Source organism: Tenacibaculum bernardetii (genome assembly GCF_029125915.1).
In the GTDB taxonomy this organism is placed as follows: domain Bacteria; phylum Bacteroidota; class Bacteroidia; order Flavobacteriales; family Flavobacteriaceae; genus Polaribacter; species Polaribacter bernardetii.
This window is the reverse complement of sequence record NZ_JAQJCU010000001.1, coordinates 1-362229: the sequence shown is the minus strand read 5'-3', so window position 1 is coordinate 362229 and position 362229 is coordinate 1. Positions and strand designations below refer to the sequence as shown.

Genomic DNA, 362229 nt, shown 5'->3' with positions numbered 1-362229 from the left:
CTTCGTCCTCGTAATGACGTTATTTTTTTGATATAAGCGTCATTCCGAACAGGGTGAAGGAATCTTTCTGTTATGAAGTGTAAGGTTACTTCGTCCTCGTAATGACGTTATTTTTTTGATATAAGCGTCATTCCGAACAGGGTGAAGGAATCTTTCTGTTATGAAGTGTAAGGTTACTTCGTTCTCGTAATGATGTTAAGGTTTTGTAGTATAAGATTACTTCGTCCTTGTAATGACGTTGTTTTTTTTATATAAACGTCATTCCGAACAGGGTGAAGGAATCTTTCTGTTATGAAGTATAAGGTTACTTCGTCCTCGTAATGACGTTATAAGGTTTTGTAGTATAAGATTACTTCGTCCTTCGTCCTCGTAATGACGTTAAGGTTACTTCGTCCTCGTAATGACGTTAAGGTTTTGTAGTATAAGATTACTTTGTCCTTTGTCCTCGTAATGACGTTATTTTTTTTGTTTTCTAGTTACTTAAGTCTTGTTAAGCTTAGATCTTTGTTATATTTTATAATAAACAAACCGTTATTACTGGTGCTGCTGAATGCCTTTTTACGATAATCGAATTTGTTTTCTAAGCGAAGTGAAACGCCTTCTTTAAAAGTTTGTGATAAATCTTTACCGGAAGCTAAACGTATTAAAATATCGTAGGTAATATCAAAACCTTTAATGGCATAATCAGAAGCTATCGTATTGTTTTTCTGATAGTATTTTTTATTAAAAGCCTTTACATTGTCGGCAGTTGCATCTTCAAAAGTGTTAGAAACATAGGTAAAGCTAATACTCGCTAGTTTATTGTTTTCTATCCTGTCGTACGATTTGTTTTTTTCTACGGCAAAAACCTGCACGGTCATATCGTCTGGTATCCCAATCATGCTGTTTAACACATCGGCAATAGCTACATTATCATCAGAAGTAATAATAACCCAGTTTCGTTTATTTACAGCCATTTTATTGGTGAACAACTCTCTTTTTATATATCCTTTTTTTGGTTTTAAAACATAGATTTCTGTAATAGAATCATGCTTTTTTAAATTGCTAACAATTTTACTTATTCTATCGTTAGATGCTGTTTCACCATCACCCACAACAAAAACTTCTTCACCTTTGTAAATATCTTTTAAATACGAAGCTAAATAGGCTGTATAGTTGTTTTTATCTGGAGCAGATTTAATAAGTTTAGCTGCAGAAAAATTATCTTGGCTATTAGAAAAATGAGGAAATACAACTGGTACACGAACTTTACGGGCAATAAGTGCTGCCTTGTCTGAATAAAAAGGCCCAATAATAACATCAGTAGCATCTAACTTGTTTTCTGCTAAAATTAAAGGCACGTTGTCGTCTCTATTTCCGGTATCAAAAACGGTTGTGTTAACAAGAATGCCTTGTTTTTTAATAGAATCGATAGCGATTTCAGCGCCCATATAAAAATCGGTCACCATATTTGCCAAAGAAGCAGAGTTGTTCTCAGTACTAAATATATCTTTTGCAGCAGTAGTTTTGTACTCTTTTAATTTAAACGGAAGTAAAATAGCTAAATCGATCGTAGCATTTTCTTGAATGCTATCTTTATAAAAGGCAAAGTTTTCATTCGCATTCACTTCTTCAATCGGTTTTATTTTGATCAATTGACCAATAGATAATTCGTTATTTTTAATTCCAGGATATTCCGGATTTAAACGAATTAAATCTTCTTTTGAAATGTTGTAAAAACGTGTTAAGCTATATACGGTTTCTTTGCTTTTAACCGTGTGTGTTAAAAAATTTTCTAAAACTTCTTCTCGGTTAATGGTAATTACTTTTTCAACAGATTTTACTTTTAAAACCTGACCAATACTCAATATATTGTTCTTAATCGTAGGGAAATCAGGATTCCATTCAATTAATTCGTCTTTAGAGATGTCGTATAACTTGGTAATACGATACACGGTTTCTCCTGCCTGTACAGTATGATTTTCGTACTCGTATATAGTTTGTTGAAAAACGGTATTTTTTGGAGTCTCTTCCTCAATACTATCAGAAGAATTCTCGTTTATAGTATCGTTATCAACAATTGTTTCGTCAGTATCAGTAGTAGTTGAAGAAATTCCGGTTTTAATTTCAGGGTTCGGAATAACAATTACCGTATTTGCGTCTGGTTTTCTGCCAACATCAGGATTTAAACGTAATAAATCTTTTGTTTTCATGTCCAATCGGTTTGCAATGTCGCGCATTGTCTCGCCTTCCTGAACCTTGTAAGAGATATAACGTTTCTGCTGGCCACAAGAAACGGCAAAGGTTAAAATACAAATTAAAAGTAAAAATTGAAATTTCTTCATCTACATTATTTTTATTATAAGGAGTTTATTCCCATTCAATTGTTGCAGGTGGCTTAGAGCTTATGTCGTACACAACTCTATTTACACCTTTTACGTTATTAATTATTTTATTGGATGTTTTTTGTAAAAATTCATACGGTAAATTTACCCAATCTGCCGTCATACCATCCGTGCTTTCTACAGCGCGTAAAGCGACTACTTTTTCATAAGTTCTTTCATCACCCATTACGCCAACAGAGTTTACAGGTAATAAAATTGCACCTGCTTGCCATACTTTGTTGTACAAGCCATCTTCTTTTAATCCGTTGATAAAAACAGCATCTACTTCTTGTAAAATACGTACTTTTTCTTCGGTAATATCTCCTAAAATACGAATTGCCAATCCAGGACCTGGAAAAGGATGACGACCTAATAAGTCTTTGTCAATTCCCATGGATGCCCCTACACGACGCACTTCGTCTTTAAAAATCATTCGCAAAGGCTCTACAATCTTCAATTTCATAAAATCAGGCAAACCACCTACGTTATGATGACTTTTGATAGTTGCAGACGGACCACCGTTTACCGAAACTGATTCAATCACATCAGGATAAATAGTTCCTTGTGCCAACCATTTTGCGTCGTCAATCTGATTTGCTTCATCATCAAAAACATCAATAAAAACTTTACCAATAGCTTTACGCTTTTCTTCCGGATCACTTAAACCAGCAAGCTCCTTCAAGAAACGTGCCGAAGCATCTACGCCTTTTACGTTTAAGCCCATACCTTCGTATTGCTTTAATACATCGGTATATTCATTTTTACGTAACAGACCATTATTAACGAAAATACAATGTAAATTATCGCCAATAGCTTTGTGTAATAATACGGCTGCTACGGTAGAATCTACACCTCCAGACAATCCTAAAACCACTTTTTCGGTTCCAACCTTTGCTTGTATATCAGCAACGGTTTCATCAACAAAAGAATCAGGTGTCCAAGTTTGTGCTACGCCTGCTATAGTAACTAAGAAATTTTGTAATAATTGTTTACCATCGGTAGAATGATATACTTCTGGGTGAAATTGAATCGCATACGTTGTTTCACCCTCAATTTTATAAGCAGCATTTACTACATCGTGTGTGCTTGCTAATAAGACACCGTTTGTAGGTAACTCTTTAATAGTATCTGAGTGACTCATCCAAACCTGACTTCCTTCTGAGATGTCTGAAAAGAACGTTTCTCCTTCTTTTACAAAAGATAAATTAGCTCTTCCATACTCTCTAGTGTTTGATGGAGCTACCAATCCGCCAGAAAAATGGGCTAAATATTGGGCGCCATAACAAACAGCTAATAAAGGTTTTTTACCTCTAATTTCAGCTAAATCTGGATGTAAGGCCGCTTCTGAACGAACAGAATTCGGACTCCCAGAAAGTATTACTGCTTTAAAGTCGTTTAAGTTGGTTGGAATTTTGTTATACGGATGAATTTCACAGTATATGTTCAATTCTCTAACACGGCGCGCAATAAGTTGTGTGTATTGCGATCCGAAATCTAAAATAAGTACGTTGTGTTGTTGCATAGGCAAAAATAGTACTTAGATTTTATATTTTAAGTATTTGATTTTAGATTTTTTTGAAGTTTTTTAATAACGATAAACTACGGCATTTATATTCATTCCTGCTCCCACAGAAGCCAATATAATGACGTCTCCTTTTTGTACTTCTTGATTTTCGATATTTCCTTTTAATACTAAGTCTAATAAAGTAGGTACAGTTGCCACAGAACTGTTACCTAGTTTATGAATGCTCATTGGCATAATGCCTGGTGGAATCGGTTTTTTGTACAGTCGGTAAAAACGTTTGATAATAGCTTCATCCATTTTTTCATTGGCTTGATGGATAAATATTTTTTTAACGGCGTCAATTTCAATTCCGCTTTTATCTAATGCAGATTTCATTGCTTGCGGTACATTGTTTAACGCAAACTCATAAATTTTACGTCCATGCATTTTTATGTACCGCACATCTGTATCTAAATTAGCATTAAATGATTTTCCGAAAAATAAAAAATAAGCTTCCTCTTTGGTAAAAGTTTGGGTAGCGTGACTCAGTATACCGCTATTGTCATTTGCTGTGTATTCTAGAACACAAGCACCTGCTCCGTCGCTATAAATCATAGAATCTCGATCGTAGGTATCAACCACTCTCGATAAGGTTTCGCCACCAATAACTAAACATTTTTTAGCAATACCCGCTTTTATAAAGGCTTGCGCCTGAATAACACCTTCAATCCAACCTGGGCATCCGAATAAAATGTCATAAGCAACACAGTTTGGATTTTCAATTTGTAGTAAATGTTTTACTCTACTTGCCAAACTAGGAAGAATATCAGTTTGAATCGCATCACTTTTTACATCACCAAAATTATGAGCGAATATAATATAATCGATTTCCTCTGAATTTATATGAGCATCTTTGATGGCTTTTTGTGCAGCAAAATAGCCTAAATCGGATGCTTTGTACTCGTTCTTTGCATACCTGCGTTCTTCAATACCGGTAATTGATTTGAATTTTTCAATAATTATAGTATTCGTGCTATCAAAAGAAGTTCCGTCTGCATTTAAAAAAGAACTTTCTAAAAACTGACTGTTTTCTTTTTTGATGGATGGGATATACGAGCCTGTTCCTGTAATTACTGCTGATGCCATTCTGATTTATTAGGATTGTAAATACAAATAAAGCATTTTAAATTACATTAAAGTATTAATTAAGAGCCATTTTAAAAGAATTGTAGAATTCTTAAAAAATGGCTTTATAATTAACTATTTAAAAAAAAAGAGTTGTTTTTTTGAGTTTGTGACTTTTTGATATTATAAATACGAACTGTCGAAAGAGAAAGGTAGTAAAGAAAGTAACGAGTCGGTTTTTACTATTTTACCAACTTCGCCCATAAAAAACACTTCTATTGGTTCTTTTTGATTGATTTCGTATTCTGATAAAGTTTGCCTACAAGCACCACAAGGCCCTACTGGTTTATTAACGGTGGTATTTTCAGAGGCAGCTGAAATGGCTAGTTTTTTAATTTTTATCCCCGGAAATTCTGATCCAACTTTCCACACACCAACTCTTTCGGCGCACATCCCAGACGGATACGCAGCATTTTCTTGGTTGTTACCTAAAACTACCGCACCATTTTCGAGTAAAAAAGCGGCACCTACTTTAAATTTAGAATAAGGAGCGTAGGCTTTTGCTCGTGCCTCGATAGCCTTATCCATTAACATTTTATCTTCTTGCGCTAATTCAGCTACATCGTTGTAAACCGTTGCAGCAGCTTTTAATTCTATTTTTTCCATAAAGAAACAGTGTTGGTCAAAAAAAAGCAGCCTGTAAGACTGCTTTATATTATACTACGAATTTATTAAAAAAAAACTACAATTTAATAATCATCGTAAATTTCTCCTAAATCAAATGATAAAGAAAAACGTAAGGTGTTTTCTAAAGGATTGTTCACTGCAGCTGTATTTACCAAATACGATAAATCTAACGTAAATGCTTTGGCTGTAAAACCTGTACCTAATGTTAAGAATTGTCTTTGTCCGTTTTCTTCACTTTCGTGAAAGTAACCAGCCCTAAGCGCAAAGGCATTATTGTATAAATATTCGGCACCTAATGCCCAAGTAGTTTCTTTAAGCTCTTCACTAAAACTTCTGTCGCCTAACGAGGTAAACATTCCTTCGAACCAGCCTCTATTGTTTCCTTGGCCTTCTGGAGAGTTAGGGTTACCACTACTAGACGGTACTAATAGTTTCGTGAATTCTAAGTTAAGACCCACTATATTTTGGCTGTCTAAAATAAAATCAAAACCACCACCTATTTTGGCGTTGGTAGGAATAAAATTTTCTTGACCAGACGTATATTCTACTTTCGGACCAATATTAGCAATATTAAAACCTAATCGGTAACGACCATTAAAACTACCATAATTTCTTTCGTTAGATTGATAATAACCAGAAACATCAACAGCAAATGAATTCACAGCGTTTATATTACTGTCATTCACATCTATATTAGAGTTGATATACTTTAGGCCAATACCCATTGAGAATTTTTCGCTTAATTTCATAGAATAAACTCCTGTAAGTGAAAACTCACTAGGATTTTGGATTCCCGTACTTTCTCCGTCAATATTAGTTAGTTCTACCTGACCCAGCGAAAAGTACTTAATATCTACACCCCAAGCTGCATTTTCTTTAAATCGATTTACATAAGAAGCGTTTCCTACAAAAATATCATCCGTTAAGTTACGTAGCCAAGGAGTATAGTTGACACCCACACTTATCTTATTTTGATTAAAAGCAGTTTTTGCAGGGTTATGAAAAATAGAAAAAGCATCTGCAGAGGTTGCAACACCTACATCTCCCATACCACCAGCACGCGCATCAGTAGGTATTAATAAAAACGGCGTAGCCGTTGTGTTTTGTGCTTTGGTTTGAAGGGCAAAACATACAAAAAATAAAAAAAACGATAATTTTTTCATGTAAATATTTGTTATTAGTTGAGCAAATATAGGTTTTTCTTAAAAAAACGCTAAATTTTGTTAGTTTTTAATCAGTATTTTAACGTTTGAAGCAGTTGATTATTATATAAATCATTTTTTTTTTTATAAATCATGATAATAAACCTTAACATACGTTAATATCGACATGAATTTTGGATAAAAAAATAAATTTTAATGGTAGATATTTAATCTTTTTCTTAGATTCGTAATACTAAACGTAAAAAAAGGTCGTTTGTAATCTTGCAGGAGAAACTCTTTGGTTCTTTTAATTTATAATTAAATTAGTTGTATGGAGTTATAAATATTGTAAATTGCGCCACCCTTAAAATAGTTAAAAATACATGAAAAGCACGTTAAAAATATTTAGTTTATTGGCTATCACCGGATTGTTGATTACTTCTTGTAAAAGCAACAGAAGTGGTGGTTCAGGTAAATCTTCACTGACTGGCTGGAACTTTAATGATCCTAATTATGGAGGTTATATAAAAGGAAAAGATAACAACAGTAAAGAAGCACCTCCTGGTATGGTACATATAGAAGGTGGTAGTTTTACCATGGGGCTAGTGCAAGATGACGTAATGTTTGATTGGAATACGACACCTAAAAAAATGCATGTGCGTTCTTTTTATATGGATGAAACTGAGGTTACAAACGCTGAATATGGTTTGTTTATGCAGTATACCAAAGATATATTTCCACCAGAAGAACCACAGTTTAAAAATATTTATAAATCTGTTTTACCAGATACATTAGTTTGGAGAAAAGGTTTAGGAAATACCAATTTATTGTCTGAGAGTTATTTAAGACATCCATCGTATGCCGAATACCCAGTTGTAGGTGTTAGTTGGTTACAAGCCAATAAATACTGTAAGTGGCGTACCAACGCAGTGAATTTAAAAATCTTAATGGATAAAGGTGTTATAAAAAACATTTTTAAAGAGGATTCTTTAAATTTTAGAGGAAAAGATAATTTTGATACAGATACGTATTTAACGAATCCGTATGCATTGTTTGAAGGGGATTCAACAATCTATAAAAAAGGAATTCCAGTGCCTAGAAGAAACGGCGAACCTAAACCATCGAAAGATCAGTTTTCAGGAAGACAAGTTACTTCATCTGATGGTATTTTAGCGCAAAAGTTTAGATTGCCTACAGAAGTAGAGTGGGAGTATGCAGCAAAGGCTATTTTTGAAAACCGTGAGTATAATAATATCCGTGGAAGAAAAAAGTATTCTTGGAATGGAAAATATACGAGAGATAGAGACAAGAGAAGAAGAGGAGATCAGTTAGCCAACTTTAAGCAGGGTAAAGGAGATTATAGTGGTATTGCTGGTTGGAGTAGTGATGGTTCGGATATTCCGAATGCCGCAAGAAGTTATCCGCCGAATGCTTTTGGATTATATGATATGTCTGGTAACGTTGCAGAATGGGTGCAAGATGTATACCGTCCTATAATTGATTCTGAAGCAAATGATTTTAATTATTTTAGAGGTAATGTTTTTACTAAAAAATTAATAGATCAAAACGGTAAAGTTGTTATCGTAGGTGATGAGGTTGGAGAAATAGAGTATGATACGTTAGAAAACGGAAGAGTTGTGCCTAAAGATTTACCAGGAAGTGTGAAGTATATTCCTATTACAAAGGAAGATACGTATATGAGAAGAAATTATAATTTAGCAAATAATTCAAGTTTAGGTGATGGAGATCAAGCATCTTCAAAAGATTACGAGTTAGATAAAGATCAGTTAGATCGCTCATCTAGAATGTATAATTCACCTAAAAAACCTGAAGCAGAAAGAGATTCTTTAGGGAATGTAATTGAGAACTATAAATACGATTCTAAAAGAAGAACTACTTTAATTAGCGATAAATCTAGAGTATATAAAGGAGGTTCTTGGGCAGATAGAGAATATTGGTTAGACCCTGCACAAAGAAGATACTTTCCTGAATATATGGCAACTAATTTTATAGGTTTTAGATGCGCAACAGATAAAATGGGACCTATGAGGCTTAATAAAAGAAAAAGAGCAGTTCCAGATAAAATTAACTAAGAAGTAAATAAATACAAAGTAAAACCTCATTGAATTTCAATGAGGTTTTTTATTTTTACAGCATGAAGATAAAAGAATTATATGCGTTGTTTATACAACATGGCTTGGTTGATACTGATACCCGAAAAATTAGAAAGAACACCCTTTTTTTTGCATTAAAAGGAGGTAATTTTAATGGGAATAAATTTGCAGAAGAGGCATTAACAAAAGGCGCTCTTTTTTCGATTGTTGATGAGGTTGCGTTTAAAACTTCAGAACGTATAATTTTGGTAGCGGATGTATTAACAACACTTCAGGAGTTGGCAAGTTATCACCGTAACGTATTAAATACACCTATTATATCGCTAACAGGTAGCAATGGCAAAACGACCACCAAAGAGCTTATCAACGCCGTGTTGTCATCTACCTACAAAACAACGGCTACAATTGGTAATTTAAATAATCACATCGGAGTACCTTTAACGCTATTATCGATGACAACAGACACCGAAATAGGGATTGTTGAAATGGGTGCGAATCACTTAAATGAAATAGCTTTTTTATCAAATATATCACAACCAGATTTTGGCTATATCACTAATTTTGGCAGTGCACATTTAGAGGGTTTTGGTTCGTTAGAAGGTGTTGTAAAAGGAAAGTCAGAGTTGTACGATTTTCTGATAGCTAACAATAAAAAAATCTTTGTGAACCCTAAAGATGTAGTTCAACTTGAGAAAACTAGGAATGCAAATACTATTTTATTTGAGAGTTCTATAGCATTCGTAGCAGCAAATCCGTTAGTAAAATTATCATTTGAAAATACTGAAATTCAAAGTAATTTAATAGGCGAATATAATTTTTCAAACATAGCAGCGGCAATAACCATAGCCAGTTACTTTAAGGTGTCTAAGGAGAATATAAAACAAGCGATTGAAAACTATACGCCATCAAATAATCGATCTCAAATCATTAAAACAACAAACAATACGATTATTTTAGACGCCTATAATGCGAACCCTACGAGTATGAAAGCAGCTTTGCATAGTTTTAAAGCGCTTAAGGCAGCGCATAAAACCATTATTATAGGAGATATGTTTGAATTAGGAAGTTACAGCGCTAACGAGCATCAAAGTATGGTAGATTTAGCTTCGGATTGTGAGTTTGATAAGTTGTTTTTTGTAGGTGAAAATTTCTATAAAACGAAAACAAATAACCAGAAATTTTCAAGTTTTGAGGGATTGAAATCTTATTTAATTGAAAACCCGATAAACAAAAGTGTTGTTTTAATAAAAGGATCAAGAGGTATGGCTCTAGAGCGTGTGGTAGCTCTTTGTTAAAAGGTGTTTTCTTGATGGTATTTAACTAAATTATCAATTGGCCGCTGAATTACATCGGTAATAGTTAAATTGTTTTCTTGCGCAACATACGCTAAAATATCTTTAAAATAAAAAGCAATAGAGCCTATGAAATAAATAGGGGTGTTTGCTTGTTTTTTATAAGGTAGCACATGGTACTTAAAGTATTTTTGAAAGCCTTTTTTAATTGTTTTTTTAATGTATTTTTCGTGTTTATAATCAAACATAAAGGTTGCAAAAGATGCCAAATACATATTTGGGTTCGGCATTCTGTATAAATTCTTTTTAATAAAATCAACATCTACATTAAACTGATTTTCAAATGCTGTAGCTATATTAGTAGGCATTTTTTTATAGAAAAAATCTCTTAGTAATATTTTTCCGAAATAGTTTCCACTGGCTTCATCCATTATAGTGTAACCTAAGGATGCTGATGATTTAGTTATCGTAACACCGTCATAATAACAGCTGTTAGAACCTGTTCCTAGAATATTTACAATGGCGGGTTTGTTGTTGCTGCAAGCATAGACAGCAGCCAACATGTCTTCAGAAACGGTAATTTTAGCCTTTTTAAAGGTGACTTGTAATATATCTTTCAGTAGTTTAATAGATAATGGCGATCCGCAACCAGCACCGTAAAAATGAATTTCTTCAATGTTATGTTTGTAATCTATTAACTGGCCAATGTTAGTTATGCGATGTAACAATTCTTCTTTGGCTATAACGGACGGATTTAAACCTAAAGATGTAACCCTAAATAACTCTTTTTTTTGAGCGTTTAGTGCAATCCAATCTGTTTTTGTTGAGCCTCCGTCTGCAATTAAAATCATGATGTATTTTTTACTTCAAATATAAACAACCAATTTTGGAATTAAATAATACTAATCTAGGTAGGAAATTAATTTAATTATTGGTGTCAGCATCTAACTTTTCATAAATAGAGTTGTTCGACTTGTATTCAGGAACAATATCTTTTATGAGTTGTACTGTTTTTTCATTGTTATGGGCTTCATTAGAAGTACATAAGTCAGAAATTTTATTACTAATGTATGCATTGTTTATTTTTTGATTTTTAGCAATCATTATTTTCTCATGATATGTTGGAGCCGTATTTTCTCCACTCGCTAACAATTCTTCGTAGAGTTTTTCTCCTGGCCTTAATCCTGTTATTTTAATATCAATGTCCGAGGGGAATTGTAAACCAGATAAATGAATCATTCTTTTTGCAATGTCGAATATTTTAACAGATTTACCCATATCAAAAATATAAATCTCACCGCCATTGCCCATAGTTCCAGCTTCCAACACTAAGCAACAGGCTTCAGGTATTGTCATAAAATAACGCGTTATGTCTTTGTGCGTAACTGTTAGTGGCCCTCCGTTTTCTATTTGTTTTTTAAATAAGGGAATAACAGATCCGTTAGAACCTAAGACATTACCAAAGCGCGTTATGGTAAACTTAGTTGTATGTTCACTAGCATTGCTTAAGCAGCTAACATACATCTCAGCAACTCTTTTAGTCGCCCCCATAACGTTTGTTGGGTTTACAGCCTTATCAGTAGACACCATAACGAAACGCTCAACATCATGTTTTATTGCCAAGTCTGCTATGTTTTTTGTACCCGCAATATTTATCTTAACAGCCTCATAAGGACTTAGTTCCATTAAAGGAACATGTTTGTAAGCGGCTGCATGAAATACTTTTTGAGGTTTGTATTGCTCAAAAATCATTGACATCCTTTTTTTATCTCTAACATCAGCAACTATAGAGATGATATTTTGTCGGTTTTTTTGGATTAGTTCTTGCTGAAGATCATATAGCGCCGATTCAGCTTGATCAATTAAAACTAACTGTTTGTGTTTGTAGGCACTAAGTTGTCTTGATATTTCAGAGCCGATAGAACCAGCTGCTCCAGTTACTAAGATAACCTTATCATTAACATCTCGTTTAACAATAGGATTTTCTATAGAAATAGGTTTCCTGTCGAGAAGGTCTTCAATTTTTACACTTTTTATTTGGTTTGCCTCTAAATCACCATTGATCCATTTAGATAAAGGCGGAACTATTTTTACTTTAACTCCTAATTCTAATAACGTATCAGTAAGATAAAGTAGTTTTTCTGATTTTATATTCTGAATTGAAATGATAATTTCATCGATCTGTTTATTCTCGATAAAATCACTATTTATGGTTTCACTATCATATATCTTAATACGATCAATTTTTTTGCCAGTTTTCTTTATATCATCATCAATAAAACCAACTACTTCATATTTGTTTTTAGTATCTCTGTTTAGTGCACCGTAAGTTATTAGTCCAGAATCACCTGCTCCGTATACCAGTACATTTGTAATTGTATTTAATTCTGTAGAAATAATTTCGTAAAAAGCTTTAAAAACATACCTACTTATAACTAAAATAAGGATAGAAATTAAATAGTGGATAATTACAACAGACTTAGGAATGGTAAAATTTGCAACGATATTAAACGTGTTGTTAATTGAAACAATCGTAAGGGTTAAAATAAAAAGTAGCGATACGCCTACAAAAACATTAAAAGCATCTCTAGTACCTGTATGCCTAACGATACCACGATAAGAACCTACGGTAAGAAAACTTATAAGCGCTAAAACACTTATAAAGGGTATTTGATAATATAAATGGTGGAGTTCGAAATTTAAACTAGCATTAAAGCGAACAGCATATGCTAAAATAAAAGAGATACCTATTAAAATGATATCTATAATTAAAACGATCCATCGAGAAGCGTATTTTTCAAAAGCCTTTAAAAGCAATTTTTTTAGCATTGGGTATTTATTATAATATTACATAAATAAAATGAAACTATATTTTTTTCATTTGTTGTTTCATCATTTGCATTTGTTCTTTTAACATACCGTGCTTGTCTAACTTTTTAGCTTCGGTCATTAAATTAGTCGCTTCACGCTTTCTACGTTTGGTCATAGCTATTCCTGCTAATTGTAATTTAGCCATTGCCAAATCATGATCCATCGCTAAACCTAATTTAACAGCTTTTTTTAAGAATTTTTCAGCCTGCGTTATATTGGTTTGACTCAACATAATTCCGTGTAAATAATTATAGTAGCCTTCTTGTTTTTGAATCAATGCTGTAGATGGATTTTTAATATAAGCTAACCATTTTTTAGCACCTTCGAAATTTTGTTTACGCAATTGCATGAAAGCTAGTAAGATAAATTCGTTTTTAAAGTAAAAGAATACGAAAATACCAGCAAATAAAAGCAGTGAAATTCCGTTCATGATGTGAACTTGAGAGAATTCGTAAATAGCCCATAAGGTTATAAGTCCTGCTAATCCTAATTTTATGTTTTTATTGAACATTTTTTCTTTTTTTAATCAACGCACAAAAGTACGATTTTCTGTTAAAATAGTTGTGAGTTTATTTTTTATAAAACTTTTTGAATTTGAACCAAGCAAATAATCCTAGTATAAAAACAAATGAAACTGAGTAATAAACAGAGGTAGGTGTAATTACCTTATCTCCGCTTGCATAAGAGTGTAATCCTGATAAATAGAAATTCACTCCGAAATAGGTCATCATGATTGATGCAAAAGCGATGATAGACCAAAGGTTAAACGTATATCGACCTCTTAATCCCGGAATTAATCGCATGTGTAAAACAAAAGCATATACCATAATAGATATTAATGCCCAAGTTTCTTTTGGGTCCCAGCCCCAATAACGTCCCCAACTTTCGTTAGCCCACATGCCGCCTAAAAACGTACCAATGGTTAGTAAAACCAATCCAACAGTTATAGACATTTCATTGATAATTGTTAACTCCTTTATATGAAGATCCATTTTTTTCTTGTTCTTCGAGTTGGTGAAAATCATTAAGAATAAACTAAAAATCCCTAAGATCATACCCAAAGAAAAAGGTCCGTAACTCGCAACAATAATAGAAACGTGTACTTTTAACCACCAAGAGTTTAATACCGGCTGTAAATTTGCAATTTCTGGATCTAACCAATTCTGACTTGCAAAAAATAAGGTGATTGCCGTAATAAAAGTGGCTGCAGCAATGGTTAATGTTGATTTTTTTCCTAATGATAAACCAAAAAACATCGTTGCCCAAGCAACAAAAATAATAGATTCGTAGGCGTTACTCCATGGAGCATTACCACTAATATACCATCTAGACAGTAAGCCTAAAGTATGTAAAATAAAGAAACCAATAATAATAGCAATCAATCCTTTTACCACATAGTTGATCCATTTTTTGTTTGAGAAAACCTGCGCGATTAAAAAGATAATCAACAGAATACTAGACAATCCGAAGTACTTAATCAAACGATTAAAAACATCAAATTCATTATACATAATCTCTAATTCAATTTTATCTTCTGAAGGATATACTTCTTTTCCGAATTTTTTCTGAAACTTTTTAATTCCGTCTAAAACCTTGTTAGTTTCTGTATAGTTTCCGGATTTTCTTGAGTTTTGTAAAAGTTGCATATACACCGGTAGTGATTGACGCACAAATACAGAATCGGTTCCTTTAAAACCAGCATTTAATGTTTCTGGCTGCGATACCCATTTGTTGTTTTCGTCATTAGGAATTGGGTAGATGCGTAACATACCGCCACCTAAAGTTTGTGATAATAACCAAACTCTTTGCTCAATTTTAATAGCATCTGTTTCAAACTTACTCTGAATCTTCTTTTTCTTAGCTTCAGCAACTAATTCACCTATTTTAGAGGTTCCTTTTGTATCATAAAAATCGATAAAACGAGCGTATTTTGCGTCTTTAGCAACGCCTAAAAGTTCTCTTATCTGCGTATTTCCTTTTTCTAAATAAATAAACGGAATGTTTAACCAAAGCATTGGCATTTCTGTAATAGAAAGCAAAACTTGTGTAGGGTTCATACCTTTAAAACTATTGGTATGCGCAACTTTTCTTACCAACTCAGAAGCTAAGGTGTGTGTCGGTTTCATTCTACCACCAATATCTTGTATCACTAAACTGCTAAATTCATTGGTGTGTTCAAGACTGGGTTTGTTGCTTGTTAAAATAGAGTCTATTTGCGCTATTGATAGTTCTTTTGGCTTGTGCACATCACCATGTTCTTGTGCAGTTGAATTAAGCGATAAGAATAAAATGATTACAGATAAACCGGCTTTCTTTAGCTTGATTTTATCTAGTGAGACTTTTAAATCGTTAAAACGAGTATTTTTTATGAATAGAATAAAAGTTAACCCAAAGAATAATAAAGTATATCCAACATAAGTAATCCAAGTACCTACGAAATCATGATTTACAGATAGGTGAGTTTGTTCGTTATCACCTTCAATTTTATAACTAGACTGAAACAATTTATACCCTTTATAATCTAAAATGTTATTCATAAAAATTCTAAAGTCAAAAGTTTCTTTATCGTCTATAACTGTAATTTCACTAGCATAGGCAGCGGCACTTTCTGAACCAGGATATTTTTCTAATTGAAAGTCATTTAGCTTCACTTTAAAGGGAGTTTCTAATTTTTTAGCACCATACCAAGCTCTAAAGTTTAAGTCGCCAATACTAAATTCTTCAACATTATCTACATTAAACTTACCTCCATACAGCGATATTCTTTTAGTTTCGTTATTCACTGTAACATCAAAAATAACGGTATCGTATTTTTCATTATCTTTCTCTCCAGATAGTGTTTTCATGATTCCTTTTTCAGGAGCTCTCGGAATTACAAATTGTAATCCTTTTATAGTGTGTAATGTTAAAAACTGAAAGTGTTGTGCACTGTCTTTAACAATTTGCCCTCTTTTTTGGTCGGCCATTCTAAGCCAATCACCATTGTTTTTAGAGACCATTTTTAAATTATCACCTTCGTAATAAAAGTTAACCGAGGCATTTTTTTCAGGCACATCAAAACTTACAAGTATGTTGTGAATATTTTGAGTAGTTCCTCTTTTAATATAATGTTCGTGTCTGCTTCCGCTAGAGCTTTCTACTAAAAATAAGTGTTCTACTCCGTTTTCATCTAAAACAAGTTTTTGTTCAGACCACGGAATATAGTCTACTAAATTGTAAGATATCTCATGCTGCCCTTTGTCTTTTTTAGGTTGAAAGGTTTCCGTAAATTTTGCAGAATTGCTTCCCCAAGCAGAAAGTAATAATTGGTTGTTTGTTTCTTTTTGAAACTCGTTATTATCAACAACAACGTTTAAATAGTTGGTGTCAGAAAAAAAAGTATTGGTAGTTTCTCCTTCATCAATAACCATGATCCCTTCGTAACTAACATAGCGCGTAACTCCTGCGCCAATTAATATGAGTAAAAATGCTGCATGGAAAAGTAAAACGCCCCATTTTTCTTTTTTATATAAACGATACCTAAAGATGTTTCCAAAAAAATTAATTACAAAAAAGATCATAATTAATTCGAACCACCAAGTATTGTAAACTAAAGCTTTTGAAGTTTGTGTTCCGAAATCGTTTTCTATAAAAGTGGCGATTCCCATGGCCACTGCAAAAACGAAAAATAGTACCGCTGTTAGGCGCGTAGAGTAAAGTATATCTAAGATTTTTTTCATCTGTAAATCAGCTAAGTGTAAAACTTCGCAAATTTACGTATTAATGTCTTAATAACTTTATGAATTCACCCATTTTTAAGGAAATAAAACGTTAAAAAAGAAAGGTTATATCCCTATCTTTTCTCCCATTTTAACAAATGTTTCAATACGGTTCTTTGTATTCTTTAGTAGGTCGGCGTCAATCGTTAATTTATTTTTATCAACTAACAGCACAATTGTAGACCCGCCGAAGGCGAAATAGCCCATTTCATCCCCTTTTTTTATTTTTATGTTGGGTTTAAAAGTTTCGATAATAGTTCCTACCATGGTTGCACCAACAGGAGCTACAATAATTTCTCCTTTTTCTTCGGATGATAAAATGCAATACTCACGTTTGTTTTCGCAAAAAACTTTGGTAAAGTTTGATGCCAATGCGTAGGGAGAAACTGAAAAATAGTCACCTTTTATCTTCGTCATTTCAGAAGGTGTACCGTCATACGGAAAATGATAGCGATGGTAGTCGTTTGGGGCTAATCGTAAAATAATTAGCGATGAGTTTTTGTGTTTCTCAGCTAATTTATCATTGGCTAAAAACTCTTTTAAGGTGAATTTTCGTCCTTTTATAAAGAAGTCTTTAATGTCTGCAATGTTTTCAAAAGCAAGCATTTTTCCGTCTCCAGGAGAGGTGAAGCCATTTTCAATAGGTCTGGCAGTTGGTTTTAGTTTTCTGTAAAAGAAATCGTTAAATGAAGTAAATTCAGAAATTGGTTTTTCAGCTTCATCAATATCAATATCTAACTGTTTTACAAAACCTGCTATTTTTTTTACAGAAGAAGGTTTGTCCATTTTTTTACCATACCAAGCAGATAAAAACTTGCGTTTTGCTATGGGTAAAAAAGCCATTTTACCAAACGGGTTATTGTATAACAACTTTAAAAAAACTTCACCAGGCGGAGTTTCGGTAATGATATTGCCAGATGTTCTATCGATGAATTTTATTTTCATAATTTTATTCCTCTACACTATCAATTAAAATAGTTAACATATCAATTGCTGCTTGTGCAATTTTGGTTCCAGGACCAAAAACACCTACAGCGCCTGCATCAAATAAATATTGATAATCTTGTGCAGGGATTACTCCGCCAACAATTACCATAATATCTTCACGTCCATATTTTTTTAACTCAGCAATTACTTGAGGGACTAATGTTTTATGACCTGCCGCTAATGACGAAATTCCTAAAATATGAACATCGTTTTCAATAGCTTGCTTGGTTGCTTCTTGCGGAGTTTGAAATAAAGGGCCAATATCTACATCAAAACCTAAATCGGCATATCCAGTGGCAACTACTTTTGCACCACGATCATGACCATCTTGCCCTAATTTGGCAATCATTATTCTTGGTCTTCGTCCTTCTAACTCCGAAAATTTATCGGCAAATTCAATTGCTTTCTTAAATAACTTATCGTCTTTTATTTCCTTACTATACACGCCCGAAATTGTTTTGTGAACTGCTTTATGACGTCCGAAAACACTTTCTAAAGCGTCAGAAATCTCTCCTAAAGTGGCTCTGTTTTTAGCAGCTTTTACTGCTAAATCTAATAAATTTCCTTCGTTGGATTTAGCGCAAGCTGTTAAGTCGTTTAAGGATTTTGTAACCTTAGCGCTGTCTCTTTTTAATTTTATTTCGTTTAACCTCTCAATTTGTGATAAACGTACCGCTTCATTATCAACTTCTAAAATATGTAAAGGATCTTCTTTTTTTAGTTGGTATTTATTTACCCCTACAATAACGTCTTGGCCGCTATCTATTTTTGCTTGTTTTTTAGCAGCAGCTTCCTCAATACGCATTTTCGGAATTCCTTTTTCAATGGCTTTTGTCATGCCGCCTAATTCCTCAACTTCCTTGATTAATTCCCAAGCTTTGTTGGTAATATCTTCGGTAAGTTGTTCTACGTGATAGCTTCCTGCCCAAGGATCAACCGTTTTTGTAATATGTGTTTCTTCTTGTAAGTATATTTGTGTGTTACGAGCAATTCGTGCAGAAAAATCTGTAGGTAAAGCAATTGCTTCATCCAGTGCGTTGGTGTGTAAACTTTGTGTGCCTCCAAAAGCCGCAGCCATAGCTTCAATAGTTGTTCGCGCTACATTGTTAAAAGGATCTTGCTCTGTTAAAGACCAACCGCTTGTTTGACAGTGTGTTCGTAATGCTAACGATTTTGGATTTTTAGGATTGAATTGTTTTACGATTTTTGCCCATAACATTCTGGCTGCTCGCATTTTTGCAATCTCTACAAAATGGTTCATGCCTATTGCCCAGAAAAAAGATAGTCTAGGTGCAAAAGTATCAATGTCCATTCCTGCTTCTAATCCTTTTTTGATGTAATCTAATCCGTCAGCTAAAGTATATGCTAATTCAATTTCAGCAGTTGCACCTGCTTCTTGCATGTGATAGCCAGAAATAGAAATCGAATTGTATTTCGGCATAAAATCCGAAGTGTATTTAAAAATATCAGCAATGATTTTCATTGATGGAGTAGGTGGGTAGATATACGTATTACGCACCATAAACTCTTTTAAAATGTCGTTTTGAATGGTTCCTGATAATAGTTCAGGAGCAACACCTTGTTCTTCGGCGGCAACAATATAAAAGGCAAGAATTGGTAAAACGGCTCCGTTCATAGTCATTGAAACCGACATTTTGTCTAACGGTATTTGGTCGAATAAGATTTTCATGTCTTCAACCGAATCAATCGCTACACCTGCTTTTCCTACATCACCTTGTACACGTTCATGATCTGAATCGTACCCGCGGTGTGTTGCTAAATCAAAAGCAACAGAAAGTCCTTTTTGACCCGCTGCTAAGTTTCTTCTGTAAAAAGCATTGCTTTCTTCAGCGGTTGAAAATCCGGCGTATTGACGAATAGTCCAAGGTCTTCGAACGTACATTGTTGAGTAAGGTCCGCGTAAATTCGGAGCAATACCAGCAACGAAATCTTCATGATGTTTGCTTTCAACTTGTGATTTTTGACTTTGGTCTAATTGTATGTTTGATACGTTTTTTCTACTCATCTTGTAAACGTTCTTGTTCTAGCTTTTCAGCCAATCTTTTTTGAATAATCGGTTGGATGAGTGTTTTTTCGTTTCTGATTTTCATAAACGGAAAAAGCTCCAAATCATTCTTCATTTTATCTTTGTCGTTCTGAATTTTATTAGTTCCTAATAAAACTAATTTACCAGTATCGAATTTTGCTTGTTCTTTTTCGGCAGCATCTTTAATTTTTCGCTGAATGATTCCTTCTTTAAGTTGTTTTAAAAACCCGCCACCTTTTTCGATAGTTTTAAATACTTCTAAAGAATTATGAGCTAACTGCTGCGTGATAGCTTCAATATAATAAGAACCGTCTGCAAAATTCTGAGCTTCTGAAAGTTCGCTTTCTTGTTGTAAAATTAATAACTGATTTCTAGAAATACGCTCGCCAAATTCATTCGAATGATGAAAAATATCATCGTAAGAAATATTACAAACCGTGTCAGCTCCACCTAAAATAGCGCTCATGCATTCTGATGTAGTACGAAGCATGTTTACATTGTAGTCGTATAAGGTTTTATTGCGTAAGCTAGGTTGTGCAAATATATGTGTTGTATTGTTTTTAATAGCGTACTCTTTTAAAAGTGATGCCCATAAGATTCTAAAAGCTCTTAGTTTTGCTATTTCAAAAAAGTAGTTACTACCTACAGAAAAATTAAAATGTATGTTGTTGGCTATTTTACTTCCGAAGTGATTTAAATATTCATTTGCGTGCGCAAGTGCGTAGGCAAGTTGTTGTGTATTATTCGCGCCAGCATTTTGATATGTTGAAACGTTAATGCAAATAGCATTAGAGACGTTATTAATGATCTTTTCGAATTCTTTGTGATCATTATTTAGGTTTGTAAACCAGTTACCTGTACTCGTTAAATTGCCAACAATATCAATATTAAAATAACAGTTGTCTGAAGCTATATAGTTTGATAATTCAATGATAAAGTTAGCATCTAAAAACTTTACTTTAAAATAAAGTACAGTGTTTTTAAGGTCTACATCTTGAAGTAGTGTTTTGTAATCGAACTTCGTTTTTGCTTTAAATTCGATAGATTTCGCACCTCTTTTTAAAGAGTCGATTGCAAAATAATTTGCTTTTTTTTCGTCCTCTATATAAATAGACTGACAAATATTAAACCCCTTTTTAGGCGTTGCAATTGCTGTTTTTGTTTGGTCTTCTTTTGTGTAAAAAGGTTTCACCGTAATGCCTTCGTCAGTTTTCCAGAGAAGCGTATCGTTATAGTCCGCGCCTTTAAGATCTACCTGTATTTTTTGTTTCCATTCGGCAGCACTAATTTCCTTGAAGTCATTAAATAAATAAGTACTCATTATTTTTGTAGGGTATCAAATTCGATAATATAAATATCTTCATCTTCTTTCTTCATCAAATATTTTTCACGCGCATAGCGTTCTAGCTGAAGAGAATCCTGAAGTTTTTTTATAGTTTTTTTGTCTTTATCAATTTTGTTCTTGTGATAATCTATCCAAATTTCTAATTCTTCAATTTCTTCATTGAACTCTCTATGGGTAAGATAAGAATTTTCATCAAAAAAAAGCATCCAAATAACAAATACCGTTAAAATAACAACGTAAATATTTGTTGCGATTTTAAAAGATGGTTTATTTTTTATTGATTTTAAATTCATGTTATAAACGGTCGCTAATTACGGTTCTAACAATATCTATGGCTACGGTATTATACCTGTCGTTAGGAATTATAATGTCGGCATAGTTCTTTGTAGGTTCAATAAATTGTTGGTGCATTGGTTTTAAGGTGCTTTGATATCTATTTAAAACTTCATCAATATCTCTACCTCTTTCCTTTATGTCTCTTCGAACTCTTCTAATTAAACGTTCATCAGCATCTGCATGTACAAAAACTTTTATATCGCAAAGGTTTCGTAGTTCTTTGCTGTTAAAAATTAAAATACCTTCAACAATAATAACTTTTCTAGGGTGTGTTTTTATGGTGTCTTTAGTTCTGTTGTGCGCAACAAACGAATAAATAGGTTGTTCTATTATTTTACCGCTCTTTAAATCGCTCAAATGATTTACTAATAAATCGAAGTCGATCGCCCTAGGATGGTCGAAGTTTATCTTTGTGCGTTCTTCGTAGCTTAAGTTGTCGGTTTGGGCATAATATGAATCTTGTGATATAATGCATACTTCATCTTGCGGTAGCTCATTAATTATTTGATTTACTACGGTTGTTTTTCCACTTCCTGTTCCGCCAGCAATACCGATTACAAATATATTTTTCATTGAGTTTTATTAAGATGAATTATTAAAGCAAATTTAGTGAAATATGTGCATAAAAAAAGCGCTAACTTAAGTTAGCGCTTTTTATTTTTAGTGAGCCGATGAGAGGACTCGAACCTCCGACCTGCTGATTACAAATCAGCTGCTCTAGCCAGCTGAGCTACATCGGCTTGTTTGCCTTTAAAAGCGATGCAAATATATATTCTTTTTTGAATCTGGCAAAAGTTTTTTTCGTTTTTTTTAACCCTTTTTTTGATGTCTTTTTTTTGCGTAAATTAACTATCTCATTAGCATTAAAATAGCTGTTGTTTAATGTAGAAAAAAAATATTTCTTTTTTTTAGAATAATATTTAAAATAGCTTTTTTAGGGTTCTTTAAAGTTTTATAAGCGTATTTTTAAAGAAGTATATGTATATTTTTTTATAAAAAATAGCTGCGAAATAAAAAAGCTCTAGATGTAACTAGAGCTTTTATCAAGAATAAATATTATTAAGAATAGTAAATTATATAAAATACTATTCCATTTCTAATATAAACGAACAATTATGTTGTTTATTGTGCTAATAAATTTATGCAGTTAAAGGTTTACCTTTTAATCTTTTTTCAATTCGTTGTTTTACAACTGTTAATCGCTTCATAGCATCCATTAGGGCACTATCTTTTGTTTCTTTATATACTTCGTTTATTTCTAGTATTAAAGATTTTACCTCTCTTGAAGCTAATATTCTATCACTAGTAGTAATAAATTTGAATTTTCTGTGTTCAAATTCGTCTGCTTTACTAATTAATTCTGAATTCATAAAATACTTACTTATGGTTATTTATATTATCTTTTAGATTTTAGTCTGGTAATTGATTTTGCTTTACACAAAATTGTAAAATCATAAAGTAAAATGGGCGACAAATATAAATTAATCTTTTTGTTAACCTATAATAAAACAATCAAATTGTTTTATTTATTTATAATTTTTCTTTATATAGTTCATTAAAGCATGATTTTTGCTTTTTCTTCAATTATAGATTTAATCTATTGTGTTAAATGTAATAATTTTTTCTTGATAAGTCAAATTTATTAGTAGAATTTTAACAAGATAAAGCTATTTTGTTACTAATGTCATATTTTTTTTCTTGTATGAAATACTATTTATAAAGCACGAAAGTTCCTTATTTTTGCTAAAGAATACGATATGTTACTTCTGAAATAAAATTAATATTTTAGAAAATTACTGAGTATATAAATACAATTGATAAATAATACATTTTAAATTATTGAAAATAAATGAGAAAATTCACATTAATTATCCTTGTAATTATTATTCAGGCATGTAGTAGTAATGAAAAAAGAAAGGTATTGGGAGATTCAGATTTCCAAAAAGAAATGAATGCTAAGTTTAAAGATGCTTCTAAATCACCACTAACAAAAAGAGATTTAAAGAAATTTAAAGGATTGGATTTTTTTAAAATTGATGATAAATATAAGTTGGTGGCCAAATTAACAAAAACACCTGATGCGCCTAGTTTTTATTTTCCGACAACAACAGATAGGGTAGCGGTTTATGAACAGTACGGTATCGTATCTTTTTTTATTGATGGCGAAAATTTTGAGTTAGCTATTTACAAGGAAGAAAATCCTGAAGTTATATACAAGGACAATTTATTCTTGCCTTTTTTAGATAATACAAACGGAAAAACATCTTATGAAGGAGGACGATTTATAGATGTTTTAATTACAGATGTAAATAGTAACGGAACGATTGGTATTGATTTTAACGAGGCTTATAATCCGTATTGTGCTTACAGTGATCGATATTCTTGCCCTATTGCTCCAAGAGATAATTATTTAAATACAGAAATAAAAGCCGGAGTTATGGCGTATAAGAAGTAAAAAAAAGCCTGCGATAAGCAGGCTTTTTTTTATTTTGTAGGTGGATGTAATCCGTCTTTAATATCTTGTTCAATAGCTTCTTCTAATGAAGTTAAATAATCTTTTCTGACTTTTAATTTTGTAGCCGCATGTGCTTTTGGGTTTAAAGAAGCAAACATTTCGGCAATTTTAATAGCTGTAGGTAATAAATGAGTTTCAGGAACAATTTTGTCTAAAAACCCTGCTGTAATAGCATCTTTTGGGCTGTAGATTTCTGAATTGTTTACACTTCGTTCAAAATAAACAGGAGCTAAACGCGCTTTGGCTATTTCGATACCGGCATTGTGCATGGTCATTCCTATCATTACTTCGTTTAAGCCTATTTTAAAATCACCTTCCGTACCGAGTCTGTAATCCGAAGAAAGTAATAAAAAAGCTCCTTTGGCAACTGCATGACCTGTACAGGCTGTAATTATTGGGAAAGGAAAAGATAGCATTCTGTGAGATAGTTTAGATCCTTTGGTAACTAATTCTAAAGCAGATTCAGGCGATGCTGTCATGCTTTTTAAATCATAACCAGCAGAGAACATTCCGGGTTGACCAGTTAAAATAACGATCTTTTTCTCTTGTTCAGCTTTGTCTAATAAAGAGTATAGTGAATCTATAACTTCGTGTGATATGGCGTTTACTTTTCCGTTAGAAAGGGTGATAATTGCGTAATTATCTTTTGTTGTATATTGTACTAATTCGTTCATAATTTAAATAAATTTGATAAGGTAGATTCCGGCAAAAACAGCTAAAAAGCCTACAACAAAACTTGCGATTGTGTATAAGGCAAATGAAGTGAAGTCTCCGGATTTTAAAAATATATGATTCTCATATGCAAAGGTAGAGAATGTGGTAAATCCGCCACAAAACCCTGTTGCTAATAATAGTGTACTGTTTTGAGATAGGGCTTCGTTTTTGGCGGCTAAGCCTAAAATAAATCCGATGAGCAAGCTTCCGATAATATTTGCTGCAAAGGTTCCGTACGGAATTCCTGTTTGTGTGTTGTTTAAGGTTTTTCCTATGAAGAATCTTAAAACGCTTCCAAAGCCACCGCCAATAAAAACTAGTAAAAGTTGTTTCATGTCTTTGCTAAAATAATAAAACCTCACATAATTGCGAGGTTTTATTGTGTGAATATTATAAGATATTGTTATTTTAAAGTAACATCATCTGCATCTGTCCAGTTCCATTTACCTACGATAATTCCTTTCTCGACAGTAACAATTCCTGGATTTGCTCTGATAACTGTTTTTAAAGCTGTTTCATCACAGAATCCGAATGTATATGGTAGGTTAAATTCTTTTTGTGTGGCTGCTAAGTCTTCAATATAAGAAGCTGTTAAAACATAAACTTCATAACCTTTGGCTTTAGCGTTTGCAGCAGTTTTTGAAATCGCAGCAATACCTTGTTTTTCTGTTTTTTCGAAATTATACATGATAATAAGCATTGCCTTGTCTTTTGCTAGCATAGCTTCTAGTTGATCTCCATCTTCGTCGGTTTCAATCATAAAATCATGAATTGGTGGTACTTCATCGCTGTCTTCTTGGTATTTCATACCTTCAGCGATATCTGTACCTATTGAATAGGCTCTAAAATCGATAATTGGTAAATGATTTAATACATAGTAGGTAATGAATAGCGAAACTAATATGGTTCCGTACGTTTTTATAGCGCCAAGTTTGTCTGAAAGTAAAGGTTTAATATGTTTTAACCCGAAGATTAAAATGACGATAAAAACCATAAATACAACATTCTTATAAAAAGTTTCTTTAGGTGTAAGCTTTAGGGCGTCACCAAAACATCCGCAGTCTGTAACTTTGTTATAAGTATAAGAATACCATGTTAAGAATAAAAAGATGATGTTAAGACTAAATATACTCCATATCGTAAGTTTTGGTTTGTAACCAACAATAAGCATTACTCCTAAAACTAATTCAGAGATAATTAAAAGAATAGCAAAAGGCAAAGTATAAGGAATTAAGAATTCCATATTTAAAACACCTTCACTAAAGTATTCTTGAAACTTGTATTGAGAGCCAATCGGGTCTACTAACTTAACAAAGCCTGAATAAATGAATAAAAGCCCTACTAATACTCTTGAAATGTGTGTTAAAATTTTTAAAATCATTTTTTGGGGTTTAAGGTTAACTATCTAACTCTGAATGATGGATTAAAGCAAAAATAGCATAATTAATCATATCCTGGTAATTTGCATCGATTCCTTCAGAAACTAAGGTTTTTCCTTTGTTATCTTCAATTTGTTTTACGCGAAGTAATTTTTGAAGAATTAAATCCGTTAAAGATGAAATTCTCATATCTCGCCAAGCTTCACCGTAATCATGGTTTTTATTTTCCATTAATTCTTTGGTGATTTTTATGTGTTTATTATATAACGATGTGGCTTCAGTTGTATTTAAATCTGGTTGGTCGGCAACACCTAGTTCTAGCTGAATAAGTGCCATTATTGAATAATTAATGATCCCTATAAATTCTGGTTTTTCTCCTTCATCTACCATACGCTTGGTATTTTCTTGTAACTGGCGGATACGTTGTGCTTTTATGAATATTTGATCCGTTAGAGATGGAAGTCTTAAAATTCTCCATGCACTACCATAATCGCTCATTTTTTTTGTAAACAAACTACTACATTCCTCTACTACTACATCATATTGTTTGGATGTGTTTTGCATCTTTTTTATTTAAAAGTAATCCATCAAAAATAGTAAATATTAAAAGCTTTTCATTTATTTTTACTTAGAAATTTATAAGGATGACAATTAATTGTAAAGGAACATTAATCGATCTTACTTCTCCGAAAGTAATGGGGATTTTAAATATCACTCCAGATTCTTTTTTTGATGGTGGAAAATACAAAGACGAACATGCAATTCTTAGTCAAACTGAGAAAATGTTACAGGAAGGCGCAACCTTTATTGATGTTGGAGCGTATTCGTCAAGACCGGGAGCAAAGCATGTTTCTGAGGCAGAAGAACTGCAAAGAATAGTGCCGGTAATAAAATTATTGGTGAAGCATTTTCCTGATATTCTTATTTCTGTAGATTCTTTTAGAAGTGCTGTTGTAAAAGAATCAATTAATGCAGGAGCATCAATAATTAATGATATTTCTGGAGGTGTACAAGATGATAAAATGTTTGCAGCAGTGGCGAGTTTGCAGGTGCCTTATATAATGATGCACATGCAAGGAACTCCGCAGAGTATGCAGTTAAACCCTGTTTATGAAAATGTGGTAACGGATATAATTTCGTTTTTTGCAGCGCAGTTACGTAAACTCCGTGAATTAAAAGTAAACGATGTTATTATAGATGTAGGTTTTGGTTTTGGAAAAACAATAGAACATAATTACGAGTTACTGAAAAAACTTTCGTTATTTGAAAATTTAGAAGTGCCTATTTTAACAGGAGTTTCAAGAAAATCAATGCTTTACAAAACGCTTGATATTATACCTCAAGAAGCATTAAACGCAACTACGGTAGCCAATACAATTGCGCTCTTAAACGGAACAAATATCTTAAGAGTTCATGATGTAAAAGAGGCAGTTGAAGCAGTAAAAATCGTGAGGCAATTAGGATAAAATGATTACTTTTACTAAAACTTCAAAATAATTAATGAATTTAGATTTTATCGATTTTTCGTTTCTTGATGTACTTGACATTATTCTAGTAGCAATACTACTTTACTATATTTATAAGTTGTTAAAAGGAACAGTGGCTATTAATATTGTGATAGGAATTGCGTTGATATTTTTAATATGGAAAATAACACAAGCACTTCACATGGAAATGTTAAGTGGAATTCTTGGTTATTTACTTTCTGGTGGTGTTATTGCTTTACTTATTGTGTTTCAGCAAGAAATTAGAAAGTTTTTATTGATGATAGGAACCACTAATTTTTCAGCGAAACGAGGTTTTTTAAACCAATTGAAGTTTTTAAAAACTGAAATTAATTCAGAAACAGATGTTGAAACAATTTTAACAGCCTGTAAAAGTATGTCTAAAACACGAACAGGTGCTTTGTTGGTTATTGAAAAAACAAACAATCTTGATTTTTTAATAAATACAGGAGATAAAATGAATGCTTTGGTAAACGAAGCTATTTTAGAAAGTATTTTTTATAAAAATAGTCCGCTACATGATGGGGCAACTGTAATTCGTGATAACTTTATTATTGCTACTCGTGTAGTTTTACCTGTTTCTGGCAGTACAAAAATACCATCTCGTTTTGGGTTAAGGCACAGAGCAGCTATTGGAGTTACAGAAAAAACAGATGCTATTTGCTTGTTAGTTTCAGAAGAAACAGGAGAGATATCTTATATAAATAATGGGGAATTTGTATTTTATAAAACCCAAGAAGATTTATTCTTAAGACTTCAAAAAGATTTAACTACCTAAGTAATATTTTTTTAGATTTATTTTAAAGGATGAAAAAATATAAGGATTAAATAAAAAAAAAGCTCGCAATTGCGAGCTTTTTAACTTTTATAAGAATCTAAAATTATTTAGCAGGAGCCATTTTAGATTGTATAGCACTCATTACTGAGTTAAATTTCTTTGTTCCTTCAGCATCTAAAGTAGCAACGATTTCTTTTCCTTTAGCAGCTAATTCAACACCTTTTTTAGCTAATTCAGTATTTTTTAATACATCTCCTTTAGCATCAATATAGTTTTGAGCATATTCAGCATAAGATTCTAAATACTCACCTACTTTAGGGTCTTTAAATTCAGGAATAGTTACTCCTTCAAAAGCAGTTTCTACAGCTTCAGTAGCTTCTTCAGCGGCAGCTTCAACTTCTTCAGCAGCTTCAGTAGCTTTTTCAGTTGCAGTATCTACAGCTTCAATAGTAGTTTCTTTAGCGTCTTTAGCCTCATTTTTACAAGAAGTTGCTAATAAAGCACCAGCAACACACATGGTTAAAATTACTTTTTTCATTGTTTTACGTTTTTTTAGTTAATAGATTGATTAACGCAAATGTATTCTTTTAACAAATCTAAACAAACTTAAATGTTAAATAATTTCAGTACTAAATTGCTTTTCATAAAGATTTTTATAATAACCATTATTTTTTTGAAGTAACTGATTATGATCGCCTTGCTCAACAATTATACCTTTATCCATAACAATAATAGTATCTGCTTTTTTTATAGTTGCTAATCGGTGTGCAATAACTATAGAGGTTCTACCTTTTGTAATTTCGTCGGTAGCATGTTGAATCATTTGTTCAGAATGTGTATCTACAGATGATGTAGCTTCGTCTAAAATTAAAATACTTGGTTTGCTAACATATGCACGTAAAAAAGCGATTAATTGGCGCTGTCCAGAAGAAAGCATTCCACCACGTTCTTTCACATTGTATGCATAGTTGTTGGGTAATGTCATGATAAAATCATGAATACCAATTTGTTTGGCAGCTTTCTTTACATCATCAAGAGAAATGTCGTTGTTTTTTAAAGAAATATTATTAAAAATAGTATCAGAAAATAAAAATACATCTTGTAAAACTACAGCAACTTTTTCACGCAGTGCATTAATTTCATAATCTTCAACAAGAACATCGTCAAGGTAAATAGCGCCGCTATCTATTTCGTAAAAACGGTTTATTAAATTTATAATAGTCGATTTTCCAGCTCCTGTTGCACCAACAATGGCAATAGTCTCTCCTTTTTTAACATTAAAACTAATGCCTTTTAAAACTTCTTCGTCTTTAATGTAGCTAAAACGCACGTCTTTAAAACGGATGTTTCCTTGTAGTGATTCGGTAGTAATGGTACCACTTTTTGTAATAGAGCTTTCGGTATCAATCACATTAAAAACTCTTTCTCCAGCTACAATTCCCATTTGTAGTTGGTTGAATTTATCTGCAATTTGACGAAGTGGTCTAAATAGCATTTGAGACATTTTTATAAATCCAATAATTGCACCAACAGTTACCGCATTATCCTCAACAACTTGAAGTCCGCCAAACCATACAATTAGTCCGATAGCAATAGATGATAATATTTCTGCAATTGGAAAAAATATCGAATAATACCAAACCGTTTTTACATGTGCTTTTTTATGTTTTTCGTTAATACCAACAAAATTTTGATATTCAATTTTTTCACGATTAAAGAGTTGCACAATTTTCATTCCTGTTACTCTTTCTTGAACAAAACCATTAAGGTTTGCTACCTGATTACGTACATCTTGAAAAGTAGATTTTATGGCTATCTGAAAAATCTTTGTAGCATAAATTAAAACAGGTAGCGTTGCCAATGCTATGATTGCTAACTTCCAATTGGTATAAAGCATTACAATTATAACAATGATCATTTTTAAAACATCACTGATAATCATAAAAACACCTTGCGTAAAAAAATTAGCAATTGTTTCGATGTCAGACACAACTCTGGTAACCAATTTACCTACGGATGAGTTGTTGAAATAACTCATTTTAAAAGCTACTATTTTTCTGAATGTTTTAGCCCTTATATCTCTAATAATATGTTGCCCAACCCAATTGGCATTGTAAATAAAACTAAACTGAAATAATACCTGTACTAATAGCACGGCAAGCATCGCTATTGTATAATACAGTAATCTTGTTAAATCTTTATGCGCCACAAAATCATCAATAGCCGTCATTAAAATAACCGGACTCATTACAGCGAAAACAGCTAAGAGTATTGTTGATGTTGCTGCTACAATAAATCGTACACGGTAAAGTTTTGCAAAACTCATTAGTCTTACAAAAATCTTAATGTCAAATGCTTTTCCTGTTGTTTTACTCACTATATATAATTGTATTCTACTTTTGTTAAAAATAATCCTTTTGCAGGTACAGAGGTTCCTGCTTTACTTCTGTTTTTGCTTTCTATAATTTTTTTAAAATCATCAATAGTTGTTTTACCGATTCCGATATCTATTAATGTGCCTACAATTGCTCTTACCATGTTTCTTAAAAAACGGTTTGCGCTGATATGAAAAGTCAATTCGTTACCATTTAAAACCCACAAAGCGTTTGTAACATCGCAATTAAAAGTATGAACACCTGTTTTTACTTTCGAAAAACATTCGAAATCTTCATGTTCATATAAAATTGCAGCAGCCTGATTCATTAAATTAATGTTTAATTGTTGATTGTATAGTTGCCAAGCAGTGTCTAACGAAAACGGATTTCTGCCAAGCCAAATTTTATACTCATAACTTCTGCTAGTAGCATCAAAACGAACATGTGCATCATCATGCACTAATTTGGTATTGTATATTACAATATCATCGGGTAAAAGAGCATTTAATCTAAAGGCAAAATTTTCAGCTAAAACAATATCGGTATCAAAATGAGCAAACATTTGGGATGCATGCACACCAGCATCTGTTCTACCAGCGCCAGTAATAATTATGTTTTGCCTTAAAACAGTACTAATAGCATTGTTTATTTTTTCTTGTACAGAAATTGCATCAGGTTGTATTTGCCAACCATGATAGTTTTTCCCTTTATACGCTAGTTCAATAAAATACCTCAAAAAACAATGAAATTTAAAAGTGCTAAATTATGAAATATTAGACTGAGTTGTTATGGCTATTTAAAGAAATATAGTCTATTTCTTTAAAATGAAGAATAGGTAGGTTGTTAATATTTAATTTGTAAGCATAGGTTAACATCAAAGCTTTTAATGTGTTATATGTTTATGGCTCGTTAAAATGAGATAAATACAAGTGCCCCATTAGTTCATTAATATTAGATTCATAATTATATATTATGGATCTATTTTTTATGCACTATTTATTAGTTTTGTAGTAATGAAAAAGATACTCTTACTTTCTGATACGCATAGTTATATTGATGATCAAATATTAAAGTTTGTAAAGCAAGCAGATGAGGTTTGGCATGCAGGCGATATAGGTGATTTAAATGTTACGGATACTTTAAAAAAACACAAGCCTTTACGCGCTGTTTATGGTAATATTGATGATAATGATGCGAGAGCAGAATTCCCTTTAGATAGTAAATTTACTGTTGAAGGTATTACTGTTTGGATTACGCATATAGGTGGATATCCAAATGCATATAAACCGAGAGTAAGAGAAGCGCTAAAAGTTGATACACCCAAAATATTTATCAGTGGACATTCGCATATTTTAAAAGTACAATACGACCAAAAATTTAATTTACTACACTTAAATCCCGGCGCTGCAGGAAAACACGGTTTTCATAAAATAAGAACAATGCTGCGTTTTGAGTTGCATGCTGGTGAAATTACAAATATGGAAGTTATAGAGTTAGCTCACCGATGAAAATTGAAATGGTTTTTGTTGCTGGATAGGGATGATTATAGAAACTTTAGTTCCTTTGTTATCTTCTGAATTAATAGTGAATTTACCGTTCATCATTTCAATTCTAGCTTCTATTTGGTTTAATCCGATGCCATTATTTTTAAAAGAAGAAGATGAGGTTGAAAATCCAACCCCATCATCGTTAACAAGAACAGTTAGTTGATTCTTCTCTTGTTTTATAATTATTTGAGCATAATTAGCTTTACTATGTTTTAGAATATTATTAGCAAGCTCTTGAATAATATTAAACACTTTTATTTCAAATTCTTGATTATACCTATTGATGTTTAGGGCGCTAACTTTAAATTTTAATTCGCTGTTAGAGAATTTCTTAGCAACATCTTTTAAAGCATACTCTAGCCCGAATTTTAGTAATATAGAAGATACAAGGTTGTGTGATAAATCTCTTACTTTTTGCGAAGCCTCTAATATTATAGCTTGTGTTTTTTCTATCTCTAAAGGAGTAACTCCTTTAAATTGTTTTTTTGTGGCGCTTAAATGCATGTTTGCAGACGATAGTAATGCGCTAACGTTATCATGTAACGTTTCCGCTATTTGTTTTCGTTCAGATTCTTTACCGTCTATTGTAGCATTTAATATTTTTGTTTGAGCATCTGATTTTATTTTTTCGATACTCTGCTGTTGTTTTAAGCTGTTTTCAGATAGTTTTAATTGCAAGTTGTCTTTACGTAACTTATAGTTATAAACCAATCCACCAGAAATAACAATCACCAATAAACTTAAGGCGCCAAAGAGTAAGGTGGTTTTGTCGTCTTTAGCTTTTATTAATTCAGTTTGGTTTTTAACTAAATTATTTTTTTCTTTTTCAAGATCAATTATTTGTTTAGAATGAATTTTTTCAATCATTTTTCTAACTTCACTATCTCTAAGGTTGTCTTTTAAGTCATATGCTTTTTCTTGATACTCGTATGCTTTGTAGTCTTTAAGTAAGTACAGAGTCCAAGCTAAATTATAAAAAAGCTCTTCTTTAAATTTTGTAGCATTAATAGAGTTTGTTTGGTTCACTAACTCTAATCCCTGAAAATAAATTTTTTTTGCTTCTTCATAGTTCTCTTCAATTAAATAGATGCTAGCTAGGTTGTTAAGAGCAGAAGCTTGAAAAGGTTTGTTATTTGTGTTTTCATGAATTTTAATAGCTTTTTTTAAATTTTTTTTAGCCTCTTCAAGTTTTTTTGAGTTAATTAAAATAACAGATAAATTAACATAAGCTTTTGCTTTAATCGATTCAATATTTTGATTTAATGCGTTAATAGCTATTATTTCACGATAATATTTTTCAGCATTGGCATTATCATTGAGATATGAATAATTGCTTCCAATACCTAATAAGGTTTTTGCAAGTTTTTCATCATTATTTGTAAAGTTGTAATCAATATTTTTTTTATCATTAATTAAGCGTAAACAGTCTTTATAGTAGTTGATGGCTTTTTTGTAATTTTTTGTTTTTTCGAATATTTTTGCAACTAAAAAAGTAGATGAAAATTGAATTTCTATATCGTTTTTGTCTTTTCCGAGTTGTATTAATTGCAATGATTTTTCAAGAGCCTTAGTATATTCTTCCTGTTCGTATAATAATTTATATAAATTATGTTTTTTATATAATAAAGAATCTTTTATTTGTAGAAACTCTTTTTCGCTAGAAAAAGAATTTACTTTGCTTTTTCTAGTGAAAGAGTAGTTTATTATTGTAAATAATAATATCGTTATTATAATATTTTTAAAAGAGGTGATTTTCATTTAATTTATAGGAAATCATTTCCTTGTATAGATAATCTTGGTTTTTTCTTGCTCGTAGGTTCTTCAGATCTCCCTTCATATTTATGATTAACAAAATCTAATTTAATTAAATTAGTTGTATTCATCTCTAATTGTCTTGAGAACTCCTGTTGTTTTGCTTTTCCGGTAGCTAAATGTACTTCGTAAGTTTCTATTTCTTCATTATAAACGAATTCTGTAGTAACGTTATTATTAACTGTAAAGTTAAGTGTAAATGTGCCATCTTCATTCTTAGCAATACTATATGAACTTAAAAATTCGGTAACACTACCTTTATGAAACTTAATATCTTCATCTTCAATAGATATTTGCATACGTTTCCCTTTGTTAGCATCTAAAAAACCTATTTTTAATTGGTCTTCCTCAATATTAAAGTCATTGCTGTGTTTAATAGCTGTCTTGTGGTTTGCTTCAGATAAGATGATGTCATTAGAATTGTCAGTGTTTTTAACGGTAGTTACATCTGTGTTTTCTGCAGTGTTGAAGTCTATAGAATAAGCACCGTTAGCATCTCTTTTTAACGTGTATGATTGTAATAAATTTTCAGGATTTGTATCTATAACTTCGTCTTGGTTAGATGAACATGAAGCAAATATTAGACTAAATACTAATAAAAAAGGAGTAAAATTTTTCATGATTTTTAGTTTTAAATTATTTTAAAAGATTAAAAAAATAGCGATGCAATTAAAATATGTGAATTCCAATTGGCATTTAATTTTAGGGGTAAAAGAGAACAAGATAAAAGGTTTTCTATTTTATGCTACTACTAACACTTACATCGCTATAAATTATTATTACTATTATATTTTTTTATTTAGTAGTTATTAGCGATGTACTATTGATAAAGTATAGATTTCGGGGGACATTTTCTTTATTACGGGGGATTAAAGAAAACATTTTGAAGGGTTTCTATACTATATCGTTTCTTACAGCGTACATCGCTAAACCTACTACGTTTTTTACTTTTAATTTTTTATATAAACTTCTACGGTATGTTTCAACAGTTTTAATACTAACCAATAGATGCTCTGCTATTTCAGTAGAGTTTTTTTCTTCAGCTATTAGCTTTAAAACTTCAACTTCTCTTTCTGTTAAGTTACCATACCTTAATCCTTCTTCTTTTATCTTAGCTTCTGTTACATATAGCTCTAATAAGCTACTTTTTACGTCGTCACTAAAATATTGTTCACCATTGTAAACACTTCTTACAGCATTAATAATATGGTCACTAGCACAGGTTTTGTCTATAAAGCCGTTTGCTCCTAATCTTATTATTTCTTGCACTAGTTTTGGGTCGCTTAAACTAGATAGTATCACTGTTTTAATTTTTTTTCTACGCTGTTTAAAGGCTTTTAAAACTTCAATACCATCCATTTCTGGCATGTTAATATCTAAAACTAACACATCAGCTTTGTTTTTAGCAGACCAGTCTACTACTTGTTTTCCTGTTAAAGAGTATCCTTCTATTTCAAAGTCCTCCTCAGTATTTAATAAGGCGATAACTCCATCTATTAAGATTTTGTGGTCATCGGCTATGTGAACTTTAATCTTCTGATTCATCGTTGTTACGTTTACAAATCTATAATATAAAAATAGTGTGTACAATACCCAATAACCCTATTTGTCATCTAAGGGTTAACCCTAACGAAATAGGGTTAACCCTATTTTTGTTAACATTTCTTTAACATTTGGAGTGTGATTTGAGTGATATCGATACGTGACAAAAATAGAAAACCGAGATATAAATCTCGGTTTTTTCGCACTAAATATACTAAGATGTTAGGTTTATCGTAATCTATCGACAGATTTTACAAGATCTTCATCCTTCTTAATGGCTTTATTTGCTAAAACTAACAGCAAAATAACAATGACAGGAAAAAACATCCCAATACCTTTCTCTGAAACTAAAGCTTCTCCAGATAATGTTTGTGACAGATATATCAATATGCCTAATAAAAAAAGGTTTATCAATATGTTTAAACGCCCTAAAACAAATTGCAACTGACGGTTTTTAAATAAAAACAAGGTTACAAATGATAATAAAGCTGAAGCAAAAAATAATATAGGAGTTGTTTTTTCTAAAACAGAAACTCCTGAAAATAGATCGACTATATATATAGGTAGGTTAGTTTGAGAATTAGTCCAAAGACTAAAGATAAACGTTAAACCTGCAGAAATAATTCCTGCAATTAATAAATAGATAGATTGTTTTCTTTGTATCATATTTTTTATTCGATAGCAAATGTAATATTTCTTTTTAGAAAAAGAAATATTACAAGTTAAAATATTTGTATATATTTGTCACGTAAGTAACTGCACACGTCGATAATTATGTAGCCCCTATATAATTACAATCAAATTAAAACTTAAATACAACTATATCTTTTTTTCATAAAGGATTATACATAACTTAATTATTTTACGAATGTTCGAGATTTCGGAATTAAAAACTAAAAAACTAATAGATTTACAAACAATAGCAAAAACTATAGGTTTAACAAAAGTAAGTCAGTTAAAAAAGTTAGATTTAGTTTATAAAATTTTAGATGCACAAGCTGAAACTAATGCAAATGAAGCTAAACCTGTAGAGGAAAAGCCTAAAAGAAGAAGAATAGAAAAATCTGAAGAAACCCAAAAACAGCCAAAAGAAAAAGTTGTTAAAAAGGTAGCTGTTAAAGCGGAAAAAAAAGAAACTCCAGTTGTTAATAAGGTTGAAGCGGTTAAAGATAAAGTCTCAGAAGAAAAAGAAGTTGTTGAGGTTAAAAAGCCAGCTCCAAGACCAAGGCCAAGACCAAGAGCAGAGGTAGAAGCAAAGAAAAAAGCTTTAAGTTCAGAGCAGCAAGCAGAACCTAAAAAACAAACAGAGACAAAAAAACAAGCTACACCGACACCAAGGCCAAGAGCACAGGTAGAGGCAAGCAAGAAGTCGCAACATAAAAATCAGAATGCTAAAAAATCACATAACAAAAGTGGTAATAAGTATAGAGATCCTGATTTTGAGTTTGACGGTATTATAGAAAGTGAAGGTGTGTTAGAGATGATGCCAGATGGTTATGGATTCTTACGCTCGTCAGATTATAACTACTTATCATCACCTGATGATATTTATGTTTCGCAATCACAAATAAAATTATTCGGATTAAAAACCGGAGATACTGTTTTAGGTAATGTACGTCCACCAAAAGAAGGTGAAAAGTATTTTCCTTTAATTAGAGTATCAAAAATAAATGGATTAAATCCTAATATTGTTCGTGATCGCGTATCTTTTGAACACTTAACTCCGTTATTTTCTGAAGAGAAATTCAACTTAGCAGAAAGAGGAAGTTCATTATCTACAAGAATTATCGATATATTTTCTCCAATAGGTAAAGGGCAGCGTGGTATGATTGTATCACAACCTAAAACTGGTAAAACAATGTTATTAAAGGATGTTGCCAATGCGATTGCAGCAAATCACCCTGAAGTATATCAAATTGTTTTATTAATTGATGAAAGACCAGAAGAGGTTACAGATATGAAACGTAATGTGCGTGGAGAAGTAGTTGCATCTACTTTTGATGAACCTGCAGATAAGCATGTTCGTGTTGCAAATATTGTTTTAGAAAAAGCAAAACGTTTGGTAGAATGTGGACACGATGTGGTAATTTTATTAGATTCAATTACACGTTTAGCAAGAGCTTATAACACTGTTGCGCCTGCTTCAGGTAAAATATTATCTGGTGGTATAGATGCTAATGCATTGCACAAACCAAAGCGCTTCTTTGGTGCGGCTCGTAATATTGAAAACGGTGGTTCGTTAACGATTATTGCTACAGCACTTACCGAAACTGGTTCGAAAATGGATGAGGTTATCTTTGAGGAATTTAAAGGTACTGGTAACATGGAATTACAGTTAGATCGTAATATTTCTAATCGTAGAATTTATCCGGCTATTGATTTAATTAAATCAAGTACACGTCGTGATGATTTATTATTAGATGAGAAAACTGTTCAGCGTATGTGGGTGTTGCGTAAATATTTAGCAGATATGAATCCTGTTGAAGCAATGACATTTATTAATGACAGAATTAGAGTTTCTAAAAATAATGAAGAGTTTTTAATTTCTATGAACGGATAGTTCACTGAAATATAATTTATAAAAAATCCCGCTGCAAAGCGGGATTTTTTTATTTAGGAACAATAATTTGATGTAAAGGAATATCAAATTTATGAGTATCTTCTATTTTTTGTGTTGGAGGGAAAAAATTAAGACCAATCGTTTTGGTATCTTTTCTGCAAGCGACTAGAAATCGATCATAAAATCCTTTTCCGTAGCCAACTCGGTAGTTTTGTTTATCAGAAATTAGCATAGGCACAAATACTAAGTCGATTTTTGTTACCTTAACTTCTTCTGCATTTATAGGTTCTGGAACTCCAAATTTATTTACAGCAATTTTGGTGTCTTCTTTTAGATAAAAATGAGAAAGTGAATCGTCAGTAAAATTACATTGACTCACAATAATTTTTTTATCCTTTTTCCTGAAGAAATCAATAATTGGTTGTGTATCAATTTCATTGAACTTCCGCATCGATAAAAACAAGTGAACATTATTGATATCGTTAAAATCTATATCGAATATTTGTTGATATATGCTTTCTTGAAACTTTGTTTTTTCAACCTCAGTTAAGTTTTTTCTCTTCTGTTTGTATAATTTTCTAAGATCTGATTTTAGCATTTTCACATCGCTTTTAATTCTTCTTGCAGTTTTCTTGTTAAACCTTTTACAATTAAATCATAAGAATGATCTATTAATTGAAAAGCAAAATCGTCAGAAACATCGTTATTTAAAGTAACAGTATTCCAATGTTTTTTATTCATGTGCCAACCAGGGTTTATACTTTCATATTCACCTCGAAGTTCTAAAGATTTATCAGGGTCGCACTTTAAATTTACCTTAGTTTCTCCTTTTTCCCAACTATCCAACCCAGTTAAAGCAAACATTTTATTCATTACTTTAAAAACGAGTGTAACCTCATCAAAAGGAAAATGCTCTGTAACCCCTTTTTTAGTAATACAATAATCTCTTAGCTGTTCTATATGCATTATTTTGATATTTTTTTAGTAGATTCAGGTATTTCTAGCGTAGAGAAATCTAGCTTCCATCCAATTGTTTCTACAAGGTTTTGCATTAAAGAGATAGCCTCTAAAGCTTCTTTGTTTGCAGTTTGCATTAAGTTGCTTTCTGGTATTTTTTGTAAAATATGCTCTTTAGCTTCTTTGTTTACTGTTGTTAAATCATCTGAACTAAACTTGTTTAATAATCCGTTTTGAATGTCGTAAAAACGCAGGTTAGGTTCAACCGAAAAAACTTCTGGCTCCGGAAATTCTGATAAGATTAATATTTTTTTCTTGGTATCGGTATGCATTTTAATTTTTCTAAAATCAAAACCAATATGCACTTTCGCATTAATTAAAATAATAGCTTTTTTCTTACTAGTAAACAAACCTAAAAACTTTTCTTTAGAGTTTTCATGATGATAAATTTCAGCGAATTCTCCTTCGATAGTGATTAACTTAGATACCTTTTTAATTTTATCAAGTAAGATAACAGATTGCTTCTCAGTTAAACTTTTTTTAGTTACTGATGAAAATTTTTGAAAAATAAAATAAGCGCCAATTGCTCCGCCTATTAAGCCTAAAAAAAGTAATTCCATAAATACGAATTTACGTAAAATATGGTGGAGAATAAAAAGGCTTAAGAAAAATCTTAAGCCTTTTATTGAGGGAATAGCAACGTTTTTTTAGATTAATAGATACCTATATAAAATGAATCTGCTCCATTATCAAGTTCGGCACCTTTTGTATAGCCATCAGGTGAAGTACTTTTAGGATCGAAACTATATATGTTCCCTTTTTCACCAAGAGGAGCAATAGCCATATGAAATTTACCATCTTTACCTAAAACACCAGATTGATAATACCACATCCATAAGTTGCTAGGTACATTTAGTTTTACAGCAGTATTGTTATATAAATCAATTCTTGTAACTCCCCAAGGTGTTGTTTTATCGCTGCCACTTCCTATCGAAGCATCATAATAGGGTGCATAAGCAATACCGTTACCAACATAATACCATCCGTTAGCACCAACTTGTGTCATTCCTAATGCAGTAGATAAGTCTAATTGATATGTGTCATCATAGTTTCCGTTTTTAATACGAACTAATTTTGCAGGGTTAGAAGTTAAATGATAAATATCTCCTTTTTCATCTACATGATATACAGGAGCTCTGTAGCCATAAGTAGATCCTTTAGCAACTTCAGATTCTAGTAATACAGGGTTTTTTAAAGAAGGATAATCTACAACTAATGTAGTAGCTTTGTATTCATCGGTTCTAATATTTTCATCAGTATTTGGATCATAACCTCTTTTGGCTACACCGTAATAAGCTTTTCCGTTTTGAATTGTTGGATTGTCAATTCTCCAAATATGTAAACCATCTGCTGTTTGTGGTATTGCTACCTCTTCTTTTTCAGCTAAAGATAAATCTGCAAGTTCAATTCTCTGTAAAATTGCTTTCGCGTCTGTATGTGTGTATACGTCATCTTTATATATTTTTTCGGTATTAATAGCATGTACTAGTGCATCATCTTCGTTAAGAACTTTCCATCGAGGGTAAGCGGTTCCCATTGCTACTTGAACACTTGTTTCTTCTAGCTGAGTGTAATTTGAAGCTCCGTTTATTTCATATTTATAAAGTATACCACCACCATAACTAAGGTTGTATAAAAATTTACCAGAAGGAGTACCGTAAATTCTTGCCGTACGTACCGATGGAACCTCAAAACCTTTACCTTTAAAAGAAATAGAGCCTTCTTTTAATTCAGGAAAAGCCTGAACGAAAGTAGCAGAGTTACCCGTAGATCCTACTCCAAAAGCTACGTTGTAAAATTCTTGAGTACCTGTAGGTGTTTTATCTTCGATAGTATCATTTGATTCGCAACTTATAAACAAGGTACTTGCAAAGGCAGTTGTTAATAGCAATGATTTGCTTATTGATATTAAATTTGTTTTCATAATTGTAATTTATATTTAGATTTAAAATTTGATTAAAATAGTGGTCTATACGTAAGTTTTAAATAAAATGACCTGCCTGGTTTTTGCATAGCCCAATTATCAAAAACTTGCTTGTCGGTGATGTTTTTAGCATTAAAACTTAAGGATGTTTTGTTGTTAGGAGCTGTGTAAGAAATACCTAAATCATGAAGTGTTTGTGTTGGTATGTAGGCTTTTCCTTTGCTAGCTAAGCTTTCCCAGTTTCTGTAGAATTGATGTGTATATCCGAAATTGTAATTAATAGATAGTTTTGAGTTTTTCTTTATAAAGTCATTGAATTTGTATTCTACATAAGTATTTGCAGTTAAATACGGAGCATTTCTTAATCGGTCTTTATAATAAATATATTCTGATCCAAATTCATCATATCTTAAGTTATAACGGGCATTAAAATTAGAAAAATTAGAAGTGATAAATAAGCGATTGTTATAGTTGTACTTTAATTCAAGATCATAACCAGTACTTTTTACTTTACCTAAATTTTCAAAGCCATAGGTGTCTGAAATACTTCCGCTAATTCCTCTTGTAATCAGGTTTTTTATATCTCTTATAAAGAAATTAGTTTCAATATTAAAATGATGTTTTTTTGTAGTGTAAGTTCCTAAAAGAAACCCTAGGTTAAAATTCGTACTTGTTTCTGGTAAAAGAGTATAAGTTGGTTGGATGTTATCACTAGTATTTCCTAATAATTCTGAAATCCCAGGCATTCGCAATGCTTTTTCGGCAGAAGTTAATAGGGTTATTTTAGGAGTTATAGCAAACGAAATAGCTGCTCCGTAACCATTGTGACTAATGTTTTTTTTATACGTAGTAGCAACAATTTCTTGTCCTGCCTTTTTAGGGTCAGATAGTTTTACATCTTGTTTGTACTGTTTATAGAAGAGGTTTGTTTTTAGCTTTTTTGTAAAAAAATTACTTTCATAAGAGTAGCTAATTATTTGCTTGGTAAGATATCTTGTATCTGTTAAATCTCTTTCTGCTTGTGGACGTAGTGGATCGTCAATATCTCTTGTAAATCTGTTATAAAAGTAATGTAGCCCTATTTTATGCTGAGGATGTAGTTGGTAGTAAAGCCCTGTTCTATTGGCTATATTAATTTCTTTGTTTTCAGCTAATGTAGCATCACCTGCTTCTCCGCCATTACTTTGCCAATTAACAGGATCACCATTATTATCTCTTATGATTTTTCCTAGCCAACTATACATATAAGGAACGGTGTCAATTACAGTACGGTTTGTATGAGAAAAAGAGGTAAAGGTGTTAAGAGATAAACCATCGATTACGATATCCTTTTTTCGGTACTTAAAAGATAGCATCTTACTAGTACGTTTGCTTTTTCTATTGCCATATACAATATCCATAACAGGACCTGTTTGTATATCATTTTCCATGTCAGATATTATTAAACCTAAAGTAATTTCATCGGCCCATTTTATTGAAGTATATCCAATGTTTGTTTTTATTCCTTTAGATTTATATTTGTCATGAAAACGTTCTGCTCTCACGTATTTTATTTTCCCTGTATTTGGGTTTATAACATAAACATTATCGCCCCAAACCTCATAATTATTATCTGTACTATTTAAAAAAGTTGAAACATCTATATTGAAGTTTGTTATAGGGTTTCTGTAGCCACCATCAATATTAACTTGATGTGTATTAAAAGATCCATATGAATATGATGCACTAAGATGTGTATCAATACTTTTTTTAATAATAATATTAATACCGCCACCCAAAGCATCCTCTGTTAACTCGGCAGGCAAAACACCTTTGTAGGTTTCAATGCGTTCTATCATTGCGGGAGGAATACTTGACAAAGAAAAAGACTCCCCGTAATTTCGAATCGGAATTCCATCAATAAAAACCCTAACAGAATTACCGCTTAAACCATTAAGATTAAAATGTGTGTGAGAACCAAGTCCTCCACTTTGTCTTATTTTAACGCCTGCTGTTCTACCTAAAATTTCGGTTGATTGTAGGTTTTGAATAGCTAACTTTTGAGTGTTCGCTATAGCAACCGAAAACCCTTTTTCTTTAATAACTTTCCCTTTAGACTTACTAGTTATAGTAACATTATCTAACGTGGTGCTTTCGTTGTTTTCTAAAACAATAGTTAAATAATCTGATTTTTTAGTTAAATCTACCTCTACTGTAATTCCATTTGTTTCGTAGGCTTTAATAAAAACAGTGTATTTTCCGGCAGGAATATCAGAGAAAATAAAATTTCCGTTCTCATCTGTATAGGTGTTTTTACTTATTTGTTTAATATAAACCAAAGCTAGTTCAGCCGGTACACCATTTTTATAGACTACTTTACCGGTTAAGCTTTTTAACGAAGCTTCTTTTGGTGTTTTACTGTAACAGTTAAAACTTATTAGAAGTGATATTGATAATAAATATAAAGCGTTCAAAATTTATTTAGATTAGATTTAAATAGCGAGGCAAATATAATTATTGTTTTTATTTAGATTGGTTAAAAATTAAATATTTTTAATTTATTTTGAAATAGCTAGTTCATAGGTCTGATAAAAAAATAATGTGTTTTATAACAGGTCAATAGCAGTGTAAATCAGATTAAAGTATTTAGTTTTTTCAGCAATGAAAAGAAGGGAGGCTTTGAAAAACAGCAGAAAAAACAATATTATAATTCTTTTTAAGGCAGAAAATATCTATGATTTATAAAATAACGTAGATTAATTGTTGAAGGAGAGTGGGGGTAAAACAAAAAAGACTTAAGAAAAATCTTAAGTCTTTTAGTCGGGGTGGCAGGATGATAACTAAACCGCCACTATGCAGTAAAATCAATACTTTAGGAAAAGTGCTAAAACAGTGTGAACCGAATTGTAGACCTAATGGTTAAATTGAAATAGTATGTTTTGTTTAAACGTCTAAAACAAATTTACGATTTTAACTTCATTAAAACCAAACAAATAGCGTCAAATATTATGATTAATCTATTAAATATTTATTAATAGTTTCTTCCTCAATACCACTATAATTAGCAAAATCTTGTACTGTTATAAATTGATGAGGTTCTTTATCCAAAAAGCTTTTTATATCATTTAAAAGCTTTCGCCCATAACGTTCACTGCGTCCTGTAATGCGCTGAATATCTTTTGGGTATATGCAAGCTCTTTTTTGATTCATAATACAATATCTATGCTTTATCCATACTTGAACCATATTCTATAATTATAGGATAATGGTAATAATACGTTGTTAAAATGTTGACAACACGTTAGTGCTATCAATATTTTAATGACGTTTTTGGTTTTATCGGAATGAATGACCAAAAACGGAATTTGATTTTTTTCTGTGAGCTATAAAGTTACGTGATTTGAAATTATTAATTAAAAATAAAATCTTATGGCTAAACAGACAGGTATTATCAAATTAAAAGGAACTATCGGAGGTATTTCTTTTTACAAAACAGGAGATGGACATCTTGCACGAGAAAAAGGAGGCGTGGATAAAAATAGAATCCAGAATGATCCAGCATTTCAAAGAACGCGTGAAAATGGTTCTGAATTTGGAAGAGCAGGAAAGGGTGGTAAAGTATTGCGAAATGCAATTCGTGTGCTTTTGCAAAATGCAAAAGACAAGCGTGTTGTGAGTAGATTAACAAAAGACCTTGTGGCTATTGTTAAAACAGATACGACCAACGAAAGAGGATTGAGAACTATCCAAGATGGAAATTTAAGTCTATTAGAAAGATTTGAATTCAATTTGAATGGCAAATTAGGAGCAACTTTATTTGCTGTATTTACAAATGCTTTTGATAGAGTTACGGGTGATGCAACTTTAAATATTGCTGCTTTTTCTCCAACTTTAAGAGTTGCAGCTCCTGCAGGAACAACTCATTTTAAAGTTGTAATGGGTGCAGCAGAGTTAGATTTTGCAAATGAAACCTCAACATTTGAAAATGATGCAACTGCAATTTTGCCTTATGCTGCAGCTGATACTGCTCCAATTGCTTTAACATCTACTATTACTGCTAATTCAACGTTGCCTGTAGTACAAATTTTAGGGATTGAGTTTTACCAAGAAGTAAATGGACAAATGTATGCGCTTAAAAATGGTGCTTACAATGCTTTAGCAGTTGTCACTATTGATACTCCATAAGTATGGAATTAGTACTTCAGAGAGCGTATTTTAAAGAGGGTACTAATGGTACTCTCTTTCGCTCTGGTTTATTTCTTTGTCATACAATTGAATTGCCCTGGAAAAATAATAAGAGAAATATTTCTTGTATTCCAGAAGGAGAATATCAAATTGAGCCCCGTTTTTCTATACGATTTCAACATCATTTAATTTTAAAAGCAGTAAAAAGCAGAAGTTATATTTTATTTCATCCTGCAAACGATGCTTTAAAAGATTTAGAAGGATGTATTGCTCCAGTAACTTATTTAAGTGGCATAGGAAAGGGTATTTATTCAAAAGATGCTATGCAAAAGTTACTGTCTCTGGTTTACCAAGCTAAAGACAGAAAGGAAATTATTTTATTAACTATTAAATCACAAAATTATGAACATAGTAGAACGTTATAAAAAGCCAACACCAAAGTTCTTCAAAATTTTACGAAATATCGGTATTGCTTTGGCAACAGCTGGGGGCGCAATTATTGCAGCTCCAATTGCAATACCATCTTTGGTTGTAACAATTGCCACTTATATGACAGTTGTTGGAACTGTGGCTACTGCAGTAAGTCAAGCAGTTGTAAAAGATGAAGATAGTTCTGAAATTGAAGTAAATTCAACAAAATAATGGACGATAATACTAAATCTGCAATTGTTGGTGGTACTTTTTTTTCATCTGTAGTAAATATTGGTGTTGAAGATGTAGCTACAACTATAATTTTAGCAGTTATTGGTGCTATTGTAAGTTTTTTTGTTTCAATTATTTTAAAATACATATTCCAGAATCTAAAAATTAAAACGAAAAAGTAGAGTTACATAATTTTTATGTTGGAATTAGGTCAACAAATAAAGTGCATTATAAAAATAGTGTACTTTTTTTATGCGTTTTTTTAATAAACGGTTTTAAATTATTTTTTACTTAACGAAATGAGACAAACAAAGAATTTTGATAAAGAAACTAAATGAATTTAGCAGAATTTTTGTGCAGGAGAATGAGATAAGGAAAAAATATCAACGAATATTATCGTTTTTAAAGATTGATAAACAGAGGTGGGTTTGAGCGTGGAGTTTATCAAACTTTAAAAATGGTAGCCCAATGGCGATTGAATGAAAATTATTAAAGACGAAGTACGTAGTGCGCTGGCAGAAGCGAAAATAAGTGTGTATTTTTTTATTTGTTCTGTACTATTTTTCTGATTGTTTTTGTAAAAAGTGAATGCCTCGAAAAATGTGTTTATTGACCCTAAATTTCTATGTTTACTAAATTGTTTTTTATCTTGGATTAGCATTTGCTTTTGTGAAAACAATATTATCTAATTCTCTTACAAATAAAAAAATATACTCTTATTGGCTTTTTCTTGATTTTATAGGTGCTTTAGAATTATTCTTATTATTTCTAATTTTCAATGATTTATAACTCTAATCTATTGAAACTAAAAAAGCACTTATAAAAACAATGCAACAATTACGAAATGTTATTTAAATATCTAAATGTTATTAATTACTAACTATGTGAGCGTTGGAAGAGCGGCTATTTTACATAATGGCGTTATAGTGCCTGGAGTTTTTACGAAAGAGCAGTATAACAGCCCATTATGTAAAGATAGCTTTGGGGAGTTTTGTGTTTTATGAAATAATATAAACGCGTTGCTTTTTATAGTTGTGTAATGAGTTTGCGAATGGAACAAGCTGTAAAATGCAACTACCTTTAGAGTTTTAAAACGCTAAACTTGCATTGGCGCGCGGAACAAACCAAAAGAGAGAGATTTTTTGCTTTTGCAACAAACTGGATTTTGGTTTGTGGGGAATTTAACTATTATCAAGTAACTTATGATGCAGTTTTATATTCTCAATTTCATAAACTTTTGTAGCAGTGCATTCTAATTTATCTGGATTGAAAATGGCTAAATTATAACCTGCAGCAAATAATGAACTCTGGTATTCTACACCATCAAAACCTAATGATTTTATATATTCACAGATATATTGAGTAGGGATATAATCTAATGTTTTATCCTTTTTTCTTATTGGAAGTGATAATTCTTTTTGTAAAGTATAAATAAAAGGTAAATATTCTATGTAACTCTTTATATCCTCTCTTTCAGACCAATAAATAGGATCTGTTGCAATATTTCTAAAACTAATAACTTTTAATTCTTTTATTACTGCAAACTCACCAATTGTGACATAATCAAAGATGGTACTTCTTGTTTCGTATAAAGCAGTTTCTAAAGAGTTTGCTATATATAAATATGATATCCCTTTAGGATTTGCTCTACCAGCTGTAGCTAATTCTGGTTTAGGTGGATTACCCATATTATTTTTATCAAAACCTATCTTATCAGAAATTCTTGACCTGTAAAAAGTTTCATCAACATTAATATCTCTGATTAAACTACTTTGTATAATTGATTTAAAAATTTCAAAGTTTAAAGAATTACTCGCAAAATAACGGTTTGCGAATTTAATTTCTTTTTTAAAATCATTCCAAATATTGTGAATCTTTGTTTCTTCCTGAAGAATATTTGATGATACTTGATTTTCAAATAAATCATTGAAATCTTCGATTTCATCTATGAAAATAGATTTAAAAAGAAACTTATTGTTAACAACTAAATCCGTTGTGAGGTTAAAGTTTTTTTTAATAGAAGCAGAAATATCAAGTTTAGATTTTGTATCAACTTCATAAAGAGAAAATATATTTCTAAAATAATCTGCTAATTCTTTTGCTAAATAAATTGAAACATTATCCGATTTACAGAAGTCGCATTCACCTTTTTTATTATAAGAATCGATAATACTTTTTAGGTATATACTATTAAAACAATTTACACAACAATTCATAATTAAATCTTATCTACAATTAATTCGATATGATTCATTATTGATAGTTTTTTTAAGGTACCTAAACCAGGGAAATGTCCTCGATTATGAAGATCTTTATAAACTTCAACAGCTTTGGTGTTTATATTATTGCTAACACACCAATTAACAAGTTTTTCAAGTGCTTCTGCGAATTTACCACCTATATCAGATACATCACCATTTGAGTCAGATACAAAATGTTTTACCATTATTTTACCTGATGCATTAATGTAAGATAAATGCATTGCAACAGCTCTTGGTAAAAAACCTGAATCTGAATAGTTGTCGCCAACCGTTAAAAAGTCAGAAAAACCGAAAAAACCTTCATCTTTATAAAAACTATATTCTTCAGAAAAAGGACTTTCACCAACTTCAAGATAATCTGCATTTCTTGGCATATCTCTAAAATAATCATCTAATGAAATTCTACTATCTTCAGAGAATAATCTATAATAACGCCTACTTGTATGACTAAAGTAAATAATATTGTAAACAACGTTTATGTTATTTTGAATTTCTGTGATGCTAACCTCTGATATTTCAGAATTATGAATTAAAGTGACACCCTTACAGTTTAATTCTAAATTATTTATACTTTCAATTAAAGCTGGAATTTGCTCTTCTATTTTTGAATCAATAATTATTGCAATTTGATAGTTGCTGTAATGTCCCAAAACTTCTTTAAGAAGTTCTATGATTTTATCCCTTTCACCAACTAAACCACCAACTTTAGGGTTAATAATAACACTAAAATTTACATTTTTTGTTGCTAAAGTTTTTAGCGCAGATTTTAATGTTGAAGAACCTTTGATTGGTTCAATTACAGGTGAGATTTTAGCAGGAAAATTTGGAAGTAATCCACATAATTCACGTAATGCGATTAATTCAAATTGTTTACCTCTGACATATGGGAAATACATAGCTTACTTTTTTTATAAAGAAAATCTTCTAATTCAATGAAATCTTTTTTTGAAAAATTTAAAGTGTAACAGATATGTTTTAATGAATCTGGGACTAAATCATCGTTAAATAATTCTGGATTAGAAATATTTCTAAATTTTAATTCTTTGATAACTAATTTTTGAAACTCTAAAATATCTATTTTTTTTGAAAGTTTAAAACACTCTCTAAAAATTAGTGTGTTAGGAACTACAGGAATTGCTCCAAAATGTTTTTTCAGTAAACTAATATATTCATTTTTTCTTAAACTCTTGAATAGTGTTTCGTGGGAAAATGAAAAATTTTGTTCTGCTTTTTTAATAGTTTTAAGCGCGTTTCTTTTTGTTAATTCAATTAAACCAATTTCTGTGTTATGAAACTTAACTAATAGATTAGGAATGTGTTTTGAATTTGAAACCACATAGATTTTATCAGCAAATTTTTTATAATCTGCTAATTGTTTATCCAATTTATCTAAACCATCTAATTCAGTTTTAATCTCATAAACGCGAGCTTCACCATTTAAAATAACAAAATCTGCTATTGAATTACCAATTTTAAATTCTGATAATGCTATTGATTTTTTTAAGCTATACTTTTTAAGAAGTTTTTGATTTAAAAGGATGTTTTTATAAATATATTCATTTTTGTAAGTACCTAAAAGTGATTTGTAAATAGCATTAATGACTTCAAAGTTAGTGGTAGAATCTGATATTTTAGTGTGTTTGTTAATACGATAAAATGTATCAAAATAATTCTTATCCTTTACTATTTTTTTAAAATTAGCAGGAGATAGAATTTGTGATAAATTCCTTAAACTTTCTATATTTTTAGCTACTTGCATTATTTTACAAAGTTAACAATTTACAAAATTTTATCTAAATGATTTAAAAACTATTTTCGTTTATCTAAACTTTCTTTATCAAAAGCAATCAAATTAAATAATTCTCGCATTCTGGAACGTACACGAATACCATATCTGCTCTCTAATTCTTGTGCATTTAAGTTTGTAGTGGTGTGTGTTCTAATTTTACGTTTTAAGAACAAATCATAGCGAGAAAGAAGTATTTCTCCCATTACATTGCAATCTTTACCAAAATGTCTTCCTGTGGTTTCTACACCTAAATCATCAAAACAGTAAAAACCATTATTACCATAATCTTCAATAATTTTAAAACCACTTTTATTAAAACTGAAAGTGATATTTCTTGCAGGGATTAGACTATGTTGATTTTGATGAGGTACAATAAACGGTAATAATTGCATCAAACTGGTTTTACCACAACCAACAGGACCAGATAATAAAATTCCTTTGTTAGGATCTATCTTTAATTTTCTACAAGTTTCAAAATCACGAATAAAATAAATACAGAGCTTGTATAAAATTGCTTCATCTTCTGGATATATTTTGAAGTTTTTACCAAAAAGCAGCTTTCCTTTTGCTTCTAAATAGATTAGCATTTTTGGAAAATCGTATATTATTTGATTTCCCTTTTGTTCGCCTAATTGAAATTGCACACTTCCTTCTTGAATGATATGTGGTTGTATTTTAATCATAAAGGTTCGTTGTAATTTTTATTTTTACTGGTCTTTAGGTTGTCTTGATTTTGGCTAACTGATTTATTCGTTTCTTTATTTTTTATTTCTTCAGCTTTTATCATCCAGTTTTTAGCTGTTGCTTGCCAATTGACAATTTTTGTTTTACCACCAACTTTCCAGCCAATGCCTTGGTAATGGTTGAAGAATTTTTGCGCTTCAATTATTGGCCATTTTTCTTTTTTGAAAAAATCAATAACTATTTTTTCATTTTTGGGCTGGTCAAGTTTATTAATGTTTTTATTGTTTCTATTAGTTTGTATATGTTTATTAATAGATACCAGTGCTTGTCCACTGCTTGTCTCGATATTGGTATTGTTGTGTACCAGAGCTTGTCCAGTACTTGTCTCGAATTTGAACATCTTAATTTTACTTCCTTTATAAGGGTTATGTGATGGATAATAAATGATATATTTCCAATGACTTAATTCTTTAATACACTTGTGATAAGTTGATTTTGAGCCAATTTTAGAAAAGCACATTACCTCTTCACGATTGATATAAAATTCTTCAGGAAATCGATTATTATTCCAGATTTGGAATAACCCTACATACAAGCTTATATGTGTTGGGTTTAAACGATTGTCTTTTGAAAATTGAAAGAAAACTCCTTTTAGGTGTTTTATGAAGTTTACGTTTTGCATAATTTATATCAATACTTTTTTGCTTGATCAAAAAGTATTCAAAAAATCAAGACTCACTTTCATTTTCTTTGAATTCTACTTTTTATTACACTTACGAATCCAGACCGTAAACTCTTTGGATTCACCAGTTCCATAAAAATTGAATTTCTACTAAAAATAAAATAGGTCGGATTTAGATTCTGACTATATATAATATATTCCTTTTTTTTATGATGAGATTGCTTCACTTTGTTCGCAATGACGTTTAGAACTTGTTGTGAATGCGATTTTCTTCTAGTATTTTTTGAATTTCTTCGTAGTCGTAATAAATAACACCACCAACTTTAGAATAGGGGAGTGTTCCATTGATTCTTAAATTTTGTAATGTACCTGGAGAAATACTTAACAAGTCTCTAACCTCTGGAGATTTTAACCATTTTTTAGGTGCGAAACCTGATTGATGGTTAATCATTGCTTTAATGTCTTCTAATAATTCTTCTTTGAACTCTCTTAAATCTTCTGTAGTAATAATAGTTGCTGCCATTTTCTAACAATTTTAGTAAAGAAGCTGTTGAATGCCCCCACATTCAAGCAGCTTCTTTTGGTTAATTTAGTTCACGATTTTTCTGTTATTATGTGAGTGTGAACCAACGATTTGACTTTCGTTAGGCAAATATGATATGATTTATTGAAGTTTATACACAAGTAAAACCCAACTTGGGTAATTTTATATCTACATTTTTAATACGTTGTATTGACATTGATTGCTATTCTCATTATTTTTTTTTGGTAACAAAAAAGTGCAAATTATATGTAAATAATTTGCACTTAAAAACACCCAGCTTGGGTATTTATTCATCAGAATCTAACATCTTATTTTCTAAGGATTGTTTAAGTTTATCTATGAATTTGGTTTGATTAATTTTGCGTGAACGAATTTCTAAAAATGTCCTATAATAATCACCAAGGTCTATATTAAACATTTGCTCGCAAGCTGATGCCATTTCTTTAATATCTGCAGTACCACTATTTACGGAACCAGAACTATGAAGTGCATAGATAAGCTCTATTAAATCGGTTTTATTTCCAGTCCAAAATAATTTTGATTGCTTTTGAAAAGCGTTATAATTTGCTTCCATACCATTGTTATTTTCAAGTTTATCAATTTCAGTTTTTAAATAAATTATTAGCATATCATAAGCAAGAATTGTGGCTACAGTAGAATCGTGGCTTGTAGAAAATTTATCATCTGCGAAAAAAGAAAGAGAATCTGGAAATAAACGAATATTAGCTTTTCCTCTTATAAAATATTCGTTATCCAAAAAAGTAGCACCTCGTCTATAATAATGATAAAACTCTAAATTATCATTAAAATAATTTTGCAACCTATCTATATGTTTGTTAAAATACTTTACTTGAGATTTGTTACTACTTCTTGGTCTTTTACTTTCAATACTAAATAATTTCACATAATAAATTAATTTACTAAAAACTTGAGGCTTAATATTTTTGAAAAAATAGATTTCATCAGAAGTTGATGCTGATTTTCGTTTTAACAAAAGTTCTCTTATTTGTTCAAGAGCTCTTTGAGTTACCTTAATACCCTCTTCAGACTTCTCTAAAACGCCTTCAATTTCTTTTTCTAAAAAATCTAAATTAGAATCTAATTTTTTTACTATTCTTTCAATTTTTTTCAACTTACAGTAGTTATGAGGACAATAAATCTGGTTTGTTTAAAAATACTTTACTTTAAAAAAATTAAAATAAATACAATGACTTTAATTATTTAACGCCATTGCATTCGTTGTAATCTTACAGCATTCAAAATTGCTAATAACGCAACACCTACATCAGCAAATACAGCTTCCCACATTGTTGCTAAACCACCTGCACCTAATATTAAAACAACTATTTTAACACCAAAAGCTAAAATGATATTCTGCCAAACAATTTTTCGAGTAGAACGACTAATTTTTATTGCTTTAACTACTTTTGAAGGTTGGTCTGTTTGAATTATGACATCTGCTGTTTCAATAGCGACATCACTTCCCAAACCGCCCATTGCAATTCCAACATCACTCGCTGCTAAAACTGGTGCATCATTAATACCATCACCTATAAAAGCTATTTTGTTTGCTGGATTTTGCTTTAAAATTTCAACTTCATTTAATTTATCCTCTGGTAGTAAACCTCCTTTAGCATTTTCAATATTCAATTCTTTTGCTACTTGTTGGGTAATGGATTCCTTATCTCCAGAAAGCATCATTATATTATTAATACCAACTTTATGTAAGGCTGTAATTGTTTCTTTTGCGTCCTCCTTTAATTCATCTGCAATGACAACATAACCTGCAAATGTATTGTCTATAGATACTAATACTATAGATTCTACAATAGTTTCTGTTTCCTCTAAAACTTTAATATTATTAGCTGTCATTAGGGCTTTATTACCAACTAAAACAGTCTTGCCATTCACGATACCTTTTAAACCTTTACCTGCTATTTCAGTAACTTCGGAAGCCTCATAATCTGCACCTTCATCTTTATATTCCAAAATGGCTTTTGCAATAGGATGTGTGGATTGTTCTTCCATAGCCATCAGGTATTTCATAAATTCGGACTCGTCCCAACCAATAGCTTTGATTACTTTGATTTTGAAAACTCCTTTTGTAACTGTTCCGGTTTTATCCATAACCAACGTATTTATTTTGGTCATTGCATCGAGAAACGAAGCGCCTTTAAATAAAATTCCGTTTTTTGAAGCTGCACCCAATCCTCCGAAATAACCCAATGGAATAGAAATTACCAAAGCACAAGGACAAGAAATCACAAGAAAAATTAAAGCTCTGTATAACCAATCTCTAAAGACATAATCATCTACAAAAAAGTATGGTAGAAACGTAACACCTATTGCTAAAAACACAACTATTGGCGTGTAGATACGTGCAAATTTTCTAATGAATAATTCTGTTTTAGATTTTCGAGCTGTGGCGTTCTGTACCATATCCAAAATTCTTGCAATGGAACTGTCTTTAAATTCTTTGGTGGTTTCTATTTCAATTACACCGTCCAAATTAATGCTGCCTGCAAAAACTTTTTCACCTTTTGCAATCGTATCAGGTTTACTTTCTCCTGTTAATGCAGCTGTGTTGAATGAACCTTTTTTGGAAAGTAGAATACCATCTAAAGGAATTTTTTCTCCCACACGCACTTGCACTTGTTCGCCAATTTCAACCGTTTCTGGACTCACAGACACATAATCATTGTTGCGATATACCAGAGCTTCATTTGGTCTTACATCCAATAATGCTTTTATATTTCCTTTTGCTCTGTTAACAGCTGCATTTTGAAATAGTTCCCCAACTGCGTAAAACAACATTACTGCAACACCTTCAGGATATTCGCCAATAATAAACGCACCAATAGTAGCAATGGACATTAAAAAGAACTCTGTAAACACATCTCCTTTTTTAATACTTTCCCATCCTTCTTTTACTACAGGAAGACCTACTGGCAAATATGCTATACCATACCATACAATACGCAACCAATCTTTAAAAAATGCAACATCAAAATAATCTAAAGCAATGCCAATAATTAGCATTGTAAAACTTATGATTGCTGGAATATAGGCTTTAATTTGACTTGAATTGCCACTATGATCGTGACCATCATCGTGACTATGTTGTTCTTCTGAATCTGGTTTTAAATCTCTTAAATTGACTTTCTTTTTTTTCATTTTGAATTGAATAAATTTTTAATATCATTAGGAATAGGCATACGTTTTAATGGTGGTACATTTGCACCTCCTGTATTGCCGATTGGTATGTGATTAATGAACGATTTCCAACCTCCAACAATTAATCTTATTATTTGTCCAAATACTTCTTTGGTGTTTTTTTGCATTAAGCCAAACTTTAGCATTAACCAATGTGAATAGGTATGCTCAATAGGATAAGATTGACCTATAATGTGACTTCTTTCTAAATGATACCACGCATTAGTAAAATCACTGTTAGCCAAAGCAACTTCAAATAAACCAAGTTCTTTATTATAAGCATCTTTTAAATACTTTGGTATTTTATAATTCAGTTTCATTATTATCTCATTTGATTGTAAAAATATAATACCAATACGTGCAATGGAAGTGCAATTATTGTCCACTACATTTATCACAAATACCTTTTACCACCAAGTTTACGTTTTCTGACACAAAACCATCTGGTACTTTTATTTGAGGAATTTTATGCTCTGTTAAGCAAATAGTTTCATTACAGTTATTGCAATGAAAATGCAAATGCAAATCAGTTTCAATTTCACAGCTGCAATCTTGTTCACACAGTGCATATTTAGTAATACCCGTCCCATCATCTATTTGATGCACAATGCCTTTATTTTCAAAAGTTTTAATAGTTCTGTACAGTGTTGTTCTATCAGCTTTGGCAAATGCATTTTCTATGTCACTTAAAGTAACAGCTACTTTTTTACTTAATAGAAACTGTAAAACCAACAGGCGCATAGCCGTTGGTTTTACTTTATTGTTCTCTAATATTTGCTCTATATTTTCCATACTGCTATAAATTATAGCGTTTTAAGGAATCTCCAGTTTTAATTTGAAAGGCATCCTCGATATTTGCTATATAGATAATGCCGTCTCCAGGTTCTTCCGTTTTGCCATTTTTTAAAATTATTTCAATGGCAGCTTGGGCTTCCTCATTTTGACAAACTAATTCCAACTTAACCACTGGACTATCGGTAATATGAAAATCCAAGGAAGGTCTTGCTCCTTTTGATTTGAATGCGCCAGTACCTTCGGCTTGTGAAAGGGTCATACTTTTAAATCCATTATCGGTTAGTGCTTCAATGATTTTTTGGATACGGTTCGGTTTTATAAATGCTTTTATTTCTTTCATATTATAAATTTTTAGAATGTTAATCGATTTTGAACCGAGCCTGTTTTTTAATTTTTAACTAACTAATTAAGACGATAAACAAACTCGGAATCAAAATCTTTGATTGTTATTGAATTAATGTCCGTGTTCCAGTTCGCCCTTGACCATTTCCGAAGACAGGTTATAAGCTCCGTTTATCACGACTTTGGCATCCTTTGAAACTTCGGCAGGAAGATTGACTTCAACAAAGCCTAAATCAGTAATACCGACCGTTACGGGTATCATTTTGAATTTCATTTTGCCCGCTTCCATTTCTTCATCTTCATCCAAAATGAAAATGAAGGATTGCTCGCCTTCTTTTATAATGGCAGCTTCCGGTACGGCAAAACCCTTTTTCTCGCCCTGCACTATGCGCCCTTCCACATACATACCCGGCAATAGGTTTTTATCCTTGTTTTCAATATCTGCCAGAACTTCCAAAGCTTTTGGGTCTGTATTGAAGGTTTTACCAACAGACCGAACGGTTGCTTTAAGCAGTTCATCTGGACGAGAGGCCGTGGAAAAATATATCTGTTGCCCTTGCTTGATTTGCTTTATGTCCTTCTCATATACTTTGAAGTTGACATAAATTTTTGAGTTGTCGCTTATCGAGAACATTTTGGATTGTTGTGCCACGTAATCGCCAAGGCTAATCATTACTTCATTCACATACCCACTTATAGGCGAGGTAATGGGAACAGCGGAATATATCTGTCCTTCCGCCACTTTGTCCGGGTTAATGCTCAACAGTCTCAATTGGGACCGCAAACCATTGACGCTGGATGTTGTAGAACGAAATTTTGACTGTGCCATTTGAAATTCCTTGCCAGAAGAAACACCTTTATCATAAAGAGTCTGCTTGCGCTCAAAATCCTGTTTCAAAAAGACCAATTCATCATTTTTTTCCTGATAATCTTGTTGCATTGCAATGATATCAGGGTGTTCTATATATGCCAACACCTGTCCTTTGCTTACGTTATCTCCGGGTATTACTTTTATGGAACTCACATTTCCACCAACAAACGGACTGATGTTCGCCTTGTCCTGTGGGAAAAGCTCCAACGTACCTGTTACTTTAATGTTGTTCCCTAAATTCCGTTCCTCCAAAGGTTTCATTTCCAAACCGATGGTTTCGGCCTGTTGTTTTGTAAGTTCGACAACGCCTTCTTCCTCGCTGTGTCCACCTTCTTCCTCTCCTTCATCGTGACCTTCTTCGCCGTGCGCATCCTCTTTGGCTTCATTGGTTTTTGATACGCCTTCAGCTTCGTTATGCCCAAGTTCAGATTTTTGGGCATCGTTACAACTTATAAACATAAGTGCAAATAATACGGTACTTACTAATAGTATATTCTTCATTTCTCTTTTTTTAAGGTTATAAATTGCCCAATTGATATTGCATATCAATGGTTTGTTGGTTATACTGATTGATGTATTGTAAATGGTTTTGTTTAATGCGGATGGCACTATTGAGAATCGTGATGTAATTGACGTAATCTATTTCGCCTTCTTTAGATGCCAATTGTGCGGTGGTAATTTGTTCTTCTGCCAAGAGTAGTGCACCTTCTTCGTAATATTGCAAAATCTTCTTTGTTTTTTCAAGGGATTTGGTCAATTGCGACACACGACTTTCCGTGACGGCCTTTTGTTCCAAATATTGATTCTCTGCTACCATTGCGTCTGCCTTGGCTGCCTTGACCCTCGACTTCTGCGGAAAAAACCACAACGGAATACTAATACCTGCCTGATAGGTGTTGAAGCCTGACACTTCATCCACAACCTGTCTGCCATACGATAAGCTGAATTTCGGTAGGAATTGTGATTTCTCAACGCCCACGTTTGCTTTACTTACTTCGGCATTTTGCAAGGCATATTGCAACATTGGGTTATTCGCTACCGAAGTGGAATCTAATGTCGCCATAAAATCCAATGTTTTGTATGGTTCACTAATCGTTTCAATGGATTCATCCGTTCCCAAATATTGTTTTAAGGCACGTTTGGCTATTTCAATATCATCAAAAGCTTGTTGCCTTAATACTTGAATCTGTTGAAATTCGGAAGAGGCCGAAATAAATTCCAACTTACCTGTTTCTCCAGTATCATACCGAAGCTGGGCAGCGGTCTTAAAATTGGCATAAATACTGTCCAATTGGTCTGCAAAGCGCAACTGTGCCTTGTAATAATTTATTTGGTCATACGCCTGCATCACATTACGCACCAATTGTTGTTCACTTGCCACATAAAACTTTTCTCCCAAGGCAATACGCTCTTTGTAAAACTTCGATTTTGAAAATCCGGAAAGCAAATCAATATTGCCCTGTTGTACACCAACGGTGGTCTGTACTCCAGGAAGATTATTGCCATATTCTTCTTTGCCCGTGAAAACTTGGGTGCTACCAAGGTCAAAACTGGTGCCTTTCATAGCCTTTTCCCGTTCAATAAAAGCTTGGCTCTCTTTAAGGGATGGATAATTCTGTTTTGCCAGAGCAATGGCCTCATCAATGGTCAATGTTTTTGGAATTGTACCATCTTGATTGATGTCTTGGGCAAACGCAGTTCCAGAAGCCATCAAACCGCCAACCATCAATAATACAGTTACAATATTCGTTGATTTGTTGACATAACTTACATCTCCATCGTTATTGTTTCGTTCCTTTCTCGATTCGAGCCAATAATAAAGAATAGGAATAACCACCAAGGTCAGAAACGTTGCCGTAAGCATTCCTCCAATTACTACTGTCGCCAAAGGCCGCTGTACTTCTGCACCACCAGAGGTAGAAATAGCCATTGGGATAAAGCCCATAATTGTTGTAATAGCTGTTAATAAAATGGGACGTAAGCGTTCGTGCGTTGCTTCGTATATTCGTTTTTTTAAGTCTGTCATTCCACTATCTTTTAATTCATTGAATTTGTTTATGAGTATGAGTCCGTTTAATACGGCAACTCCGAAGAGCACTATAAACCCGACTCCGGCAGAAATACTGAAAGGCATTCCACGAATCAACAAAACGAAAACACCACCAATGGTCGCCAAAGGCACTGCCATATAGATCATCAAGGCTTGCGTAACTGAATTTAAAGCAAAGTAAAGCAGAACAAATATTGTTAATAGAACGATTGGAACTACAATCATCAATCGGTCTGAAGCACGTTGAAGGTTTTCGAAAGAACCTCCGTAGGTTACAAAATAACCTGGTGGCAGTTTCACGTCCGTTTCCAATTTTTGTTGAATTTCCTCAACCATCGATTTTACATCGCGCCCACGAACATTGACCCCTACCGAAATACGACGAGAGGTATTGTCCCTTGAAATCTGCATTGGCCCGGGCTTATAGCTGATATCTGCAACCTCCTTTAAAGGTACTTGTGCACCGTTTGGCAGGTCTATGAAAAGGTTTTTTAAGCTATTGATGTCTTGTCTATATTCCTCTGCCAAACGAATGACCACATCAAACCTTTTTTCGCCTTCAAAAATTACACCTGCTTCTTCTCCAGAAAATGAAGCACTTACATAATCATTCAGTTTATCAATGGTTACACCGTATTGTGCCATTTTAGCGCGGTTATATACCACCGTCATTTGTGGCAAACCGCTTGTAGCTTCCACATTGAGGTCAGCCGCTCCGGGAACAGTTCTGATGACTGCTGCGATTTCCTGTACCTTGTCGGCTAACACACCCAAATCTTCTCCGTACAGTTTGATTGCCACGTCCTCACGAACACCGGTAAGCAATTCATTAAAACGAAGTTCCACAGGTTGTGTAAATACGAAATTTACGCCGGGAACGACTGATATTTTTTCTTGTATTTTTTCTATGAGTTCTTCTTTACTCTCTGCAGAAGTCCATTTACTCTTATCTTTTTCAAGAATAATATAACTATCGGCAATATCCATAGGCATTGGGTCTGTTGGTATTTCAGCCACACCAATTCTTGAAACTACTGTTTTTACTTCCGGAAACTCATTGATTAAATTCTGAAGTTTCTCTGAAGCCTCAATAGATTCTGTAAGACTGCTCCCCGGTTTTATCAATGCTTGAAATGCAATATCGCCTTCATCAAATTTAGGGACAAATTCTGCTCCCATATTGCTAAAAATAAATCCTGAAATCAAAAGCAAGGCAACCGCGCCTATAACCACACCTGCCCGAAAGCGAAGTGCAAAATTTAATATAGGCAGATAGATACGATTCAGGACATCCATAATTTTATCACTGAACGTATCAATCTTGTTTTCAAACTTGGCGAACCAACTATTTTGATTTTTAGCAGGTTTTAAAAATAATGATGACATCATTGGCACGTAGGTAAGACAAAGGATAATTGCCCCTAAAACGGCAAAACCAAATGTAAATGCCATTGGTCGGAACATTTTCCCTTCCACACCGGTCAAAAATAGAATCGGTGTAAAAACTATAAGAACAATTAGTTGACCGAAGAAGGCAGAATTCATCATTTTACTTGAAGATTCATAGGCGATTTCATCCATTTCAGCTTGGTTGATGGCGGTTGTGGATTTTTTCATCCGTTGATGAATGTGGAAAACCGCCCCTTCCACGATAATCACCGCACCATCTACAATAATTCCAAAATCGATCGCACCCAAGGACATTAAATTTGCCCAAATGCCAAATTGTTTCATCAAAATAAATGCAAATAATAGACATAAAGGGATTATCGAAGCTGCTATCAAGCCACCACGGAAGCTTCCTAAAAGCAAGACCAAAACAAATATGACGATTAGGGCTCCTTCTATTAGATTGGTTTTAACGGTACTTGTGGTTGCCTCAATAAGTTCACTTCGGCTTAAAAAAGCATCAATATAAACGCCTTCCGGCAGGGATTTTTGAATTTCTACAATACGCTTTTCCACATTTTCGATCACGTCGCCTGGGCTTTCGCCTTTCAGCATTAAAATTTGTCCACCAACAGTTTCGTGTCCATCTTGGGTAAACGCACCATAACGCACTTGATTACCATAGCCTACTTTTTCGGCGACATCCCGTATTAAAACAGGGCTTCCTTTTTGTGTGGTTACAACTGTATTTTTCAAATCCTCGATACTTCGTGCCAATCCTTCGCCACGGATAAAATTGGCTTGGTGGTTTTTTTCAATGTAAGCACCACCAGTATTGGCATTGTTGACTTTCAAGGCTTCAAAGACCTGATTCATTGTAATACCGAAACTTTTCAGCTTATTAGGATTTATTGCAACTTCATACTGTTTTACATAACCTCCAAAAGCATTGACCTCAACGACTCCGGGGACTAATGCCATTTGACGTTTTACAATCCAATCTTGGATGGTACGAAGCTCCATTGCATCGTATTTATCTTCGTAGCCCTCTTTTAATTTTAAGGTGTATTGGTAGATTTCGCCCAGACCTGTAGTTATTGGTGCCATAAATGGCGTGCCGAAGCCTTCGGGGATTTCTCCAGCAACTTCGGTTAATTTCTCTTGTACCAATTGCCGGGGAAGATAAGTGCCTGCCTCGTCCTTAAATACAATGGTAACCACGGACAGCCCAAAACGGGATACTGAACGCAGCTCGATAACGTCAGGAAGATTTGCCATTGCCAATTCTACCGGATAGGTAACAAATTGCTCAATATCTTCAGTACCTAAATTTGGGGCCACTGTAATAACCTGTACTTGGTTGTTGGTAATATCGGGTACAGAACCCAGATTTATAGTGGCCATAGACCAAATGCCCGTACCAACCAATGTCACTATAAATAAGCCAATAATAAATTTATTATTAATGGAAAATGAAATGATTTTATTAATCATAGAAAATGTATTAATTCAGTTAAATTTTTCGATACAATTCTGATATAAAAAATAGAATTAAACGAAATGAAAAGAACCATATAGGCTCAAAAATTGGATATTGTTATCCTTTAAAAAACTGAATTATGCCCTTGGTGGCTGTAAAATGGAAGTAGTAAAATCTTTTTCTGTACTGTTTAAGTAAAGAAAATTTTGTGTAGAAATGTAAGGAAAATCAAGTTTCAAATCTGCAAATTGATAATATGTTGCATTAATATGGCAACATTGGCAAATACAAAAAGGCGAACATAAATCTGAATCTTGGTGTTGATGGTCATCATCCATAGATTGTGAGATTTCTGTTTTAGCATCATCATCAGACGCGACATAATCTGCACAAGGTGCTAAATTAAGAGCGAAAATATAAATTGATAATATAAATGCTATTGATTTCATTATTACAAATATATAAATTATTTAGTGCAATGGTTGTGCAAATAAAATGATTAGTCTTTATTTCATTAAATCAAATTAGAATTTTAGCTTAATATAATTAAAAAAGAGCCTTCCGAAAAAGACTCTTTCATTATTTGCTTAATGGTCGTGATTTGAATGGTCTTCTGATTTCATTTCACTTGACTGATTCATCAACATTTCGTGATCGTATTTACAACAACCTGGTAGATTTTTGTAGGCTTCTTCACTACCAGCTACTTTTTCAGTATCGTAACCTGAAGCTGCTATTGCTTTATGGATTGCCATTGCATCGGTTTTTGTTTCATCAAAGGACACATCAATCTTCTTTTTATCTACATCCCAATTAGCACTTGCAACACCTTCAACACCGTTAGCTGCTTTTTCGATAGTGTTTTTACACATTCCGCAATTTCCTCTTACACCAAAAGACAAATCTGTCATTGCCATATCTTTTGACATTTGTGTAGTGGTTGTTTTTGTTTCTTTTTTTGTTTGACTATTACAACTTGTTACACCTAAAGCTGCTATAACAGCTATACTTAAAATTACTTTTTTACTCACGTCGATTACATTTTTGTTTTTGTGTTCGTGATTTTTCTTTGAAAAATTCATTGTTTTAAAATTTAATTGTTATTATTTGTATTTAATTATTCTATAACTTGTTTTACCTCTCCACAGGTTAGCATTGCTTCGCCAAAATATGGATTGATTACTTTTTCTTCTTTGCTTAACCAATAGGCACCTTTATTACTATCTGCCATTGGACAAAACTCTACATATACCTTTTCATTGATACCAAATAGTTGCACAGCTTTAATTAAATGCGAAGACAAATGTTTAAAATGATTTCTTTGCTCTTTTATATTTGCTGCTTTAGAAATAGCAATTGTTGAAGATTTAATTTCTTTTACTAATGACATCCAATGATTATGAGCTTCATCTTTAACTAATTTCATATCCACATTATTCAAATTATCAAGTAAACTATTTGCATTTTCTGATGCTTTATTTGAGTTATCTTTAACAAACGCATCCTTTAAATTAATATAGCTTTCAAATACTTTTTTTAATTGTTTCTGAAATGCTTTTGATACTTCTAACCGTTCATTCATATTGGTATGGTCTGTATTATTTTTTGATGAATTGCTATCCATACCTAAATGTCCTTCGTGACCAGTCATTACTTTTCCTCCATCTTTATTCATCATAGATTTTTTTCCTTGTAATTGTGCTGCTGCATCAACTGTAAAAGTTCCATTGGTTACAATTTCATCTCCATTACTTAAGCCTTCTAAAACTTGATAGTTATCACCAATTTTATTGCCCAAAGTAATTTCACGCATTTCGAAAATAGGTTGTGTAGAATCTGTTTTTATATAGACAACAGAACGTTTTCCTGTCCATAAAATGGCAGATGAAGGCACGAATAATGATTTTTCTTTATTAGAGGTTACCTCTTTAATTTTCCCTTCAATAAACATTCCTGGTTTAAATACTTCGTCTTTATTATTAAGCACTACTCTTAATTTAACAGTACGTGTTCTGTTATCTAAAATAGGATCAATAAAATCTACTTTACCTTTAAATTTTTTATTAGGATAAGTATTTGTTGTTACGTTTATTTCTTGCCCTTTTTTAAATAAGTCTATTTGGTTTTCGTACACATCAAAGTTTCCCCAAACTGAATTTAAGTTTGCAATTTTTAATAATGGTTGCCCTTGTTTTATATAATCGCCTTGCTCTACTAATTTTTCTGTTACAGTACCAGAGATAGTTGCGTAGACAGGAAAATTTTCTTTTACTTTTCCTGTTTGTTCTATTTGATTGATTTGCTTTTCAGAAAGTTTCCATAATTTTAATTTATTACGAACTGCTTTATATAATGCCGGTTGCGACTCTTTTAATGAAGCTGCTGTAATTAATTCTTGCTGTGCTGCATATAATTCTGGTGAATAAATGGTTGCTAATAATTGCCCTTTGTTTACTTTTTCTCCAGTAAAACTGACATTTAAGCGTTCAATTCTTCCAGAGAAATAACTGACTTGCACAGCATTTGCTTTTTCATTGGCAACAATTTTACCTGATAGTTTAATACCGTTATCGTCTGCTTTACTACTACCTACAATTGATGTTTGAATGTTGGCCAACGCCATTGCATTTTTTGTTAATTTGAATTGGTCTGCTGCTAAACCATCTGCTCCAGCTTCGGCAGGAATTAAATCCATACCACAAATAGGGCAATCACCAGGTTCTGGTTGCATAATTTGTGGGTGCATTGAGCAAGTCCATTTTTGATTGGTTTCTGCTATTTCATCGTGATTATGTTCAGTTTCTTTGTTTGATGAACCACCGAATAACAACCAACCTAATACCACGCCTACTACCAGTAAACCTGCGTATATGACTATTTTATTATTTTTCATTCTCTAATCGTTTTATCATTGCTTTCATTTCTTCTATTTCCTTCTTTTGAGCTTTTATAATGTCCTCTGCCAATTTTTTAACTTCCGGATCTTTAATATCTGCGCGTTCACTGGTTAAAATAGCAATAGAATGATGTGGTATCATTCCTTTCATCCAAAGGATATCACCAACAGTTGATTTTTGGTCTCGTACCAGTCCCAATGCGCCAAGAAAGAGCACAATGCTACCTATTACAATGCCTATATTTTTCTTTTTATCATTATACATATTTTTCATAAAGAAAAACATGATTAATGCCATAGTCGAAATACCCAGACAAACCATATAAAATCTGGTTAAGCTAAACCAGACATGGTCAAATTCATAGGTATTGAGATACATAGTAATGTACATTGCTATAAATGATGACCCTAGCATTAAAAAGAACTTTGTGTAATTGCTCATTCCTTTGTCGTTATTAGTGTGTTCATTTGAATTCATAATCTTTGGTTTTATAGTTAAACTTTACTTTTTCTGTTTTTAAATATTTTTCTAATTGAAGGTGAAGAGGTAAACCACAATAAGAAACCGCTTAATACGGTTATTAACCCTAATAGTGAAAATGCTCTCAAAACAAGGGTATTAAAATTGTCTCTGCCTTCATAGTCCATAGTATGTGTCATCCATAAAAAATCAAACCAACGCCAAGAACGATGTCTTACGGTTTGAAATTTACCATCGTTTACAGAAACATAGGCTTTTAGAGCTTCATCGGTTTTATATGAGATAACATAAGCAGGTAGTAGTTTTTCTCGATACTCGTGATGTTTCCCAGTTTTAGTTATTTGTTCAACAGATTCTACCTCTAAACCACCTTTCATATGGTTTTTGGCAATATAGAGTGCCTCATCTTGCGTAATACTATTTTTTGGCAAACCATCAAAAGCATTATACAACTTGTTTTTATTAATCCAATAGTAAGGTGAATTGCCAATATCCCTTAATTCTATAGTATTTACACCTTCAGCTATACTAAGTTTTGAAGGACTTATTAAATTATTAAACGCTTTGGGTTGATACTCCAAATTTTTAAATTGATCTCCATGTATTTCATCGATGTTTGTCCAACTGAAGTATAAACCACTAATGGTCCAAAATAGGAATTGAATTCCTAAAAAGAGGCCTAAATACCTGTGTGTTTTTCTAATTTTTAAAGCTGTATGCCTTTTTACCATTTTCTATTTTTTAATTGCAAAAGGAAATTCGAGTTTAACTTTTTCCCAAGCCATCGAAATAGTTCCACTTTTATCATTTATTTTGTTGACCTTATACTCTAAATGTTCTGTGATTTCCTCTGATAATGTTGGTGTAATTTTAAATCGAATAACATCATCTTTTTCGTTATACTCATCTTTACCATGTTGCTCCCAGTTTTTATTAATCATCACAGTCCAGTCTCCTTTTGATGGAATTGTAAAAAAACCATATTTCCCTTTAGGAAGCGTTTCTCCATTAATGATTAAATCTTTATTGGTTTCTAACCATGTAGCCATATGAGCGCCTGCTTGCCATACTTGGTCATAACCAACTAAACCACCAAAAATGATTCGGCCTCTTACTCCTGGTGAAGAATAATCAATATGAATATGGGCATCACCTATCATTGCCATAGTAGATTGGTGTGGACTTAATACTTTCTTTTTTGGTATGTTCTCTTTTACTGATTTTGTAGGATGGTTTTTATGTTCATAATTATCTGTTTTTTTAGTTTCATTTTTACAACTAAAGATTGTTGTTATTAATACAAGTACGATTACTAATTTTTTCATATAATTATATTTTAATTGTTTTTAACCTTAATGCATTCACAATTACAGAAACCGAGCTAAAACTCATTGCTAATGCTGCAATCATAGGAGATAATAATATACCGAAAAAAGGAAATAAAACACCTGCAGCAATTGGTACACCTAATATGTTGTAAATCAATGCAAAAAATAGATTTTGTTTGATATTTTTCATCACACTATCACTTAAATTTCTTGCTTTTACAATACCGTGTAAATCGCCTTTTACCAATGTGATCATCGCACTTTCTATAGCAACATCAGTTCCAGTTCCCATTGCAATACCAACATCACTTTTTGCTAAAGCTGGTGCATCATTAATTCCATCTCCAGCCATAGCAACAACATTGCCTTTTTCTTGTAATTTTGCTACTTCTTTTAATTTATCTTGAGGTAACATGCTCGCTTTAAAATCAGCCAAATTTAATTCTGTTGCAACTGCTTGTGCTGTATCATGGTTATCTCCTGTTAGCATAATAACTGCAATGCCCATATTTTGTAATTCTTTAATGGCTTTAGCACTTGTTTCTTTTATTTTATCACCAATAACTACATACCCAACAATGTTTTGAGCAACTGATAAATAAGAAACTGTTTTTCCTTGTTTTTGGAAAGAAGAAGCTTTTTCTTTCATTACTGATGAGATTTTTGCGTTTGCATATTCCATCATTTTAGGATTCCCTAATGCTACTTTTTTATCATTAATAAGGGCTTCAACACCTTTACCAGTAACAGCAGAAAAAGAATTAGATTTTAGAATTTCTGCATTTTGTTCTTTACCATATTTTACAGTAGCTTCTGCTAAAGGATGCTCACTATTTGAATTTAAAGAAACGATATAATTTAAAACCTCATTTTCAGAATAATTATCATCGAAAGAACCAATTTTTTCTACAGTTGGTTTTCCTTCCGTAATTGTTCCTGTTTTATCAATGATTAGTGTATTTACTTTGTCTAATTTTTCTAAAGCTTCCGCATTTTTTATTAGCACCCCATTTTGAGCACCTTTACCAACACCAACCATTACAGACATTGGTGTTGCCAAACCTAATGCACAAGGACAAGCAATAATTAAAACTGCAATTGCATTTACTAATGCATATACATATGCTGGTTCTGGGCCCCAAATTGCCCAAACAATAAATGTAAGCACAGAAATTAAAACCACTATTGGAACGAAGTAACCAGAAACGGTATCTGCTAATTTTTGAATTGGCGCACGACTTCTACTGGCATCGTTTACCATATGAATAATTTGAGAAAGTAAGGTATCACTACCCACTTTTTGGGCTTTCATTAAAAAAGACTGATTCCCATTTATGGTTCCACTACTTATTTTATCGCCTTCTGATTTGTTTATAGGAATTGGTTCTCCAGTAATCATAGATTCATCAACAGTTGTATCTCCTTCTGTTATTTTTCCATCAACAGGAATTTTATCACCTGGTTTTACTTTTAGAATATCATTCAGTTCTATTTTATCAATAGAAACTTCAACTTCTTCGCCATCTACTATTTTGGTTGCTTTATTAGGTGCTAATTTTAAAAGTTCTTTTACAGCAGAATTTGTTTTACTATGCGCACGAGCTTCTAATAATTGCCCCATTAAAACCAATGTTAAAATTACAGTTGTAGCTTCAAAATACACATGTACAGCACCAAATTCTGTTTTAAATTGATCTGGAAAAACATCAGGAAAAAGCATTCCGAAAACACTAAATAACCAAGCTACACCAGCACCAATGCCGATAAGTGTAAACATATTTAGATTCCAAGTTTTTATACTTTTATAAGCACGTTCAAAAAACATCCAAGTCGCATAAAATACTACAGGAATTGATAATACAAACTGAATCCAATTCCAGTTCTTCTGCTCTAAAATATCGTATAATGGATTATTCATTAGCATTTCACTCATTGCTATAAAGAAAATTGGCAATGTAAACGCAACTGCAATCCAAAACTTTTTAGATAATTTTTTATATGTTTTTTCTTCGGCAGAACTATCAGCCTCCATTGGCACTAAATCCATTCCACAAATCGGGCAATCACCAGGTTCATCTTTTACAACTTCTGGGTGCATTGGGCAGGTCCATTGTTCTGTATTTGTAGTTGATAAATTTTGTTCTTCCACTAAATCCATACCACAGACTGGACAATCACCAGGTTTGTCATACGTTTTTTCTCCCTCACAATGCATTGGGCAATAAAAAGTACCTGTTCCTGTTCCTTTTCCTTTAGCTGCTTGTTTTTGTTCTTCTTTTATATGTTGGTGTTCTCCTTGTTTGTGAATACTATAACTACCACCATCCTTTTTTAAAGCTTCTTGAAAGATTTCTAATGAAATATGAGATTCCATTTCTATAGTTGCTTCAGCTTTCTTTAAATCAACGGTTGCTTTTGAAACACCAGCTACTTCTGAAAGTGTTTTTTCTACATGACTTCTACAACCATTGCAAGTCATTCCATGAATGTGATACTTATGTTTCATTTTATCATTATTTGGAATAAGAATACCATATCTGTCTCCATCATTTTTTAAAGCATCTTGAAAAGTTTCTAATTTAATATGAGCATCCATTTCTATGGTTGCTTCAGCTTTTTCTAAATCTACAGATGCTTTAGTAACACCTTCAACTTTTGAAAGTATTTTTTCTACATGACTTCTGCAACCATTGCAGGTCATTCCTTTTATTTTATATGTGTGTTTCATAATTTTAAAGTTTTACATTTTCATCATTTCTTCTTCATCCATTTCCATTCCCATTTTCATATTTCCATCTTTATCTGTGTGTGTTTTCATGAAAAGAAATTGAAACAGAAAAACAAGAGCTATTCCTATACTTGCTACTACAAGTACAAAAGGGTCGTTAACATATTTTAAATAAATGAATGCTGATAAAATAACAATATCCATTACTATTGCTATTATTGGAATAATTGGATTAAATTTTACTTCTTTTTTAAGGTATCTAAAAAGGCCCCAATGAATAGCAATGTCCATAATTAAATAGAAAATAGCACCAATGGAAGCTATGCGAGTTAAATCGAATAAAATAGTTAGTAGTATGGCTAAAGAAACAGTAAAAATTAACGAGGGATTTTTAAGTTTCTTCATTTTGTTCATATCAGGTACTTGTTTCATATTACCCAACATGCCTAACATTCTGGAAGCAGAATATATGCTGGCAATTACACCAGAAACTGTTGCTACAATAGCCAGTAGAATTGTTAAAATTGAACCCCATTCACCAAACAGCGGTTTTGCTGCTGCTGCTAAAGCATAATCTTTTGCTATTATAATTTCTTCAACACTTAATCCACCAGCAACCGACAATGCTAAAACAACATAGATAATTGTACAAACAGCAATTGAAATAATAATGGAACGCCCCACATTTTTATGTGGATTTTTAATGTCACCACCTTGATTTGTAATCGTAGTAAACCCTTTAAAAGCAAGAATTGACAATGCCAAGGCAGCTACAAATCCAAATCCTTCTGGTAAAGCTTGACTATTAGATGCTACATAATTACCTGTTATGGTTGGCAAACCTGAAATTATTAAACCAGAAATTGCTAACAATGAAATGCCTGCTACTTTAATTATTGCTGTAAAAGTGGCTGTAACTTCAATAATTTTATTACCAGAAATATTTATTATATACGCTACTCCAATAAGAATTACACCTAATATGGATGCATATCCAGAATATTCTGGCGGAAATAAGCGTAAAGTATAAGCACCAAAAGTACCAGCAACTAAACTTTCGGCAACTACCATTGATATGTACATTAATAGAGAGAAAGAACCTGCAGCTGTTCCAGGACCAAATGCTTTTGTTAAAAATTTTGCTACACCACCAGAAGAAGGATATGCGTTTGAAAATTTAACGTAAGAATATGAACTAAAACCAACTACTATTGCACCTGCTATAAATGCAATTGGAAACAAGTCACCTACTAACTCTGCAATTTGACCCATTAGCACAAAAATACCTGCGCCAATCATTACACCTGTACCCAAGGAAACAGAGCCTAATAATGAGAGTTTTTGGTTTGTTTTTTTTAGTATGTTCATTTTATTTATTTTAGTTTTTTTCGCATTGCTTCAGAAATGTTTTCTGCATATACACCATAAGCATCTACCAACAATCCTTTAATTCCATTTTTAGATGAAATAGCGTAAAGAACGCTGTTATCATCAGTACTGCTCATTCCTTCAAAACGATGCATTTCATCTACATCAAAATCTTCTGGATGTAATTTTAATTTTAATGAGTTACATTCTATATGTTTTGGGCACATATTTAGGTTATACGTGTATCCGTTTGCTTGTAAAGTGCTTATTGCTTCAGAAAGAGTGTCGTAGCTTTTCATTATTTTAATTTATTTATAAATGAATTGTCATCACAGGTTTTTTCGAGTTATTTGTGATGTTTTCTGCAATACTTTTAGAGAATATATTAGATAAACCACTTCTATTATGTGTATACATTGCTACTAAATCTACTTCATTATCTTTTTGAAAAGTTTCGATACCTTTTAAAATGGTAGATTCATTATAAACGTGCATTTCATAATTTTCTAATTCTGGAAAGTTTGTTAAAAATTCTCTTATTGGCACTATACCATTTTTAATATTATTAAAATCTTTATTTGTATTGATATTTAATAAGTGAATTTTTGAATTACATTTCTCGGCTATTTTAACAACTTGTTTAAAAGCATTAGACATATCTTCCTTAAAATCAGAAACAAAAACAATGTTTTTAAAAGGAAATAGTGTAGCCTCTTCTTTAACAACTAAAATTGGGACGTGGATATCTCTAATAATTTTTTGAGTATTGCTCCCAAAAAATTGTTTTGAGAAATCTTCTTGTGTGCCTTTACTACCTGTTATTATGAAGTCGTGATGAAAATTGTGAGAATGTGCAGAAATTGCTTTTACATCTGAAATAAACTCCAAGAAAGTCCTCGATTTTAAACCTTTGTGTTCCGCATCTTTATCAAGACTTCTTAACTTGCTTTTGGCAATGCCAATCTCTTTTTGAGTATCAGGATAATTATGCTCGTCTGTTTTGTTTAACTTAACCCAGTCTACTGGTGTATGCATTTGATGTAAAAAATGAATTTCAGCATCAAAAAGTGTGGCAATTTCAATTGCTAAATGAGCTGCTTTATCACAAGTTTTTGAAAAGTCTGTTGGAACTAAAATATTTTTCATAATCAATTAGATTTTTAGTTTTTTAAATGAGGTATGAGAATGAATTATCTTCCATTTTCCATCAATTTTTTGCAATATTGATGTTGCTACTCCCTTACTTTTAATGGTTCTTTCTTTTGTGCCTTTGGTTTTATTCCCCTTTAGAACTATAGTGTAGATGTAATTTTCAGTTGTATAAGCATAGGACGAATTTACAGTTGTCTGAATCTCATAATCAGAAAAAATAAAACTTTTAAAATGTCCTAATTCTGGTCCTAAATGGTGAGATATATATTCTTTGTATGTACCTTCTAATTTTCCTTGCTCGAATATGATAGCATCTGGTGTAAAGAGTTCAAAGGTGCCTTTTGTTGTTAAATTTTGTATTGCATCTTTATAAGCTTTCATTACGGCTTTTACTTCCTTTATGTCTTTAGTGTAAGAGGTGTCCTGTGCATTTGTAAGATTAACTGTTAAAAGGAAAACAGTTAATAGAGTAATAAATTTAAGTACTTTCATAATTTAAGTTTTAAAAAGGATTATTTGTTTACATGGATTCTATTGATGTTTGCAATACCAAAAACTAAAACGAAAAAGCTTAAAACAACTTCTAAAATAACAATTAGTTTTCCTGATATAGAAATGGGTACAATATCTCCATAACCAACAGAAGAAAAGGTTATAAAACTGAAATACAAAAACTCGAAAAATTGTAAGAAAAACGAGTTATTGGGAATCGTTTCGAATTTAAAATTTGCTGAATTTAAAATATATAACGCCTGGTAATCTGCTGAAAATGATAGCACAATTAAAATAATTAAGATTCCAAATAAAGTAAGAATGTGTGTCAGTTGATGACTTTCTCCTATTATTTTACTTAACTGTGTAAAAGTTAACCTTACAATAAAAATGGTTTTAAAAAATGCCAAACTAACAATTAAAAAAGGTAGAAAAATACTGTCAGAATCTACAACAATCCATAAGGTATAACTTAAAGATGAAGCAATAACTATGCTGGTAGTAAGTATCACTTTTTTAAATAGTTGTTTATAAAAGTCTGTACTTTTAGATTTTTCTACAGTGTTTTCTTTAGGCATTTTAACTTATTTATTAACTAAATAATTGAAGTACAAATGCACCACCAACTATTAAAAATAATATTATATATACTATATAATTGAACCATTTTTTTATATTAGACTTATTTTCTGTGGCTTGAGAATCGCTTTTACAACATTCTTTCATTTTAATCTCTTATTAAAATAATACTCAAAAATGAGAGTTAGACTGTATCCAATCAACCAAAAAAAATAAGACTTTCTCTCAAATTCAAGCATCTTTAATTAAAATTTTATTTTTCAAATTTATTGTGCCTAACTAGGGAAAGAGCTATTACCAAACTTTAGCATTAGTTACCTTCCCAAACTAGGACTTTTCTAACATCATAAAATCGGGATTTCAACTAAAAACCAACCAACAATAAAAAGTTTCAATTCCTTATTATGAATTAGATATCTGTTTAATTGACCAAATAGATATTTACTAATTATTAATTTCTCTTTGTACCTTTCCGCATTTAAGCATTTTGCTTCCATAATATGGGTTACGCACTTCTTTATTCATACTTAACCAAGCACTTCCTTTTTCATACATTGGGCAATATTGCTCATATAATTTATTAGAAGTACCAGTTATAGCAACCATATCTATAATGTCTTTACTTAAAACCTTAAAATGTTCTCTTTGGTGTGCTATTGGGCTTTTAGATATGTGCTCTGCGTGTTCTATAGCATCAACAATAATATCCTTTAATTCTATTTTTTGAGCATCAGTATATTTAGAAACATCAAAATTGCTTAAACTTTTTTCTAAGGAAGCACCCAATTCTTTTGCTTTTGATTCATCATCTGAAACTAATGCATCTTTTAACATAAAATAATCAGCAAGAACTGCTTCTGCTTTAGAATCTTGCATTTTACTATGATCCATTTTCATATTTCCGTGGTCGTGATTCATCTTTTCTTTTCCCTGTGCATTTATAAAAGAAAATGCTAATGATAGTATTGCTACTATACTTATTTTTAAATTTTTCATTTTTATATATTTAATTATTGTTTATAAACTATCTTTTAATTGGGTGATAAAATTGATTATTTCATTCGTCTCTTCGTTTGAAAACTTTGCATCTTTATGAATTAACGTGTAAGAATCTAAAGGCATCTCTTCGCTTTCTATTTGTTTTATAATTGAACGAAGTTTACTTGCTTTTCTTCTGCTTGACAACGAACCCCATTCACTAAAATTCAATTCTGCTTTTCCGTTTTTAACATGATCTTCTAAAAACCAAGCCACTGGCTGTATTTTATTATACCAAGGATAGGCAGTATTATTACTGTGGCAATCATAGCAAGAAACTTGTAACTTGCTTTTTATGTTATTTGGTACTAGGTTAACCAACATAAAATCGGTTTTTAGTACAATATCACTTTGGTTGCGTTCTGTGGGAATAAATTGTATTCCCACAAAAGCGACCAATAAAATCAACAATATGATTTTAACTATTTTCATTTAGTTAATTTCTCTTTGTACTTTTCCGCATTTAAGCATTTTACTACCATAATAAGGGTTACGCACTTCTTCATTCATACTTAACCAAGCACTTCCTTTTTCATACATTGGGCAATATTGCTCATATAATTTATTAGAAGTACCAGTAATAGCAACCATATCTATAATGTCTTTACTTAAAACCTTAAAATGTTCTCTTTGGTGTGCTATTGGGCTTTTAGATACGTGCTCTGCGTGTTCTATAGCATCAACAATAATATCCTTTAATTCTATTTTTTGAGCATCCGTATATTTAGAAACATCAAGACTGTTTAAACTTTTTTCTAATGAAGCACCCAATTCTTTTGCTTTTGATTCATCACCTGCTACTAAAGCATCTTTTAAATTGAAATAAGCGGTTAAAATTGCTTCAGCTTTTGCGTCTTGCATTTTCATTTTACTGTGATCCATTTTCATATCTCCGTGGTTCATTTTTTCTTTTTTCTGTGCATTGGTAAAAGAAACCGTTAACAATAATATTACTACTACACTAATTTTTAAATCTTTCATTTTATTTGTTTTTAAATTTATATTTGATTTACTACTATTCATTCTTAAAATCTTACTGATAATCCACCACCACCGCCAAAACGATTGTCGTAACTCGCCATTAAAGAGAAATTTCTTGATAGCATATATTCTGCTCCTGCGCTCCAAACTGTTTCTGAAGTGAAATCTTTATTTGTTGGTAAAGTATTTACAAAACCTAAATCTATTTGATATTCATAATAACCGAAAACAGACAGTTTAGGAAAAATCATTATACTGCGTCCTAATCCAATTCTTGGTCTTAATTTATTATCTACTCGAACATCTAAATTGAATAAGTAAGGTGTTAAATAGCGAAGACCGACAACTGCTGTAGTGTTTAATTTGTCTAAACTACCACGTGTTTCATTTTCTATATTTACCCCACCAAATACTCTTAAATAATCGTGTAGATAGCGTTCATAAGTAAATTCTCCTTCCAAATTTTTGTTCCATCCGTATTCGAAAGATGCATTAAATTGATTTCTTAAATTAGAAGTTGTTAAATTAATTGCTGTGTTATTTGAAGCAATATCTGCCAATCCCCAAGAATACCATTTATCTGTTTCTGCGATAATTTTTGAAGCTGGAAATTCATCCATTCTTGGATCTCTTGGGGTGTCATAAGACATTACTCTTGCCATACCACCCATCATATGGTAAAGAATATGGCAATGGAAAAACCAGTCGCCAGCTTCATCTCCATTATTTCCATAAAACTCTAAAGTTACTTTTTGCATTGGTGGCACATTTACTGTATGCTTTAATGGTGAATAATCACCATTTATATTAATTACTCTAAAAAAGTGACCGTGTAAATGCATTGGGTGGTGCATCATTGTAAGGTTATTGAACGTAATTCTTGTTACCTCTTTATTATTTATTTTGATATTATCAGCTTCAGATAATGGCACACCATTCATACTCCAGATATAACGATTCATATTTCCTGTAAGGTTTAATAAAACTTCTTTTACAGGAACATTTTTATCGTAGTTGGTTTTCTCTGGCGACTTCAAATAATCGTAGTTATATTCAGCAAATAGATCCATTCCTTCCATTTTCATTGCTGGCATAGTATTCTCTTTTTTCATCTCCATTCCTGTCATATTAGAATGGTTCATTTTACTCATTGCCATAGTATCTTTTGGTTTGTTCATATCCATCCCAGACATTTTGGAATGATCCATCTTCATTTCTCCATCCATTTTATCCATCTGCATACCATATTCAGCTTTTATTTTAAATCGTTCATCTTTACTTGGACGATATTTTAATGCGTGTGCACCCATTTTCATATCCATTTTTGCCATTTTCATCATCATTCCAATTTTGTCTGGCTTCGGAATTTCTTGTGCTTTTAAAACTTTACCAGTTCCCAAAAATGCTGATGCTGTACCAGAACCATCTTGTGCTGTAATTTTAAATTCTATTTTTCCGTCTTCAGGAATGGTTACAATAAAATCATATGCCTCTGCTATACCTATAAACGTTTTATTCTTTTTAACGGGTATAACATCTAATCCATCCGCAGAAACCAACAGTGGATCTTCGCCACCAAAAGTCATCCAAAAAGAGGTTGAAGCACCACCATCAATAATACGTAACCTTACTTTTTCGCCAGGTTTAAAATCTGCATACTCAATGTTTTCTTCCCCATTAATTAAAAACGCTGGATAATATACATCTGCAATATCTGCTCCTTCCATACGTTGTCTCCAGAAATTAAGTTGTGCACCAAATGCTCCACGAGCAATCACTTTATTTAATGGTGTAGCTGTTCCTTTTTTGATACCATACCATTCGTTACCTCTTTTCAAATTTTTAAGAACACTCATTGGTTTTTCGTTAGTCCAATCAGATAACATCAATACCAATTCTTTATCATATTCTAACGATTTTTCTTTAGGTTGAATAACAATGGAGCCATAAACACCACTTTGTTCTTGCAACATCGTGTGAGAATGGTACCAATAGGTACCAGATTGTTTTATTAGGAATTCGTATTTCTGTGTATGCCCAGGTTCTATAGGTGGTGTATTTAAGTATGGAACACCATCATAAAAATTTGGCAATAAAAGTCCGTGCCAATGCACAGAGGTTTCTACACTCATTTCATTTTTTACATAAATAACTGCATATTCTCCTTCTGTAAATGCTAAAGTTGGTCCAGGAATTGTGCCATTAACGGTCATTCCCATAACATCTTTTCCTGCTTTATTTACAGTTGCTTCACGTAAAGTTATGGTGTGTTCTCTTACTGGAAGGTTGTTTATATTTCCTTCTGTTACTTGTTTCTCTTGTGCAAAAACTATGGTAGTTAAAGCAATAAGAAAAATTGAAATTATTTTAGTTTTCATTTTATTATTCATTTTATTATTCATTTTGTAAGTAATCAAAGTTACTACAGAACAAAAAGGTATTGTATTATAATTATGGTTCATATCTACACAATTTGGTCTAAAGGATTCCTGAAATTTCTCTGCTCATTTTTGTAAGATGATAAGCTCATACCAGTTTCATTTTTAAATTGACTACTAAAATGGTTTACATTGCTATAATCTAATTGCTGACTTATCTCTGTAAAATTATTTTCTTGCAATTGAATCAACTCTTTTGCCTTTTCTATTTTTAACTTTATAAAATACTTTTCTATGGTAATATGCTCCTTTAAAGAAAAAATTTTACTGATTTTTGAGTATTCTAAATTTAATTTTAATTCTAAATATTTAGAAAGTGTTTTATCTAATTGTAATGGTAATTTCTGCAATAATTTAATAATTGTTATTTTAGTTTGTTCTACTAACTTTTCTTCCTGTCCTAATAAAATTTCAAAACCATTTTCTTCTATAGCAGTTTTAATTTTTTCGAAATCATTTTCTGACTCTTCCTCGAAAATTATAGCACCAAGCTCAATATGTTTTAGTTCAATATCTAACTTTTCAAATTTTGTTTTAATGAACATTATACAGCGATTACAAACCATGTTTTTTATAAAAATTTTTCTTTCCATAATTTAATTGGTTAGATAATTAATAATTGTGGTTTGTACGAAGTAAGATTTTATAGATTCTATTTGATTCATTTCAAACTTCAATTGTAACTCTTGAATATCTAAAACATCATTAAAATCTATAGTACCAGTTTCGTAGTTTTTAATTAGAATTTCTTCTGCACTTTTAGCTTGTTTCAGATTTTTAGTTTGTGTTTTATAACTAATTCTTGCAGAAATACGTTCGTTTTTTGCTTTATCTAAAAACGTTTCTAATTTATTTTTTCGTTCTTGCTTCTGTGCTAAAACTTCTTCTTGTTGTAAGCTGTTTTGTTTGGTTTTTGATTTATAACTATTATTAAAAATAGGAATAGAAAGGGTTACCATTGGCATCAAAATATCTTTACCATTATCACTAAAACTAATATTTGGACGTTCTGTAACATTTATATAGTCTAAACCAAAACCAATCATTGGAGCGCTTTCTTTCTGATTTAATAATTCTGATTTTTCTATAGATTGATACAATCTATCGTACTTTAATAATTCTGGATGAACTGATAAATTATTAGTTTTGGTATCAAAATTTTCTGCAGGAAAATTCAAATCACTAACAACATTTATAAAAATTGATTTATCACGATTCAATAACTTATTGAAGGTAGTTTGTTCTGCTAAATACTGTTGATTTAAAATTGCCAATAATTGCTCCATTTCATTTTGGCGCATTTGCAAACGCAATACATCTACCATAGATGCCTTATTAACTTCAACGGATGTTAATGCTAATGTTTCATAAGTTTGAAGTAGTTTTATATTTTCTTTTAAAACATTTTGCTTTGCTTTATTTGCATACAAATTATAATATGATTGGGAAACTGAAGTAATTAGTTTTCGCTTGGCAATTACAATATCTTCATATTTAACCTTTGCCATAGAAGAAACATAGCTTTCTCTGGAAGTAATTGTACCAAACCAAGGCAACATTTGTTTCACAGAAATTCTAAAACGTTGTGCACCAGTTCTGGTTTCTGGTTCACTTACAAAATACCCAACACCAAATTCAGTATTTGGCAATGTATTTACTTCATTCACTTTTTCTGATGCAATATTATATTGCAGTTCAAATTTTTGAATTGCTGGATTGTTTTTAAGAGCTTGCTCAATAAGTACATTTAATTCTTGTGCATTTGAAAAACCAAAAGCCAAAAAACTTATGAGTGTAAAAATTAAATTTTTCATTTGTTTGCTTTTTTTAATTTGAATTCTTCTCTCCAACTATATAAAACAGGTAAAAGAAAATAAGATGTAATGTCTATGACCATTCCTCCAAAAATTGGAATCGCCATTGGAATCATAATATCGCTACCTTTTCCTGTAGAGGTTAAAACTGGTAATAATGCTAAAATTGTTGTAACAGTAGTCATTAAACAAGGACGAATTCTTTTTTCTGCAGCTTCCAAAGCTGAAGCTCGTATGCTCTTTTTATCTGCAGGTTTTTCACGTTTAAAAGTTTGTGTTAAATAGGTTGCCATAACTACACCATCATCTGTAGCAATACCAAACAATGCAATAAAACCAACCCAAACTGCCACACTTAAATTGATGGTTTTCATATTAAATAAGTCTCGCATATTTTCACCAAAAAAGCTAAAATTGAAAAACCAATCTTGCCCATATAACCAAATCATAATAAAACCACCTGCAAAAGCAATGGTTATGGCTGTAAAAACCATAAATGATGTAGCAACCGATTTAAACTGGAAATATAAAATCAAGAAAATAATTGCTAATGCCAATGGAACAATAACAGACAGTGTTTTTTCTGCACGTAATTGGTTTTCATAAGTTCCCGTAAATTTATAACTGATGCCTTTTGGAACCGTTAATTCACCAGAATCTATTTTTTTTTGAAACAATTTTTGTGCATTTTCTACTACATCAACTTCTGCAAAACCATCTAATTTATCAAACAGTACATAACCAATTAAAAAAGTATCTTCACTTTTTATAACTTGTGGACCTTGCTCATATCTAATCGTTGCTAACTCACTTAAAGGAACAGGATTCCCTTTTTCAATAGGAATATAAATGTCTTTTATCGATTCAGGATTATTACGCAATTCTCTTGGATAACGAACTCGAATACCATAACGTTCTCTTCCTTCCACAGTTTGAGTTAATTGCATACCACCAACTGCAACTTTTAGAACATTCTGAACGTCTTCAATAGAAATTCCATAACGTGCTATTTTTTCTCTATCAATATCAATCAGTAAATATGGCTTACCAACAATTCTATCTGCAAAAACAGCTTCTACTTTAACACCTTCTGCTTGTTTTAAAAGGCTCTCTAATTGCAAACCAAAAGCTTCAATTTGTTTTAAATCTTGCCCTTTTACTTTTATTCCCATTGGTGCACGCATACCTGTTTGAAGCATTACCAATCTTGTTTCTATGGGTTGTAATTTTGGAGCAGAAGTAACGCCTGGTAATTTGGTGACTTTGACAATTTCATTCCAAATATCATCTGGAGAACTAATTTCTGATCGCCAATTTCTGTAGTATTCTCCATCTTCATCTTCGATAAGTTGAGACCTTTCGACTGCGCTCAAGGAGACATTTTCAGTATTATTTGGATTTGTTACAAAACCACCATTTTTCAATTCAAAAGCACCATCTTCATTTACTTTATAACGTTGTCTTTTTCCCTCTGAATTTCTCATATATTCAGTTTTATACTGAATCATATTTTCATACATTGACAAAGGTGCAGGATCTAAAGCAGATTCTGTTCTACCAGCTTTACCAACCACAGTTTCAATTTCTGGAATGGTTGCTACTGCCATATCCAATTGTTGTAAAACGCGTTTATTTTCTTCGACACCAGAATGTGGCATTGAGGTTGGCATCAGTAAAAAAGAACCTTCATTTAAAGAGGGCATAAATTCTTTACCTGTGTTATAAAATATCCAAAATCCAAATATAAGAACTGATGTTGGTATCATTAAAAACAACACTTTATTTGCTAATGCCCATTGTAGAATTTGACTATAATATTTTCTAAAAACTGAAAATATTCCTAAAATACCAAAGCAAATAATGGCTACAAAAATTAAGTTGATAAAGATACTTCTGTCAAAACCTAGTGGTCGCCAATATTCTGCAAGTAAGAATATAATAGCAGTACAAGAAATAATGATATTTATAAGGTTGTTATTTTTCTTGTTTAGTTTTCCTATAACAACTAATAAACCATTAACTCCAAAAGCAATTAGAATTACACCCAACCAATAACCACTAATTGTAATTACAATACCAGCCACTATTAAAGCGATATTTATAATATGATTAAAAGATTTTTTTAGTGTTGTTTTTCTGAATAAATAAGCTGCAAAAGGGGGAATTAAAAACAAAGCAATAACCAAAGAAGCTGATAGTGCCATTGTTTTTGTAAACGCCAAAGGTCTAAATAATTTTCCTTCTGCACCAATCATTGTAAAAACAGGTACAAAACTTATAATTGTTGTTAAAACTGCTGTTAAAATGGCACCAGAAACTTCTGCAGTTGCATTATAAATTACTTCGTCTGTAGTATATTTTGTTCCATCTTCACGAGTTTGTAACTTTTTATCATCTAAATGACGAATCATATTTTCGGCGAGAATTACGCCAACATCAACCATAGTTCCTATCGCAATTGCAATACCTGAAAGTGCTACAATATTTGCATCCACATTAAATAGTTTCATCGTTACAAAAACCATTAAAACTGCAACAGGTAATAAACCAGATATTAAAATAGAAGCTCGAAGATTGAAAACCATTACAATAATTACCAAAATGGTAATCAAAATTTCTAATGTTAACGCTTCATTTAGTGTGTCTAAAGTTTCTTCAATTAATTCTGTCCTATCGTAAAAAGGAACAATAGTTACTTGTGATGTTCTACCATCAGCTAAAACTTTTGTTGGTAAACCTCCTTTTAATTCTTCAATTTGAGCTTTTACATTCGTAATTACTTCCATAGGATTTGCTCCATATCTTGCAACTACGACACCTCCAACAACTTCTGCACCTTCTTTATCTAACAAACCTCTTCTTGTTGCAGGACCTAAAGAAACTTTACCAATATCTTTTATTTTGATTGCTGTAAAATCTTCGGATGTAACTACTGCGTTTTCAATATCATCAATCGATTTTATATATCCTAAACCACGAACTAAATATTCAGCTTGATTGATTTCTAAAGTTTGTGCTCCAATATCTTGATTGCTACTTTTAACGGCTTTTACAACTTGATTTAAACCAATATTGTATTGACGCATTAATTCTGGATTCACGTCCACTTGATATTCTTGAACATAACCACCAATTGAAGCAACTTCAGAAACGCCACTTGCAGACGACAATCCGTATTTTACGTAGTAATCTTGAATACTTCGCAATTCTTGTAAATCCCAACCACCAGTAACGTTTCCTTTTTCATCACGACCTTCTAAAGTGTACCAAAATATTTGTCCTAAACCTGTGGCATCTGGACCTAAAGCAGGATTTACACCTTCTGGTAATAAATTGTTAGGTAATGAATTTAGTTTTTCTAAAATTCTACTTCTGCTCCAATAAAACTCGATATCCTCTTCGAAAATAATGTAGATACTGGAAAAACCAAACATAGAAGAACTTCTAATTGTTTTAACTCCTGGAATACCTAATAACGAAGTTGTTAATGGATATGTAATTTGATCTTCAATATCTTGAGGTGAACGACCATCCCACTTTGTGAATACTATTTGCTGATTTTCGCCAATATCTGGAATAGCATCAACAGCTACAGGATTGCTTGGTAAAAATGGAATATTCCAATTAAAAGGAGCATTTACAGTACCCCAACCTACAAAAAGTAAGAGCAATAAAACTGCGACAAGTTTATTTTCTATTAAGAATTTGATGCTTTTATTTAGCATTATATTTTGATTATTAAATAGTTAGACATAGATGTTAGAAAAACATCGAATACAACAAATTATCCTTATAACATTGCAGTTATAGGATATTATAGTCTATTGTTTAAAAATCAAATTAAATAAGTCTCGTCAATCTTGAAGATTTCTTTTATGACGAGTGGTGGTTCGTATTCTTCGAACGAAGATACATTATTCTCTAAATTTTCAAAAAGATTAATGTATGTGTAGATAAACGAAGTAATAAATAATTCTTGGTTAAAAGATATTTTATCAACCTGCAATTGTACTTCGTCTTGACCATCAATTAATACTTGTACATCTTTGCAACAATCTTTTTTTATGATTGAACAACCAGAAATAGTTGCAGAAGTATCTTTTTGACTTTCCATCCCACAAGTTGAAGCTTCAGAAAAAATTGCAGTATCTACAAGAGTCACACCACAAAAATGTTTTGTGATAGCAAATGAAGTTGTAGAAAATAAAACTACAAACGACATTAAAATAGCTAATATTTTATGTGATAACTTTGACATTCTGAATACAAAGGTACAAAATAGTAACAAAAAAGATTAAATAGTATGTTAAAAAATTAAAACCTCAAATTTATCTGCCTATTTCTATATTTTTACTTCTGTAAGTAGTTTTCTCTAATTTACTTCTTAATGAAGCCATATCATCACTAACTTTTCTTTCAATAACTTTAGCATAAATCTGCGTTGTAGCAATTTTTGTATGACCTAATAATTTTGAAACAGTTTCTATAGGCACACCATTACTTAAAGTTATAGTAGTAGCAAAAGTATGTCTAGCGATATGGAAAGTAAGATTCTTTTTTATGCCACTTAAATCTGCAATTTCTTTTAAGTATGAATTTAATTTTTGATTTGAAATGTTAGGGAATAATGTTTTAGTTTTTTTTGTTTTAATGTGACCTTTATATTTCTTAATTAAAATTTCAGCTATTGGTAATAGAGGTATTTTAACTTTATTGTGTGTTTTCTGTCTATTTGTGATAATCCATTTACCTCCATCAATTCCTAAACTTATGTTATCTTCGTTTAGCTGCATAACATCTATGTAAGATAATCCTGTATAGCAACTAAAAATAAACAAGTCTTTGACCAGGATTAATCTTTCTATATCAAATTTTCTTTCAATGATTTTTTGTAACTCATCTTCTCTTAAAAATTCGCGTTCATTTTTAATATAAGTGGGCTTAAACTTTATAAAAGGGTCTTTGTCAATCCATTCCATTTTATAAGCTAAAGTTACCATTTTACGGAGTCTTTGAATATGTTTCATTACTGTGTTGTTTTCCATCTGTTTTTGATGGTCTGAAGGAACATATGAACGCAAGAATTTTTCAAAGTCAACAACAAAACGATATGTTAATTGAGATAAATATATGTCTTGAATTTTTCTTTTATTAGTCAAAAATAGTTTGATATACTTTTGAGTTGTGAAGTAGTTTTTTAAAGTCCCATAAGTTAAAGATTCACTCATTTGAGTGTTGTGATAATCGATTAAAGTAAGTAAAGAATATTCTTCATTGTCTTCACCTAAAAAACGAGCTTTAATAGATTGAGAGCAGATAAATGCTTTTTCTTTTATAAGTTCATCATATGCTGTATAAACTCTATTTTTAACCTGGTCTAAATATCTATTGAGTAAACGTGATTCTTGTTTATTACCTTTTGCTCTTCCTCTTCTAGAATCCCATTCAGATAGAATAACTTTTCGTTGTAAGCTAATATTAGCTCTTTTGCCATTTACAGTTATTCTACCATATACAGATACTTGGTTGTTTTTAATACGTGTTGCGTTTACCCAAAAAGATAAGGTAAAATTAATTTGTGATTTCATAGTTGTCGTCTTTTAATTAAACATTCTTTTAGACGAAAGTCAAATCAACTATTTCAAATACAGTTTATTGAGGCTTCAATTGGTTCACACTTTTTGTGTTTTGAAACTGTGAACCGAATTGTGAACCAAACTAAACTATATTAATTCAATTCTTATGATAACCCAAAAACTACAAAACCTTGTAAATCATACGATTTACAAGGTTTTAGTTTCTATTGGTATTCATTTTAGTCGGGGTGGCAGGATTCGAACCTGCGACCTCCTCGTCCCAAACGAGGCGCGATGACCGGGCTACGCTACACCCCGAATAATTATCGGTGTGCAAATGTATAAAAAATAAATACATCTGAAACAAAAAATATTAAAAATTTTCAGAAAAGAATATAGCTTTAGTTTATTGCCTAATAATCAAAATATATATTAAAAAAAGATAATAGAACTAAAAAAAAATTACATTTGTAATTCCAAAAAAATTAAGACGATGGCAGAAAAAATTAAATGTTTGATTATTGGTTCAGGACCAGCAGGATACAGTGCTGCAATATACGCTGCAAGAGCAGATATGAAACCTGTTATGTATACAGGTATGCAAATGGGGGGGCAGTTAACAACAACTACCGAAGTAGATAATTACCCAGGATATCCAAACGGAACTGATGGAACAGCAATGATGAACGATTTACAAAAACAAGCTGAACGTTTTGGTACAGATGTTCGTTTTGGAATGGTTACGAAAGTTGATCTAAGTACAGAGATTGGTGGTATTCATAAAGTTATTGTTGATGAAACTATCGAGATAGAGGCTGAAACAATCATTATTTCAACAGGTGCAACAGCTAAATATTTAGGATTAGAAAGTGAACAACGTTTAATTGGTGGTGGAGTTTCCGCTTGTGCTACGTGTGATGGTTTCTTTTATAAAGGACAGGATGTTATTGTAGTTGGAGCAGGAGATACTGCAGCAGAAGAAGCAACGTATTTAGCAAATATTTGTAATAAAGTTACAATGCTAGTGCGTAAAGATCATATGAGAGCTTCTAAAGCAATGCAGCACCGTGTAGATAAAACAGCAAATATTGAAGTATTATATAATACTGAATTAGATGAGGTTTTAGGAAAAGATGTTGTTGAAGGTGTTCGTGTTGTAAACAACCAAACAAAAGATAAAAAAGAAATCGCAGTTACAGGAGTTTTTATAGCGATTGGACACAAACCAAATTCTGATTTATTTATAGATGTTTTAGATATGGATGAAGTTGGTTATTTAATAACCAAAGGAAAGTCTACGAAGACAAATTTACCAGGAGTTTTTGCAGCAGGTGATATACAAGATAAAGAATACCGTCAGGCAGTTACTGCGGCAGGATCAGGTTGTATGGCAGCTTTAGATGCTGAGCGTTATTTAGGAGATTTAAAATAAGTAACTAAGTTACTCTTAGAATAAAAAAAGCTTCCAAATTTGGAAGCTTTTTTTATGATTAATATTTTTGTTCTTCTATTGATTTCGTAATAGTCGACTCTGTAGTTCCTGTATGTTTAGTTGTTTTACTTTCAATAAGCATAATCAAACATTCTTTTTTTGCGGATACTCGATGATTTACGCCTTTTTTAACAACAAATAAATCTCCTTTAGTCATTGTAAAACTAGGCTTATTTTCAATTTCCATTAATAAAGAACCTTCAGAAATAAAAAACAGTTCATCTTCGTTTTCATGATTATGCCAAGGAATATCTTCTCCTTTAATCTTAGCTAATTTTACATATTGATCATTTACTTCTGATATTATCTTAGGAGAAAAATAATGTTCTATAGTTTTAAATTCGGCGTTTATATTCATGATAGGAAGATTTTAACTAGATGTTTTTTACAAAATCTAAAAACACTTTTTTATGACGGTCAAGATCCATATCAGGAGAAAGAGACACGCGTGCAATATAATCTTTGTCACCTTCTTTAGTGGTTCCTTGTGTTGATGTTGCTGGTATCGTCCAATAACAACCTTTTAATTGTCCGTAACTTACACAGTATTTACTTTCATTCGGAATCTCAGTAATCATTAAATTGATTAACTTTAAATTTAAAGCTCTTTTATAGGTTTCTCTTTCTTCATCAGAATTTCCTTTTGTTGGAAGATCTAAAGAAAAAACAGAAGGAGTAAAGCCTTGTTCAGCTAATTCTTCTGATACAAAATTAATTTTAGCAGCAGGTAAAACCTCCTGAATAAAGTTTACAAATTCACGGGTGTTTTTATAAGCATCTATAATTCGCTGATTCATAGAAGGCATTTGTTTTGCTAATATTTCATACTGAAACTCTGTAGCTTCATTATCGCAAAGATTTAAATGCATTTCTATTTTATCGATTAATGCAGTTGTTTTTTCGTTACCAATACAATAACCAGCAGTACATTGTCCACCACTAGGAAATTTAGATCCACTAGCAAAAGAAATTGTTCTTACAGTTGATAGAATTTCATTTTCACCTAAAAAATGAACATTCGGACAAAATGTTTGATCTAGAATAAAAACAGGATCAATGGCTATTTCTCCAGAAGAAGTTGTGCGTTTTTTACTTAAAACTTCTTTCAATTCTATAAGGTTAGGAACTTCAACTCTAGGGTTTGTAGGTATTTCAGCAATAATATACGGAACAGCATCTTGGCTAGCGATTTTTGCCAACACAATTTCAATACTCTGTACCATATCATTATCACCATCTACCGGTAAATCTACAATTTCAACATTTTCAATACAAGCAGCAACACGCCTTGCTTGGTCATTTGTTCCTCCATAACAATTAGGCGGTACAATTATTTTTATATCTTTTCCGTTATTTTTCTCTAGGGCGTCATGTATCAGTCCCATTAAAATAGCATACTGAATAGATAATCCGCTTGATGCTACTAATGGTTTTGTATTGGCTCCAGTAATTTTTTTAATAGAATTTAAAACACTCGCTTTATTTGAACTATCAATTTTTTCATTTTCAATGGATGTTTTGCTCGTTAAAGCTTTTAAGGCCATAAGAGAATTACTAGGTGTCATAGCAACAGTTTCTCTTCTTCTTACATGCTGAATATCTGAAATATAACTTTCGTTCTTCTCGCCGTTTATAACTAAAACACTTCCTATTTGAGAATGAATATTGATGAAAAAATCAATAGCAGTATTTAAGTTAAGTGAACCAATTTCATCTTGCTGAGAAATGAATATTGTGCTACCATCAAATTCAGGAGTTTCAGCTGTTTCTTTAAGTTGCTTCAACTCAAATTTATAACCATAAACATGCTGAATAGTTTCAATATCAAAATAGTCAGGTAACTCACCTTTATAAACTATTTGAGTGTATTTATTTTCTAATAAATTTTTTCTTAAGATTGCTAAAACAGGAACTGTCTTAGAATCAAAACTAATTACGTTTTCTGATTTAAGATTGTTTAAATTGGCAATTCCCCATTCTAAAACACAAGATAACGGGTGTCCTAAACGAATATAATCATATGCAGTTGGTAACTGATCAAGTGCTTTTAATTCAGAATTATTATTGTTGTATAAAGTTTCAAACTTCTCTAAAAATTCTGTTTTTGCTAATTCTTCATTATAAATATCTAATCGATGTGTTGTAATATTTAACCAACCTGCTGGCATATTTTTTAGTACATCTTTAATATAATTTACTATTTTATTCTCTTGCATAATATTCACTTTTAATAGGTTGCAATATACGTTAATTAGATTTTTTTAAAAATATTGCAACACGTTTTGTTAAGCTTTGTTTATCGCTTATTAACGTTGTTTTATTAATTTTTTATAAGTAGTCAAATAAGAATAGTTTACTTACAATTATCATTGTTTATTATTGCTTTTTTTTGCAATTAATATAGTGTGTGTTTCAAAGGTTGAACCTGATTTTTTATACTCTTTTTCAATTATGTTGGTAATAAGCATATTGTGGAGTTTTAATTCTTTTTTGATCTTTTCTAATTCATGATAATAAAAGTAAACGCTGTTTCATGAACTCCCTGATATGAATCCTGATTTCTCGGGATACCCGTTTACAAAACTTAAATATAAAACACCTTTATTATCTAATATGTTAGCACAATCTGAAATAAGTTTTGAGCAATCTTTTTTTGATAAATAAGGAATTATAAATCCGTATAGAATTCCATTAAAAGTATTTTGTACCGTTTTTAAGTTTCGGCAATCTAAAACCAGCGTTTTAATAGTAGGATTATTCTTTTTAGTTAAACAAACCATGTTCGTTGAAACATCTGTAGTTAAAATTTTTAGAGTAGGGTTAAGGCGTAAAATTTGATTTGTAATGTTTCCTGGTCCACAACCAATTTCAAGTATAACCGTATTTTTTTTAGATAGTAAATCGCAAAATATTTTATAAGTGCCGTTGTATAAGTCAAGCTCCATAAACTTCTCCTCATATTGTTTTGCAATAATATTCCAAGTTTTGTGTGTTTCTATATATCGATCTTCCATGTGATATAAAATATTTGTAAAACAGCTATTATTCGGTTTTATTAAATTTTCGGTTCTTACTATTTATAAATTGATGTGTTCGTTTATTAAAACTAATAATTTTACCTAAGCTATCTCTTTTAAAATGAAACCATAACTCTGCATCAACATCAAAAAATATATCTTTATCATAAGCATAAATCGGAATTGATTTTCGAATGATATTTCGCCTTACAACCTGAAACTTAAGGGTGTCATTTTCAATTAAAATGTTATTCCACAAAACTTTACTTTTTTCAAAGAGATAATTACCAACATATTTTTTTAGTTCTTTGGAAGTGATTTTTTTGGGGTTAATAAATTTATTTCGTTGTACTCGTCTTTTTTTTAGATTATACTTTTCACCATTTTTTAAAACATAAAACTTATTTTTCCCTGTTTCTGATGAATCTATTTTATTAAAATAATTAGACCAAAAAGTGTTGTCGTAAATAGCAACATATTTATCTCCAATTACTTCAAATTCATTTTTATGAACAATAATAGCCGTGTTCTCATCAACACCGATACCCAATAATTTTGGTTCAACTTTTAATAACTTAAACATATCATACTGTCGGTTTCTTTCTAAGTGATGTTGGTCGAAAGTTGTGTTTGTAACAAAACCAAAACCAGTATTAAAATCATTAAAGATTTTATAATTATCATTTGGTTTTCGTCCACCTCTTACTAAATAAGAACCTTGAATAGAAGCACCAGCGGAATGACCGCCAATAATACCGCCACGATTTAAAACATTCTTTAATTCGGTATGTGTTTTTGTATTTAAATAAGCAGCCGAAGTTCTAAACGACCTGCCACCGGTAAGCCAAACAGCAGTAGCAGTTTTTAACGGTTTTATAAAATTATTACTATTTGAAATAAGTGTGTCTCTTGTATGCATAAACTTAATACTGTCAAAACCACGAGAAATAAATTGTCTTTCTAAAATTTTAAAATCAGGATCGTAATTTATCGAGTTTTCATCAAAAGCAGTTGGGATTACCACAAGTTTTGCCGATTTTTCTCCTGCTAATTCATAAAATACTTGCCACATTTCATCAGTCATTCCTCCTCCACCAATTAAAAGCGTTCCATTTTTAGGGCCAATAGATTCATTTTTAGTTTGATTTAATTTGTTCTCTTTATGACAATTAGTAAAGAATATGATGAAAACTAAAAATATTGGCGCGAGGTTAAAATTCTTGAATACTACTTTTCTGATTTTCATAATGTATTTTGTTTGTACAAGTAATCTTATTGAGTTATAAATAAGAGGAAAGTTTTATTTTTTGTTGGGTGAGGTTTTTATAACAAAAACTATTGTTTAAAAATACTATTAATAACTTAAAGTTAAGGGAATAAAAAAAGACCGTCAAAAATTAATTTGACGATCTTTAAACAAACAACTAAATTCTAAAACCTATAAAGTTTAAGAAGATTTTAAATCAGTAATTAGCTATTACAGTTAGATAACAAATTGTTACGCTAACAACTTTGGCTAATTATGAAATATATTATTACCTAATTCCTCTTAGAGGATTAGAAGCAGTACTTATTTTCTGCTTTTAATTTTTCTGCAATTGTGTTACGTAACTCAACTACGTTAGGGTAGTTTGCGTACTTTGTAAAACGCTTAAGACCCATTAACATCATACGTTGCTCATCACCTTCTGCAAAAGAAATAATTCCTTCTTTAGCATTTTTGATAATGATATCTACAGCGTTGTATAAATATAACTGAGACATTGCAATTTGCTCTTTTTGAGAAGCTTCACCAGAACGTTTTGCATTCTTTTCAGTTCTTAAAATAGCAGATTCTGCCATGTAAACTTCAATTAAAATATTAGAAGCAGCAGTTAATAATTGTTGGTGCTGTTCTAAGTCTGGTCCGTATTTTTGAATGGCACCACCGGCAACCATTAAGAATACTTTTTTAAGCTTCGCGATGATTTCTTTTTCTTCAGCAAATAATTCTGAGTAATCTGGAGTATCAAAAGAAGGAATACCTAATAATTCGTTACCAACAGCTGTTGCTGGCCCTAATAAATCAACATGACCTTTCATTGCTTTCTTTACTAACATACCAACAGAAAGTAACCTGTTAATTTCGTTAGTTCCTTCGTAAATACGAGCAATACGAGCATCTCTCCAAGCAGACTCCATTGGAGTTTCTTCTGAGAATCCCATTCCTCCAAAAATCTGAATTCCTTCATCAGCACAAGCTTGTACATCTTCAGAAACAGCAACTTTTAAGATAGAACATTCGATTGCATATTCTTCAACACCTTTTAATTCAGCTTCTTGATGACTGCTTCCTTCTGCTTCACGCATTGAAATTCTGTCTTCAATATTTTTAGCAGCTCTATACGACGCAGATTCACCTACGTAAGAATTAGTTGCCATTTCAGCTAATTTCATTTTTATAGCACCAAACTCTGCAATAGGAGTTTTAAATTGCTTACGTTCTGTAGCATATTGTGTAGCGTAAGTGATTACTCTTCTTTGAGAATCTAAACAAGCAGCAGCTAATTTAATACGACCTACATTTAATGCATTCATAGCGATTTTAAAACCACCACCACGAGTAGACAACATGTTTTCTACCGGTACTAAAGTATCGCTAAAGAATACTTGACGCGTAGAAGAAGCACGAATACCTAATTTATGTTCTTCTTCACCTAAGGTTACTCCGTTAGGATTTGCTTTGTCATATTCTAAGATAAAACCAGTAATATTTTTGTCATCACCAATACGAGCAAAAACGATAAAAATCTCAGCAAAACCTGCATTCGAAATCCACATTTTTTGACCGTTAATTTTATAATGTTTTCCGTCTTCAGTTAACTCGGCAGTAGTTTTACCAGAATTAGCATCCGATCCAGCACCTGGCTCTGTTAAACAGTAAGCACCAAAACGCTCACCCATTGCTAAAGCAGGAACAAATTTTTGTTTTTGTTCTTCGGTACCGTATAAAGTAATTGGCATAGTACCAATACCTGTATGCGCACCAAAAGCAGTACTAAAAGAACCTGTACCACTTGAGATATAATCACAAGTTAACATGGTAGAAACAAACCCCATTCCTAATCCGCCATAAGCTTCAGGAACAGACACACCTAAGAAACCTAATTCACCAGCTTTACGCATAGTTTCTTCGGTTAAAGCATAATCTTTCTGTTCGAAACGTACTTTATGAGGAATGATTTCACGGTCGTTAAATTCTTTAACCGCTTCTTTCATCATTACTTGCTCTTCAGAAAAATCTTCTGGTGTGAATATATCTTCACATTTTGTTTCTTTTACAAGGAATTGACCTCCTCTTAATAAATCTGCCATTTTTGTTATTTTTTGTTGTTAGTTTAAGAATTCGAAAATACCTGCAGCACCTTGACCAGTACCTACACACATTGTTACCATTCCGTATTTTCCTTGCATATTACGCTTGCGCATTTCGTCGAATAATTGAACAGATAATTTTGCTCCAGTACATCCTAATGGGTGTCCTAATGCAATTGCTCCACCATTTACATTAATGATGTCTGCATCTAATCCTAATTCGCGAATTACAGCTAATGATTGCGAAGCAAATGCTTCGTTCAATTCAATTAAGCTAATATCTTCTTGTTTTAATCCTGCTTGCTTTAATGCTTTTGGAATTGCAGCAACTGGTCCGATTCCCATAATTCTAGGTGGTACTCCAGCGGCAGCATAACTTACCATACGAGCAATTGGTTTAAGGTTTAATTCTTTCACCATATCTTCACTCATAACCATTAAAAAGGCAGCACCATCACTTGTTTGAGATGAGTTACCAGCAGTAACACTTCCGTTCGTAGCAAATACTGGCTTTAAACGTTCTAAACCTGCAATGTTAGATCCTTTACGAGGTCCTTCATCTTTGGTTACTGTATATTCTCTTGTTGCGCGTTTTCCGTTTGCATCTACATAAGTTTCTTCAACTTTAATAGGAACAATTTGATCTTGAAAACGGTTTTCTTCTTGTGCTTTTAATGCTTTTAAATGAGATTGTAAAGCAAACTCATCTTGGTCTTTACGAGAAACGTTGTATTTCTTAGCAACTTCTTCTGCAGTATTTCCCATACCCCAGTAATAATCTGCATGACCAGCTGCAACTGTATCGTAGTTTAATTCTGGTTTAAATCCTGTCATTGGTACAGAACTCATACTTTCAGCTCCACCTGCAATAATACATTCAGCCATTCCTGATTGAATTTTTGCAACTGCCATACTAATAGTTTCTATTCCTGAAGAACAAAAACGGTTTACGGTTACTCCAGGAACATCCTCTGTTTTTAATCCCATTAAAGAGATTAAACGTGCCATATTTAAACCTTGAGAACCTTCTGGCATTGCATTACCAACAATTACATCGTCGATACGACTTTTGTCAAAATCAGGTAACTGCTCCATCATATATTCGATAGTTTCAGCAGCTAATTCATCAGCTCTTTTAAATCTGAACGCACCTCTTTTAGACTTTGCTATGGCGGTTCTATATCCTTTTACTATATATGCTGTTTTCATATTTCTTAGTTTCTTAATGGTTTACCAGTTTTTAACATGTGCTGAATACGCTCTAATGTTTTGCGCTCTGAACATAAACTTAAGAAAGCTTCGCGTTCTAGGTTTAATAAATACTGTTCAGAAACTTTTGTTGGTTCTGATAAATCTCCACCAGCCATTACGTAGGCTAATTTATTTGCAATCTTCTGATCGTGTTCTGATATAAAATTACTTGCTTGCATAGAATCCGTTGCTACCATAAATGCACCTAATGCTTGTTTACCAAGAACTAATACATCTTTACGTGCAGCAGGTTGTGTATAACCAGCTTCAGCCATTAATACAGCGTGCTTTTTAGCTTCAGCAATTTGACGTTCTCTGTTTACAACAACTACATCTTTTCCTTTTTCTAATAATCCTAAATCGAAAGCTTCATAAGCAGAAGTACTTACTTTAGCCATACCAATAGTTAAGAAATACTCTTGTAATACGTTTAACTGAACATCTCCTGTACGGAAAGTATCAGAAGCACGTAAAGCCATTTCTTTAGAACCACCACCACCAGGGATAACTCCAACACCAAATTCGACTAATCCCATATAGGTTTCTGCAGCGGCAACTACTTTATCTGAGTGTAATGATAATTCACATCCACCACCTAAAGACATACCATGCGGTGCAGCAATTGTAGGAATAGAAGAGTAACGCATGCGCATCATTGTATCTTGAAAATACTTGATAGCCATGTTTAATTCATCATATTCTTGCTCTACAGCCATCATAAAAATCATTCCGATATTTGCTCCAACCGAGAAGTTTGCTCCTTGGTTACCAACAACTAATCCTTGGAAATCTTTTTCAGCTAAGTCAATTGCTTTATTTAATCCAGCTAAAACATCGCCACCAATGGTGTTCATTTTAGATTGGAATTCACAGTTTAAGATTCCATTTCCTAAATCTTCAATAACAACTCCTGAGTTTTTAAATACTTCGGTAGTTTTACGAATATTATCTAAGATGATAAATGAATCTTGACCTGGCTTTTTAGTTTGTGCTTTAGAAGTAACATCATAAAAGTAAGTTGCTCCTTCTTTAACTGTATAGAAAGAAGTTTCTCCTTTAGCTACCATTTCGGTAACCCAAGCAGCTGGCTCTTTTCCTTCAGCTTTTATTAATTCGATACCTTTTTCTACACCTACAGCATCCCAAATTTCGAAAGGTCCATTTTCCCAACCGAAACCAGCTTTCATAGCATCGTCAATCTTATATAATTCGTCAGAAATTTCTGGAATTCTATTTTGAACATACGCAAACATTGCTGCGAAGTTTTTACGGTAAAATTCACCCGCTTTATCTTTTCCGCCAACTAATACTTTAAAGCGATCAATTGGTTTGTCAATAGTTTTTGTTAATTCTAAAGTAGCAAAAGAAGCACGTTTTTTAGAACGATATTCCATCGTATCTAAATCTAACGTTAAAATTTCTTTCTTTCCTTCAGCATTTACTGATTTCTTATAGAAACCTTGCCCTGTTTTACTTCCTAACCATTTATTGTCCATCATAGTGTTAATGAAACCTGGTAGTTTAAATAATTCGTGAGCTTCGTCGTTAGGGCAGTTTTCATAAATACCGTTAGCAACATGTACTAAAGTATCTAAACCAACAACATCAACAGTTCTGAAAGTTGCTGATTTTGGGCGACCGATCACCGGACCGGTTAATTTATCAACTTCTTCAACAGTTAACCCTAATTCTTTTACTTGGTGAAATAAAGATTGAATTCCGAAGATTCCAATTCTGTTACCAATAAAAGCAGGTGTATCTTTAGCTAATACTGAAGTTTTTCCTAAGAATTTAGAACCATAATCCATTAAGAAGTCAGTTACTTCTTGTTTACAATCTGGACCAGGAACAACTTCGAATAATTTTAAATAACGTGGAGGGTTAAAAAAGTGAGTTACCGCAAAGTGCTTTTGAAAATCTTCACTTCTTCCTTCATTCATAAATTTGATAGGAATACCTGAAGTATTAGAAGTAATTAAAGTACCAGGAGTACGATATTTTTCTAATTTTTCGAAAACGATTTTTTTAATATCTAATCGTTCAACAACAACTTCCATAATCCAATCTACATCGGCAACTTTAGCAATGTCATCCTCTAAATTTCCAGTAGTAATTCTACTTGCAAATTCTTTTTTATAAATAGGAGATGGCTTTGATTTTAAAGAAGCTGTTAAAGCGTCATTAACCAAACGATTACGAACAGCTTTGTCTTCTAACGTAAGTCCTTTTGCTTTTTCTTTGTCGTTAAGTTCTCTAGGAACAATGTCTAATAATAAGACTTCAACGCCAATGTTAGCAAAATGACAAGCAATACCGCTTCCCATAATTCCAGAACCGACGATTGCTACTTTTTTAATTCTTCTTGTCATTTGTTTATAGGTTTGTTTTTATACAGCTTTTTTATTGGTACTATTATATACCGTTTTTTCTGTAATAAGTTTGTTTATGGTTGTTGTTACTTTAAAAAATAAATTTAATTCTTCTTCAGTAATATGTTTTCGTACTTCGTTGTTAAATTGATAGACATGACCTTTTGAAATTTGACGCATTTCTTTACCGTAATCTGTAAGTTTTATAATAACGCTTCTTCCATCGGTAGGACTTTTTTCTCTGCAAACAACACCTTTATCTTCCATTGTTTTTAATAACCTAGAAAGGCTTGTAGGCTCCATTCCCATTAACGGACCTAGAGCAGTTGATGGAGTTCCTTTTTCAAAATCTATATTCAATAAAACAAAAGCAGTTGCCATCGTACTGTCATGCTTTGCAGCTTGTTCATTGTACATTTTTGCAACAGCTTGCCATGTGGCTCTTAGTTGGTGATCTATTGATTTATTTTTATCCATGTGAAGCCAAAGATACAGAAATTTATTATGCATGCATAGTATTTTTGAAAAAAGTTATGCGTGCATAGTAAATTTAACGCTGAATTAATATGTAACGTTTGCTTTAAAGATGTTACTAATCAATGTAAAAATATGTAAGTTTGTCATTGCTGGTTTGCGACAAACAGCAGCTAATCAACTATAAAATCGATGAATAATTTATTGGAAATTAATAATGTAGTAAAGCGTTACGGTGATTATACGGCGTTGAATAATGTGTCATTGCAAATTCCTAAAGGAAGCGTTTTCGGGCTTTTAGGACCAAACGGAGCAGGAAAAACATCTTTGATTAGAATCATTAATCAAATTACAATGCCTGACAGTGGTGAAATTATTTTAGATGGAGAAAAACTAGCTCCTAATCATATAGAGTATATTGGTTATTTACCAGAAGAACGGGGTTTGTATAAATCGATGAAAGTTGGTGAGCAAGCTTTGTATTTAGCGCAATTAAAAGGATTGAGTAAAGCTGAAGCCAAAAAACGATTGAAATATTGGTTTGATAAATTTGATATAGGTGCTTGGTGGAATAAAAAAATTGAAGAGCTTTCTAAAGGAATGGCACAAAAAATACAGTTTATAGTAACCGTATTACACCAGCCTAAATTATTAATTTTTGATGAACCTTTTTCAGGCTTCGACCCGATTAATGCACAATTAATAGCAAAAGAAATTTTACAACTTCGCGATGAAGGAGCAACGATAATATTTTCTACACACAGAATGGAATCTGTAGAGGAAATGTGTGATTATATTGCTTTAATAGATAAATCTAACAAGATTTTAGACGGTAAGTTAGATGATATTAAAAAAGAGTTTAGAACAAATACTTTTCAGGTAGGTGTAAACACGGCAAATCCGGAAGAGGTTGAAGCTAAGTTGAAAGAGAGCTTTAATGTGCTACCAGCTGATTTTAAATTGTTAAATGATGGATTAAAATTAAATGTACAATTAACCAACGGTAATTCAGCAAATGATTTATTATCATTTTTAACAACCCAAGGACAAGTACAGCATTTTGTTGAATTAATACCAAGTGCCAACGATATTTTTATTCAGGCAGTAAATAAAAACAATTAAAAGATGAGCAGATTACGATTAATTATAGAACGTGAGTTCATTGCTAAGGTTAGAAATAAATCGTTTATAATGATGACTTTTTTAAGTCCGTTATTAATGATTGGTATGGGTGCGCTGGTTTTTTTCTTGATGAAAAAAAATGACGAAAAAGTTAAGAAAATAGTTTATGTAGATGAGTCAGGTTTGTTTTCTAAAGATATCTTTAAAGATTCTAAAACAGTTAAATACGAAGATTTTACAGCACTCGGAATTGAAGAATCTAAAAAGAAGGTAGAAGATGGTGATTATTACGGAGCGCTATACATCCCTGAAATAGATAGCTTGGAAGTATTGGCAAATTCAATTGAGTTTTTCTCAAAAGATTCGCCAAGTATGTCAATCATGGGGAATTTAGAAAGCAAGGTTGATAAAACATTGCAAAACGAAAAATTAACAAAATTCGGCATTGATTTAGCACAAATTAAAGCATCAAAAATGTCGACAGATATAAAAATGTTTAATTTCTCAGGCGAAAAATCTTCTAAATTAATAAACGGATTAAAAATTGCAATGGGTGGTTTAGCTGGTTATTTATTAATGATGTTTGTGATGATTTATGGTACTTCGGTAATGCGAAGTGTTATTGAAGAAAAAACAAGTAGAATAATTGAAATAATTGTTTCTTCAGTAAAACCTTTTCAGTTAATGTTAGGTAAAATTATAGGTAATGCATCTGCAGGTTTGTTGCAATTTTTCATTTGGGGAATTTTATTGTTGATATTTAGTTTAGTAGCTTCATCAGTTTTTGGAGTTGATATGGTAGAAATGCAATCAGCAAAAGTACCCGCAGAACAAATGGAAGCGATGCAAAAAGCAGCAGGAGGTAAAGGTGAAATGATTATTCAGGAAATACTTAGGTTGCCTTTGTTAAAAATGTTTTTCTTATTTATTTTCTATTTCTTAGGAGGTTATATGTTGTATAGCTCATTATTTGCTGCAGTAGGAGCCGCAGTTGATAATGAAACCGATACACAGCAATTTATGATGCCAATAATGTTGCCTTTAATTTTAGGAGTATATGTTGGTTTCGCTACAGTAATGAACGATCCTCATGGGCCTGTATCCGTAATTTTTTCATACATTCCTTTTACATCACCAATTGTAATGTTAATGCGTATTCCGTTTGGTGTAGCTTGGTGGGAAATAGCAATATCAATGTTAATCCTAATCCTTACATTTATGCTAATTGTATGGTTTGCAGCAAAAATTTACCGCGTAGGTATTTTAATGTACGGTAAAAAACCAACGTATAAAGACTTATGGAAATGGATTCGTTATAACGGTTAAATAATTATTTAAAATGAAAGATATATTAAAAGAGATCACAAGTTTTTTAAACATTAAAGTGCCTTTAGGGGGCAAGGAAATAGATATAACAGTAAAAACAATTTTATTGTTAATTATAGCCTTTATAATAGTAAGGTTTATTCTTAAATATTTTAAAAAATTTGTAAAGAACAGGTTAGAAAAAGAGGATGAAAATAAGTTTGATACTATTTTTTCTTTTGCAAGTTGGCTTCTTTATTTAATTGTTTTTTCAATAAGTTTATCTTCTGCAGGAGTTAATTTAAGTGCTATATTAGTAGCGTCATCAGCATTATTAATAGGTATTGGTTTAGCATTGCAAACTTTTTTTCAAGACATTATATCTGGTGTTTTTATCATTCTTGATAAAAGTGTACATGTGGGCGATATTATAGAGTTAGATGATAAAGTTGGTAGGGTAGAAGAAATAAAACTGCGTACTACAAGAGCTGTAACGATTGATAATAGAGTATTGGTAATTCCTAATCATAAGTACTTAACGAATAGTTTGTATAATTGGACTCAAAACGGAACCACAACTCGTGAAAGCGTAAAAGTAGGTGTAGCCTATGGAAGCGATGTGCAGTTGGTTAAAAAATTATTGTTATCGGCAGCAATTTCTCATCCAAAAGTTTTTAGTCATCCAGAGCCAGTAGTATTTTTTGAAAACTTTGGAGATAGTTCTTTAGATTTTAAACTTGTCTTTACATTAAATGATAGTTTTCAGGCACAAATACCAAAGAGCGAATTACGATTTAAGATAGATGAATTGTTTAGAGAAAACAATATATCAATTCCGTTTCCTCAAAGAGATATTCATATTATTGAAAAGAAAGCATAGTGGCTTGGTTCTTGCATTTTAAAAATTATTAAAAAGATTATATATATATGTCGAAAATATTAATAATAGAAGATGAAGCTGCAATCCGCAGGGTGTTAAAAAAAATTATTTCAGAAGAAAATGATGCGTATCAGGTTGAAGAAGCTGAAGACGGATTATCAGGATTTGAAATGATTAAAAACAATGATTATGATTTAGTTTTATGTGATATTAAAATGCCAAAAATGGATGGTGTTGAGGTGTTAGAAAAAGCTAAAAAAATGAAACCAGAAACTTCTATAGTAATGATTTCTGGACATGGAGATCTTGATACCGCTGTAAATACGATGCGCTTAGGAGCATTCGATTATATTTCTAAGCCGCCAGATTTAAATCGTTTATTAAATACGGTTCGTAATGCTTTAGATAAAAAAGAATTGGTTGTAGAAAACAAGCGGTTAAAAAAGAAAGTAAGCAAGAATTACGAAATGATTGGTGAGAGTGATGCGATTATTCACATTAAAGAAATTATTGAAAAAGTAGCAGCTACCGATGCACGCGTTTTAATTACTGGTCCGAACGGAACCGGAAAAGAGTTGGTGGCACATTGGTTACACGAAAAATCAGACAGAGTAAAAGGGTCAATGATTGAGGTGAATTGTGCTGCGATTCCGTCTGAATTAATAGAAAGTGAGCTGTTTGGTCATGTAAAAGGATCTTTTACAGGAGCAAATAAAGATAGAGCAGGTAAGTTTGAAGCCGCAAATGGAGGAACTATTTTCTTAGATGAAATTGGTGATATGAGTTTATCGGCGCAAGCAAAAGTATTGCGTGCTTTGCAAGAAAATAAGATTCAGCGTGTAGGCTCTGATAAAGATATAAAGGTAAATGTGCGTATTGTAGCAGCGACCAATAAAGATTTAAAAGAGGAAATTGCAGAAGGAAGATTTAGAGAAGATTTATACCATCGACTAGCGGTAATTTTAATAAAAGTACCAGCATTAAATGATCGAAGAAATGATATTCCGTTATTGGTAGATTTCTTTTCAGAGAAAATATCAATAGAACAAGGAATGCCAAAGAAAGGCTTTTCGAAAAGTGCCATTAAATTGTTGCAAGAATATGATTGGACAGGTAATATTAGAGAGTTGCGTAATGTCGTAGAACGTTTAATTATTCTTGGAGAGAAAGAAGTGTCAGAAAATGATATAAAATTATTTGCAAGTAAATAGGGATCGTAAAATTACGATTAAATATAAATACCTAGAAGATGTTTTAAAACATTTTCTAGGTATTTTTCGTTAAATAAAATTCCTGTATTCATATAGCACGTTATTTCATCATTTTTTTTGCAAAATTATAAGCACCTAATTTACCAAGATTTGTTGCCAATGTTCTTATCCAATTAGCAATTGACAAATCTTCTTTTAACTGCTCTTTTATCAGTTTAATTTCTTCAACAGAAATATCACGTTTAAGACGTAGTTTTTTTAATTCGGTAGTTATTTCTTGGCTGTTTTTATAGTGTTTCTTCATCATCAAAATATTTTTCAGATAAACTTTTAATAACAAAGTTATCTATACGGTTTCTTACTAAATACGCAATAAGTCCAAAAACAAAAAACAGTAATGCAACTAATATATATCCTAAAAAAGGATTGTTTAAATACTTACCAATAACTGATGACATTGCAACAGCTAAAAATATAAAGGCAATAAGTATAAAAATACCTATAATAGCAAAATTAAAAATCATGCTAAGAGAAGAGGTTAAAACCTGAAAAACTTTTAACTTATAGTATTTTTCAGAATTTTTAATAAAATCTTCGCCTTTTTCGATCGCTCTTTCTGAATTTGTGTGTAAAGATTTAAAAACAGACATTATTTAGTTTGTAATTTTTTATTCTTAGCCTTTAATGTTTTAAGACGCAATTCTAAGTTAGAGATTACATCTTCAGCCTTGTAACTAGCGTCCGTAATAATGGTGTCTAATTTTTCTTCTAACGTATGACTTTTTGTACTTAAAGTATCAGAAACATTGTTTTTTAAAGCTTCAGCTCTTGTAGCAACTTCGTCTTTAAGGTGTGTAGCTTCTGTAACAATAGTTTCTTTTGCAGAAACAGCGCCATCTGCTATTTTTTGTCTTGTTTTACTTCCTTTATCTGGTGCAAATAACACCCCAATTCCGGCACCAACTGCCATTCCTACTAATACTCCAAAAATATTTTTATCATCACTCATGTTTATCTTGTTTTTAGGTTAATAATTATTGATACTACAAAGGTAATTGAGAAGAGAAGCAAGGCTTGACTCAAAAAATATTAATGTTAACTCAATAGCTATTTTTATGCTGTTTAATGCTTTTTCTTGCTTATTTTTGATAAAAATTAAGGTTTATGGCAGTTTTAGGAGGTATTATAAAAGGAATTATTGATATGGCAAACGTATTAGTAAAGAGTGATAATCATATAGAAAATCAAGAAAAGGTTTTAAATGACTTATTAACTACAGCTAAAAATACACAGTTTGGTAAGCAATATAAATTTGAAGAGATCTTAAAAACACCACAATTAGCAGTTCCGTTTGCTAAAGAAGTTCCTTATTTTGATTATGACACAATGAATAAAGAGTGGTGGTTTAAGTTACATGAAGGACAAGAAAATGTAACATGGCCTAATAGTCCAGATTATTTTGCGTTAAGTTCAGGTACAACAGGATCAGAAAGTAAAAGGATACCTGTTACTAACGAAATGTTAGAAGCTATAAGACAATCTGGAATTAAACAAGTGTTGGCTCTTAAAAACTTCGATTTGCCTTCTGATTTTTTTGAGAAAGAAATTATGATGTTGGGTAGTTCTACCGATTTAAATCAACGAAAAGATGACAAAGAAGAAGGTGAAATAAGCGGTATAACTGCAAGTAATATTCCGTTTTGGTTCAAAAGTTATTATAAGCCAGGTGAAGATATTGCTAAAATTGGAGACTGGGATACACGTGTACAAAAAATTGCTGAAGATGCAGAAAAATGGGATATTGGTGCTTTAAGCGGTATTCCTTCTTGGATAGAATTAATGTTGCAAAAAGTAATAGCATATCACAACCTAAATAATATTCACGAAATGTGGCCAAACCTTCAAGTCTATACTTCAGGAGGTGTGGCGTTCGGCCCATATGAAAAAAGTTTTAAAGCTTTATTAGGAAAAGAAGTTACGGTGATAGATACCTATTTAGCATCCGAAGGATATATTGCAACACAAGTAAGACCAGAAACAGACGCAATGCAGTTAAATACAAATGAAGGTATTTATTTTGAATTTGTTCCTTTTAAACCCGAGTATATACTCTCGGACGGATCGTTAAAAGATGACGCACCTTCTGTTGGCTTAAAAGATGTAGAATTAAATCAAGATTATGTTTTAATAATAAGTACGGTAAGTGGTTTGTGGAGATATCTTATTGGTGATACAATTGAATTCACGGATGTTGAAAGAGCAGAAATTAAAATTACAGGTCGAACTAAGTTTTTCTTAAACACAGTTGGGTCGCAATTATCTGTTAATAAAATGGATGCAGGAATGAAGCATTTAGAAGAGCAGTTTAATACACAAATAACAGAATATACTATTTGTGCAAAACGACATAAAGATGATGAGTTTTATCATACTTGGTATATCGGAACAGATTTGAAAGAAGATGAATCGCTAGTTGCTGAAAAATTAGACACATTTTTAAAAGAAGCAAATAAAAATTACAAAGTAGCGAGAAGTAAAGCTTTAGAAGGGGTAAAAGTGAATATAATACCTGCCGCTATTTTTCATAGTTGGAGCGAGAGAAATAAGAAAAAAGGAGGTCAAGTAAAAATGGAGAGAGTTATGGGAAGTGAGAAATTTACAGAGTGGGAAGCCTTTGTAAAAGAAGCTTTAAAAGCTTAAGGTTTTAAAGTAACATTATCACGATCGTTAACTAGTTGCATAATTTCTTCTGGAGATAAATAATAACGCTTCATTCTGTTTTTATATGTTTGTGTTATATCGGCATGATTTAAAATGAAGTTTTTAGTTTTCATAATATAATCTTCCATTCCTTGCTGAACAGCAAAATGATCCGCTTTTCTTTCGGCGTTAATAATATGTTTTTCGAGAAGGATATATTTAAAACCAAACCATATTAATTGAGAATTACTCATTTCTTCATAATCCATAATATGCCCAAGTTCATGACCAATCCAACCAACAAACACATCATAAGGAATATCTCTTGTTCTTAATTCTGTACCTGAGATTTTAAATTTTTCGCTGATGAAAATAACATAATGCCTTGGTTTTTTTCCGAATAAAACGGTTAAAAACTCAGGTTGCGCTTGCATAGTCGATTTTTTAATGTCCTTTTTAAATTTAAAAGTAATAGGTATGTTTTCTAAAGAAGGAAAGTACGAAAGTGCTTTTGTAACCTTGGTTAAAATTTCTTTAGGAATTGTTTTGTTTTTTAAATTGTTCATAGGTATAATTAAGTTGCATCAAAAATAATAGAAAAACTACAGTTAAATTAACGTATATAAAACTATAATTAACTCTTTTAGCTTATGTATTTAAAAAGATAAGCTAAAAAATTGAAATAGTATAAAGTAATAACTACAGCTGTTAGGTATAAGTAAAATTGATATAAATATAAAAAATTAGCATCAATTTTTTTCTGTTCTACTTGTTTTGCTTGGTATATTTGTACTCGTTAAAATGAATAATAATCAATAAAAAATATAAAAATGGCAACAGCAGTAGGTAAAAAATTTCCAGATTTAAATGTAGATGCAATGAACGAAATGGGAGATACGTTCAAAATAAATGTTTTAGAAGAAGCAGTAAATAACAAGAAAAAAGTATTGTTATTCTGGTATCCAAAAGACTTTACTTTTGTTTGTCCTACCGAGTTACATGCTTTTCAGGCAGCATTAGGAGAATTTGAAAAAAGAAATACAATTGTAATTGGTGCCTCTTGTGATACTCCAGAAGTTCACTTTGCATGGTTAAATCAATCAAAAGATAACGGAGGAATTGAAGGTGTTACATACCCAATTTTAGCAGATAGTAATCGTAATTTATCATCAATCTTAGGGATTTTAGATATTTCTGATGAGGTTTTTGATGAAGCAACTCAAACAGTACAAGTTGTTGGAGATAATGTAACATATAGAGCTACTTATTTAATTGATGAAGAAGGAACTGTTTTTCATGAAGGAATTAACCACATGCCAGTAGGTCGTAATGTAAATGAATTTTTACGTTTAATTGATGCTTATGCTCACGTTCAGAAAAATGGAGAAGTATGTCCTGCAAACTGGGAAGAAGGTAAAACAGCAATGAAGCCAAACGCAAAAGGAACAGCTGAGTATTTAGCAGCAAACTAATAATACTAAGAAAGGAGCACGTTCGTGTACTAATTGGGGGATGAAATACACGAACTCCTTTTTAATAAAATAAAACTATGGTACAAGAATTAAGTCAAGATAATTTAGCAGATTTAGTAGCAAACAATAAAAAAGTAGCGGTACAGTTTTCGGCAACTTGGTGTGGTAATTGTCGTATTATGAAACCAAAATTTAAGAAATTAGCTTCTGAAAATGAAGCAATAGTTTTTGTAATTGTTGATGCAGAAAAATTTCCTGAAAGCAGGCAATTGGCAGATGTAAGTAATTTACCAACCTTTGCCACTTTTGTAGATGGTAAGTTTGTAAACCAAGCACAAACCAATAAGTTTGATGTGTTAAAAGATTTAGTAAACGAAGTAATATAATTTCTATCAGCCTGCGCAAAGTAGCGATACTATAATAATAAGGTCTCAACTTTGCTAGACCTGAAAAAACAGAAAAAAATTATGAAATTACCAATTATAAAACACTTAACTTCATTTATTGAAGAAAACGATCAGGATTATATACTAGAAACGATTGAAACATTAGAGGCCTTAACAGAAGTTTCGTCATTAAAAGATGAAGAGTTAGATGTTATTGGTGAGTTGATATCTAATATGTATGGTGCTATTGAAGTTGATAAAATGATTAAAGATGGTACCCCTAAAAAAGAAGCGTTAAATAATTTTATGAAACGTGTTTTAGGATCAATTGATAAATAGTTTTAAGATTTATATACTAAAAATCCCGAGCGTTAAACACTCGGGATTTTTTTGTTGAAATATTGCTTAAAACAAATAAAGCTATTCCGTTTCTTTTTGTTCATTCATCTTTTTTACAAGGGCTTTTAAACGCTCTTTATTTCGTTTTTTTTCGAGTTTAACCTTGCTCTCTTTCTGTTTCATTAAGCGCGTATGTTTTGCTTTATTAACAGTGTTTTTTGCTTTTCCTTTTTTAGGCATATTTAGATTTTTTTATGGCTAATAATCCGAAGAAAGTAATAAATCCGTTTAACACTAATACAAAGAATCCGAAGTCGAAATTTAATTGCGACTTGCTAAAAATACTTATCAAATAAGTAAATATTGGCGATGCAATACAAATAGCAGGAACTAACTTGTCTTTTATATTTAGTTTGGTAAATAATCCGAAGGCATATAAACCTAATAATGGCCCATAAGTATAACCCGCAAACTGAAATATTTTAGCAATCACGCTGGCATCAGCAATAAAATATTTAAAAACTAAAATTGTTGCAATTAATATGATTGAGAATAAGACATGTATTTTTTTTCGTGTTCTTTCTTGATTTTTTTCTTTTTTATCAATTTCTAAAATATCAATACTAAAAGAAGTTGTTAAAGAAGTTAATGCGCTATCGGCACTTGAATAAGCGGCAGCTATTAATCCTAGTAAAAAGAATAAAGAAGTTGCTAAGCCTAACTCGCCACTCATGGCAATCGTTGGGAATAATTGATCTTTGTGCGCGTTAATTTCGTTTGTAGTTGCGTAATCGGTTAATAAAACCCCTAAGGCTAAAAAGAAAAAGTTTACAATTACTAACACAAGCGTAAACCAAAACATATTTTTTTGCGCATCTTTTAAGTTACGACAGGTTAAGTTTTTTTGCATCATATCTTGATCCAAACCTGTCATAACAATAGCTATAAATGCTCCAGAAAAGAATCGATTCCAAAAATAATTTCCAGATTTCCAATCATCAAAAAAGAACATTTTAGATAATTTGTTGTCTGATATATAGGAGGTTAAGTTTTCTATTTGCATTTCGTCTTTAATAGTAACAATACAAACTCCTACGGCGATTAGCATAAATAAAGTTTGCAAGGTATCTGTCCAAACAATCGTTTTTATTCCTCCTTTAAAAGTGTATAACCAAATTAATAAAATAGTAATGGTTACGGTTACCCAAAACGGAATTCCGTATGCATCAAACAAAATTAATTGCAATACATTGGCTACTAAAAATAATCGAAAAGCAGCACCTACAGTTCTTGATAATAAGAAAAAAGAAGCTCCGGTTTTATAGGAATATCTACCAAAACGATCTTCTAAATAGGTGTAGATAGAAGTAAGGTGTAGTCGGTAATATAACGGGAGTAATATCAAACCAATAACAGCATAACCAACAACATAACCCAATACCATTTGCATATAGCTCATTTGTTGTCCTTCAATCCAACCAGGAACAGAAATAAAAGTTACACCCGATAAAGAAGCGCCAATCATACCAAAGGCAACTAAATACCAAGGAGAAGAATTATCTGCTTTAAAAAAAGTATTATTGTTTGCCGATTTACCAGTGATGTAAGAAATAAGAATTAGTACCCCAAAATAGGCAAGAATAAGGAGTATTATGTGTAGTGGTTGCATACGGTTTAATTATGAATTACGAATGTACTAAATTGTAATTGTAAATTAAATGCAAAGGGTTTAATAAATTTTAAATGAACGGAATTGAAAGATTTCAATTCCGTTCATTTATTTTAAGATTACATTTCTATAATTACGTCTTCTATATTTTTACGAACCTTTTTTAGATCTTTCATATAATCGTCTTCCGCTCTAAAACCAACAGGCAATACTAAAACAGATGTTAAATTATGTTTGTTTAAACCTAAAATTTCATCGTATTTTTCAGGAATAAAACCTTCCATTGGGCAAGAGTCTATTTGCTCGTTTGCCGCAACAGTCATTAAATTACCCAAGGCAATGTATGCTTGGTTTTTATTCCAAATAGTTAATTCTTCTTGCGTTTTGCTAGCTATTGAAGAACTCAACATTTCTTTAAACGGATTTAAAATTTTATCAGGAGTATTTCTGATGTTTTTTACCAATGAAAAATAAGAATCAATATCATTAGTAGTGTATTCTTTCGGAATACATAAAACCAATACATGTGACGCTTGTAATACTTGTGGCTGATTCCAAGAATGAACAACTAGTTGCTCTTGAATTTCTTTGTTTTGAATTACAACCATTTTAATTGGTTGCAATCCGTATGAAGTAGCTGTTAAATTAAAAGCTTCTTTTAAAATGTTTATTTGTACTTCTGAAAGTGATTTATTTTCGTCGAATTTTTTAACAGCATAACGCCATTTTAAATTTTCTATACTGTTCATTCTAATTTATTTAGATTACAAAATTACAATAGCTTTTAATAAAAACAACTATTTGATTATTATAAAAATTGATGAGTCAATAAATTTAATCTTTCATTTTGTTTTACTCGAAAAGGTTAAAGTTGAATGAGTTGTTTTTCTATGATTAATGCTTTTGTTGAAGTGTTTAAATTACTGATAAAAAGTGGTTTAGTAATATTTTTATATCTTAATGGTCAAAAAATAATTGCTAACTCCGGATTATGAAAGAAGATTTTCTACATTTTTTATGGCAAAATAAGTTGTTTCCTTCGAGCAGCTTAAAATCTGTAGCTAACGAAACGATTCAAATAATTAAATCCGGGACTCATAATTTAAATACTGGACCAGATTTTTTAAACACACATCTTAAAATAAATAATCAATTATGGATTGGGAATGTTGAAATTCACATCAACTCATCTGATTGGTATTTACACAAACACGAAGAAGATAAAAACTATGATGCCGTAATTTTACATGTAGTTTGGCAACATGATTCAGCTGTTTTTATGAAAAATAATAAGCCATTACCAACTCTTGAGTTGCATGGTTTAATTGATAAAAACGTACTTAATAATTATCAATCGTTATTTTCTAAACAACTTCGTTGGATTCCGTGTGAGCAACAAATTAATGAAGTAGATTCTTTTTTGATGAGTAATTGGTTAGAGCGATTGTATTTTGAGCGATTAGAAAACAAGGCGGTATTAATAAAAGAGTTATTAGTGAAATCAAATAATGATTTCGAGAGTGTTTTATTTCAGTTATTAGCTAAAAATTTTGGATTGAAAATTAATGGAGAAGCTTTTTTACAATTAGCGCAATCGTTTGAGTTTTCAATTTTAAAAAAAGTCCGGTTTAATGAATTCCAATTGTCAGCTTTATTATTCGGACAAGCAGGATTTTTAGAGAGTGAAGTAGAGGATTCGTATTTTATTCAATTAAAAAACGAGTATGCATATTTAAAGCATAAATATAAGTTACTGCCAATTTCTAATAGTTTATTTCAATTTTTTAGAATGCGACCAACAAATTTTCCTACTATTCGAATAGCACAGTTAATAGCGTTGTTTTTTAAATATCAAAATTTGTTTTCTAAATTGATGGAGTTAAATAAACTAGAAGATTTTTATGATTTGTTTTCAGTAGCAATATCTGATTTTTGGAAGACACATTATACGTTTGAAACCGAATCAAAAAAATCAGCAAAAAAACTCACAAAATCATTTATAGATTTATTGTTGGTAAACACTGTTTTGCCGTTAAAGTTTGTGAACGAACAAATTAGAGGAGAAGTAAATAGTGACGGTTTTTTTAAATTGATGCAACAAATAAAGCCAGAGAGAAACTCAATAATAACTAAGTTTTCAGATTTAAATATTACAGCTAAAAATGCTTTTGAAAGTCAGGCTTTATTAGAGCTTAAAAACAACTATTGCGCAAAGAAACGCTGTTTACAATGCGCAATAGGTACTAGTTTGTTAAGAAAGTAATAATGTTATATCGAGCGGAGTCGATAGTTAAAGATCACTCGAGATACTATTATTTTTTAGAATTTAAAATTGCATCAATCTTTGCGATACAGTCTTTGTAATGGTATTTTGTAATACTATTTACAGCTCTTTTACTAGCATTGTTTGTTAAATACTTTAAAGAAGTTAACTCACCGCGAGAAATTGAAGAAACATCTGAGTTTTTAGCACTTTTGCTATTCAGTAAAATACCTAGTCTGTCAATAAAATTCTTTTGTAAATTCCGTCTGTAAACAGTTACGTTTTTAGTTGAGTTAGCTTCAGAGAAAATACCTTTTCTAAGATCTTTAACCATATCTGCTGCAGCATAAAAATCATCACTCGTAACTTCCGAATTAGTCATTCTTTGTAAGCGGGATTCACTCAATAAACTACTTAAATGACGATTTTGTAAACGCCCCATTCTTTCAACATAGCCCGTGTGATTAATGTTTGCTAAAATATTTTTATCTAATAACCAATTTGGTGTGGTGAAGGTCTTTTTTAATAACCAATTTAACGATTCTTTTTGTTTGCTTTTTGCTAATACCGAATACACATTACCTTGTTGATTAGGTTTTTTGTTATCTTCAAAAACACCACCAATATTACCAACTACATGATTTATATAACGATTCCAAACGCTTAATAATTCTCCGTATAACTCATTTAAATCGGTATAATCATTTGTTTGGTCAGAGGTCCACTTAGGTAAATTTGTAGCAACGATTTTTAGGTTTTTAATTCCGTAAGTACTTGCTTTTATTAAATCGTTTCCAATACCTTCAGTTTGTGAAGCAGGGTCAAATCCACCCCTACGTTGATACCCAAATTTATAAATAGGATCACCTGCTTTTTCATCAATCCATTTATCTAAAGTTTTTACTTCGTCTTTAGGAGTCGTAGCAGTAGGAATTACACGGTATCCCCAATTAATTGAGTAATGATCATAAGGTCCTAACTGACGAATAAAACGAATGTTTTTATCTTCAGGTTGTGCTACATAATTATAACGAGCATAATCCATAATAGTTGCTGCGATTCCGTTTTTTTGAGTAAAATCACCATCTCGTAAAGATTCTGTTGGGTATGCATAACTTGCAGCCATATTATGAGGTAAACCTAATGCATGACCAATTTCGTGCGCAATAACCATTCGCATCATTTCTCCAATTTCTTCATCAGGAGTATCTAAGGTTCTGGCAGAAGGATTTGCAGCACCAGTTTCTAATAAATACCTGTTTCTGTATGAACGCAAATGATTGTGATACCAAATAATATCACTTTCAATAATTTCACCAGAACGAGGATCAGAAACACTTGGCCCAACGGCATTTCTTGTAGTACTTGCCACATATCTTATTGAAGAATATCTAATATCTTCCATGCTAAATTCTGGGTCTTCTTCCTTGCTCGGTGGCATCTTCGCCATAATAGCATTTTTAAATCCAGCAGTTTCAAAAACTCCAGCCCAATCATCTACACCTTGTTTTATGTATTTGCGTAATTTTTTTGGCGTTGCCGGATCTAAATAGTAAACAATCGGTTTAATAGGTTCAACCAATTCACCTCTTGCGTAAGCTTCTTTATCTTTTGGTTCTAACCTCCAGCGGCTAATATACCTTTTGCTATCTGCTTTTAATTTTTCTGAATTATAATCTACAGTTCCAACAGTAAAATACCCAACACGTTTGTCAAATAAACGCGGTGTCATAGGTTTTTCTGGTAGTAAAATCATTGACTGATTCATTCTGATACTAATGGTACCTGCATTTCTGTTTGAAGGTGGTTTACTTGCATCAAAAGTAAAATCTTGTATAACTTCAATATTTTTAGGATAACTTTTTATGGTATTGATAAAGCTTCTTTTGCTATCCAATTTTTTTACTTTGTATTGGGTTCTTGATCTACTTCCTATTCCGCTAATTGCTTTAACATCTGAAGAGAAAAATCTAGTAACGTTAATTAAAACAGCAGAAGAATCTTTGCTTTCTGTTTTGATATCAAACGCATATAAAATAGGTTCTAAATTGTTTGATTTTACCGATTTGTAAATTGGTAAAGAATCGTTTGCAATGGCATTATAAGATTTTATTTTTAGGAGGATTTTCTTTTTAAATTGCTCCCAAACGACAACTTGTTCGTTTGTTTTTGAACCAGCATTTATATAACCTCCTCCAAAATTTGAAGGCAATTCTTTAATTCGACTTACTAAAAGCATTTCTTTTCCAAATAAACTTTTCGGAATTTCATAAAAGTATTCTCCGTCGTTTTCATGAACTTTAAATAAACCTTCGTCAGATTTTGTGTCTTTTTTCACAAAATCAGAGTATTTTTTTGTCTTATTTTTAGGTTTAGATTTCTCGGTTGAAGTTTCTTTTTTATTCTTTGATTTTCGTCTTTGCGCATTTATTTCTGAAGGAAAAACAAATGCTAATAATAAAGATAATATTAGTAGTTTTTTCATTGTTTGTGTTGAGTTTTTAATATAAAATTTACTAAAATACCAAAAAGGTAGAACTTTTAAACTTATTGTTTTGTTAAAAAAAAATCCCAAACATTTACGTTTGGGATTTTTAATGATTATTGTAATATTATGCTTAGTACAAGCTTTTAAATTTAGCAGGATTTGCTTCATTCATAATCTCGTATACTTTCTCAAAAATATCTTCAGCAGATGGTTTAGAGAAGTAATCTCCGTCTGTACCATAAGCAGGCCTGTGTGCTTTTGCAGTTAAGGTTTGTGGTTTACTATCTAAGTGTTTGTATCCATTTTGATTTTCTACAATTTCTTGTAATAAATAAGCAGAAGCTCCACCTGGTACATCTTCATCAACTACTAATAAACGATTTGTTTTAGCAACCGACTTTACTGTATCGTGATTTAAATCAAAAGGTAATAAACTTTGTGCATCTACAATTTCGATATCGATACCTACTTGTGCTAATTCTTTAGCAGCTTCTTCTACAATTCTAAGCGTAGAACCGTAAGACATTACAGTAATATCTGTTCCTTCTTTTATTGTTTCAACAACACCAATCGGAGTTTTAAACTCACCAAGGTTTGTTGGTAATTCTTCTTTTAAACGGTATCCGTTTAAACATTCTACCACTAAGGCAGGATCATCACCTTCTAATAAAGTATTGTAGAATCCGGCAGCTTTGGTCATGTTTCTTGGAACCAGTACATGAATTCCGCGAATATTATTAATAATTCCTCCCATTGGCGAACCAGAATGCCAAATACCTTCTAGTCGGTGCCCACGAGTACGAATAATTAACGGTGCTTTTTGCTTACCAAAAGTACGGTAACGAAGTGTTGCCAAGTCGTCACTCATAATTTGTAAAGCGTATAAAAGGTAATCTAAATACTGAATTTCAGCAATTGGACGTAAACCACGCATTGCCATTCCAATACCTTGACCTAGAATTGTAGCTTCACGAATACCTGTATCAGAAACTCTTAGTTCGCCATATTTTTCTTGCAAACCTTCTAAACCTTGATTTACATCACCAATATATCCAGCATCTTCTCCGAAAATTAAAGCTTCTGGGTATTTATTAAAGATAGCATCAAAATTATCACGCATAATAACACGTGCATCTACTAAGTTTTTCTCAGCAGCATATGTTGGTGTTTCAGCAGTAATTTTTTCTGTAGCTAATGCTGTTTCACTTAATAGGTGAGCAGAAAATTTTACAGCAGCATTATCTATAGATGCTTTAATAAAGTTTTGAAGTGTTGTTTTTTCTGCAAAATCTTCATCCTTTAAGTAACGTAATGTTTTACGGGCAGCAACCAAAATATCTTTTCTGATAGGTTCAGTAATCGCCAATAAATCGTTTTTGTATTTATTGATAAATGAAGCGTTGTTACTTTTTTGAGCTACTTTTTCTAATAAATTTACAGCAGCAGCAACTTCTTCTTTTATTTCATTTGTGAAAGCACTCCAAGCATCACGTTTTGCTTTGCTAACTTCTTTTTTAGTTTCTTTTTCTATTTTTATTAAATCCTCTTCAGAATCAATAAATTTTAAAGTAGTTCCGTCTTCATTTTGTAATTCGAATTCTAAAATCCATTTACGCATTTGAGCAAGACAATCAAATTCTTGTTCCCACTGTAAACGCTCTGCAGATTTATACCTTTCGTGAGAACCAGAAGTAGAGTGTCCTTGTGGTTGTGTTAATTCTTTTACATGAATTAAAACAGGTATATGTTGTTCTCTTGCAATTTTTGAAGCTTTGTTATAAACATCAATTAATTGTACATAATCCCATCCGTTTACAACAAAAATTTCGTAACCGTTTGTATCGTTTTCTTTTTGAAATCCTTTTAAAATTTCAGAAATACTTTCTTTTGTCGTTTGATGTTTTGCGTGTACTGAGATTCCGTATTCATCATCCCAAACATTCATTACCATTGGTACTTGCAACACACCAGCAGCATTAATAGTTTCGAAGAATAAACCTTCAGAAGTACTTGCGTTACCAATTGTACCCCAAGCAACCTCATTACCTTTATTAGAAAAATCAGTAAAACTTTCTAAACCATCTACATTACGGTAAATTTTAGAAGCTTGTGCTAAACCTAATAAACGTGGCATTTGACCTGCGGTTGGAGAAATATCTGCAGAAGAATTTTTCTGAGCAGTTAAGTTTTTCCAATCTCCGTTTTCATCTAAAGAATGTGTAGCAAAATGTCCTCCCATTTGGCGACCAGCAGACATTGGCTCGGCATCTATATTTGTATGACCATATAATCCAGCAAAAAATTGTTGAGGAGTTAATTGGTTAATTGCCATTATAAAAGTTTGATCACGGTAATAACCAGATCTAAAATCTCCATTCTGAAAAGCTTTAGCCATCGCTAATTGTGGTACTTCTTTACCGTCACCAAAAATTCCGAATTTTGCTTTACCTGTTAAAACTTCTCTACGCCCTAGTAAACTACATTCTCTACTTAAGCGTGCAATTCGATAGTCGTTTAAAACTTCATTTTTAAAATCTTTAAAAGAAAGTTGTTGAGTGTTAGCTATTTCGGTCTTTTGCTTCATTATCTTCTGGTTTTGGTGTGCTTACAAAGATAGTTTTTTTAGTTGAAATTTAAAAATTTCAACTATTACTGAATATTCTTCAAAAAAATCAAAAAAAAAGAAGTTTTGTTGAAGTATCTATAATAAACCTCTTCTAAGGAAATTATAAATTCTGTCAATACTTGTGGTGATTACAAATCTAATCTTTGTAGGATATGCTTCTTGTGTAACCTCAAAACCTTCGTTAGTGTAAATAGGAAAGTAAAATTCAAAAATATTAGGGATAAAATTTAAACGTATTCCGTTCTCGTAAAAAAAGTTAGGTGAGGTATCTCTATTTTTAAGCATTGCAACATCATTATAAAATTCTGCCCATTTATATACACTAACACTTGTGTTTATTGATGTTATTAATTGATTCGAAAATTGAGGTTTACTATATTTTGATTTAAAACCAGCTTGGTCAATTACAAATTGCTGACTAAAAATTCCTTCGTTTTCAGAACGCCCAAATAAGTTTTGTTCAAATAAATAATCAGAACCACGATTTAATCCGAAGCTAAAATAATCTCCTTCAGATTTGTTATGTAAAAAAAATCCTCCAAAAAAACGAACATCAAAACTTTTGTCCGCCGAGAAAAACTTACGATAACGAAAATCGGTTGTTATTTTACTAAAACTAGAGTTTAATTCCGCATTAATAGCGTATTGGGTTCTTTTTATAGCATTGAAGTTAGAGTTGATATATCTTAAATTAAGTACATTATACTTGTCACTAGCCTCTTTGGTTTGGCCTAATTCCACTTGTTTATTAACGCTAATTAACCTGGCAATAAAAAGTTTTAATCCGTTTTCGCGTAATGTATTTCTTCTAAACTGAATGCTAACAGAAGGAGCAAACGTAGTGTAATATAACTCTGGTGCATAGTGAAAACTACTTCCACTAAAACCATAACGAATTTTATAAATTTTAGTTTTCTTAAAAAAATGATTGTAAGAAAAACCGTAGGATCCTGAAAAATTATTGCTTTTTGTACTGAAATTGGGCGTTAGGCTAAATTCGAAATTATGGCTTATCACAGCTTGATTATTGATGTTTACTCCTAAAATTACACCGTCATATAAATTATATTTAAAATCGGGATAATAAAATAATTGATTGTAATAAGGGTTTTCAACATCTGTAAAAAACTGAAAATCTATTGGTTTATTGATAAGTGTATTGTTAACATTTCTGAAATTATCGAGAGAATTGTATTCTGGGTAAATGTTTTCGTAATTTAAAGCGAGTTTATCAAAGCCACCTTTTTTAATTTTAATTGTTTTTGTAGAATCTGTTCCTGTAATCCATTTTTTAAATACTATCTTCTTTTTTTGTATGCCATATAAAGCAACAGGTGAAGAAATATTCCTTTTGTTTTTAATAGTAACCTTTAAAGAATCTTTTCTTTTCGTGGTTTTTATTTTAGAGATTTTATAATCTATTTTTTTACTCGTTTTTAAATAATCATTAAAAAACCATTCTAAATCTTTAGAGGTGTTTTTTTGAAGTAACGATTTAAAGTGTTGACTGTTAGTTTCTTTTAATTGATTTTTAGCGTAGAATTCTTTTAAAGACTGAGTCAAAGTATCACCTCCGATATAATCTTGAAGATAGAGCAATCCTAACCCAGCTTTGTATTCGCTAACAACCTTTTGGTTAAAATTAGAAAGAGAGTCAGAAGGAGTATTTAATGGTTGGTCATAAAATTTACGTGCACTAAATTGATATACAAAAGAGTATTTATCATTTTGCTTTAGTTTTGATAAATTATATGTTTTAATAGGCCAGTATTTAGCGTATTTACCCAAAACAGTAATATTTGGATAATACTCATCAATATACTTCATCATTAAAAAAGTTTCTAAACCATTTGTAAGCCAATAATCTGTTCGCTGGTTTAGTATTAATGCATCATTTATATATCTTTTAGAAAGTGCTTTAAAAAAGTTGATTTCCCATCTAAAATTCTCAGGAAAAGGTTTAAGCCATCTAGGAAGTCCGTAAATTTCATGTAACGAATTTTTTTTAATGGTGGCAGCATCAATAAAAATTTCATTATGTGGATGTTTGCCTAAAAAACCCTCAATAAAGTCAATTTGTTTATTTATTATTTTGGCAGTAGTGTCTCTAGGTATATTTTTTAAATTTGTGTCTGTTATTATTTTTTTGTCTTTTAATTTAAAGGATTTGAATTGATTTAGGGAGTCAATGTGAAGAAAAATATCTTTTCTTTTTTTACCTTTTAAATAATAGAGCGTGTTACTCTTTTGCTTAATTTTCTTTTGAGGCAGATTACTTTCAATAGTATATTTTTTAGGAATAGAAATGTTTATAGTGTAGTTTGTTAGGTTTTCATATAAATCATCAATATTTAAATTGCTCATCAGTTGCCATTTTTTATTATAAACAGCAGGTGTAATATGCCAAAATCGTAAGTGATATTCGTTTTTAGTTTTTCCGTATCCTGTAAATTTAGCACTTGGAATTTTCACAATATAATTTGTAGCTATAATTAAGCTGTCATTTGGTTTTAAAAGACCTTTTAAAGGTATTTCAATTATATCAGGCTGATTTTCTTTTACATTAAAAGTAGCTTTTTTATTGTTTACTGTAATCTCATGTATTTTGGTAAAACCTTTATCTTTTTCTTTAGAAAAGTAAAAGTCTTTTTTATAATCTTCTATAAGACGTTTTCCTAGTGGAGTATTTTTGTCTTTATAACTATTAGACCAGTTATGTAAAAAAATAGTATTTAATGTATCTGAAGAATTATTATAGTAAACAGTTTTTTGATTGATGTGAAGTAAATCCTTTTTATCATCTAGTTTTGCATCTATTTCAATAGTATTCGTTTGCGCTGTTACTGTATAACAGGACATGAAAAGTGAGATAAAAAAGAGGAGTAATTGATGTTTCAAATTAAAGATAAAAGCTCGTTGAAGAATCAACGAGCTTTTTATGTAATTATTTTTAAAAGTTTGGTTTTAATTCGTTTTTCTTGTAAAATTTATTAAAGTGCTCTACAGCTTCATCAGCAGTATCAACAACTCTAAATAAATCTAAATCTTTTTCACTAATATTACCTTCTTCTAACAAGGTGTTTTTTATCCAGTCTAATAAACCTGCCCAGAATTTTGTTCCTACTAAAACAATAGGAAAACGACCAATTTTGTTAGTTTGAATTAATGTGATTGCTTCAAAAAGCTCATCCATAGTACCAAAACCACCTGGCATTACAACAAAACCTTGAGAATATTTTACGAACATAACTTTACGAACGAAAAAATAATCGAAGTTTAAGTTTTTATCACGGTCAACCCAAGGATTATCGTGTTGTTCGAAAGGTAATTCGATATTTAATCCAACCGAAGTTCCTTTTCCTCTATGCGCTCCTTTATTACCAGCTTCCATTATTCCTGGTCCACCACCGGTAATTACTCCAAATCCGTTTTCAGTTAATTTAAAACCAACTTCTTCAGCTAGTTTATAATAGGGGTCATCTGTTTTTGTTCTTGCAGAACCAAAAATAGACACACAAGGTCCTATTTTACTTAATTTTTCGTACCCTTCAACAAACTCGGCCATGATTTTAAAAATAGCCCAAGAATCGTTTGTTTTTATTTCATTCCAAGTTTTTGGTTGTAATTTTTCTTTAATTTTTCTGTCATCGTTCGGACTCATACTCATAAATTCTTTTATAATTAATGTAACAATTTATATTGCTAATTTACATCTTTAGCAAGCTTGCTAATTTAGTTCTTTTTTTAAAAACTTAGCAGTATAACTAGTTTTATGTTTGGCAACTTTTTCAGGAGAGCCCGTGGCTAAAACATTTCCTCCATTTTTCCCACCTTCCATACCGATGTCAATAATGTAATCAGCAAGTTTAATTACATCCATATTATGTTCAATAATTAATACGGTATTTCCTTTATTTGCTAATTCATTTAAAACATCCATTAAAACACGAATATCTTCAAAATGCAAGCCTGTGGTAGGTTCATCTAAAATGTAAAAAGTGTTTCCGGTATCTCTTTTTGATAATTCTGATGCTAATTTTATACGCTGTGCTTCTCCACCAGATAGTGTAGTTGATTGTTGCCCTAAAGTAATATACCCTAAGCCAACATCTTTAATTGTTTTTAGCTTGCGATATATTTTAGGAATATGCTCAAAGAAGTTAGTGGCTTCATTAATCGTCATGTCTAAAATATCAGAAATCGATTTTCCTTTGTAACGAATTTCTAACGTTTCTCTATTAAAACGTTTTCCTTGGCAGGTTTCACATTCTACCTGAACATCTGGTAAAAAATTCATTTCAATAACGCGAACTCCACCTCCTTGACAAGTTTCACAACGACCACCTTTTACATTAAAACTAAAACGACCAGGTTTATAACCACGAATGGCAGCTTCTGGAGTTTTGGCAAATAAACTACGAATTTCTCCGAAAGTACCTGTGTAGGTTGCCGGATTTGAGCGTGGAGTTCTACCAATAGGAGATTGATCAATATCAATTACTTTATCGATATGTTCTAGGCCTTCAATCTTTTTATAAGGCATTGGTTTTTTTACACCACGATAAATATGGGCATTTAAAATAGGATATAATGTTTCGTTTATTAAAGTAGATTTTCCGCTTCCTGAAACTCCGGTAACACAAATCATTTGGCCTAAAGGAAATTTTACAGATACATTTTTTAAGTTGTTTCCGGATGCTCCGGATAGTTTAATAAAATTTCCGTTGCCTGCTCTTCTTTCTTTTGGAACAGCAATTTCTTTTCTTCCCGTTAAGTAATCTGCAGTTAAAGTGTTGTGCGATTTTAAATCTTCAAAAGTTCCTTCACTTACAATTTCACCTCCGTGAACACCTGCACCCGGACCAATATCGAATACAAAATCGGCTTGTTCAATCATGTCTTTGTCATGCTCTACAACTAAAACCGAATTACCAACATCACGTAATTTAATAAGTGATTTTATTAGTTTTTCGTTGTCTCGTTGATGTAAACCAATACTTGGCTCATCTAAAATATATAAAACGCCAACTAATTGTGAACCAATTTGAGTAGCCAATCGAATTCGTTGCGCTTCTCCACCAGAAAGTGATTTAGAAGTTCTGTCTAAAGTTAAATAATCTAACCCAACATCTAATAAAAACTGAATTCTAGTTCGGATTTCTTTTAGTATTTCAGATGCAATTATTAATTGTTTTTCAGAAAGGCTACTTTCAATATTTTCAAACCAAGTAGCTAGCTCGGTAACATCCATTTGTGCTAAATCACTAATGTTTTTATCAACAACTTTAAAATGGAGCGCTTCTTTTTTTAATCTTTTACCTTCGCAAACAGAACAGCTAACTTCATCCATAAAGTCTTTTGCCCAGCGTTTAATTGAAGTGCTTTCTGCATTTTTATATTGATTGTCGATAAAAGCGATAATCCCTTCAAAATCTATTTCGTAATTTCTAGTTACACCAAGATCTTTAGAGTTGATTTCAAATTTATCATTACCACCGTGTAAAATAATATGCATCGCGTCTTGCGGGATTTTATTTATCGGGTCGGTAAGTTTAAAATTGTGTCTATCGGCAATAGTTTGTAATTGTTTAAAAATCCAACTATTTTTTTGTTCTCCTAAAGGAATAATTCCACCTTTTTTAATAGAAATAGTATGATCAGGAATTACCTTTTTCTCGTTAATATCATTGGTAATACCTAAACCGTTACAATTAGAGCATGCACCTCTTGGTGAGTTGAATGAAAATGTATTTGGTTCTGGATTCGGGTATGCAATTCCGGTTGTAGGACACATCAATTCGCGACTAAAATAACGAGGCTTTTCATCGTCAACATCAACCACCATTAAAATATTATTTCCGGTATATAAAGCTGTTTTTATAGTTTCTTCTAAACGTTTTTCTGATTTTTCGTTTATAATTAAACGATCTATAACTACTTCAATATCATGAGTTTTGTATCTGTCAAGTTTCATTCCTTTTACAATCTCTTTTATTTCTCCGTCTACACGAACGCGGACAAAACCTTGTTTAGAAATTTGTTCGAAAAGCTCTCGATAATGCCCTTTTCTAGATTTAATTAAAGGCGCAAGAACTGCGATGCGCTTTTCATTAAAATCTTTTAAAATTAGTTGCCTGATTTGCTCATCAGAATAACTTACCATTTTCTCGTTTGTATTGTAAGAATATGCATGCGAGGCACGAGAAAAGAGTAAACGAAGAAAATCGTAAATCTCGGTAATAGTTCCTACGGTAGAACGCGGACTTTTATTAGTTGTCTTTTGTTCGATAGAAATTACGGGCGATAATCCATCAATTTTATCAACATCAGGTCTTTCTAATCCGCCTAAAAACTGACGCGCATAAGCAGAGAAAGTTTCAATATATCTACGCTGTCCTTCAGCATAAATAGTATCGAAAGCTAATGATGACTTTCCGCTACCACTTAAGCCAGTAATAACCACCAGTTTTTCTCGAGGTATTTTTACATCGATGTTTTTTAAATTGTGAGCGCGTGCTCCGTATACTTCTATGTACTCTTGTTCTTTCAAAGTGAGATTTTTACGAAAAGCAAAGTTACAGAAACCAAATTTATTTTAAAGCCGATGTTATAAACAAATCATTGTAAATTGGTACCTTGCAATGAAAATAAGTTAATTATGAAATTTATTCATTCGGTACGTCATTTTTTTGAACGCCATGGTTTTGCAGTGTCTTCAAGGTTGGCAGATCGTTTAGGTATGCGAGCTACCAATGTGCGATTGTTTTTTATTTACATATCTTTTGTAACCGTGGGTTTATCTTTTGCTTTATATTTAACAATGGCATTTGTATTAAAATTAAAAGATATGATTTACACTAAAAGAACCTCTGTTTTCGATTTATGATAAATAATGTATTTAAATCAAGGTTATACAAAGCAATCTTATTTTCAGTATTAATTTTATCAATAGGAGTAGGAGGGTATTTAATAATATTCAATTATTCTTTTATTGATGCTTTATATATGACTATAATTACCATAACCACTATTGGTTTTGGAGAAGTTCATCCTTTTGGTACAGGAGAAAAAATATTTACGATAGGTTTAATATTATCAAGTTTATTTATTTTCGGTTATGCAGTATCCTCGTTTTCTGAATATTTAATTAGCGGTCAGTTTTTTCGTCAACTAAAAATAAAAAAAGTGCAAAAAAAAATAGAAAAGTTAAAAGGGCATACTATTGTTTGTGGTTATGGTAGAAATGGGAAGCAAGCAATAGCTAAATTAAATAGCTACAAAAAAGACGTTGTTGTTATAGAAATGCATGAGGATATTATAAAGCAATTAGACGAAAAAGGAATATTAAATATAGAGGGAGATGCAACAACCGATGAAGCATTATTAAAAGCAGGTATTTTAAATGCCGCTAATTTAATTACCGTTTTACCTTCGGATGCTGATAATTTATTTGTAGTGTTAACAGCAAATCAATTAAATAAAGACTCAAAGATAATAAGTAGGGCGTCTAAAGAAACTTCTTATAGCAAGCTTAAAATAGCAGGAGCAGATAATGTAATTATGCCTGATAAATTAGGAGGTGCGCATATGGCATCTTTAGTTGTTACGCCTGATGTTATAGAATTTGTAGATAGATTAACTATAGAGGGCGATACAACAGCGAATTTAGAAGAAATAGCGATAGATAACCTGCCTAAGGAGTATTTAAATAGCACCATTTTAGATTTAGATTTGCGTAAAAAAACAGGATGCACTGTAATTGGCTATCGAACTACGGATAAAGAATATATCATAAATCCAGATGCTTCGGTAAAGTTAACAGCAGGCGCAAACTTAATTGTTCTAGGTCGCCCAGAGCAAATAATTAAATTAAGAGAGTTGTTTTAATGAAAAATATAGTTGTTACCGGAAGTAATGGTTTACTTGGGCAAACCTTAGTAAACCTTTTATTAAAGGATAAAGAAAAATATACTGTAAGCGGATTTTCTAGAGGGGAAAATAGAAGTGGTAAAACCAATTTTAAATATGTTTCTGTTGACCTTACTGATAAAAAAATACTTCTTAAAAACTTAACAGCATGCAAGCCTGATGTTATTGTTAACACGGCAGCAATGACAAATGTTGATGCTTGTGAAGATGATAAAAAAGCATGCGATCTATTAAATATAGGTGTTGTAGAATTGTTAAAAGAATATTCAGAAGTAAATAACATACATTTAATACATATATCTACCGATTTTATATTTGATGGTGAAAGTGGTCCTTATAAAGAAACCGACACTCCAAATCCGCTAAACTATTACGGAGTATCTAAATTGAAATCAGAAAATATTTTAACAGCCTCTAAAATAGATTATGCGATTCTTCGCACTATTTTGGTATACGGCAAAGTGTTTGATATGACCCGAAGTAATATTGTATTGTGGGTAAAGAAGAGTTTAGAGGATAAAAAACAAATTACAATTGTTAAAGATCAATTTCGTATGCCTACTTATGTTGAAGATTTGGCGCAAGCGTGTAAAATAGTAATAGATAAAAAGTCTACAGGGATTTTTAATATTTCATCAAACACGTTATTAAGTATTTATGAGATTGCACAGCAAATAGCAGATGTTTTTAAATTAGATAAAAGTTTGATTAAACCGATAGCAACAAATGATTTAAATCAAAAAGCAATTAGGCCATCTAAAACAGGATTTGATTTATCTAAAACAAATAAAGAATTAAATTTTCAACCAAAATCATTTAAAGAAGATTTGCGAAAATTTAAAGAAAAGATAATGTAAAGCCACATTTAACGCATAAAACTTGTCGGAAGTGCATTTTTTTTAGGATATTGCGCATTACAAAATATAAAAACTAACATATTTATTATGAAGAAAAGACTTCTTACGTTGTTATTATTAATAACACCGTTGTTAACATTTGCACAAAGCAGTACTACAGATAAAATTGATACAATTTTTAAAGATTATACAGGTTGGTTTGTAAAAGCTATATTCTATGAAATTCCTTTCTCAGAAACTTTTCAAATACCTTGGGTACTTATCGTGTTAATAGGAGGGGCTTTATATTTTACTTTTTATTTTAAATTTATTAATTTTACAGGCTTTGTGACAGCAATTCAGGTTGTTAGAGGTAAATACGAAGATATTGAAAAGCACGGAGTAGATAAATTATACGGAGATCAAACTCCAGGAGGAGATGTTTTTGAAACTATAAAAGATGAAGGAGCCGACGGGGAGGTTTCTCACTTCCAAGCATTAACAGCTGCATTATCTGCAACGGTTGGTTTAGGTAATATTGCAGGGGTTGCAGTAGCATTATCAATAGGTGGTCCGGGAGCAACATTCTGGATGATCGTAGCTGGTTTATTAGGGATGGCTTCTAAATTTGCAGAATGTACTTTAGGTGTAAAGTATAGAGATGTTGGTGAAGATGGTACTGTTTATGGTGGTCCAATGTATTACTTGACAAAAGGATTAAAAGAAAAAGGAGCAGGAGGCTTAGGTAAAGTATTAGCAGTTTTATTTGCAATATTTGTTATTGGAGGTTCTTTTGGTGGTGGAAACATGTTTCAAGCCAATCAAGCAGCTGCACAGTTTACCAAATTATTTGAATTAACAGGGCCAAATGCAGGAATGTATTTTGGATTAGTAATGGCGGCATTAGTAGCTGTAGTTATTATTGGAGGAATAAAAAGAATTGCCTCTGTAACAGAAAAAGTAGTGCCTTTTATGGCAGGAATATATGTGTTAGCAGCTTTAATTATTTTATTTGCTAATTATTCATTGATAGATGATGCTTTTATGTTGATATATGAAGGAGCTTTCTCTGGATTAGGAATTGCAGGTGGTTTAATTGGAGTAATGATTCAAGGTATTAGAAGAGGTGCTTTTTCAAATGAAGCAGGTGTAGGTTCTGCAGCAATTGCACATTCAGCAGTTCGTACAAAATATCCAGCGAGTGAAGGTATTGTTGCTTTATTAGAGCCATTTGTAGATACAGTGGTTATTTGTACAATGACAGCTTTGGTAATTATTATTACAAATTTCGACGGGCAGTTTATGCAGTATGGTGTAGAGATTAAAGAAGGAGTTGAATTAACAGCAATAGCGTTTGATTCTGTAATACCTCACTTCTCAATCGTATTAACAATTGCAGTTATTTTATTTGCATTTTCTACAATGATTTCTTGGTCTTATTACGGTATGCAAGGATGGAAATTTTTATTCGGTAAAGGAAAAATTACTGATTTAGTTTATAAAGTATTATTTTTAATGTTTGTAGTTATAGGTGCTTCTATTAGTTTAGGTGCAGTAATTGATTTCTCTGATGCAATGATTTTTGCAATGGTTGTACCAAATATTATAGGTGTAATTATGTTATCTCCGGTTATTAAAAAAGAGTTAATAAAATACACCAATGCAATTAATAAGAAAGAAGAAGCAATTGAAGATGGCGCTATAGATGTTAACGATCATATGTAAAATTCTTTAAAATGAAAATATTTAAATCCCATTTCTGGTATAACAAACGCCAAAGAAATGGGATTTTCTTTTTGATATTTATTATAGTCCTTCTTCAGTTTGTTTATTTATTTTCAGATTTTTCTTCGGATCCAATAACGGATACAAGTTCAAAAGAGTTACTAACTTTTCAGAAACAAATAGATAGTTTAAAGAGTGTTGAACTAGAAAAAAGGAAACCTAAAACTTATCCCTTTAACCCTAATTATATTACCGATTTTAAAGGAGAACAATTAGGAATGTCTCTTCAAGAAATTGATAGATTGCATGCTTACCGGGCACAACGTAAATTCGTAAACTCAGCACAAGAGTTTCAGGAAATAACAAAAGTGTCAGACAGTTTATTAAATAAGATTTCACTTTATTTTAAATTCCCAGATTGGGTTGTAAAACGTAATAAGTTAGCATCAAATAATAAATCAAAAGTTAATTCAGTGTATAAAGAGACACCGAGTAAAAGAACTTCGGTAACAACTGATGATATAAATAAAGCCACGCAGCAAGATTTTGAAGCTGTTAATGGTGTTGGTGAAGTGATTTCAGAAAGAATCATAAAATACCGAAAAAAACTACAAGGTTTTTCTTTTGCATCGCAATTAAACGAAGTGTGGGGAGTTGATAAATCAACTGTAGCTAGAGTTGTAAAAAGGTTTAAGATTTATGAAAAACCACAAATTCAAAAAATAAATATAAATACGGCTACTTTTAAGGAGGTTTTAAAAAATCCATATATTGATTACGATCTCTGTAAAAAGATTTTTGAATATAGAGATGAGGTAGCTGAACTTCAAAATATTGTGGAAATAAAAAACATTGACGGTTTCCCTATTGAGAAATATGACAGAATAGTTTTATATTTGAAAGCAGAATAAACAAACAACAAACAGAATATATAATTATGAATAGTATGTACTTTACTGAAGAACATGACTTTTTTCGAAAGAGTTTTAAGGACTTTTTGCAAAAAGAAGTTGTTCCTCATATAAATAAGTGGGAAAAAGACGGAACCGTTGAGCGTTTCATTTGGAAGAAATTCGGGGAAATGGGTTATTTCGGATTAAATCAACCAGAAGAACACGGTGGTTTAGGTTTAGATCTTTTTTATACTGTGATTTTTTTAGAAGAATTACAAAAAATAAACTCAGGTGGTTTTGCAGCAAATATGTGGGCGCACGCTTACTTGGCAATGACACACTTAAATAAAGAAGGAGACGACAGAATCAAAAAAGAATATTTAACTCCCAGTATTAACGGAGATATGATAGGATGTTTATGTATTTCTGAACCTTTTGGTGGTAGTGATGTTGCAGGTATGAGAACTACTGCAATTAAAAAAGGAGATACCTATGTAATTAACGGGTCTAAGACTTTTATTACAAACGGTGTGTATTCTGATTACTTAGTAGTTGCAGCAAAAACAAATCCGGAGGATAAGCATAAAGGAATGAGTATTCTTTTGGTCGATAGAAATACACCAGGTATTTCATCAACAAAGTTAGATAAACTAGGTTGGAGAGCTTCAGATACGGCAGAAATTGCATTTGATAATGTAGTAATTCCTGCAGAGAATTTAATGGGTGAAGAAGGAAAAGGCTTTCCGTATATAATGCAGCATTTTGCTTTAGAGCGCTTAATAATGGCTATCAATGCACATGCAAGAGCTGAGTTTGCTGTAGATTATGTGATAACATATATGAGCGAAAGAGAAGCTTTTGGTAAAACATTAGATAAGTTTCAGGCGTTACGTCATAAAGTAGCTGAAATGGCTTCTAAAGTCGATATGTGTAGAGAATATAACTATTCAATTACAAAGAGGCTAAACGAAGGTGTTTATGTGGTAAAAGAGGCGAGTATGAGTAAAATGCTATCCACAAAAATGGCAGATGAGGTTATATACGACGCTTTACAGTTATTAGGAGGTTATGGTTATATGGAAGAGTATCCGTTAGCACGTTTATTAAGAGATAGCCGTTTAGGACCAATTGGTGGAGGTACTTCTGAAATTTTGAAAGAAATTATCGCAAAAATGATTATAGATAAGAAAGAATATAAGCCAGCAACCTAATATTGTTGATTGTCGTTTTTGCGAAAATGCATTTTCTGCATCGCAAAAATGATCATAGATAAGAAGGAATATAAACCAGCAACCTAATTTTACCTTTACATTGAAGATGTTTTGGGCATTCCCTTTCAGGTCGCGCTTTACACTATATCTTTTTTATAAAAAAAATAAAAAAGGATGCCGTTTCAATCGCTAATGCGACAGTGAAATTTAAAATAAGTAAAAATTTAATTGTTAATTAAAAAAGACTCAGTACATTTGCAGTCCTAAAAATAAAAATTTAGAGACTACAATGAAGGGAGGTGCTAACACATGTTAATTATTCCAATTAAAGAAGGAGAGAATATCGATAGAGCGTTAAAACGTTATAAGCGAAAGTTCAGAGACGTAAAAATCTTAAGACAATTACGCGACAAAAAACAGTTTAACAAACCATCTGTCGTTAAACGTGCTCAAATGAAAAAAGCGTCTTACGTTCAAGGATTAAGAACGAAAGAAGAAGTAAGCTAGAAATAGTTTATAAAGAGTAATATAAAACCTGTGTTGATTTATCAATACAGGTTTTTTTGTATATTTATTTCAATAAAAACAAAACCAATGCTTGTAGCAGCTTTTTTAAAATATTTAGAGCACGAAAAAAACTACTCTATAAACACTATAAATGCGTACCGAACAGATATTGTAGCATTTAAAGATTTTTGTGTGGCTGAATTTGAGCAAGAAGAGTTAACGACAATTCATTACAATCAAATTAGAACATGGATAGTGAGTCTTGTTGATAAGCAAATTTCGAATAGAAGTATAAATAGAAAAGTGAGTTCTTTAAAAACTTTTTACACCTTTCTTCAGAAAGTAAAAGAAGTTGAAGTTAATCCGTTAGCAAAACACAAAGCATTAAAAGTTCAAAAAAAAATACAAGCACCTTTTGATGAAAAAGAAATACAAAAAGTATTGGCTATTTTAAATGAAGAAGTAGATTTTGAATCAGTAAGAAATAAGTTAATAGTAGAGTTGTTGTATTCAACAGGTATGCGAAGAATAGAGCTGATTAATATTAAAGAAAAAGATATCGATTTTAGTAGGCAATTAATAAAAGTTTTGGGTAAAAGAAATAAAGAGAGGTTTGTAGTGCTGTTGCCGTCTATCTTAATTACTTTAAATCAGTATTTAGCGTTAAAAAAAGAAAAAGAATTAAAAGGAGTAGAGGAGCTTTTGATAACCAAAAAAGGGGTTAAAATTTATGAAACTCTTGTGTACCGAATAATTAATTTGTACTTTAGTAGAGTGTCCACAAAAGCAAAAAAAAGCCCACATATATTAAGGCATGCTTTCGCAACACATTTACTTAATAATGGTGCGTCGTTAAATTCGGTTAAAGAATTACTAGGGCATTCAAGTTTAGCCGCTACCCAAGTGTATACGCATAATAGCTTGGAGCAGATAAAAAAAGTGTTTAACAAGGCTCACCCTAGAGAGTCAAAATAAAGATTTAAAAAATTATGAAAGTATTCACGCAGTCAGTAAACTTTACAGCAGATAAAAGTTTGATAGATTACATTGAAAAGAAGATAGAAGGTTTAGAGAAGTTTCATGATAAGATAGTTGATGTAGAAGTTTTTTTAAAAGTTCAGAAAACAAGTGAGAAAGAAAATAAAATTACAGAAATAAAGATAAATATTCCGGGAAGTGAATTGATGGTAAAAAAACAGAATAAAACCTTTGAAGAAGGTGTAAACATTGCTGTTGACTCATTAAAAAGAAGCTTAAAGAAATCAAAAGAAAAGCATCGAGATTCATTAGTATCATAAAAAGATAAAAAATAATCTAAAAAAGCTTTAGAATATAAAAATTACTTTATACATTTGCAATCCGTTAGAAATAGCGGATTGTTTTTTATGACAATAAAAGCCGATGTAGCTCAGCTGGCTAGAGCAGCTGATTTGTAATCAGCAGGTCGGAGGTTCGAGTCCTCTCATCGGCTCAAAATAAAGAAAGTTCTTTAACATAGTTTTAAATTACCAAAGGGGAGATACCAAAGCGGCCAACTGGGACGGACTGTAACTCCGTTGTCTTACGACTTCGCAGGTTCGAATCCTGCTCTCCCCACTTTTTTAAAACCGATTAGTTAATATATCAAGCTTCAACTTTTGATTATTAATGAAAGGTTTTAAAAATACGCGAAAGTAGCTCAGTTGGTAGAGCGTCAGCCTTCCAAGCTGAATGTCGCCAGTTCGAACCTGGTCTTTCGCTCTATAATAATTATCCAGGCCGGTGTAGCTCAGTTGGTAGAGCGCATCCTTGGTAGGGATGAGGTCACCGGTTCAAATCCGGTCATTGGCTCTTTTTTAGAGTTTTTTTAAAAAAGAATTTAAAGTAACACTAAATATATTTAACTAAGAATTAAAATTAATAATCATGGCAAAAGAAACTTACGATCGTTCGAAGCCCCACTTAAACGTTGGTACAATTGGTCACGTAGATCACGGTAAAACTACATTAACTGCTGCTATCACTAAAGTATTAAGTGATGCAGGATTCTCTGAAGCTAGAGATTTTGATCAAATCGATAATGCACCAGAAGAAAAAGAAAGAGGTATTACAATTAACTCTTCTCACGTTGAATATGCAACTCAAAACCGTCACTACGCGCACGTAGACTGTCCAGGTCACGCCGATTACGTAAAGAACATGGTAACGGGTGCTGCTCAAATGGATGGAGCTATATTAGTAGTAGCTGCAACAGATGGTCCAATGCCACAAACTCGTGAGCACATCTTATTAGGTCGTCAGGTAGGTATTCCACGTATGGTTGTTTTCTTAAACAAGGTGGATATGGTTGATGATGAAGAGTTACTTGAGTTAGTTGAAATGGAAGTAAGAGAATTATTATCTTTCTATGAGTATGATGGAGATAATGGTCCTGTTGTTGCTGGTTCTGCTTTAGGAGCTTTAAATGGTGAACAAAAATGGGTTGATACTGTTTTAGAATTAATGGCACAAGTTGATGCATGGATCGAAGAGCCTTTAAGAGAAACTGAAAAGCCTTTCTTAATGCCTATTGAAGATGTATTCTCAATTACAGGTCGTGGAACTGTTGCTACTGGTCGTATTGAAACTGGTATCATCAATTCTGGTGAAGCTGTAGATATTATTGGTATGGGTACTGAGAAGTTAACTTCTACAGTAACTGGTATCGAAATGTTCCGTCAAATCTTAGATAGAGGTGAGGCAGGAGATAACGCTGGTATCTTATTAAGAGGTATTGCAAAAGAAGATATTAAAAGAGGGATGGTAATCTGTAAGCCAGGTTCTGTAACTCCACACGCTAAGTTTAAGGCTGAGGTGTATGTATTGAAAAAAGAAGAAGGTGGACGTCACACTCCATTCCATAACAACTACCGTCCACAGTTTTACGTACGTACAACTGATGTAACAGGAAATATTGTTCTTCCTGATGGTGTTGAAATGGTTATGCCTGGTGATAACTTAACTATTACAGTTGATTTAATCCAACCAATTGCATTAAACTTAGGTTTACAGTTCGCTATCCGTGAAGGTGGTAGAACAGTAGGTGCAGGTCAGGTAACTGAAATTTTAGACTAATCAATTAGTTTACATTATAAAAAGGAGTCTCTTAAATCAGAGACTCCTTTTAAAATACGGGCGTAGTTCAGCGGTAGAGCACTGGTCTCCAAAACCAGGTGTCGGGAGTTCGAATCTCTCCGTCCGTGCATAATCAAAACGAGTTGCGATTAATATCGTAACTCGTTAAAAGGATAAGAAAATGAATAACTTTATACAATATATTAAAGGTTCTTTTGAAGAACTAAATACAAATATGACTTGGGCATCTCGTGAAGAGGCACAAAAGTCTACTGTTGTTGTTGCTGCATTTACAATTGTTTTTGCTTTAGTAGTAGCAGGAGTAGATAAAGTTTTTCAAACAGGATTAGATAATTTCTTTAAAATGTTTTAATGATGGCTGATTCAGTAATGAAATGGTACGTAGTTAGAGCAGTAGGAGGACAGGAAAATAAGGTTAAAGCCTATATTGAAACTGAAATCGCTCGTTTCGGATTGACAGATTACGTAAACCAGGTAATTGTACCAACCGAAAAAGTTATTCAAGAAAGAAACGGAAAAAAAGTTAACAGAGAGAGAGTTTATTTTCCGGGTTATGTAATGGTAGAAGCTAATTTAGCAGGTGAAGTTCCTCACGTAATTAAGTCAGTGACAAATGTTATTGGTTTTTTAGGTGAAACTAAAGGAGGAGAGCCAGTGCCTATGCGTAAATCAGAAGTAAACAGAATGTTAGGAAAAGTTGATGAACTTTCTGTAAAAGATGAAAATATTGTAATTCCTTTTAATATAGGAGAAACAGTAAAAGTAATCGATGGTCCTTTTAATGGTTTCGACGGGGCAGTTGAAAATATTAATGAGGAGAAGCGTAAATTAGAAGTAATGGTTAAGATTTTCGGTAGAAAAACTCCATTAGAATTAAATTATACGCAAGTAGAAAAAATATAATCGTTACACCTATATTTAGATGTGTTTAAAGCTTCCATTTTAAACAAATCATTAAATCTTAAACAATGGCAAAAGAAGTAAGTAAATTAGTTAAACTACAAGTAAGGGGAGGTGCTGCGAATCCGTCGCCACCAGTTGGACCCGCTTTAGGTGCTGCCGGTGTTAATATCATGGAGTTCTGTAAGCAATTTAATGCACGTACACAGGACAAACAAGGTAAAGTATTACCTGTCGTGATTACTGTTTATAAAGACAAATCTTTCGAGTTTGTTGTAAAAACACCACCAGCTGCAGTACAATTATTAGAAGCGGCCAAAATTAAGAAAGGTTCAGGAGAACCAAATAGGAAAAAAGTAGCAAGTGTTTCTTGGGATCAAATTCGAGGAATTGCAGAAGACAAAATGGTTGATATGAATGCCTTTAAAGTCGAATCTGCAATGAAGATGATTGCCGGAACTGCTCGTTCTATGGGATTAACAGTAACAGGTGATGCACCTGCTTAAACTTTAAAAGATATTTAGAAATGGCAATTACTAGAAAGCAAAAAGAAGCTCGTTCTAAGGTAGATAGCTCTAAAGTTTACAGCTTAAAAGATGCATCAGCTTTAGTTAAAGAAATTACAACTGTAAAGTTTGACGCGTCAGTTGATTTAGCGGTACGTTTAGGAGTAGATCCTCGTAAAGCAAATCAGATGGTACGTGGAGTTGTAACATTACCACACGGAACAGGTAAAGATGTTAAAGTATTAGCATTAGTTACTCCAGATAAAGAAGCTGAAGCTAAAGAAGCGGGAGCAGATTATGTTGGATTAGATGAGTACCTTCAGAAGATTAAAGGAGGTTGGACTGATGTTGATGTTATTATTACTATGCCTAGTGTTATGGGTAAGTTAGGACCATTAGGTCGTGTGTTAGGACCAAGAGGTTTAATGCCTAACCCAAAGACAGGTACAGTAACTATGAACGTTGCAAAAGCAGTACAGGAAGTTAAAGCTGGTAAAATTGACTTTAAAGTTGATAAAACTGGTATTGTACATGCTGCGATCGGAAAAGTATCATTTGATGCTCAGAAGATTCAGGAAAATGCAAATGAGTTACTACAAACGTTAATTAAATTAAAGCCAACAGCGGCTAAAGGAGACTATATTAAGAGTATTTTTATGTCTTCAACTATGAGTCCTAGTGTTGCTGTAGATGAAAAATCTGTATCATAAGGCAGTTAAAACTTTTTAATTATGACAAGAGAAGACAAATCACAAGTAATACAAGATTTAACAGCAAGATTAGCAGATACAAGTATCATTTATTTAGCAGATATTTCTGCTTTAGATGCAGTAACTACATCTAACTTACGTAGAGCATGTTTTAAAGCTGGCGTAGAATTAGCTGTTGTTAAAAACACTTTGCTTTCAAAGGCAATGGAAGCTTCTGATAAAAATTTCGGAGATTTACAGGATGTTTTAAAAGGTAATACTTCAATGATGATTGCTGAAGTTGCAAATGCACCAGCAAAAGTTATTAAAGAGTTCAGAAAAAAATCAGACAAACCTTTATTAAAAGGAGCATATGTTGAAGAGGGAGTTTATGTTGGAGATGACCAATTAGACTCACTAGTTAACATTAAGTCTAAAGAAGAACTTATTGGAGATATTATCTCGTTATTACAATCACCTGCTAAGAATGTTGTTTCAGCATTACAATCAGGAGGTAATAAATTATCAGGTATTTTAAAGACGTTATCAGAAAAATAATTTCGCGCACTAATAAACTAAATAATAAAAATTTCAAAAACAATTAAAATGGCAGATTTAAAAGATTTCGCAGAGCAATTAGTTAACTTAACAGTAAAAGAGGTTAATGAATTAGCTGATATTTTAAAAGATGAGTATGGTATTGAGCCAGCAGCAGCAGCAGTAGCAGTAGCAGGTCCAGCAGCAGGAGGAGATGCAGCAGAAGAGCAAACTGAATTTGATGTAATCTTAAAAGCAGCAGGTGGTTCTAAATTAGCTGTAGTAAAGTTAGTTAAAGAATTAACTGGATTAGGTTTAAAAGATGCTAAAGCAATCGTTGATAGTGCACCAGCACCAATCAAAGAAGGAGTATCTAAAGATGAAGCAGAAGGTCTTCAAAAATCTTTAGAAGAAGCAGGAGCTGAAGTAGAGCTTAAGTAAGCTATACTCCCGAGTTAAAACGGGATAAAACAATTAAGGTTTAGGTACTAGGAACTCATGTTTCTAGTCCTAAACCATTTTGTGTATATATTCGTTCTTTATTTTATTACTGTTTTAGACTAGTGATAATACGACTATAAAGAGCTGATTTTAAGTCAGCAAAGCAATTAAAATTGCATTATTGAAACGAAATAGTTTCAAAAAATAATATTTTTAATTTAAAAATAGCATCTCTTTTGGCAACGATAAACACTACTGAAAGAATTAACTTCGCATCATCGCAATTAGGTACCGACTATCCAGATTTTCTAGATATACAGGTAAAGTCATTCCAAGACTTTTTCCAATTGCAAACTAAAGCAGATGAGCGTGGTGAAGAAGGTTTGTACAAAACCTTCATGGATAACTTTCCGATTACAGATACACGTAATCAATTTGTATTAGAATTTTTAGACTACTTTGTAGATCCACCTAGATATAGCATTCAAGAATGTATAGAAAGAGGATTAACACATAGTGTACCATTAAAAGCAAGATTAAAGCTTTATTGTACAGATCCTGAACACGAAGATTTTGAAACAATTGTTCAAGATGTGTATTTAGGTACAATTCCTTACATGACTAATTCTGGTACCTTTATTATTAATGGTGCAGAAAGAGTTGTGGTTTCTCAGTTACACCGTTCACCTGGTGTTTTCTTTGGACAATCTTTCCACGCAAACGGAACCAAGTTATACTCTGCAAGAGTAATTCCTTTTAAAGGATCTTGGATAGAATTTGCAACTGATATCAATCAAGTAATGTACGCTTATATTGATAGAAAGAAAAAATTACCAGTAACTACGTTATTCAGAGCCATCGGTTTTGAAAGAGATAAAGATATATTAGAGATCTTTGATTTAGCGGAAGAAGTAAAAGTTTCTAAAGCAGGATTAAAGAAGGTATTAGGGCGTAAACTAGCAGCTAGAGTTTTAAAAACTTGGCATGAAGATTTCGTTGATGAGGATACAGGAGAAGTTGTATCTATTGAGCGTAACGAAATAGTTTTTGACCGTGATACTATCATAGAAAAAGAACATATTGATGAAATAATCGATGCAGGTGCTAAAACTATCTTATTGCATAAGGTAGATAATGACATGGCAGATTATGCAATCATTCACAATACATTACAGAAAGATCCTACCAATTCTGAAAAAGAAGCAGTAGAACACGTATATAGACAATTACGTAATGCTGAGCCGCCAGATGAGGAAACAGCAAGAGGAATTATTGAAAAATTATTCTTCTCTGAACAGCGTTATAGTTTAGGTGAAGTTGGTCGTTTTAGAATGAACACCAAATTACAGTTAAACGAACCAATTGATCAGAAGGTATTAACAAAAAATGATATTATTACGATTATCAAATACTTAATTGAGTTAATTAACTCGAAAGCAGAAGTAGATGATATCGACCACTTATCTAACCGTCGTGTAAGAACTGTTGGTGAACAATTAGCAGGTCAGTTTGGTGTAGGTTTAGCTCGTATGGCTCGTACTATTCGTGAAAGAATGAATGTACGTGATAACGAAGTATTTACTCCGATTGATTTAATTAATGCGAAGACATTGTCTTCAGTAATTAATTCGTTTTTTGGTACTAACCAGTTATCTCAATTTATGGATCAAACCAATCCATTAGCAGAGATTACGCACAAACGTCGTTTATCTGCACTAGGACCTGGAGGTTTATCTAGAGAAAGAGCAGGTTTTGAGGTTCGTGATGTTCACTATACACATTACGGTCGTTTATGTCCGATTGAAACGCCAGAAGGGCCGAACATTGGATTAATTTCATCTTTAGCTGTATTTGCAAAAGTTAATAATTTAGGTTTCATCGAAACGCCTTATAAAAAGGTAATAGAAGGAAACATCGAATTAGATCAAGAGCATATATATTTAAGTGCTGAAGAAGAAGAAGGAATGAAGTTTGCACAATCTAATCTAGAGATTAATGCAGATGGAGATTTTGTTGGAGATAAATTAATTTCACGTGAAGGGGGAGATTTCCCTGTAGTTACACCTACTGAGATTGATTACATGGATGTTGCTCCTAACCAGATAGCATCTATTTCAGCGTCGTTAATTCCTTTCTTAGAGCATGATGATGCCAACCGTGCATTAATGGGATCGAACATGATGCGTCAAGCAGTTCCATTATTACGTCCAGAATCACCAATTGTAGGTACAGGATTAGAGCGTAGAGTTGCTAAAGATTCTCGTATCTTAATCAATGCTGAAGGTGCTGGAGTTGTTGAGTATGTTGATGCTAATAAGATAAAAATTAAGTATGATAGAACTGATGAAGAGCGTTTAGTAAGCTTTGACTCTGATGATATTTCATATAACTTAATTAAGTTTAGAAAAACGAATCAAGGTACGAACATTAACCTTAAACCAATTGTAAAAGTTGGTGATAGAGTTGAAGAAGGTCAAGTACTTTGTGAAGGTTATGCAACACAAAAAGGAGAATTAGCTTTAGGAAGAAACATGAAAGTAGCCTTTATGCCTTGGAAAGGGTATAACTTTGAGGATGCGATTGTAATTTCTGAAAAAGTTGTTCGTGAAGATATTTTCACTTCTATACATATTGATGAATATTCTTTGGATGTTCGTGATACGAAATTAGGAGCTGAAGAATTAACAAACGATATTCCTAACGTTTCTGAAGAGGCTACAAAAGACTTAGATGAAAACGGAATGATTCGTATTGGAGCAGAGGTAAATCCTGGTGATATCTTAATTGGTAAAATTACACCAAAAGGAGAATCTGATCCAACTCCTGAAGAAAAATTATTAAGAGCTATCTTTGGTGACAAAGCAGGTGATGTAAAAGATGCATCATTAAAAGCTTCGCCATCATTAAGAGGTGTAGTAATTAATAAGAAATTATTCAAACGTGCTGTAAAAGATAAAACAAAACGTGCTCGTGATAAAGAAGCAATTGCAACTTTAGAGGCTTCTTATGTTCATAAGTTCGAAGATTTAAAAGATGTATTAATTGAAAAATTATTCAATTTAATTACAGGAAAAACGTCTCAAGGTGTATTTAATGATTTAGGAGAAGAGGTTTTACCAAAAGGTAAAAAATTCACTCAAAAAATGTTAAATTCTGTAGGTGATTTTACACACTTACACGGAACTTGGACGACAGATAAAGACTTAAATAGATTAGTTGTTGAATTAGTTCACAATTATAAAATTAAAGTTAACGATTTACAAGGTTCTTTACGTCGCGAGAAATTTACTATTTCAGTAGGGGACGAATTACCAGCAGGAATCTTAAAACTTGCAAAAATTTATGTTGCTAAAAAACGTAAATTAAAAGTAGGAGATAAGATGGCAGGACGTCACGGAAATAAAGGTATTATTGCTCGTATTGTAAGAGCAGAAGATATGCCTTTCTTAGAAGACGGAACACCAGTTGATATCGTATTAAATCCATTAGGAGTACCATCTCGTATGAATATTGGTCAGATTTATGAAACAGTTCTTGGATGGGCAGGTCAAAAATTAGATCAAAAGTATGCTACACCAATTTTTGATGGAGCAAACATCGATCAGATTAATGCCTTAACAGATGAAGCAGGAATTCCACGTTACGGACATACATATTTATATGATGGAGGTACAGGGAAACGTTTCGATCAACCAGCAACGGTAGGTATAATTTATATGATTAAGTTAGGTCACATGATTGAAGATAAGATGCATGCGCGTTCTATCGGACCTTACTCATTAATTACACAACAACCATTAGGAGGTAAAGCTCAGTTTGGTGGTCAGCGTTTTGGAGAGATGGAAGTTTGGGCACTTGAAGCATATGGTGCATCGAGTATCTTACGTGAGATCTTAACAGTGAAATCTGATGATGTATTAGGTAGAGCCAAAACTTACGAGGCAATCGTAAAAGGTGAAACTATGCCAGAACCAGGTTTACCAGAATCTTTTAACGTATTAATGCACGAACTGAAAGGTTTAGGATTAGACGTTAAATTAGAGGAATAACAAACAGTGAAATATTGGTAGGTAATTATTTTAATTACCTACCAATAAATCATTTTAAATATACGCTTCATTAGAGGCAAATTTTTAATTCGAATCCATTACTCATTATGGCAAGAAAGAACGAAAAATACACTGTTAAAAAGTTTAACAAAATTTCAATTGGTTTAGCATCACCAGAGTCTATTTTAGGCGCTTCAAGAGGTGAGGTTTTAAAACCAGAAACTATAAACTACCGTACACATAAACCAGAAAGAGATGGTTTATTCTGTGAACGTATCTTCGGTCCTGTAAAGGATTATGAATGTGCATGTGGTAAATACAAACGAATCCGTTATAAAGGAATTATTTGTGACCGATGTGGAGTAGAAGTTACTGAGAAAAAAGTACGTAGAGATAGAGTAGGTCACATTAATTTAGTGGTACCTGTAGCTCACATTTGGTATTTTAGATCATTACCTAACAAAATGGGATACCTTTTAGGTTTGCCATCAAAGAAGTTAGATATGATTATTTACTACGAACGTTATGTAGTAATTCAACCAGGTGACGCTAAAACTGTTGACGGAGAGCCATTACAAAAAATGGACTTCTTAACAGAAGAAGAGTATTTAGATATTTTAGATACACTTCCACAAGAAAATATGTATTTAGATGATACAGATCCTACGAAGTTTATTGCTAAAATGGGAGCTGAATGTTTAATTGATTTATTAGAAAGAATCGATTTAGAATCATTATCATTTGAATTACGTCACAAAGCAAATACAGAGACTTCTAAACAACGTAAAAACGAAGCTTTAAAACGTTTAAATGTTGTAGAAGCTTTTAGAGATTCTCAAAAAAATAGAGAAAACAACCCAGAGTGGATGATTATGAAGGCGGTACCAGTTATACCACCAGAATTACGTCCGTTAGTGCCATTAGATGGTGGTCGTTTTGCTACTTCAGATTTAAATGATTTATACCGTCGTGTAATTATCCGTAACAATCGTTTAAAGCGATTAATGGAAATTAAAGCACCAGAGGTTATTTTACGTAATGAGAAACGTATGTTACAAGAATCAGTAGATTCATTGTTTGATAACACACGTAAATCATCTGCAGTAAAAACTGAATCTAACAGACCATTAAAATCTTTATCTGATAGTTTAAAAGGTAAACAAGGTCGTTTCCGTCAAAACTTATTAGGTAAACGTGTTGATTATTCTGCACGTTCGGTAATTGTTGTTGGACCAGAATTAGCATTATCAGAATGTGGATTGCCAAAAGATATGGCAGCAGAATTATACAAACCTTTTGTTATTCGTAAGTTAATAGAAAGAGGTATTGTAAAAACTGTAAAATCTGCAAAGAAAATTATAGATAGAAAAGAACCTGTTGTTTGGGATATTTTAGAAAATGTAATTAAAGGGCATCCAGTTTTATTAAACCGTGCACCTACATTACACAGACTTGGTATACAAGCATTTCAACCAAAATTAATTGAAGGAAAAGCAATTAGATTACATCCACTTGCTTGTTCTGCCTTCAATGCCGATTTTGATGGGGATCAAATGGCAGTTCACTTACCATTAGGACCTGAAGCTATTTTAGAAGCACAGTTATTAATGTTAGGATCACACAATATCTTAAACCCTGCTAATGGTGCACCTATTACGGTACCATCTCAGGATATGGTATTAGGTCTTTATTACATGACTAAAGAAAGAAAGTCTACTCCAGAAGTGCCTATTAAAGGTGAAGGATTAACTTTCTATTCTCCAGAAGAGGTTATTATAGCCTTAAATGAAGAAAAAGTAGACTTAAATGCAGGTATTAAAGTTCGTACACACGATGTTGTAGATGGGCAAGACGTTACTAGAATTATAGCAACAACAGTTGGTAGAGTTTTATTTAACGAAAAAGTACCAAAAGCAGCTGGATATATCAATGAGGTTTTAACTAAAAAATCATTAAGAGGAATTATTGGAGGGATTTTAAAAGTTACCAACATTCCTGCTGTAGGAAGTTTCTTAGATGAAATTAAAAATATGGGATATAGATATGCCTTTGAAGGAGGTTTATCATTCTCATTAGGAGATATCATTATTCCAGAAGAAAAACATAGCATGATTGCAGAAGCTAATAAAGAAGTGGATGTAATTGTAGGAAACTACAACATGGGTATGTTAACACAAAAAGAACGTTATAACCAAGTAATTGATGTTTGGGGATCTACGAATAATAGATTAACAGAATTATCTATGAAGCGTTTACGTGAAGACCAACAAGGATTTAACTCAGTATTTATGATGTTAGATTCTGGAGCACGTGGATCTAAAGAGCAAATTCGTCAGTTAACAGGTATGCGTGGATTAATGGCAAAGCCTAAAAAATCGACAGCTGGTGGTGGAGAAATTATTGAGAATCCAATTCTTTCTAACTTTAAGGAAGGATTATCTATTCTTGAATACTTTATATCAACACACGGTGCACGTAAAGGATTAGCCGATACCGCATTAAAAACAGCCGATGCAGGATATTTAACACGTCGTTTAGTAGATGTATCTCAAGATGTAATCGTAAACGAAGTTGATTGTGGTACTTTAAGAGGGTTAGAAGTAGCTCCATTAAAGAAAAATGATGAAATCGTTGAATCTTTAAGTGATCGTATTTCAGGTCGTACATCATTACATAATGTTTATGCTCCAAACTCTGAAGATCTTTTAGTTGGTTCAGGTGAATTAATTACACCTAATTTAGCTGATAAGATTCAAGCATCAGGAATTGATAAAGTAGAAGTTCGTTCTGCATTAACATGTGAATCTCAAAGAGGTATTTGTGAAAAATGTTACGGACAATCTTTATCAACAGGTAAAAAAGTTCAAAGAGGTGAAGCAGTTGGTGTAATTGCAGCACAATCTATTGGAGAGCCTGGTACACAGTTAACATTACGTACATTCCACGTTGGTGGGGTTGCAGGTAACATTTCTGAAGAGAATAAGTTAATTGCAAAATTTGATGGTAAAGTTAAGATTGAAGATTTACGTACTGTAAATGGTAAAGATAGCGAAGGTAAAGAAATTGAAATCGTTATTTCACGTACAGCTGAAATCAAAATCATCGATAAAAAGACGGATATTGTATTAAGCACAAATATTATTCCTTATGGGTCGATTATCTTTAATAAAGATATAAAAACCATCAAAAAAGGAGATGCAGTATGTCAATGGGATCCATTTAACGGAGTTATCGTATCTGAATTTGATGGTAGAGTTAAGTTTGACAATTTAGAGCAAGGTATTAATTACTCTGTTGAAATTGATGAACAAACTGGTTTCCAAGAAAAGGTAATGATCGATTCTAAAAATAAGAAAATCATTGCTTCATTAATTATTGAAGATGCTGATGGTAATGCTTTACGTTCGTATAGTTTACCAGTAGGTGCTCACTTAATGGTTAGTGATGGCGACAAAGTAGCGTCTGGTCATACATTAGTTAAGATTCCACGTAAGTCTGGTAAAGCAGGGGATATTACAGGAGGTTTACCACGTGTAACAGAATTATTTGAAGCACGTAACCCGTCTAACCCAGCAGTAATTGCTCAGATTGATGGTGTAGTATCTTTCGGTAAAATTAAGCGTGGTAATCGTGAGATTATTATTGAATCTAAAACAGGAGATATTACTAAGTATTTAGTGAAATTATCTAACCAGATTTTAGTTCAAGAAAACGATTTCATTAAAGCAGGTATGCCGTTATCTGACGGAGCAACAACTCCTATAGATATTTTAAATATTAAAGGACCTTCTGCAGTACAAGAATACTTAGTAAACGAAATTCAAGAAGTATATCGTTTACAGGGTGTGAAAATTAATGACAAGCATTTCGAAGTAGTAGTTCGTCAAATGATGCGTAAAGTTAGAATTATTGATTCTGGAGATACTTTATTCTTAGAGAATCAATTAATTCACAAAAACGACTTTATTACAGATAACGATGCTATCTACGGAATGAAAGTTGTTGAAGATGCTGGAGACTCAGAGAATTTACAACCAGGTCAAATGGTTTCAGCTCGTCAATTAAGAGATGAAAACTCAATTTTACGTAGAGCAGATAAAAATTTAGTAGCCGCTCGTGATGCTCAGCCAGCAACAGCTGAACAAGTATTACAAGGTATTACTAGAGCTTCGTTACAAACGAAGTCGTTTATATCAGCAGCGTCATTCCAGGAAACGACTAAAGTATTAAACGAAGCCGCAGTAAACGGTAAAATAGATACCTTAGAAGGATTAAAAGAAAATGTAATTGTTGGTAAACGTATACCAGCAGGAACAGGAATGAGATCTTACGATCGTCAGATTGTTGGACCTAGTGATGAAATGGAGAAAAATTTATAATTTCTAATACAAAAGGCCTCTAAATTTTAGAGGTCTTTTTTTATAACTTATATTATGGAAGAAAATAAAGATCCACAATTAAATATTGAATTAGATCAGGATGTTGCTGAAGGAACATATAGTAACTTGGCAATTATTAATCATTCAGTGTCTGAATTTATAGTAGATTTTATAAACATAATGCCGGGTGTACCTAAGGCAAAAGTAAAATCGAGAATTATTTTAACACCGCAACATGCTAAAAGACTAACAAAGGCTTTGGCGGAAAATGTTAGAAAATTTGAACAAGCCCATGGTGAAATAAAAGATTATGAGCAAGTACCAATACCGATGAATTTTGGAGGAACAACCGGTGAAGCTTAAAAACTTAAAACGTCTATTATTAGACGTTTTTTTTGCTTTAAAAAGAAAATTAAAACCCTGTAGAAATATCTTTTAAACCTTTATTATCAAGTATAAAAACTTCCTTTCCTTTTAAATTGATTAATTTTTTCTTTTTAAATTCAGAAAGTAAACGAATTGCTGATTCGGTAGCTGTACCAATAATATTAGCAATATCTTCTCGAGATAAAAGTATATCTAAAGCTCCATTTTCATTTTTAGCAAATCTTTCATCAAGACTTAGCAATGTTGCAGCTAAACGTTGTTTAACAGTTTTTTGAGCCATATCAACAATAAAATTATCGGCTGATTTAAGAGATAAAGCCATGTTTTTAAGAATGTCCATTGTAAACTTAGGATTGCCTTCTAAATCCCTAACAATTTCTTCTTTAGGAATAAAACAAACTTCCATATCATTTACAGCAATAGCTTTTAAGTTAGAACTTTCATTATTTATTAAACTACGTTCACCTAGTATATCTCCTTTTCTTACCAAGTTTACAATCTGATCTCTACCGTTATCACTCATTTTAGAAACCTTACAAACACCGTCTTTAATACAAAAAACACCATTTATATGTTCCCCTTCTTCAAATAAAACCGATCCTTTTTTTATTGTTTTAGAAGTTTTACAACCAGCAATTCTAACTAATTCATCTTTTGTAAGAGATTTTAAAGAATTAAATTGACGAATAATGCATTGTTCACATTTGCTCATGTTAGCGGTCTGTTTAGGAGATTCAAATATAACTAAAAGCTGATAAATATCATGTTTTAATAAGTGATGATAGTAGATATTTGTACTAGGCAAAAGAGTAAATATGGAAAACACACTATGTTTTCATTGTGGTAACGAATGCGATACTGAAACTATCTTTGTAAAAGAAAAGTTTTTTTGTTGCAATGGATGTAAAACGGTTTTTGAAATTTTTTCAGAAAACGATTTAACCTGTTATTATGATTTTCAAAACAATCCAGGAGCTATTCCTGAAGAAATTAAAGGAAAATACGATTTTCTAGACAACGTAGCTATTGTTGATAAACTATTAGAGTTTAATGATGGTAACATACATGTTGTAAATTTATATATTCCACACATACATTGTAGTTCGTGTATTTGGGTATTAGAAAATTTACATAAGTTGCAAAGAAATGTTAGTGCTTCGCAAGTTGATTTTCCTAAAAAGACAGTACGGATCACGTATAATTCTGAAACCATTTCATTAAAAGAAATTGTAGTGCTGTTAAGCTCTATAGGCTACGAACCTTATATTAGTTTAGAGGATTATGAAGTAGGGAAAAAGAAAGTAGATAGAAGCTTGATTTATAAATTAGGCATCGCTGGTTTTTCTTTCGGAAACGTAATGTTTTTATCATTTCCAGAATATTTTGAAGTATCAGGTTTTTGGTTAGAGCACTATAAAGGAATCTTCCGTTGGTTAATGTTTGTATTCTCATTACCTGTAGTTTTTTATGCTGCGCAGGATTATTTTATTTCGGCTTATAAAGGGTTGCGTTCTAAAATTTTAAATATTGATGTTCCGATTGCTTTAGGTATTGCTGTTTTATTTATCCGAAGTTCGGCAGAGATTATTTTTGATTTGGGAACAGGTTTCTTTGACTCTTTAACAGGATTGGTTTTCTTTTTATTATTAGGGAAGTTTTTTCAGCAGAAAACCTACAATTTCTTGTCTTTTGAGCGTGATTATAAATCGTATTTTCCGATTGCTGTTACAAGGATTTCATCCGAAGGAAAAGAAGAAAATGTACAGATATATGACGTTGAAAAAGGAAATAGACTGCTAATTAGAAATCAAGAATTAATTCCCGTAGACGGAATTTTGATAAACGGTGATGCTAAAATTGATTATAGTTTTGTTACAGGAGAAGCAATTCCTGTATCAAAAAAATCAGGAGATAAATTATTCGCAGGGGGAAAACAATTATCTGGAATTATAGAAATGGAAGTTTTAACGTCGGTTTCACAGAGTTATTTAACACAATTATGGAGTAACGATGTGTTTAAAAAAGATAAAAATTCGTCTTTTAAAACATTAACAGATCGTATTAGTCAGCATTTTACAATTACAATATTATTAATCGCATTTATTGCTACTGCATTTTGGTTGTATTTTGATGCAAGTAAAGCGCTAAATGTATTTACGGCAGTGTTAATTATAGCGTGTCCGTGTGCCATTGCTTTAGCTGCACCGTTTACTTTAGGAAACATGTTGCGTATTTTAGGTAAGAAGAAATTTTATTTAAAAAATGCTACTGTGGTAGAGCAATTAGCAGCAATTGATAGTGTAATTTTTGATAAAACAGGAACTTTAACAACCAGTAAAGAAAATGAAATTGACTATAAAGGTGTTGAGTTGTCATCCGAAGAAAAAGCACTATTAAAAAGTACGTTGCGAGCTTCAAACCATCCTTTAAGTAGAATGTTATACGGTTCTTTAAAAGAAGAAATGATTTCTGTGACCAATTTTAAAGAGTTTACAGGAAAAGGAATTGAAGCTACATCAAAAGAAACCAAAATAAGAGTTGGCTCTTCTTCTTTTGTGAAAAAGACGGAAGAACAAATTAATCTAGATACCTCTGTTCATATTCGTGTGAATGATGAATATAAAGGAAAGTATATTTTTAAAAATGCCTATAGAAACGGTGTTGGAGATTTGTTTTCTGAATTAAATTCCAACTATAATTTAGCTGTTGTTTCTGGTGATAATGAAGGAGAAAAGAAATATTTAGAAACGTTGTTACCAAAAAACACTTCGTTTTTATTCAATCAAAAGCCAGCAAATAAATTGCATTATGTGGAAGAATTACAAAATAAAGGAGCGCATGTAATTATGATTGGTGACGGACTTAATGATGCAGGGGCCTTGGCACAGAGTAATGTCGGAATTTCATTGTCAGAAAACATCAATGTGTTTTCACCTGCTTGCGATGCTATTTTAGATGCTTCTAAATTCGATCAAATAGCGAGTTATATGAAAGTTTCAAAAAAAGCAATTAAAATAATTAAGTATAGCTTTATACTTTCTTTATGTTATAATTTAATAGGATTGTATTTTGCAACAACAGGTCAGTTAAAACCTGTAATCGCAGCAATTTTAATGCCTTTAAGTTCTATTAGTATTGTGGTATTTACAACTGTTGCAACAAATTTATTAGGAAGAAAAATAAAATAGTAATTACCAAATCCGTAATGGATATTTAATAAAAAATATATGAAGATAGCATCATTTTTAGAAGAGGTAAATTTCAATGAAAATAAGCCAGCAGTGTCATTATTACTGGATACTGATTTTTCGAAAGAAATACGAATAGTATTCAAAAAAGGACAGATAATGAAAGACCATCAGGCGCCATTTGCTATTATTGTTCAGGTATTAAAAGGTTGTATTGATTTTGGTTTAGAAGGAGAAATAAAACAATTAAATACAGGTGATTTAATTTCATTAGAACCAAAAATAATTCATAATCTTACAGCTGTAGAAGAGAGTGTTGTGCGATTAACTTTATCGAAATTAGACACTATAAAGAGAGTTAAAAACATATAAATTATGCAAATAAATAAATATATAGATCATACACTACTAAAAGCAACAGCAACAAGAAGTGAAATTATTCAATTGTGTAGTGAAGCAAAGGAACATGCTTTTTATGCCGTTTGTGTAAACGGATCGTATGTTAAATTAGTAAAAGAAGAGTTGCAAAACACGAATGTGAAAATTGCGGCTGTAATCGGATTTCCGTTAGGAGCGATGACTACAGAAGTAAAAGTTTTTGAAGCACAAAATTGTATTGAAAACGGAGCATCAGAAATTGATATGGTTATTAATATAGGTAAATTACTAGATGGCGAAATTGCGTATGTTGAAAATGAGATTAGATTGATAAAAGAAACTATTGGTAAAAACACATTAAAAGTGATTTTTGAAAATTGTTATTTATCAAAAGGACAAATTAAAGAGGTATCGAAATTAGCGGTTAATGCAGGAGCAGATTTTATAAAAACATCTACGGGGTTTGGAACAAGCGGAGCAATTACAACTGATATTCAAATAATGAAAGAAGTTACGAATGATAACGTGCAAATTAAAGCTGCAGGCGGAGTAAGAGACAAAGAAACAGCAGAAAAATATATTAATATGGGAGTTACTCGTTTAGGAACTTCATCGGGTGTTTCACTGGTTACCAAAGGAATTGCAGAAAAAAAACAATATTAATGAATTCACTTATACAAAAATATAATATTCCGGGTCCAAGATATACAAGTTATCCAACGGTTCCGTATTGGGATAATGAATCGTTTTCGAAAGAAAACTGGATTGAAACATTTAAAAAATCATTTATACAAAGTAACGCTACAGAAGGAATTAGTATTTATATCCATTTACCTTTTTGCGAAAGTTTATGCACATTTTGTGCCTGTCATAAACACATTACAAAACGTCATGAAGTGGAAGAAGATTATATAGACACTGTTTTAAAAGAATGGAATTTATATACTGATTTAGTAGATGAAACACCTATTATAAAAGAGATTCATTTAGGTGGAGGAACACCAACTTTTTTTTCAAAAGAACAGTTAAAAAAACTTATTGATGGATTATTTGTTAACGCAAAAAGACATGAGAATTACGAATTTAGTTTTGAAGGTCACCCTAATAATACGACAAAAGAACAACTACAAACCTTGTTTGATGTTGGCTTTACACGTGTAAGTTATGGTGTACAAGATTATAATGAGAAAGTACAAAAAGCCATTCATAGAGTGCAGCCTTTTGAAAATGTGGAGAAAGTAACGCGTTGGGCAAGAGAAATAGGATATACATCTGTTAGTCACGACTTAATTTTCGGATTACCATTTCAAACTAAAGAAAATGTAATTCACACGATTAATAAAACGAAAGAATTACAGCCCGATAGAATTTCTTTTTACAGTTATGCGCACGTGCCATGGGTAAAAGGTGTTGGTCAACGAGGCTTTAACGAACAAGATTTACCAAAAAATGAAGAGAAGCGTAAACTGTACGAAATAGGAAAAGAGCTATTTGCCGAAATGGGCTATGTAGAAATAGGAATGGATCATTTTGCACTAAAATCAGACAGTTTATATAGAGCTACTCAAGAAAAAACATTGCACCGTAATTTTATGGGGTATACTGCCAATAAAACACAATTAATGATTGGTTTAGGAATGTCGGCAATATCAGATTCTTGGTACGGATTCGCACAGAATGTAAAAACGGTAAAAGAATATCAAAAAATAGTAAATGAAGGAGAAATCCCTGTTTTTAGAGGGCATGTTTTATCCGAAGAAGATTTAATTATCCGAAAGCATATTTTAAATATTATGTGTCATTTTTCCACTTCGTGGGATGCTGAGCATTTACAGGTTAAGAATATTGATGTTCTTTTAGAGAAATTACAAGAAATGCAATCAGACGGTTTGGTTTCTATAGCAGGAAATACTTTAAAGGTTCCTGAAAAAGCAAGACCATATGTGCGTAATATTTGTATGGCGTTCGATAAAAGATTACATAAGAATAAGCCAGAAACGAAGTTGTTTTCAATGACTATTTAATTATATAACTCGAAGAAATTCTTCGAGTTTTTTTATTTTAAAAATAACGAAACATGACAAATGTCATATTTTAAGAAAAGCTTCACAAGTATCTTTGATGTATAATTATCAGGCAAGATATGAGCGTTATTTACTTACTACTTACACTAAGTATTTTAGTGGCATTAATTTTTTTTATTGCATTTATTGTTTCAGTAAAAAATGGGCAGTACGATGATTCGTACACGCCATCTGTTCGTATGCTTTTTGATGACGAATTGGTCAAAGATGAAACAAAAAAGTCTTAGACTGTTTTTATGAAAATGAATAAAAAAAACTAACAATAGATATTAAATTCAATTAAATTATGGAAATGCAACAATTTTATTACGATAATAAGATCGTAAAAAAATTCATTTACGCCACACTACTATGGGGAATTGTAGGTTTCTCAGTAGGTTTATTACTGGCATTAATGTTTTTATTCCCAAATATTACAGACGGAATTTCGTGGTTAAGTTTTGGTCGTTTACGTCCGCTACATACCAATGCGGTAATTTTTGCATTTGTAGGAAATGCAATTTACGCAGGAGTTTATTATTCGTTACAGCGATTGCTTAAAGCACGTATGGCGAGTGATTTTTTAAGTAACTTTAATTTCTGGGGATGGCAATTAATTATTGTTGCAGCTGCCATAACACTTCCTTTAGGATATACAAGTTCTAAAGAATATGCAGAGTTAGAATGGCCTATAGATATTGCAATCGCATTAGTTTGGGTAGCTTTTGGTGTAAACATGATTTGGACAATCTTACAAAGAAGACAACGCCATTTATATGTAGCCATTTGGTTTTACTTAGGAACCTTTGTAACCGTTGCAGTATTACATATCTTTAATAGTTTAGCGTTACCTGTTAGTTTCTTAAAAAGTTATTCAGTGTACGCAGGTGTTCAAGATGCCTTGGTGCAATGGTGGTACGGGCATAACGCCGTAGCATTTTTCTTAACAACCCCGTTTTTAGGGTTGATGTATTACTTTGTTCCAAAAGCAGCAAACAGACCCGTATATTCATATCGATTATCAATCGTTCACTTTTGGTCGTTAATATTTATTTATATCTGGGCAGGGCCTCACCATTTATTATATACCGCTTTACCAACTTGGGCACAAAATTTAGGGGTTGCATTTTCAATTATGCTACTAGCACCTTCTTGGGGTGGAATGATAAATGGATTATTAACACTTCGTGGAGCTTGGGATAAAGTACGTACAGATCCTGTTTTAAAATTCTTTGTAGTGGCAATTACCGGTTACGGTATGGCAACTTTTGAAGGGCCAATGCTATCTTTAAAAAATGTAAATGCAATTGCACACTTTAGTGATTGGATTATAGCACACGTGCATGTAGGTGCATTAGCATGGAACGGTTTCTTTACCTTCGGGATGATTTACTGGATGGTACCAAGATTATTTAAAACAAAATTATATTCTACAGCCTTAGCAAACTTCCATTTTTGGATTGGTACTTTAGGAATCATAATGTATGCATTACCAATGTATGTTGCAGGTTTTGTACAAGCATCTATGTGGAAACAATTCAATCCAGACGGAACATTAGCTTACGGTAATTTCTTAGAAACTGTTAATGAAATTATACCAATGTATTGGATGCGTGCTATTGGAGGTAGTTTATTTATTGTTGGAGCATTTGTAATGTTGTACAACATGATAAGAACTGTAAGATCTGGTAGCGATGTTACTGATGATTTAGCAGAAGCAGCACCTTTAACAAAAGTTTCTAAAAACAGAACAAAAGGTGAAGGATGGCATACTTGGTTAGAAAGAAAACCAATCAAATTAACAATATACGCAACAGTTGCAATTTTAATAGGAGGTGTTGTTCAGATTGTGCCAACGTTGTTAGTTAAATCTAATATACCAACAATATCTAGTGTAAAACCATATTCACCTTTAGAATTAGAAGGACGTGATATTTATATTCGTGAAGGATGTGTTGGGTGTCACTCTCAAATGGTGCGACCATTTAGAAGTGAAGTAGAGCGATATGGAGAGTATTCTAAAGCAGGTGAATTCGTATATGATCATCCATTTTTATGGGGAAGTAAACGTACAGGACCAGATTTACATCGAATCGGAAGTAAGTATTCAGACAGCTGGCACTTAAATCATATGTATGATCCACAAAGCACCTCACCGGGTTCTATTATGCCAGCGTATCAATGGTTGGTCAGAAATAAATTAGATAAAAGTAATACGGAAGGGAAGATGAAAGCAATGGTTTCTCTTGGTGTTCCTTATTCAGAAGAAGAAATAGCAAATGCGCAAACCAATATGGATGCACAAGGAGCTAAAATTCAAGAAAACTTACATCAAGATCCTGATTTTGCTAAGAGCTATGCTTCAGATAAAAAGTATGCAGCCGAAAATGGCCAAGTTTTCATAGAAATGAAAGATCGTGAAATTGTCGCTTTAATTTCTTACCTACAAAGATTAGGTACTGATATAAAAGTAAAAGATGTTCAAAAACAATTAAGTAGACAATAGTCTAATAAATTATAAATAACATTTAAGAACAAGTGTTAAAATATTAAAAATTCACTAAGCGAGTAAAAATTAGAAATTATGTTAAAATTCGTAAAAAACCATATGGAGAGCATTACAGGTATAGAAATATACCCGATGATCTCATTAACAATATTCTTTACCTTTTTTATGGTGTTATTTTGGTGGGTGTTTACTGCCAAAAAAGAATATATAAGTAAGGTAAGTGATTTGCCTTTAAATGACTAAAACAAAATATTATGAAAAAATATATTCAATCAATAGTATCTTTTCTTTTTGTTTTTTCAATGCCATTTATTTTAGCAGCGGCATTTAAGGCATATGAAGAACCTTTTAATTTTTTAGAAAATTCGTTAGTCTGGTTTATAGCAATTGGTTTTGGTTTGGTGGTGCTTTTAAAAGAGGTTTTATCGAACACCGTTGTAAATAAAGCAAATGAGTTAATGCCAAAGAATTACACAAGAGTGCAATCTGTAACCTCATTTCTGTTTACATTTTTAACACCTTTTGTGCTAGCAAAGGCTATAAGCTCTTATGAAAACCCATATAATTTCTTAGAAAACCCTTTAGTTTGGTTAGGTCTTATTGCCTTTGGTTTTGTTTGTATCGCTAAAGAAATACTTACAATTACTGGTGTTAAGAAAATAGAGGAGGTTGCTATGATTAAAGCAGGAGTAAATCCTGATGAAGTAGATCATTGGGCTTGGGCTAGAAAGTTAATTACTAAATGGACAGAAGCTAAAGCAGTAGAGCAAGAAGAAGAAATTATCTTAGATCATAATTATGACGGAATTAAAGAGTTAGATAATAACTTACCGCCATGGTGGGTATACATGTTTTATGCAACGATAATTTTTGCTGTAGTATATTTAGTAAGGTTTGAAGTACTAGATGGTTATACGCAAGAGATGGAATATGCAGAATCTGTTGCAGTTGCTAAAAGAGAATTAGCAGCTTATAAGTCAACATCAAAAGATGCAGTTATCGATGCTGAAACAGTAACATTTTTAACATCAGAAAGTGATTTAAAAAGAGGTAAAGCAGTATATAACTTAAACTGTGCTGCTTGTCATATTGGAGATGGAGGTGGAGGAATAGGACCTAATTTAACCGATGAATATTGGTTGTTAGGCGGCGGAATTAAAAACGTTTTTGCAACGATAACTAATGGTGGTAGAGACGGAAAAGGAATGGTTGCCTGGGGCAAAACATTAAAGCCTGTAGATATTCAAAAAGTAGCAAGTTATATAATGTCTATGCAAGGTACCACACCTGCAAATCCTAAGGCAGCACAAGGTGATTTGTATAAAGACGAGTCGCAACAAGTAACAGAAGAGGTTACAGCAATAGCAAAAGATAGTTTACAATAATAGTATTTGGTTTTAATAGTTAACAATGGAGACACCCAAGAACGAACAATTTAGAGATAGTATTGGTACCATCAATAATGAAGGTAAGCGTGCTTGGGTATATCCTAAAAAACCAAGCGGACGTTTTTATAAGTACAGATCGTACGTTAGTTATTTTTTATTACTGATTTTATTAACTGCGCCATTTATTAAAATTAATGGAAACCAGTTTTTATTATTTAATGTAATAGACAGAAAATTTAATATTTTCGGATTTCCTTTTTGGCCACAAGATTTTCACTTATTAGTGGTTTCAATGATTGTGGGCGTTGTTTTTGTAATTCTATTTACCGTTGTTTTCGGACGTATTTTCTGTGGATGGATTTGTCCGCAAACCATATTTTTAGAGATGGTTTTTAGAAAAATAGAATATTGGATTGATGGAGATAGAGGAAAACAAATCCGTTTGGAAAAACAACCTTGGAATGCCGAAAAAATTAAGAAACGACTATTAAAATGGTTCCTGTTTTTTATCATTTCATTTTTAATTGCTAATGTGTTTTTAGCCTATTTAATAGGTGGTGATACGGTTATTGATTATGTAACAGGTAATCCGTTAAATAATACAAACACTTTAATTTCTTTATTAATATTCACGGCAGTTTTCTACTTTATTTTCACATGGTTTAGAGAGCAGGTATGTATTATAGCTTGTCCGTATGGTAGGTTGCAAGGTGTTTTATTAGATAATAAAACAATTAATGTTGCTTATGATCATGTACGTGGAGAAGGGGTAAAAGGAAGAGCAAAATTTAATAAAAAAGAAGACAGAGCAGCTAGTGGAAAAGGAGATTGTATTGATTGTTTTCAATGTGTAAACGTATGCCCTACAGGAATTGATATTCGTAACGGTACGCAATTAGAATGTGTAAACTGTACCGCTTGTATAGATGAATGTGACCATATGATGGAAAACGTTGGTTTGCCAAAAGGGTTAATTCGTTTTGCAAGCGAAGAAAATATTGAAAAGAAAACACCTTTTAAATTTACGGCCAGAATGAAAGGATATACTGCCGTTTTAGGAATTTTAATAGCCGTTTTAATAGGAATGTTATTTTTAAGAAATGATGTTGAAGCTACAATTTTACGATTACCAGGGCAATTATATCAACATAAAGAAAACGGAATTATTAGTAATATTTATACCTATAAAGTAATTAACAAAACAACCAAGCAGATTGATGATGTAAGTTATAAGTTACTTTCTCATAAGGGAAAAATAGAAACGGTAACACATCAAAGTTTTGAAGTTCCGAAGCAAGGATTAGCAGAAGGAACTTTGTTTATAGAATTACATCAATCAGAAATGAAAAAAGAAAAAGTAAATCTTAAAATAGGTGTGTATAGTGGTAATAAGTTAATAGAAACTACTAAAACTAACTTTTTAGGACCAAGAAGTTATCGATAATAAATTTGTCATTACGAGGAAGTAATCTCTTAATAAATTAGCAGATTGCTTCATTTTATTCGCAATGACGTTAAAAACAAGAAAAATGAAACTAAACTGGGGCACAAGTATAGTAATCGTAATTATTGCATTTATGAGTTTTATAATGTATTTCGTTATATCAATGAGTACAGGTGAAAATTACAATCACGATTTGGTAACTGAAAAGTATTATCAAAAAGAATTAGAATTTCAAGAAAATATTGACGCAACAAAAAATGCAAAAGATTTAAAAGAAAATATTATAGTAAAAAGAGTACCGGAAGGTTTAAGGATCTATTTTCCAACAGAATTTAATCCTACTGATATTAAAGGAAAAGTGTTCCTATATAGACCATCTAATAAGCAATTAGATTTTGAAATACCTATTTCAATTTCTAATACATATTTGCTCGTGCCTGAGAAACGTTTGTTAGGTGGTCGTTGGAACATTACTGTTTCTTGGAACTATAAAAATAAGACATATTTATATCAAAAAGAATTAATTTATTAATGTTTATATCTGCGATCATATTTGGTTTGGTAGGTAGTTTTCATTGTATTGGTATGTGCGGGCCAATTGCTTTTATGTTGCCCGTTGATAGGACAAATAAGATAAAACAGTTTTTTCAAATACTTAGTTATCACTTAGGGCGTTTATTCACCTATAGTTTAATTGGTTTGTTGTTTGGTTTTTTAGGGAAAGGTTTTTATTTCTTCGGATTTCAACAGCAACTTTCAATTATAGTAGGTGTTTTAATGATTTTGGCTATTGTTTTACCAAAGGCTTTTCAGAAATATAATTTTTCAAAACAGCTGAATAGGTTTATCATGAAAGTTAAATCAGCTCTTGGAAAAGAATTAAAGAAGAAAGGAAATGATACTTTTTTTACCATCGGTTTTCTAAACGGATTTCTTCCTTGCGGATTGGTGTATATGGCTGTTTTCGGCGCACTAGCAACAACGAATGCTTTGTCTGGAAGTTTATATATGTTTATTTTCGGATTGGGAACAATTCCGTTAATGACCATCGTTATTTATGTAGGTAATTTTGCGAACGGATTAGTGCGAAAAAGAATTCAACAAGTAATTCCGTTTGTAGTTGTTTTTATAGGTGTTTTATTTGTATTACGAGGTTTGGGTTTAGGAATTCCTTATGTTTCACCTTTACCTGTAACCAATTTAGTAAACACAGTACAAGGTTGCCATTAAGTTAATTACGTATCAAAAATCTTCTTTTTTCTGATATAAATTTAGTAACTTTATAGGAGTAGTTAAACTTAAAAAACACATTATGAAAAAAATAATAATCCCTGTCGATTTTTCGATTCATTCAGAAAATGCATTACAAACAGCTGCTTTTTTAGCAAAAGAGAATAATGCAGAAATTGTAGTAGTTCATATGTTAGAATTATCAAATTCATTAATTAATCAATCAGATGAATCAGCTAATCAAGAAACTTTTTTTTATTTAAAATTAGCAGAAAAAAGATTTAAAGAATTCCTAGATAAAGATTATTTATCGGATATTAAAGTAACGCCGATAATTAAGCATTTTAAAATTTTTAGTGAATTAGATGAATTAGCTAAAGAAGAAAATGTAGATTTAATTGTAATGGGTTCGAAAGGAGCTGACGGATTAAAAGAGATGTTTATTGGTTCTAACACCGAAAAAGTAATTCGCCATGCGCACGTGCCTGTAATGGTTATTAAAGAACAACCAATTACTAAAAAAATAGAAAAAGTAGTTTTTGCATGTGATTTTACCAATGACGATGTATCTCCTTATATAGAAGCTAAAGCTTTTTTTAATAAATTAGGAGCTAAATTACAACTAGTATACATAAACACACCTACCACAAAATTCAAAAACACGAAAGAATTAGAAGAAGAAATGAAAGTGTTTTTTAATAAAGCCAATGAAAGTGCGAGCAGTATTAATGAGGTTAAAATAATTTCTGATTACTCGGTGGAAAAAGGAATTTTATATTTTGCTAATGCAAGCAATGCAGATATTGTTGCTGTAGCCACTCATGGTAGAAAAGGAATTTCTCATTTCTTTGAAGGTAGTATTTCAGAAGATATTGCTAATCATAGTAAATTACCAATAGTTTCATTTAAAATATAGTGTTCATCTAATTTTGTATCTTTTCCGATATAAAATAACTACAAAGATGAAACTAAGATTAATTACAATTTCAGCTTTAGTTTTTACTTGTTTTTTACAATCGTGTAAAGAAGATGTAAAAACTAAAGTTATTACTAAAGAAGAAATTTCAGAACATTCCAAAAAAGCAAATACCTTTTTCGACGAACAATTTAAAGGACATTTAAATCGTCACCCAATGGATCAAACCTACTTAGGTATTAAAAAAGATGCAGATAAATGGAATGATATTTCTGATGCATTTGCTAAAGAAGAATTAGTACATACCAAAAATGCATTAACATGGTTAAAGGATTCTTTAAACGTAACTAAGTTAAATGCAAGTACTAAGTTAAGTTATGATTTATTTAAGCAGCAGCTAAAGAATGAAATAGCAGATTTTAAATATCGTTTTCATACATATCCTGTAAATCAAATGCACGGAATGCAGTCTGAAATTCCGGCATTTTTAATAAATATGCATCAGGTAACATCAACCAAAGACGCTGAAAATTACATCGCCAGATTGCACAATTTAAAACCTTTATTTAGTCAATTAGTTATTAACTTAAAAGAACGAGAAAGTAAAGGCATTATGCCTCCTAAATTTGTTTTTGCAAAAGTATTAGAAGATTCTAAGAACTTGATAAAAGGAAAACCTTTTGATAATTCAAGTAAAACAAGCACATTATTAAACGATTTCACGAACAAAGTGAATAAACTAACTATTAATGCCGAAGAAAAAGAAGCATTGATCGAGAAAGGAATTGTGGCTTTAAAAGAAGGAGTTTTACCAGCATATAAAAACTTAATTTCAACTTTAGAAGCTCAAGAGAAAATAGCAACTACAGATGCTGGCTCATGGAAGTTTCCTGAGGGAGAAGCTTTTTTTAACAATGCTTTAAAAAGAACTACAACAACGAACTTAACATCAGAAGAAATTCATGAAATAGGTTTAAAAGAAGTAACTCGTATTCATGATGAAATGCGTGTTATAATGAAGGGCACAGGTTTTGAGGGATCTTTAAAAGAGTTTTTCGAATTTATGAAGAAGGATAAGCAATTTTATTATGCCGATTCTAAAGAAGGAAGACAGGTTTATATGAAAGAAGCAACGCATATGATTGATAGTATGAAAACTCGATTAGACGAGTTGTTTATAACAAAACCAAATGCTAAGTTAATTGTAAAAGCAGTAGAACCTTTCAGAGAAAAATCAGCAGGAAAAGCATTTTATCAACAGCCAGCAATAGATGGATCAAGACCTGGTACTTATTACGCTAACATGTATGATATGGCAAGTATGCCGTCTTATCAAATGGAAGCTTTAGCTTATCATGAAGGAATTCCTGGTCATCACATGCAAATAGCAATTGCACAAGAACTACAAAATGTACCCATGTTTAGAAAGTTTAGTAGTTACACTGCTTATATTGAAGGGTGGGGATTATATTCTGAATATATTCCTAAAGAAATGGGTTTTTATGCAGATCCATATTCCGATTTTGGTCGTTTAGCAATGGAGCTTTGGAGAGCTTGTCGTTTGGTTGTTGATACTGGTATTCATACTAAAAAATGGACACGTGAACAGGGAATTAAATATTACACAGATAACACTCCAAATGCTGAATTAGATGCCGTAAAAATGGTGGAACGTCATATTGTAATGCCAAGCCAGGCAACGGCTTATAAAATAGGAATGTTAAAAATATTAGAGCTTCGTGAAAAGGCAAAAGAAGCTTTGGGAGATTTGTTTAATATTCGCGAATTTCACGATGTAGTTTTAACCAATGGTCCGTTACCTTTAAATGTTTTAGAGAACTTAGTTGATGTGTATATCAATAATAAAAAAAACAAGTAAACAATGGTTGTAACATAACTGTTAAACAAAAAACTCGATACAATTAGTATCGAGTTTTTTTAAATTTATGAAAAGAAGCCATTATTTAGCGCCTTCTTCAGCTTTTATTCGGTTGATAAACTTATTTAAGCGTTTACCATAATTAGAGTTCTTTACTTTATCGGTTAAATTATTATTAATAGTATCTAATAAAATAATATTAGCATCAAATAATTCAGTTAAAGCAATATATGGTGCAGCTTCACTATCTGCATTGTTTTTAGCAAACTGAGTCGTAAATAAAAAACGTTTACGTATCATTTTTTTGTAATCTGAGTCTAATTTTGCAATTAATTCTTCATCATTAGCTTGACGAGCTTCTAAATTTTTCTTAACAAAATCTAATCGCCTATCTTTAAATCTTTGGTCAAAATCACGGTATTTATCCATTACTTCTTGATTTTTAGATCCTTTTATTTCTGGACTAAAACCAAACTCTTCTAATTTATCGTTGATGGTGATTTCTCCTTTTTCACCAAAAAACATCAATCTCTTTTCATCGGTATTTCCATCAAAAGTTAAATAATACATTTCAGGAGACTCAACATTATCGGTTAAAATAAATTTATCATCGCCTAATAACGCTACAGAATCTACAGATACTATTAAAGTATCGTTCATTTTCTGAAGGTACAATGTACCTTTTTTTAATCCTTTAATTTGACCTTTAACAATCATGTTTCCTTCTTTCTTAGAAGAACAAGCAAAAGCTAATATTGAAAACGCACAAATGGCGATAAGTTTTTTCATGTTATTTTAAATTTAGAGTTGCAAATATGCAGAATTCTCTTATAAAGTAGCAGATATTTCCATTAAAATTGTACATAAAATTGCACCAACAGTTCCAATTGCATATCCGAATACCGCTAATAAAACACCAACAGTTGCTAATGAAGGATGAAATGCTTGTGCCACGATAGGGGCAGAGGCAGCACCACCAACATTTGCTTGGCTACCTACAGCTAAGAAGAAATAAGGGGCTTTAATTAATTTAGCAACTAAAATTAACAAACCAGCATGAATTGCCATCCAAACAAAACCGATAGCTATTAAACCAACATTATCAAAAATCATTGTTAAATCCATTTTCATACCAATAGTTGCTACTAAAATGTAAATAAAAATACTTCCTATTTTACTAGCTCCTGCTCCTTCATAATTTTTTGCTTTGGTGTATGATAAAACAATAGCAATAATGGTTGAAATACTAATTAGCCAAAAGAAGCCTGAGCCTAAAAAGGTAAAAATATTTCGCCAAGTTTCTGACTGAATTTCAGCAACTAAATCGCTAAAAAACGAACTTAAAAAAGAAGCTGCAAAATGCCCAAAACCAACAGTTCCGAATGCAATAGCTAACATAATCATAAAATCAGTTAACGTAGGGTTTCTTTTAACGCCTTGTGTAAATTTAGACACACGTTCTTTTAAATCTTCAATAGCTGAGGTGTCTGCACCTAACCATTTGTCAATTTTTTCTTTTCTACCAATTCCTATTAATAAAATAGCCATCCAAACATTTGCAATTACGATATCAACAAATACCATTCCGCCATATTTGGCAGGATTATATTGGTAAATTTCTAGCATTGCAGTTTGATTTGCTCCACCACCAATCCAACTTCCTGCCAGTGTTGAAAGTCCACGCCAAACTGCATCAAAATCTGCACCACCAACTGTTTCTGGAGAAAATAAAGATATTAATAAAATAGCAATTGGTCCACCAATAATAATTCCGACTGTTCCTGTAAAAAACATAATTAATGCCTTAGAACCTAAGTTGAAAATTGCTTTTAAATCGATACTTAATGTCATTAAAACTAATGCTGCAGGTAGTAAAAAACGACTAGCAACATAATACAATTGAGATTTTCCTTTTACAACTTCACCAGTTACGGTTGCAGTTTCCCATTCGGGAGAAATCACGCCAAAAGTAGTGAAAATAGCAGGTATAAAATAAGCCATAAAAAGACCTGGTACTATTTTATAAAATTTAGGCCAAAATCCGTCGGTTTTAGATTCTGTATAAAATACAAATCCTAAGGAAATCATTAAAATTCCGAATACAATTGCATCGTTTGTAAAAGTTGGTGCGCTCATGTTTTAATTAGTTTTTTGCTAAAGTAGGTTTTTATTTCTTCTTACGATGATCTGTGCTAATAGCAACACCTAAGAGAATTCTATTAAAATTACCGTCACCATTTACATTTATTCTTTGGTAGCCAACTTTAAATGTTGTTTTTTTAGATGAGTGATATTTAAAACCTGCGCCCAACCAATTTTGATTGTAAGCTTCATCATCAAAATCAAAAAATACTTCATTGTATAAATAAGTACTCCACTTTTCGTTTAAAGGATGGCTTAACCCGATTTGATAGCGTAAAAAATGAGAAGTTGTTGAATTAAAAAAACGTTGTTCAGCTCTAAATCTATGAGCAAAACCAAGTTTGTTTATTTTATGTTTGATATTAAAGTCTTCATAAATACGGTGTTCATTAACTTCACCTCCGTCAACGTCAAAAGAACCATCGGTATTTAAATACGAATAGCCTAAAGTAGCGCTCATATTTTTATTGATTTTGTAGTTTCCACCTAATCGACCAATAAATTGCTGTAAATCATCACCAATTTCAAAAAAACGAAAATGAGCCATCGTTTTTAAACTCAACTTATCAGAAACTTGATGAGATCCGTTGTACATATACCAAACGCCTAATTCATTTTGAGGAGTGTTCTGAGCGGTGTTTTTTAAAGAAAATAAAAGGATAAAAATAAAAATTGCTTTTTTCATAATGTATGTAATATTAAAATCTCCTACGCTAAAGGGTAGGAGATTTTTAAAATTTAATTAAGTTTCAAAAATAATTAATTTATAGAAAAAGTACTAGTTTTTTTGAAAGGAGAAATTTCAATTTTTTCAACAGTCGATTTATACTTTTTCCAATGTTCAGAAAAGAAAATATTTGTTTTTTCTATTCCTTTAGTATAAGATTTTTTAAACTGATTTATTAATTGTTTTTCAGTTGCTGTTTGTTTGCCAAATCTACTACCAACATACCAACGAGCTGTACTAAAACGATTGTTTATTGTAACTTCAGGATTGCGAGTAATTCCTTGTCTTTTATCAATTGTACCTAAATACATAGCAATTAAAGTATCAATTTTTTTGATAATTTCTTTTGATGCTTTTATTTCTACCTTGTATTTCTTTTTATCTTCTTTTGTAAATTTAGATTTTAAAGAAGTTGCTGTGTTTTTACTTTCTACCAATTGTTTTACAACACTTGCCATTTTTTCTTGATAGGTTTCCAACTCTTTGCTAGCAGCGTATTTTTGATTGATAGCTTCTTCTGATATTTGTAATCTAGGATCAAATTCAACTTTAATAATTTGTTCAGAAACGGCATCTCCAAAAGTCATTTTTAACTTATAAATTCCTGGTTTTACAGTAACACCTCCAGGTTCTCTAGTTTGCTTTCTGATGCGCCTTGAAGCTCTAGCAACACCTTTTTCTCTTAGATACCACGTAGTTTTGTGTAATCCGTTTTCTTTAGGAGTTTTAAATTTCAGGGTTCTTATTTTTCGAGAGCCATCAAAAATTTCAAGTTTAATAGAATCATGTTTAATCTTGTTTTTATCTTTTTTAGAGTTATCGGCTACGCTCGAATTGGCCTCTTTTTTGTTTTTCGTTTTGTCTTGTTTCTTGCTTTTATCTTCTTTTTTCTCAACTTTCGGATTGTTGATGTAATAAGAAATTTGTGCACCACGTTTTCTGTTTTTACCTTGATACATAGCATCGGCACCAAACCTACTTCCTGTTGGCTGTTGGCTAGCTGCCTGATAAGCAGTTGGTGGAGCAAACAAGGTTAATTTTTGATTGGTAACATTACTTTTTGCCATAGCACGTAGTGGGCGAATATCATCTAAAACCCAAGCAGCTCTACCAAAAGTACCAATTACCAAGTCGTTTTCACGAGGATGAATTACTAAATCTTTTACAGGAACAGTTGGGAAACCATTTGTCCATTTAGTCCATTTTTCACCAGCATTTAAAGAAATGTATAATCCGTCATCGGTTCCTAAAAACAATAAATTTTCATTTTCAGGATCTTCAATAATACAAAGCGCATAGCTTTCTACATCATCCTTATCAACAATATGTTGCCATGTTTTTCCGTAATCTTTAGTTCTGTATGCGTAAGGTGTGTAATTAAAACGTCTGTAATCGTTGGCAACTAAAAGTGCTTCACCTTTATTTTTGTTAGATGCTTTAATTTGTGTAATCCAAGAGTTTTTAGGTAAGTCTTTAATATTGTTAGCAACGTTCGTCCAACTTGTTCCTCCGTTTTTAGTAATATGAACTTGTCCGTCATCAGTAGCAGCCCACAATACATCTTTTTGTAAAAGAGAAGGCTCAATCACTAAAACGGTACAGTGATTTTCAGCACCAGTAGCATCCATCGTTAAACCACCACTTTCTGCTTGTTTTAATTTTGCTGGATTATTGGTTGATAAATCAGGCGAAATCACCTCCCAAGTTAATCCTTTATCGGTTGATTTATGCACAAACTGACTTCCGAAGTAAATTGTTGAATTATCAAAAGGATCAATATTAATAGCAGAGTTCCAGTTGAAACGTAATTTTACATTCGCATCCTTATGGGTTGGTTTTACGTTGTAATTATTACCTGTTTTATAATCGTATCTAGAAACAGAACCTTGCTGACTCATCGTCCATCCATAACGCGAATCATCTCTATCCGGAACCACATCAAAACCATCTCCAAAACTTATTTCTTGCCAGTAACTATTTCTAATTCCTTGAGATTTCCAAACATAAGCAGGGCCGCGCCAAGAACCGTTGTCTTGCATTCCTCCGTAAACATTATACGGGAACTCATTATCAACATTAATATGGTAAAATTGAGCAACAGGAAGATTTCCAATAAAACGCCAAGATTTACCACCATCTTTGGTAATATTTAATCCACCATCATTACCATCAATCATAAATTTTCCATTCTTCGGATGAATCCACCATGCGTGATGATCTGGATGCACTCCGTTATCAACACCGTAAGCAGGCATTAATTGTTTGAATGATTTTCCGCCATCTTGCGAAACATTGATGTAGGTAAAAACGGTATATAATCTGTTTTCATTCTGCGGGTCTACATAAATTTCCGAATAATAAAAAGGACGATTTCCAATACCTGGTTTATCGTTTATTTTTTTCCATTTAAATCCGCCGTCTTCACTTTTATAAAGCGCGTTCTTTTTAGCTTCAACTAAAGCATAAATCACATCTGGATTGTTAGGAGCAATGGCAACACCAATTCTACCTAATTCTCCTTTCGGAAAACCTTCTTTTTCGGTAATTTGCTTCCAGTTTTCTCCACCATCGTGTGTAATGTACATTCCGCTTCCTTTTCCACCAGACTTAAAAAACCAAGGATCGCGTTTGTGTTCCCACATGGCAGCTATTAATTTATTAGGATTTGACGGATCCATAATTAAATCGGCTGCACCTGTTTTTATATTGTTGAATAAAATTTGTTTCCAAGTTTTACCACCATTAGTAGTTTTATAAACACCACGCTCTTTATGCTCACCCCAAGGCGAACCAATGGCACCAACATACACAATATCAGGATTTGTAGGATGAATAATTACACGATGAATATGACGTGTTTTTTCTAACCCCATAGCTTTCCATGTTTTACCAGCATCTAACGATTTGTAAATTCCGAAACCACCATTTAAACTATTTCTAGGATTTCCTTCACCAGTTCCTGCCCAAATAATACTCGGATTTGATTGCTGAATTGCTATAGCGCCAATAGAAGCAGTTAGTTCTTTCTCGAAAATAGGTTGCCATTTAATTCCGCCCGAAGTAGATTTCCAAATTCCTCCAGATGCAGTACCAACGTACATAATTTCGGGATTCGATTCTACAACATCAATGGTTGTTACACGTCCCGACATTCCTCCAGGACCAATGTTTCTAGGTTTCATGTTTTTAACTAAATCCATCGAAAATTCTTGAGAAAATACAAGCGATGTAATAAGTAAAAATAAGACAGAAAATATTCTTTTCATTATAGTTAGTTTGATTTGCAGAACAAGTTACAAAATAGAAAACCACTCAATATTTACTGAGTGGTTTTTAACATTTTATTAAGATTTTGGAAGTGAATAAAATTGCTTCAAAAATTAAATTTATTCGTCTTTCTTTTTAGGTTCGCGTTTGGCTTCCTTCAATGCTTGCATTAGCATCCATTCTATTTGGCCGTTTGTAGAACGAAATTCGTCAGCAGCCCATTTTTCAATAGCTTTAATCATATCTTCGTTTACGCGAAGCGCAAATGCTTTCTTTTTTGCCATAGTTATTTTTTTACAAAAGAAACAACGGTTTTAATCAGTTTATCGGATAAAGGATAATCAGCAGAAAAATAAGAATTCATGTTGTTTTCATCTTTATCAATATGTTTTAACACATGATTCATATTTTCTATAATTACTAATTCAGACTTCGAATTAGATGTATGTAATGTTTTTGCATCTTCTATTGACACTTGTAAATCTTTCGTTCCGTTAATGATTAATACAGGAATATTTATTTTTTTAATCTCTTCGGATGGATTGTATTGCATCCAGCTTTTAAAAAAAGGTGTATTCTGTGGATTAAACATTGTTACTAAAGAAGGATTTACTTTTTTTATAGTACCAGTTTCTTTTAATTCTTTAAAATGTTCTTGTAGCATATTAACAATAAGCGGGTTTTTGGTTTTCATTTGATCAACTATTTTCTGATCGATAAAACCAGACGGCCCTGCTAATGAAATGTATTTATCACTGTTTTTACTAGCTAACATTGCTACTAATGAACCTTGACTGTGACCGATTAAAACAATTTCTGAAAACCTGGTATCATTTTTAAAATGGGAGATTACTTTTTTTGTATCAGAAATAAAAGAGTCAAACAAGATTCCTTTTTTTAATGCTGCCATGTTTTTTTTATTAGCAGTTCTCTTATCGTAGCTAAAAAAAGCAATGTTATGTTGGTTAACGCTGTCGCGGAATTGTTTTATATAGTTGGCTTTAACGTAAGGAAGTTGGTTTCCGTTTCGGTCAACATTTCCAGAACCGTGAATCCAAATTAATAACGGAGTTTTATCCTCAGAATACGTTAAGGTTCCTGGTAATTCAATTCCGTTATTTTTTATTAATATTTCTTCAGATTTTACTTGAGCAAAAGCAACTACAATACTAAAAGTATAAAAAATAATAAGCGCGATTATTCTAATCATGATAATTTGTTTTTATAGGTTTCTAAAACACGAGTAGCTTCATTTTTTTTCTGAGAACCAATTAAGAATTTTTTACCATTTTTAAACTCGAATAAGATGCCAATATTTCCTTTTACAGTATATGAGTTTAGCTTAATTCCCCATCCGCCGTAATCGGTAATTGGTTTGTATTTTATAACTTGAACATTTTTAATGGTTTCCCATTTAATTATCTTAAATTTAGATTGAATAGGAGAAAAGCGATAATAAATTCCGGTTTTATCTATTCTTGTTTTTAATTTTAAATAGAAGAAAAACACTGTAACTAATAAAAAAACACTGCAGGTAATTATTAAAAAATTATTTGATGTAGGCTTGCTTCCGAAAGGAGTTTTTAATATCAACTGTTGATAAATACCAAAGAAGAAAAATAAGTTTAGGCCTAAAAACACAAGCCAAATCCACCATTGTGTAAAACGTTGTTCTTCTTTAAATATTTTCATTATTACCTATTCTTGTTACGTTCAAATATAATGCCCCCAGTACTTTGAAATATGTTATTTACAACCCAACCTTCTCTTGCATATTGATTTAAAAGATCTTCATACTTCTGAGTTCTATTCCTTATTCCTAATTTTGGTTGTACTACTTTATATTCTTTCATAATATGTTATTTCTTGATGATTTTTTTTTTTAATGACTTAAAGTTCCTGCGTTAACTACTGGAGAAGCTTCTTTATCACCACATAAAATAACTAATAAATTACTAACCATAGCAGCTTTACGTTCTTCATCTAATTCAACAATTTGTTTTTTATTTAATTCTTCTAAAGCCATTTCAACCATTTCTACAGCACCTTGCACAATTTTATGACGTGCAGCAACAATTGCTGTTGCTTGTTGGCGTTTTAACATAGCGCTTGCAATTTCTTGTGCATAAGCTAAATAACCTATACGAGCTTCTAAAACTTCGATTCCGGCGATAGATAAGCGCTCATCTATTTCTTTTTCTAAAGCTTCACTTACTTCATTTACACTAGAGCGAAGTGTAATATCTTCATCGTGCCCTTCATCAGCAAAATTATCATAAGGGTACATGCTTGCTAGTTTACGTACTGCTGCATCTGTTTGTACACGAACAAAGTTTTCATAATTATCAACATCAAAAGCAGCTTTATAAGTTTCCGTAACACGCCAAACTAAAATGGTAGAAATCATTACAGGATTTCCTAATTTATCATTTACTTTTAAACGCTCGCTATCAAAATTACTCGCTCTTAACGAAATTGTTCTTTTTTTATATAAAGGATTCGCCCAGTACAAGCCATTGTCTTTTATAGTACCAACATATTTACCAAAAAGTAAAATAACTCTAGAATTATTGGGGTTAACTAAAATAAAGCCAAACATTCCTATAAGTCCAATTATAGCAATAGGAATAAAAATTGGAGTTTCATTTATTATAGATGTTGTAATTCCGCCAAAGAATAATGTTAAAACTATTAGTAACATTAAATAACCGTTTGCTGGTTTTATTATTTTTTCTGCTTTCATGTTTCGTTTGATTTATTGTGATATCATTTTGATATTGTAAAGATATGCTTAATTTTTTGTTAAATCCAAATTTCTAAATGAATATTTTTATATTTTAGCAAAAAATTAAGATAGTTTTATTTATGAAAACGAAAATATTATTAGTGTTATGTGCTTTTTTTATAAGTGCTTCATCTATTGCCAATAATGATGATGTTTGGGGGCAAACAGGTCATAGAACAACAGGTAAAATTGCCGAAAACAACCTGACAAAAAAGGCAAAAAGAAAAATAGCTGCGTTATTACAGGGTGAGAGTTTAGCTTTTGTATCTACGTATGCAGATGAAATAAAATCAGATAGAAAAACATTTGGTAAATATTCTACTTGGCATTATGTAAACATGCCTTTTGATGTTAGGTACGAAGCATCTGAGAAAAATCCAAAAGGTGATTTAGTTACCGGAATAGAAGAATGTGTAAGAGTTTTAAAAGATGAAAAAAGTTCGGTTGAAGACAAGCGTTTTCATTTAAAAATGCTAGTACATTTAGTAGGAGATCTTCATCAGCCAATGCATATTGGTAGAAGGGAAGACAAAGGAGGAAATACCCTTCAAGTTCAATGGCATGGAAAAGGATCAAACTTACATCGGGTTTGGGATACCGATATGATAGAAGGTTGGAAAATGAGTTATGTTGAGCTGGCTCATAACGCTAAAGATTTATCAAAAGAACAAATAAAACAGCTTCAAAAAGGAAGTGTAGTTGATTGGGTACATGATACACACGAATTAACTAAAAAAGTATATGGATCAGTTAAATCTGGAGATAAATTACGTTATCGTTATTCGTATGATTATTTTCCTGTTGTTAGAGAACAATTACAAAAAGGAGGTTTACGTTTGGCGAAATTATTGAACGACATCTTTTGCTAAAAAAAAAATTAAATAAATAGAAAAGCTCGAAAGGTTACCTTTCGAGCTTTTTAGTTGTTAATGTTTCGTTAATTAAGTTTTTTTTAAAAATATAATCAATTAATTTAGAGGTAAATAAAAATGAAGTATGTATAGATTTCGATTTTTAATACTTTTTGTTTTGATAATTTCTTCTTGTAAAAAGAATAAGGAAACAAAAGAAGAGTCAACAATTCAAAATGAAATAACCACATTAAATTATAACGAGTTAAAGCCGTTTTTGCATAAAAACGATGATAAAACGTATGTGATTAATTTTTGGGCTACATGGTGTTTACCTTGTGTAAAAGAACTGCCAGCTTTCGAAAAACTAAACAAAGAGTTTAAAGATAAAAATGTTGAGGTTATTTTAGTAAGTTTAGATTTTTCAAAACAAATAGAAAGTAACTTAATTCCGTTTATAAAAAAGAAAGAAATAAAATCGAAAGTGCTTCACTTCGAAGATAAAAATGAGCAATTCTGGATTCAGGATATAGCAGATAGTTGGTCGGGATCAATACCTGCAACACTTATTTATACTAAAAATAAGAGAAAGTTTTATGAGCAATCGTTTCATTACGAAACCTTAAAGAATGAATTACAAACCTTTTTAAATCAATAAATATGAAAATTTTTAAAATAGTATTAATGTTTGTTGTAATTGCAACAATTTCAGCATTTACAATAAATGAAACGAAAGGATATAAAGTAGGAGATGTAGCGTCAGACTTTAATCTTAAAAATGTAGATGGTAAGATGGTTTCTTTGGCTAATTTTAAAGAAGCTAAAGGTTTTATTGTTGTTTTTACCTGTAATATGTGTCCGTATTCTGTAGCAAACGAAGATCGTTTAAATGCTTTGGATAAAAAATATAGTAAAAAAGGATATCCAGTAATTGCTATCAATCCAAATGATCCTGAAGTATCAAAAGGAGATAGTTTTAACGACATGAAAATTCGTGCAAAGGAAAAAGGATTTACTTTTCCTTATTTATTTGACGAAGGTCAAAAAGTATATCCAATGTACGGCGCAACAAAAACACCACATGTGTATATTTTAAATAAAACAGCAGGTAAATTAATTGTTGAATATATAGGCGCTATTGATGATAGTTCTAGAGACGAAATCAATGTATCTGAACGTTTTGTAGAAGATGCTGTAGATGCTTTGTTAAAAGGTGATAAACCTGCTAAAAAATATACCAGAGCAATAGGTTGTTCAGTTAAAGATAAAAGATCTTTAAAGTAAGAGAAGCAAATTTATAAAATCTTTAAAAGAATAAAATACTACCTAAAGACTATATTAAAATTATAGTTTCTAGGTAGTATTTTGTTTTTACCTTTGGTGTGTAAAACGATAAAGAAGAACAAATGTTAGATTATGTAATAATTGGAGGAGCACAAGCAGGATTATCGATGGCTTACCATTTAAAAAAAATGGAAAAAAAGTTTGTAGTTATTGATGGTGAAAAAGAGATTGGCGCTTCTTGGTTAAATAGATGGGATTCTTTAAAATTATTTACACCTACGGAGTACAATCACTTGCCTGGTATGAAATTTAACGCTTCAAAAGGGCATTATCCTACTAAATTTGAAGTTAGTAATTACTTTAAATCATATGTAGAAAAATTTGAGATTCCTTTACAATTAGATACGCTAATTACCTCTGTAAGAAAAAATGAAAAAGGGTTTTATGTTTCTTATAAAGATGGTGAAATTCAAACCAAAAATGTAATTGTTGCTACAGGGCCGTTTCATATTCCGTACACACCGCCGTGTCATACGAAAATATCAGAAACTGTTTCTCAGATGCATAGCAACTACTATAAAAGAGTAGATCAATTACAAAAAGGAGATGCGTTGGTTGTTGGAGCAGGAGATTCTGGGTATCAAATTTTAGATGAAATATCTAAAGATAAAAACAGAACCGTTTATTTTTCTGGAAACACAAACGTAAAATCATTACCACAACAGTTTTTAGGTAAAACACTTTGGTGGTGGTTTACTTTAATTGGTTTTTTAAGTTATAGTAAATATAGTTGGATTGGTAAACGAATTAACTCATCTGTACAGCCAGTGATTGGTACAGATGTTAAAGAAATTTTGTCTAGAGAAAATGTAATCGCTGTTGGAAGAACAAAAGATGCTTTAAATAGTGAAATAGAGTTCGAAAAAGATAAAATATCAACGATTAAAAATATTGTTTGGGCAACTGGATATCGCCCAAATTTTAAATGGATAGAAGGTTTGGAGTTAGACGAAGATGGTTATCCTAAAAACTATAGAGGCGTAAGCAATATAAACGGCTTGTTTTTTATTGGTTTACCTTGGATGTTTACTCGTGGCTCTGCAACTTTAGGTGGCGTTTCAAAAGATGCCAAATATTTAGCAGATATTATTAGCAAGAAAAATAAACAATAATACTTTAAGAGTATGCAACAAACTACCAATACTATTTTAATGGTTCGTCCGGTTAGTTTTAGAATGAACGAGCAAACAGCTATAAATAATTATTACCAACAAGAATTGTCTGGTATGCTGCCCGTTACAATTAATGCAAAAGCACAACAAGAATTCGATGCTTTTGTAATTAAGTTAAAAGCTGTAGGTGTTAACGTTATCGTTGTTGAAGGTACTAAAGAACCAGATACACCAGATGCTTTGTTTCCTAATAACTGGATTTCTTTTCACGAAAACGGAGATGTTGCTATTTATCCGATGTTTGCTGAAAATAGGCGTTTAGAAAAACGAGAAGATATATTAGAAATATTAGAAGAAAAAGGTTTTGAAATTAAAAATGTAATTGATTATTCTGCAGCCGAAGAAGAAGGTCTTTTTTTAGAAGGAACCGGAAGTATGGTTTTAGATCGTACAAATAACAAAGCATACTGTGCTTTATCGCCAAGGGCGGATGAAGAATTATTCATCGAATTTTGTGAAGATTTTGAATACACACCCGTATTATTTACAGCAAATCAAACTATAAACGAAAAAAGAGAAGCTATTTACCACACGAATGTAATGATGTGTGTGGCAGAAAGTTTTGCTATCATCTGTTTAGAAGCTATTGATGATAAAAAAGAAAAGAAAAATGTGTTAAAACATTTAAAATCTGATAGAAAAGAAATTATAACTATTACCGAAAAGCAAGTAAATCAGTTTGCCGGTAATATGTTACAAGTAAAAGGGGCTAATGACCAACGTTATTTAATAATGAGCTCATCAGCATATAAGTCCTTGACAAAAGAACAGTTACAAAAAATAGAAAAGCACAATGCAATTATTCATTCACCATTAGATACAATAGAATTTTGTGGAGGCGGAAGTGCACGTTGTATGATGGCAGAGATATTTTTAAAATAACAAGGGTTGTTTATACTATAAGAGATAATAATACGTTTAACATTACTTAAACTATTAAAAATAATCAATCATGAAAAAAATATCCCTTCTATTAACTGTCGCAATTATTGCAACATCTTGTGTTTCTAAAAAAAAATATGTTGAGTTAGAACAACGATATACCAACACTAAAGGTACTCTTCAGAAAACAGCATTAGAAAAAGAAGAACTAGAAGCTAAGTTTGCTAAAATTGAAAAAAGAGTAGACAACTACAATACCAAAATAAACTCTTTAAAAGGAATCAATTCAAACCTTAAAGAAGAAAATGATGTAAAATTAGATATGGTTGAAGGAGCTGTAATATCTAATTCGATGAAAGTTAAAATGCGTAAAACTTTAGCAAATGTTGATGCTGCTGAATTAGCAGAAGCTAAAACATTAAAGGATTCTATGGATTTAGCAGTTTCTTATAAACTTAAAAAATCAATCAATGTTCCTGAGTTACAAAACTCTGACGATATTAATGTAAATATCGATAAAACGGTAGTAATGATATCTATTTCAGATAAAATGCTATTTAGAACCGCTAGTTATAAGGTGAATAGTAGAGCATACAAAACGTTAAAGAAGTTAGCAGAGATTATCAAGTCAGAACCAAGCATGGATGTAATGATTGAAGGACACACCGATTCAAGAAAAATTCATAATGATGTAATACAAGATAATTGGGATTTAAGTGTAAAAAGAGCTACATCAATAGTTCGTATTTTAGAAAAAAAATATGGCGTAAATCCTAATAGATTAATTGCTTCGGGTAGAGGTTCATCTTTACCTTTAGTAGATAATAAAACAAGCGTAAATAGAGCTAGAAACAGAAGGACTAAAATTGTTATTTTACCTAATTTAGATAAGTTTTTTGGTTTATTAGCAGAAGAAGAGGTGATTCAGCCATAGTATAAAAGACTTTTAAAAAAAACCTCCGATCTTAATCGGAGGTTTTTTTGTGCTTTAAATTGATTAAATAATTACTGGCTTATAGTTTTTATAATATTGCATTAAAATAAAAGAACAAATAACTGAAGAAGCAATTCCCTCAATAGCTAAAGCGAATACAACTAAACCAAGACTTAAATTTTGTCCCCAGAAAGCAGAATCTTCTAAAATATTTATAAGAGAAGGGTTTATGAAATCTACATAAAATATTAGGCCTATAATCGTAAATCCAACGGCAACAATAGAGGTTCCTATACCAACAGAAAAATTATTAAAATATAAAGATTCTTTATTTGCATTGATATTCGTTTTTATGGCATTGTTTATTCCCCAAAGAACAAAGGCAAAGTTTAAGAAACGTAATTCTGAAACATGATCTAAACCTAAAACTTTCATCAATAGAAAAAAGCCGACGATCCCTGCAAAAATTAATAAAGCATTGTTAATTATTATTTTAGTACTACTCATAACATGGTGTTTTAAATTAACATATGCTTAAAAATACAAAATAAATACATGAAAATCAACTAATTAAATAAAGGCTTCTTTTAGGATCGTAATTGGGTGTTTAGCAATGCGCTTGGTTCCGTCATAAATTTGATGGCGACAACTCGTTCCTGCTGCAGCAATTTCTGTTTCTATAGTGCAGTTTCTAATTTTTGGAAATAAGGTGTCTTCACCAACTTGCATACTTACTTTATAGTGTTCTTTTTCGTACCCAAAACTACCCGCCATACCACAACAACCAGTGTTCATGATAGTAACTTTGTAGTTCTTCGGGATATTTAACATCGTAAAACTAGCGTGTGTTGATGATAATGCCTTTTGATGACAATGCCCATGAATTTTAAGTTTCTTGCTTTTTAAAGTAAATAAAGAGGTGTTAATATTACCTTTTTTAATTTCAGAAGCTAGAAACTCTTCAATAGTAAAAACATTTTCAGCTATTTTTTCTGCGGATGATTTATCTTCAGCTAAACGAATATATTCATCTCTAAAAGTTAAAATAGCAGAAGGTTCTATTCCTATTAGTGGAGCTTCATCAGAAATTAAATCTTTAAAAATAGCAACATTTTTATTCGCCAATTCTTTGGCTTCTTTTAAAAATCCTTTAGAAATATGGCTACGACCGCTTTCTTCGTGTTTATTATATTTTACTTCGTATCCTAATTTTTTTAGAACTGTTACAGCGTCTTTACCAACTTCGGCATCGTAAAAATTAGTAAACTCATCGTTAAATAAATAAACAATTTTTTTAGAGGCCTTCTCGTCTGCGCTCGAAGTGGCAATTTGTTTTTTTAACCAACTATCTAAAGGCTGCTTTCCTAATTTAGGAACCGAGCGTTGTATGGCAACTCCCATTATTTTTTTAGCCAATAATGTATTGGTTAAAAAGTTTGTTATTGTAGGAACTTTACTTCCTAATTTATTATATTTTGCATTATTTGCAAATAAACTACTACGAAAAGAATAACCGTTGGTTTCTTGATATTGATATAAAAACTCAGCTTTCATAGAAGCTATATCAACATTACTTGGGCATTCTGTAGCACAAGCTTTACAACTTAAGCATAAGTCTAAGACTTGTTTTAATTCTTTAGAATCGAATTTGTTTTCGGCAGTATTATTTGTTAAAACTTCACGTAACATATTGGCTCTTGCTCGTGTAGTTTCTTTTTCATTTTTTGTAGCTCTGTAACTCGGACATAATGTTCCGCCAGCTTCAGGAGATTTACGGCAATCACCAGAACCGTTACATTTTTCAGCCAATTTTAAAATACCTTCACTTTCAGAAAAATCTTGTAATGTTTTTATAACAGGTTCTTTTCTGTCGATTTCATAACGTAAGTTTTTATCCATCGGAAAAGCATCTGTAATTTTTCCTTTGTTAAATACATTATTCGGATCGAAAGCTTTTTTTATTCGTCTTAATAATTCGTAGTTTTTATCGCCAATCATTAATGGAATAAACTCTGCACGTACAATTCCGTCACCATGTTCACCACTAAACGAACCTTTATATTTTTTTACAAGTTGGGCCGTTTCAGTTGTTATCTTCCTAAATAAAACAACATCTTCTTGCTTTTTTAAATTCAATATCGGGCGTAAGTGTAATTCCCCAGCTCCAGCATGTGCATAATACACGGCATCTTGCTGGTATTTATCCATTATTTGGGTAAACTCTTCAATATATTCTGGTAAGTCATTTAAAGCAACTGCAGTGTCTTCAATACAAGCAACGGCTTTCATATCTCCCACAATATTACCAAGTAAACCTAATCCGGCTTTTCTTAAATGATGCACTTTGGCAATGTCATTTCCATATACTTTCGGATAATGATACCCGAAGTTATTTGCTTTTAAATCTTTTATTAATTCGTCTGCTTGTGTTTCTGCTTCTTCAATAGTGTTTGCAGAAACCTCTAGCATTAAAACAGCTTCAGGATCGTCTTGTAAAAAGAAGCGATTTTTAGCTTGTTCTCTATTGTTTTTGGTGCAATCTAAAATTACTTTATCCATTAATTCACACGCATATAATTTGTGCTTCATAGCGGTTACGGTAGCTTTTAAGCTTTCATTTATACTCGTAAAATGCGGACAAACCATAATGCTATAAGTAGGTTGTAAGTCGTTTAAATGAATGGTGATTTCGGTTGAAAAAACTAAAGTTCCTTCACTACCAGATAAAAATTTAGCGGTATTAATAGTAGGTTCATTTCCACCGAATAAATCAGAGGTTAAAAACTCATCTACTGCATAACCTGTATTTCTACGATGAATTTCTGGCTTAGGAAATTCATTTATTATTTCTTGTTGAATTGCTTCTTGAGAAAGTTCTGTATAAATGGTTCTGTAAATAGTACCTTCTAAAGAGTTCTCTATTTTTTTTTGGTTGAATTCTTGCGAAGTAATTTCGGTAAAAAGAACATTACTTCCGTCAGATAATAATCCTTCGATAGCTAACACTTTATCGCGTGTAACTCCGTAACGAATAGAAGTGCTTCCTGATGAATTATTCCCCACCATACCGCCAATCATGCAGCGGTTAGAAGTTGAGGTGTTTGGGCCAAAAAATAATCCGAAAGGTTTTAAGAACCTGTTTAAATCATCTCGTATAATTCCTGGTTGAACAGTGATGGTTTTTTGCTGCTCATCAAAAGCTAAAATATTGGTAAAATGTTTAGAAACGTCAACAACAATTCCATCACCAACGCATTGACCTGCAAGTGAAGTTCCTGCAGCCCTCGGAATTAAAGTGATGTTGTTTTTTGTAGCAAAATCAATTAAAAGTTTAAGATCTTCACTATCCTTCGGATAAGCTACAGCTAGCGGAATTTTACGATAAACTGAAGCATCTGTGGCATATAGAGTTTTGTGTAAATCATCAAAAAATAATTCACCTTTTAAACTCTTTTCTAAATCTAGTAATTGTGTTGTTTTTGCCATTATCTAAGCACCTAAAAGGTTTACAATATTGTTTTTAAATAGTAGTATTTATCGTTCTCAATAACATGAACTTTGTTTACTACTATTTTATGTTTAAAAAAAGGAGCATTTAAAACCATAGTGTGATATTCTCCATTTTCTCCACAAATATCAATATTTAATTTCTTTTTTAAATCATTAATAGCGGTTTTATCAAGAGTTCTACCAATCCAATCGCTAGTTAAATCTTCTTTTTTTACTAATGAAAATATTACTGTAAAATCATTCGTAATTAATTCGTTTAGTATATAGATTCTTTCTTTTTTCCATAAAGGATTATATACTTTCATGCCAGATTTTAGCGAGCACTCTTCAATCCAATTAGTATGTCCATCGACTTCATCAATATCACCAGTAACTAAAGTATCAATCTTATAATTTTTTTTTAATTGTTGGATAGTATTTTCGTAACTTTCTTTTATCGGAGCTGTTACTGTTAGTAATAAGTGAGGAATGCCAATAGCTTTTACTTGTTTTTTTATCAAGTGAATTGGATGTGCTTTAAAGTCAGGGTTTTTAGGAGCAAAGGTTATTAAATGTGTAATTGTGTAACCTGCTTGTTGCGCTTTAAAAAAGGCCAAAGCACAATCTTTTCCTCCTGTCCATAAAACTGCTGTTCTATTATTTGTCATTATTCTATGGGTATATTTCTCTTAAAGCAAGTATCAAAACAAATAAAAGTATCGGTCCCTGCAACACCATTTATTAAATGAACATTATCGTACAATATTTTTTGTAAATGTTCATTGTCAGTAGCGTACACTAATATAAAAATAGCATAAATACCCGATACAAAATTACATTCGGTAATTTCTGGGATTTTTTTTAATTCATACATTACGTCTTTTGCAAAACGAGCTTCTCGTAAACGAATGCCAGTATAAGATTTTGTTTTGTAACCTAATTTGTTTTCCTCTAAAACAAATTCGGCATTTTTTATAACACCTTCAGCGGTAAGTTTTTTTATACGTTGGTGTACTAAAGAATTTGAAACTTTTAATTCTTTAGCTATTTGAGAGTATGCTTTACGAGCGTCTAACCGTAACTTTAATAATATCTGCTTGTCTATATAATCAAATTGATTTTTCAAAAGAATGATTTTGTTATATTCTATTAGTATGAGTTCAAATTATAAAAAACACCAACTTTTTTAAAGTTAAGCATTTATTTGAGCTAAACACTTTTCAATCGTTTTGTCTTGTGTATTTTCATACCAAGTTGTTAATTTAAACACAGATTCTCCTAAATGTTTTTCAAATAATAATTGATTAGAAGTTTCTTCATATTCTCGTTCGGCATCATCTGTACCTAAGTTTGAAGCGAAAATTCCTGCTGCACTTACGGGTAAGAAATCTTCATAAACCATTGGTTCAGTAGTTAAATAACCATCTTTTAATAATTGGTTTACGTCTGATTTTGTATGCGTTTTATCTTTTGATAAACTTTTTATTTTATCAGTAGTAAAGTAATGGAAATAGGCTAATTCTTCTGATTGTAGTTCTTGATAGGTGTCAGGGAATTTTTTAAAATTTTCTTTTAATAATTGGTTGTACTTTAAAGCATTTTCAGCATTTGGAGATCCACCAATTGTTTTACGTGTTTTATCTAATAACTCATTATATAAGTCTTGTCCTTTTTTGGTTAATGCCACACCGCGCTGTTCAATTTCTCCAAAACGAGCTTTATGTTCTCCTGTTTTTTCAGTTCCTGTTTTACCTTTAAAAGTTACTTTTTCAGTTAAAGCTTTAAAACTTGTTTGACGTAATAAAATTGGGCACTTTCTTGTTGGTGGTCCTTCTATAATATCTTTTGGAGTAATATTGCGAGCTTCCATAGAACTTTGCACCTTATCAATATCTAAAGTTCTTGGTGTTAGGTGATTGATGTGAGGGCCTTTAAAAGCAACCACATCAGCAATTAATCTGTGCTGACCTACTAATGCTTCGTACATTTCGTGATCTACTGTAGCAGTTTCATGCCAACGAAAAGTTTCTAGCGCTTCTTGAACAAAAGTATCGGCATCTTCTTTATTTAAACCATTTTCTTTTTCAGATTTGTCAATTAATTCCAGCGCTTTTATAGTGAAAATTTGACGGTTTTCTAAAATAGTTTCAATATTAGTACGCAGCTTATCATCATCAATTAGGTCTAAACGTAATAAAGAAGTGAAAATTCTAAAAGGAGCTTGGTTAAGTGCTGTGTTCTCTATAGCTCTAAACGCTGTTGAATGAACAGGAACACCAGCGGAAGCTAAATCATAATAGCCAAGAGGAAACATTCCCATAACTTTAAATAGGCGTCTCATTGTAAATAACTCATATGGTTTACCTAAGCGAATTGCTCCGTGGCGCTCCATATTTAAACGAGTAATTTCACCAGTACGTTCTAATTGCTCTTTTATTTCTTTAGATTCTGAAATAACATTGTTGTTAATTTCCTGAACTAAATCGAGTAGTTCACCGTAAAGAGGTACTTCATTTTTATACATATCAGACATCGTTTTAGAGAAGCGATTACGAATGTATTCGGGTGAGACAAATGTCTTTTCAGTCTTTAAACTTTGTACAGTATTTATTGATGACATAATTTGTTTAATTTTAACGCAAAATAAATAAATTTAATCTTTAATTTATGTTTTAAAAATTGATTTCACTTAATAGTGGTTGTTTATGTGTTGTTTTGGTTTTAAAAATGTGTTTATTTTAAAAGAAAAATAATTTTAATTAAAAAAGAGATTTTAAAAAATCAATTTGACTTTTTATAAAACAAGTACTCTTTAGACGATGAGATGAATAAATGTTTTTAAGATAAATTATGGTTTTTGCGATGAGAAAAAAACTTTATCTCTAATTAATTTTGTAGATAGAATTTTAGGAGGTAAAATATGAAGAAGGTTTGGAGTTTCTTGTAAAAACAAAAACATCCATTTTATACAAAATGGATGTTTTTTTATAGTTTACTTTTAATTAATTATTGATAGCATAACTTGCTGCTTTCCCTAATTCTGATAATTGACTCATTGTTGTATTAAAAACACCTAGTCCCCACTTGTGTAATTGTTTAGCCATAATGTAATAGTTTGTGTTAAAAATTTCCCTTAAACAAATTTACATGTTTTAATTGGTTGTTTTGCAGTGTTATAAGTCGTTTTGTGTAGTTGGTGTTAAATAATGTATAGTTGGTGTTTCTACAGTTGTTTTGTAAAACTTACTTCACTTTTTTGCTTTTAACATAAAAATTGTCATCAACTATAATTTCGTTAGAATTAATGCTAATAGTTAGCCATTTTTCAGTCGGATTTAACTGTTGTTTTTTATCATTAACAAAAATGTTTAAAGGCATATTAAAATCAGCAACAACACTATTCCAGCGATAAGAAAGCTTATTGTTCTCTATTTTATATTCAAAAACAGGAATTTTAACAGTACGTAAATATTGATCAAAAATGGTACTTAAATCAATTCCGGATTGTTGCGAAATATAGTTTTCAACTTGTTTAGTATTTACGGTTTTATGATAAAAAACAGTGTTTAATCCGCGTAAAATTTGTCGCCATTTTTCATCATCATTAATTAAGGTTCTAATGTTGTGTAGCATGTTGGCTCCTTTATAATACATGTCTCCAGAACCTTCACTATTTACATTGTATTGACCAATAATAGGAATATCGTTCTGAACACTTCTACGAGTTCCGATTACATATTCTTTTGATGCTTTTTTACCGTAGTAATAATCTAAAAATAAGTTTTCAGAATAGGCAGTAAAGCTTTCATGAATCCACATGTCAGCAATATCAATGTTGGTAATGTTGTTAGCAAACCACTCGTGTCCAGATTCGTGAATAATAATAAAATCGAATTTTAAACCCCAGCCTGTTCCTGATAAATCTCTACCTAAATATCCGTTCATATATTTGTTTCCGTAGGTAACAGAACTTTGGTGTTCCATTCCTAAATACGGAGCTTCTACAAGTTTAAATCCGTCTTCATAAAAAGGATATTTTCCAAACCAATGCTCAAAAGCTTTCATCATTTTTGGAGCATCTTTAAACTGCTTTTTTGCTTTTTCTAAATTATCACGCAATACGTAATAATCCATATCAAGCATTCCGTCCTCACCATTATATTTTTCAGAAAAATGTACATAGTCACCAATATTTACATTTACCCCGTAATTATTAATCGGATTATTTACAAACCAATGATAAGTAGTTGTATTGTCTTTATGTTGTTCTGTTTTACGTAATTTTCCGTTAGAAACATTCATTAAGTTTTTAGGAACACGTACGCTAATTGCCATGCTATCTACTTCGTCATACATGTGGTCTTTATTAGGCCACCAAACACTAGCGCCTAAACCTTGGCAAGAGGTAGCAGCAAAATGATTTCCGTTTTCATCTTTTTTCCATGAAAATCCGCCATCCCACGGAGCATTTTTTGCAACTTTCGGATGTCCCTCATAATACACATCTAACGAATTTATACTTCCAGTTTTCTGAATGTCTTTTAAATGAATAAAATGCGCATTTCCGTCGGTAACTACTTTTAATTTTTTTCCGTTCTGAATTACTTTTGTAATTTTTAAGGGAGCCTGCAAATCAATTTGTAAAACATTGTGAGGTTTTAAAACTTTATACTGTACCGTGTTTTTTCCGTTGATAAATTTTTTGTCAGGATTTACGGTAATATCTAAATGGTAGTAAGTTAAATTCCACCAAACTCTTTCTGGAGTTATAGATCCACGAAGTGAATCTTGTTTTGTAAATGTTTTAGTGTGTTCGAATAACGATGTTTGTGCTAATAAACTAAAACTAATTAGAAAAAATAAAATACTAAAAATTGATTTTTTACTCATAACGATTGTGTTCTTACAACGAGTTGCTAATATAAGTGTTTAAAGTCTTTTTTTATTATAGCGAACTTTAAGATATTTGTATAAAATTAAAAATTAATGTCGAAAGTAATATTAATAACAGGAGCTTCTTCTGGAATAGGAAAAGCAATTGCTACTTATTTACACGCTAAAAATTATACAGTTTACGGTACAAGTAGGAATCCTGCTAAAGTAAAAGTACCTTTTAATATGGTTGTTTTAGATGTTACGGATGCTAAAATAATTGATTCTGCAGTAAGTACAGTAATTGAAAAAGAAGGCAAAATAGATGTACTAATTAATAATGCAGGTAAGGGAATAACAGGATCGATAGAAGATACTCCTACTGATGAAATGCGTGCTAATTTTAATACTAATTTTTTCGGCGTTATAGATGTGGCTAAAGCTGTATTACCCCAAATGCGAAAGCAAAAATCGGGAACAATAATAAACGTTACTTCGATAGCAGGTTATATGGGATTACCTTTTAGAGGTATTTATTCAGCAAGTAAAGGTGCTTTAGAATTGGTAACGGAAGCTTTAAGTATGGAAGTTAAAAGTTTTGGAATTAAAGTAATAAATGTGGCGCCAGGAGATTTTGCAACCAATATTGCATCAGGAAGATTTCATACACCGGTTTATGAAAATTCAGCATATAAAGAGGCGTATACAGAGAATTTAGCTTTAATGGATGGTCATGTAAATTCAGGAATGGATCCGAAAGTGATGGCAAAAGTAATTCATCAAATTATAGAGAAAAAAAATCCTAATATTCATTATAAAATAGGCGGATTTATGGAGAAATTCTCAGTTGTTTTAAAACGAGTTTTACCAGATAAAGTTTATGAAAAGCTGTTGATGAACCATTATAAATTGTAAATTTGCAAGGCTTTAGAAAGCAGGATTTTAAATAAATTAGAACACAATCATATAATATATATAACATGAAATTTTTTATAGATACAGCTAACTTAGATCAGATTAAAGAAGCACAAGCTTTAGGTATTTTAGATGGTGTAACCACAAATCCGTCTTTAATGGCTAAGGAAGGAATTACAGGAGAAGTAAACATTATAAACCACTACAAAGCAATTTGCGAATTAGTAGAAGGTGATGTTTCTGCTGAGGTAATTTCAACAGATTTTGATGGAATGGTAAAAGAAGGGGAAGCTTTAGCTGCTTTAAATCCTCAAATCGTGGTAAAATTACCAATGATAAAAGACGGAATAAAAGCGTGTAAATATTTTTCATCAAAAGGAATTAAAACAAACGTAACGTTAGTGTTTTCTGCAGGTCAAGCTTTATTGGCAGCAAAAGCCGGCGCAACGTATGTTTCTCCGTTTATTGGGCGTTTAGATGATATTTCTACAGACGGATTAAATTTAATCTCAGAAATTCGTCAAATTTATGATAACTATATGTTCGAAACACAAATTTTAGCTGCATCTGTGCGTCATACAATGCATATTATTGATTGCGCTAAATTAGGTTCTGATGTAATGACAGGTCCTTTAAGTGCTATTGAAGGTTTGTTAAAGCACCCATTAACTGATATTGGTTTAGCAAAGTTTTTAGAAGATTATAAAAAAGGAAACTAGAAAATAGTTATTAGTGTTTAGTTGTTAGGACGAACTCATTGCTAAACACTAATAATTTAAAGGTTAAAAATAATTAGAAGCTATTTCCTGCTTTTCACTATATCTTTTTTATGAAAAATAAAAAAGGATGCCGTTTCAATCAGGGCTAACCTTGTTTAGTAGAAAATAACAAAATTAAGAATGGTTTTTAGTATTTAGTTTATTTTAGTTTTTGGCGCTCACTAATAACTAACTACTAAACACTAATAACTTTTAAATCTTAAAAAGATTTAAAGAATGTATCCAAAAAAAGAACTTGCTCAATTAGTTATTTCAGCCTGTAATCAATATAATATTGATACGGTTGTAATTTCTCCAGGTTCAAGAAACGCTCCGTTAACCATAGGGTTTTCAAATCATCCAGGGATAGAAACGTTAAGTGTTGTTGATGAGCGTTGTGCCGCTTTTTTTGCCATGGGAATAGCACAACAAAAGCGCAAGCCGGTGGCAATTATTTGTTCATCAGGTTCGGCGTTGTTAAATTATTATCCTGCGATAGCAGAAGCTTTTTATAGCAATATTCCGCTAATTGTAATTTCTGCGGATAGACCTAAACATTTAATTGATATTGGCGACGGACAAACCATTCGTCAAGAAAATGTGTTTGAAAATCATATTTTGTTTTCTGCAAATTTAGTAGAGGACGAAAATCAATTAGAAAAGAATACTGACTTAATAGTAGATGCATTGCAAACGGCGATTACTAAAAAAGGACCGGTACATGTTAATGTTCCTTTTAATGAACCGTTGTATGAAACGGTTGATGATTTAAAAGAATTTAATTTTCCGAACGTCATTGCGAACGAAGTAAAGCAATCTGTTAACTATCAAAAACTAGTTGAAATTTGGAATGCATCCACTAAAAAAATGATTTTAGTGGGAAGTAATTTTCCGGATGCTGAATTACAAAATATACTTAATAGGTTTGTTGAAGATGAATCAGTGTTGATTTTAACAGAAACAACTTCAAACTTATACCATCCAAAATTTATCAATGCGATTGATAAACTTATTTTTCCGCTAACTGAAACTGACTTTTTAGAATTACAACCCGATCTTCTAGTAACTCTAGGAGGAATGGTGATTTCTAAAAAAATAAAACAGTTTTTAAGAAAGCATCAACCAAAACAGCATTGGCATATTGATGAGTTAACGGCAATGGACACCTATCATTGTTTGTCTGATTTTATACAAGAAAAGCCTGTTGATTTTTTACAAAAAATAGAAGGTAAAAAAAACATTATAAAAAGTAACTATCAAAAAGATTGGTTAGTTGTAAATAAAGATAGAAACGCTAAACATGATCATTATTTAGCTGATTGCGAATATTCTGATTTAAAATCTTTTGAAGCTGTTTTAAAATTTATTCCTGATAATTATCAGGTGCAAATTAGCAATAGTTCGATAATTAGATATTCTCAACTGTTTAATTTAAACGCTACCTTGCACGTGTTTTGTAACAGAGGTACAAGTGGAATTGATGGAAGTACAAGTACAGCTGTAGGAGCTGCATTTGCAGATAAAGAACCTGCAGTTTTTATAACCGGAGATTTAAGTTTTTTTTACGATAGTAATGGCTTGTGGAATACTAATATTCCGAAAAACTTTAGGGTCATTATATTAAACAATGATGGAGGTGGGATTTTTAGAGTAATTCCCGGGCCTTTGTCAACCAATGCGGCAAGGTATTTCGAAACTCCGCATAGCTTAACTGCTGAGCATTTGGCAAAAATGTATAGTTTTAATTATATGGCTGTTTCTAATTTAGAAGAATTAAATATTGGGTTGAAGGATTTTTATAAAACATCAAATCATCCAAAAATAATGGAGATTTTTACTCCGAAAGAAATAAATGACGTAGTTTTAAAGAACTATTTTAAAAACTTATAAAATGGAATTAGAAGACGGATTACAAGAGGATTCACAAAATAGATTACAAGAAGGAGATCAGGTAAATTTAAAAATTATTGAACAAACTCCATTAGGATATACTGTTTTAATTGATGATGAATTTGAAGGTTTGTTATTTAATAACGAAGTGTATCAAGATATCGAAGAAGGTATGGAAACTTACGGTTATGTTAAAAACATCAGAGAAGACGGTAAGATTGATATTTCTTTACGACCTCAAGGTTTTAGAAATGTAATTGATACAGATGCAGATGTAATTCTTAGAAAGTTAGATGAAAAAGGTTTTTTAATGCTTACTGATAAAAGCTCTCCTGAATCAATTAAGTTTAGATTGCAAATGAGTAAAAAAGCTTTTAAAAGAGCTATTGGTGGTTTGTATAAGGATAAGAAAATTGTTTTAAAAGAAGATAGAATTGAGTTGTTAAAATAAGCAAACAAAGACAAAATAAAAACGGCGATTTAATTATTAAGTCGCCGTTTTTATTTTAGATATACTACTTTATTTATCGTCTTCTTTTTTCTCTTCATTATCATCCTCTTCAGGAAAATCTTCAATAATTTCTTCTTTAGGTTGACTTTCTTTAAGATCTGTTACACGTTTAATATTTTCATAAAAAGCATTCGCATTTGGGTCCGAAGGTTCCATTTTACCATAAGCAGCTTTGTAGTAAAACTCTGCTTTTTCGTAATCTTTTCCTTTTTCGTAATACTTTCCTACATAAAAATCACCAATATGAGAATCAGGATATTTAATCATTACAAAATCACCTAAAACACGCAAATAATCACCATCTAATTTATCAATAACAATTCCTTCAATGGCAAAAATATCATCTAAACGAACATTTAAATTCGATCCATATAAATATTGAATATCTAAATATTTTTGTTCAACATATTTTATAGCCTCTAAAGGACCTAGCTCCTTAATATTTGTCTCAAATTCGTTTTTAGTAATCTTAGCATATAGATAAAACATTTTCTCGAAAGCTCTTGGTATTGTTTCACCAATAACAGATAAATAGTTAGGTGCATTCGTGAATTTATCGAATGTAATATGCATGTTTTTAGCATTAAAAGAAGATAAGTAAGTTCCTATTTCGCTAAATCGATCGTTTTGTTTCGGATTTATATACTCTTTATTGTTACTAGCATAGATAAAATAAGAGTTGTCGATAGTTCCTAGTCTATCTAAAGAATATGATTGAATTCTGCTAGCGCTAAACTGTGTAAGTTCGGGCGTAATACAAAGATATGAGTTAAAAATTGGCTGCGCATCTTTTAAGAAATAAGTAACAAAATCGGCTGCTTTTCCTTGACCTGCAATGGTCATGAAAGGAGAAGTTCTGTAGTTTAATTCCATATGCGGAATCAATTCGTTCTTTATAAAATTTTGAAATTTTTCGGCAGTTGTCGTTAAAGCATTGTTTGAAGGAATAATAGAGATATCTTCATTGTAGGTATTGCTCATATTTATTCCAACAACTATTTGTCGTGGAGCTTTATCTGTATTAGCATATAATTTAGCATTACCCACATACATGTCAAAAAGATATTGATCACCTAAAACAATAGCTAAAGGATAACTAACAGTTTCATCATTATCGTAGTTTTCAGGAATGTAAATTTTTACAGATCTACCTTTCGTAAATTCGATAGAATTAATTTTTTCGGTAATTATTTTTTGCGAAAAAAGGCTGGTACTTAGTAATAAAGTAACTAAAAAATATAGTTGTTTCATAAGATTCGTATTATATCGTTCAAATATAGAAAAGAAAAACAAAGTTATTATGTTATTTTTGCTCTACTTACTAACGATAATATTTTAAAATTATGATACAACCTCAATGGAAAGTTGCCAAAGAGTATGAAGATATTACTTATAAAAAGTCGCACAATGTAGCGAGAATAGCATTTAACCGTCCAAATGTGCGTAATGCATTTCGTCCGCATACAACATCAGAATTGTTAGATGCTTTTCAGGATGCGCATGAAGATACGAATATAGGAGTGGTATTGTTATCTGCGGAAGGGCCTTCAACTAAAGACGGGATTTGGAGTTTCTGCTCTGGTGGAGATCAAAATGCACGCGGTGAAAAAGGATATGTAGGTAAAGACGGTTATCATCGTTTAAATATATTAGAAGTACAGCGATTAATTCGCTTTATGCCAAAAGCAGTAATTTGTGTGGTTCCGGGTTGGGCAGTTGGTGGCGGACATAGTTTACATGTTACTTGTGATTTAACTTTGGCAAGTAAAGAACACGCTATCTTTAAGCAAACCGATGCTGATGTAACTTCGTTTGATGCAGGATATGGATCGGCATATTTAGCAAAAATGGTAGGGCAGAAAAGAGCTCGTGAAATTTTCTTTTTAGGAAGAAATTATTCCGCGCAAGAAGCGTATGATATGGGAATGGTAAATGCGGTTGTACCTCATGACGAATTAGAGCAGACAGCTTTTGATTGGGCACAAGAGATTTTAGAAAAATCGCCAACATCTATAAAAATGTTGAAGTTTGCAATGAACTTAACAGATGACGGAATGGTAGGTCAGCAAGTATTTGCTGGTGAAGTTACACGTTTAGCATATATGACAGATGAGGCTAAAGAAGGTAGGGATGCATTTCTTGAAAAAAGAAAACCAAACTTTCCAAAAACTTGGATTCCATAGAGCGGAGTATTTAGTTTGCTATCGCAACGAAGTGGAATGAAATAATCTATGTAAAAGATTGCTTCATTTTATTCGCAATGACGTTCTAGCTTAAAAATTAATCATGTCATTACAAGGAAGTATGACGAAGTAATCTTATGGTTAGATTGCTTCATTTTATTCGAATAGACACCTTTATTTTAAATATGAAAATAATTTGTATTGGGCGTAATTACGCCAAGCATATCGAAGAATTAGCAAATGAAAAACCAGAAAATCCTGTTGTTTTTCTGAAGCCAGATTCAGCAATCCTTCCGAAGAAAATGCCTTTTTTTATTCCGCCTTTTTCTAATGATATTCATTATGAAGTGGAGATTTTGGTGAAAATAAATAAAGTAGGAAAACATATTTCTCCTAAATTCGCTCATAAATATTATGACGAAATAGGATTGGGAATCGATTTTACGGCACGAGACGTGCAAGCAAAATGTAAAGAAAAAGGATTGCCTTGGGAAAAAGCAAAAGCTTTTGATGGTAGTGCCGTTATTGGAACATTTTATCCGAAAGAAGATTTTAACTTAGATAATTTTTCTTTTCAGTTACATAAAAACGAGGAGGTAGTTCAGGATGGAAATTCAGCATCGATGTTATGGAAAATAGATGAATTGATTAGTTATGTGTCGCAATATTTTACCTTAAAAAAAGGAGATGTTATTTTTACGGGAACACCAGCAGGAGTTGGCGCTGTAAAAGAAAATGACATTTTAACTGGTGTTATTGAAGGTAAACAAGCTTTTGAAATTAAAATAAAATAATTATAAATTCCGCTTTTGCGGGATTTTTTTTAATAAGCATATGAACGCAGAAATAATAACAATTGGAGATGAGATTCTTATAGGTCAAATTGTGGATACAAATTCACAATGGATTGGGCAGGAATTAAATAAAATAGGCGTTTCAGTATACCAAATAACCTCTATTCAAGATGAAAAGCAACATATTTTAAATGCTTTAAAAGAAGCAGAAAGTAGAGCAGATATCGTAATTATAACAGGAGGCCTTGGCCCGACAAAAGATGATATCACTAAAAAAACAATTGCCGAATATTTTAAAGACGATGAGGTTGTTGAGTATCAGGAGGTAATTGAACATATAAAAAGTTTATTCAAAAAAATAAAGCACCCTTTTAACGAAGTGCAAAGATACCAGGCACAGTTGCCATCTAAGGCAACTTTATTAATGAACTATTTCGGTACCGCGCCAGGTATGTGGTTTTATGAAAATAATACTGTTTTTGTTTCATTGCCAGGCGTGCCTTATGAGATGAAAGGATTAATTACGAATGCGGTATTGCCTAAAATTCAAGAAAAATTTAAATTACCATTTATATCGCACACAACAATAATGACGGTTGGTGTTGGTGAAAGTGTTATTGCCGAAAGAATTGAAGCGTGGGAAAATAACTTACCTGCACACATTAAATTAGCGTATTTGCCATCGTTTGGTAAAGTAAGATTGCGAATTTCAGCAAAAGGAGCTGATAAAGAATTTATAGAAAAAGAAGTCGCAAAAAGTGTTTTTGAGCTAAGTGCCTTAATTTCTGACGTTATTGTTGGTTATGATGAAGAAGCATCTATAGAAAGTAGTGTAGGTGGTTTGTTAAAGAAATTCAATAAAACGGTAAGTGTTGCTGAGAGTTTAACAGGTGGTAGAATAGGAGCTGATTTAGTTTCTGTAGCAGGATCTTCTGCTTATTTTAAAGGAGGTTTTATTACCTATACTGCGGCATTAAAAGAGCAATTACTAGGAGTGCCAATGCAATTAATTGAAGAATTTACAGTTGTAAGTAAAGAGGTTGCTAAAGAAATGGCAATTGGTTGTTTAGAGCAGTTAAAAACGGATTATGCCATTGCGGTAACAGGAAACGCTGGGCCTACTACAGATAATAACAATAAGAATGTAGGGTTGGTTTATATTGCTATTGCCGAAAAAAATAATGTAGAAGTATATGAGTTTGATTTTGGGCAACCGCGAGAGAAAGTATTAAATAGAACAGTTACAAAAGCACTAGAGTTGTTGCGAGAAAATGTTTTAAAAAATAATTAAAGCGTTGTTTTTAAGTGTCTTGCTATTAATACAAAGATCTTTCTATAATAGTCTTCAAATATTTAAAAATATAAGTTATATTTATTAAAATAATTTGTAAATTTGCCGACTGTTACGATTCCGATGGGCTAGATGCTTAGCTTCAGTTAGAATATATCAAAAATAATAAGAATTTAAATGAGTTTTTTTTGCGCAATCAATATAAATGCGTAAATTTGCACCTCGTTTAGAAATAATACTAAAAACTGTCAAGAAGATGTCTAGAGTTTGTGAACTTACAGGAAAAAAAGCTATGGTTGGGAACAATGTTTCTCACGCATTAAATAGAACTAAAAGAAAATTTAACGCTAATTTAATGACTAAGCGTTTTTATATACCAGAAGAAGATAAATGGATTACTTTAAAAGTATCTGCTTCTGCATTAAAAAATATTAATAAAAAAGGAATCTCTGCAGTAATTAAAGATGCTAGAGTAAACGGTTTCTTAACTAAGTAATTCCTTACTAGATAAAATTTTACAGAGATGGCAAAAAAAGGAAACAGAGTTCAGGTTATTTTAGAATGTACTGAACACAAAGCAACTGGTAAACCAGGAACTTCACGTTATATTACTACAAAGAACAAAAAGAACACTCCAGATAGAATGGAATTAAAGAAATTTAATTCTATCTTAAAGAAGATGACAGTTCATAAAGAAATTAAATAATTATAAGTTTTTTTAAACTTTAAATAACCCATATAACATGGCAAAGAAATCAGTAGCATCGTTACAAACAGGCGCAAAAAGGTTAACTAAAGCGATTAAAATGGTAAAATCTCCAAAAACAGGAGCTTACACATTTGTTGAAGCTATTATGGATCCTGCAAAAGTAAATGATTTTATCGCGAAAAATTAATACTTTTACTACAAAATAAACAAAAGCTACTTTCATTAGAGAGTAGCTTTTTTTTTGTGCTAAAAAACTGTATTTTTGAGCGTTACCCTTCGGGTCAGGCTTTTGGCAGTCGCTCTCTGCGAGGAGCTTCAACAATGCCGCAATCCTTAACGCGAAAGTAATCGTGTAATGACAATTTGACTATATAATAAGTTTGGTATAGTTTTTAACCTATATAAACGATTATAAAATTTAACTATGAGTTTTTTTAAGAAAATCTTCTCAAAAGAGAAAAAAGAAACATTAGACAAAGGATTAGAGAAAACAAAATCTAGTTTTTTCTCTAAACTATCTAAAGCTGTTGCCGGAAAAACAACAGTAGATGATGATGTTTTAGATAATTTAGAAGAAGTATTAGTCTCTTCTGATGTTGGTGTAGATACTACGTTAAAAATTATCGAAAGAATTGAAACTAGGGTTGCTAAAGATAAATACGTAGGAACAGAAGAGTTAAATCAGATTTTAAGAGAAGAAATTGCAGGTTTACTTTCTGAGACAAACACAAAAGACGATACCGAATTTACCGTTCCAGCAAACACAAAGCCATATGTAATAATGGTGGTGGGAGTAAACGGAGCAGGTAAAACAACTACGATTGGTAAATTAGCATCTCAGTTTAAAAAGCAAGGATTAAAAGTTGTTCTTGGAGCAGCAGATACGTTTAGAGCGGCTGCAATAGATCAATTACAGGTTTGGGCAGATAGAACAGATGTTCCTATAATTCGTCAAGAAATGGGTTCTGATCCTGCTTCTGTAGCGTTTGATACGGTAAAGTCGGGTGTAAATCAAGATGCAGATGTAATAATTATAGATACCGCAGGTCGTTTACACAATAAAGTTAATTTAATGAATGAGTTAACGAAGATTAAACGTGTAATGCAAAAGGTGATTCCAGATGCACCACATGATGTTTTATTGGTTTTAGACGGTTCTACGGGTCAAAATGCTTTTGAACAAGCAAAACAGTTTACCAAAGCAACAGAAGTTACTTCTTTGGCAGTTACCAAATTAGATGGAACAGCAAAAGGAGGTGTTGTAATTGGTATTTCAGATCAATTTAAAATACCCGTAAAATATATCGGAGTAGGAGAAGGAATAGACGATTTACAAGTGTTTAATAAATACGAGTTTGTAGATTCTTTTTTTAAATAGGTGTCATGATAATAGAACAAAAAAAACTCCTTTCAAGGAGTTTTTTTGTTTTAAGCTTAATAATCTACAGTTAAAAGACTTTTATAGTTAAGCGTAGCATTACTCTTACGGATTCTAAATAAGATTTTTGTATATTAGTTGCAGTAGTGTTTTCTAATAATTTTTGTTTCATTTCATTTGATGCTCCAAAGAAATTTGCACCTATATCAAACCCATAATAATCATTTCCAACTCCAAAACCAGTGGCGTATTGTGCATGTTTAATTATTTCTTTATTTTGTAAAAAAATAGATTTTGTTCTACCAAGTTGTCCAAAGAAATAGAAATCAGAATTTAGATTTGGCTTTAATTGAGTTTCAAAGAAATAACCTTTATGGTTTATATTTTCTCCAAAATAGTACTTGTCATAACCAGTAGAGTTTATTCCGCCTGAAATTATAATACCAGGTGTTAAATAATAATCTAGTTTAATTTCTCCACCGCCATTATTTTGTATAAAATCTATTTCACATCCTGCGCATATAGGTACAGCTTTACCGTCAACCAAAATTCTTTTACCATTTTCATCCTTTTTATCACCACTAACGAGTATATTCCATCCAAAAATAAAAACATTACCTATGGAGGGTAATACTTCTCCTTTTAAAGCAAATGATAGGTTCATTTTTCTCATTAGCAAATTAAGTGTTGTTTCTTCTTTGTTTTTTTTGGGGTAGGAATACTTTTTACTTTGAGCTTTTAAATTTAATGTGATAATACTAAAGACTGTTACGAGTAGTATTTTTTTCATAGTTTTTTTGTTTTACTTAAGAATTTTAATCAATGTTTGTGCCGTTTATTTTAGATTTTCTTATTTTTTAATGTTAATTAGTTGTGTTTTTATAGTTTTATATATTGTTTTACTAGGTATAAGCGTTATAATAGTTGACTAATAGAATGTTTTTATTTAAATTAAATGTATTGAATAATAGTTTTTAATTTTTTTAAAAAGAAAACCCTTTGTAAAATAAGGCCATGCTTCTTTTAATTTTAAAATAGAAAGATATATTTAAAACGTATCTTTGTACTCTAAATTTTTATAGTATAATGCGCACAAAATCACCAAAGCAAAATAAAATAAACGTAGTTACCTTAGGCTGTTCTAAAAATATTTATGATAGTGAAGTTTTAATGGGACAATTAAAAGCCAACGGTAAAAACGTAGTTCATGAAGACCCAGAAGATGATGGTAATATTGTTGTAATTAATACATGTGGTTTTATAGGTAAAGCTAAAGAGGAAAGTATTGATACTATTTTGCATTATGCACAGCGTAAAGAAGCAGGAGAAATAGACAAAGTATTTGTTTCTGGTTGTTTAAGTGAGCGTTATAAGCCCGATTTAGAGAATGAAATTAAAAATGTAGATCAGTATTTTGGTACACATGAGTTACCAGAATTATTAAAAGTATTAGAGGCAGATTATAAACACGAGTTAATTGGTGAGCGTTTAACAACAACACCAAAACATTATGCGTATTTAAAAATTGCTGAAGGCTGTGATCGCCCATGTTCTTTCTGTGCAATTCCTTTAATGAGAGGAAAACATAAATCGACACCAATTGAAGATATTGTTATCGAAGCAACAAAGTTAGCTGAGAAAGGAATTAAAGAATTGATGTTAATTGCACAAGATTTAACCTATTATGGATTAGATATTTACAAAAAACGTGCTTTAGCTGATTTATTAAAAGAATTGGTAAAGGTTGACGGAATAGAATGGATTCGTTTGCATTATGCATTTCCTACAGGTTTTCCGATGGATGTATTAGACGTAATGAAAAACGAGCCGAAGGTTTGTAACTATTTAGATATTCCGTTACAACATATAAATACCGAGATTTTAAAATCGATGAAGCGTGGTACAACTCACGAAAAAACAACATCGTTGATTTATAAGTTTAGAGAGGCGGTGCCAAATATGGCAATACGTACAACTTTAATTGTTGGATATCCAGGAGAAACTGAAGAACAGTTTCAGGAATTAAAAGATTGGGTTGAAGAAATGCGTTTTGAGAGAATGGGAGCTTTTGAATATTCTCATGAAGAAAATACCGGTGCTTTTGTTTTAGAAGATGATGTACCTGCAGATGTGAAATTCCGTCGTGTAAACGAAATTATGGAAGTACAATCTCAAATATCTTGGGAATTAAATCAGCAAAAAATCGGAAAAACATTCCGTTGTTTATTTGATAGAAAAGACGGAGAGTATTTTTACGGTCGTACAGAATTTGATTCGCCAGATGTAGATAACGATGTAATTGTAGATGCTACCAAACATTATATAAAACTAGGAGAGTTTATAGATATTGAAATTGATGAAGCTGGTGATTTTGACTTGTACGGAACTCCGCTAGTAAAGCAAGAAAAACCAACAAGCTTAAATCAAAAAAGAAAATAAATCATTAAGAGTTTGTTTTAAATTCTAAATAAAGTACTTTTTTAGATATAAACGTCATGCTGAATTTATTTCAGCATCGCATAAAACTAAGAACTACAGTGAATTAAGATGCGAAACCGAAATAAATTAAGTTTGACGGATTCGATTTTTTAGCTTTAGTGATAAAAGGTTTTTAAATGAAATTTAAACAAACTCTAATAAACTTATATTAAAATATAAATCCTGCTTTTAGCGGGATTTTTTATGCTTTAAATTCTATAATTTAGCCTTATGAAAAAAGCATATTTTAATTGGAGTTCAGGAAAAGATTCGGCATTTGCATTGTATAAAGTATTGCAGCAAAAAGAATATCATATCGAAAAGTTGATAACGAATGTAAACGAAGATTATCAACGTGTTTCTATGCACGGACTTCATGAAAACTTATTAGAAGCACAAGCAGAAAGCATTGGTATTCCTTTAGAGAAAATATATTTCCCTGCGGATGTAACGATGGATTTGTATAATGAGAAAATGCTTGAAAAAACTGCAGAGTTAAAATTAATAGGATTAAATCATGCTGTTTTTGGAGATATATTCTTAGAAGATTTAAGAAAATACAGAGATACAAAATTACAAGAAGTTGGTATTACAGGCGTGTATCCGTTATGGAAACAAGACACGAAAGAATTATTGAGAGAATTTTTAGCACTCGGTTTTAAAACGATTACGGTTTGTGTAAATGCTAAAAAACTAGGAGAAGAATTTGTTGGTAGAATCATTGATGAAGATTTTATAAATGAATTACCAGATGATGTTGATGTTTGTGGTGAAAATGGTGAGTTTCATACTTTTTGTTTTGACGGACCAATTTTTAGTAAACCAATTGAATTTGAAATAGGTGAGAAATTGCTAAAATCATATACGTTAAATAAAGATGATTCTCAGAACTGTCATAAAGGCACGTCAGAAAAAGTTAAAAATTACGACACTAGTTTTTGGTATTGCGATTTAAAACTAAAAGAATAAGAGCCTGTTTAAACTTTTAATAAAGTTTTTTAGATGTAAACGTCATGTTGAATTTATTTCAGCATCGCATAAAATTAAGAAGGATGGCAAAATAAGATGTGAAACTGAAATAAATTCAGTTTGACGGATTCGGTTTTTTAGGGTGAAATATTTTTTAACAAGTTTTAATTTTTTAAAGTTGTATCATAGGTTTTTAGCCCCGATTGAAGCATTTGTTTGAGCTCTTTTTTTGATTTTTTTTCAAAAAAAAGCGAGTGCGTAAAGTGGGAAATAGCTTCAAATAAATTTATAGCTAGTGCTTATTTTGTTTTAAAAGAGTGCTGTTATAAACTTTAAAACTGATGTTGCTGGAGTGTTTTCGTAACACGTTTTGCAGTTGTTGTACATAAACAGGCAATCTATTAAATCGGTGAGCATGTGTAGTAAAAGACCCATACCAATTATACGGTACGGTTTTTTAAAGAACAATAAAATTACGTAGCCAATCATGGCGAAATAAGAGTGAAAAAGATGAAAGCCGAAGCTGCATCTGTTCGGCTGAAATATTGGCGTAGATAATAAATGATCTAAATCTACCAGCATGGTTGCTATTAAAATTAAGTAGACTTTTTTCCAATCACTTTTAAAAAATAAATAGGCAATTATAAGCGGAAACCCGAAGTGTAAGAAGTAGTGAATAAATGTTTGCATCTTAATAAAGTTAAGCAACTTCTCTTTCTAAGGCTAAAAAATGAGTGGTTCCTGATCTAGAAAACAACGGAAAAACATTCAACTCACATTTGTAAGTAGATTTGTCTTTTCTGTAATTAACAATAACTTCTTTAAATGGTTTATTGGCTAATATTTTTTTACGAATGCTACTTTTTGTAGCTTCAGATGTTTCTTTGCCTTGTAAAAAGTTAGCTGTTTTTTGCAAAGCATATTCTTTGTTGTAGCCTGTCATTTTTTTAAAGCCATCGCTAACCCAAATTATTTTCTTGCTGGTGTTTGTTATTACAAGAGATTCGTAAACATTGTCATTTAAAATTTCAGCAATTTCATTTTTCCAGTTAAAATTATTTGCAAGTGCTTGAAGGCTGTTTATATCTTCTTTGGTTTTGTTATCGAAAAATAAATCGTGTATTCCCCAACTTAATAAATTAATATTTTGTTTTGGAGATGGTTGTATTAGCGCCTTAGTTTCTGCATACTTTTCTTTGCTTAAAGAAGATAGGTACACATCTAAGCACATCATGTCTAACAAATTATTTTTCATAGAAGTTAAGTTAATTAATATTGTAAAAGTAAGGAATTAAAATCTTTAAACTGAATAATGTACAACATATTTTGTCTTGGATTATAGCTACTTGTATAAAGACATACAATATGATTATATTTGAATATGAATTTAGATTTTAAAGAATTAAAAGAGTTTTTAGACGCCAAAGTTATTGAGTTTAATACTCCTAATTTTATAGCTGAAGACCCTATTTCTATTCCGCATAAATTTTCATTAAAAGAAGATATTGAAATAGCTGGTTTTTTAGCAGCAACAATTGCCTGGGGTAATAGAAAGATGATTGTTAAAAACGGGAACCGTATAATTGATTTACTAGATAATTCGCCCTACGATTTTATAATGAATCACCAAGATTCTGATTTAGATAGGTTAGAGGGGTTTGTTCATAGAACTTTTAATCCTATCGATTTAAGGTTTTTTATAAAGGCTTTAAAAAATATTTATGAGAACCGTAACGGTTTAGAAGCTATTTTTACAAATCATGCTTCAGAAGATTCTTTGCAACCAGCAATTCATGAGTTTAAAAAAATATTCTTTGAAATAGCGCATCCGGCAAGAACAACAAAACATGTTTCGGATCCTTATAAAGGTTCTGCTGCTAAAAAAATTAACATGTGGCTAAGATGGATGATTAGAAATGATGAAACAGGGGTAGATTTTGGACTTTGGAAAGGTGTTTCTCCTTCAGTTTTATCATGCCCTTTAGATGTTCATTCTGGCAATGTAGCACGAAAGTTAGGAATGTTAACTCGCAAACAAAATGATGCAAAGGCATTATTAGAATTAGATACCTCTTTACGAAAATTAGATAAAGATGATCCGGTGAAGTACGATTTTGCTTTATTCGGATTAGGTGTTTTTGAGAAATTTTAAAATAATTAGAATAACTTTAAAACGGCTATTTGCAGCGTAAACTAATTCAGAAATGTATAAGATCTCTAATAAACTAAATTTACAGCTATGATAAAAACAATTATTGTTGATGATGAATACAATGCTAGAGAGTTTTTAGAAAAGTTATTAAATAGATATTTACCAAATCAGTTTTTAATACTTGATAAATGCGAAAGCGTTGATACAGCTATTGTAGCTATTGAGAAGCACGAACCTGAATTAGTTTTTTTAGATATAGAAATGCCTAATAAAAATGGATTTCAATTATTAAAAGAAATTGAAAAAAGAAAGTTTGATGTTATTTTTACAACAGCGTATTCTGAGCATGCTATAAAAGCAATTAAAGAAAACGCTTTAGATTATTTATTAAAGCCTATAAACTATATAGATTTGTTAGAAACGGTTAAACGTTACAAGCTAACATTAAAAAATAAAGATCAGGATAGTAATTTAAAAGAGATATTAAATCAAATAGATATAGGTGATACTAATTTTAATAAAATAGCCTTACCAACAGATTCGGGTTATGAAATTGTAAATCCTAATAAAATATTATACTGCCAAGCAGATAGTAATTACAGTTCTGTAACGCTTGTAAACGGTAAAAAAATAACGTTGTCTAAAACATTAAAATATATTGATGAATTATTGCCGAAGACTAATTTTCATCGAATTCATAAATCGTACTTAGTAAACTTAAACCATGTTGTTCGTTTTAATAAAACGGTAGATTTATATTTAGAATTAAATAACGGAGAACAGCTACCAATAGCATCAAGAAAAAAAGAAAGCTTTTTAAATGCGATACTTCATAAAAAATAAACTACTAATTTTTGTTTGTTTGTTATGCTATCAGTTAGCATTTACACAAACATATACTTCTAAAAACTATACTACTTTAGATGGTTTACCTAATAAAAGTATTTATGCTATAAAAAAAGATAGTAGAGGTTTTTTGTGGGTGGGTACTGGTGCTGGCATTTCTAAAATTAACAATGATGTAATCACAAATTTTTATGAGGAAGATGGTTTAGCATATAATAATTGTTGGGCTATTGAAGAAGATAGTAATAAAAACATGTGGTTTGGAAGTTATGGAGGAGGTTTAACTTTTTTTGATGGTAAAATTTTTTCAGTCTTAAACACATCAAACGGATTAATTAATAACCGTATTCGGAAGTTATTTTCTTATAAAGAACAGCTGTTTGTTGGTACAAAAAATGGCGTATCGATTATTGATATTAATTCTAAGAATGTTAAAAATGTAGTTGACAAAAAAGATGATATGTTTCAAGTAATGGACTTCTTTGTGTATGAAAACGAAGTTTACATTCAAACGTACCGAAGTGGTTTATGGAAATATGATGAAAAAAATAATAAACTAATCTTTTTGCATTATAAATATGATGCTGTTTTCTCTACATTTAAGGTTGGAAATTCTTTATTAGTAAGTTTTGATGGAGCTTGGAAGGAAAATAAAGCTATTAGAAGATTTACAATTGAAGGTTACATAAATGGCTCTATGCCTTTAGCCGAATTTGGAAATAGCGTATTTTGGAATTATACAGCGGATAAAAACAAAAATGTATATGGAGTTGCAGATGGAATTAATTATCCTACAGGCGGACTTTATGAAGTATCTAATAATTCGGTATCAAAGCAAAACACTTTATTAAATATTAATAGTACCAAACAATGGTGTATTGATTATGATAAAAACAATAATAATTTATATGTTGGTACTTTAGATAAAGGAGTGTTTAAAGTTAATTTGAATAAAGAAATTGCATTTTTTAATGATATTAAAAATGTTATAGACATTCAGGTTAAAGATACTATGACTTATGTTTTATCAGAAAAAGGATTGTACATAAAATCAAAAAATAGTACTAGTTATATTTCACCCAAAGATTTTTATTCAAAATACAGCTATTTTTATAATCATAATAAAACACTAATATTTAAAGAGAGTGCAATAAGCAGGTTTCAAAACAATAGTCTTAAAAATTTAGAATTTAAAAGTATTAAAAAATTTAATACCGAAATATGGGTTAATACTACAATTGGATTATTTAAACTGTCTGAACAGAACTTAGTAGAAACATATTTTCCAATTTATACAAATTCGTTTTATTTTACATCAAAAAATAAAGCTTTTTTTCAAAGACCTTACTCTCATATTTATTTATTAGAAAATCTTAACGCTAAAATAGAAGCAACCATTTTTGAACTAGAAAACAAAGAGAACCCTACAAGTGTTGTTGCTATTGAAAAAGTACATAATGAACTGTATTTATTATCAAAGTATACAGGTCTTTATAAATATCAAAACGGAAAATTTAATTCGTTTCTAAAAAATGATATTTGGGATGAAAAAGAACTCACTCAAGCTGTTGTTAATAATCAAGATCAATTAGTAATAGGTACCTCTAGAGGTGATGTTTTTATAACTGAAACCTTAGATGATTTTAAAGTAGTAAAAACTATTAAAAATAAAAATATTATAGGTAATAGTATCTTGTTTTTAAAAATATATAATGATTATTTAATTATAGGAACCGAGAAAGGAATTAATCTTTATAAGGATGATACTATAACTTTTTTAGATAAAGAGCAGGGTTTAAATAATACCTTATTTACATCGGCAGTTATAGCTAAAAATAAATTATTGGTTGGAAGTGAAAGTGGATATTACGATATAGATTTAGATAAAGTTATAGCGAATCATAAAGCAAAAACATATAATTTTAGTATTACAGATATACAGGTAAATTATGAGGAATTAGCTTCATCTAATTACCATTGGTTTCAGTACTTAAAAAAAACGATAGAACTGCCATATAATAGAAATACAATATCTTTTACATATGTAGTTAAAAACCATCCGTATCCTAATAAATTAAAATATAGATACAAAATAGCTTCTATTGAAAATAGTAAATGGAGTAATTGGACTGTTGATAATACAATACATTTAAACTATTTAGAAGATGGTGATTATAATGTAAAAGTAGAAGTTAAAGATTATAGTACTGGCGAAACCTATGCCGAGAATATTTTAAAAATAACGATACTTCCTCCTTTTTGGAAAACATGGTGGTTTATGTGTATTTGTATAATTGTTACACTATTTGTTCTTTATATTATTTATAAGATTAGGGTTAGAAGAATTAAAAAAGAAGAGGTGTTAAAGCAAGCTATTTATAAAAGAGTGTCAGAAACTAAAATAGAAGCTTTACAGAGTCAAATGAATCCTCATTTTATTTTCAATGCGATGAATTCTATTCAGAATTTTATTATTGATAATGATGTAGACAATTCATTAAAATATATGGGAGAATTCTCTAAATTAATACGAAAAACACTTTATAATTCATCACTTCAATATATTAGTTTAGCAGAAGAAATTAGCTATTTACAAACGTATATAGAACTAGAGAATTTACGTTTTCAAGCTAAAATTCATACTTCAATAATTTCTAATAATTTAGATACAGAAGAAATTGCAGTTCCACCAATGTTATTGCAGCCAATAATAGAGAACGTATTTAAACATGCCTTTAATATTAAAGTTGAAAAACCATTATTAACAATAGAGTTTACCCAAAATAATGATTCACTAATTTGTGAAATTACGGATAATGGTAAGGGCTTTGATGCTAATAGTACAAAAAGTAGATCAAAAGGAATTAAGTTAGTGAAAGAGCGCTTACATTTATTAAATCTACCAGAGGACTCGCTAGCAATAACATCAATAGCTTTAAAAGGTACGGTAGTAACGGTAACTTTAAAAATGCATACGTTAAATAATTAGTAATAAAATAAGTGTTTAATTTGTTTTTCTTTGAAGTATAACATCTACTGTTGATTCAATAAAAATTTCTTATTTAATATTAAAAGTGAACTAAAACTGTGCTAGGGGAATAGTTTTTTGCTTTATATGCTATCAGTAGAATTTTAATTCTAAAAATAAAAAGAGCTTATGGAAATATCATTACATAGAAGAAAAAGAACATCTAATAGTTTAGTAACGGTTAAGTTTTTAATTATACCTGTAATACATGGAGGTGTTATCTACTGGCTTAAAAAAGTTAAAGTAGTAAAACATTTTAATGGGTTTTCTTATCAGATAACCAATGTACAATCAGTGTAGGTTTTTGCTAGTTATAGTTATGATAAACTAAATCGCTAAAACTACTTTATAATAAAAATAGAACGATTACTTTAAAAAAGAATACGTTAAATAAGTTACTTAAAATTAAGTGTTTAATTTGTTTTTCTTTGTTTAAAGTTTAAAATAAAAAAATAACAACCTGCTGTTAATTAAAAGATACTTTTAAGTATATGGTCAAAAGAGTGTTAAAGATGAAAAAAAGGGGATTTATCTTACTTCTTGATATATGTAAAGTAATAATTATAAGATAAAAATTAAGGGGTTTTATCTTAGCTTTTAAATGTTATGAAAAATTAAAAGATTTGGCTAAAATTTTTAAAGTTATTTAAATGGTTTTAGTAAATTATTTTCAGTAGGTTTTTATTAAAATAGCACATTTATATGTGCTATTTTTTTTATGCTATATCAGTAATTAGAGTAATTAAAATAAAAAAGGCATTGTAACAAGCATGTAAAAGGATGCTCCAAATTAAGCCAAAACGGACTCTAATAAAACCTAAATAACCGCCTAGTATAATTTGCGGAGCTACTAAAATAGGTGCTAGTATAAGTACGTTTGTTGTTATTCCGAAATTAGATAAATGTATAAAACCAAAAATTAAAGCAAAGGCATAAAAAACTATTTTAAAATATTTCTTATTTTGAAAGAATGTAATTGGAGCTCTAAAAATTAATTCTTCAGATAAAGGAGCGCCTATTACTGTAATAGCAAAAAGAGCTATTTTAGACATGCTTTTTCTTAATTCCTCTATAGCATGCGTATTCATATCTACCAATCCCAAATGCTCAATTAAAGCTAGCAAAGGGGTTAAAGCTACAGCAGTAAGTATGCTGATAATTAGTAAATGTGAAAATTTTTTAAAACGATAAGAATTATCTTGATTTGGATCTTTTTCTAATACCGGATTTTTTAAATACCCAACTAATTCCTTAAATGTATCTTTCATGATAAACTTTATTTAGTTATTAGAAGTAAAAAAGGTTAATTTGTTACATTAATCAACAATAACTCCATCTTTCATAGTTAAAGTACGATCGGCCATTTTAGCCAATTCTTTGTTGTGGGTAACCAGTACAAAAGTTTGTCCGAATTTATCTCTTAACTCAAAAAATAAGTTGTGTAGGTTTTCTGCAGAAGTAGAATCTAAATTACCAGAAGGTTCATCAGCAAAAATAACTGAAGGCTCATTAATTAAAGCCCTAGCAACTGCTACACGCTGTTGCTCACCGCCAGAAAGTTCGTTAGGTTTGTGATTTTCTCTATGTGATAAGCCTAAGAAAGATAATAATTCTTTAGCCCTTTTTTCGGTAGCTATTTTAGATTTGCCACCAATAAAAGCAGGAATACAAACGTTTTCTAAAGCTGTAAATTCAGGTAGTAATTGATGAAATTGAAAAATAAAACCAATGTGTTTGTTTCTAAAAGACGAAACTTCTTTGTCACTTAAACCTTTTATAGCACTATTGTTAACCAATAACTCATAGTTTTTATTTACTTGAGGTTTATCTAAGGTTCCTAAAATTTGAAGTAACGTAGTTTTTCCTGCTCCCGAAGGACCAACAATAGCTACAATTTCTCCTTTTTTAATATGAAGATTAACACCTTTTAAAATTTCAACTTCTCCATAATGTTTATGGATGTTTTTAGCAATAATCATAGTTATATATTCAATGTAACGAATGTATAAAAAAGAAATCAGATAACGTTTAAAGGTTATCTGATTTCAAGTTATATATAAGAAGTTAAAAAATGTTTTTCAAGTTGTTGTAGTCGATAAAATACACAAAACGAACAGAAAATGTATGTCGGTTAGACTCTTTTAAAAGAGTATTTAAATTCTCAGAGAAACTCTGATTTGCATTGTCGTTATTATTTGAAATAGAATTTCTATAAAAAGCAATCAATTGGCTACCAGGGGCAAATTGCCATAAGTAGTTTACATCTAAATTCCAACGGTTAAAATTCTTGTCATTATTAACACTATAATTACTAGCTATTAATTCACCATCATTATCTAAAGTATAATATTGGTTTTCATACGGTACTTTACTCCAGTTGTGTCTAAAAGACATCGAAATGGATGATTTTGTATTAAAGCTATATTTACCTGTTAAAGAATTATCATAAGTAGTCCAATCTCTTTGTCCGAATATTGTTTCATCTAAAAATGGTGTAAGCGTAGGGTTTTCATCTATGTCACTCTGGCTAACTTCGGTAGTAAAACCTTGGTCGTTATGAGTTTGCCCGTATCTAAAGGCGTATATTAAAGAAAATTTATTGCTAAAACGATATCTTGGCGATATTCTAAATCCATAACCTTCTTTAGGGTTGTCTTTAAAGAAGTTGTAATACCATTCGTAATCAATGGCAAACTTTTTTCTATAATCGGTAGACCCCCAATGATTAACATTTACTCTTTGTGGTCTCCTAAAAAATATACCACTTGTGTTACCTTGTCTTGGTTCATTAAAATCTTTGCTTTCACTATCGTAGTTTATGTTTCCACCAAAACCAAACCTACTTTTAGTTTCTGCACGAAAAGATAAATTTTGATACCTACCAATATACGTACCTGATTCATGTAGGAAATTAATATTATAAGAAGTGCTTATTCTGTAGCTATTAAATATTCCTTTAGGTTTTAATGATTCGTATGAAGCAAAACCATAAATAGTTTGTTCGTTGTTACTAAATAAAATACCTAAATCATTTGGGTTAAAATCTTTATTTTCGAAATTATAACCAATTTCACCTCTCCAATTACCAGATTGTTTACCTATACTTGTATCAAAAGTATAACCTGTATTAGGATTGTTTTCATCGTCATAAATATTACTCATCTTAAAAGATCCGTCAATATTGTATTTACTATTTTTATCTTCTAAATGCCAAAGTAAACCAGAAACATTTGCATCTCTAAAATCACCATCACGAGTAACATTGGTGTTAATTAATGTTACTGATGAATTTTTATTAAACTGCTGGTCTAGCACTAATATATTATAGTTAGAAAACGGATTTAGAACTTCTGTTCTGATCTCTTTTGTGTCGTTATTCTGAATTTTGGCTTCTGTTATGTCTGTAATTGCGTTAAAAAAACCAATACCCAATCCTTTTTTTGTTCTTCCTGATATTTTTATAGCATTTAGCATTTGCACTTTGTCAGGAGAGTCTATTAAGGTTTCGGTAGCTTCATCTACAGAAGCAGATCTTATAGGAGAACTACCAATTCTACGAGAGTAAAATAAATTACCTTTTGTAAAAAGCTCTGTTCCTTCAGTAAAAAACTGCCTTTGTTCAGAAAATTGTTGTTCGAAAGGCCCCAAATTTAAGCTAACATCATCAAAACCAACTTGTCCAAAATCGGGAATTAAGGTAGCATCTAATGTGAAGTTTTCGGTAAGACCATATTTAACATCCATACCAACACTCCAGTCAAAATCGGTTTTCCCTTCAAAAGAAGTGGTTGTTGCAGATGCATATGGATAAAAATTTAAACGAGTAGGAGGAGTAATGTTTTTTAAATTTTCAATTAAACCGTCATACTGTGTCCAGCTTCCTTGTGTGTTATCAATATGATTCCACGTAAAACGTGCATTTAAGTTTTTAACTTCTCTATGAAAATTTACACCCCAAGATTGTATAGGTGTATTTGCAAAACGCAAGGCGCGATACGGTATTTTCATTTCTACTGCCCAGTGATCAGCATTTATTTTAATAGCGCTTTTCCATACGGCATTCCAATTATAATCTTCATTACCGCTAGAAACTTTGGAATCTACCTGAACACCAGATGCGGTTACAATAAACATGGTAGGGTTTTGTCCGTCATCATTTGGATTGATCATCAACATAAAATAATCAGAATTACCTATATTGTCTCTACTGTTAAATTCAGCAGGTATTAAGGAAGTATCTGGTGTGTACATTTTAGCACTCACATAAATAGCCTGATTATCGTATATTAATTTAACTTCTGTTTTATGTGTGTTAGGTTCTTTTTCGCCATTTGTAGGGCGCAGCATTATAAAATCTTTTGCAACAGGAACGTTGGTCCATAAAGCTTCATTTATAATTCCGTCAATCTTTGGGGGAGAAGACACGCGCGTAGCGTTCATTTTTTTTCTATTCTGATTAATCTCTTGAGCTTTAACTCCTTTAGAAAAAAACAAAATAGCAAATAGTAAGGTGGTACTTTTATACATAGTTAGTTTGTAGCGTAAAATAATTTGCGAAAATATTTATGAATTACGCCTGTAAATCATAAAATCATGTTAATTACTCTAAAGACATGTTAAAAAAAGAACTGTTACAGTTAAAATGTTAAAGAAATGTGAAAATAAAAGTTATAATAATTATAATAAATAGTAATGTATTATAAATTGAATTTGTATTTTTGTTCGACTTTAAAAATTCATATCTAATGAACTTACACGAATATCAAGGTAAAGAAATATTAAACAGTTTTGGGGTTCGTATTCAACGCGGAGTTGTTGCAAATACACCAGAAGAAGCTGTTGAAGCGGCAAAGAAATTAACAGAAGAAACAGGTACAGGTTGGCACGTAATTAAGGCACAAGTACACGCAGGTGGTCGTGGAAAAGGTGGTGGAGTTAAGTTGGCTAAAAACTTAGATGAGGTAAAAAGTATTTCTAATGATATTTTAGGAATGATGTTAATCACTCCTCAAACTTCGGCTGAAGGTAAATTAGTAAACCAAGTTTTAATCTGTGAAGATGTATATTACCCTGGTGCAAGTGAACCAGATGAATATTATATGTCAGTTTTATTAAACCGTGCAACTGGTAGAAACATGGTTATGTATTCTACAGAAGGTGGTATGGATATTGAAACTGTTGCTGAAGAAACACCACACTTAATTTTTACAGAAGAAATTGATCCTGCTTTAGGATTAATGCCTTTTCAAGCACGTAAAATTGCTTTTAACTTAGGTTTAAGCGGTGCTGCATTAAAAGAAATGACAAAATTTGTTACTGCTTTATATACTGCGTATGTAAAATCAGATTCGGCAATGTTCGAAATTAACCCAGTGTTAAAAACATCTGATGATAAAATAATGGCTGTTGATGCTAAAGTTACTTTAGATGAAAACGCTTTATACCGTCATAAAGATTATGCTGCAATGCGTGATATTCGTGAAGAAAATCCTATTGAAGTAGAAGCGAAGGCTGCAGGTTTAAACTATGTAGATTTAGATGGTAATGTTGGATGTATGGTAAACGGAGCTGGTTTAGCAATGGGAACTATGGATTTAATTAAGCAAGCAGGTGGTGAGCCAGCTAACTTTTTAGATGTTGGTGGTACTGCTGATGCTGAACGTGTTGAAAAAGCTTTCGGAATTATCTTAAAAGATACCAACGTAAAAGCAATTTTAGTAAACATTTTTGGAGGAATCGTTCGTTGTGATCGTGTTGCTCAGGGAGTTGTAGATGCTTACAAAAGTATGGGAGACAGAATTAATGTACCTATTATTTGTCGTTTACAAGGAACAAATGCTAAAGAAGCAAAAGAATTAATTGACAATAGCGGAATGGAAATTATTTCTGCTACTGAGTTTCAGGAAGCTGCAGATAAAGTTGCAGAAGTTTTAGGAGCCTAACAATTAGTTTTTAGTTAAATATGTAGGAAAACCCTCACTTTTAAAGTGAGGGTTTTTTGTTTTATCTTGTTGCAATATAAATACTACATAATGAGAAAATTATTAATCCTTATTTTACTTCCTTTTCAATTACTAGCACAAAAAAAAACAAATTCCGAATTGTTTTGGAATACTTTACAAACTCATTGTGGAAAAGCATTTGAAGGAAAAATAATAGCAGGAGCAAAAGAAGGCGATGGATTTACAGGAGAGAAATTAGTAATGCATGTTCGTTCTTGTGAAAACAATACAATTAGAATTCCTTTTTTTGTTGGGGATGATAAATCTCGTACGTGGGTTTTTACCATGAATACCGATAAATTCATACAATTAAAACACGATCATCGACATAAGGATGGCTCGGAAGATAAAATTACACAATATGGTGGCTCTAATCCAAATATGGGATTAGAAAATATTCAATTTTTTCCTGCGGATAAATATACAGCTAATTTAATCCCGCATGCTTCTAATAACGTTTGGTGGGTTACGATTGATAAAACAAGTTTTACCTATAATTTGCGTAGAATAGGAACTGATAGATTGTTTTCTGTAAAGTTCGATTTAACAAAAGAAATAGAGACTCCAAGTGCTCCTTGGGGAAGTGAAGATTAATTTAATAGCGAAGTTCTTCTAGGATTATAGTTCTTAATCACTAGGGAAAAAATTGAAGAATTAGTTTTAAGTTAACTATATATGAAAACTCTCACTTTTTAAAATAAGGTTTTTTCTGTTTGTTATTTTTAGGTTTCGTTGTCGGGTTTGTATAGGAATAGTAATGCGAAAAAAAGGCGGCTACTATTTGGATGAAAACAAGTCAAATTTAAAAACTTGGCGACTTTGAAAAAGTGCTTTGTCTATTGGGGTAAGCACTCATATGCTTATTATTTTTATTCGTTATTTAGGGTTGTTTTTTTTTCGGACTGTTCATTGATATTGTAGAATAACCACTAAAATATGAGTACGAACCTTCAGGTAATCTTTTAATTGTACTATAAAATTTTTTATCAAGGCTTAATTCTTTGTCAAGATATGTTAAAATCTCTTGAGCTTCAATTCTATTTTTAGGTTCAGCTTCTAAATGTTTTTCCTTTTTAGCTGGGTGTAATTCTTCAAATCCATATGTTCTATAAATACCGTGATCTTTAATTTTAAAGCTAGTGTAATCACTATCTAAAAAAGTTGTGCAATTGTTCTCTATCCTGCAATCTTTAATCTCATTGATATTTTTTTCTTTTATTTTTAAAAATAACTTTTCTGCTAATTTTGAATTTATATAGGCAGTATCGACTATTTCTCTCTCAATTTCTTTTTTTCTTAGAAATTCAGTTACGTTATATATAAATTTTTTAATTGACCTCCATGTTCTATTTTTTGTAAACCTTACTTTTCTATTTGAGTAATCGAGCTCGGTTACAATATATCCTTTAAAGCTATTGTCATTTAGTTTAATAAGTTCAACCTTTTGAGGTTTTCCTGCCAATGAAATTTTGTAGTAGCTTTTAAATTGCAATGTGTCCAATTGTTGTGAAAAACAATTAGTGTTTAATAATAAAAATATAAATAAAAGCACGATGTTTTTCATAATGTTTAGATACCCATTATTTCCAGGAAGGATATCAATCAATAACGAAGTTACTTGTTTTAACTTTAATAATCAACCCAAATATTTCTACAAATTTTTCCTTAAAACAGCAATTTCATCACGTAATTGCGCGGCAACCATAAAATCTAAACCTTTGGCAGCTTCTTCCATTTGTTTACGTTTGGCACGAATACGTTTCTCTATTTCTTCTTTAGGTAAATATTGTAAATCTTGTTCTGCAGCTTTTTGTATTGCGTTATCATACTGATATGTTGCTGTGGTATCTTTAGAAAGCGTATTGTCTAATTTCTTATTAATTTGCGTTGGTGTAATTCCGTTTTTAGTATTGTAATTAATCTGTTTTTCACGCCTACGATCGGTTTCATCCATGGTGCGTTGCATACTATTGGTAACTTTATCGGCATATAAAATTGCGAGTCCGTTTACATTTCTTGCTGCTCTACCAACAGTTTGTGTAATAGATCTGTGGCTACGTAAAAAACCTTCTTTATCAGCATCTAAAATAGCAACTAATGATACTTCGGGTAAATCTAATCCCTCACGAAGTAAGTTTACACCAATTAAAACATCAAATATTCCTTTACGTAAATCTTGCATTATTTGTACACGCTCTAAGGTATCAACATCCGAATGTATATAACGACAACGAACCTGTATTCTGGTTAAATATTTAGCCAATTCTTCAGCCATTCTTTTGGTTAAAGTGGTAACCAAAGTACGTTCATCTTTTTCTACACGAATTTGAATCTCTTCAATTAAATCATCAATCTGATTCAAACTTGGACGCACTTCTATTACAGGATCTAATAATCCGGTAGGGCGAATTACTTGCTCTACAAAAACACCTTCGGTTTTTTGTAATTCATAATCAGCAGGAGTTGCAGAAACGTAAATAACTTGATTTTGTAACAATTCAAATTCGTCAAACTTTAACGGACGGTTATCCATCGCAGCAGGTAAACGGAATCCATATTCTACCAAGTTTTCCTTTCTACTTCTATCACCACCATACATGGCGTGTGTTTGCGGAATGGTAACGTGGCTTTCATCAATAACCATTAAATAATCCTCAGGAAAATAGTCTAATAAACAGAACGGGCGCGTACCAGGATCTCTACCATCTAAATAACGAGAATAGTTTTCGATACCCGAGCAGTAACCTAATTCACGAATCATTTCTAAATCGAATTCGGTACGTTCTAACAATCGTTTAGCTTCTAGATGTTTACCTATTTCTTTAAAATAATCTACCTGTTTTACCATGTCTTCCTGTATTTTATGAATCGCATTTTGCAATACATCAGGCGAGGTAACAAATAAGTTTGCAGGGTAAATGGTTAGTTCGGTTAGTTTTTCAATTACTTGATTGTTCTCTATATTAAAAGTTTCAATTTCTTCAATTTCATCACCAAAAAAATGCACACGATAACCGCTATCACCGTACGACGGATAAATAGTAACAACATCACCTTTTACTTTAAAAGTTCCGCTTTTTATCTCTATTTCAGTTCTAGAATACAAACTGGTAACCAATTGATGTAAGAATTTTGTGCGCGAAATTTGCTGATCTACTTCAATCGGAATTACATTTTTCTTAAACTCATTCGGATTTCCGATACCATACAAACAAGAAACAGATGCAATTACAATAATATCTCTACGACCAGAAAGTAGGGAAGAGGAAGTGCTAATTCGCAAGCGTTCTATTTCATCATTTATAGATAAATCTTTTTCGATAAAAGTACCTGTAACAGGAATATAGGCTTCTGGTTGATAGTAATCATAATAAGAAACAAAATACTCTACAGCATTGTTCGGAAAAAATTGCTTAAACTCAGAATATAATTGAGCTGCCAAAGTTTTGTTGTGTGCCAATACCAAGGTAGGTCGGTTTACTTCGGCAACAACATTGGCAACCGTAAAGGTTTTACCAGAACCAGTAACACCCAATAATGTTTGGTGTTTCTCGTTGGTATTTAATCCGTTTACTAATTGTTTTATTGCTGTAGGCTGATCGCCTGTAGGTTTAAAATCTGAGTGTAATTCAAAGTCCATACAACAAAAATACGGATAGTTTTATTGATATACTATTGATGATTTAGAAGTAATTTACGCGGTAACTATTATTTTCTTAACAACGAAAAATGACTTTTTTTTCTACGGATTTTTCCATTTTTATCAAGTAGCATAGCATCGTACCAATAATCTGTAGAAGGTAGTTTTTTGCCATTATAAATTCCTCCCCAACCTCGGTGATCTTTACTGGGTATTACCGCAATTCTTTTGCCGTAACGATCATAAATATTTACGGTAACCGACTGAAAAAAATCATTATCAACACCTAATATTTTCCAAGTATCATAAATTCCGTCTTCGTTAGGCGTACAATGTTTCTGAAAGAATATAATAGGTATTTCATCAGAATAAGTTGTTCCGCAACCATTTTTATCTCTTATCTGTATGGTATAGATTCCAACTTCTAAATTCGAAAATGTATGACTAAAATTAGTTATTCCATCAATAAAATTATTAGAATCATTTAAAGCATATTCATAATCTCCTTCGCCTGTTACCGTAATTGTAATGCTATTATCATTTAAAGTATCATCCGTCGTATTAATATTAACAATAAAAGCTTTGCTTGATGTAGTTACGGTAAATGTGTTATATCCCACGCAATAATTTTCTAAAAGTGTATTTGTTGAATAGGCTTCAACTTTATATATTCCTTCTTCGGAAGCTAAATAAACAGCGTTTGTTGCATTGGTAATTAGTAGTCCGTTTTTATACCATTGATACGTATCGGAAACAGTACCTGTTGATGCATCTAAAGTTACCGTTGCAATTGGTAAAGTGTCTTTTGGAATATTAATACAAAGAGGAATGGGAATTGAATTTCCTTGTGGATTTGGTAACGAATTCACAACTAACTTAAAACTAGTAATCGAAAAACAAGAGCTAGCAGGTATTGGTGTAATTCGTACAAAAATGTCTGAATCGTTTGTAAATAAATCATCTTCGTAAGGTGCAACTATCGCATTTAATTGCGCATTTGCATCGTTAAGAGTTCTATAAAAATCAATTGAATGTGTGGTTGTTGTAATTGTAGGATTAAGTGTTGTTATCTCGGTTATTTTTAAAGAGAAATCATAAAAACCTTCCCCAGAACCTTGGCTATTTGTAGCATCAGGATTATTGGCATTTAAATCAGTTTCACAGATATAAACATCGGTTAAGTTAGTGTTTGATGTTGTTGAATTTGTAACGCTTAAGGTAATATCGCCTAAAGCAAAACAATTAGAATTGTTTGCCGGATTGAAACTCACACGAACAACAAGTGTTTCTGGATTTGTTTGGTTTATATAATTTGTTTTAGGTAAAGGATTTAAAAAGTTGATATCGGACTGCGCAAAAAAATCGACATTAACATTCGTAGCATTGTTTGTTAATTGCGCTTCTTGGGTTGTTAAATCGAAATTTGTTCTTCCATCATAAGGATCGGTATCACTATCACATCGATTAAATATGGGAATATTTTGAATTGTTGGTTGTGGCACAAATTCAATATCAGTGCTCGCAGTTAAAGTTGTGTTACACGCATTATTTAATTCGATTGTGAGGTTGTAAATTCCGTCACCAAAATTAATGTCATTTGTTGTTAATATAGAATCGGTTCCGATAATATTTCCATCTTTCTCCCAACTATATGTTGCGCTAGGTTCTATTCTACCAGCCTTTAAACGATAATTTCTACCAGCACAAAAAAACTGTTTTCCATTACTAATTATTGCACCATTGTCTGCATTTAAAATAGTTGTAGGTAAAAAGTACGACTGTATGAAAGGAGGAAGGCCTTGAGAGGATTCTCTTCCGTTTAAACTAACACCATTATGCACATAATTTATAGCATTTTTATTACTTTCAGGCGAGTTGATTACACCTAAATAATTTTGTCTATTTACAGCATGATAAATTTTTCCGTTGGGTCCAATTTGTAAAGCTGCCCTAGAGCCAGAATAGGTGTAAAAAGCATTACCTCTTGAATTGTTAATTGTATTTATATCAGTATTAGAAACATCAAATTGATACAGATTTGCTTGCCCACCGTTAGAAGATGTTCCTGTAGAAATATAAAGTTTGTTTCCTGAAATTGAAAATTCTACTCCGTAACCATCACTAAAATCTAAGTCTAAACTCCGCTCATTGCTAACGATACCTGTAGTGGTATTAAAATCATACAAAAAAGAACCAGATTTAGCAGCTGCCATTGCTAATTTTGTTCCGTCGGGCGATATTTTTAAATAACCTCTACTAGATAATGTGCCTAAAGTTGTATTCATATTTGATTGAATAGGCGTGTTGTTAACTCCGGCAGAAGTTACTTCATAAGTATAAAAACGTTGTGTATCGGCAGTAATTACTCAAAAACTATCACAAGTTTTGCCAATAACAGCGGTTATTTTTTCTGTAGCAGAATTGATTAAAGGGATATTTTTTGTGGTGATATCTCCATTCCCCCCATTTAAACTCATATTTATAATAGAGTAGTTTACTCCGTTAAGATTATTTTCTTGAGCATCAACAGTAAAAAGGTAAAATATACTTGGTATTGTTGGGTTTAGTACAATTAAAGCAGATTGAGAGCTTAAGCTATTTCCTAAAAGTCCAATTCCGTTTGGCATTATTGTATGATTTCTATTCCAAACAGTTGCTCCGTCAGAATAAAAAAGAAGATTTCCGTTTTCATCAGCAATAGAAGAGCATCCTTCAAAAGTGTTTAATTGCCCATTTGTAAGCGCAATAGGATTGCCTGAGCTAAAATCAATACCAGCATTTCGGCCAAAGTACCATATGTTGGCTTCTTGTTGAGTAAAAGCTAAGGATGTGTTGAGGAGAAGAAAAAAAGGGAAACTATTTTTTTCATTCTTTACTATTTTGTTATACAAATTTACATAAAGAATTAGGTTTGACTGTCAGGTAAATAACTGATTATGTACTAAATTTTACATATATAAGGCCCTAATGAAATTTATTAGGATTTTGTTTTGTTATAAAAAGTGTTTTATATAATTACTGCTTTCGGAGAGAGAAGTGGCCCTTTTTGTCTATTTTTTTATCATTTAAATCTGTTAGTTTTGCATGAAACCAATAGTCATTTGATGGAAGATTTTTGCTGTTAAAAGTACCATCCCAACCTTTGTCAGCATTTTGATTATTAAAAGTATATACTATTTTACCGAAACGATCAAAAATTGAAATATTAATTTTTTTAAAGAACTCAGGAGTAGCTCCTCTTATAATCCAAACATCATTTATATCGTCATTATTAGGTGTGAAAAACTTAGGGAAACCAATCACACCAACATTTGTTTGTATAGGAGGTTCGCAATTATTAATATCTCTAACATAAATAGTTCTTACACCAGGTTCAACATTGTTAAAAGTGTGATTTAATCCGTTGTTAAAGAAAGTTACATTATCAAGAGAAAATTCATAACTACTATTTCCGTTAAGATTAACAAAAATAGTGTTGTTTTCATTTTCAGTATCCACTACTATTTGGTTAAAAATTGGAGGATCTAGGTTAATAACTGAAAACTCTTGATAGTTAGCACATTCAATACCGTTTTGATCTTTATAAACAGTAAGAGAAAAATCTCCAATTTTTGTGAGTGTAAATTCTCTTTGACTAGCGATTATATTGCCTGATTGATCTCTCCATTCAAATCGATCATTTGAAACACCACCATCTAATATTATAGGTGGTTGTGAGCTTGGATTGAAGCATAAGGTGTAAGTATCCTTTATTTTAATTATAGGTACTGTATTAACGATAATTTCAACAGGCTCTATTCCACCGCATCCCAAATCTGTATCTATTCTCACATAAATTGTTGTAGAAGAAGAAATAAAAGGTTTTCTTATGTCAATTAAATTAGAAGTGGTTTGAGCTTCAATTAAAGAAGGGTAAAATCTAACTTCTTCTTTATTAATTAAATTATATTGAGTTTTAATTTCTTCTTTTTTCTTTTTTAAATTAAAAGCTCCTTTAGAATCATTATTTATTTTATCGCTGCTATCACAAGTATAATAATTAGGTATAGAATCAAGTTTTACAAACTTAGATTCAATAAAAAAGTTAGTAATGTTAAAACAGCCTTTGTTAGATATTACTTTAACAAAAAGTTCTTGAGGATTACTTTCATTTAAAAAGCTTTCAGGGTTTGAAATTTTATTTTCGTCATTTTCGGCATCTAAAATATTTTTATAAAAAACAAATTCTGTTCTAGAGGTATTTATAACAACTTTATTGTTAATGTCATTTAAATCGAAATAATCGATACCGTCATTATTAGCATCGCATTGGATTAGTTCTTGATTAGCAATGACTTCAGGTAATGGGTAAACAATAACTTCCTTATAGAAAGGGGTTACTGTACCATTCATTGTAACCAAAGCGGTTACAAGGTATTTACCTGGTGTTGTATATTTATGGTTAGTTGATAGCCCTGAAGAGGTAGTGCCGTCACCAAAATCCCAGGTAGCAGAAGTTATAGTACTGTATGCGTCTAGGCTAAAATCAAAAATATCACTGATACATCCATTTTCAGAAACAATTCTATTTCTAAAATAAGATTGAATAAAATTAGGTAAGCCCCTGTATGAAAATCCGTCTCCTAGATTTATTGCGTCATGCTGATAATCACAATCTTCACCAAGTTTATTTGGTTCGTTAATAACACCAATAGTTTTATTGGGTATTATGTAAAAACCATTATAATAACCTTCTTCGTCAACCGTGTTTACTATTGTTATTTGTGCAACATAAATTTTGCCATCTGAAGCTAACTCTATAGATGCAGCGCTTCTAATAGGTGAATTAGTATCAGTGTATACTTCATCTCCTAAATACCCTGAGATATCGTTATTAAAATCATATTGCATAATTTTATAACTTCGATTGCCGTCTATATACCTAATAGAAGGATAGTATAAAATTTTAGAATCAGGAGAAAAACTTAAACCATAAGCAGTATATCCTGAAGTAAAACCTGTTTGCAGGGTAAATTTTTTGTGTAACGACAAGTTTCCTGTAGTATTATTAAAATTAAAAGTATAAATAAAAAAACTTGTAATTAGAGCTAATTTACTACCATCAGGGGAGACTTTCATTTCACCTATTATTTTTTCTGTTCCTGTATTAAGTTCAGTTTTTACAGGGGCTCTTTCTACGCCATCTTTTGTTACTTTATACGCGTGAAAAAGATGATTCATACCTTCATACGACTCACTTCCATAAGTTATCACCCAAATATCTTTTCCGTTTTTGTGGTGTACAGCTGTAATTTCACTACTAGTAGAGTGGGTTAATCTCATGTTTTTATATTTTACTCTTCCTAAAGGATATCTGCTAGATATTTCTATTTCAGAGAAATAAATACCTGGGTATTGTAAAGGTGAATTTAACTCTGTAGTTCTAGTCGTAAAAATATAAAAGGTAGTATCGCTATTAGGTTTAGGAACTATTATAGCGGGTTGTGCATTTTCTGGTTCGCCAATTAAGTTTTCACCATTAATCATTATTTGATGATTCTTATTCCAAACTGTTTGTCCGTTTGTATATAAAACTAAATTACCATTTTTGTCTGAAATAGATGAAGAGCCCTCATGGGTATTCATTTCACTATTGTTTAAAATATCTAATTTACCCTCGTTAAAATGCAAGCCAGCCTTATCTCCAAAATACCAATTATCAGCTTCTCGTTGAGAGAAGCAAAACAGGTAAGAAAATAACAATAAAAAGGTAAAAAACTTATTCATAGCAAATGATAATTTTAGTACGGTTAGCTAACTTACAAAAAAACATCTGTTTATTAGTTAATTATCTTCTCAATAAAGAAAAGTGTCCTTGGTGTTGGTAACTTTTTCCGTTTCTATCTACAAGCTGAGTTTTAAACCAATAATCGTTAGATGGTAATAATTTGCCGTTGTAAGTTCCGTCCCAACCGTTATCATCTATAGAAATAACAGCAACTACTTTACCGTGTCTATCAAAAATAGTAATATTACTAGAAGGATAAAAACTAGAACTAGCTCCTTTTATTTTCCAAGTATCATTTTGTCCGTCTCCGTTTGGAGTTAAGAATTTTGGATATTCAACGACAGCTATTTCTAACTCAGCATCTGGCTGACACCCATTTTTATCTCTAACCAAAACAGTATAAAAACCACCTAATATATTATTAAATAAAGGCTCGTCTTGAAAACCGGTTATACTATTATTTTCATCAATAATAGCAAACTCGTAATCACCGATACCTAAATTTTGATTCTCGGTAATTATTTTAATTGAGTAATTATCTAATCCACTATTATTTGTGTCATCAATAATAACAAGATCATCGCTTGTTAAAGTTGGACTTATAGATTCGTTTACGATGACTTCTCTGTTTCTTTTACAGCCAGTACCATCTTGCATCGTGGCAGATATAATATAAGTTCCGCCTACTGTTGCGTCGTAAAAAGCATCAGTGCTAAGAATAGTAGTACTTCCTTTCAGCGTCCACTCATAATTATATGTTGCAGCAGGATTTATAGGTTCTAACCTTGTTTGAGGATTGTTTAAACAAACAATTACAGGCGTATCAACAGTAAAATCTGGTAATGGATTTATTATAATATTAAATGTTAAATCATCATGAACACATGAGGTATTATTATTTACAACTCTAACATATATTGTTTGATTGTTTACTGTATTTTGATATTTGTTATCATTTAAAGCATTAGCCCCAGATTGCACATCTGCTAAGTTTTCATGAAATGTAACAGTGAAATTACTGTACTCACTAGCGGTATAGTTTGTTAATATTTCAGGGATTTTATTTTTTAGCGTAATATCTCCGTTAACTCCGTTTGCATCATCAGAATTTGTATCGGTTTCATTATCACAATCTATATAGTTTGTGGCTGTGCTTAAAGGGATATTAGGTTCTGGATATATTACTAATTGTAAAGTAGCAATACCATATCTACAATTTGTCGTTGTATTTAAAATGCTAATGTAAATAATTTCGGTAGCAGGATCATCGCCTGATAAATCTGCAGGAAAATTGGTAAAAGTTGGGTCGTTCGTATAATTTTTTTTGTTAAGAGGTAAAACCCCATCAATAGCATTATCACGAGTTCTATGATATGTAATGTCGAATAAACTAGCATCTCTACCGTTAAGAACATCGATATCTCTTTCTGATAAATTAATGTCTTGCGCAAGTCTGTTTCTAGAGTCACCATCACTTGCTGTAGCAATATCACAAATTTCTAGATCTGGAATTGTGTTGGTAATAGTTGGTAGTGGATTTATAATAATATCAAAAGAGGTGTGACCGTTAAAACAACCAGTAATATCGTTCACAACACGTACATAAACGGTTTCTAGATCTCTTGTTTGATTTGTATAGGCAGTATCGTTTAGTATAGGTGAATTCCCTGAGTTAGCATCTGCTGCTGAGGTGTGAAAGGTAACGGTAAAGTCTGTAGTTGATTGCGAGCCTCCTAAAATATCATTAACACGATCCCTTAAATTTATGTCATTATTTTGACCATCGTTAAAAGAACCACTATCAAAATCATCACAAAGATTAAAATCTAAAACTTTATTGTTAACAGGAGGTTGTTGTGCTAAAATTGTAAAGCTCCCTAAGCCTTGGCAATCATTATTTGTTTTGTCGATTATTTTTACATACAAAGATTGCGATGTTAGTGCAGGAACATTTGTATTACGGTAGTTTGATGTATTTATTATATTGTTAGTTATTGCATCTCTATCTGCAATAGTTTCAAAAATTAACACATCTAAATTAGGTCTGTTTGCTACTGGAAAAGTAGCTTTAATATCAGTTTCAACAGAGCTAAGGTCGAAATAGGTAATTCCATCTGTATCATTATTGTTAATAGTGTCATTACCATCAACATCTAAAAAATCATCACAAACAGCAAATTCTTCAGTATAAGCAACATCTGAGGCAAAACCAACAACAATTTCTATCCTTGAAATTCTATAACAAGTTTTATTGGAAATTGTTCGTACCCAAAGAGTATCACCATTAGTAACAGGATGAGCTGTTTGGTTTATTATTTCGGCAGTATTATTTATAGCATCGTTTTCAGTAGGGTAGTATTTATAAGTTTCGTTTGTATAGTTTGTAGAAATACTTTTTTCAGCTAAAGTTAAATTCACTGTAGTTATTAAATCGGCATCTGTATCGCACTGTCTTAAGGTTACAATATTATTTGCAATAACAGGAAGTGGATCAACAATTAAATTAAACGACTTAGAAGTGTCATTACAAGCAGTATTATTGATGTTTTCAATTCGAACATAAATTAGCTGAGAGTTAGCTGAAGTATTTCTGTATGGACTGTTTTTATCTATTACATCAGTATTTTTATCGGTTTGAGCACCAAATAAAGTTGTATGATACGATATTTCGTAAACGGCAGGATCTAGAGATCCTAGAATTTCAGCATCTTTTGTGTTTAATAAAAAGGTAGAAATAAACCCATCAGTATCCGTTCCTATTGAAGTGTCATCACATTGTTCATAATTTGTAGGGGTTTGTGGAGTGGGGTTTCCTGTGACAGCTAAAGTGAATTTTTTTATATCATAACACGCATTTGGTGCAGTTATATTGTGCATTCTTGCATAAATAGTTTGATTGTTAAATGCAGTTGGATTTGTATACGGATTTGTAAGTTCATTTATATTAGCGTCAGCATCAGTTTCAGATAAAAAATATTTTACTTCAAAAACAGCTGGGTCCTGACCATTTAAAACTTCGGGAGTTACGTCATTTTGTAAATCGAAAGTATTAAAGCCATCATTATCAATATCACAAAAGAAAACATTAGTTGGTTGTGCAGCAGAAGTAGCTTCGTAAACTTCTAGTTTAAAAATACCTTCTAATATTGTTGTATCGCCACAAACATCGGTAAGTGATACTTTTAATTTGTAATCACCTGCATTTGATACTGCTAAATTAGTCAGGTTAAGGTCTTTTGTTGTAAATATCGGAGTTGTGTTAGTATTGTAAAACCACTCATATGTTATTACAGATCCGGCCTGAGCAACAACATCTTCAGGAGAAACACTTAAGTCTTCACCAACACAGTTTTGCTCTGTTTGATTATTAAGAATTTTACCTGTTGCAGCATCTGTAATTTCGATAGGAAGTAATAATGAAGATAAAAAAGGAGGTAAACCTTGTGTAGCAAAAGCTCCACCTAAATCAACCGATTGATGAGAATAGTTACAAGCAGCTCCTAGCTCTTCAGGATTGTTTACAACACTTATCTTTGTGCTTTTATCACTAGTCCAATATATTTTACTATCAGGGCCTAGTTGAAGTGCACCTCTTGTGTTGAAATATGTGTGAACTGTATATCTAGAAGTATTAACATCTGTTAATGTTGGTTGTGTTATATCGTACTGAAAAAGATTTTCGTTAGCACCATTAAATTCACCTGTAGAAAGATATAGCCTTCTACTAGAAGTTGAAAATTCAACTCCGTATGCATTTTCAAAGTTAGTGTTTAATGATTGTGGAGTTGCTTCATTGTTAAAATTAGATACTTTACCTGTAACATCATCAAAATCGAATAAAAAAGCTCCTTCTCTCATATTAGCCAAAACGAGCTTGGTGCCGTCTGGAGATACTTTTAAATAACCTCTTGGGTCATTAGCAAATAAACCGTTGATATTTGAAACAACAGGATTGTTAATATCTACACCATTTTCATCAACTTTATAGGCGAAAAAAGTGTTGTTAGTAGCAAAAGAAATTACCCAATACGTATTACATGCATCTGCTCTTACAGCTGTCACTTTTTCGCTCCACTGATCTTTTAAAATACTTGTATGAAGTTCCGTTGGACCATCTGTAATATCACCAAGTCCACCATTTTTTGTCATGTCAACAGTATAATACCAAAAACCATTTTCACCAACACTTCCTATTGTAGATCCTACAGTGAAAAGATAATAAACATCATCTTTTTTTGGAGCAGGAATAGTAAGAGCTGATTGTGAACTAGATGAATCTCCTTTTAGTGTTTGTCCGCCAGAAAGAGTGTCAGAAAAAGGCATTGGGTTATTATCTTTATTCCATATAGTTAAATTTCTTGCATCCGGATTTGGGGCACCAACATAAAAAAGTAATTCACCTTTTGAATTTGAAAAAGACGAGCATCCTTCTACTGTATTAAGTTCGCTATTAGCTACAGGTATTGGAGAACCTGAGTTAAAATCTAAAGCAGCATTGGCACCAAAATACCAAAAATTGGCTTCTTTTTGACTAAAAGCAGAAATCGTAATTAAAAAAAATATAGAGAATAGTAGTTTTTTCATTCTTAGGTGTTTTCTTACTGAAAATAGAACAGCTAAACTACTGAATACCCTCTATAAATCTCGTTTTTTTAACAATAAAAATGAAGCATAGATAAAAATAAGCGTCCAAATTAAAACTATAACAATGTTAATGTAATTTACAGAGTAGTCTTTAGTAAAGTTTTCACCTATTTGATTGGCAACCGATTTAACAGCTCCTAACCTCGTAAATGGTTCTTTTATCAGGTTAGCCATAGCTTCTAAAGGGAAAAATTGCATTACTGAATTAACCGCTTCCTCAGTACTTGTTTTTAGGTCTTTAAAAGTCCAATATAAATAACCTTTAAAAATACTTTCTATAATTAACCATACCACCATTGCTGCAACAGCAAATGCTGATCGTTTAATTAATATACCTAAGAATAGGCCAAAAGAAAAGAAACCAACTAGTTTAATAAAAAAAGCAAGAAGGTAGTTTAAGTCAGAAAAAATAATAGATAACTCATTGAAGTCAGAGTAAATAGCGCCTAATATTAACGAGGTAACGAAAACAAAAATAGTTGAGATAAAAGCAAATGCTATAACGGTGTAGAATTTTGAAAGAATGAATTCTTTTTTGCTTAAACCATCAATTAAGTTTTGTTTTAATGTTTTATAACTGTATTCATTAGCCATCATAGAAACAATTACAAGTAGTAAAAAGAATTTAAAAGTGGCTGCCATATAAGTATTAAAATGCCATATGTAAGGAAAGTTAAAAATGCCTTGATCTGCTAAATGAAATTTAATTGGACCAATATCAAATTTAATAGCTGCAATTAAGGCGATTGAAGTTAATAAAGCAAAATATATGATTGATAGAACTTTACTAGCTCTACTGTATTTAAGTTTATGGAATTCTATATATAAAAGACGTTGCATGTTTGTTGAATTAGTTATTTGTTAAATCTAAAAATTGTTGTTCTAAGCTTAGTTTTCGCTTAACTAAGTGGGAAACAATTACTCCGTTTTCGTATAAGTGTTTGTTTAATTGCGAAGCAGAAATTTCATTTTCTAAACGAGCAGTTACTAAATCACCTTCAACATCAACTGTTGCTATTTCGTAATAGTTTTTTAAAACATTTACTAGTTTATCTATATCATCATCTGTTTTAACTTCTATAACTCCGTTTGAAACAACCATATTGTCAACGCTACCACTATACAGTTTTACTCCGTTCCTTATAATAAGAACATGTGTACAAACCTTTTCAACTTCGTCGAGTAGGTGAGATGCAAGTAAAATTGTAGTTCCGTTTTTGGCAATATCTTTAATTATTTGACGAATTTCATGAATTCCTTGTGGGTCTAATCCATTAGTAGGTTCATCTAAAATTAATATTTCAGGATCATTTAACAAAGCAGAAGCAATTGCTAAACGCTGTTTCATACCTAAAGAGTAGGTTTTAAATTTACTGTCTTTTCTTTCGAAGAGGTTAACTACTTTTAATTTTTCATCAATTTTATCGGCTGAAACTCCTTTGATTTTACAAATTAATTGTAAGTTCTGAACAGCTGTCATGTATGGGTAAAAATTAGGGCGTTCAATAATGGCACCTACTTTTTTTAAAGCTTCATGAGTAGATAGCTTTCCATCAAACCAACTAAAACTACCAGAGTTTTCGTTAACTACATTTAAAATAATACCTAAAGTAGTTGATTTTCCACTTCCGTTAGGCCCTAAGATTCCGTAAACATTTCCTTTTTTAATATCAAAAGAAAGGTTGTTTACCGCGTGGACTTTTCCGTATTTTTTATCGAGGTTTTTTATTGATAAAATTGTTTCCAAGTTTTTCGGTTTTGTTGATTATGTGTATTCGACGACTAACTAAAATTAATGTTACAATTTATAAAAAAGAAAAGACTTCCTGGGAAAAGGAAGTCTTTATTAATAGTTTATGATTTTGTGCTTATATTTTTTCTAATAATCTAAATCCTTCACCATGAATGTTAAGTATTTCAACATTTTCATCGCCTTTTAGGTATTTACGGAGTTTAGCAATATAAACATCCATACTACGAGAAGTGAAATAATTATCATCTCTCCAAATTTTTGTTAACGCTAATTCACGTGGCATCAAATCATTTTTATGAACAGCCAACATTCTTAAAAGCTTGCTTTCTTTTGGTGAAAGTTTTTGAGCTTCGCCACCATTAAGTGAAAGATGACGTAGTTTAGAATTAAAATCGAATCCACCAATTTTAAACTCAAACTCATCTGTATCACTAGATTTTTCGTTTTCTTTACGTTGTAAAATAGCTTTTATTTTATGTAATAAAACTTCAGAATCGAAAGGTTTATTTAAATAATCGTCAGCTCCTACTTGGTAACCTCTTAAAACATCTTCTTTTAATGTTTTAGCGGTTAAAAATATAATCGGAATTTCTTTATTGGTAACACGAATGTCTTGCGCTAATGAAAAACCATCTTTACGAGGCATCATAACATCTAAAATACATAAATCATATTCTCCGTTTTTAAACATGATTAACCCATCTATCCCATCTTTAGCATGTGTAACGTTGTAGTCATTTAATGCTAAATAATCTTTAAGAACTGTTCCGAAATTCGGATCATCTTCTACTAAAAGTATTTTTTTGCTTCCCATTTTTTTGATTTTATATTAACGGTATTTTCACTGTAAATAAGCTTCCTTTACCTTTTTCACTTTCAACATGAACAGTACCTTGATGACTGTCTATAATTTCCTTAACATAAGCCAATCCTAAACCATGACCTTTAACGTTATGTATATTTCCTTTATGCTCTCTATAAAATTTATCGAAAACATATTTCTGAGCATTTCTACTCATTCCAATACCTTCATCTTTTATCTTAAAGATAAAGTATTTATTTGTACTCTCTGTATAAATATCAATTTTAGGGCTTTCATCAGAGTATTTTATGGCGTTTTCTAACATATTTACTATAATATTAGTTAGATGAAATTGATTACCAAGCACTTCTGTTGATATTGCTTTAAAATGAGATGTTACACTTCCTTTTTTATCATCTACTAGCAACTGAATATGTTCAATAGCTTCCTCTATAGTGTCGTGCATATCAGTAGCATCCTTACTAATTTCTATCTGATTTTTCTCTAACCTAGAAATTCGTAAAACATTTTCTACCTGACCGTGCATACGTTTGTTTTCTTCACGTATCATTTGCACATAGCGCTTTACTTTTATTTCGTCAGATATGATTTTTGGGTTTTTAATCGCATCTAAAGCTAAGTTTATAGTTGCAATAGGCGTTTTAAACTCATGTGTCATATTATTTATGAAATCTGTCTTTATTTCAGAAATCTTTTTTTGACGTACTAATTGATATAATGATGTTGAAAAAGCTGCAATAATTATACCGATAAATAATAATGATAATCCTAAGATTTTCATCATTCCTGATAATAAATTTTTACGTTCATCAGGAAATTTTACATATAACTTGTATTCACTATTGCCATTATCATCTGCAAATAAAGTATGATAAGCATCATTTGGTTGAATATTAAAGTAACCAGATTTTAATTGTGTAGCCAAGCCTTCCTCATAGACACAGTATTTAAAATCTTGATTAATATTCATTTTTACCAATTCTTCTCTTATAGTATTGTTTAGTTCTTGATTACTTATGCGTTCGTTAATTGGGTAAATTTTATTTCGTTGTAGAAGCATATCTTCAGTTAATCTTCTATTAAACTTCGGATATGTTTTTACGGTCGAAAAACTATTTTCTTCAATAAAAGAATTAAAATCTTTATTAGTTGATTTAATTACTTGCGAAGAATAAAAATCTTGTTTACCGGTATAACGTTTAACAACAATAGAATCGTTGTTAACAAAATCACTTGGCATTTTTATGCTTTCAGCTAAAAGTGTTGTGCCAAACGTAAATTTTCTTTTGTTGGTTGTGTCTATCTGTTGAAATAAATAGGTGTCTATTTCAGCTTCAGAAACAAACTTTCTATCGTTAAGAAATTCTTGGTTGTTCTGAACAAATTCAGCGTACTCTCTATCCTTAATCCTTTCAGATGTTTTTGCTAATGCAATTTTAATATTATTGTCAAATTGTTGTTGCTTACTCTTTATAGAATCCTTAATCCAATATACTTGAACAGCGATAATACCTATTAAAGAAATACTCATTAATACAACAATGAGAATGAAGATTTTCTTACCCATTATTCAAAAATAAATCAATAAAATGAAGGAATGTTTGCTTTTAACTTAGATTAACAAAGTTACTGAAAAATTAAGATAATTTTAACAAAAAATATTTAAAAAATGTAAGTTACCTAGTGATTTTTGTTAAATTATTATGAATATTTAATGTTTGCTCTTCTGTTTTGATAAAAGTAAGATTTTCAATTACATAATGAGATTGCAATGTTTTTTTTGATTGATTCCATTGATTTTTAATCCTACTTTTTACAGCGTCTATTGTCGTATTATCCCTTTCTAAAACACGTTGAATTCTAATTTTTTCCGGAGCCGTTACAGTAATTATTTTATCACAAAAAGTATTGCTTCCATTTTCAAATAAAATGGCATTTTCATATAAAATATAATCTTTGTGATTGTTTTTAAGGATGAAATCTTGTAAATGTTGGTTAACGATAGGATGCACGATGGTATTTAAAACACTTAATTTCTGCTTATCTTTAAAGACAATATTAGCTAAATAAGGTCTGTTAAGGTTGTTGTTTAAGTATACATCTTTACCGAACTCAGCAATTAATTGCGTTTTAATCTCAATAGAAGAGTTCATTAATTTTTTAGCTTCATCATCCGCAATATAAATAGCAATGTTTTTAAATTTAGAAAACATTTTTACAACAGTTGATTTTCCGCTGCCAATACCGCCTGTTATACCTATTACCATTAGTTATGTATTAAAAAGTCTATTTTTTTAGGAACTATTCTAACAACAGAGATCGAATCTGGAAGTTCTGTTAATTTTGGCGTTAAATAGGTAGCTTTATTGTTTTTTACCTGATTATAATCACATTCTATTTTAAATAAATTAGCATCTACTTTATTAAAGTTTTTTAAGCCTACTTTGTAGATTATTTTTACTTTTTTAGGGAAAATATTTATTTCTTTAGGAGCGTTTTTTATTGAAACAGGAATCTCTATTTCACCTTCCGTAAATTTATCGACAAAAACACTTATTTCAGCAGATGTAATATTAGGTTTAATATTTGGCGGAGTATTTATAGAGGCGTTAATTTTAATGTTTTTTGCAACATTGTCTAAATTTATCGGTTCTAACTCTAAAAAAGATATATTCTTTAATAAAGACTCTTCTCCAGAAATTAAAACGGTATTAGGTTTTACGATTACGGGAGATGATAAGTCATGGCCAAGTTTAAAATTTATATCTAAATTGGTGATTAAAGGAACTTCTTTAGAATGCAATGTTCCTATTTTTAGAGGAATTGTATCTTTTTGAATACTAATTAATTCAATACCAGATTTTAATTGGCTTTGTACCTCTGATTGCAATTTTTCTGCATAAAAATAATAATCAACATCTTTTTTTCTATTCGCTTTTTCTAAATTTAATACTACTTGATCATTTGAAAAACTAGTAGAAATCAATTTAAAACCACTTCCTTTTATAAGTAATGGGATTTTTTTAATAGGAGTTTCAATAATTGTTTTTTCGATAGATAAATTAGTATACACCGTGTCAATAGCTATCTCAACAGTGTATTCTTTTGATAGATTTATTAATAACCAAAAGAGTATAGAGGCTAATAAAAAACCGAAAAAAGTTTTAGGGATGTTAAAAATGTTTTTCAAAGTTTATAAATATTATGCAATCTACATAAAAAACAAAAAAGAGCGCTAATTAGCGCTCTTTTTTATAATAAATACATTAATTACTTTTTAACTTCAGTATTGTATTTTTTGCTTAATTCCATTGAAATGGCAGAGCGTTCAAATTTAATTTTTCCAGCACCAGTTTCAATAGTAATAGTGTTGTCATTATCATTAATTTCAACAATTTTACCATGAATACCACTACTTGTAATTACTTTACTTCCCTTTTGAACTGTTGATTGAAATTTCTTTTCATTTTTTTGACGCTTCATCTGCGGACGAATAATCAAAAAATAAAAAACACCAATCATGGCAACAAAAGGAAGCATGTTCATAATACTTTCTTGTGTACTTGCTTGTAAAAAAATAGATGCAAACATTATATCGCTTTATTTTTAGGAGTTACCATACCTGAAATCTTTAAAACTTCTCTACCCTTTGTTGTGTTGGTCGTTAGTGTTATAGATTTAGACTGTCTGTTAGGTTTACCATTTGTGTTAAAACTAACTTGTATCTCACCGGTATCTCCAGGAGCAATAGCTTCTTTAGGCCAAACAGGTACTGTACAACCACAACTTGCTTGTGCATTAGTAATTACTAAATCTCCTTTACCAGTGTTGGTTACTGTAAAAGAAGTTTTTACTACTTCTCCTTCGGTAACAGTTCCGAAATTATATTCTTGCTTGTCAAAAGATATAGAAGCTGCTCCTGCGTTAATAGAAACATCTCTTTTTTCAGCGTTTTCTACGTTTTCTTTTTTTACTTTAGATGATGCATTTTCTTGCCCACAAGAAACTAACATTCCTGTTGAAAGAACAAATGCAATTGCTACTGCTATTTTCTTCATTTTAATATATTTTAATTGATTTGTAAAAATAATAATTTTTATAATAATCCCCTACCAATTTTAACCATCTTCTCAGAGGCAAGGTAGTCTTTAGATAATTTATCTAAAACACCATTAATAAAATAACCACTTTTATTGGTAGAATAATCTTTAGCAAGTTCTATGTACTCGTTTATACTAACTCTTGTAGGTATTGATGGGAAATGTAAAAATTCGGTAATAGACATTTTAATAATAATCATATCGATATCCGCAATTCTATCTACTTCCCAATTCGGAGTTTTATCTATAATATCTTCTTGATATTTATGTTGATGTAATACCGTTTTAGTAAATAAGTTAGATACAAACTGCTTGTCTTCACTATCTTTATATAAGCTTCCTAAAATAAAAGGATTCTGAGCTTTTTGTTTGTTTAATGACTTTACAATCCAGGTATTTACAAAAGGAATATCATCTACCCAAGAAATCATTTTATCTTCAAAATAATCTGCTAATTTTTCATTTGGCGCAATTATTTCTTTAAAAAATTCGATAATAAATTTTTTGTCTGTAGCGTATGAATCATCAGTAGTGATCATATATTTTTTATATAAATCACTTTCTAGTAATTCATCTAAAATAATACGTACATATTCATTGTCAAACTCCCAATAATTAAGGTTGTTAAGTTCAACATAGCCTTCTAAACTTACACTTTCGTTAAGTAAGTTGATAAGTTTGTTGTTAATAAACTTGGTGTTTGGGTTTAAGTCTTCTTTGGTAACAAGAATCTTCTTTTTAGAAAGTTCTATTCTTTTATGAGCTAATTTCTGAACTTCAACTAATAACTGAAGGTTAAGAACATATAAATCATACATTTTCTGAATACTGTTTTGCAAGAATTTTTCTTCCTTTACAATATTATCACTTTGCGATTGCTGCATTGCATAAACCGACTGCATTACCTTAACTCGAATATGTCTTCTGTTAATCATTTTAAAGAACTTTAAAAAAAAGAGCGATAGAAACTATTTCTAACGCTCTGCAAAAGTAAAACTTTTTTGTTTTTTATCTAGCTATTTTGCTCTTTTTTACGAGCATCAATTCTTGCTTGTGCAATATTAAAAGCAGCTTGGTGTGTTGTGATACTTTCTTTATCAGCTAAGTTAAAAATATCTAAGGTAGTATTGTAGATGTTTTCAGTTCTTTTTAAGCTTTCAGCCTTGTCGTAACCTACAACTTCTGCATATACATTTATAATTCCACCAGCGTTAATTAAGAAATCAGGTGCGTAAGCAATTCCTTTTTCTCTTAATAATTTACCGTGTTTTAACTCATTTGCTAATTGATTATTTGCAGCACCTGCAATAACCTTCGCTTTTAACTGTGCAATACTTTCGTCGTTTACAGTGGCACCTAATGCACATGGAGCATAAATATCAACATCTAATCCGTAAATATCATTTCCTAAAACTACGTTTGCACCGTATTTTTTACTTAGTTCTTCTAAACGAGCTTCGTTTATATCATTTAAGATAACCTTTGCTCCTTCATCAGTAATATGTTTTACTAAAGTTTCGCCAACATGACCAACACCTTGAACTAAAACTTTTTTACCTTCTAAATTGTCTGTTCCAAAACGATATTTAGCAGCAGCTTTCATACCCATGTAAACACCGTAGGCAGTTACAGGAGATGGATTTCCAGATCCTCCGATAGCTTCAGAAACACCAGTTACGTGTGGCGTTACTTCGCGAATAACATCCATGTCGCGAGTTTCCATACCAATATCTTCGGCAGTAATATAACGTCCACTTAAAGAGTTTACATATTCTCCGAACTTACGCATTAAAGCGTCATTTTTTTGAGTTTTTGCATCCCCAATAATTACAGCTTTACCACCACCAAGATTTAATCCTGTAATAGCAGATTTGTAAGTCATTCCGCGAGACAAACGTAATACATCGTTAAGAGCCTCCCATTCATTATTATATTGCCACATTCTAGTACCACCTAAAGCAGGTCCTAAAGTTGTGTTATGAATACCAATTATTGCTTTTAAACCTGTATCTTCGTCATTGCAAAAAACGATTTGTTCGTGATTGTCAAAAGATAACTGACCAAATACTGGGTCATTCTTAAGGTCTTTAGTATCAATGATTTCTGATGTCATTTGTATTGTTTTTTAATTTGAGGTTGTTTTAATAATCTCAAAAATTCGAGGGCAAAAATAAGAAATCGTTAAAACATAAGCAAAAAAAGAAACCTAAATTGTGTTATCTTTAACAAGAAAGCTTTTTAAACCTTAATTTTTAACAAAAAAACATTTTTAAATTGAAATCATTACAATATCTTAATAAGTACTTTATTAAATACAAATGGAGATTATTATTAGGAGTATTAATAACAGTATTAGCAAAAATTTTAACACTTAAAATCCCTGATTTTGTTGGGGATTCTTTAAATATTGTTGAAGACTACCAGTTAGGTAAGGTTACAGACTTATCACAAGTAAAAACAGTTTTACTTAATAATATATTATTGATAGTAGGTGTAACTTTATTGGGTGGTTTTTTTACTTTCTTAATGCGACAAACAATCATTGTGATGTCGAGAATGATTGAGTTTGATCTTAAGAATGAGATTTATCAGCAATACCAACGCTTATCTAACAATTTTTATAAAAAGAATAGAACCGGCGATTTAATGAATCGTATTAGTGAAGATGTATCTAAGGTTCGTATGTATTTTGGACCTGCAATTATGTATTCTTTAAACATGCTGGTATCTCTAGCAATTGGGTTTTCTCAGATGTATGCCATTTCTCCAAAACTTACGTTATATACCATGATTCCGTTTCCTATTTTATCGGTTTCTATTTTTGTGTTAAGTAGGCAAATAAATAAACGTAGTACAATTGTTCAGCAATACTTATCAAAATTAACAACATTTAATCAAGAGTTTTTCTCGGGAATTAATGTGGTGAAATCCTACGCGATAGAAGAAGAGGTAATTGCGTCCTTTGATGAAATAGCCGACCAGAGTAAAGAAAAAAACATAGAACTATATAAAATTCAAGCTTTATTTTTTCCATTAATGATCTTGTTAATAGGTCTTAGTAATATTATAGTACTGTATATAGGAGGTAAACAATACATTGCAGGCGAAATTCAACTAGGAGCAATTGGGGCATTTGTAATGTATGTAAATATTCTTACTTGGCCTGTAGCAGTAGTTGGTTGGGTAACTTCTATGGTGCAGCAAGCTGAAGCTTCGCAACAAAGAATTAATGAATTTTTAGAAGAGATTCCTGAAATTGTAAATACTACAGATGTAACGACTGAGGTTGCAGGAGAAATTGAATTTAAAGATGTGTCTTTAACGTATGAAGATACTAATATTACGGCTTTAAATAAAGTGAGTCTGGTAATTAAAAAAGGAGAAACCTTAGCTATTTTAGGTAAAACAGGAAGTGGTAAAACAACAATAATTAATTTAATTTCTCGTTTGTATGATGTAAGTGAGGGAGCGGTTTTAATTGACGGGATAAATATTAAGGAGTGCAATTTATATGATGTAAGAAGGCAAATTGGTTTTGTGCCACAAGATCCGTTTTTGTTTTCTGATACGATTCAGAATAATATAAAGTTCGGAAAAGAAGACGCTACAGAAGAAGAGATTATAGCAGCAGCAAAAAATGCGGTGATTCATGATAATATTGTCGATTTTAAAGAAGGTTATAACACAATTTTAGGAGAAAGAGGCGTTACTTTATCGGGAGGACAAAAACAGCGAACATCAATCGCTAGAGCTATTATAAAAAATCCTAAAATTTTAATTTTCGATGACTGTTTATCTGCTGTCGATACAGAAACTGAAGAACAAATTCTATCAAATCTAGAAAAAGTATCGAACGACAAAACCACAATTATTATTAGTCATAGGGTTTCATCAGCAAAAAATGCTGATAAAATTATTATTTTAGATGAAGGTAAGATTATTCAGCAAGGTGTTCATAATCAATTAATAGAAACAGTAGGTTATTATAAAGAGCTGTACGAACAGCAACTTTTAGAAAAAGAAATGTAAGGTTTCGTATTGCCAAGTCAATTATTTTGTTAGATTTGTTGAGCAATTTTAAGTAAACAATTATTATTTAAGAAACGAATTATGAGTGAGAGAGAGAGAGTAGAGCAAGAAGAAATTTTTTCACAAGTTTTAAGAGCAGGAAGAAGAACCTATTTTTTTGACGTAAGATCTACAAAAGCAGATGACTATTACTTAACAGTAACAGAGAGTAAAAAATTCACCCATGATGATGGTTCTTTTCATTATCAAAAACATAAAATTTACTTATACAAAGAAGATTTTTATGACTTTAAAGAAATGCTAAATAAAGCAACAGACTTTATTGTAAACGAAAAAGGATCTGAAGTAATAAGTGAACGTCACCAAAAAGATTACAAAAAAGAAGAAGAAACAACAGGAGAAGAGCAGGAGGTAGCTTCAGCAGAAAGTTTTACAGACGTTTCTTTCGATGATATTTAAACAGAAGATAACTGAAGCAAAAACTTAAATACAAAACGTATTTCGTATTTAAGTTAGCGCTAAAAAAATCAATTCAAATTCAATTTACACATAAAAGCACTAACTGTTAAAGGTTAGTGTTTTTTATTTTTACAGTTATAAAACTTTTTTCATTGTTTTTGTTTTGGCAATAGTTTCTTGCCATTCACTTTTTGGGTTACTTTCTTTGGTGATTCCGCCACCAACAAAAATAAATGCTGAGTTGCCTTTAATTTCCATACATCTAAGGTTTACAAAAAGCTCAGAAGTGTTTTTTTTATCAATTTTTAAATTCAATTCGCCTAAAAAACCAGTGTAATAACTTCGGTTATAGTTTTCGTTTTTTAAAATAAAGGTTTTAGAGGTTTCTAAAGGTAATCCGCAAACAGCCGGAGTAGGGTGTAGTTTTTTTATTAAAGTCGAATTTTCCGAATTCATTTCTCCAGAAATTAAAGTTCTTAAGTGTAATAAATTCCCTGCTTTTATAGTTTCTACAGTTCCTTTTGCTGTTTTATTACAAATACTTATAAGTTTATCTGTTATATAATCGGTTACAAATTGTTGCTCTTCAATTTCTTTTGGATGCCAAGAAACATTGGTTGTGCCATTAAAAACTTGTGTTCCTGCCAAAGACATTGTTTTAAAATTGTTGTCTTTAATTTGTACTAAAGTTTCTGGCGTTGCACCTAACCACATTCCAACTTTCGGATGAAACCATATATAAGTGAATGCGTTTGGATAGTTCGAAAGAAGCTTTTTAAATGTTTTAATAGCGTTAAAATCTGTAGCTTTTACTTCTTCTTTTCTAGATAAAACAACTTTTTTAAATTGATTTTCATCAATTGCTTTCACTCCTTTTTCAACTAAATGAATATGTGATTTTTCTGAAGAATAATCATGAGCAAAATTATTTTCATCAATTAAATCAATCTTAAATAAGGCTTCTTCTTCGTGAAAAAGAGAATGTTCTTTAGGGAGTAAAATAGCAGCATTTTTATCATCAAAAGGCGCAAATATAAATCCACTTTCGGTATACTCTTTCGAAGTATATAAATTATCGTTTTTTTGAAACCATCCTTTTAATAATGTAGCATTCGGTTTTCGATAAACGACAAAAGGGAGCTTGCTTTCGAGAGCTTTTTCTATGCTTAAAAATATAGTCAATCTAATTGATTTAGTAATTGTTGTTTAATTTCTTTAAAGTTGCTCCATATTAATCCATGGCCAGCATTATCAATAGTAGTTAATTCGAACTGCTCTTTAGGAAATTGATTTTGTAAGAATAAAGAGTTTTCAAAAGGAACAATCCAATCATTGGTTCCATGAATACTTAAAATTTTATTAGGAGATGATTTCCAGTTGTTTTCAAAATACTGTAAATCTTTTTTATGTGATATTTTCTCTTTAGAAGCCTCTTTCCAAATTGCAGGAATCAACCAGCGCGTTATTTTCCATTTGTAAAAATTAATAGCCCAAGGCATCGGTTCTACTTTACTATAAACTGCAGGAGCTAGTAAAATAACTTTCTTTACCTCTTTTTTTACAGCTAAAGCAATTGGTCCGCCATAAGAATAGCCGACTAAAATTGTTTTTTTAGGATGTAAGTTTTTAATAATATCGTGTAGCATATCACGCTCAAAAGCAATGCTTTCTTGTACCGAGTTCGAATCTTTATAATTGTAACCAATTCTGTCATAAGAAACCATATTCGTTTTAGTTAACAGCAAACTATCAGTCATATACTCAATAAAATCGGTAGATGAACCAATGGTTCCATGAACAAAAACCAATGTAGGCAATGTAGTATCTTTTTGTATGGTTAGCTTTCTGAATTTATAAGAAGCGAAGGTTTCGTGTGTTATTGTAGGTTTTATACTACTATTAATAAACTTGCCAATTATTTTTTTGTCAGGTTTTGGCGCGGAGAAACTAGAGAATAAGTAATATATAATTACAAGCGCTAAAAAGAAAAATAGCGCCGTGATTTTAAAAATTTTCTTAAATAATTTCATTTACTTCTTATCTAAAACAATGTTGGTTATTTTGCATAAAGAAATCAAATTATCTTCTTCATCAACAATTTTAACCTCCCATAAATGTGTTGTTCTTCCTTGGTGAATCGCTTTCGCGGTAGCAAAAACTTCTCCTTCTCTTTTACTCTTTAGATGATTAATACTCAATTCGATCCCTTTAACGATTTTACTTTTATCATTTAAGAAAAAGGCAGAAGCAGAACTACCAACAGTTTCTGCTAAAGCAGCTGTTGCACCGCCGTGTAAAATTCCATAAGGCTGATGTACTTTTGAATTTACAGGCATTTTTGCAGTTAAAAAATCAGCACCAACATTAATGAACTCAATTTTAAGAGTTTCCATTAAAGTATCTTTATTGTAGCTGTTAAGTATATCGAGAGATTGTTGCTTATTCATTTTGCTATAATTTTCAGTCAAAAATACGTATTTTTGCGGCGACTAAAAATGATAGAATGTATAAAGTACGTGTAATATTAGACACCAAAAAAGATGTAATTAGAACATTAGTGGTTAATGAAATAAAATCATTAGAAGATTTACATTTCGATATCGCTAAATCGTTTGGTTTTAACGGACAAGAAATGGCTTCTTTTTATCGTACCGATGAAGATTGGAACCAAGGAGAAGAAATTCCGTTATTCGACATGGCAGAAGCAGGCGAAGAAACATCAATGGCAACGTGTGTTTTAAAAGAAACATTGCCAAGCTTGAATGATAAACTTATATATGTGTATGATTTTTTACAAATGTGGACGTTTTATGTGGAAGTTGTAGAGCAATCTGACGAACTAATTACCGAATCTAAAATAATCTTAACAGTAGGTGAAATTCCTGACGAAGCACCAGAAAAAGAATTTAAGGCAGATAAACTTTCAGATAGTTTAGATAACGAATTTGGTGATGACTTTAATGATTTTGAAAATATAGACGATTTCGATTTTGATAAATTTTAAGATATGGCACAATTCATAAAACTTTATAACGACAACCCGAACCCGAAAGAAATAGCTAAAATTGTAAAAGTGTTACAAAATGGCGGTTTGGTAATTTATCCGACAGATACTGTTTATGGATTAGGCTGTGATATTACCAATACAAAAGCATTAGAAAAAATAGCAAAGATAAAAGGCGTGAAGTTAGAGAAGTCTAACTTCTCGTTTGTTTGTAATAATCTAAGTCATTTATCAGACTATGTAAAACAAATAGATACAGCTACTTATAAGATTTTAAAAAGAGCGTTGCCTGGTCCATACACTTTTATTTTACCAGGAAGTAACTCTTTACCAAAAGTGTTTAAAAAGCGTAAAACTGTAGGTATTCGTGTGCCAGATAATGCAATTGCGATAGCTATTGTAGAAGCTTTAGGAAACCCGGTCGTTTCAACGTCTATTCACGATGAAGACGAAGTTATAGAATATACTACCGATCCTGAATTGATTTTCGAGAAGTGGCAAAACATAGTTGATGTTGTGGTAGATGGCGGTTTCGGAGATAATTACGCATCTACAGTTATCGATTTAACAAGCGATTTACCAGAAGTAATTCGTGAAGGAAAAGGAAGTTTAGATATTCTATAAATAACTTTTTGAATTACATATATTAATGGTATTTGAAGCTATTTCTCGCTTTTCGCACTCGCTCTCTGCGAGGAGCTCAAACAAATGCTGCAATCGGGGCTAAGTTTTTTTATAAATTTCCGAGTATCGTAAACGTTGTTCCGAATTTATTTCAATACTGAACGTTCTTATTATGTGAACCTGAAACAAGTTCAGTTTGACGAATTCAATAGCGTAAGAATTGCTAAATAATAAGCAAAAGAATGTTGAACATACTTTTGCGTTTAGTATTTTACTTTTTACATCATTCCGAATTTATTTCGGAATCACATCCAGTGAATCACAACGGTTTATTAAGTAAGTTTAATAATGAACTCAAAAAAGAGAAGCTACTAAAAAAATCAATAAAAAAGAGCTATTTCAATTCTTTAAAAGCAGTTTTTCCTAGCGCATAACATTGCCAAACAACAGAAGTATGTTTGTTGTAATCCACTTTCTTTTGTAGTTTTTTTCTTTTTCCTAAAAATTTAAAGAAGTTTGCGTAAAAACTAATATGTGCTTTTAAAATAGCAAGTGTGTGTTTTGGTTTTAACTCTGCTAAGAATTTTAGACCAGCGATTCCGTCTAAAATCAAACGAGAAAAAATAACGAATAGAAACCATTTTCTAGGTACGTTCTTAACAACGTTTAGTAGGCTGTTCCTAAAGTTTAAATATGTTTTTTTAGGGTTGATAGCTTCCAATGTTGCTCCGCCAACATGATATACAGTTGAATCTCCCACATATTTTATATCAAAACCTTCGTTTTTAGCACGCCAACATAAATCAATTTCTTCCTGATGCGCAAAATAATCTTCATCAAAACCTTGTAGTTGGTGATATACTTCTGAGCGGATAAATAAACAAGCTCCCGATGCCCAAAAAATATCAGTAGTGTCGTTAAATTGTCCGTTATCAGTTTCTAAATGATTAAAAATACGTCCGCGACAATACGGATAGCCGTATAAATCTATAAATCCTCCACCAGCACCCGCATACTCAAATTTCGATTTATCTTTAAAATCTAAAATCTTAGGCTGAATTATGGCTGTGTTTTGCGCTGTTTTAAAAGTAGCTAAAATAGGTGTTAACCAGTTTTTAGTAACTTCAATATCCGAATTTACTAAACAATAAATATCAGCATCAATATGTTGTAAAGCATCGTTGTATCCTTTAGCATAACCGCCGTTAATACTGTTTTTTACAATTTTTACAGTAGGGTAGTTTTGCTTGATAAATTCAATAGAATCATCAGTAGAAGCATTGTCGGCGACATAAACATCGGCTTCTTGCGAGCTAAAATTTACGACCGATGATAAAAACTGTTCTAACAATTTTTTACCATTCCAATTTAATATAACGATTACTGTTTTCAAGAGAGCTAATTTAAAGTTTATGTATTTGTTTATTGTAAGAACGAGTGAAATTATTTTTAGAGTTTTTTATAGAGAATTAATAAGTAAGACTTCTCGATACATTTTTCATTCTTCAAAATACTCGAAGTGACAGTTTGTTTTTTACAATGTTTTGTCAGTTCGAGTGAAATTATTTTTTAGAGTTTTTTATAGAGAATTAATAAGTAAGACTTCTCAATGCTCTTTTTCATTCTTCAAAATACTCGAAGTGACAGTTTGTTTTTTTATAATGTTTTGTCAGTTCGAGTAAAACTCTTTTTTAGAGCTTTATATTGATAACTAATTAACTAGATTTCTCGATACATTTTTCATTCTTCAAAATACTCGAAGTGACAGTTTGTTTATAATTAATGTGTTGTCAGTTCGAGTGAAGCTCTTTTTTAGAGCTTTGTATTGATAACTAATTAACTAGACTTCTCGATACATTTTTCATTCTTCAAAATACTCGAAGTGACAGTTTGTTTTTTATAATGTTTTGTTAGTTCGAGTAAAACTCTTTTTTAGAGCTTTGTATTGATAACTAATCGGTGAGGCTTCTCAAAGTAGCCACTTATTTATAATCAGGAATATCTTCTAAAAATATATAGGTTTCATTTTCTTTATCGAGTTTGCAAAAATAATGCTGTAATCCGTTGGTAACAACTAAGTAATTAGCATTTAACTTTAAGTTATAGCGTGCAATTTGATCGAAAGTATCTTGTGCTATTTTAATTTTCGGAGCCTTGCATTCTACAATAATATTTGGCGTTCCATCCGAAGAGAAAATAACAATATCAGTACGTTTTTTTAAGTTGTTTATGGTTAGTTGTTTTTCAAGAGCAATTAAAGAAACAGGGTATTTTTTTTCATCAATTAAAAACTGCACAAAATGTTGACGTACCCATTCTTCTGGAGTTAATACCAAGTATTTTTTTCTCCATTTATCAAAAATAAGCGTCTTATTTTCGTTACTTTTGAGCTTGAATGTATAGTTAGGGAGATTCAGTTTTTGCATGTTTCAAATATATGTAAAAATAGAAACTCATTGCGAGCAAAGCGAGGCAATCTTAAGTTAAAGATTGTATTATTTTCTTCCAAGTAATACCTTACTTAAAGTTATGAACGAAATTAAAAATATTATAGCAGATATAAAAGGAGGAAACATTAAGCCTGTTTATTTCTTAATGGGTGAGGAGCCTTATTATATCGATAAAATTTCTGATTATATTGAAAAAAATGTACTTGACGAGTCTGAAAAAGGATTTAATCAAGTAGTAATGTATGGTCGTGATGTTTCTATTGATGAAATCGTTTCGTCAGCAAAACGATATCCGATGATGGCAGATCGCCAGGTGATTATTGTAAAAGAAGCACAAGATTTAAGTCGTACCATTGATAAGATTGAGGCTTATGCAGCAAATCCGCAACCAACTACGGTTTTGGTTTTTAATTATAAATACAAAAAGTTAGATAAACGTAAAAAGGCCTATAAAGCGATTGCTAAAAATGGATTGATTTACGAGAGTAAGAAATTATATGAAAATCAGGTTGCTGACTGGATTCGTAGAGTTTTAGGCGGTAAGAAATACAATATTGAGCCCAAAGCATCTCAGATGTTAGTAGAGTTTTTGGGAGTTGATTTAAGTAAAATAGCAAACGAATTAGATAAATTAACTTCTGTTTTACCAAAAGACACCATTATAACCGATAAGCATATTGAAGAAAATATCGGTATCTCTAAAGATTTTAATAATTTCGAGCTTCGAAAGGCTATCGGTCAACGAGATGTGGTAAAGGCAAATAGAATTATTAATTATTTTGCGCAAAATCCTAAAAGTAATCCGTTAGTAATGACTATTTCGTTGTTAAATAGTTTTTTTACACAACTATTAATGTATCACGGGTTAAAAGATAAATCAAAAGGTTCTGTAGCAAAGAATTTAGGTGTGAATCCGTTTTTTGTTGATGATTATAGTTCGGCTGCAAAAAATTATCCAATGCGAAAAGTATCACAAGTAATAGCTTTGTTAAGAGAGGCAGATGTAAAAAGTAAGGGAGTAGGAGCCAATCAATCTCATGCAGATATTTTAAAAGAATTACTGTTTAAGATAATGCATTAATAAATGAATTGTTGAAACCTTATCTAGTTATTTGAATGGAATTAGGATGTATATTAAAAGTTTATAACGGATAAAGTAATTAATATTTTTAATCATATTGTTTAATCTAAAATAAATTCTAGTAGCATAAATGTATACTGAAAGTGATAGTTGTTTATAAGTAACCTTTAAAAGATTGTGTAAGTACAATGAAGTACAGGTACTCTATGTTTTAGGTAGTATATCAGATTGTTTAATTGTAATTTACACACATATTTCAGATATTATTTTACTAGCTAAAAAAGCATAAAAATGAAGAATATTTTTAACAAAGAAGTTACTAACGAGGTAATTAATAGAATAGAACAATTAACTCCAACAAGTCAACCAAGTTGGGGTAAAATGAGTGTTGCCGAAATGCTAGCACATTGTTGTGTTACTTACGAAATGGTGTATACAGATAAACATCCAAAACCCAATGGTGTTGTTAGAATGTTGCTTAAGGTGTTTGTAAAAAAGGCAGTGGTAAGTGAAACTCCTTTTACTAAAAACGGAAGAACAGCTCCGCAATTTATCATTACAGATGAACGTGAGTTTACAACAGAAAGAAAACGCTTGATAGCTTTTATAATTAAAACTCAAGAATTAGGAGGTGCGTATTTTGAGGGTAAAGAATCGCACTCTTTTGGTAAGTTAACAAAACAAGAATGGAATAATTCTTTTTACAAGCATTTAGAACACCATTTAACGCAATTTGGCGTTTAAATAAGGCATTGCTGCGGGTACAATTATTCTTGCTAAACTAAGATAGATTGTTGCTTTGGTAGTAAGGTTTTATTTTTTTTCTTTTCGTAAAATTTTCTCCATTTTACGTCCTTTAGCCAATTCATCAATCAGTTTTTCCATTTGACGGCATTGTTTGTATAGTTCAAATTCTTCGGCTATTTCTTCAATTCGGTATCCACAAACTACTCCTTTAATCATATATGCGTTTGGGTGAATTGTAGCTTGCTTAAAAAAGGTTTTAAATGTTACTTTTTCTTCAATAAGCGTTTGTAGTTTGTTTTCGTTAAAGCCTGTAAACCATTCGAGTACTTGATGAAACTCTTCTTTTGTTCTACCATTTTTTTCTAACCTATTCCAGTAAAGCGGGTAAATAGAAGCAAAGATCATACTTGCAACTTTCTCATTTTTTTCGGCGGTAACTTTCATTTTTACTGTATTTAAATTGTTTTATGTTTGCACGAGAGGTTATTTACTACATGACTTGATTATTAAAACCAAGTAAAAAAGTTATAAGAGCTTTTAAGCAAGGTTTTTATTATAGTTTTTTTATGTTTTATCCAAAATAGCTGCTTATACCAGTTAATATACTTTGTACTGCATAAGAAGCTAAAATAAGGCCCATAATTTTACTAATTACCGTAATACCGTAATCACCTATTCGTTTTTGTAAATGATTTGCTCCTAAAAGGATAAGACAAGTAATTCCGATTACAAGTAAAACTATTACCGTGGTGATAGCTTGTTGTTGAATTGAGTAAATATGATTATCGGTCATTAAAACAACAGCCATAATTGCCCCTGGAGAGGCTATAGAGGGAATTGCAATAGGAAATATGGTAACGTGTTTATAGTCTGTAATTCTGTTTTTTTCTAGCTCAGGTTTTCCATCACCGAATATCATTGTTAAAGCAAACAAAAATAGAATTACACCACCTGAAATTTGAAAAGCATCAAGTGATACAGACATACCTTCTAAAATAAGTTGTCCGATTATAATAAAAAATAAAAGTATCAGAAAAGCTATTACAGCTGCTCTAATAGCAATCTTCTTTTTATGATGTAAATCAAATTCTTTAGTCGCTTCGAGGTAAACAGGTATTGAACCAATTGGGTCAATTACTGCAAAAACAAAAAAGATTGTAGTTAAAAATTCTACCATTTTATTTTATTTCGGGTTTAGTAGCGCAAGTTTTAAGACGCTCTTTATAAATAACAAATTTAAGGACTAATCGTATTGATAGTAAATTAATTGATAATTTTGTTTGATGTTTTATTTAATTTGATAATCCTTAATGATCGTTTTAATGCCTTCTTGATAAGAAGTTACTTTAAAATCGGGGAACTTATTCTTAAACTTAGAAGAATCAAAGATATTATTGATGGTGTAACGAGGCAGTAATTCTTGTGTTTCTTTACTATTACTACTAAAAAAAGAGGCTATTTTTAATACAAACGAATTTAAGACATCATATTTAATAGTACGCCCTAATTGCTTGGAGATTTCGCTGATAATTTCTTTATAAGTAAGTCGGTTATCATCGCAAGGTAAGTGCCAAGTTTGACCATAAGTTTCGGGGTGGTTGGCTATTAGTGCCATTGCTTTACTAGCATCTGGTGTGTAAATTAAAGTCCGTAATACCTTGTCGTTTAGTAATACTTTAGGTTTTTTGTTGGCTTTTAGTTTTTCGAAAACAAGAGTGTTTGTTATTCCTTTTGTTTTACCAGGACCATAAAACTCAGGAGCTCGGCATATAACCGCTTCAATTTCTTTTTTTGCTATTGCTTTTAGTAAAAGTTGTGCCGTAATTTTTTTAGCAATGCCTTTTTTGCCTTCAGAATTTAACTGGGTGTCTTCTTTCTGAACTTTTGTGTCTTGCGGATAGGCATATGTATTATCAAAATAAACGAGTTTACAATTGTTGGCCTTGCAAGCATTAATTACATTCTGCATTATTTTGGGCCAATTGCTTAACCAAACATCAGATTTATAGGGTAGGCCAACGGTCATGTAGGCAATATCAGCATTTACCAAAGCTTTATTTACATCCTCTGAGTTGAGTAAATTCCCTTTGTATAAAATATCGTTCGGATGCACTTTTTTAGGGTTTCGTCCCACTAGTTTTATGTTGTTGGTATAATTGGTTCTTAATTCTTTTGCCAATTCCTCACCAATTATTCCGTTAGCGCCTAAAATTACTTGCATATTTTATCAATTTTTAAATTTTGCTATTCGTTGTCGTCCTTACAGTTGCTCTTTTTCGAAAATAACATTTCTTTCGGTATTTTTCTTGTAGATGTTTTTGGTAATCATCTCTTTATTTGTGGTAACACCATCGTTTTTATTATTAGGATTTAGTGCATATTCGAGTTGATGGTCTATCATTTTTTCGAAAGGAAGCAAGAAGTTCTTTGTATCACATTTTTCTAAATTACCCTTGTTAAGTAGATTTATTACGGTGTAAACAGACTCAATTGTGCTAAGACAAAGCGCTGCTGGCTGCTGCTTAATTATAAATTTTGATTTAATGTTATTATCGAAACTCACTCTTTTTAGTTGTTGCAAGTTGGTACTTAGTTTAAGCATTTTACGAGCGCAAGGCCAGGTGCCATCAAGAATAAAAATGTATGGATTATTGCCCATAAAGGAATTTATTTCGACACTTTTTCTAGTAGAGATATTAAAGCTGTCTTTACCAGGGTACAGCAAGAAAGCATTGTTTTTTTTATTGGCAAGTATTTGGTTTACGCGGCTATTATTGGTAAAATCTATGCCAACAATTACCTCTGAGTTTTTAAGTTGAAGGTTTGTTATATGACCGGTTCCGCTTTTTTCTTTTCTGTACTCCTTGGGGTGCATCAGAATAATAAAACGGGTATTGGTATGAAAAGGATTAAGATGTTTACATAGGCAGGTGCTGTTAGGCCGCATACATGTGTAACATTTAATCCTTGGTTTTTTTATATCAACTTGCAAGATAACTATCTTTTTAATTAGGTTCGTGTAAAGTAGTTAAGAGGCTTGTTTTATATGCTTTTAACTTCTTACAAATTTACCTAATGATTCTAGAAGTTGTGGGTTATCATCTAAAGCAATTTTAGCAATTGCATAAAATTCACTCATCCAGTCGCTTATAGCGCCAACAGCAGCGTCTTTTAGTTTGGTGGCATCTTGACTTTCTCCTTTTTCTTTTAAATAATCGGCTCTTGCAGTTTCTAAAACGGTTATTAAGGTACGTGTTTCTTGCAATTCGGTAGGTGTAACTTTTAGGCGTGCTAAAGCTGTTTCTATTTCGGTATTTCCGGCAGCTACGGCATAAAATTTCTTAACGGTTTCTAACCATTTTATATATATGGTAGGTAAGCTGCCTGTTAGGCCTAGTTTTGTTAATAGGTTTTCATCTTTTCTAAAAACTACTTTTCCTTTTTTTCGATGTAAGGAGTATTCGGTTTCTAGCTGGCCTTTAATGGTAGAAAAGTTGTTGTAGGCAATGGTAGTTTCGTCATCTTCTGTTTTGTTGGCATCGTAGGCTTCTCGCGCATTTGTTAATAAGGTTTTTCCTTCGTTTAAAAGTGCATCTTCGTAGCCAAACTCTGCCATTGTAGTGGCTATTTCTGTTTGTTTTTCTACATTTTCGAATGCTACACGATATTGCTCTAAAGTTTCTGCTTCAGTTAATGTTCTTTTTTTTCCCATTTTGCTTTTTTTAAGGTTACTATACTATTTGCGTTTCTCTTAGCGCTACTCGCCAGTATTTTATGTGTCTTTTTCTGTTTTTTACCGTTTTTGTTGTGTTTTTTCTTGTTTTTATTGCGTTTTTGAAGGCTCTTAATGTGTTTTTACTTGCCCTTATTGCGTTTTTGAAGACTCTTATTGCGTTTTTTACCGTTCTTATTGCATTTTTGATGGCTCTTGTTGCATTTTTTTACGTCTTTATTGTGTTTTTACGCAATATTTTGATGTTAAGGTACAAATAGTTTTTTGCTATTCATAGTTATTTGGTTGTTTTATAGGTATTAAGGTTTTGTGTTGTTGCTGTTTTAGGATATATACACCGGGGTTTTTGTTATGAACGAATTGTTATGTTATGCGGAATTAACTTATTGTTTGCTTGGCAGTGTGGTGTACGCAATTTGTGTGAAATTTGATTGGTAAGGCTTTTTTTTAAAGTATAAAAGCTCATGGTACTATTTAATAGTAATATGAGCTTGGTATATTGATGAGGTGTTTTTAAGGAAGATTTTTTTATCTGAGTGTTGGGCGATATTTACCTTTTAGCTTTTTTATTTTTGTTTATATAGATTCGTAAGTAGGCTAGAATTAGTAATTAATTTTATACGGTGTTAGCAACTGGGCTTATTTTTTTATTATTTCCTTAAACATTGAAGTGTCTAAAGCTATAAATATATTGTCTTTTACTTTTTCAATCTCTTCTTTAGTTAATTTAGTTTTCTTTAAAAAGTAATTTCGCATATCTCTTTTTGTTCGATTATTTTTGTAACCTATTCTTGGTGCAATTACTTCTTCTCCTCTTGTGAAAATTATAATTGGAATATTTTTTTCTTTAATACGTTCACCTATTAATTCCCACCATAAATTATCTGTGTCTCCAAGTGAAGTTCCAAATATCGAAATAAAATCTGCTTGTTTTATTTTTGTTTTAAAATGATTATCTATTGTATGTCCATAAGCTAGATTACATTCTTGTTTAACAATGGCTTCAAGTACGTCTACATTTTGATGAAATGCTTTGTTTTTTAGTTGTGAAATATCATTAACTCCTAAAACCATTCTATCATCAACATATCCGTGAATATGTTCAACTCTTCGAAGAGTAACTTTTCCTGGATTAGCTATATGATGTCCAATTTGAATGTTTTTGTTATTTTCGACGATTTTTTCAATAATTCTTGTGTAATTAAATGTAACAATGTCAACATTCCAAGTGTTATTAGTAAAATTAGATTTATAAGTTCTTATTTTATTGTTGTCAGCAACAGGAAGAAAAACTTCTGGCTTGACAAGATTTTCAAAAAATTTTGCTTTATTAATTTCGGCTAGTTCAAATTTACTTTCTTCTTTAATTAAGTATTCAGCAAGTTGTTCTCCAATATCTTCGAAGACTTCGTCAAAATCATCTACTGTCTTAAATTCCTCTGTATATTGACCTAATGCAAGTTCCAAATCAGACCAATTTTTATAATTGTTTGAAATGTTCGTTTTTAAGTTATTTATGCTATTGTTCGATGATTCTATAGATTTATAATAATCGTAAAAATCTTTATAACTTGTTTTTAAGCCAAGGTTTAAATCAAACCCATTTCCAAATATGTGAAGTATTTTCAATCTATGTTGTTTTTTTGCCTTGTTACTAACGTTCAGTATAAGAAACGTAGGGCAGGTGATAAGCGATACGTTTCGGTTTAGTACTAAGCCAAATATAATATTTTGCTTTTATCTTTTTTGTTGAAAATGCCAAATTTTATATTTGGCGAATTTATAAATAAACACAGACCTTTGGGTTTAGCACTAATGCCCTATGTTTTTTATACATTGTTAGCACCAGTTTTTACATTTCCCATATTCTCTTTCTAAAATAATATTCATTTATACCTTCGCCAACATAGTAATCTCTTTTACTCCTTTCAAGCATAAATTTTTTTAAACCTCCATATGGCATTTCAGTTCGTTGTTCACCTCGATATTCAATTCTAGATTTTTGATAACTGAACATATCACTTCTGTTGATAAGAATTACACCTTCTTCAATTCTAAACCCTTCAAATAGATATGTTCTTATTTGGTCACAAATGTAATTTAATGCGCGAGTAAGTTCTAATACCAAATCTATGATTAATCCTAGATGATATTCATAATGTTCAAGAGCTTTAATTTCTGTTTCTTGACAATAAGCACTTTCATTATTATAGAATTGTTCTCTTTGATAGTTTTTGTAAAATTTCTTTATAGAATATCCATTTGGGTTTTCATCAGGAAATTCTGAGTATAGTCTGACTAAATCATTTAGTATGTTTTTAAAATTTATTAGAGATGATTCTAAAGGTAAATATCTTTGAGGCCAAACTCTTGAAACTATGTAGTCAGGTACTTGTTTTAAAGTGTCAAATTCTTCTTTGGGAAAAGTTTCCCACATTCCAAGCATATAAGAAGTCCAATTTGTCCAAGTATCTAAGTTTGATAATTCTATGAATTTTTGAATATATGTTGCGTATAATTCATCATCTCTAGTTTTTTGTCTATCTGTAGATAGGTTTTTCTTTACCCAAAGTTCGTGTGTTTTTTTATACTCGTGTAACTTTTCAACGGTATATTCAACTTCTTGGTCATCAATAATTTTATGATGGACACTACAAAGTAAGATTAAGTTATCATACTTATCTCTTTTTTCTTCTTCGAGAAGATGATTTCCTCTAGGGCCTTTAATTTTTTTTGCAACTATGTGAGCTTCTTGACCAATAACAGAAGGGTCATCTGTCGAAGTTTCGTCAATTACTAATTCTTTTTTACAATCAGGAAAAGCACACATATTCCCTGACCTTCCCCAAATTAATTTATGTGTTTTTAATGATATGCTCATAATTGGTGCTAACGGTTTTGTGCTTATAGTTTGTTGCGTAAATTTAGCGAAAAAATAATAAATAAAGCACAGACTTTTACGCTTGCGAGGTTTTTCCGCAGGAAAAACTGTAGCAATAAATTATGCACATTGTTGCAAATTGTAGTTTTTATTTCGATTTATAGTTCCGTTTTAGGTTTTTTTATATTTTCAAAATTCAGCGTTTCAGTAAACAATTCCGCAAAGATTTTCAATTCCGTAAAGTTGCTAAATTCCGTTAGAGTGATTTTTTGCGTTCAGTTCTGTTGTAGCTAACGCTTAAAATTCCGTTTGAGTAAGAATTCCGTAAATTTGCTCTAAACTTGGGAATGTTATTTTTCCAGTGTTGACAGAAAAAACGTAATTTAAATTAGAATTATTCCACAATAAATTTGATGATTTTAATTCAGAATTGTTTCCGTCTGAGTAATTTCTGCTATTATTTGCAACTCCTTATATAAGATACTTTACTCCTTTTATCTATATTTTTAAAAGTGTGTATTTTAAAATAATTAGCGATTTTCTTGTAAATATAGCAAAATAAATAGGAGTGCTTGTTAGAGTTTGCGCTAATTTATAGAAGGTTTTATGCAAGTAATACCTGGTGTGGTTTAAGTGGTTTATAATGAGCATCTGTTTAGTGTCGCGTTGCTGTGGTGGGGTGACATTTTGGTTGTAAGATATTAAAAGCTCAGAATACTATATAATGGACTTGTCTGTTTTAATTGTTCCTTTAAAAGAAGAACAGATTTCTCTAAATGATGTTCTTTTAAAAAGTGCCCTAGATGAAATTCTCTTGCCATATTTTTTTAATGTATGCTAACGTAAAGATGATATGAAATCGTTTTAATTTTTATATCAGCAGTTAAAGGAAGTTAGTTGAGAAAACTGAGAATGTTAAGTTTTGAATTAGTTGAAAACGCTTATTTAAAAGCTATAATTCATATTTTAAAAAAGTAACCAAAGTTGAAGATTTTAATGTGTACGCTTAGGAAGTAAAAGAATTATATTTTTATAATATTGCAACTAAACAAAACATTAATAAGTACTATTCTACCTTAGCATTTCTCGGCTTAATATATAATTGCTGGACTAAAACAATGACAATAACGGTAATTGGAGTTGCTAAAACTAAACCCCAACCGCCAGTTAAAATACCCATAACCAATTGTGAAATAATTATTAAGGCAGGCGGCATATTTATAAGTTTTTTCTGGATAAGTATAGTAATAAAATTACTTTCAATAAACTGTATAAGCATATAAAGACCTATTACAATTAAGGCTTTTTCTGGACTTTGGGATAAGGCTAATAAAACTGCAGGAATTAAGGCTATAATTGGTCCGAAATTGGGAATAAAGCTTATTAAACCTGCTAAAAAGGCTAAAACCAACCAAAGTGGTATGCCAATAACTGCTAATCCTATGGCGGTTAATACAAAAACAATAAGCATGGACAATAATTTGCCTTTTAACCAATTACGTAATTGCACTCCTAATTTATTTAAAACGTCTTTTGCTTTATTTTGTTTTCTAATAGGCATAAGTTGTACAATGCCTTTAGTATATATTTTTGGAGAAACGGTAAAGAAGATTCCAATAAATAAAACCACATATAAATCTCCAAATACACCAAAAGAAGATTTAAAAAAGCCTCCAGCAAAATCCTGAGCTTTTTTAATTGTTTTTTCAGAAGATAATTCTTCAATTATGGTTTTTCCAATAGAAGTATCTTGTAGTTTAGATTTTGCAGTATCTATGGTTTGAGGTAAAGTTTCCATAAGTTCAGCCGTTTGTGACTGTACCTTAGCACCAATGAGCCAGAATAAACCTGAAAACAAAATCAATATGGTAATAATTGAAATAGCTACACAAATACCATCTTTCCAATTTGTTTTTTTCTGAATAAAATCACTAATACCTCTAAAAACTAGGGCAATTAAGGTTCCTGCTAATACTAAAAGAAATACTCTAAATGTAGTTTGAATTAATAAAATTAAACCTACGGTAATTACAACATATTTAATAACCACACTTGTCTTTTGCTTAAAGGTTAGCTGGTTAGTAGAATTTTTAGAAGGTAAATTATTTTCCATCGGTATAGTTGTGTTTTATATCAACTAATTTAAACTAAAATAGGTGAATTGTAATATGTATTTTAAATGATATGAATTTAGCACTCTTTAATCGTTACAAACAGTTTTGTGTATGATTTCGTTGCGTGTTTGAGCAACTAATTTAGCAAATACAAACTGAATAGAAAATCCGCGAGGACTTTTGTAAGTAGGCGAGAACCAGCAATTACTTATAGCCATTGTTGTACACCGTTTTTATTGTAGCGTTGTGAGTAAAACTCCTTCATGAGCATCATCCCACTGTTCCTCATAATTTGAACTATAATATATAGGAATTGGTTGTTTGATTTCCCATCCTATCAATTTTTCTAATGAAAGATATTCTTTTAAACATATCTCCAATAATTTATCAATATCATCCAATAGATCTTCAATTAAGTAATTCCCATTTTCACCAGCTTCATTCAAAGCTTCAGAGCAACCAATTTGCTCCAAACAATCCACCGTAACATCTCCTATATCATCATAATTCTCTTCGCTCTCAAATTTATATAGATTAAGCCATCCTTCATATCGACTAATTCGTATACTTAAGGATGTAATTTCTTCAGTATTCTGAATCTTTTTTGGAAATAACTCAGAAACTAAAAACTTTCCTAATGTATTATCTGCAATACTTTGAATGAAACTTTCAACCTGAGCTAGTAAATTTTCCTCTTTTATAATTTCTCCTAATTCTTCTTTTTCATATTTAAGAAAAGCCTTTGTTATTTTATCATATATTGTGATGATTTGAAGTTTAGATTTTTCTGTTAAACTAGAGGTGTTGATTATTTTTTTAATGTCCATTTTGATTGATCTTTATTAATATTGTACAACTCTTTATACAAGATACCTTATTCCTCTTATCTTTATTTTTAAAAGGATATATTTTAAAATAGTTAGCGTTTTCTTGTAAATGTAGCAAAATAAAGGGAATGGTTGTTAAATTTTGCACTAATTTATAGGGGTTTTATATGCTTTGATTTAAGTGGTTTATAATGGGCATCTGCTTAGTGTCGCGTTGCTGTCGTGATGGTGACATGTTGGTTGTAAGATAAGAACTGCTTAATACTTTATCTTTGCTTACTAACGAATAAGCTGAATAGTGAATATAAATACGAATAATTTAAGAGACCTTAAGAAAATGAGATTAGCACGTCATTGGTCTCAAGAGCAGTTATCAGAAATGAGTGGGTTAAGTGTAAGAACCATCCAGAGAATTGAAAAAGGAGAAAATGCGGGTTTAGAATCCTTAAAATCTTTGGCAGCAGTTTTTGAAATTGATATTGCTACTTCAGATAAGAAGGAGGAAGTAGATCAGCTTAGAAAAGAGGAGGATTATATTGAAAACCTAAAAGGGTTTTATAAGCTTTTAGGGATTGCTTTATTAAGTTTATTGGTTCCGTTTATTCTTGCATTAAACGATTCGGATTTATGGTCTGTATTTTTGTGGGTATTACTTTCTTGGGGAGTTTTACTTGGGATGTATTCTCTTACTATTTTTGATTTTTTTGGTACATCTTGGAAACAAAAAATGGTTAACAAGAAATTTAAAAAGAAGTAACGGCTTTTAATAAGATAGTGTGTTTGTGTAAGCAGCGTAAAAGAGTTAGTTATTTAGGTTTGTCTTAATTATAGGGTTTTATAAACGGCTAAAACCATTGTTTAGATTATTAGAGCGCCTATTAGCAGTATATGTTTTGATAATGCTGATTAATGTGAAACTACTTTTAAACCTATAATTGAGGCAATTAATGTCATGATAAAAAATAGTCGCCAAAATGTGGCTGGTTCTTTAAAAATAATAATTCCGATTAAAACTGTTCCTACAGCGCCAATACCTGTCCAAACCGCATATGCAGTTCCTATTGGTAGTTGTTGCGTGACTTTTACAAGTAGCAACATGCTTATTGCTAAACAAATTAAGAATGCTATGTACCAGTAGGTTGCTTGAGTGCCTGTTGCTTCTTTTGCTTTACCTAGGCAAGCAGCAAAAGCCACTTCAAATAGCCCGGCAATTATTAATAGTATCCAATTCATTGGTGGTTGTGTATGCTTTGTTGTTCGATTTAGTATCTAATTTGGTAAATAGTGGGTTGGTAAATGTTTATTTTTTCTTCTTTGTGGCAATTCTGATAAATTCTCCTTGCCTGTTGTAATAGTATTCATTTTCTGATGAAAACTCTTTTTGTGCTATTATAAATTTTTTATAATTAGTAATAAACTCAAAGTTAAACGGAACTATAACCTTACCTTTTGTGTTTATGCAGCCATACTTTTTACCTTTTTTAACCACAGCAACACCTTTAAAAAATGGTTTGGCACTGTCATATAAATATGGAGCGATTAATTCTCCTTTGTTATTTATGTAACCTATTTTACTTTCCTTTTGTACTTTAACATACCTCAATCCATCAGGCTGAATTCTTCCGAAATTGATAGTCCAATCAAATTGAAAGTCTATAATTGTGTTATTATTAGAGTCTATAAAACCATATTTACCATTTTTTTGAGCAAAAGCTAAATTGCCATAAAAATGACCAAGATTATCATAATCTAAAGGTATTAAAATTTCTTTTTTATAGTTGATATATCCCCATTTGCCGTTTTTTACAACTAATATCCAATTTTCAATTTCGGTATTTAAACTAATCAATTCATAGCCTTCTTTAAAAGGTATAATATAATTCCCTTTTAAATCAATTACAGCAAATTTATATGTTTTGCCATTTTTGATAGAAACTGCTGCGTAGTCATTATTTTCGAAGTAAGTACCAGTAGCATATTGTGGTTTAATAACAATTTTATTATTCTTATTCATGTAGCCTATTTTCCCATTTTCTCTAGATCTAAATGTGAAAAGTTCATTTTTTTCTGGCTCTTGAGCATATGAATCAAAAGAAATAGTTAAAAGTAATATGTATAATAGTAGCTTCATTTAATGTTTACTTAGGCGTTTGTTGCGTGTTATAAGTACTTAATTTTAGCACATACAAATCTAATGGAAATCTGCATGGATTTTAAGCTTAAGTTAGCACAAGGCATTAATTGTATATGGATTTAGATACTTTTTTTAGTTGTTTTTATCCGTAGTAATAATTTTATCCAAAATATTTTTCATAGTTTCCATATCCTTTTTATCTATCGAAAAACAATCTAACTTATCAACGAGTTTTTTTGGTATTCCGATTGCTTTCTTATACGAGTCATTTCCTTTTTGTGTTAATGAAATAATGACCATTCTTTCGTCTTTTTTAGAACGAGTTCGTTTTATAAAGCCATTTGTTTCCATTCTTTTTAGAAGCGGTGTAAGGGTGTTGGTTTCTAAAAGTAATTTTTCACAAATTTTTTTTACAGGAATTTCATTTTCTTCCCAAAGCACCAATAAAACTAAATATTGAGGATAGGTAATATCTAACTGCTCTAGTAAAGGTTTATATTGTTGAATTAGTAACCTAGAAAGAGAATATAGCGGAAAACAAATTTGATTTTCTAATTTAAGTTGCTCGTGATTTTTTTCCATTTGTATAGGTTTTATACAGTTTAATATTTTTTAGCGCTTAAATTGTTTGTTTAAAATAGCATTATTTTTTTAGTCTGTTTTTTAAAAAAGACAATGCACCTGTTGACCATAATGCCCAAAGAATTAATATAGGTTGAAAAAACAATCTAATTAACCTTTTACTATCTGTATTTAGTCCAAAAGAGTCTATTTGATTTACATATTGATTGATGTTTCCTGGAAAAATCAACACAAAAAAGATCGCCAATGCAAGTCCTGTTTTAATTTTTAGTTTTCCACCTAGTATCATAAGAATTCCAAAAGCAATTTCTACTACACCAGATGCAAGCACAACAATATCCATTAAACCTTCATCTGTTGATAACCAAGTAGGCACTTGTGCAAGAAATTCTGTTCTTAAAAAAGTTAAATGCCCAATTCCTGCATAAAGCATAAAGGAACCCAACAGAATTCTAAAAATGTTTTTTACTGTATTCGTTTTTGTGTTATTCATATTGCTTGAGTTTTAATCGTGAACGATACAAATTTATACATAAAGTAGGATTTTGCCAAATATATTGTGATTTTTACTTGTTACTAAATCGTTATAACCAAAACATTGTTTTATTTATGGTTGTTTTTAAAGTGTTGTAATAAAGTGTTTTAGTTTTTTTTGTTTATAAGTATTGCTGAATAATAAAGATTTTTAAGTGGTTGTAGAATATCATTTATATTGATAATAGCAGTGTATGGTTTTTCTTGTATAATCGTTTTGGTTTTTAAATATTGCTGTTTTTTAATAGTTTTTAAGCTTGGTTCTTATTTTAATCCGACTTATATGATCGATCAATCATAATCGGTTAACGCTTTTATTAAATGCGCTAATGTTAAAATGATTCAAGTTAAGTTGAAGCCTAGTAGTGTTATAATTTTGTATCGAACCAATAAAACATAAATCATGTTGATATTAACCATACTATTAAGTTTTCTTTTACCACCATTAGCAGTGTTTTTAAAACACGGACTAGGAACAGAATTTTTAATAAGTCTTCTTTTAACACTTGTAGGCTGGATACCAGGCGTTATTTATGCTTTATTTATAAATAGTAAATAAATTATGAAAAATATATTAGTAGCAGGTGCAAATGGTACCACAGGAAAAAAAATAGTACAACTTTTAAAATCATCGCAAAACTTTAATCCGATTGCCATGGTAAGAAAAGAAGAACAAGTTGCGCAATTTAAATCGGAAAATATAGATACTGTATTGGGTGATTTAACAAAAGATATTACACATACGGTTAAGGATATAGATAAAGTAATTTTTGCAGCGGGATCTGGAGGGAAAAACGTGATTGAAGTAGATCAGGAAGGCGCTAAGCGATTAATATCAGCGGCTAAAATGGCTAATATTAATAAGTTCGTTATGTTAAGTTCTATGGGAGCTGATAGCCCAGAAGCGGCAGGAGATTTACAAGCGTATATGAAAGCGAAGCAAAAGGCAGATGACCATCTTATTAAAAGTGGGTTGAATTTTGCAATTGTAAGACCCGGAGCATTAACGAATGGTGATGGGAAAGGAAAAATAATGTTAAAAGAAAAGCTACATAAGCAAGGAGAGATTAGTAGAGCAGATGTTGCCGAAACTCTGGTATTAGCTTTAAATGATGACGCACCAAATAATAGGGTTTTCGAGATTATAGAAGGTGAAACCGTAATTGGTGAAGCGATGTAGCAATTATAAACGTAAGCGAGTTAGATTTTATCTAAGTCACAAATTAAATATGAAAATTAAAAGAGTAACTAATAATGGCGGTTTGCGAAAGTGAACTTGATTAGCAAACTTTATAATTTTATAAAAACAAAAAAAGAGATATTTAGCGATATCTCTTTTTTTTATGAAACAAGAAGTTAAGTTGTTGTTTATGAGTTGTATTATCGATTTATAAAAATAGGAATCATTATAATCATAAAAAAAGCAAGCATCATTTTTACATAATAATTTGTGATAAATAAGCCTGTTGAAATTAATAAATAATCATCACTTGTTGTTTCAATTTTTCCGCCAGAAAAGTAATCACTTTTATAAGTAGCTATTGTTTGGTTATTATCAGTTAAAATCCATTGACGACTCCAAAAATCTTTTTGAGCCCAAATAAATTCTTTTTCTTCGATTTTTACGGTTGCTCTAGTTTTAAATGAATGGTATTTAATACTTCCTATTACTTTTTTTTCTGTAATATTTTTAATCAAAAAATCACTACTGAAAACCCCCTGTTTTTCAAACTTAAATTTTTCGTCATTCAGTTCTAAGTTCGCAGTGTCAGAAAACCATTCAGCATTTAAAACAGCTATATTTTTATTAGCTTCTGTTAGTTTGGTTGAAGTATCAAAGAATTCTTTGCTCCATTGCAATTTTTTCATGTTTTTTTGTTGTAATGTTTATTTATGTGCTTTAAGCACTAAAGTTCGTAACTAGCCACTAATTATATATGGTGTTACCAAACGTATTTTTTAATCACTTCAGGTGTATTTATAATTGTCCTTTTTATTCTTGATATTATAAACTTTAAAAACGCAGAAGTTAAATTAATGCAAAAAAAAACCTAGAGCACAATGTCTAGGTTCTGTATAATTTTTTATAGTGCAACACTAAAGCGTAATGAATAGCTAGGCACTTTATATTGCAAACATACAATATTTACATCTTATAACCAATTTTATCTGTAATTATTAATTTAATCGTCTTGTTATTATCGTATTCTTTGAATAATTTATTTATTTCATTGTTCATATTATTATGTCTTTCTTCAGATATATTTTTTAAAATAAAGGATATTGTTTTTATTCCAGCATCTAACGATTGATTATTGTTATCGTTAAATTTAGTTCTAGGGATTTTGTATATACCTTGAGGGAAATTCAAATCATATAAAACTCCTGCGTGAGCACAAATATTTCGAATAAATTTTATAGTATGAATGAAGTTTATAAAGGTATTAAGGTTATTTAATCCATAAAGCTTTGAAATTTCTTTTTTAAGTTCCTCGCTTTTTAATGCCTTAAAAACAGTAACGATTGCTCCAAATGTCAAAAACTCAAAAGTTTTCCAAGTAGGTGCATATATATCATTCCTGTGTTTTATATGGTGAAGTTTTATTAGCTTATTCTCATCTTTAAATTTATCTGTGTATAGTTTTGTATCTAATTTGTTTATAAACCAACGAGCCATTATTTTGGGATTGGAATACCATATAGGGTCTTCTTTATGTTTATTAGAAGTATAATAAATAATTTTAGTTCTAAAGTTAACCTCTATACGCTTTAAATATTTAAGTAAAACATTTCTTAAATCTACGTCTAAGTAATAAAGATTAATTATATTCGAAAATAAGGTGCCTTCTTCAAGATTATGGTCCTTGTCTATTTCAAAAGGAAACCAATAAAATCCAAGTCTATAATAACCGATATCTAGCAGTATTTCTTCAGCTTTTTCTTCTCCGCAATCGAAAATCATTCCTCTTTCTTTGAGAAATACCATTTGTTCTTTTGCGGTTGTTGCTTTTTTACCCATTTTAATTTATCTTGACTTATAATTTTAATAAAATATAAATATATTTTATTACTCGTTACTATTCTTTTTTTTTGAATAAATTACGGTTACTAATATCCGTATATAAGGTGCTTTATTTCATTTGTCTTTATTGTAAAACTCTATAGAATAAAGTGTTAGAAATTTTTTCTTGTAAATATAGCAAAATCAATAACTAGGATTCCTTAAAGTTTTTAATAAGTTATGCACAGTTTTTGCTAATTTCGCGATTCAAAATATATACGCATGATTACTGTAGATCAATTAACGGTTGAGTTTAGTGGAAAAACCTTATTCAAAGATGTTTCGTTTGTTATAAACGAAAATGATAAAATTGCTTTAATGGGTAAAAACGGTGCCGGAAAATCAACTATGATGAAAATTATGGCAGGAGTTTCTAAAGCTAGTAAAGGCGGAGTTAGGAGCCCGAAAGATACAGTAGTTGCATACTTGCCACAGCATTTATTAATGGAAGATAATTGTACGGTTCGTGAAGAAGCTTCTAAAGCTTTTGATGCTGTTTTTAAGATGAAAGCTGAAATGGAATCATTAAATAAGCAGTTAGAAACACGTACCGATTACGAATCGGAAGAATACATGAAAATTATTGAGCGTGTTACCGATTTAGGCGAAAGTTATTATGCGTTAGAAGAGGTAAATTACGAAGCTGAGGTAGAAAAGGCGCTGAAAGGATTAGGATTTAAACAAGAAGATTTTGACCGTTTAACAAGCGAATTTAGTGGAGGTTGGCGTATGCGTATTGAGTTGGCGAAGATTTTATTACAAAAACCCGATTTAATCTTGTTAGATGAACCAACGAACCACGTAGATATAGAATCGGTAATTTGGTTAGAAAATTTCTTATTAAACAAAGCCAAAGCTGTTGTGGTAATTTCGCACGATAAAGCATTTATCGATAATATTACCAACCGAACTATTGAGGTTACCATGGGGACGATTCACGATTATAAAGCCAATTACTCACATTATTTAGAGCTTAGAAAAGAACGTCGTTCGCACCAAATAAAAGCATACCAAGAACAACAAAAAACAATTGATGATATAAAAGGTTTTATAGAGCGTTTTAAAGGAACGTATTCTAAAACCAATCAAGTTGCATCGCGAGTACGTATGTTAGAAAAAATTGTTCCAATAGAAATTGATGAGGTAGATACCACTTCGTTAAAACTACGTTTTCCGCCATCGCCACGTTCGGGAGATTATCCTGTAAAAGTAGAAAACTTAACCAAAAAATACGGTGATTTAACCGTTTTTGAAGAGGCTAGTTTTTCAATTTCTCGTGGTGAAAAAGTATCGTTTGTTGGACGAAACGGAGAAGGGAAATCAACCATGATTAAAGCAATTATGGGTGAAATAGATTTTGAAGGTGAATGCGGATTAGGACATAATGCTAAGGTTGGATATTTTGCACAGAATCAGGCATCATTATTAGATCCTGAATTAACAGTTTTTCAAACAGTAGATGAGGTTGCAGAAGGTGATGTGCGAACGCAAATAAAAAATATTTTAGGTCGTTTTATGTTTGCAGGTGATGATATTGAAAAGAAAGTAAAAGTGCTTTCTGGTGGAGAGAAAACACGTTTGGCAATGGTTAAATTATTGCTAGAACCGGTAAATGTGTTAATTTTAGATGAGCCTACCAATCACTTAGATTTACGATCTAAAGATGTGATAAAAGAAGCGTTATTGCATTTCGACGGAACCTTAATTTTAGTATCTCACGATCGTGATTTCCTGCAAGGTTTGTCAGAAAAAGTATTCGAATTTAAAGATCAACGTGTTATTGAGCATTTCGAAACTATTGATGCTTTTTTAGAGCGTAATAACATTAAAGCGTTAAAAGAAATCGACTTATAGAATTATTTTTTGAAGCAATTTCCCGCTTTCCGCACTCGCTTTTTTTTGAATAAAAATCAAAAAAAGAGCTCAAACAAATGCTGCAATCAGGGCTAGAAATTTGTACTAAATTTTATATTTAGAGTTTAAATTTTTATAGAAAGGAAATAGTCAATTGAATCCGTCAAGCTGAATTTATTTCAGTTTCTCATCCTGATTTGCTACAATTTTGTCAATTCGAGTGATTTTAATGACTAAAAGGAATTAAAATTGTATCGAGAATTTGAATCGTTTTATTTTGATGTTAAAAAAGTTCTCGATACAATTTTTTGAAGGAAAAAAAATCACTCGAATTGACAGTTTCTTTTTAAACAAGCTCTTAAACAAAAAACACCGTTAAATAATTTTAACGGTGTTTTGTATAAATAAATAAGATATTAAAATAGTTATTCGGTAACTTTTAAACGTGCTTTGGCGGTAACTGAAATATCAGAAAAATCGTTATTTAAATATTTTAAATAACCGGCAATGGCAATCATGGCAGCATTATCGGTAGTGTATTCAAATTTTGGAATGTAGGTTGTCCATCCCCAATGTTTTTCGGCAAGCTCTAAACGTTTTCTGATTTCTGAATTAGCAGAAACTCCACCAGCAATAGCAATGTGTTTAATATCTGTTTGTTTAACGGTGTTTTTTAATTTATCCATTAATATTTCAACAATTGTATGTTGAATAGAAGCACAGATATCGTGTAGGTTTTCTTCAATGAAATTTGAATTCTCTTTTACATTTTTCTGAATAAAACGTAAAATCCCTGTTTTTAATCCGCTAAAACTAAATTGTAAATCGCCCACTTTAGGCTTTGTAAATTGATATGCTTTCGGATTACCTAACTGCGCATATTTGTCAATTAAAGGACCACCAGGATAAGGTAAGCCTAGTATTTTTGCTGATTTATCAAAGGCTTCCCCCACAGCATCATCAATAGTTTCACCTAAAATTTCCATCTCAAAATGATTGGTGATTTTTACAATCTGGGTATGTCCGCCACTTATGGTTAAGCACACAAAAGGAAAAGGCGGTATTTTACTACCCTCATCTTTAATAAAATGAGCCAAAATATGCGCCTGCATATGGTTTATATCTATTAGCGGAATATTTAAACCTAAGGCAAAGGATTTAGCAAATGAAGTACCTACCAATAACGATCCCATTAAGCCAGGACCACGTGTAAAAGCAATAGCATTTAAATCGTGTTTGGTAATATTAGCTTGTTCGATAGCTTGTTGTACTACCGGAACAATATTTTGCTGATGCGCTCTTGATGCAAGTTCGGGAACAACACCGCCATATTTAGCATGTATTTCCTGATTGGCAACCACATTACTTATTACTTTTCCGTTATAAATTACCGAAGCACTTGTGTCGTCACAAGAGCTTTCAATACCTAAGATATAGCTGTTTTTTGTACTCAATGTATGTTGTATTAAAATGCAAAAATATCGATATTGCGTTAGAATTTCGTTAAAATTAATATTTCTTTAAAATAAGGCAACATTTTTGCAGTTAGCTGAGTACATTTGTTAGTCATTTATAAATAACATTCTCATTAAAAAAGTAGGCGAAATATTGTGGAGATTTTTAAAGTACTTTGTGCTTTTATTAGTCTTGCTTATTATTTTATTATCACTACCAATTGTTCAAAGCGAACTAGCGAAACAAGCAACGAACTGGCTTAACAAAGAGTACAATACTAATATTGTTGTTAAGAAGGTAGATTTATCATGGTTGGGGAGTGTTCAGCTAAAAGGAATTGAAATTAGAGACCATCATAAAGATACCCTAATTTTTGTTGAAAATTTAAGCACTTCTCTACAAAATGTTAAACGAATAGTAGAGAATAATGTTGATTTAGGCGAAGCTTCTTTAAGTGGTGCTTATTTTAATATGAAAAAATACAAAGGAGAAGACGACGATAACATGTCTATCTTTATCGACAGTTTTGATGATGGTAAACCTAAAGATAGCTTATCTAATCCTTTTGTATTAAAAAGTAATAAAATTACTTTAGAGAACTTAACGTTTAAACTACTAGATGAAAACGAAAGAAATCCACTTAAATTTGCCGCTTATAACGCTTACGGAAACATATTAGATTTTTCTATTATTGGGCCTGACATTTCTTTGAATATGAGGGGAATGAGTTTTACAGAAAATAGAGGCATTAAGGTATCTAACTTAACAACTGATTTTATATACACAAGATCGTATATGAATTTAGATAAAACAGTATTAGAAACTAGCCATAATTCAAAAATACAAGGAGACATAAAATTTACCTACGACCGTAAAGATTTTGTGAACTTTAATGATAAAGTAAAAATTAAAGCAAATTTTGTTAAAAGTGCTCTTGCTGTTAAAGATTTAAATAAATTATATGACGAGTTAAACGGTAATGATATTTTGTACTTTCAAGGAAATATTAATGGTGTATTAAATAACTTTAGTGCGAACAATATTAGACTTTATTCTAAAAACGGAATGAAAGTTATTGGAGACATGGGTTTTGTTAATGCAGTTAAAACAAGTAGAGGATTTGTTTTTGATGCAGATTTAGACAATGTTACCGCAAATTATTCTCAATTAAAAAATGTATTGCCTAACTTATTAGGTAAATCCTTACCGCCAGAATTTGAAAGATTAGGCGACTTTAAATTAAAGGGGCTTATTAGAATTACGCCCGAACAAATGGATGCGACACTTTCTGTAAATTCAGAAATAGGATCGATAACTTCTGACCTTCAGTTAACCAATATAGATAAAATTGAAGACGCTACTTATATTGGTGAAGTAGAATTTAAAAATTTAGATTTAGGAGTTTTTGCAAATGATGCTGTATTAGGAAAAGTATCATTAAAGGCAGATGTTAATGGAAGTGGTTTTAATGTAAATAATATAAATACTATTATTATAGGTAAAGTTAGTAGCTTAGAATTTAATGATTATAATTACAAAAACTTAAACGTTAACGGACAATTTCAGAACAAGAAATTTGATGGTTTGCTAAGTTCTAAAGATGATAATTTTAATTTGAGATTTGAAGGATTAGCGGATTTTTCATCAGAAATAAATAAGTTTGATTTTATTGCGAATATTGATAAGATAGATCTAAAAAGAACAAATTTATTTACTCGCGATAGTATTTCTGAGTTAAAGGGTATTATCAATTTAAATATATCAGGAAATACTTTTGATGATATTGTAGGAAAAGCAACTTTCGAAAACTTAATTTATACAAATCAAAAACAACAATATCCTTTTAAAATATTCGAAATAAACTCATCGGTAAAAGATAGTATTAAAACAATAGAGGTAAACTCTGAAGATATTGTAAGAGGAGCATTAAAAGGGAAATTTACGTTTGAAGAACTAATTCCGATAACTCAAAATGCTTTGGGAAGTGTTTATACAAATTACCAACCTAATAAAGTAGCACCAAATCAGTTTTTAGATTTCGATTTTACTATTTATAATCAAATTATAGATATCTTTTTACCAAACATATCTATAGGTAAAAACACAAGGTTAAAAGGAAAAATAAATTCAGATAAGAATGCATTAAAACTAATTTTTACTTCACCCGAAGTTGATGTTTATAAGAATGTTATAGAAAATATAGTGTTAAGAATGGATAATAAAAATCCATTATATAATACGCAGTTAACGGCAAGTAAAATTAACACAAAACATTATAATATAGAAAAACTGAATCTTTTAAACAGAACAGAAAATGATACTTTGTATTTTAAATCTGTTTTTAAAGGTGGCAAGGAGTATTCTGAAAGTTTCAATTTAGATTTTTATTATACCATTAATGAATTGCAAAAATCGGTTATGGGAATTCAAAAATCTACTCTTAATTACAAAGGATTTGATTGGGTTATAAATGAAAAAGAAGATAGAAATCATAAAGTAGCGTTCGATTTAAAGAAGAATAATTTTAAGATTAGTCCATTTGTATTTCAATCCGCAGCACAAAAAATTGAATTTAAGGGAGTTGTTAGAGACAGTACATATAAAGATTTAGAAGCTACTTTTGATAAGGTTAAATTAGGGAGTTTTTTGCCCTTGGTTGATAGTTTGCGTTTAGATGGTGATTTAAGCGGAGTTATAGATTTTAAGCAAGAAGGAGATAAAATAGCACCAAAAGGAAATTTAACCATAGATAATTTTAAAATAAATGAGTTTTCGCAAGGTGATTTAGCGCTAGATGTTACTGGAAACAATTCTTACGAAAAATACAACGTAAATCTTTCTTTAGTTAGTGAAAATGCTAAGAATATTTCGGCAAAAGGGGAGATTGATTTATCAAAAAAGAGATCAACAATTGATTTGGATGTGTCTTTAAAAGAATACGAATTAGCTGCTTTTAGTCCTTTAGGAAAAGAAGTTTTAAGTAAGTTACGAGGAAAAGTTACTGGAGATTTTACAGCCAAAGGGTTTTTAAATAACCCTGATTTTCAGGGAGTATTAAAATTTAAAGATGCTGGTTTAACTTTTCCGTATTTAAATATCGATTTCGACTTTAAAGGTAAAACAAGCATTACTTTAGATAAGCAGCAGTTTACACTAAATAATTTCTTATTAGAAGATACAAAACACAAGACGAAAGGAACTTTATCAGGATATATTGCGCATCAAAATTTTAAAGATTGGTATTTAAAACTAGATATAAAAACTCGAAATTTATTAATATTAGATACCTCAGAAACTGAGGAGTCTTCTTATTATGGTACAGGATTTTTAGATGGAAGTGCAGAAATTAGAGGACTTACTAGTAATTTAGATATTATTGTAGAAGGTAAAACAAACAAAGGAACTGTGTTTGTAATTCCTTTAAACAACGTAAAAACAATAGATAATTATAGGTTAATCCGTTTTAAAACAGGTAAGCCCGAAGATGAAAATATAAATAAGACAATAAAGGATATAAAAGGACTCGATTTAAAAATAAATCTAGCAGTAACCAAAGATGCTATTGCTCAGGTAGTGATAGATAAAGTTTCGGGAAGTGAGTTAAAAGGGAGTGGAGAAGGAAATTTAAGAATTGATATTAATACGCTTGGTAAATTTAAAATGTATGGAGACTTTGAAATAGATAAAGGATTATATAATTTTAAATATGCCGGAATAACAAAACCTTTTACGGTTCAAAAGGGAGGAACGATTGCTTGGAACGGAAGTCCGTATGATGCAGAGTTAGATTTAACTGCAATTTATAAGACCAAAGCAAATCCGTCACAATTGTTAGATAATATTAACTCGAATCGAAAAATACCTATTGATTTATATACTAAAATAACAGGAGGTTTATTTAGTTCAAAGCAAGAGTTTGATATTAAAATTCCGAACGCAAATTCAACAGTAGCATCAGAGTTAGAATTTATTTTAAACGGAAATGATTTAAATACAAAAATGCAACACTTTACATTTTTGTTAGCCTTTGGTACTTTTTATAATGAAGAAACAATAGGTAATAGCGCAGCATCAGGATTAACAGGTACGGCATCAGAAATAGCCTCAAGTATTTTAACAGATATGTTAAATAGTAAAGGAAATAAGTTTCAATTAGGATTAGGTTATACCCAAGGAGATAGAGGTGATGTTAATAGTTTGCGATCAGATGATCAGGTAGATGTATCTATCTCAACGCAATTAAGCGATCGTGTTCTTGTTAATGGTAAAGTAGGGGTTCCGGTGGGAGCAAATACACAAACAAGTGTTGTAGGTGAGGTAAAGGTGGAAGTTTTATTAAATGAAGAAGGTAATTTAAGAGGAACTGTTTTTAACCGACAAAACGAAGTGCAATATTCTACAGAAGAAGAAGGCTATACACAAGGTATTGGTCTTTCATATCAAGTAAACTTTAATAATTTATCAGATTTAGGCAAAAAATTAGGTTTAAAGAAAAAAACCGTAAAAAAAGACAGTTTACAACCCCAAAAGAAAAAATTAATACGCTTTAAGGCAAAAGAAGAGAAAGAATAACCATATTTATATGAACAGAACCAAAAAAGATTACTTGGTAATCATGTTAAAAGGAATTGCCATGGGAGCAGCAGATGTTGTTCCTGGAGTTTCTGGAGGAACCATTGCTTTTATTTCAGGAATTTACGAGGAATTGTTAAGATCGATAAGTAATATTAATTTAGGCCTATTTAAGACATTAAAAAATGATGGTTTAAAAGCTGCTTGGAAACAATTAAATGGTAATTTTTTAGCATCGCTATTTGTTGGGATGTTTATTAGCGTTATTTCTTTAGCAAAAGTAATTTCTTGGTTATTAACAAGCCATCCAATTTTATTGTGGTCTTTTTTCTTCGGATTGGTTTTAGCAAGTGTAATTTATATTGCAAAACAAATTACAAAATGGAATATTATAGCCTTTTTTTTGGTTGCTTTAGGTGCCGTTGTAGCATATTATATAACAACTTTAAATCCGATGATATCCGAAAATTCATCAACTCTTTTTATGTTTTTTGCAGGTGCAATAGCTATTTGTGCTATGATTTTGCCAGGTATTTCAGGTTCGTTTATATTAGTGCTTTTAGGAGCTTATAAGCCTGTGTTAGCCGCAGTAAATAATCGTGATTTTACAACGATAGCAGCTATTGGAGCAGGAGCAATTATAGGATTGTTATCTTTTTCTAGAGTTTTAAAATACTTATTTGCAAATTATAAAAATTATACACTAGCTGTTTTAACGGGGTTTATAATAGGTTCGTTAAATAAAATTTGGCCTTGGAAAAAAGCATTAACATTTAGAACAAATTCTCACGGAGAGCAAGTGCCTTTTAATGAGTTATCAGTTTCACCTTTTGCATATGATGGAAATCCGCAATTAATGTATGCATCAATATTAATCATCATCGGTTTTGCATTAATCTTACTACTAGAAAAACTTGCTGTAAAAGAGCAATAGAAAATAAGTATCTTAGAGCTCTAATAGCATAGAATGTATATACAACGTACACTATTACAAAAAATAAACCTTTTTTTTAAAGGGTTAATTATGGGAAGTGCCAATAAAGTACCGGGAGTTTCTGGTGGTATGGTAGCTTTTGTAATGGGGTTTTATAAAGAGCTTATTTTTTCTTTTCAAAGAATAAATGGCAAGGCCTTTATGTTGCTTTTTAAAGGGAGATTTAAAAGTTTTGCAGCGTATATCAATTTACAGTTTTTAGTTTCGGTAATGTTAGGTAGCATGTTTAGTTACTTTAGTATTTCCTTAGTTTTAGATTATTTTTTAAAAAATTACGAGTTATATGTATGGGCGTGGTTTTTTGGAATGATTATAGGGTCTATTTATTATATTTCAAAAGATTTTAAAGATTGGCGACTAAAAAACTTAGTAGCATTAGTAATAGGAGTATCAATAGGCGTGTTTATTAGTTTTATGACACCTGCAAAAGAAAATGACAATCTTTGGTTTGTTTTTATATGCGGAATTATAGGTGTTTCTGGAATGACATTGCCAGGCCTTTCGGGCTCATTTATTCTAATTTTATTAGGTAATTATGTATTACTATTGGTTGACAGTGTAAATGTTCTAGGAAGTGTTGTTACAAATATTTTGTCGGGAGATTTTGAAGTTTTAAAAGATCAAACAAAAATTAGATATTTAAAAATTATAAGTGTTTTTACAGCAGGTTCTGCATTTGGGTTAGTTTCTATGTCGCATATATTAGGCTATGTTTTAAAAAGGTGGAATCAAATAGTAACAGCAGTTATTATAGGTTTTATTACCGGATCTTTAGGTATTGTATGGCCATGGAAAAAAACAATATACAAAGTAAATAACGACGATTTTTTATTAGATCAGCAAGGAAATAGAGTTGTTGAAAACTACGAGCGATTTATGCCAGATTTTTCGATAGTAGAAACGTGGATTTCAATAGGCTATATCATTTTTGGTATTGCCTTAATTTTAATTATAGATTTTTATGGAAGAAAAAGAAAATAGCAATGTTTATGCTTTAGTGGGTAAAAACATTTCATATTCATTTTCGAAAGGATATTTTACAAATAAATTTAAAGAGTTAGGGCTTGATAGTAATGAGTATGTAAACTTTGATATTCAAGAAATAAAAGAACTGCCTTTAAAAATAAAAGCACATAAAAAACAATTAAAAGGAATGAATGTAACGATTCCTTATAAGTTAGATGTTTTTAATTATTTAGATAAAATAGATAGAAAAGCGCAAAAAGTAGGCGCAGTTAACACTATAAAAATATCTAAAAAAGGAAAGTTAAAAGGTTTTAATACGGATGTTTATGGATTTAAAAAGTCTTTAAAACCGTTATTAAAAAATCATCATAAAAAAGCTTTAATTTTAGGTACAGGTGGTGCGTCTATGGCGGTTGCTTATGTGCTTAAGAAATTAAACATTAAATATAAATTTGTTTCAAGAAATCCGCAAGGGAATAGGCAAATTGCATATCAAGATGTAACAAAGAAAATGATTAAATCTCATCACTTAATAATTAATTGTACACCTTTAGGAACACATCCTAATATTAGTGATTGCCCAGATATTCCTTATCAATTTATATCAAAAGAACATTTATTGTTTGATTTAATATATAATCCATCCGAAACAACTTTTTTAAGAAAAGGAAAAGAGAATGGTTCCGTAATAAAAAACGGATTGGAAATGTTAGAGCAGCAAGCAGAAAAAGCTTGGAAAATATGGAATGATAACTAACGATAACTACTTGAAAATAAAATTTGGTATTCTATTAGAATCCGTATATTTATAAAATTAATTATTAGGAACTTAAACATTGTAGATATGTTAGAAAATAACGAAGAAAAATTACAACAACCAATTACTGAAGAAAATACTGTAGTAAAAGCAGAAACTGAAAATGCAGTAAACGAAGTAGAGAATGAAGTGGCTAACGATGCTGAAAAAGCAGATGAAAAGCACGAAATACCAATGTTAGAATATACTTCTATGGAGTTAGATTCATTGGTTGAAGAATTAAAAAAGTTATTAGCTAACTATCAAGTACAGCAGTTAAAATCGAATATCGATTCGCTTAAAAATGCATTTAATGCTAAGTTTGGTGCATTATTAGCAGAGAAAAAAGAAGTTTTCCTGGCTGAGGGTGGAAATTCAATCGATTTTCAGTTCTCAAGTCCTGTAAAAGCAGAATACAATAAGTTACTAGGAGAGTATAAAACAAAACGAGATGCTTATTATTCACAATTAGAAAATCAATTAAAAGAAAACCTTACTAAAAGGAATGTTTTAATAGATGAGTTAAAAACGTTGATTGTAACTGCCGATGCAAAAACGATGTACAACGATTTTCAAAAAATTCAAAAAAGCTGGAAAACGATTGGACCTGTACCCAAAACAAAATATAATGATACTTGGAAGGTTTACCATCATCATGTAGAGCGTTTTTATGATTTATTAAACTTAAATAAAGACTTTAGAGAGCTTGACTTTAAACATAATTTAGAAGAGAAATTAAAGTTAATTACGCGAGCAGAAGAATTAAACGAGGTAGCAGATGTAAATGTTGCATTTAAAGATTTACAAGACTTACACCGTTTGTGGAAAGAAGAAATAGGCCCTGTAGGAAAAGAACATAGAGAAGATGTTTGGGGTAAATTTAGTGAAGCTACCAAAAACATACACGACAAACGACACTTATACTTTAAAGAGTTAAAATCTAAGTATCAAGAAATGATTGATGCTAAATTAGTAGTTATAGCAGAGATAGATGCATTTGATACTTCTAAGAATAAATCACATAACGATTGGCAGAAAAGTATTGTAGAGTTAGAAAAATTAAGAAAAAAATATTTCGACATAGGTAAATTGCCTTATAATAAAAGTGAAGCTGTTTGGCAACAATTTAAAAACGCAACCAAAAAGTTTAACAGCGCTAAAAACGTTTTTTATAAAGCAGAGAAAAGTACTCAAAATGAGAATTTAAAAAGAAAAATAGCCTTAATAGAGCTTGCTGAAAGTATAAAAGATAGTGACGATTGGGAAGAAACGACCAATACAATGAAGCGTATTCAGTCTGATTGGAAAAAGGTTGGTCATGTGCCAAGAAAGTTTTCTGATGATATATGGAAACGTTTTAAAAATGCATGTAATTTCTACTTCGATAGATTACATGCTCAAAAAGACGAACAAAATAAAGAGCAGTTAGTTGTTGTAGAAACTAAAAAAGAATTTTTAGAGAACCTTAAAACATCCGAAGATTTAACGCTAGAAGCTATTAAAGAAAGTATTGTTAATTGGAGAAATTTAGGTTCTTTGCCAAGAAACGCTCGTCATTTAGATGAGAAATTTAACAAGGCTATAGACGCTCATTTAGGAAACCTAAATATGAGTAAAGCTGATATCGAAATGATGAAGTTTAAAAATGTTGTAGATACTTACTTGTTGCAAGAAGATTATAAGAAATTAGATAACGAGCAGTACTTTATTCGTAAAAAAATAGATGAATCTGTTCGCGATATGCAGCAGTTAGAGAATAACTTAAGTTTTATATCGAATGCTAAAGATGACAACCCTTTGGTTTTAAATGTTCGCAAAGGAATTCAGGAATTTAAAGACCAATTAGCTATTTGGAAATCTAAATTATCATATGTAAAAAAGTTAGATTATTAATTTAACTTTTTTAATAATTACTATAAAACTCGAATCTTATGATTCGAGTTTTTTTATATAATATAGCGATAATTTTTTACCAATAATTTAATTTCTTATATTAAGAAAATATAAATACTCAATGAATATTAGAATTTTGTAAATGAATTATTAAACCCTTATTTATTTAGGTTTTTTATAATGATTTAGCTTTAAAATTTATTTTTATTTTTTTTACTATATAAAATATAAAATGCTCTATGTTTGTTGTCTGAAAATTAAATAATTTAATGAAAATGCAAAAATTAAGAATTGCAGTATTATCAAGGAATCCAGAGTTATATTCAACAAAAAGATTAGTCGCTGCAGGAGAAGCACGCGGACATGAAATGTTGGTGATAGATCATGGAAAATGTGATTTGTTAATTGAGAAAAAAAAGCCGCAAATATATTATAAAGGTAAACTTTTAGAAAACATAGATGCAGTAATTCCAAGAATTGGAGCATCAATTACTTTTTATGGTACTGCAGTTGTTCGCCAATTCGAGATGATGAATGTTTTTTCTACATTAAACTCTCAAGCTTTGGTGTGTTCTAGAGATAAGTTGCAAAGTATGCAAGTACTATCTAAGGCTGGTTTAAATATGCCTAAAACTACCTTTACAAATAACTCTAAAAATGTTAGTGCCGTAATAAATAAAGTAGGGGGAGCTCCTTGTATTATTAAATTACTTGAAGGTACGCAAGGTGTAGGTGTTGTTTTGGCAGAAACAAAAAGTGCGGCAGAATCGGTATTAGAAGCCTTTAATGGTTTGCAAGCACGTGTTATTGTTCAGGAATTTATAGCAGAGGCTAAAGGAGCAGATTTACGTGTTTTTGTAGTTGATGGAAATGTAGTTGGAGCAATGAAAAGACAAGGTAAAGAAGGTGAGTTTAGATCTAATTTACATAGAGGAGGAACTGCCGAATTATTTGAATTAACAGAAGAAGAAGAAAACGCTGCGTTAAAAGCTGCAAAGAAATTAGGTTTAAGTGTTTGTGGGGTAGATATGCTACAATCTAATTCAGGACCAATGATCATGGAAGTAAATTCTTCGCCTGGTTTAGAAGGTATAGAGCAAGCAACTAAATTAGATATCGCTAAAAACATTATTCGTTATATAGAAAGAAATGTCTAAAGAAATTACAATACTAGGAGAGAAAATTTTACCTGGTAAGTCGTATCAAATAAAAATGGATATTGCGCGATTACATACAAGAACAAAAATAGAAGTTGCTGTTATTGTAAGTAGAGCCAAAAAAGATGGACCTTGCGTATTAGTAAGTGCAGGTATTCATGGTAATGAGGTGAATGGAATTGAGATTGTTAGACAAATAGTTGCTAATAAATACAATGTGCCAGATGCAGGGATGATTATATGCGTTCCTGTGGTAAACGTATTTGGGTTTATCATTAAGACAAGAGAATTTCCTGACGGTAAAGATTTAAATAGAAGTTTTCCTGGTACTAAAAAAGGTTCTTTAGCAAGTAATTTTGCGTATTCTTTTATGAATGAGGTAGTTGAGTATGCAGATTATTGTATTGATTTTCATACAGGTGGTGATGATAGATTTAATTATCCGCAGGTAAGAATTTCTGAAGATGATACGGATACTTTTAATTTAGCTAAGATTTTCGGAGCTAAGTTTGTTAAATACTCTTCTGAGCGTGATAAGTCTTTTAGAGCGTCGGCTGTTGCAATAGGAAAAAAAGTATTATTGTATGAAGGAGGAAAGTCTTTAGATATAAATAATAAAGTAACGCATGTTGGGGTTACAGGAATTTTAAATGTTTTAGATCATTTAGGTGTTAAAAAATTTCCAGCCACATATAAGCCTTTTGATAAAGATGACGAGCAAGTTGTTTTTAGCGATTCAAAATGGATAAGAGCTAGTGCTTCTGGTATGTATAGGTCATTATTACGTAATGGAGATCCTGTAGAAAAAGGAGCCGTTATTGGTTTGATAACCGATCCATATGGTTTTTTTGAAAGAAAAATAAAAGCATCTGTATCGGGTTATATTATTTGCTTAAACCATTCTCCAATCGTAAATCAGGGAGATGCGATTGCGCATATAGCAATTCACGATAGTTAAAATATTAAACTGTTATTATTACGCATAAAAAAAAGCCCTCGTTTTCGAGAGCTTTTTTTTATATTTAAAAGTAAAATATTAAACAAATAAGTTGTCAATTTTTTCTTTTTCTTCTTGCGCTAAAGCAGCATCTACTAAGATACGACCACTATGCTCATCGATTGTAATTTTCTTACGATTAGCAATTTCTAACTGTACCTGAGGTGGTATTGTAAAGAAAGAACCTCCTGCAGCACCACGTTCAATGGCAACTACGGCTAAACCATTTCTTACTTTTGTACGAATTCTGTTATAGGCAGTTAATAAATGGTCATCTATAGATTTTGCATATTCTATAGATTTATCTTTTAATAATTGTTCTTCTTTCTCTGTTTCTTTTAAAATAGCATCTAATTCATTTTTCTTGTGAGTTAAATGATTTTCTTGCTTTTTTAATTTCTCTTTAGTTTTTTCAATAACTTCGTTCTTCTGAGCTATTTTAACCTTGTATTCTTTAATTCTCTTTTCAGACAATTCAATTTCTAATTCTTGAAATTCAACTTCTTTTGTTAAAGAATCAAACTCACGATTGTTACGAACATTTTTTTGTTGTTCTGCATACTTTTCTATTAAAGCTTTAGATTCTGTAATAGCTAATTTTTTATTGCTAACATCAGTATCTATACTTGTAGCTTCTTCTTTTAACTTAGAAAGTCTTGTGTTTAATCCGGCAACTTCATCTTCTAAATCTTCAACTTCTAAAGGTAATTCACCACGAACATTTCTGATTTCGTCAATTCTAGAATCGATTAACTGTAAATCATATAACGCTCTTAACTTTTCTTCTACCGTTACTTCTTTTTTTGCCATCTGTTATATATAGTGTATTGGATTTGTACTTTTTTCACTTAAAATAATCGCAAAAGTACTAAATTTTTTACGAAGATAATCACTCAAAAGGTTTTTTGTAAACTGTTCACTTTCATAATGTCCAACATCAGCAAGTAATATTCTTTTTTCAGCTTTAAAAAACTCATGATATTTAAAATCAGCACTAATATAAGCATCTGCTTTCAATCTCATGGCATTTTTTATGGCAAAGCTTCCTGATCCGCCTAAAACAGCAACTTTTTTAATTGGTTTATCTAACAATTCAGAATGTCTAACGCAATCAGTTTTAAAAGTTTTCTTAACAAAAGTTAGAAATTCCTTTTCATTCATAGGGTTTGCTAATTCACCAAGCATTCCCATACCTATATGTTGGTTACTGTTTTCTAAAGTAATAATTTCGTAAGCTACTTCTTCATACAAATGAAAATCGAACAAAGCTTTTAATATTTTACCTTCTAAATAACTATCAAAAGTTACCGAAATACAGGTTTCTTCTTCAAACATGAATGTACCTTTTTCGCCAACGGTTGGGTTTGAGTTTTCTCCGCCTTTATAACTTCCTTTGCCTTCTACATTAAAAGAGCAATTTTCATAATTACCAATACTTCCTGCTCCGGCATTAAAAAGTTTGGTGCGTAATTTTTCAGCTTCAGCAATCGGAACATAGGTAGTAAGTTTCTTTATAATTCCTTTTTTAGGAATTAATGTTTTACAATTTTGTAAGCCTAAAACTTCACACATTTTAGCTGAAACTCCATTATTAACGTTATCTAAAGCAGTATGTGTAGCATAAATGGCAATGTTGTTTTGAATTGCTTTTAAAACAACACGCTCTACATAATTATTTCCATTTATTTTTTTCAATCCACTAAAAACAATCGGGTGAAAGCTTACAATTAAGTTGCAGTTGTTGGCAATAGCCTCATCAACGGTTTCTTCTAAAGTGTCAAGCGTAACTAAAACTCCAGTTACTTTTGTGTTATAACTTCCAATTAGTAAACCTACATTGTCAAAATCTTCAGCATACGAAAGTGGTGCTAGTTTTTCAATATGGTCAGTAACGTCTTTTATTTGCATTTTCTTGATTTAATGGATACCGCTAAGTTACTAAAACTTGTCATTACGAGGAAGAATGACGAAGTAATCTAATTTACCTTGAAAGATTACTTCACTTTGTTCGTAATAACGAAATAATTTTTACTTTTGATGTAATGAAATTACTTCGATTTTTATTATTTCCGTTTGCTGTTTTATACGACGTTGTTACAACGATTCGTAATTGGTTTTTTGAGTTAGGTGTATTAAAATCTACCTCTTTTGATATTCCTCTTATTGTAGTCGGAAACTTAAGCGTTGGTGGAACAGGAAAAACGCCACAAATAGAATATTTAATTCGTTTACTAAAAGATACACATAAGGTTGCAGTTTTAAGTAGAGGTTACAAGCGTAAAACAACAGGTTTTCAGATTGTAAATTCCAAACATGCTGCAGCTGATGTTGGTGATGAGCCTTTACAGTTTTATAAAAAGTTTAAAAATGAAGTAACCATAGCTGTTGATGCTGATAGAACAAACGGAATTCAACAATTATTAAAAAGTGATGTTTCGCCCCAAGTTGTTTTATTAGATGATGCTTATCAGCATAGAAAAGTAAAAGGAAGCAGTTATATTTTGTTAACGAAATATGACGATTTATATGTGGATGATTTTATTTTACCTACCGGAAATTTAAGAGAGAGTAGAAGAGGAGCAAATCGTGCAGCGATAATAATTGTTACGAAATGTCCTGAGAATTTATCAGAAGCAGCTAAAGAAAAAATCAGAAAAAAAATTAATCCTAGTATAAATCAACAGTTATTTTTTACCAGTATTTCTTACGATGAAAACTTAAAAGGAGCAGAATCTGAACTTACCATTGCTGATTTAAAGCATAAAGATGTTTTGTTAGTTACAGGAATTGCAAAGCCTAGTTCGTTATTAAGTTTTTTATCAAAAGAAAATATCAATTATAAGCATTTAGAATATGCAGATCATTATGATTTTAATGCGCAAGATATTTTAAAAATCGAAAAATTATTTAATGATTTAGCGTCTGAAAACAAGATAATCTTAACAACGGAAAAAGATTATATGCGTTTACAAGGTAAACTTAAAAACATGTGTTATATAACTATAAAAAGTGCTTTTTTATCAGAAGAAGAAAAGTTTAAGCAGTTTATAATTGATCATGTAAAAGCTGGAGAAAATACTAAATAACACGTTCATCGGCCTTGTAAGCACCACGGCGATGTAAAATCCATTGCGCTTCATCTAACGGATTTACACCTTTAAACTTCTTTGTTTTTCCTTCTCCTTCAGGACAAACAGCATATTCATGAAAAACGGTTCTTAAACGAAGTCTACCGCTGCAAATACTATTTAGTTTTATGCTAAGATCTAAAGACGTAGCAACAGGAATCGTACCCGATAATATTACCAAATCTTGCTCAAAAGTAGGTGTGTTTATAGTTGCTCTTCTATGAGTAAGTTCAGAAATTAATTTACCTAATAACTCTTCATTGGTTTTTATTTCAAAGCGTAATAAAGGTTCCAGCAAATGAGTTCCGCCATTTTCTAAACCTTTCATTATTCCCATTGGAGTGGCTAAATTAAAATCTCCAGCTCTAGAGTGCACATTATGATCTTCTCCTTTAATTAAAGTGATTTTTACATCGGTAACATTCCAGCCTAAAAGACCTTGTTCTAAGGCTTTTGGAATTGTTTTTGCTATTTCATTTTGATATTTATTATGAACATCATTTTTAGAAACAATTGATTGATACGTAATGCCAGAGTTTAACGCTGCTGGTTCAATTAAAAAAGTCATAATTGCCCAACAAGGTTTCGGCATCCAATAACGAATATAACCTTCGGCAACTTTAGTAATGGTTTCTTTATAAACTATTTGTGGATCTGTAAAATTTACAGCAATATTAAAGCGTTCTTGTAATAAGTAGGTGAGTACTTCTATTTGCATATCTCCCATTAATAAAAGAATCAATTCTTTTTCGGGTTTATGCCATTTAAATTGTAAACTCGGATCTTCTTTATCGATAAACTGTAATGCTTGAGCAAGGGCATTATAATCTTTGTCGTTAATGGCAATTACTTGTACGCTTAAAACGGGAATGTTTAATTCAGGTAAGGTTGGAATCTCTGAAGGATTTCCTAAAATATCACCTGCTTTTGTACCTAAAACTCCAGTAATTATACCGATGTCTCCTGCTGTAATATTAGTATCTAAATGTTTTGTATGATGAAATACTTTAGTCTGATTAATTTTAGTTTCTAATCCTTGTGTATGATTATTAATAACCGATTTGGTAGATAATTCACCCGAAAAAACTTTTACATGTGCCATTGCGCCATGAACTTTATTATGCTCTAATTTATATACGTAAGCGGCAACTTCTTCAGAAATATTTCTCTTTTTAGGTTTGATAAAATCTACCAATCCGTTTAATAAAATTTCAACACCAATGTTGTTTTTCGCAATTCCAGTAAAAACAGGAACTATCATATTGTTTGAAGTACTTTTTGCAATTGTGTTTAAATAGACTTCATCAGAAAAATGAATTCCGTTTAAATATTGAGTAAGCAGCTTTTCATCAGTTTCTATGAGTTCTTCAGTAATAGCTTCTTTTTGCTCCTTACTAATTTTATTATTGTTAAAAACCTCGGTTATATACGCAGAAGTTAAACCTTCATCATAACTCGTAGAAATAGCTACCGTTTTATATTGGAGCTCTTTTTTTATTTGTCGTAAAACGGCTTCTGTGTTTGCGCCTGGTCTGTCTATTTTATTGATGAAAATTAATGTAGGTATTTTTAAATTATGCAAAGCATCGACTATTGTTAAGGTATGTGCTTGCACGCCCTCAACAGCAGAAATTACTAAAATAACAGCATCAACAACACAAAGAGTTCTTGCAACCTCACTAGAAAAATCTACGTGGCCAGGAGTGTCAATTAAGTTAATTTTCGTGTTTTTCCAATTAAAAGAAGTCGTAGCAGCTTTAATCGAAATTCCGCGTTCTTTTTCTAAAGTTAAATTATCGGTAACTGCAGATCCTTTATCTACACTTCCTATTTTTCTAATAGCACCAACATGATATAACAAATGTTCTGTTAATGTGGTTTTTCCGGCATCTACATGTGCTAAAATACCAATATTAAGAATGTTAGAATGCTTCATTAATTAGTGTGATACTTGGTTTAGAATTAAAATTTCTTAGTAGCGGCTGCGCTTATTTGCTTGATGTCTTGTTCGTCTTTTCGCGGACAAATTAAAAGTACTCCATCTTTTTCAACCACAATAAAATCACTTAAACCTTGAATAATAACCTTTTTACCGCTTTCGGTACGAATCATATTTCCGCTTGCATCTCTAAAAATGGTTTCAGCACCTACAACAGCATTTTTTTGATCGTCTTTTTCTAATTTATTATACAAAGATCCCCAAGTACCAAGATCATTCCAACCAAAATCTACCGGTAAAATATGTACATTATTCGAGCGTTCCATAATTCCGTAATCAATAGAAATATCTTCACATTTTTCGTAATTGTTTTTAATAAAGTCAGCTTCTAAATCAGTATTATAAATAGTATTTGTGCCTTCTAAAACCGTTAACATATTTGGTAAGTGCTTTTTAAAAGCGGCTAAAATGCTTTTGGTAGACCAAATGAAAATTCCTGCATTCCATAAATAATCACCACTAGCTATAAATTCTTTTGCAGTTGCTAAGTTCGGTTTTTCAGTAAATTTTTTTACCTTTTTTATATTCGAAGAACTTTCTTCAAACTGAATATATCCATAACCAGTATTTGGTGTATTTGGTTGGATACCTAGCGTCATTAAAGAGCTGTTTTTTGCGGATGTTTCAAACGAAGTTTTGATGTTATTTAAAAATTCAGTTTCATCTTCAATCCAATGATCAGAAGGTGCAACTAACATAACAGCATCTTTATTTTGGCTATGAATTTTTAAAGCCGCATATAAAATACAAGGAGCTGTGTTGCGCATTGCCGGCTCTAATAAAAGTTGCTTTTTGGTAGTTTTTGGTAATTGCTCTAAAACCAAACTTTCATAACGTTCGTTTGTGGCAATTAAAATATTCTCAGCCGGAATTAAAGCATTAATTCGATTAAAAGTACGCTGAATTAACGATTCACCAGTTCCTAACATATCATGAAACTGTTTCGGGTATTCTTGCGTGCTTACTGGCCAAAAACGTGAACCAACACCGCCGGCCATAACTATTGCGTAATAATTTTTATTCATAATAATTAGTTATAATTCCTTAAAGATAGACGTTTTATTTATATGTTTGAATCTACTAACTTTACTTCTGCATTTTGATTAAAAAGATATACTCTTTTGTTCGTTAAATTTAAACATTCATAACGAGTTCTGCGTTTATTTCCTCTTTTGTATAAAGTATTTTTAAACTGAAAAACACTATTAACAGGAACTTGAAAGATAAAATTCTTTCCGTTTTCAGCTTCACCACCACGTAGCGCTAAAGATAAATTAACATCCGTATCGGTACTTGCTTTCGGGTTTTTAAGATAGTTAGCCAAATAAGGTAATATTTCCTTCGGATAAATATCTGGTTGTAAAAATGGCAACATTAAATGCTGAAAAACTGTTTTCCAATGTTTGCCATGAGGTTGTACTCGCCCAAACCTTTTATGCGTAACATGATGCGCAATTTCATGAATTAAAGTCAGTAAAAACTGAAATTCGTTCAGGTTATTATTAACAGTAATCTGTGTTTGTCCGTTCGGAAAAGTCCTAAAATCACCATGTTTGGATTGTCGCTGATTTACAATTTTAAGATTGATTTTATGCTCGTTAATTAAATACTCAACTAACGGAATTGCTTTTTCAGGGATATATTTTATAAGTGTTTTGTACAATGAAAGTTTTTTATGGCGTTGAACTAGATACTTCTAGTACTTTTCCGTTGTAAAACTTGTTTCCTGTTAAAGCGAAATCAAAAATATAACTTGCCATTTCTTTTGCTGATAATGGAGCAACATAACCAGGAAAAGCTTCTTCTAACATTTCGGTTTGTACAGCGCCTAAAGCCAATATATTAAAGGCTATTTGTTGTTCTTTGTATTCTTCAGCTAATAGTTCAGATAAAGTAATTACGGCTCCTTTAGCAGAGCTATAAGCAGCTAAACCTGGAAATTTCATGCTTCCTTGTACTCCGCCCATAGAACTAACGGTAACTACATGACTTCCTTTTTTGAAAAATGGAATCAATAGCTTTGTTAATTCGGCAACAGCAAATACATTTACTTTATAAACTTCCTGGAAATCAGCCGTAGTTAAATCTGTAAAAGGCTTATTTACTAGTTTTCCTGCGTTGTTAATTAAAACATCAACAGTTTTCCATTCTTTTTTAATGAATAAGGTTGCTTTGTTTAAATCGTCATTATTAGATAAATCGACAGCTATCGTAGTAATGTTTTTATGATTTATTTTTTCTAACGGACTTGTGTTTCTTGATAAAGCAAGTACTTTATGTCCTTCGTTTGCAAACTGTTGTGCTAGTTCAAAACCAATACCTCTACTGGTTCCTGTAATTACAATATTTTTCATTTAATAGGATAAGTTAAACAAGCAAGCTACTTAAAATTTTCATACATTTATAGTTCAAACTAAATTTTTATCATGAAAAAAAATAGCTTTTTACTTTTGTTTTTATTGATTGTAACTTATTCTTTTAGTCAGAACACTTATGTTTTATGCGGAAAGTTAATTGATACAGCTTCTGGAGAAATTCAAACAGAAAAAACAATTGTTGTTAATGACAATAAAATCACACATGTTAAAAATGGCTACATTATGCCAAGAGATAAAACATCTAAAATAATAGATTTAAGAGATAAAGTTGTAATGGCTGGCTTGATAGATATGCATGTACATATTGAAATGGAATTTGATGCTAAAACGCGCTTAAACAAATATACTTTAAACGAAGCAGATGTAGCTTATAATTCTGTTGGTTTTGCAAAATCAACCTTGTTAAACGGATTTACAACGGTAAGAGATTTGGGTGGAACTGGAGTAAATATATCAATAAAAAAAGCAATAGAAGCTGGGAAAATACCTGGGCCAAGAGTTTTTACAGCAGGTAAATCATTGGCAACAACGGGTGGTCATGCAGACCCTACAAACGGAAGTAGTAGAGTTTTAACTGGTAATCCGGGGCCAAAAGAAGGTGTTGTAAATTCGGTTGAAGACGCTAAAAAAGCGGTACGTCAGCGTTATAAAAATGGAGCAGATTGTATTAAAATTACAGCAACAGGTGGCGTTTTAAGTGTGGCTAAATCTGGCGATAATCCACAATTTACAATTGAGGAGGTAAAAGCAATATGTGATATGGCTAAAGATTACGGAATGCATGTCGCTGCTCATGCTCACGGTGATGAGGGAATGCAGCGTGCAATAATTGGCGGTGTAAAAACTATTGAACACGGAACTTATATGAGTGATGAAACGATGGAATTGATGAAAAAACACAACGCTTTTTTAGTGCCAACAATTACAGCAGGAAAAGAGGTAGAAGAGAAAGCTAAAATAAAAGGATTTTATCCGGATATTGTAGTTCCGAAAGCTTTAGCTGTTGGTCCAAAAATTCAAGGAACATTTGCAAAAGCATATAAGAAAGGTGTAGGAATTGCATTTGGTACCGATGCAGGAGTTTTTAAACACGGTAACAATGGTAAAGAATTTGGTTATATGGTAGAAGCAGGTATGCCAGCGATAGAAACGATTCAGGCAGCAACTATTACCAATGCTAAAATATTAAAGATGGAGAATGAAATAGGGCAAATTAAAAAAGGTTTCTTCGCAGATATTATAGCTGTAGACGAAGATCCAACTAAAAATATTAAAACAATGGAAAACGTTATTTTTGTAATGAAAAACGGAATCGTTTATAAGAAATAAATAAAAAGAGCGGTTTTAAAACCGCTCTTTTTATTAAAATGTTATGTGTTGGTATGCACCAATATCAGGATTTGTTGTTCTATCAATTCCTAAAATATCTTCAGAAATAGCGGATGCTTTTGCTTTGTTAATAGCTTCAGAATTTTCACCAATTATAAAATGATTTAAAGAGGTGTTTTTAAAGTTAGGTTCTCCATTTAAAATAATATTTTTATAATGAGTAGCATCATCAAAATTCAACTCTGTATTACTAGCAAACGAATCATTAAAATCATTAAACTGAATCATAGAGTTTTCAATATTATAATTAAAATCGCTACCGTCATTTTTATCTAAAACAAATTCAATATTGTTGTTACCTTCAATAATACAGTTGGTGAAGGTAGCAGCAATTAAATCTCTTGTAGCTGTTACTTCATCATTATTACTATTAAGAAAATTAGTGTAATTATTTACTAAAACTGTAGGTAGCTGACGGAAACTATTGCTCCAATAATTAGCAAAAGTAGCATGAGTAAAATTATAAGTTCCCCCAAAAGTACAAGCTAAAGAAGATTGTCCGGCGTTACCAATAACGATGTTTTCTCCTTTAATATTAGTATCCCTTCCTAAGATTCCATAATTAGAATTGTTATAAATTTCTGTGTTTTTTATAGACAATGTAGGTGAAGCAACATTGCTAATACTATCAACAAGTACACCGATGGTTCCGTTTTTAATTAAGGCATGGTTAATTTCATTTTCAGCACTACCTGCACGTAGCCAAATAGTTCCCCATTGGCCCGGTATATTGTTAAATCGTTGTTCTAGTCGGTCGCTTTCAAAAATAACTTTACTGTCAAGAGTTCCGTTTACTTTTAAACTTCCTTTTTTATCTACTATTAAACCTGAGTTATTGTGAAAGTAAATTTTTGCACCAGCATTAATTGTTAATGTTTTTTCTGACGGTACAGTAGCATAACCGTAAATAACATATGGTTTCTCATCAGTAAAAGTTAATTCAGTATCTGTTAAAAAACGACCTTGAATTTCAGAATCTTTTCCATCTATAGTTAAGGTTTCAATTCCCATACTATTTTTTGATGGGAATATAAAAGTGGCATCTTGCACTAAAGTAATTAAGTCAACATCTTGTTGATTATTTCCGTTATCAAATAATAATTTATCTGTATATAAAGGATCTGTTGTAGTGTTAAAATCAATAGTAGTTTCTACAAAAACATAGATACTATCATTCGCTAAAATATCAATATCATTAAAGTTTTTACCAGGTATTCCATCAACATTTAAACGATAATTAGAACTGTTTCCGTTCTCTAATTTAATTTCCGGAATTGTAATCGATTTATTACTTCGGTTATATACTTTTAAATTGTAGGTGGCCGAGCCTATATTCGAAAAAACGGTGTCTAAAAATATGGTGTCTTTAGAGAATTCTAATTTCCCGAAATTAGGAACAGTTTTAAAATCTTTTCTACACGAGCTTACAGCAATTAAAATAAAGACAGCTAAAATTTGAAGGGAGTATCTCATATATAAAAGAAGGCAGATTAATAACGGTTAAAAGGTAAAGATATTATTTTTTAATCAACTCAATTTCAAATAATTTCCCCCAATGCTTTCCTGTAACAAATAAACGGTTGTTTTCTTTGTCGTATGCAATTCCGTTTAAAACATCATCATTTGGGTCTAATTGTTGATTTTTAGCAACGATATCTCTTAGTCCGTTTAAATTAGCAACACCTTCAACAACACCGGTTTCTGGATTGATAATTACAATAGAATTTTGCTGCCATTTATTGGCGTAAATTTTGCCATTAATTAATTCTATTTCATTTAAGTTGTCTACAGAATATTTGTTGGTGTATACTTGAATACTTCTTTTTTCAGTTTGATTTTCGGTATTTAAAAACCATATTTTATTTGTTCCGTCAGATTTTATTAACTCAGTTTCGTTGTGCGTTAACCCCCAACCTTGGTTACTCTTGTTGTAATCAAACTCACCAATTTGCTTAAAAGTATCTAGGTTATAAATAAAACCTTTACGAGCTTGCCATGTTAACCAGTACACTTTATTATTATAAATAGTCATTCCTTCACCAAAGTACTCTTTATCTAAATCAATTTTTTGAAGAACATCACCTGTTTTTAAATCAACCTTTCTTAAAGTTGATTCCCCTTTACGACCTGTAGTTTCGTATAAAAACCCATCTTTATACTCCAATCCTTGCGTGTAAGCATCTTTGTCATGAGGAAAAGTGTTTATAATAGTATAAGAATAAACAGCAGGAGCGTTTTTAGCTAAAATTTCAATAGAATTATTAACTTTTTTAGATTTATTAGGATAAAAAGCCAATGCAGTAACCGCATGTTTACCAACACCAAAATCGGCTGTATTAATTGTTAAGCTTGTTTCGTTTTTATTTATACGCTTATTATTAACGAATAAGTGAACAGAATCGATCTTTTCACCTTTAAGTTGTTCGAATTTAATAGCAGCCTTTTGCCCTAAAGTGGTTTTTTTAGAAGTATTTAACTTAAATTTGTATCCAGAATTACTACAAGAAGTAATAAATAATGTTGATAAAGCTAAAGTGAAGTATGTATAAATACGCATATTTTATAGTTTGATTTCTAATTTATTCGTTTACACTACAAATTAAAACAATTTATTTGTTTGAAAATTAAAAAATATGGTTAAATTTGCATCCTCAAACAGCTAAAACAATTTTAGTGTAAAACTTTACCATTTTTACAACGTTTGATAAAAAAACAAAACAATATTTAAAAGTCATTTAAGATGCGTAAAGGAATACATCCAGAAAATTATAGAATGGTAGCTTTTAAAGATATGTCTAACGGAGATGTATTTTTAACACGTTCAACTGCTAACACTAAAGAAACTTTAGAAGTAGAAGGAGCTGAATACCCATTAATCAAATTAGAAATTTCAAGAACTTCTCACCCTTTTTACACAGGTAAGTCTAAATTAATTGATACTGCAGGACGTATTGATAAGTTCAAAAATAAATACTCGAAATTTAAAAAATAATTTCAAGTATCTAAGATATTTAAAAGCTCTAACTACAGTTAGGGCTTTTTTTATGCTGAAAATCTTGTATTTTAGCCTAGAAAATTTTCAAAAATGAGAGATACTATTTTAGCAATTGTTATTGTAATTAATGTTTTATGCGGTGTGCTGGTTTATTTTGTACCAGATGTAGGTAATTTTATTTTGCTAACAATTGCCTCTGCATTAAGTATAGTTGCTTTGTATGATGCATTTTTTCAGAAAAAACACTCTTTATTACGTGCTTTTCCTGTTGTAGCTCGTTTACGTTGGTTTTTTGAAGATGAAAGAGAGAAAATCCAACAATATTTTATTGAAGATGATTTAAGTGGTGTGCCAATTAACCGTGAAAAAAGAAGTATTGTTTACCAACGTTCGAAAAAAGAGATAGAAACAGTGCCTTTTGGTACGCTGCATAACGTATATAAAAAAGGATACGAATTTGTAAAACATTCCTTATTTCCAAAAGATCATCATCATATTAAAGGAGAAAGAGTATTAATTGGTTCTGATAAATGTATTCAAAAATACGATGCTTCTATTGTTAATATATCAGCAATGTCTTTTGGTTCGTTAAGTAAAAATGCCATTAAAGCTTTAAATCAAGGAGCAAAGATGGCTGGTTTTGCTCATAATACAGGAGAAGGCGGAATATCACCCTATCATTTACAAGGAGGAGATTTAATCTTTCAGGTAGGAACAGGTTATTTTGGAGCGGGGAAAAGCGTAGATGGCAAGCGTGTTTTTGATGCTGCCATTTTTAAAGAAAATGCAATTCGCCCGGAAGTTAAAATGATTGAAATTAAATTTTCACAAGGAGCAAAACCAGGTCATGGAGGTATTTTACCTGCTAAAAAGAATACTGAAGAAATTGCAAAAATACGTTCGGTAATACCTTTTACAGATGTGAATTCGCCTCCAGGTCATTCAGCTTTTTCTAATTATGGAGAAATGATTGTTTTTATTCAAAAAGTAAGAGATTTATCCGAAGGAAAACCTGTTGGGATAAAATTTTGTGTGGGTGATAATGAAGAGATAGAAGAAATGATAAAAGCATTTTCGTTGGCTAGTAATTATCCAGATTTTATATCCGTCGATGGAGGAGAAGGAGGTACAGGGGCAGCACCATTAGAATTTTCTAATTATATAGGTACTCCGTTGTTAGAAGGTTTGGTTTTTGTAAATAAAACATTGCAAAAGTACCAGTTAAAAGAGCAGATAAAAATAATAGCAAGTGGTAAAGCAATTGATGCTTTTGATATTATTAAATACAAAGCTTTAGGTGCTGATGTTATTGGTATGGCACGTAGTTTTATGCTTAGTTTAGGTTGTATTCAGGCGCGTGAGTGTAATTTAGATACTTGTCCTGTTGGTGTAGCAACGCAAGATGAGGATTTAGTTGAAGCTTTGGTTGTTGAAGACAAAAATGTTCGTGTTAAAAATTATCATATCAAAACAATAACAGCAGTAAAAGAGGTGGTTGCGGCGATGGGTAAAGAATCAATTTCTGATATAAAAGCAAAACATATTTTTAGAAGAAATAAGGAAGAAGAAATTACACCTCTAAACGTTATTTACGATTTACAGGAGTAGAGAAGTAATTAGAAATATCAGGTCATAAATTGAGCTAATAAAATTAAAAGTATTGAAGACAACATTGGAGTTTAATTCGAAAGAATATCAATTAGAGCGTTATCCGGTAACAACAGATAAAGCCTTGCGTTCATGGAGTAATGCGGAGTTATTAATGCTTGATTATATTAAGGATGAAAAAACAGTAAACATTCATTTATATAATGATAGGTTTGGTGTTTTTAACACGCTATTAAGTGATGTAAGGCTAATAACCGTTTGGACATACGCGAGTCAGCAAAAAGCAATTGCTAAAAATTTAAAGCTAAACAAATTTTCGTTAGATGTAAATTACAAAGAACCTTTAGATGATTTAGATAAGGTGGAATTGGCGCTTTTAAAAGTTCCGAAATCTCTTGAATTATTTGAGTTGTTTTTAAAGCAGATACATAAAGCTTCTGATAATGAAACAATAGTTGTTTGCGGATTTATGACTAAATATTTTTCTGTTTCTTTTCTTAAAATTGCAGAGTTGTATTTTGAAGAAGTTGAACAGAGTAAAGCATGGAAAAAAGCAAGGTTGTTGATTTTAAAAAATCCTAAGAAATTAACAGAAGAGAAAGAATTAATAAATAAAATTAATTGGAACGAAGAAATACTTCAGCAATATTACGGAGTGTTTTCTGGAGGTAAAGTAGATGTTGGTACTCGTTTTTTATTAGATAAGTTAAAAGTGCATCCTAGCGAATTAAAAGTGTTAGATGTGGCTTCTGGTAACGGAATTATAGCTTTTGAAATAGCGAATCAAAATACAAAGGCTGAAATTACTTTAGTAGATGACTTCAATTTAGCAATTGCCTCTTCGCGACTTAATTTAAAAGATAAAGAAGCTAAGTTTGTATGTGCTGATGATTTAAGTGGTTTAGAAAAAGGCAGTTTTGATTTAATAGCATCTAATCCTCCATTTCATTTTGAACATGAGAATAATATAGAGGTAACTTTGTCGCTCTTTAAAGATATAAAAAGTTGTTTAAAGCCTGATGGACGCTTTGTTCTGGTGGCAAATAAACATTTGAATTATAAAACACATTTAGAGAAACTTTTTAATGCGGTTGAAATAATGGCAGATAATAAGAAGTTTGTAGTTTATGAATGTATGATGTAGAAAAAATAATAGTATTTAAAAAGGGAGGTATAATGTATTAGCATTTTACCTCCCTTTTTAAATTTAAGTAAAATTAGTTAGGTTTATTAATTATTATAATCACAAGGTAAAAGTTATTAACAATTTATTTAAATAGTTATTAACACTTGTTGATAAAATTCATATCTTTGTATGTTATTAACAATGTATTGTGTATTACGATAATCCCCAAAATCCCCAATTAATATGTTTTTAGAAAAAACAGCACTTGCAGATAAAAAGAAAAATAAAATTTTGGAGTTTCCAAAGATTAACATTCTTGAACATCAAATAGAGCAAGTAAACGAGTTTATAAGACAACGAAAAGTTTTCTTTTCAAGAAACTTAAACAGAGAGAAAATTGAAGTGTTTTTTACCGATGATACTGGTTTAAAGAAAGTTGAGACTTCAATTTGGACTGTTTGTGAAAAATCAATTATTCTTAAGAATACAAAAGAAGTTTCGTACAGTGATATTATTGCTGTAGCTTAAAAATAAAAACCCCACTCTTTTAAGGAGTGGGATTTTTTAGTTTTAGTATGGGGTATTAATTAATCCATATAATCTTCAATAGGATTACAAGAACAAATTAAATTTCTATCTCCAAAAGCATCATCAACTCTACGTACAGTAGGCCAAAATTTATTGTCAGCAATATAATCTAAAGGAAAAGCAGCTTGCTTACGAGTATACGGTAAAATCCACTCATCAGCAGTTAACATATATTGTGTATGTGGTGCATTTTTTAGAGGATTGTTAGCGTTATCTTTAGTTGCGCTAGAAATTTCTTTTCTAATAGAAATCATTGCATCACAAAAACGATCTAACTCTGCAACGCTTTCAGATTCTGTAGGTTCAATCATCATAGTTCCTCCTACGGGAAAAGAAACAGTCGGTGCATGAAAACCGTAATCCATTAAGCGTTTCGCAATATCTACAACTTCAATTCCGTTTTGTTTAAAATCTCTACAATCAATAATCATTTCATGTGCAGCTCTGTTCATTTCTCCAGAGTACAATGTTTCGTAATGTCCGTGTAAACGTTCTTTAATGTAGTTTGCGTTTAAAATAGCTAATTTAGTAGAGTCCGTTAATCCATTAGCGCCAAGCATTGTTATGTATCCGTAAGAAATTAAACAAGCCAAAGCAGATCCCCAAGGGGCAGCAGAAATAGCTGTAATTGCTTTTTCGCCTCCTGTTGCAACTAAAGGATTTGTTGGTAAAAATGGCACTAATTGAGGAGCAACACAAATTGGACCAACTCCTGGTCCACCACCACCATGTGGAATAGCGAAGGTTTTGTGTAGGTTTAAGTGACAAACATCTGCACCAATAGTTGCAGGATTTGTTAATCCTACCTGAGCGTTCATATTCGCACCATCCATATAAACTTGTCCGCCGTTATCGTGAATAATTTTGGTAATTTCTTTAATAGCTTTTTCGTAAACCCCATGTGTTGATGGGTATGTAACCATTAAAGCGGCTAAATTATCTTTATGTTTTTCTGCTTTTTCGCGTAAATCTTCTACGTCGATATTACCTCTTTCATCAGTTTTGGTAACAACTACTTTCATGCCGGCCATTACTGCTGACGCAGGATTAGTACCGTGAGCAGAAGCAGGAATTAAACAAATGTTTCTATTAGAATCGTTATTAGACTCGTGATAAGCACGAATAACCATTAATCCAGCAAATTCTCCTTGTGCACCAGAGTTTGGTTGTAAAGAAGTACCTGCAAAACCTGTAATTACATTTAATTGATGTTCAAGGTTTTTTAAAACTGTTTGATATCCTTCTGCTTGATTTAATGGTACAAAAGGGTGAATATTTCCCCATTGAGGATTGCTTAAAGGTAGCATTTCAGAAGCTGCGTTTAGCTTCATTGTACATGATCCTAAAGAAATCATAGAATGATTTAAAGCTAAATCTTTACGTTCTAGTTTTTTAATATAACGCATCATTTCAGTTTCTGATTGATACGTATTAAATATTTCGTTGTCTAAAAATGAAGTATTTCTTTTTACATTTTCTGTGATTATATCCGAAGAAATAAATTCAGTTACTGTAATATCTTGAATATTGAAGGCTTGTTCAAAACAATCAACAATGGCATTGATTTCTTTTAAGCTAACAGTTTCGTTAACGGAAATTGAAATATGATTGTTGTCAATATAGTTAAAGTTAATTCCGTTTGCCTCGGCAACAGGGCGTAATTTATTAGCTTCAACTTCAATTAAAATAGTGTCGAAATATGATTTGTTTTTTTGTTTAAAGCCTAAACTTTCTAGGGCTGCAGTTAAAGTATTTGCTGTAGCGTGTACTTTATCAGCAATATATTGTATTCCTTCTTTCCCATGATATACAGCATACATACCAGCCATAACAGCTAGTAAAACTTGGGCGGTGCAAATGTTTGAAGTTGCTTTTTCGCGCTTTATATGTTGCTCACGAGTTTGTAGAGCCATACGTAAAGCACGACCACCGTCAACATCTTTGGTAATACCAATTACACGACCAGGAAGACTACGTTTGTAAGCTTCTTTCGTAGCAAAATAGCCAGCATGAGGTCCGCCGTAACCTAAAGGAATTCCGAAACGCTGTGTGGTTCCAACCACAACTGCAGCGCCAAATTCACCTGGAGCTTTTAATTTAGCTAAAGATAAAATGTCCGCAGCAACAGCTACTTTTATGTTTTTTTCGTTACAGTTGGCAACAAATGCAGTATAATCAAATACTTCACCATGTTTTCCTGGGTATTGAATAATAGCTCCGAAAAACGCTGAAGAAAAATCAAACTCTTCATGATTTCCAATTACTAACTCAATTCCGATAGGAATTGCACGTGTTTGTAGAACAGATAATGTTTGTGGTAAAATCTCTTCAGAAATAAAGAATTTGTTAACGCCAGCTTTTTTCTGTGCACGTTCACGTACATCAAATAATAAAGCCATTGCTTCGGCAGCAGCAGTTCCTTCGTCTAATAAAGAAGCATTTGCTAATTCCATTCCTGTTAAATCACAAACCATTGTTTGGTAATTTAATAAGGCTTCTAAACGTCCTTGAGCAATTTCTGCTTGGTATGGCGTGTAAGCTGTATACCAACCCGGGTTTTCTAATATATTACGTTGAATAACACTCGGTACAATTGCTTCGTGGTATCCTAAACCGATGTAGCTTTTAAAAACTTTATTTTTAGCACCAAGCTCATTAATATGATTTAAATACTCATATTCGCTCATTGCAGGCGCTAAATCTAATCCGCTTTCAAGACGAATATCATCAGGAATAGTTTCATAAATTAATTGATCTAAGCTATCTGCTTTGATTGTTTTTAACATTTGCTCTTGATCCGCTACACGTGGACCAATATGTCTTAGTTGAAATGAATTTGTGTTCATTCTGTGTTGTTTGTGTTTAGTGGTTCAAAAATAATGAAATTGTATAATTTTTATAGTATGTTTTTATTTTTAAACTGATATTTTATTAACTAAATTGAAGGGTTATAAACATAAAAACTATTTTTGTGTAATGAGGGTTTTAAAACAAGTGCTTGATTTTTATATAAACGCTAGTATTCATGTGGCTTTAGCCGTGTGCGCTTTTGTTAAGGTTACTGAATTATATTTTGGGTTAACTTATAATGAATCGTTAGATTTTTTTCTTTTCTTCGGAACAATTACTGGCTATAACTTTGTTAAATATGTAGGAGTTGCCAAATTGCACCACAGAAGTTTAACGACACATTTAAAAATAATTCAAATATTTTCTTTGATTTGTTTTTTGTTGATGTGTTTTTATGCCATTAAACTAAATGTAAAAACATTGCTTGTTTTTGTGCCTTTCGGACTTTTAACATTTTTGTATGCAGTTCCTTTTTTTAGTGGATTTCAAAAAAATTTAAGAAGTATTGGGTATTTAAAAATTATAATAGTTGCTTTTGTGTGGGCGGGAGCAACGGTGTTTTTACCAGTTTATGATGCAAATGTTGATTTATCAAATCAATTTTATATAACTATTATACAGCGTTTTTTATTAGTGATGGTTTTAATTTTACCTTTTGATATTAGAGATGTAAAATATGATGCTGTTTCACTGCAAACAATACCCAAAAAAATAGGAATAGAAAAAACAAAAAAACTCGGATATATATTATTAGTTTTTTGCCTGCTATTAGAGTTTATGATAGCACCAAACGCTAGTTTTAGAACAGTTTTTTTATTGATTTTTATGACCATTTTAATACTGTTGATGAGGTCATCAGAAAAAAAATCTAAATATTATAGTGCCTTTATAGTGGAATCAATTCCCATAGTTTGGTGGTTGCTTTTATCAATCGTTTAAATTAATGTTGATAAAAAATAAAAATCTTCTTTCATAATCAGCTTCTTTTTTAATATCATTTGTATTTTTGGTTACTTACTAGTAATTCAACATAATGGCACCAAAAAGAAGTTTTGTTTTCGATTTCGATAGTACACTTTCGCGAGTAGAGGCGTTAGATGTTTTAGCTGAAATCACTTTAGTAGGTAATCCTAAAAAAACGGATATTATTAATGAAATAATAGAAATTACAAACCAAGGTATTGATGGAGAAATCTCCTTTCCTGAATCTTTAGAAAAACGTATTAAATTACTGAACGCTAAAAAAACAGATTTACCTATTTTAATAAAAGAATTAAAACAAAAGGTTTCGCGTTCTATTGAAAGTAATAAAGAGTTTTTTGAGAAATTTTCTGATGATATATATGTTATTTCTGCCGGATTTAAAGAGTTTATAGATCCGATAGTTGCAGTATATAATATTCCTTCTGAAAGAGTTTTTGCAAATACTTTTAAATTTGATAAAAACGATTTGATTATTGGGTTTGATGCAGAGAATCCGCTTTCCAAACACGATGGAAAAATTGAGTGCCTACAAAACTTAAATTTACCAGGAGAAATACAAGTAATTGGCGATGGTTATAGTGATGCCGTAACAAAAAAAGCAGGTGTGGCTGATACTTTTTTTGCATACACCGAAAATGTATCTAGAGAAAAAACAGTTGCCAATGCCGATCATATTACACCTAATTTAGACGAATTTTTATACCTAAACGATTTGCCAAGAAATATATCATATCCAAAGAACAGAATTAAAATTTTATTATTAGAAAACGTACATCCAGATGCATTTACGAAGTTATCTGGAGATGGTTTTTCTGTAGAAACAGTTTCTAAAAGTTTATCAGAAGATGAGTTAATTGCAAAACTTAAAGATGTGCATGTTTTAGGAATTCGTTCTAAAACACAGGTCACAAAAAGAGTAATTGAAGCTGCCGAAAAATTAATGGTTGTTTCAGCTTTTTGTATCGGTACAAAACAAATCGATTTAGAAGCTTGCAAAGAAAACGGAGTCGTAGTTTTTAATGCACCTTATAGCAATACACGCTCTGTGGTTGAGTTAGCAATCGGAGAAATCATTATGCTAATGCGTAGTGTTTTTCAAAGAAGTACCGAGTTGCATAACGGACAATGGAACAAAACAGCGCAAGGTTCGCGTGAAGTTCGTGGTAAAAAATTAGGAATTGTTGGTTACGGAAACATCGGTAAACAATTATCTGTTTTAGCAGAAGCTCTGGGAATGTACGTTTATTATTACGACGTAGAAGATAAGCTGGCTTTAGGTAATGCAACTAAAGTAGCAACCTTAAAAGAGTTGTTAAATATTTCTGATGTAGTTACCCTGCATGTTGATGATAATGCTGCGAATAAAAATTATATAGGTAAAGAAGAAATTTCTCAGATGAAAGACGGAGTTCACTTTGTAAATCTTTCTAGAGGTTTTGTGGTAGATATTGAAGCCTTGGTTGCTGGATTAAAATCAGGTAAAATAGCAGGTTGTGCAGTAGATGTATATCCGGAAGAACCAGCTAAAAATGGTGATTTTTTAACGGAATTAAAAGGATTGAATAATGTTATTCTAACGCCACATGTTGGAGGAAGTACAGAAGAAGCACAAAGAGATATTGCAGATTTTGTACCGAGTAAAATTATGGCATATATTAACTCAGGTGATACTGTAGATGCTGTTAATTTTCTGAATATTAGATTACCGCGCCAAACCAATGCACATCGTTTTTTACATATTCATAAAAATGTACCGGGTGTAATGGCAAAAATTAATAAACAGTTAGCAAAGTACGAGCTAAATATTACAGGACAATATCTGTCAACTGATTCTAAAGTTGGTTATGTAATTACTGATGTTGATAAAGAATATAATGAAGAAGTAATCGCAAAGCTTCGCGAGATAGAAGGGACCATAAAATTTAGAGTTTTATATTAATCTCTACAGTAAATATTATTATCTAAAAAATGATTGTTTTATATTTGAAAAACAATCATTTTTTTAGTTTTAATAATGACATATATAAATACCTTAGAATACGCACAGCAACAAGATAAAGAAGATAAGTTAGCGCATTTGCGTAGTCAATTTCATATACCGAAAGATAAAGAAGGAAAAGATTGGTTGTATTTTACAGGGAATTCATTAGGATTACAACCTAAAAGTACACAAAAATATATTCAACAAGAATTAGATGATTGGGCTAATTATGGTGTAGAAGGCCATTTTGAAGCCAAGAATCCTTGGTTGTCATATCACGAGCTTTTAACAGCGAATATGGCAGAAATAGTGGGCGCAAAACCATTAGAAGTTGTTGTGATGAACACTTTAACAACAAATTTACATCTCTTAATGGTGTCTTTTTATCAGCCTACAAAAAAGAAATATAAAATTGTAATTGAGTCTGATGCTTTTCCTTCGGATAGATATGCAGTACAATCGCAATTAAAATTTCACGGATTTGATGTAGAAGAGGGATTGATAGAGTGGAAACCTAGAGCAGGAGAGGAATTATTAAATATTGAAGATTTGGAAACGATTGTAGCCAAACAAGGGGATGAGATTGCGTTGTTATTAATCGGTGGCGTAAATTATTACACCGGTCAATATTTAGATTTAAAAAGAATAGCTGAAATAGGGCATTCAAAAGAGTGTTTTGTAGGGATTGATTTAGCACACGGAGCAGGAAATATTTCTCCAGAATTACATGATTCGGGAGTAGATTTTGCAGCTTGGTGTACTTATAAATATTTAAATTCTGGTCCAGGAAGTTTAGGGGGATTGTTCGTGCATGAAAAACATGCAGAGAATAAAGAGTTACCACGTTTTTCTGGATGGTGGAATCATAATAAAGATACACGATTTAACATGCGTCAACCTTTTGATGTAATGCCAGGTGCCGAAGGATGGCAATTATCTAACCCGCCAATATTATCAATGACGGCAATTAAAGCTTCGCTTGATATGTTTGCTGAGGTTGGTATGGAAGCTTTGCGTGAGAAATCAGAAAAATTAACAGGATATTTTGAGTTTTTAATCAATCAAATAGCTTCTGATAGTATTAAGATTATTACACCTTCAAATCCAAAAGAAAGAGGTTGTCAGTTGTCTGTTCAGGTAAAAAATGCGGATAAAAATTTACATAAAAAACTAACAGAAAACAATATTATTACCGATTGGCGAGAGCCTGATGTTATACGTTGTGCACCTGTGCCAATGTATAATTCTTTTGAAGATGTCTATAAAATGGTTTCAATATTAAAAGGGTTGCTGTAAAACTAAAAAGACCTCCTCTATCGAAGTCGAGAGGTGTTTATTAATTCTAGGCAGCGTCTTAGTGAGAAAAAAATGGGGATTATTGAAGTCTCAGCGTTAATGTTTTTTCAGGAAAAGTATTGCTATATAAAATGGTTAAATAATAATTTACAATATAGATATAATGTCCCCTCGAGCGCAGTCGAGAGGTTTTAACTAGTTCTCGACTGCGCTCGAACTGACACGAATATAAAATGAATAAAAAAGATAACATACTAATAATAGGTGCAGGTTTATGCGGAAGTTTATTGGCTTTACGTTTAGCTCAAAGAGGCTTTAAAGTTACCGTTTATGAAAGCAGACCAGATTTAAGAACTACAGATATTTCTGCAGGAAGATCCATAAATTTAGCATTGTCAGATCGCGGATTTAAAGCATTGCGCTTAGCGGGTGTTGAAGAAAAAGCTAAAGAAATTTGTATTCCCATGTATGGTCGATTAATGCATGATATTAAAGGAAATACATTTGCATCTAATTACTCAGGAAGAGAAGGAGAGTATATCAATTCAATTTCACGAGGCGATTTAAATGGTATTCTGTTAACAGAAGCAGAAAAGCATGAAAATGTAACGATTCATTTTAATAAAAAATGTGCATCGGTTGATATTGAAAATACAATTGCACATTTTAAAGACTATATTACAAAAGAAGAGTTTTCTGTGAACTCGGATGTGATTTTTGGTGCCGACGGAGCTGGTTCAATTTTGAGAAAAAACTATTACTTAGAGCGTAAATTTTTATTTAGCTATTCACAAAATTATTTATCTCACGGATATAAAGAATTGGAAATTCCTGCTGATAAAGTAGGTAAACATCAAATAAGTAAAGATCATTTACATATTTGGCCTCGTGGTGAGTATATGTTAATAGCCTTACCAAATATGGATGGAAGTTTTACAGTAACCTTGTTTTTAAGTTATGATGAAGGCGAATATAATTTTAACAATTTAACATCCGAAGAAAAAATAACAACCTTTTTTGAAGAGCAATTTCCAGATGCTTTAGCCTTAATACCAAGTATAAAAGACGAGTTTTTAAACAATCCAACAGGAGCGTTAGGAACCGTAAAATGTTCGCCGTGGCATTATAAAAATAAAACAATTTTATTGGGAGATGCAGCGCATGCAATTGTTCCGTTTTACGGACAAGGAATGAATGCTTCTTTTGAAGATGTTACTGTTTTTGATGAGATACTAAATAGTTTCGAAGATGATGAAGAAATAAGTGATTGGGAAACAGTTTTTAAAAGGTACGAAAAAGCAAGAAAACAAGATACAGATGCAATTGCCGATTTAGCAATTGATAATTTTCATGAAATGAAAGATCATGTGGCGAACCCGTTATTTAAAGAAAAACAAAAAATAGAAAAAGATTTAGAGAAAAATTTCCCGGATCAATATTTTTCTAAATATTCATTGGTAACTTTTAACGAAGAAATTAGTTATAATGAAGCTATGAAACGAGGAAGAGCGCAAGACAAAGCTTTATTAAATTTAATTGTAGATGATGAAGTTCACACGCATTTAAATATGACAAAAGAAGAGTTAAAGGTTATTTTAGAAAAGGTAAAGGAAGAAACAAACGATATTTTAGAAGAGGATAAAATAGCAGGATTGTAAATAAATTAAAATGTCTCCTCGGGCGCAATCGAGAGGAAGAAAAAAGTAAAATCAAATAAAATGTGTCTCCTCGAGCGCAGTCGAGAGGTTAAAAAAATAAAAATGAAAAAGTACATTGTTTTACTACGCGGAATAAATGTATCGGGAAAAAATAAACTCCCGATGTTAGATTTACGTGAGTTATTAAACGATTTACAGTTTCAAAATATACAAACGTATATTCAGAGTGGGAATATTATTTTAGAATCTGATGAAAATAAAAGAACAATCTGTAAAAAGATAAAAGACGGAATTTTTGATGAATTCGGTTACGATGTTCCTGTGATTATTAGAACAGTTTCTGAATGGAAAAAAGCGATTAATAACTATCCTTTTTCACTTGAAAATGAAAAAATAGTAGCCTTTACATTCTTAGATAGAAAAACAGAAATATCTGAAATTGTAGTTAAGAATATAGAAGAAGATAAGTGCAAAATAGATAATGATGTTGTGTACTTATATTGTCCGACAGGTTTTGGTAAAGCAAAGTTGACAAATAATCTTATAGAGAAAAAGCTTAATGCAATTGCAACAACGCGGAATTTAAGAACAACACTTAAGTTGTTGGAGTTGGCAGAAAAACAACTAAAATTTCACCTCGAGCGCAGTCGAGAGGTTTTTAAAATAAAGATATAAAAAGGTCTCGACTGCGCTCGACCAGACAAAAAGTAAGTATGGAAAAAAAAGTAACACCAAGAGGCGCATATCCACATGTAAAAGTTGTGGGAGATTTTATTTTTGTTTCGGGAACAAGCTCAAGGCGTTCAGACAATACGATAGCAGGTGTGAAGTTGATTGACGAAATGAATACTAAAAAGTTAGATGCAGAAATACAAACACGCGAAGTTTTAAAGAATATCGATAAGACATTACAAACCGTTGGGGCAAGTATTAAAGACGTGGTTGATGTAACTTCTTTTTTGGTAAACATGAATGATTTTGCAGGTTATAATAAAGCCTACGGAGAGTTTTTTGAGAAAGAAACAGGCCCAACACGTACAACAGTTGCTGTACATCAATTACCACATCCAGATTTAGTAGTGGAGATTAAAGTAATGGCGTATAAAAAACAATAGATGGTTATATTAAAAAGAAGTATCCATATAAAAAAGATAGTTTTTTGTTTTTTAATTATTGGTTTATCATCATGTAAGCCTAAAACTACGCTTCCAGATCCTTTAGAAGCTGGTTGGAAAGGAGAAAAGGTTTGTGAAGTGTTAAAAGATAATGCTGAATTAAGAGTGTTAAAATGTACTTTTCCACCGGGAGTTGGCCATGAGAAACATTATCATAACAAACATTTTGGTTATACGCTGGCTGGAAGTAGATTTAAAATTAAAGATGCTAAAGGGACTAGAGAAGTTAATGTGCCAACAGGTTCTAGTTTTTCAAAAGATGAGAGATCATCACACGAAGTTTTAAATATAGGTGATGAAACTGCCGTTTTTTTAATTATTGAATATAAATAGATTAATAAAAAAATAAAGTGAATATACAAAACTACATAAACGGTAAACTCATTTCTTCTGTTGCTGACAGATGGATTGATAATTACAATCCATCAAATGGAGAAGTATATTCTCAAATTCCGAATTCAACAAAAGAAGATGTTGAGTTAGCTTATAAAGCAGCAGCAGATGCTTTTCCTAGTTGGTCAAATACATCTTTAGATGAGAGAAGTAACATCTTATCAAAGATTGCAACATTGATAAAAGAAAAGTTATCTTTTTTAGCAGCAGCAGAATCTAAAGATAACGGAAAACCAGTAAGCTTAGCTACTCAGATAGATATTCCGAGAGCGTCAAGTAATTTTCAGTTTTTTGCAAATGCAATTACGCAGTTTTCATCCGAAGCGCATGAAAGTGTTGGTTTAAATGCGATGAATTTTACAATGCGTCAGCCAATCGGAGTAGTAGGTTGTATTTCTCCGTGGAATTTACCGTTGTATTTATTTACTTGGAAAATAGCTCCGGCAATTGCTGCAGGAAATTGCGTTGTTGCAAAACCAAGCGAAGTAACGCCAATGACTGCTTATTTATTGGGTGAGATTTGTACGGAGGCAGGTCTCCCGAAAGGTGTTTTAAATATTGTTCACGGATTGGGAACCACCACAGGGCAAGCAATTGTAGAGCACCCGAATATTAAAGCAATTTCTTTTACAGGCGGCACGGCTACAGGGGCACACATTGCACGAGTGGCGGCACCAATGTTTAAGAAACTATCATTAGAATTAGGAGGTAAGAATCCGAATTTAATTTTTGCTGATTGCGATTACGAAAAGATGTTAAATACTACGGTTCGCTCTTCATTTGTCAATCAAGGTCAGATTTGTTTATGCGGAAGTAGAATTTTTGTAGAGGAGAAAATCTATGAGAAATTTAAAAAAGATTTTATTCAAAAAGTATCCGAATTAAAAGTTGGTAATCCATCCGAAGTAGATACAAATATAGGCGCATTAGTTTCTAAACAACATTTAGAAAAAGTAAAATCATATATTGATATCGCCGAGCAAGAAGGCGGAAAAATCCTTTTTGGAGGGAAAAATGTTACTGTCACAGACAGTGAAAATGGATACTATTTACAACCAACAATTATTGAGGTTTCCGATAATAAATGCAGGCTGAATCAAGAAGAGATTTTCGGGCCTGTGGTTACCATAATGCCGTTTAAAACAGATGCAGAAGCTTTGCGTTTGGCAAATGATGTAAAATACGGATTGTCAGCTACACTTTGGACGAATAACTTAAACAGAACCATGCAAATATCAAAACAAGTTCATGCAGGAATTGTATGGGTAAATACATGGTTATTACGAGATTTAAGAACGCCTTTTGGCGGCCAAAAAGAAAGCGGAGTAGGGCGTGAAGGTGGTTTTGAAGCCTTGCGTTTTTTTACAGAACCTAAAAATATTTGTATTAGTTATGAATAAAGAAATACAACAAAAAATTATTGATGTTTGTGATGAGAAGATTACAAAAAAAGGAACCAATGTAGGGGTATCTTTTTATGCGTTTTTTAAAAATAAAAATGACAATCCGAAATTATTGATGGAAGTCGCAAAATGGTGGATTGAAACTCATGAGTTAGATCACTTTGAAAAAGCGGTTAAAATTAAAACAATGATCCAGAATAACAATTAGAAAATAAAAAAATTGGCAATAGATTTGTCACCTCGAGCGCAGTCGAGAGGTTATTAAAAATCAACTATAAATGGTTCTCGACTGCGCTCGATCTGACAACTATAATATAATAGAAAAAAATGAATTTAAACATACAAAATAAAAACGCCTTGGTTTGCGGAAGCACACAAGGAATAGGAAAAGCATCGGCAATAGGGTTGGCATCAGAAGGTGTAAACGTAACGTTAATTGCTCGTAACGAAGAAAAGTTGAAAGCCGTTTTGGCAGAATTGCCAAATAACAACCAAAATCACAATTATATTGTTGCTGACTTTTCGAATCCATCAGAATTAAAAGAAAAGATTGAAGCAAGTGATTTAAATTTTCACATTTTGGTAAACAATACAGGTGGCCCAGCAGGAGGACCGGTATTTAATGCGCAATTAGATGAGTTTGAACTTGCATTTACTCAACATTTAAAATGCAATCATGTATTAGTGCAAGCGGTGGTTCCGTTTATGAAAGAAGCAGGTTTTGGTAGGGTAATTAATGTGATTTCTACTTCAGTAAAACAACCTTTAGACGGCTTGGGAGTGTCGAATACTATTCGTGGAGCCGTTGCGAGTTGGTCTAAAACATTGGCAAACGAACTGGGACAGTTTAATATTACTGTAAATAACGTGTTACCAGGTGCAACAGGAACTGAGCGTTTAAAAGAAATTATAAATAATAAAGCAGCTAAAACAGGAATGTCTGTTGAGGTGGTTTCAGAAAACATGATGAATGCTTCACCAGCAAAACGTTTTGCAAAGCCAGAAGAAATTGCCAATGCAATTGTGTTTTTAGCAAGTGAAAAAGCAAGTTTTATTAACGGAATTAACGTTCCGGTTGATGGAGGTAGAACAAAGAGTTTGTAATTTTTTTAGAAGCTATTTCCTGCTTTCGTTACTCGCTTTTTTTGCTGCTGTTCTCGATACAAATTTGTTCATACTTTACAAATTTACTCGAACTAACAGCAAAAAACAGCTCAAACAAACCACTCAATCAGGGCTAAACTTGTTTGCTGAGGTTTATTATATAAGCGAATTGAAGGATTATTTATAAAGAGATAACAAGTTTGTAATTTAGAAACCAAATTTAGCGTTAGGGATTGCAGCGGCATCCTTTTTATAAGTTAATAAAACGGCGTCATTACGAGTGAAACGAAGTAATCTCTTTGAAGATTAGATGATATCATAGAAAGATAAAAATTTTCTTTGCAATGACATAAAAAGATACAGCGAAAAGCCCGACCTTTAGGGAACGCCAAAAAAATAGAGATATGAGTTTAGTACAGCCTTTAAATTTTAAAAAGTGGATTGATGAAAACCGTCATTTATTAAAGCCGCCAGTTGGTAACAAACAGGTTTGGGATAACGGTGAATATATTGTTATGGTTGTTGGTGGCCCAAATAATAGAAAAGATTACCATTATAATGAAACACCTGAATTTTTCTATCAGGTTGAAGGGGATATGATTTTAAAAATCATAGATGATAAAGGTACATTGATAGATGTTGAAATTAATGAAGGTGATATTTATTTATTGCCAGGAAAAGTGCCACATTCACCGCAACGTAAAGAAAATACAGTTGGTTTAGTAATTGAATATCCGCGTTCGGAAGGAATGTTAGATGCGTTAGAATGGTATTGTGAAAACTGTGGAAATCAGTTATACAGGGAAGAATTTGCACTAGATAATATCGAAACAGATATGCCTATTATTTTCGATACATATTATTCTGATAAACAGAAATGTACTTGTTCTAATTGTGGAACAACAATGGAAGCTCCAAAGAAGATTAAATAAAATACTATCGTCATTACGAGGAACGAAGTAATCTTTTTATTGATAATTAGATTGCTACAGCAAGTGAAAAGCTTTCTTCGCAATGACATCATAACACTGAAATTAATTCAGAAAGATGACTAAAAGAAAACTACGCATAAACGGACATTCACATTTATTACCATACCCAGAGCAAATACCCGCTTTTATGAGGGAAAAAGAAATTTTTTGGGTAGATGATGAGCGCAAACACATGTTACAAAAAGGTTGGAAACGACCGGTAACAGATTCTAGTTTTTTCTTGGATGAGAAACTACGTTGGATGGAAAAAAACAAGTTAGATCATGCAGTAGTTTTAAATTTGTCTCAACTCTATGGAAATGGTTTGCGTTTGGAGGAAATGAAAAAAGCTTTGCGTTTTCAGAATGATTTTAATGCAAAAGTACAGCACGATCATCCGGGGAAATTTACTTGTGGTTTTGTGGTACATCCTGGTTTTATTCAGGGTGCTTTGTGGGAAATGAAGCGTTGCGTAGAAGAGTTAGGGTTAAGAGTATTGTGTTTGCCAACGCATTTTATGGATTCTATTGGGCAATGGCGTTGTGTTTTTGATAAAGAAAATGATGCTATTTTCGAATTGGCAGATAAATATAAATTGGCAATTGAAATTCATCCGTATGACGGAGATAAAATGATAAAGTTAGAAAACACCAATTGGCGTTTTCATTTAATTTGGATGTTGGCACAATGTGGTGACGCGTATCATTTTTATACTTTAAACGGTATGCAAGAGCGTTTTCCTAATATCAGAACTTGTTTTGCGCATGGAGGTCAATTAGCACAAATGAATTTAGGACGTCGTATTCAAGGATTTGATGGTAGACCTGATTTATTTGAAGGAAAAACACATCCTAGAAAAGCAGTTGGACATCCAAATATCTTTTTTGACACCTTGGTTCATGATACCGATTCATTGAAGTTAATGATAGATCGTCAGGGATCAAATCAGGTAATTATGGGCTTAGATGATCCGTATCCGTTAGGAGAAATGGAAAGCGATGCACAATCTTCGTATCCAGGGAAATTGTTAGATTTAGCGATAGAGAGAGATATTATCAATGAAAAACAATACCATGAAATTTGGGAAGATAATACGTTACATTGGTTGTTTGGTGATGATGAAAAAGCGAAACAAGATTTGATTTCGAAAATTTTGAAGTAAGATGTCTGATGTTACTCAATTTCATAATGTATCACACATTTTTATTTCCTTTATTGGTGCAATATTACTGTTAGCAATTTATTATAATATTAGAAATAGATTTAAACAAGTATTAGAAGAAGGAAACACAATAAAGCGTGTAGATAAAGGCTTGTTGTATTTAAGTTTTGGAATGTTAGTTTGGGTAGTTTCTGGTATTTGGGCTTATGTTGCGGGCTATTTTAGTTATACAGAAACAACCAGCTATCAAATAGGAGTAAATATTTTATCTACCATTAATAATTTATTTTGGTTATTGGCTTTGTATTATGTGCACGATGCACCAAAATTTATTTATCAGAATGAAAAGAATGTAAAAATTATAGGCATTATAATCGTGGCGGTAGCTTCACTAACAATGTTATTATCCTTTTTTGTAGGTAATGAGGTTTATTACGGTGTAAAAATAGCTGCAATTCCGGATGTTTTGCTAACTACTTTTTTGTGTTATTTAATGGGAGTTTCTTTTTTTAGAACTTTTATGCATCGAGATTTAAAGTTGGTAGCGATTATTTCAGTGGTTGTAATTTCGCTATTATTCTTGTCACAATTATATGATGTTTTTGTTGGTTTAGATAATGATTTTGTAAATCTTATGATTCGTATTATCGCCAAAACCTCTTTGGTTTCTGTCTTTTTAGTATTGGCAACAAGTTGGGTAATTCAATTAGCACATACACCAAAGCCTAATGAGATTCGAATTAAATTTTTAGATTGGTCTTTAATTCAATTAAGTGTGCCATCTAAAGGTATTTATGAAGAAAAAATCGATTTTGGTTCTAAAACAACACAGTACAAAAACTTATTAAATTTTGCCTATCGCCGAAAGTTTTCGGAAGCTACAAACCAATCGATTGTGGTAAATTCGGGAGGAGAGATTAAGAGTCAAACCTATTTAACGAGAATCGTTGATAATATAAACTCGATACTTCAGTTAGAAGAAAATGATCGATTAGAGCGCAAAGATTTAATCACATTTATAGGTGAAAGTAAATATCGTTTGCGAGTTTTACCTGAACATATTTTTATTGACGAAGCTTTGTTAAAGGAATATAAAGAATAATTATAACGTATTTAGCTGCCCTAGTAACTGAATAAGAGTACTTTTTGTTTTGGCGTATTCATAGTTATTTTTTACTTCTTTTAAATTGCTTTCGATTAATTTTACTTCGCGGTAATTAATTAGAAAAAGCGAACTTTCTCCTAATGAAAATTTTCTTTCTTCGCTTTTAACAATTTTTTGATAACCGTTAACTAAGTCTTCTAATATATTCTTTTGCTTTTCGTACGAAACTATTTGTTGCCTTGTAGCATTAATTTTATTTTGTAAACTTGTTTTTGTAGATGATATTTCAAAATTTAAATCTTGTAATTTAAGTTTCGCTAATTTTAATTCTCCGCGAGATTTTCTTAAAAATAAAGGAACACTAACTTGCAGTGAGTTTTTATAGTTAGACACATTAAAAGCATCTAAATTATCTATTTTAGAGCTTAGTAAATTGTATTGAAAATCAATTTTAGGAAGTAAGTTATTTACCTTTAATTGTTTGTTGATTTCAAGGTTTCTTCTCTTTAATTCTAATAATTTTACTTTAGGATGATCATTTAAATTATTCTGAACAATGGCATTTGCTGTCGATTTTAAAAGTACATCCATCTTGCTAAAAGTTGTAACATCAGGTATCATCTCATCTTTTAATTCCATCGGAATATTAGTATCAATCCATAAATAATTAGAAAACTCTAATTTCGATTTTATGTATTTGATATTGGCTTTTTCTAAATCTAACTTTCTGCTTTTTAAATTAATACTAGCTTCTAAAGTATCTACCGCAGCTTTATCACCAGCTTTAAAACTGGTAATTACGTTTTTTAACCGCACCTGTGCATTGGTATAATAATCCTTATAAATAGTATGTTGTTGGTAATACAAAGTCCAGTTTAAATAAGAATCAATAGCATTAAATAAAATGGTATTTATAAGAAGTTGTTGTTCTAGTTTACCTTGTTTGGCATACAGTTTAGCTTGTTTTAAAGTAGCCATTCTTTTATTAATAAATAAGTTTTTGGCTAACGGAATAGCGACTCCAACATTGTATAATCCATTTTTAGGGGTTTTAGATTGTGGATTTAAAAATTGACCTGAATTGTTTTCATAACTAGCTTTTAATTCAATTCCGTACCAAGTTGGTATTTTAAATGTTGAGGTTAAATTTTTGTAGTAATCGGTATCCTTAAATTCTTTTCTATCATAGTCAATTGCTATTTTAGGATCAAAAGCACCACGCGCTTTCATTAATTTAGCTTCGTTTGTATTTGTAATAAGTTTAGCCTGTTTTAAAACAGGATGGTGTTTTTTTACATAACCCAAACTTTCCTCTAAAGAAAGTGTGTTGATCGGTTTATTTTGAGAAAAAGAAATAAAGCTTATAAATAGATATAAAAAGGGTAATTTTTTCATTATTTCTTTTTGTTTGAACTGTTTTTAGTATTTTCTGGTTGATAAAAATTAGGAGGAAAGCTGTTAACTTGTCTCCATAATTCATACCAAATCGGTACATTTTCTAATAAAGCTATTGTTTTTGCACCCGAACCAATTCTAATTGCTTTTGGCCAAGGTTCTAGTTCGTTGTTTGGAGCAATTAAAACTCGGTATTTACCATTATTACTAATAAAATTTTCGATAGCAATTATTTTTGCTTCATACGTTCCGGTAGACATGTTTGGCCAGCCACTAAAAACTAAAGCAGGCCAACCATCGAACTGAACACGAACTTTTTCGTTAATATGTATCAGTGGTAAATCAATCGGTTTTATATACATTTCTACAGCCAAGTCGTATACGGCAGGCATAATATTTACCAATTGCTCGCCTTCTTTAAAGGTTTCTCCTATACCAGATTTTATAGCTTTGTTTATGTAGCCATCTTGTGGTGCCGTAACGTATAACAAAGAGTTTCTTTTGTTGTAATTCGCTAAACTTGTCTCTAATTTAGAAACTTGTATTGCTGTTTCATAAGCTCCTGATTCGGCTGAATATAAACTACTTTCAGCCTTAGAAAGCTTATCCATATAAGAAGCTCCAATGCTTGAAATGGTAAGTTTTGCGTTAATAATATTATTTTTAGATGTTAAAAACTTGTTTTTTTGAGAGATAACTTTTGCGGTATATTCTTGAAGCTTAGCTCTCTTTTCTTCTACCTCTTTAACAGCTTTTAAGCCCTCTTCTTGTAAAGTAAGTGTTCTGTCGTATTGAATTTTAGCAATGCCTTGTTTTATAACAATAGTTTCTAAATCGATGCTATCACTTTTAACCTTTAAATAAGCTTGTTGTAGTTTGTTTTTGGCTTGTTGTAATTTTAATCCTCGTTCATCTTTTAAAGCATTAATTTGTCTTTTTAATGCTGCTATTTTATTAGTATAAGATTCACCTGAAAGATTTTTAGAGTTTAATTGACTTCCTGTTCTTTCTGCAAGTTTAAGATCGAAATAGTCACTTTTTATTTCCGATATTCTTAATATTGTATCGCCTTTTTTAACAAAGTCACCTTCTTGAATAAACCATTCTTCTATACGACCTGGTATTTGAGACTGCAATGTTTGTGGTCTTTGGTTAGGTTTTAAAGTAGTTACGTTACCAGAACTAGTTACGTTTTGTGTCCACGGTAAAAACATCGTAACAAGTAGTATAAGTAAAAATAAAAGAAGGAGTTTTCGAAATAATTTATGATGTTCTTTTCTAAATACTTTTTTACCTGATTTAAAATTAGATAAATTTAGTTGATTAGAAACCGAATTATTAGATATATTTAACATTGTATCTTATTTAATTATTAACAATAATACCTTTTTTAAGGGTAATTAGCTTGTTGCATTTTTCTTTCCAATTATCATTACTGCTAACAATAATTAAGCTCCATGTTTGTGATGGTTTTGTTATAAAATCGATAATTTTTTTGGCTTCTTGTTTTTCTAGTTGATCTAAAGGATCTTCTAATATTAAAAGTTGAGGTTTTTTAATAATAGCTCTTGCTAAAATTATTTTTTTAGAAATAGTATAGCCAATAAGTTTTCCTTCTGGTTTTAAATGGGTGTCTAAACCATTGGGCTGATGTTTTAAAAAATCTGTTAAACCAACGATATTAAATATCGAGTAAATTTCATCATCCGTAATTGAAAGATCACCGAAAGTTACATTTTCTCTTACCGTTCCTTTAAAAGGTGTTTCTTCAGATAAAGATAAACCTAAATTAGCTCTATAGTCGTTAATTTTAATGCTCTCTAATGATAAGTCATTCACAAATATATTTCCCGATGTAGGTTTTATAAGTCCGCAAATTAATTGGACTAAACTCGATTTTCCAGAGCCACTTTCACCTTGAATTAATATTCGGTCTTTTGGATTAACATTAAAAGATATATCATTTAAAATAGCGAAATCTTTTTTATCAACATTATATGAAAGGTTCTGAATCTCAAGCTTAAAAGGTGTTGCCTTACTAATCTTACTTCCTGTTTGATTTTCAATAGGTTTATCTATTACTTGGCCTAATTTTTCAATAGCCGTAAGAACATCGTAAAAGGATTCTAAACCAATAATAAGTTTTTCTACAGAAGCAATTACTAACAATATTATTATTTCTGCAGCAACAAACTGACCAATGTTCATTTGTTGATTTAATACTAAAAAACCACCCATAAGTAATAAACCAGCTGTAATAATAACTTTAAAACTAATCATTTGAATATATTGAATAATTAATATTTTAAAATGACTTTCTCTCGAGTTTAAATAATCATTAACCAATACATCACTTCTTTCTAAGGCATGTTTTGTTTTTCCTGATAACTTAAAACTAATAATCGTTCTTGCTATTTCTTGTAACCAATGTGCTACTTTATACTTGTCTTTAGATTCATTTAAACTTGTTTCTAAACCTATTTTTGCGGTATATTTAAAGACAATATAGATTAATAACAATAATAGAAAACCAAATAATATAAAAAAAGCGTGATAAAAAGATAGCAAAAGTAGGGCAAAAACAATCTGTAAAAATGCTGAAGGAACATCAATTAAGATCTTTGAAATTCCTTTTTGAATTGTAAGTGTATCAAAAAAACGATTAGCCAATTCAGGTGGATAATAATTTCTTAACTCGCTCATTTTAATTTTAGGAAATCGATAACTAAGCTCTATAGATGCTCTGGTGAAAATACGTTGCTGTATGGTTTCTATAATTCTTATTTGCATTAGTTTTAAAACGCCACTGAAAGCAACTCCTATTGTAACCAATATTACCAAAACAATCCATGAAGCAGAAACCTGAGCACCTTGTAATAAATTTATAATGGCTTGTATTCCTAATGGAAGTGACAAAGCAACGATACCTTCAAAAACGGCATAGTATGATATTTGTAAAACATCTTTTCTCTCTAGTTTTAAAAGGCCTAAAAAACGTTGCCAAGGAGTTAATGGGTTATTATCTGTCATTTGAAAGAGTATTTAATGTTAGATTAAGAAAAAATGAAGTAATAGAAATAGTATCATTACAATTAGTTAATGACTTAAAATGTTGCTTAATAAATTGCTGATGTAGAGCGCCTTCAATAACAGTGCTAGCCAATGTTAAAGGATGTTGATAAGAGTTCTTATAATTGGTAACAATATCGGCGAAACGCTTTACTACTTCTTTATATAGTTTAAAGAAACCTTCTTTATTTTCTGAGTCTACTTCTTTTGTAGAATATGATTTAGAGTTTTCATTAATTACAATTAAATTTAGTAAAATTTCATTTATATGTGAAAAGTTACTGTCTTGTTCTGTTGTTTTAGTAACTATACTTATGGCTTTAACTAATTTTTCTTTCGGATCATTTATGCTATAAGTTTCTATTACTAATTGATATTGTACCCAACCCCAATACCATGAAGTTAAGTAAACTAAAAGCTTATGTTTACTTTCAAAATACCTGTATATAGAGCTTTCATTAGAACCAATTAATTTTCCCAACTTTTTAAAAGTAAAGTTTTCAAAACCAACCTCTTCTATTAACTTAATACTGTTTTCTACAATTCTTTTCCCTAAATCAGATGTTTCAGGGTCTTTGATATAAATTCCACAAGGAATTTCAATTTTAATATTAGCTAATAAACTTTTCATAAAATAATATTTACACATGCAAATATAATAGTAATACTATTATAAAAGAAAGTATATATGTTATTTTATTTTAAAATTGATATTATTGTCAATAACAAAAACTCACAAACACTTATTTTTTAGTACAATTAACTACAAAGCTTTTTAAACGGTTGGTGTAAAAATACATTTGTAAAAACATATTTATTTTATGAAAACACACACATCTACATCCGATTTTATAGGACATCCTAAGGGATTGTTATATTTATTTTTTGCTGAACTATGGGAACGATTTTCGTTTTACGGAATGCGAGCACTACTTGTTCTTTATATGACAAAGCATTTATTGTATTCTGATGAAATGTCATTCGGAGTATACGCGGCATACATGTCACTCGTATATGTAACACCAATGATTGGTGGTATTCTTGCTGATAAAATACTAGGTTTTAGAAAAGCTATTTTATTAGGAGGTGTATTAATGGCATTAGGTCATTTCCTACTAACCTTCGAGCAACCATTTTTTTTCTATGGATCATTGGCTTTAATTATTGTAGGAAACGGATTCTTTAAGCCAAACATTTCTTCGTTTGTAGGTAATTTATACGAACAAGGAGATGTGCGTAGAGATGCGGGATTTACAATTTTTTATATGGGAATAAATATTGGTGGCGCAATTGCTCCTTTAGCTTGTGCATGGTTTGCCGAGACTTATGGTTGGCATTATGGTTTTGTATTAGCCGGAATTGGTATGTTGTTAGGGTTGCTTGTGTTTCAAAGAGGTCTTAAAAATAATACTTTTGAAGATAAAGGTTTGGTTACAAATAAGGAGTTGTATAATGAACCAATCTTCGGATTAAAAAAAGGAACTGCCATTATTATTGCCGCATTTTTATCGGTGCCAATTTTTGCTTTGATTATACGATTTCATCAGTTTGAGCATTATTTAGTTTGGGTAGTTTCAGTATTTTTAATTGTCTACATCGCTTATATTTTAAAACAAGTAAGTAAAACAGAAAAACAGCGTTTATTTGTTGCTGTGTATTTTACAGTTTTATATACATTATTCGCAGCCATTTTTGAGCAAGCAGGTAGTTCGTTAACGCTTTTTGCAGATAGAAATGTAAATTTAGTAGGTATTAGCGCAGCAGGAACCAATAGTATTAACTCGGGTTTTATAATTTTGTTAGCAATTCCGTTTTCTATTTTATGGACATTTTTGAGTAAAATAAATAAGAATCCTAATTCGGTAATTAAATTCGGACTTGGGTTATTATTTCTTGGACTTGGTTTTATTATTTTTGGTATGTCGGCAAATCAAGTAGATGAATTTGCAAAAACACCAATGCTTTATTTGGTTGTTGGTTATTTAGTGCTAACAATAGGTGAGTTATTTTTATCACCAATAGGTTTGTCTAAAATGACAGAATTATCGCCAATTAAATATGTTTCTTTTATTATGGGAGTTTGGTTTTCGGCGAATTTTTATGGTCATTTCTTCGCAGGGAAAATTGCAAAACTAACAACTGTTTCAGAAGGCGATTTAGGGCTGTTTTCGACCGGTATGTTTGGTGAAATTACTCAGTTTATAACAGGTTTATCAAATAGTGTAGTTTTAGAAAAAGGTGTTATTTTTCAGCAATTATACTCTTATGTTTCGGTGTATGCAAGTTTCGGAGTAATGGCATCTTTTGTAGGGGTTTTAGTCATCATGTTTTCATCATCAATAAAAAGAAGAATGCATAATATTCATTAAAATAATTAATACATGAAAAAGAGAATAGTACTAATCGTTTGTTTACTGTTATTAATAAGCTGTAAAAAAGAGGTTGCCAATGTGGCGTTTAAAAACATAAAAACCGATGAATTCGAATTACTTGTTTCCAAGCAACAAAAGGGATTATTAATCTTATTTCCCGGAGGAGGAGGTAGTGCAGAAAACATTAAAAAAGAGTTTGATATTGTACAGAAAGCAAACGAAAAAGGAGTTTCATTACTGCTAATAAACTTTGCGAGAAAATTATGGATAGAGAAAGAAGACAGCGCAAAATTAACTGCCTTAATTCTTGAAACCATCAAAAAGAATAACTTAAAAACTGACAATATTTATATTGGAGGGATGTCTATAGGTGGTAATGTGGCATTAACATTGTCTGATTATTTACTAAAAAATAAAATAGTAGCTGTTAAAGGAACTTTTATAGTAGATTCTCCTATCGACTTATTTGGGTTGTATGAAAGTTCTGTAAAAGACATTCAGCAAAAGGATTTTTCTGAAGAACGTTTGGCGGAACCAAAATGGATTGTCAGTTTTTTTGAAGAACGATTTACTAAAGATTCGTTGCTAAGTAATATTCAGCAGGTTTCTCCTTTTACTTATAAAACAGAAAACTTTAATAATATTTATAGTTTGAAAAAAGCGAAACTCCGTTTATATACAGAACCAGATGAACGTTGGTGGAAAGAAGTTCGTAAAACCGATTATGAATCGACCAATGCATACCGAATCAGAAAATTAAATGATTTATTAGTCGCCAATAGTTGGAAAAAAGTAACATTAATAGAAACAAATAATAAAGGGTATAGAGCGAACGGAAAGCGGAACCCTCATAGTTGGTCTATTGTACATGTTGATGATTTATTAGAATGGATATTAACCTAAAAAAAGAAAGCCTTAGATAAAATCTAAGGCTTTCTTTTATAAGTATAAAAATAATTTTTATTTAAAAGTAGATGTAATGTTAATAGCAACATCGTCCCAAGTTTTAGAAACACCGTCAGCTCCTTTATGTAAATCTTTACAAACTTCGTTTAAAGAGTTTAAAGCTTTATCAGCATTCCAGTCTGTAATTTTAAGATTACCTTTTAAAGTAAAAACCTTACCATCAATACTGTATTTAAAATCCATTTTTTTGGTAACACCGTTCATTGTTAAATCAGAATAACCAATAGAATCGTTTTCTAAAACTAATTTCCCAGAAAGTAACTCTGTTTTGTCCATAATTCCAAAAAAGAACTTTTTTATTTTAAAGTCTCTACTAGAATCTTTAGTAAAAAGACTGCTTACCGGAATAGAAAATTCAGCATTATTAATTGCTTCTTTAGCTGTTGTTCCATCACCATTAGCGGTTATTGTTACTTTTTTAAAAGAACCACCTACAGGTATTTTTTCACTTGTTTTATAGGCTGTAAAGTTTATTTCATTGTTTGCTTCTTGCAAAGAGAAAGGTGCGTTGTTTTCTAGTTTAATTTCTTCTTTTTCAGATGTTTCTTTTTTTGCTTCTGATTTACAAGAAGTAAAGTTTGCTAAAGCAGCAAATACGAATAAAGAATAAATGATTTTTTTCATGATATTTATTTTATAATTGAATTAACTAAGTTGATGTATTCTTGTTTAGCTTCATCTTCTGTCATGCCTTGTAATTGAATCCATGCATTAAATTTAAACGCATTTCGTAAGTCATGATTGCTATTAAAAGTAAATTTATCTCCTTTTACAGCTTGTTTGTAATATGCATAGAATTTAAGCATAATATCAGGTGGCAGCTTTTTTTTATAACTAGAAGCTTTTTTATAAGCTTTATTAAACTGTATATCTAAATCACTCATCATATAAAGAAGAATCAGGTAAGAAAGTAATTATATTATATAGTGTATATACAAATATACGAAAGGAGCAAGGAAAAACAAACTATCAAGCCTGTCTAATAAACCGCCATGCCCGGGCATAATTGTACCACTGTCTTTTACGTTTGATTGTCTCTTAAACTTAGATTCTACCAAGTCGCCTAAAGAACCAAGAACGGCAACAATAATCGCAATAATAATCCAATTTAATATTGAAAATATACCAGAGTAATAACCAATTAAAAATCCGGCTAAAACAGCAAATAATAATCCGCCAATAAAACCTTCAATAGTTTTTTTTGGAGATACCGATTCAAATAATTTATGTTTACCAAAGTTTTTACCAACGATAAAAGCAAAACTATCATTCGTCCAAATCATTAAAATAATATAGATAATTACATTTGGATGGTAATTGTTATCTATAAGAGGTAGTTTTATTAAGAAGTAAAAAGGCAGTATTAAGTATATTACTTGTAAAAATATTTTTTGCGCTAAACTATCTGTCTTTATAGGTTTTGTGCTTATTAATAAATAGATCAGTATTAATAAACCTGAGAAAGAAAATCCTGTTAAATAATTTGTGTAATTATTAGGGATTTCAATCGTAGATAAATATATAAACCCTGCTAAAAGAACATAGGGTATAATATTTTTCGATTTTAGCATTCTCGAAAACTCAAAAACACATATTACTGAAAATATCGCCATTAATCCTATATATGATTCTTTAGAGAAAAGGATAGCGGAAATAAAAAGTACAGCATAAACAAGTCCAGAAATACTTCTTGTTATAAGGTTGCGCATAGTTTATAAATCTTCAAATAGCAGCAAATATAAGTTTTTTGAGTTACTATTACCATAACTTAAAAAACTATCATCGTCAACATCTATTTTGTAGTTGGTGGTTGAACTAATATTGGTAGGTATATTACCACTAAAGTGCGTTTTTATACCCGTTAAACCTTCACCCATATTATTTACTAATTGGCTAGTAGTAGCATACACGATAAAGTGTTCTGAATGGGATGTTAGTTTATTGCTTCCGAGTTGGTGAGAAGAAAACAATATGTTTCCGTTATTAGCTATTAGGTGTTCACAAGAAGTGAAAAAAGGAACAGATTCAGAAGGGTATTTCTGAATATTAACATCTATATTTTTAGTTATTTTTAATAAGTCAAAATCAGAACATGTAATTGTATCCCAATTATTTTCTTGTAAAATATGTTTTAAATTATTTGACACTTCATCAATAGAGGTAGAGTATAAAAATTTACCTCCTTTATTAATAAAATTGTGAACAAAAGAATCATCTAAAGATAAGTTAACTTCCTGTTCGTTAATTAACTTCTCTTCAGATGATTTTTTATATGATTTGTATATTTTTTTAAAAAAATTCATTCAAATAAAAACTATTCTTCTATTACTGGATTAGTTTTATTTTCTTTCTTTTCAAAAGGTCTTTCACCAAATATCTTTTCTAAATCAGCTTTAAACATAACTTCTTTTTCTAACAATAAATCAGCAAGTAAGTTAAGTTTATCTTTGTGTTCACTTAAAAGATCAATAGCTCTTTGATATTGAAATTCAATCATTTTAGAAATTTCTTCGTCAATGGTCTTAGCAGTATCATCACTATATGGCTTTACAAAAGAATCATTTCCTGATGAGTCGTAATAGGTAATATTACCTACTTTTTCGTTTAATCCATATACAGTAACCATAGCGCGAGCTTGTTTGGTAACTTTTTCTAAATCACTTAATGCACCAGTAGAAATTTTATTGAACATTAACTTTTCAGCAGCTCTACCACCCATTGTAGCACACATTTCGTCAAGCATTTGCTCTGTTTGAATAATCTTTCTTTCTTCAGGTAGATACCAGGCAGCACCTAATGACTGGCCACGAGGAACAATAGTTACTTTTACTAACGGAGCTGCGTGTTCTAACATCCAACTTACGGTAGCATGACCAGCTTCATGAAAAGCAATAACTTTCTTTTCTTTTGGCGTGATTACCTTGTTTTTCTTTTCTAAACCACCAACTATTCTATCAACAGCATCTAAGAAATCTTGATGCTCAATAGCCTCCTTATTGTTTCTTGCAGCGATTAAAGCAGCTTCGTTACATAAGTTAGCAATGTCTGCACCAGAAAACCCTGGAGTTTGCTGTGCTAGCAATTCTAAATCAGCATTTTCGGCTAATTTTAATGGTTTAATATGTACTTCAAAGATTTCTCTACGTTCATGTAAATCAGGTAAGTCAACATATATCTGACGGTCAAAACGTCCCGCTCGCATTAAAGCCTTATCTAATACATCAGCACGGTTAGTAGCTGCTAATACAATAACATTTGTATCAGTACCAAAACCATCCATTTCTGTTAAAAGTTGATTTAATGTGTTTTCGCGTTCATCATTACCACCTGTCATGCTGTTTTTACCTCTTGCACGACCAATAGCATCAATCTCATCAATAAAAATTATAGAAGGAGATTTTTGTTGCGCTTGTTTAAATAAATCTCTTACACGAGACGCACCAACACCTACAAACATTTCTACGAAATCAGATCCTGATAAAGAGAAAAAAGGAACTCCAGCTTCACCTGCAACAGCTTTTGCTAAGAGGGTTTTACCTGTTCCAGGAGGTCCTACTAATAAGGCTCCTTTAGGTATCTTACCACCAAGTTTTGTGTATTTTTCAGGTGTTTTTAAGAAATCTACAATTTCTTGAATTTCTTCTTTTGCTCCTTCTAAACCAGCAACATTTTTAAAGGTTGTTTTTACCTTGGTGTTTTCATCAAATAATTTAGCTTTTGATTTACCAATATTAAATATTTGACCACCGCCACCGGCTCCAGATCCACCACCAGACATTCTTTTCATAAAGAAAAGCCAGATACCGATTAATAAAATAAAAGGAAGAAAGTCGAACAATGTTTTTACCAAACTTGTAGGTTCTACATTAGTTCTATCAAAATCAAGATTGTTTTCGGCTTTCTCTTTTTTAATTTCATTTTCGAAATTTTGTAAATCTCCAAAATTATAAGTGTACAAAGGAGATCCTTTTCTGTAAAAAGGAGAATCTGTTATTTTTTTGTGCTGTTCTTTCTTCTCAGCTTCGCTTTTTAAGAATATCTGAGCAACATTATTATTTTCAATAACGATTTTTTGAATATCGTTTTCTTGTAAAATTTTATGAAACTCGTTCTTAGAAATGCTTCTAGAACCTAAGTCGTTTGAGTTAAAGAAACTCAATCCTAACAGGACAACTAATATCGGAATGTATATCCAAAATGAATTAAAACTAAATTTTGGAGGATTTTTTTTCTTATCACTCATAAATAATATGTGTAAATTATTAGCAATTAAGCTGGGTTAATTTCAGTGATTTTAGCATCACCCCAAAGACTTTCAATATCGTAATAGTCACGTACTTGTTTTTGAAAAATATGAACAACAACATTCACATAATCCATTAAAACCCATTCAGAGTTTCCTTGCCCTTCAATATGCCAAGGTTTATCTTTAAGTTCTTTGCTTACCATTTTTTGTACAGAACCTGAAATGGCGTTTACTTGAGTGTTTGAATTTCCTGAACAGATTATAAAATAATCACATACAGTATTTTCTATTCCTCTTAAATCTAGTAATTGGATGTTTTCTCCTTTTACCTCATCAATACCTTTTATAATCACAGCGATTAAATCGTCTGTGCTTGCTTGTTTTTTAGTCATCAAAAAAAATTAAGTTTTTAGCAAAGTTATTATTTTTTTGTGAGTTATTTGCTTAATATTGATACTTGTTTTACTCACAAAACTTCTATGAAAATAATCAAACTTAATGCCATTGATTCAACTAATTCTTTTTTAAAGGATATGGCAGCAAAAGTAAAGGTCGGTGATTTTACTGTAGTAATTGCAAAAACTCAAACAGCTGGCAGAGGACAAATGAATGCTAACTGGATTGTAGATGCAGGTAAGAGCTTGACTTTTAGTGTTTTTTGTGAGTTGTCTAACCTTAGTATTGCTGATTTTAAGTATTTGAATTATTGTGTTTCTTTGAGTGTTTATGAAGCAGTTAAAGATTTGAAACTACCTCGATTAGCTATAAAATGGCCCAACGACATTATGTCAGAAAACAAAAAAATAGCAGGTATTTTAATTGAAAACACTTTTAATTTATCCGAAATTAGTTCATCTGTCATAGGGATTGGTATTAATGTAAATCAAAATAGTTTTTCAATTGATTTGCCAAATGCTTCTTCCATAAAAATGATTATTGGTAGAGAAGTAGATTTAGAATTGTTATTTGACAAAGCTTTACAGTGCTTAAAACAAAAAATAGCATTGCTGAATAAAAAGGAGTATACTTTTTTAGAAGAGGAATATTTAAAGGTATTGTATAAAAAAAATGTTCCGAGCATGTTTAAAACAGCTCAAAACATTTTGTTTATGGGTAAAATTGTTGGAGTTTCCGATACTGGTAATCTCCAAATCGAATTAGAAAACGAAACGATTAAAGAATTTGGAATTAAAGAAGTTTCGTTTGCCTAATTTATATTTTTGCTATATTCTCAGTTAAAGTTTCAATAAACTTAGTTAATGGTTTTTTTACCATCATTGCCATCATCGCATTAAATTCACCGTCAAACTTTAAAGTAACCTCACTTTTATTGTCAGAAATTTCACTAATATCTGCTGATAAAGTGAAAGGTAATTTACTACTAGCAGCACCTAATGTAATATTAGAATACTCTGTTTTATCTTTCATTACCAATCTTATTTCAGGCATTCCTTTTAAACCAAAAATAAAACTATCGCCATCTACTTCAAATTTCTGAGTGTTTTCTGGCATTAATTGTTCGAAGTTCTCTAATTTGATTAAAAAATCAAATACTTCTTTAGGTGATTTCTTTACAATTACTTTGTTTCCTTCAATATTCATTATATCTTATTTTTCGTTTTGTTTCCATTTACTAGGTGCTACTCTCCAGTCTTCTAACAATCGTAATTCTTCACTAGTAATATATTTACTATCTAAAGCCTGCTCAAGTAGGTATTCGTAATTGCTTAAGGTAGTTAGTTCTACACGATCGTTTTTAAAGTTTTCGGTAGCAATGTCAAATCCGTATGAGAAAATTGCAATCATACCTTTAACTGTTGCGTTTGCTTCTTTTAAAGCTTTAACCGCATTTAAGCTACTTTTACCTGTGCTAATAAGATCTTCAATAACAACCACATTCTGACCGCTATCTAAATGTCCTTCTATTTGGTTTTTACGGCCATGTTTTTTAGGTTCTGGTCGTACGTATATAAAAGGAACTCCTAGTTCTTGAGCAACTAACATACCAATTGCAATTGCACCGGTAGCAACACCAGCAATTACATCGGGTTTACCATGTTTCTCTTCAACCAATTTAGCAATCTTTTCTTTTAAGAAATTTCTAACTGGTGGGTAAGATAGGGTTACTCTATTGTCGCAGTAAATTGGTGATTTCCAACCAGAAGCCCATGTGAAAGGCTCTTGAGGGCTTAATTTAATAGCTTTTATTTGCAGAAGAAGTTCGGCAGTTTTTTTTGCTGTATCTTTGTTAAAATCCATAACGCAAATGTATAAAGTTTTTGTTAATGATAAACCAATAATCTTTACAACTTCAGTAAAAAATGAAGAAGATTATGTTGTTTATATTTACAAAAATACAATTATAGAAGAACTTATTTATAAGTTAAAACTAGGCAAATTAAAAGGTGTTTATCTTTGTACTAGTAATTTGGAAGAAGATTGGGAGATCTTTAAAATGAAATTTAAGGTTCTTGTTGCCGCAGGCGGACTCGTTTTAAACGATAAAAAAGAAATTTTATTTATTTACAGAGGTAGTAAATGGGATTTGCCAAAGGGAAGACAAGAAAAAGGAGAGAATATAAAGGAAACAGCAATAAGAGAAGTTGAAGAAGAATGCGGTATTACAAACCTTAAAATAGATAAAAAACTAATTAAAACATATCACTTTTTTATTCAGAAAGGAAAACATCGATTAAAAGAAACACATTGGTACTTAATGTCTTCATCTTACAAAGGTATACTAACTCCGCAGTTAGAAGAAGGTATAACCAAAGTAATGTTTAAGGATGCTGAGGCTACAAATAAAGCGTTAAAAAGTACATTTTCTAACATTGTTATGGTTTATAAATTTTATGTAAAATCATTAAAAAAATGACACTCTGTCATTGTTGCTAAATAACTTCATTAGTTTTTCTGCCAAAACAAAAGTAAAAACTAGTTGGCACACAGTTTGACTATTACTAATCGTAAAATTGAATTAAAAATTTAAGATAAATAGTTATTAGTTATGAGTAAAATTATAGGAATTGATTTAGGAACCACAAATTCATGTGTTTCTGTAATGGAAGGGAATGAACCAGTTGTTATTCCTAACGCAGAAGGAAAAAGAACTACACCATCTATTGTAGCATTCGTAGAAGGAGGAGAACGTAAAGTTGGTGATCCAGCAAAGCGTCAAGCAGTTACTAACCCAACAAAAACAGTTTATTCTATTAAACGTTTTATGGGTAATAAATTTTCTGATTCTTCAAAAGAAGCAGGAAGAGTACCTTATAAAGTAGTAAAAGGAGATAACGATACGCCTCGTGTAGATATCGATGGTCGTTTATATACGCCACAAGAAATTTCTGCAATGGTATTACAGAAAATGAAGAAAACAGCTGAAGACTATTTAGGTCAAGATGTTTCTGAAGCTGTAATTACTGTACCTGCATATTTTAACGATGCACAACGTCAGGCTACAAAAGAAGCTGGTGAAATTGCAGGTTTAAAAGTTAGAAGAATTATTAACGAACCAACTGCAGCTGCTTTAGCTTATGGTTTAGATAAATCTCACGATGATAAAAAAATCGTTGTTTTTGATTTTGGTGGTGGAACACATGATGTTTCTATCTTAGAATTAGGAGACGGTGTATTTGAAGTATTAGCTACTGATGGTGATACACATTTAGGTGGAGATGACGTTGATGAAAGAATTATTAACTGGTTAGCAGAAGAATTTATTGCTGACGAAGCAATGGATTTACGTAAAGATCCAATGTCTTTACAACGTTTAAAAGAAGCTGCTGAAAAAGCGAAGATTGAATTATCTAGCACAACTTCATCAGAAATTAACTTACCATATATTACTGCTACTGCTTCAGGACCAAAGCACTTAGTTAGAACATTAACAAGATCTAAGTTTGAAGCTTTAATCGATGATTTAATTAAAAGAACTATTGAACCTTGTGCAACTGCTTTAAAAAATGCGGATTTAACAATCGATGAAATCGATGAAATCGTATTAGTAGGTGGATCAACTCGTATTCCTGCAATTCAGGAAGCTGTTGAAAAATTCTTTAAAAAATCACCAAGTAAAGGAGTAAATCCTGACGAAGTAGTATCTTTAGGAGCTGCAATTCAAGGTGGAGTTTTATCTGGAGATGTAAAAGACGTATTATTATTAGATGTTACGCCTTTATCATTAGGAATTGAAACAATGGGTAACGTATTCACAAAGTTAATCGATGCGAATACTACGATTCCAACAAAAAAATCTCAAGTATTCTCTACAGCTGTAGATAATCAACCATCTGTAGATATTCACGTTTTACAAGGTGAAAGAGCAATGGCAGCAGATAACAATACAATTGGTCGTTTCCAATTAACAGATATTCCACCAGCACAAAGAGGAGTTCCTCAAATTGAAGTAACTTTCGATATCGATGCAAACGGAATCATCAAAGTATCTGCATCTGATAAAGCTACAGGGAAAACTCAAGATATTAAGATTGAGGCTTCTTCAGGATTATCAGAAGAAGAAATCGAAAAAATGAAAGCTGATGCAGAAGCAAATGCTGATGCAGATGCAAAAGCAAAAGAAACTGCTGAAAAAATCAATGAAGCAGATTCTATGATTTTTCAAACAGAAAAGCAATTAAAAGAATTTGGTGAAAAATTATCTGACGATAAGAAAGCGCCAATTGAAGCTGCTTTAGTAGAATTAAAAGCTGCTCATGAATCTGAAGATACTGCTAGAATTGACAGTGCTTTAACTACTATTAATGAAGCATGGAAAGCTGCATCTGAAGAGATGTATGCTGATAAAGGTGCTGCAGGAGCTCAACAAGCTGCTCAACCAGAAGCAAATGCTCAGGAAGATAATGTTGAAGATGTAGATTTCGAAGAAGTAAAGTAATTTACTGAATAGAAGTTAAAACATAACGTTTTATAAATATAAAATCCATTACAAGAAATTGTAATGGATTTTTTTATTTTCATTATTTTAATAATAACTACATTTGAAAATGTATGTTTAAAAATATATTGTGAAAAAAATAAGTATATACCTGTTTTTAACCTTTTTATTGCTTGCTAATAAAATTATAGCACAGCATCCGGTTTATACTCATTTAACCGAAAAAGACGGCTTACCAGATATCGAATTTTATGATATAATTGAGGATAATGAAGGGGTAATTTGGCTAGCAGCAGATAAAGGTCTTTTTAGTTATGATGGTAAAAAGTTTAAGAACTTTTCACACCCGCAAAAAAGAGGTTTATCTGTTTTTGGTTTAAAATTAGATGCCAAAGGTAGAGTTTGGTGTAACAATATTTCAGGACAAATCTTTTATTTAGATAATGGTAAATTACTGTTGTTTTATGATTTTCAGGATAAAGTAAATGGACAACTGGCTGTTTTTACATTTGTAGACAATAATGTTGTTGTGAGTACAGAAACAGGTGTTTATGAAGTAGACTCTAAAGGTTTGTTTGAGTATAAAACTCTCGATGAAAATATTCGATTGTTATCATCTTTACCAAAAAAAGATTCCTTATTGAGTTTTGACGAGGATAAAATACTCGTAAGAGCAAAAAATAAAAAGTTAAAAGTAAAGTATGATTTAAAAAAGTACGGAGAATTTAATTTTAATATTTGGGATGTAACTACAATAAATAATATCGATTTAATATTTGCATATAACACTAAAAACTTATCGGCTACACCAAAATTATACTATGGAGTTGATAAAAAGTTAAAGGAGGTATTGTTGCCAAAAGAACTAGTACTTAATAATGGCGTAATAAAGTTTTATAGTTTAGAAGATAAACTATGGGTTTGCACAAAGAAAGGGGTTTTTATTTATCAGTTTTTAGATAATAAATTACATTATGAAAAAACTTATTTTAAAGGTGTGCCGATAAGTAGGTTTTTAAAAGATAGAAACAATAATTATTGGTTTACAACATTAACAGACGGCGTTTTCATTATACCTAATTTGTATATAGAGAAATATAGTATTGAAAAAGATAAGGAAAATTTAATGGCAATAAGTGCTTTAGGAACTGATGCTTTAATGATGGGGTCTATTAAAGGAGATTTAATGATTCTTGATAAGAATACAAATGAAATATCACATTTAATAAAAAAAATAAATAATAAACTATACGCTATTGTTGAAGGTGAAAACAATATGTATTTAAGTTTTGCAAACGGATCTTTAATTTATAATAAGGATAGTAAACAGCTAACTAGAGATAATTTTTTATACAATGCGAAAGATGTAACCTTTTTAGATGAAAATAATTTACTGTATGCAACGCACTCTACAGCAAGTGCTGTTAATATAAGATCAAGGAAGAAAACAGAACTTAGGGCTACTAGAACAAAAGTTGTTTATTATAGCAGCAAAAAAGAAAAATATATAGGCTATACAGATGGTACAGAAATGTACAATCAAAAAAATGAAGCGATACAACTTAAATTTAATGAACAACCAGTATTTGCAAATAATATAACAGAAACAACTAATAATGTTGTTTGGGTATCAACTTTAAAAGATGGGATTATTGGATTTAAAAGAGGTGAAGTAGTAAAACATTTTTCAGAAAAAAACGGGTTATTATCTAATCAGGTAGGTGAAATTAAAGGAGAAAAAGAATTTTTATGGATATCTACAAATAAAGGTTTACAGTTATTAAATACAAATAATAACAAAATTAAAAGCTTAACTAGAAAAGATGGGGTAGCTTCATTTAATATATCAGGCTTTATGCCTGATGAAAAAGTATTATTCTTTACTTCAAACAAAGGGTTGTTTAAAATTGATAAAGAAAAAGCTTTTAAAAATAATAAAATTTTAGATTTTTATTTCACTTCCATAGAGGTTGATGGAGAGAAAATAGTTAAAAAAGAAACTTATTCTTTTGAATCAAATGTAAAAAAAATAAAATTTAATTTTCATGCTAATGGGTTTCTATCACATGAAGACGTAGTTTATAAGTATGTTTTAAAAGAGTATTCTAATCCAGATAATTGGAATGTATTAGATAAAGGAATAAATCAAATTACTTTTAATAACCTGGCACCCGGAAATTATATTTTTAAGCTAAAGGAGGTAAGTCTATCTGGAGAGCAAGAAACTAAAGCGAAGGTTATTAAGATAACAATAAATAAACCTTTTTATAAACGGCAATGGTTTTACGTAATTACAACTGTTTTTATTATCTTTTTATATTGGTTAATTTTTTACTTGAGGTTAAAACGAGTAAAAAAGAAACAAGAAGAAGCTATAGCGAATGAACGCATGCAGAAAGAGTTAATAGCATCAAAATTAAAAGCATTACAAAGTCAAATGAATCCGCATTTTACATTTAATGCGCTGAATTCTATTCAAAATTTAGTGTTAAAAGGTGATAAAAATAATGCCTATAATTTTTTGACTAAATTTTCTTCATTATTAAGAGAAAGTCTTGCTTTAAGTAATAAAAGTTTTGTTTTCTTTGAAGAAGAGATTTCTGTTTTAAAAAAATACTTAGAACTAGAAAAATTAAGGTTTAGAGATAATTTTACATATGAAATAATAGGAGAAGAACTTATAGAGAACATTAAAATACCAACTATGATAATTCAACCATTTATAGAAAACGCTATAAAGCATGGGTTGTTTCATAAAGTAGATGGTGTAGGTAAAATAAAGATTGAGTTCTTTCAGGAGAATTTTATTAAATGCATCATAACCGATAACGGAGTTGGACTTGACGAATCTCATAAAATAAATAAAAAGATAAAAGAAGAAAGGGAGTCTTTTTCAACCAAAATGATAAAGGATAAATTAAAAATTTTAAAAAAACATTACGGAACCGATATTGGTTTTGAATATCAAGCGATAAGTATGGGAACAAAAGTGGTTATTAAAATACCTTTTACTTTTTAAATACTGTTTGTTAAAAAGTATTTATGAAAATCAGAAATTTTTATTAATTGCTTTAAAATGAAAGTTAATACTTACATATCTAAAAGGTTTTTTTATGATGAAATTTAGATGTTTTTAAGAAGAATAATAGTGTCAAACAAGAGTAGATTTTAATTAATAATTGTAATAATATAAATAATTCACATTTTAATTGATGAATAAAATTAGCTCAATAATAGTCGATGATGAAGTTAATGCGCGAGAAAATTTAAGGTTTTTATTAAGCGAATTTTGTAATGATGTTGATGTTTTAGCAGAAGCAAAAAATGTAGATGAAGCTATAGAGGCTATAAAAAAATACAAACCACAAATAGTTTTCTTAGATGTTGAAATGCCTCAGAAAAATGGCTTTCAATTATTGAAAGAATTTGATGAAATTAACTTTCACATAATCTTTGTAACTGCATATGATAATTATGCCGTAAAAGCCTTTCAAGTCGCGGCAATAGACTATTTATTAAAACCAATAGACGTGTCATATTTAGAGTCGGCAATAAAAAAAGCTAAAGAACAAATAGCAAATAAAACAGCATCTTTAAGAGTTAATCTATTAGAGGATAACAGAAAGATAATTACTAAAATAGCAATACCATATAAAAAAGATTATGCAATTGTAAGTACAAAAGATATAGTTAGTATAGAGGCCGATCGGATGTATTCTATCTTACATATAGAAAAAGATAAAAAATATATGGTAGCTAAAAAATTAAGTTATTATGAAAGTTTACTATGTGATAATACTCAGTTTATAAGAGTACATAGGTCTTGGATAATTAATGTAAATAAAATAGCAACATATTCTAAAAAAGAAAAAGAAATAACCTTGAAATCTGAATTTAAAGTTCCAGTAAGTAAGAGTTATAAAGAAAATTTTGAAATTCTTTTTTATGCTTAATACATAAAATTAATTATAAGTACCCCTTATTTAGTTAGGAAAGATAAAATGCGTTTTCGGAAAGTAAATAACCTGTTTTTATGAATTTTTATTAATATTTGAATTATAATAAGAATAGAATGAGAGACTTGAGAATATTGTTGAGATTAAACCTTGCGTTAATAAAAGTAAAAATATTGATAAGATGGCATAAATTATTACGATCAATATAGTTTTGATAGACTTATCAAAATTAATTAAAGTAAGATATATTGGTTGTTTTCTTCATTCGGAAATAAAAACACTTCATTAGGAAGGCTTTGTGTTCTTTACAAGAAAATAAAATGTTATTTGTATGTAGATTTTAAAAAAAATAAGATGATATTCTATTTGAAAAGAATATCGTTTTCCACTAAAACACCTGTAAATAGAATGTTATAGTTAGTTATAATTATTGGTGTCAAATTTTAGAGAATTATTTTAAAGTATAAGTTTTTAATTTTAAAGAAGGTTCTGGGGGGAACCATTAATTTTAAGAATGTTTTTTTAAAAAAAACTTCTTTGATTTTTATTAATCTTAACCGGATTACTGTAAAGTAATTCGGTTTTTTCATTAGAATAATTTATAAAACTTGCTTCTCTTTAATTACTTTTGGAAAATGAAGTTTCATAAATATAATTTTTTTAGATATACCTATTGCGAGTTCGAATCGCGATCTATAGATTTTTTTAAAGATAAATCAGCACATTATCAAAGCAAATCTGGGAGCTTATATTTCTATGCAGATGAAGGTGTTTACCGTTACTCAAATCATTGGGGGCGTGTAGCTAATTGTCGATGGAAAATAAAAGAAATAGAAGAATATAAAAGTCAAAATTATTATGTTGGTTTTGCAAATTGGTCAGATTTTTATCTGTTAAATAATACTGATAAAGTATTTTATTTAGAGGTGAATTTTAAAACAAAACAAGTTAAAATTAAACGATTAAAAGAAGAAGAAAATAAAATTGTTTTTTTAATGACATCAGAATTTGCACACCAACGTTTAAAACAAATTCAAACCTTGTTTAAAGAATATAAATGGGCTGCCTATTATGAGGATGATATAGATCATTTAAGAGAAATATTAATAAATGATTTAATATCAACCACTAAAACGATTCAGCAGTTAAAAAGAGAGCTTTAGGTTTAAATATTTGTGTATATTTTATTAATACCTAAACTAAAACCAAAACGGATTTCATTTTCGCTTCCAAGCCTATGAATGGCAACTTTACCTAAAGCAATTTTACTGAATTCGTTATTTGTAATCTCTTCGTCATTTAACAGAAGTTTACCCTTAAATTGTTTTTTACTATTATACTCACTTCTATCTTGCTTACTTTGGTATACATTAATAGATAAAATTTCATTTTTATCTGTGTAGCCACAAAATATACCAAACTGGTCCCAAATCATATAATGATTAGTTTTGGTAAGTTCCCTTTCTGGCTTGCCTAAAACAGCTATTAATGTATCGTAATTGGTAGGGAAAATAATAGGTTTTTCATTAATAAGAACGGTATCAGTATCACATTTAATAACTAATTCTTTTACTTTTTTCTTTTTTAAAAATTTAAACATGGTATTGTGTTTTTAGTAAGGGAATAGTTATATGAGATAATATACAAATTTAAAGAATAAAATTCAACTTTTAAGTAAATTTGCTATTCTGAAATAAAATCATTTGAAAATGAATATCCCTCAAACAAGTTTTCCTAGAGTCATAATTATTGGAGGAGGTTTTGCTGGTTTAGCTGCAGCAAGAGGATTAGAAGAACAAGAACTTCAAGTTGTTTTAATCGACAAACATAACTATCACACTTTTCAACCATTACTTTATCAAGTTGCAACTGGCGGCTTAGAGCCAGATAGTATTGCTTTTCCGTTGCGAAAACGATTTAACGATGTAGAAAATTTCTTTTTCCGTTTAACAGAAGTTTTAAATATCAATGCTGATAAAAACAGAATAGAAACAACTATTGGTAATTTAGAGTATGATGAGTTGATTATAGCCACAGGATCTAAAACTAATTTCTTCGGAAATACGAATATCGAAAAATATGCGATGGAAATGAAGTCTGTTCCACAGGCATTAAATATTCGTAGCTTGGTATTAGAAAATTTTGAAGAAGCATTGTTAGAAACTAATTTAGAGAAACGAAGGGCTTTAATGAATTTTGTAATTGTTGGTGGTGGACCAACAGGTGTTGAGTTAGCCGGTGCTTTAGCTGAAATGAAAAAAGGAATCTTACCTAAAGATTATCCTGATTTAGATATCCGTCAAATGAAAATTAATTTAATTCAGAGTTCAGGCGAGTTGTTAAAAGGAATGAGTAATAAGGCTTCAGAAAAAGCCGAAGATTTCTTAATAAAATTAGGCGTTGATGTTTGGGAAGATCTTCGGGTTTTAAATTATGACGGTACTACGGTAACAACCAACAGCGATGACCATTTTAAGGCAGAAACTGTGATTTGGGCTGCCGGAGTAAAAGGCGAATCTATTAACGGTTTACAACAAGAGTGTTTGGTAGAAAGAGCTAACCGATTTAAGGTTGATGAATACAATAAAGTTGTAGGTTATAGCAATGTATATGCTATTGGAGATGTTGCGTGCATGCAAACCGAAAAATATAAATATGGGCACCCGATGATGGCGCAACCTGCTATTCAGCAAGGAACATTATTGGCTAAAAATATCTTAACCAAGTTTAAAGGGAAAAAATTAAAGCCTTTTAAATATAATGATAAAGGAGCCATGGCAACTATTGGGCGAAATAAAGCAGTGGTAGATTTACCAAAATTAAAATTTCAAGGAGTTTTTGCTTGGTTTGTTTGGATGTTTGTGCATTTATTCTCTTTAATAGGTTTTAGAAATAAAGTAATTGTATTTATGAATTGGATGTATAACTATATTCGATTTGATAGGGAAACAAGACTTATAATAAGACCTTATAAGAATAAAAATAAATACAGTTTTAAAGAATAAGAAAATGAGTATTACAAGAAATATAAAATGCCCTAAATGCGGATTGTTTAATACAAACAAAGAGTATTGTGAAAATTGTAATACTTTAATTTCTCATGAAAAAAAAAGAGCTTTAAAAGAAGAGGCATATAAGCAAGTAGAAATAGAAAAGGTGAAGCATAAAATTGCCAACCCTAATTTAGCAGAGCGTTTAAAAAAACACCCTTTCTTCTTGTATAAAGTTGTAGGATGGGTTCTGTACTCCGCTTTTTTGTTGGTAAGTTTAATAGGTGGAGCTTTAGCTTGGTTTATAGCAATGGTTGCAGCAGGTTAAAATGAAAAGAGCAATATATATTTACTTTGTATTTTCGCTATTTATAGGAACAACTGTGTATTTTGCTCAAAAGTTAAAATTTTCACTTCCAAAAATTATTAACTTTTATTTAAATGATTTTTTAATTATTCCGATAATATTATCAGTTTGCTTATTTATTTTAAGGTGGAGTAAAAGCAATAAAAACTATCAAATTTCTATTTGGATTGTTTTATATATATGTAGTTTTTACGCATTATTATATGAGTATTTCTTACCTAAATACAATTCGAGATACACGGCAGATATAATAGATGTATTTTTATATTTTATAAGTGGATTCATCTTTTTTATCCTCCAGAAAAAAAACTAAAAGAAATAATGAATCCAGAAAAAACAACTTCAAAAACAATTATAAGAATAACTAAAGCAATTACTTATATTGAAGATAATTTACATAAAAAGTTGATGCTAGTAGAGGTTGCAAGCAAAGCTTGTTTTTCTAGATTTCATTTTCATCGACTTTTTTTAACAGTAACAGGAGAAACATTAAATAATTTTATAACTAGAAAACGAATAGAAAAAGCAGCATCATTTTTATTGCATAAAAAAGAAACACCAATAACCTTAGTTGCCGAAAAAGTAGGGTTTACAAGTTTATCTTCATTTTCAAGAGCATTTAAAAAATTCTATGGGATGAGTCCTGCAGAGTTCAAAAAAGAAAGTCAAAATAATTTTAGCAAGATTTGTAAAACAGAAAGCAAGAATGGGCAAGTGGTAACGTTATTTGAAAAGTATATTTGTAATATACATAATTCTTTAAATTGGTTAAAAATGAATGCAACTACTGAAGTTAAAATTGTACCTGAATTGCAGCTAGCATATATAAGTCATCAAGGAAAGATGGATTTAATCGAAGGTGTTTATAAGAGGTTAATGAAATGGGCTTTTCCGAAAGGTTTAATGCAACAAAAAGATTTGCGAATGGTAACAATTTATCATGATAGCCCAAAAATTACTGACGAAGATAAAATACGTATGAGTGCTTGTATGACATTAAATAGGTTAGTGAAAACGGATGGTGAAATAAATTTAAGAACGTTGCCTAAAACGAAGTGTATTGTTTCTCATTTAGAGATTCATCCTTCAGAGTTTCAAAAAGCATGGGAAAATAACTTTGTATGGATGAGTGAACATGGTTTTAAAAAAGCGGATCAAGATCCGTTTGGAATTTACTATAACAACCCAGAAGAGCATCCCGAAGGAAAATGTATTGTAGATATTTGTATTCCGATTCAATAAATAAAAAAAGGTTGTCTGTTTTACCAGCAACCTTTTTCTTTAGAACAAACCTCTAAAAGTATCAATATTTTTTAAAGCATTTGAATCAATTTCAGAACCATCTTTGGTAAACCAAGTATGCGTATCGCCAAGGTAATTCATGCCTAAATAATTGGCACTCTCTATAAAAGGCATTGTAAATCCGTTCTTTAAATCATTTTCTCCTGAGTTGCTAATCATAGCCATTTTTTTGCCTCTCATTTGTCTTCCTAGTTCTTTTTTGTAGTGTAAAAGGTCGGATAATCTATCGAAAAATATTTTTAAAGTTCCGCTCATGCTATACCAATAAACGGGTGTAGCAAATATAATGGTGTCGTATTTTTGTATAATAGTTTCCATTAAAGGAATAAAATCGTCATTCGCATTGCTAAAATCATATTCGAAAGAACCAATACTTTTAGTCTTTAAATCGATAACATCAAAATCATTATTTTTATTTAAATAACGAACAATCCTATTTGTGTTTCCGTTGCTTTTAGAGCTTGCTTGTATAATTACCTTTGTATTCATGTGTATTCTTATTTAGAAGTTAAATTTCTGAAATTTAATTAGAACAGCATTTAAACTTCAATTGTAAAAATTGATAATTCTCAAGGAAAAATCAATACTAAAAGAGTATATTTTTTGTATTTTTATGCTATCAATTCACCTTTGTAAATGAATACAGACGCCTACAAGTTTTCGAAACAAGTTACATTAAGCCATTTTGCTACCAAAGAAGTAGATGAAAAGGCAAAAAAGAAACTTAAAAAAGTAAGAAAGGAAATAAGTGAGCTGCAAGATACCATGTATGCCGAAGGTAAATACAGTATGTTAATTTGCCTACAAGGAATGGATACTTCTGGTAAGGATAGTTTAATTCGTGAAGTGTTTAAAGATGTGAATGCACGTGGAGTAGTCGTGCATAGCTTTAAAGTGCCTACCGAATTAGAGTTGAAACACGATTTTTTATGGCGCCATTATATTGCCTTGCCAGCAAAAGGAAAAATAGGTGTTTTTAATAGAACACATTATGAAAATGTGTTGGTAACAAGAGTGCATCCTGAGTATGTTTTTGGAGAGAACATTCCTACAGTTAAAAGTTTAGAAGATTTAAATGATGCTTTTTATCATGATAGAATGGAAAGAATCAATCAGTTTGAAAAACATATTTCAGCTAACGGAACCATTATTTTAAAATTCTTTTTAAATGTATCTAAAGAAGAACAAAAAAACAGATTGCTACGTCGTTTAGATATTCCTGAGAAAAACTGGAAGTTCTCTTCTGGCGATTTAAAAGAGCGCAAGTTGTGGAGTAAATATCAAGAATGTTATGAGGATTTATTAAACAAAACGAATACAGATAATGCGCCTTGGTATGTAGTGCCTGCAGATGATAAACCAACGGCAAGATATATTGTAGGTAAAACAATTAGTGAAGAGCTTAAAAAATATGGTTTTAAAGAACCTGCATTAGCTCAAAAAGATTTAGATAAATTAGACGAGTTTAAAGCTCAGTTAAATAACGAATAATTGCCAAAAAAAAGATGGAATTAAACTTAACAAAACCAATTATATTTTTCGATTTAGAAACAACAGGAATCAATATTGCGAAAGATAGAGTGGTAGAAATATCAATATTAAAAGTGTTTCCAAACGGAAATAAAGAAAGTAAAACATGGTTGGTAAATCCTGAGGTAGCAATACCAAAAGAATCATCAGAAATTCACGGAATTACAGACGAAAAAATTGCCAACGAGCCAACTTTTAAAGATTTAGCTGTTAGTATAAACGAAATGATTGCTGGTTGCGATTTGGCTGGTTTTAATTCAAACAGATTCGATATTCCGGTATTAGCAGAAGAGTTAATGCGAGCAGGAATCGATTTTGATATGAAAGAACGTAAAGCGGTAGATGTTCAGGTAATTTTTCATAAAAAAGAACAACGTACTTTAAGTGCAGGTTATCAATTTTACTGTGGCAAAGAATTAATTGGCGCGCATGGTGCAGAAGCCGATACCAATGCTACTTACGAAATTTTATTAGCACAGTTAGATAAATATGAAGATATTGAGAACACTGTTGATGCTTTAAGCGAATATTCAACACATGGTAAAAGAGCAGATTTTGCTGGTTTTATTTTGATGAATGACAAGGATCAAGAAATTTTCTCTTTCGGAAAATATAAGGGAAGAACTGTTGAAGATGTGTTTAAAGAAAACCCAGGGTATAATTCATGGATTCAGAATGCAGATTTTCCGTTGTACACAAAAAAAGTATTGCGAGAAATTAAAGAACGAATGGCAGTGCCGAAAAAGAAAATGACAGATGGAGAGAAATTAGAGGCTTTACAGCAAAAGTTTAATTTAAGGTAATTGTTAAAGAAATATAAATTAACAAAACCTTAGTTTATAAGTATTTGTTAAGTTGTTATTTTCGATAAAAACTAGCCATGAAAAAAATAATTATTTCACTGTTTTTAAGTACACAGATTTTTTCGCAAGCAATTAATCTAAAAGGAAAATTATTAGATGCGAATACGAAAGAACCAATTGTTTATGCGAATATTAGTTTTTTAAAATCTAATAAAGGAATTTCTTCGTTAGAAGATGGTACTTTTAATTTAGAAATTGATAAAAAATTACTTAAAGAGAAAGTACATGTTTCATGTTTAAACTATAAAGATTCGTTGGTTTTTGCTAAAGAGTTACAGAATAAAACCTTCTTTTTAAATCCCAAAAATATAGGGTTAGATGAAGTCATTGTTTCTAAAAAACGAAATAAAAAAATAGTTTTAGATAAAGTAAAAAGAAGAGTAAGTCCGTTTCATACAAGTGGAATTAGAATGTTAGGTAAATATTTTCCTAACAAATTAAAATTTGATGTATTTATAGATAAAGTGAGTATTTATTTTTCGAAGAGAAATACTCATAACGCAAAGTTTAGAATCCGTATTTTTTCAGTAGATAAAAAAACAGGAAAACCAAAAGAAGATATTTTAAATGAAAGTACCCCAGTTTTAATTAGAGAAGGACAAAGAGTAGTAGAGTTAAACTTAGAAGAACATTACTTAGAATTCCCTGAAAATGGTTTGTTTGTGGTTTTTGAAAAACTTCTTATTCCATCTAATTCATATAAATTAGATGATTTTAAAAAAAGCATATATTATGCACCTGTTATAGGTTTAACAAAAATAAAAGAATACAGGGAAATAAATAGAATTTATTATTATAACAAAGGTAATTGGCATAAAATACCTATACCTGAAAATGATTTTTCTTATGTTCCTGCAATTTCTTTAACTTTAACAAATTAAAAATAAATATTACAATACGATGTTTACAGAATATAACAATTTACCAAGTAATTCAAGAGTTTGGGTCTATCAAGCAGATAGAGAATTTAGCATAGAAGAAGTCGAATATATTTGTGCAAAAGCAATACTTTTTATTGATAGTTGGACGCGTCATGGAGACGACTTAAAAGGCTCTTTTACTATAAAGTACAATCAGTTTTTAGTATTGGGTGTAGATGAAGGTTTTAACAATGTATCTGGTTGTTCTATAGATTCTTCGGTACACTTTGTACAAGAATTAGAAAAAGAATTAAGAATCGATTTAATGAACAAAATGAACGTTTCATTTAAATACGGTGATAATATTAATGTTGTTAAATTAGCTGATTTTCATCAATTAGCAAAAGATAAAAAGATAACCTCAAAAACAATTGTATTTAACAATATGATAGATACAAAAGCAGACTTTGAAACTAATTGGGAAGTTACTGCCGATAAAAGTTGGCACAAACGATTTTTGGTATAGCAATTGATTTCCATTAAAGTATAGATGATTAAGATATTATGAAAAAGATACTAGTTTTTTTAGGGTTTGTTTTTATTCAATTTGTAAATGCGCAGCAACAAGATCCGCTTTTAGCGAAAGATGCAGATGCACAAAATGTTTGGGTAGATAGTATTATGAATTCAATGTCGATTGATGAAAAAATCGGACAATTGTTTATGGTACAAGCCTATTCGAATAAAGACAAGAAGCATGAACAATCAATAACTGAAATGATTACTAAATATCATGTTGGGAATTTAATATTCATGCAAGGAACACCAGAAAAACAAGTCATTTTAAATAACAAGTATCAAGGAGAATCTAAAGTGCCCTTGCTAATTGGTTTTGACGGCGAATGGGGATTAGATATGCGTCTTAAAAATACCTATCGCTTTCCTTGGAATATGACTTTAGGCGCAATTGAAGATGAAGCGCTTTTAAGAGAAACTGGTAAAAGAATAGGCGAGCATTGTAAAAGAGTAGGAATTCACATAAATTTTGCACCTGTAGTAGATGTAAATACAAATCCGAACAATCCAATTATTGGAAATCGTTCTTTCGGAGAAAGTAAAGAAAATGTTACTAAAAAAGCAATCGCTTTTAGTCAAGGAATGCAAAGTGTTAATGTTTTAGCAAACGCAAAACATTTTCCTGGTCATGGAGATACTGCAACAGATTCTCATCACACATTACCAACGATTAATTTTAGTAAGCAGCGAATAGATTCTATTGAGTTGTATCCGTTTAAAAAAATATTTAAAGCAGGTGTTGCAAGTGTTATGACAGCACATTTAAGTATTCCAGCTTTAGAAAAAAATGAAAAACTACCAACGTCATTATCAAAAAGTGTTGTTACCGATTTGTTGCAAGAAAAGCTAGGTTTTAAAGGTTTGGTGATTACTGACGGATTAAATATGAAAGGAGCTGCCAATTATTCTTCTCCAGCAGCAATAGATTTAGCAGCCATTTTGGCGGGTAACGATTTGTTATTAATTCCGCAAGATGTTCCTGGTTCTGTAAAACTGTTAAAAGAAGCTATTGAAAAAGGAACTTTAACTGAAGCGCGATTAAATTACTCTGTAAAAAAAATACTAAAAGCAAAATATTTAGTTGGTTTAAATAAGTATAATTCGTTGCTTTTAGATAATCTTCAAGAAGATTTAAATAACCCTTATGATGAGGTTTTACACAGAAAGTTGATTAAAAACTCCATAACTGTAGTAAAAAATGAAGCAACTATTTTACCTATTAAAAACTTAAAAGATAAGAAAGTAGCTTATGTTTCTTTGGGAGATTCTAAAGGAGATGATTTTTTAGGAATGCTAAAGAATTATGCAAAGATAGAAGCTGTTTCTGATAAGCACTTGAGTGTTTTAATGCAAAAGTTAACAAAATACGATGTGGTTATTGTTGGTTTTCATAAGTCGAATGATCATCCATGGAAGAGTTATAAGTTTTCAAATAAAGAGTTGGTTTGGTTACAAGAAATAGCGAGAACGAAAAAAGTTATTTTAGATGTATTTGCAAGTCCTTACAGTTTATTAAAACTAAAATCATTTACAAATATAGAAGCGCTCGTAGTTTCTTATCAAAATAGCAAATTAGCACAAGAACTTTCTGCACAAGCGTTGTTTGGGGCTTTTGATGTAAAAGGAAAATTACCTGTGTCAATTAATAGCGAATTTAATGCAGGAGACGGTGTTTTATTAAAAAATAATAATGTTTTAGAGTATACGATTCCGGAAGAAGCAGGAATGTCTTCGGAGAAATTATCGATTATAAATAAAAGAATCGATACTATTTTAAATGAAAAAATGACACCAGGAGGGCAAATTTTAGTAGCTCGAAACGGAAAAGTTTTTATCAATAAAAGTTTCGGGTATCATACCGCATTAAAAAATCAACCTGTTAAGAATTCCGACATATATGATTTAGCTTCCTTAACCAAAATCTTAGCCTCTTTACCTATGATTATGAAGGCAGAAGAAACTCAAAGAATAAGCTTGTTTTCTAGCTTAGGTGATGTTTTACCAAGGTTCAGAAAATCTAATAAAGACACTTTATTATTAAAAGAAATATTATCTCACTATGGCCGTCTTCCTTCTTGGATTCCTTTTTACAAGAACACAATAGATGAAGCTACTGGAAGAAATTCATTTAAATATTATCGAAAAAAAAGAACAAGAAAGTATAACATAAAAGTAGCTCCAAAATTATATTTAAGTAAGTCTTATAGAGATACTATATATAAACATATTGTGGATGCCGATCAAAGAGATAGAGTGGGATATAAGTATAGTGACTTGGGGTATTATATTTTTAAGGAAATTTTAGAAAAAAAATATCAAAAACCTTTAAATGAGTTAGTGGATGAAGAGTTTTATAAGTCATTAGGAGCTGATAGAATGACGTATTTACCGCTTCAGAAATATTATAAAACAGAAATTGTTCCTACAGAGAAAGATGATTACTATAGAAATCAATTAGTACATGGTTATGTACATGATATGGGTGCCGCTATGTTAGGAGGTGTTGGTGGTCATGCAGGCTTGTTTTCTAACGCCAATGATGTGGCTAAAATTATGCAGATGTATTTGCAAAAAGGAACTTACGGTGGTACGGAATATTTAAAAGCGGAGACGCTTGATAAATTTAATAAAAGATATTATGCTGATAAAAAAGTGCGTAGAGGTTTAGGTTTCGATAAGCCTCAGTTAAATCCTAAAGTTAAGGCAACTTGTGGTTGTGTTTCAGAAGAGAGTTTCGGGCATAGCGGTTTTACAGGAACCTATACTTGGGTAGATCCTAAGTCGGGTTTGTTATATGTTTTTTTATCAAACAGAGTATATCCTAATATGAATAATAGAGGGTTGGTTAGAAGTAACATGCGTACTAAAATTCAACAAGATATTCAAGATGCTATCCTGCATTAGTAGCAGTTGTTTTGGTATATAATAATACTAATAAAAGTGAACCAGCTAAATATGTTAGCGCTATTTCTGTGCTAAAAAACAAACTGATAATAAAGCTTTGTAAAGCGTAGAAAAAAGGAAACAATGTGATACCTAATGCGAAACGAAAAGTGTCGGTAAATTCAATTTCTGGAATCTTTTTACTTAATGATTTCCATATTAAATAAGGAATGAAACTATTTAGAATAACGAAGTAGTATAACAACTTGTTTTCTTTTTCAATCTTCTTTTTGCTAGGGTAGGTATCTTTTTTTATAAGATAATTGCTGTTATTTACATCAGTATAATCTATAGTTGTTTTATTTAATGCCGTTATTATGGTGTTGTAGTTTTCATCATCGTTAATATGAACCGTTAAATTTTTTAATTGATCACTAATTTTATTTTTCAATTCTTTTATCAACGTATTTTTGTTATCAATAGCATAAAAATTATTAGCTAGAATAGGTTCGCCAAAAATAAGCGCAACTTTTGATGGGTAGTTAGAAGAGTTTTGATAAGTTATTCCAACCGGAACAATATGAATTTTTAAGTCAGGATATTTTTCTATAGCGCCGTATAATATTCGGGTGAAACCTTTACTTAAAGGTCTAATTGTTCGTTTTCTATTGTGACTTCCTTCAGGGAAAATTAGTAAAGTTTTATTGTTTTTTAGTAGTTCTTGGCAATTATTAAAAATAGCATCATTTTTAGATAATTGCTTAATACCATCTCTAATACGATAGACAGGCATTAAACCAATTACGTTTAGAATTTTTGCAATTGTTGGTTTTTTAAATACAGCTGCGCGTACTAAAAAATGAATTTTTCTTTTTGTATTTGTAGCGATTAATAAAGGATCTATTAAGGCATTCGGATGATTGGCAACAAACAAAATAGCTCCTTTTTTAGGGATATTTTCCCTACCCAATACCGTTGTCTTTTTAGCATAAAAGAATAAGCCTGTTTTAATATAGATTTTTAAAAAATAGTATAATAAAAACTTCATTTGTTATTGTTTTTTTCTTCCCCAATAGGTGGCTAATAGCATTCCAGAGAAAACGTCCCAAATACCCCAAAAGGCAGCTAGTAGCGCCATTCCACCCAAGCCTTCAAAAAATCCAAATATTAATAGTAAACCTAATCCGCCATTCTGAATGCCGGTTTCTATGGCTATTGTTTTAGAATCAGATTTGTTTAAGCCAAAAATTTTGGCAGTTGAGTATCCAAGTACATATGCAAAGATATTATGAAAAACCACTAAGAATAATACATGATGAATATAATTCGTAAAAATGGATAAATTCTGAGAGAAAGCAATTACAATTAATAAGATAAACACGGTCATAGAGAGTGGCTTTAAAACCTTCTCTATCTTATTAGCCATTTCAGAATGATAATGCTTTATAAGCATTCCTAATAGTAATGGAATACCTAAAATTAAAGAAACAAGTTTAAATAACTCAAACGGATTCAACTCTACCGTCTTTAAAATAGCGTTTGTAGGTTCATATAAACTTCCCCAAAAATGTAAGTTAAGAGGAGTCATTACAATACATAAAAGTGTTGCAAAAGCAGTTAAACTGACAGATAAAGCAGCATTACCACCAGCCATCTTACTAAAGAAGTTAGATACATTTCCGCCAGGACAGGCTGCAATCATCATCATTCCTAGGGCAAAACTAGGGTGTGGTTGTATTAAAATAATAGCTAAAAAAGTAGCAGCAGGCAACAATATAAACTGAGAAAGTACACCTACAAAAACAATTTTTGGTTTTTTTAAAAGCCGTTTAAAATCTTCTAATTTTATACCTAACGCAACACCAAACATAATTATAGCAATGGCAATATTTAAAAGCCATAAACCTTCAGTATCAAAATTTATTTTGATACTATCTATTTGTAGATCATTAATTTTTAAAAGCATATTCTATAATGTTTGATCCCATTTTAAAAGCTTTTATTCTAGTTTCTTCAGGATTGTTATGAATTGCAGCATCTTCCCAACCATCATTTAAATCGCTTTCATAATCATAAAAAACAACTAAACGACCTTTATGAAAAAGACCAAATCCTTGAGCCGGTTTTTTATCGTGTTCATGAATTTTTGGCAATCCTTTAGTAAAGTTAAATGTTTGATTATAGATTGGGTGGTTATTCGGAATTTCTTGAAATTCACTTTTTGGGAAAACTTTTTTTAATTCTCTTCGTATATAGGTATCCAATCCATAATTGTCTGATATATGCAAAAAACCACCGGAGATTAAATAGTTTTTAAGGTTGGTGGCTTCTTCATTCGTGAAAAATACGTTGCCATGACCGGTCATAAAAATAATAGGATAATTATTAATGGTATCATCCTCTAGAGTTACGGTATTAATATCAGTATCAATAAATGTATTTGTGTTATTATTACTGAATTTTATTAAATTAGGTAATGCCGTTGGATTTGCATACCAATCTCCACCTCCTTTGTATTTTAAAACAGCAATTTGTTGTGAGAAAATAACAGAACAATATAGAATAAGGATAAAAGCTATGATGTTTTTCATTTAAGAATTTAGCATTTAAACAGCAATATAATAAAAAACACCAATATTTCTATTGGTGCTTAATTTTTTCCTGATAAGGAATTATATATAGTTGAAAATTCCCCTTAAATACTTCAAGCTATTATATAATGTTATAGCTCAAATATATGTGTTTTTTATATATAAGGTAGTTTATTCGTGTTAAATTTATGTTATATGTATTAAAGTAGTGGTGAAATTAAATATAATAAAAAAACACCAATAATGATATTGGTGTTTTTCCTTTTCCTTTTTCACTATTGAGAATCACCTCAATGCATTTTTAATACGATTATTGTGAAAATAAAACCCCTTCAAAAATTTTAAGTTCTATAAATCATATTTAACAGTTCAAATATAATTTTAAAATCATTGAATTGAGTTCGAAATCATCCAAATTGGATGATTTCGAACTTGTTTATTTTAAAAAAAAGTTTAATTTAAACTAGTTTGAACCTCCTTGTACTGAACAGGAGTATAGCTTGTATGTTTTTTAAATACAGTGTAAAATGTTGATTTAGAATTGAATCCAGATTCTAGACCAATAGAAGTTATAGTATACTTGGCATAATCGGTATCTAATAAAAGTAATTTAGCCTGATTAATTCTCTTTTCATTTAGATAGTCAGTAAAAGATTTACCAGCAATGTTGTTGATAATTAAAGAAAGTGTGCTTGAGCTTAATTTGGTGTCTTTAGACAAGTTTTGTAAGGTATATTTTGATACCAAATATTTCTTTTTCTTGTCAATAAAAGTATCTATTTCTATAAATTGCTCCTTGTGTTTCTCTGAAGATACTTCTTCTGATTTTAATTTAAAATCTTCAGTAACATCATTATTTAAATTAATTAATAATGATTTTCTTATGTGTTTACGTTCTTTTAATATTCTTATTTGCTTAAATCCTTGGTAACCTAACCAGTAAATAAGTACTGTAGTGTAAGCTCTAAGCGGATAATATGAAAATATAAAACCGGTAAAATTCATATTTACTTTAATAATTAAAGCAAGTATCCATAACATATAACCTACAGCCGTAAGTTGAAAAAATGTATGTATCCACTTTAAATTATCAAAAGATAGTATTTTGGTAAAAAATTTTTCTTTTTTATAAAGAATAAAAAAGGAGTATATAAAAATACCTAAAGAGGTAAATAAGCTAAACATCTCTTCGAAAGATGTATAGCGTTCATATATGTAGTTTAACTTTTCTTGAGAAGGAGAATTACTGTAATTGAAAACAAAAGTAATTTGTGCCGCTATTATCACAAAAAATAAAGGAATCATTACCTTTAAGATATTGTATGATTTTTTAGATAAGCTTAAATAGTTTATTAGAAACATGTACAAAAATGGCATTGCTAAAAAATGCCAAGGTATCTGTAGGTAATCTAATGAGAATTTATGTTGAAATAGTTTTAATTCTAAAGCCCAAGACTGAATGTTATTTAAGGATATGGTAAGTATCAATAAATTTAAGTAAAGCATACTTTTTTCTCTTCCGTTTTTTGAACAGAAAAGTATAATACTAAAAGCAAAACCATGCAAAGCACTAATAAGTAAAAAGAAATTAAATAGGGTGGAGGTATCCAAAAGCAATGTTTTAAATCAAATATACAAAAAAGAATTATTGATTTATAAAAGCAATGTTCTGAACCACATTTAAACCAGCAGTTTCTGTACGAAGACGGTTTTTTCCTAGTGAAATAGGAGTGAACTTAGCCGTTAAAGCTTGCGCTATTTCTTTTGTTGAAAAATCACCTTCCGGTCCAATTAAAATAGTGTATTCAGCACTTTTAGTAGCAGCATCTTTTAAGAAGTTCTCATCTTTTTTTTCTTCGCAATGTGCTATGAATAATTGTGTTGTAAAATCTTGTTTGATAAACGTTGATAATTTTACAGGGTCGTTAAGTTTTGGTAAGGTAAATTGTAAAGATTGTTTCATGGCAGATTGTACAATTTTAGATAATCGCTCAATCTTAATTACTTTTCTCTCCGAATTATCACAAATAATTGGGGTAATTTCATCAATACCAATTTCGGTAGCTTTTTCTAAAAACCATTCTAACCGGTCATTGTTCTTAGTTGGTGCAATAGCTACGTGTAAATAATAATCCCTGTTATTAGGTTTTTCTTCTTTTTTTATTACCGTTGCAAGGCATTTTTTATCACTTGCAATTGCTATTTCTACTGAAAACAAAAAACCATTACCGTTTGTAATGTGTAATATATCACCTTCTTTTTTTCTTAAAACACGCACAATATGCCTGCTCTCTTCTTTGTCAAACCTAATCTGTTTGGTGTCTGGAGTGATATTGGGATTAAAAAATAACTGCATTATAAATTTAATTTATAAGTTCTTCGTCGTTTGTGTGTAGTCGGATTAAAGTCTTTCCATATTTGATGGATAGCGGTATTGTCTTCTAATTCCGGAGTTCTAATACAATTTACGATTCCTTTTTTAGAAAAAGTATCACAATATTGTTTAAAAATAATAGCAAAAACACCTTTGTTTTGATATTCAGGCGCTACACCTATTAAATAAAAGGTAACGTCTTTTGAATTTTTTCTAGCGTTTAATAAATGAAAAAGTCCGAAAGGAAAAAGGCTACCGTTTGCTTTTTGTAAAGCTACAGAGAAAGAAGGCATTACAATAGCAAAAGCAACGAGTTTATGATCTTTATCTACCACAAACTTTATGTATTCTGGATTGATAAAACTGATGTATTTTTCTTTAAAGTGTGTTACTTGAGCATCGGAAATAGGTACATAAGTGGATAATTTTGAGTAGGCTTTGCTAAACAATTCAAACATTTCATCAACATAAGGCATAATAGCCTTGGTCGATGTAAAATCTAACGGTTTTAAACCGTACCTTCTCTGAATGATGTTACTTGCTTTTCCGTACTTTACGCCATCTACATTTTTAAAAAGAAATTTATTTTCTAAATATTCTTTTTCCTTCTTTAGTCCTAGCTGCTCAAAATGTTTCGAATAATAAGGGTGGTTGTACCAAGTAATCATGGTGCCAATATGATCAAAACCTTCAACAAGTACTCCGGTTTTATCTAAGTTGTTAAAGCCAACAGGCCCTTCCATATATTCGAGGTTGTGCGCTCTTCCTATTTCTTTAACTTTATCGAGTAAAGCTTCTGTAACTTTTACATCATCAATAACATCAAACCAACCGAATCGTATTTTTTTAATGTGTTGTTTTTCGACTTCGTACGTGTTTATAATAGCAACAACTCTTCCTACAATTTTATCATCTCTTAAAGCTATTAAAAAATTAGCTTTTGCGTTTTCAAAAACAGGATTTTTGTTTGAGTCGAAATTGTCAATTTCATCACTTATAATAGGAGGAACCCAGTTTTTATTATTCTTATAAAGAGAAAAAGGAAATTTAACAAATTGTTTCATTTCCTTTTTTGATGTTATTTCTTTAATTTTAATCATACAGCAAATGTAAAATTTTTAATTGTCCTTATTCTGCTCTTTTTCTTCTTCCTTCTTTATGTCTTCTTCTAATTTTTTTATTTCCTTCTCAAGCTTTAAACGTTCTTCTTCTTTACGTTTGGCTTCTTTTATAGCCTCTTTTTCGAGTTTAAGTCGCTCTTTTTCTTTGTTTTTGGCTTCCTTCTCTTCAAGTTTTTTTATTTCTTTCTCGAGCTTTAAACGTTCTTTTTCTTTATTTTTAACAGCTTTTTCAGCATCTTTTTTAGCTTTTTTAGCTGCTTTCTTTTCTGCTTTTGTTGTTTTTTTCTTCTGTTTTATATCTTCTTTAACAATAACATCAACTAACGATTTAGAGCGTTCTCTTCTTGGTTTGTCAATAGTTATTTCCTCTTCTTTTTCGCCTTCTTTTATCGTTATAGTTTGTTTGTCTTTCTTTTTAAATAGTCCTTTTATGTTATCAAACAAGCGGCCAAAGAAACCTTTATTTTGAGTGTATTTAGTAGTTTTTTGTGCTTCAATTTTATTACCAAACTCATCTACCTCAAGGAATTTGTCTTTGTGTCTGTTTAATCTGTACGAAACTCCAATACTTGTTGTAATACCTATTTCGTCTTGATTAAAGTTACTTCTAACAGCTGCATTAAATTGCATGTTTTCACTAAAAAGATAGGCAGCACCAACACCAATATTATTTTTACGTTCGTAGGTTTCAAAAATATCTTGCCATTCCGCAAATCCAGACCAATAATCATTAAAATTATAAGTACCCGTAACAATATATGACAGTTCGCTAAAATCGGTTCCTATATTATCATAGTAAATATTTGTTACCACATTTAATTTACTAGAAAATTCATTTTGAAGTAATAATCCAACCTTCGGACTAATACCTCCTTCTTTATGTGGTTCATTTAAGAGACTTCCAAAATTTAATCCAGCATAAATACCGATATGCGGAACCCATCTTTTGTAATCAAAAGAATGTCTTGCTCTCCAACTTCTAATTTCTTTTTTCTTGTCGTTGTATTTTGGTGCGTATATTAAATATTTAGCACCTAATGTTAAGTTTCCTAATCCTACCTTGTTGTAAGAGGATTCGAATAGGTTTTTAAAAGCTATTTTATCTCTTTGAATACTCGTGTTTAAGTTGAATTCTAATTTTTCAGAAAAAAAACTAGTTCTAAATAATAAATTCAAACCAAAAGCTTCTGGATTGCTAAAAGTAGGTGTTGCGTTTATTTTTCTAAAAAACAAATTAGTTTCAAACTGATATACACCAGAACCTACACTGTACGGACTTTCAGAAAACCCCGGACGGTTGGAGTTTATAACCGTTGTGTATTGGGCATTTACAACCAAAGTTGACAAAAAAGCAATAAACAAAAGAAGTTTCTTAATCATGTTGTAAATTCAATTAATACAATTAGTACAAACATACATAAAATACAAATTACTATATAATATAAGTTTTGTAAAGTCTTAACGCTTCGTTTTGCTTCAAATTGTTATTTTTGATTAATTTTTTATTAAAAGTTAAGATGACACATATAAATGAAGCTGGACCTATGAATTTTTTAAGAACTATATTAATAATTATACTTGTTTATTACGTGCTAAAATTTTTGGTGAAGTTATTTGCTCCTTATTTATTAAAAAAAGCGGTAGATAAAGTTCAGAAAAAAGCAGCGCAACAATATAATAATCAACAAGAAAGCACTGTTGATGAAGGAAAAACTGTTGTAGATAAAAAACCACAAGATTCAAAACAAAGCAATAATTCTGTAGGAGAATATGTTGATTTTGAAGAAATAGATTAAGCATGAATTATAAAAAAATGATTCCGTATGCGATAACAATTGTTGTTTTTGCAATTATATCGCTGCTATATTTTAATCCGGTTTTAAGCGGAAAACAAATAAAACAGAGCGACATTACCCAATTTATAGGAATGTCGAAAGAGGTAAAAGACTATAGAATTGCCAATGGCGAAGAACCTTATTGGCTAGGAAATGCTTTTAGCGGTATGCCTGCATATCAGGTTAGTGCGTATTATCCGAATGATTTCGTGCGTTATATTGATAAAGCAATTCGTTTTTTACCACGTCCTGCAGATTATTTATTTTTATATTTCTTAGGATTTTTCTTGTTGCTAACAGCCCTAAAAGTAGATTGGAAACTTGCCATTTTAGGGAGTTTGTCTTTCGGATTTTCAACATATTTAATAATTATTTTCGGAGCAGGACACAATGCAAAAGCACATGCAATTGGGTATATGCCAATGGTAATAGCCGGAGTTTTATATATTTTTAGAAAACGATATTTAGTCGGGTTTGTAATTACAGCTTTGGCAATGGCTTTGGAGGTATATACAAACCACCCGCAGATGACTTATTATTTAGGTTTTTGTTTGTTGATATTGGCAATTGTAGAATTTATAGAAGCTTTTAAAACCAAAACATTACCAGTATTCGCAAAACAAGCAGCGGTATTATTGGTGGCAATGTTTATCGGTTTGGGCGTAAATTCTACCCGATTATTATCAATGAAAGAATACGGTGATTTTAGTACGCGAGGAAAATCGGAATTAACAATTACTTCTGACGGATCACCAAAAGAAAAATCTACAGGATTAGATAAATCGTACATTACCGAATATAGTTACGGAATTGCAGAAACTTTTAACTTAATAATTCCTCGTTTTATGGGCGGAGGAACGGTTGAAAAATTAGGAGAAGATTCTAGTTTTTATCAAGTCTTAGAACAAAACGCAGGTAAAAGTGTCGCCAAAGATTATTCAAGTCAGGTGTTAACCTATTGGGGAACACAACCAATTGTTGAAGCGCCCGCATATATTGGTGCTATTTTATTTTTCTTATTCTTTTTAGGAGTTTTCTTAGTAAAAGGACGTTTAAGAAATTGGTTAGTAGCCGCTACTATTTTTTCAATCATGTTAAGTTGGGGAAAGAATTTCTCAGTAATCACAAACTTTTTTATTGATTATGTGCCGTTATATAATAAGTTTAGAGCGGTTTCATCTATTCAGGTAATTGCAGAATTGTGTGTGCCGTTATTAGGAATGATCGCTTTAAGAGATTTCTTTTCATCAAAACCTACATCCGAAGAAAAAGAAGAAGCGCTAAAAAAGGCATTTTATGTTTTAGGAGGAATTACTTTAGGTTTTGCGGTATTCGGATCTAGTTTATTTGCTTTTGAAGGATTAAGAGATAGCCAATATCAAGAATTACCAACTTTAATAGATGCCTTAATTTCAGATAGAAAAACAATGTTATTTAATGACAGTGTTCGCTCATTTTTATTGATTTTAGCAGCAGCAGCTTTGTTGTGGTTTTATCTAAAAGGGAAACTGAAAGAAGTGCCGCTTTTAATTATTTTAGGGAGTTTAATTGTTTTCGATTTAGTATCGGTGGATATTAAATACGTAAATAAAGAAGATTTTACATCAGCAAGAAAGGTGTTAAAACCATTTACACCAACCCAAGCTGATAAAGATATTTTAAAAGATAAAAGTTATTACCGTGTTGCTAATTTTAGTGGAAACCCAATGCAAGATGGTAGAACATCGTATTTTCATAATTCGATTGGTGGTTATCATGCTGCTAAAATGAAACGTTATCAAGAGTTGTTTGATTATCAAATAGCAAAAAATAACATCAATGTATTAAATATGTTGAATACAAAATACGTTATTGTTGGTGATGATAAATTTCAGGAAAATACCGATGCAAACGGAAATGCGTGGTTTGTTAATTCTTTAAAAATAGTTAATTCAGCAAATGAAGAGATACTTGCTTTAGATAGTTTAAATACTAAAACATCAGCTGTAATTAATGGACGAGAATTAAAAAGAAGTCCACAAGGATATATGGATTATAATAATCTATTCAAAAAAGATTCAACAGCTACAATTACATTAATTAAAAATGATGTAACAACCTTAGTTTATAAAACAGCTACGCAAGAAAATCAGTTTGCCGTATTTTCAGAAATCTATTATAAAGATGGTTGGAAAGCTTATTTAGATGGCGTTAAAACTGAACATTATCAAGTTAATTATGTACTTAGAGGTATGAATATACCAAAAGGAAAACACGAAATTGTATTTAAATACGAACCAACCGTAATACGAACCGGAAATATAATTACATTATGTTGTTATGCGTTATTATTGCTAATTCCGATTGGCTGGTTTGTAATTCGTAAGAAAAAGCAAAAATAAATTTAGAATTCAATTTTTTTAAATAAAAATTAATGAAAACATATTATCCTCAAAAGAGATATAACCACACGATAAAATTTTTAGAGAAGGTGTTACCTGCACCAGCAACTATTTTAGATTTAGGAACTAGAAATAGGTTTACAGAAATTATGGAAAATCATGGTTATACCGTGATTAATACCAAAGGTGAGGATTTAGATTTTATTACTGATGTTGTAAAAGAGCACGAAGTAGATGCAGTAACATCGTTTGAAATTTTCGAACACATGTTGGCACCTTTAAATATTTTAAAGGAAATAAAAGCAACAAAATTAATTACCACTGTTCCGTTGAAATTATGGTTCGCAAATGCCTACAGAAGTAAAACGGATGTTTGGGATAGACATTATCATGAGTTTGAAGATTGGCAATTTGATTGGTTATTAGACAAATCGGACTGGAATATTGTTGAGTCAGAAAAATGGACAAGCCCTGTTAATAAAATAGGTTTCAGACCTATATTAAGGAAATTTATTCCGAGATATTATGCGGTTTACGCAGAAAGAAAGTAGTTGTAAATGAGAATAGGAATGATATTGGATAAGGTTTTTCCGCCAGATCCTCGTGTAGAGAATGAAGCAATTGAGTTGATAAAAAACGGACATGAAGTGTTCTTGTTTTGTTTGACTTATGGAGGGGAACAGCAGGAAGAAACGATCAACCAAATTAATGTTAAGCGATACCAATCTAATAAGTTGGAGTATAAACTATCCGCTTTAGCGTACACCGTTCCTTTTTATTCATTATTGATGAAAAAGAAGATTGCTGATTTTTTGTTTCAAAATAAGATTGAAGCGATACATATTCATGATATCCGAATCGCTGATTCAGTTTTTTTAACTAATAAAAAACAGCAATTACCTGTCGTTTTAGATTTGCATGATAATATGCCTGAGGTGATGAAGTTTTATCCGCACTTGCAGAAATTTCCAGGAAAATATATCATTTCTCCAAAAAAATGGCAGCAAAAAGAAGAAGCATTTATTAAAAAGGCTGATAAAGTAATTACTGTTTCTCAAGAGTTCGTTAATGAAGTAGTTCTTAGAACTAAAATTGCTAGAAATAAAGTAATTTTAGTACCAAATACCATTCGTAAATCTTTTTACAATGCCTTTGAGCTGAATACCGCCATCATCAAAAAGTATAAAGAAAATTTTGTAATTCTTTATCTGGGAGATACGCATGTTCGTAGAGGTTTACTAACGGCAATAAAAGCTGTTGTAAAATTAAAAGAACAAATACCGACTGTTAAATTGGTAATTGTAGGTAAGAATACCACCGATTATATTTTAAAAGCAGAAGTTGAAAAGTTGAAAGTATCGAGTTTTGTTGATTTTGAAGGTTGGCAAAACGTATCGTTATTTCCGTCTTATATAAAAGCAAGCGATATTTGTATTTCACCTTTACGACGTAATATTCAACATGATGTAGCTTATGCAAATAAGTTGTTTCAATATATGAGTTTAGCAAAACCTTTATTGGTAAGTAACGCGATTGCTCAGAAAAATTTAATTGAAAAAATTAACGGAGGTTTGGTGCATGAAGCACAAAATGTAGCAGATTTTGAGGATAAAGTTTTAACATTATATAACAATCCTACTTTAAGAGAAGAATTGGGTAAAAACGGAGAAAATTTTGTTAAAAATGAATTTACTTGGGATAAAACTTCAGAAGGTTTAATCGATTTATACAATAATTTATAATTTGAAAGTACTAATTATTACATATTATTGGATTCCGGCAGGTGGTTCTGGTGTGCAGCGTTGGTTAAAATTTGTAAAATATTTACGCGATTTTAATATAGAACCTGTAGTATATACGGTTGATGAAGCTAAGTATCCTATTATAGACGAATCTTTAGCAAATGACGTTCCTAAAGATATTGAAGTAATAAAAAAAGGTATTTGGGAACCAAATGATCTTTTATCAATCTTTAAAAAGAAAGAAACCAAAACAAGTGCTGGTTTTTTAAATCCGAATCCGACTTTTTTCGGAAAAATACTACAATACGTTAGAGCTAATTATTTTATTCCGGATGCACGAAAATATTGGGTAAAACCATCTGTAAAATACCTCGAAAAATACTTGACAGAAAATAAGATTGATGCAATTATTACCACAGGTCCGCCACATAGTTTGCATTTAATCGGATTGCATTTAAAGAAAAAAACAAATGTAAAGTGGATCGCAGATTTTCGAGATCCCTGGACGGATATTGATTATTTTCATCAATTGCCATTAACTAAAAAAGCGATAAAAAAACACCATCAACTAGAAAAAGAAGTCCTTAAAAATGCCGATGCAAGTTTGGTGGTTGGTAAAACAATGAAGGCTAATTATGAGGTGTTTTCAGATAACATACACGTGGTAACAAATGGGTATGATGTTGATGAAAACACCAATAATCAAACTGTTTTAGATTCGAAATTTTCCATTACACATATCGGGTTGATGAATGCAGATAGAAATCCGAAAACGTTATGGAAAGCATTGGCCGAATTATCCGAAGAAAATACCGACTTTAAAAACGATTTAGAAATAAAACTGATCGGAAAGTTATCTGATGATGTTGTAGCAGATTTAAAAAAATACGACTTTAAAAATGTAACACGCATAAATTATGTGCCTCATAAAGAAGTACAACAGTATCAGCGAGCTTCACAGGTTTTATTATTAGCGGTAAATAAAGTGCCAAGCGCTAAAGGAATTATAACAGGAAAGATTTTTGAATATTTACAAGCAAAACGTCCTATCTTAGCAATTGGTCCGGAAGATGGTGATTTAGCGGAGATTTTAGCAAAAACAAACGCAGGTAGTATAGTTGATTTTAATGAGAAAGAGCAATTAAAAAAGACAGTTAGTGATTTGTATAAAAAATACCAACAAAACTCGTTAGAAGTTTCATCTGTAAATATCGAGCAATACCATCGCAAAGAACTAACCAAACAACTATCAGTAATACTTAAACAAGTAATAAATTCTTGAAGAAAATAGTTACCATATTAGGCGCTCGTCCTCAGTTTGTAAAAGGAGCTGTGTTAAGCCGAGTGATACAAAAATATAATGAGGTTGAAGAGATAATTGTGCATACTGGTCAGCATTTTGATGCCAATATGAGTGCAGTTTTTTTTGATGAAATGAAAATACCAAAGCCAAAGTATAATTTAAATATTAACGGTTTAAGTCACGGTGCCATGACAGGGCAGATGCTAGAAAAAATTGAGAAAATTTTAATAGCAGAAAAACCGGATGTAGTTGTGGTGTATGGTGATACTAATTCTACACTTGCAGGAGCTTTAGCTGCTAAGAAATTACATGTAAAAGTGGTGCATATTGAGGCTGGTTTACGTTCTTTTAATATGCAAATGCCTGAAGAAGTGAATCGTATCGTAACAGATAGGATTGCTGATTTATTAAGTTGTCCTACACAAGTTGCTATGGATAATTTAGAAAAAGAAGGTTTTAATAATTTAGATATTAAGATAGAACAGCATGGGGACATTATGAAAGATGCTGTTGAATTTTACGGACAGTTTTCTGAAGAGAAATCCACTATTATAAGCGATTTAGGTCTATTAGAAAATGAATTTGTTTTGGCGACAATTCACCGTCAGGAAAATACCGATTTTAAAGAGAAATTAACTGAAGTTTTTTCTGCTTTAGAAACAATAAACACAACAAAAAAAGTAGTATTGCCATTACACCCTCGCACTAAAAAAATGTTAGCTGAGTATAATTTACAGCCTAATATTACTTTTATAGATCCTGTTGGTTATTTTGATATGTTAGAATTGTTAAAAAAATGTAGTTTGGTGGTTACCGATAGTGGAGGACTCCAAAAAGAAGCGTTTTTTAATAAAAAGCACTGCATTATAGCGAGAGAGGAAACCGAATGGACAGAACTGGTAACATATAAGTATGCTACAATTACAGGAACACATCCGAAGAAAATAACCAATGCTTTCAACGAGTTTTTAAATTCAGAAAAAACATTTAAAGAAGCGTTATATGGTAAGAATGTAGGGGAGAAAATATATAAAGCTATAGTAGCATTAATTCAAGAATAAATTGGGAATCGTATTAAGACAGTCGCTAAAAAACACCATTATAATTTACTTAGGTTTTCTAATAGGAGGTATTAACACCATATATCTATATGCTCGTTTTTTAAAAGATGAATATTATGGTTTAGCAATGTATGTATTTGCTGCTTCAAATTTATTAATGCCTGTAATTGCTTTAGGTATTCAGTTTACAATTATCAAATTCTTTGTAGCCTACAAAACTAAAAAAGAAAAAGATAGTTTTTTAAGCTCGGTTTTATTTTTACCGCTTTTAATAGCATTGCCCGTTGGTTTTGGTTGGGACTTTTTTCATGATTTAATTATGGGATATGTTGCAAAAAGTAATGTTGAAGGGAACTTAATTATTGAGAATTATACTGTTTATATTTATATTATTGCAGTAGCTTGTGCTTATTTTGAAGTTTTTTATTCTTGGGCAAAAGTGCAAATGCAGTCGGTTTTTGGTAATGTTTTAAAAGAACTTTACAATAGAGCTGCGATTATGATATTGCTATTTGCAGTAAGTTTTGAGCTGATTACCAAGCAAGAGTTTTTGTATTATATGACAGTTGCCTACGTGGCGAGAACTATATTTATGATGTTGTATGCACTTAAACTATATACACCTAAGTTAACACTATCGTTACCGTTTAATTTTAAAGAGGTTCTTAGGTATACTTTTTATATTGTTTTAGCGGGTAGTGCAGGTGCGTTTGTATTGGATATAGACAAAGTAATGATTCCTGGTAAAGACGGCTTGGCAACAGCTGCTTATTATGGTGTTGCATTATTTATTGGTACTTTTATTGAAGCACCGAGTAGGGCAATGGGGCAAATATTACAACCGCTTACTTCTAAATCTATTAATGAGAATAATGATAAAGAAACAAAGAGTTTGTATGAAAAAAGCTCTATAAATTTATTATTAGTTGGTGGGCTGTTCTTTATATTGGTAAACTGCAATGTAGATGAATTGTTTAAAATAATGCCAAATAAAAATTATGCAGGTGGCGGATTGGTGGTTTTACTAATATCTACGGCTAAATTATTTTTAATGTCTTTAGGTAATAACGGAGCGATAATTCAAAACTCTAAATTTTATAAAATTACCATGCCTGTAGGAGTAGGAATGGCATTTATGGTGTATTATTTAAATATTTTCTTTTATAACGATATAGGTATGGGTACCGAAGGTTTGGCTTTAGCTACATTGTTAACCGTATTATTCTTTAATACGTTTAAGCTTTGGTTTGTTAATCGCAAATTAAAAATGTTTCCGTACACAAAGAAAACTCTTAAAATGCTATTAATAATAGCCGTATTGTTTTTCGGATTTTATTATTGGAATTTCTCGATACCTCAATTCTCTATTAAAAACACACCGATTGATCCGATAATAAATATTATCTTAAAAAGTGTTTTAATAGTAGTGGTTTATGTAGTTGTGGTAATAAAACTAACAGTCTCAGAGCAAATGAATAATTTAGCTAATCGGTATATTAAATAATTAGTTTTTTTGTAAATAATATTTTCAAGGAGAGATAACAGCGATGTGGACGTTATTTAAGTAAACTTTTTTTAATTCGACTTAACTGTACAGGCGATACATTAAGATAAGAGGCAATATAGCGTTGTGCGATTAAATTATCGATGGTAGGTATTCTTTCCTTTAAAATTAAATATCTTTCAGTAGCAGAATGTGTAGAGATATCTATAATTACGTTCTCAGCTTTTAAGTAAGAATTTTCCATTGCCTTTATATAAAACAGGCTAAAATCATGATTTTTTAAGGTAAGCTCTTTTAATTTCAGAAAACAACCTTTATAACCAGTAACTTTAGTTAAAGCTTGGTAGTTTAAATCATAAGGAATGTTTTTTATTAAAGAGGCTAAGCTTCCTGTAAAATTAGGAGGTGTAAAAAAGAATTTTGTTACCTGTTTTCCGTCTTCAGTTTCTAAAAAAGATCTAATTAAGCCAGATTTTAAGATGAAAAAACTAGTAGTGTGTTCGTTTGTTTTAGCAAAGTATTCAAAAGGTTCGAGCTCACAATACGTAAGTCCTTCCGAAAAATCTGAAATAACATTTTTAGGTAGGTCGATGTACTGAGAAAGAGTTTTTTCAATATCGTTATTCATAAAAAGCGTAATTAACAAGTTGTATCTCAAATAGAGATACTTAAATTTAAGGAAAAATAACGACAAAAAAAAATAAACGCATAAAATCAAACTTACACAAGGGGGGTAAGTTTGATTATTTTTTAAAGTTCATATTGGGGGGAACTTTTATTAATGTAACTTGTTAATTACATTACAAATGTATAATGTTTTCTCTTTGTGTGCATTAACATATGTTTATAATGTTATAAATGATGGTTTTTTCTTATTCTACTTAACTGTACTGGTGTAATATTTAAAAAAGAAGCAATATGATATTGGTTAATTAAGTTGTCAATGCCAGGGTGGCTTTTTCTTAACTTTTCATAGCGTTCTGTAGCACTTAGCATCGATAATTCTAATACTTTAGCTTCTTCTCTTAGATAAACACTTTCTAAAACCTTATAATGAAATATAGCTACATCATGATTTTTTTTTGATAAATCATAAAAAGATTCATAATGGCACTCTATAACTTCACAATCTGTAAGACATTCGTAAATTAAACCTGAAGGCTTTTTCTGTATCAATGCACCTAAATTCCCCGAAGTTACAATAGGTGTAAAAATTGTCTTTGTATGTTCCTTGCCTTTTTCATCGACTATGTAAGACCTCATGATGCCTTTTTTTAGAATATAAAAATTAACAGGCACCTGACCAAGTTTTACTATCTTATGGTTTTTTAAGAGTGTTTTGTTTTCAATTATGTTATAAAACTCTAAAAAAGAGCTTTCAGAAACATTATGGACGCTGTAAACAAAATTTCTTAAAAATTCCATGATAAAAGTACTGTATTTGGGTTCTATCCAAAGCTACATTTTTTATCAAAGCAAAAGAAATTTATTTTTAATTTCTTTATGAGGTACAAGTAATAAAGTTAGGTTATAAAACAATATCGACTTAGTATTCTATACTCGTTTTTTCTAAAAGGCTAATAGCATTAGGGCCTTCCATAAAAAGTAAGTCTAATATAGATAAGTTGGGAATAAAACCATGTTTATCATCAAACATCTGAATGTAAGACTCCATCTTTACTTCAATCCCTTTTTTAGCAATTGCTAAAGCTCTATAATCTGTAATAGTCGGACTTACCTCGTAGTTTTCGGATGTAGCAAAAGAAGTGTCTATTTGCAAAGCATCCGCAATAAACAAATGAGTATCTATATTTACATCGTGCAGGTATTTGTAATCTCTAGTAAATATTTTAACAATATCATCTTCATAAAACTCAAAGAAAGGTGAAGAACGATAAGCCGATTGCAGCGATTTTAAATGCTGCTGCTGCCATGGTGAATCGTTTTCGACTAAAGTGTCTTTTGTTTTTTTTCGGCTTGTTTTAAGCAGGTGTTTTACTGGAACGTTTAAGCTTAGCTTGCCGTTAGCACCAAAAATATAGCACCTGTTTCGGTAGGTTTGTTTTTGATAATTATCATCAAGCTCAAAAACAACCGAATCAGATGTACTGATTGCTGCGTATTGTGAAATAGGCGCAAAATATGTGGGAATAAAAAGTGACATTACGCTTTCTTTTTACCTTTTCTGTAACTATAAAAGCTATAACCTGCAATTAAAACAAGTACGAGCCATAAATAAGAAGTAGGTTTTCCGCTACCGCCAACAGTGGTAAACATTCTGTCCCAACGAATAGATTTTACTTTTGCTCCAAAATCTAAGATTGAAATACTTGGGTCCCAACTTAACCAAATCATAACAGGTCTTCCAACCACATGGTCAAACGGGACATATCCCCAGTTTCTAGCATCTAAAGAACGCTGACGGTTGTCACCCATCATCCAGTAATAATCTTGTTTAAACGTGTAGTTTTTAGCTTTTTTACCGTTGATGTATATGTCGTTACCAAAAATAGTTAAATCGTTATTTTCATATCTTCGGATGATTTGCTCGTAAAACGGAATGGTACTTTCATTTAAAGCAACTGTAGCTCCCTTTTTAGGAATATAAAGCGGTCCGAAATTGTCTGAAGACCAAGCGTATTTTGGATTGTGAGGAAAAACAGTAGGATCGTATGTGCCTTTCGGACTTAAATTTTTCTCGATACTTTTTACCAGTGGGTTTTTCTTTAAAGAGGCAGCTTCATCATCAGTAAGGTTTAAATAGTAAACGCCATCGTTAGACATTTTACCTTCTCTGTTCTTGTTGTATTCTCTTATAACAGTTTGTGATAATTCTTTTCCGTCTGTATCAATTTTAAAGTACCATTGTGGTTTTGCTCTGTCTGGTAATACCGTTTTCTTTCCGTTTATAAATACATAGCCATCACGAACCTCTAAGGTGTCACCAGCAATACCAGTGGCTCTTTTTACGTAATTGGTTCTTTTATCAATAGGCTTGTAAGTTGCTTTTCCTGATCTATCTCCCCACATTAGAGCTAATGTATCTGCCGGCCAGCTAAAAACAACTATATCGTTGCGTTTGATGTTCTGAAAACCTGGCAAACGCATGTAGGGTAGAGACAATTTGTTTAAAATTCCTTCTTTGTTTTTATCATCAGAAATAAAAGATTTACTTCCTAAAATAGGTAATGTATCGTGTGCCATAGGTGCAGCTATAGTTGTGCTAGGTATGCGGGCACCATAATGAAATTTACTTACAAATAAATAATCACCTACTAATAAGGTTTTTTCTAAAGATGAAGTAGGAATTGTATAGGGTTGCATAACGTAGGTGTGCACTAAAGTAGCTGCTATAATAGCAAAAGCAATAGAACTAACCCATTCACCTAAAGCAGAGCGTGGTTGTAAACTTCTATTCGCTATATAAGGTGTTTCGGTAGCGTAGTTGATATAAAAAATATAAAAACCTAAAGTGAAAATCGATAAAAGAGTGTCTTTTTTTTCATTAAAACCAAAACTTCTACACGTTTCTACCCAAATAATAGGAAACATTAATAGGTTTACGATGGGAATAAATAATAATAGTACCCACCATTTTGGGCGATTTATAATTTGCATTAAAACCACAGCATTGTAAACAGGTATTGCAGCTTCCCAAGCTTTTCTTCCTGCTTTAACGTATAATTTCCAAGTTCCTAAAAAATGGATAACCTGAATTATTAAGAAGCATAAAAACCATTCGGTAAATGTCATAATATGTATATTTTGTGTTCCTAAAAGGAATGAAATTTAATGTTATTAGTGAGTTTTTTTTATTTTTTGTTACGCAATTAACCTAAGTTTAACACATCTCGCATGGTGTAAACACCTGTTTTATGAACAAGCCATTCGGCAGCTATAACCGCACCTAAAGCAAAACCGTGTCTGTTATGCGCAGTATGTTTAATAGCAATAGTGTCAATGTCTGATTGGTAGCTTACGGTATGCGTTCCTGGTACATCTGGAGTTCTAACAGCGGTAATAGGGATGTTTTTTTCGGATGTTTTAGTAGCTAATTCCCAGTTTTCTTTAGAGGAGTTTGCTACGATTCCGTCAGCCAAGGTAATAGCGGTTCCGCTAGGTGCATCTAATTTTTTTGTATGATGAATTTCTTCAATAGATACATTGTAGGTATTTAAAGTATCCATCATTTTAGCCAATTGTTTGTTTAGTTCAAAAAAAATAGTAACCCCTAAACTAAAATTAGATGCATAAATAAAAGCACCTTTTTTCTCGTTACATAAAGCGGTAATCGATTCGTATTTATCAAGCCAACCTGTGGTTCCTGAAATTACGGGGATGTTATTTTGTATACAATTACTGATATTATTGTAAGCCGAATCAGGTACGCTAAAATCAATAGCGATATCAGCTTTTGTAATATCATACGTGTCTTTTCCTGAGCTTTTAATAACTATTTCATGGCCTCTTTGTAAAGCAATTTTTTCAATTTCTTTACCCATTCTACCATAACCAAGTAAGGCTATTTTCATTTAAAAAGAGTATTTTAATGTTAATCCTACTTTAGGAGCTTCTATAAAAAGCGGATCTGGATATACCATCGGTTTTAAAGATAAACTGTCGTCAGTGTCAAACTGTAATAAATGTGCATTTACACTAGCCTCTACAATTTGCAAAACATATATTAATACACCTGTTAAAAGTGATAAATCTCTATTTTTTCTAAGTACTTTCTGAGCATTTTCAAGTCCGTCATTAGAAATTATAGTGTTTCCGTTCTCGTCGGTAAATTCATCTTTTAACCCTTGTTTTCGAAGTTTAAAAGCAGTTCTATAGCGATCGTATTCGTTACTATTATCTAAATAATAATAAGCACTTGTTCCTATTGCCGCCCAAACGATTGGTGCTTTCCAATATTTTTTATTATAAATTTGTCCTGCTCCAGGAAAAATAGCTGAATAAAAAGCTGCTTTAGATGGAGATAGCGGATTGTATTTATCACTACCTAATTGTAGTTGTTTAGCGCGTATAGCGGTAGAATCTTTTTGAGCAAATAAGAGTTGACTCAAAAAAAAACTAAAAAGAACAAATATGAGTGTGCGAATATTCAAGTTACTTTAATAGTTTTTTAATACGATTAAAGTCTTCTTCTGAGGTAAAAGGAATCGAAATTTTCCCTTTTCCCTTATTATTTACACTAACAGCTACCTTGTTGCCAAAATAATTACTCATGTCTTTTACGCTTTCAGTAATAAAAGTAGGGACTGTTTTCTTTTTTGCGATTTTAGCTACAATACCCGATTTTAAACTTTTTACCAATTCTTCGGTTTGACGAACAGAAAGTTTATCTCTAACGATTTTTTCATAAACCGTTAATTGATTTTCGGTATTAAAAATACTAATCAACGCACGGCCATGTCCCATAGATATAAAACCGTCTCGCATACCTGTTTGAATAATTGGGTCTAGTTTTAATAAGCGTAAGTAATTGGTAACGGTAGATCTTTTTTTACCTACCCGAACACTTAATTCTTCTTGGGTTAACTGAATTTCATCAATTAAACGCTGGTAAGAAAGTGCTACTTCAATAGGATCTAAGTTTTTACGCTGAATATTTTCAACCAATGCCATTTCTAGCATTTCTTGATCGTTCGCTAAACGAATATAAGCGGGTACTGTTTTATTGCCTATTAATTTAGAGGCTCTAAAACGACGTTCACCAGAAACTAATTGAAACTTGTTATTGGCTAACTTTCGTACGGTAATAGGTTGTATAACACCTAATTGTTCTATAGAATTCGCCAACTCACGTAAAGCTTCTTCATCAAAATAGGTTCTAGGCTGAAAAGGATTCATTTCTATTGAATCTAATCCAATTTCAATGATATTTCCTACTAATTTATCCGCGTTTTTATCATCAGCAGAATTTACTTCAGCAGTTTCAGTTAATAAAGCTGATAAACCTCTTCCTAAAGCTCTTTTTTTAGTTGCTTTTGCCATGCTACAGTACTTATGCGTTTTTAGTTAAAATTTCGTTCGCCAAATTTAAGTAATTTACAGCACCTTTACTGGTTGCATCGTATGAAATTATACTTTCACCATAACTAGGCGCTTCACTTAAACGAATATTTCGGTGAACAATTGTATCAAAAACCATTGAGCTAAAGTGTTTTTTAACTTCTTCTACAACTTGGTTAGAAAGTCGTAAACGAGAATCAAACATGGTTAATAATAATCCTTCAATATCTAAATCTGGATTGTGAATTTTTTGAACACTTTTAATCGTATTTAATAATTTACCCAAGCCTTCTAAGGCAAAATATTCACATTGAATAGGTATGATAACAGCGTCGGCAGCTACTAAAGAGTTTAATGTAATTAACCCTAAAGAAGGAGCGCAGTCTATTAATATATAGTCGTAGTCGTCTTTTATATCTACCAATGCTTTTTTAAGCATGTATTCTCTTTCTTGCTTGTCTACCAATTCTATTTCAATAGCAACAAGATCTATATGAGCAGGAATTAAATCTACATTAGGAGAACTCGTTTTTACAATAGTTTCTTTAGCTGATATGGTGTGTTCTAAAACTTGGTAGGTTCCAAACTCAATACTTTCAACATCTAAACCTAAGCCAGAAGTGGCGTTAGCTTGTGGGTCGGCATCTATTAATAATACCTTTTTTTCTAAAACACCTAATGATGAGGCTAAATTGATAGAGGTAGTAGTTTTACCTACACCACCTTTTTGATTTGCAATTGCGATTATTTTACCCATTGTGATTTATAAAAAGTTTGAAAGAGGTAAATTTACAATTATTTATCATTTTTAAAAGCGAAAGATGTTAACAAAACTCATTATTTAATTAATGTAATTTACTATTTGTAAAACAATATTAATTTTTAGGTTGTTAAACCCTGTGAATAAACGTTTTTCAAACCCTGCTTTAATCATATTCCTGCTTTAGTTTTGCTTCAATTCTTTGTAATACTAGTTAAAAGAATTTCTATACTTAAATAAATATAGAGTTAGTTAGAAGATATCGCGTAAACTGAAAAGCGAAAGAGTAGGTAAAAATTAAAATAATTTATTATGAAAAAGTATTTTTTAGTATTGCTGCTAAGTATTGTTGCTATAGCATGCCAAGATGAACAAGGACAAGATATTATAGAGAAAGAAAAAGTTTTAGCAACTAAAAATAATGAGTCTAAGATGTTGCGGTTTAAAACGGTTAAAGAACTTAGATTTTTTATCAATGATCGACTAGAATCGGACTCGGACTTATTAGAAGAAGCAAAAGAAATGAGTAGTTCAGGTAGGTATAATCCTTTATTATTGGTTTATAATTTAGAGTCAGAGGAAGCAGAAAGGTTAGGTATAAATGAAAAAGAAGTAGCTAATGTTAGCTCGGATGATAATATGTTATTGTTTTTGTTAAATGAAGATGGAGAAATAGCAATCCAAGGAAAGATTTTTAGAATTGATGGTGAGTTTGTATATACTTATACCGAAGGTTCTAGTAGCATTATAGCTGATTTTTTAAAAGAGTATAATTCAGGAAATATTAAACTTGAAAAAGGAAAAAGAATGGATTATACGAAAGAATTAAATGTTTATGCTCATACAAATACTAATAAAAACATCAAAGAAGAATTAGAGGCAAGAGGGGTTACAGTTCATGGGTATTTTGATAGTAATCATAGAATGAGAGCTAGGCAGTTTAATGGTTTTTGGGGGTTTTATAGTTCTATTGGCGCGAATACATTGGTGCAAGAGAAAAAGAAATTCTTATGGTGGTCTTGGTGGAAAACAGTAAAAACAGATAATAGATTAGAATATAATATGGCTTTTAGGTCAAATGTAACCCCTGGTTATCCTGGTTATCCATCGTCAATTAATGTAGCTAAATCAGGACATAAATATTGTAATTGTAATCAAGCACAAGCAGTTTACAGTTGGTCTGTAGGTTTTCCTTGGGCGCCAGAAATTTATACACCTTTAGAAGGAGAGTCTAAGCATTGGGCACATTGGTATAGTTCTAATCCTAACACAGTGTCAATAACATTACAATATTAAGTATTAAAAAAATATTTAATAATACTGTAAAATAAGAAAAGCCACGTATTCAAATATGTGGCTTTTTTTTATTTTAAGTGCTTTACGCGTTTAACATCACAGGCATTACTAACATCGTAACTTGTTCACCTTCGTCAGTTCCGTCAATTGGCGTTAAAATTCCAGCGCGATTTGGTAAAGACATTTCTATTAATACATCGTTTGCATTTAAGTTGTTTAACATCTCGCTTAAAAAACGTGAGTTAAAACCAATTTGCATGTCATCTCCTTGATAATCACAGTGTAATCGTTCGTCTGCTTTGTTTGAATAGTCTAAATCTTCGGCAGAGATATTTAATTCCGTTCCAGCCATTTTTAAACGAATCTGATGTGTTGTTTTGCTAGAGAAAATAGAAACACGACGAACAGAGTTTAAGAAAGAAGCTCTATCTACTGTTAATTTATTCGGATTCTCTTTAGGGATTACCGCTTCGTAATTAGGGTATTTCCCGTCGATTAAACGACAAACTAACACCACATTGTCAAAAGTGAATTTAGCGTTTGTATCGTTGTATTCTATTGTAACATTATTATCCGACCCGCTTAAAATCCCTTTTAATAAATTTAAAGGTTTTTTAGGCATAATGAATTCTGCAGATTTATCAGCAGTAACATCGGTACGCGTATATTTAACTAGTTTGTGAGCATCGGTAGCAACGAAAGTTAATTCTTTCGAGTTGAACTGAAAAAATACACCACTCATTACTGGTCGTAAATCATCATTTCCTGCAGCAAATATTGTTTTTGAAATTGCCGTGGCTAAAATGTTAGACGGAATATCAGTACTGCTAGGAGAAGGTAATTCAACAGCTTTAGGAAATTCTTCACCGCTAAAATAAGCCATGTCGTATTTACCTTGCTCAGAAATAATTTCTATAGTACTATCACTTTCTGCTTTAAAAGTAAGTGGTTGCTCTGGGAAGGTTTTTAAAGTGTCTAATAATAAACGTGCATTAATAGCTATAGATCCGGTATCAGTACTTTCTACTTCAATAACCGATGTCATTGTTGTTTCAAGATCTGATGCTGAGATTTGAAGTTCGTTGTTAGCTAGTTCGAACAAAAAATTGTCTAAAATAGGTAATGTGTTATTGCTGTTTATAACCCCTCCTAAAACTTGTAATTGTTTTAATAACTGCGAGCTAGATACGATAAATTTCATTTAGTATAGTTTCTGTATATTAGATGTACAAATATATCTTAATTTGATGGTTTTAAAAATTATTTTTTTAACCATCAAAAAAGTTAATTAAACTGGTAGTTAAAAAGTAGGGTTCCGTAAAAATTACCCTTTGGTACGCGTACGCTTTTTAGCTTTTTTGTATGGTAATTTATAGCATAGCCAAAATTAAAACGATTGGCAGTAAAACGAATCCCTATTTCAGCTGTAAACTTAAAAGGTTCAATATCGTAGGTAATCGGACTGCTGTCATTTAAAAAACTACCTTCAATTGTTGCGTCATAGGCAACATAGCTAAACATAGGTTTTATATATAAAAAAGACTCAATTTCGTTGTTGAAATTGGTGTTTTCATTGTTTAGGTTTGCATTGAAAGCAATGGAGTTTATAATTTTCTGAAGTGGTTTTAGTCCGATACGTCCATAAAATCCTGTTGAGAAATCAGTATAAACGGTTCCGATTCTGATATTGTTAACCCAGTTAACATCAAGGTAGTTGTTGTTTGCTAGTTTTTTTATGTAGGTTATTTTTAAGTTCACTGCGAGAGCATCAGAAATCTGATCTTCCCACCCAATCGCCTTTTTAAAACCATATATTTCGTGAATAAAATCTTGCATCGGTTTGCTAAGCGCAGACGGACCAAGTGCACCAAGCTGTAATGTTGTTTTTAGAATAGTTTCATTTTTATAAAAACGATGTATACCAAAACTACCAAATAAATAACCTGCAAATGGGCGATCGTGATCACTGCTTTGCTCAACAGTAGCTTTAAATGGCGTATACATATGATGGCCAATTTGAATCTCGAAAATTTTTTTTTCAAGTTTTTCAGTTGTATTGTTGCTTAAATAGCGATACGAAAAAAACATACCATTGGTATAATACCTATCTTGATTAGGAGAGATATATAAATCATTATCGTTTAAAAAACTGAATTCTTTGGCGTATTTTCGTTGTGAGAAAAGGCTGATAGATGACAAGAGAATAAAAAAAAAGATTTTTTGTTTCATAGCAGCTAATATCGTCTTATTTTAGCAATGTTAGGGTTAAATTAGTAGCAATTCAACGTATTTTTTACATGGGAAAGAAAGCAAAACTTACAATTGATGATTTTGAAAGTGTTTCAACAAACGATCAATTGTTGTCTTTAATTAAAGAGAAAGGAGTTTCTGTTGATAAGGTTAAAGAGAAAATAGCATACGAGAAGGAGTTGAAAAAACTTCAGATAGAATTAGTGAAATTACAGCAGTGGATAGCTAAAAATAACAAACGAGTTGCGGTGATTTTCGAAGGGAGGGATGCTGCTGGAAAAGGCGGAAATATACGTCGTTTTATGGAGCATTTAAATCCGCGTTCTATGCGTTTGGTAGCTTTGAATAAACCAACGGTTGTCGAAAAAGGGCAGTGGTATTTTCAGCGATATATTAAAGAATTACCAGATCCAGGTGAGATTGTTTTTTTTGATCGTAGCTGGTATAATCGTGCTGTGGTAGAGCCTGTAATGGGGTTTTGTACAAAGGTAGAGTACGATAAGTTTTTAGTACAGGTGCCTGAGTTTGAACATATGTTGTATGAAGATGGTGTGGTAATTATTAAGTTTTGGTTGTCGATATCTAAAGACGAGCAAATGCGCAGATTTGATGCGCGTAATGATGATCCTTTAAAAAGATGGAAATTTAGTCCTGTTGATAAAAAAGGACAAGAATTGTGGAGCGATTATAGTTTCTATAAAGAAGAGATGTTTAGTAAAACACATACTTCTTACAGTCCTTGGATAGTGGTGAAAACAAATGATAAAAAGAAAGCGAGAATTGAGTGTATGCGTCATGTGTTGTCACAGTTTGATTATCAAGAAAGAGAAGATGTTAAAATGTCAACAAATCCAGATCCTAATATCGTAATGCGTTATTATCGCTCAGTAAATCACTTAGATTAATATGGAAAAGTTAACACAAAAAGATGTAAATAAACTAAATACTACCAAAGGGCTTAAAGCACTTTTGTCGAAGCCTTTTAATATAGAAAGGGCGGTTAGATATGTAGATTATGAGCGTAAATTAAAAAAATTACAGGTAGAGTTAATTCGTTTGCAAAAATGGGGGATTAATAATAATGAACGTATTATTGTTATTTTTGAAGGTAGAGATGCTGCGGGTAAAGGTGGTGCAATACGTAGAATTACAGAAAGAATAAATCCGCGTCATATGCGTATTGTGGCATTACCAAAGCCCAATGAAGATGAAAAAACGCAATGGTATTTTCAACGGTATGTACGAAAATTTCCAAAGGCAGGTGAAATTGTTTTCTTTGATCGTAGTTGGTATAATCGAGCAGTGGTAGAGCCTGTAAACGGATTTTGTACGCAAGAAGAATATCAGGTTTTTATGAATCAGGTAAATGATTTTGAAAGAATGATTTTAGAATCTGGAATCCGATTGGTGAAAATATATATGTCTATCAATAAAAAAGAACAGGCAAAACGTTTTAAGGATATTATTAATAACCCATTAAAGCAATGGAAAATAACACCGGTAGATAAAAGAGCGCAGGAGCTTTGGGATGATTATACTGAGTATAAACGAGCAATGTTTTCCAAAACAAATACGTCAATATCTCCTTGGAAAGTGATTAGAGCAAACAGAAAAACGTTAGCGCGTATTGATGTTATAAACCATATTTTAAAAAGTATTCCTTACGATAAAAATACAGTAGTGTAAATTACTGTATTTTAAAATTTGCAATCTTTGGATGTTGTTATGTTTCACGTCATGCTGAAGCTATTTCGGCATTGCATCAATTTAGGAAGGCACGAATACTATTTTTATAAATAGGTTTCCGAAACTACATCGGAGTTTATGTGTATGGTATCATTCTACGTCATGCTGAA

At 31.2% G+C, this 362229-nt stretch carries 326 protein-coding genes and 7 tRNA genes; 145 read left to right on the top strand and 188 right to left on the bottom strand.

What is annotated here, in order from left to right:
* Positions 1–476: 476 nt before the first annotated feature.
* The 5 genes from P2G10_RS01665 to porV all read right to left on the bottom strand — a co-directional run bounded on the left by P2G10_RS01665 (position 477) and on the right by porV (position 6842).
* On the bottom strand, positions 477–2324 hold the full coding sequence (locus P2G10_RS01665) for a LysM peptidoglycan-binding domain-containing protein (protein ID WP_275314951.1): 1848 nt from the start codon (positions 2322–2324) through the stop codon (positions 477–479).
* A gap of 25 nt (positions 2325–2349) precedes the next feature.
* The gene (gene guaA / locus P2G10_RS01660; protein ID WP_275314950.1) at positions 2350–3885 is read right to left on the bottom strand and encodes a glutamine-hydrolyzing GMP synthase; all 1536 of its coding nucleotides are present in this window, start codon (positions 3883–3885) and stop codon (positions 2350–2352) included.
* A gap of 63 nt (positions 3886–3948) precedes the next feature.
* On the bottom strand, positions 3949–5013 hold the full coding sequence (locus P2G10_RS01655) for a 3-oxoacyl-ACP synthase III family protein (protein WP_275314949.1): 1065 nt from the start codon (positions 5011–5013) through the stop codon (positions 3949–3951).
* A 162-nt stretch (positions 5014–5175) separates the two neighbouring features.
* Positions 5176–5658 carry a cytidine deaminase gene (locus P2G10_RS01650; RefSeq protein WP_275314948.1) on the bottom strand — a complete coding sequence of 161 codons (483 nt, stop codon included), beginning with the start codon at positions 5656–5658 and terminating at the stop codon, positions 5176–5178.
* Positions 5659–5741: 83 nt separating this feature from the next.
* Positions 5742–6842 carry a type IX secretion system outer membrane channel protein PorV gene (gene porV / locus P2G10_RS01645; protein WP_275314947.1) on the bottom strand — a complete coding sequence of 367 codons (1101 nt, stop codon included), beginning with the start codon at positions 6840–6842 and terminating at the stop codon, positions 5742–5744.
* Between the two features lie 362 nt (positions 6843–7204).
* On the opposite strand from porV, the gene gldJ reads away from it, so the two are divergent.
* Positions 7205–8914 (top strand): gliding motility lipoprotein GldJ, encoded by a 1710-nt coding sequence (gldJ, locus tag P2G10_RS01640; protein ID WP_275314946.1) that lies wholly within the window; start codon positions 7205–7207, stop codon positions 8912–8914.
* A gap of 62 nt (positions 8915–8976) precedes the next feature.
* Positions 8977–10230: a UDP-N-acetylmuramoyl-tripeptide--D-alanyl-D-alanine ligase gene (locus P2G10_RS01635; protein ID WP_275314945.1), complete on the top strand. Its 1254-nt coding sequence runs from the start codon at positions 8977–8979 to the stop codon at positions 10228–10230.
* On the opposite strand, the gene P2G10_RS01630 is transcribed toward P2G10_RS01635, so the two are convergent.
* The 11 genes from P2G10_RS01630 to P2G10_RS01580 form a co-directional block, all read right to left on the bottom strand.
* On the bottom strand, positions 10227–11078 hold the full coding sequence (locus P2G10_RS01630) for an N-acetylglucosamine kinase (RefSeq protein WP_275314944.1): 852 nt from the start codon (positions 11076–11078) through the stop codon (positions 10227–10229). The genes P2G10_RS01635 and P2G10_RS01630 overlap by 4 nt on opposite strands.
* Positions 11079–11151: 73 nt before the next feature.
* Positions 11152–13056, bottom strand: a complete 1905-nt coding sequence (locus tag P2G10_RS01625) for a polysaccharide biosynthesis protein (protein ID WP_275314943.1) — start codon at positions 13054–13056, stop codon at positions 11152–11154.
* 37 nt (positions 13057–13093) lie between these two features.
* Positions 13094–13609, bottom strand: a complete 516-nt coding sequence (locus P2G10_RS01620; protein WP_218773215.1) for a DUF2892 domain-containing protein — start codon at positions 13607–13609, stop codon at positions 13094–13096.
* Positions 13610–13667: 58 nt separating this feature from the next.
* Positions 13668–16817, bottom strand: coding sequence for a cytochrome c biogenesis protein CcsA (locus P2G10_RS01615; protein ID WP_275314941.1), 3150 nt, complete (start codon positions 16815–16817; stop codon positions 13668–13670).
* Positions 16818–16922: 105 nt separating this feature from the next.
* Positions 16923–17801, bottom strand: coding sequence for an archaetidylserine decarboxylase (gene asd, locus P2G10_RS01610; RefSeq protein ID WP_275314940.1), 879 nt, complete (start codon positions 17799–17801; stop codon positions 16923–16925).
* A 4-nt stretch (positions 17802–17805) separates the two neighbouring features.
* A complete protein-coding gene (gene scpA / locus P2G10_RS01605; RefSeq protein WP_218773212.1) occupies positions 17806–19869 on the bottom strand; it encodes a methylmalonyl-CoA mutase in 2064 nt (687 codons plus the stop codon).
* Positions 19862–21211, bottom strand: a complete 1350-nt coding sequence (locus P2G10_RS01600; protein WP_275314939.1) for a methylmalonyl-CoA mutase subunit beta — start codon at positions 21209–21211, stop codon at positions 19862–19864. Before P2G10_RS01600 ends, scpA begins: the two co-directional genes overlap by 8 nt.
* Positions 21211–21528, bottom strand: coding sequence for a septum formation initiator family protein (locus P2G10_RS01595; protein ID WP_275314938.1), 318 nt, complete (start codon positions 21526–21528; stop codon positions 21211–21213). The genes P2G10_RS01600 and P2G10_RS01595 overlap by 1 nt, the downstream gene beginning before the upstream one ends.
* Position 21529: 1 nt before the next feature.
* The gene (gene udk, locus P2G10_RS01590) at positions 21530–22135 is read right to left on the bottom strand and encodes a uridine kinase (RefSeq protein ID WP_218773473.1); all 606 of its coding nucleotides are present in this window, start codon (positions 22133–22135) and stop codon (positions 21530–21532) included.
* 102 nt (positions 22136–22237) lie between these two features.
* Positions 22238–22311: transfer RNA gene (locus P2G10_RS01585), tRNA-Thr, on the bottom strand.
* A 399-nt stretch (positions 22312–22710) separates the two neighbouring features.
* Complete coding sequence (locus P2G10_RS01580; RefSeq protein WP_058884388.1) at positions 22711–22941, bottom strand: hypothetical protein; 231 nt, start codon at positions 22939–22941, stop codon at positions 22711–22713.
* Between the two features lie 479 nt (positions 22942–23420).
* Between P2G10_RS01580 and P2G10_RS01575 the strand changes: the two genes are divergently transcribed.
* Positions 23421–24026: a DUF1684 domain-containing protein gene (locus P2G10_RS01575; protein WP_275314936.1), complete on the top strand. Its 606-nt coding sequence runs from the start codon at positions 23421–23423 to the stop codon at positions 24024–24026.
* A 29-nt stretch (positions 24027–24055) separates the two neighbouring features.
* Here P2G10_RS01575 and P2G10_RS01570 read toward each other — a convergent pair whose 3' ends face one another.
* The 4 genes from P2G10_RS01570 to P2G10_RS01555 all read right to left on the bottom strand — a co-directional run bounded on the left by P2G10_RS01570 (position 24056) and on the right by P2G10_RS01555 (position 26743).
* The gene (locus P2G10_RS01570) at positions 24056–24760 is read right to left on the bottom strand and encodes a crotonase/enoyl-CoA hydratase family protein (protein ID WP_218773208.1); all 705 of its coding nucleotides are present in this window, start codon (positions 24758–24760) and stop codon (positions 24056–24058) included.
* Positions 24761–24763: 3 nt separating this feature from the next.
* On the bottom strand, positions 24764–25135 hold the full coding sequence (crcB, locus tag P2G10_RS01565; protein ID WP_218773207.1) for a fluoride efflux transporter CrcB: 372 nt from the start codon (positions 25133–25135) through the stop codon (positions 24764–24766).
* Between the two features lie 68 nt (positions 25136–25203).
* On the bottom strand, positions 25204–26181 hold the full coding sequence (locus P2G10_RS01560; protein ID WP_218773206.1) for a DoxX family protein: 978 nt from the start codon (positions 26179–26181) through the stop codon (positions 25204–25206).
* Between the two features lie 16 nt (positions 26182–26197).
* Entirely contained in the window at positions 26198–26743 is a 546-nt protein-coding gene (locus P2G10_RS01555) for a DUF1599 domain-containing protein (protein ID WP_218773205.1), read from the bottom strand.
* 80 nt (positions 26744–26823) lie between these two features.
* Here P2G10_RS01555 and folP point away from each other — a divergent pair, with 80 nt between their 5' ends.
* Together folP and cdaA are read left to right on the top strand one after the other, a co-directional pair.
* Complete coding sequence (gene folP, locus P2G10_RS01550; RefSeq protein WP_275314935.1) at positions 26824–27645, top strand: dihydropteroate synthase; 822 nt, start codon at positions 26824–26826, stop codon at positions 27643–27645.
* Positions 27646–27679: 34 nt separating this feature from the next.
* Positions 27680–28462 (top strand): diadenylate cyclase CdaA, encoded by a 783-nt coding sequence (gene cdaA / locus P2G10_RS01545; protein WP_218773203.1) that lies wholly within the window; start codon positions 27680–27682, stop codon positions 28460–28462.
* Positions 28463–28565: 103 nt separating this feature from the next.
* On the opposite strand, the gene P2G10_RS01540 is transcribed toward cdaA, so the two are convergent.
* The 3 genes from P2G10_RS01540 to truA form a co-directional block, all read right to left on the bottom strand.
* On the bottom strand, positions 28566–29000 hold the full coding sequence (locus P2G10_RS01540) for a hypothetical protein (RefSeq protein ID WP_218773202.1): 435 nt from the start codon (positions 28998–29000) through the stop codon (positions 28566–28568).
* A 75-nt stretch (positions 29001–29075) separates the two neighbouring features.
* Positions 29076–30839, bottom strand: coding sequence for an ABC transporter ATP-binding protein (locus P2G10_RS01535; protein WP_275314933.1), 1764 nt, complete (start codon positions 30837–30839; stop codon positions 29076–29078).
* Positions 30839–31573 carry a tRNA pseudouridine(38-40) synthase TruA gene (gene truA / locus P2G10_RS01530; protein ID WP_275314932.1) on the bottom strand — a complete coding sequence of 245 codons (735 nt, stop codon included), beginning with the start codon at positions 31571–31573 and terminating at the stop codon, positions 30839–30841. The genes P2G10_RS01535 and truA overlap by 1 nt, the downstream gene beginning before the upstream one ends.
* Before the next feature lie 277 nt (positions 31574–31850).
* Between truA and P2G10_RS01525 the strand changes: the two genes are divergently transcribed.
* On the top strand, positions 31851–32345 hold the full coding sequence (locus P2G10_RS01525) for a metallophosphoesterase family protein (protein WP_275314931.1): 495 nt from the start codon (positions 31851–31853) through the stop codon (positions 32343–32345).
* Here the strand turns inward: P2G10_RS01525 and P2G10_RS01520 are convergent.
* The 4 genes from P2G10_RS01520 to P2G10_RS01505 all read right to left on the bottom strand — a co-directional run bounded on the left by P2G10_RS01520 (position 32331) and on the right by P2G10_RS01505 (position 36404).
* Positions 32331–34142 (bottom strand): tetratricopeptide repeat-containing sensor histidine kinase, encoded by a 1812-nt coding sequence (locus tag P2G10_RS01520; protein ID WP_218773198.1) that lies wholly within the window; start codon positions 34140–34142, stop codon positions 32331–32333. The genes P2G10_RS01525 and P2G10_RS01520 overlap by 15 nt on opposite strands.
* A gap of 5 nt (positions 34143–34147) precedes the next feature.
* Entirely contained in the window at positions 34148–34816 is a 669-nt protein-coding gene (locus P2G10_RS01515) for a hypothetical protein (RefSeq protein ID WP_275314929.1), read from the bottom strand.
* A 274-nt stretch (positions 34817–35090) separates the two neighbouring features.
* Positions 35091–35741, bottom strand: coding sequence for a response regulator transcription factor (locus P2G10_RS01510; RefSeq protein ID WP_218773196.1), 651 nt, complete (start codon positions 35739–35741; stop codon positions 35091–35093).
* Between the two features lie 225 nt (positions 35742–35966).
* On the bottom strand, positions 35967–36404 hold the full coding sequence (locus P2G10_RS01505) for a DUF4293 domain-containing protein (RefSeq protein ID WP_275314928.1): 438 nt from the start codon (positions 36402–36404) through the stop codon (positions 35967–35969).
* A 202-nt stretch (positions 36405–36606) separates the two neighbouring features.
* Here P2G10_RS01505 and rho point away from each other — a divergent pair, with 202 nt between their 5' ends.
* The gene (rho, locus tag P2G10_RS01500) at positions 36607–38298 is read left to right on the top strand and encodes a transcription termination factor Rho (RefSeq protein ID WP_275314927.1); all 1692 of its coding nucleotides are present in this window, start codon (positions 36607–36609) and stop codon (positions 38296–38298) included.
* 49 nt (positions 38299–38347) lie between these two features.
* Here the strand turns inward: rho and P2G10_RS01495 are convergent, their stop codons facing one another.
* The 6 genes from P2G10_RS01495 to P2G10_RS01470 all read right to left on the bottom strand — a co-directional run bounded on the left by P2G10_RS01495 (position 38348) and on the right by P2G10_RS01470 (position 44428).
* Positions 38348–38896: a 5-formyltetrahydrofolate cyclo-ligase gene (locus tag P2G10_RS01495; protein ID WP_218773193.1), complete on the bottom strand. Its 549-nt coding sequence runs from the start codon at positions 38894–38896 to the stop codon at positions 38348–38350.
* Between the two features lie 2 nt (positions 38897–38898).
* On the bottom strand, positions 38899–39264 hold the full coding sequence (locus tag P2G10_RS01490; RefSeq protein ID WP_218773192.1) for an MmcQ/YjbR family DNA-binding protein: 366 nt from the start codon (positions 39262–39264) through the stop codon (positions 38899–38901).
* Complete coding sequence (locus P2G10_RS01485; protein ID WP_218773191.1) at positions 39264–39875, bottom strand: DUF4230 domain-containing protein; 612 nt, start codon at positions 39873–39875, stop codon at positions 39264–39266. Before P2G10_RS01485 ends, P2G10_RS01490 begins: the two co-directional genes overlap by 1 nt.
* A 92-nt stretch (positions 39876–39967) precedes the next feature.
* A complete protein-coding gene (locus P2G10_RS01480; RefSeq protein WP_218773190.1) occupies positions 39968–41239 on the bottom strand; it encodes a hypothetical protein in 1272 nt (423 codons plus the stop codon).
* A 32-nt stretch (positions 41240–41271) separates the two neighbouring features.
* Positions 41272–43692, bottom strand: coding sequence for a TonB-dependent receptor (locus tag P2G10_RS01475; protein WP_275314926.1), 2421 nt, complete (start codon positions 43690–43692; stop codon positions 41272–41274).
* A 538-nt stretch (positions 43693–44230) separates the two neighbouring features.
* Positions 44231–44428 carry a hypothetical protein gene (locus P2G10_RS01470; RefSeq protein ID WP_275314925.1) on the bottom strand — a complete coding sequence of 66 codons (198 nt, stop codon included), beginning with the start codon at positions 44426–44428 and terminating at the stop codon, positions 44231–44233.
* 219 nt (positions 44429–44647) lie between these two features.
* Between P2G10_RS01470 and P2G10_RS01465 the strand changes: the two genes are divergently transcribed.
* The 4 genes from P2G10_RS01465 to P2G10_RS01450 are packed head-to-tail and all read left to right on the top strand — an operon-like array spanning position 44648 to position 46227.
* Complete coding sequence (locus P2G10_RS01465; protein WP_275314924.1) at positions 44648–45403, top strand: hypothetical protein; 756 nt, start codon at positions 44648–44650, stop codon at positions 45401–45403.
* A 2-nt stretch (positions 45404–45405) separates the two neighbouring features.
* Positions 45406–45828 carry a DUF5675 family protein gene (locus P2G10_RS01460; protein ID WP_275314923.1) on the top strand — a complete coding sequence of 141 codons (423 nt, stop codon included), beginning with the start codon at positions 45406–45408 and terminating at the stop codon, positions 45826–45828.
* Positions 45806–46045 carry a hypothetical protein gene (locus P2G10_RS01455; RefSeq protein ID WP_275314922.1) on the top strand — a complete coding sequence of 80 codons (240 nt, stop codon included), beginning with the start codon at positions 45806–45808 and terminating at the stop codon, positions 46043–46045. Before P2G10_RS01460 ends, P2G10_RS01455 begins: the two co-directional genes overlap by 23 nt.
* A complete protein-coding gene (locus P2G10_RS01450; protein WP_215995880.1) occupies positions 46045–46227 on the top strand; it encodes a hypothetical protein in 183 nt (60 codons plus the stop codon). Before P2G10_RS01455 ends, P2G10_RS01450 begins: the two co-directional genes overlap by 1 nt.
* A gap of 999 nt (positions 46228–47226) precedes the next feature.
* Here the strand turns inward: P2G10_RS01450 and P2G10_RS01445 are convergent.
* The 35 genes from P2G10_RS01445 to P2G10_RS01275 all read right to left on the bottom strand — a co-directional run bounded on the left by P2G10_RS01445 (position 47227) and on the right by P2G10_RS01275 (position 85334).
* Complete coding sequence (locus P2G10_RS01445; RefSeq protein WP_275314921.1) at positions 47227–48261, bottom strand: RES family NAD+ phosphorylase; 1035 nt, start codon at positions 48259–48261, stop codon at positions 47227–47229.
* 2 nt (positions 48262–48263) lie between these two features.
* Positions 48264–49202 (bottom strand): sce7725 family protein, encoded by a 939-nt coding sequence (locus P2G10_RS01440; RefSeq protein ID WP_275314920.1) that lies wholly within the window; start codon positions 49200–49202, stop codon positions 48264–48266.
* Entirely contained in the window at positions 49163–50065 is a 903-nt protein-coding gene (locus P2G10_RS01435; protein ID WP_275314919.1) for a sce7726 family protein, read from the bottom strand. The genes P2G10_RS01440 and P2G10_RS01435 overlap by 40 nt, the downstream gene beginning before the upstream one ends.
* Before the next feature lie 50 nt (positions 50066–50115).
* Positions 50116–50778: a P-loop NTPase family protein gene (locus tag P2G10_RS01430; protein ID WP_026775376.1), complete on the bottom strand. Its 663-nt coding sequence runs from the start codon at positions 50776–50778 to the stop codon at positions 50116–50118.
* Positions 50775–51461 (bottom strand): hypothetical protein, encoded by a 687-nt coding sequence (locus tag P2G10_RS01425; RefSeq protein ID WP_275314918.1) that lies wholly within the window; start codon positions 51459–51461, stop codon positions 50775–50777. Before P2G10_RS01425 ends, P2G10_RS01430 begins: the two co-directional genes overlap by 4 nt.
* A 244-nt stretch (positions 51462–51705) precedes the next feature.
* The gene (locus tag P2G10_RS01420) at positions 51706–51984 is read right to left on the bottom strand and encodes a helix-turn-helix domain-containing protein (RefSeq protein ID WP_275314917.1); all 279 of its coding nucleotides are present in this window, start codon (positions 51982–51984) and stop codon (positions 51706–51708) included.
* Between the two features lie 307 nt (positions 51985–52291).
* Positions 52292–53137, bottom strand: coding sequence for an RteC domain-containing protein (locus P2G10_RS01415; RefSeq protein WP_275314916.1), 846 nt, complete (start codon positions 53135–53137; stop codon positions 52292–52294).
* Between the two features lie 89 nt (positions 53138–53226).
* Complete coding sequence (locus P2G10_RS01410; protein ID WP_275314915.1) at positions 53227–55179, bottom strand: heavy metal translocating P-type ATPase; 1953 nt, start codon at positions 55177–55179, stop codon at positions 53227–53229.
* Entirely contained in the window at positions 55176–55538 is a 363-nt protein-coding gene (locus P2G10_RS01405; protein WP_218773179.1) for a DUF3703 domain-containing protein, read from the bottom strand. The genes P2G10_RS01410 and P2G10_RS01405 overlap by 4 nt, the downstream gene beginning before the upstream one ends.
* Positions 55539–55593: 55 nt before the next feature.
* Entirely contained in the window at positions 55594–56010 is a 417-nt protein-coding gene (locus P2G10_RS01400) for a Fur family transcriptional regulator (protein ID WP_218773178.1), read from the bottom strand.
* A gap of 4 nt (positions 56011–56014) precedes the next feature.
* Entirely contained in the window at positions 56015–56353 is a 339-nt protein-coding gene (locus tag P2G10_RS01395) for a P-II family nitrogen regulator (protein WP_218773177.1), read from the bottom strand.
* 114 nt (positions 56354–56467) lie between these two features.
* Entirely contained in the window at positions 56468–57727 is a 1260-nt protein-coding gene (locus P2G10_RS01390; RefSeq protein ID WP_218773176.1) for an efflux RND transporter periplasmic adaptor subunit, read from the bottom strand.
* Positions 57728–57743: 16 nt separating this feature from the next.
* On the bottom strand, positions 57744–62159 hold the full coding sequence (locus tag P2G10_RS01385) for a CusA/CzcA family heavy metal efflux RND transporter (protein ID WP_218773175.1): 4416 nt from the start codon (positions 62157–62159) through the stop codon (positions 57744–57746).
* A 123-nt stretch (positions 62160–62282) separates the two neighbouring features.
* A complete protein-coding gene (locus tag P2G10_RS01380; RefSeq protein ID WP_218773174.1) occupies positions 62283–62594 on the bottom strand; it encodes a DUF6660 family protein in 312 nt (103 codons plus the stop codon).
* A gap of 138 nt (positions 62595–62732) precedes the next feature.
* The gene (locus tag P2G10_RS01375) at positions 62733–63227 is read right to left on the bottom strand and encodes a heavy-metal-associated domain-containing protein (RefSeq protein ID WP_218773173.1); all 495 of its coding nucleotides are present in this window, start codon (positions 63225–63227) and stop codon (positions 62733–62735) included.
* A 35-nt stretch (positions 63228–63262) separates the two neighbouring features.
* A complete protein-coding gene (locus P2G10_RS01370; protein ID WP_275314914.1) occupies positions 63263–65038 on the bottom strand; it encodes an efflux RND transporter periplasmic adaptor subunit in 1776 nt (591 codons plus the stop codon).
* Positions 65028–65519: a DUF305 domain-containing protein gene (locus tag P2G10_RS01365; protein WP_185781728.1), complete on the bottom strand. Its 492-nt coding sequence runs from the start codon at positions 65517–65519 to the stop codon at positions 65028–65030. The genes P2G10_RS01370 and P2G10_RS01365 overlap by 11 nt, the downstream gene beginning before the upstream one ends.
* A gap of 17 nt (positions 65520–65536) precedes the next feature.
* Complete coding sequence (locus tag P2G10_RS01360; RefSeq protein ID WP_218773171.1) at positions 65537–66253, bottom strand: PepSY domain-containing protein; 717 nt, start codon at positions 66251–66253, stop codon at positions 65537–65539.
* 3 nt (positions 66254–66256) lie between these two features.
* Entirely contained in the window at positions 66257–66847 is a 591-nt protein-coding gene (locus P2G10_RS01355) for a DUF2911 domain-containing protein (RefSeq protein WP_218773170.1), read from the bottom strand.
* A gap of 4 nt (positions 66848–66851) precedes the next feature.
* Entirely contained in the window at positions 66852–69578 is a 2727-nt protein-coding gene (locus tag P2G10_RS01350) for a heavy metal translocating P-type ATPase (RefSeq protein ID WP_218773169.1), read from the bottom strand.
* A gap of 12 nt (positions 69579–69590) precedes the next feature.
* Positions 69591–70946, bottom strand: a complete 1356-nt coding sequence (locus P2G10_RS01345) for an APC family permease (RefSeq protein ID WP_026775403.1) — start codon at positions 70944–70946, stop codon at positions 69591–69593.
* A 5-nt stretch (positions 70947–70951) separates the two neighbouring features.
* Positions 70952–71245: a hypothetical protein gene (locus P2G10_RS01340; protein ID WP_026775404.1), complete on the bottom strand. Its 294-nt coding sequence runs from the start codon at positions 71243–71245 to the stop codon at positions 70952–70954.
* Positions 71246–71258: 13 nt separating this feature from the next.
* Positions 71259–72092: a universal stress protein gene (locus P2G10_RS01335; protein WP_188598390.1), complete on the bottom strand. Its 834-nt coding sequence runs from the start codon at positions 72090–72092 to the stop codon at positions 71259–71261.
* Positions 72093–72098: 6 nt separating this feature from the next.
* A complete protein-coding gene (locus tag P2G10_RS01330) occupies positions 72099–72590 on the bottom strand; it encodes a YybH family protein (RefSeq protein WP_218773168.1) in 492 nt (163 codons plus the stop codon).
* Positions 72591–72610: 20 nt separating this feature from the next.
* Positions 72611–73168 (bottom strand): potassium channel family protein, encoded by a 558-nt coding sequence (locus P2G10_RS01325; RefSeq protein ID WP_026775407.1) that lies wholly within the window; start codon positions 73166–73168, stop codon positions 72611–72613.
* 445 nt (positions 73169–73613) lie between these two features.
* Positions 73614–74165, bottom strand: coding sequence for a DUF3347 domain-containing protein (locus tag P2G10_RS01320; protein ID WP_218773167.1), 552 nt, complete (start codon positions 74163–74165; stop codon positions 73614–73616).
* A gap of 21 nt (positions 74166–74186) precedes the next feature.
* Positions 74187–74639: a heme-binding domain-containing protein gene (locus P2G10_RS01315; protein WP_218773166.1), complete on the bottom strand. Its 453-nt coding sequence runs from the start codon at positions 74637–74639 to the stop codon at positions 74187–74189.
* Positions 74640–75188: a DUF3347 domain-containing protein gene (locus tag P2G10_RS01310; RefSeq protein WP_218773165.1), complete on the bottom strand. Its 549-nt coding sequence runs from the start codon at positions 75186–75188 to the stop codon at positions 74640–74642.
* A 44-nt stretch (positions 75189–75232) separates the two neighbouring features.
* Positions 75233–77566 carry a multicopper oxidase domain-containing protein gene (locus tag P2G10_RS01305; protein WP_218773164.1) on the bottom strand — a complete coding sequence of 778 codons (2334 nt, stop codon included), beginning with the start codon at positions 77564–77566 and terminating at the stop codon, positions 75233–75235.
* 86 nt (positions 77567–77652) lie between these two features.
* A complete protein-coding gene (locus P2G10_RS01300; RefSeq protein ID WP_218773163.1) occupies positions 77653–78219 on the bottom strand; it encodes a helix-turn-helix domain-containing protein in 567 nt (188 codons plus the stop codon).
* Positions 78220–78222: 3 nt separating this feature from the next.
* The gene (locus P2G10_RS01295) at positions 78223–79440 is read right to left on the bottom strand and encodes a TolC family protein (protein WP_218773162.1); all 1218 of its coding nucleotides are present in this window, start codon (positions 79438–79440) and stop codon (positions 78223–78225) included.
* The gene (locus P2G10_RS01290; RefSeq protein WP_275314913.1) at positions 79437–83165 is read right to left on the bottom strand and encodes an efflux RND transporter permease subunit; all 3729 of its coding nucleotides are present in this window, start codon (positions 83163–83165) and stop codon (positions 79437–79439) included. Before P2G10_RS01290 ends, P2G10_RS01295 begins: the two co-directional genes overlap by 4 nt.
* 110 nt (positions 83166–83275) lie before the next feature.
* A complete protein-coding gene (locus P2G10_RS01285) occupies positions 83276–83698 on the bottom strand; it encodes an HYC_CC_PP family protein (RefSeq protein ID WP_275314912.1) in 423 nt (140 codons plus the stop codon).
* Positions 83699–83768: 70 nt separating this feature from the next.
* A complete protein-coding gene (locus P2G10_RS01280; protein WP_275314911.1) occupies positions 83769–85028 on the bottom strand; it encodes a site-specific integrase in 1260 nt (419 codons plus the stop codon).
* Positions 85029–85259: 231 nt separating this feature from the next.
* Positions 85260–85334, bottom strand: a tRNA-Pro gene (locus tag P2G10_RS01275).
* A 175-nt stretch (positions 85335–85509) separates the two neighbouring features.
* Between P2G10_RS01275 and trxB the strand changes: the two genes are divergently transcribed.
* Complete coding sequence (gene trxB / locus P2G10_RS01270; protein ID WP_275314910.1) at positions 85510–86448, top strand: thioredoxin-disulfide reductase; 939 nt, start codon at positions 85510–85512, stop codon at positions 86446–86448.
* A 58-nt stretch (positions 86449–86506) separates the two neighbouring features.
* Here trxB and P2G10_RS01265 read toward each other — a convergent pair whose 3' ends face one another.
* The 8 genes from P2G10_RS01265 to P2G10_RS01230 form a co-directional block, all read right to left on the bottom strand.
* Positions 86507–86866 (bottom strand): cupin domain-containing protein, encoded by a 360-nt coding sequence (locus P2G10_RS01265; RefSeq protein WP_275314909.1) that lies wholly within the window; start codon positions 86864–86866, stop codon positions 86507–86509.
* A gap of 16 nt (positions 86867–86882) precedes the next feature.
* Positions 86883–88724, bottom strand: coding sequence for a PLP-dependent aminotransferase family protein (locus P2G10_RS01260; RefSeq protein WP_275314908.1), 1842 nt, complete (start codon positions 88722–88724; stop codon positions 86883–86885).
* A gap of 315 nt (positions 88725–89039) precedes the next feature.
* Positions 89040–89522 carry a class I SAM-dependent methyltransferase gene (locus tag P2G10_RS01255; RefSeq protein WP_275314907.1) on the bottom strand — a complete coding sequence of 161 codons (483 nt, stop codon included), beginning with the start codon at positions 89520–89522 and terminating at the stop codon, positions 89040–89042.
* Between the two features lie 28 nt (positions 89523–89550).
* Positions 89551–90771, bottom strand: a complete 1221-nt coding sequence (locus P2G10_RS01250; RefSeq protein ID WP_275314906.1) for a cyanophycinase — start codon at positions 90769–90771, stop codon at positions 89551–89553.
* A gap of 311 nt (positions 90772–91082) precedes the next feature.
* On the bottom strand, positions 91083–92879 hold the full coding sequence (locus tag P2G10_RS01245) for an acyl-CoA dehydrogenase family protein (RefSeq protein ID WP_275314905.1): 1797 nt from the start codon (positions 92877–92879) through the stop codon (positions 91083–91085).
* Positions 92880–92897: 18 nt separating this feature from the next.
* Entirely contained in the window at positions 92898–94088 is a 1191-nt protein-coding gene (locus P2G10_RS01240; protein ID WP_218773153.1) for an acetyl-CoA C-acyltransferase, read from the bottom strand.
* Positions 94089–94093: 5 nt separating this feature from the next.
* Entirely contained in the window at positions 94094–96499 is a 2406-nt protein-coding gene (locus P2G10_RS01235) for a 3-hydroxyacyl-CoA dehydrogenase/enoyl-CoA hydratase family protein (RefSeq protein WP_218773152.1), read from the bottom strand.
* A gap of 18 nt (positions 96500–96517) precedes the next feature.
* Entirely contained in the window at positions 96518–96976 is a 459-nt protein-coding gene (locus tag P2G10_RS01230; protein ID WP_218773151.1) for a MarR family winged helix-turn-helix transcriptional regulator, read from the bottom strand.
* Between the two features lie 189 nt (positions 96977–97165).
* Between P2G10_RS01230 and P2G10_RS01225 the strand changes: the two genes are divergently transcribed.
* The 4 genes from P2G10_RS01225 to P2G10_RS01210 are packed head-to-tail and all read left to right on the top strand — an operon-like array spanning position 97166 to position 101491.
* On the top strand, positions 97166–98095 hold the full coding sequence (locus P2G10_RS01225) for an ABC transporter ATP-binding protein (protein WP_275314904.1): 930 nt from the start codon (positions 97166–97168) through the stop codon (positions 98093–98095).
* 3 nt (positions 98096–98098) lie between these two features.
* Positions 98099–99421 (top strand): ABC transporter permease, encoded by a 1323-nt coding sequence (locus P2G10_RS01220; protein ID WP_275314903.1) that lies wholly within the window; start codon positions 98099–98101, stop codon positions 99419–99421.
* Between the two features lie 13 nt (positions 99422–99434).
* Positions 99435–100280, top strand: coding sequence for a mechanosensitive ion channel family protein (locus P2G10_RS01215; RefSeq protein WP_275314902.1), 846 nt, complete (start codon positions 99435–99437; stop codon positions 100278–100280).
* Between the two features lie 47 nt (positions 100281–100327).
* Positions 100328–101491 (top strand): sigma-54-dependent transcriptional regulator, encoded by a 1164-nt coding sequence (locus tag P2G10_RS01210; protein WP_275314901.1) that lies wholly within the window; start codon positions 100328–100330, stop codon positions 101489–101491.
* Between the two features lie 100 nt (positions 101492–101591).
* Here P2G10_RS01210 and P2G10_RS01205 read toward each other — a convergent pair whose 3' ends face one another.
* Genes P2G10_RS01205 through P2G10_RS01195 form a run of 3 tightly spaced genes read right to left on the bottom strand, consistent with a single transcriptional unit; the run spans position 101592 to position 102500 of the window.
* Positions 101592–101798, bottom strand: coding sequence for a hypothetical protein (locus P2G10_RS01205; protein WP_218773146.1), 207 nt, complete (start codon positions 101796–101798; stop codon positions 101592–101594).
* Positions 101779–102141, bottom strand: a complete 363-nt coding sequence (locus tag P2G10_RS01200) for a hypothetical protein (protein WP_218773145.1) — start codon at positions 102139–102141, stop codon at positions 101779–101781. The genes P2G10_RS01205 and P2G10_RS01200 overlap by 20 nt, the downstream gene beginning before the upstream one ends.
* Positions 102141–102500, bottom strand: a complete 360-nt coding sequence (locus P2G10_RS01195) for a YtxH domain-containing protein (protein WP_218773144.1) — start codon at positions 102498–102500, stop codon at positions 102141–102143. Before P2G10_RS01195 ends, P2G10_RS01200 begins: the two co-directional genes overlap by 1 nt.
* 155 nt (positions 102501–102655) lie before the next feature.
* Here P2G10_RS01195 and P2G10_RS01190 point away from each other — a divergent pair, with 155 nt between their 5' ends.
* Entirely contained in the window at positions 102656–104191 is a 1536-nt protein-coding gene (locus tag P2G10_RS01190) for a GH3 family acyl-acid amido synthetase (RefSeq protein ID WP_275314900.1), read from the top strand.
* On the opposite strand, the gene P2G10_RS01185 is transcribed toward P2G10_RS01190, so the two are convergent.
* Positions 104188–104757: a hypothetical protein gene (locus tag P2G10_RS01185; protein WP_275314899.1), complete on the bottom strand. Its 570-nt coding sequence runs from the start codon at positions 104755–104757 to the stop codon at positions 104188–104190. The two genes, P2G10_RS01190 and P2G10_RS01185, sit on opposite strands and share 4 nt — an antisense overlap.
* A gap of 264 nt (positions 104758–105021) precedes the next feature.
* Between P2G10_RS01185 and P2G10_RS01180 the strand changes: the two genes are divergently transcribed.
* The 3 genes from P2G10_RS01180 to P2G10_RS01170 all read left to right on the top strand — a co-directional run bounded on the left by P2G10_RS01180 (position 105022) and on the right by P2G10_RS01170 (position 106388).
* Positions 105022–105663, top strand: coding sequence for a peroxiredoxin (locus P2G10_RS01180; protein WP_218773141.1), 642 nt, complete (start codon positions 105022–105024; stop codon positions 105661–105663).
* Between the two features lie 77 nt (positions 105664–105740).
* Positions 105741–106049, top strand: a complete 309-nt coding sequence (locus P2G10_RS01175; protein ID WP_275314898.1) for a thioredoxin family protein — start codon at positions 105741–105743, stop codon at positions 106047–106049.
* Between the two features lie 81 nt (positions 106050–106130).
* On the top strand, positions 106131–106388 hold the full coding sequence (locus P2G10_RS01170; protein WP_218773139.1) for a DUF6952 family protein: 258 nt from the start codon (positions 106131–106133) through the stop codon (positions 106386–106388).
* 81 nt (positions 106389–106469) lie between these two features.
* Here P2G10_RS01170 and P2G10_RS01165 read toward each other — a convergent pair whose 3' ends face one another.
* The 3 genes from P2G10_RS01165 to P2G10_RS01155 form a co-directional block, all read right to left on the bottom strand.
* Positions 106470–106628: a hypothetical protein gene (locus P2G10_RS01165; RefSeq protein ID WP_275314897.1), complete on the bottom strand. Its 159-nt coding sequence runs from the start codon at positions 106626–106628 to the stop codon at positions 106470–106472.
* The gene (locus P2G10_RS01160) at positions 106621–108057 is read right to left on the bottom strand and encodes a sodium:solute symporter (protein WP_275314896.1); all 1437 of its coding nucleotides are present in this window, start codon (positions 108055–108057) and stop codon (positions 106621–106623) included. The genes P2G10_RS01165 and P2G10_RS01160 overlap by 8 nt, the downstream gene beginning before the upstream one ends.
* Before the next feature lie 119 nt (positions 108058–108176).
* Positions 108177–108806 carry an NAD(P)H-dependent oxidoreductase gene (locus P2G10_RS01155; protein ID WP_275314895.1) on the bottom strand — a complete coding sequence of 210 codons (630 nt, stop codon included), beginning with the start codon at positions 108804–108806 and terminating at the stop codon, positions 108177–108179.
* A 242-nt stretch (positions 108807–109048) separates the two neighbouring features.
* On the opposite strand from P2G10_RS01155, the gene P2G10_RS01150 reads away from it, so the two are divergent.
* Positions 109049–110320, top strand: a complete 1272-nt coding sequence (locus P2G10_RS01150; protein WP_275314894.1) for a DUF2851 family protein — start codon at positions 109049–109051, stop codon at positions 110318–110320.
* Positions 110321–110369: 49 nt separating this feature from the next.
* Here P2G10_RS01150 and P2G10_RS01145 read toward each other — a convergent pair whose 3' ends face one another.
* The 5 genes from P2G10_RS01145 to uvrA form a co-directional block, all read right to left on the bottom strand.
* Positions 110370–112805: a zinc-dependent metalloprotease gene (locus P2G10_RS01145; RefSeq protein WP_275314893.1), complete on the bottom strand. Its 2436-nt coding sequence runs from the start codon at positions 112803–112805 to the stop codon at positions 110370–110372.
* Between the two features lie 133 nt (positions 112806–112938).
* Entirely contained in the window at positions 112939–115392 is a 2454-nt protein-coding gene (locus P2G10_RS01140; protein WP_275314892.1) for an alpha-ketoacid dehydrogenase subunit alpha/beta, read from the bottom strand.
* Between the two features lie 117 nt (positions 115393–115509).
* Positions 115510–118293 (bottom strand): gluzincin family metallopeptidase, encoded by a 2784-nt coding sequence (locus P2G10_RS01135; RefSeq protein ID WP_275314891.1) that lies wholly within the window; start codon positions 118291–118293, stop codon positions 115510–115512.
* 91 nt (positions 118294–118384) lie between these two features.
* Positions 118385–119095, bottom strand: a complete 711-nt coding sequence (locus P2G10_RS01130; RefSeq protein WP_275314890.1) for an LOG family protein — start codon at positions 119093–119095, stop codon at positions 118385–118387.
* Between the two features lie 66 nt (positions 119096–119161).
* The gene (gene uvrA / locus P2G10_RS01125; protein ID WP_275314889.1) at positions 119162–121984 is read right to left on the bottom strand and encodes an excinuclease ABC subunit UvrA; all 2823 of its coding nucleotides are present in this window, start codon (positions 121982–121984) and stop codon (positions 119162–119164) included.
* 108 nt (positions 121985–122092) lie between these two features.
* Between uvrA and P2G10_RS01120 the strand changes: the two genes are divergently transcribed.
* From P2G10_RS01120 to P2G10_RS01005, 24 genes are all read left to right on the top strand, one after another.
* Complete coding sequence (locus P2G10_RS01120; protein ID WP_218773129.1) at positions 122093–122320, top strand: PspC domain-containing protein; 228 nt, start codon at positions 122093–122095, stop codon at positions 122318–122320.
* Positions 122317–123321, top strand: coding sequence for a potassium channel family protein (locus P2G10_RS01115; RefSeq protein ID WP_218773128.1), 1005 nt, complete (start codon positions 122317–122319; stop codon positions 123319–123321). Before P2G10_RS01120 ends, P2G10_RS01115 begins: the two co-directional genes overlap by 4 nt.
* The gene (locus P2G10_RS01110) at positions 123321–124220 is read left to right on the top strand and encodes an SDR family oxidoreductase (RefSeq protein ID WP_218773127.1); all 900 of its coding nucleotides are present in this window, start codon (positions 123321–123323) and stop codon (positions 124218–124220) included. Before P2G10_RS01115 ends, P2G10_RS01110 begins: the two co-directional genes overlap by 1 nt.
* Before the next feature lie 87 nt (positions 124221–124307).
* Entirely contained in the window at positions 124308–125924 is a 1617-nt protein-coding gene (locus P2G10_RS01105; RefSeq protein ID WP_275314888.1) for an alanine/glycine:cation symporter family protein, read from the top strand.
* Between the two features lie 11 nt (positions 125925–125935).
* On the top strand, positions 125936–126835 hold the full coding sequence (locus tag P2G10_RS01100; RefSeq protein ID WP_275314887.1) for a ComEA family DNA-binding protein: 900 nt from the start codon (positions 125936–125938) through the stop codon (positions 126833–126835).
* Between the two features lie 26 nt (positions 126836–126861).
* Positions 126862–128028 carry an acyl-CoA dehydrogenase family protein gene (locus tag P2G10_RS01095; RefSeq protein ID WP_275314886.1) on the top strand — a complete coding sequence of 389 codons (1167 nt, stop codon included), beginning with the start codon at positions 126862–126864 and terminating at the stop codon, positions 128026–128028.
* Positions 128029–128337: 309 nt separating this feature from the next.
* Positions 128338–128535 carry a 30S ribosomal protein S21 gene (rpsU, locus tag P2G10_RS01090; RefSeq protein ID WP_028888499.1) on the top strand — a complete coding sequence of 66 codons (198 nt, stop codon included), beginning with the start codon at positions 128338–128340 and terminating at the stop codon, positions 128533–128535.
* A gap of 87 nt (positions 128536–128622) precedes the next feature.
* Positions 128623–129510 (top strand): tyrosine-type recombinase/integrase, encoded by an 888-nt coding sequence (locus P2G10_RS01085; RefSeq protein ID WP_275314885.1) that lies wholly within the window; start codon positions 128623–128625, stop codon positions 129508–129510.
* Between the two features lie 14 nt (positions 129511–129524).
* Positions 129525–129833, top strand: coding sequence for a ribosome hibernation-promoting factor, HPF/YfiA family (gene hpf / locus P2G10_RS01080; RefSeq protein WP_218773122.1), 309 nt, complete (start codon positions 129525–129527; stop codon positions 129831–129833).
* 99 nt (positions 129834–129932) lie between these two features.
* A tRNA-Thr gene (locus P2G10_RS01075) sits at positions 129933–130006 on the top strand.
* 42 nt (positions 130007–130048) lie between these two features.
* Positions 130049–130131 (top strand) — tRNA-Tyr (locus tag P2G10_RS01070).
* Positions 130132–130202: 71 nt separating this feature from the next.
* Positions 130203–130275, top strand: a tRNA-Gly gene (locus tag P2G10_RS01065).
* A 17-nt stretch (positions 130276–130292) separates the two neighbouring features.
* Positions 130293–130365: transfer RNA gene (locus P2G10_RS01060), tRNA-Thr, on the top strand.
* Between the two features lie 75 nt (positions 130366–130440).
* Complete coding sequence (gene tuf / locus P2G10_RS01055) at positions 130441–131628, top strand: elongation factor Tu (protein ID WP_218773121.1); 1188 nt, start codon at positions 130441–130443, stop codon at positions 131626–131628.
* Between the two features lie 56 nt (positions 131629–131684).
* Positions 131685–131756 (top strand) — tRNA-Trp (locus tag P2G10_RS01050).
* 53 nt (positions 131757–131809) lie between these two features.
* Positions 131810–132001 (top strand): preprotein translocase subunit SecE, encoded by a 192-nt coding sequence (gene secE, locus P2G10_RS01045; protein WP_218773120.1) that lies wholly within the window; start codon positions 131810–131812, stop codon positions 131999–132001.
* A gap of 2 nt (positions 132002–132003) precedes the next feature.
* A complete protein-coding gene (gene nusG, locus P2G10_RS01040) occupies positions 132004–132552 on the top strand; it encodes a transcription termination/antitermination protein NusG (RefSeq protein WP_218773119.1) in 549 nt (182 codons plus the stop codon).
* Positions 132553–132617: 65 nt separating this feature from the next.
* Complete coding sequence (gene rplK, locus P2G10_RS01035) at positions 132618–133055, top strand: 50S ribosomal protein L11 (protein WP_218773118.1); 438 nt, start codon at positions 132618–132620, stop codon at positions 133053–133055.
* Between the two features lie 20 nt (positions 133056–133075).
* The gene (rplA, locus tag P2G10_RS01030; protein WP_218773117.1) at positions 133076–133765 is read left to right on the top strand and encodes a 50S ribosomal protein L1; all 690 of its coding nucleotides are present in this window, start codon (positions 133076–133078) and stop codon (positions 133763–133765) included.
* Between the two features lie 21 nt (positions 133766–133786).
* A complete protein-coding gene (gene rplJ, locus P2G10_RS01025) occupies positions 133787–134302 on the top strand; it encodes a 50S ribosomal protein L10 (RefSeq protein WP_218773116.1) in 516 nt (171 codons plus the stop codon).
* Between the two features lie 48 nt (positions 134303–134350).
* Positions 134351–134722, top strand: a complete 372-nt coding sequence (rplL, locus tag P2G10_RS01020; protein WP_218773115.1) for a 50S ribosomal protein L7/L12 — start codon at positions 134351–134353, stop codon at positions 134720–134722.
* Between the two features lie 236 nt (positions 134723–134958).
* On the top strand, positions 134959–138771 hold the full coding sequence (gene rpoB / locus P2G10_RS01015; protein WP_218773114.1) for a DNA-directed RNA polymerase subunit beta: 3813 nt from the start codon (positions 134959–134961) through the stop codon (positions 138769–138771).
* 107 nt (positions 138772–138878) lie between these two features.
* Positions 138879–143150: a DNA-directed RNA polymerase subunit beta' gene (gene rpoC / locus P2G10_RS01010; protein ID WP_218773113.1), complete on the top strand. Its 4272-nt coding sequence runs from the start codon at positions 138879–138881 to the stop codon at positions 143148–143150.
* 54 nt (positions 143151–143204) lie between these two features.
* Positions 143205–143513: a DUF3467 domain-containing protein gene (locus P2G10_RS01005; RefSeq protein WP_218773112.1), complete on the top strand. Its 309-nt coding sequence runs from the start codon at positions 143205–143207 to the stop codon at positions 143511–143513.
* A 49-nt stretch (positions 143514–143562) separates the two neighbouring features.
* On the opposite strand, the gene P2G10_RS01000 is transcribed toward P2G10_RS01005, so the two are convergent.
* On the bottom strand, positions 143563–144249 hold the full coding sequence (locus tag P2G10_RS01000) for a Crp/Fnr family transcriptional regulator (RefSeq protein ID WP_275314880.1): 687 nt from the start codon (positions 144247–144249) through the stop codon (positions 143563–143565).
* 103 nt (positions 144250–144352) lie between these two features.
* Here P2G10_RS01000 and P2G10_RS00995 point away from each other — a divergent pair, with 103 nt between their 5' ends.
* The 13 genes from P2G10_RS00995 to P2G10_RS00935 all read left to right on the top strand — a co-directional run bounded on the left by P2G10_RS00995 (position 144353) and on the right by P2G10_RS00935 (position 158532).
* Positions 144353–146725 (top strand): heavy metal translocating P-type ATPase, encoded by a 2373-nt coding sequence (locus P2G10_RS00995; protein ID WP_275314878.1) that lies wholly within the window; start codon positions 144353–144355, stop codon positions 146723–146725.
* A gap of 39 nt (positions 146726–146764) precedes the next feature.
* Complete coding sequence (locus P2G10_RS00990; RefSeq protein ID WP_275314876.1) at positions 146765–147097, top strand: AraC family ligand binding domain-containing protein; 333 nt, start codon at positions 146765–146767, stop codon at positions 147095–147097.
* 3 nt (positions 147098–147100) lie between these two features.
* Positions 147101–147766 carry a deoxyribose-phosphate aldolase gene (gene deoC, locus P2G10_RS00985; RefSeq protein WP_275314874.1) on the top strand — a complete coding sequence of 222 codons (666 nt, stop codon included), beginning with the start codon at positions 147101–147103 and terminating at the stop codon, positions 147764–147766.
* Positions 147766–149127 (top strand): oxygen-independent coproporphyrinogen III oxidase, encoded by a 1362-nt coding sequence (gene hemN, locus P2G10_RS00980; RefSeq protein ID WP_275314872.1) that lies wholly within the window; start codon positions 147766–147768, stop codon positions 149125–149127. The genes deoC and hemN overlap by 1 nt, the downstream gene beginning before the upstream one ends.
* A 119-nt stretch (positions 149128–149246) precedes the next feature.
* Positions 149247–149414 (top strand): cbb3-type cytochrome oxidase assembly protein CcoS, encoded by a 168-nt coding sequence (ccoS, locus tag P2G10_RS00975; protein ID WP_218773106.1) that lies wholly within the window; start codon positions 149247–149249, stop codon positions 149412–149414.
* 59 nt (positions 149415–149473) lie between these two features.
* On the top strand, positions 149474–151672 hold the full coding sequence (gene ccoN / locus P2G10_RS00970; RefSeq protein ID WP_275314870.1) for a cytochrome-c oxidase, cbb3-type subunit I: 2199 nt from the start codon (positions 149474–149476) through the stop codon (positions 151670–151672).
* A gap of 78 nt (positions 151673–151750) precedes the next feature.
* Entirely contained in the window at positions 151751–151918 is a 168-nt protein-coding gene (locus tag P2G10_RS00965; RefSeq protein ID WP_081411167.1) for a cytochrome C oxidase subunit IV, read from the top strand.
* A gap of 11 nt (positions 151919–151929) precedes the next feature.
* Positions 151930–153060: a cbb3-type cytochrome c oxidase N-terminal domain-containing protein gene (locus P2G10_RS00960; RefSeq protein WP_338056302.1), complete on the top strand. Its 1131-nt coding sequence runs from the start codon at positions 151930–151932 to the stop codon at positions 153058–153060.
* Positions 153061–153085: 25 nt separating this feature from the next.
* Complete coding sequence (gene ccoG, locus P2G10_RS00955; RefSeq protein WP_218773104.1) at positions 153086–154507, top strand: cytochrome c oxidase accessory protein CcoG; 1422 nt, start codon at positions 153086–153088, stop codon at positions 154505–154507.
* Positions 154508–154592: 85 nt separating this feature from the next.
* A complete protein-coding gene (locus P2G10_RS00950) occupies positions 154593–155039 on the top strand; it encodes a FixH family protein (RefSeq protein WP_218773103.1) in 447 nt (148 codons plus the stop codon).
* Positions 155039–155737: a sulfite exporter TauE/SafE family protein gene (locus P2G10_RS00945; RefSeq protein ID WP_275314865.1), complete on the top strand. Its 699-nt coding sequence runs from the start codon at positions 155039–155041 to the stop codon at positions 155735–155737. Before P2G10_RS00950 ends, P2G10_RS00945 begins: the two co-directional genes overlap by 1 nt.
* Before the next feature lie 82 nt (positions 155738–155819).
* The gene (locus tag P2G10_RS00940) at positions 155820–156653 is read left to right on the top strand and encodes a universal stress protein (protein WP_218773101.1); all 834 of its coding nucleotides are present in this window, start codon (positions 155820–155822) and stop codon (positions 156651–156653) included.
* A 46-nt stretch (positions 156654–156699) separates the two neighbouring features.
* A complete protein-coding gene (locus tag P2G10_RS00935) occupies positions 156700–158532 on the top strand; it encodes a DUF885 domain-containing protein (protein WP_218773100.1) in 1833 nt (610 codons plus the stop codon).
* Positions 158533–158613: 81 nt separating this feature from the next.
* Here the strand turns inward: P2G10_RS00935 and P2G10_RS00930 are convergent, their stop codons facing one another.
* The 9 genes from P2G10_RS00930 to P2G10_RS00890 form a co-directional block, all read right to left on the bottom strand.
* Complete coding sequence (locus P2G10_RS00930; RefSeq protein ID WP_218773099.1) at positions 158614–159321, bottom strand: DUF4369 domain-containing protein; 708 nt, start codon at positions 159319–159321, stop codon at positions 158614–158616.
* Positions 159322–159360: 39 nt separating this feature from the next.
* Positions 159361–160668 (bottom strand): DUF819 family protein, encoded by a 1308-nt coding sequence (locus P2G10_RS00925; protein WP_218773098.1) that lies wholly within the window; start codon positions 160666–160668, stop codon positions 159361–159363.
* Between the two features lie 31 nt (positions 160669–160699).
* The gene (locus P2G10_RS00920) at positions 160700–161359 is read right to left on the bottom strand and encodes a DUF2490 domain-containing protein (RefSeq protein ID WP_275314862.1); all 660 of its coding nucleotides are present in this window, start codon (positions 161357–161359) and stop codon (positions 160700–160702) included.
* Positions 161360–161433: 74 nt separating this feature from the next.
* The gene (locus P2G10_RS00915) at positions 161434–164667 is read right to left on the bottom strand and encodes a WD40/YVTN/BNR-like repeat-containing protein (RefSeq protein WP_275314860.1); all 3234 of its coding nucleotides are present in this window, start codon (positions 164665–164667) and stop codon (positions 161434–161436) included.
* A 120-nt stretch (positions 164668–164787) separates the two neighbouring features.
* On the bottom strand, positions 164788–164952 hold the full coding sequence (locus P2G10_RS00910; protein WP_218773095.1) for a type II toxin-antitoxin system antitoxin: 165 nt from the start codon (positions 164950–164952) through the stop codon (positions 164788–164790).
* Between the two features lie 2 nt (positions 164953–164954).
* Positions 164955–165878: an alpha/beta hydrolase family protein gene (locus P2G10_RS00905; protein ID WP_275314858.1), complete on the bottom strand. Its 924-nt coding sequence runs from the start codon at positions 165876–165878 to the stop codon at positions 164955–164957.
* Complete coding sequence (locus P2G10_RS00900) at positions 165875–166360, bottom strand: DUF6141 family protein (RefSeq protein WP_275314857.1); 486 nt, start codon at positions 166358–166360, stop codon at positions 165875–165877. Before P2G10_RS00900 ends, P2G10_RS00905 begins: the two co-directional genes overlap by 4 nt.
* Positions 166361–166362: 2 nt before the next feature.
* A complete protein-coding gene (locus P2G10_RS00895) occupies positions 166363–166521 on the bottom strand; it encodes a DUF4177 domain-containing protein (RefSeq protein ID WP_218773092.1) in 159 nt (52 codons plus the stop codon).
* A gap of 29 nt (positions 166522–166550) precedes the next feature.
* Positions 166551–167411 (bottom strand): SPFH domain-containing protein, encoded by an 861-nt coding sequence (locus tag P2G10_RS00890; protein ID WP_218773091.1) that lies wholly within the window; start codon positions 167409–167411, stop codon positions 166551–166553.
* 122 nt (positions 167412–167533) lie between these two features.
* Here P2G10_RS00890 and P2G10_RS00885 point away from each other — a divergent pair, with 122 nt between their 5' ends.
* From P2G10_RS00885 to P2G10_RS00860, 6 genes are all read left to right on the top strand, one after another.
* Positions 167534–168322 carry a S1/P1 nuclease gene (locus P2G10_RS00885; RefSeq protein ID WP_275314856.1) on the top strand — a complete coding sequence of 263 codons (789 nt, stop codon included), beginning with the start codon at positions 167534–167536 and terminating at the stop codon, positions 168320–168322.
* Between the two features lie 127 nt (positions 168323–168449).
* Entirely contained in the window at positions 168450–168962 is a 513-nt protein-coding gene (locus P2G10_RS00880) for a TlpA disulfide reductase family protein (protein WP_275314855.1), read from the top strand.
* 2 nt (positions 168963–168964) lie between these two features.
* Positions 168965–169588 carry a thioredoxin family protein gene (locus P2G10_RS00875; protein ID WP_218773088.1) on the top strand — a complete coding sequence of 208 codons (624 nt, stop codon included), beginning with the start codon at positions 168965–168967 and terminating at the stop codon, positions 169586–169588.
* A 122-nt stretch (positions 169589–169710) separates the two neighbouring features.
* Positions 169711–170760, top strand: a complete 1050-nt coding sequence (locus P2G10_RS00870; protein WP_275314854.1) for a flavin-containing monooxygenase — start codon at positions 169711–169713, stop codon at positions 170758–170760.
* A gap of 12 nt (positions 170761–170772) precedes the next feature.
* On the top strand, positions 170773–171702 hold the full coding sequence (gene ctlX, locus P2G10_RS00865) for a citrulline utilization hydrolase CtlX (protein ID WP_275314851.1): 930 nt from the start codon (positions 170773–170775) through the stop codon (positions 171700–171702).
* 70 nt (positions 171703–171772) lie between these two features.
* Positions 171773–172636: an OmpA family protein gene (locus tag P2G10_RS00860; protein ID WP_275314849.1), complete on the top strand. Its 864-nt coding sequence runs from the start codon at positions 171773–171775 to the stop codon at positions 172634–172636.
* A 63-nt stretch (positions 172637–172699) separates the two neighbouring features.
* Here P2G10_RS00860 and P2G10_RS00855 read toward each other — a convergent pair whose 3' ends face one another.
* The 6 genes from P2G10_RS00855 to P2G10_RS00830 form a co-directional block, all read right to left on the bottom strand.
* Positions 172700–173143, bottom strand: a complete 444-nt coding sequence (locus tag P2G10_RS00855; RefSeq protein ID WP_275314848.1) for a hypothetical protein — start codon at positions 173141–173143, stop codon at positions 172700–172702.
* Between the two features lie 63 nt (positions 173144–173206).
* Complete coding sequence (locus P2G10_RS00850) at positions 173207–176122, bottom strand: FAD-binding and (Fe-S)-binding domain-containing protein (protein WP_275314847.1); 2916 nt, start codon at positions 176120–176122, stop codon at positions 173207–173209.
* A 20-nt stretch (positions 176123–176142) separates the two neighbouring features.
* Positions 176143–176793, bottom strand: coding sequence for a Dph6-related ATP pyrophosphatase (locus P2G10_RS00845; RefSeq protein ID WP_218773082.1), 651 nt, complete (start codon positions 176791–176793; stop codon positions 176143–176145).
* Complete coding sequence (locus tag P2G10_RS00840; RefSeq protein WP_255554307.1) at positions 176793–177251, bottom strand: Lrp/AsnC family transcriptional regulator; 459 nt, start codon at positions 177249–177251, stop codon at positions 176793–176795. Before P2G10_RS00840 ends, P2G10_RS00845 begins: the two co-directional genes overlap by 1 nt.
* Before the next feature lie 66 nt (positions 177252–177317).
* Positions 177318–178745, bottom strand: coding sequence for a 2-oxoadipate dioxygenase/decarboxylase HglS (gene hglS, locus P2G10_RS00835; protein WP_275314846.1), 1428 nt, complete (start codon positions 178743–178745; stop codon positions 177318–177320).
* Between the two features lie 623 nt (positions 178746–179368).
* Positions 179369–181015 carry a M1 family metallopeptidase gene (locus P2G10_RS00830; RefSeq protein ID WP_275314845.1) on the bottom strand — a complete coding sequence of 549 codons (1647 nt, stop codon included), beginning with the start codon at positions 181013–181015 and terminating at the stop codon, positions 179369–179371.
* A gap of 96 nt (positions 181016–181111) precedes the next feature.
* Between P2G10_RS00830 and P2G10_RS00825 the strand changes: the two genes are divergently transcribed.
* The 4 genes from P2G10_RS00825 to P2G10_RS00810 all read left to right on the top strand — a co-directional run bounded on the left by P2G10_RS00825 (position 181112) and on the right by P2G10_RS00810 (position 185011).
* Positions 181112–181912, top strand: coding sequence for an SDR family oxidoreductase (locus P2G10_RS00825; RefSeq protein WP_275314843.1), 801 nt, complete (start codon positions 181112–181114; stop codon positions 181910–181912).
* Positions 181913–181977: 65 nt separating this feature from the next.
* Complete coding sequence (fsa, locus tag P2G10_RS00820; protein ID WP_218773078.1) at positions 181978–182631, top strand: fructose-6-phosphate aldolase; 654 nt, start codon at positions 181978–181980, stop codon at positions 182629–182631.
* Between the two features lie 276 nt (positions 182632–182907).
* Positions 182908–184560, top strand: a complete 1653-nt coding sequence (gene menD, locus P2G10_RS00815) for a 2-succinyl-5-enolpyruvyl-6-hydroxy-3-cyclohexene-1-carboxylic-acid synthase (RefSeq protein ID WP_275314842.1) — start codon at positions 182908–182910, stop codon at positions 184558–184560.
* Position 184561: 1 nt separating this feature from the next.
* The gene (locus tag P2G10_RS00810) at positions 184562–185011 is read left to right on the top strand and encodes a S1 RNA-binding domain-containing protein (protein WP_218773076.1); all 450 of its coding nucleotides are present in this window, start codon (positions 184562–184564) and stop codon (positions 185009–185011) included.
* A gap of 69 nt (positions 185012–185080) precedes the next feature.
* Here the strand turns inward: P2G10_RS00810 and P2G10_RS00805 are convergent, their stop codons facing one another.
* Entirely contained in the window at positions 185081–186322 is a 1242-nt protein-coding gene (locus tag P2G10_RS00805; protein ID WP_275314839.1) for an alpha/beta hydrolase-fold protein, read from the bottom strand.
* Positions 186323–186414: 92 nt separating this feature from the next.
* Between P2G10_RS00805 and P2G10_RS00800 the strand changes: the two genes are divergently transcribed.
* From P2G10_RS00800 to ftsY, 7 genes are all read left to right on the top strand, one after another.
* Positions 186415–187254 carry a 1,4-dihydroxy-2-naphthoyl-CoA synthase gene (locus P2G10_RS00800; RefSeq protein WP_218773074.1) on the top strand — a complete coding sequence of 280 codons (840 nt, stop codon included), beginning with the start codon at positions 186415–186417 and terminating at the stop codon, positions 187252–187254.
* 185 nt (positions 187255–187439) lie between these two features.
* On the top strand, positions 187440–188048 hold the full coding sequence (locus P2G10_RS00795) for a fumarylacetoacetate hydrolase family protein (protein ID WP_275314836.1): 609 nt from the start codon (positions 187440–187442) through the stop codon (positions 188046–188048).
* Between the two features lie 40 nt (positions 188049–188088).
* Positions 188089–189339: a competence/damage-inducible protein A gene (locus P2G10_RS00790; protein ID WP_275314834.1), complete on the top strand. Its 1251-nt coding sequence runs from the start codon at positions 188089–188091 to the stop codon at positions 189337–189339.
* Between the two features lie 256 nt (positions 189340–189595).
* Positions 189596–189835, top strand: a complete 240-nt coding sequence (gene rpmB, locus P2G10_RS00785) for a 50S ribosomal protein L28 (protein WP_218773071.1) — start codon at positions 189596–189598, stop codon at positions 189833–189835.
* A 27-nt stretch (positions 189836–189862) separates the two neighbouring features.
* Positions 189863–190045, top strand: coding sequence for a 50S ribosomal protein L33 (gene rpmG, locus P2G10_RS00780; protein ID WP_028887391.1), 183 nt, complete (start codon positions 189863–189865; stop codon positions 190043–190045).
* Between the two features lie 37 nt (positions 190046–190082).
* Positions 190083–190235: a DUF4295 domain-containing protein gene (locus P2G10_RS00775; RefSeq protein ID WP_218773070.1), complete on the top strand. Its 153-nt coding sequence runs from the start codon at positions 190083–190085 to the stop codon at positions 190233–190235.
* A 237-nt stretch (positions 190236–190472) separates the two neighbouring features.
* Entirely contained in the window at positions 190473–191426 is a 954-nt protein-coding gene (ftsY, locus tag P2G10_RS00770; RefSeq protein ID WP_218773069.1) for a signal recognition particle-docking protein FtsY, read from the top strand.
* Positions 191427–191496: 70 nt separating this feature from the next.
* On the opposite strand, the gene P2G10_RS00765 is transcribed toward ftsY, so the two are convergent.
* The gene (locus tag P2G10_RS00765) at positions 191497–192216 is read right to left on the bottom strand and encodes a hypothetical protein (protein ID WP_275314827.1); all 720 of its coding nucleotides are present in this window, start codon (positions 192214–192216) and stop codon (positions 191497–191499) included.
* 296 nt (positions 192217–192512) lie between these two features.
* Between P2G10_RS00765 and rimO the strand changes: the two genes are divergently transcribed.
* A complete protein-coding gene (gene rimO, locus P2G10_RS00760; protein WP_275314825.1) occupies positions 192513–193865 on the top strand; it encodes a 30S ribosomal protein S12 methylthiotransferase RimO in 1353 nt (450 codons plus the stop codon).
* A gap of 270 nt (positions 193866–194135) precedes the next feature.
* The gene (locus tag P2G10_RS00755) at positions 194136–194873 is read left to right on the top strand and encodes a Dph6-related ATP pyrophosphatase (protein WP_218773066.1); all 738 of its coding nucleotides are present in this window, start codon (positions 194136–194138) and stop codon (positions 194871–194873) included.
* A gap of 309 nt (positions 194874–195182) precedes the next feature.
* Here the strand turns inward: P2G10_RS00755 and P2G10_RS00750 are convergent, their stop codons facing one another.
* Both P2G10_RS00750 and P2G10_RS00745 read right to left on the bottom strand, forming a co-directional pair.
* Positions 195183–195563 carry a DUF6122 family protein gene (locus P2G10_RS00750; RefSeq protein ID WP_275314823.1) on the bottom strand — a complete coding sequence of 127 codons (381 nt, stop codon included), beginning with the start codon at positions 195561–195563 and terminating at the stop codon, positions 195183–195185.
* Positions 195564–195573: 10 nt separating this feature from the next.
* A complete protein-coding gene (locus tag P2G10_RS00745; RefSeq protein ID WP_275314821.1) occupies positions 195574–196128 on the bottom strand; it encodes a PAS domain-containing protein in 555 nt (184 codons plus the stop codon).
* A 126-nt stretch (positions 196129–196254) separates the two neighbouring features.
* Here P2G10_RS00745 and P2G10_RS00740 point away from each other — a divergent pair, with 126 nt between their 5' ends.
* The 4 genes from P2G10_RS00740 (at position 196255) to P2G10_RS00725 (ending at position 201199) form a co-directional block, all read left to right on the top strand.
* Entirely contained in the window at positions 196255–197025 is a 771-nt protein-coding gene (locus P2G10_RS00740; protein WP_275314820.1) for a TIGR02757 family protein, read from the top strand.
* A gap of 87 nt (positions 197026–197112) precedes the next feature.
* On the top strand, positions 197113–197868 hold the full coding sequence (locus P2G10_RS00735; RefSeq protein ID WP_275314819.1) for a LytR/AlgR family response regulator transcription factor: 756 nt from the start codon (positions 197113–197115) through the stop codon (positions 197866–197868).
* Positions 197846–200860, top strand: a complete 3015-nt coding sequence (locus tag P2G10_RS00730; protein WP_275314817.1) for a sensor histidine kinase — start codon at positions 197846–197848, stop codon at positions 200858–200860. Before P2G10_RS00735 ends, P2G10_RS00730 begins: the two co-directional genes overlap by 23 nt.
* A gap of 168 nt (positions 200861–201028) precedes the next feature.
* Positions 201029–201199, top strand: coding sequence for a hypothetical protein (locus P2G10_RS00725; protein WP_275314816.1), 171 nt, complete (start codon positions 201029–201031; stop codon positions 201197–201199).
* A gap of 416 nt (positions 201200–201615) precedes the next feature.
* On the opposite strand, the gene P2G10_RS00720 is transcribed toward P2G10_RS00725, so the two are convergent.
* The 3 genes from P2G10_RS00720 to P2G10_RS00710 form a co-directional block, all read right to left on the bottom strand.
* The gene (locus tag P2G10_RS00720) at positions 201616–202167 is read right to left on the bottom strand and encodes a CPBP family intramembrane glutamic endopeptidase (protein WP_275314814.1); all 552 of its coding nucleotides are present in this window, start codon (positions 202165–202167) and stop codon (positions 201616–201618) included.
* 48 nt (positions 202168–202215) lie between these two features.
* Positions 202216–202878, bottom strand: coding sequence for an ABC transporter ATP-binding protein (locus P2G10_RS00715; protein ID WP_275314812.1), 663 nt, complete (start codon positions 202876–202878; stop codon positions 202216–202218).
* Positions 202879–202963: 85 nt separating this feature from the next.
* Positions 202964–205426, bottom strand: coding sequence for a DUF5916 domain-containing protein (locus tag P2G10_RS00710; RefSeq protein WP_275314810.1), 2463 nt, complete (start codon positions 205424–205426; stop codon positions 202964–202966).
* Between the two features lie 218 nt (positions 205427–205644).
* Here P2G10_RS00710 and sucC point away from each other — a divergent pair, with 218 nt between their 5' ends.
* Positions 205645–206841 (top strand): ADP-forming succinate--CoA ligase subunit beta, encoded by a 1197-nt coding sequence (gene sucC, locus P2G10_RS00705; RefSeq protein ID WP_218773056.1) that lies wholly within the window; start codon positions 205645–205647, stop codon positions 206839–206841.
* Between the two features lie 90 nt (positions 206842–206931).
* Positions 206932–207495, top strand: a complete 564-nt coding sequence (locus P2G10_RS00700; protein ID WP_275314807.1) for a hypothetical protein — start codon at positions 206932–206934, stop codon at positions 207493–207495.
* Positions 207496–207781: 286 nt separating this feature from the next.
* Here the strand turns inward: P2G10_RS00700 and P2G10_RS00695 are convergent, their stop codons facing one another.
* The 16 genes from P2G10_RS00695 to P2G10_RS00620 form a co-directional block, all read right to left on the bottom strand.
* Positions 207782–208363 carry a hypothetical protein gene (locus tag P2G10_RS00695; protein WP_275314806.1) on the bottom strand — a complete coding sequence of 194 codons (582 nt, stop codon included), beginning with the start codon at positions 208361–208363 and terminating at the stop codon, positions 207782–207784.
* 189 nt (positions 208364–208552) lie between these two features.
* Positions 208553–210541 carry an excinuclease ABC subunit UvrB gene (gene uvrB / locus P2G10_RS00690; RefSeq protein WP_275314804.1) on the bottom strand — a complete coding sequence of 663 codons (1989 nt, stop codon included), beginning with the start codon at positions 210539–210541 and terminating at the stop codon, positions 208553–208555.
* 68 nt (positions 210542–210609) lie between these two features.
* A complete protein-coding gene (locus tag P2G10_RS00685) occupies positions 210610–212826 on the bottom strand; it encodes a T9SS type B sorting domain-containing protein (RefSeq protein WP_275314802.1) in 2217 nt (738 codons plus the stop codon).
* An 81-nt stretch (positions 212827–212907) separates the two neighbouring features.
* Positions 212908–213432 (bottom strand): hypothetical protein, encoded by a 525-nt coding sequence (locus tag P2G10_RS00680; RefSeq protein ID WP_275314800.1) that lies wholly within the window; start codon positions 213430–213432, stop codon positions 212908–212910.
* Between the two features lie 124 nt (positions 213433–213556).
* Positions 213557–216307 (bottom strand): T9SS type B sorting domain-containing protein, encoded by a 2751-nt coding sequence (locus P2G10_RS00675; RefSeq protein WP_275314799.1) that lies wholly within the window; start codon positions 216305–216307, stop codon positions 213557–213559.
* Positions 216308–216368: 61 nt separating this feature from the next.
* Positions 216369–220892: a T9SS type B sorting domain-containing protein gene (locus tag P2G10_RS00670; protein ID WP_275314798.1), complete on the bottom strand. Its 4524-nt coding sequence runs from the start codon at positions 220890–220892 to the stop codon at positions 216369–216371.
* A gap of 51 nt (positions 220893–220943) precedes the next feature.
* Positions 220944–221792, bottom strand: coding sequence for an ABC transporter permease (locus P2G10_RS00665; RefSeq protein ID WP_275314797.1), 849 nt, complete (start codon positions 221790–221792; stop codon positions 220944–220946).
* 10 nt (positions 221793–221802) lie between these two features.
* Positions 221803–222699 (bottom strand): ABC transporter ATP-binding protein, encoded by an 897-nt coding sequence (locus P2G10_RS00660; protein WP_275314795.1) that lies wholly within the window; start codon positions 222697–222699, stop codon positions 221803–221805.
* A 121-nt stretch (positions 222700–222820) separates the two neighbouring features.
* Positions 222821–223519, bottom strand: a complete 699-nt coding sequence (locus P2G10_RS00655) for a response regulator transcription factor (RefSeq protein WP_218773045.1) — start codon at positions 223517–223519, stop codon at positions 222821–222823.
* A 10-nt stretch (positions 223520–223529) separates the two neighbouring features.
* Positions 223530–225095 (bottom strand): sensor histidine kinase, encoded by a 1566-nt coding sequence (locus P2G10_RS00650; RefSeq protein ID WP_218773044.1) that lies wholly within the window; start codon positions 225093–225095, stop codon positions 223530–223532.
* Positions 225096–225204: 109 nt separating this feature from the next.
* Positions 225205–225795, bottom strand: a complete 591-nt coding sequence (coaE, locus tag P2G10_RS00645; RefSeq protein WP_275314793.1) for a dephospho-CoA kinase — start codon at positions 225793–225795, stop codon at positions 225205–225207.
* A complete protein-coding gene (locus P2G10_RS00640; RefSeq protein ID WP_275314791.1) occupies positions 225795–226718 on the bottom strand; it encodes a YbbR-like domain-containing protein in 924 nt (307 codons plus the stop codon). Before P2G10_RS00640 ends, coaE begins: the two co-directional genes overlap by 1 nt.
* 80 nt (positions 226719–226798) lie before the next feature.
* Complete coding sequence (gene yajC, locus P2G10_RS00635; protein WP_275314788.1) at positions 226799–227119, bottom strand: preprotein translocase subunit YajC; 321 nt, start codon at positions 227117–227119, stop codon at positions 226799–226801.
* Complete coding sequence (locus P2G10_RS00630; RefSeq protein ID WP_218773040.1) at positions 227119–227586, bottom strand: DUF1573 domain-containing protein; 468 nt, start codon at positions 227584–227586, stop codon at positions 227119–227121. The genes yajC and P2G10_RS00630 overlap by 1 nt, the downstream gene beginning before the upstream one ends.
* A gap of 38 nt (positions 227587–227624) precedes the next feature.
* Positions 227625–228563 (bottom strand): transcription antitermination factor NusB, encoded by a 939-nt coding sequence (gene nusB / locus P2G10_RS00625; RefSeq protein ID WP_218773039.1) that lies wholly within the window; start codon positions 228561–228563, stop codon positions 227625–227627.
* A gap of 77 nt (positions 228564–228640) precedes the next feature.
* Positions 228641–229741: a Glu/Leu/Phe/Val family dehydrogenase gene (locus P2G10_RS00620; RefSeq protein WP_275314784.1), complete on the bottom strand. Its 1101-nt coding sequence runs from the start codon at positions 229739–229741 to the stop codon at positions 228641–228643.
* Between the two features lie 161 nt (positions 229742–229902).
* Between P2G10_RS00620 and P2G10_RS00615 the strand changes: the two genes are divergently transcribed.
* A complete protein-coding gene (locus tag P2G10_RS00615) occupies positions 229903–231657 on the top strand; it encodes an ABC transporter ATP-binding protein (RefSeq protein ID WP_275314781.1) in 1755 nt (584 codons plus the stop codon).
* 81 nt (positions 231658–231738) lie between these two features.
* Complete coding sequence (locus P2G10_RS00610; RefSeq protein WP_275314780.1) at positions 231739–232116, top strand: PUR family DNA/RNA-binding protein; 378 nt, start codon at positions 231739–231741, stop codon at positions 232114–232116.
* Between the two features lie 135 nt (positions 232117–232251).
* Here P2G10_RS00610 and P2G10_RS00605 read toward each other — a convergent pair whose 3' ends face one another.
* From P2G10_RS00605 to P2G10_RS00595, 3 genes are read right to left on the bottom strand one after another with little or no spacing between them, the layout of a single operon-like run.
* Positions 232252–233298 carry an isochorismate synthase gene (locus tag P2G10_RS00605; protein ID WP_275314777.1) on the bottom strand — a complete coding sequence of 349 codons (1047 nt, stop codon included), beginning with the start codon at positions 233296–233298 and terminating at the stop codon, positions 232252–232254.
* Positions 233295–234146 carry an alpha/beta fold hydrolase gene (locus tag P2G10_RS00600; RefSeq protein ID WP_275314775.1) on the bottom strand — a complete coding sequence of 284 codons (852 nt, stop codon included), beginning with the start codon at positions 234144–234146 and terminating at the stop codon, positions 233295–233297. Before P2G10_RS00600 ends, P2G10_RS00605 begins: the two co-directional genes overlap by 4 nt.
* A complete protein-coding gene (locus P2G10_RS00595; protein ID WP_218773033.1) occupies positions 234147–234563 on the bottom strand; it encodes a PaaI family thioesterase in 417 nt (138 codons plus the stop codon).
* Between the two features lie 56 nt (positions 234564–234619).
* Here P2G10_RS00595 and P2G10_RS00590 point away from each other — a divergent pair, with 56 nt between their 5' ends.
* Both P2G10_RS00590 and P2G10_RS00585 read left to right on the top strand, forming a co-directional pair.
* Positions 234620–235120: an IS1096 element passenger TnpR family protein gene (locus tag P2G10_RS00590; RefSeq protein WP_218773032.1), complete on the top strand. Its 501-nt coding sequence runs from the start codon at positions 234620–234622 to the stop codon at positions 235118–235120.
* A gap of 3 nt (positions 235121–235123) precedes the next feature.
* On the top strand, positions 235124–235744 hold the full coding sequence (locus P2G10_RS00585; RefSeq protein WP_275314773.1) for an L-threonylcarbamoyladenylate synthase: 621 nt from the start codon (positions 235124–235126) through the stop codon (positions 235742–235744).
* A gap of 394 nt (positions 235745–236138) precedes the next feature.
* Here P2G10_RS00585 and P2G10_RS00580 read toward each other — a convergent pair whose 3' ends face one another.
* Entirely contained in the window at positions 236139–237137 is a 999-nt protein-coding gene (locus P2G10_RS00580; protein ID WP_275314772.1) for a glycosyltransferase family 2 protein, read from the bottom strand.
* A 589-nt stretch (positions 237138–237726) separates the two neighbouring features.
* Positions 237727–238170 (bottom strand): type I restriction enzyme HsdR N-terminal domain-containing protein, encoded by a 444-nt coding sequence (locus P2G10_RS00575; RefSeq protein WP_275314770.1) that lies wholly within the window; start codon positions 238168–238170, stop codon positions 237727–237729.
* A gap of 103 nt (positions 238171–238273) precedes the next feature.
* Between P2G10_RS00575 and holA the strand changes: the two genes are divergently transcribed.
* Positions 238274–239275: a DNA polymerase III subunit delta gene (gene holA / locus P2G10_RS00570; protein WP_275314769.1), complete on the top strand. Its 1002-nt coding sequence runs from the start codon at positions 238274–238276 to the stop codon at positions 239273–239275.
* A gap of 291 nt (positions 239276–239566) precedes the next feature.
* Positions 239567–240019 (top strand): DUF1569 domain-containing protein, encoded by a 453-nt coding sequence (locus P2G10_RS00565; RefSeq protein ID WP_218773026.1) that lies wholly within the window; start codon positions 239567–239569, stop codon positions 240017–240019.
* 69 nt (positions 240020–240088) lie between these two features.
* On the opposite strand, the gene P2G10_RS00560 is transcribed toward P2G10_RS00565, so the two are convergent.
* The 9 genes from P2G10_RS00560 to P2G10_RS00520 all read right to left on the bottom strand — a co-directional run bounded on the left by P2G10_RS00560 (position 240089) and on the right by P2G10_RS00520 (position 249577).
* A complete protein-coding gene (locus P2G10_RS00560) occupies positions 240089–240466 on the bottom strand; it encodes a DUF2200 domain-containing protein (RefSeq protein WP_275314768.1) in 378 nt (125 codons plus the stop codon).
* Between the two features lie 127 nt (positions 240467–240593).
* Positions 240594–241199: a MarC family protein gene (locus P2G10_RS00555; RefSeq protein WP_218773024.1), complete on the bottom strand. Its 606-nt coding sequence runs from the start codon at positions 241197–241199 to the stop codon at positions 240594–240596.
* A gap of 111 nt (positions 241200–241310) precedes the next feature.
* A complete protein-coding gene (locus tag P2G10_RS00550) occupies positions 241311–242243 on the bottom strand; it encodes an NAD-dependent epimerase/dehydratase family protein (protein WP_275314766.1) in 933 nt (310 codons plus the stop codon).
* A gap of 39 nt (positions 242244–242282) precedes the next feature.
* A complete protein-coding gene (locus P2G10_RS00545) occupies positions 242283–243014 on the bottom strand; it encodes a tRNA-uridine aminocarboxypropyltransferase (protein ID WP_275314764.1) in 732 nt (243 codons plus the stop codon).
* 60 nt (positions 243015–243074) lie between these two features.
* A complete protein-coding gene (locus P2G10_RS00540; protein ID WP_218773022.1) occupies positions 243075–243734 on the bottom strand; it encodes a PQLLE family protein in 660 nt (219 codons plus the stop codon).
* A 660-nt stretch (positions 243735–244394) separates the two neighbouring features.
* Positions 244395–245384: a bacteriophage abortive infection AbiH family protein gene (locus P2G10_RS00535; RefSeq protein WP_275314761.1), complete on the bottom strand. Its 990-nt coding sequence runs from the start codon at positions 245382–245384 to the stop codon at positions 244395–244397.
* Between the two features lie 223 nt (positions 245385–245607).
* Positions 245608–246636 carry a hypothetical protein gene (locus tag P2G10_RS00530; RefSeq protein WP_275314758.1) on the bottom strand — a complete coding sequence of 343 codons (1029 nt, stop codon included), beginning with the start codon at positions 246634–246636 and terminating at the stop codon, positions 245608–245610.
* A 1066-nt stretch (positions 246637–247702) separates the two neighbouring features.
* A complete protein-coding gene (locus tag P2G10_RS00525; protein ID WP_275314756.1) occupies positions 247703–248749 on the bottom strand; it encodes an AI-2E family transporter in 1047 nt (348 codons plus the stop codon).
* A 234-nt stretch (positions 248750–248983) separates the two neighbouring features.
* Positions 248984–249577, bottom strand: coding sequence for a hypothetical protein (locus tag P2G10_RS00520; RefSeq protein WP_275314754.1), 594 nt, complete (start codon positions 249575–249577; stop codon positions 248984–248986).
* A gap of 337 nt (positions 249578–249914) precedes the next feature.
* Here P2G10_RS00520 and P2G10_RS00515 point away from each other — a divergent pair, with 337 nt between their 5' ends.
* Positions 249915–250334: a helix-turn-helix domain-containing protein gene (locus P2G10_RS00515; RefSeq protein WP_275314752.1), complete on the top strand. Its 420-nt coding sequence runs from the start codon at positions 249915–249917 to the stop codon at positions 250332–250334.
* A gap of 149 nt (positions 250335–250483) precedes the next feature.
* Here P2G10_RS00515 and P2G10_RS00510 read toward each other — a convergent pair whose 3' ends face one another.
* The 4 genes from P2G10_RS00510 to P2G10_RS00495 form a co-directional block, all read right to left on the bottom strand.
* Complete coding sequence (locus P2G10_RS00510; protein WP_275314751.1) at positions 250484–250810, bottom strand: DMT family transporter; 327 nt, start codon at positions 250808–250810, stop codon at positions 250484–250486.
* 67 nt (positions 250811–250877) lie between these two features.
* Complete coding sequence (locus P2G10_RS00505; protein ID WP_275314750.1) at positions 250878–251708, bottom strand: WG repeat-containing protein; 831 nt, start codon at positions 251706–251708, stop codon at positions 250878–250880.
* A gap of 135 nt (positions 251709–251843) precedes the next feature.
* The gene (locus P2G10_RS00500; RefSeq protein ID WP_275314749.1) at positions 251844–252293 is read right to left on the bottom strand and encodes a MarR family winged helix-turn-helix transcriptional regulator; all 450 of its coding nucleotides are present in this window, start codon (positions 252291–252293) and stop codon (positions 251844–251846) included.
* A 61-nt stretch (positions 252294–252354) separates the two neighbouring features.
* Positions 252355–252786 carry a DoxX family protein gene (locus tag P2G10_RS00495; RefSeq protein ID WP_218773010.1) on the bottom strand — a complete coding sequence of 144 codons (432 nt, stop codon included), beginning with the start codon at positions 252784–252786 and terminating at the stop codon, positions 252355–252357.
* A gap of 444 nt (positions 252787–253230) precedes the next feature.
* On the opposite strand from P2G10_RS00495, the gene P2G10_RS00490 reads away from it, so the two are divergent.
* Positions 253231–253386, top strand: a complete 156-nt coding sequence (locus P2G10_RS00490) for a YqaE/Pmp3 family membrane protein (protein WP_275314748.1) — start codon at positions 253231–253233, stop codon at positions 253384–253386.
* Positions 253387–253389: 3 nt separating this feature from the next.
* Entirely contained in the window at positions 253390–254007 is a 618-nt protein-coding gene (locus P2G10_RS00485) for an SDR family oxidoreductase (protein WP_275314747.1), read from the top strand.
* A 200-nt stretch (positions 254008–254207) separates the two neighbouring features.
* Here the strand turns inward: P2G10_RS00485 and P2G10_RS00480 are convergent, their stop codons facing one another.
* Together P2G10_RS00480 and P2G10_RS00475 are read right to left on the bottom strand one after the other, a co-directional pair.
* Entirely contained in the window at positions 254208–254696 is a 489-nt protein-coding gene (locus P2G10_RS00480; RefSeq protein ID WP_275314744.1) for a hypothetical protein, read from the bottom strand.
* Positions 254697–254973: 277 nt separating this feature from the next.
* Positions 254974–255846: an Abi family protein gene (locus tag P2G10_RS00475; RefSeq protein WP_275314741.1), complete on the bottom strand. Its 873-nt coding sequence runs from the start codon at positions 255844–255846 to the stop codon at positions 254974–254976.
* A gap of 264 nt (positions 255847–256110) precedes the next feature.
* On the opposite strand from P2G10_RS00475, the gene P2G10_RS00470 reads away from it, so the two are divergent.
* Positions 256111–257742, top strand: a complete 1632-nt coding sequence (locus P2G10_RS00470) for an ABC-F family ATP-binding cassette domain-containing protein (protein ID WP_275314740.1) — start codon at positions 256111–256113, stop codon at positions 257740–257742.
* 425 nt (positions 257743–258167) lie between these two features.
* Here P2G10_RS00470 and tsaD read toward each other — a convergent pair whose 3' ends face one another.
* Entirely contained in the window at positions 258168–259196 is a 1029-nt protein-coding gene (gene tsaD, locus P2G10_RS00465) for a tRNA (adenosine(37)-N6)-threonylcarbamoyltransferase complex transferase subunit TsaD (protein ID WP_275314738.1), read from the bottom strand.
* A 178-nt stretch (positions 259197–259374) separates the two neighbouring features.
* Here tsaD and P2G10_RS00460 point away from each other — a divergent pair, with 178 nt between their 5' ends.
* The 7 genes from P2G10_RS00460 to P2G10_RS00430 all read left to right on the top strand — a co-directional run bounded on the left by P2G10_RS00460 (position 259375) and on the right by P2G10_RS00430 (position 270533).
* Complete coding sequence (locus tag P2G10_RS00460; RefSeq protein WP_275314737.1) at positions 259375–263769, top strand: translocation/assembly module TamB domain-containing protein; 4395 nt, start codon at positions 259375–259377, stop codon at positions 263767–263769.
* A gap of 10 nt (positions 263770–263779) precedes the next feature.
* Positions 263780–264703: a polyprenyl-phosphate transporter gene (locus tag P2G10_RS00455; protein WP_275314736.1), complete on the top strand. Its 924-nt coding sequence runs from the start codon at positions 263780–263782 to the stop codon at positions 264701–264703.
* A gap of 33 nt (positions 264704–264736) precedes the next feature.
* A complete protein-coding gene (locus P2G10_RS00450) occupies positions 264737–265744 on the top strand; it encodes a DUF368 domain-containing protein (protein WP_275314735.1) in 1008 nt (335 codons plus the stop codon).
* The gene (locus P2G10_RS00445) at positions 265725–266486 is read left to right on the top strand and encodes a shikimate dehydrogenase family protein (protein WP_218773000.1); all 762 of its coding nucleotides are present in this window, start codon (positions 265725–265727) and stop codon (positions 266484–266486) included. The genes P2G10_RS00450 and P2G10_RS00445 overlap by 20 nt, the downstream gene beginning before the upstream one ends.
* A gap of 87 nt (positions 266487–266573) precedes the next feature.
* Positions 266574–268418, top strand: a complete 1845-nt coding sequence (locus P2G10_RS00440; RefSeq protein ID WP_275314733.1) for a DUF349 domain-containing protein — start codon at positions 266574–266576, stop codon at positions 268416–268418.
* 269 nt (positions 268419–268687) lie between these two features.
* Complete coding sequence (rimK, locus tag P2G10_RS00435; protein WP_255554310.1) at positions 268688–269575, top strand: 30S ribosomal protein S6--L-glutamate ligase; 888 nt, start codon at positions 268688–268690, stop codon at positions 269573–269575.
* Positions 269568–270533: a succinylglutamate desuccinylase/aspartoacylase family protein gene (locus P2G10_RS00430; RefSeq protein WP_275314730.1), complete on the top strand. Its 966-nt coding sequence runs from the start codon at positions 269568–269570 to the stop codon at positions 270531–270533. Before rimK ends, P2G10_RS00430 begins: the two co-directional genes overlap by 8 nt.
* Before the next feature lie 78 nt (positions 270534–270611).
* Here P2G10_RS00430 and P2G10_RS00425 read toward each other — a convergent pair whose 3' ends face one another.
* Together P2G10_RS00425 and P2G10_RS00420 are read right to left on the bottom strand one after the other, a co-directional pair.
* On the bottom strand, positions 270612–271382 hold the full coding sequence (locus tag P2G10_RS00425; RefSeq protein ID WP_218772997.1) for a zinc ribbon domain-containing protein: 771 nt from the start codon (positions 271380–271382) through the stop codon (positions 270612–270614).
* A 3-nt stretch (positions 271383–271385) separates the two neighbouring features.
* Positions 271386–272480: a Nif3-like dinuclear metal center hexameric protein gene (locus tag P2G10_RS00420; RefSeq protein WP_275314727.1), complete on the bottom strand. Its 1095-nt coding sequence runs from the start codon at positions 272478–272480 to the stop codon at positions 271386–271388.
* Positions 272481–272614: 134 nt separating this feature from the next.
* On the opposite strand from P2G10_RS00420, the gene lpxK reads away from it, so the two are divergent.
* Entirely contained in the window at positions 272615–273658 is a 1044-nt protein-coding gene (gene lpxK, locus P2G10_RS00415) for a tetraacyldisaccharide 4'-kinase (protein ID WP_275314726.1), read from the top strand.
* Here lpxK and P2G10_RS00410 read toward each other — a convergent pair.
* Genes P2G10_RS00410 through P2G10_RS00395 form a run of 4 tightly spaced genes read right to left on the bottom strand, consistent with a single transcriptional unit; the run spans position 273651 to position 278053 of the window.
* A complete protein-coding gene (locus P2G10_RS00410; protein WP_275314724.1) occupies positions 273651–275636 on the bottom strand; it encodes a GTP-binding protein in 1986 nt (661 codons plus the stop codon). The genes lpxK and P2G10_RS00410 overlap by 8 nt on opposite strands.
* Before the next feature lie 26 nt (positions 275637–275662).
* Positions 275663–276724: a mannose-1-phosphate guanylyltransferase gene (locus P2G10_RS00405; RefSeq protein ID WP_218772993.1), complete on the bottom strand. Its 1062-nt coding sequence runs from the start codon at positions 276722–276724 to the stop codon at positions 275663–275665.
* A gap of 38 nt (positions 276725–276762) precedes the next feature.
* Complete coding sequence (locus P2G10_RS00400) at positions 276763–277362, bottom strand: SprT-like domain-containing protein (RefSeq protein WP_218772992.1); 600 nt, start codon at positions 277360–277362, stop codon at positions 276763–276765.
* 10 nt (positions 277363–277372) lie between these two features.
* Positions 277373–278053 (bottom strand): SDR family NAD(P)-dependent oxidoreductase, encoded by a 681-nt coding sequence (locus P2G10_RS00395; protein WP_275314721.1) that lies wholly within the window; start codon positions 278051–278053, stop codon positions 277373–277375.
* Positions 278054–278125: 72 nt separating this feature from the next.
* Here P2G10_RS00395 and P2G10_RS00390 point away from each other — a divergent pair, with 72 nt between their 5' ends.
* Positions 278126–279406: a metal-dependent hydrolase family protein gene (locus P2G10_RS00390; protein ID WP_275314720.1), complete on the top strand. Its 1281-nt coding sequence runs from the start codon at positions 278126–278128 to the stop codon at positions 279404–279406.
* A 33-nt stretch (positions 279407–279439) separates the two neighbouring features.
* Here the strand turns inward: P2G10_RS00390 and P2G10_RS00385 are convergent, their stop codons facing one another.
* Both P2G10_RS00385 and P2G10_RS00380 read right to left on the bottom strand, forming a co-directional pair.
* Complete coding sequence (locus P2G10_RS00385) at positions 279440–280939, bottom strand: hypothetical protein (protein ID WP_275314718.1); 1500 nt, start codon at positions 280937–280939, stop codon at positions 279440–279442.
* Between the two features lie 43 nt (positions 280940–280982).
* Positions 280983–282023: a glutaminyl-peptide cyclotransferase gene (locus tag P2G10_RS00380; protein WP_275314716.1), complete on the bottom strand. Its 1041-nt coding sequence runs from the start codon at positions 282021–282023 to the stop codon at positions 280983–280985.
* A 183-nt stretch (positions 282024–282206) separates the two neighbouring features.
* Between P2G10_RS00380 and P2G10_RS00375 the strand changes: the two genes are divergently transcribed.
* The 4 genes from P2G10_RS00375 to P2G10_RS00360 all read left to right on the top strand — a co-directional run bounded on the left by P2G10_RS00375 (position 282207) and on the right by P2G10_RS00360 (position 285723).
* On the top strand, positions 282207–282458 hold the full coding sequence (locus P2G10_RS00375; RefSeq protein WP_218772987.1) for a type B 50S ribosomal protein L31: 252 nt from the start codon (positions 282207–282209) through the stop codon (positions 282456–282458).
* Between the two features lie 93 nt (positions 282459–282551).
* The gene (locus P2G10_RS00370) at positions 282552–284069 is read left to right on the top strand and encodes an FMN-binding glutamate synthase family protein (RefSeq protein WP_275314714.1); all 1518 of its coding nucleotides are present in this window, start codon (positions 282552–282554) and stop codon (positions 284067–284069) included.
* Between the two features lie 52 nt (positions 284070–284121).
* Entirely contained in the window at positions 284122–285213 is a 1092-nt protein-coding gene (locus P2G10_RS00365) for a class I SAM-dependent methyltransferase (protein ID WP_275314712.1), read from the top strand.
* Between the two features lie 225 nt (positions 285214–285438).
* On the top strand, positions 285439–285723 hold the full coding sequence (locus P2G10_RS00360) for a hypothetical protein (protein ID WP_218772984.1): 285 nt from the start codon (positions 285439–285441) through the stop codon (positions 285721–285723).
* Positions 285724–285782: 59 nt separating this feature from the next.
* On the opposite strand, the gene gcvP is transcribed toward P2G10_RS00360, so the two are convergent.
* Complete coding sequence (gene gcvP / locus P2G10_RS00355; RefSeq protein WP_275314709.1) at positions 285783–288629, bottom strand: aminomethyl-transferring glycine dehydrogenase; 2847 nt, start codon at positions 288627–288629, stop codon at positions 285783–285785.
* A gap of 130 nt (positions 288630–288759) precedes the next feature.
* Here gcvP and P2G10_RS00350 point away from each other — a divergent pair, with 130 nt between their 5' ends.
* From P2G10_RS00350 to P2G10_RS00290, 13 genes are all read left to right on the top strand, one after another.
* The gene (locus P2G10_RS00350; RefSeq protein ID WP_218772982.1) at positions 288760–289572 is read left to right on the top strand and encodes a UbiA prenyltransferase family protein; all 813 of its coding nucleotides are present in this window, start codon (positions 288760–288762) and stop codon (positions 289570–289572) included.
* A 94-nt stretch (positions 289573–289666) separates the two neighbouring features.
* A complete protein-coding gene (gene serA, locus P2G10_RS00345; RefSeq protein ID WP_275314707.1) occupies positions 289667–291556 on the top strand; it encodes a phosphoglycerate dehydrogenase in 1890 nt (629 codons plus the stop codon).
* Between the two features lie 75 nt (positions 291557–291631).
* Positions 291632–292894, top strand: coding sequence for a kynureninase (gene kynU, locus P2G10_RS00340; RefSeq protein ID WP_275314705.1), 1263 nt, complete (start codon positions 291632–291634; stop codon positions 292892–292894).
* Between the two features lie 233 nt (positions 292895–293127).
* Positions 293128–294552, top strand: a complete 1425-nt coding sequence (locus P2G10_RS00335; RefSeq protein ID WP_275314704.1) for an FAD-dependent oxidoreductase — start codon at positions 293128–293130, stop codon at positions 294550–294552.
* A gap of 102 nt (positions 294553–294654) precedes the next feature.
* Positions 294655–295227: a DUF1697 domain-containing protein gene (locus P2G10_RS00330; protein ID WP_275314703.1), complete on the top strand. Its 573-nt coding sequence runs from the start codon at positions 294655–294657 to the stop codon at positions 295225–295227.
* A gap of 38 nt (positions 295228–295265) precedes the next feature.
* Entirely contained in the window at positions 295266–295667 is a 402-nt protein-coding gene (locus P2G10_RS00325) for a RidA family protein (protein WP_275314701.1), read from the top strand.
* Positions 295668–296060: a cupin domain-containing protein gene (locus P2G10_RS00320; protein WP_218772976.1), complete on the top strand. Its 393-nt coding sequence runs from the start codon at positions 295668–295670 to the stop codon at positions 296058–296060. It begins immediately after the preceding gene.
* A gap of 17 nt (positions 296061–296077) precedes the next feature.
* Positions 296078–297520, top strand: a complete 1443-nt coding sequence (locus P2G10_RS00315; protein ID WP_275314700.1) for an aldehyde dehydrogenase — start codon at positions 296078–296080, stop codon at positions 297518–297520.
* Positions 297513–297731 carry a DUF6500 family protein gene (locus tag P2G10_RS00310; protein WP_218772974.1) on the top strand — a complete coding sequence of 73 codons (219 nt, stop codon included), beginning with the start codon at positions 297513–297515 and terminating at the stop codon, positions 297729–297731. The genes P2G10_RS00315 and P2G10_RS00310 overlap by 8 nt, the downstream gene beginning before the upstream one ends.
* A 119-nt stretch (positions 297732–297850) precedes the next feature.
* The gene (locus P2G10_RS00305; RefSeq protein ID WP_218772973.1) at positions 297851–298627 is read left to right on the top strand and encodes an SDR family oxidoreductase; all 777 of its coding nucleotides are present in this window, start codon (positions 297851–297853) and stop codon (positions 298625–298627) included.
* Between the two features lie 404 nt (positions 298628–299031).
* The gene (locus tag P2G10_RS00300; RefSeq protein WP_218772972.1) at positions 299032–299559 is read left to right on the top strand and encodes a 3-hydroxyanthranilate 3,4-dioxygenase; all 528 of its coding nucleotides are present in this window, start codon (positions 299032–299034) and stop codon (positions 299557–299559) included.
* Positions 299560–299674: 115 nt separating this feature from the next.
* Positions 299675–300760, top strand: a complete 1086-nt coding sequence (locus P2G10_RS00295) for an amidohydrolase family protein (RefSeq protein ID WP_275314697.1) — start codon at positions 299675–299677, stop codon at positions 300758–300760.
* Position 300761: 1 nt separating this feature from the next.
* Positions 300762–301862, top strand: a complete 1101-nt coding sequence (locus tag P2G10_RS00290) for a hypothetical protein (RefSeq protein WP_275314695.1) — start codon at positions 300762–300764, stop codon at positions 301860–301862.
* Here P2G10_RS00290 and P2G10_RS00285 read toward each other — a convergent pair whose 3' ends face one another.
* From P2G10_RS00285 to P2G10_RS00270, 4 genes are read right to left on the bottom strand one after another with little or no spacing between them, the layout of a single operon-like run.
* Positions 301863–303260: a TolC family protein gene (locus P2G10_RS00285; RefSeq protein ID WP_275314693.1), complete on the bottom strand. Its 1398-nt coding sequence runs from the start codon at positions 303258–303260 to the stop codon at positions 301863–301865. It lies immediately after the preceding gene.
* Positions 303260–304615 (bottom strand): HlyD family secretion protein, encoded by a 1356-nt coding sequence (locus P2G10_RS00280; protein ID WP_275314691.1) that lies wholly within the window; start codon positions 304613–304615, stop codon positions 303260–303262. Before P2G10_RS00280 ends, P2G10_RS00285 begins: the two co-directional genes overlap by 1 nt.
* 10 nt (positions 304616–304625) lie before the next feature.
* Entirely contained in the window at positions 304626–306290 is a 1665-nt protein-coding gene (locus P2G10_RS00275; protein WP_275314690.1) for a peptidase domain-containing ABC transporter, read from the bottom strand.
* A complete protein-coding gene (locus tag P2G10_RS00270; RefSeq protein ID WP_218772966.1) occupies positions 306280–306960 on the bottom strand; it encodes a TetR/AcrR family transcriptional regulator in 681 nt (226 codons plus the stop codon). The genes P2G10_RS00275 and P2G10_RS00270 overlap by 11 nt, the downstream gene beginning before the upstream one ends.
* 190 nt (positions 306961–307150) lie before the next feature.
* Here P2G10_RS00270 and P2G10_RS00265 point away from each other — a divergent pair, with 190 nt between their 5' ends.
* Together P2G10_RS00265 and P2G10_RS00260 are read left to right on the top strand one after the other, a co-directional pair.
* Entirely contained in the window at positions 307151–308698 is a 1548-nt protein-coding gene (locus tag P2G10_RS00265; protein WP_275314687.1) for a peptide MFS transporter, read from the top strand.
* 12 nt (positions 308699–308710) lie between these two features.
* On the top strand, positions 308711–309604 hold the full coding sequence (locus tag P2G10_RS00260) for a hypothetical protein (RefSeq protein ID WP_275314685.1): 894 nt from the start codon (positions 308711–308713) through the stop codon (positions 309602–309604).
* Positions 309605–309661: 57 nt separating this feature from the next.
* On the opposite strand, the gene P2G10_RS00255 is transcribed toward P2G10_RS00260, so the two are convergent.
* From P2G10_RS00255 to rsfS, 6 genes are read right to left on the bottom strand one after another with little or no spacing between them, the layout of a single operon-like run.
* Positions 309662–310291 (bottom strand): YceI family protein, encoded by a 630-nt coding sequence (locus P2G10_RS00255; RefSeq protein ID WP_275314683.1) that lies wholly within the window; start codon positions 310289–310291, stop codon positions 309662–309664.
* Between the two features lie 5 nt (positions 310292–310296).
* Complete coding sequence (locus P2G10_RS00250) at positions 310297–310551, bottom strand: acyl-CoA-binding protein (RefSeq protein ID WP_218772962.1); 255 nt, start codon at positions 310549–310551, stop codon at positions 310297–310299.
* 30 nt (positions 310552–310581) lie between these two features.
* The gene (locus P2G10_RS00245; protein WP_218772961.1) at positions 310582–311376 is read right to left on the bottom strand and encodes a phosphatidate cytidylyltransferase; all 795 of its coding nucleotides are present in this window, start codon (positions 311374–311376) and stop codon (positions 310582–310584) included.
* A gap of 3 nt (positions 311377–311379) precedes the next feature.
* Positions 311380–311970, bottom strand: coding sequence for a hypothetical protein (locus P2G10_RS00240; RefSeq protein WP_218772960.1), 591 nt, complete (start codon positions 311968–311970; stop codon positions 311380–311382).
* A gap of 11 nt (positions 311971–311981) precedes the next feature.
* Entirely contained in the window at positions 311982–313910 is a 1929-nt protein-coding gene (gene ftsH, locus P2G10_RS00235) for an ATP-dependent zinc metalloprotease FtsH (RefSeq protein ID WP_275314679.1), read from the bottom strand.
* A gap of 26 nt (positions 313911–313936) precedes the next feature.
* A complete protein-coding gene (gene rsfS, locus P2G10_RS00230; RefSeq protein ID WP_218772958.1) occupies positions 313937–314305 on the bottom strand; it encodes a ribosome silencing factor in 369 nt (122 codons plus the stop codon).
* Positions 314306–314392: 87 nt separating this feature from the next.
* Between rsfS and P2G10_RS00225 the strand changes: the two genes are divergently transcribed.
* On the top strand, positions 314393–315124 hold the full coding sequence (locus P2G10_RS00225; RefSeq protein WP_218772957.1) for a biotin--[acetyl-CoA-carboxylase] ligase: 732 nt from the start codon (positions 314393–314395) through the stop codon (positions 315122–315124).
* A gap of 1 nt (position 315125) precedes the next feature.
* Here the strand turns inward: P2G10_RS00225 and P2G10_RS00220 are convergent, their stop codons facing one another.
* Together P2G10_RS00220 and pyrE are read right to left on the bottom strand one after the other, a co-directional pair.
* Positions 315126–315515 (bottom strand): SRPBCC family protein, encoded by a 390-nt coding sequence (locus P2G10_RS00220; RefSeq protein ID WP_218772956.1) that lies wholly within the window; start codon positions 315513–315515, stop codon positions 315126–315128.
* Between the two features lie 6 nt (positions 315516–315521).
* Positions 315522–316172 carry an orotate phosphoribosyltransferase gene (gene pyrE, locus P2G10_RS00215; RefSeq protein ID WP_218772955.1) on the bottom strand — a complete coding sequence of 217 codons (651 nt, stop codon included), beginning with the start codon at positions 316170–316172 and terminating at the stop codon, positions 315522–315524.
* A gap of 7 nt (positions 316173–316179) precedes the next feature.
* Here pyrE and P2G10_RS00210 point away from each other — a divergent pair, with 7 nt between their 5' ends.
* The 5 genes from P2G10_RS00210 to P2G10_RS00190 all read left to right on the top strand — a co-directional run bounded on the left by P2G10_RS00210 (position 316180) and on the right by P2G10_RS00190 (position 323929).
* On the top strand, positions 316180–316788 hold the full coding sequence (locus tag P2G10_RS00210) for an NUDIX hydrolase (protein ID WP_218772954.1): 609 nt from the start codon (positions 316180–316182) through the stop codon (positions 316786–316788).
* A gap of 132 nt (positions 316789–316920) precedes the next feature.
* The gene (gene dnaK / locus P2G10_RS00205; RefSeq protein ID WP_275314675.1) at positions 316921–318810 is read left to right on the top strand and encodes a molecular chaperone DnaK; all 1890 of its coding nucleotides are present in this window, start codon (positions 316921–316923) and stop codon (positions 318808–318810) included.
* 130 nt (positions 318811–318940) lie between these two features.
* Positions 318941–321829, top strand: a complete 2889-nt coding sequence (locus P2G10_RS00200) for a sensor histidine kinase (RefSeq protein ID WP_275314673.1) — start codon at positions 318941–318943, stop codon at positions 321827–321829.
* A 193-nt stretch (positions 321830–322022) separates the two neighbouring features.
* Positions 322023–322763 (top strand): LytR/AlgR family response regulator transcription factor, encoded by a 741-nt coding sequence (locus P2G10_RS00195; RefSeq protein ID WP_275314672.1) that lies wholly within the window; start codon positions 322023–322025, stop codon positions 322761–322763.
* Between the two features lie 638 nt (positions 322764–323401).
* Complete coding sequence (locus tag P2G10_RS00190) at positions 323402–323929, top strand: hypothetical protein (RefSeq protein WP_218772950.1); 528 nt, start codon at positions 323402–323404, stop codon at positions 323927–323929.
* A 2-nt stretch (positions 323930–323931) separates the two neighbouring features.
* On the opposite strand, the gene P2G10_RS00185 is transcribed toward P2G10_RS00190, so the two are convergent.
* Positions 323932–324366 (bottom strand): DUF7738 domain-containing protein, encoded by a 435-nt coding sequence (locus P2G10_RS00185; RefSeq protein ID WP_218772949.1) that lies wholly within the window; start codon positions 324364–324366, stop codon positions 323932–323934.
* Positions 324367–324475: 109 nt separating this feature from the next.
* Here P2G10_RS00185 and P2G10_RS00180 point away from each other — a divergent pair, with 109 nt between their 5' ends.
* The 3 genes from P2G10_RS00180 to P2G10_RS00170 all read left to right on the top strand — a co-directional run bounded on the left by P2G10_RS00180 (position 324476) and on the right by P2G10_RS00170 (position 327365).
* Entirely contained in the window at positions 324476–325771 is a 1296-nt protein-coding gene (locus P2G10_RS00180) for an NAD(P)/FAD-dependent oxidoreductase (RefSeq protein WP_275314671.1), read from the top strand.
* 4 nt (positions 325772–325775) lie between these two features.
* A complete protein-coding gene (locus P2G10_RS00175) occupies positions 325776–326084 on the top strand; it encodes a hypothetical protein (RefSeq protein ID WP_275314670.1) in 309 nt (102 codons plus the stop codon).
* A 360-nt stretch (positions 326085–326444) separates the two neighbouring features.
* Positions 326445–327365: an AraC family transcriptional regulator gene (locus tag P2G10_RS00170; RefSeq protein WP_275314669.1), complete on the top strand. Its 921-nt coding sequence runs from the start codon at positions 326445–326447 to the stop codon at positions 327363–327365.
* A gap of 39 nt (positions 327366–327404) precedes the next feature.
* On the opposite strand, the gene P2G10_RS00165 is transcribed toward P2G10_RS00170, so the two are convergent.
* Positions 327405–327914 (bottom strand): flavodoxin family protein, encoded by a 510-nt coding sequence (locus tag P2G10_RS00165; RefSeq protein WP_275314667.1) that lies wholly within the window; start codon positions 327912–327914, stop codon positions 327405–327407.
* Positions 327915–328061: 147 nt separating this feature from the next.
* Here P2G10_RS00165 and P2G10_RS00160 point away from each other — a divergent pair, with 147 nt between their 5' ends.
* The 5 genes from P2G10_RS00160 to P2G10_RS00140 all read left to right on the top strand — a co-directional run bounded on the left by P2G10_RS00160 (position 328062) and on the right by P2G10_RS00140 (position 334158).
* A complete protein-coding gene (locus P2G10_RS00160; protein WP_275314666.1) occupies positions 328062–328916 on the top strand; it encodes a PPK2 family polyphosphate kinase in 855 nt (284 codons plus the stop codon).
* 14 nt (positions 328917–328930) lie between these two features.
* Positions 328931–329758, top strand: coding sequence for a 3'-5' exonuclease (locus P2G10_RS00155; protein WP_275314663.1), 828 nt, complete (start codon positions 328931–328933; stop codon positions 329756–329758).
* A 77-nt stretch (positions 329759–329835) separates the two neighbouring features.
* Entirely contained in the window at positions 329836–330699 is an 864-nt protein-coding gene (locus P2G10_RS00150) for a carboxypeptidase-like regulatory domain-containing protein (protein ID WP_275314662.1), read from the top strand.
* Positions 330700–330718: 19 nt separating this feature from the next.
* The gene (locus P2G10_RS00145) at positions 330719–331204 is read left to right on the top strand and encodes an ABC transporter ATPase (protein ID WP_275314660.1); all 486 of its coding nucleotides are present in this window, start codon (positions 330719–330721) and stop codon (positions 331202–331204) included.
* Positions 331205–331242: 38 nt separating this feature from the next.
* On the top strand, positions 331243–334158 hold the full coding sequence (locus P2G10_RS00140) for a serine hydrolase domain-containing protein (protein WP_275314658.1): 2916 nt from the start codon (positions 331243–331245) through the stop codon (positions 334156–334158).
* Here P2G10_RS00140 and P2G10_RS00135 read toward each other — a convergent pair.
* From P2G10_RS00135 to P2G10_RS00105, 7 genes are all read right to left on the bottom strand, one after another.
* Entirely contained in the window at positions 334145–335185 is a 1041-nt protein-coding gene (locus P2G10_RS00135; protein WP_275314656.1) for a lysophospholipid acyltransferase family protein, read from the bottom strand. The two genes, P2G10_RS00140 and P2G10_RS00135, sit on opposite strands and share 14 nt — an antisense overlap.
* A gap of 3 nt (positions 335186–335188) precedes the next feature.
* Complete coding sequence (locus P2G10_RS00130; RefSeq protein ID WP_218772937.1) at positions 335189–336103, bottom strand: bile acid:sodium symporter family protein; 915 nt, start codon at positions 336101–336103, stop codon at positions 335189–335191.
* Positions 336087–336728: a DUF4159 domain-containing protein gene (locus P2G10_RS00125; RefSeq protein ID WP_275314654.1), complete on the bottom strand. Its 642-nt coding sequence runs from the start codon at positions 336726–336728 to the stop codon at positions 336087–336089. The genes P2G10_RS00130 and P2G10_RS00125 overlap by 17 nt, the downstream gene beginning before the upstream one ends.
* A gap of 453 nt (positions 336729–337181) precedes the next feature.
* Entirely contained in the window at positions 337182–338339 is a 1158-nt protein-coding gene (locus P2G10_RS00120; RefSeq protein WP_275314653.1) for a helix-turn-helix domain-containing protein, read from the bottom strand.
* Positions 338340–338373: 34 nt separating this feature from the next.
* Entirely contained in the window at positions 338374–339084 is a 711-nt protein-coding gene (locus tag P2G10_RS00115) for a 16S rRNA (uracil(1498)-N(3))-methyltransferase (RefSeq protein WP_275314651.1), read from the bottom strand.
* Positions 339084–340202: a GTP cyclohydrolase gene (locus P2G10_RS00110; protein ID WP_275314649.1), complete on the bottom strand. Its 1119-nt coding sequence runs from the start codon at positions 340200–340202 to the stop codon at positions 339084–339086. Before P2G10_RS00110 ends, P2G10_RS00115 begins: the two co-directional genes overlap by 1 nt.
* 18 nt (positions 340203–340220) lie before the next feature.
* Entirely contained in the window at positions 340221–341603 is a 1383-nt protein-coding gene (locus tag P2G10_RS00105) for a transporter (RefSeq protein WP_275314648.1), read from the bottom strand.
* A 137-nt stretch (positions 341604–341740) separates the two neighbouring features.
* On the opposite strand from P2G10_RS00105, the gene P2G10_RS00100 reads away from it, so the two are divergent.
* Genes P2G10_RS00100 through P2G10_RS00070 form a run of 7 tightly spaced genes read left to right on the top strand, consistent with a single transcriptional unit; the run spans position 341741 to position 350049 of the window.
* Complete coding sequence (locus P2G10_RS00100; protein WP_275314646.1) at positions 341741–342019, top strand: DUF4834 family protein; 279 nt, start codon at positions 341741–341743, stop codon at positions 342017–342019.
* Positions 342020–342021: 2 nt separating this feature from the next.
* Positions 342022–344439: a YfhO family protein gene (locus tag P2G10_RS00095; protein ID WP_275314644.1), complete on the top strand. Its 2418-nt coding sequence runs from the start codon at positions 342022–342024 to the stop codon at positions 344437–344439.
* A gap of 32 nt (positions 344440–344471) precedes the next feature.
* A complete protein-coding gene (locus P2G10_RS00090) occupies positions 344472–344990 on the top strand; it encodes a methyltransferase domain-containing protein (RefSeq protein WP_275314643.1) in 519 nt (172 codons plus the stop codon).
* 6 nt (positions 344991–344996) lie between these two features.
* Entirely contained in the window at positions 344997–346181 is a 1185-nt protein-coding gene (locus tag P2G10_RS00085) for a glycosyltransferase family 4 protein (RefSeq protein WP_275314641.1), read from the top strand.
* Position 346182: 1 nt separating this feature from the next.
* On the top strand, positions 346183–347463 hold the full coding sequence (locus P2G10_RS00080; protein WP_275314639.1) for a glycosyltransferase family 4 protein: 1281 nt from the start codon (positions 346183–346185) through the stop codon (positions 347461–347463).
* Positions 347460–348545, top strand: a complete 1086-nt coding sequence (gene wecB / locus P2G10_RS00075; protein ID WP_275314637.1) for a non-hydrolyzing UDP-N-acetylglucosamine 2-epimerase — start codon at positions 347460–347462, stop codon at positions 348543–348545. The genes P2G10_RS00080 and wecB overlap by 4 nt, the downstream gene beginning before the upstream one ends.
* Before the next feature lies 1 nt (position 348546).
* Positions 348547–350049, top strand: coding sequence for a lipopolysaccharide biosynthesis protein (locus tag P2G10_RS00070; RefSeq protein WP_275314636.1), 1503 nt, complete (start codon positions 348547–348549; stop codon positions 350047–350049).
* A 52-nt stretch (positions 350050–350101) separates the two neighbouring features.
* Here P2G10_RS00070 and P2G10_RS00065 read toward each other — a convergent pair whose 3' ends face one another.
* From P2G10_RS00065 to P2G10_RS00030, 8 genes are all read right to left on the bottom strand, one after another.
* The gene (locus tag P2G10_RS00065; protein WP_275314634.1) at positions 350102–350677 is read right to left on the bottom strand and encodes a Crp/Fnr family transcriptional regulator; all 576 of its coding nucleotides are present in this window, start codon (positions 350675–350677) and stop codon (positions 350102–350104) included.
* A gap of 224 nt (positions 350678–350901) precedes the next feature.
* Positions 350902–351474: a Crp/Fnr family transcriptional regulator gene (locus P2G10_RS00060; RefSeq protein ID WP_275314633.1), complete on the bottom strand. Its 573-nt coding sequence runs from the start codon at positions 351472–351474 to the stop codon at positions 350902–350904.
* A gap of 121 nt (positions 351475–351595) precedes the next feature.
* A complete protein-coding gene (locus P2G10_RS00055; protein ID WP_275314632.1) occupies positions 351596–352213 on the bottom strand; it encodes a WbqC family protein in 618 nt (205 codons plus the stop codon).
* Positions 352213–353802 (bottom strand): signal peptidase I, encoded by a 1590-nt coding sequence (lepB, locus tag P2G10_RS00050; RefSeq protein ID WP_275314631.1) that lies wholly within the window; start codon positions 353800–353802, stop codon positions 352213–352215. Before lepB ends, P2G10_RS00055 begins: the two co-directional genes overlap by 1 nt.
* 77 nt (positions 353803–353879) lie before the next feature.
* Positions 353880–354581: a 4-hydroxy-tetrahydrodipicolinate reductase gene (gene dapB, locus P2G10_RS00045; RefSeq protein WP_275314629.1), complete on the bottom strand. Its 702-nt coding sequence runs from the start codon at positions 354579–354581 to the stop codon at positions 353880–353882.
* Positions 354582–355118: a DUF5683 domain-containing protein gene (locus P2G10_RS00040; RefSeq protein WP_275314628.1), complete on the bottom strand. Its 537-nt coding sequence runs from the start codon at positions 355116–355118 to the stop codon at positions 354582–354584.
* 43 nt (positions 355119–355161) lie between these two features.
* Complete coding sequence (locus tag P2G10_RS00035) at positions 355162–356049, bottom strand: ParB/RepB/Spo0J family partition protein (protein ID WP_275314625.1); 888 nt, start codon at positions 356047–356049, stop codon at positions 355162–355164.
* Between the two features lie 10 nt (positions 356050–356059).
* Complete coding sequence (locus P2G10_RS00030) at positions 356060–356824, bottom strand: ParA family protein (protein ID WP_275314624.1); 765 nt, start codon at positions 356822–356824, stop codon at positions 356060–356062.
* Between the two features lie 315 nt (positions 356825–357139).
* Here P2G10_RS00030 and P2G10_RS00025 point away from each other — a divergent pair, with 315 nt between their 5' ends.
* On the top strand, positions 357140–358123 hold the full coding sequence (locus P2G10_RS00025) for a hypothetical protein (protein ID WP_275314622.1): 984 nt from the start codon (positions 357140–357142) through the stop codon (positions 358121–358123).
* Between the two features lie 82 nt (positions 358124–358205).
* On the opposite strand, the gene dnaN is transcribed toward P2G10_RS00025, so the two are convergent.
* Both dnaN and P2G10_RS00015 read right to left on the bottom strand, forming a co-directional pair.
* The gene (gene dnaN / locus P2G10_RS00020) at positions 358206–359324 is read right to left on the bottom strand and encodes a DNA polymerase III subunit beta (RefSeq protein WP_218772917.1); all 1119 of its coding nucleotides are present in this window, start codon (positions 359322–359324) and stop codon (positions 358206–358208) included.
* 83 nt (positions 359325–359407) lie between these two features.
* Positions 359408–360352 carry a lipid A deacylase LpxR family protein gene (locus P2G10_RS00015; RefSeq protein WP_275314620.1) on the bottom strand — a complete coding sequence of 315 codons (945 nt, stop codon included), beginning with the start codon at positions 360350–360352 and terminating at the stop codon, positions 359408–359410.
* 68 nt (positions 360353–360420) lie between these two features.
* Between P2G10_RS00015 and ppk2 (P2G10_RS00010) the strand changes: the two genes are divergently transcribed.
* Both ppk2 (P2G10_RS00010) and ppk2 (P2G10_RS00005) read left to right on the top strand, forming a co-directional pair.
* Positions 360421–361278 (top strand): polyphosphate kinase 2, encoded by an 858-nt coding sequence (gene ppk2, locus P2G10_RS00010; RefSeq protein ID WP_218772915.1) that lies wholly within the window; start codon positions 360421–360423, stop codon positions 361276–361278.
* Between the two features lies 1 nt (position 361279).
* The gene (gene ppk2, locus P2G10_RS00005) at positions 361280–362059 is read left to right on the top strand and encodes a polyphosphate kinase 2 (protein WP_275314612.1); all 780 of its coding nucleotides are present in this window, start codon (positions 361280–361282) and stop codon (positions 362057–362059) included.
* Positions 362060–362229 lie beyond the last annotated feature (170 nt).

Coding starts and splice junctions, on each gene's coding strand:
- P2G10_RS00085 (WP_275314641.1), top strand. CDS start 344,997: ATGAGAATAGGAATGATATTGGATAAGGTTTTTCCGCCAGATCCTCGT.
- P2G10_RS01240 (WP_218773153.1), bottom strand. CDS start 94,088: ATGAAAACAGCATATATAGTAAAAGGATATAGAACCGCCATAGCAAAG.
- P2G10_RS01265 (WP_275314909.1), bottom strand. CDS start 86,866: ATGAATATAAACGCCGAATTTAAAACTATAGAACATTATTTTTCTCCT.
- P2G10_RS01435 (WP_275314919.1), bottom strand. CDS start 50,065: ATGCAAGTAGCTAAAAATATAGAAAGTTTAAGGAATTTATCACAAATT.
- P2G10_RS00480 (WP_275314744.1), bottom strand. CDS start 254,696: ATGAAAAAATTGCAATGGAGCAAAGAATTCTTTGATACTTCAACCAAA.
- P2G10_RS00810 (WP_218773076.1), top strand. CDS start 184,562: ATGGAATTAGAAGACGGATTACAAGAGGATTCACAAAATAGATTACAA.
- P2G10_RS00055 (WP_275314632.1), bottom strand. CDS start 352,213: ATGTCACTTTTTATTCCCACATATTTTGCGCCTATTTCACAATACGCA.
- P2G10_RS00950 (WP_218773103.1), top strand. CDS start 154,593: ATGAAACTAAACTGGGGCACAAGTATAGTAATCGTAATTATTGCATTT.
- P2G10_RS00025 (WP_275314622.1), top strand. CDS start 357,140: ATGAAAAAGTATTTTTTAGTATTGCTGCTAAGTATTGTTGCTATAGCA.
- nusB (WP_218773039.1), bottom strand. CDS start 228,563: ATGATTAACAGAAGACATATTCGAGTTAAGGTAATGCAGTCGGTTTAT.
- P2G10_RS00255 (WP_275314683.1), bottom strand. CDS start 310,291: ATGAAAAAAATCATTTATTCTTTATTCGTATTTGCTGCTTTAGCAAAC.
- P2G10_RS01570 (WP_218773208.1), bottom strand. CDS start 24,760: ATGAACGAATTAGTACAATATACAACAAAAGATAATTACGCAATTATC.
- P2G10_RS01005 (WP_218773112.1), top strand. CDS start 143,205: ATGGAAGAAAATAAAGATCCACAATTAAATATTGAATTAGATCAGGAT.
- P2G10_RS00170 (WP_275314669.1), top strand. CDS start 326,445: ATGAATCCAGAAAAAACAACTTCAAAAACAATTATAAGAATAACTAAA.
- P2G10_RS00375 (WP_218772987.1), top strand. CDS start 282,207: ATGCGTAAAGGAATACATCCAGAAAATTATAGAATGGTAGCTTTTAAA.
- P2G10_RS01575 (WP_275314936.1), top strand. CDS start 23,421: ATGAGAAAATTCACATTAATTATCCTTGTAATTATTATTCAGGCATGT.
- P2G10_RS00855 (WP_275314848.1), bottom strand. CDS start 173,143: ATGAGTAGTACTAAAATAATAATTAACAATGCTTTATTAATTTTTGCA.
- P2G10_RS00885 (WP_275314856.1), top strand. CDS start 167,534: ATGAAAACGAAAATATTATTAGTGTTATGTGCTTTTTTTATAAGTGCT.
- P2G10_RS01630 (WP_275314944.1), bottom strand. CDS start 11,078: ATGATTTTAATTGCAGACGGAGGCTCAACAAAAACAGATTGGATTGCA.
- P2G10_RS01625 (WP_275314943.1), bottom strand. CDS start 13,056: ATGCTAAAAAAATTGCTTTTAAAGGCTTTTGAAAAATACGCTTCTCGA.
- P2G10_RS00330 (WP_275314703.1), top strand. CDS start 294,655: ATGAAAAAGTACATTGTTTTACTACGCGGAATAAATGTATCGGGAAAA.
- dnaN (WP_218772917.1), bottom strand. CDS start 359,324: ATGAAATTTATCGTATCTAGCTCGCAGTTATTAAAACAATTACAAGTT.
- P2G10_RS00305 (WP_218772973.1), top strand. CDS start 297,851: ATGAATTTAAACATACAAAATAAAAACGCCTTGGTTTGCGGAAGCACA.
- P2G10_RS00250 (WP_218772962.1), bottom strand. CDS start 310,551: ATGAGTGATTTAGATATACAGTTTAATAAAGCTTATAAAAAAGCTTCT.
- P2G10_RS01470 (WP_275314925.1), bottom strand. CDS start 44,428: ATGAATCAAAAAAGAGCTTGCATATACCCAAAAGATATTCAGCGCATT.
- P2G10_RS01140 (WP_275314892.1), bottom strand. CDS start 115,392: ATGAAGCAAAAGACCGAAATAGCTAACACTCAACAACTTTCTTTTAAA.
- deoC (WP_275314874.1), top strand. CDS start 147,101: ATGCAAATAAATAAATATATAGATCATACACTACTAAAAGCAACAGCA.
- lepB (WP_275314631.1), bottom strand. CDS start 353,802: ATGACATTTACCGAATGGTTTTTATGCTTCTTAATAATTCAGGTTATC.
- P2G10_RS01455 (WP_275314922.1), top strand. CDS start 45,806: ATGAACATAGTAGAACGTTATAAAAAGCCAACACCAAAGTTCTTCAAA.
- P2G10_RS01285 (WP_275314912.1), bottom strand. CDS start 83,698: ATGTCAAAGTTATCACATAAAATATTAGCTATTTTAATGTCGTTTGTA.
- P2G10_RS01380 (WP_218773174.1), bottom strand. CDS start 62,594: ATGAAATCAATAGCATTTATATTATCAATTTATATTTTCGCTCTTAAT.
- P2G10_RS00100 (WP_275314646.1), top strand. CDS start 341,741: ATGACACATATAAATGAAGCTGGACCTATGAATTTTTTAAGAACTATA.
- P2G10_RS00275 (WP_275314690.1), bottom strand. CDS start 306,290: ATGACAGATAATAACCCATTAACTCCTTGGCAACGTTTTTTAGGCCTT.
- P2G10_RS00520 (WP_275314754.1), bottom strand. CDS start 249,577: ATGGACATTAAAAAAATAATCAACACCTCTAGTTTAACAGAAAAATCT.
- P2G10_RS00910 (WP_218773095.1), bottom strand. CDS start 164,952: ATGGCAAAAAAGAAAGCATTTGCGCTTCGCGTAAACGAAGATATGATT.
- P2G10_RS00670 (WP_275314798.1), bottom strand. CDS start 220,892: ATGAAAAAACTACTATTCTCTATATTTTTTTTAATTACGATTTCTGCT.
- P2G10_RS00965 (WP_081411167.1), top strand. CDS start 151,751: ATGTTAAAATTCGTAAAAAACCATATGGAGAGCATTACAGGTATAGAA.
- P2G10_RS01230 (WP_218773151.1), bottom strand. CDS start 96,976: ATGGATAAAAATAAATCAATAGATCACCAACTAAGAGCCACATGGCAA.
- P2G10_RS00890 (WP_218773091.1), bottom strand. CDS start 167,411: ATGAAAGCAGAAAAAATAATAAAACCAGCAAACGGTTATTTAATGTTA.
- P2G10_RS00575 (WP_275314770.1), bottom strand. CDS start 238,170: ATGCAAAAACTGAATCTCCCTAACTATACATTCAAGCTCAAAAGTAAC.
- ccoG (WP_218773104.1), top strand. CDS start 153,086: ATGGAGACACCCAAGAACGAACAATTTAGAGATAGTATTGGTACCATC.
- P2G10_RS01460 (WP_275314923.1), top strand. CDS start 45,406: ATGGAATTAGTACTTCAGAGAGCGTATTTTAAAGAGGGTACTAATGGT.
- dnaK (WP_275314675.1), top strand. CDS start 316,921: ATGAGTAAAATTATAGGAATTGATTTAGGAACCACAAATTCATGTGTT.
- P2G10_RS00550 (WP_275314766.1), bottom strand. CDS start 242,243: ATGCAAGTAATTTTAGGCGCTAACGGAATAATTGGTGAGGAATTGGCA.
- holA (WP_275314769.1), top strand. CDS start 238,274: ATGAACGAAATTAAAAATATTATAGCAGATATAAAAGGAGGAAACATT.
- hemN (WP_275314872.1), top strand. CDS start 147,766: ATGAATTCACTTATACAAAAATATAATATTCCGGGTCCAAGATATACA.
- P2G10_RS00620 (WP_275314784.1), bottom strand. CDS start 229,741: ATGACATCAGAAATCATTGATACTAAAGACCTTAAGAATGACCCAGTA.
- P2G10_RS00525 (WP_275314756.1), bottom strand. CDS start 248,749: ATGGAAAATAATTTACCTTCTAAAAATTCTACTAACCAGCTAACCTTT.
- P2G10_RS01225 (WP_275314904.1), top strand. CDS start 97,166: ATGAATAATTTATTGGAAATTAATAATGTAGTAAAGCGTTACGGTGAT.
- asd (WP_275314940.1), bottom strand. CDS start 17,801: ATGAAAATAAAATTCATCGATAGAACATCTGGCAATATCATTACCGAA.
- P2G10_RS01510 (WP_218773196.1), bottom strand. CDS start 35,741: ATGAATCAGAAGATTAAAGTTCACATAGCCGATGACCACAAAATCTTA.
- P2G10_RS01390 (WP_218773176.1), bottom strand. CDS start 57,727: ATGAAGAATATACTATTAGTAAGTACCGTATTATTTGCACTTATGTTT.
- P2G10_RS00825 (WP_275314843.1), top strand. CDS start 181,112: ATGTCGAAAGTAATATTAATAACAGGAGCTTCTTCTGGAATAGGAAAA.
- P2G10_RS01320 (WP_218773167.1), bottom strand. CDS start 74,165: ATGAAAAATTTAAAAATAAGTATAGTAGCAATACTATCATTAGCATTT.
- P2G10_RS01180 (WP_218773141.1), top strand. CDS start 105,022: ATGGCAACAGCAGTAGGTAAAAAATTTCCAGATTTAAATGTAGATGCA.
- P2G10_RS01555 (WP_218773205.1), bottom strand. CDS start 26,743: ATGCAAAACACATCCAAACAATATGATGTAGTAGTAGAGGAATGTAGT.
- P2G10_RS00665 (WP_275314797.1), bottom strand. CDS start 221,792: ATGCAACGTCTTTTATATATAGAATTCCATAAACTTAAATACAGTAGA.
- guaA (WP_275314950.1), bottom strand. CDS start 3,885: ATGCAACAACACAACGTACTTATTTTAGATTTCGGATCGCAATACACA.
- hpf (WP_218773122.1), top strand. CDS start 129,525: ATGAAAGTATTCACGCAGTCAGTAAACTTTACAGCAGATAAAAGTTTG.
- P2G10_RS01135 (WP_275314891.1), bottom strand. CDS start 118,293: ATGTCCTGTTATACAGTAACAGCGCAAACGAATACTATTGAAATAGAT.
- P2G10_RS01280 (WP_275314911.1), bottom strand. CDS start 85,028: ATGAAATCACAAATTAATTTTACCTTATCTTTTTGGGTAAACGCAACA.
- P2G10_RS00755 (WP_218773066.1), top strand. CDS start 194,136: ATGAAAAAAGCATATTTTAATTGGAGTTCAGGAAAAGATTCGGCATTT.
- P2G10_RS00600 (WP_275314775.1), bottom strand. CDS start 234,146: ATGAAATTATTTAAGAAAATTTTTAAAATCACGGCGCTATTTTTCTTT.
- P2G10_RS00940 (WP_218773101.1), top strand. CDS start 155,820: ATGAAAAAAATAATAATCCCTGTCGATTTTTCGATTCATTCAGAAAAT.
- menD (WP_275314842.1), top strand. CDS start 182,908: ATGTATCCAAAAAAAGAACTTGCTCAATTAGTTATTTCAGCCTGTAAT.
- P2G10_RS00420 (WP_275314727.1), bottom strand. CDS start 272,480: ATGCAAATAAAAGACGTTACTGACCATATTGAAAAACTAGCACCACTT.
- P2G10_RS01360 (WP_218773171.1), bottom strand. CDS start 66,253: ATGGTAAAAAGGCATACAGCTTTAAAAATTAGAAAAACACACAGGTAT.
- porV (WP_275314947.1), bottom strand. CDS start 6,842: ATGAAAAAATTATCGTTTTTTTTATTTTTTGTATGTTTTGCCCTTCAA.
- P2G10_RS01620 (WP_218773215.1), bottom strand. CDS start 13,609: ATGTTCAATAAAAACATAAAATTAGGATTAGCAGGACTTATAACCTTA.
- ccoS (WP_218773106.1), top strand. CDS start 149,247: ATGAGCGTTATTTACTTACTACTTACACTAAGTATTTTAGTGGCATTA.
- pyrE (WP_218772955.1), bottom strand. CDS start 316,172: ATGGATTTTAACAAAGATACAGCAAAAAAAACTGCCGAACTTCTTCTG.
- P2G10_RS00430 (WP_275314730.1), top strand. CDS start 269,568: ATGTCTAAAGAAATTACAATACTAGGAGAGAAAATTTTACCTGGTAAG.
- ppk2 (WP_275314612.1), top strand. CDS start 361,280: ATGGAAAAGTTAACACAAAAAGATGTAAATAAACTAAATACTACCAAA.
- P2G10_RS00700 (WP_275314807.1), top strand. CDS start 206,932: ATGAGAAAATTATTAATCCTTATTTTACTTCCTTTTCAATTACTAGCA.
- ftsH (WP_275314679.1), bottom strand. CDS start 313,910: ATGAGTGATAAGAAAAAAAATCCTCCAAAATTTAGTTTTAATTCATTT.
- P2G10_RS01250 (WP_275314906.1), bottom strand. CDS start 90,771: ATGAAAATCAGAAAAGTAGTATTCAAGAATTTTAACCTCGCGCCAATA.
- P2G10_RS00135 (WP_275314656.1), bottom strand. CDS start 335,185: ATGAAGTTTTTATTATACTATTTTTTAAAAATCTATATTAAAACAGGC.
- P2G10_RS00225 (WP_218772957.1), top strand. CDS start 314,393: ATGAAAATAATCAAACTTAATGCCATTGATTCAACTAATTCTTTTTTA.
- P2G10_RS00155 (WP_275314663.1), top strand. CDS start 328,931: ATGGAATTAAACTTAACAAAACCAATTATATTTTTCGATTTAGAAACA.
- P2G10_RS00110 (WP_275314649.1), bottom strand. CDS start 340,202: ATGATTAAAATTAAAGAAATAACATCAAAAAAGGAAATGAAACAATTT.
- P2G10_RS01410 (WP_275314915.1), bottom strand. CDS start 55,179: ATGAAAAAAAAGAAAGTCAATTTAAGAGATTTAAAACCAGATTCAGAA.
- P2G10_RS00795 (WP_275314836.1), top strand. CDS start 187,440: ATGAAAATAATTTGTATTGGGCGTAATTACGCCAAGCATATCGAAGAA.
- P2G10_RS01130 (WP_275314890.1), bottom strand. CDS start 119,095: ATGAGTCCGAACGATGACAGAAAAATTAAAGAAAAATTACAACCAAAA.
- gcvP (WP_275314709.1), bottom strand. CDS start 288,629: ATGAACACAAATTCATTTCAACTAAGACATATTGGTCCACGTGTAGCG.
- P2G10_RS00210 (WP_218772954.1), top strand. CDS start 316,180: ATGTATAAAGTTTTTGTTAATGATAAACCAATAATCTTTACAACTTCA.
- P2G10_RS01150 (WP_275314894.1), top strand. CDS start 109,049: ATGAAAGAAGATTTTCTACATTTTTTATGGCAAAATAAGTTGTTTCCT.
- yajC (WP_275314788.1), bottom strand. CDS start 227,119: ATGTTTGCATCTATTTTTTTACAAGCAAGTACACAAGAAAGTATTATG.
- P2G10_RS01290 (WP_275314913.1), bottom strand. CDS start 83,165: ATGCTAAATAAAAGCATCAAATTCTTAATAGAAAATAAACTTGTCGCA.
- kynU (WP_275314705.1), top strand. CDS start 291,632: ATGACATATATAAATACCTTAGAATACGCACAGCAACAAGATAAAGAA.
- folP (WP_275314935.1), top strand. CDS start 26,824: ATGACAATTAATTGTAAAGGAACATTAATCGATCTTACTTCTCCGAAA.
- P2G10_RS01370 (WP_275314914.1), bottom strand. CDS start 65,038: ATGAAAAATAATAAAATAGTCATATACGCAGGTTTACTGGTAGTAGGC.
- P2G10_RS01160 (WP_275314896.1), bottom strand. CDS start 108,057: ATGCAACCACTACACATAATACTCCTTATTCTTGCCTATTTTGGGGTA.
- P2G10_RS00995 (WP_275314878.1), top strand. CDS start 144,353: ATGGAAAACACACTATGTTTTCATTGTGGTAACGAATGCGATACTGAA.
- trxB (WP_275314910.1), top strand. CDS start 85,510: ATGGCAGAAAAAATTAAATGTTTGATTATTGGTTCAGGACCAGCAGGA.
- P2G10_RS01420 (WP_275314917.1), bottom strand. CDS start 51,984: ATGGCAGCAACTATTATTACTACAGAAGATTTAAGAGAGTTCAAAGAA.
- P2G10_RS00310 (WP_218772974.1), top strand. CDS start 297,513: ATGAATAAAGAAATACAACAAAAAATTATTGATGTTTGTGATGAGAAG.
- P2G10_RS00590 (WP_218773032.1), top strand. CDS start 234,620: ATGTATAAAGTACGTGTAATATTAGACACCAAAAAAGATGTAATTAGA.
- P2G10_RS01095 (WP_275314886.1), top strand. CDS start 126,862: ATGAATAGTATGTACTTTACTGAAGAACATGACTTTTTTCGAAAGAGT.
- P2G10_RS01000 (WP_275314880.1), bottom strand. CDS start 144,249: ATGAGCAAATGTGAACAATGCATTATTCGTCAATTTAATTCTTTAAAA.
- P2G10_RS01560 (WP_218773206.1), bottom strand. CDS start 26,181: ATGATTTTAAAAATTTTAACACACATTTCAAGAGTATTAGTAGGGCTT.
- P2G10_RS00675 (WP_275314799.1), bottom strand. CDS start 216,307: ATGAATAAGTTTTTTACCTTTTTATTGTTATTTTCTTACCTGTTTTGC.
- P2G10_RS00765 (WP_275314827.1), bottom strand. CDS start 192,216: ATGAAAAAAATACTACTCGTAACAGTCTTTAGTATTATCACATTAAAT.
- sucC (WP_218773056.1), top strand. CDS start 205,645: ATGAACTTACACGAATATCAAGGTAAAGAAATATTAAACAGTTTTGGG.
- P2G10_RS00720 (WP_275314814.1), bottom strand. CDS start 202,167: ATGAAAGATACATTTAAGGAATTAGTTGGGTATTTAAAAAATCCGGTA.
- P2G10_RS00585 (WP_275314773.1), top strand. CDS start 235,124: ATGGCACAATTCATAAAACTTTATAACGACAACCCGAACCCGAAAGAA.
- P2G10_RS01300 (WP_218773163.1), bottom strand. CDS start 78,219: ATGGAAAGAAAAATTTTTATAAAAAACATGGTTTGTAATCGCTGTATA.
- P2G10_RS00715 (WP_275314812.1), bottom strand. CDS start 202,878: ATGATTATTGCTAAAAACATCCATAAACATTATGGAGAAGTTGAAATT.
- P2G10_RS00555 (WP_218773024.1), bottom strand. CDS start 241,199: ATGGTAGAATTTTTAACTACAATCTTTTTTGTTTTTGCAGTAATTGAC.
- P2G10_RS00510 (WP_275314751.1), bottom strand. CDS start 250,810: ATGAATTGGATACTATTAATAATTGCCGGGCTATTTGAAGTGGCTTTT.
- rpoC (WP_218773113.1), top strand. CDS start 138,879: ATGGCAAGAAAGAACGAAAAATACACTGTTAAAAAGTTTAACAAAATT.
- P2G10_RS00905 (WP_275314858.1), bottom strand. CDS start 165,878: ATGATTAGAATAATCGCGCTTATTATTTTTTATACTTTTAGTATTGTA.
- P2G10_RS00370 (WP_275314714.1), top strand. CDS start 282,552: ATGAGAGATACTATTTTAGCAATTGTTATTGTAATTAATGTTTTATGC.
- P2G10_RS00455 (WP_275314736.1), top strand. CDS start 263,780: ATGAACAGAACCAAAAAAGATTACTTGGTAATCATGTTAAAAGGAATT.
- P2G10_RS00860 (WP_275314849.1), top strand. CDS start 171,773: ATGAAAAAAATATCCCTTCTATTAACTGTCGCAATTATTGCAACATCT.
- P2G10_RS01525 (WP_275314931.1), top strand. CDS start 31,851: ATGAAAAAGATACTCTTACTTTCTGATACGCATAGTTATATTGATGAT.
- P2G10_RS00450 (WP_275314735.1), top strand. CDS start 264,737: ATGTATATACAACGTACACTATTACAAAAAATAAACCTTTTTTTTAAA.
- P2G10_RS01205 (WP_218773146.1), bottom strand. CDS start 101,798: ATGATGAAGAAACACTATAAAAACAGCCAAGAAATAACTACCGAATTA.
- P2G10_RS01085 (WP_275314885.1), top strand. CDS start 128,623: ATGCTTGTAGCAGCTTTTTTAAAATATTTAGAGCACGAAAAAAACTAC.
- P2G10_RS00270 (WP_218772966.1), bottom strand. CDS start 306,960: ATGAAAAGTTTATTAGCTAATATTAAAATTGAAATTCCTTGTGGAATT.
- P2G10_RS01445 (WP_275314921.1), bottom strand. CDS start 48,261: ATGAATTGTTGTGTAAATTGTTTTAATAGTATATACCTAAAAAGTATT.
- P2G10_RS00350 (WP_218772982.1), top strand. CDS start 288,760: ATGAGGGTTTTAAAACAAGTGCTTGATTTTTATATAAACGCTAGTATT.
- P2G10_RS00945 (WP_275314865.1), top strand. CDS start 155,039: ATGTTTATATCTGCGATCATATTTGGTTTGGTAGGTAGTTTTCATTGT.
- P2G10_RS01365 (WP_185781728.1), bottom strand. CDS start 65,519: ATGAATTCAAATGAACACACTAATAACGACAAAGGAATGAGCAATTAC.
- rplA (WP_218773117.1), top strand. CDS start 133,076: ATGGCAATTACTAGAAAGCAAAAAGAAGCTCGTTCTAAGGTAGATAGC.
- P2G10_RS00445 (WP_218773000.1), top strand. CDS start 265,725: ATGGAAGAAAAAGAAAATAGCAATGTTTATGCTTTAGTGGGTAAAAAC.
- P2G10_RS01100 (WP_275314887.1), top strand. CDS start 125,936: ATGAAAATATTTAAATCCCATTTCTGGTATAACAAACGCCAAAGAAAT.
- dapB (WP_275314629.1), bottom strand. CDS start 354,581: ATGAAAATAGCCTTACTTGGTTATGGTAGAATGGGTAAAGAAATTGAA.
- P2G10_RS00805 (WP_275314839.1), bottom strand. CDS start 186,322: ATGAAACAACTATATTTTTTAGTTACTTTATTACTAAGTACCAGCCTT.
- P2G10_RS00015 (WP_275314620.1), bottom strand. CDS start 360,352: ATGAAACAAAAAATCTTTTTTTTTATTCTCTTGTCATCTATCAGCCTT.
- P2G10_RS01295 (WP_218773162.1), bottom strand. CDS start 79,440: ATGAAAAATTTAATTTTTACACTCATAAGTTTTTTGGCTTTTGGTTTT.
- P2G10_RS00245 (WP_218772961.1), bottom strand. CDS start 311,376: ATGCGCAACCTTATAACAAGAAGTATTTCTGGACTTGTTTATGCTGTA.
- P2G10_RS01655 (WP_275314949.1), bottom strand. CDS start 5,013: ATGGCATCAGCAGTAATTACAGGAACAGGCTCGTATATCCCATCCATC.
- P2G10_RS01330 (WP_218773168.1), bottom strand. CDS start 72,590: ATGAAAGTACTTAAATTTATTACTCTATTAACTGTTTTCCTTTTAACA.
- P2G10_RS00150 (WP_275314662.1), top strand. CDS start 329,836: ATGAAAAAAATAATTATTTCACTGTTTTTAAGTACACAGATTTTTTCG.
- P2G10_RS01220 (WP_275314903.1), top strand. CDS start 98,099: ATGAGCAGATTACGATTAATTATAGAACGTGAGTTCATTGCTAAGGTT.
- P2G10_RS01355 (WP_218773170.1), bottom strand. CDS start 66,847: ATGAAAAAATTAGTAATCGTACTTGTATTAATAACAACAATCTTTAGT.
- P2G10_RS01110 (WP_218773127.1), top strand. CDS start 123,321: ATGAAAAATATAGTTGTTACCGGAAGTAATGGTTTACTTGGGCAAACC.
- P2G10_RS01255 (WP_275314907.1), bottom strand. CDS start 89,522: ATGGAAGATCGATATATAGAAACACACAAAACTTGGAATATTATTGCA.
- P2G10_RS00495 (WP_218773010.1), bottom strand. CDS start 252,786: ATGAATAACACAAAAACGAATACAGTAAAAAACATTTTTAGAATTCTG.
- P2G10_RS00595 (WP_218773033.1), bottom strand. CDS start 234,563: ATGAATAAGCAACAATCTCTCGATATACTTAACAGCTACAATAAAGAT.
- P2G10_RS01350 (WP_218773169.1), bottom strand. CDS start 69,578: ATGAAACACACATATAAAATAAAAGGAATGACCTGCAATGGTTGCAGA.
- P2G10_RS01600 (WP_275314939.1), bottom strand. CDS start 21,211: ATGAGTACTTATTTATTTAATGACTTCAAGGAAATTAGTGCTGCCGAA.
- P2G10_RS01615 (WP_275314941.1), bottom strand. CDS start 16,817: ATGAAAAAAATCTTAGATATACTTTACTCTACGCGCCTAACAGCGGTA.
- P2G10_RS01405 (WP_218773179.1), bottom strand. CDS start 55,538: ATGAAACTGAATTATAAAATACCAAAGTATTTAAAAGATGCTTATAAT.
- nusG (WP_218773119.1), top strand. CDS start 132,004: ATGGCTGATTCAGTAATGAAATGGTACGTAGTTAGAGCAGTAGGAGGA.
- P2G10_RS00610 (WP_275314780.1), top strand. CDS start 231,739: ATGAGTGAGAGAGAGAGAGTAGAGCAAGAAGAAATTTTTTCACAAGTT.
- hglS (WP_275314846.1), bottom strand. CDS start 178,745: ATGTCATCAATAAATACTGTACAAAGTTTAAAGACTGAAAAGACATTT.
- P2G10_RS01215 (WP_275314902.1), top strand. CDS start 99,435: ATGAAAGATATATTAAAAGAGATCACAAGTTTTTTAAACATTAAAGTG.
- P2G10_RS00285 (WP_275314693.1), bottom strand. CDS start 303,260: ATGAAAAAATTACCCTTTTTATATCTATTTATAAGCTTTATTTCTTTT.
- P2G10_RS00990 (WP_275314876.1), top strand. CDS start 146,765: ATGAAGATAGCATCATTTTTAGAAGAGGTAAATTTCAATGAAAATAAG.
- P2G10_RS00800 (WP_218773074.1), top strand. CDS start 186,415: ATGATACAACCTCAATGGAAAGTTGCCAAAGAGTATGAAGATATTACT.
- P2G10_RS01440 (WP_275314920.1), bottom strand. CDS start 49,202: ATGTATTTCCCATATGTCAGAGGTAAACAATTTGAATTAATCGCATTA.
- P2G10_RS00790 (WP_275314834.1), top strand. CDS start 188,089: ATGAACGCAGAAATAATAACAATTGGAGATGAGATTCTTATAGGTCAA.
- P2G10_RS00475 (WP_275314741.1), bottom strand. CDS start 255,846: ATGGGTAAAAAAGCAACAACCGCAAAAGAACAAATGGTATTTCTCAAA.
- P2G10_RS01340 (WP_026775404.1), bottom strand. CDS start 71,245: ATGAAAAGCTACGACACTCTTTCTGAAGCAATAAGCACTTTACAAGCA.
- P2G10_RS00295 (WP_275314697.1), top strand. CDS start 299,675: ATGACTAAAAGAAAACTACGCATAAACGGACATTCACATTTATTACCA.
- P2G10_RS00240 (WP_218772960.1), bottom strand. CDS start 311,970: ATGAATTTTTTTAAAAAAATATACAAATCATATAAAAAATCATCTGAA.
- P2G10_RS00195 (WP_275314672.1), top strand. CDS start 322,023: ATGAATAAAATTAGCTCAATAATAGTCGATGATGAAGTTAATGCGCGA.
- P2G10_RS01305 (WP_218773164.1), bottom strand. CDS start 77,566: ATGAAAACTAAAATAATTTCAATTTTTCTTATTGCTTTAACTACCATA.
- P2G10_RS00490 (WP_275314748.1), top strand. CDS start 253,231: ATGTTGATATTAACCATACTATTAAGTTTTCTTTTACCACCATTAGCA.
- P2G10_RS00650 (WP_218773044.1), bottom strand. CDS start 225,095: ATGGGTAAGAAAATCTTCATTCTCATTGTTGTATTAATGAGTATTTCT.
- P2G10_RS01665 (WP_275314951.1), bottom strand. CDS start 2,324: ATGAAGAAATTTCAATTTTTACTTTTAATTTGTATTTTAACCTTTGCC.
- rplL (WP_218773115.1), top strand. CDS start 134,351: ATGGCAGATTTAAAAGATTTCGCAGAGCAATTAGTTAACTTAACAGTA.
- P2G10_RS00425 (WP_218772997.1), bottom strand. CDS start 271,382: ATGGCAAAAAAAGAAGTAACGGTAGAAGAAAAGTTAAGAGCGTTATAT.
- P2G10_RS00920 (WP_275314862.1), bottom strand. CDS start 161,359: ATGAAAAAAGCAATTTTTATTTTTATCCTTTTATTTTCTTTAAAAAAC.
- coaE (WP_275314793.1), bottom strand. CDS start 225,795: ATGGTAATAGGTATAACAGGCGGTATTGGCAGCGGAAAATCAACTGTT.
- P2G10_RS00740 (WP_275314820.1), top strand. CDS start 196,255: ATGAATTTAGATTTTAAAGAATTAAAAGAGTTTTTAGACGCCAAAGTT.
- P2G10_RS01260 (WP_275314908.1), bottom strand. CDS start 88,724: ATGCAAGAGAATAAAATAGTAAATTATATTAAAGATGTACTAAAAAAT.
- P2G10_RS00190 (WP_218772950.1), top strand. CDS start 323,402: ATGAAGTTTCATAAATATAATTTTTTTAGATATACCTATTGCGAGTTC.
- P2G10_RS00125 (WP_275314654.1), bottom strand. CDS start 336,728: ATGAAAAACATCATAGCTTTTATCCTTATTCTATATTGTTCTGTTATT.
- P2G10_RS00850 (WP_275314847.1), bottom strand. CDS start 176,122: ATGGCAAAAACAACACAATTACTAGATTTAGAAAAGAGTTTAAAAGGT.
- P2G10_RS00725 (WP_275314816.1), top strand. CDS start 201,029: ATGGAAATATCATTACATAGAAGAAAAAGAACATCTAATAGTTTAGTA.
- P2G10_RS00515 (WP_275314752.1), top strand. CDS start 249,915: ATGAGATTAGCACGTCATTGGTCTCAAGAGCAGTTATCAGAAATGAGT.
- P2G10_RS00095 (WP_275314644.1), top strand. CDS start 342,022: ATGAATTATAAAAAAATGATTCCGTATGCGATAACAATTGTTGTTTTT.
- P2G10_RS01235 (WP_218773152.1), bottom strand. CDS start 96,499: ATGACAAGAAGAATTAAAAAAGTAGCAATCGTCGGTTCTGGAATTATG.
- P2G10_RS00745 (WP_275314821.1), bottom strand. CDS start 196,128: ATGAAAAATAATTTGTTAGACATGATGTGCTTAGATGTGTACCTATCT.
- P2G10_RS00320 (WP_218772976.1), top strand. CDS start 295,668: ATGGTTATATTAAAAAGAAGTATCCATATAAAAAAGATAGTTTTTTGT.
- P2G10_RS00090 (WP_275314643.1), top strand. CDS start 344,472: ATGAAAACATATTATCCTCAAAAGAGATATAACCACACGATAAAATTT.
- P2G10_RS01210 (WP_275314901.1), top strand. CDS start 100,328: ATGTCGAAAATATTAATAATAGAAGATGAAGCTGCAATCCGCAGGGTG.
- P2G10_RS01580 (WP_058884388.1), bottom strand. CDS start 22,941: ATGAATTCAGAATTAATTAGTAAAGCAGACGAATTTGAACACAGAAAA.
- P2G10_RS00565 (WP_218773026.1), top strand. CDS start 239,567: ATGAAGAATATTTTTAACAAAGAAGTTACTAACGAGGTAATTAATAGA.
- P2G10_RS00325 (WP_275314701.1), top strand. CDS start 295,266: ATGGAAAAAAAAGTAACACCAAGAGGCGCATATCCACATGTAAAAGTT.
- P2G10_RS00875 (WP_218773088.1), top strand. CDS start 168,965: ATGAAAATTTTTAAAATAGTATTAATGTTTGTTGTAATTGCAACAATT.
- P2G10_RS00405 (WP_218772993.1), bottom strand. CDS start 276,724: ATGAATAAAAATTATTACGCAATAGTTATGGCCGGCGGTGTTGGTTCA.
- P2G10_RS00960 (WP_338056302.1), top strand. CDS start 151,930: ATGAAAAAATATATTCAATCAATAGTATCTTTTCTTTTTGTTTTTTCA.
- serA (WP_275314707.1), top strand. CDS start 289,667: ATGGCACCAAAAAGAAGTTTTGTTTTCGATTTCGATAGTACACTTTCG.
- P2G10_RS01400 (WP_218773178.1), bottom strand. CDS start 56,010: ATGGAAAATATAGAGCAAATATTAGAGAACAATAAAGTAAAACCAACG.
- P2G10_RS01120 (WP_218773129.1), top strand. CDS start 122,093: ATGAAATTTATTCATTCGGTACGTCATTTTTTTGAACGCCATGGTTTT.
- P2G10_RS01200 (WP_218773145.1), bottom strand. CDS start 102,141: ATGTCTGTTTTTAAATCTTTACACACAAATTCAGAAAGAGCGATCGAA.
- P2G10_RS00175 (WP_275314670.1), top strand. CDS start 325,776: ATGAGTATTACAAGAAATATAAAATGCCCTAAATGCGGATTGTTTAAT.
- P2G10_RS01385 (WP_218773175.1), bottom strand. CDS start 62,159: ATGATTAATAAAATCATTTCATTTTCCATTAATAATAAATTTATTATT.
- P2G10_RS01485 (WP_218773191.1), bottom strand. CDS start 39,875: ATGGAATTACTTTTTTTAGGCTTAATAGGCGGAGCAATTGGCGCTTAT.
- P2G10_RS01465 (WP_275314924.1), top strand. CDS start 44,648: ATGGCTAAACAGACAGGTATTATCAAATTAAAAGGAACTATCGGAGGT.
- P2G10_RS00830 (WP_275314845.1), bottom strand. CDS start 181,015: ATGAGTAAAAAATCAATTTTTAGTATTTTATTTTTTCTAATTAGTTTT.
- P2G10_RS00180 (WP_275314671.1), top strand. CDS start 324,476: ATGAATATCCCTCAAACAAGTTTTCCTAGAGTCATAATTATTGGAGGA.
- P2G10_RS01520 (WP_218773198.1), bottom strand. CDS start 34,142: ATGAAAATCACCTCTTTTAAAAATATTATAATAACGATATTATTATTT.
- cdaA (WP_218773203.1), top strand. CDS start 27,680: ATGAATTTAGATTTTATCGATTTTTCGTTTCTTGATGTACTTGACATT.
- P2G10_RS01505 (WP_275314928.1), bottom strand. CDS start 36,404: ATGATACAAAGAAAACAATCTATCTATTTATTAATTGCAGGAATTATT.
- P2G10_RS00900 (WP_275314857.1), bottom strand. CDS start 166,360: ATGAAAATATTTAAAGAAGAACAACGTTTTACACAATGGTGGATTTGG.
- uvrB (WP_275314804.1), bottom strand. CDS start 210,541: ATGGACTTTGAATTACACTCAGATTTTAAACCTACAGGCGATCAGCCT.
- P2G10_RS00035 (WP_275314625.1), bottom strand. CDS start 356,049: ATGGCAAAAGCAACTAAAAAAAGAGCTTTAGGAAGAGGTTTATCAGCT.
- ctlX (WP_275314851.1), top strand. CDS start 170,773: ATGCAACAAACTACCAATACTATTTTAATGGTTCGTCCGGTTAGTTTT.
- P2G10_RS01395 (WP_218773177.1), bottom strand. CDS start 56,353: ATGAAAGAAATAAAAGCATTTATAAAACCGAACCGTATCCAAAAAATC.
- P2G10_RS01245 (WP_275314905.1), bottom strand. CDS start 92,879: ATGGCAGATTTATTAAGAGGAGGTCAATTCCTTGTAAAAGAAACAAAA.
- P2G10_RS01450 (WP_215995880.1), top strand. CDS start 46,045: ATGGACGATAATACTAAATCTGCAATTGTTGGTGGTACTTTTTTTTCA.
- P2G10_RS00540 (WP_218773022.1), bottom strand. CDS start 243,734: ATGGGAAAAAAAAGAACATTAACTGAAGCAGAAACTTTAGAGCAATAT.
- P2G10_RS00185 (WP_218772949.1), bottom strand. CDS start 324,366: ATGTTTAAATTTTTAAAAAAGAAAAAAGTAAAAGAATTAGTTATTAAA.
- P2G10_RS00530 (WP_275314758.1), bottom strand. CDS start 246,636: ATGAGCATATCATTAAAAACACATAAATTAATTTGGGGAAGGTCAGGG.
- ppk2 (WP_218772915.1), top strand. CDS start 360,421: ATGGGAAAGAAAGCAAAACTTACAATTGATGATTTTGAAAGTGTTTCA.
- tuf (WP_218773121.1), top strand. CDS start 130,441: ATGGCAAAAGAAACTTACGATCGTTCGAAGCCCCACTTAAACGTTGGT.
- P2G10_RS00395 (WP_275314721.1), bottom strand. CDS start 278,053: ATGAAAAATATTGTAATTACAGGAACCAGTAGAGGTATTGGTTTTGAA.
- P2G10_RS00655 (WP_218773045.1), bottom strand. CDS start 223,519: ATGGGAAGCAAAAAAATACTTTTAGTAGAAGATGATCCGAATTTCGGA.
- lpxK (WP_275314726.1), top strand. CDS start 272,615: ATGAAATTACTTCGATTTTTATTATTTCCGTTTGCTGTTTTATACGAC.
- P2G10_RS00630 (WP_218773040.1), bottom strand. CDS start 227,586: ATGAAGAAAATAGCAGTAGCAATTGCATTTGTTCTTTCAACAGGAATG.
- rsfS (WP_218772958.1), bottom strand. CDS start 314,305: ATGACTAAAAAACAAGCAAGCACAGACGATTTAATCGCTGTGATTATA.
- P2G10_RS00730 (WP_275314817.1), top strand. CDS start 197,846: ATGCGATACTTCATAAAAAATAAACTACTAATTTTTGTTTGTTTGTTA.
- gldJ (WP_275314946.1), top strand. CDS start 7,205: ATGAAAAGCACGTTAAAAATATTTAGTTTATTGGCTATCACCGGATTG.
- P2G10_RS01345 (WP_026775403.1), bottom strand. CDS start 70,946: ATGAACATACTAAAAAAAACAAACCAAAAACTCTCATTATTAGGCTCT.
- P2G10_RS01195 (WP_218773144.1), bottom strand. CDS start 102,500: ATGAGTGATGATAAAAATATTTTTGGAGTATTAGTAGGAATGGCAGTT.
- rpsU (WP_028888499.1), top strand. CDS start 128,338: ATGTTAATTATTCCAATTAAAGAAGGAGAGAATATCGATAGAGCGTTA.
- P2G10_RS01490 (WP_218773192.1), bottom strand. CDS start 39,264: ATGCATATAGAACAGCTAAGAGATTATTGTATTACTAAAAAAGGGGTT.
- P2G10_RS00685 (WP_275314802.1), bottom strand. CDS start 212,826: ATGAATACAACTTTAGGCACATTATCTAGTAGAGGTTATTTAAAAATA.
- P2G10_RS01375 (WP_218773173.1), bottom strand. CDS start 63,227: ATGAATTTTTCAAAGAAAAATCACGAACACAAAAACAAAAATGTAATC.
- P2G10_RS01310 (WP_218773165.1), bottom strand. CDS start 75,188: ATGAAAGATTTAAAAATTAGTGTAGTAGTAATATTATTGTTAACGGTT.
- rplK (WP_218773118.1), top strand. CDS start 132,618: ATGGCAAAAGAAGTAAGTAAATTAGTTAAACTACAAGTAAGGGGAGGT.
- P2G10_RS00915 (WP_275314860.1), bottom strand. CDS start 164,667: ATGAAAAGAATATTTTCTGTCTTATTTTTACTTATTACATCGCTTGTA.
- P2G10_RS00500 (WP_275314749.1), bottom strand. CDS start 252,293: ATGGAAAAAAATCACGAGCAACTTAAATTAGAAAATCAAATTTGTTTT.
- P2G10_RS00385 (WP_275314718.1), bottom strand. CDS start 280,939: ATGAGATACTCCCTTCAAATTTTAGCTGTCTTTATTTTAATTGCTGTA.
- fsa (WP_218773078.1), top strand. CDS start 181,978: ATGAAATTTTTTATAGATACAGCTAACTTAGATCAGATTAAAGAAGCA.
- P2G10_RS00060 (WP_275314633.1), bottom strand. CDS start 351,474: ATGGAATTTTTAAGAAATTTTGTTTACAGCGTCCATAATGTTTCTGAA.
- ccoN (WP_275314870.1), top strand. CDS start 149,474: ATGGAAATGCAACAATTTTATTACGATAATAAGATCGTAAAAAAATTC.
- P2G10_RS01175 (WP_275314898.1), top strand. CDS start 105,741: ATGGTACAAGAATTAAGTCAAGATAATTTAGCAGATTTAGTAGCAAAC.
- P2G10_RS00220 (WP_218772956.1), bottom strand. CDS start 315,515: ATGAATATTGAAGGAAACAAAGTAATTGTAAAGAAATCACCTAAAGAA.
- P2G10_RS00380 (WP_275314716.1), bottom strand. CDS start 282,023: ATGCGTATTTATACATACTTCACTTTAGCTTTATCAACATTATTTATT.
- P2G10_RS01425 (WP_275314918.1), bottom strand. CDS start 51,461: ATGCAAAACGTAAACTTCATAAAACACCTAAAAGGAGTTTTCTTTCAA.
- P2G10_RS01325 (WP_026775407.1), bottom strand. CDS start 73,168: ATGCCTAAAGAAAACACTGTAGAAAAATCTAAAAGTACAGACTTTTAT.
- P2G10_RS00935 (WP_218773100.1), top strand. CDS start 156,700: ATGAAACTAAGATTAATTACAATTTCAGCTTTAGTTTTTACTTGTTTT.
- P2G10_RS00360 (WP_218772984.1), top strand. CDS start 285,439: ATGTTTTTAGAAAAAACAGCACTTGCAGATAAAAAGAAAAATAAAATT.
- P2G10_RS00845 (WP_218773082.1), bottom strand. CDS start 176,793: ATGACAAATAATAGAACAGCAGTTTTATGGACAGGAGGAAAAGATTGT.
- P2G10_RS00410 (WP_275314724.1), bottom strand. CDS start 275,636: ATGAAGCATTCTAACATTCTTAATATTGGTATTTTAGCACATGTAGAT.
- P2G10_RS01165 (WP_275314897.1), bottom strand. CDS start 106,628: ATGCCTAAAAAAGGAAAAGCAAAAAACACTGTTAATAAAGCAAAACAT.
- P2G10_RS00895 (WP_218773092.1), bottom strand. CDS start 166,521: ATGAAAGAATATAAAGTAGTACAACCAAAATTAGGAATAAGGAATAGA.
- P2G10_RS01540 (WP_218773202.1), bottom strand. CDS start 29,000: ATGAAAAAAGTAATTTTAACCATGTGTGTTGCTGGTGCTTTATTAGCA.
- P2G10_RS01650 (WP_275314948.1), bottom strand. CDS start 5,658: ATGGAAAAAATAGAATTAAAAGCTGCTGCAACGGTTTACAACGATGTA.
- rho (WP_275314927.1), top strand. CDS start 36,607: ATGTTCGAGATTTCGGAATTAAAAACTAAAAAACTAATAGATTTACAA.
- scpA (WP_218773212.1), bottom strand. CDS start 19,869: ATGAGTAGAAAAAACGTATCAAACATACAATTAGACCAAAGTCAAAAA.
- P2G10_RS00390 (WP_275314720.1), top strand. CDS start 278,126: ATGAAAAAAAATAGCTTTTTACTTTTGTTTTTATTGATTGTAACTTAT.
- P2G10_RS00470 (WP_275314740.1), top strand. CDS start 256,111: ATGATTACTGTAGATCAATTAACGGTTGAGTTTAGTGGAAAAACCTTA.
- P2G10_RS01115 (WP_218773128.1), top strand. CDS start 122,317: ATGATAAATAATGTATTTAAATCAAGGTTATACAAAGCAATCTTATTT.
- P2G10_RS00280 (WP_275314691.1), bottom strand. CDS start 304,615: ATGTTAAATATATCTAATAATTCGGTTTCTAATCAACTAAATTTATCT.
- P2G10_RS01635 (WP_275314945.1), top strand. CDS start 8,977: ATGAAGATAAAAGAATTATATGCGTTGTTTATACAACATGGCTTGGTT.
- P2G10_RS01515 (WP_275314929.1), bottom strand. CDS start 34,816: ATGAAAAATTTTACTCCTTTTTTATTAGTATTTAGTCTAATATTTGCT.
- P2G10_RS00710 (WP_275314810.1), bottom strand. CDS start 205,426: ATGTATAAAAGTACCACCTTACTATTTGCTATTTTGTTTTTTTCTAAA.
- P2G10_RS01105 (WP_275314888.1), top strand. CDS start 124,308: ATGAAGAAAAGACTTCTTACGTTGTTATTATTAATAACACCGTTGTTA.
- rplJ (WP_218773116.1), top strand. CDS start 133,787: ATGACAAGAGAAGACAAATCACAAGTAATACAAGATTTAACAGCAAGA.
- P2G10_RS00930 (WP_218773099.1), bottom strand. CDS start 159,321: ATGAAAAAACTTATCGCCATTTGTGCGTTTTCAATATTAGCTTTTGCT.
- P2G10_RS01335 (WP_188598390.1), bottom strand. CDS start 72,092: ATGAAAAATATTTTAGTTCCAACAGACTTTTCAAAAACTTGTGATAAA.
- P2G10_RS00160 (WP_275314666.1), top strand. CDS start 328,062: ATGAATACAGACGCCTACAAGTTTTCGAAACAAGTTACATTAAGCCAT.
- P2G10_RS00300 (WP_218772972.1), top strand. CDS start 299,032: ATGAGTTTAGTACAGCCTTTAAATTTTAAAAAGTGGATTGATGAAAAC.
- P2G10_RS00750 (WP_275314823.1), bottom strand. CDS start 195,563: ATGCAAACATTTATTCACTACTTCTTACACTTCGGGTTTCCGCTTATA.
- P2G10_RS00165 (WP_275314667.1), bottom strand. CDS start 327,914: ATGAATACAAAGGTAATTATACAAGCAAGCTCTAAAAGCAACGGAAAC.
- P2G10_RS00735 (WP_275314819.1), top strand. CDS start 197,113: ATGATAAAAACAATTATTGTTGATGATGAATACAATGCTAGAGAGTTT.
- P2G10_RS00145 (WP_275314660.1), top strand. CDS start 330,719: ATGTTTACAGAATATAACAATTTACCAAGTAATTCAAGAGTTTGGGTC.
- rimK (WP_255554310.1), top strand. CDS start 268,688: ATGAAAATGCAAAAATTAAGAATTGCAGTATTATCAAGGAATCCAGAG.
- P2G10_RS00440 (WP_275314733.1), top strand. CDS start 266,574: ATGTTAGAAAATAACGAAGAAAAATTACAACAACCAATTACTGAAGAA.
- secE (WP_218773120.1), top strand. CDS start 131,810: ATGAATAACTTTATACAATATATTAAAGGTTCTTTTGAAGAACTAAAT.
- P2G10_RS00335 (WP_275314704.1), top strand. CDS start 293,128: ATGAATAAAAAAGATAACATACTAATAATAGGTGCAGGTTTATGCGGA.
- P2G10_RS01430 (WP_026775376.1), bottom strand. CDS start 50,778: ATGATTAAAATACAACCACATATCATTCAAGAAGGAAGTGTGCAATTT.
- P2G10_RS00140 (WP_275314658.1), top strand. CDS start 331,243: ATGAAAAAGATACTAGTTTTTTTAGGGTTTGTTTTTATTCAATTTGTA.
- rimO (WP_275314825.1), top strand. CDS start 192,513: ATGCGCACAAAATCACCAAAGCAAAATAAAATAAACGTAGTTACCTTA.
- crcB (WP_218773207.1), bottom strand. CDS start 25,135: ATGAAACAACTTTTACTAGTTTTTATTGGCGGTGGCTTTGGAAGCGTT.
- P2G10_RS01185 (WP_275314899.1), bottom strand. CDS start 104,757: ATGAACAATTTAAAAAACAAAACAATTCCTAAAGAAATTTTAACCAAG.
- P2G10_RS00105 (WP_275314648.1), bottom strand. CDS start 341,603: ATGATTAAGAAACTTCTTTTGTTTATTGCTTTTTTGTCAACTTTGGTT.
- P2G10_RS00030 (WP_275314624.1), bottom strand. CDS start 356,824: ATGGGTAAAATAATCGCAATTGCAAATCAAAAAGGTGGTGTAGGTAAA.
- P2G10_RS01145 (WP_275314893.1), bottom strand. CDS start 112,805: ATGAAAAAACTACTAATATTATCTTTATTATTAGCATTTGTTTTTCCT.
- P2G10_RS00880 (WP_275314855.1), top strand. CDS start 168,450: ATGTATAGATTTCGATTTTTAATACTTTTTGTTTTGATAATTTCTTCT.
- rpmG (WP_028887391.1), top strand. CDS start 189,863: ATGGCAAAAAAAGGAAACAGAGTTCAGGTTATTTTAGAATGTACTGAA.
- P2G10_RS00870 (WP_275314854.1), top strand. CDS start 169,711: ATGTTAGATTATGTAATAATTGGAGGAGCACAAGCAGGATTATCGATG.
- P2G10_RS00115 (WP_275314651.1), bottom strand. CDS start 339,084: ATGCAGTTATTTTTTAATCCCAATATCACTCCAGACACCAAACAGATT.
- P2G10_RS01480 (WP_218773190.1), bottom strand. CDS start 41,239: ATGAAAACAAATTTAATATCAATAAGCAAATCATTGCTATTAACAACT.
- ftsY (WP_218773069.1), top strand. CDS start 190,473: ATGAGTTTTTTTAAGAAAATCTTCTCAAAAGAGAAAAAAGAAACATTA.
- P2G10_RS01170 (WP_218773139.1), top strand. CDS start 106,131: ATGAAATTACCAATTATAAAACACTTAACTTCATTTATTGAAGAAAAC.
- P2G10_RS01595 (WP_275314938.1), bottom strand. CDS start 21,528: ATGAATTTAAAATCAATAAAAAATAAACCATCTTTTAAAATCGCAACA.
- P2G10_RS00290 (WP_275314695.1), top strand. CDS start 300,762: ATGTCTGATGTTACTCAATTTCATAATGTATCACACATTTTTATTTCC.
- P2G10_RS00925 (WP_218773098.1), bottom strand. CDS start 160,668: ATGAGCGCACCAACTTTTACAAACGATGCAATTGTATTCGGAATTTTA.
- P2G10_RS00775 (WP_218773070.1), top strand. CDS start 190,083: ATGGCAAAGAAATCAGTAGCATCGTTACAAACAGGCGCAAAAAGGTTA.
- rpmB (WP_218773071.1), top strand. CDS start 189,596: ATGTCTAGAGTTTGTGAACTTACAGGAAAAAAAGCTATGGTTGGGAAC.
- P2G10_RS01155 (WP_275314895.1), bottom strand. CDS start 108,806: ATGAACAGTATAGAAAATTTAAAATGGCGTTATGCTGTTAAAAAATTC.
- P2G10_RS01315 (WP_218773166.1), bottom strand. CDS start 74,639: ATGAAAATAGTTAAAATCATATTGTTGATTTTATTGGTCGCTTTTGTG.
- P2G10_RS01190 (WP_275314900.1), top strand. CDS start 102,656: ATGGCAGTTTTAGGAGGTATTATAAAAGGAATTATTGATATGGCAAAC.
- P2G10_RS01495 (WP_218773193.1), bottom strand. CDS start 38,896: ATGCTAAAATCAGATCTTAGAAAATTATACAAACAGAAGAGAAAAAAC.
- P2G10_RS00260 (WP_275314685.1), top strand. CDS start 308,711: ATGAAAAAGAGAATAGTACTAATCGTTTGTTTACTGTTATTAATAAGC.
- P2G10_RS00065 (WP_275314634.1), bottom strand. CDS start 350,677: ATGAATAACGATATTGAAAAAACTCTTTCTCAGTACATCGACCTACCT.
- P2G10_RS00485 (WP_275314747.1), top strand. CDS start 253,390: ATGAAAAATATATTAGTAGCAGGTGCAAATGGTACCACAGGAAAAAAA.
- P2G10_RS00130 (WP_218772937.1), bottom strand. CDS start 336,103: ATGCTTTTAAAAATTAATGATCTACAAATAGATAGTATCAAAATAAAT.
- P2G10_RS00505 (WP_275314750.1), bottom strand. CDS start 251,708: ATGAAGCTACTATTATACATATTACTTTTAACTATTTCTTTTGATTCA.
- P2G10_RS00560 (WP_275314768.1), bottom strand. CDS start 240,466: ATGAAAGTTACCGCCGAAAAAAATGAGAAAGTTGCAAGTATGATCTTT.
- P2G10_RS00265 (WP_275314687.1), top strand. CDS start 307,151: ATGAAAACACACACATCTACATCCGATTTTATAGGACATCCTAAGGGA.